Genomic DNA, 449,841 nt, shown 5'->3' with positions numbered 1-449,841 from the left:
CATTTCTTCCATGGCATTACACATGGCAGTACGGATTTCGTGGTCGTGGTCGCACGGCGGAACCGGGAAGTAACCACCTTTGACGGCCGGACGGTGGCCTTTGTTGCCGCCTTCCACGTCCTGATCGGTCATCCAGGAGCCTTGCTCGGAGTAGATCTTGAACATCGAGCCGGAGATGTCGGACTTGAACTTCACTTCGTCGAAGATGAAGAACTCGGGCTCCGGGCCGACGAATACGGTGTCACCGATGCCGGTGGTTTTCAGGAACTCTTCGGCACGCTTGGCGATGGAGCGCGGGTCACGATCGTAGCCCTGCATGGTGCTTGGCTCGATGATGTCGCAAACGATGATCAGGGTCGGCTCTTCGGTGAACGGGTCCAGTACCGAAGTTTCGTCGACCGGCATCAGGATCATGTCGGAGGCTTCGATGCCTTTCCAGCCGTGAATGGACGAACCATCGAACATCTTGCCGTGCTCGAAGAAGTCTTCGTCCAGGGCGTCACGGGCCGGCATGGTCACGTGGTGCTGCTTGCCTTTGGTATCGGTGAAGCGCAGGTCTACCCACTTCACGTCGTGTTCTTTGATCAGTTGAACAGCCTTAGACATGTTGTCCTCCAGATGGAAAAGGCTCGCTTCGTGGAGCCCCGATATGTGCGGTGAAGCCCGGCGGGATAGTCCTTCAGGGCGACCTGCCTCACAAGGGAGCAAATTGCATGCCAGTGCCCTTTATTGGGCAGAGGCCGCGAAACTCAGGCGCTACGCCGGCTGCGCGCCGATTTTGCGGAGATATTTGCACCATTTAAGGGCTGCTATTTCTAGAAAAGACCTATTTTGGTGCGTCAGCTTGGGGTTGCAGTATTTTTGGTCAAAGCTTGAACAATTTCCGCTATAATCCGCGCCCCTGTTTTTTCGTCCCCCAAGCGGGCGGCCTATTCATGAAGCTGATCGTCAAAGTTTTCCCGGAAATCACCATCAAGAGCCGCCCGGTGCGCAAGCAGTTCATTCGCCAGTTGGGGAAGAACATTCGCTCCGTGCTGCGTGATCTTGACCCTGCTCTGCGGGTCACGGGTGTCTGGGACAACCTTGAGGTCGAGACCGACCTGAACGATCCCAAGCTGCTGGCCGAGATGACTGAACGCCTGCGCAACACGCCGGGCATCGGCCTGTTCCTCGAGGTGAATGAGTACCCGCTGGGCGATCTGGACGAGATCACCGAACACTGCAAGCGCCACTACGCCGACCAGTTGCCGGGCAAGATCTTCGCCGTGCGTTGCAAGCGTGGCGGCAAGCACGCGTTCAGTTCCATCGATGTCGAACGCCATGTCGGTTCACGTCTGCGTCAGGAGTGCGGTGCAGCCGGTATCGACCTGAAGAAACCGGAAGTCGAAGTGCGCATGGAAATTCGCGACCAGCGCCTCTTCGTGGTGCACAACCGCCACGAAGGCCTGGGCGGTTATCCGCTGGGCTCCCTGGAGCAGACCCTGGTACTGATGAGCGGCGGCTTCGACTCCACCGTCGCGGCGTACCAGATGATGCGTCGCGGCCTGGTCAGCCACTTCTGTTTCTTCAATCTCGGTGGCCGTGCCCATGAGCTGGGTGTAATGGAAGTGGCGCATTACATCTGGCAGAAGTTCGGCCGTTCGCAGCGCGTGCTGTTCGTCAGCGTGCCGTTCGAGGAAGTGGTCGGCGAGATTCTCGGCAAGGTCGACAACAGCCAGATGGGCGTCATCCTCAAGCGCATGATGCTGCGCGCGGCTACTCGGGTCGCCGAGAAACTGCAGATCGAGGCGCTGGTCACCGGTGAGGCGATCAGCCAGGTGTCGAGCCAGACCCTGACCAACCTGGCGGTGATCGATTCGGCCACCGACATGCTGGTGATGCGCCCGCTGATCGCCAGCCACAAGCAGGACATCATCGACACCGCCACGCAGATCGGCACCGCCGAGTTCGCCAAGAACATGCCCGAATACTGCGGCGTGATCTCGGTCAACCCGACCACCAAGGCCCGCGGTTACCGCGTGGAGAAGGAGGAGGCGCAGTTCGACATGGCCATCCTCGATCGCGCCCTGGAACGCGCGACTCAATTGCCCATCGACCGCGTGATCGACGAACTGGGCAAGGACGTGCAGGTCGAGGAAGTGCGTGAAGCGCTGGCCGGGCAGATCGTCATCGACATCCGCCACCCCGACGCCGCTGAAGACGAGCCGCTCGACGTGCCGGGTGTCGAGGTGCAGGCGCTGCCGTTCTACGCGCTGAACAACAAATTCAAGGAACTGGATGAGAACCGCCAGTACCTGCTGTATTGCGACAAGGGCGTCATGAGCCGCCTGCATGCCCATCACCTGCTGAGCGAGGGGCATGCCAATGTGCGCGTTTATCGTCCGACATAAGACGCCGGGGTTGAATGGTGGGAGTATCCGCCATCGCCCTCCCGACCGTTCAGCTCGCTGATCCCCTTTTCTTCATATTCGTCGTCCAGGCTGGGCGACACACCGAATCCTCTGATCGAGATACACACAGTGATCGAAAATCTACGCAACATCGCCATCATCGCCCACGTCGACCATGGCAAAACCACCCTCGTCGACGCCCTGCTGCGTCAGTCCGGCACCCTGGAGCGTAACGAGCTCAACGACGAGCGCGTGATGGACAGCAACGACCAGGAAAAAGAGCGCGGCATCACCATTCTGGCGAAGAACACCGCCATCAAGTGGAACGACTACCGCATCAACATCGTCGACACCCCCGGCCACGCCGACTTCGGTGGCGAAGTTGAGCGCGTGATGTCGATGGTCGACTCCGTACTACTGGTCGTCGACGCCCAGGACGGCCCAATGCCGCAGACCCGCTTCGTGACCAAGAAGGCCTTCGAAGCCGGCCTGCGTCCAATCGTCGTGATCAACAAGATCGACCGTCCGGGCGCGCGTCCTGACTGGGTCATGGATCAGATCTTCGACCTGTTCGACAACCTCGGCGCCACCGACGAGCAGCTCGACTTCCAGGTCGTCTACGCCAGCGCCCTGAACGGCATCGCCGGTCTGGACCACACTGCCATGGCCGAAGACCTGACCCCGCTCTACCAAGCTATCGTCGACCACGTGCCGGCACCGAACGTCGACCTCGACGGCCCGTTCCAGATGCAGATCTCCGCGCTGGACTACAACAGCTTCCTCGGCATCATCGGCGTTGGCCGTATTGCCCGCGGCAAGGTCAAGCCGAACACCCCGGTCGTGGCGATCGACACCGAAGGCAAGAAGCGTAACGGCCGCATTCTCAAGCTGATGGGCCACCACGGTCTGCACCGCGTGGACGTCGAAGAGGCCACCGCCGGTGACATCGTCTGCGTCAGCGGTATGGATCAGCTGTTCATCTCCGACACCCTGTGCGACATCAACCACGTCGAAGCGATGAAGCCGCTGACCGTCGACGAGCCGACCGTTTCCATGACCTTCCAGGTCAACGACTCGCCGTTCTGCGGCAAGGAAGGCAAGTTCGTCACCAGCCGCAACATCAAGGAGCGTCTGGACAAGGAGCTGCTGTACAACGTGGCCCTGCGCGTTGAAGAAGGCGACAGCGCAGACAAGTTCAAGGTCTCCGGCCGTGGTGAGCTGCACCTCTCGGTACTGATCGAAACCATGCGTCGCGAAGGCTTCGAAATGGGCGTTGGCCGTCCGGAAGTGATCATCCGCGAAGTCGACGGCGTCAAGCAGGAGCCGTACGAGAACGTCACCATCGACATCCCTGAAGAATCCCAGGGCAAGGTCATGGAAGAAATGGGCCTGCGCAAGGGCGACCTGACCAACATGTCGCCGGACGGCAAAGGTCGTGTGCGCCTGGAATACAACATCCCGGCTCGCGGTCTGATCGGTTTCCGTAACCAATTCCTGACCCTGACCAACGGCGCGGGTATCCTGACCTCGATCTTCGACCGTTACGACACCGTCAAGCCGGGCAGCATGTCTGGCCGTCAGAACGGCGTACTGGTGTCGATCGATACCGGCAAGGCGCTGACCTACTCCCTGGAAACCCTGCAGGCGCGCGGCAAGCTGTTCGTCGAGCACGGCCAGGAAATCTACAACGGTCAGATCGTCGGCCTGAACAGCCGTGACAACGACCTGGGCGTCAACCCCACCAAAGGCAAGAAGCTCGACAACATGCGCGCTTCGGGCAAGGACGAAACCATCGCCCTGGTGCCGCCGGTTCGCTTCACTCTGGAGCAGGCGCTGGAATTCATCCAGGATGACGAGCTGTGCGAAGTGACGCCGAAGTCGATCCGTCTGCGCAAGAAGATCCTCGACGAAGGCGAGCGCACCCGCGCTGCCAAGAAAGCCAACAAGGCCTGACGCTTAGCGACGGTTCTTGAGCTGTAAATGAAAAGCCCCGCCAGAGCGATCTGGCGGGGCTTTTTGTTGGGTGTGTGAGGTGCCGCTCTGAGGGCTGAACAGACGCCGACAAGGACGCGACGAATGACTATAGGAACCGGGTCGTGCCTGCGAGCGATGAGCACCGAGCTGTTGGTAAAACATGGATCGCCAGTGCGTAGCCTGGATTAGCCGAAGGCGTAATCCGGGAAATATCTCAGCGCAAACACCACAGGCATTTGTACGAAAGACGAAGCCCTTACACGGGCTTGCCTTCGCGTTCTTCCTGCGCACGCTTCAGCTCGCGATATTCGCAGTAGTGCTCATAAGCGGCCTTGGCGACGACCGCCAGGCCAATGGTAGCGAGGATGTTTTTCAGCATGAAATGCTCCGTTTATCGTCAAGTCGATGGGCTTACTTCCAGCCCATGCTCTTTGCCATCGCTGCTTTCAGAATGCCCTCCTTGATTCCCGTATAGGAAATCTCAAAGTCGGCGTCCGGGTCTTCGATCGAATGCACGTCGTATTCGATGTCCTGCTTTTGCGTCGGCCCATTTGGGTTGCTGACCAAGTGAAACTCGAGGGTTGCCGAGCATTCATAGCTGTCGAGCTTGTCATCGTGCTGCTCGGTGCGAATGCCGCGAATCGAATACTCGACCATGGGGCGCAACTGGCGGCCGTAGGCGCTTTCGAGAAAATGCCCCTCGACGATCTCGCGCAGCAAGCTGGTTGAGTCGTCATCGGCGCATCCGGGGGTGCCGCTGGAGCAGGCACTCAGCAGCGTCAGCGCACTCAGGCCAAGCCCTTTTTGCAGTGTGTTCATTACGCACTCCTACCAGGCCGAACGGCAGCTGTTCTCTGCACTGTCGAGCGGTTTGAGGACGGTGGCGATATTGGTCGTAGGCAGATTGATCGTGTTTCCTCCGGCAACCAGTTGCAGGCGATTGGCCTGGCGCAGTGCTTGCCAGAAACCTGGGAAGTTGGCTCCACAGGCGCGGCAGTCGGTGAAGAACGGGTTGCTGTAATGCTCGCCATCGACGATCACGTCGAAGCTGCGCTCACCCGACATCGCACCTTCTTCCGAGCTGTACTGCTTGCCGGCGATAGTGGCGTAGGCGCGCACTGCGCCATCTTCTTCGTAGTCCGGGCAGGAAATGTTCAGCTCGTTGCCATTGCCGTCATCGACCATGTGCTCACTGACGCCCATACCCCAGCCGGATGTCCATTCGTACGTTCCTGCGTTGGCCTGCGGACCGAAAAGCAGGGTGCTCAATAATGCTGCAGTCAGTTTCTTCATGGTTATCTCCGATGGCTTATTGGTATAGAAAATCAACCAGTCGCGCCTTCATGATTTCCACACGACTAGCTGCTTGATGGGTGAGCTTTTCACTGCCGCACTTTGGGCATTGGCAGAACCAGTTGAGGCCAGGCTGCAGGCAATCACTGGATGGCAGTGTGGTTCGCTGCCATTCGCATACGCGACAGATAAAGGTTTTTGGATGAGGTGCGATTGGCATGACATGGCCCCAACGTTCTGTTTGAGCTGAGTCTGCATGGGGAGGGCGACAGACTATGTCGTCGATTAGTGAGCGAGTTCGAGAGTCTCGGAGAACCAGGGAGCCGACCGCGGCTCCTCTGGTTGCACAGTCAAAAAAGTTTGAACAGGCTCAGTGCGGTGAGGGATGTGAGCGCGAGGCAGGTGACCGACAGGCCTATGGTGAAGGCCTTCAGCTGTCTGGTGCGTTGTTCGAGTGTCTGCAGCTGTACCCGCATGTCTTGGATTACGAGCTCCCGCGCCATGTCCATCTGGTTGTTTTCCTGAAGCTCCTCAATCAGTGCATGGATGGCCTTTTCATGCTGTTCCAGTGTTTGCTTCTTCTCCTCCAGCGCCTCATCCAGATGACTCAGGCGTTCGGCTTTAACTTCCAGCAAGGACTGGATGCTGCTGATGTCCTGCTGGCTCTTCTGCATCTGCATGGCCTTGTTCGACAGTGTGCTCTTGATGCTGTCGATCTCGGCGGTGTGCTTGAGCACCATCTCTGCCTTGAGCTGCAGTTTGTCGCGTAGCTCGGCAATATTCTGTTGGTTCACCTCGATCTTGCTCTGGGTGGATTTGGAACCATCCAGAATCTTCACGAAGATATCGTTGGCGCGATCGGCGAACTGTCTCCCGGTATCCGACAGCTGCTGGAACTGCCCGTCGCTATCTTTCCAACCGTTGCGGCAGGATTGTTCGAGTTCGCCGATAACAGCCGCGAGGAACGAATAGCTCATCGCATTCAGAGTGATCACTTCCTGGATCAGGCCCAGCATCATTTCGTTGATCTTGTTCTGCGAACGGGAAATGTCCACCAGATCTTTGCGCGAGCTTGAGAACGCACTCTTGAACAGCCCTCGGTTTTCGATGGCTGAGGCCTGGCTGTTGCTGTTCTCGATACAGATCTCGATATCCTTGATGACGCTCAGGAAGTCGGAGGCAACGCTGGCCGGGGTCTTGTTGTTAGCCAATACGAGTGGTTGGGCGCTCATCAAAATTGCTCCAGTAGATCATCCAACGCCCTTACCGAACTCTGGTAAGAGGCAATGCTTCTTTGCGTTTCTTCTCGGCTTTCCTGCACTTCGACCCAGGTTTCCTGGAACTGGATACGCAGCGTATGAGCCGTTATCGTCATGTTCTCGTATGCGGACTCGAGGATCAGAAAGGTCTGTTTGAGCTTCAGGAAACCGATGGTCTGCCCGCGATGGACGTCAGCCAGTTGCTTGTTGCGAAAGGCGATCACGTCCTTGATCCGGTCGAATGCCAGGACGGTGAACAGGGTTAGTGCGCCGGTAATGATGCCGGCGATGACCGGGGCGAGTTCGCCAGCGAACGGAGTCAGCAGAGGAATGCTTTCCAGGGCTTTCTTGATGCTTTCCTCTAGCGCCAGGCCGGCGCAGGTGGCAACTGCTGCTGAAAGCAGGCGCAGTACTTCGAAGGCGATTTCGCCTTTGTTCATCTCTGCCGGAGGCTCCACGATCACTTTGATTGAGCGCACCAGTGCCAGAACCGCTTCGCGAATAAGGGTGACGATATTCTTGGCAGTGGTGATGAAGGAGTTGATCACCAGGGTGATTAGCGTCGAGAAGAAGCCACTGAGTCCTGCGCTGGCCCCTTCCTTGAGGTATTCGGCCCACTTTTCGCGCAGGGTATTGAAGGTCGCTTGAAGGCGTGCCTTGACTAGTTCAATCAGCGATTGGACGCCGGTGAAGCCCTCACGTACGAGGTATCGCACGTCATCGATCAGTCCCTGTACTACATCCTTGAGGATCATGCCCAGCATTTGGCGCATGGCAAGGTAACCGGCGGCTTTGCCGCCCTCGACCAAAAGCTCGCTGCCCTGTTTCATGAACACGGCTTTTTTCTGAGCTCCTTCGACAGCAGCCTTTGCTTCCTTGTACTTCTCCTTCAGTACCTTTTCGTCGAGGTCGTAGGCTTCGGCATTGGTCTTGCTCGGATCCTTGCTGTTGGGCTTCTGCGCCCAGACCAGCAGATCTTCATCGCTCTTGGATGAGTTCATGTTGAAGCCGGTCAGAACCACATTCTCGTCTTGCGTGGCGGTTTCTACCCGCTCCTCACGAGTCTGTGCCAAGTGCCCGCGGGAGGAACGCTCCACTTCGCTAGCCGGTACGACGTGGTCGCGCGCCGCAGTGCGTGGTCCTTCGGGCAGTTCGGTACCCGGCTTGCGGTAGCCATCGTGGTACTTGCCGTCTGGACTCTTCATGTCCGGGAAACGCTCATCGAGGCGGGCATCGTAATCGCTGCGCTCGAAGTTGTTTTCGTTGGCCTTGACCCATTCGGCATGACGTGCCCCGTCGGCATCATTGGCGACCACGCCTTTTTCGAAGTTATGCAGCGAGGTGATCGCACCTCCATCGCGATCATCGAATAGCGCCCTGCTCATGCCGAAAGGCCCCAGTACCTGATCGATCATCATGTTCTGGAAGCTTTCGACGAAATCTCTCTGCTGCCGATGGTTTGGCGTGCTGTTGATCTGCTTGAGGAGTACTTCCACCTGGTCATCGATGTCGATGATCAGGTCGTCCTTGTGCATTGCCATGTTGTGTCCTTGGCCTTTCGTTCGGGCATTCAGGTGGTCGGATGGACGGAGGTATTGCGATGCTTTTGGGCGTGGGGCGAGTGATCGTTGCTGGCTGCCACCAGGGTGTTTTCGTAGAAGCTGTTCATGCGGGCGATTCGCTGACGGATTTCCTGCACCCAGACGGTCGGCGCATGGACACGGATGTTCTCGTTCAGGCCAAAGATCCACCACAGTGTCTCTTGATCCAGTGGTACGTGGGCTTGCAGGTGCTGCCAGTCACTCCCGGCGATCGGCGTCAGCGTCTGTTGTGTGCTGAGCGGTGTTTCGCTCAGCAACCAGGCAATCTGGGGGTGAACATCGGCAACCAGCTCTACACTTTCCGGAGCTTGTCGCCAGGTAAAGGCGCCAGAGGCGATGTAGGAATCAATATCCGGGCGTGGGTGCAGCTGGCTTGCCGCATCCAGTGCCTCGGCGCGCAGAATGCGATGCAGGGCGAACTGGCGCAGGTCGTCGTAGCCGTCAACGCTGCCAATGAGATAACTGGTCGAGTGGCGGGAAACCAGACCGGCAGGATGAAGAATCAGCACCTTGGTTTCGGCCTTGCTGCGGCTCAGGTAGGTGACGCGAAGCTGTTTGCGTTCGAGCAGGGCTGTAGAGGCCTCCTGCCAGACCTCCGCATCCACTGCAGCCGGCAGCAGCGCCTTGCCATTGGGCAGTGCTCGCACACTACGTGCCCAATGGCCGAGGTGGTTCTGTTCCAGTTCGCCCAGGTAGTTGCGTGCCTTGTTGAACTGCGGGTCGAGTAGGTCGAGCACGCTCTGCGGCAGCAGGTTCTTCAGGTGGCCTTCGGCGAGGTAGAGCGCCAGGGCGGTGGCCGGCTCCATGTCGCGCAGATCCAGTGGAGCGTTCTTCGCGTGGCTCCACTGTTTGCGTCCGCCTTCTTCCTCGTCGATCAGCGAGAACGGCCCGGAGAGCCGTTGCAGGTCGCGTTGCACGGTGCGTAGATCAACGTAGAAGCCGCGATCACGGAGTTTTTCGTGAAGCGTCGGGGCAGTGCTGTAGCGCGGGTACTCAGGTATCAGGCGCAGCAGGCTAAAAAGCCTGAGCAGCGTGTCTTTTGCTTCGGGCATGACCAACGGCCTTGTCTTATTGATCCCTTCGCCGGTAATCCGGCGTCATGCTAGTGGCACTTTAATCGCAATTGATGGCGATGTGCTAGTTGCTTGTGCAGGGATCAGTCGTGTGTCCCGTGAGTCTGCAACTGCTGGGCGACAGTTTGTGTCGCATACCGGGAGCGCCCCTTTCTTGGCTCTTCGGACTGCAGGCGGGAGGGGCTGTGCAGATGATCATGATTGACTGCCGCCGCAATGAGTGCGGCTGGTGCTGTGGGAGCAGCCAGTGCGAAAAATCGCGGCTGAAGCCGCTCCCACAAGAGCAGGTCGTACGGCTTTACGGCGTCAGGTGCGGAAAACGCCCAGCCCACTCTTCAGGTCGCGCGCGGTGTTGCCGAGTTCGGCTGCGGAGTCGCTGATCGCGTCGACGTCCTGGCGGGTGTGTTCGAAGGCGCTGCGCATTTCACCGAGGCGGCCGGACATGTCGGCGACGGCATGTTGGATATGCGCGCTGCTGGACAGGGCCTGCTCGACGTTGAGGTTCACCTCGTCCATCTGTCGTACCAGGGTGTCGAGGGCATTCAGGGCTTCATCGGCGTTGTCGGCCAGCACGCGCGAACGCTCGGCGGTGCTGCCCATGCGCTGGGCGATCTGGCGGATGGCGCCAGTGACCTGATCGATCACCTTGTGCGCGTCCGCCAGTACGCTCTGGGTCTGGCTGGCCAGTTTGCGCACCTCGTCGGCGACCACGGCGAATCCTCTGCCGGCCTCGCCCGCGCGCGCGGCTTCGATGGCGGCGTTGAGGGCCAGCAAGTTGGTCTGCTCGGAGATGCCGGCAATCATCTGCAGGACATGGCCGATCTGCTCTGCCTCGCGGCTCAGGTGGTCGAGGTCGCCGGCCAGCTCGATATTGGAGCTGGTGCTGCTATGCACATCGCTAATCAGTTGTTGCAGTTCCTGATGCGTGCGGCTCAGTTCGGTGCTGGTGCGCTGCAGATTCTGCCGTACTGCCCCCGCGTGGTTCGAGGATTCACCGGCGGCCTGCTGGATGGAGTGTCCGTGCTGGTCGACGTCGGCCAGTTGCCGGGCCGCTTGCTGGATCTGCTGGGTTATGTCGTCTGCACGGTGCAGGAAGGTGTCGGCCAGTTGCTGATTGCTGTCAGCCATGCCGAGTGCGCCGGAAAGGGTCTGCCGCAGGTCCTGCAGCAGGCCGGATAGACGTGTGCCCATCTGGCCGAGTTCGTCGTTGCTGGTCACTGCCAGCGGGCGCGAGAGATCGCGGTTCTGCGCGATCTGGTTAAGCTGGCCGGTGAGCTGACGGATGGCCTGGACCAGCATGCGGGTGGCCAACCAGGACAGCAGCAGGCCGATGCTCAGCGTCACCGCGCCAATCAGCAGCAGGCTTTTCAGGCTGTCAGCGATGGCTTGATAGAGGCTGGTCAAGGGAATGTCCACGCCTACCACATAGGGCTGGCCGCTGGCCGTGCGCTGCGGCAGGAAGATCGAGCGGAAGGTGCCGTACTTGTCGGTGTACTCGTCGAACTGCGCTTGTCCGCTGCGTGCTGCCTTGGCTACGGCTGGGCTGGCATCGCTGTATTCTTCCAGGTGATTGCCGTAGATGCCGGCGGCGATCTCCTGTTCGCTGGCTGCGTCGGTCAGGTAGAACGCCCGGCCGGAGGCATCGACCTGCAGGATGTAGGCGAACTTCAGCTCCACTTCCTGCACGTATTGGCCCAGGTTGCGCATTTGCGCCATGTACTCGCCTTCATGCAGGCCGTCGGTGCTGCGCGAGCGCTCCAGGTAGTCAGTGCCGAGCAGCCGCGGCACGGCATGAGCGGCTGCACGCAGGCGGTTGTCCATTTGCTCGCGGATGTCCTGGGCTTTGACGTACTGGGCGTAGCTGATAAAGGCGGCGATGCTGATCAGATTGACCAGGGTGAAGGCCAGCAGAATCTTGGTCTGCAGACCGAAGGAACGTAGCGAGGGCATGAGGATGGCTTCCAGCCGTGGGGAGATCCGACTGCCTTTGCGGCGGCCTTGTTTTGTTATGCCCGGTTAATTTGCCACAAGTTTTGTGGCCAATGGCCATGTCGGTCTATTAATTTTTCGCAAGCGATCGACTCTCGGTCGCTATAAATGCAAACCCCGGCGCTACGGAGGCCGGGGTTCGCGGTGTTGCTCAGCGCGTGTCGGGTCTGCAGGCCAGCACTGCGTAGAGTGTTAGCCCGATCAGCACCAGCAGGCTGAGCGTCATCACTCGCCTGCTACCTGACGCAGGTTCTGCGCCGGGGTGTCGTCGAGGTTGTTGAGCATGCGCTCGCTGTACCAGTCGAGGAAGTTGATCACGCCGAACTCGTAGGTCTTGGAGTACGGGCCAGGCTGGTAGGCGGTGGAGTTGATGCCGCGCTGGTTCTCTTCGCCCAGACGGCGATCCTGGTCGTTGGTGGCGTCCCAGACTTCGCGCAGGCGTGCCACGTCGTAGTCGACGCCTTCGACCGCATCCTTGTGTACCAGCCACTTGGTGACGACGATTGTCTCTTGGGCGCTGATCGGCCACACGGTGAAGTTGATCAGGTGATCGCCCATGCAGTGGTTCCACGAGTGCGGCAGGTGCAGGATGCGCATGGAGCCCAGATCAGGGTCGGTGATGCGGCCCATGAGCTTCTTGCTGCCCTGCTTGCCGTCCATGGTCATGGATACGGTGCCCTTGAGCAGCGGCATGCGCACGATGCGGTTGCGCAGGCCGAAGCTGGCGTGGGCGTAGGGGATCTTGTCCCTGTCCCAGCGGGTGGTGCACTCGGCGACCTGATCCTTGAATGCCTGGCTGGCGCGCGGGTCGGTGACGTCGTCCCATTCCAGGAGGGTGTTGAGCAGCTCAGGGTGCGAGCCGTTGCAGTGGTAGCACTCGCGGTTGTTCTCGATCACCAGTTTCCAGTTCGCCTGCTCACGCATGGTGCTCTGCACTGCGACCTTGGTGTTCTCCATGTCGTACGGCTCCATGTAGTGAGCCAGGGTCGCGAGGAATTCGTCGATGGCCGGCGGGTTTTCCGCCAGGCTGATGAAGATGAAGCCGCCAGCGGTCTTGCACTGCACGGGCTTGAGGCTGTAGTCCTTGAGGTCGAAGTCGGCGCCCATTTCGGTGCCGGCGAACAGCAGGCGGCCGTCCAGCTCGTAGGTCCACTGATGGTAAGGGCACACCAGTTTGGCAACCTTGCCCTTGTCGCTGACGCACAGGCGCGAACCGCGGTGGCGGCAGACGTTGTGGAAAGCGTGGATCTGGCCTTCGGCGCCGCGGATCACCAGGATCGGGTTATCGCCGATCTGCACGGTGAGGAAGTTGCCCTTGGCCGGGATCTCGCAGGTCATGCCGGCGATCAGCCATTCCTTGTGGAAGATCTCCTGCATGTCGACCTGGAACAGGCGCTCGTCGTTATAGAACGGCTGCGGCAGCGAGAAGGTGTGGTCGCGCTCGTGCAGCATCTGGGCAGTGGCCTTGCGGACGGGCTCTAGCGGGTCGCCCAGGCTCAGGTTTTGGGTGCAGTCCATGTTGGCTCCTCAATGGCGGGCGCGGCGCGCCTGCCGGAAAAAGTGGCTGATACGGTATGTGCCGCAAGGTGTCGATCAATCGCTGCCGCCTGCATAAGGGCGTACATGCTTGGTGAGGCGGAGTGTGGATCCGGCGCACGGGTAAACCTTATCCATGGGCGACATGGCTGGATTCGTTTCCGACGCGCCAGGCCCCGTGCTATCAGGCAGGTCGCGATAAGCATGCGGATGTCGCTGGCAGATAAATGACGGCCGGCGGCCTTTCGCACAATCCGCGACATATAGGCCGATATCCGGCCGCGTGGAGAGCTGTTCATGACCACCAACGCCTTCCTCAACCCGGTTACCACTCAGACCTGGACCAACGGCCGCCATCTGGTGCGTTGCGTCAAGGTGATCCAGGAAACCTGGGATGTGCGCACGTTCTGCTTCATGGCCGATCAACCGGTGCTGTTCTTCTTCAAGCCGGGTCAGTTCGTCACCCTGGAGCTGGAGATCGACGGCCAGCCGATCATGCGTTCCTACACAATTTCCAGCTCGCCTTCGGTGCCCTACAGCTTCTCCATCACCATCAAGCGGGTGCCGGGTGGCAAGGTGTCGAACTGGCTGCACGACAACCTCAAGGAAGGCGACGAGGTACCGGTGCACGGCCCTGTCGGGCTGTTCAACGCCATCGATTTCCCTTCCGAAAAAGTGCTGTATCTGTCCGGTGGCGTCGGCATTACTCCGGTGATGTCGATGGCGCGCTGGTTCTACGACACCAACGCCAACGTCGACATGGTCTTCGTGCACAGCGCCCGTTCGCCGAAGGACATCATCTACCAGCGTGAGCTGGAGCACATGGCGGCGCGCATCAACAACTTCAGCCTGCACGTGATCTGCGAGAAGCACGGCCTGGGCGAAGCCTGGGCTGGCTACCGCGGTTACCTGAACAAGACGATGCTGGAGCTGATCGCGCCGGACTACCTCGAGCGTGAGATCTTCTGCTGCGGTCCGACGCCCTACATGAGTGCGGTCAAGCGTCTGCTCGAAGCGTCCGGCTACGACATGAGCCGTTATCACGAAGAAGCCTTCGGCCCGACGCCGCCGGAGATTCGCGCCGAGGTCAAGGAGCTGGCGGCCGAAGCCGCCGATGCCCCGGAGTTGCCGGTCGGCGAACTCAATCAGGTGGAGTTCACCAGCACCGGCAAGAGCATTCGCGTGGCGCCCGGCGAGACCGTGCATGCCGCTGCTGCCAAGCTCGGTCTGCATATTCCCAAGGCCTGCGGCATGGGTATCTGCGGTACCTGCAAGGTTATGAAGACGGCAGGCGAAGTGGACATGGAGCACAACGGCGGCATTACCGACGAGGACGTGGCCGAAGGCTACATCCTGTCTTGCTGCAGTGTGCCGAAAGGGGATGTCGCCATCGACTACTGATCGCGGATCAGCCTGTTGTCAGTGGAAGGAAAAGGCGGCGCTATGCCGCCTTTTCATCATTCGTCGCAATGCCAGGACTGTGTGCCGGTCTCGCGCCTTGCCTGTGTGACCATCCAGGCGCCAGCCTCGCCAGTCAGGCAGAAGCGTTTGTAGAACCAGGCGCGCCGATTTTTCTGGTCGCTTGCCTGTAAAAACACCTCATAGACGCCAGGGGCAAGAGGTCTGGGTGGGACCTGGGTTTCCAGGCCGGCGAGCGGCTGCCCGTACTCGATACAGCCTCCTGGTTCCAGTCGCACCGCCGAAGGCTTCTTGCCTTGCGCTGCGCTCAGTTCCCACGCCTGTGTCGAAGGCTGATTGACCTGCAGCGCATACAGGTCGACCCGATTCTGGTCGAGGCGAGCGCTGCTGGAGAGGAGGCCGGATACCTCGTAGGTCTCGGCTGCTCCCAGGCACAGCACGCCATCGTTCACCCAAACCCGCGCCTCGCCGTCATGATGACGCGACATGGCATGCCCTTGCCCCAGCACGGCAAGGGCCAATATTGGCAGGAGCGCTTTAAGTGCGTTGGGCATCTCGGGGCGCTCGGATGGTCAGGCCATCACCTCACGGATATCCGCAGCCAGCTGACGCACACGTGCTTCGTCGGTATCCCATGAGCACATGAAGCGCGCGCCACCGGCGCCAATGAAGGTGTAGAAACGCCAGCCGCGGGCGGTGAGGGCGGCGATGGCCGGCTCCGACAGTTGCAGGAACACGCCGTTGGCTTGAACCGGGAACATCAGGCTGACACCGGGCACGTCCTCGACCAGCGAGGCGAGCAACTGGGCGCAGTGGTTGGCGTGGTTGGCATAACGCAGCCAGGCGTCGTCCTGCAGGATGCCGACCCAGGGGGCCGACAGGTAGCGCATCTTCGAGGCCAACTGGCCGGCCTGCTTGCAGCGGTAGTCGAAGTCCTCGGCCAGTGCCTTGTTGAAGAAGATGATCGCCTCGCCCACTGCCATGCCGTTCTTGGTACCGCCGAAGCACAGCACGTCGACGCCTGCCTTCCAGGTCAGTTCGGCCGGGGTGCAGCCAAGGAAGGCGCAGGCATTGGAGAAGCGTGCGCCGTCCATGTGCAGGTTCAGGTTCAGTTCCTTGCATACCTGGCTGATGGCGCGGACTTCTTCCGGGCGGTACACGGTGCCGACTTCGGTAGCCTGGGTGAGGGTGACCACACGCGGTTTCGGGTAGTGGATGTCCTGGCGCTTGAGGGCGATTTCGCGGATCGCCTGTGGCGTCAGCTTGCCGTTTTCAGTCTTGGCCAGCAGCAGCTTGGAGCCGTTGGAGAAGAACTCCGGCGCGCCGCACTCGTCGGTCTCTACGTGGGCGGTTTCCGAGCAGATCACGCTATGGAAGCTCTGGCACAGCGAAGCCAGGGCCAGCGAGTTGGCGGCGGTGCCGTTGAAGGCGAAGAATACCTCGCAGTCGGTCTCGAACAGGCGGCGGAAGTGGTCGGCGGCACGGGCCGTCCATTCGTCATCGCCGTAGGCACGCTGGTGGCCCTGGTTGGCCTCGGCCATGGCGGCCCAGGCTTCGGGACAGATGCCGGAGTAGTTGTCACTGGCGAATTGCTGGGCATTGTCGGGCATGGATGCGTTCCTTCTGAAAAGCCTGCCGGCAGGTCCGCCGACAAAGCGTGCACTTTACTCCCTGAGCCGCTGTCCAGACGTCCGCTGCGGCGACGAGTTGTTGCGCTGATGCGTACTGCCTGGTCGGTTCGCGAACGGTCGTTCGGCTTGGAGATGGAACTTGAGGCTTGCTGCAGGGTTCACACCTACCAGAGGGCGGCACTCGATCCGCCCTTCGCAATCAAGAGAAGGAGTGTCATATGACTTATCGTCACCTGCTCGCCCTTGCCCTGCCGCTGGCTGTGGCGCTGCCCGTTTCCGCTGCCGAGTGGTCGGATAACGCCAAGACCGAGTTCGTTCAGCAGTGCATCGCTGGCGCGCCGGCGGGATATGAGGAGCCCCAATTGCGAGCGTATTGCGACTGTGCTGCAACCAAGGTCAGTGAGGAGTTCAGTGAAGCTGAACTGCAGGCCATGACCCGTCAATCGCCTCCCGATCCTGCCATGCAGCAACGCCTGGTGAATGCGTCCAGCAGCTGCAGCGGCAAGCTCAAGCCGTAATCGCCTATTGAGTGATTAGTGCGCATGCAGGCCAGAGCCCCATGGGCTCTGGCCTGGCGGCGTCTTTCCACAGCCAGTGCACAACCCCGCCCACAGCATTTGTGCACAAGCCAAAGCCAACTTATTGATCCTGTTCGATTTTTAGTCATCTCTCGGAAGGCCGCGGCAGCGCTGTCGTTGCGCCTGTGTCGAACAGGCTATGCACACGTTCATCCACATCTTCTGTGTATATCCCCAGCCGTTTCCCGTCTCCTCAGGTGTCGCGGGTGGATAAGCCGTGCGGCCTGCTCCAGTGTGCAGATACCGACCTCGTGCGCCAAGCATAGAGCGGGTGAGCGCTGCAGCCATCGGTCGACAGCTTTTCCACAGGCTCGTCCACTGCTTCTGTGCATGGCTTGCTTTGCTAACTATTTGATATCGATCAGGAAATGATCTTTCTTCTGGCGGCCTCGCCGGCTCTGCGGTGGCGCGCTGTATACACGGTTTATCCACAGCTTGATCCCCGTGATTTGTGCGCAAAACGACAGGCTCATATCGACGCGCCTGATTGCGACAGGGCCATGTCGCAAACAAATGCTCTCGCGGCGTTGGCAGGCATTTGGGCGGGCAGGGCCGGCCCTACCATCGCTGCACAGGGCCTTGCCGGCCCGTTAGTCCAAGACCGCCGCCTACAGGCGCTGCAGGAGAGTCGAGATGTTCAGCAAGCAAGATCAGATTCAGGGTTACGACGACGAGTTGCTCGCGGCGATCAATCAGGAAGAACGCCGTCAGGAAGAGCACATCGAGCTGATCGCCTCGGAAAACTACTGCAGCCAGCGCGTGATGGAAGCGCAAGGCAGCGGCCTGACCAACAAGTACGCCGAAGGCTACCCGGGCAAGCGCTACTACGGTGGCTGTGAGTACGTCGACAAGGTCGAGCAACTCGCCATCGACCGTGCCAAGCAACTGTTCGGCGCCGACTTCGCCAACGTCCAGCCGCACTCCGGTTCGTCCGCCAACGCCGCTGTCTACCTGGCGCTACTCAATGCCGGTGACACCATTCTCGGCATGAGCCTGGCCCACGGTGGCCACCTGACCCACGGTGCCAAGGTGTCGTCCTCGGGCAAGCTGTACAACGCCGTGCAGTATGGTCTGAACCCTGCCACCGGCCTGATCGACTACGACGAGGTCGAGCGTCTGGCCGTGGAGCACAAGCCGAAGATGATCGTTGCCGGCTTCTCCGCCTATTCCAAGACCCTGGATTTCCCGCGCTTCCGCGCCATCGCCGACAAGGTCGGCGCGCTGCTGTTCGTCGACATGGCGCACGTGGCGGGTCTGGTCGCCGCTGGCCTGTATCCGAACCCGATTCCCTTCGCCGATGTGGTCACCACCACTACCCACAAGACCCTGCGCGGCCCGCGTGGCGGTCTGATCCTGGCCAAGGCCAATGAAGAGATCGAGAAGAAGATCAACTCCGCCGTATTCCCGGGTGCCCAGGGCGGCCCGCTGATGCACGTGATCGCCGCCAAGGCGGTGTGCTTCAAGGAAGCCATGGAGCCTGAGTTCAAGGCCTATCAGCAGCAGGTTATCGACAACGCCCAGGCCATGGCCAAGGTCTTCGTCGAGCGCGGCTTCGAAGTGGTCTCCGGTGGCACCGACAATCACCTGTTCCTGCTCAGCCTGATCAAGCAGGGCCTGACCGGCAAGGAAGCCGATGCTGCCCTTGGCCGCGCCGGCATCACCGTGAACAAGAACGCCGTGCCGAACGACCCGCAATCGCCGTTCGTGACCTCGGGCATCCGCATCGGTACCCCGGCCGTGACCACCCGTGGTTTCAAGGTCGCCCAGTGCCAGGCACTGGCGGGCTGGATCTGCGACATCCTCGACCACCTCGGCGATGCCGATGTCGAGGCGCAGGTGGCCAAGCTGGTGGCCGGGCTGTGCGCGGATTACCCGGTCTATCGCTAAGCCAACCCTCTCTCTCGGTCCCTCTCGCGCAGTCGCGAGAGGGCAGTAGAACCCTGGAGCATGCCCATGCAACGTTATTCCGGCTTCGGCCTGTTCAAGCACTCGTTCAGCCATCATGAGAACTGGCAGCGCATGTGGCGTAATCCAACGCCCAAGCCGGTTTACGACGTGGTCATTGTCGGCGGTGGTGGCCACGGCCTGGCCACGGCCTATTACCTGGCCAAGGAATTCGGCGTGAAGAACGTCGCCGTGGTGGAGAAGGGCTGGCTGGGCGGCGGCAACACCGCGCGCAACACCACCATCGTGCGTTCCAACTACCTGTGGGACGAGTCCGCGCACCTCTACGAACATGCGATGAAACTGTGGGAAGGTCTGTCCCAGGACCTCAACTACAACGTCATGTTCTCCCAGCGTGGCGTGTTCAACCTCGGCCACACCCTGCAGGACATGCGTGACATCGAGCGCCGCGTCAGCGCCAACCGCCTCAACGGTATTGACGGCGAGGTGGTGGATGCCAAGCAGGTGGCGGAGATGATCCCCTACCTGGATTGCTCAAAGAACACCCGTTACCCGATTCTTGGCGCTTCGCTGCAGCGCCGTGGCGGCGTGGCCCGCCACGATGCCGTGGCCTGGGGCTTTGCCCGCGCCGCCGACGCCCTGGGCGTCGACCTGATCCAGCAGACCGAAGTGATCGGTTTCCGTAAGGAAAACGGCGCGGTGATCGGTGTGGAAACCAGCAAGGGCTTCATTGGTGCCAAGCGCGTCGGTGTGGTCGCTGCCGGTAACTCCGGGCACCTGGCCAAGCTCGCCGGCTTCCGCCTGCCGCTGGAATCGCACCCGCTGCAGGCACTGGTCTCCGAGCCGATCAAGCCGATCATCGACACCGTGATCATGTCCAACGCCGTGCACGGCTACATCAGCCAATCGGACAAGGGCGACCTGGTCATCGGCGCCGGCATCGACGGCTACAACGGCTACGGCCAGCGCGGTTCCTACCCGACCATCGAACACACCCTGCAGGCCATCGTCGAGATGTTCCCGGTGCTCTCGCGCGTACGCATGAACCGCCAGTGGGGCGGCATCGTCGACACCACGCCGGACGCCTGCCCGATCATCGCCAAGACGCCGGTGAAGAACCTGTACTTCAACTGCGGTTGGGGTACCGGCGGCTTCAAGGCCACGCCGGGCTCGGGCAACGTGTTCGCGGCCAGCCTGGCCAAGGGCGAGATGCATCCACTGGCCAAGGCCTTCTCCATCGAGCGCTTCCACAACGGTGCGCTGATCGACGAGCACGGCGCAGCCGGTGTAGCGCACTGATTATGGCGCCCTCTCTCGCTGAGAGAGGGACGATGGTTTTCTGGAGGTACCGAGCATGCTGCACATCTTCTGCCCTCACTGTGGCGAACTGCGTTCCGAAGAAGAATTCCACGCTGGTGGCCAGGCGCACATCGCCCGCCCGCTGGACCCGAACGCCTGCACCGATGCGGAGTGGGGCGAGTACCTGTTCTTCCGCGACAACCCGCGCGGCATCCACCACGAATTGTGGATTCACGCGGCGGGCTGCCGTCAGTACTTCAACGTCACCCGTCACACGGTGAGCTACGAAATCCTCGAAACCTACAAGATTGGCGAGCGTCCCAGCGTGACTGAGGCTTCGCTCGCCGAGAAAAAGGCCGTCGACCAAGGAGTAACGGCATGAGCCAGGTCAATCGTCTTTCCCAGGGTGGCCGCATCGACCGCAGCCAGCCCCTGACCTTCAGCTTCAATGGCCAGACCTACCAGGGTTATGCCGGCGATACCCTGGCCGCCGCATTGCTGGCCAACGGCGTCGACGTGATCGGCCGCAGTTTCAAGTATTCCCGTCCGCGCGGCATCGTCGCTGCCGGTGCCGAAGAGCCCAATGCCGTGCTGCAGATCGGCTCCAGCGAAGCGGCGCAAATCCCCAACGTGCGTGCCACCCAGCAAGCGCTGTACGCGAACCTGACCGCCACCAGCACCAACGGCTGGCCGAGCGTCAACACCGACCTGATGGGCATTCTCGGCAAGGTCGGCGGCGGCATGATGCCGCCCGGTTTCTACTACAAGACCTTCATGTACCCGCAGAACCTCTGGCTGACCTACGAGAAGTACATTCGTAAGGCTGCCGGCCTCGGTCGTTCGCCGAAGGAAAATGATCCGGACATCTACGACTACATGAACCAGCACTGCGACGTGCTGGTGGTCGGCGCGGGCCCTGCCGGTCTGGCCGCGGCCCTGGCCGCCGGTCGTAGCGGTGCGCGCGTGATCCTGGCCGACGAGCAGGAAGAGTTCGGTGGCAGCCTGCTCTCCACCCGCGAGATGCTCGACGGCAAGCCTGCCGCCGACTGGGCCGCCAAGGCCATCGCCGAGTTGCAAACGATGCCGGAAGTGACCCTGCTGCCGCGTGCCACGGTCAACGGTTACCACGACCACAACTTCCTCACCATCCACCAGCGTCTCACCGACCACCTGGGCGAAGTCGCGCCGATGGGCCAGCCGCGTCAGCGCATGCACCGTGTGCGTGCCGGTCGCGTGGTCCTGGCTACCGGCGCTCACGAGCGTCCGCTGGTGTACGCCAACAACGACGTGCCCGGCAACATGCTGGCCGATGCCGTGTCGACCTACGTACGCCGTTACGGTGTAGCGCCCGGCCAGAAGCTGGTGCTGTCGACCAACAACGATTACGCCTACCGCGTGGTGCTCGACTGGCTCGACGCCGGTCGCCAGGTGGTGGCCGTGGCCGACGCGCGCAGCAATCCGCGCGGCAGCTGGGTCGAAGAAGCGCGCCGGCGTGGCGTGCGCGTACTCACCGGCAGCGCCGTGGTCGAGGCGCGCGGCAGCAAGCGCGTCACTGGTGCGCGCATCTGCGCCATCGATCTGGCCAAGCACAAGGTCACCAGCCCGGGTGAAGTGGTCGACTGCGATCTGATCGTCAGCTCGGGCGGTTACAGCCCGGTGGTACACCTGGCTTCGCATCTTGGCGGCCGTCCGATCTGGCGTGAAGACATCCTCGCGTTCGTCCCGGGAGAAGGCTTCCAGAAGCGTCACTGCGCCGGTGCCGTGAACGGTGTGTTCGGTCTCGGCGACAGTCTCGCCGATGGTTTCGAAGCCGGCGCCAAGGCGGCTGCCGAAGTGGGCTTCAAGGCCGTGACCGGCAGCCTGCCGAAGGCCGAGAAGCGCATCGAGGAAGCCTCGGTCGCGCTGTTCCAGGTGCCGCACGACAAGGGCACCTCGCGTGCGCCGAAGCAGTTCGTCGACCAGCAGAACGACGTCACCGCCGCCGGTATCGAGCTGGCCACCCGTGAAGGCTTCGAGTCGGTCGAGCACGTCAAACGCTACACCGCACTGGGCTTCGGCACCGACCAGGGCAAGCTGGGCAACATCAACGGCCTGGCCATCGCCGCCAAGTCGATGGGCATCAGCATCGCCGAGATGGGCACCACCATGTTCCGCCCGAACTACACCCCGGTGACCTTCGGCGCCATCGCCGGCCGTCACTGCGGCGAGCTGTTCGAGCCCAAGCGCTACACCGCCATGCAGAAGTGGCACTTGGAGAACGGCGCCGAGTTCGAGGACGTCGGTCAGTGGAAGCGTCCCTGGTACTTCCCGAAAAACGGCGAAGACCTGCACGCCGCCGTCGCTCGTGAGTGCCTGGCCGTGCGTAACGCAGTGGGCATCCTCGACGCCTCGACTCTGGGCAAGATCGATATCCAGGGCCCGGATGCGCGCGAGTTCCTCAACCGCGTGTACACCAACGCCTGGACCAAGCTGGACGTGGGCAAGGCTCGCTACGGCCTGATGTGCAAGGAAGACGGCATGGTCTTCGACGACGGCGTCACCGCCTGTCTGGCCGACAACCATTTCGTCATGACCACCACCACCGGCGGCGCCGGGCGCGTGATGGAGTGGCTGGAGATTTACCACCAGACCGAATGGCCGGAGCTGAAGGTGTACTTCACCTCGGTCACCGACCACTGGGCGACCATGACCCTGTCCGGCCCCAACAGCCGCAAGCTGCTGGCCGAAGTCACCGACATCGATCTGGACAAGGACGCCTTCCCGTTCATGAGCTGGAAGGAAGGCAAGGTCGGCGGCGTGCCGGCCCGCGTGTTCCGCATCTCCTTTACCGGTGAGCTCTCCTACGAAGTCAACGTGCAGGCCGACTACGCCCTGGGCGTGTGGGAGAAGATCATCGAGGCTGGCAAGAAGCATGGCCTGACGCCTTATGGCACCGAGACCATGCACGTGTTGCGCGCCGAGAAGGGCTTCATCATCGTCGGCCAGGACACCGACGGTTCGGTCACCCCGGACGACCTGGGCATGGGCTGGTGCGTTGGCCGTACCAAGCCGTTCTCCTGGATCGGCTGGCGCGGCATGAACCGCGAGGACTGCCTGAAGGAAAACCGCAAGCAGCTGATCGGCCTCAAGCCGCTGGACCCGAACAAGGTCCTGCCGGAGGGCGCGCAGCTGGTGTTCGATCCCAAGCAGTCGATTCCAATGACCATGGTCGGTCACGTCACCTCGAGCTACATGAGCGCAGCCATGGGTTACAGCTTCGCCATGGCCCTGGTCAGAGGTGGCCTGTCGCGCATCGGCGAGCGTGTGTTCGCGCCGCTGGCCGATGGCAGCGTGATCGAAGCCGAAATCGTCAGCCCCGTGTTCTATGACCCGAAAGGGGATCGCCAGAATGTCTAACGTCAATGTCTACAAGCAACGCCCCGACGACATCGCCGGGCAATCGCCGCTGCACCACGCCGGCCTGCACGAGCTGGCCGGCAAGGGCCGCAAGGGCGCCGGAGTGACCCTGCGCGAGAAGAAGCTGCTGGGCCATCTGGTCCTGCGTGGCGACGCCGACGATGCCAACTTCGCCGGCGGTGTGCACAAGGCCCTGGGTCTCGAGCTGCCAGTGGCGCTCACCCTGGTCGCCAACGGCGATACCTCGCTGCAGTGGCTGGGCCCGGACGAGTGGCTGCTGATCGTGCCTGGCGGTACCGAGTTCGAGGTCGAGCGTAAGCTGCGCGAGGCCCTGGATGGTCAGCACATTTCGGTGGTCAACGTCAGCGGTGGGCAGACCCTGCTCGAACTGCGCGGCCCCAAGGTGCGCGAACTGCTGATGAAGTCCAGCAGCTACGACGTGCATCCGAGCAACTTCCCGGTGGGCAAGGCGGTCGGCACGGTGTTTGCCAAGTCGCAACTGGTGATTCGCCACACTGGCGAAGGCACCTGGGAGCTTCTGGTCCGCCGCAGTTTCTCCGACTACTTCTGGCTATGGCTGCAGGATGCCAGCGCCGAGTATGGGTTGGCGGTCGAGGCCTGACGCCAGCATAGATCTTGTGGGAAGGGCTGGGCGGCATCCGCTTTAGCCGCGACTTTACTCGTGGCCAACGCCTGTCGCGGCTAAAGCCCCTCCCACGAATGCCTCCGAGGGCCCGAGCATGAGCCGCACCCCCGACACCTGGATTCTTACCGCCCACTGTCCGAGCGTGCTCGGTACCGTGGATGCGGTGACGCGCTTTCTGTTCGAGCAGCGCTGCTACGTCACCGAGCACCATTCGTTCGATGACCGGCTGTCCTCGCGCTTCTTCATCCGCGTCGAGTTCCGCCAGCCGCAGGATTTCGACGAGGCAGCGTTCCGCGCCGGTGTGGCCGAGCGGCTGGCGCCATTCGGCATGCAGGTCGAGCTGACCCCGCCAGGCTATCGCGCCAAGGTGGTGCTGATGGTGTCCAAGGCCGACCACTGCCTGAACGACCTGCTCTATCGCCAGCGCATCGGCCAGTTGGCCATGGACGTGGTCGCGGTGGTGTCCAACCACCCGGACCTCAAACCACTCGCTGACTGGCACGGCATTCCGTATCACCACTTTCCCCTCGACCCCAACGACAAGCCCGCGCAGGAGCGCCGGGTGATGCAGGTGGTCGAGGAAACTGGCGCCGAGCTGGTGGTGCTCGCCCGCTACATGCAGGTGCTGTCCGCCGACCTGTGCCGCAAGCTGGACGGCCGGGCGATCAATATCCATCACTCGCTGCTGCCCGGTTTCAAGGGGGCCAAGCCGTACCACCAGGCGTACCAGAAGGGGGTCAAGCTGGTTGGCGCTACCGCGCATTACGTCAACGACCACCTCGACGAGGGGCCGATCATCGCCCAGGGCGTGGAGGCCGTAGACCACGCTCACTACCCCGAGGACCTGATCGCCAAGGGCCGCGACATCGAATGCCTGACCCTGGCGCGTGCAGTCGGTTATCACATCGACCGCCGCGTGTTTCTCAACGCTAACCGTACGGTGGTGCTCAACGCCTGAGGGTAATCGGTAGGGTGCGCTGCGCGCACCGGGAGGCAACGCAAAGACATTGGTGCGCATAGCGCACCCTACGGAACCCGCCCTGCCAGCTTTCAACGGCGGTTTCCGGCAACAGACGAAAAAAGCTCCAGTGCAAGGCCGCGCGGCGTCAGTCGCGTCTTGTGTCCACAAAAAGAAAGGAGAGTTACGTATGTCTGATAATCGTGGTGTGGTTTACCTCGGCGCGGGCAAGGTCGAAGTACAGAAGATCGACTACCCGAAAATGCAGGATCCGCGCGGCAAGAAGATCGAGCACGGGGTCATCCTGAAAGTCGTTTCCACCAACATCTGCGGCTCCGACCAGCACATGGTGCGCGGTCGTACCACCGCTCAGGTCGGCCTGGTTCTGGGTCACGAGATCACCGGTGAGGTGATCGAGAAGGGCCGCGACGTCGAGCGTCTGCAGATCGGTGACCTGGTTTCCGTTCCCTTCAACGTCGCCTGCGGTCGCTGCCGTTCCTGCAAGGAGCAGCACACCGGCGTGTGCCTGACCGTCAACCCGGCGCGTGCCGGCGGTGCCTACGGCTACGTCGACATGGGCGACTGGACCGGCGGTCAGGCCGAGTACGTGCTGGTGCCTTACGCCGACTTCAACCTGCTCAAGCTGCCGGATCGCGACAAAGCCATGGAGAAGATCCGTGACCTGACCTGCCTGTCCGACATTCTGCCCACCGGCTATCACGGCGCCGTTACCGCTGGCGTCGGCCCGGGCAGCACCGTCTACGTCGCCGGTGCCGGTCCGGTCGGTCTGGCCGCTGCTGCCTCGGCCCGTCTGCTCGGCGCTGCCGTGGTCATCGTCGGTGACCTTAACCCGGCCCGTCTGGCGCATGCCAAGGCCCAGGGCTTCGAGATCGCCGACCTGTCGCTGGACACGCCGCTGCACGAGCAGATCGCCGCGCTGCTGGGCGAGCCGGAAGTCGACTGCGCCATCGACTGCGTGGGCTTCGAGGCCCGTGGTCATGGCCACGAAGGCGCCAAGCACGAGGCTCCGGCTACCGTGCTCAACTCACTGATGCAGGTCACCCGCGTCGCCGGCAAGATCGGTATCCCCGGTCTGTACGTTACCGAAGACCCGGGCGCGGTGGACGCTGCGGCCAAGATCGGCAGCCTGAGCATCCGCTTTGGCCTCGGCTGGGCCAAGTCGCACAGCTTCCACACCGGCCAGACCCCGGTGATGAAGTACAACCGTGCGCTGATGCAGGCCATCATGTGGGACCGCCTCAACATCGCGGAAATCGTTGGCGTACAGGTCATCAGCCTGGACGACGCACCGCGTGGCTACGGCGAGTTCGACGCTGGCGTGCCGAAGAAATTCGTCATCGACCCGCACAAGATGTTCAGCGCGGCGTGATGCCGAGCAGCGTGGTCCGGTGCTGTTGCGGGCCACGCGTGTTTGCGTTGGCGGCGCGCTGCGTGCGCCGCAGATAGGTTTACGGCCAGGCGCATTGGTCCGCGCCTTCTTCTTTGGGAGCCTTCGGGCTCCCTTTTTTCGTTGCAAGAATCATGCGGCGCGCGATACAGGCGATTACTGCATTTCGCGGCTGAAGCGCAATGCCGCCCAGCCGCTCCTACAAGCCGTATTTCTTCACCTTGTCGAACAGCGTGGTCTTGGCCAGGCCCAGTGCCTGCGCTGCCTGGCTGAGATTGCCGTCGTGGCGCTCCAGCGCGGCGGCCAGCAGGTTGCGCTCGAAGGCTTCCACCGCTTCGTTGAAGCCGGGGCCGGTGCTGTCGGCCAGGCCACTTTTCTTGAATACCGGCAACCCCAGGGCGAAGCGCTCGGCGACGTTGCGCAGTTCGCGCACGTTGCCGGGCCAGTCGTGGGCCATCAGCGCGGCCAGGGTCTGCCTATCGAGCTCCGGTACGGAGCGGTCGAAGCGCAGTGCGGCCAGTTGCAGGAAGTGTTCGAACAGGAGGGCGATGTCCTCGCGACGCTCGCGCAGCGGTGGCAGTTCCAGGGTGACCACGTTGAGGCGGTAGTAGAGGTCGCTGCGAAATTCACCGCGCTTGCCCAGCTCACCGAGATCGGCCTTGGTGGCGGCGATCACCCGGCAGTCCACGGCAATCGGCTGGTTCGAACCCAGGCGTTCCAGGCTGTGTTCCTGCAGCACGCGCAGCAGCTTGATCTGCAGGTTGATCGGCATGCTTTCGATCTCGTCGAGGAACAGGCTACCGCCATCGGCGTGTTCGATCTTGCCGATGCGACGTTTGCCTGCGCCGGTGAAGGCGTGCGCTTCGTGGCCGAATATTTCGCTCTCGAACAGGCTTTCCGGCAGGCCACCGCAGTTCAGCGCGACGAACTGCTTGGGCTGGCGCCGGCTGAAGTCGTGCAGGCAGCGGGCGATCAGTTCCTTGCCGGTGCCGGTTTCACCCTCGATCAGCACGTTGGCGTTGGTATCGGCGACGTTACTGATCAGTTCGCGTAGTTGCTGCATGGCCGGCGAACGACCGATGATGCGTTGCTCCAGCGCCTGGCGCCCGGCCAGTTGGCGACGCAGGGCGTTGACCTCGCGGGCCAGGCTACGCTGCTCCAGGGCGCGGCGGGCGACATCCACCAGGCGCTCCGGTGAGAAGGGTTTTTCCATGAAGTCGTAGGCGCCATCGCGCATCGCGCCGACCGCCATGCCGATATCGCCGTGGCCGGTAATCAGTACCACCGGCAGGCTCGGGTCGCGCTGCTTGAGGCGCTTGAGCAGTTCCAGGCCATCGATGCCGGGCAGGCGAATATCGCTGACGACGATGCCGGCGAAGTCAGCGTCGATCTGGGCCAAGGCTTCCTCGGCGCTGCCGACGCCAATGCTGGTGATGTCTTCCAGCGCCAGGGCCTGCTGGCAACCGAGCAGCACATGGGGGTCGTCTTCGACGATCAGGACGGTGAGGCTGTCGCTCATGGTTGCGGCTCTCGCGGGTAGGGCAGGCTGAGGACGAAGGCGGTGCCGCCTTCCTCGGGATGGCGCACGGTGAGGCTGCCGCCTGCTGCTGCGGCCAGGCTGGCGGAGAGCGTCAGGCCGAGGCCCAGGCCCTGTTCGCCGGGTTTGGTGGTGAAGAATGGCTCGAACAGATGCGCGCGGGTTTCCGGGGCGATGCCAGGGCCATTGTCGCGCACCTCCAGTAGGTAGTGCTCGGCCTCGCGGCTGCCGCTCAGCCAGATTTGCCGATCGGTCTGCGCCTGCAGAGCATCCAGGGCGTTACTGAGCAGGTTGACCAGGATCTGCTCCAGGCGAATCTGCTCGATGGTCAGGCGCGTCTCGGCGAACGCCTGGTGGATCTGCACGCGGGTGCGCTGCAGGCGCGGGTGCAACAGCAGCAGCGCCGCGTCCACCGCCTGCTGTAGCGAAGCCTCGCCCTGATCACCGGTGCGGCGGGCGAAGGCGCGCAGGCTGGCGGTGATCTTGCCCATGCGATCGACCAGCTCGGCGATGTTCTGCAGGTTGCTGCTGGCGACATCCAGGGCACCACGCTGGAGAAAACGCACGGCATTGGCGGAGAGTGTGCGCAGTGCTGCCAACGGCTGGTTCAGTTCGTGGGCGATGCTGGTGGACATCTGGCCGATCACCGCCAGCTTGCCTGCCTGCACCAGCTCGTCCTGGGCTTGGCGCAGAGTGGTCTCGGCTTGCTGGCGCTCGCGCACTTCGGCCTGCAGGCGTTCATTGCTGGCTTGCAGGTCGGCGGTACGCTCGGTGATCTTGCGCTCCAGCTCGTCGTTGGCCGCCTGCAGCGCCTCGCGGGCGGCCAGGCGGGTGGCGATGACCTTGCGCCGCTCGTTCCAGGCGATCAGCAGAAAGGCCAGCAGGGCCGCTGCCACGGCTGCCAGCATGCCGTGGCTCATGGCCGCGCTGCGCTGTTCCTGCAACGGGCTGAGCAGGGTCAGGTGCCAGGGCGTGTCTTCCAGGCGACGGGTCTGTAGCAGGTAGTTGGCGGGTACGCCGGCGGTGGCGAAGCTGACCTGTTCGATGCCGTCGTCCACCGGCGAGCGGTTGAACAGCTGCAGTTCTTCCAGCGCTGCCCAGTGATACTGCAGGCTGCGCGCCAGGCGCTCCTTGGTGGCGTCGTCGAGCGGGCGCACGGATTTCAAGCGCACCATCGGATCGCTGGCGAGGATGATGATGCCGTTCTCGTCGCTGACGTAGGCTTCCAGCAGGGCACGCTGCCAACGCTCTTCGAGCGCGTCGAGACGTACCTTGACCACTGCCACGCCGATGATGCGCTTGCCGTCGCGCAGGCCATGGGCGAGGTAGTAACCGGGTTCGCCGGTGGTGCTGCCGATGCCGTAGAAACGGCCCGGGCGGCCCTTGATGGCGTCCTGGTAATAGGCGCGGAACGACAGGTCTTCGCCCAGGTAGCTGTCGGCCTCGTCCCAGTTGCTGGTGGCGATGACCCGGCCGTCCGGGTCGAGCACGTAGATGGCCAGGCTGCCGCTGCGTTCGTTGAGGCCCTGCAGGTACACGTTGACGTGATGACGACGGTAGGCCGTGGGCGCCAGCAGCAGGCGCGAGACGTTGCCTTCCAGCTCCAGCAGGCTGGGCAGGTAGGTGTATTTGGTGATTTCACTTTCGACGGCGCGAGCGTTGAGCTCCAGCTGGCGCTCACCGTTCTCGGCCAGCGCACGGATACCGGCGCGATCGCTGATGTGATAGCCGGCGTAACCGCAGCCAAGCACCAGCAGCAGGAACAGCAGAATCAGCGACAGGTGGCGGAGCAGGCGCGGTTTCACGGTCAGATCGGCGCGAGAAGGGGCGGGCAGGCATTGCATCATAGTCCTCCCCAGGCTGGCCAGATATGTGGATGTGTAGCCCGGATGCAATCCGGGAAGCCGTGAGCGGTCATCCCCGGATTGCATCCGGGCTACGTCAGGCGCGACAGGTCAGTGCTGGAGGATCTTCGCCAGGAACTGCTGGGCGCGCTCGGAGCGGGCGTTGATGTCGCCAAAGAACTCCTCCTTCGGGCAGTCCTCGACGATCTGCCCGGCGTCCATGAAGATCACCCGGTCGGCGACCTTGCGGGCGAAGCCCATCTCGTGGGTTACGCACATCATGGTCATGCCTTCGTGAGCCAGCTGCACCATGACGTCGAGCACTTCGTTGACCATCTCCGGGTCGAGCGCCGAGGTCGGTTCATCGAACAGCATCACCACCGGGTCCATGGCCAGGGCACGGGCAATGGCGACGCGCTGTTGCTGACCACCGGAGAGCTGACCCGGGTGCTTGTGCGCATGGGCGGCCAGGCCGACGCGGTCGAGCAGGGCCAGCCCCTTCTTGGTGGCTTCTTCCTTGCTGCGGCCGAGCACCTTGATCTGCGCGATGGTCAGGTTCTCGGTGATGGTCAGATGCGGGAACAGCTCGAAGTGCTGGAACACCATGCCGACGCGCGAGCGCAGCTTGGGCAGGTTGGTCTTCTTGTCGGCAATGGAAGTGCCGTCGACGTTGATGTCACCCTGCTGGAAGGGCTCGAGCGCGTTGACGCACTTGATCAGGGTCGACTTGCCCGAACCGGACGGCCCGCACACCACGACCACTTCGCCCTTCTTCACCTCGGTGCTGCAATTGGTCAGCACCTGGAAGTCCCCGTACCACTTGTTGACGTTCTGGATGGAAATCATACGGCTAACCTTTTTTGCAGGAGCTTGACCAGGCGCGAGGCGGCGAAGCTGACGGTGAAGTAGACCAGGCCGGCGAAAATCAGAAACTCATGGGGCTGGCCGATGATGTCGCCACGCGAGCGAGCGGCGTTGAGGAAGTCCATCAGGCCCACGGTGTACACCAGCGAGGTGTCCTGAAAGAGGATGATGCTCTGCTGCAGCAGCAACGGTGTCATCTTGCGGAACGCCTGCGGCAGGATGATCAGGCGCATGCTTTGCCCGTAGGTCATGCCCAGGGCCGAGGCGGCGCCCATCTGGCCCTTGGGGATGGCCTGGATGCCGGCGCGGACGATCTCGCAGAAGTACGCCGCCTCGAACATCACGAAGGCCACCAGGCACGAACTGAACGCACCCACCGGGGTGTCCTCGCCGGTGATCCAGCGCAGGATGAACGGCACCGCGAAGTAGAACCAGGTGATCACCAGCAGCAACGGGATCGAGCGGAAGTAGTTGACGTAGGTCGCGGCGATGTTCGACAGCAGCTTGCTGTGCGACAGGCGCATCAGCGCCAGCAGGGTGCCCAGCACCACGCCGCCGAGCACGCCCAGCACCATAAGCTGCAAGGTGACCAGCATGCCGTCCCACAGGCCCGGCAGTGCGGGGATGATCGATGAGAAGTCCATCATTTACCCCCTACCGAAATCAGGCCGGGTACGGCGACCTTCTTCTCGATCATGAGCATGATCATCATCAGGCTCATGTTCAGGGTGAAGTAGATCAGCGTGGCCAGGGTGAAGGCTTCGAACAGGTTGGCGCTGAACTCGGCGGTCTGCTTGGTCTGCGCCAGCAGTTCCATCAGGCCGATCAGCGACGCTACCGAGGAGTTCTTGAAGATGTTGAGGAACTCGCTGGTAAGCGGTGGGATGATGATGCGGTAGGCCTGTGGCAACAGCACGTTGGTGTAGATCTGCGGCAAGCGAAAACCCATGGCGTAGGCCGCGGCGGTCTGGCCCTTGGGCAGCGCCTCGATACCGGTGCGTACCTGTTCGCAGACTCGCGCTGCGGTGAACAGGCCAAGGCACACCACCACCGACAGGTAGGCCGAGGTGGCCGGGTTGAGATCCTGCTTGAACCACAGCTCCAGTGGTTCGGGCAGCAGGTCGGGCACCAGGAAGTACCAGAGGAACAGCTGCACCAGCAGCGGCACGTTGCGGAAGATTTCCACGTAGGCGGTGGCCAGGCCGGACAGCCAGCGGTTCGGCAGGGTCCGCATCACGCCGAGCAGCGAGCCCAGCGCCAGGGCGATGATCCAGCCAGCCAGGGCGATGGCGATGGTCCAGCCCAGGCCGGTGATAAACCAGTCCAGGTAGGTTTCGCTGCCGATGCCGGTGGACTTGAAGTAGATACCCCAGTCCCAGTTGTAATTCATTACGGTTTCCCCTCTTGTGAGGACAGGATCTGCTGCGCGTCGTCGCTGCGCGACCCGGGTACGGCTATGTTGGCGAAGCGTGAAACGCAGGCAGCACCTGCCCGTCTCCGTCCAGCGGAGGGCTCGGCTTCGTCAGGAATTAGGTTGGGGAAGCCGTTGGCTTCCCCGGAGTCCCCGCGCCGTCACGCCTCGTGAGCGTGGCGGCGCATCACCGTCAAATCTGTTCTGCGGATTTGTCGGTCGGGTTGGCGATCAGCTTCTTCAGCTCGTCGCTCATGGGGAAATTCAGGTTCAGGCCCTTCGGTGGGACGGGCTGCTGGAACCACTTGGTGTAGATGTCGTTGATCTCGCCGGAGGCGAAGGTGGCGCTGATGGCCTTGTCGACCACTTGCTTGAAGCCGGTGTCACCCTTGCGCACCATGCAGCCGTAGATCTCGAAGGATTGCGGGGTGCCGACCACAGCCCAGTCATCCGGCTTCTTGGCCTTGGCCATTTCGCCGGCGAGCAGGGCGTCGTCCATCATGAAGGCGACGGCGCGGTTGGATTCGAGCATCAGGAAGGACTCGCCGTGATCCTTGGCAGAGATCACGTTCATGCCCATTTTCTTCTCGGCGTTCATTGCCTTGATCAGGCGTTCGGAGGTGGTGCCGGCGGTGGTCACCACGTTCTTGCCCTTGAGGTCGTCGAAATCGTTGATGCCACTGCTCTTCTTGGCCAGCAGGCGGGTGCCCACTTCGAAGATGCCAACGGAGAAATCGACCTGCTGCTGACGCTCGATGTTGTTGGTGGTGGAGCCGCACTCCAGGTCCACGGTGCCGTTCTGCACCAGCGGAATGCGGGTCTGCGACGTGACCAGGTTGTAGCGTACCTTCAGATCCGGCATGCCCAGCTCCTGCTTGATCGCCTCGACCACTTTGAGTTGCAGGTCATGGGAGTAGCCGATCGGCTGGCGCGAGTTGTCGCCGAAGTAGGAGAAGGGGATGGACGAGTCACGGTGGCCCAGGGTGATGGTGCCGCTGTCCTTGATCTTCTTCAGGGTACCGGTCAGTTCCTCGGCGATCACCGGAGTGGAAAGGAAGGCGGCGGCAATGGCCACGCTCAGTACACGGTGGAAGGTACGCATGAATCGAGTCCTCGATGTTGTTGTTGTGATGGCACGCAATGTCACTTTGCTTAGGGAAGGTCTACTGCATTCCTGCAGTGACTTGAGCAGGTTGTGTGCCAGTACTTTCGAGGTGTTCGGGTTTTGTTTAAGTAATTGATTTTTATCGGGTTACTTTGATTTATCCAAAAGACTTTGATCATCGCCCGTTCGCTCTTCCGACTATCTCGCAGTGGCGCATTCGGAAAACCGAACGCGACCTGCACGCAGTCGCCAGTCAGCCGTGGTTTTCGCTGCGCAACTTTTCGATGCGTTTGTCCTTGGCCAGCCAGAGGTTCGAAACCCAATCCTGCACCTGCTGGCGGAAAGCCGGGTCGTTCTCGTAGTCGCCCTGATACAGCGCCGGGTCTAGTTCGAGCGTCTGGATATCCATGATCACCTTCGGCACCTGGCCGCTGAGCAGCGCCCAGAAGCCCGGCACCTGCTTGCCGGGATAGACCAGCGTGACGTCCAGCACGGCATCGATCTGCTCACCCAATGTAGCGAGTACGAATGCCACACCGCCGGCCTTGGGCTTGAGCAGGTGGCGGTAGGGCGATTGCTGCTGCGCCTGTTTGGCCGGAGTGAAGCGCGTGCCCTCCAGATAGTTGACCACCGTCACTGGCAGGCGCTTGAACTTCTCGCAGGCGGCCCTCGTGATCTCCAGATCCTTGCCCTTCATATGCGGGTTCTTCTGCAGGAATGCCTTGGAGTAGCGCTTCATGAAGGGATAGTCGAGCGCCCAGAAGGCCAAGCCGAGAAAAGGCACCCAGATCAGTTGCTGCTTGAGGAAGAACTTGAAATAGGGCGTCTTGCGGTTGAAGGCCTGTACCAGCGCCGGGATATCGACCCAGGACTGGTGATTGCTGATCACCAGATAGGAGCGGTCGTTGCGCAGCTCGGCATTGCCGCGGATATCCCATTGCGTCGGGGTGAGAAGGGCGAAAATGCGTTTGCAGTTCTCCGCCCAGAATTCGGCTACCCACATCACGCCCCGCGAGCAGGTATCGCGCGCCGCCTGGCCTGGCAACACGAACTTGGCCAGAGCAATCAGCAGCAGCGGGCCGATCAGCAGCAGGGTGTTGCTTAGCAGCAGGACTATATTGAGTAGGCCAGTCAGCAGGGGACGCATATCAACTCCTTGGCGGGCGCAGGTCAGCCATCATAAGCACCAGAAGAATCTGGCTCAAAATTACGCCTGGTGGCCTATAGCCATTTGGTGCGGAAACCTTGATGCTGATCAGTGTGGAACGTAAGGGGATTGTTCGACGATTCCGAGGTGTCGCGCTCGAGCTGTCCCGCCAACTTGCTCTGGATTATCTCGATGTTGAAACGCATTGCGGTAGCCGATCTGCGTATCGGTATGTATGTCCAGGAGTTTTGCGGATCATGGATGGACCATCCATTCTGGAAGTCAAAATTTCTTCTCAATTCACCACAGGATCTGCAGCGTATCCGCGCCAGCAGCATCGGAGAGTTGTGGATCGACGTCAGCAAGGGCCTGGATGTCGAGGCCGGTGCCGTTGTCAGCACCGAGGCAGAGGCGCAGAAGGAGGTCGAGGCCACGCTGATGGCAGCGGTGCAGCCTCGTAGCACCGCGCTGAGTGCATCGATGGATGCCGAATTGGAGCGCGCCGCCAAGCTCTGCGCCCGCTCCAAGCAGGCGGTGCTGAGCATGTTCGGCGATGCGCGCATGGGCAAGGCGCTGAATTTCGAGCAGGCCGAGTCGCTGGTGGAGGAAATCTCCGATTCGGTGATGCGCCACCCCAATGCCTTGATCAGCCTGGCGCGACTCAAGCATGCCGACGAATACACCTACATGCACTCGGTGGCGGTCTGCGCACTGATGATCGCCCTCGCACGGCAGCTTGGTCTGGGCGAGGGGGCAGTACGCGAGGCAGGCCTCGCCGGGCTGCTGCATGACGTAGGCAAGATGGCTATCGATCAGGACGTGCTGAACAAGCCCGGCAAACTCAGTGACGCAGAGTTTTCGGCGGTGCGCCGCCATCCCGAGGCCGGTGGCAAGATCCTCCTGGCCGGCAAGCAGGTCAGCGCCCTGGTGCTGGACGTCTGCCTGCATCACCACGAGAAGGTCGACGGTAGCGGCTACCCGCATGGCCTGCAGGGCGAGCAGATCAGCCTGTTCGCCAGAATGGGCGCGGTCTGCGACGTTTATGACGCCATCACCTCCAATCGTCCCTACAAGCAGGGCTGGGACCCGGCCGAGTCGATCCGCAAGATGGCCGAGTGGAAAGGGCATTTCGATGAGGAGGTGTTCCAGGCCTTCGTCAAGACCGTCGGTATCTACCCGGTTGGTGCGCTGGTGCGTCTGGAAAGCGGACGTCTGGCGGTCGTGCTGGAGCAGAATGCCAAGTCGCTGCTGGTGCCGAAGGTCAAGGCTTTCTTCCTCGCCAAATCCAAGGTGCAGATTCCACCGGTGCTCATCGACCTGAGCAAGGCGAACGCTCAGGACCGCATCGTCGGGCGCGAGTCGGCAGCTGCTTGGGGTTTCGAGCATCTGGACGAACTCTGGAGTGGCATGCCTCAGCCGCGAGCACGGCGGTAACGCTTTGTCATCCTTGTCGGGGAACACCGCGGGGCAGGGGTAGTCGGATAACGGGACTTCCATTGCACAGGAGTGCCGACCTTGAAATACGCCCTGTTTCTGCTGGCCGCTGCAATCAGCCTGCCGACCATGGCCAACCAGCAACCCGATCTCTACGGCCGCTACGAGCTGATCAAGCTCCCCGCCCTCGGCCAGACCCTCAAAGCCAAGATGGATACCGGTGCTATGACCGCCTCGCTATCGGCCAAGGACATTGAGCCGTTCAAGCGCGATGGCGAAGACTGGGTGCGTTTCCGCCTGGCTGTAGAGGGTGCCGAAGATACGGTTTACGAGCATCCGCTGGTGCGCATCGCCGAGATCAAGAAGCGCGCCGAAGAGAGCGATGCCGAGGCTCAGGAAGTCGCCTACTCGCAACGCCCGGTGATCGAGATGCCGATCTGCCTGGGTGAAGAGGAGCGCACCATCGAGGTCAACCTGACCGACCGCAGCACGTTCAGCTACCCGCTGCTGATCGGTGCCAGCGCCATGCGCGATCTTGGTGCGGCCGTGAACCCGGCGGAGCGTTACACCCGCGATCGTCCGCAATGCTGAGCAAATTGTCGCATTTCAGAAAAGGCTGATAGTCATTGGCCATTACACTCCTTAAGAGTGCCCCGTAACGACTAGCTGCCCAAAAGGGGCGGCGGGCCTGCTTTTTGCTAAGTGCAATTCCTTGCCAGGCCTGTAGGCCCTTTAGGTCGCTGAGGTGTCGCTATGACGGGAGTACTCAAGCCGGGTGTACGGCTGCTACAGCGTTTCAGTTTTGCCCACAAATTCCAGCTGGTGTTTCTGTTGTTCGCGCTTCCGCTCGGATACGCGTTGTGGATCATCGGCAGTGACTACCTGTCACGCCTGCAATCGATCGACTACGAAGTGGAAGGCGCACAAGCGCTGGAGCGCATGGCGCGCGTGCAACAGGAGCTGATCGCCCAACGCACCCTCCTGGCGCGCTGGAAGGGGACCGACAAGTCTGCCGAGGGCCTGCTGCAGCAGCGTGAGGCGCAGCTCGACGAAGCATTGCAGCAGGCCGCCGAACCGCTGCAGAGCAGCCTGGTCAGCGATCAGGCGCGACAACACTTCCAGGCCCTGCTGGGCGAGCGTGACGGCCTGCGTGCGGCCGGTCTGGCCAAGGTGGCGCTGCCCGATGCCTTGGAGCGGTACCAGAAGGCACTGCTTTACCTGATCGCCCTGCGCGAGCAGGTGGCCACCGACAGCACCCTGATTCTCGATCCGCGCCTCGACACCTACCTGATGATGGAGCAGATCACCTACATCATGCCGCGGCTGCTCGAGCAGCTCGGCACCTTTGCGGCGCAAGGCCATGGCGCCGTGGTCTCGCAGCATTTCACCCTGCAGAGCCGTGTGCTGATCCGCGACCTGCGCCGCAGCCTGGACGAGCAGCGTGCGCAGCTGGTCAAGGCGCAAATCACCCTGTCGCGCGAAGCACCGCAGGCCATGCGCCAGCTGAGTGCCCCGTTCGACGCGTCGCTCAAGGCGTTCGACGACTTCCTCGCGCAGATCGACCGCGACATGTTCGAGGCCAGCCCCATGGCGCTGACTCCCGAGCAGTTCGTGCAACGTGTCGAAGTACTTGAAGGCCAGTTGCAGGCTCTGCAGCAGGCGGTCTACCAGCAGTTCAGCGCCAGCCTCGGCGACTATCGGCAACAGGCACTGCAATCGATGATCGAGGTGATCGGTGCTTTCAGCATTCTGACCCTGCTGGCGATGTACGTGCTGATGTGCCTGAATGCCTCGATCCGCATCAGCACCAGCAACATCATCGATGCGGCGCGCGGTCTGCGTGACGGCGATCTGCGCGTGCGCATGGAGGTCAATGGCCGTGATGATCTCGCCGCCATCGCCCAGGCGCTGAATACTGCGGTCGAGCAGATGCGCGACTCGCTACAGGGGGTCAACCGCGAAAGCCAGCAGCTGGAAAGCACGGTGCAACTGCTGGGTGGCCAGGCGCGTGACACGCTGGACGCCGTCGAGCAGCAACAGGCGCAGATGAGCCAGATCGCCACCGCGGCCACGCAGATGGCGGCGACCGCGCAGAGCGTCGCGCAAAGTTGCGAACAGGCCGCCCTGGAAGCGCAGCAGACCCGCGAGGTGGCGCTCAGCAGCAACCAGCGCAGCGAGCGCACCAGCGCCAGCATGCGTCATCTCAGCAGCCGTCTCGGCGATAGTGCCGAGGCGTTGCAACAGCTGCGCGAACAGACCCAGCAGATCAACCGCGTGGTCGAGGTGATCAAGGGCATTGCCGAGCAGACCAACCTGCTGGCGCTCAATGCCGCCATCGAAGCTGCACGCGCAGGCGAGGCCGGGCGCGGCTTCGCCGTGGTCGCCGACGAAGTGCGCTCGCTGTCCAAGCGTACTCAGGACTCGACCCAGGAAATCGCCCAGACCGTGGAGAATCTGCAAAGGGTGGTTGGTCAGTCGGTCACCCTGATGGAAGACGCCTGCAGCCAGGCCGATGGCGATATCGGCAGCGTGCTGGCCATGGGCGACGAGCTGCAGAACATCGTCGACTCGGTACAGCGCGTCAGCGACCGATTGGCGCAGATCGCCACCGCTGCCGAGCAGCAGGCGGCCACGGCCGACGAGGTCAGCGGCAATATCCAGCAGGTCGATCAGGCCGCCGGGCAACTGCTTGATGGCGCCCAGGCGGTCAGCAGTGCCGCCGAGCAATTGCGCAGGGGCAGCGAAGGGCTGGCGCACAATACCGGACGATTCAGCCTCGACTGAGCTGACCGCGGCGGCCAACTCTGCTAAAAACGGATAACAACGAAAGGAGCCGCCCGCATGAAAACCGTCGCAGAAGTTATTCGCAGCAAAGCCCACACCTCCGTTTACAGCGTCGACAGTGAGGATTCGCTGCGCGACGGCTTGCGCATCCTCGCCGAGAAGGGGATCGGAGCGCTGGTGGTGCTCTCCGGCGGGCGCCTGGTCGGCATCGTCAGCGAGCGTGATTACGTGCGCAAGGTAGCGTTGGCTGACCCCTCCATGCTCGACGCCAAAATCAGTGAAATCATGACTCGCGAGGTAATCAGCGTCGGTCCGCGCGACAACCTTCAGTACTGCATGGAACTGATGACCGAGCGCCGCCTGCGCCACCTGCCGGTACTGGCCGAGGGCGAGCTGATCGGCCTGCTGTCCATTGGCGACCTGGTCAAGGAAACCATCGCCGAGCAGGCCGACCTGATCCGTCAGCTGGAGCAGTACATTCGCGGCGAGATTCCCTGAGCGAAAACCTCGTGGGAGGCGCTTTCGACTCTGGCATCCTGCTTCGTTCTACCTCCTGCATCCATGCAGTCGCAGCGGTACTTGTCGCGTAGGACAGGTGCAACCCGCCAGCCACCTTTGGCGGGCTGCACCCGCCCTACGCTATAGCCCGCTTGACGCATGATCCAACCCCCGGCAGTCTGCCGCCGTCGCCCCACAGGTGCAGGACGCCCGATGCCGCAGATACTCATAGTCGAAGACGAAGCCGCGATTGCCGATACGCTGGTCTATGCCCTGCAGGCCGAAGGCTTCGTCACGCATTGGTCGAGCCTCGGCAGCGAGGCGCTGACGCTGCTGGAAAGCGGCGCCTTCGACCTGGCCATTCTCGATGTCGGCCTGCCCGATATCAGCGGATTCGAAGTGTGCAAGCGCCTGCGCCGTTTCTCCGAGGTGCCGGTGATCTTCCTGACCGCGCGCAGCGAGGAAATCGACCGTGTGGTCGGGCTGGAAATCGGCGCCGATGACTATGTGGTCAAACCTTTCAGCCCGCGTGAAGTAGCCGCCAGGGTCAAGGCCATCCTCAAGCGCGTGGCGCCGCGCGAAGCGCAGGCAGTCAGCGCGCCGAGCATCTTTCAGATCGACGATGCCGCTTTTCGCATTCACTACCACGGCCAGGCCCTGAGCCTGACCCGCCACGAATTTCGCCTGCTGCGCACACTGCTCGGTCAGCCACGCCGAGTCTATTCGCGCGAGCAGTTGCTCGATGCCCTCGGTGTTGCCAGCGAAGCCGGCTACGAACGCAACATCGACAGCCATATCAAGAGCCTGCGGGCCAAATTGCGCGCCATCGCCCCGAGTGAAGAACCGATCCAGACCCATCGCGGGCTCGGCTATAGCTACGAGCCAGACATCTAGAGGCTCTTACCATGCCGTTGGGCGTACGCATCTTTCTTGTCTACTTCCTTTTCGTCGGTCTGGCCGGCTGGTTCGTGCTGAGCACGGTGATGGACGAGATCCGCCCCGGCGTGCGTCAGAGCACCGAGGAAACCCTGGTCGATACCGCCAACCTGCTGGCCGAGATCCTGCGCGACGACGTCAAGTCCGGCACCCTCGGCCAGGGTCGCCTGCACGAGGCGCTGGAGGCCTATGGCCGGCGTCAGCCGCAGGCGAGCATCTGGGGCGTGACCAAGGCCGAGGTCAACCACCGCATCTACGTCACCGATGCCCAGGGCATCGTTCTGCTCGACTCCACCGGCTTGGCAGTGGGCCAGGACTACTCGCGCTGGAACGACGTGCTGCTGACCTTGCGCGGCCAGTACGGCGCCCGCTCGACCCGCGAGGTTGCGGACGATCCGGATTCTTCGGTGATGTACGTGGCAGCGCCGATCAGAGACGGCGAGCGGATCATCGGTGTGGTTTCGGTGGCCAAACCCAACCGCACCCTGCTGCCCTATATCGAACGTTCGCAGAACCGTCTGAGCTGGCTCGGTGCCGGGCTGATCGGTCTTGGCCTGCTGATCGGCGCGGCGCTGTCCTGGTGGCTGAGCGCTGCCCTGGGCAAGCTCACCCGCTACGCCCAGGCGGTCAGCGAAGGCCGGCGCGCCGAGGCACCGAAGGTACGTGGCGGCGAACTCGCGCAACTGGCCCAGGCGGTCGAGCGCATGCGCACCGAGCTGGAGGGCAAGGCCTACGTCGAGCGCTACGTACACACCCTGACCCACGAACTGAAGAGCCCACTGGCCGCCATCCGTGGCGCTGCTGAGCTACTCGACGGCGACATGCCCACCGAACAGCGCCAGCGCTTCGTGGCCAATATCCAGCAGGAAAGCGCACGTCTGCAGAACCTCATCGAACGCTTGCTGCACCTGGCTCAGGTGGAGCAGCGCCAGGGCCTTGAGGAACGCGTGGCGGTGCCGCTGGTGCCACTGGTAGACGAACTGCTGCAGGCGCAGCAGGTACGCATTGCCGCTGCAGGTCTGCAGATTGAGCGGACGCTGCCAACTGGCCTCAGTCTGCGCGGCGAACGATTCCTGCTACGTCAGGCGCTGGCCAATCTGCTGGACAACGCCCTCGACTTCACCCCACCTGGCGGACGCATCTGCATTGTCGCCGAACGCCAGGGCGAGCGTATCGTGTTATGTCTGTTCAACCAGGGCGAAGCCATCCCCGACTACGCCCTGGCGCGCCTGACCGAACGCTTCTACTCGCTGCCGCGCCCCAATGGCGGCCGCAAAAGCACTGGCCTGGGCCTGAACTTCGTGCAGGAAGTCGCCGAGTTGCATGGCGGCGAGCTGCATATCGGCAATGTCGAAGATGGTGTGGAAGTACGTCTGACGTTACCTACGTAGCGGCCCTGTGGATGGGCACTACTGTGCGTTGGGCATGTTTTCCACAAAGGTCGCCTCTACTCTTTTCGAGACGAGCATGTAAGGCACCCACACCACCGCGCTGAACAAGGTTCGTGCGAATTCCTTGGTTGTATCCGGATCGAACACAGGCTGGTCGGTAAGGATAAGTGAACCTAACCAGGCATCAAAAGGAATGAAGATCAGGGAAATAGCGATTGTGGCGATGAATACCTTGGGGAAGAGATAGTGTTTTGTGAAGAACAGATAAAGCAGGAGCACGGAGGCTAGCAACATCAATGAGTTGAAGAGGGCTTCGAAAACCAGCAGCGGTCCCCAGAGCCAGTGGTAATGCTCGGTGCCGGGAGTCGTGAGTATTCCGAAGGTTCCATCAGTGAAAACCGAATAGAACATCGGTCCGTACGTGATGGAAATTCTGAGCGGGGTGATGATCAGACCAAGTCCTACCAAGATCAACCAGCCACCCAATCCCTTTAGTTTTGCATTGTCGCTCATGTCATATCCTTGTGATGTGTGCCTGATGGCCGAGTAATGCCGCGCCATGAAATGGCGGCGACTTTGAACGGCTTTTAGCGGTTACAGCTCCTGATCTGGATTGTAAACAATGAAGTGTGGCGAACTCTCGAAGCGCTTGTCTTGGTCGGATGGCTCTGGGCGCTGTATGAAAAGTGCCTGAACTCGACGACTTTCGTACAAAACCTAGGCCGGCAGATGGCAAACCGCTTCGATGTTGTGCCCGTCCGGACCAATGACGAACGCGCCGTAGTAGTTCGCGTGGTAGTGCGGACGCAGCCCGGGTGGACCGTTGTCCTTTCCGCCAGCGGCCAGCGCGGCTGCATAGAACTCATCCACTTCCGTGCGGCTCTGGGCCGTGATGGCGATGTGAAGATGAGCGGGCCTTTCGGGCGATTCGGAGAGCCAGAGCGACGGCTTGCCGTTGCGTCCGATTCCGATGCCTGAAGGTCCTTCCATGGCGATGGTCACGCCCAGCGGTTGCAATGCCTTCAGAAAAAAGGACTTGCTTTCGGCCAAGCTGGTGACGCCAATGCCCAAGTGATCAAACATATCTCTCTCCACGTGGATTAACACTGGACGCTGATTACACCTTAATCCCTGTAGGGTAGGCCTTAGCCCATCCCTGTAAGTGAAACGAACGATTCGAACCTGCCGTAACCCTTTATCACAGAAGCGCTTCCACCTCGTCATAGCGTTCAGCAACTTTCAAGAGCGCTTCGGCCCACCCGCGACTAAGACTAACTTCTTGCAGTGGTCCAGTAGGCGCGAATAGTGCCGTGAGCTTGGCTTTTCTAGAAAAGCTTCATGTTTGATTGGCGAGGCGAATGATGCGATCCATGGTCAACTGTCAGTCATAACCCCCTCGCGGTGCGGGTTTGGCTTCTCTTGACTTTCGTTTTTTTAAGCAGAAATCAATGGCAGCGTATATGGCGATGACCACGCAAAATAATATCAGTGCGTAGGCGAAGAAATTATCGGTCTCGAGGGATCTTGTGATTGTCTCGGCGATAAATGCAGAGATGACCAGGGTTATGATGAATCTGATTCCGGTGCCTATTGCTGATAGGTATTCATTTGCGATTTTTTGTGGGTCCATTGTTGTATCGCTTTAATGCTTGGTGGTGAGATCGCTAGTTCGTTCCAGCGAGCCGGGCGATTTGAGTCTTGGCTCAAGCTGGCGTGGTTATCACGGTGGCGAAAATAAGCCGTGCGGCGAATGCGTCGAACCCAGTAAGTATGTGTTCCGTGACAGGCTGGATTTCTCTAACGGGTGATATCGGCCCATCAGGGCATCGATCAACAGGCCGCAATTATCGCGGATAGTTCCATCCCCCAGGTCGATTTACGGTTCCAGTACGGGTGCTTGCATTGGCAAACGCAGCAGTTCGACCTGCCACCATGTTGGCAGCAGGCGGCGGACTTCCGGGCGGGCGAAGCGGTCGTCGATCAGGTAGAGCACGCCCTGGTCTTCGGGCGTGCGGATCACCCGGCCGGCGGCCTGCACGACCTTTTGCAGGCCGGGGTAGAGGTAGGTGTAGTCGTAGCCGTTGCCGAACAGGGTGTACATGCGCTGGCGGATTTCCTCGTTGATCGGGTTGAGCTGGGCCAGGCCGAGGGTGGCGACGAAAGCGCCGATCAGGCGTTCACCGGGCAGATCCACCCCTTCGCCAAACACGCCGCCAAGCACAGCGAAGCCGATGCCGCGCCCGCCGATCTGGAAGCGTTCGATAAAGCCCTGGCGCGCCGCTTCGTCCATCTGCCGGGATTGTGTCCATACCGGAATCTGCGGGTGATCGCGGCGTAGCTCTTGCAGCACCTGTTCCAGATATTGATAACTGCTGAAGAAGGCCAGGTAGTTGCCGGGGCGTTCGGCGTACTGGCGCGCCATCAATTGGCAGATCGGCGCCAGCGAGGCGTCGCGGTGCTGGTAGCGGGTCGACAGGTTGCGCACCACCTGTACGTGCAGTTGTTCGGCACTGAACGGCGAGGCCACGTCCAGGCACTGGGTCTCTTCCGGCAGGCCGAGCAGGTCGAGGTAGTAGTGGCTGGGGCTGAGGGTGGCGGAGAACAGTGTGGCGCTGTGGGCGTCCTCGAAGCGCGGGCCGAGGAAGGGCGCGGGGAGGATATTGCGGATGCACAGGGTAGAGTAGCTGCGCCCGTTGCCGGCCTCATCGCGGTTGATATCGAACAGCGAGTGCGGGCCGAAGCTTTCCGCCAGGCGGCAGAACAGCATGGCGTCCAGATAGAAACTGAGCAGCTCGCCGCCATTGCCTTCGGGCTGATCGGTGAGCAGGTCGGTGATGGCGCTGACCGCCTTGCCCAGCGCGGCGAGCAGCAAGTCCGGCGCCAGCGGGTAGACCTGATAGGGCACCTCTTGCTCGCGGTGCAGTTGATCCCAGTGGCGGTCGACCCGTTCCAGTACGCTCTTCAGGCGTTTTGGCGCGTCGCGGCACATGGCCTTGAAGCGCGCCTGATCCAGCTCGGCGCTGTACATGCCGCGCCCGCGCTCCACCAGGTTGTGCGCCTCGTCCACCAGCAGGCAGACGCGCCACTGGTTGATCAGGGTAAGGCTGTGCAGCAGGGCGCCGAGGTCGAAGTAGTAGTTGTAGTCGCACACCACCACGTCGCTCCAGCGGCACAGCTCCTGGCTCAGGTAGTATGGGCACACGCCATGGGCGATGGCGATATTGCGCACCGCTCGTTGATCCAGCCAGCGTTCTTTCAGTGCCGCGCTGCGTGCCGCAGGCAGGCGGTCGTAGAATCCCTTGGCCAGCGGGCAGGAGTCGCCGTGGCAGGCCTTGCTCGGGTGTTCGCAGGCCTTGTCGCGAGCGACGTGTTCCAGCACGCGCAACGGCGTCTCCGGTTCGCGCAGGCGTTGCAGGGCATCCAGTGCCAGGCGCCGGCCCGGCGTCTTGGCGCTGAGGAAGAACAGGCGGTCGAGCTGCTGGCCGGGCATGGCCTTGAGCTGCGGAAACAGGGTGCCGAGGGTCTTGCCGATGCCGGTGGTGGCCTGCGCGAGCAGGTAATGGCCGTCACGCGCGGCGCGGTACACGGCCTCGGCCAGTTGCCGTTGGCCATGGCGGAATTCGCCGTAGGGGAAGCTCAGTTTCTCCAGCGCCTGGTTGCGTGCGTGCTGATGTGCCTGCTCCTGGCGCGCCCAATGGATGTAGCGGCGGCAGTGCAGGGCGAAGAACTCACCCAGGGACGCCGCGCTGTGGCGCTCGCGGAATACCGTTTCCTGCTGGGTGATGACGTTGAAGTAGACCACCGCCAGATCCAGTTCCTCGAAGCCCAGTTCCTGACACAGCAGCCAGCCGTAGATCTTCACCTGCGCCCAGTGCAGCAGGCGGTGGTTGGCGGGGATGCGCGAGATGTCGCCACGGTGGGTCTTGATCTCTTCCAGCAGGCGAAACTCGGGGTCGAAACCATCGGCGCGGCCACTGACCGTCAGCCCTTCGAACTCGCCGATCAGGGGAAGCTCGGAGACGTAATCCGGGCCGCGCCGCGCCACCACGGTGGCGTGTCCGGCCATACCTTCGGCGGCGGTGGGCGAGGGGGTGAAGCGCAGGTCGAGGTCACCTTCCTTCGCGGTGAACTCGCATAGCTCGCGCACGGCGATGCGCAGGCTCAATCGTCCCACTCCACGTAGCAGACGCTGACCGGCATGCTGTGCTCGGCGCAGAACGCCAGCCAGCGTTTCTGGTTGTTCTGCAGGCGGTCGCCGGGGCCTTTCACCTCGATCATCCGGTAGCGCGCCTCACTGGGCCAGAACTGGATCAGGTCGGGCATGCCCGCGCGGTTCTCGCGGATATCGGCCAACAGGCGGCGGAACCAGGCGGCAAGGTGCGCGGGCGGCAGGCAGATCAGGGCCTGCTCCAGGCGTTCGGCGTCGAGCAGCCCCCAGAACACGAAGGGTGACTGGATGCCGAATTTCTCGGCGTGGGTACGGCGTATGGCCTCGATATAGCTGCCGTCGTCCAGGCGCGCCAGGCAGGCGGCGAACAGCTCGCTGCGACGGGCATGGAAGTCGGCGCGGTGCAGATCCACCGGGCCGGTGTGGAAGGGGTGGAAGAAGGCGCCAGGCAGCGGGGCGAAGATCGCTTCCCAGCAGAGCAGGCCGAACAGACCGCAGATCAGTGTGTTCTCCACGTAATGCACGGGCGCGTCCGGCTTGGCCAGGTGCATGGCCACGGCCAGCTCGACGCTGGCGGCGCGCGGCAGGCGCAGGTCGAGGCGATCCTCGATCAATTTCGCCGCCTTGGCCGCAGGTGGCAGGCCAAGGCGTTTGCGCAGGCGGGTGCGTGCCCGTTCGGCCAGTTGCGCCTCTTCGGCGTTGTGCGGCGCTGCGATCACCTGCTCGGCCAGGGTCAGCGCTTCGGTATCCCGATTCAGTCGCTCCAGCACGCGAATCTGCCGTTGCCGCGAGCCGACCGCGCGGGTGTCGCGGTATAGCGCCAGCGCCGAGTCCAGCTCGCCAGCGCGCTCCAGATGCTGCGCCAATTGCAGCAGCAGGCGCTGGTGGCGCTCGCCGATATGCGCGCTGTCGCTGGAAAAATCACCAAGCTGCTGCAGCACTTCGGTGACCGTCATGCCGGTCTCGAAAGCCTCGCGGCAGGCGCGCAGGTGCAGGTAGTCGCCCACATCCTGGCGGTGGCGAAAGCCGCGCGACCCCGGCGTGATTGGTACCTGCTCGTAGCGGAAGATGCCCAGGTCGGCCAGTACGAACTCCGACCAGTCCTGCGCCAGGTTGCCGAAGAACATCAGGCGCAGGCGGTCGCACAGCGGGCCGATGGTCAGGCTCAGCAGACGCTCCTCCAACTGCGGGCACCAGTCGGCCAGGCTGCGCGGTTCGGCATGCAGCTCGCGCAGGTAGTCGAGCAACTCGCTTTTCTTCAGGTTGCCGCCTGGTAGGTCGCTGGCGAAATGCGTGGCCAGTTCGTCCTTGAGCAGCAGGGCGCCCAACTCGTCGAAACTTACAGCCGCGCAGTCAATCAGCCAGCCCAGCAGCAGCAACGGTGCAGCCGCACTCTGGATTTCGCCGATCTCTGCATAGCGCAGTTTGCTGACGCGAAAGTGCACGCCCTTGCGCATCACCAGGCGCACCAATAGCGCCTGGGCGGGCAATGGCAGCTGGAGAAAATCCACGATGAAGGCGAGCTCGGCATCGTCCATCAAATCGCGGTGATGGACGCCGAGCCAATCGAGAGCCTTGCGGAAGTTGGCCAGGTAATAGAGTTCGGGGGCGTCGAGGGCGAGCATGCCGCGAAGTTTCACTGGTTTTTTATACAGATGCCAGTGCCGTTCGCCGATGAAGCTGCCGAGTGGACGGAAGGCGAGGGTGATGCCGCATGGTCATTTCTGCTGCCTATCTGGCTGATCGATAAGGGCTTTCCCAGGTATCGATGACGTCGATGGTCACTATCCCGAGATGTGCCTTTTGCCGTTCTGGGGCGTGCGTAACATGACAACCGTAGCCAGTTACTTACCCCCATCAGGAGAACGAACATGAAAAAGCAAATCCTCGCCAGCCTCGTTATTGCCGCTCTGTCCGCCAGTGCTTTCGCCCTGCCGCAGATCTCCGTGCAACAGTCCGCTGCTCCGGTCGTCGCCGAAGATGGTGCTGACCGCGTAGGCGTAAACCGTGTCGTCGAAGGCGGTGCCGAGCGTACTCTGGAGCGTTTCCGCGTAGCCGAAGATGGTGCTGATCGCGTTGGCCCGAACCGCGTAGCAGAAGATGGTGCTGATCGCGTTGGCCCGAACCGTGTTGCAGAAGGTGGCGCTGATCGCGTTGGTCTGAATCGTGTTGCAGAAGGTGGCGCAGATCGTGTTGGTCTGAACCGTGTTGTAGAAGGTGGCGCTGATCGCGTTGGTCTGAATCGTGTTGCAGAAGGTGGCGCAGATCGTGTTGGCCCGAACCGTGTTGCAGAAGGTGGTGCTGACCGTGTTGGTCTGAATCGTGTCGCCGAAGATGGCGCCGACCGCGTGGGTGCCAGCCGTATCAGCTGATCCGGTCATTCATCACGCGGGAGCATTCGTATGCCGCATTGCAGTTAGGAAGGGCGCCCCGAATCGGCGCCCTTTCTGTTTCACCCATTCTCCACACAATCTCCACGCTCGCCCCATACGCCTCCCTCCGCCCTTGCCCAGACTCTACCGTACCTTCACTCGCTACGGAGAGCCGTACCATGAGCCGTTCCCTGGGCTTCAAGCTGGGCGCCATCGCCCTGCTGATTTTGTTGCTGATGATTCCCCTGCTGATGATCGATGGCCTGGTCGACGAGCGACAGGGGCTGCGCTACGAGGTGCTGCAGGACATTGCCCGCAGCTCCAGCTACCGCCAGCAGATCACTGGGCCGATCCTGGTGCTGCCGTATATCAAGACCACCCATGAGTGGAAGACCAATGAGAAGACCGGTGAGCGCTATAGCGAAGAGCGTCAGCGTCGCGGCCGTCTGTACTTCCTGCCGGAGCGCTTCGTGCTCGAAGGGCAGGTCGGTACCGAGCTGCGAGCGCGCGGCATCTACGAAGCGCGCCTGTACCGCAGCGACAGCCAGGTCAGCGGTCAATTCCGCCTGCCGGCGCGCCTGGGACTGGGTGACGACCTGGGCTTCTACCGCTTCGAGAAACCCTTCCTCTCGGTCGGTATCAGCGATATCCGTGGTATCAGCAACGATCTACAACTGCGCCTCAATGGCCAGACCCTGAGTTTTGCACCAGGTACGGGGGACGATAACTTCGGTGCCGGCGTGCATGCGCCGCTCCCGGCTCTGGATGCGCAGGGTGGGCAGACGCTCGAGTTCGCTTTTGATCTGAAACTGCAGGGCACCGAGCAGCTTTCGGTGGTGCCGGTCGGGCGTGACAGCCGGGTCAAACTGAACTCCGACTGGCCGCATCCGAGCTTCGTCGGCGAATACCTGCCGAGCAGCCGTGAAATCAGTGCCGCAGGCTTCACTGCCGAGTGGCAGACCAGCTTCTTCGCCACCAATTTGGAGGAGGCGTTGCGTGACTGCGTGGGTAGCGAGCGTTGCCAGGGGCTGTTTGGCCGCAACTTTGGAGTGAGCTTCGTCGACCCGGTCGACCAGTACCTGAAGACCGATCGCGCGATCAAATATGCGCTGCTGTTCATCGCTCTGACCTTCGCCACCTTCTTCCTCTTCGAGGTGCTCAAGCGCCTAGCCGTGCACCCGGTGCAATACGCCCTGGTGGGCCTGTCGCTGGCGCTGTTCTACCTGCTGCTGCTGTCGCTCTCCGAGCATCTGGACTTCGCCCTGGCCTACGGCCTGTCTGCCAGCGCCTGCGTCGGCCTGATTGGGTTCTACGTCAGCTTCGTGCTGCACAGCTGGCGACGTGGCATGGGCTTTGGCGCGTTGCTGGCCGCTCTGTACGCCATGCTCTACGGCCTGCTCAACGCCGAGGACTACGCCCTGCTGATGGGCTCGCTGCTGGTGTTCGGCGTGCTCGGCAGTGTGATGGTGCTGACCCGCAAACTGGACTGGTACGGCGTCGGCCGTAGCGCTCCGCAGGCCTGAATCTGATCGGCGCGGTCAGTGCAGGCCGCGCCTCTTGTCGGAGGTAATACCCATGCGTCTTCTCGTGCAATTCTCCGCCTGCCTTGGCCTCGGTCTGGTGGTGGCAGTGATGATCCTCATCGGCCTGATGTTCTGCGGCTGGTTCAACCTGATCGACGGCCTGCTGCTGACCGGAAAGCCGCTCGCCAGCCTGAGCCTGATGGTGCTGCCGGACGGTTTCTGGAACGCCCTGACCGGTATTCAGGATGCGGCGAGTAACGGCACACTGCGCTCCTTCCTGTCGCTGTGCGCCGCGTTGGGCCAGGTCGGCCTGCTGCTGGCACTGGGCTTCATGCGCCTGTGGTACCGGGCATGAGTGGGCATATCGGTTTGCGCGAGGAGGCGCGTGCCGGGCATCTGCTGGCGCGGCGTATCGCCTGGCTGTTTCGCGATGCCCATCATGGGCAGTGGGCGGTTAGCGGCGTAGACTCGCGCCGGGATGACATGGAGGAACACAGGGATGAAAGGACTGTTCGCGACGGCGCTGGGTGCGCTGCTGTCGGTCAGCGTGGCGTTGGCCGATGATTGCACGGTGCAACTGCCAGCCTGGCTGGAGCTGGCGCATCCCGGCCAGGCCGACGGCGCATGGCTGCAGGATGAGCGCGGCGCCTATCGGGTAGATGCCGAACAGAGCATCTGCAAGACCTGGCCTGCGCGTTCTCAGATGACCCTGCTCGCCGTGCCGCTGGTACGCGAGGTGCAGTCTGATCAAGGCCGGAGCGACCTTGAAATACTGGTGCTGGATCATAAGAAGCAAGACGTCGTGGCGCGACTGATCCAGCCCAATCTGTTGGACTGGGATGCGATCTATGTGGACAGGTTGGTCTTGGATACCGCGCCTTATCGCCTGCGTGGAGATGACCTCGCCTTTGGTGTTCGCATCAGTCGCCGCAACGGGTCGCGGATGAATCCCTTCGCGGAAACCGAGCTCGCTCTCTACGAGTTGAAAGCGCAAGGGTTGCGCCCCCTGATGGGAGGGCTGGTGGTGGAGAGCTTCGGCGGTGAACGAGACGACGATTGTACGGCTTCGTTCGGCGAGGCGAGGGGCGTGCTCATCGTGACCGACAAGATCGGCCGCGATGGCTACCGCGACCTGCTCTTCAAGCGAACGCTTACTGGTCGGCGAATGGAGGCGGCAGATGGCGAATGCCAGACCATCGAAGCCGATGCACGCCGCGTTCAGTTCCGTATTGAGTACGCCGAAGAGCGCTATCTGCTGCCAATTGAGCTGGTCTCCGACCCGCTCTGAAGGCGCATGGTCCGGATGTAATCCGAGAACGGCGCGACAGGCCATTCCCGGATTGCATCCGGGCTACGATGAGGTGAGCCGGGTGAGCACGTTCACCCGGCGTTCACCCTTACAGGCTGACCGAAATCCCCGCCTGCAATGTGCGCGGCTCGCCCGGATAGCTCCAGACGTTCCAGGCGCGCTCCTCGTAGTGCTTGTCGAACAGGTTGTTCAGGTTGAGGTTCAGACGCACGTTCTCGGTCAGCGGGTAGTAGGCCAGCAGGTCGACCAGGCCGTAACCGTCCATATCGAAGGTGTCGTTGCTGGTCTGGCCCTGACGCTCGCTGACGTACTTCAGGCCAATGCCCACACCCAGGCCGGCCAGCGGGCCGCCGTCGAACTCGTAGGTGTCGAGCAGGTTGAAGCTGTGCCGCGGCACGTTGCCCAGGCGCGAGCCAACCGGCATGGTGGTGCTGGTGCTTTCGGTGACTTCGGCATCGACATAGGCGTAGCCGCCGATCACCCGCCATTGCGGAGTGATGTTGCCGGCCAGGTTGATATCGAAGCCGCGGCTGCGCACTTCGCCGGCGGCGATTTTGCGAGAGGTATCCACCGGATCGTCGGTCAGCACGTTTTCCTTGACGATATGGAATACCGCCGCGGTCAGGCTCAGGTCGCGGTCGGCCATGTCGTACTTGATGCCGACTTCGTGGGCGATGCCTTCTTCCGGGTCGAAGGCATTGCCCAGTCGGTCTGCGCCCCGATTGGGTTTGAACGAACGCGAGGTGTTGGCGAATACCGCCAGCTCGTCGGTGAGGTCGTAGATCAGGCCGAAGCGCGGCGAGACAGCGTTGTGCGCCTGATCCCAGTCGCCGTTGACATTGGGCCGCTTGTCCGCGTAGCTCTGCTCGAAGCGCTCGATACGCGCGCCTACCTGGGCTTTGAGGCGCTCGGTCAGGGCGATCTGGTCCTGCAGATAGAAGGCATAGGACTTCAGCGTCTCGGCGTCGTGGGTGGTCGGATCGGAAACTAACCCGGGTAGCGGCTGGCCGTGTACCGGGTTGTACAGGTCGATGGGGTAAGCGCCGCCGCCCGCCGAACGGATGATCAGCGAGTTGTAGTTGAACTTGTCGTACTCCACACCCACCAGCAGGGTATGGGCGAAGCCGCCAAGGTCGAAGTTGCCTTCGGCATTGGCCTGCGCGTTGACGTCGTTCCAGTTCAGCCAGCGCTCGTTGTAGTTGCGTCCGATGGTCGTGGAGCCTGCAGGCAAGCCGGTGTAGGCGTTGCTGTTGTTCTCCACGGCGCCGCCGTAGATCTCGCCATCGAGGTACTGCACGCCGCCGCGCAGGGTCCAGCTTTCGTTGAGCAGGTGCTCGATGCGCAACTGGGTGCTGGCGTTTTCGTTGGTCAGCTTGCCGGCGGATTCCTCGCCGAGGAAGCGGTCGCGCGGCAGCTTGCCGTTCTGGTTGGAGTAGCGGGTAACGCCACGGTCGAGCGGGTGGCGGTTGTGCAGATAGTCGCCTTCGAGGGTGACGGAGGTGTCCTCGTTGAGCTGCCAGCGCAGCACCGGGGCGACGTTGTAGCGCTCGCTCTCGACGTCATCGCGGAAGCTGTCGCCGCCCTCGGCCACCAGGTTCAGGCGGTAGGTGAAGGCGGCCTGTTCGTCCAGCGCACCAGTGGTGTCCAGAGTGCCGCGGCGCAGACCTTCGCTGTTGACCTGGCTGCCCAGCACGGTGCGGCGCTCGGCCTGCGGTTGCTTGGTGACGATGTTGAAGGTGCCGCCCGGGTCGCTGCGACCGTAGAGCATGGCCGCCGGGCCGCGCAGCACCTCAATGCGTTCGATGCTGCTGGCGTCGGGCATGTTCGGATAGCCGCGGTTGGCGGCGAAACCGTTGCGGTAGAACTCCTGGCTGCTGAAACCACGAATCAGAAATTCGGTCAGGCCCTGGGCGCCGAAATTGTTGCCGCGCTCGACGCCGCCGGCGTAGTCGAGCGCATCTTCCAGGCGCACCGCGCCGATGTCCTGCACCACCTGTGCCGGTACCACGCTGATCGACTGGGGGATCTCGTGAATCGGTGTGTCGGTGCGGGTCGCACTGGCCGAACGACTGGCCCGGTAGCCATCCACCGGGCCGTCGGCCCGCTCGCTGGGCGCGGTGATCTGCATTTCTTCCAGTGCCAGCGGGGTGTCGTTGTCCGTACTGGCGAAGGCGGTGTGACCGACGAGAGCAGGTAAGGCGAGAAGCGGTACGACCAGGCGTCGCATGGTGTGAATCCTTGGGGCGGAGGGTAGGTGAGGGCCCGGGATTCTAGTGTTTTAGAGAATCACTATCAAATGAGTTTTTGTCTTATTAATAAATTTTGGAAGGCGCCGCTCTTCTTCTCCCGTTTCGGCGTTTTCGCTCAGTGTCCGAGACGTCGCAAATGCGGCTAATACCAATGTCTATCTGTCGGTCGGTGCTGGCCTGCTGCTAGCTTGAAGCTGCATCAGAATAACAATAACCGGAGGCGTCTATGACTTCTGAACAAACAAATGCCGCGGCCTATTGGAAGGCCAATGTGCGGCTCATCACCTGGAGCCTGATTGTCTGGGCGCTGGTTTCCTACGGATTCGCCATGATTCTGCGCCCGATGGTCGCGGGAATCTCCGTTGGTGGTTCCGACCTCGGATTCTGGTTCGCGCAGCAGGGCTCCATCCTCGTGTTTATCGGACTCATTTTTCACTACGCGTGGAGACTGAACAAACTCGATAAAGAATTCGGCGTCGAGGAGTAAGTCATGAGCCAGTTCGTCATCAACATGTTGTTCGTAGGCGCGTCCTTCGCGCTCTACATCGGCATCGCCATCTGGGCGCGTGCCGGCTCCACCAAGGAGTTCTACGTCGCTGGCGGTGGTGTGCATCCGGTCACCAACGGCATGGCGACCGCCGCTGACTGGATGTCCGCTGCATCCTTCATTTCCATGGCAGGCCTGATTGCCGCCGGCGGCTATGCCAACTCCACCTTCCTCATGGGCTGGACCGGTGGCTACGTGCTGCTGGCGATGCTGCTGGCGCCCTACCTGCGCAAGTTCGGCAAGTTCACCGTGCCGGACTTCATCGGTGATCGCTTCTACAGTCGTGGCGCGCGCCTGACTGCAGTGATCTGCCTGGTGATCATCTCCGTGACCTACGTGATCGGTCAGATGGCTGGCGCTGGTGTTGCCTTCTCGCGCTTCCTCGAAGTGAGCAACTCCACCGGTATCTGGATCGCTGCGGCCGTGGTCTTCGCCTACGCCGTATTCGGTGGCATGAAGGGCATCACCTACACCCAGGTCGCTCAGTACGTGGTACTGATCGTGGCCTACACCATCCCGGCCATCTTCATCTCCCTGCAGCTGACCGGTAACCCGATTCCGCCGCTGGGCCTGTTCGGTGACCACGTCGAATCCGGCGTGCCGCTGCTGCAGAAACTCGATGAAGTGGTGCGTGACCTGGGCTTCGCCGCCTACACCGCGGATGTCGACAACAAGCTCAACATGGTGCTGTTCACCATGTCGCTGATGATCGGTACTGCCGGTCTGCCGCACGTGATCATTCGCTTCTTCACCGTGCCGAAGGTGGCTGATGCTCGTTGGTCCGCTGGCTGGACCCTGATCTTCATCGCCCTGCTGTACCTCACCGCCCCGGCCGTTGCCTCGATGGCGCGCCTGAACCTGGTGACCACCATCTATCCGGAAGGCGCTTCGGCCCCTGCCCTGTCCTACGAAGAGCGTCCTGAGTGGGTCAAGAACTGGGAACAGACCGGCCTGATCAAGTGGGAAGACAAGAACGGCGACGGCCGCATCCAGATGTACAACGATGCTGCACCGGCCTTCACCGCGACCGCTCAGGAGCGTGGCTGGAACGGTAACGAACTGACCGTGAACAACGACATCCTGGTACTGGCCAACCCGGAGATCGCCAATCTGCCTGCCTGGGTAGTCGGTCTGATCGCGGCGGGCGCCATTGCGGCGGCACTGTCGACGGCGGCTGGTTTGTTGCTGGCAATTTCTTCGGCGATCAGTCATGACCTGATCAAGACCTTGATCAATCCGAAGATCAGCGAGAAGAACGAGATGATCGCGGCGCGGCTATCGATGGCGGCTGCGATTCTGCTGGCAACCTATCTGGGCTTGAATCCACCAGGGTTCGCCGCGCAGGTGGTGGCGCTGGCCTTCGGTATTGCAGCTGCGACCCTGTTCCCGGTGCTGATGATGGGGATCTTCTCCAAGCGCATGAACGACAAGGGTGCGATCTGCGGTATGGTCGCCGGCTTGGTGATCACCCTGCTGTACATCTTCACCTACCTGGGCTGGTTCTTCATTCCGGAGACCAACATGCTGCCCAATACCCCGGACCAGTGGTTCATGGGTATCTCCCCGGCTTCCTTCGGTACCGTCGGCGCCCTGATCAACTTCGCCGTGGCCTACGGCGTATCGATGGTCACCGCTGAGCCGCCGCAGGAAATCCAGGACCTGGTGGAAAGCGTACGTACCCCCAAAGGTGCTGGTGCCGCTCTGAACCACTAAGCATAATCCTGGCCTGACGCCATCGTTCGATGGACCAGGGTCTGACAGACGGGCCTCCACTGGAGGCCCGTCTTTTTTCGGGAACACTCATATGTTGTGGACTTTGCTTGCCATCGTGGTGGCGGGGCTCGGCGCTGCCGGTATCGCTCTGCTGCTACGCAAACTGACGCGCAACAAGCTGCCGAAGTGGATCGTGCCACTGTTCGGTGGCCTGGGGATGCTGGGCTATCAGGTGTTCTACGAGTACTCCTGGTTCGAGCATCAGCAGGCGCGTCAGCCCAAGGAGTCGGTCGTGGTCGCGACCGAAGCGGGTCACGTGTTCTGGCGCCCGTGGAGCTACTTCGTGCCGATGGTTACCGCCTTCACCGTGCTCGACAGCAAGAGCGTCGTGCGCGATCAGGTGGAAGACGCGCAAGTGGCCGAGTTCATGCTCTATCGCTTCGAGAAGCAGCACATCGACCACGTTTCGCACCGCGCCCATCTGCTCAATTGCGCAACTGGCGAGTTGTTGCCGCTGGACGAGAAGAAGCAGCCTCAGCTTGCCCAGCTCAAGCGCATCGACAAGGACGACGCGCTGTATCGTCAAGTGTGTCGCTAGCCCGCCATTCTTGCGTCGCGGCAGTGGTGCGCGTGGCGCACCCTACGCGAAAGCGCAGCATCGGTGCGCATGAGCGGGGCGACCACTCCCTATTTGCTGATGCCTCTTACTGTAGGGGCGCCGCGCGCACCGCCGCTTCTGATGGTGCCTGACTCGGCCGCTTTTCTGCGCCCGATAGACCCAGATCAATATCCACGCCTGCCACCTGCATAGAATCGCCAGCCCCTGATTTTTCGAGCTTGCGGTCATGCCCCGTTTCCCCGAACTGTTATCGCCGGCCGGCACCCTGAAGAACATGCGTTACGCCTTCGCCTATGGCGCCGATGCGGTGTATGCCGGGCAGCCGCGTTACAGTTTGCGCGTGCGCAACAACGAGTTTGACCACGCCAACCTCGCGCTCGGCATCAAGGAGGCGCACGCGCAGGGCAAGCAGTTCTACGTGGTGGTCAACATCGCCCCGCACAACGCCAAGCTCAGGACCTTCCTCAAGGACCTGGCGCCGGTGATCGAGATGCAACCCGATGCGCTGATCATGTCCGACCCCGGCCTGATCATGCTGGTGCGTCAGCATTATCCGCAGATGCCGATTCACCTCTCGGTGCAGGCCAATGCGGTGAACTGGGCCAGCGTCGAGTTCTGGCGGCAGCAGGGGCTGAGCCGGGTGATCCTCTCACGCGAGTTGTCGCTGGAGGAAATCGAGGAGATCCGCAACCAGGTGCCGGGGATGGAGCTGGAGGTGTTCGTCCACGGTGCGCTGTGCATGGCCTATTCCGGACGCTGCCTGCTGTCGGGCTACATCAATCGTCGCGATCCCAACCAGGGCACCTGTACCAATGCCTGCCGCTGGCAGTACCGGGCCACGCCCGCGAGCGAGAACGAGCTGGGTGAAATCGTCCGCGTGGTCGAGCCGACTCTGGGCCAGGGCGCACCCACCACCCAGGCATTCGTGCTGCAGGAGGCGGGGCGGCCGGATGATGAAATGACCGCCTTCGAAGACGAGCATGGCACCTACATCATGAACTCCAAGGACCTGCGCGCGGTGCAGCACGTCGAGCGTCTGGTGCGCATGGGTGTGCATTCGCTGAAGATCGAGGGGCGCACCAAGAGCCATTTCTATGTGGCGCGCACCGCGCAGGTCTACCGCCGCGCCATCGATGATGCGCTGGCCGGCAAGCCGTTCGACCCGAGCCTGCTGGGCAGTCTGGAGTCACTGGCGCATCGGGGCTACACCGAAGGGTTTCTGCGTCGTCATGTGCATGACGAATACCAGAACTACGAGCGCGGCAGCTCGGTCGCGGAACGTCAGCAGTTCGTCGGCGAACTGACCGGTGAGCGCCGTGGCGAGCTGGTCGAGGTACGGGTGAAGAACCGCTTCACCGTGGGCGACGGGCTGGAGCTGATGACCCCGCAGGGCAATCTGCGCTTCACACTGGAACACCTGCAGAACGCGCAGGGCCAGGCGCAGCAGGTGGCGCCGGGCGATGGTCACATCCTGTACTTGCCGCTGCCGGCAGATGTGCAATTGGAATACGGACTGCTGATGCGCGATCTGTAGGTTTGCGTAGGGTGGTTGAGAAGCGCGAGGCGCAGCCGCCGCAACCACAAAACCGTAGGAGGGGCTTTAGCCGCGATTCCTGGTGGCTCCGATGCGCACGAGGTGTGCGCCAAGATGGAGGGCCCGCTGCCAGGCGATTGGCAGCGTGCGGCTACATGGCGTGCTGGCGCCTGCGACGGCTGGCCAGCTGGCGCTCCAGCTCGCAGAGGCTGTCGATGCCCTGCCGGCGCGCCTTGCTGAACAACATCAGCGCCAGTTCGGCGGTGACCAGTGCATCGGCACTGGCGTTGTGACGTTGGTGCACCTGCAGGCCGAATTCGGCGACCCAGTCGTCGAGCCCGCCTTGGCGAATGCGTGCCTGCGGGCACAGCAGCGGGGCAATCTCGGCAACGTCGAAGAAACTGTGTTGCAGGCGATAACCCAGGCTCTGCCGCAGTGCGCGGGCCAGCATGCGCTGATCGAAACCAGCGTGGAACGCCAGCAGCGGGCTGCTGCCGACGAACTCCATGAAGTCCAGCAGCCCTTCGGCGGGGTCGACGCCGCGAGCGACTTCGCTGGGGGCAATACCGTGGATCAGGGTGCTGGCGCTGGCCTGGTGATCGGGTTGGTGCAGGGTGCATTCGAACTGTTCGGCGAAGTCGATGGCACCGTGGTCGATCACCACCGCGCCGATGGCCAGCACCTGATCGCGGCGCATGTTCAAACCGCTGGTTTCCAGATCGAGCACGACCAAGCGCTGCTCATGCAGTGGGCGCTCGTCGAATGCTGCCGGTGCGCTCAAGGCCTGGCGGCGTTGCAACTGCTGCTGGGTCAGGGCCGGGCCGCGGCCGGTGAACCAGGTGAACCTGCTCATAGCTGATACCTCATGGCCAGGCTGCTCTGCAGGCGCTGCGCCTGGCGGAACGACTCGCGCAGAATACGCCGGTCCAGGTGGTTGAGGTGGTCGGGGTCGACCCGATTGGAATAGGGTAACTCGTCACGTGCCTGCAATTGGTGTTGCTGCATGCGCGTCTGCTGAATGAAATGGTAGGCCTCTTCGTAGGCTGCGCCATCCAGGGCGTCGATCACGCCCTTGGTGATCAACGCGCGCAGGCGCTCGAGAGTGCCTACTGCGCCGATGCCATTGGCCAGCGCCAGCAGGCGCGCGCCGTCGACGAACGGCGTGAGGCCCTGCACCTTGAGATCGAGGGTGTCCTTGTCGGCGCCGGAACGCGCCACCACGAAATCACGGAAGCGCCCGACCGGCGGGCGCTGGCGCAGGGCGTTCTCGGCCAGCATCTTCTGGAACAGGCTGTTGCTGGCGACGCGGCCGAGCAGCTCGCTGCGCAGTTGTTCGCAACCTTCGTCCGGGCCCCAGATGGTGCGCAGGTCGAAGTAGATCGACGAGCCCAGCAGATTCTCCGGCGTGGCTTCGAGGACGAAGCCGGCGAAACGGCGCGACCATTCCTGGCGCGACAGGCACAGCTCGGGATTGCCGGCCATGATGTTGCCCTTGCACAGGGTGAAACCGCACTGTGCCAGGCGTTGGTTGATCTCGCGGGCGATGGGTAGCAGGCGCTCGCGAATTGTCGCAGCCTCGCTGGCATTTTCCGCCTCGAAGAGGATGCCGTTGTCCTGGTCGGTGTGCAGGGTCTGTTCGCGGCGGCCTTCGCTGCCGAAGCATAGCCAGGTGAAGGGGATGCCCGGATCGCCCATGTCCTCGAGGGTCAGCTCGATCACCCGGCATACGGTGTGGTCGTTGAGCAGGGTGACGATATGGGTGATCTGCGTCGAGCTGGCGCCATGGGCGAGCATGCGGTCGACCAGCAGGCGGATGTCGCTGCGCAGCCCGGCCAGGGTTTCGACCTTGCCGGCATGGCGGATGGTGCGTGCCAGATGCACCAGGTCGACGCGCTGCAGGCTGAACAGATCGCGCTCGGAAATCACCCCGCAGAGTTTCTCGTGCTCCACCAGGCAGACGTGGGCGATGTGCCGCTCGGTCATGGCGATGGCGGCATCGAAGGCGCTGGCATCCGGCGCCAGATGAAACGGATTGGGTGTCATCAGATTGTCGATGGGCTGGGCCAGATCGACGCCATCGGCGACCACCCGGCGCAGGTCGCGCAAGGTGAAGATGCCCAGCGGTTTGTCGGCCGGGTCGAGCACCACGATGCTGCCCACGTGCTGCTCGTGCATCAGCCGAACGGCATCGCGCAGCGGCGTGTCGGGCGCGCAGCCGATGGGTTGGCGCATGGCCAATTCGCCCAGACGGGTATCCAGCGAATACTGCGCGCCGAGGGTTTCAACCGCACGCAACTGCACCTGCTGGTTGACCTGGTCGAGCAGGCTGCTGACTCCGCGCAGGGCGAAGTCGCGCAGCGGGTTGGAAACGGCGAACAGCTTGATGAAGGCGTGCTTGGCCAGTAGCAGGCAGAAGGTGTCTTCGGCGGCCAGGTGTTCGGTGCGCGTGGCGCGCTCGCCGATCAGCGCGGCCAGAGGGAAGCATTCGCCAGCGGTGATCTCGAAGGTGGTCTCGGTGCCGCGCCTTGCGCTGTGCGGGCGCTCGCCATGCACACGACCCTGCTTGACGATGTAGAAGTGCTCGACCGGACCATCGCTGGGCTTGATGATCGAGTCGCCCTCGGCATAGAAGCGCAGCTGGCAGTGCTCGACCAGAAACGCCAGGTGAGCGGTGTCCATCTGGTTGAAAGGCGGGAACTTGTGCAGGAACTCCATGGTGCCGTGGATGTTCTGAAGCACCGCAGTCTTGCCCGCATCGGCCATCGCGTCGGCCTTGCTCATGGGCTTGCGCCTCGCAGTTTCGGGATAGTGTCAGTGTGGCCCCGGCCCGCCGTGTTTCCCATTGCACCTAAGTAGGGTGCGGGCGCAGGTTCTTGACGAAATTTTGACTTGTGCTCAGGCAGACTGCGCCAGACCCCGTATTCCGTAAAGAGCAAGGCACATCCATGCAGTCATCCGTACCAGCTGCCCACAAGGCGGCGCAGGTCAGTGTTGGTAGTCACCTGGCTTTCATCCTCGGCAGCGCACTGTGCATGCTGCTGCTGTTCGCCATGGCCCGCCTGGGGCTGTTGGCCTACAACCAGGCGTTGATCGCCGATACACCGGCCAGCACCTTCGCCGAATCCTTCGTCAACGGTGCGCGTTTCGACCTGCGCCTAATCGTCTACCTGTGCATCCCGCTCAGCCTGTCGCTGCTCAGCGTCACGGCGATGCGCGCGCGACGTCTGCATGTCGCCTGGCTGACGTTCGCTACCAGCCTGTGCCTGTTCTTCGCCGTGGTCGAACTGAATTTCTATCGTGAATTCCACCAGCGCCTGAACAGCCTGGTGTTCCAGTACATGCAGGAAGACATCGGTACCGTGGCCAGCATGATCTGGAATGGCTTCCCGGTACTGCGCCTGCTGCTGGCCTGGGCCCTGGCTACGCTGTTGCTGGCCTGGCTGTTCCGCCGTATCGAGCGTGCCACCCGCGCGCGTGGCCACGCTGCTGCGCCGCGCTGGCCGGTGCGCACGGCCGTGTTCGTGCTATTGCTGCTGGTCTGCGTGGTCGCCGCTCGCGGCACCCTGCGTTCGGGACCGCCGCTGCGCTGGGGCGATGCCTACACCACCGATTCGATGTTCGCCAACCACCTGGGCCTCAACGGTACGCTGACTCTGGTCGACGCCGCCGAGAACTTCTTTTCCGATCACCGCGACAACAGCTGGAAAGCCACGCTGCCGGCTGACGAAGCGAGGCAGATCACCCGCGACCTGCTGCTGACTCCGCGCGATGAGCTGATCGATGCCGACTTGGCTGCGGTGCGCCGCGTCTATACGCCTCCAGTCGAAGGTCAGCTGCCGCAGGTGCGCAACGTGGTGGTGATCCTCATGGAGAGCATGGCCGGCCGCTACATCGGCGCCATGGGCAACCAGGACGGCATCACCCCCAACTTCGATGCGCTGGCCAAGGAGGGCCTGTTGTTCCAGCGCGTGTTCTCCAACGGCACCCATACCCACCAGGGCATGTTCGCCACCATGGCCTGCTTCCCCAACCTGCCGGCGTTCGAATACCTGATGCGCATGCCGGAAGGCAGCCACCAGTTCTCCGGCCTGCCGCAACTGCTCAGCGCTCGCGGCTACGACGACGTGTACGTGTACAACGGCAGTTTCGCCTGGGATAACCAGTCCGGCTTCTTTGCCAATCAGGGCATGCGCAACTTCGTCGGCCGAGATGACTTCGTCGACCCGGTGTTCATCGACCCGACCTGGGGTGTATCCGATCAGGACATGTTCAGCCGTGGCGCCGAGGAGCTGGCCAAGCTCGGCAGCCAGGGCAAACCCTTCTATGCGCTGCTGCAGACGTTGTCCAACCACACGCCCTACGCTTTGCCGGAAGACTTGCCGGTCGAACCCGTCACCGGCCATGGCTCGCTGGACCAGCACCTGACGGCCATGCGCTATGCCGACTGGGCGCTCGGCCAGTTCTTCGCCAAGGTGCGCCAGGAGCCCTATTTCAAGCACACCCTGTTCGTGGTGCTGGGCGACCATGGCTTTGGCAACGACGAGCAGATCACCGAGATGGACCTGTCGCGCTTCAGCGTTCCGCTGCTGCTGATCGGCCCTGGTGTGCAGGAAACCTTCGGAAAAAGCCGCGATACCGTTGGCAGCCAGATCGACGTTGTACCTACCATCATGGGCCGCCTCGGCCAGCCCGTGCAGCAGCAATGCTGGGGGCGCGACCTGCTGGCGCTGCCTGAGGGCGATGCCGGCGTGGCGGTGATCAAGCCCTCCGGCAGCGACCAGACCGTGGGCCTGGTGACCGGTGACAATATCCTGGTCAAACCGCGTGACCGTGATGCGCGCCTGTATCGCTACCAACTGGGCCATGATGCGCGCGGCGAAGTGATCGACGATGCGCAGCGGCGCAGCGATCTGGAGCGCAAACTGTCGGCCTTCGTGCAGACTGCCACCGCCAGCCTGCTGAGCAATACCACCGGCGTGACGGCGGACAAAACAGCGCAGACCAAGCCCTGACTGCCTGCCGTGGCTAAAGCCCCTCCCACAACATTAGCGCCCGTGGGAGGGCTTCAGTCGCGACTGCTCAATAAAAAACCGCCCCGGAGGGCGGTTTATTCATTCGCGCAATGAGCGAATCACAGACCGTTCTTGGCCTTGAACTCGCGGCGACGGCGATGCAGCACCGGCTCGGTGTAGCCGTTGGGCTGCTTGGTGCCTTCGACGACCAGCTCCAGCGCGGCCTGGAAGGCGACGTTGTTGTCGAAGTCCGGGGCCATGGGGCGATACAGCGGGTCATTGGCGTTCTGACGATCCACCACCGGCGCCATACGCTTGAGGCTTTCGACCACCTGCGCTTCGCTGACGATGCCGTGGCGCAGCCAGTTGGCCAGCAGTTGGCTGGAGATGCGCAGGGTGGCACGGTCTTCCATCAGGCCGACGTCGTTGATGTCCGGTACCTTGGAGCAGCCGACGCCCTGGTCGATCCAGCGCACCACGTAGCCGAGGATGCCTTGCGCGTTGTTGTCCAGCTCGTTGCGGATTTCTTCTGCAGACCAGTTGGTGTCCTTGGCCAGCGGGATGGTCAGGATGTCGTCCACCGACGCCGGGGTGCGCTTGGCCAGTTCGGCCTGACGGGCGAACACGTCGACCTTGTGGTAGTGCAGAGCGTGCAGGGTGGCGGCGGTCGGCGAAGGGACCCAGGCGGTATTGGCGCCGGACAGCGGGTGAGCGATCTTCTGCTCGAGCATGGCGGCCATCAGGTCCGGCATGGCCCACATGCCTTTGCCGATCTGCGCGCGGCCCTGCAGGCCGGTGGCCAGGCCGACGTCGACGTTGTTGTTCTCATAGGCGCCGATCCAGGTCTCGCTCTTCATGGCAGCCTTGCGCACCACAGCGCCGGCTTCCATGGAGGTGTGGATCTCGTCACCGGTACGGTCGAGGAAGCCGGTGTTGATGAACACCACGCGCTCGCTGGCCGCCTTGATGCACGCCTTGAGGTTGACGGTGGTGCGGCGCTCCTCGTCCATGATGCCGACTTTCAGGGTGTTGCGGGCCAGGCCCAGCACATCCTCGACACGGGCGAAGATTTCGCTGGTGAAGGCGACTTCTTCCGGGCCGTGCATCTTCGGTTTGACGATGTACACGCTGCCGGTGCGAGTGTTCTTGCGCGTGGTGTTGCCGATCAGGTTGTGCACCGCAATCAGGCTGGTGAATAGCGCGTCCTGGATGCCTTCCGGAATCTCGTTGCCTTCGGCGTCGAGGATGGCCGGGTTGGTCATCAGGTGGCCGACGTTGCGCACGAACAGCAGCGAGCGGCCATGCAGGGTCAGCTCGGAACCGTCCGGCTTGGTGTAGACGCGATCCGGGTTCATGGTGCGGGTGAAGGTGCTGCCGCCCTTGGACACCTGCTCGGCCAGGTCGCCCTTCATCAGGCCCAGCCAGTTCTTGTAGACCACCACCTTGTCGTCGGCATCGACGGCAGCGACGGAGTCTTCGCAGTCCATGATGGTGGTCAGCGCGGCTTCCATCAGCACGTCTTTGACGCCGGCGGCGTCGGTGCTGCCGATCGGGCTGGAGGCATCGATCTGGATTTCGAAGTGCAGGCCGTTGTGCTTGAGCAGCACGGCGATCGGTGCGCTGGCCTCGCCCTGGAAGCCAACCAGCTGCGCGTCGTCACGTAGGCCGCTGTTGCTGCCGCCCTTGAGGGCAACGACCAGCTTGCCGTCGACGATGGCATAACCGGTGGAGTCGACGTGAGAACCGCCAGCCAGCGGTGCAGCCTCGTCGAGGAAGGCGCGAGCGAAGGCGATGACCTTGTCGCCACGTACCTTGTTGTAGCCCTTGCCCTTCTCGGCGCCGCCTTCTTCGCTGATCACGTCGGTGCCGTACAGCGCATCGTACAGCGAGCCCCAGCGGGCGTTTGAGGCGTTCAGGGCGAAGCGCGCGTTCATCACCGGCACGACCAGCTGCGGGCCGGCCAGGCGGGCGATTTCTTCGTCGACGTTGGTGGTGGTGGCCTGGAAATCTTCCGGCTCCGGCAGCAGATAGCCGATTTCCTGGAGGAAGGCTTTGTAGGCGGCCGCGTCATGAGCCTGACCCTTGCGCGCCTGATGCCAGGCATCGATCTGCGCCTGCAGCTCGTCACGCTTGGCCAGCAGGGCACGGTTCTTCGGTGCCAGGTCCTTGATGACCGCAGCGGCACCGGCCCAGAACTTGTCGGCAGCGATGCCGGTACCGGGGATGGCTTCGTTGTTCACGAAGTCGTACAGGGCTTTGGCGACCTGCAGGCCACCGACTTGAACGCGTTCAGTCATCACTTGCCTCACTCTCTGAGCTTTACTCAATAGCCGCTTCGGGCTCCTCTGAAAACGACCTGCGTAATCAACGCCTGCGCTTTCAGAGAGGCTCGCCGGAGACGGTCTGGCCGTCTTGTAGTCCGTGGCGCGGCATACTACATCAAGATTTCGGGGAAATGCAGTGGGTGCGCGTCAGACTGCGACCAAAAGACTATTTTGAGTCACGTTGAGTGCGCTGTGTGTTCAAAAATCTGCGCTATTGTTCCATAAAATATGTAAAAACGTACACGATTAATTGGTCTGGCTACTGACAACGGCGCCAATATGGCCTACGCATCATGTCGCCTATACTGCCCGACACGCCTTTTGGAGCCTGCCATGACGGTTTCCGCTGCCACTATTGCCGATCTTGTCGATCTCACCCGTCTGTTCGCAGACTATCTGCGCTTTTATCAGGTGCCGCGGGCTGACGCGGATATCGCCACCTTCCTTCGTATGCGCCTCGAGCGCGGTGATTCGCAGTTGTTCATCGCCCGTGACGGGCAGGGCGCTGCGCAGGGCTTCGTGCAGCTTTATCCCTTTGTCTCCTCATTGGCGCTGGAACCGGCCTGGTTACTCAGCGATCTGTATGTCGACGAAAGCGCGCGCCGTTGCGGCGTTGGCGAGGCGTTGATGAATGCTGCGCGCGCCCATGCCGAGGCGACCGGTGCCTGCGGCCTGCAGTTGGAGACGGCGAAGACCAACCTGGCCGGCCAGGGCCTGTATGAGCGGCTCGGTTATGTGCGTGACGAACAGTTCTTCACCTACTGGCTGTCGCTGCGTGGCTGACTTTTCCCATCCTGTGAACGAGTGAGGTAGTACATGGATCATCTGGTACTGACGGTGATTGCCGAGGACCAACCGGGCCTGGTAGAGCGCCTCGCCGGCTGCGTGGCGAAACATGGCGGCAACTGGCTGGAGAGTCGCATGGCGCGCATGGCCGGGCAGTTTGCCGGGATCGTGCGGGTGGATGTACCGGCCGAGGCCCACGGCGGTTTGATCAAGGAGCTCGAAGCGCTCGGTACTCAGGGTATTCGCGTGCAGTTGGCGGCGAGTGGTAGCGAACCAGGCGGGCGTTTCGCCGCCATTCGCCTGGAGCTGGTCGGCAACGACCGGCCCGGTATCGTGCGTGACATCACCCGCGTGTTGGCCGAGCAGGGCGTCAACCTGGAGAGCCTGCTCACCGAGGTGGCACCAGCACCGATGAGCGGCGAGCTGTTGTTCACCGCCGAGGCGCTGCTGGCCGTGCCGGAGACCCTGCCCCTGGAGCAATTGCAGGCGCGCCTGGAGACCCTGGCCGACGACCTGATGGTGGAGCTGAATCTGCGCGCCGAGGATTGATATCCACGGCGAGCGTGGATCAGCCTGTGGATAAACTGGGGAGCCCCGGCGCACTGCCTAGTGTTCCGGGGCTTTTCATTGTCTGGCTAAAAATTCAACAGGATCAAAGGCTTGTGCACAAATGCCGGGGATGGATCTGTGGATAAGCCGGGGGCGAAAGCCTCCCCCCCAATGCTGACAAGACTTCGCCGTGTGTGAGCGTTTTTTGTTCAGCGGCGTAGTGAAGCCGGTGCATGTGCACCGGCCGTTCACTCGGTCGGGCGTTTGCGCAGGCTCAGCCAGATGTCCAGGCTGTAAACCGCCAGGCCTGCCCAGATGAAGGCGAAGGCCACGAGCTTGGCCGGATCGAAATGTTCGCCGAACAGGAAGATCGCCTGCAGCATCACCAGGGTGGGAGCGATGTACTGCAGGAAGCCCAGCGTGGTGTAGGGCAGATGGCGCGCCGCGGCGTTGAAGCACACCAGTGGTACCAGCGTGATGGGCCCGGCTGCGGCCAGCCAGAGCCACTGCGAGCTGCTCCAGAACTCGGGCTGGCTGCTCATCGCTGCGGGGTGCAGGGCCAGCCAGGCCAGTGCCACCGGCAACAGCAACCAGGTTTCCACCACCAGACCGGGCAGTGCAGCGACGGGCGCTTTCTTGCGGATCAGCCCATAGAAACCAAAGGTCAGTGCCAGCACCAGCGAGACCCAGGGCAGGCTGCCCACCTGCCAGACCTGCTGCGCCACGCCAATGGCGGCCAGTCCCACGGCGACCCACTGCAGGCGGCGCAGTCGCTCACCGAGGATCAACAGCCCGAGCAATACGTTGACCAGTGGGTTGATGTAGTAACCCAGGCTGGCTTCCAGCATGCGCTCGTTGTTCACCGCCCATACGTACACCAGCCAGTTGCTGGCGATCAGCAGGCCGCAGCCGGCCAGCACCGCCAGGCGCTTGGGGTGCTCGCGCAACTCGCGCCACCAGCCAGGATGCTTCCACAGCATCAGCAGGATCGCGCCGAACAGTGCCGACCAGACCGCGCGGTGGACAATGATCTCCAGCGACGGAATGTGCTGGACGGCTTTGAAGTAGATGGGGAACAGGCCCCAGATGATGTAGGCGGTAAGGCCCAGTATGTACCCGCGTTGCGGGTTGGCGGTGGCCATTGGAAATCCTTGTTTGGGCAGCAGGTTGGCTGTTTCAACAGCCTGCTAACGGTTTGCCGCGAAATTCTAGCTTTCGGGCACCTGGCTTGTCTGTCCGTCGAGCTTTTTCTGTATACCGAAGCGCTGGCAAAGTCGTAAGGCAAACTTTACGCGGCGTGCGCAACTGTATCGGTTGGCGGTTCGGCACGGTCTTTTGGGGAGCCCGGGTGTAATCCGGGACTCTGGGGGCGAATAGAAAGCATCGCGGCTGAAGCCGCTCCTACGGCGCAGGTGAACACCGCTAGGAGCGGCTTCAGCCGCGAAAACTTCAGGTTTCGGACATCCGCAATGATCGCGCACCATCACCTGGTCCGGATTCACTCCAGGATGGCCTCCGGGCCAGGTTTCAGAACAGCCGCAGTGGTTCTTCATTGAGTGCGGCGATCTGTTCGCGCAAGGCCAGAATCTGGTCGCCCCAATAGCGTTCGCCGGCGAACCAGGGGAAGGCCAGGGGGAAGGCCGGGTCGTCCCAGCGTTTGGCGATCCAGGCGCTGTGATGCATCAGGCGCAGGGCGCGCAGACCTTCTATCAGCGGCAGCTCACGGGCGGCGAAGTCATGGAACTCCTGATAACCATCGACCAGCTCGGCAAGCTGGCCTAGGCGCTCGTGGCGCTCGCCAGCCAGCATCATCCACAGATCCTGCATGGCCGGCCCCATACGGCAGTCGTCGAGGTCGACCATATGAAAGGCGTCGTCGCGGCACAGCAGGTTGCCGGGATGACAGTCGCCATGCAGGCGTATCGGCTGGTAGCGCACGCGAGAGAACAGTTCGTCGAGGCGGGCGAGCAGATCGCGCGCGACCGATTCGTAGGCCGGCAGCAGGCTGCGTGGCACGAAACCGCCATCGAGCAGTGAGGCCAGGGCAGCGTGGCCGAAGTTGTCCACACCCAGGGTCTCACGATGGACAAAGGGACGGCTTGCGCCAATCGCATGCATGCGCCCGAGCAACTGGCCGAGGCGATAGAGCTGATCGAGGTTGCCCGGCTCCGGCGCGCGCCCGCCACGACGCGGGAACAGGGCGAAACGGAAGCCACCGTGCTCGAACAGTGTCTCGCCATCGCGCGCCAGTGGCGCTACCACCGGCACTTCATGCTCGGCCAGTTCGAAGCTGAAGCCATGTTCCTCGCGGATCGCCGCATCGCTCCAGCGGTCCGGGCGATAGAACTTGGCGATCAGCGGCGTCTCGCCCTCGATACCCACCTGATAGACACGGTTCTCGTAGCTGTTGAGCGCCAATACGCGCGCGTCGCTGAGATAGCCAAGGCTCTCCACGGCGTCGAGCACCAGATCCGGCGTGAGGGTGGAAAAGGGATGGCTCATGAGCGGCTCCGCGAGAGTGGGCGCACAGTGTAACGGGTTGCGCCGTTACAGCTGGGTGCCGAGTAGCACCTGACTGGCGGCGAACTGCGCGCGCACCGGATCGCCGACGGCAACACCCAGCGTCGCCAGTTGCGCTGGCTCGACCGAGGCACACAGCGTCTGGCCGTTGGCCAGGCTTACACGCACTTCGCTCGGGCCGTCGTTGCCCGGCAGAATGCGCTCGATATGGCCTTCGAGCGCATTGCGGTCGGGATCGACCGGCTGGTTCAGCGTTTGTAGCTCCAGCCAGCCGGCCTTGATCAGTGCGACCACGTTGCTGCCTTCGTTCAGTTGCAGGTTTTCCGTGCTGTCATGGGTGATAAGCGCCTGCAGGTGGCTGCCGCCGGGCAGCTCGATATCGACCAGGTCGTTATGTCCGCGCGCATGAATCGCCTGTACACGGCCGGTCAGTTGATTGCGTGCGCTGGTGCGCAGCATCAGGCGGCCGAGCAGCTCCAGGTCGGCATCGTCACCGGCTGCCTGTAGCAATTGCATCTGCAGCGCCTGCAGACGTCGCTGCAGAGCCAGCAGGCGTTCACCCGCTGGCGTCAGGCACGCGCCGCCGCCGCCCTTGCCGCCAACGCTGCGGCTGACCAGGGGCTGTTCGGACAGGTTGTTCAGCTCGTCGATGGCATCCCAGGCGGCCTTGTAGCTCAGCCCGGCGGCCTTGGCGGCGCGGGTGATGGAGCCTTGTTCGGCGATCTGTTCGAGCAGCGCCAGGCGTTTCGGGCGGCGGCTGAGCAGTTGGGCGAGGGGATCGAGCTGCGACATGGTTCGGCGTGGTCAGGAAAGATGCTGGGCACGGTGCGCGACTGTGCCTGGCGCGTCAAGTCAGCCATCGCCCGGCCGCGGCGTGCGAGCCAGGCAATAGACATCGACGCGCAGGGCACCGGCGCGGCGCAGTAGCTGGGCGAGCATGTCAGCGGTGGCGCCGGTGGTGAGTACGTCGTCGATCAGCGCCAGGTGGGCACCGGCAATTGCGGCCTGCACTTGCAGGCTGAACGCCTGGCGCAGATTACGTTTGCGTGTGGCGGCATCCAGGCCTTGCTGGGCAGGTGTGTCGACGCGGCGCTGCAGCCAGTCACTTTGTACCGGCAGCTTCAGGCTGGCGCCAAGCCAGTCGGCCAGCATCTGCGCCTGGTTGAAGCCGCGCTGCCGTTGTCGTCTGCGTGCCAGAGGTACCGGCAGCAGCGCCTGTGGGCGAGGCAGGCCTTCGTCATAGGCGTGGACCAGGTGTTCGGCCAGCAGCTCAGCGAGCAGACGACCGTAGGGCCATTGCCCCTGGTGCTTGAAGCGGGTGATCAGGTTGTCGACCGGGAAGGCATAGCGCCAGGGCGCTTCCACGCGGCTGAAACTCGGTGGTTTCTTCTGGCATGCGCCGCAGATCATGCCCTGAGCCGACAGCGGCACCGCGCAGATCCGGCAGTGTGGCCCGAGCCACGGCAGCTCGGCTTCGCAGGCGGTGCAGATGTTGTGGGTGGGGTGGTCGGAGGTTTCATCGCAGAGCGGGCAATGGCGTCGTGGCCGGAGCCAGGGCAGGCGTCGCAGCGCGATGAGGTCGAACGGGGGCATGGCGGCTCTTCCGTGAGCGGTGATGCCACAAGCTTAGTCCGTGCTAGCGGATGAGCCAGCCCATCACCACCAGACCGAGAAACAGCCAGATCACACCACCGATGATCGAGCCGCGCAGTAACGAGCGAACACCGCTGAAGAGAAACAGCAGGCCGATGATCAGCAGGATGATGCTGAAGATCGATACGTCCATGCCGATGGCCCGGGCCAGACCCTGGAGAAAGTCGTCGATGGCGTCGGCCATGGCACCCAGCACGCCGGACAGCATGTCGACGATGAAACGGATGGCGCGACCCAGCGCTTCGCCGAGTCCTTCGAAAAAACCTTCAACCTGCATGCAGAACATCCTGTGGTAGGGGTAAGCATTTGGCCTTGTGCCATGACATAAGTTCTATTGGTTGTTAATTGATCAAATGTAAACCTTTGTCTTTGTGGTGGTTGACAGCATCCTATCGCCACTTATGATGGCCAAAGCCTGAATGCCCCCATGGGCCCGACAACAGATGCCGCCAAGCGTCGAAGGACTTCTCAGATGAGCGCAACCGCCCAAATCACCACCCGCCACGACTGGAGCCTCGCCGAGGTTCGCGCGCTGTTCGAGCAGCCATTCAACGACCTGTTGTTCCAGGCGCAGAGCGTCCATCGTCAGCACTTCGACCCCAACCGCGTGCAGGTCTCGACGCTGTTGTCGATCAAGACCGGCGCCTGCCCGGAAGACTGCAAGTACTGCCCGCAGTCCGGCCACTACAACACCGGCCTGGACAAGGAAAAGCTGATGGAGGTGCAGAAGGTGCTGGAGGCGGCCGCCGAGGCCAAGGCCATCGGCTCCACGCGCTTCTGCATGGGCGCGGCGTGGAAACACCCGTCGGCCAAGGACATGCCCTACGTGCTGGAGATGGTCAAAGGCGTGAAGAAGCTCGGCCTGGAAACCTGCATGACCCTCGGCCGTTTGGATCAGGAGCAGACCCAGGCGCTGGCCGATGCCGGCCTGGACTACTACAACCACAACCTCGATACCTCGCCGGAGTTCTACGGCAACATCATCACCACCCGTACCTACGGCGAGCGCCTGCAGACCCTGGCCTACGTGCGTGAAGCGGGGATGAAGATCTGCTCGGGCGGCATCCTCGGCATGGGCGAGTCGGTGGATGATCGCGCCGGGTTGCTGATCCAGTTGGCCAACCTGCCGGAGCATCCGGAGAGCGTGCCGATCAACATGCTGGTCAAGGTCAAGGGCACGCCATTGGCCGAGGAGAAGGATGTCGACCCGTTCGACTTCATCCGTACCCTGGCCGTAGCGCGGATCATGATGCCGAAATCCCACGTGCGCCTGTCCGCCGGCCGCGAGCAGATGAACGAGCAGATGCAGGCCCTGGCCTTCATGGCGGGCGCCAACTCGATCTTCTATGGCGAGAAGCTGCTGACCACCGCCAACCCGCAGGCGGACAAGGACATGGCCCTGTTCAAGCGCCTCGGCATCAAGCCGGAAGAGCGCGAAGAGCATGCCGACGAGGTGCATCAGGCGGCCATCGAGCAGGCGCTGGTCGAGCAGCGTGACTCCAAGCTGTTCTACAACGCCGCTTCGGCCTGATTCCTTTTATGTGGGAGCGAGCTCTGCTCGCGAATGACCTCCTGTCCTGGTTTTTCGCTCGCGACGCTCGCTCCTACGGAAAACATGCATGAGCTTTGATCTTGCTACGCGCCTGGCTGAGCGCCAGGCCGCCGATCTGTTCCGCCAGCGTCCGCTGCTGCAGACTCCGCAGGGCCCGCTGGTGGAGGCGGACGGTCGGCAGTTGCTAGCCTTCTGCTCCAATGACTATCTCGGCCTGGCCAATCATCCCGAGGTGATTCGCGCACTGCAGCAGGGTGCGGAAAAATGGGGTGTCGGTGGCGGCGCCTCGCACCTGGTGATCGGCCACAGCACACCGCACCATGAGCTTGAAGAGGCGCTGGCCGCGTTCACCGGAAGGCCGCGTGCGCTGCTGTTCTCCACCGGTTATATGGCCAATCTGGCCGTGGTCACTGCGCTGGTGGGGCAGGGCGATAGCGTGCTGGAGGATCGCCTCAATCATGCCTCGCTGCTCGATGCCGGCCTGCTCTCGGGGGCGCGATTCTCCCGCTACCTGCACAACGATGCGGCAAGCCTGGCCAGTCGTCTGCACAAGGCCGCCGGCAACTGCCTGGTGGTGACCGATGGCGTGTTCAGCATGGACGGCGATCTGGCCGACCTTCCTGCATTGTGCGCCGAGGCGCGTGCGGCCCAGGCCTGGGTGATGGTCGACGATGCCCATGGCTTCGGCCCGCTGGGGGCGACGGGGGGCGGTATCGTCGAGCACTTCGGTCTGGGCCTGGATGACGTGCAGGTGCTGGTCGGCACCCTGGGCAAGGCCTTCGGTACGGCAGGGGCTTTCGTTGCCGGCAGTGAGGCGTTGATCGAGACGCTGATCCAGTTCGCCCGCCCCTACATCTACACCACCAGCCAGCCGCCGGCGGTGGCCTGCGCGACGCTGAAAAGCCTGGAACTACTTCGCAGCGAACACTGGCGGCGCGAGCATCTGGCTCGCTTGATCGGGCGTTTTCGTCAGGGGGCCGCCGAGATCGGTTTGAGCCTGATGGACAGCCCGACGCCGATTCAACCGATTCTGGTCGGTGACAGTGCTCGCGCCCTCAAGCTGTCTGCCCTGCTCAAGGATCGCGGCCTGCTGGTCGGTGCCATCCGTCCGCCGACCGTACCGGCGGGCAGTGCCCGCTTGCGCGTAACCCTGTCCGCTGCGCACAGCGATGCACAGCTTGAACACTTGCTCGACGCGTTGGCCGAGTGCTGGCCGCAGGTACAGACCGATGCGTGAGACGCTGATTCTATTGCCGGGCTGGGGCCTTGATGGCGCCGTGCTGCAACCATTGGCGGACGCGCTGGGATACGAGCTGAGCGTGCAAGTGCCGGCCCTGCCGCGGTTAGGCAGCGCTGCCACCGCCGACTGGCTCGACGAACTGGACACACGCCTGCCGCATGATTGCTGGCTGGCCGGCTGGTCGCTCGGCGGCATGCTCGCCACTGCACTGGCGGCTCGCCGAGGCGAGCGCTGTCGCGGCCTGATCACCCTGGCCAGCAATGCCTGTTTCGTCGCCAGCGATAGCTGGCCGACGGCCATGCCGGCACAGACCTACGCAGCCTTCTATGAGAGCTGCCAGGAGAACCCCGGAGCTACGCTCAAACGTTTCGCCATGCTCTGTGCCCAGGGTGGCGCTGACGCGCGCGGCCTGTCGCGGCAGTTGCAACGCCATCTGTCGAGCAGCGACGAGTCCGCTCTGCTGGCCGGGCTACGCCTGCTGGCGAGCTTGGACAGTCGCGCTGCGCTGGCGGCATACAGCGGGCCGCAATTGCATCTACTGGCCGAGCAGGATGCGCTGGTGCCAGCGGCGGCAGGCGACGCACTGCTGGCACTGTTGCCTGCGGGTGAGGTGGACGTGCTGGAAGAATGCGGCCATGCCTTTGTGCGCGAGCAGGCAGATGCCCTGGCGACCTTGATGCTCGATTTCATCCGTGAGGCCAGTGATGTCTGAGCTGCGTGTGACGCCTCATGAGTTCCCTGATGCGCACGGCGCACCCCGCGGTCCGGATAAACGTCAGGTCGCCGCATCGTTCTCCCGCGCAGCAGGCAGCTACGACTCGGTGGCCGAATTGCAGCGCAATGTCGGTGCACAGTTGCTGGCGCGTTTGCCAACTTCGCTGCTGCCACGTCGCTGGCTCGATCTGGGCTGCGGCACGGGCCATTTCACCCGTGCCCTCGCCGAGCGTTATGCGCGGGGCGAAGGGCTGGCGTTGGATATCGCAGAGGGTATGTTGCGTCATGCCAGGCCGCAGGGCGGTGCTGCGCATTTCATCGCTGGCGACGCCGAGGCCCTGCCACTGCAGGACGCCAGTGTCGACTTGCTGTTCTCCAGCCTGGCGCTGCAATGGTGCGGCGATCTTCCGCAGGTGCTGAGCGAGGCGCAGCGGGTGTTGCGCCCTGGTGGTGTGCTGGCGTTTTCCAGCCTGTGTGTGGGTACCCTGCAGGAGCTGCGTGACAGCTGGCTGGCGGTCGACGGCTTCGTCCACGTCAATCGCTTTCGTCGTTTCGAGGATTATCAGCAGATCTGCGCGGCCAGCGCTTTGCAGCCGCTGACCTTGCTGCGTCAGGCCGAAGTGCTGCATTTCCCTGACCTGCGCAACCTGACTGCTTCGCTCAAGGACCTCGGTGCGCACAACCTGAATCCGGGGCGGCCGAGTGGCTTGACCGGGCGCTCGCGCATTCGCGCACTGATCCAGGCCTACGAGCGCTTTCGTCAGCCTCTGGGCCTGCCTGCGACCTATCAGGTCGTCTACGGCGTGCTGCAGAAACCGGTTTAACCCCAGGGACGTTGATTCGAGGAGCTGTAATGGCCCAGGCCTACTTCGTGACCGGCACCGATACCGAGGTCGGCAAGACCACCATCGCCGCTGGCCTGCTGCATGCCGCGCGCCTGCATGGGCTGAGTACTGCGGCGGCCAAGCCGGTGGCTTCCGGTTGCATGAGGACGGCACAGGGGCTGCGCAATGACGACGCGCTGGCGCTGCTGGCGCAGTGCTCGCTGCCGCTGCGCTACGAGGAGGTCAACCCGCTGGCCTTCGAACCAGCCATCGCCCCTCACCTGGCGGCCCGCGAAGTTGGCGTCGAGCTGGATGTCGCCAGCCTCTACCAACCTGTGCGGAGCGTTCTGGACAAGTGCGCCGGTTTCACTCTCGTCGAGGGGGCGGGTGGCTGGCGTGTGCCGCTGGCAGGCGAGCAGACGCTCTCGGATCTGGCCATCGCGCTGGGTTTGCCGGTGATTCTGGTAGTCGGTGTGCGCCTGGGTTGCATCAACCACGCCGTGCTGAGCGCCGAAGCCATCGTCCGCGATGGTCTGCAATTGGCGGGTTGGGTGGCCAATATCGTCGAGCCGCAAACATCGCGACTGGAAGACAACTTGGCGACCCTCGCCGAACGCTTGCCGGCCCCATGCCTGGGACATGTGCCGCGGCTGGTGGCTGCTAGGGCCGATGCCGTATCGGCTTACCTCGATCTGGAACGATTACCTGGCTGGTAATAAACAGCAACGCGATCATAGCCTTTTGTCTGTACGTTTTTTAGCCGATTTCTGCTTCAATACTGGCCATTAGGTTCTACATCCCCCAGGGGGCTGCCGATGGAAATCTCCGCCAACGCATTCAATTCGGGTTTGAACGGTATCCAGGCCGGACAACGCCGTGTCGATCAGGCTGCCAGTGATATCGCCAGCAACACGGTCAACCCGTCGCAGCAAGCCACCCAGACCCCGCCGCAGAATCAGGTCAACCCCAGTTCACAGACTTCCGAGCGCACCCGCCCCGACCTGACCGAGAGTCTCGTGGCGTTGCGTGTCGGTGAAAACGAAGTGCGTGCCAATGCGCGTGTCGTCGATACGGCTGACGAGGTGCTGGGGACCTTGATCGACACCCGTGCGTAGGTAGTTTTACCCCGGCCGCGGATGCGTCCGCTGGCGAGGCAGGAGGGCGCTCATGCAAATCGGCAACAGCCTTCCAGCTTTCACTCCAGCGCCCGCTGTCAGTCCGGCCAGGCCGCTGTCATCCGATGTGTCTGCCGATATCGCCCGTGCGGACCTGGCACCGGTCGCCGCGCCACAAGAGCAGCAGGCTGACTCGGCTGCCTCCGGACGAGAGGAGGCAGATCGCGACGCCAACTCACCGACTCGCCCGGGCGAACCAAAGCTCACGCCCCAGGAGCAACGCCAGCGACAGCTGGAAATCACCGATCTCGTACAGCGCGACCGCGAGGTCCGCACTCACGAGCAGGCACATGCGGCTGTAGGTGGGCAGCACGCCGGCTCGCCTACCTACAGCTTCAAGCGTGGTCCGGATGGTCAGCGTTACGCTGTGTCCGGTGAAGTAGGCATCGATACCTCCCCCGTCCCCAACGACCCCGAGGCGACGCTGCGCAAGATGGAGATCGTCTTGCGTGCGGCGCTCGCCCCCATCGAACCCTCTGCGCAGGATTTGCGCGTAGCCGCTCTGGCCCAGGCGCAAGCGGCGCAGGCGCGCGTCGAACTGGCCGAACTGCGACGGGAAGAGACCAGCAATGCCGTCGAAGAGCGCAAGGCCCGTGACGACGCTAGCTCTGCCGATGAACAGCCGGCCGAGCAATCGCGGCAGGCTTCGCCACCAGCGCCTAATCTTGATCTTTATCGGAGTCTGGGCGAATTGCCCGCCTCGGAGCCGCGCATCGATCTGGTCGCATAGCGGCCGATTGGCAGCGCTTGACAAGGGGATGGCGTAAACGTATGTTTCAAACGCCTGTTTGATTGCTTCGGCCGCAGCCTCAGTGGCCAGGCAGCCGGGAGTGATCCCGAGAGCGACCGCCAAGACGGTCACCCCAACTACTAGGAATCCACCGCAGAGGTTTACCGTTATGCCTGACTACAAGGCCCCCTTGCGTGACATTCGTTTCGTTCGTGACGAGCTGCTGGGCTATGAAGCTCACTACCAGAGCCTGCCAGGTTGTCAGGACGCCACTCCGGACATGGTCGACGCCATCCTCGAAGAAGGCGCCAAGTTCTGCGAGCAGGTTCTGGCACCGCTGAACCGTGTGGGTGACACCGAGGGCTGCACCTGGAGCGAATCCGGCGTGAAGACCCCGACCGGCTTCAAAGAGGCTTATCAGCAGTTCGTCGAAGGTGGCTGGCCGAGCCTGGCCCATGACGTCGAGCACGGCGGCCAGGGCCTGCCTGAGTCGCTCGGTCTGGCGGTCAGCGAAATGGTCGGTTCGGCCAACTGGTCCTGGGGCATGTACCCGGGCCTGAGCCATGGCGCGATGAACACCCTGAGTGCCCACGGTACCGACGAGCAGAAGCACACTTACCTGACCAAGCTGGTTTCCGGCGAGTGGACCGGCACCATGTGCCTGACCGAGCCGCATTGCGGCACCGACCTGGGCATGCTGCGCACCAAGGCCGAACCGCAGGCCGATGGCAGCTACAAGGTTTCCGGTACCAAGATCTTCATCTCCGCGGGTGAGCACGACATGGCCGATAACATCGTCCATATCGTTCTGGCCCGCCTGCCCGATGCGCCGGCCGGTACCAAGGGTATCTCGCTGTTCATCGTGCCGAAGTTCCTGCCCAACGCCGAAGGCGGCGTAGGCGAGCGTAACGCTGTGTCCTGTGGCTCCATCGAGCACAAGATGGGCATCCACGGTAACGCCACCTGCGTGATGAACTTCGACGGCGCCACCGGCTTCCTGATCGGTCCGGCCAACAAAGGCCTGAACTGCATGTTCACCTTCATGAACACCGCTCGTCTGGGCACCGCGCTGCAAGGCCTGGCCCATGCCGAAATCGGTTTCCAGGGCGGCATCAAGTACGCTCGCGAGCGTCTGCAGATGCGTTCGCTGACCGGCCCGAAAGCACCGGAAAAGGCCGCTGACCCGATCATCGTGCATCCGGATGTACGCCGCATGCTGTTGACCATGAAAGCGTTCGCCGAAGGCAACCGCGCCATGGTCTACTTCACCGCCAAGCAAGTGGACATCGTTCAGCACAGCCAGAACGAAGAAGAGAAGAAAGCGGCTGATGAGCTGCTGGCTTTCCTGACTCCGATCGCCAAGGCCTTCATGACCGAAGTGGGCTTCGAGTCCGCCTCCCACGGTATGCAGATCTACGGTGGCCATGGCTTCATCAGTGAGTGGGGCATGGAGCAGAATCTGCGCGACTGCCGCATCTCCATGATGTACGAAGGCACCACCGGCGTTCAGGCGTTGGACCTGCTGGGCCGCAAGGTGCTGATGACTCAGGGCGGTGCCCTGAAGAACTTCACCAAGATCGTCCACAAGTTCTGCCAGGCCAACGAAGGCAACGAGTCCGTCAAGGAGTTCGTCGAGCCGCTGGCCAAGCTGAACAAGGAGTGGGGCGACATCACCATGAAGATCGGCATGGCGGCGATGAAAGATCGCGAGGAAGTCGGTGCCGCTTCGGTGGATTACCTGATGTACTCCGGCTACGCCTGCCTGGCCTACTTCTGGGCCGACATGGCGCGCCTGGCTGCCGAGAAACTGGCTGCCGGTACCAACGACGAGGCTTTCTACAAGGCCAAGCTGCAGACCGCGCGCTTCTACTTCGCACGTATCCTGCCGCGTACCCGTACGCACGTCGAAGCCATGCTGTCCGGCGCCAGCAACCTGATGGACATGGACGAAGAGCACTTCGCTCTGGGCTTCTAAGATCGGCTCGATGCCCTATCCGTTAGGTTGAACGACAACGCCGCCCCTTCGGGCGGCGTTGTCGTTTTTGCGCCGTGCACTGAAGCGAATGTCGCATCCTGTCGCTGTTTTCATGAGTCGAAGCAGGCAAAATGCCTTCATCTCTCGCCAAGGATGTCAGCGTGATACGTCTGGCCAATCTGCGCCTCAGTCACTTCTTTTCATCGTTGCCGTTGCTGGTCGGTGCCTTGGTGGCTGCACGCTTGCCGGTACTGAGCGAGTTCTTCATCTCCCTTTTCAATGTGCTGCCGACTCTACTGCTGCTGCTTGGTGGCGCCTTCTGCCTGGTCTACGGCCGTCAGCGTGAAGTGTTCCTGTTGTTGGCGCTGTATGTCAGTTACTTCCTGCTGGATACCCAGGTCGATCACTTTCGTGACAATGGTCAGGTGCGCGGTGACGCTGCATTGGTCTTTCACCTGATCTGCCTGCTTTTGCCCCTGCTTTATGCCCTGTACGGCTGCTGGGAGGAGCGTTCGCATCTACTGCAGGACATGTTTGCCCGCAGCTTGGTGCTGCTGGCGGTCAGCGCCGTGACCGTCGGGCTCGCGCGGCGTTATCCGCAGGGCATCGCCGATTGGCTGGCGCAGATTCACTGGCCGTCGCTGCACGGCGCCTGGATGAATCTCGCGCAACTGTCCTACCTGGCCTTCCTGCTCGCGTTCATCGCATTGCTGATGCAGTACCTGCGCCGGCCGCGCCCGCTGCATGCTGCGCAACTGGTGGGGTTGTTCGGCCTGCTGTGGATGCTGCCGCAGGTATTCATCCTGGCCAACGCGCTGCAGGTGATGGTTAGCCTGGTAATGCTCATGCTGGTGGCCGCCGTGGCCCACGAGGCCTACCAGATGGCCTTCCGTGACGAACTGACCGGGCTGCCGGGGCGGCGTGCGCTCAACGAGCGTCTGCAGCGCCTGGGACGTGAGTACGTTATTGCCATGGTCGATGTCGACCACTTCAAGAAATTCAACGACACCCATGGCCATGACGTAGGGGATCAGGTGTTGCGCCTGGTCGCCAGCCAGCTGCGCAAGGTCGGTGGCAGCGGCAAGGCCTATCGCTACGGTGGTGAGGAATTCACCCTGCTATTCCCCGGCAAGAGCGTGGAGCAGTGCATGCCGTACATGGAGGCGGTGCGCCTGGCCATCGAGCAATACCGCATGCAGTTGCGCGATAAGCAAAGCCGGCCGAGCGATGATCGTGAGGGCAAGCAGCGCCGTGCTGGCAAGGCGGCCAGCGAAGTGTCGGTAACCGTGAGCATGGGCGTTGCCGAGCGTCAGAGCGAGCAGCGCAACCCGCAGGAAGTGATCAAGGAAGCGGACAAGGCCCTGTACAGCGCCAAGGCGGCCGGGCGCAACTGCATTCGCATTGCCGGGCAGCGGCGGGGCGCTGTCAGGCTGACGTCGGGCCGAGATTGAAGCGTTTGCAGACGAACGGTGCAAAACGCTTTGCGATGGATGAAGGGCGTGATTTTTACATCAGGTAGCTGCTGACCTTTTGTGGATTATTAGTCACAACACGACCCTATGTGTCTGTAAAGTTGTTCAAGTAAACTCGGTTCTCTCACGTAAGTCCGTTTCTGAGGATGTGTCATGGCCGATTACAAAGCCCCCCTGCGCGACATGCGCTTCGTGCTCAATGAAGTATTCGAAGTCTCCAAGCTGTGGGCCGAGCTGCCGGCCCTGGCCGAAGTGGTGGATGAAGACACCGCCAACGCCATTCTCGAAGAGGCCGGCAAGGTCACCGCGGGCAGCATCGCCCCGCTGAACCGTAGCGGCGACGAGGAAGGTTGCTCCTGGGACAACGGCAACGTGAAGACTCCGGCAGGCTTCCCCGAGGCCTACCGTACCTACGCCGAAGGCGGCTGGGTCGGTGTAGGTGGCGCGCCGGAGTTCGGCGGCATGGGCATGCCCAAGGTGATCGGCGCCCAGGTCGAGGAAATGGTCAACTCGGCCAGCCTGTCCTTCGGCCTGTACCCGATGCTCACCTCCGGCGCTTGCCTGTCGATCCTCAATCACGCCAGCGAAGAGCTGAAGCAGCAGTACCTGCCGAACATGTACGCCGGCGTCTGGGCCGGCTCCATGTGCCTGACCGAGCCGCATGCCGGTACCGACTTAGGGATAATCCGCACCAAGGCCGAACCTCAGGCCGACGGCAGTTACAAGATCAGTGGCACCAAGATCTTCATTACCGGCGGCGAGCACGACCTGACCGAGAACATCATCCATCTGGTGCTGGCCAAGCTGCCGGACGCACCGGCTGGCCCGAAAGGCATCTCGCTGTTCCTGGTGCCGAAGGTCATGGTCAATGCCGACGGCTCGCTGGGCGAGAGGAACGCACTGGGCTGTGGCTCCATCGAGCACAAGATGGGCATCAAGGCTTCGGCCACCTGCGTGATGAACTTCGACGGTGCCACCGGCTACCTGATCGGCGAAGTGAACAAGGGCCTGGCGGCGATGTTCACCATGATGAACTACGAGCGCCTGGGCGTTGGTATTCAGGGCCTGGCCCTGGGCGAGCGCAGCTATCAGAGCGCCGTCGAATACGCCCGCGAGCGTATCCAGAGCCGCGCGCCGACCGGCCCGGTGGCCAAGGACAAGGCGGCCGACCCGATCATCGTGCATCCGGACGTGCGCCGCATGCTGCTAACCATGAAAGCGCTGAACGAGGGTGGTCGCGCCTTCTCCAGCTACGTCGCCATGCAGCTCGACACCGCCAAGTACAGCGAGGACAAGGACACCGCCAAGCGTGCCGACGAACTGGTGGCGCTGCTGACGCCGGTGGCGAAAGCCTTCCTCACCGACATGGCGCTGGAAACCACCGTGCATGGCCAGCAGATTTTCGGCGGCCACGGCTTCATTCGCGAGTGGGGCCAGGAGCAACTGGTGCGCGACTGCCGCATCACCCAGATCTACGAAGGCACCAACGGTATCCAGTCGCTGGATCTGGTCGGGCGCAAGATCGTCGGTAGCGGTGGCAGCTACTACAAGCACTTCGCTGACGAGATCAAAGCCTTCGTCGCCTCGGCTGATGCCTCGCTGGCCGAATTTACTCAGCCGCTGGCGGCCGCCGTACAGAACCTGGATGAGCTGACCGCCTGGGTCGTGGATCGGGCGCAGAGCAACCCCAACGAAATCGGCGCCGCTTCGGTCGAGTACCTGCAGGCCTTCGGCTACACCGCCTACGCCTACATGTGGGCGCTGATGGCCCGCGCCGCGTTGGGCAAGGAAGGGCAGGACGAGTTCTACGCCAGCAAGCTGGGCACCGCACGCTTCTACTTCGCTCGCCTGCTGCCGCGTATCCACTCGCTGAGCGCATCGGTCAAAGCCGGCAGCGAGTCGCTGTATCTGCTGGATGCTACGCAGTTCTAATCACGCTGCATCTTGAGCCCCGGCCCGTGTGCCGGGGCTTTTCATTTCAGGGGGCGCACGGGTTCAGCCTGGCCACGTAGAGCAGGGCGGGGCGTTGTGCGCGCAGGTGCAACTGGCCGGGTTCGTTCTCGATCAGCAAGCCGTTTCCCGCCGCTAGCGGGTGCATCGCACCGCCAGCATTCACGTCGACTGCGCTCTCGGCTGCATTCCACAGCAGCAGTACCGCCGCATCGTTTTCCAGTTCCTGGGTTCCCTGCCATTTCAGCAACTGCACCTGATGCGTCCAGAGGCTTCGTCGGGTCATCAGATTGAGGTCGGTGATCGGGCCGTCCAGCAATTGCGCGTCGATTGCCTCTTCGCCTGGAAAAGCCGCTATGGCACCACCGCTGTGCAACGTTTCGATCCGGCCATCCTCGCGTTGCAAGCACAAGCCCTTGCCGGCGAGCACGGTCAGGCTGCGGTCGATGTCTGGGAAGCTGGAAAAGGCTCCGCCCACCGCTACCTGAGCACTGCTGATGCGCCAGGCGAAATCCTCCAGGCCCGCGCCCGCAGGCGAGATGGCCAGTTGCAGCGTCGTACCGCCGCCGTTCTTCCAGGGCATGGCGAGGGCCATTGTGGGATCGAGCAGAGTGAAAGGCATTAGCTCTCCAAATGTATATACATAACGAGTGATGCGACGAGTGGTTTCGATCACGGAGCGGGTATTCGTGTCTCTGAATAAATGCTTCTAGCTGGCTAATAGGCTATTTACGTAGACAGCTGGCGTCTCGCTAAGTGGCTTTATCATTGGATCGTACGGATGGTCATGGCTTGACGGCAATTGAATCAGTCCATATTGTATATACAAAATAAGCCGGGAGAATCCCATGCCGATGCATTCCACCTCGAAACAGCTCTGGCGCGATGTGCAGGTCTTCGATGGCCTGGCGCAGTTGGACGAGGCGATGAACCTGCTGGTCGAGGACGGTTGCATTGCCGGCCTATGGCCGTCGAGCACCTTCGACGAGGCGCTGGCTCAAGGTGCAGTCGAAGCTGGGCGTGGCGGCGTGATGACTCCGGGGCTGGTCGATTGCCACACCCATCTGGTGTACGCCGGTGACCGCGCTGGTGAGTTTGAGCAGCGCCTGGAAGGTGTCAGCTACGAAACCATCGCCCGTAACGGCGGTGGAATCATCAGCAGCGTGCGCGCCACCCGCGCCGCCGGCGAAGACGAGCTGATCGCCGCCAGCCTGCCGCGTCTCGATGCGCTGCTGGCCGATGGCGTGACCACAGTGGAGATAAAGTCCGGTTACGGCCTGACCCTTGCCGACGAACTGAAGATGCTGCGCGTGGCCCGCCGCCTCGGTGAACTGCGCCCGGTGCGGGTGCTCACTACCCTGCTCGGTGCCCATGCCCTGCCGCCGGAATACGGCGGCCGCGCCGACGACTACGTCAGCCTGGTCTGCGACGAGATGATCCCGGCCGCAGTCCATGAACGGCTGGCCGATGCAGTGGACGTGTTCTGCGAAGGCATCGGCTTTTCCCCGGCGCAGTGCGAACGCATCTATCAGGCAGCCCAGGCCCACGGCCTGGCGATCAAGGCCCATGCCGAGCAACTGTCCAACCTGGGCGGCAGTGCCCTGGCCGCACGCTACGGCGCGCTGTCCGCCGACCATATCGAATACCTGGATGAAGCCGGCGTGCGCGCCATGGCCGAGGCCGGCACCGTGGCCGTGTTACTGCCCGGTGCTTTCCACGTGCTGCGTGAAACCCAGCTGCCGCCCATCGAGCTGCTGCGCCAGTACGGTGTGCCGATGGCGGTGGCCAGCGACGCCAACCCCGGCACCTCGCCAATCTGCATGCCGACGCTGATGGCCAACTTGGCCTGCACCCTGTTTCGCCTCACCCCGCGCGAGGCCCTGGCCGGTATGACCGCCCACGGTGCTCGCGCTCTCGGCCTACCCGACCTCGGCCGCATCGCCGTCGGCGCGCCTGCTGATCTGTGCCTGTGGGATATCCAGCAACCGGCCGAACTGGCCTACGCGGTGCAGGCCGGGCGCCTGCGCCAGCGCGTTTTCAATGGAGAAGTGGTTTATGCACGCTGACCGTCATTGCATGAGCGCCTGGACCGGCCGCATCGATCCCGAAACCGACAGCGCGCGCTGGCACCAACGTATCCAGCCGCTGGCCGAAGACAGCCAGCCGGGCCTGGCCCTGCTCGGCTTCGCCTGCGACGAAGGCGTGCGCCGCAACCATGGCCGCGTCGGCGCCGCCGGCGCGCCGCAGAGCGTACGCAAGGCGCTGGCCAACCTCGCCTGGCACCGTCAGGCGCCGGCTTATGACGCCGGTGACGTCACCTGCGAAGACGGCGATCTGGAAGCCGCGCAGGCGCGTCTTGGTCAAAACGTCTGCGCGATGCTGGACGCCGGCCATCTGCCGCTGGTGATCGGCGGCGGGCATGAGGTGGCCTTCGGCAGCTGGTCGGGCCTGGCCGAGCACCTGTCCGGCAACCCTGCGCCGAAGATTGGCATCATCAATTTCGACGCCCATTTCGACCTGCGCGACCCGGCCCATGTGCATTCCTCCGGCACGCCCTTCGCGCAGATCGCCGAGCAGTGCGCCACCCGTGGCTGGCCGTTCCGCTACGCCTGCCTCGGCGTCAGCCGCGCCAGCAATACCCGCGCGCTGTTCGCCCGCGCCGCCGAGCTGAACGTGCTGGTGCGCGAGGATCACGAGATTCGCGAGTCCACCCTCGATGCCATCGGCGCCGAGCTGGACGCCTTCGCCGCCGACTGCGACGCGCTCTACCTGACCATCGACATCGACGTGCTGCCGGCCTGCGAAGCGCCGGGCGTCAGCGCCCCAGCGGCGCGTGGCGTGCGCCTGGAACTGCTGGAGCCGCTGCTCGAACGGCTCAAGGCCAGCGGCAAGCTGCGCCTGGCCGACCTGGCCGAGATCAACCCCGAGTACGACATCGACAACCGTACCGCCAAGGTGGCGGCGCGGCTGATTCATCTGCTCAGCCTCTGAGCCCGACGTTTTCCCGCACAAAAATAACTACGAGGAAACCCCGATGTTCATCACCGCCCGCCGCGGCCAGGAGCCGCGCCATGTCTGAGTCCCTGTCCTTGAGTGACGGCGTATCGCGCCCACGCGCGCTGGCGCGCCTGCTGGGTTACAGCCTGATCGGCCTGCTGCTGTTCTTCGTGCCGTTCGAGATCGCCGGGCGCTCGACCATCCTGCTCGACCACGCCGCCAGCGCCCTGCAACTGCACGCGCGGCCACTGGTGATCGGCGTGGCGCTGCTGTTCATGCTCTACGGCGCGCTGGCGCCCTGGCTCGACGGCAGTTGGCGGCGCAGCCTGACCCATACGGTATTCAGCGTGCTCAAGGTGTTCGGCCTGCAGATCGGCGCCGCCTACCTGCTGCAGCTTGGCCCGCAGGCGCTGTACCAGCCGGGCATGCTGCCGTTTCTGTTCGAGAAACTGGTGCTCAGCCTGGCGCTGATCGTGCCGCTGGGTTCGCTGGCCCTGGTGTTCCTGATAGGCTTCGGCCTGCTGGAGCTGATCGGCGTGCTGATGCAGCCGGTGATGCGGCCGATCTGGCGCACGCCGGGCAAGTCGGCCATCGACGCTGTGGCGTCCTTCGTCGGCAGCTACTCGGTGGGCCTGCTGATCACCGACCGCATGTACCAGCAGGGCCATTACAGCGTGCGCGAGGCGGCGATCATCGCCACCGGCTTCTCCACCGTGTCGGCGCCGTTCATGGTGATCATCGCCAAGACCCTGGGCCTGATGGGCCAGTGGAACCTGTATTTCTGGGGCGCGATGGTGGTGACCTTCGCCGTCACTGCGATCAGCGCACGCATCTACCCGCTGTCGCGCCTGCCGTCCGAATCCACGCCCGAGGCGCAGCTGCAACCCGGTGAAAGCCGCCTGGGCAGCGCCTGGCGCGCCGGCATGCAGCAGGCCAGCGTGGCGCCCTCGCTGGGCTCGGCGCTGCGTGAAACTTTCGTCGATGGCCTGCGCATGACCGCCGCCATCCTGCCGAGCATTCTCGCCGTCGGCCTGCTCGGCTTGCTCGCCGCCAAGTACACGCCGCTGTTCGACGCCCTCGGCGTGCTGCTCTACCCGCTGACCTGGCTATTCGGCCTGGAAGAGCCCATGCAGGTGGCCCGCGCCATGTCCGCCGGCCTGGCCGAGATGTTCCTGCCGGCGATGCTGCTAAAGGATGCCGACGTGCTGGTGAAGTTCGTCACCGCCATCGTTTCGGTCAGCAGCGTGCTGTTTCTCTCCGCCTCGATTCCCTGCGTGCTGGCCACGCGAATTCCGCTGAGCCTGGGCCACCTGCTGCTGATCTGGCTGCAGCGCACCCTGCTCAGCCTGCTGCTGGCCATCCCCCTGGCCTACCTCGCCCAATTTCTGGGTTGGCTCTGACCGCCCACCACTGACCCGTTCCCACAGGAGCCCGCAACATGACCAAGTTCCGCGACACCGAAATCCGCGCCCCGCGCGGCACCACGCTCACCGCCAAGAGCTGGCTGACCGAAGCGCCGCTGCGCATGCTGATGAACAACCTCGACCCGGACGTGGCCGAGAACCCCAAGGAGTTGGTGGTTTATGGCGGTATCGGCCGCGCCGCGCGTAACTGGGAGTGCTACGACAAGATCGTCGAGACCCTCAAGGAGCTGAATGACGACGAGACCCTGCTGGTGCAATCCGGCAAGCCGGTCGGCGTGTTCAAGACCCATAGCAATGCGCCGCGCGTACTGATCGCCAACTCCAACCTGGTGCCGCACTGGGCGAGCTGGGAGCACTTCAACGAGCTCGACGCCAAGGGGCTGGCCATGTACGGCCAGATGACCGCCGGTTCGTGGATCTACATCGGTAGCCAGGGCATCGTCCAGGGCACCTATGAAACCTTCGTCGAAGCCGGTCGCCAGCACTACGCCGGCAACCTCAAGGGCCGCTGGGTGCTGACCGCGGGTCTGGGTGGCATGGGCGGTGCCCAGCCGCTGGCCGCCACCCTGGCTGGCGCCTGCTCGCTGAACATCGAATGCCAGCAGACCAGCATCGATTTCCGCCTGCGCAGCCGTTACGTCGACGAGCAGGCCACCGATCTGGACGACGCCCTGGCGCGCATTGCCAAATACTGCGCAGAAGGCAAGGCCATCTCCGTCGCTCTGCTGGGCAACGCCGCCGAGATCCTGCCGGAACTGGTACGCCGTGGCGTGCGCCCGGATATGGTCACCGACCAGACCAGCGCCCACGATCCGCTCAACGGCTACCTGCCGATCGGCTGGACTTGGGCCGAATACAAGGGTCGCGCAGCCACCGACCCGGCTGGCGTGGTCAAGGCGGCCAAGCAGTCCATGGCTGTGCATGTGCAGGCCATGCTCGACTTCCAGAAGATGGGCGTGCCGACCTTCGACTACGGCAACAACATCCGCCAGATGGCCAAGGAAGAAGGCGTGAGCAATGCCTTCGATTTCCCCGGCTTCGTCCCGGCCTACATCCGCCCGCTGTTCTGCCGCGGCATCGGCCCGTTCCGTTGGGCGGCGCTGTCCGGCAATCCCGAGGACATCTACAAAACCGACGCCAAGGTCAAGGAACTGATCCCGGACGACGCCCATCTGCACCGCTGGCTGGACATGGCCCGCGAGCGCATCGCCTTCCAGGGTCTGCCGGCGCGTATCTGCTGGGTGGGCCTGGGTCTGCGCGCCAAGCTGGGCCTGGCGTTCAACGAGATGGTGCGTAGCGGTGAGCTGAGTGCGCCCATCGTCATCGGCCGCGACCACTTGGACAGCGGCTCGGTGTCCAGCCCCAACCGCGAGACCGAAGCGATGCAGGATGGCTCCGACGCCGTGTCCGACTGGCCGCTGCTCAACGCCCTGCTCAACACCGCCAGCGGAGCCACCTGGGTGTCGCTGCACCACGGCGGTGGCGTGGGCATGGGTTTCTCCCAGCATTCGGGTATGGTCATCGTCTGCGATGGCACCGATGAAGCCGCCGCGCGCATTGCCCGCGTGCTGACCAACGACCCGGGCACTGGCGTGATGCGTCATGCCGATGCCGGTTACCAGATCGCTATCGATTGTGCCAAGGAGCAGGGCCTGAATCTGCCGATGATCGGTTAAGGCAAGTTCGACGCCGGCCCGCTGGGCCGGCGCATCAATCACTGCAAGCATCGCGACTTCAGCCATTATTCGGCTCTGATTCGCCAGGCGCGAACTCACCCCGTGGAAGAACAGAACATGACCACCCTGAATCTGAAACCCGGCCACCTGACCCTGGCCAACCTGCGCGCCGCCTACCAGGCCCCCGTGCAACTGACCCTGGACGCCAGCGCCCATCAGGCCATCGACGCCAGCGTCGCCAGCGTCAACCAGATCATCGCCGAGGGCCGCACCGCCTACGGCATCAACACAGGTTTCGGCCTGCTGGCCTCGACCCGCATCGCCAACGACGATCTGGAAAAGCTGCAGCGCTCCTTGGTGCTGTCCCACGCCGCCGGTATCGGCGAGCCGCTGAGCGATGCCATGGTGCGGCTGATCATGCTGCTGAAGATCAACAGCCTGGCCCGCGGCTTTTCCGGCATCCGCCGCCAGGTGATCGAGGCGCTGATCGCCCTGGTCAATGCCGAGGTCTACCCGCATATCCCGCTGAAAGGCTCGGTCGGTGCCTCCGGTGACCTGGCGCCGCTGGCGCATATGTCGCTGGTATTGCTCGGCGAAAGCCAGGCGCGCCACAAGGGCCAATGGCTGCCGGCCACCGAGGCACTGGCCATCGCCGGCCTGGAGCCGATGACCCTGGCCGCCAAGGAGGGCCTGGCCCTGCTCAACGGCACTCAAGTGTCCACTGCCTACGCCCTGCGCGGCCTGTTCGAGGCTGAAGACCTGTACGCCGCCGCCAGCGTCTGCGGTGCGCTCAGCGTCGAGGCGCTGCTCGGTTCGCGCTCGCCCTTCGATGCGCGCATCCATTCAGCTCGCGGCCAGCGCGGGCAGATCGACGCAGCGGCCGCTTTCCGTCACCTGCTCGGCGACAGCAGCGAGATCGGCCGCTCCCACGCCGCCTGCGACAAGGTGCAGGACCCGTACTCGCTGCGTTGCCAGCCCCAGGTCATGGGCGCCTGCCTGACCCAGCTGCGCCAGGCTGCCGAGGTGCTCGGCGTCGAGGCCAACGCGGTCTCTGACAACCCGCTGGTGTTCGCTGCCGAAGGCGAGGTGATTTCCGGTGGCAACTTCCACGCAGAACCCGTGGCCATGGCTGCCGACAATATCGCCCTGGCCATCGCCGAGATCGGTTCGCTTTCCGAGCGCCGTATCTCGCTGATGATGGATAAGCACATGTCGCAACTGCCGCCGTTCCTGGTGGCCAATGGCGGGGTGAACTCCGGCTTCATGATCGCCCAGGTCACCGCCGCAGCCCTGGCCAGCGACAACAAGGCGCTGGCCCATCCGCACAGCGTCGACAGCCTGCCCACTTCGGCCAACCAGGAAGACCACGTTTCCATGGCGCCGAACGCCGGCAAGCGCCTTTGGGATATGGCCGCCAACACCCGTGGTGTGCTCGCCGTGGAATGGCTGGGCGCCTGCCAGGGCCTGGACTTCCGCGAAGGTCTGAAGAGCACGCCGGCGCTGGAACAGGCCCGCCAGACGCTGCGCGCCAAGGTGCCGTACTACGTCGAGGATCGCTTCTTCGCCCCGGACATCGCCGCCGCCGACGAGCTGCTGGCCGAGCGCGTGCTGACGCCGCTACTGCCGGCCGGCATGTTGCCGTCGATAGGCTGATGCGCCTGGCTTGCGCCCGCTCCCGCAAGTGGGAGCGCGGCGCAAGCTCCGCTATCATCCGCGCACCGGGCATACCCAAGGAGCAGCCGTGACCAGTCCCACCCCGCGCTACAAGGCCATCGAGGATTTCCTCCTCGAGCGCATTCACGGTGGTGCCTATCCGGTCAATCACCAGATCCCGCCCGAGGAGCAACTGGCGCGGGATTTCTCCGTCAGCCGGATGACGGCCAACAAGGCGATCCAGAACCTTGTGCAAAAGGGCTATCTGGTGCGTCAGGCCGGGCTCGGCACCTTCGTCACCGACCGCAAGGCCGAGTCGCCGCTGCACGAGGTGATGAACATCGCCAGCGAAGTGCGCGGGCGCGGCCATGCTTACAGTAACGAAGTGGTGCGCTGCGAAGCCATCGCCGCCGATGACGAAGTGGCTCTACGCCTGGGGCTGCGCCTGGGCGGCGAGGTGTTTCACAGCATCCTCGTGCATCTGCAGGACGGTCTGCCGATCCAGCTTGAGGATCGTTTCGTCAACCCGCGCTGGGTGCCGCATTACCTGCAAAGCGACTTTACCCAGGTCACACCCAACGAGGTGCTGGTCGCCAGTTGCCCGATCTCGGATGTCGAGCACGTGGTCGAAGCGGTGCTGGTGGATGCACGCACGGCCGAGCTGCTGCAGATCGACCCGGCCATGCCCTGTCTGAGCGTGATTCGCCGTACCTGGTCGGACGATCACCTGATCAGCTACGCGCGGCTGATCCATCCCGGTGACCGCTACAAGCTGCGCTCGCTGCACAAACGCAGAGCGTAGGTTGTCCACCAACCGTAGGAGCCGGCTTGCCGGCTATCCGCAGTGGTTTCGTCGCGGCTAAAGCCCTTCCCACAGATCGAAATCAGTCGCTGATCAGCTGATCCACCAGCGACGGATCGTCGATAAAGCGATTGCGCGTACCTTGCAGCGCTTCGATCTTGTCGTTGCGTGCCTTTTCCTCTGCGTCCGGCGGGTCCATGCGGTGCCAGGCCTTGTACATCGGCACCAGGCCAACGATGGGCAGGCCGTACTCGATATGCATGTAGAAGATCGCCCGGGCGATATTGCCCTTGGCTTCGTCACGCGGCTCCACCAACTGGTAGCTGGTCTTCATGTCGCAGCCGATATCGGCGAACTTGCTCGGTACATCGTCGGCCAGGTCGGCGAACTGGGCGTTGCGCCGGACCAGCTCCACGCGCGCCAGCGCCGGATAGTAGTTGTGCAGGTCGGCGACGATATAGGGGTAGCGCGGGTTCATGATGGTGCACTGGCGATCGGTGACGCAGCGCATCGCGCTCTTGAGCTGTTTGCTGCTGTAGATCGGGCTGGCCGTCAGCGTGCCACTTTCGCGGGCGAAGGTCTGGCCGCAATACAGCGTGGCGCCACCGTTGCCATAGAGGTTCTGCCAGAACGCCTGTTCGATGGCCTGTTTGGCGTCACTCAGTTGGGTCTGGCCGCTGGCCAGGGAAAAGGTGCTCATGCAGGAGGTTGCCAGGCAACCGAGAAGCACAGTGACTGCGCGCATACTCAAGCCCCAGTGACCGCCGTTGACGGCGTCTGTTGTTTTTGTAGGACAAACTGGAGTCTAGCAAGACGTGCGTCACAAAAAACATATGCAGACGTTTGCACCCAACTTGGGATGGCTCAGGGCAAACGCCAGCCAGCATTGGCCGGAGTGAATCGCAACGGGCTCTTGTAAGCCATGGCTTACAAGATGTCCCGATTATCGCCACTGTCGACCAATCAGGTACGGGCGTACTCTGCGTCACATGGATTCAGCGCAGGAAGCGCCTAGACAAACAGGGACACCCTGGACAGCCACCAGGACGGTGAGCAGATCAAGGATGTCAGGACAACAGTCTGCAAAGCCCCGCAATCGCGGGGTTTTTCTTTTTTCTGCCTGGTCGTTTGCCCTCACCCTCTGGCGTTCATGCTGCACGTTGTTCGAGGCGCAATCGCTCGAACCAGTCCAGCGTCTCGTCCCACAGCCGCTGCGCCGCAGGGCGGAAATAACCCATATGACCGATGGCGCCCAGGCCCTCGGCCTGCGAATCGACCGTGCGTGCCTGATAGGGCGCGTTGACGTAGGCGGCCATGAAGGCATCGCGTGAGGCGGGCGGTGCCCACAGATCGTCCAGCGTGTTGAGCGCCACGATGGGCGTGCTCACCTGCGCGAAACGCTCGGCCAGCCCCGGCATCTGCGGGTCATCGAAGAAGTAGCGCGGGAAGCGGCACCAGCGTTTCCACTGGCGATAGACGCCCAGTGGCAGATCCTCGCCCATGCCCAGCTTGCTCCACGCCAGATAGCCCTTGTAGCGCGTCATCAGCGGGCCGATCACCCGCCACATCGTCAGCACGCGAAGCTGCTCGGCCCTGGGCATCCAGCCATGCCAGCCAGCGCCCGTGCCGAAGGTGTAGAAGCCGGCGACCTGATCATGGTTGGGCAGCAGGCCGAAGGCGTGGCCGCCGAAGGAATGACCGATCATGAACAGCGGGCGCTCGGTATGCCGGTGCTGATCCACTGCCGCGGCGAGGTCAAGATTGGCCCAGTCCAGATACTCCATCTCGAAACCACGCAGGCTGTCCGGCCTGGATTGGCCGATGCCACGGTAGTCCAGGGTCAGGGTGTTGAAGCCGCGGCTGGCGGCATGTTCTGCGAAGCGCCGGTAGAAGCCTTGCGGCACACCGGTGGCGCCGGCGATCAGCAACTGCGCCTGGGGGCGCTCGGCGTGATAACGAGTGGCGGCCAACGGATAATCATCGAGGGCCAGCAGGGGCTGGGTTTCGCGGCGAATGGCTGTGGTCATGGCGACAGGGGCTCCGTGCGGTGCTGGCGGGTCAGGTCGAGCAGGGTGGTCACTGCCTGCTTCAGCGGTTCGCTGCTGCCGGCGACCCGCGCCTGCAGCAGGCCGCCTTCGTAGAGCGCGACGAACAGGGCAGCCAGGCCCTGTGGCTGTGGATAACCGTGGCGTTGCAACTGCTGCTGCAGTGCCTGGCGAATGACCATGAAGGCGTTGGCCAGGGCGGCTCGAATCTGGTGATCTTCTGGCCCGCTTTCCAGGGCGACTGCAGCCAACGGACAACCCCGTTCGAATGCGCTGTCCTGCAGTTGGCCAAGCGCGCTCTGCAGCCAGCTGCTCAGTGCATCGAGCGGGTCGGGCTGACGTTCGAAGAGCGCGGCGAACGCCTGCTCGGCGTGTTGGCCGACGCGTTCGATGGCCGCCACGGCGAGCTCGGTCTTGCCACCGGGGAAGTGGTGGTAAAGGCTGCCCTTGGGCGCCTCAGCGGCGGCCAGCAGTTCGTTCAGACCGACGCCATGCAGGCCTTTGCGCTGCAGGGCATCGATCATGGTGTCGATCAGGTTGTCGCGAGTGCTCTTGGTCATGGCCCGGATTATCTAGACCAGTCGGTCTAGTGGCCAGTGTCATTCAGGCCGCTGATCAGGCCATATCGGCAATTCGCGCGCGTTTCACGGGGTTTCCCAGGCGCCATCGAGCGCGCTGCGCAGCAGGTCGATCATCGCCTGCTGGCGCTGGGCATCGCGATAGACCAGGCCGACCTGTAGCGGGATGCGAGGCTCGCTCAGGGGCTTCCAGAGCAGGCCATGATGGGCATGCATCTGCCTGGCGCGCCCGGGCAGCACGCTGGCCAGAGTGGTGTGCGGCAGGCTGTCGAGGATGCCGTTCATGTGGTTCAGCTCTGCCTGCACCTGCGGCCTGCGGCCGAGCAAGGCGAGTTGCTCCTGCCAGATCTGGCGAATGCGAAACTCCTCGCCGAGCAGCAGCATCGGCAGCTCCGCGGCCTGGCTCAGCGATACCTTGCGAAACTCGCGCAGGGGATGGTTCTCCGGCACCACCAGTTGCAACTCGTCCTCGTACAGCGCCAGGCTATGCAAGCCCGGCTGACGTGGCGGCAGAAAACCGATGCCAATGTCCAGGCCGCCGCTGAGCAGGCGCCGCTCGATGTCCACACCCGACAGTTCATAGAGCTTGACCACCAGCTGTGGCTGCGCCTGCTGCAAGCGTTCCAGCAGCAGCGGCACCAGGCTGGCGTTGACCGTTTGCAGGACACCGATGGACAGGCTGCGTGGGCCCGGCCCGCGGAAGCTGCGCAATGCCTCGCGCGCGCGTTCCATGCCGTCGAGCAAGGGCACGGCGTGGTTGTACAGCGTGTGGGCGGCCAGTGTGGGCAGCAGGCGTCGACCGCTGCGCTGGAACAGGCCGACATCCAGATCGCCCTCCAGATGGCGGATCTGTTGCGACAGCGCCGGCTGGGAAATGCTCAGGCGCTCGGCGGCACGGCCGACATGGCCTTCCTCATAGAGCGCGACGAAATAGCGAAGCTGACGAAAATCCATAAGTTTCCGTTATGAATCAAGCAGGGAAATCGAAATGTCAAAATGGCCCGCGGCTACCTAGTCTAGCGACATGATCAACAGCCGATAAGGCCGGAGCGGTCGGTGAAGCAGGTCGAGATTCAAGGTGTATTCATAGGTAAAGCCGAAGAAATTGGCGGTGGGCTCAGTGTCGCGCAACGCAAGCAACGGGTCGATCACCGCCTGTGGCTGTGGCCGCAGGGCCTCGGCCAGGACGAGCAGGGCGATGTCCGCTTCCATGGTGGTCCCGAGCGTGCCCTGCACCACTACCCGGCGGAACACTATGAGCACTGGCAAGCGCTGTACCCGCAGCTGGACTGGTCACGGCCGAGCTTCGGCGAGAATCTCTCCAGCCACGGATTGACCGAGGCACAGGTGTGCATCGGTGATGTGTTTCGTTGGGGCGACGTACTGCTGCAGGTCAGCCAGCCGCGCTCGCCCTGCTATCGCCTCAACCGTCAGGGGCTGCATCCGGAGCTGGCGCAGGTGGTTCAGGACAGTGGTCGCTGTGGCTGGTTCTATCGTGTGCTCAAACCAGGTTTCGTCAGTGCCGAGCTGCCATTCGAGCTGGTGCAGCGCAGCTATCCCAGCCTGAGCGTGGCGCGGGCCCTACAGCATTTCTATCACTCGCCCATGGAGCGAGCGGGTCTGCAGCAGTTGCAGCTGTGCCCGGCGCTATCGGCTCGCTGGCGTGAAATCGCCGCGCAACGTCTGCGCAGCGGCCGCCTGGAGAACTGGTCGGCGCGTCTGCTCGGCCTGCCGCTGGAGGGCGCGGTCGCCGAGGTGGAGCGCCGTTATGCGTGATGGCATGGCAAGGCTGCAACTGATGGGCGAGCACGATGCACCGCTGTTCGTGCGCGGCCAGGGCTCCTGGCTGTGGGACGCCGACGGACGCGCCTATCTCGATTTCGACCAGGGCCAGGGAGGTAACAGCCTGGGTCACAGCCCGACCCTGCTGCTGGATGCCCTGCGCCGTCAGGCCGAGCAGTTGATAAGCCCTGGGCGCGAACAGTGCAGCCGGGGGCAGCTCAAGCTTGCCTCACGTCTATGCCAGGCCACCGGCAGCGAGCAGGCGGCGTTCTGCAGCGACGCCGCGCAGGCCAACGCCCTGGCCATACGCTTGGCTCTGCAGGGGGCGGCGCTGCAGAAGCCGGCTGCCGACACCCTGGTGTTGCTCGACGGCAGTCACCTCGCCTTGCCGCTGCATCTGGGGGCGACGCGAGTTGTAAGGGTGCCGTTCAACGATCTCGAGGCCCTGGCTGCCGTGGTCGATCTGCGTTGTGCCGCCGTATTGATCGAACCGGTGCAACAGGCTGCCGGTGTGGTACCCGCGACTCTGGAATACCTGCAAGGCGCGCAGCGGCTTTGCCGCGAGCAGGGCGCCGTACTGATCCTTGATGAGACTGGCAGCGGTATGGGACGTTGTGGCGCGCTGCTGGCCGAGGAGCTGTACGGCGTGCGCGCCGACCTATTGACCCTGGGCTGCGCGCTCGGCGGCGGTCTGCCCATCGCTGCCGTGCTGGCGCGTGGGCGGATCGCCGGGGCGTCCGCGGCCCTGCTGCCTGCCTGCTCGGCCGAGGCGTTGCTGACGGTTGCCGGTGTTGCGGTGCTTGGCGCTGTGCTCGAAGGCAGTTTCTTCAGCCAGGTGCGCGACGTCAGCGAGCATTTGCGCGAGGGCCTGGCGCGGTTGTCGCGGAGTCATGGCCATGGCTCGTTGCGCGGGCACGGCCTGTTGCTTGGCTTGCCGCTGATCGGGCTGTCGGCGCCGGTGGTGCAGCGTGCCGCGCGTGAGCAGGGGTTGTTGCTTGGCGTCGCACGTAGTGACTGCCTCTGCCTGTCGCCGGCGCTGACGGTGAGCCATGGCAACGTCGAGGAAATGCTGCGTCGCCTGGGCCGGGCATTGCAGCAGGTCGAGCAGCGCTGCGAGGAGGTGGCCTGATGCGTATTGCGGTGATTCAACACAGCGCGGGTGTAGGCCCAGCGGCAATGTTGCCATGGCTTGGCGAGCACCAGGTCAGTTGGCACCGGGTATACGCCGGGGAGCCCCTGCCGAGCCTGGAGGATTTCGAGCTGCTGATGCTGCTCGACGGTTCGTTGAGTGTGCACGACGAGCGCCAGCACGGCTGGATGGGCGCGGAGAAGTGCCTGATCCATCAATCGCTGATGGCGCGCAAGCGGGTGTTCGGCAGCGGACTGGGTGCCTTGTTCCTGGCCGAGGCCCTGGGGGCACGTATCACGGGTGGCTCGGAGGCTGCGCGAATCGGCTGGTGGCAACTGGAAAAGGACCCGCAATCGCGGCAGTCGCCGCTTGGCCGCATGCTGCCGCAGCGTCTGCTGGCGCTGCACTGGCAGCGTGAAAGCTGCAGCCTGCCGCACGGTGCGATCGCCTTGTACGGTTCTGCGGCTGCGACCTTGCAGGGGTTCGTCTGGCAGGAACGCGCCATCGGTTTGCTCTGCCAGCTGGAAAGCGATGCCGAGAGTCTCAATCAGCGCCTGCAGCAGGCCCCGGCCGATCTCGCTCTGCCGGGCGAGGTGCAGGATCGCGCCAGCATCCGTGACGGTGCGCCACATGTCGCATCGGCCAACGCCACCCTGTACCGCCTGCTCGATTACCTCTCGGGTGCTCACGCCCATATGACCTGAACACCCTTTTGCGAGCCTGTCGCGACGCCCCGTCTACCGCCGGGGCGTTTTTTCTTCCACTCAGCCCAGTTGTTTGGCCACCCACGCCGCATAGGCATCGATGAACTTCTGCAGGAAGGGCTTGATGCCGTCGCTGAGCACGCCGTTCTCGTCGAAGAAATTGCCGGCACCGCCGAGGTATGCCTCCGGCTGTTGCAGCACATGCACGTCGAGGAATACCAGGCACTGGCGCAGATGATGGTTGGCGCCGAAGCCACCGATGGCACCTGGCGAGGCGCTGAGTACGGCGCCCGGCTTGCCGCTGAAGCCGCTCTGGCCATAAGGGCGCGAGCCGACGTCGATGGCGTTCTTCATCGCGCCGGGGATCGAGCGGTTGTATTCCGGGGTGACGAACAGCACCGCGTCGGCCGCCTTGAGTTTGCTGCGAAACGGCGCGTAGGAGGCCGGAGCGGTGTCACCGTCGGCGTCTTCGTTGTACAGCGGCAGGTCGCCGATCTCGAGGATTTCCAGGTTCAGCGAGGCGGGGGCCAGGTCGGCCAACGCGAGCGCCAGCTTGCGGTTGATGGAGGCCTTGCGCAGGCTGCCGACCAGCACGGCGACGTTGTAGGTCTTGCTCATGGTGTTCCCTCTGGCGGATTGATGAAGAGGCAGCAACTATAGACCCGCCAGAGCAGCGGGGTTCCGCTTTATCTCATTGCAAGGCGCGAGTCGTGGCAATGAATGGCCGCAGCGTGACGGGGATCGACTTGGAGGCCGGCACCTTGGCCTTTTCCTCGTGGTGCCAGAGCGGTACCAGCGCATTGCACTCGGGGTAGTAGGCGGCGCAGCAGCCTTCCGGAATGTCGTGCGGGGTGACGCGCAGCGGCCCCACCGAGCGCTGCACGCCGTCGTCCACGGCGGTTCTCACCTGCACCTGATCGCTTTCGCTGAGACCCAGCCGGGCCATGTCGTTGCGGTGCATGAACAGCACCGAGCGAGTGCCGTAGACGCCGCGAAAGCGGTCGTCGTAGCCATACACCGTAGTGTTGAACTGATCGTTGCTGCGGATCGTCATCAGGTTCAGCACATCGCGGCGCTCAGGGCTTTGCTCGACGTCGTCATTGAGCGCCAGGCTGTCCGGCCGGGTGAAGTTGGCCTTGCCGCTGTCGGTACTCCATTCGCGCCAACTGGCCGGCAATGGCCGATGGAAGCCGCCCGGTTCGAGCATGCGCGTATTGAAGTCGTGGAAAATGTCGGGATAGGTGATGGCGATGGCATCGCGGATCAACCCGTAGTCGGCCACCCAGGCATCCCAGTCCATGCGCGGGTCTGGCGCCAGCGTGGCTTTGGCCAGGGCGGCGATGATCGCCGGCTCCGAACGCAGGTGCTCACCCGCCGGCTTGACCACGCCCTGCCAGGCACGAATGCAGGCGGTGCTGTCCTCGGTGGTGTGGTATTGCGGGCCTCTTGCCTGAACATCTATCTCGGTGCGCCCCAGGCAGGGCAGGATGTAGGCCTTCTCGCCGTGCACCAGGGCGCTGCGGTTGAGCTTGGTGACGATCTGCACGGTCAGGCGCAGTTTGCTCCAGGCTGGCTCCATTCGCTGGCTGTCCGGTGTGGCGCGGACGAAATTGCCGCCGAGGGAGAGGAATGCCTTGATCCTGCCGTTGAGCACGCCCTCGCAGGCGTCCACCGTGGTGGTGCCGTCGCGCTCCGGCACGTTGAAGCCGAACTGCTGGTAAATGCGCTCGACCGGCACCTGCGCGACCTTCTCGGTGATGCCGACGGTGCGCTGGCCCTGCACGTTGGAGTGACCACGCACCGGGCAGATGCCCGCGCCTTCCTTGCCCAGATTGCCGCGCATCAGCAGCAGGTTGACCAGCATCTGGATGCTGGTCACGCCATGGCGATGCTGGGTCAGGCCCATGCCGTAGATGGCAATGACCCGCTGGCAACCCGCGTAGATCCTGGCGGCACCCTCCATCGCGCCGCGGGTCAGGCCGCTGCGGCGCTCCAGCATCTCCCAGGTGTAGCCGCGGATGGTCCGCTCGAAGCTCTCGAAACCCTGGGTGTGCTGCTCGATGAAGGCGATGTCCAGAACACGATCCTGACCGCTTTCGCGCGCGGCATCGTCCATCGTCAGCAAGGCCTTGCAGATGCCGGCAATGGCCGCGGTGTCGCCGCCGATGGTGAGCTGGTGATAGTGGGTGCTGACCACTTCCGACTCTCCCGTGAGCATCTGCCGCGGCGACTGAGGATTGGTGAAACGCTCCAGGCCGCGTTCACGCAGCGGGTTGAAGGTGAGAATGGGCGCGCCGCGCTGCCGGGCCGCATCCAGATCATGCAGCATGCGCGGGCTGTTGCTGCTGGTGTTGTGACCGAAGATCAGCAGGCCGTCGGTCTTGGCGAAGTCCTCCAGAGTGACGGTGCCGACCGGCACGCCTATGCTTTCCGGCAAGGCCACCGAGGTGCTCTCGTGGCACATGTTGGAGCTGTCAGGCAGGTTGTTGGTGCCGTAGCGGCGGGCCAGCAATTGCCACATGTACGAGGCCTCCAGCGAGGCGCGGCCGGAGGCATAGAACACGGCCTGATCGGGATCGTCGAGAGCCTTGAGTTCGGCGCCGATCTCGGCGATGGCCTCATCCCAGCTCACGGGCAGGTAGCGATCAGTGGCTGCATCCCAGCGCATCGGTTCGGTGAGCCGGCCCTGCTGTTCCAACTGATAGTCGCTCCAGTTGCGCAGTTCGCTCAGGGTGTGGCCGGCGAAGAACTCCGGGGTGCAGCGCAGGCTGGTGGTTTCCCAGGCAGTGGCCTTGGCGCCGTTCTCGCAAAAGGCCAGGGGTTTGGACGGGTGCGGCTTGGCCCAGGCGCAACTGACGCAGGCGAAGCCATCGATCGGGCGGTTCTGCTTGAGCAGTGCCGTAGCGCCAGTCAGCGGCGCCCGCTCGCGCAGCAGGATGGTGCCCACGGCATTGGCCGAACCCCAGCCACCGGAAGGTCCACGATAGGGTTTGAATCGGGGTTTCATGCTCCGTCTCCCTGGCTCGTCGTCTTGCAGTTACGACGGAGGGGGCGTGGGATGGTTCAGGTTGTTTGCCGCAACGCCAGACGCCAGCCCCGGAGCGGGCCGAGGCTGGCGTTAGCGCGTTCAGCCTTTGAGCAGAACTGCAATCAGTGTCGCGACGACCACGGCTGCCAGCAGCACTGGGCCGTAACTGCCGGATTTGCGGGAAGCCATACGGCCGTTGTACGCGTTAGTCGCTGGCTGTTCGCTCTGCGCCGCGCTGGTTATGGGGGCTTGCTCCGGGTTGTTCTCGCGCTTGGCCTCCGGCAGGGCGGCTGGAGCCTTCTGCGCCACCTTGGGTTCGGCCGGCTGAGTGATGAAGTCGCTGTCGCGGTAGCTTTCCAGCACTTGCAGTTGCCCGTCCTCGCCTGGGGCGAGGACGTCCAGACGGCAGGCTACTTCCAGATTGAGCACCAGCGAGCGGTCTGTCTCATCCTTGCTCGCTTGTATCCGTTGCCATTCGCTATGGGCGTCCTGATGCGCCAGGGCGTCCCAGATCTGCTCCAGGGCCGCAAGGTCGAAATGGTCCGGCAGCAGGATACTCTGCGTGCCCGCCAGCTTCAGGCCGCGCATCGCGCTACCGAAGGCAGGTCGGTAGGTTTCGGGGTGGAGCATGAACTGCGCGCTGTAGTGCACGCCGCTGCCGATCACCAGGCGCACCCGCTCCCATTCCTGCTGGCGCGCGGACAGATCGGAGCGATCATTCTCCTGCGCGCGGTGGCGAAGCAGGTGCAGCATGCTCGAGAGAATTTCGTAGGCGATGCCATAGGCTGCCTGGCTTTCCTCCAGCGGCTGGTCACCGAGGATGATTTCGCAGCGTTGCTGCGGCAGGCCGGCCAGCTCTTCGAGCTTGAGTTCCTGCTGATAGGTCTCCAGGCGGCTCGGGTAAATCAGGGTCTGGCTATCGGCGAAGGGCGGGGTCAGGGTGATGGTCATAGCTGGCAGCAGGGCGCAGACATGCTTGGCCGGTTGTGACAGCTCGGATTGCTGGGCCTGCTTCAAGGCGTTGGCCAGCGCATCGACGGGTTTCAGGTGACGATGCAGCGCTTCGATTCCGGCACGGGCGGAGCCCTCTGCGAGCAGCAGCAGGTTGCCGATGGATAGCCCCGGGATCACCTGCACCTCTGGCGACGGCTGATCTTGCTCGGTGAGTGCCTCGGCGAAATTGAAGCAGCCGCCGGAATGCAATTGCACATGAGCGCGCAAACCGTAGAGCGCCGACTCGACATCACTGGCGCGCTTGATGCGTTCGGGCTGTTGATCAGCCAGGGCCTGGCGCACGAGAAAGCCTGCCAGGTTCAGCAGGTTCTCTTCGTATCTGGGCTGGTCATCGATTTCCAGGGACAGATCGGTCCAGGCCTTGAAAGGCAGCTCATCGTCGATGGGGTTGGAGCAGAAAACGAGCGGAGTGGGGGCGGGCATGCTCATTGGTAACGATCCTTGTTCATGAGAGAGGCGCACCATGCCAGCCCAGGGCCGAGCCCGCAACCGTCTAGCTCGGGCGGCGTGAGGCCGAGCAAAAAAACGGGCCGTTCCGGCCCGCAAGTTCACGCTCAAAGAGTGGCCTGGCGCTAGTCCAGGCATTGCTCCAGGCCGATGGGCTCTGGCCGGAACAGCCGCGCGTCCATCAGCTTCGGTTCGCGTACGATGGGGGCGAAGTCCATGCGCGCGAGGATGTCGCGCTCGATGTCCACGCCCGGTGCCACCTCGATCAGCTCCAGCCCTTCGCGGGTCAGACGCAGCACACAGCGCTCGGTGACGTAGAGCACCGGCTGGCCACGCTCGGCGGCGAGGCGCCCGGCGAAGGTGCGGTGTTCCACCTCGGCGACGAACTTGCGCAGCTCGCCGTCCTGAACGATGCGCAACTGGCCGCCTTCGATGCGAATATCCTGCGCGCCGGCGCTGAAAGTGCCGACGAACACCACCTGCTTGGCGTTCTGGCTGATGTTGATGAAACCGCCAGCGCCTGCCAGCCGACTGCCGAACTTGGACACGTTGAGGTTGCCCGCCGCATCGGCCTGGGCCAGGCCGAGAAAGGCGATATCCAGGCCGCCGCCATCGTAGAAATCGAACTGATAAGGCTGGTCGAGCAGGGCGCTGTGGTTGCTCGCCGCGCCGAAGTCCAGGCCCGAGGCCGGTACGCCGCCGATCACGCCGGGCTCGGCGGTCAGGGTCAGGCGCTCGATCACGCCCTCTTCGGCAGCCACCGCCGCGACGCCTTCGGGCATACCGATACCGAGGTTGACCACCGCGCCGCTCTTCAGCTCCAACGCCGCGCGGCGCGCGATCAGCTTGCGTACGTCCAGCGGCATGGGCGTCAGGCTGTCCACCGGCACGCGGGTCTCGGCGGCGAAGGCCGGGTTGTAGGCGGTGGCGAAGGTCTGCTGGTGGTTGGCCGGCTCAGCTTGCACCACGCAATCCACCAGAATGCCGGGAATCTTCACCTGCCGTGGGTTGAGCGAACCGCGCTCGACGATGCGCTCGACCTGGGCGATCACCAGCCCGCCTGAGTTACGCGCGGCCATGGCGATGGCCAGGCTCTCGATGGTCAGCGCCTCGCGCTCGAAGCTGAGGTTGCCGTCGGGATCACTGCTGGTGGCGCGGACGATGCCGACGTGGATCGGGAAGGTCGGGTAGAACAGATAGTCCTCGCCATCGATGGGCATCAACCGCACCAGATCGGCGGTGGTGCGCGCATTGAGCTTGCCACCGCCATGACGCGGGTCGACGTAGGTGCCGAGGCCGACGCGCGACAGCTGCCCTGGCTTGCCGGCGGCGATATCGCGAAACAGCTGCGAGATCACCCCCTGCGGCAGGTTGTAGGCCTCGATGCGGTTGTCCACCGCCAGCTTCTGCAGCCCCGGCACCAGGCCCCAGTGGCCGCCGATCACCCGGCGCACCAGGCCTTCATGGGCCAGGTGGTTGAGGCCACGCCCCTTGCCGTCGCCCTGGCCGGCGGCATACACCAGGGTCAGATCGCGCGGTGCCTGTTCTGCGACGAAGCGCTGTTCCAGGGCGATGGCGATCTGCTCGGCGAAGCCGATGCCGACGAAGCCGCCGGTGGCCAGGTTGGCGTTGTCCGGGATGCGCGCCACGGCTTCGGCGGCGGTCATGATCTTGCTCATTGCGGGTACTCGAAGCGATTGAACATTGAGTCCAGGCGCATGGCGCCCGAGGGCGCCATGTCAGGCCCGTCAGAAGCTGCCGAACAGCGTGCCCAGGGTGATGACGACAGCGAGCGCCACCATCGGGAAGGCCACGGTGTTGACGAAGATGAACTTGTACGACTCACGGTGGGTGAGCTTGCAGATCGCCAGCAGCGAGATCACTGCGCCGTTGTGCGGCAGGGTGTCCATGCAGCCCGAGGCCATGGCGGCGACGCGGTGCAGCAGCTCGGGGCTGATGCCGGCGGCGTTGGCCATTTCCAGGTACTGAGCGCCGAGGGTCTTCAGCGCGATGGACATGCCGCCGGAGGCGGAACCGGTGATGCCGGCGAGAATATTCACCGCCACCGCTTCGGAAATCAGCGGGTTGCTGGACACGCCCAGCACCAGGTCGCGGATGATGACGAAGCCGGCCAGGGAAGCGATCACCGTGCCGTAACCCACCTCGGCGGCGGTGTTGAGGATCGGCAGCATGGAGCCGAAGGCGCCGTCGTTGACGCTCTTCTTCAGATCCATCCAGCGCTTCCAGTGCATGGCGATCAGCAGCACGATGGCGGCGCCCAGGGCAACGATGATCGACCAGATACCGATCAGCGACTTGGCATCCTGCAGGCCGCCGAATTCCGGCTTGGCCAGGTAGCTGGTGTCCACCGCCGGCAGAATCTGCTTGGCCATCAGGAAGTTGAGCGCGATCACCACGAAAATCGGCAGCAGTGCCAGCCAGAAGCCGGGAATGTCGCGGCGCTCTTCGACGACCGGGTCATCGCGGTGCTCGCCGTAGCCTTCGCCTGCGGCCATCAGCTTGCGCGACTGCGCGGTGAGCCACCAGGTGCCGAGGCCGAACATGATCAGCCCGGCAATCACGCCCAGACCTGGCGCGGCAAAGGCGTCGGTGCCGAAGAAGGGGTTGGGGATGGCGTTCTGGATCGCCGGGGTGCCGGGCAGCGCGGTCATGGTGAAGGTGAAGGCGCCGAGGGCGATTGCGCCAGGCAGCAGGCGCTTGGGAATGCCCGCCTCGCGGAACAGCGCGGCGCCAATCGGGTACACGGCGAAGGCCACCACGAACAGTGACACACCGCCGTAGGTGAGGATGCCGCAGGCCAGCACGATGGCCAGGATGGCGCGCTGGCTGCCGACCTTGGCAACGATGCCGTGGGCGATGGCGCGCGCCGACCCGGAGTCATCCATTAACTTGCCGAACAGCGCGCCGAGCAGGAACAGCGGGAAGAACTGGATCACGTAGCCGCCCATGGCCTTCATGAACACCTGGGTGTAGGTGGGCAGCAGCAGGGCGATGTCGCCGGCGAACAGCAATGCCAGCAGGGCCAGCAGCGGGGCGAGGATCAGGACGTTGATGCCGCGATAGGCGAGGTACATCAACAATGCGAGGGAAATCAGAATACCGAGGGTACCCATGGGTGGTTCCTTTTGTTGTTGTTCTAGCGGCTCGAGGCCGTTTTATCTGGAAGGCGCAGATGCGGCAGCGCGCCTTTGCCGGATATAGAGCCAGAGTCGTGCCAGGGTGGGGTGAGACTTTGGTCGATAAGGCTGGAATGCAGATAGCCAGAGGGTCTCAGGCGTTCATGCCTGATGCGGTGCTGTCAGGATGGATATAGGTGGGCGTCCAGTTTTCTGGATTAAGTCCAGATTTGTAGATTCTATTTGTGGGGAATTCCAGAAATATGGACGCGTAGCCCGGATGCAATCCGGAGCTTTTGTGGGGAGCTGCTCCCCGAATTTCATCCGGGCTACGCGATTGCGGCCAGCGCCGTTATATCTGTAGGAGCGGCTTTAGCCGCGAAGCGATTTCCGGTTCGGTGACAATCGCGGCTGAAGCCGCTCCCACGACCAGCGACCAGCGACCAGCGACCAGAACCGTAGCCCGGATGCAATCCGGGACTTTTGTGGCGCCTGATCCCCGGATTTCATCCGGGCTACGCAACTGCGGCCTGCAACGGTAATTGTAGGAGCGGCTTCAGCCGCGAAGCGATTTCCGGCTTGCCACGCTTTTTGTGGGAGGGGCTTTAGCCGCGACTGTTGTGGGGAAGTGTTGCGCGTGGCGCATCGCCGGCAAGCCGGCTCCTGCAGAATGAGGCGCTCAGCCCTTTCGCCCCAGCCCATGCTGCGCCAGCTTGGCGTAGAACCCGGCGCGGGAAATACCCAGGCGCTCGGCGGCCAATTGCCGATTGCCGTCGCACGCCGCCAGTGCGGCTTGCAGCGCCTGACGCTCGGCCTGCGCCAGATGCTCGGCCAGCGTCTGCGCTGTGCTCGTCACCACTGGCAAAACGGGCACCGCCTCGCTCGGCGCCACCGGATCGACCAGCAAACCGCGCAAGGCCTCGCCATCCAGCCGCCCATCGACCGCCAACTGCGCCCGCTCCAGCAGGTTGCGCAGTTCGCGCACGTTGCCCTTCCACGGCTGCGCGCAGAGCAGGGCGAGGGCATCGTCCGTCAGCTCCATGGGCGCCAGACCGGAGCGGTTGGCCAGGTCATCGAGCAGGTGTTCGATCAGTGCGGGAATGTCGCTGGCACGTTCGCGCAGTGGCGGCACGCGGAGGGCCAGCACGTTGAGGCGGTAGTAGAGGTCGTCGCGGAACTGCCCGGCGGCCACCTTGGTTTCCAGATCGATATGGGTCGCCGCGATTACCCGCACGTTGAGCGGCTTGACCTGATTGGAGCCGAGCGGCTCCACCTCCTGCTCCTGCAACACGCGCAGCAACTTGGCCTGTAACGGCAGTGGCAGGTCGCCGATCTCGTCGAGAAACAATGTGCCGCCGTTGGCCACCTCGAATTTGCCGATGCGCCCCTTGCGTTCGGCGCCGGTAAAGGCGCCCGGCGCGGTGCCGAACAGCTCGGCCTCGACCAGGGTTTCCGGAATCGCCGCGACATTGACCGCGACGAACGGCCCGTTGGCGCGTGGCGACAGGTTGTGGATGCCCTGCGCCAGCAGCTCCTTGCCGGTGCCGGTTTCGCCACGGATCAGCACCGTGGCATCGAGTTGCGCGGCGCGACGGGCCTTGCGCTTTACCTCGCTGGCCGCCGCGCTGGCGCCGATGAACCCGGCGATGGTGTAGCGCGCACGGCGCGCCTTGGCCAGCTCGTGCTGAGTGGCGAGCAACTGCGTCTGCAGGTTGGCGTACTTGGCCATCAGCGGCTTGAGGTGACGGGCGCGGTCGAACAGCACGAAACCCAGCGCGCCGACCAGGGTGCCGTCCTCGTCGCGCAGCGGAATGCGAGTGACCACGAAGTGCTCGTTGCCGAAGGCCATCAGGTCGAGCATGCTCGGCTGGCCGCTTTCCACCACCTCGCGCAGGCGGCTGGCCGGCAGCACTTCCTCGATTTCCTTGCCGAGCGCCGTGCGTGCATCGGCGATGCCGACCTTCTGCGCATACTTGTCGTTGATCCAGACGATGCGCGCCTGGCGGTTGACCGCGATGGTGCCCTCGCACTGCGCGTCGAGGTGATCGAACAGCAGCGGCATGGCCACCGCGCGAAAGCGCTCGGGCGACACGCCGATGATCAGGCCGTGCTGGTCGAGGTCGTCGCGGGAGATGGCCATGGGCGAATGTCCGAAGTCAGAAGCTGCTGATTATGGTTGGCGCCGATCCGCGCGGGCAATGTCAACAGTCATCGGACAATGGCATTCGACGCGCGCTTCTGGAATAGTTGAGCGGCTGCGCGTAACCCGCCGGCACCTGCCGATCGCTCACAAGGCCTGCCCGGCAGCCCTGACACCTGCCGTGTCCCTTTCGCGTGCTGACCAGGCGCGCCAGGCGAGCCATCCGCTCGCCGCTGGATCCGCACCGCTTTGCCGGTGCCACAACGATAACGCCAAGATCCACACAAGGACGCCCCGATGAAACTCAAGCGACTCTTCTCCGCGCTCGCCGCCGGCGCTGCGCTGACCGCCCTGTGCGCCACCGCGCAGGCGCGTGAATACTCCGTCTCCACCGTACTGTCCGACGCCTTCCCCTGGGGCCAGGCCGCGCAGAAGTGGGCCGATCTGGTCAACGAACGCTCCGAAGGGCGCATCACCCTGCGCGTCTATCCCAACGCGCAGCTGGTCGCCGGCGACCAGACCAAGGAATTCTCCGCCATGCGCTCGGGCCTGATCGACATGGCCGTGGGCTCGACCATCAACTGGTCGCCGCAGGTGCCGGAACTCAACCTGTTCTCCCTGCCGTTTCTGATGAAGAACGACGCCGACCTTGACGCCATCACCCAGGGTGAAGCCGGCAAGCTGGCCTTCGCCGCCATCGAGCAGCGCGGCATCGTGCCGCTGGCCTGGGGCGAGAACGGCTTCCGGCAGATCTCCAACTCGGCCAAGCCGGTGCGCAGCCCTGCCGATCTGGCGGGCCTGAAGATCCGCGTGGTCGGTTCGCCGCTGTTCCAGGACACCTTCACCGCCCTCGGCGCCAACCCCACGCAAATGAGCTGGGCCGACGCCAAGCCGGCACTGACCACCGGCGCGGTGGACGGCCAGGAAAACCCGCTGTCGGTCTTCGACGTGGCGCGTGTCGACCAGGTCGGCCAGAAGTACCTGACCCTGTGGGACTACATGGCCGATCCGCTGGTGTTCGCCGTCAACCAGCGCGTATGGAAATCCCTGCCCGAGGAAGATCGCGAACTGCTCAGCCAGGCCGCCATCGACGCCGGCAAGTGGGAGATCGAGCTGTCGCGTGGTGCTCAGGCCCAACGCCTGGCCGACGTACGTGAGCGCGGCGTGGAAGTGATCGAACTGACCGACGCCGAGCGCGCCGCGTTCGTCGAGGCCACTGCCAGCGTGCAGGAGAAATGGGCACCGCGCATCGGCGACGCGCTGATGGAAGCCGCGCGCAAGGCCGTGGCCCAGCCCTGATTCGTTTTATCTGACCGGAAGCTCACTTAGCCCTCTCTCCCAGCCTCTCTCCCGCTTGCGGGGCGACAGCGGAAGCAGCGAAGCACTGCTTCGCCCGCTGTCGCGACCTGAGCTCTGCGAAGGGCTGGGGCACAGAGTGGGGGCCGGGGGAGAGGGCAGGGGGCGCCACAGCATGAGCGCATTACTCCGGTCATTCGAGGTTCTTATGAGCAAGCAAGTCGACGCGCCGCTGGAGCGCGTGCTCGCCACCCTGGCCCTGGTGATCATCAGCCTGATCAGCCTGGCCAACGTCGTGGTGCGTTATTTCACCGATGCATCCTTTGCCTTCACCGAGGAAATCTCGGTGTTCCTGCTGGTCATCCTCACCTTCGCCGGTGCTTCGGTGGCCATGCGCAGCAACCGACACATTCGTATCGGCCTGCTCGAGCGCCTGTTCCCGCGCCTGCGCACGCCACTGATCCTGTTGCAGTGGCTGGCCAGCGTGCTGGTACTGGGGCTGGTCTGCTGGTACGGCGGACAGTTCGCCTGGGAGGAATTCCAATGGGATTCCGAATCACCCGGCCTCGGTCTGCCCAACTGGTGGTACGTGATCTGGCTGCCGATCCTGGCGCTGCTGGTGTTCGTGCGGCTGACCCAGATGACCCTTGATCGCCTGCGCGGGAGAATCAGCGATGAGCCCTGATCTTTGGCTGATCCTCAGTTTCGCCGTACTGCTGGCGCTCGGCGTGCCGGTGGCCTTCGCCCTGGGCCTATCCGGGGCCATCGGCATCATCGCCGGCCTGTCGCCGGACATGCTCGCCACCCTCGGCACCAACACCTACAACGGCGTGGCCAAGTACCCGCTGATCGCCATCCCGCTGTTCATCCTCACTGGCCTGGTGTTCGAGAAAGCCGGCGTAGCACTCAGATTGGTGCGCTTCGCCCAGGCGCTGATCGGTCCGCGCCATGGCGGCCTGGCCCTGGTCGCGGTGCTGGTTTGCCTGATCATGGGCGGCATGAGTGGCTCAGGCCCGGCCGATGCCGCTGCCGTGGCCATGGTGATGCTGCCGAGCATGACCAAGGCCGGCTACCCCAAGCCCTTCTCGGCCACGCTGATTGCCGCCTCGGCCTCCACCGCCATCCTGATTCCGCCGTCCATCGCGCTGATTCTCTATTCCATCGTGGTGCCGGGCGTCGATCTGCGTGCATTGTTCGCCGCCGGCCTGTTCCCCGGCATTCTCGCCGGCCTGGTGCTGCTGCTGCCGGCCTGGTTGCTGTCGCGCCACTATGGTTGGGAATCCCCGGAGGAGGGCGAGCGTCCGCCGCTGGGCGAGAGCTTCAGGCAGGCGCTGCCGGCGTTGTTCGCACCGGTACTGATCCTCGGCGGCCTGCGCAGCGGCCTGTTCACGCCCACCGAAGCCGCCGTGGTCGGCGTGGCCTATGGCGTGCTGGTCGGCCTGTTCCTCACCCGTGAGCTGGACTGGCGCAACCTCTGGCGCCTGTGCGGCGAGGCGGGGGTGATCTCCGGCGTGGTCATGCTGATCATCGCCCTGGCCGGCATCTTCGCCTGGGCTGGCACCATGCTCGGCACCTTCCGCCATCTGGCCGAATGGCTGATCTCGCTGTCGGACAACGGCTGGGTGCTGCTGGCGCTGGTGATGCTCGCCGTGTTGCTGGCCGGCATGCTGCTCGATGCCATCTCGATCTACCTGATCCTGATGCCTATCCTGATTCCCGTCATGCAGCATTTCGGCTGGAACCCGGTGTGGTTCGGCATCCTGCTGGCGATGAACATCGCCATCGGCCAGTTCACCCCACCGGTGGCGATCAACCTGATGGTCACGGCGGAAGTCGCCAAGATACGTCTGGAACAGACCGTCGGCTGGGCCGCGCTGTTCGTAGTGGTGATGTCCAGCGCCCTGCTGCTGGTGGCGATCTTCCCCGAAATCGCCCTGTGGCTGCCGCGTGTAATGGGTTACGCGGTGTAAAACAGACAAGGCCGTCTATAGTTGCCTGAAGGTGCGCAGCGGGGGGCTGCGCACCGCCGCAGGCGGTGCTGGGCAATAACATGGGCGACGGCAACTATAACGATCACAAGGATGTAGGCGCAGGGCACTGCGAAGGGCTGCGCGAGTCTGGCAAGCGCACGCTGATGCGCACCATCCTGCTCGCCACCGGCCTGACCCTGGGCGGCTTTTCCATCCTGCAGGCGCTGGCCGGCAACTATCCCTTCGCCATCATTGAACTGCTATTTACGGCCCTGCTGCTGTTCGGTGCCTGGCGTATCGAGCGTGCCCGCCACCTGTACCTGTGGATCTACCTGTACCTGATCCCGACCTTCTGCTTCATCCTCTACATCATCGTCATGCCGGATGCGTCCTCGGCGGCGTTCGTCTGGCTGTACATGATTCCGCTGCTGGCCTACCTGCTGCTGGGCAAGCGCCGCGCCTTCCTGCTCACTGCGCCGTTCATGCTCGCCGGCCTGCTGCTGTACTTCGCCGATAACCACCTGAATCTGGACACTCATGGCCTGATCGACGTCGGCAACGCTGCCCTGTGTGGCGTATTGATCCTGGTCTTCGTGCATATCTACGACGGTTTGCGCATGCAGGCCTACGAGGAGCTGGAGCGCCTGGCGCAGACCGACTCGCTGACGGGCGTCGCCAGCCGCGGCAGCTTCCAGCATGCATTGCAGCGCAGCATCCAGGAGGCCGAGCGCAGCAGTGGGCATCTGGTGCTAGTGCTACTCGACGTCGATCACTTCAAGCAGGTCAACGATCAGTGGGGGCACGAGGCCGGCGACATGGCGCTGCAGCACATCTGCCAGATCCTGCAGCAGCGCCTGCGCGTGACCGATTTTCTCGGTCGTCTGGGCGGGGAGGAGTTCGGCCTGTTGCTACGCCACACCGACAGTGCTGGCGCTGACCCGCTGGTGGAAAAGCTGCGCAAGCAGATCGCCGATCAACCGCTGGAATACGACGGCGCCCAGATCGCATTGTCCGCCACCTTCGGCCTGGCCGCCTGGCCGAGAGATGGTCGTAGCGCCGCCGAGCTGTACCGCACAGCTGACCGCCGCCTGTACAGCGGCAAGCAGCGTGGGCGCAATCAACTGGTCAGCGCCGACCTGCCAGCCGAACTGCTGCTGGACAAGTTCGACGTACGCTTCTGAGGGGTTCTCAGCGCGATGCGCTGGCCGGCGCTGCGGCGGGTACGCAAGGTTGCTGGCCGGCACCGGCCAGGGCTTCGACGTTGCTCAGTACGTTGTGGCCCTGATTGACCTTCTGCGCGTTTTCCGCGACCTGCATGCGCTGTGCATAAGTGGCGGAGTTGCCGTTGAGGCTGTGCTGGGTCTCCAGCACGGTATTGGCCATATCCAGCAAACTGCGGCCGGTGGCGATCAGGTTGCTGGTCGCAGTCGGGGCACAGGGGTCGTTGGCCAGCTGGGTATTCTGCAGCCCCTGGGTTTGCGTGTTCTGCGGCAGGCATCCGCTCAGCGAGGTCAGTGCAACAGTGCTGAGGACGATTGCCAGGCTTCTTTCCTTGATGTTCATCAGACATTCCCTTCAGTGGCCGGGCCCCGACCCAGTGCCGAGGCGATGCCCGGATTCTAGAAACGAGGGCGCCTGGCCTGAAATAGTACGGGTGTACTGATGTCGAATCGCCTGCCAATCAGTTCCTTGCGCTGACTGTTACCTGGCCCTAAGGTGCTGGCAGGCAACATGAGCTGTCAGCAGGGAGTCGTCATGACCAGGAAGGTTTCCGCCGCCTACGATACCGAGCGCGCCCAGGCCGGCGTGCGCATGATCTTCGTGGCCGTCGCCGGCTGCTACACCGCAGCGCTCTACCATTTTTCCTTGATCGACCCCGCGCTGGTGTGGAAGGTCTTCCTGCTCAAAGGCCTGTTCTGCGTCGTGGCCACGCTGATCTGGACCGATATCCTGCGTCGTCCGGGGCACTATCGCGGGCGGCGCCTGTTCACCATGCTCACCGACTACACCGGTATCACCGTGGCGCTGGCGAATGGCGGCGCCGCCATGCTGCCGGTCTACGCGATCCTGATCTGGGTCACCATCGGCTACGGCCTGCGCTACGGTTCGGGGTATTTGCTGCTGGCCACGGTCATGGCGTTGCTGTCGCTGACGGTGACCGCCAGCACGTCGCCTTACTGGCAGTCGCAGCCCTACCTGATCCTCACGCTGCTGCTCACCACCATCATGGCGCCGGCCTACATGCATGCCCTGCTCAAACGCTCGCGGCAGGCGGCCGAGGCCGAGCAGGCGGCGATCCGCGCCAAGTCGCAGTTTCTCGCCCAGGCCAGCCATGACCTGCGCCAGCCCATTCATTCCATCAGCCTGTTCACCGCCTGCCTGCGCGACAGCAGCCTGGGCAGCGAGCAGCGGCGCCTGGTGGAGAACATCGACAAATCCCTGCACAGCGTCGCGCGCCTGTTCCGCAGCATTCTCGACATGTACTCGCTCGACAGCGGCAAGGTGGTGCCGCAACTGGAGCCGCTGGCGTTGCGTCCTCTGCTCGAGCAACTCATCCAGCAGAATGCCGAGGCCGCGCGCTGGGCCGGGGTCGAAGTACGCCTGCGTTGCCCGCCGGTTCATGTGCGGGCCGACGCGGTGCTGCTCACCACCATGCTGCAGAACCTGCTTTCCAATGCGCTGAAATATGCCCCCGGCAAACCGCTGCTGATCGCCTGTCGGCGCAGCGGCGCAGGCGTCACTATCGAGGTCTACGACAAGGGGCGTGGCATCGCCGCCGACCATCTCGACAGCGTCTTCGAAGAGTTCTACCGCGTGCGTCAGGAGCGAGACAGCGACGTCGAGGGAATGGGCCTGGGCCTGGCCATCGTCAGGCGCCTGGGCGCGCTGATGGACATGCGCGTCAGCATTCACTCGGTTGAGGCGCGCGGCACGCGGGCGGTGATCGACGGCCTGCAGCGGGTCGAGGCGCCGAGCGCGATGCCGACGGCCAGGCGCAGTGACCTTCAGGCGCCGCGCATGCTCGATGGCTTGCGCGTGTGCCTGATCGAGGATGACCACAACGTGCTGCTGGCCACCGCCACCTTGCTACAGAAGTGGGGCTGCGAGGTCGCCACCTTCGACACGCTGCCCGATGCGTCGACGCATTTCGATCTGGTGGTCACCGACTTCGACCTCGGCACCGAGGCTTCGGGCGCCAACTGCATCCGCCATCTGCGGCGCAGCAGCGGGCGCAAGGTGCCGGCGATCATCATGACCGGCCACGACGTGCGCCGCGTACAGGAGCAGGTGGGCGACAGCGATATCCCGATCCTGTCGAAACCGGTACAGCCTGCCGAGCTGCGCTCGCTGTTGGTGGCGCTGAAACTCAAGCTCAAGGCTGCGTGATGCTCACACCAGCCCGGCCTTGGCACCCTTGGCGGCAGCTGCGGCGCGGGTACTAACGTCCAGCGTGCGCAGCAGCGAGGAAACATGGATGCGCACGGTGAATGGGGAAATCGCCAGCTCGCGGGCAATTTCCTTGTTCGACAGGCCGCGCACCACCAGTCGCAGAACTTCCTGCTGCCGCGGCGTCAGTTGTTCCAGCAGGTGGCGGCTTTCGGCGAAGGCCGGCACACCGGCGGGGCCCAGGGTCAGCACGAACTCACCGTCGCGCACGGCCATTAGCGCAGCGGCGATTTCATCGGGTGGCGTCGCCTTGCCGATGAAGCCGTCGGCGCCTGCGGCCATCACTTCATCGATCAGCTCGCGGTTGTCGACCATCGACACGACCACGATCGAGCTGCGTGCAAACGCCTGACGCAGCGCGCTGATGGCTTGCGGTGATTGGCCGGGGAAGAGCAGGTCGAGCATGAACAGGCTCGGCGCCGTGCCGGCTTGCGCCAGGCGCAGCACGTCCTCCATATCTCCGGCTTCGAGGATGCACGCCTGGGGAAAGACGCGCTGGGCGATGCGGCACAGACCATCGCGGAAAACCGGATGATCGTCGGCCACTATGATGCGTTCTTGTTGTGATCGTTCAGGCATATGGGCGCTTCCATCTTGGCGCCAGACTAAAGTCATATCCCTGCCGGTGCCAGTGGCTGGTTCTCAGTATTGCCGCTGGCCACGTCACCCTGAATGAACTGCAAGGCGTTGCCAGGAGTCTGTTTCAGTACCCCTTATGGAACGTAAAGGAGTACCGCATGGACCTTATCCGCATCCTCGTCGCCATCTTGCTGCCGCCGCTGGGCGTCTTTCTCCAGGTGGGTTTCGGTGGCGCGTTCTGGCTGAACATCCTGCTCACCCTGCTCGGCTATATCCCCGGCATCGTCCACGCCGTGTACATCATCGCCAAGCGTTGAGGGCTAAGCCGAACGACTTGCTTCAGTTGATTCGCAGGAGTACATCCGTGATGCGAAATGCTGCGGACGTTAAGGCCTGGTGATCGGCTCCCCTCTCCCATTTATGGGAGAGGGGTTGGGGGAGAGGGAGAAGGTGGTACCACAATCTTGCCAATTCTTTCGCCGCCCCGAACCCCCTCACTCCCGCCGCAAAAAATGCACGCTGAACAGCTGCGCCGGGTCGCGCCACATGGCGACCGAGGCGAAGCCGCATTCGCCTGCCAACTCACCAAAGCCGCTTGGCGTGTACTTGTAGGAGTTCTCCGTGTGCAGGGTTTCGCCAGCGGCGAAGTCGAACACGCGATCCTCGATGCGCACCCGCTGCGCCTGCCGGCTGACCAGATGCATCTCGATGCGAGACTCGGCTTCGTTGTAGAAGGCCCGGTGCTGAAAACGGCGCGGGTCGATATCGCTGTGCAGCTCGTTGCGAATACGCTCGAGCAGGTTGAGGTTGAACAGTGCAGTGACCCCGGCCTGGTCGTTGTAGGCGCGCTCCAGCACCTGGCGGTCCTTGACCAGATCCACCCCGATCAGCAGGCCACTGCCTGCCGGCAGCGCCCGATGCAGGTTGCGCAAAAAGGCCCGCGCTTCATCCGGATCGAAGTTGCCAATGCTGGAGCCAGGGAAGAACGCCAGCGGCCGTTGCCCCAGAGCCTCGGCGGGCAGTTTCAGCGGCTGGCTGAAGTCGGCGCACAGGGCATGCACATCGAGCCAGCGATAGTCGGCGGCCAGACGGCGGGTGCAGATATCCAGAAACTCGCGGGAGATATCGATGCCCAGGTAGCGCGCCGGGCGTAGGGCTTCGAGCAACAGGCGAATCTTGCGGCTGGCGCCGCTGCCCAGCTCCACCAGGCTGGCGTTGCGCCCGGCCAGTTCGGCGATGTCGTTGGCCGCCAGGCGCAGGATGGTTTCCTCGGTGCGCGTCGGGTAGTACTCCGGTTGCTGACAGATCAGCTCGAACAGCTGCGAGCCGCGATGATCGTAAAAGAACTTCGGCGACATCGTCTTCGGGCTGGCCGCGAAGCCGCGCAGCGCTTCTTCGCGCAGGCCTTCCTGTTCCGGGCTCAGGGATTGTTCGTGGGTACGGATTGCCAATGCCATGCTCAGAGCTCCTTGGCCAGGCGCAGGCCGGAGAACTGCCAGCGCATGGTGGGGTAGAAGAAGTTGCGATAGGTGGGGCGCACGTGGTCTTCAGGCGTGGCGCAGCTGCCGCCACGCAACACCATCTGCCCGGACATGAACTTGCCGTTGTACTCACCCAGGCTGCCGCCCAGCGGCCGAAAGCCGGGGTAGGGCCGGTAGGCGCTGGCCGTCCATTCCCAGACATCGCCATATAGCTGCTGCAGGCCATCGCCGGCCCCTGCGGCCACCGGCTGCAGATGATCGTTCTCGACGAAGTTGCCCCACAGCGGTTCGTCCTGTGCGGCAACTTCCCACTCTTCTTCACGCGGCAGGCGCGCCTGCGCCCAGGTGGCAAAGGCCTCGGCCTCGAAGTAGCTCAGGTGGCAGACCGGCGCATCCAGATCCAGCTCGCACGGGCCGCCCAGGGTCAGCTCCAGCCAGTCGTCCCCCTCGCGTTGCCAGTACAGCGGCGCCTGCCAGCCAGCGCGCTGGATATGGTCCCAACCGTCCGCCAGCCACAGCGCCGTGCTGCGGTAACCACCATCGCGAATGAACTCAAGATACTCGCCATTGCTCACCGGTCGGCTGGCCAACTGAAAGGCCTCGACGAACACCCGATGGCGCGGCTGCTCGCAGTCGAAGGCAAATCCATCGCCGGTATGGCCGACATGGCGCAGCCCGGCGGGGAACTGAATCCAGCGCAGTTCGCTTGCGCTAGCTCCGCCTGGCTTGAGGTCATGCCGGTAAACCGGCCGCAACGGGTTCTGCGCCAGGATGTGCTTGATATCCATCAACAGCAGCTCCTGATGCTGCTGCTCGTGCTCCAGCCCCAGCTCGACCCGCTGCAGCACCTCGTCGGCAAGTTCACTGCCTGACTGGAGCAACTGCGCCATGGCCAGATCGACATGGCTGCGATAGGCGTACACCTCGCTTACCGTCGGCCGCGACAACAACCCGCGCCGCGCGCGCTCGAAGGGCGTGCCGTGGGTCTTGTAGTAGGAATTGAATAGATGGTCGTAGCGCTTATCCAGCGGGCGATAACCCGACAGAAAGGGCTGCAGCACGAAGGCCTCGAAGAACCAGGTGACATGCGCCAGATGCCACTTCGGCGGGCTGACGTCCGCCATGCTCTGGATCACATAGTCCTCGGCCTCCAGCGGCTCACAGAGCCGCTCACTGGCAGCGCGCACCCGCTGATAACGCTGCCATAGCTGTTCGAGGTGCGGCGGTGAAACGGCGATCCTGCTGGTGCGGTCTCGCATAACACGCATCCTTTGCTGGCGCCGCGGAGCGCGACGGTACTTAAATGTAAGCGCGCGCCGGATTTGGCATAGCGTTGCAGCCGCTTTGGCATAACCAACCTTTGCAGGCCGCCGGGGCATTTGCGGGCTATTTGGCATAGCCTCCTCACCCTTCAGATCGTCTCTTCGAATACCACCTTCCGATACCTGTAGCCGTCCTCAAACGGCACGCTTAGCCAGACGCCTTGGGCTTGGCGGTCAAGCCAGATTCCAGGGGTTGGGTATGTGTACAAATGGTCGGGAGGCGACGTTTCAACCACCGCGGTAAGCTGCTCGATCCAGAAGAGTTCGCCATCCCATCTGTATGAAATCCAGCTTCGGCCTGTCAGCTCATCTATGTAATGTGCCCCTATCGATGGGGGCGTCATTGTCGGATCGCCTTCGCCGGTTACAACGTGTTGGACTGTTGCCATTGTGTACCTCCTGGTTCATGCCCAATTGATGGGCGCGGTTGACGAGGGGGCTGTCACAGCCTCCCCGTTGCGTGAGTTGTAGGAGCCGCGCAGGCTGCTACCTGGGAAATCATTGATGGTTTGCTCGGTGCCGGGCTTGAACCCCACGGGGCTGACGGCGGCGCGCAGATTGGCCACGAACGGCACGCCATCGCCCCCCGTCCAGATCGCTGCGAGCTTGTTCGAATAGCGGTGAACACCGGCATAGAAGTAGGCCCCGCTGCCCCCTAATGCCAAATAACCAACAGGCGGAACCTGAATGTCGTTCAAGGAGCCGCTGAAGGTGGCTGGGTAGCCAAACCCGCTCAGCAGTGTGGAGTCGATCTGCTCAGGATTTGGTGCAGTGCTGCCGCTGCCAACGACGCCATCGAGTGAGGCGGATGCCACTTGCTCGTCGTCGATAAAGAGATGAGCGTTCATTTGCGCCCGATAGACGAGGCTCGACAGCTCACTCAGCGACGTATCACCCCGTAGCTCTAGCGGTTCGTCGGGGTTCGTGGACGTGAGCGGCTCAGAGGTGGTAGTCAGCTCCAGCACCCTGCGCAACTGGGCGCTGTCTACCTCGGCACCGTTGAGCCGGAGGGAGCACGTGACGGTCTCGCGGATCGTCCGGGTGTACCCAAACGACAGTTGGCCCACCAGGTATTCGGCATCCTCCCAGGCCTGGTTGGCTGGCGCGGGTAACGGGCGAACCTCGCCGTCAGCGTAATAGGGGGTTCCATTTGAAATGAGAATGTCCCCGGAGGCGGAAACGTCGAACACAGTCGAGGCAGTTAGTTCGTAGCGGATCGCCTGCTCCAGCAGCTGGACGTTGCCGTCGTCGTCAAACCAGGCCGTGACGATCTCGTTCCCCAGGTCCCAGCGCACTTCGCCATCCTGGGCGCTGACGTTGATAGGAAACAGGGCCACATCCGGGTGACTCTGCGGGGTAGCAACGGCGGCCTCGTAGGTGACACGCGGCGTCTTGAGAGGCACGCCTCGATACTCAGAGAAATATTCCGGCTCATCGTCGCCGGTCCAGAACCACGCGCCGTCTAGCACCTCGGTGTTACCTGCCTCCAGCGCTATAGCTGCCTGGAGCGTGTTCCACTGCGCGGAGTAGCCGGTACGCTCTGCAGTAGATGGGCCTCCTATGTATTCCAGTTCGGCCGTCCAGGTGTCATCTGCACGCGTCAACCGCAACACGAAAAGGTGCTGTCCGTACCCATTCGCACGGAATATCGCCGCGTCGCCACGGCGGGAGACGTCCGCCAGTTGCAGATGATCGGGCAGCATTTCGCCCGTAACACCATCTGGCATAGCTGGGTAGATGATGACCGGCGCAGAGTTGCCTGGCGCATGCGTCGAAATGATGGAAACTTCTAGACGCCTTCCAACCGGCCCGCCAGATACCCCACGCATACCTACGAACCAGCACCGGCCTGGCGCCTCGGCATAAACAAAACGAGCCGCCGCTTCTATTTGCTGGGCAGTTTTCGACACGTTCTGCCACGCAACGCCGTGCACGAAACCACCTGGCCAGCAGAGAATGTCCACGGGCCAGCTCCAGCCTCTCGCCTCGTCTTTCAGAGACTCGTCTGGGGTACGAACCGCACCAGGTGCTCCAGGTACGGCCAACAACCAGTTGTCTCCGTTCTGCGGTGAGTTGATTTCAATCGTGGAGCCGTTCGGCAGCTCCATCAGCGCCCCCTTGACCAACCCATGGCATGGGAAGCCAAAGGCCCTGTAGTTGGGCAGTGCGAGGTCTATGTCGATCACGGCTCGCCCTCCGCTACCGGGCGCTCTGCGAATCGAATTTCGCCAACCTCTCCGTTGGCGTCATGCATTGTGATGGCGGCGACCTGAGGTAGCTCCAGCGCTACGAGCCCATCAGTTGTAACCAGGACTGTTGAACTGCCGTGGAATGTCCGAGCGTACTCGGCCGTATCACCAGCACCGCCGCCCTCGACCAGGGGCCATGAGATACCGGCTCCGGTCGGCGGGGCGACATAGGGCACGCTGATGCGCTTGCCTGCCCGAACTCCGCGCCGTGCTACGACGGGCAGCCCCTGCTGTCGCTCAGGCTGCAACAGGCCTTGCAGGTCACTGATCAGACGCTGATAGCTCATGCCACCTCCAGTAGCAGCAGGTCACTCGGTAGGCCGACGGAATACGTCTGCTCGCGCGTTGCCTCGGCCGGGTCTCGATGCTCGGCCGCAATATCAGGCGTGGTGATCTGTAGGCGTCGCGGGTGGCCTTCCGCGCTGGGTGTTTCCCAGCCGTAGTTGCCTGCGAACCCGTCAAGGTCTTCGTCATAAGGGGGCGACGTGAACCGGCCGCCCAGCTGGGTCGCCAGGTGGGCGATGGCCTCGGGCGGGGCGCCAAAATCGAACTCCGGCCGATCCGGCAGGATGAAGCCGGCTCCGGCCTCGACCTGGCCGACCCTGGTCAGCGCCAGTTCTAGCTCGGCGACGGCTTCGCCGCTGTCGTGATCCCAGCGCGCGGCACCACGTACCACCTTGCCCTTGGCCCGCACGCCCAGCGCTTCGACCTGGATGGTATGCACCAGGTCGAACACGTCATCAGTGATCGGCGTCTGAAACGCGAGGCGGCTCAGGCGATGGCTGGCGTGCATGCGCACGTACTCGACTGCATAGGCCGTGCGCAGCAGATTGTTGCGCCGTTCAGGCTCGTCCTGGTCGATGATCCAGTCGCCCAGTTCATCGAGCACGGCGGTCTCTGGACGTGGGCCGTCTTCGCCTTCCCACTCGCCGCCGTCAAACTCGACATCGTCCGAATAACGCGCTGTCCCGCCGCGCACACCGTAGGCCGTCAGTGAGCCATCGACTTCCAGAGTCAGCTTGTAGGTCTCTGTCAGCGTCTGCGCTACGCGGGCGCCCACACGGGCATTGAACTCAAGCAAGTGCGGGTCGGCGGTGTAGCGGTTTATCCACGCACCACCGCTGCCGCAGGGGTTTGGCATCGACGGTGGCAGCGCTTCGTATGTGAGCCCCAGCGTCGACCAGTTCGCCTGATCGAGCGCACCGGTCAGCATGCTCAGGGTCGGCAGTTGGGTGTTGTCGGCCAGCCACACACAGAACGACCCGGCCGGATGCTCCCAAGCGAATGTGTATTCACGATGGCGCAGGCGCTGGTATCGGTATTCGACTGTCAGCTCAACTCGATTGAGCAGTTGATCAGCAGTCGCGAGAGTGAGCCGCAGCGTGTCGTCAATGATTTCGTCCGCTGTGAATGTATAGTGGGCAACCGGTGCCGCTTCCCACGCTGTCAGCCTGAACTGCCCATCAGCGCCACAGTCCAGCGCCAGCGCGCGAGTGCTCAGCAGGTCGGCCGCATAGCGCTCGCCATCCTCGATCTCGCCAAATACCCCCACGGCATAGTCACCTGGTATCAACGCCGCGATCTGCTCAGTGGTCATGTCGGCCAGGCGTCGCTGGCGCTGGCAGGTGGCCGTGATCGTGACCACCTTACTGCTCAGGTCAACGCTCGGCTGCATCGCCTCGCCGGTAAACCACAGCAACTGCGCGGCTACCACGTCGCCCTCCAGGCGCTGGTGGTAGAAGGTCACCGGCCGGCCGGTGAATGCGTCCGGCTCGAACACGCCCGCATCGGGCAATAGGCGCAGGGTGCAGAGTCGGCTGCCTGACTCTTCAAATTCGATGCTGGCCACACCCGTCAGCCGGTCGGACATGTCCTCGCCGCCGATCAGCACGCGCACGCGCCAGGCCTGGCTATCGGGCACGACCACAGCGGCACCCTGCATCACCGACAGGGTGTTCATCGGGAAGCTGTTGAGGGGGCCGAGGCCGAGCATTAGCCGGTCACCAACAGATTATTGGCATGATCGACCAGCGTGTTGCCGGCCCCATCCGTTAGCGCACCATTTGGCACAGGCTCGGGGTCAGTGTCGGCCGCGCCCATCACCAGCGTGTTGCCTTGCTGGTCGACCAGGACATTGCCGGCCCCATCTACTAGCGCACCGTCCGGCTCGGGCTCTGGATCGGGGCCGCCGCCCGCTTCCAGGGCGGCGACCCTGGCCTCCAGCGCGGCGAACCTGGACGCAATGTCGTGCAGGGCACCCGCCGTCAGCTCGATGAACGCCACGCTACCGGCCGGCCACTCGGCCGCGTTCGTCCCTTCCTGGGCGCGGGCGATGTTCAGCACGCCGCCCGCTCGTGCTGTCACCATGACGATTTCCCATGCGCTGCGCGCGGCATTCGTGATCGTGGCCTTGTACCAGGCTCCATCGGTGAGGGTCAGCAGCCCGGCCGCAGCAGCCGGCACGGTCATTTGCTCGGCGCCGACCGGGAGCGTTGCGCTCAGTGCGGTCTGCCAATGGTTGATATGTCGCTGCATCACGCCTCCCGCGCATCCATAGACCAATCGATCAGCTCGCGGCTGTCGTCTGTTTCAGTAACCGGCCCGTCAGTGAGCACCATCAGGCGCGGCAGCCAGCCCACCCGGTACGCCCTGGCACCGGGGATCGGCGCCACGGTCGCGACGTCGCCATCGAGCACCAGGCCGGTATCGACCCAGTTGCCGCCAACCATGGCGATTGCCCAGGGCTGCTGGTCGGGGCGGCGCTTCTGCGCGGCAGGCAGCTCGTACACCAGGGCAGTCCCGCCGACCCACTTCGGCGCAACACACAGCAGCTCCAGCGGGCGGCTGTAGTCGAGCGACTCAAGCGCCGGATCAAGGTGGCCCGTTGCACTGATCGACGTGGAGGTCTTACGCCAGTGGGTTTGCTTGACGCCTCGGCCGCTGGCCATGCGTAGCTCACGGCTGCCGCCAAAGTATTCGTAGCGCTGCCGGATCGGGCCGGAGTGCGGCAGTATCTCGATACCTCCGAGCACCAGCGGGACGATGTCCTCGATCACTTCCGCGGCCCTCCCACGCTGCCGAACATGAGCCGCGCGCGCTCCAGGTCATCCTGGAAGCGTTTCACTTCGTTCGGGGCGCCCTCCAGGGCGTAGCTGCCGCCCCAGGGCATGGCTAGGTTAAGAGGCTGGCGGTCGCCCATTCGGTCGAGCGACGGCGGGAAGTCCGGAAAGTCCGGAATCAGGTGCTCACGCGGGAGGTCGCCAGTGCTGTTCATGTAGGCCAGGTTCGCGGCGCCCAGGCGCGCGGCCGAGCTGGCCTTTACAACAAACTCACGGCGCGACGCGGCCAGCAGCACGCTGTCACTGGTTGGGCTCCCTGGACCCTCGACCCAGCCACCAGCGGCACGCTTGATCGGCTGGCCATTGATCAGGTTGCCCGCGTTATCGTTTGCGGTAGACGCAGCCGACGCCGCGTCTGCACCGGCTCCGATGTAGTTAACCGGGATCACCATGTATTTCTTCAGGCGCTCGGCCAGTTCCTTGGCTTGTTGCTCCAGGTACTCGGCCGACTGTTCAAAACCAGTGAACTCGATATCGATGCGCTTGAACGCCTCGGCCTGGGCCAACAAGTCATCCATGCCCGCTTTGATTTCGTCGAGGCGTGCCTGCGCGTCGATGCGCTCGACGTCGGCCTGTAGCTCGTCGAGGCGCGCTGCCTCGTCTGCCAGTTGTGCCAACTCCCCTGCAATACCGGCAAATCCATAGGTGTTTGCGCCGGCCTCTTTCAGCTCGCGGAGGATCTCGCCAGCCTCACGCGCCTGGCGGATTGCCTCGGCCGAGTCACCACGTTGGAGCGATGCTCTGGCACCAGCCTTGAGCGCGGTCACGTCACCGAACGTGGCCGGGCCTTCGCTCGTCGGCGCCCGCATGTCCTTGACGAGCTGGTCGAACTCTTTGGCGATATCGGCGCGGGCCTTCATCGCTGCCTGGGTTTTCTTGTTCGCCGCTTCCAGCGCCTTGGTGGCTTCGTCGTAGGCCTGGATTTCCTTGCCCAGCGCGTCCTGGATCGATTGCAGGTTGTCGGCCTTGATCTTGGCCAACTGATCGTTATGACGACGCTCTGCTGCCTCGCGCTCGGCGTGCTCGTTCTTGATCGCGGTCAGCGCCTTTCGGTACTCCGTCGCGCGGCGCTGGTTGGCCAGGGCGTCCTGGTTGATTTCGCTGCTGGTGTCCTGCCGGCTGAGCAGCTCGCCCTGGGCGCGGTAGTGTTCCTCGGCCAGGCGCAGGCGCTCGGCGTAGGCGCGCCGCTCTTCCTCGGTCATGCGGCGCAGGGTTTCAGCGGGCAGGATCACTGCGCCGGCATACTCGGCTGTTTTGGTAATGGTCGCTTGCAGGCTGCCCTGGTAGTCGGCCTGAGCCTTCTCCAGGTCACGAATCGCCTGAATCGAGTCATACAGTTCGACCAGGTTGCTGCCTGTCCAGCTCACCACACCTAGAGCCAGGCCAGCCTTGGCCAGCTTGGCGACGTCGGCCAGGGTACGCAGTTTGGGAATCAGCGAGGTGGCGGCGGTGCCTACGGTGCTCATGCCCGTCGCGGCAGCGCCTGCAGCGGCCGGGGTGGCGGACATATGGGCCAGGAAAAGGCCGAAGGGATTACGCACCGCCAACACGGCAGCTCTTACCGCCAGCGTTGCAGCAGCACCGGCCAGCAGAACGGCCACCAGATTACGCATCGGCGCGGGCAGTTCGTTGAACGTCGTAACCGCGTCACGGCCAAGCTCGATCAAAGGGAGAAATGCCGTAGCAGCCTCGCCAAGCTGTAGCTTGAGCTCGCCCCAGGCCGCATTGAACTTGTCCAGTTCGGCCTGGGGGGTAGCGGCCATCTTGGCATAGGCGGCATCGAGCGCGCCGCCAGCATTGCTCATGGCTTCCACCTCTGCTTTCAGGCCGGCCATGTTCTGCGTCAAGGCCAGCACGGCGGTACGCGCTTCGACGTCAGGCAGTATTTCTTTCATGGCGGCGATGCCCAGGCCACGGCTGGCGATTTCTTCAAGCGTCGCCGTGAGGCCATTCCACTCGATGCCCAGAGCAGCCATGGACTTGGCAGCCGCCTCGCCTGGGGCGGCTAGGGCGTTGATCGCACCCTTGATTGCGGTGGTCGCCTGGGGCGTACGGATACCGGCTTTGGTCATCAAAGCGATAGCCGCGGCAACCTCGGAGAACTCAACCCCTGCCGCCTTGGCAGTGGGGAGGGTGTCGCCGATGTAGTTGGCCAACTCGGGGAAGGTGGTGACGCCGTCGCGTACTGTCAGAAACAGTTGGTCATAGCGCAGGCCAAGGTTCTCGATATCTTCGCCATAGGCGTTCACAACCGACAGGCCGCCACGAACGGCGGTGGCCGTATCAGTCACACCGGCCACGGCCGCGCGGGTAGCCAGCTCCAGTGTCTTGATGCTGTTGTCCGGGCTGACGCCCGAGCTAAGAATGTCGTACAGCGCCGCCGCCGACTGCGCCGCGTCCTTGCCCATGGCCTGGCTGAGCTGGCGCACGTCGGTGCTCAGCGCCTGGAACTGCGCCTGGTTCAAATCGGTAATGCTGTTGACCTCGCCCATGCGCTGGGCGAACTGGGCATAGAACGAGAGCAGTGCGCCACCGGCATACACCATCGCGCCCATGCCCGCAGCAGCAGCACCTACCTGCAGGCGCACTTGGGTCAGGCTCTGCGCCCACCCGTTGGTGCCTTGCTCCAGCTCGCTCACACGCTCACGCAGGCGCACCTTGGCCTGTGCCAATTCGGAGCTGGTCAGTTGCCCGGTGCGGGCCAGCAACTGGTACTGGCGCTGCAGTTGGACGATCTCCCCGCGAATCTCTCGGTGCGGGCGAACGCCTAGGGCATCGCGGGCGCCCGCAATGCGCGCTTGCTGGTCGGCCGCGCGGGCGGCCTGTGCCATATCCGCCGCTAAACGCTTCTGTTCGTTGCTCAGTTGGTTGGTATCAACGCCCGCAGTCTTGAGCGCAGCAGACAGCTGTGCGAGCTGGCCCCGCTGGCTGGCAATTGCGCGCTCCAGGTTCGTCGCCTCGGTCGTGGCGGCGCGGTAGGCGTTCTGCTGGTCGCGGGTCGGCTTCTCGGTGCGTATCAGTTCGTCGCGCAGTTCACGCACCCGCTGGCGCGTTGCATTGAGCTGGGCCTCATTCTGAACTAGGCTTGCCTGCAGATCGCGAAAGGCGCCGATCTGCCCCAGCGGCTGGCGCAACTGATCGACCAACGCTTTATAGCCGGCCTGGAAGGCCTGCATAGTGCGCCGACCTGCATCGGCATCGACGGAAACTGAGAGACGGACATCAGTCATGAAACTTGCTCACTTTGTATTGCTTGCCCTGGTCGTCATTGCGCTGGTAATGCCCAAGCTGGCCTGGTGGCTTGTGGGCGCTGGCTTCTTGGCCGCGCTTTTAATGCTGTTGGTGTCTGGCCCCGCATATGTCGCCAGCCTGTTCCTGCCCGGCCCACCAAAGCGTTGAGCCTGTGAAAGCCTTCCCGCTGCTCGGCCTGCTGCTCTGCCTGGCCATGTTTCCGCGCTTCACTGCTTCGGCCCTGGCGCTCACCGTGCTGGCCGGCCTGGCCATCTGCCTCGGGGCGCTGTTCCTTAGCGCCCTGCTTGCGCCTTCTCGGCCGCGCTAGTCGCTTCCTCCAACGCCGCCAGGAACGTGCCCCAGGGGTACGTCCACACCTGGCTGTGCCCGTGCCGGGTCAGTGCGCTGGCGTTTCGCTCAAGTCGCTGGAGAGCCTTTCGAGGATCTGGCGCCCGGCGCTTTCGATCCGATCCCGCAGGCCGAAAAAATCAGGGTTCACCTCCCGGCAACCCTCGAACACCAGGCGCAACTGGCTGGGCGTCAGGCTCTCGGCCTGGCCGGCCTGCAGGTCGGTCATTGCGTACAGGTCGGCCAGGCTGACTTCCTGCAACAGGGTGTCGTCTACCGGGTCGTGTCCGCCCTCGGCGGTGCGCTTCATCCAGGCGCGAATCTCGCCCACGGTCAGCTCGCGAACGGTCACCACCAGGCCGGGCAGTTGAATGGTTTTGCTCAGGGTCATGCTCATGCGTGCAGGCTCCAAAGCCGGGCCGTTGCGGCCCGGCGTTATGGGTGGTTACAGCCAGGTGATGCTGTAGAACGGCGACTCGCCGGCCGGGGCGGACGGGTCAGCTAGCAGCTCGCCTTTGGAGAGCAACTTGCCGGGGTTCTCAGCGTCGATCAGCGCCAGTTCCTCGGCGGGCGGTGCTTTCCAACGGCGGAACACAATGATGCACGGGCGATTGCTCTCTGCCTCGTTGAGACCATCCATGACGACGCGGTACACCTCGCCGGCCTCAACCAAGGGTTCAATGCGCTTGGCCTTTGTACTGGTGTAGGCAATCGTCGCCGGGGTCGGCTCAGTGATCACAGTGCTGCTTGCCGGCACTGTCACTCCGGCCGCAGACACGGTGACGGCGGACAAGGGAATCTCGCTGCTGTCGCTGACTTTGGTTAGCGTTATGTTGGTCGGGCCGGGCTGCGCGGTCATACACAGCGAACCAGGTTGCAGCACAATTTCCTCGCCGCTTACGGTTTGGGACGGCAGCTCAACGACCTTGCCTTGTAGCGCCATGGCTTGGTTCTCTTCCGTCCATTCCTGCATTTGAATATCGAGGCTGAGTCCATCCGGCGTATCCATAGTGTGCAAGTTGCCGCCACCAGGCCGGCGATGCTGCTTCCATACCTGCTGGTTGTTGCGGTGTGAAATCTTGACTACCTCAACGTCGCCCAGATCGCGCAGCGGGGCGTTGGGAACACTAAGACGCTGGGCATGCACGATGCCGACGCCCTTGAATACCTTGGGTGCTGTCATGGGTTATTCCCCCTTTACACGTTCGCCGGCCTTGAGGCGCTCGACGATGATTACGGCGTCGCGCTCACTGACGCTGATAACGGCGTCGAGGGCGTGCAGCTCGCCGGCATGGCGGTGGCCTTCCTTGCGGGTGATCTTCACCTTCACGGTTTTGGCCGGTTCGGTGCCCGCAGAGGCGGGCGTGGCTTGCTTGCTCATGTGTCCTCCTAGCGGACGTGTGGGTGTTGAAACTTCACCGGCCAGGTGATGACCCAGCCGGCCGTGCCTGCCGTATCCAGCGCCGCGCTGTAGAGGTTGGCGCTTCGCACGTCCTTGGCATTGATGCTGTCTTGCAACTCCAGCCCGCAGCGGCTTGTGGGTAATGCGGCCTGCAGCGGACTGGCGACTTGCAGCACGTTTAGGGCGCGGGTGCCTTTCTTGCTGTTGTCGCCTGCAAGCACGACCACCACGACTTGGCCGCTGGCGATCAGTTGACCCCGGTTACCCGCTTCAAAACGCAATCCCTCCAGGGCAATTCGGCAGGCGCGGTCGGCGGTGGCGTAGCGCTTGAGGTCGGCCGGGGTGAAACGGCCGCCATGCAGCGCCACTTCCACTTTCTGGCCGGCCTGCTGGTAGCACTGTTCGGCCCATTCCTTGATGCCTTGCAGCACCTGGTCAGCGGTGTACTCAGTCACTTGCGATGTCCTCCAGGTAGTCCTCGACCAGGCCCACTACGTCGTCCAGGTCGTCACCCTCCAGGCCGAGCAGCTCGCGCTGCTCGATGCCACGTTCCAGGTCGCCGAACTGGTGAGTGGCGGCGTAGATCAGCGGGCTGCCGATCAGCGCGCTGTCGCCTTCAACCTGGTACGTGATGCTGTCCAGCAAGTGGCCATCGCCTTGCAGCAGGCTCTGGCCGCTGTGCCGCGTTTTGGCGTATTCGGTCGACCACTCCGGCCAGGGCAAGCCGGCCGGGCTGGTCTTATCGACGGCAATGCGGCGGCGCGTCTGGCTCTCGACCTCGGCGCCGATAGCCTCCAGCAGCGGCGTCGTGTCGAGCTGGGCCAAGCGCTCCAGGCGTCCAGCCAGGCGCGGATCAGCCAGCAAGTTGGTACGGATGCCCGCGCCGCTCACAGCAACTTCCCGAATCGCACGGGCTGGGCTTCGAACCAGGCCTCGCCGCTGGTTTCCTGCTCATCCGGCGTCGGCATGCCCAGGGACACGCTGCCGCCCGCAATGCGGATCAGCAGTGAAACGGCGTCCTCGTAGCGCTGGCGCTTTTCCTCTGTGAGGGAGCCGCCATCGGATGACATGCGGTAGAGGGCAACGTCGCAGCACAGCCGCTCCAGCACAGGCGGCACGGCTGGTAGCGGCAAGCGATGCTTGGCGCCTACATAGGTGTCGATCTCGGCCGTGGCATCGGCCAGAGCCTGCTCCACCACATCGGCGTCGATGTCGCCGTCTTGGTCGCGGTCAGCCACAAGCAGCACGGCGTCCAGGCCGTACTGCTTGATCAGCGCCTCAAGGGTCGCGTAGGCCATGGTTATGCCTCGCTGTCCTGCTGCGCGGCCGGTTGCTCGCCGGCTTGCTCTTCCTGAGCGGCAGACGTGTCAGCAGGCGCGGCCGGTGCGGACGGTTTCGCCGCAGGCTTGGCCGGCTTTTTCGCAGCGGGTTTGGCACCAGGCTTGTTCGCCTTCGGCTTGGCCGGAGCGGGCTTGGTTGGTTTGGCCGGGGCCGGTGTGGTGCCTACCTGGTTGGTATTACTGTCGGTGTCACCAGACTCCAAGCCGCCACCTTGGCCAGCACTCTGCTGCGCCGGGCCAGGCAGTTCGCCATCGATCAGCTCGACGGTAAGCACCGGGTCGGCCTGCAGCTTTGCCAGCATGCTTTCGGTAAAGCGCTCGGCCGGGTGGTCGGTGGCAAGCCGGGGGTGGCTGATGCCGCAGCGACGGTAGCCGTCCCGTTTTGACTTGATACGAACGATCATGGCGGCGCCCCCTTAGACCAGCTCGTCGCATACGAACAGCTCGGCCGTGCCGGCCCATTCGTTGCCACCGTTCTCGTCCTTGACCAAGAGCTTGCGTGCCTGCGCTTCCAGTTGCGGCGGCACGACCAGAGTGGTCGGGCGGATTTTCAGAGGACGCCCACCGTCAGCCTTGAACGACTGCATAGCAGCGCGGGCCTTGCCATAGAACTCGCCAGTGAGCGGTTGCTTGGATGCGTAGGCCATCTGCCAGAAGCCAAAGCCGGCCTCGCAGCGGTAACGCACGCCATGCAGGTACTCGTCATGCTCGAACACATGGTCGCTGTTGTTCGGGTTGGTTTTGCTGGTCAGCTCCGGCTTGGTGCGCTCCTGGAAGATGAACGGCAGCAGGGCGCGGGAGGTGTCGAGCAGGAACCAGGCCGGGCCAGCATCTGCGGCCGGAACGTCCATGTTGCTGACATTGGTCACAGCGCCGGTGCCATCGACGTTGGCGTACACCGGGTGCTCATCATCGAAAAAGTTCTGGCCGTCGAAGCACGCCTCGGTAAAGCCAGCCATCAGCAGCTCGAAAACCAGCGAGTCCGGGTGATAGCCCGCAGCGCGCCCCATCTCGTTGAACATGGGCAGGAACACGCCGGCCATGTCGTCTTCCACCATGACGCGCGGCACACCGACAGTGCTTTCAAAGAGGCGGTTGGTGATGGTGTAGCCCTTGGCTGCCATGTCACGGATAACGCGGGCGCCGATCCATTCAACCAGCTGCGGGAACTGCCCCAGCCAGGCGTAGAGGTTTGCAGCGCCGCTGCTGGGCACCAGCGTGGCGACCTTCTTCCATTGCGCATCGCCTTGGGCCTTGGCCAGTGCTTTCTGATATTCAGCGCTGTAGCCCTTGAACAGCGCATCCAGCAGGCCCGGTGTGATTTGAATTGCCATGTTTATTGCCCCTCGATGTGCTTGATGTACTGGTCATCGGTCATGCCGAACGACCGCGCGGCCTGCTGTTGCTCGGCGTTGAGCGCGGTTTTGTTCTGCTCGTCCACCCGGCCTTCGGGCACGACCGTAGCCGTCACCGAGGGCGCCGCTTTGACGAACTCGCGGAAGCGTTCCAGGCCGCCTTCCTCCTGACAGGCCGCCAGGTGGTAGCCCTTGGTGGCTGGCGTGATCTTCCCGGCCTTGAGGGCCGCGTCGATTTCGGTGTTGATGGCGGTTTTCAGCTCGTCTTCTTCACGCTGCTTGAGCTTCTGCTCGGCGTTGAGGGCGCGCTGCTCCAGGGCGTTGTAGTCGCCGCGCGGCACGTACAACTGCAGGGAGGGTGCTTTCTCGCTGTTGAGGGCCGTTTCCTTGGCCTCCTTCAGCGCCTTGATGGCGGCGACGGCCTCGTCTTCCGTCGCGGTTTCAGGCAAGCCGAGGGCTGCCCGGATGGCTGCTGCGAGCATCGGGATGTTCTCCGTGGTGGGTTGTTCAGCGTTGAGCGCCTTGGTCAGCAAGTTCGGCTTGTTGACCAGGCCGAAGCTGCTAAAGCGGTGAATGCGACCGTCGTCGTCGTAGGTGAATACCGGCGATATGTAGCGGTACTCGCGCTCAGCGATGGCGTTGCGGGCCTTGGCCGTCCACTCCACGCGGGCCTCGATGGCGCCGCGCTCGTTGATGCGGTATTCACGCGCCCAGCCGCTGGCCGGTGCGTCGTCGCCCTGGGGCGCTTTCAGCTCGGTGGCGTGTACGTAATCGAACGGCAGGTCAGCGCCTGCGGTGTGCGCCTTGGTGGCGGCCAGCACCTGGGCCGGGTCATACGACCAGGTGCGGCCATCGCGGCCGGTCACTGTCGGGCCGGGCGGCAGCACCTCGACCCACTCGGGCACGTCGGCGCTCAGCTCGAAACAGAGTGCTGTGGAGGTGGTGCGGTTGTGCGGGGCGTTTTGTGTGTTCATGCCGCCATGGTCGGCGGCATGAGGGGGGCGGGATTAGGGGACGGGTGTCAGTAGTTGCTGATTCTCAGACGGTTGCTTACGCTTTGATGCAGACAAACCAAGGAGAGTGGTCGAATGTTCCGATTCCATACAGACGAAGTCTTCATTGAGAGCGCAGAAACTGGGGAGCGACACGGCCCCTACAAGACCAAGTTCAGCGCTAATGGAATTACCATTTATGACAAGACCTTGGATGTTAGCGAGGGTGATAAGGTCTTGCATAAGCTGCCGAATGGTAGAGAGGAACGTTTCACCGTAGTTCAATCGAATTACAGCAGTGGCTTATCCAGCATTCCTGCGCACTTCACTCTTAAGCTCCATAAAGACACAGCTATTCAGGCAAACCCTCCAGTCAAAACTACAACCAACCACATTGCGATACATAACTCTCAAGGCATCCAGATCGGCGATCACAATGTTCAGAATCTCCAGCTGGTTCTGGGAGAAATTCTCCAGCGTATTGATGACTCTGGCGCCTCTCGTGAGGAAAGGGAGGAAGCAAAGAACCTGCTCAATGCGTTTCTTGCTCACCCCCTAGTTGCTGCGATTGTAGGTGCGGGAATACCAGCTGCTTTAGGCCTGCTTAGCTAGCGCTGACTTCAAGCGTCGACGATCTGGCAATACCTGCCCAGGCTTAGGAAACGGCAGCGGCGCCTTTTTGAACCTGGCCCGCCAGCTCGGCTTGATCAGGTAGATATAGCGGAACTGCAACAGGCTCCGTTTGATCGCCCGATGCTTGTTGGCCCGCAGGAACTCGCCGCGCTTACCGGCCTTCTTGTGGGCGGTCAGTAGCATTGGGTGGTACGCCTGCCCATCCAGCTCATAGAAGCTGGTGCGATGGTGGCCCAGGTAAAGGAAGTTCGCTGCCTGGTAGACCACGCCCCAGCCCCCGCAACGCTCGTCCGCAAAGCTCTGCACCCAGGCCACACGCGGGCAGGCCCGTTTGATGAACTTGAAGGCATACGACAGGGCGCGGCTCTCGCTATTGCGCGGCGCCACGTCGTCCAGCCACATGCGGTTTAGCTCCAGGTACTGATCAACCTGGGTGCCGGCTACGAACTTCTGCGCGCCTGCCACCGGGTTCAGGGCATAGCCGAATTGCAACGCGCCGCGCAGTACGCCGCCAATCCATACACCCAGGTGAATGTATGAGTTGTTCACGATGCGGCCGGAGTAGTGGTTGGCGATGATCATCTGGTTGGCCTCGGCGCGTGGGAGCTGCGCCACGTAGAAGCTACGGGAGCCGAAGCCGGCCAGGGCTTCGCTCCCGTTCAGGTATCCCACCTGGTCAGTGGTAGGTGGGGTGAATTGTCCCGGTGCTGCCGGGTGGTGGGCTTTCTTTGCCATGAGCTGCCTCAACGGATCGAGGCGCTCGGGGGCGCTCTGGATTCGGGCAGCTCGTGGCTATCTGATTCATTACCCGGCAACGCGGGCACTTGATCTGCAACAGGGTAAAACTGACGGCCTTGCCGAGTAGTCGGCCACAGCCGCCGCAACGTATGTCTATCAACTGCAATGCCCTTAATAAGCTGGTAGGCTTCCGCCCGCTCTCGCGAGAGTGGGAGGGTCTTGGCTGGCATGCAGGGTTGCTCTGCTGTCGGTGCCTGTTTGCGATGTTCGTGCATCGCCCTCGGGCACCCTCTCTTTGTTCCTTCCTCGCTATTTCATCGCTCGCCCTCCCTTCCGATAGTTCGCAGGCCGCGTTAGACCGGCGTTAGAAACTGTTTTCGAGCCTTCCCCCTAGCCGTGGTAGCCATCAACTGCCGTTCGTTGCGTGGCGGGCCGTTTTGGCGGGGTCAGCTTTCGGCCGGTATTGCGGCCTCTTTCTCGTCCAGGAGCTGCTGCGCCCTGGCCAGCCTGGACACCTGCCCGGCGTTATAGGCCCAGCCCGGCTCTATGCCTCGCGGCACGCTGACGACCTGCCCGGTGCGGCGGTTGACGTACTCCTGCGGGGCCAGGTCGGGCGCGGCCGTGATATAGCGCCCTGATGCCTGCAGGCGCTCGGCCTCTCGGCGGCTGACCTGGCGAACCCGGCATTTGCAGCCCCAGCCATTGGGCGGGAAGTGCGTCTGCCACCACGGGTCATCGGCGGGCAGCAGGATGCCGGCCCACGCCACGTGCTCTGGCCGATGCTCTCGGCTCGGCCCCAGCTCATAGAGCAGATACGGATGCGTCTTCGATGTGCGCTCGATGCGCTCCCACTGGCCGGCCGCATGGGCCTGGCGCAGGTTCACGTCATAGATTGTTCGCAGGCGGCGCGGGCTGCCCAGCTGCACCTCGCGCGTCTCTCCGGTCAGCGGGTCGAGCAGCTCGCCACGGCCCCACCAACCGAGCTTCTCCAGGAGCGGCTGCAGATCCCGCTTGAACTCTGCGAAGGCCTGGCCGCCCGTGATCGCCTCGTCGACCGCCGCGCGGATCGCCTCAAGGATGTCCAGGCGCATGGCCTTGGCCACCGTCCAGGCCGTAGCGTGCTCTTCCTGGAACACGTCGCGGTGATCGAAGCCCACCCGGTAGCCCTTGGCGCGCAGGTAGTCGAGCGCTTCCTTTGGCACAGGGACGGGCAGCGGCTCACGTGTCGGCCCGGTCATAGCTGGTCGCTCACGTCGCCAGTGGCGCGGGCCTTGAACGCGGCCAGGGCCAGGCGCTCGATCAGGGCGCTGTCGTCCATTTCCTCGAGCAGGCCGGCCAGGCCGGCGCGGAACTCGTCGAAGGTTCCAACCCGCTGCGCCAGCTGCTGCACCGGATCGAGCACGGGCTTCATCACCGGAACCCAGTCGCCCAGCTCGTCGGCCACCAGCTCGTCCAGCTCGTCGCGCTTCGGTTGCTCGGCGTTCAATGCCTTGCGCTCGCCGCATGCCGAGCAGGCGCACGATTGCTGCTGATGGTTCAGGGCCAGCGGCTGCATGGAATGCTGCGGGCGCAGCACCTGGGCGCCGGACTGGGGCGCGGACAGGCCGAACTTGTCCAGGATCGCCGAGGCTTCTACCGGCAGCCCTCGGTCAATGAACGGCCCGAGGGCATCGGCCAGCGCCTTCAAGTCCTCAGCTTCAGTCACCTGCAGGACGATGCGCGGGTAACGATCCTGCGGGCCATAGTTCAGGTCGATGAAGGTTTGCACCAGGTCGCGGTTGAGCGTCGCCGCGAGCTGTTTGGCATCGGCGCGCAGAATGTCCATACGCACTTCGTTGTGCACGTTGGCCTGGCTCTGGCTCGACCCGTCATCGGTGGTCATCGTCTGCCCCAGCACGCCCTTGCTGATCTGCTTGTCGAGCCACTCGGCCATGCGCTCGAACAGCTCGGCGCCGCCTGCAGCGTTGGCGATCTCTACAAACTCGATCTTCATGCCTTCCGGCATTACGGCTGCGGCATCTGCCGCGAGCTGGGCCACGGCACGGCGCAGGACGGCGATATCGTCCGACTTGGCACCCGGCCCATAGCGGCCAATGCGCAGCGGCATACCGTACAGCTCGGCATAGCGCATCCAGTCCTTGAGGCCGAACGCCTTGCACATGAACGACACGGCCACCAGGCGCGCGACACCGCCGCGGATCGGCAGGCCTGACTTCAAGCGCGGCTTGTGGACGATCAACTTGCCGGGCGGAATCTCCAGACCATCGCCGCCTTCGCTGCGCAACTGCAGGCGTTGGCCAGTGACCTTGTCGAACTGGAACCAGCGCGGGTCGCGGTGCTCATAGCGGGTTGGCCAGAACTGGTCGCCGATCAGTTGCCAGATAGGCTCGGCGACAGAGAAACCTTTGCCAATGGCATCGAGCAGGTCATCGAGCATGTCGCTGAACTCGGGCGCCTCGACCAGCTCGCGCACAGCTTCTGCCAGTTGCTCGTCGTGTTCGTCCTCGCTCGCGGCCTCGACAACGACTGGCAGCCCGGAGACGGCCCGCTTGCGCGTGCCCAGCACGGCGGCATAGTGCGGGTCTTTCTCCTCCATTTCCTCGGCCAGGGTGAGGTACGAGTAATGGTCACCCTGGGCGGCGGCATTGAGGATCGAGCGCAGGCGCGCCGGGTCGAGGGTGGCCGAGACAGACTCGACCGTCCACGCTTGATAGACGCCCGTGGTGCTGGCTTGAACCAGCTCCTGGAGCAGCTCGGTTTTATGGATCGGCCGGCCTTGGGCGTCAACGATCACGGATTCAGCCATTACCACACACCTCCCACGTTGCGGCCGCCGCTGAACGTGTCGTCGTCTTCAAATGAATTGCTGTTGCTGGAGCGCACGGCCTCATAGCCGTATTGCTCGATGTCCATCCGGCTGGCGAAGCGGGCAAGGGCAATGGCGATACCGGCGTCGCCGTGGCGCTGGGCCGCGCCTTTTTCGTTTGTCCTGGACTCAGGAATTCGGGCCACGCCCTTGACCATGCGGAATGCACGCAGATCGGCTATCACGTCACGGTCCGATGGCAGGTCGTACAGCGTCCCGTCATCGAGGTCGGCCTTGAGGCCGGGCATGTTGTCTCGATACCAGCCCTCGGTAAGCATCACCTGGCTGATGCGGTTGTGGCCGTACTGCACGGCTGCCGCCTCGGCCAGCGCCTGGCCATTGCCCCGTGCGTCGTTGGCACCGGCCATGAAGTTAGGCAGGCGGTCGACGATGAAGAACAGGATTTGCTCTTGCTGTTTGAAGGGGACGTTTCGCAGCTCGACCATGAAGGGCGGCCGCTTGCGGCTGTCCTGCTCCTGGAGCAATGGAACAATCACAGAAAGGTCGCCGCTACGGGCGAAGTCCATGCCGTAGAAACTCCAGGCACCGGCCGGCAGTTGTGCCAAAAGCGGCGCTAATTCGCGCTCGCACCAGGCCAAGCTATCGACCAGGCGTAGAGGCTCGGCGATTACTTCGTACCCAACGGGGTAAGACAGCCGCAATACCGGCACGCTGGAGCGGCTGCGGGCTTCAAGAATCGCAAGGCTAAGGAAAGTCCCGCCGCCCTGACTGGGCACGCAATCCAGCTCCTCTTCGGCCGCATCGCTGTAGTAGCTGTAAACGTCTTGTACCCACTCCAGCTCTTCGGCCTCAGCCCAAGGGATGCCCTTGCGCAGGCATACGCGCTTGTACAAGCCATCGGCCACGGCCTCCTTGAAGGTGCAGCGGAATAGCTCGCCCTTGCGCTTGCCTGCCCGTATCTCGTCGATCAGCTCGTTGAACGGGTTGTCGGTGCCGTTATGGGTACTGATCACATGCACCTCACCACCCCAGATGAGCAGCGCCAATGCCGCTTTGAGCAGCTCGGCCAGGTCAGAGTGGAACGCCGCCTCGTCGATCACTACCACGCCCTGGCGGCCCCGCAAGTTGCTGGGCCGGCTGGTCAGGGCAACGATGCGATAGCCCGAGGGGAACGTGATGATGTACGTCTTGATGTTCTTATCTGCGTCCTCGTCGTGCCATATAGCTTCCTCGATCTCGCCCGCCGCATAGTTGAATGCCCGCGCCCACATCGCACAGGACTGGATGTATTCGACGGTCATGTCCTGGTTGTAGCCCAGGTAGTAGACGTTCATCCCACCGGCCACCGTGGCGCTGGCCGCGACCAAGACGTTGTCGGCGGCCTCAGCCCAAGTAAGGCCGATACGCCGGCTCTTCTCACCGACCTTGAGTGGCGCACGCAAATTTACCCAGCGCTGTTGATACGGAAGCAGGACGACAGGCGTACCGGGCACCCGGCCGCCCGATACGGCCTCATGCAGGGGGGATAGCTTGTGCTCGCTGGTGGCGTTCACGCTGCCACCCCAAGAATCTCACGGCGGATCGCGTCCACAGTCTCGGCATTGAGGCCGCCCTTGCGGGCGATCTTCTCGACCTGGGCAGCGGCCGACTCGGCCTTGGCACGCACCTCGCTCTGCCACTTCTTCTGCACGACCGAGGCCCGGCCCAGCTCGGCCACAGCCTTGGCCACCTTGGGCAAGTCGATCTGTTTTCCATCCGTCAGCAGCAGCTTGAATAGGTGCTCTTGCACCAGGCGCATCAAGGCTTCGTTGACAGCGCCTTCTTCATCGGGGGCAGCGGCAACCACGGCGCGCGCCTGTTCGCTGGCCACTTTTAGCGCGGACAGCCGTTCTTCGAAGCCCTGGCCATAGGCGTGCAGCGCCGACTTGCCGATGCTGTAGCCGCGCTCGGCCAGCTCGGCCGAGAGCAATTCATAGCCCGAGAAGTTGCTCTCGATCAGCGCCTGGTCCAGCCAGGCCTTCACCTCGGCCGGTAGTTGGCCAACCTTGCTGCGCGGTGGCATAGGCTCAGCCTCGCACCGGCCGGGCAATGCCGGGGTTACAGGGAATGGTGTACTCGGCCACGTCGACGCCGTAGTGGGTCAGGCCGCACACCCATTGCCCGTCCGGGCGCTTGTCGAGCGTCACTAGGCTGCGGTCGGCCAGGTAATCCAGCTCGCGGCGCACCTCATGCTGGGTCGCATCGCTATGAATGCCCTGGATAGTGGAAAGCACCAGAGCTTCATGCGGGTCTACCGGCCGCGCGTTATTGAGGGTGAGCAGGATGTACCAGCGCATCGACTCACGGCGAACCTTGGCGGTATCGATGTTGATCATTGATTGGCTCCTTTCATCTGGACGACTTCAAGCTTGTCCCGTAGCCCGTCCAGCTTGGCTTCGATCACTGTTTGGTTTCGCACGTAGTCCTGGCGGTGGACGTACTGCATAGGCAGTTCTGCCTGGAAGCGCAGGAAGTCGCGCTCCAGCTCGGCCAGCTTCGCGATCTCCTTTTCCTGGGAGGCAAAGCGTTCGCCCAGGCGTTTCTCCATCTGGCTCAACAGCAGCTTGACCAGGCCGAAAACCAACGTGCTGAAGATGCCCAGCAGCGAAATGGCCCAGGTCACGGCCTGCGTAAAATCCATCACCATCATTTGCCCCCCAAGACCGCGTCGATCAGAGCGTCCAGCTGTGCCGCTGTGTTGCGGCACTGCTCGGCGTACTGGATGTGGTGTCCCAGGAGAGCGGCCTGGCTGAGGCCTGAATCGAGTTGCTCAGCGGCGACGGGGTCGGGGCCTTGCGCAGCAGCTCGGCCGGAATCTGCGGCGCCGGACATTGCGGCTCGGGCGCCGGTTGCTTCGTCATAAATCCGCACCCAGCCAGCAGTGAACACGCAAGCAGGTAGAGGCTTAGGCGGCGCGTCGAGCGCCTCCCGGTAAAGGTCGGCGACACGGGCAATCTCCCCTGAGAGGTAGTCGGTTGTTTTGCGGTGTTGGCGTTGCTGCTCGGCCAGGTCTGACGCGAGCTTGTCGTTACGGGCCTGCTCTTCCTGCAGGCGTTTTGCGGCGGCTTTGGCATCGGCCTCGGCGGCCAGGGAGCGGGCCAGCTCCTGGGCCTGGTGCTCGCCGCGCAGCGTTTCCAGGGCAAGGGCGCCTTCGGTTTGGGCCATGCCAAACCCACGGCGATATGCCGCTTGCTCAAGCTGATCGATCAGCAAGTAAACGCCTGCCAAAACACCCAGTGTCACGGCAAACGGCAGTAAGGGACGCAGGACGCTGAGCCACTTCATTGCAGACCCTCCAGGCACAGGCGGCGCTCATCCAGGCGGCGAAGGTGCAGCCCCCGCACGAACACCAGGCGTCCATTGGCATCGGTGACGTATGCCCACACCGGGCGGCCATCCGCCCCCCATGCAAGGGCATTGCAGCCCTCGGCCACGCGCCCCCGGTTGATCAGGACGACGGCCCGGCTTGCGCATGTAGACGGGTTGCCAAAGTTGTGGCCATGGCTGCTCAGCGCGTCGAAGGTTTTCTGGCTGATGTCCTGGTTGGTGATGCAGTCCGCCAGCTCCAGCTGGCCGTTGCTGACAACAAGGCGCTCTACCTCTTCGCAGCGCTCGTCCGACCAGTAGTCACCGACGATTACCGGGTAAGGGCTGGTGTGCTTGGTGATGCCCTTGCATACGGTGGGCAGGCCACGGGCCAGCTTGTCGCCGTAGACGGTGTTTTGCCCGTCACCTTCCCAGGTGCCCAGAAAGGCCATAAGGCCGGTGCTGGCCAGCAACAGAGTGCCGGCTGCGATACGTCCACGCAGGCTCATGCGGCACCCTTGCCGATGGCGTTACGTAGCTTGGCGATAGCCGCATTACCCACCTCGGGGGCCGAGCGTGATACGGGGCGGGGCTTTGGCGTGGCATCGCGGCGCTGTGCGGCCGGTGGCTTCTCGCGCGCCTGTTCTTCCCGGCCGGCACGGTGACGACGGTAGGCTGCGACTTTCGGAAATGCGCTCTTGACGTGCTCCTCGACCTGGGCGCGCCAATCGACCGGGCAGCGCTCCATCAGCCACTGGCGGCGGTCGAGCGCCGCCTCGGCCAATACGGCGGAAGCGTAGGCGCGGGGGCTGGTGAGAGTGCTGGGGTCTAGAGTGTTCATGCCGCCATGGTCGGCGGCATCGGTATGCAGGTATTAGCGGACGGGTGTCAGTAACTCAGTTGAACAGGTCGGGCGTAGACGGGGCGGCCAGTTCGGGCAGGCGCTTGAGAATGCGCCAGATATGGCGGTCGCTGAGCTGGTAGGTGCGGGCCAGCTCGTTAACGACGGTATTTGCACTGACACCCTCGCGCGTCGCTTGTTCAAACTGGCGATGAATCTCGGCATCGCGCAGCGCGATCAGTGCCGCGTCGCACTTGGGTATGTAGATCGTTTCGCGCTCGCTGGCATAGCGCCCGAGCTTCTCGGCCGCTTCCTCGCCAACGATCTCGGCCAGCGCAGCAACACGGGCTTGGCCATTGCGGCCGACACCCTGGGCAAAGAACCAGGACGTGCCGCCCAGCTCGGCCACTAGCTTCATCGTGGCGGGCAGGCCGACTACTTCGGCAATGCGTTGCACGGTCGGCGGCAGCAGGTCACGGGCCTGTTCCAGTTTCATAGCGGCCGCCCGTGGCGCTCGGCATCCTTGGCCAGCGCGGTAATGATGCCGCCCAGTTGCTTGCTGTCGCACCACTCCAGGCGCTCGACCTGGTACATGCGGGCGGCCAGGGCGTCGGCATAGTCCCAAGGGCGGCCAGCCTCAGCCAGTTGCGCCTCGATCTTGCCGACCAGCTTGGCGCGCTCGGCAGCCGGCTTCGGCTTGGCGCGACCGGTCGATGCCTTGGGCTTGAACCCCAAGCGCTCCAGCTCGACAAGGACGCGGCCGATCTGGCGCGGGGTCAGGTCTTTTGACGACTCAACCCCAACAGTGCGCTTGAGGATCGCGCGGTACGTTTCATCGTCCAGGCCGAGTTGGCGGCGGGCGATTTGAATTTTCGTCTTGCCTGTGCTCATACCGGGTTCCTCGGGTTCATGGCCGTTCGCACTGCTAGCGGATCGAGGCGAACGGATGCCGCGACGAATCGAGCCATCAGCGCAATCGTCTCCTCGATGTTCTGGCACCCACACTCGGCGCGGACGCGCTCCAGATCGGCCATGGTTCCCGCGCCAAAGACGCCCTTGAACTTGACGCCTTTAACCCGCGCCACCTGGTCGCGCTTGTTCTTGCGGTAACGGGCCGAGCGAGCGCGGCTCAATCGGCGTTTGCGGTCTTGTGTCGATTCATTCATTGCGGCTGCTCATCAGTACCGGGCCACCACGCCCGGCAGACCTTCGCCCCTGGTGGGGCGAGGTTTCGCTTAGTTGGGGTTGATGACCTTCTCGCGGAAGCGGCGCGGGAACCAGTCGCAGTAGGTGTCCGTTGGCGTGTGGCCAAAGATCAGGCAGCAGCGGTGCTCATGCACGCAGTCGCCACAGGCCTTTCCTGCTGGCAGTTCCATGCAGGTCGCGTCAGTACATGCCTCGTCGGCGCAGCAGCCGTGCTTGCTCCGCTTTATCGCAGGCGCATCTACAGGGGCGCTTGTCAGGGTCATCGTCATGTCCTCAGGTCAGGGCCAGCTGTTCGGCGCCACGCACACCGTGCTGCAGTTGCACACCATTGGCTGCTCGGATGCCCGCTGTAGCATCGCTAATCGCCCGCTGACTCATAGCCTTGGTGCTGCTGTTGCGGTCGATAGACTTGCCGGTGATCAACTTGGGGTAATGCTTGAGCATGTAAGCCTCAGTCGCATCTGATGGCGCGGCGCCTGCGAACTGCATCACCTCTTTGCGCACAGCCCACACCCAGCCGTCGCAGAACTGGTCGGCCCGCTTGGTCTTGTTGGCTGGTTTGCAGCGTTTCAGATCATTGCCGATGTACTCGCGGCGGGCCTGGCGCACTTTGCGCAGCAGCACGGTCATGGCGTAACCAGCCACCTCGGCCATCTCGCCAACGAATCGCCAGTCGCCCAGACCGGGCATGAAAATAAGGCGGCAGGCATAGGCCTCGGCGATGATCTGCGCCAGGTAGGCTTCCCATTGCGCGGGGTTCATCTTCGAACCGCTTCGGGCGCTGTGCTCCTCGATCTCGTACAGGTCCAGGTCGCTCTGCTCTAGCTGGTACTTCTCCATCATCGCGCGGGCCTGTCGCATCGCTGCGGCCGCTTCGTTGGGGTTGCTGCTATTGGCCAAGGCCAGGCACTTCTTGACCTTATCCAGGGCTTTCTTGCGATCCATGTTCTCTCCAGTGGCTGCTCGTCAGTACCCAGCCACCACGCTGGGCAGACCATCCCCGGCTAGGCCGGGGCGGTTTCGCTCAATGGAGGGTGTTGGATGGCGGGTGCCGGTAGCAGGCCGGAACGCGGGCCAGGTACATGCGCTGCATCGCATCCGCGTACAGCTCTCCGGCAAGGCGGCCAGCCGGCATGCGCTCGTCGCCCTGGCGCAAGTCCAGCGTCAGCCGCACATCGCCGTCCTGGTCTTCAAGAATGAAAGTGACCTTGCTCATTCAGACCCCCAACGCTCGAAAGCCCGGCACTTCAAGAGTGCCCAGCAGCTGGATGTATCGAGCGATGGCGCCCAGGTTTGCGCGGGTATCGCCATTAGGCTCCACGCCAGGAACCTGGTTGGCGGGGCACCCACCACTGGTCTTGGCAATGGTGTCGATCACCGCATCAAACTCCCCAACGGCAAGGGCGAATTGCCCCTCGCAGGGTTTCTCGTCGGTGATCCTGATTGCCCCGCTGATGTCGCAGACCGCATAGAACTTGGTCATTTCAAGCCCCCTCAGGAGTAATGAGCCATTTGCTGTGTATACGACCGTCTGCCTTGAACGGCACGCGCTCGACAACGCTAGGACGGTCTGGGAATAGCTTCTTGGCGAGCTGTTGAACTGCGTACTCGTCGCTGTGAGTGCAGGAAACTTTCTTGCCGCGAACTGAACTGGTCACGTACCCGGCAATGCCGTTGGCCCGCACCGCAACCTCCGTCGGTACGACTGGAACCACCGACCGCACCAGGTGGCTGATGCAACCGGCGCGGCCGTGGTGTCGGTACTCGACCACACCGCCCGCCTTGAGCTTTTCCAGGTTGGTCACTTTCAACCCTCGCCAGACGTCGCCCTGAAAAGGGCGCGAGTCGACCACCACGCCCTCGGCATCCAGCACCCAGTGCAGGAAGTCCTGACCGTTGTCTGCGAACTCGACAATGGAAGTGCTCATGTCACTGCACCGCCTGTTCAAAGGGCACGATTGCGAAGTCCTCGATATCGCGGTTGATGGTCACGCCCGGCAGCCCTTCGACGGCCTCCGGTTCGTTGAGGATGGCCTCTTTGTTCACCTCCTCCTTAGTGCGAATCAGGCGCTCAAGTCCCTTGACCTTGAGCAACTCCAGGACGGTATCGGCGCCACGCACGGTCACGCTCGGCGGGCGGCAGCGCCACTGCACTTCGCCGGTCACCAGGTTGGCAAACTTGACCTTGTTGTTATCGGTCAGCTCGGCGCGGTGGGCCTCGCACCAGCCCTGTACGCCGCCCTGCAGGGCAGCCAGGCGCTTTTTAAGATCATCGACGGGGCCGGCAAAGCGCTCGGTAACTTCACCGATTTCGTCATTCATTTGGGTTTCGAGTCGGGTGATTTCGCGCTGCACGTCGCCGATGGCTTTGATGTCGCTTACCACCTGGTCGCGGGTCTGCGGGATGTTCTGAGCAGCGGCGGCTTTCAGTCGTTTTTTCGGTGCCATGTTTGGGGTCCTCTCTCAGTGAATGATTTGAAAATCGCGGTAGCTGATAGGGCGGCGCCATTCGAGGGTTACGCCCTCAAACATCACCGTGATGCGGTCACTCCCTGCCGAGGCGTGGCGCTGGTAGCCCTCGGTCAGGCGCTTGCCTTGCAGGCGTTCGCCGTCTTCGGGGCTGATCTCCAGGCGGTTCTCAGTGGGTTTGATCTGCAGCAGTCGCACGCCCATGGCCTGGAGGTGGCGGGCGGCTGCGTTGAAGTCGCGCAGGCTGGTGGCCAGCGCTGGGGTCAGGACTTTCATCGGGCGTTGCTCAGTGGCTGCCATAACGTTGCTCCTGTGCGGCACAGCGGGGGTTTTGCGGGCAGTGATGGCAGGCGCGCCAGTGCTGCATCGCGTGTGGGTTGTGGGTAGGCGCGGGCTTTTCGCGGTAGCTTTGGCACTGCTCGGCCGTGATCACCTCACCCAGCGCGACGCACTCGATGCGGCCGAGGGTGTCCATCACACGGCGCTCAACGTGCTCAGTGCTTGGTGACGGGTAGCGGTTCTGCAACAGCAGGGTTACGGCTGTGCGGCTCATGCCGATGCGGCCGGCCGCCTTGGTGCGGTTGCTGTTCTCGACCTCACGTGCCAGCAGGCTGACGAACAGCGGCGGCTGTTCGCCCCATGCCGAAAGGTCTACGCGGGCGGCGCGATTCATTCGTCGCCCTCCGGCTCGGGCTGGCGGTAAACGACCTTGCCCAGGTTCGGGTCAAACACCTGACCAATCCGCTGAATCATCGGCGGGCGCGGGCCGCTGTAGCGCTGGGGAATTAGGCGGTAACGGGCAGGCTTGCCCGGCGCGCCCTTGCTCACGACCTGGACATAGCCGGCATGCACCAGCCACTGTAGGTAGCGCATGGCGGTGCTTCGGGTGGTCGGCGTCGCAATCGAGGCCTGATCCGCCAGCTCCTGGGCATCCAGCTCGCCCAGGATGCGCAGCGAGCGCCACATGGCTTCGGTTCCCGAACCTGCCGTGCTGGCTTTGCCGTCACGGGTAACAGCGGGCGCTTCCGCGCCGATGTCATTAGCCAGGGCGAAGGTCTGTTCCTCGAAACGGCCGCCACTGAGTACCTTCACATAGCCGCCCTTCATCAGCCCCTGGAGGTAGGTGCGGACAGTGGCGTGGTCGACGTTCGATTTGCGGGCCACGTTGTAGCTGGTGAAGCTGTCGGCCGCCGCTCGGATGGCCTCCCACACGCGCTGCCGGTTGTTCTTACCGCCGCGCATTTCCAAGTGAATCGCTTTGCGTCCGGCAGCCATCAAGCAACCCTCCGCGCAGGGGCTGCGCCAGTGAACCAGCCGCGCTTGCCCCAAGTGGCCAAGTCAACTTCTTCCAGACCGGACGCAGTGGCTTCGCTGTTCACACGGTGCAGGTTGACCGCGACCCGACGCAGGCAGCCTTTAACAGCGTTGTTCAGGTCTTGCAGCAGATCATCTGCCAGGCGCAGGTTCGGGTAACTGACGCTGGCCAGGCGCTTGACGTCCACCAGGTTGGCAGCCTGGGCGGGCACCCACTCCAGCACGCGGTTGTGCAGGCGCTCCAGCCTGGACAGGCTGCTGGCGACCTTCTCTTCACCGATCAGGATGATGGTGCCCTGGCTGGCGTTGTAGAGGTCGGTCAGGACGTTGGCCGCGCTCTTGTCCAGGAGGTACTGCACGTCATCGACGATCAGCGGCCGGTTGCTCAAGCTGAGCTGCTCGGCGATCTGGTCGACCATCTCGCTGATGTTGCGGGCCGGGGTGATCGCCATATCGCGCAGGATGGCGAGTAGGAACGCCTTCTTAGTCCAGCTATCACGGCACTCGACGTAATAGGCGCGGTGCTGGTTGGCGGCACAGGCTGCGGCAACGGACTTACCAAAGCCACTCGGCCCGAACATGACTACCAGGCCGGGCAGGCCGACCGGGCGTTGCAGGGCACGGTCAATGGCGCTGGCCAGGAGGCCGACGTTGGTTAAAGGTACGATCTTGGAAACGCTCATAGGTGTTACTCCCCAGGTCAAGCGCGGGCCGTTGCCGGCTCCGCGAATTGGTCATACATGCGTTGAATCGAGGCGAAGTCCGGGTGGGCCGGGTAGCGTTCATGCCAGCGGGCTTCGTCATCGGTGAGGGTTGCGCCAGCGAGGTGGCGTTCGTTGAGGCTCTGCCAGAGGTCGTAGCGGGCCATCGGGTCACCCGGCACGGTGAACGCGGCGGCCTGGGCGTCTAGAGTCAGGGCGGCGTATTGCTGGGCGCTGGCCAACTGAACCGGCTCCAGGTTGGCGCTTGGTGCCGTAGTCGGTGCAAGCAGCTCGACACGCTTGCCGGTCACGGTTTCCAGTTTGTCGATGGCGCGCTTCATCTGGCCGTGTTCGCGGCGCTCGTAGGCCTGCTCGATCATCGTTTTCGGCATGTAGTCGCTGGCGTTGCCATCGAGAAGCGCCTCGCCGAGCAGGTGGCCTTCCAGGGTGCGAACCCATACGCGGGAGGCGTCGCGCACGTCGTAGGCCACGCTCACGTCTTCGCCGTGCAGATCGCGCAGGCTGTCGAGGAAGTATCTGTGACCGGCCCAGGTGATTTCGCCACGGCGTACAGGGCGGACCACTTGCGGGCGCATCAGGTCCTCTACCAGCTCTGCAGGCGCCAGCATCGGCTCCCAGCCGCTGTCGATAGCTGCCTGCCAGGCTTCGTTAGGACTCATGTGGCGCATGCGACCGGTCTGCGGATCGCGGACTTTCGCCAGGCCACGGTGCGGCCTGTTGTTGTAAGCCTCCAGCTCAAACTCGACGCCCGCGATGAACTCGGCAAAGGTCGGGATTAGTGCGGTGGTGCCGGCCTCGCGCAACTGCTTGCGGCTGATCCTGTGCACCGCAGTGCCCGCGTGCTTGTCCATGGCGGCGCCGATGTAGCTCGGCAGCTTCTTCGCAGCCGTCACCCAAATGGACTGGTGAGCACGCTCGATCAAGCCACGCGCTTGGCTGTTGTAAGGCAGCGCATGGGTCATGGTGCCGCCGAGGCGGTCGACCACCTCACGCACGGTGTCGTTGGCAAAGCCCGAGCCGTTGTCGACGTAGAACACCGCGAACATGCCGCCACGCTTCACGGCATCGCGCAGTGCGTCGAGCACGCCCACTGTCGACTCGGCTTCGCCAATGGAATAGCCCAGGGCGCGGCGTGTGCCCACGTCGAGCACTGTGGTGGTTTCCGGGCGATACGGTTTGCCGGTGCGCGGGTTCAGTACCTCGGCGTCAAACTTGTGGCCGTCCGCCGTGTACACGTCGCCCGGCATGATGCTGCGGGTGTCGCGGCGCTTGAACGGCTGCAACGCTTTCAGCTCCTGCGGGCTACGGCGGCCACGCTCGCGGGCCTCCGCGCTGAGCTTGTTCAGGAAGCGCCGCACTTGGTGAATGCTCGGGCGGTCGCCTGTACATTTCGCGGCGTATTCGGCATAGGCCGTCTCGACGCTGGGCTTGGTCGGCCGCTGGTAGTGGCGCAGGAAGTCAGGCGCCCAAGCAGGCACGCTCATGTCCGCTTGGCGGCGTACTGGCGCCAGGCCGGCTTCGCCTTTGTTGCGGTAATCGGACAGCCAGCGCATGAGGGTGCGTTCGCTTAGCGAACGGTCGGCCGTCTTGCGGTCATTAGCACGGACAACGCGCTCAGCCAGATAAGGCGGAAGGTCGCCGTCACGGGCCAGCCCTACCAGCGTCATGATGGCGCGCTGTTGCGTGACGGCCTTACTCATGCGCTCGATTTCGCGTACGAACGACAGGCGGGCCTGCATGACCGAGCGTTGCGAATCGCTAAAGCGTGACGCCGAAAGCGCGTCACGCTCACACGGTTTTTGCTCCTGCATCGTTTCCGGTTGCGGTTCTTCCTGACCGACAAGGCGTGCCAACAAGGCGGCCTGGGTCTCGGGCGGAAGCCACCCGAACGGGTACTCGATGGCTTTGGAGCCGAGACGGCGTTGGCCTTCCCAGCCCTCGCGCTCAGCAAGCTTACGCACGCCGCGTTCGGTGCTTGGCATGCCGTCCAGGCCTGCCAGCTCGGCGGAGGTAAACCACTTACGCATTGGGCACCTCACCACGGACAAGGAACGCGCCCAGGTTCAGCGCAGCACTACGGAGCCAGTCCTCGGCATCGCGGAACGTGCCTGTCTCGGCGTCGTTGTGCCCGGCTGCGCTTTCAGCAACGCAGCAGTCATAGAACTCCGTGGCGTGGCGAAGATCGTCCAGGAGGCTTTGCGGGATGCTGGTCATTTCCGCACCCCCATGAGCTTCTCTAGGTCACGGGCGCGGCGGGTGATGGCTGCGGCCTGGCGCTTCAAGCGCCCCAGCTCAGCATCGAGCGCCTCTGTGCCATAAGCAGCGCGGCCGCCGCGCTGCTCGACCAGCCAGTCGGTCAGATCGTGGCTGTCGCAGCTCTGTTCCAGGAGCGGGACACGGTAGAAGGGAATGTTGTGATCCTGGCGTGCGGCGCTGGCCCAGGCGTCGAGCATGTGCTTGCTCACGTCATCACCAGACAGACGCGACATGTGTGCGGCCAGCTCGCGGCGATCCAGACCCTTGAGCAGCGAGCCGACCATCAGGCTGACTTCGGCGGCATAGTTGCCCTCGCCGGGCACAGCCAGCTTCGGCTGGGGAACATCGAAGATGTCTAGGGTGCGGTCATCTTTTCCGTGACGCATGTTCAAGCCTCCGTTCCGGTTTTACGGTGCCCAAGGTCATGAGCTGGGTTATGCTTTCGCAATTGCGGCCCCACAGATTCCGCGCGGTTGGGGCGCTGGCGGTGAGGCGATCCGTCCTCGTTCCAGCGCTCCGGCCAAAGCTGCATCGGTTGCAGCTTGAGAACCTTGGCGATGGCACGCTCGACGCTTGGGTACGGCTGGCGCTTGGCGTTCTTCACGGCCTGGGCACTAAGCCCAAGCGAGCGAGCAACGATGGCGAGGGAGGAACCCTTGGCGCGGAGCTGGAATTTGATCCACTCCCAGCGAAGGGTGGGGTCGTTTGGAATTTCGGTAGTGTTCATGCCCTTGTCCTAATTACGCCACTTGAAAGTGGCTTTTTTGGGACGTCTAACCTGTCCTAGGGCATAAACATAACGCAAATACGGGACTGGTCAAAGCCCGTTTTTGCGGTTCCGATTCTCTTTTATGCGACCTCATGGGCGATTTTTAGATAAATCTGAGATAAATCAATGAGTTACGAAGAATCGGAACAGACCAAAGAAGGCGCAAATTCGGTTCCTTTTCCCAGCAAAGGAATCGGAACACGCATTGAAGCGATAGCGGACCTGTTCGAATCCCGTAAACAGGCTGCCGCGATGGCTGGCGTAGCCGTATCGACCCTGCAGAGGTGGCTGGCAGAGGAAGGCATGCCGTCCTTCGACTCCCTGGCCCGCCTGGCTATGGCAAAGGGCGCCTCGCTGGACTGGGTGGCCACAGGTCATGGCAGCATGCTTGGTGAGACCCAGATAGCAGAACCTCAGAAGCAGGAAGATGATGAGGATATGTACGCGTACGTTCCGCTCTATGACGCCCGCTGCAGCGCAGGGAGCGGTGCATGGAACGAGCGATGCCGCGTGCTGGTAAACCTGTCGTTCACGCGCTACAGCCTGCGCAAAAAGGGTCTGCAGCCCGCGTTCCTGGCGTGCCTGCGTGTAGACGGCGATTCGATGGTGGGGCTGCTTGATGACGGCGATACGGTGATGATCGACCTGAGCCGCAATACTCTGGAGGGTGAGGGTGTCTATGTGGTGATGCTCGATGACCACCTATACGCCAAGCGCCTGCAGCGCCAGTTTGATGGCTCGGTGCGAATCATCAGCCACAACAAGGAATATGACCCGATGACCGTCCCCAAGGATCGGCTGGGCGAGCTGCAGATCATCGGTCGCGTTGTATGGGCTGGCGGCTGGATGATCTGAAAGGGTTATGCCAAATAGCTGCGAAATCAGGGCTACCAGGGGTAGGCCGGCCCGTTCCAGCCTTCGCAGCCTTTTGGCATAGACTGAACCTGCCGGGCCTGCGCCGTCCGGGGCTTTCCGGCTTTATCCGGCTTCTTCCGCCACCATTCGGCCCTATGCCAAACCTATAACCCCCTCACATTAAAGCCGACCGGGCAATAAGGGCAAAGGTTCAGGGGAAATCAGAGATTGCGATGCTCAGCTAACCGGACTGAGGAATACAAAAGCCGCGCAATGCGCGGCTTTGAAGGTGGTGGGCCCACACGGACTCGAACCGTGGACCAAAGGATTATGAGTCCTCTGCTCTAACCAACTGAGCTATAGGCCCCCAGAAGGCCGGCGGATTATACCGGTGCGCTCTCGCCAGCGCCAACCGCTTGACCTGGCGGGAGAAATTTCCGGGCGAAGGTGTCGGCCGAGAGTGGGCGGCTGAGCACGTAGCCCTGGATCTGCAGGCAGCCTTCGGCGGCCAGGCAGAGTTCCTGAGCCTTGGTTTCCACGCCTTCGGCGATCACCGTCAGTTGCATGCTGTTGCCCAGGGCGATGATGGCGCGGGTGATCGCCAGGTCGTGCGGGTCGTCCGGCAGGCCGCGGACGAAGGACTGGTCGATCTTCAGTACGTCCAGCGGTAGGCGTTTGAGGTAGCTGAGCGAGGAGTAGCCGGTGCCGAAGTCGTCGATCGCCAGTTGCACGCCGAGTTGCTTGAGACGGTGGAGGATGTCCAGCGCTTCCTCGGCCTGGTTCATGATGAAGTTCTCGGTGATCTCCAGCTGCAGCAGTTCCGGCGCCAGGTTGTAGCGTTGCAGCAGGGCGCTGATACGCGGTAGCAGGCTGGGCTGGTGCAGTTGCGCGCCGGCGAGGTTGACCGAAAGGGCGCCGAAGCCGCGGCCGCTTTCCTGCCATTCCTGCAACTGGCGGCAGGCCTGTTCCAGCACCCAGTCGCCCAGCGGCAGGATCAGCCCGCTTTCTTCGGCCACCGGGATGAAACGATCCGGCGGGATGTCGCCGAATACCGGGTGCGGCCAGCGCACTAGGGCTTCGGCGCCCACCAGGCTCTGGCTGCGCAGGCAGAACTTGGGCTGGTAGTAGAGGCACAGCTCGTTGCGTTCGAGGGCGCGGCGCAGTTCCTGTTCCATGGCCATGCGTTCGTTGACCTGGAAGGTCAGCGAGCGGGTATAGAACTCGCAGCGGTTTCGTCCCTTGGCCTTGGACTGGTACATGGCCGCGTCGGCGTTCTTTACCAGGGTGGCCACATCCTGGCCGTCCGTGGGGTAGAGGCTGATGCCGATGCTGGCACTGATGAAGAACTCGTGGTTGTCGAGCTGGAACGACGCGTCAAAGCATTCGAGCAGTTTCTGCGCGATCTGCTCGGCATCCTGCGGCTGGTGCAGGCCGGGCAGCAGGATGATGAATTCGTCGCCGCCGAGGCGGGCCACGGTGTCGATGTCGCGCAGTTGCAGGCGCAGACGCTCGGCGATGGCCTTGAGCAGTTGATCGCCGACCGGATGGCCAAGGCTGTCGTTGATCTGCTTGAAGCGGTCGAGGTCGAGAAACAGCACGGCGCCGAGCTGGTCATCGGCGCGCGTGCCGTCCAGAGCGCCGCGCAGGCGATTTTCGAACAGCAGGCGGTTGGGCAGGCCGGTCAGCGGGTCGTGGTGGGCCTGATGATCGAGACGCGCCTGGGCATGCTTGAGGCTGGAGATGTCAGCGAATACGCCAACGAAGTGGGTGATCTGGTTGTCGCGGTTGCGCACGGCGCTGATGGTCAGCCACTCCGGGTACAGCTCGCCGTTCTTGCGTCGGTTCCAGATCTCCCCCTGCCAGTGTCCGTTGGCCGCGAGGCTGTGCCACATGGCTGCGTAGAAGGCTTTGTCGTGCTGGCCGGAGGAGAGCAGGGTGGGGCGCTGGCCGAGGGCTTCGGCCTCGCTGTAGCCGGTGATCTGGGTGAAGGCGCGGTTGACCGCGGTGATGCGCTGTTCGAGGTCGGTGATCAGTACGCCTTCGGCGGTGCTTTCGAAGACGGTGGCGGCCTGCTGCAGCTCTTCCTGCATCTGCTGGCGTTCGGTGATGTCGCGGGCGATGGTCAGCAGGCATTCCTCGCCATTGATGGACAAGGGCTGCGCGGAGAGTTCGCAGAGGCGCAACTGGCCGCTCTTGGTGCGCACCGGGGCGATCATGTCGCGCACGCTGCCGTGCTCGCGGATGCACTGCACCATATTCTCGCGGTCCTTCGGGTCGGCCCAGATACCCAGGCTGAGCGTGCTCTGCTCGCCGTCTTGGTCGAAGCTGTGGCCGGTGATGTGGCTGAAGCCTTCGTTGGCTTCGATCAGCCGGCCGTCGCGCATGCGGGTGATCAGCAAGCCATCGGGCGAGGCATGGAAGGCCTTGGCGAACTTCTCCTCGGATATCTGCAGTTGCTGCTGGGTGCTCTTGAGCTGGCTGATGTCGCGCACCACCATGACCAGCGCCGGGGTGTTGTCGAGGATGTACGGGCTGGCGGAGATGAGGCCGATGAACAGGCTGCCGTCGGCGCGGCGAAAGGGCAGTTCCAGATTGCGTAGGCATTCGTCCTGCAGGCGCAGCAGCAGGCTCGGGCCAATGCCGGGCACGCCCCAGAGGTCGAGCTCGGTGGCGGTCTTGCCGACGGCCTGTTCGATGCTGATGCCGGTCTGCTCGGTGAAGGCGGTATTGACCTCCAGCAGCACGCCGTCGGCTCGCCGGGCAATGATCAGGATGTCCGGGCATTGCTGGAACACCGAGGCGAATTTCTGTTCCGACTGGCGCAGCGCCTGCTCGGTCTGCTTGGCTTCGCTGATGTCGATCATCAGGCCGCGAATCACCTGTTGGTCGCTGCGTTGTAGCAGGGTGACGATATCGCGGACCCATACGATGCGCCCGTCGGCGGCGAGCAGCCGGTATTCCAGCGCGTGGTCTTTGCCGGCAGAGGATTGCTCGAGGCAGTCGCGCAGGGTGCGCTGATGATCGTCGGGGTGCAGGTGGCGCTGCCAGAAGCCGGGCTCGAGCCATTCGTGCAGGGGGTAGCCCAGCAGTTTTTCCGCGTGCGGTGACACGTAGGTGTAGGTGAGCCCGCTCGATTCGGTTTCCCAGGTGATGGCACAGAGGCTCTCGACCATGTCGCGAAAGTGCTGCTCACGGCTGCGCAGCTCCTGCTCCAGTGCCACGCGGTTGCGCATTTCGCGTTTCAGTCGGCGGTTGATGCTGAGGATGGCGGCAATGATCGCCAACAGGCCGAACACGGCTGGCAGGCCATAGAGCAGGATTTCGTGCCAGGCGTCGCGCGTGTCCAGTACGTTGCCGACCCAGGGGGCTTGCAAGGCGGCGATTTCCTCGGTGCTGAGCTCGGCGAAAAGTTTGTCGAGAATGCCGACCAGCATGCTCTGCCCACGCGGTACGGCCATGGCCAGTTGATAGCGGTAGGGCGTCTCGCCGCTGATATAGATGCCGTCGAGCTTGAGCTGGCGCAGGCTCCAGACGCTGGATGCGAGGTCGCCGACCATGGCGTCGGCCTGGTTTGTGGCCAGTGCCTGCAACGCGGCGGCCACACTCGGCAGCGCCAGCAGGTTGAGGTCGGGGTGATGCTGGCGCAGCAATTCATGCGGTGCATAGTCGGTGACCACTGCGACCTTGAGGCCGTACAGGTCTGTTAGCCGCTTGGGCTGTGGGCCGCCGTTGCGCGCCAGGATGATGATGGGGAAGTCCAGGTAGGGACGGGTGAAGCTCAGGTATTCCTGGCGCTCGGCGGTCGCCATCACGCCGGGTAGCAGGTCGACCTGGCCCCTGCTTGCCTGTTCCAGTATCGCGCTCCAACTGCCTTGCTCGACGGGGCGAAAGGTCACGCCGAGACGCTCTTCGATCAGGCGCACGTAGTCGGCGGTCAGGCCGTGGTACTGACCCTGGTCGTCGCGAAACTCGAAAGGTGGCCAGGCAGCATCGACACCCAGGCTCAGTTCGGGATGAGCCGCCAGCCAGGTGCGCTCATTCTCGTTGAGTGTCAGGGCCAGGGCGGGGGTCACCCAGTACGCCAGGCACAACAGCAAAATGGCCGGCAGGCGGGGCATAACGGCCTCGTTTCAGGATCGATATGGTCGCAGTGTAGACCGGCCAATGCGGGGATGGCAGTTTGATTGCGACGCCTGCGCAGGCGCCATGCCGGAGGCGGAAAGCAGAACCCCCGGCCTGGGCCGGGGGTTCTGGTATCACTCGTCGAGGAAGGAGCGCAGATGCTCGCTTCGCGTCGGGTGACGCAGCTTGCGCAGCGCCTTGGCTTCGATCTGGCGGATACGCTCGCGGGTAACGTCGAACTGCTTGCCCACTTCCTCGAGGGTGTGGTCGGTGTTCATGTCGATACCGAAGCGCATGCGCAGGACCTTGGCTTCACGGGCAGTGAGGCCGGCGAGGACTTCGCGAGTGGCTTCCTTGAGGCTTTCGACCGTGGCTACGTCGATCGGGGACTGCATGGTGCTGTCCTCGATGAAGTCGCCCAGGTGCGAATCTTCGTCGTCGCCAATCGGGGTTTCCATGGAAATCGGCTCTTTGGCGATCTTCAATACCTTGCGGATCTTGTCCTCGGGCATTTCCATACGCTCGCCCAGCTCTTCCGGAGTGGGCTCGCGGCCCATCTCCTGCAGCATCTGACGGGAGATGCGGTTGAGCTTGTTGATCGTCTCGATCATGTGCACCGGAATACGGATGGTGCGCGCCTGGTCGGCAATCGAGCGGGTGATCGCCTGGCGAATCCACCAGGTGGCGTAGGTCGAGAACTTGTAGCCGCGGCGGTATTCGAACTTGTCCACCGCCTTCATCAGGCCGATGTTGCCTTCCTGGATCAGGTCGAGGAACTGCAGGCCACGGTTGGTGTACTTCTTGGCGATGGAGATCACCAGACGCAGGTTGGCCTCGACCATTTCCTTCTTGGCGCGGCGAGCTTTCGCCTCACCAATGGACATGCGACGGTTGATGTCCTTGATCTCGGCCAGGCTCAGGCTGCATTCGGCTTCCAGGTCGGCCAGCTTCTGCTGGCAGCGTTGGATGTCGCCCTGCAGGTTGCCTAGGGCTTCGGCGTACTTGGCCTTGCCCTTGGCCAGGTCGGCGGCCCAGTCCATGTCGATTTCGTTGCCCGGGAACAGGCGCAGGAAGTCGGCACGCGGCATGCGCGCATCACGTACGCACAGCTGCATGATGGCGCGCTCTTGCGCACGCAGGCGGTCGAGGGCATCGCGCACCTGGGTGACCAGGGCGTCGTACTGCTTGGGCACCAGCTTGATCGGCATGAACAGCTCGGCCAGGGTGGCCAGCTCTTCGATGGCCTGCTTGCTGCCGCGACCGTGCTTCTTCAGGGCCTTCTGGACTTTTTCCTGCTGCTCGGCCACGGCGGTGAAACGGCGAGCCGCTTCTTCCGGGTCCGGGCCGCCATCGCCTTCTTCTTCCTCGTCGTCGCCGCTCTCGTCTTCTTCTTCGTCGTCGCTTTCTTCAGCGGCGGCGCCTTCCTTGACGGGAACGGGGGCGGCGGCTTCGTCAGGCACGCTGCCGTCATCCGGGTCGATGTAGCCACTGAGGACTTCGGCCAGGCGGCCGCCTTCGGTGGTGACGCGGTTGTATTCGGCGAGGATGCCGTCGACAGTGCCGGGGAAGTGAGCGATGGCGCTCATGACTTCGCGGATGCCTTCCTCGATGCGCTTGGCGATTTCGATTTCGCCTTCGCGGGTCAGCAGTTCCACGGTACCCATTTCGCGCATGTACATGCGCACCGGGTCGGTGGTGCGGCCGATATCGGTCTCAACGGCGGCGAGGGCGGCAGCGGCTTCTTCGGCTGCAGCCTCGTCGGTGTCGGCTTCGGCCAACAGCAAGGCGTCCGCATCCGGAGCACTCTCGAATACGTTGATCCCCATGTCGTTGATCATGCGGATGATGTCTTCCACCTGTTCCGGATCGGAAATGTCTTCCGGCAGGTGGTCATTGACCTCCGCGTACGTCAGGTAACCCTGCTCGCGACCACGGCTGATCAATTCTTTCAAACGAGATTGCTGTTGCGCTTTTACGGACATAACACCCTATCCACTGAAGGTCTTGGCGGGCTGAAAACAAGCCGAGGATTATACCTCGGTTTTGGCTTTAGGCGCCAGTTGGGGACTTGCTGCTCGGTGAGGAAGTGAGGCTGTAGTGCTCTCTGAGCAATGTCTTTTCCTCGTCTGTGAGCTCGCTGGGGCTTTTATGAATGATGCTGCGGAGCGCCTTTTCACGCCGCCTCTGCGATTGACTGTTTGCAAGTGTAGTAATGGTGTCGAAAAACTGCTGTTCAAGGTTGTCGCCCTGAATCAGCCATTCCTTCTCCGCCAGTGCCCGCAGCAGACGGCCCTGTTCGGTGCCGTGCCAGCGAGCGATCAGTTGCAGCGAACGCAGGTTGGGCGTTTTCTGCAGGGCACCGACCAGTGCTACCAGAAGTTGCGCGTAGGTGTCCTCTTCGTCGGCGAAGTGGCTGACATCCTCGACCTTTTGCGCCAGCTGCGGATGGTGCAGCAAGGTGCGCAGAGCGATCAGATGTGGTGATTCGACGCTCACCGCGGTGCGCGGGGCACGTGGTGCGAAATCGCCCTTGCCCTTCTTGCTCCATTTGCCACCGTCTTTCTTCCAGCTGCCTTTGCCGCCTTCGTTTTGGCGCTCGTAGTGCTGTTGTTGAGGCGGGGCGGGCTGCTCGTAGCCGCCGACATCCGGCAGGCTGTCGTAGTAGGCGCTGTCGGGAATGTCGCCGTAATCCGGGTAATCGCTGCTGGGGGCGTGGCTGGGCGTGCTCGGCGCATGGCTGCGTGGGGCGCTGGCAACCTGGTTCATGGCTTCGCCGGAAAGGCCGGTGAGCTCGCTCAGGCGCTGGCGCATCAGCGCGCGCAGGTTGTTGCCGGGGATCTTGTCGATCAATGGCGCGGCCAACGTCACCAGGTGCGCCTTGCCTTCCAGTGAGCGCGGGTCGGCTTCTTCGCAGAGCTGTTGGAAGAAGTAGTCGGCCAGCGGCTGGGCGTGCTGGTTGATGCGTGCGCGGAAGGCGTCGGTGCCTTCGGCACGCACCAGGGTGTCCGGGTCCTCGCCTTCGGGCAGGAACAGGAAGCGCGCGCGGCGGCCGTCCTGCAGGCTCGGCAGGGTGGATTCTAGCGCGCGCCAGGCAGCGTTGCGTCCGGCGGCGTCGCCGTCGAAGCAGAACAGCACGCTGGGCACGATGCGGAACAGGCGCTTGAGGTGTTCTTCGCTGGTGGCCGTGCCGAGAGTCGCCACGGCATTGCGCAGGCCTTGCTGGGCGAGGGCGATGACGTCCATGTAGCCTTCGACCACCATGATCTCGTCAAGATCACGGTTGTGCTTGCGCGCCTCGTACAGGCCGTAAAGCTCCTGGCCCTTGTGGAATACCGGGGTCTCCGGCGAGTTCAGGTACTTGGGCTTGTCGTCGCCCAGTACGCGGCCGCCGAAGGCGATCACCCGGCCGCGGCTGTCGCGGATGGGGAACATGATGCGGTCGCGGAAGCGGTCGTAGCGCCTGCCGTTCTCGGCGTTCTCGATCAGCAGGCCGGCGTCGATCATGACTTTCTGTTGCAGGGCGTCGGCACCCAGCTGCTTGAGCAGGTTGTCCCAGCCGGGCGGGGCGAAACCGATGCCGAAGTCGCGGGCGATCTCACCGGTCAGGCCGCGGCCTTTTAGGTAGTCCACGGCGTACTTGCGCTGTGGATGGCTCTTCAGCGCCTGGCGATAGTGCTCGGCGGCGGCATTGAGCAGCGGGTAGAGCGGTGAGTCGACGGGCTGCCTGGGTTTGTGTCCGCGGCCGCTTTCCTCACGTGGTACATCCATGCCGGCGCGCTTGGCCAGCTCCTCGATCGCCTGGGGGAACTCCAGTTGATCGTGGTCCATGACGAAGCCAAGGGCATTGCCGCCGGCACCGCAGCCGAAGCAGTAGTAGAACTGCTTGTCCGGGCTGACCGTGAAGGAGGGGGTCTTTTCCTTGTGGAAAGGACAGCAGGCGCTGTAGTTCTTGCCGGTCTTCTTCAGCTGGATGCGCGAACTCACCACATCGACGATGTCGGTGCGGTTGAGCAGGTCATCGATGAAGGATTGCGGGATCAGGCCGGCCATAGACGCTCAGCATACTGCCCGGCGCAAGCGCTGGACAACGGATGGGTAGAAAAGCAAAAACTCCGCTTACTCGCTAAGGCGCGAGGCGGAGTCTTTAAAATGCAATGCCCGGCCTGAGCCGGGCATTCGAGCGTGGCGTGTACGGTATTAGTACAGGCGAACGCTGCGGCGCTGTTCGCGCTGCACTTTCTTGGCGTGACGCTTAACAGCGGCAGCGGCTTTGCGCTTACGCTCAGCGGTCGGCTTTTCGTAGAATTCGCGGCTGCGAACTTCAGCCAGTACACCGGCTTTTTCGCAGGAGCGCTTGAAACGACGCAGGGCTACGTCGAAGGGTTCGTTCTCTTTAACTTTGACGGCTGGCATCCAGGTCGTACCTATCTTTAATTACCGGTTTCAACGCGTGCCCGGCAGATGGCTCGGGATGCGTCGGTTTTCAAGGGTTGCGGATGTTACCGCCTCGCCGCGCGGAATGCAAAGCCCTTAGGTCGAAAAGCGCTGGTCGCTCCGCCGGGCGGCGCTTATCATGCGCGCCTTTGTTCTATGCGGCAAACCAAGGTTCAAGCTCTATGCTCGTACTGGGATTGGAAACTTCCTGCGATGAAACCGGCGTCGCGCTCTATGACAGCGAGCGTGGCCTGCTGGCTGATGCCCTGTTCAGCCAAATCGACTTGCACCGTGTGTATGGCGGTGTGGTGCCCGAGTTGGCCTCGCGTGATCACGTCAAACGCATGCTGCCGCTGATCCGCCAGGTGCTGGATGAAGCCGGCAAGCAGGCCAGCGATATCGATGCGCTGGCCTACACGGCGGGTCCCGGCCTGGTCGGGGCGCTGCTGGTGGGCGCTTCCTGCGCGCAGGCGCTGGCATTCGCCTGGGGCATTCCGGCTGTCGGTGTGCACCATATGGAAGGTCATCTGCTGGCGCCGATGCTGGAAGAGCAGCCGCCGGCCTTTCCGTTCGTCGCCCTGCTGGTGTCCGGTGGCCATACCCAGCTGGTGCGGGTCGATGGCATCGGCCAGTACCAACTGCTCGGCGAGTCGCTGGATGATGCAGCCGGCGAAGCCTTCGACAAGACCGCCAAGCTGATGGGCCTGAATTACCCCGGCGGCCCGGAGATCGCCAAGCTGGCCGAGCAGGGTACGCCGGGGCGTTTCGTCTTCCCGCGGCCGATGACCGATCGGCCGGGCCTGGATTTCAGTTTCAGCGGTCTGAAAACCTTCGCTCTGAATACCTGGCAGCAATGCCGCGACAATGGCGACGACCTCGACCAAGCCCGGCGCGACATCGCGCTGGCCTTCCAGAAGGCGGTGGTTGAGACTCTGACCATCAAGTGCAAACGTGCGCTCAAGCAGAGTGGGCTGAACAGCCTGGTCATCGCCGGCGGCGTGAGTGCCAACAAGGCGCTGCGCGAGCATCTGGAACGTATGCTGGGCGAGATGAAGGGCAAGGTGTTCTATGCGCGGCCGCGTTTCTGTACCGACAATGGCGCGATGATCGCATACGCCGGTTGCCAGCGTTTGCTGGCCGGGCAGCATGAAGATCTGGCGATCAAGGTGCAGGCGCGCTGGCCGATGGAGTCGCTGCCGGCGATTTAACCAGATGCTTGCTCTGTAGGAGCGGCTTCAGCCGCGATTTGCGTTCTGACAGGTTGCCTAAAAACGCCGCTCGCGCCCGGCGAACAAATCGCGCAGGTTGCTGCGGTGACGCCACACGATCAACCCGGTCAATACGCAGGCCGGCAGCAAGGCCGCCGGTTGTTGCCAGGCCAGCAGCGGTAGCGTCAGCGGTGTGGCGATCAGCGATGCCAGCGAACTGGTGCGGGTGAGCAGGAACACCAGTGCCCAGGCAGCCAGCGCGAGCAAGGCCGCCGGCGGATAGAGACCGAGCAACATGCCGGCGGCAGTGGCGACGCCCTTACCGCCGCGAAAACGGAAGTACAGCGGGTAAAGGTGGCCGACGACGGCCGCCAGGCCGATCCAGGCCTGCTGATGCAGGCTCAGGCCGAGCAGCTTGGCGATGAGGATCGGCAGCAGGCCCTTGAGCAGGTCGCCGATCAGCGTCATGACGGCGAGCTTCTTGCCGGCCACGCGCAGCATATTGGTGGCGCCGGGGTTGCCCGAGCCACTGGCACGCGGGTCCGGCCCGCCAGCGAGTCGGCTGAGCAGGATGGCGAAGGACAACGAACCGAGCAGGTAGGCAAGGATTGCCAGAAGCCAGAACATGGTGGCCATTCCAGGGCATGGGGTGGCCCGATTCTAACGAGGTGCAGCGCCCTTGTCGTGGCGCGGAGAGTGCGGGTGGACAGAGTATTTATCGAGGGGCTGGAAGTCGACACGGTGATCGGCGCTTACGATTGGGAGCGCGACATTCGCCAGTGCCTGCGTCTGGACCTGCAGATGGGCTGGGACAACCGCCCGGCCGCAGCCGGTGATGACCTCAACCTGGCGCTCGACTATGCCAGCGTGTCCACGCGTATCCAGGCCTTTGCGACCGAATCGCAGTTCATTCTGGTCGAGACCTTTGCCGAGCGTCTGGTGCAGCTTCTGATGGACGAGTTCAACATACCCTGGATACGCCTGAAGCTGACCAAGCCCGGTGCAGTGCCGGCCGCACGTGGCGGCGTAGGTGTGGAGATCGAGCGCGGATGCCTCTGACTCGGGTCTTTCTCGGCCTCGGCAGCAACGTGCAGCGCGAGGTTCATCTATGTGCCGGGCTCGATGCACTGGCTGGTGTGCTCAGCGATATGCGCTGCTCGCCGGTTTTCGAAAGCCATGCGGTGGGCATCAAGAGCGGAAATTTCTTCAATCTGGTGGTGGTTGGCGAAACCGAGCTGCCGCTGCTGGAACTGGACCGCCGGCTGAAGTTCATCGAGGCTGATAACGGCCGCTACGCACCGGACCGCAAGGGCCTGCCGCTGGATATCGATGTGCTGCTGTATGGTGAACAGGTCGGCAACTTCAACGGCCTGATCCTGCCGCGCGCGGAAATTCTCAAGAACGCCTTCGTGCTCTGGCCTCTGGCCTTGCTGGCACCGCAGGTGTGCCACCCGGTGGATGGGCGTTCGTTCGCCGAGCTCTGGGCGTCGGCGCAGATCGATCAGCAGTTATGGCCAGCGGCCTTCCAGTGGCGCGGTGTCGAGCTGACGCCGGCCGAGTTGCTGCAGGCGCGCTCTTCGTAGCCCGGATGCAATCCGGGCTACGGGTTGGCGTTGACCGGTAGGAGCGGATTTATCCGCGAAAAGGCGGCTGCGGAGTTTCGCGGCTGAAACGGAATGCCGCCCAGCCGCTCCTACGCGATGTGCTGTTCTTTGTAGGTCTTGAGCGCCTGCAGGCGTTCGCGGTTGAGCGCCTCGCCCAGCTCCGCGCCTTTGAATCCCTTCTCCAGTAGCGGTTTGACCGCCACCTGGCGCGCCACCTCCGCGGCGCCCAACAGGTAAGCAGCTTGTGGATAATCGCGCTGTTCCAGGCCCTGGCGGCCACGGGCATCCATCTCGCAAGCGGCGACGAACTCGGCGAAGCGTTGCGGGCGGCGGAACACGTCGAAGCGCTGTAGCAGCTCGAGCAATGTCGAGGGGCGCAGTTCCAGTGCGCGGTGGCCGTGGGTATGGAATTCACCCACCAGCATTGCCAGTTCGGCGCAGTCGCGCGGTGCCTTGCAGCGCTCATTGATCGTCTGGATCAGGCGCAGCCCCTTATGTTCATGAGCGATATGCCGCGGCCATTCGGCCTCTGGCGTCAGCCCCTTGCCGACATCGTGCAGCAGGCAGGCCCAGCGCACGTTGAGCGGCTGGTCGTGCTCCGCACACTGGCGAAGCACGCTCAGCACATGCACACCGGTGTCGACTTCGGGGTGATGCGTCTGTGGTTGCGGCACGCCGAACAGCTTATCCGCTTCCGGCAGCAGGGCGGCCAGCGCGCCGCAGTCGCGTAGCACCTGGATGAATACATCCGGGCGCGGCTCCATCAGCGCGCGAGAGATTTCCTTCCAGCTGCGTTCGGCGGTGAGATGACCCAGTTCGCCGGACTCTGCCAACTGACGCATCAGCGCCAGGGTTTCAGGCGCAACGCTGAAATCGAGCGGCGCATAGCGTGCGGCGAAGCGGGCAACACGCAGTACGCGTAGCGGATCTTCGGCGAAGGCCGGGGAAACGTGACGAAGCAGGCGGGCCTGAAGATCCTGCTGACCGCCATAAGGGTCGATCAGCCGGCCATGATCGTCCTCGGCCATGGCGTTGACGGTCAGGTCGCGGCGGATCAGGTCTTCTTCCAGCGTCACGTCCGGGCTGGCGTGAAAAGTGAAACCGCCATAGCCGCGGCCGCTCTTGCGCTCGGTGCGGGCCAGGGCATATTCCTCACCCGTCTGCGGGTGCAGGAACACCGGAAAATCGGCGCCCACCGGGCGATAACCGAGCTCTAGCATCTGTTCTGCGCTGGCGCCGACCACGACCCAGTCCACTTCACTGACGGGACGGCCGAGCAGGCGATCGCGTACTGCTCCGCCGACTTTGTAGATCTGCATGTGTGTTCCTCCACTGAGCGCAGAGGATAGCGGCTGGTCGGGACTGGGAGGTAGCCCGGATGCAATCCGGGACGTTCGCGCGGATATCCCCGGATTGCATCCGGGCTACGGTGTGGCTAGCGGAATCTGCTCGGTCAGCACTTGCACGGCGCGCTCCAGCAGCTCGGCGCTGTCACGTGCAGGGCTCAGGCCGGTACTGATCACGCCTTCCCAGAGTATGAGCTGGTCGAGATCGGTCAGGCGCAGGCGCAAGGTACCGGTTTCGTCACGCAGGTGATGGATGGCCTGATAAGAACCGAGCGGGTTCGGTGGCGGCGCGTCGACCTTGAACAATAGCGGACCATCCTGCACGGCCAGCCAGTAATAGACGCGTAGTTGTGGCTGTTGGCTTTCGTGGTAGCCACGGGCCGAAAGGCCGTGGCGCAAGAGTTGTGGCAACTGGCGATAGCGCTCGGGAAAGGGCGAGTCGCCCTCCAGGCTGGCCTGTGGGTCGATCAATTCGAAACCATAGCGTCCGGCAAGTGAGGCATCGGCAGGGCTTAGGATGCGTGCCTGGGGGATGTGGCTGGCACAAGTGGCCAGCCCCAGGCACAACAGAATGACGAGGAATAGGCGCATGCAGGGCATCTCGCGGAGTCTGCCTGCGATGCTGAGGGCTTGGGCCATGACCGGCAACCGATCAAATGGGTGGAATGATCAGGTCCAGCCGCGGGTATTCGTTGTCGTTCTCCGAGCTGCCGCGTGGTGGCACATGCTGAGTGGTGATCAACTGGTCGCCCTGGCATACCTCTAGGTGGATATCGAAACCCCATAAGCGATGCAGGTGCTTGAGCACCTCGCCGGTGGAGTCGCCCAGTGGCTTGCGGTCGTGCTGCTGATGGCGCAGGGTCAGCGAGCGGTCGCCGCGGCGGTCGATGTTCCAGATCTGCACGTTGGGCTCGCGGTTGCCCAGGTTGTACTGGGCGGCGAGCAGTTCACGGATGGTGCGGTAGCCGGGTTCGTCATGAATGGCAGGCACCACCAGTTCGTCCTTCTGGTCGTCATCGAGGATGCCGAACAGCTTGAAGTCGCGGATCACCTTGGGCGAGAGGAACTGCAGGATGAAGCTCTCATCCTTGAAGCTGGTCATGGCGAACTTGAGGGTGGTCAGCCAGTCGCTGCCGGCGATATCCGGGAACCAGCGTTTGTCCTCCTCGGTCGGGTTTTCGCAGATACGGCGAATGTCGCGGTACATGGCGAAGCCCAGGGCGTAGGGGTTGATGCCGCTGTAGTAGGGGCTGTCGAACGGTGGCTGGTAGACCACGCTGGTGTGTGATTGCAGGAACTCCATCATGAAGCCGTCGGTGACCAGGCCTTCGTCGTACAGGTCGTTCATCAGGGTGTAGTGCCAGAAGGTGGCCCAGCCTTCGTTCATCACCTGGGTCTGGCGCTGCGGGTAGAAGTACTGGGCGATCTTGCGCACGATGCGGATCACCTCACGCTGCCAGGGCTCCAGCAGCGGCGCGTGTTTTTCCAGGAAGTAGAGGATGTTTTCCTGCGGTTCGGCCGGGAAGCGCTTGCTGTCCTTCTCGCCGCCCTTGTCCGCACTTTTGGGAATGGTGCGCCAGAGGTCGTTGATCTGCTTCTGCAGGTGCTCTTCACGGTCTTTCTGCCGGCGCCGTTCTTCTTCGGCGGAGATGGGGTAGGGCCGTTTGTAGCGGTCGACGCCGTAGTTCATCAGGGCGTGGCAGGAGTCGAGCAACTCCTCCACGGCGTCGATGCCGTAACGTTCCTCGCACTGCATGATGTACTGCTTGGCGAACACCAGGTAATCGATGATCGAGCTGGCATCGGTCCAGGTGCGGAACAGGTAGTTGCCCTTGAAGAAGCTGTTGTGGCCATAGCAGGCATGGGCGATCACCAGGGCCTGCATGCAGATGGTGTTCTCCTCCATTAGGTAGGCGATGCACGGATCGGAGTTGATCACGATCTCGTAGGCCAGGCCCATCTGCCCGCGCTTGTAGCCCTTTTCGGTGGCGAGGAAGTGCTTGCCGTACGACCAGTGGTGGTAGCCCAGCGGCATGCCGACCGAGGCGTAGGCGTCCATCATCTGCTCGGCGGTGATCACTTCGATCTGGTTGGGGTAGGTGTCCAGCGCATAGCGTTCGGCGATGCGCGCGATTTCCTTGTCGTATTGGCGGATCAGGTCGAAGGTCCATTCCGAGCCGGTGGAGATCGGCTCGCGTTTTCTCGTGCTGGCATTCATGGCTTGGCCCTCAACTCACCAGGCGACGCTGGAACAGTTCGCGGAACACCGGGTAGATGTCCGCGGCGGACACCAGTTGCTGCTGGGCGAAGCTGTCGGCGAAGGCCGCGGCCACCTGTTCGTACTCGAACCACAGCGCCTGGTGCTCACGTGGGGTGATCTCGACGTAGGTGAAGTACTGCACGAACGGCATGATCTGGTTGATCAATATATCCCGGCATACCGGCGAGTCGTCGTTCCAGTTGTCGCCGTCCGACGCCTGGGCGGCGTAGATATTCCATTCGTTGATTGGATAGCGCTCGGCCATCACCTCCTGCATCAGCTTCAGGGCGCTGGAGACGATGGTGCCGCCGGTCTCGCGGGAGTAGAAGAACTCCTCCTCGTCCACTTCCTTGGCACTGGTGTGGTGGCGGATGAACACCACGTCGATCTTGTCGTAATTGCGCTTGAGGAACAGGTACAGCAGGATGAAGAAGCGCTTCGCGACATCCTTCGTGGCCTGGGTCATGGAGCCGGAGACGTCCATCAGGCAGAACATCACCGCCTTGGAGCTTGGGTTGGGCTGCTTGGTCAGCAGGTTGTACTTGAGGTCGAAAGTGTCGAGAAACGGCACGCGATGGATGCGCGCGCTGAGCCGCTCGATTTCCTCCTGAATGGCCTGAATATCGCCGAAGTTGTCCGGCTCTTCCCGTCGCAGTCGCTCCAGTTCTGCCTTGGCTTCGCGCAGCTTGGCGCGGCTGGAGCCGGACAGGGCGATGCGCCGTGCATGCGCCGAGCGCAGGGTGCGCACGATGTTGATGCGCGAAGGGTTTCCCTCGTTGCTGATGCCGGCGCGCACGGTCTTGAAGGTGTCGGCGCCGGTGAGGTGGCGCTTGACCAGGTTAGGCAGCTCCAGGTCCTCGAACATGAAGTCGAGGAATTCCTCCTGGGTGATCTGGAACACGAACTCGTCCATGCCTTCGCCGGAGTTGCTCGCCTTGCCACTGCCTCGTCCGCCGCCACCGCCTTGTGGGCGAGGAATACGTTCGCCGGTGGTGAATTCCTTGTTGCCGGGGTGGACGATGGTCTGCTTGCCGCCGCGACCATGATGCAGCACCGGTTCGTCGATATCTCGGCCGGGAATGCTGATTTGCTCGCCGTGCTCCATGTCGGTAATGGAGCGCCGGCTGACGGCTTCCTCTACCGCCTTCTTGATGTGCTCACGGTAGCGCCGCAGAAAACGCTGGCGGTTCACCGTGCTTTTGTTCTTGCCGTTGAGGCGTCGGTCGATTACGTAGCTCATACAAGCCCTCCGGGCGCTGCAGGCCTCAGGCCCCAGGCTGCAAGCGCTTTCGCCTGGAGCCTGCGGCCTGCCGCCTGAGGCCGCTTACTGCGATTTACGTACGCGCAGATACCACTCCGACAGCAGGCGTACCTGTTTCTCGGTGTAGCCGCGCTCGACCATGCGTTTGACGAAGTCGTTGTGTTTCTGCTGATCCTCCTTGCTGCCCTTGGCGTTGAAGCTGATGACCGGGAGCAGGTCCTCGGTGTTGGAGAACATCTTCTTCTCGATCACCACGCGCAGCTTCTCGTAGCTGAGCCAGGTGGGGTTCTTGCCGTTGTTGTTGGCGCGGGCACGCAGCACGAAGTTGACGATCTCGTTGCGGAAGTCCTTCGGGTTGCTGATGCCGGCTGGCTTCTCGATCTTCTCCAGTTCTTCGTTCAGCGCCACGCGGTTGAGGATTTCGCCCGTTTCCGGGTCGCGGTATTCCTGATCTTGGATCCAGAAGTCTGCGTACAGCACGTAACGGTCGAAGATGTTCTGCCCGTACTCGCTGTAGGACTCCAGGTAAGCGGTCTGGATTTCCTTGCCGATGAACTCGATGTAACGTGGCGCCAGGTATTCCTTGATGTAGCGCAGGTAGCGCTCGCGTACTTCGGCGGGGAACTGCTCCTGCTCGATCTGCTGCTCCAGCACGTAGAGCAGGTGTACCGGGTTGGCCGCCACCTCATGCGGGTCGAAGTTGAACACCTTGGACAGGATCTTGAAGGCGAAGCGGGTCGACAGGCCGTTCATGCCCTCGTCGACGCCAGCGCTGTCGCGGTACTCCTGGATCGACTTGGCTTTCGGGTCGGTATCCTTGAGGTTCTCGCCGTCGTAGACGCGCATCTTCGAGTAGATGTTGGAGTTCTCCGGCTCCTTGAGGCGTGACAGGGTGGAGAATTGGGCGAGCATCTTCAGCGTGTCCGGGGCGCAATGGGCCTTGGCCAGCGAGCTGTTGATCAACAGTTTGTCGTAGATCTTGATCTCGTCGGTCACCCGCAGGCAGTAGGGCACCTTGACGATGTAGATACGGTCGATGAAGGCTTCATTGTTCTTGTTGTTACGGAAGCTGTGCCACTCCGATTCGTTGGAGTGGGCCAGCAGGATGCCGCTGTAGGGGATCGCGCCGAGGCCTTCGGTGCTGTTGTAGTTGCCTTCCTGGGTGGCGGTCAGCAGCGGGTGCAGCACCTTGATCGGCGCCTTGAACATCTCGACGAATTCCATCAGGCCCTGGTTGGCCCGGCATAGAGCGCCCGAGTAGCTGTAGGCGTCGGCGTCGTTCTGCGGGTATTCCTCCAGCTTGCGGATGTCCACCTTGCCCACCAGGGCGGAGATGTCCTGGTTGTTCTCGTCGCCCGGCTCGGTCTTGGCCACGGCGATCTGGTTGAGGATCGAGGGGTACAGCTTGACCACGCGGAACTGGCTGATGTCGCCGCCGAACTCCTGCAGGCGCTTGGTGGCCCACGGCGACATGATCGAGCTGAGGTAACGGCGCGGGATGCCATAGTCCTCTTCGAGAATGGCGCCGTCTTCGGTGGCGTTGAACAGCCCCAGTGGCGATTCGAACACCGGCGAGCCCTTGATGGCGTAGAAGGGCACCTTCTCCATCAGTTGCTTGAGCTTCTCGGCCAGCGAGGATTTACCGCCACCCACCGGACCCAGCAGGTAGAGGATCTGCTTCTTCTCCTCCAGGCCCTGCGCGGCGTGGCGGAAGTAGGAGACGATCTGGTCGATGCATTCTTCCATGCCATGGAAGTCGGCGAAGGCCGGATAGCGGCGGATCACCTTGTTGGAGAAGATGCGCGACAGCCGTGGATCACTGGAGGTGTCCAGCAACTCCGGCTCGCCAATGGCCATCAGCAGGCGCTCGGCCGCAGTGGCGTAGGCACTGCGATCCTGCTTGCACAGTTCGAGGTACTCCTGCAGCGAGTACTCCTCCTGGCGGGTCGCCTCGAAACGTTGTTGGAAGTGACTGAAAATGCTCATGACTTCACCTCGCTCGATGCTGAAAGCTGGCTCGGGATCGGTCGTGCATGCAGGTGCTGGGTGGCGCCGGCTCCGAAGAAGTCGGGAACTATCCCCCAAAACCTAAAAGTCGTTACCGATGGCCCGATGCCGGTTGGCCGGCTCTACCTTCAGTGGGATGGCCTGAGTAACAGAATAGTTCGTTCTGCAGAGCGTCAAGGGCGGGACAACGATAACTGGATGTTACCGTGCATCGGGAAGTGGCGGCAGGCCAGAGCGGACGCGGCCTGCCGCATGAAGAAATTTATTCTTCGGAACTCTGGGCCGTCTCGCTTGGGTAGGTGGCGCGCCAAAGCTCGAAACCGCCATCGAGGCTGTACACTTCAGAGAAACCCTGGCCTGCAAGATAAGCCGCCGCGCCCTGGCTGGAGTTGCCGTGGTAGCACGAGACGATCAGCGGCGCATCGAGGTCGGCATGAGTGATGAAGTCATGCAGCGAGTGGTTGTCCAGATGACGCGAGCCGCAGATATGACCATTGGCAAAACTGTGCGGGTCGCGGATGTCGACCACCACGGCACCCTGGGCACGCAGTTCTTGCGCCTGTTGCGGGGAAATACGCTTGAATTCGCTCATGTTCGGGCCTTCGAGTGATTCTTGAGTGCGCCTCGGGCGCTTATTCCTTGGGACAGGTGCAGCGGCGAAGTTCTCCGCTGTCGACGTCGAGCAGGGTCATTGCGCCGCCCCAGACGCAGCCGGTGTCCAGCGCGTAGAGGCCTGGTTCGGTGCAATTGCCTTCCAGCGCCGCCCAGTGACCGAAGATGATCTTCTCGCCACGCATCTTGCGTTGCGGGTGGCTGAACCATGGGGCGAAGCCGGGAGGCGCGTTGTCGACGCCTTCCTTGGTTTTGAGGTCCAGTGTGCCGTCTGCCTTGCAGAAGCGCATGCGGGTGAAATAGTTGGTGATGACCCGCAGGCGGGTGACGCCATGCAGTTCCTTGTTCCACTTGGCTGGCTCGTTGCCGTACATGCCATCGAGAAACAGCGGGAGGCGAGCATCGTCGCGCAGTGCTTCTTCGACCTCGGCGGCGCGGCGCAGCGCTTTGCTCAGCGTCCACTGTGGCGGGATACCGGCATGTACCAGGGTCACCTTGCGTTCGGCATCGTGGTGTACCAGTTTCTGCATGCGCAGCCAGTCGAGCAGGTCGTTGCGGTCCGGGGCGTCGAGAATCTCGCGCAGGGTGTCGCCCTTCTTCAGGCGTTCGATGTTGTGCGCTACCGCTAGCAGGTGCAGGTCATGGTTGCCCAGCACACAGCTGACTGCCTGGCGGATGGAGTAGAGGAAGCGCAGGGTTTCCAGCGACTGTGGGCCGCGGTTGACCAGATCGCCCACCAGCCAGAGCTGGTCGTTCGCGGGATCGAACGCTACCTGCTCGAGCAGGCATTTGAGCGGTTTCAGGCAACCCTGCAGGTCGCCGACAGCATACACCGCCATCAGTGCAAGGCCCCGGGTACTGCCAGGCGGAACGGCGCGATGGTTGCGTCGAAGCGCTTGCCGTCTTCGGCGAGCATCTGGTAACTGCCCTGCATGGTGCCGACCTGGGTGGTCATGACCGTTCCGCTGCTGTAGGTGTGGCTGGCGCCCGGCTCGATATGCGGTTGCTGGCCGATCACACCGGCGCCGCGGACTTCCTGCACGCGGCCGTCGCCATCGGTGATGATCCAGTGGCGCGACAGCAGTTGCGCCGGCAGCTCGCCGTTATTGACGATGGTGACTGTGTAGGAGAACGCGTAGCGGTTCTGCTCCGGCTGCGATTGCGCAGCCAGATAGCGGGTGGTGACGCTGACGTCGATCTGATAGCGAGGGTCGTGCATGCGCGTGATCCGTTAAGCGTAAATGCAGTTTAGTCCTGCGCAGCGGAGGGCTGCAGAGCCAGTTGGTCGGCCAGGCGAACGAAGGCGGCCAGATCCAGCTGCTCGGGGCGCAGACTGCCGTCGACACCGGCAGCCTCGATGGCTTCGGCCGGTAGCAATTGCTTGAGCGTATTGCGCAGGGTCTTGCGGCGCTGGTTGAAGGCCTCACGTACGACGCGCTCGAGCAAGCGATAATCCTTCGCCGGGTGCGGCAGGGTTTCATGCGGGACCAGGCGCACGATGGCCGAGTCCACCTTGGGCGGCGGGTTGAAGGCTCCGGGGCCGACGTTGAACAGGTGTTCCACGCGGCAGTGGTACTGCACCATGATCGACAGGCGGCCCCAGTCGCCACCACCTGGGCCGGCGGCCATGCGCTCGACTACTTCCTTCTGCAGCATGAAGTGCATATCGCGAATCAGCGGCGCGTTGTCCAGCAGATGGAAAATCAGCGGCGTGGAGATGTTGTAGGGCAGGTTGCCGACTACGCGCAGGCTGCGGGGTGCCGCTTCGAGGCGGGCGAAGTCGAACTTCAGTGCGTCGCCCTGATTCAGGCGAAAACGCGGATTGGCGCCGAACTTGTTCTGCAGGATGGGAATCAGGTCGAGGTCGAGCTCGATCACGTCGAGTTGTGCGCCGCTGCCGAGCAAACCTTCGGTAATGGCGCCCTGGCCTGGGCCGATTTCCAGTAGGCGCTCATCTTCCTTGGCACGAATGGCGCGCAGGATGCGGTCGATCACTCCGGCATCATGCAGGAAGTTCTGGCCGAAGCGCTTGCGCGCGCGGTGTTGGTATTCGGACATGTGCGGCTCCGCGGAGCGCCTCGATACGCAGGTTTCGAGGCTGGATGCAAAAAAGAAAGTCGCACAGTCTACCAGCGAATGGTGCCGCGGGTGCGGACCATGGCCTCAGAGGTTCATTGCTTGCGGCTGGCGGCCATCTGGTAAGCGGTTTCCAGCGCTACCTGTAGGCTGCCGATGTCAATCTTGCCAGTGCCGGCCAGATCCAGCGCGGTGCCATGGTCTACCGAGGTACGGATGATCGGCAGGCCCAGAGTGACGTTCAGTGCTGCGCCGAAACCCTTGAATTTGAGCACTGGCAGGCCTTGGTCGTGGTACATGGCCAGCACGGCATCGGCATGTTCGAGATACTTCGGCGTGAACAGGGTGTCCGCTGGCAACGGGCCGATCAGGTTCATGCCTTCCGTCCGAAGGTGTTCCAGCGTCGGCTCGATGATCTCGATTTCTTCACGACCCAGGTGACCGCCTTCGCCCGCGTGTGGGTTGAGCCCGCAGACCAGGATGCGCGGCTCGGCGATGCCGAACTTGCTTTGCAGATCGCCGTGCAGAATACGCGTGACGCGCTCCAGACGCTCGGCGGTGATTGCGGCCGCAACATCCTTTAGCGGTAGATGGGTGGTAACCAGCGCCACACGCAAGCCGCGGGTCGCCAACATCATCACGACCTGCTCGGTGCGGGTCAGCTCGGCGAGGAACTCGGTGTGACCAGAGAAGGTGATGCCCGCCTCGTTGATCACGCCTTTGTGCACGGGGGCGGTGATCATTCCGGCAAAAGTACCATCCAGGCAGCCCTGACCCGCGCGGGTGAGGGTTTCGAGCACGTAGGCGGCGTTGGCAGGCATCAGTTTGCCTGGCGCAGCGGGCACTGCCAGTGGCGTATCCCAGACATACAGGGTGCCTGCGGGCGCCGGGCGGTCCGGCCAGTGCATCGGGCCTACCTCCATTAGCAGGATATCCAGCCCCAGTTGTCCTGCGCGCTCAGCTAACAATTGGCGGCTGGCGATGACGACCAGGGGCGCTGGCTGGGCCTGCTGAGCCAGCAGCAGGCAGAGATCGGGGCCGATGCCGGCGGGCTCGCCTGGAGTGAGGGCAAAGCATTGCTGCGCAGTCATGGTCGTTCTCTGTCTGTATGGATGGGCGCGGAGGGCCAGTTTACGCTGGCGGGCCAATAACGAAAAAGCCCGGCACTGGGGCCGGGCTTTGCTACGCGATAGAGCTGTTAAAGCTTGGTCTCGACGTAGGCTTCGTCGCGGATCTGGCGTAGCCAAGCCTGCAGCTCCTCGTCGTACTTACGGTTGCGTAACAGGTTGGCGGCCTGTTGTTCGCGGAACTGCGCGCTGCTGTCGGTGGCGCGGCGGCCCATGACCTGCAGTACGTGCCAGCCGTACGGGCTCTTGAACGGTTTGGACAGTTCGCCGCTGGCTGTGTTGTTCATCACCTCGCGGAACTCGGGTACCAGCGCATTGGGATCGATCCAGTTCAGATCGCCGCCATTGAGTGCCGAGCCCGGATCTTCGGAGAAGCTCTTCGCCAGTTCGGCGAAATCCTCGCCATCCACGATGCGCTGATACAGGCGCTCGACCAGGCGGCGGGTTTCTTCTTCGCTGCGGATTTCGCTGGGCTTGATCAGGATATGGCGAACATGCACTTCGTCACGCACCTGAGTGTCGCCACCGCGCTTCTCAATCAGTTTGAGGATGATGAAGCCGCCCGGTGTACGCACCGGCTCGGTGACCTCGCCCGGATTCAGCTGGCTGATCATGCTGTCGAAGGGCGGTGGCAACTGACCAGCCTTGCGCCAGCCCATTTCACCGCCTTCCAGGGCGTTCTCGCTGGCCGAACGAGACACTGCCAGTTGGCCGAAGTCCGCGCCTTGCTGCAGTTGCTGATACAGCTCCTGTGCCTGGCGGTCAGCGGCCTGGATTTCGCTGGAGGACGCACCTTCGGAAACCGGAATCAGGATGTTGGCCAGGCGGAATTCTTCCGACAGCTGCATCTTGCCCAGATCGGAGGCGAGGAAGTTCTGCACTTCCTGATCGGTGACCTGGATACGCTCGGCGACGCGACGCTGACGTACGCGGCTGATGATCATCTCGCGGCGCACCTGGTCACGGGCGTCGGCGTAGGACAGGCCATCACGTGCCAGGGCATCGCGGAACTGCTCCAGGCTCATGCCGTTGCGCTGGGCGATGGTGCCCATGGCCTGATTCAGTTCCTCATCGGTGATGCGGATACCGGAGCGATCGCCGATTTGCAGCTGGATGTTCTCGATGATCAGGCGCTCGAGTACCTGCTGGCTGAGCACATGCTCGGGCGGCAGTGCGCCGCCACGTTTGTCGATGGTCTGTTGCACCTCACGCAGGCGTGCGTCGAGCTGGCTCTGCATGACCACGTCGTTATCGACAATGGCCACGACGCGATCCAGTGGGCGAACCTGGGCCTGAGCCGTTGCCGCCAGCAGCGCTGCGCCCAACAGCAGGGGGCGCAGGCGATCAGAAAGCTTGGTCTTCACGTTCACGGTAACCTTGAATGCCTTGGTCGAGGAAAGTTTCCACCTTGTTGCCAACAACGCCGCCGAGGCCCTTGAGGACGATCTGCAGGAAGATGCCGCGGTCCGGCTCGTCGTTGCGCGATGGGTTGAGGCTGACTTCGTCGTAATCGATCCAGTAGCGGTTGATCAGGCGCAGTTTCCAGCAGCAGTTGTCGTATTCGAAACCACCGAAGGCTTCGAGGGTACGGTTGCGGCCGTAGTCGTACTGCCAGCGCGAGATCAGGCTCCACTGTGGAGCCAGCGGCCAGATGACGGAGAAGTCATGCTGGTCGATCTTGTAGTAGTTCTTGATGTAGTTGGGGTTCGGCAGCCCGTTGATAGTCGGGCTGCCGTAGTCCGGGTTGGTGGTCCAGGTGCCGCTGTCACGGTCATAACGCACGGTGTCGTTACGGTAGCGGTAGCCGAAGTTGACGATCTTGCCAGGAGTGGCTTCCGGCTGGTAATGGAACATCGCGCTGCCCGAGCGGGTAGCATGCTGGTCCGGGTCCCAGTTGAAAGTCGACGAGAAGCGCCAGTCGCGGTTGAAGCGATACAGGTACTCCAGGGCATAGGGCGATACGTCCGAGGTGGCGTCCTGGCGGGCGCGGTAATCGATACCTGGCAGTTGCACCTTGCGGTCTTCGAAGTAGAAGGCCTGGCCGATGCTGAAGCGCTGGCGCTCGAAGCCATTTGGCTCGATCCAGCGGCTGGTTACGCCCAGCGACAGCTTATTCTCGTCGCCGATACGGTCCTTGCCGCTAAAGCGATTTTCACGCCACAGTGAGGCGTAGCTGAAGGTCGGCTCGCCAGTGTCGAATACCGGGATATCGGTCTGGTCTTCTTCCGGCACGTAGAGATAGAACGCACGCGGCTCCAGAGTCTGACGGAAGTCTTTGCCAAACAGCTGGGTATTACGATCGAAGTACAGGCCGCTGTCGACGCTGAACAGGCCCACACCACGGTTGGGTGAGCGCTTGTAGTCCACTCCGAACCATTGATTGTCCGGGTCGTTGGTCGCGAGCTCGGACTTGCCTTTACCATCCAGATTAATCTGGTATTGCGTCTGCATGTACTTGATTTGGGGTTTGATGAAGCCCCAGGTCCAATCCAGCGGCAAGCTTACACCAGGCTCCAGGTGCAAGCGTTCGCCGTCGGCACGGTTCAGGCCGGTCAAGCGCTCGTCGTACCAGCGATCTTGTGGTCGACCTGTTGTGCCATCTTTTTCCGTGTAGAAACCCGAGCGCAGATTGCGATCGAAGCGCACGTACTCGGTGCCATAGGTGAAGTCGAGACCACCTGGATTGAAGGGCAGTTTACCGTCCAGAGTGATCTGCGGCAGGCGGTCGTATGGCGTCACGTCGGTGATATTGGCCAGCTCGTACGCATGCAGGTTCAGGCGGGCGCGATAGCTGTCGCCACGATAAGTCAGCGTGCCGCGCTGGTTTACGTAGGTCTGGGTTTCGATGCCCAGATCGGTATTCAGGTCCTGGAAGTAGTACGGGTCGCTGATATCGGTGTAATCGACTTCTGCGAGCAGGCGCGAGTTCAGGCCCTGCTTGTGCTGCCAGCTGTACATCCAGCGCTGGTCTTCGTACTCGGACTGCAGCTTGCGCTCGTCTTCGCTGTCGTTCAGCCATGCGCCACCGACTTGACCTTCACTGCTTTCGGTCAGGTAACGGAACTCACCTTCCATCAGCAGACCGCGTTTGGCCATGTAGGTCGGATAAAGCGTGGCGTCATAGTTCGGCGCCAGGTTGAAGTAGTAAGGCGTTTGCAGCGAGAAACCATTGCTGCTCGACGTGCCGAAGCTCGGCGGCAGGAAGCCGGACTGGCGGCGATCATCGATCGGGAAGTAGATGTACGGGGTGTAGAACACCGGAATGTCCTTGACCCGCAGCGTTACGTTGGTCGCGGTGCCGAAGCCGGTGGCCGGGTTCAACGTGACGTTGTTGCCCTTCAGGTGCCAGGCATTGTCGCCCGGCTCGCAGCGGGTGTAGGTACCATCCTTGAGGCGGATGATCGCGGTCTCTTCGCGCTTGGCGTAGAGCGCACTGCCACGCACGTGAGCCTGGTGCATCACGTATTCGGCATTGTCGATACGAGCCTCGCCGTTATCCAGCTGCAGCTCTGCGCGGTCGCCAACCACCAGGGTGCCCTTGTCGCGCAGGCGCACGTTGCCGACCAACTCACCACGGTTTTCCGTCTGGTGCAGACTGGCTTCGTCGGCCTCGACCTGCATGCCGGACTGACGCAGTACCACGTCACCAGCGAGGGTCGCGATCTGTTTTTCCTGCTCGAAGCGCGAGGCTTTGGCAGAAACGTACATCGGCGACTCGTCCAGTGGCGTGGTGTCATCCATGCCCGGACGCAGCGGCTCGACATAGGCGCCGGCGCAGTAAGGGCCAGCCTCGGCCAGTTGCGCGGCAGTCAACTTATCACGCGGGACCCAGTCCAAGTGACTGTAGTCGGGGCTGCGCGAGGCGAGGGCGCGGCCCTTGCTCTCAGTGACCAGCACCGGAGCGGCGTCCTTCTTGGCCACGGCCTCGCTGGTCGCGCCGCTGCTGCTGACAGCATCACGGCTGTGCACGGGGCGTGGCGGCAGGGCGCTGGCGGCTGATTTCGGCGCACATGCCCAGCCGCCCGTTGGCGACGCCTGGCAATCGTATTGCTCGGCGGCAAAGGACTGTAGGCTGAACACGGGCTGTAAGGCCAGAAAACTGCCGGTAACCAGCAGTGGGAATTTCTTGCGGAACGCGGGGTGTTTTACTGCCATCTTGTTAGTCCGGGCTTCCTGCGCGCTATCGGCCCAGGGGCCGCACGCCTCTCGATGGGCTGAAAAAGATGCTGGATAATAAAGCATGACCCGCGCAACGGCTAGCGCCGTCGGAGACCCCTTGATGTCTGAACAAGATGTACGTCTGCAACAGCTGCAAACCTGGCTCGCCGGGCAACTACCCCCTTTGTTCGCCGCTCGTGGCTGGGGAGCGGTGCCTGCCGCCGAGCTCATTCCTGCCAGCAGCGATGCCAGCTTTCGCCGTTATTTCCGCTGGCAGGCAGGTGAGCGCAGCCTGATCCTGATGGACGCACCGCCCCCGCAGGAGAACTGCGAGCCGTTCGTCCGGATTGCAGCGCTTTTGGCACGCGCGGGTATGCACGTGCCGCAGGTGCTGGCCGCCGATCTGCAGCAGGGCTTTCTGATCCTCGATGATCTGGGGCGCCAGACCTATCTGGACGTGATAAACGAACACAATGCCGACCAACTGTTCGACGATGCCATCGGGGCTTTGCTGCAGCAGCAGCGCTTGCCGCTCGATGGCGACCTGCCGCATTACGACGAAGCGCTGTTGCGCCGTGAGTTGCAACTGTTTCCCGAGTGGTACGTTCAGCGCCATCTGGGGTGCACCTTCACCGCCGAGCAGGAGGCAGCCTGGCAGCGAGTCAGCCAGCTTTTGATCGACAGCGCCCTGGCGCAGCCCAAGGTTGTGGTGCACCGCGACTTCATGCCGCGCAACCTGATGCAGAGCATGCCCAATCCCGGGGTGCTGGACTTCCAGGATGCCGTCAACGGGCCTGTCACCTACGACATTACCTGCCTGTTCAAGGACGCATTCCTCAGTTGGCCCGAGGCACGGGTGCAAGGCTGGCTGCACGGCTACTGGGAGCGAGCCAGGGCAGTGGGCATTCCAGTTCAGGCATCGTTCGAAGACTTTCAGCGGGCCAGTGACCTGATGGGGGTGCAGCGCCACCTCAAGGTCATCGGCATCTTTGCGCGCATCTGTCACCGTGATGGCAAGCCCAAGTATCTGGGCGACGTGCCGCGTTTCTTCTCCTATATCCAGGCGGTGTTGGCACGTCGGCCGGAGCTGGCCGAGTTGGGTGAGCTGTTCGCCAGCCTGGCGATAGAAGAAGGGGCTCGTGCATGAAGGCGATGATTCTCGCTGCGGGCAAGGGGGAGCGCCTGCGTCCGCTGACGCTGCATACGCCGAAGCCGTTGGTGAAGGCGGCTGGCGTGCCGTTGATCGAATATCACGTGCGCGCGCTTGCTGCTGCTGGTTTCACCGAGCTGGTGATCAATCACGCCTGGTTGGGCCAGCAGATCGAGGATTACCTCGGAGATGGCTCGAGCTTTGGCGTACGCATCGCCTATTCAGCTGAAGGTGAGCCGCTGGAAACCGGCGGCGGCATCTTCAAGGCACTGCCCTTGCTGGGTAATGAGCCTTTTCTGGTGGTCAATGGCGATATCTTCACCGACTACGCCTTTGCCACTTTGCGTCAGCCGCTTGTCGGTCTGGCGCATCTGGTATTGGTGGACAATCCGCCACATCACCCGCAGGGCGACTTCGTGCTGGCGGCAGGCCAGGTTCAGGAGGCAGCAGCGACAGGCGAGCGGCTGACCTACAGCGGTCTCGCCGTGCTGCATCCGCGCCTGTTCGCCGGCTCTGCGCCGGGTGCTTTCAAGTTGGCGCCGCTGCTGCGTGAGGCCATGGCGGTAGGCCAGGTCAGTGGCGAGCACTATGGCGGTTGCTGGGTCGATGTCGGCACGCACGAGCGCCTGGCCGAAGTCGAGCGGCTGCTGCAGGAGGCACGCTAGGTGCTCTGGCCAGCAACCCTGCTTGGCGCTGCAGCTGGTCTGGCGCTTGCCAGTATCCCGGGGGCGTTGCTGGGTGGTCTGCTCGGGCAGGTGCTGGATCGCCGCCTGCGCCTGCACGGCTGGGACAATCTGCGCGAACGGCTGGGCGGCCGTGCGGCACCGGCAGATGACGACCTGCTGTTTCTGATGTTGGGACGTCTGGCCAAGAGCGATGGCCGGGTGGTGCAGAGCCATATCCAGCAGGCACGCTCGGAAATGCAGCGACTTGGGCTGGACGCCGGAGCTCAGCGCCGCGCCATCGAGGCCTTCGCCCGAGGCAAGACCGGACGAGACAACCTGCGTGCGCCGCTGCAGCGCCAGCGTGAGCGCGCCGACGCGATATTACGGGCTTGCTGGCGCATGGCTTGGGTTGATGGGCGGGTATCGCCCAGCGAGCACGAACTGATCCTGCTATGGGGGAAATGGCTCGGTTGGGACAGTGCGCGACTCGATAGCCTGGGCGAGGAATATGCGCCGCGTCGTAACCAGCAGCCGGCTCCGGCAGGGGGCAGTTATCAGGAGGCGCTGCGCCTGTTGGGGGTCAACGAGGGCAGTGAGCCCGAGCAGGTCAAGCGCGCCTACCGGCGTCTGCTCAGTCGCCATCACCCGGACAAACTGGCCGGCTCCGGCGCTTCGCCTGAGCGCATTCGTGAAGCGACCGAGACCACTCGGCAGTTGCATCAGGCTTATGCACTGATCCGGCAACGCCGGGGAATTCGTTAGCCGCTGGAGGCGCGGATATGCAGCTTCAGCCAGCCGCGCAGGCGGCGGTAGAGCTGTTCCTGTTGCACGTCCAGATTACCTGGCAGGGCTTTCATCGATACCTGGATATAAGTGGGCAATTTGGCGCGTTTGCTCGCTTGCAGGCGCTTCAGGGCGGCTGTACGGTCTGTGGCCTGATCCTTGTAGTAAAAGTCGCCGGCAGCCACCGGTAGTTCAGCGACCAGCTCGTCCAGCGGCGGAGCGAAACCGGTAGGTAACTCGGCCGCCACCATCAGCAGGTTATGCACATTGGCCGGCTTGCGCTCGTTCAGATAACGCGCTGCCCAGTAGGCGCCGCTGCCATGGCCTAGCAGCACGATTTCCTTGGCCTGCTGTTGCGCCGCGAAGGCGATGGCGGCATCGATGCGCGCCATTACGCGTTCGGCGTGCGCCTGTCGCCGCTGCTCGGGACTGACTGTACTGCCCTCCGGTTGCGGAGTGCCTCCATCAGCGGGCGCTGCGACCGCTGGCTCGGAGGCGGGAGCGCTCTCGGTCGTGGATGTTTCGCCTTCTGCAGGCGCAACGGCTGCACTGCGCAGTGGCAATGGGTCGCCGTCCGGGTCCGGCAGCGTCAGGCTCAAGCTGTGCCAACCTGCATCGGGTAGCTTGCGCCTCAGCGGGCCGACCGCTGCAGCGCCATCGGCGTTCTCCACATCGCCGGGCACCAGGATCACCGCGCCACTGGGATCGCCGACGTTGGCTGGCAACCACAGGGCGAGGAAACTCTCGGCACCCGCTTGCAGCATCTGCTGTTCACGCTTGTCCAGGCGTTGCTCCAGCGTCTGTGCGTCGCTGACGCTGCGCTCAGGCAGCGCAGGGCGCTCGTCTGCTGCGGGTGCCTCAGCTTCGCCAGGTTCCGCGCTCTGGACTTCCTCGGTTGCCCAACTGGCAGCAGCGCAGAACAGGCAGAAACCGAGCAGTGCAAATGAGTAGGGGCGCATCGATAAGGCTCCATGATGTCTATGACAGAGCCTAATGCGGCGCTCCGCTTTTGTCAGGCGACTCGGGCAAGACTGGAGTAAGGTAGGGGATCGCGTCACCGGATTCGCCGTGCATGAAGTCCTTTCTCTCCCGCCTCTCTCTTTTGCTGCTGCTGGCGATAACTACCGCCTGGGCCGAGAACACGCGCATGCCGCTGCGTCCGGCCTTCGATGCCGAACAACGCGCCTGGCTCGAGGCGCATCCGGTCCTGCGTGTAGGCCTGATTCAGCAGGCGCCCTGGGTGCAGCGTAGCCAGAATCGACAGCTGACCGGCGCCAACGTCGAACTGATGCAGCGCCTGCTGGACGGCATGGGCGTCGCTCCTGACTGGCGCCTATACCCGAGCCTCGAGGCGCTGGAGCGGGCGGCCGGCGCGGGCGAAGTGGACCTGGCGCCGGGTCTGCAGCAGACGCCAGCCGGTCTGCGCATCTGGCACTACTCCATGCCCTACCTGCGTGTGCCGCATCTGGTGGTCGGCGAACGTAGTGGCAGTGGCGCGGTAGATCTGGATCAACTGCCACTGGAGCAGATAGTCGCCCTGCGCTCACCGAGTCAGGCTGCCGAATACCTGGAACGCACCCATACCAACCTGCGCCTGCGCGCGGCGCCTTCGGACCGTGCCGCGTTGCTGCTGGTGCTGAATCAGGAGGTCAGCTACGCGGTGCTGGACGAGGCGAGCCTCAGCCTGCTGCTGCGTGAATCACGTTTTTCCAACCTGAGCATCGTCGGTGACATCGGCCTGCCGCAGTTGCTGCGCCTGGCCACGCGCCGTGACCAGCCGTTGCTGTCCGGCATCGTTGACCGAGTCTTGCAGGCACTGCCTGCCCGTGAGCTGGAGGAGTTGCGTGAAACCTGGATGCCTTTGCGTTACCCGCAATCCAGCGACTTCGTCAGCTTCTGGAAAACACTCGCGCTGTTTCTGGCGCTGCTGCTGTTGATCGGTGCTACCGCCCTCTATCGCCAACGTCAGCAGGCGCGTCTGCTCGAGCGCGGGTTGTTGGGCGCACGCGGCGAACTGGATCGCCATCAGCAGGCGGCCGAAGCGCTTCGCCTGAGTCAGTTCTCCATCGATCACAGCACGGTGGGCATTCTCTGGGTCAATTGGGACAGCCACTTGCGCTATGCCAACCGCGCTGCCGAACGCATGCTCGGCTACGCCGCCGGTGAGCTGGTGGACAAACCGCTGAGTCAGCTGGAGCCGAGCCTCGATATGGATCGTTGGCTCAACCTGTGGAAACGGGTGCGTGAGCAGGGTGGCGGTTCGACGAGCTTCGAGATCGACTGCCTGCGCGCCGATGGCAGCCGCATGCCGGCCGATGTGTCCCTGAGCTTTCTGCGCTACCGCCAGGCCGAGTATCTGGTGGTGTTTCTCAGTGACGTGACCGAGCGCCGCCGTGCGCGTGCTGCGCTGGAAGAGAGCGAGGCGCGTTTCAAGGGCATCGCCGGCAACGTGCCTGGCCTGGTGTTTCGTCTGGAGCGCGCCGGACCGGGAGCGGTGGTCAACTTCGCCTACATCAGCGAGGCCAGTCAGGAAATGGTTGGCTGGCCGGCGCATGAGCTACAGCGTGAGGATCGCGGCATTCGCGGCTTGGTGCATCCGCAGGACTTACCCAGCTACCTCAACAGCAGACGCTGGCGCTGGAGAGCGAGAGCGACTGGTACTGGCAGGGGCGTATTCTCACGGCCGAGCAGGAGGTGCTGTGGGCCGATATTCGCACCACCGCGCGTTCGCTCGGCGGCGGTCGTGTGGTGTGGGACGGGATTCTCTGGGACATCACCGAGAACAAGCTGGCCGAGCTGGCCCTGGCTGACTCGCGGGCGCGTCTGCGCGAATTGTCCGCGCATCTGGAAAGCGTGCGTGAGGAAGAGAAGGCGCGCATCGCCCGCGAAGTACATGACGAACTCGGCCAGGTGCTGACCGTGCTCAAGCTGGAGACGGCCATGTGCGAGCTGGCCTGCGCCGGTCAGGTGCCGGAGCTGGATGAGCGCCTGGCCAGCATGAAACGTCTGATCGCCCAGCTGTTCCAGCTGGTGCGTGATGTGGCCACGGCGCTGCGCCCGCCGATTCTCGATGCCGGCATTGCCTCGGCCATCGAGTGGCAGGTGCGCCGCTTCGAGGAGCGCACGCAGATCCCCTGCCTGGTCGAGGTGCCTGAGCACCTGCCACACTTGCCCGATGCTCAGGCCATCGGCCTGTTCCGCATCCTCCAGGAGGCGCTGACCAACGTCATGCGCCATGCCGGTGCGCACAGTGTCGTGGTGCGTTTGTGGCAGGAGGCGGGCAGCCTGTGCCTGTCCGTGAGCGATGATGGCAAGGGCTTCGATCCGTCGTTGCGCAAGCCGGGGCAGTCCTTCGGGCTGGTCGGTATGCAGGAACGCATGCTGATGCTTGGCGGCCTGTTGCAGATTGACAGCCGGCCCGGTGAGGGCACTACGCTGTGCGCGCGCATAAACCTGGATGAGGAGGTCGTGGCGTGATTCGGGTACTGGTGGCCGAAGACCACACCATCGTGCGGGAAGGCATCAAGCAATTGATCGGCATGGCCCGTGATCTTGAGGTGGCAGGCGAGGCGAGCAATGGCGAGCAACTGCTCGAAGTGCTGCGCCGAACGCCCTGCGATGTGGTGCTGCTGGATATCTCCATGCCCGGTGTCAACGGCCTGGAGGCCATCCCGCGCATTCGCGCGCTGAACGAGGCACCGGCGATTCTGGTGCTGTCGATGCACGATGAGGCGCAGATGGCCGCGCGTGCGCTCAAGGCCGGCGCCGCCGGTTATGCCACCAAGGACAGCGACCCGGCGCTGTTGATCACCGCGATTCGCAAGGTGGCGGGTGGTGGTCGCTATATCGACCCGGCACTGGCCGACCGCATGGTCTTCGAGGTGGGGCTGACCGACTCGCGTCCGCCCCATGCGCAATTGTCCGAGCGTGAGTTTTCGGTATTCGAGCGTCTTGTGCGAGGAGAGGGGGTCAACGATATCGCCCTGCACCTGGCGGTGAGCAACAAGACCGTGAGCACGCACAAGGCGCGCCTGATGCAGAAGCTCGGTGCCCATTCGGTGGCCGATCTGGTGCGCTACGCCATGGAGCACCGTCTGGTCTGATCGGACGCTTTCGTTGGAGCGGCTGGGCGGCATTGCGCTTCAGCCGCGATGAATCGCCCACCGGAGCTTCGCGGCTGAAGCCGCTCTTACGGTTTTCATGCACTGTATAACCGATGCAATCACTCGGAATTTGTAGGGCGATCCCTACAAGAGATTCTCCTCACGCCTGATATCAGCTTGTCATCCCGCCCGATTTTTCACCCTTGCTCGCCCACCTACTCTTGATTCATCGGCCTGAGACAAGAACAAGGGTGTGGTGTGATGGCAAACGATGTACTGGTGAGCTTCCGTGGCGTGCAGAAGAGCTATGACGGCGAGACGCTGATCGTCAAAGACCTCAACCTGGATATCCGCAAGGGTGAGTTCCTGACCCTGCTCGGCCCGTCCGGCTCTGGCAAGACCACCAGCCTGATGATGCTGGCCGGTTTCGAAACCCCGACCGCTGGCGAGATCCTGCTCGACGGTCGCTCACTGAACAAACTGCCGCCGCACAAGCGCGACATCGGCATGGTGTTCCAGAATTACGCGCTGTTCCCGCACATGACGGTGTCAGAGAACCTGGCCTTCCCGCTGAGCGTGCGCGGCATGTCGCGCACCGACATCAGCGAGCGCGTCAAGCGCGCACTGTCCATGGTACAGCTCGACAGTTTCCGCAATCGTTATCCGGGCCAGCTCTCCGGTGGCCAGCAGCAGCGCGTGGCACTGGCCCGTGCGCTGGTGTTCGAGCCGCAGCTGGTGCTGATGGACGAACCCCTCGGCGCGCTGGACAAGCAGCTGCGTGAACACATGCAGATGGAGATCAAGCACCTGCACCAGCGCCTGGGCGTAACCGTGGTCTACGTAACTCATGACCAGGGCGAGGCGCTGACCATGTCTGACCGCGTAGCCGTGTTCCACCAGGGTGAGATTCAGCAGATCGCCCCGCCGCGCGATCTCTACGAGGCGCCGCACAACACCTTCGTCGCCCAGTTCATCGGCGAGAACAATCGCCTGGCCGGCGAGTTGGTCAGCCGTGATGGTGATGCGTGCGTGGTGCGCCTGGCGCGCGGTGAGGAAGTGCGTGCCACGGCGGTCAATGTCGGTGCTGTAGGCGAGGCGGTGAGCCTGTCGATCCGCCCCGAGCGCATCCGCCTCAACGGCCACAGCGAGGCTTGCCCGAACCGTTTCTCCGGGCGTATTGCCGAGTTCATCTATCTGGGCGACCACGTGCGAATCCGCATGGAGGTCTGCGGCAAGTCCGATTTCTACGTCAAGCAACCCGTAGCCGAGCTCGATCCGGCGCTGGCGGTTGGTGACTTGGTTCCGCTCGGCTGGTCTGTCGAGCATGTCCGCGCGCTCGACCCACTCCAAGCCGAGTGACCGCTTCGCGCAGTGCTTCACCTTTACCCCGTAACACAGAGGAGCTGATAAGAATGACGAAATCCCTGAAGCTGGCGGCATTGGCCCTGGGCGTTAGCTGCGCCATGCCGGCACTGGCGGTAGACCTGACGGCGGTATCCTTCGGCGGCGCGAACAAGGCGGCGCAGGTCAAGGCGTTCTACGAACCCTTCGAGAAGGAAACCGGCAACAAGGTGCTGGGCGGTGAATACAACGGTGAAATGGCCAAGGTCAAAGCCATGGTCGACACCCGCAGCGTGAGTTGGGATCTGGTGGAGGTGGAGTCGCCGGAACTGGCTCGCGGTTGCGACGAAGGCCTGTTCGAAGAGCTCGACCCGGCGCAGTTCGGCGATGAGGCCAACTTCATCGAAGGCGCCATCCAGCCCTGCGGTGTCGGCTTCTTCGTCTGGTCCACCGTCCTGGCCTATAACGCCGACAAACTCAGCGCGGCCCCGACCAGTTGGGCCGACTTCTGGGACGTAGCGAAATTCCCCGGCAAGCGTGGCCTGCGCAAGGGCGCCAAGTACACCCTGGAGTTCGCCCTGATGGCTGACGGCGTGCCGGTCAAGGATGTGTACAAGGTATTGGCCACCAAGGAAGGCCAGGACCGCGCGTTCAAGAAACTCGACGAGCTCAAACCCAACATCCAGTGGTGGGAAGCAGGCGCCCAGCCGCCGCAGTACCTGGCCTCCGGTGATGTGGTGATGAGCTCGGCCTACAACGGCCGCATCGCTGCCGTGCAGGGTGAGAGCAACCTGCAGGTGGTGTGGAACGGCGGCATCTACGACTTCGACTCCTGGGCCATCCCGCGTGGCGCCAAGAACGCCGAACTGGCCAAGGAGTTCATCGCCTATTCGGTCAAGCCCGAAGCGCAGAAGACCTACTCGGAAAATATCGCCTACGGTCCGGCCAACAAGCAGGCCATCGATCTGTTGGCGCCGGAGCGTCTCAACCTGATGCCGACCACGCCGGAAAACATCGCCAACCAGGTGGCCATCGACGTGACCTTCTGGGCTGACTACGGCGAGCAGCTGGAACAGCGCTTCAACGCCTGGGCCGCGCGCTAAGTCGCCTATCCGGCCCTGCCTGCTGGCAGGGCCGTCTGAATTTTCTTCTTGCTTGCGGAGTTGTCCATGGCCGCCGTACTGCCTGCCAGCGAATTGCCCGGGCCGAGCCTGAAACAGCGTCTGGCCCGTGCCGAGCGCTTCAATCGCCTGAAATCCAAGGCGCTGATCCTGCCGCTGTTGCTGTTCCTTCTGCTGACCTTCCTGCTGCCCATCGGCGCCCTGTTGCTGCGCAGCGTCGACAACCCGGAAGTGGTCGGTAGCCTGCCGCGCACCGTCGAGGCGATCAGTGCCTGGGATGGTCGCGGTTTGCCGGACGAGTCGGTGTACCAGGCCATTGCCAGCGATATCGTCGAGGCTCGGCGCAACCAGAACCTGGGCGATCTGTCCAAGCGTCTGAACATGGAGCTGGCGGGGTTCCGCAGCCTAGTCAGCAGCACCGCACGCAAGCTGCCGTTGCGCGAGGAGCCGGCGTCCTACCAGGAGGCCTTCCTCGACCTGGACGAGCGCTGGGGCGATCCCGCCTACTGGCAAGTAATCCGCCGCAACGCCTCGCCGGTTACTCCCTACTACCTGCTGGCCGCACTCGATCATCGCATCGACGACCTCGGCGAACTGGCTAAGGCCACGCCGGATCAGGCCATCTACCTGGACATCTTCGCCCGCACCTTCTGGATGAGCCTGGTGATCACCGCCATCTGCCTGGTGCTGGCCTATCCGCTGGCCTACCTATTGGCCAATCTGCCGACCCGCTCGGGCAATTTGCTGATGATTCTGGTGTTGCTGCCGTTCTGGACGTCGATCCTGGTGCGGGTCGCGGCCTGGATCGTGCTGTTGCAATCGGGAGGGTTGATCAACAGCGCGTTGATATCGCTGGGCATCATCGAGCAGCCGTTGCAACTGGTGTTCAACCGCAGCGGTGTTTATGTGGCCATGGTGCACATCATGCTGCCGTTCATGATCCTGCCGATCTACAGCGTGATGAAGGGTATTTCGCCCAGCTACATGCGTGCGGCGGTGTCGCTCGGCTGTCATCCGTTCGCCAGCTTCTGGCGGGTGTACTTCCCGCAGACCCTGGCCGGTGTCGGCGCTGGATGCCTGCTGGTGTTCATCCTGTCCATCGGCTACTACATCACCCCGGCGCTGCTGGGCAGCCCGAACGACCAGATGATCAGCTACTTCGTCGCCTTCTACACCAACACCACCATCAACTGGGGCATGGCTACTGCGCTAGGCGGCCTGCTGCTGGCCGCGACCCTGGTGCTCTACGTGGTGTACAGCTGGCTGGTCGGCGCGAGCAAGCTTAGGCTTGGTTAAAAAGCGGTCTGCGTGGCAGACCATCTGATGACCCTCTCCCATTTATGGGAGAGGGTGCCCGAAGGGCGGGAGAGGGTGCTTGTGTTGGCACCACTGCCTCTCGGTAACCGAACTCGGGAGGATGGCGCATGAAGAGCGCCCTCTCCCCCAGCCCCTCTCCCGCAAGCGGTAGAGGGGAGCTAAACGCTAAATGGAGTCACAGCCATGCTCAGCCCCTACATGTCACCCGTCGAGCGCCTCTGGTACTACGGCCTGCGCATTCTCTGCGGCCTGGTGCTGCTGTTTCTGATCCTGCCGGTGCTGGTGATCGTGCCGCTGTCGTTCAACTCCGGCACCTTCCTGGTCTACCCGCTGCAGGGCTTCTCGCTGCGCTGGTATGAAGATTTCTTCATGTCCGCGGACTGGATGCGCTCGCTGAAGAACAGCCTGATCATCGCCCCGGCCGCGACCATGCTGGCCATGGTCTTCGGTACCCTGGCGGCCATCGGCCTGACCCGTGGCGAGTTTCGCGGCAAGGCGCTGGTGATGAGCCTGCTGATCTCACCGATGATCGTTCCGGTGGTGATCATCGGTGTCGCCAGTTACCTGTTCTTCGCGCCGCTGGGCATGGGCAACAGCTACCTGTCGCTGATCCTGGTGCATGCCGTGCTCGGCGTGCCCTTCGTCATCATCACCGTGTCGGCCACGCTGCAGGGGTTCAACCATAACCTGGTGCGCGCGGCTGCCAGCCTTGGTGCATCACCGTTGACCACCTTCCGCCGGGTGACCCTGCCGCTGATCGCGCCTGGCGTCATCTCCGGTGCGCTGTTCGCCTTCGCCACTTCGTTCGACGAAGTGGTGGTGACGCTGTTCCTCGCCGGGCCCGAACAGGCCACCCTGCCGCGGCAGATGTTCAGCGGCATCCGCGAGAACCTGTCGCCGACCATCGCTGCTGCCGCCACACTGCTGATCGGCTTTTCCATCCTGCTGTTGCTGACTCTGGAATGGCTGCGCGGACGTAGCGAGAAGCTGCGCACCTCGACGCCGGAATAAGCTGCGTGGCTATGGACAGAAGGCTCCGCCGGGAAACCCGCGGAGCCTTTGTCGTTTCCGGGCGTAGAATGCGCGGTTTCTCCAGTTGTAACAGGGTGGCCAGATGGACTTCGATGATCCCGGATTTCGCGAGCTGATCGATGCGCTGCACGATGGCCTCTACATCACCGATGCCAACGGCTTCACCCTCAAGGTCAATAGCGCCTACGAACGCCTGACCGGGCTACGTAGCGAGGATGTCGTTGGCCAACACATGCAGGCACTGGTGGAACAGGGCGTCATCTCGCAGTCGGTGTCGCTGCGTGTGCTCAAGGAAGGCAAGGCGCTTTCACTGATGCAGAGCGTCAGCCAGGGCAAGCGCCTGCTGGTCAGCGGAACGCCGATTTTCTCCAGCGAGGGCAAGGTGCGTTATGTGGTCAGCACGGTGCGTGACATGACCGAGCTGCTGCGCATCAAGCACGAACGCGACGAGCTGCAGCAACTGAAACAGCTGCGCAACAGCACGGCGAAGTTGCACGCCGGCCAACGTGACGACCTGCTCCATGCCTCGCCCGTGGCCAATCTACCCGCGTCTGGCCGCGTTTTCGCCCAGGCGCGGCAGGTCGCCGGGAGTGACGTGAAGGTGCTCCTACAAGGGGAAACCGGTGTTGGCAAGACACTGATCGCCCAGTACATCCACAAGAGCAGCTCGCGTGCGGCGCAACCGTTCCTGGCGCTCAACTGCGGTGCGCTGCCGGAAAACCTGATCGAGGCCGAGTTGTTCGGCTACGTGGCAGGCGCCTTCACCGGCGCTGGCAGCAAGGGCAAGCGCGGCTTGCTCGAACTGGCCAATCAGGGCACGGTGTTTCTCGACGAGATCGGCGACTTGCCGCTGGCACTGCAGGTCAAGCTGCTCAAGGTGATCGAGGAGAGCCGCTTCATCCCGGTGGGTGGATTGGAGCTGAAAGAGGTGGACGTGCGCATCATCACCGCTACCCATCACGATCTGCGCCAGATGGTCGCCGATGGGCGTTTTCGCGCCGACCTTTACTACCGGCTGAACGTGGTGCCCATTCATATCCCCGCCTTGCGCGAGCGAGCCGATGAAGTCCAACCGCTGCTTCAGTTCTACCTTGCCGAATTCAACCTGCGCTATGGACGTTCGCTCACCTGGGGCCTGGAAGCCCTGGATACGCTCACCGACTATGCCTGGCCAGGCAACATCCGTGAACTGATCAATCTGGTCGAGCGCCTCGTGGTCACCAGCATCGGCGAGACCATCGAGTTGTTCGATCTGCCCGACGAGGTACGAACTGCCCGCAGCGACGGAGCTGGCGACCACCTGCTGCCGCTGCGCAAGCAGGTAGAGAATCTGGAGCGGCGTTTGATTGGCAAGGCGCTGCTGCAACACAAGACCACCCGCGAGGCCGCCAAGGCGCTTGGACTCAGCCAGGCGACGCTGGTGCAGAAGATGAAACGCTGGGAACAGGGTTGATTGAAAAATGGATCATAAGGTGGCCTTTTGATTGGTTTTCTGATCGTAATGACTCTGGCTTGAGCTGTGACAAAACGACGCAAGCCTTCTGCGACAAGGGTTTGCGCGAGCTGGCACAGGAATCGCTATAGGAGGGCCCGAACCCGTTCAGCGAAACACCGCATAAAAAAGGGCCTGCTGATGAGTATTGCTGCATTCAAGATCGCCAATAAGCTGCTGACCGGCCAGGGTGCCGTGGAGCAGCTGGCGCACGAACTGCCCCATCTGAAAGTCGACAATCCACTGATCGTCACCGACGCCATCCTGATCAAATCCGGCACCCTGGAACACGTGCTCAAACAGCTCGGTGGGCGTGCCTACGGCATCTTCGACGGCGTGGAGCCGGAGCCGGAAATCGCCATCGTCGAGGCCTGCGCAAAGGTTTATCGCGACGGAGGCCACGATGGCCTGATCGGCGTCGGTGGCGGTAGCGCCATCGATATCGCCAAGGCGGTGGCTGGCTACGTTGGCCACGACGGTGCGCTTGAGGAGCTGTTCGGCGTCGACCAGGTTACTCGCAAGGGCCCGCCACTGATCGCCATCCCGACCACTGCCGGCACCGGCTCGGAAGTGACCAACGTGTCGATCCTCTCGGACAAGAAGGCGCAGCTGAAAAAGGGCATCGTCAGCGATTACCTGCTGCCCGACGTCGCCCTGGTCAGCCCGGTGATGACCCTGACCTGCCCGCGCAGCGTGACGGCTGCCAGCGGCGTCGATGCACTGGTGCACGCGGTGGAGTCCTACCTGTCGGTGCATGCCTCGCCGATCACCGATGCCCTTGCCATCGGCGCCATCAAGCTGATCGCCAAGGCGCTGCCCAAGGCCTACGCCAACCCGGCGGACCTGAAAGCGCGCGAAGACATGGCCACCGCCAGCCTGATGGCCGGCATGGCCTTCGGCAACGCCGGGGTCGGCGCCGTACACGCCCTGGCCTATCCGCTGGGCGGGCGCTTCAACATCGCTCATGGCGTCAGCAACGCTTTGTTGCTGCCCTACGTGATGGCCTGGAACAAGCTGGCCTGCGTCGAGCGCATGGCCGAGATCGCAACTGCCCTGGGTGTGCAGACGCACGGCCTGAGCGACAAGGCCGCCGCCGACTTGGCCGTCGAGGCCATGGCCGAGCTGTGCGCCAGCGTTGATATCCCCAAGGGCATGCGCAGCTTCGGCGTGCCGGAAGAGGCCATACCGGCGATGGCCGAAGAGGCCAGCAAGATCGACCGCCTGATGCGTAACAACCCGCGGCGCCTGACTGCCGGCGATATCGAGCAGATCTACCGCGCCGCCTACTGATCCCGTTTCACAACCTATGACCAACAGCCCCGGCCACGCCGGGGCTTGCTGCTTACAACTCTAATAAAGCTGGGTGATTCATATGTCCGAACTGCATCAACAAGACCTGGGCGTCGAAGCCCCGTACTGGCCGGTGGGGCCGTTCAAGGTACGTCTGCCTTTCATTCATTACCGCTTCGAGCTCTCCGACTACATGCAGGGCCTGCTCATGTGTGCGGTGGATCTGGCGGCGATTCCGCTGATGACCGAGTTCCTCGGCATGCCGTTCGAGGTAGCACTGGCGGTGGTCATGCTCAACGGCCTGCTGTACCTGACTCACCATCTGCTGGGCGACCCGGTGGTGCCGGGCTGGATCACCCCGGCGATCCCCCTGCTGATGGCCTATTGCAGCCAGTTCCCGGAGGGCCCGGAGCGTGTGCATGCTCTGATCGCCTTCCAGTTGATGCTGGGGATATTTTCCATCGGCCTGGGCATGACGGGCATGGCGCGCAAGGTGGTGTCACTGGTGCCCTCGGCGCTCAAGGCCGGCATCATCATGGGCGCCGGCCTCAGTGCGGTGGTCACCGTGTTCAAGGAAGGCGGGCGCTTCGACGCCTTCCCCTGGACCATCTCCATCGCCGTCGGCATCGCCTTCTACCTGGTGTTCTCCCTGCACTTCCAACAACTGAAGAAGCGCAGCCGCTTCTGGTGGAACTTCGCCAAGCTGGGCATCTTCCCGATCATCCTGCTGGCGGTGTTCGTCGCGCCGATCTTCGGTGAGGCGCCCTGGCCGAACATCGAGTGGGGCATCAGCAAGCCGGACTTCGTCACCTTGTGGAACGAGTACACGGTGTTCGGCCTCGGCATGCCGCCTTTGATGATGTTCGTCACCGCCATTCCCACCGTGTTCGCCGCCTACCTGGTAGTGTTCGGCGACGTGCTGGGCGCCAGGGCGATCCTCTCCGAGGCCGACCATATCCGCAGTGACGAGAAGGTCGACTTCAACCCGAACCGTTCGCACATGATCTTCGGTGGGCGCAATGCCTTGATGAGTATCTTTGGTCCGGACGTGGCCATGTGCGGCCCACAGTGGTCGGCCATGCAGGTGGTCATTACCGAGCGCTTCAAGGGCGGCGCCCAGGCGATGAAGTCCATCTATGGCGGTGTCGGTTCGTTCCGCTGGGGTACCAACACCGGTCTGTTGCTGCTGCCAGTGGTCACCCTTCTGCAGCCGATTCTCGGCGTAGCGCTGGCGCTGACCTTGTTGATCCAGGGCTACGTCAGCGTGCGCCTGGGCATCATGGAAGCGCGCAGCCAGCGCGACCTGGGTATCGCCGGTGTGATCGGCGCGGTGCTGGCGATCAAGGGCGCCGGCTGGGCCTTCGCCATCGGCGTCGGCCTGTGTGCGCTGATCTACGGGGCGCAGATGTTCCGAGGCGAGAACGACCAGACCTTCACCAAGGATCTGCCGCCGGGCGAGTGATCCTGTCCCATCCATCAGTACCGCCAGGGCGCCAAGGCCCTGGCGGGAGGAGCGATCCATGCAACTCAACGACCCCGATCTGCTGCGCCACCAGGCCTATATCGACGGCCAGTGGTGTGACGCGCCCGACGGCGCCGTCACGGAGATCTTCAACCCGGCCAACGGTGAGTCCCTCGGCCATGTACCGAACCTGGGCGCAGCCGAAACCCGCCGCGCCATCGAAGCCGCCCAGGCCGCGCAACCAGCCTGGCGTGCGCTGACCGCCAAGGAGCGCGCCGCGCGCCTGCGCAAATGGTACGAGCTGATGCTCGCCAACCAGGAAGACCTGGCGCAGATCATGACCGCCGAACAGGGCAAGCCGCTGGCCGAAGCCCGTGGCGAAGTGCTGTACGCCGCCTCCTTCATCGAATGGTTCGCCGAGGAAGCCAAGCGCGTCTATGGCGACACCATTCCCGGCCATCAGGCCGACAAGCGCCTGATCGTGACCAAGGAGCCCGTTGGCGTGACGGCGGCGATCACCCCGTGGAACTTCCCCGCGGCGATGATCACCCGCAAGGCCGGTCCTGCCCTGGCCGCCGGCTGCGCTATGGTGCTCAAGCCTGCGCCACAGACGCCTTTCAGTGCCCTGGCGCTGGCTGTGCTGGCCGAACGCGCCGGCATCCCGGCTGGACTGTTCAGCGTGCTGCCGGCCGACGCCGAGCGGTCTCGCGAGGTGGGCAGTGAGTTGTGTGCCAACCCCATCGTGCGCAAGTTGTCGTTCACAGGCTCCACCGGTGTCGGCATCAAACTGATGGAGCAATGCGCTTCGACCCTCAAGAAACTGTCCCTGGAGTTGGGCGGCAATGCGCCGTTCATCGTCTTCGACGATGCCGACCTGGATGCCGCGGTCGAGGGCGCCATGGTCGCCAAATACCGCAACGCCGGACAGACCTGCGTATGCGCCAACCGTATCTATGTACAGGACGGCGTTTACGACGCCTTCGCCGAGAAGCTTGCGGCGGCGGTGGCAAAGCTCAAGGTCGGGGCGGGCACCGAGGCCGGCGTGACCACCGGCCCGTTGATCGACGCCAATGCCGTGGCCAAGGTGCAGAGCCATCTGGCCGATGCCCTGGAGAAAGGTGCCAAGGTGCTACAGGGCGGCAAGGCGCTGGGCGGCAACTTTTTCGCCCCCACCGTGCTGGTCGACGTGACGCCGGACATGCGCGTAGCCCGTGAGGAGACCTTCGGCCCGCTGGCGCCGCTGTTCCGCTTCAGCGACGAAACCGAAGTGATCCGCCAGGCCAACGACACCGAGTTCGGTTTGGCCGGTTACTTCTACACCCGCGACCTAGGCCGCGCCTTCCGCGTCGGCGAGGCGCTGGAGTATGGCATGGTCGGCATCAACACCGGGCTGATCTCCAACGAAGTGGCGCCGTTCGGCGGCATCAAGGCCTCCGGCCTGGGCCGCGAAGGCTCCAAGTACGGGTTGGACGAGTATCTGGAGATCAAGTACCTCTGCCTCGGCGGTATCTGAATCAGGTCGCTATTGTGGGAGGGGCTTTAGCCGCGACCGGCTTGGCACAAAAGCCAGAAGCTCGCCGCTAAAGCGCCTCCCACTGTCTCCTGCGCTTGTCGATCAAGGGCGCCACAGCCGCTACAATGCGCGCCACCGTGATCCAGCACTCAGAGGTGCGCCATGCAACCCTTCGCCATCGCCCCGTCGATCCTTTCCGCCGACTTCGCCCGCCTGGGTGAGGAAGTGGACAACGTACTCGCCGCCGGGGCAGACATCGTCCACTTCGATGTGATGGACAACCATTACGTGCCCAACCTGACCATCGGCCCGATGGTCTGCTCGGCGCTGCGCAAGTACGGTATCACCGCGCCCATAGACGCGCACCTGATGGTCAAGCCGGTGGATCGCATCATCGGCGACTTCATCGAAGCCGGCGCCAGCTACATCACCTTCCACCCGGAAGCGTCCGAGCACATCGACCGTTCCCTGCAACTGATCAAGGCCGGCGGCGCCAAGGCGGGCCTGGTGTTCAACCCGGCGACCCCGCTGGACGTGCTCAAGTACGTGATGGACAAGGTCGACATGATCCTGCTGATGAGCGTCAACCCCGGCTTCGGCGGGCAGAAGTTCATCCCCGGTACCCTCGACAAGCTGCGTGAAGCCCGCGCACTGATCGACGCCAGCGGCCGCGAGATTCGCCTGGAAATCGACGGCGGCGTGAACGTGCAGAACATCCGCGAGATCGCCGAGGCGGGCGCCGACACCTTCGTCGCCGGCTCGGCGATCTTCAACCAGCCGGACTACAAGGCGGTGATCGACGCCATGCGTGCCGAACTGGCCCAGGTGCGTGGATGAAACCGCTGCGCGAGCTGTGCGGCGGTGAGCTGCCGCGCCTGGTGATGTTCGACCTGGACGGCACGCTGATCGACTCGGTGCCTGACCTGGCCGCAGCGGTCGACCGCATGCTGGTCGAACTGGGTCGTGCGCCGGCGGGCGTAGATCAGGTTCGCGAATGGGTCGGCAATGGCGCCCGCGTGCTGGTGCGCCGTGCCCTGGCCGGTGGTCTGGATCACACGGCAGTGGGTGATGGTGAGACGGAGCAGGCGCTGGCGCGCTTTCTCGATATCTACGCCGACTGCCATGAGCTGACCGCGCTCTACCCAGGCGTACATGAGCTGCTCGAAGCGCTCAGCACCGCAGCCGTGGAGCTGGCAGTGGTGACCAACAAGCCGGAGCGCTTCGTCGCGCCGCTGCTGGAGCAGGTTGGCCTGGGCGGCTATTTCCGCTGGATCATCGGCGGCGATACCCTGCCGCAACAGAAGCCGGACCCGGCGGCGTTGTTGCAGGTGATGCGCTTGGCTGATGTCACAGCGGCGCAATCGCTGTTCATCGGCGACTCGCGCAACGATGTGCTGGCCGCTCACGCAGCTGGCGTACCTTGCGTCGCGGTGAGCTACGGCTATAACCATGGCCGCCCCATTGCCGAAGAAAAACCGAACCTGGTGGTCGATAGCCTCGCCGAGTTGCTCTGACGAGTCTTCAGCTGTTTTGTAGGAGCGGATTTATCCGCGCAACTGGCGATTGAGATCGCGGATAAATCCGCTCCTACCAAGCTATCGCTTTGCCCCGCTTGCAGCGCTTGGCGTGTAGCTGCTACCTTGGCCGCTCTCCTTATCCCCCGCCTGTCGAGATCGCACCGTGGTGGTTAGCTGCAAACTCTGGATGAAAGTGATCAAGGCTCTGGCCCGTTGGCGCTGGCGCGCCTGATTTCGTCCTGCCGCTGCGCGCGGCCCGTTTGCACCCGACCGTTTTCCCCGAGCCATGAGGCTGATCATGACCCATGAAGAATTTCTGCGTTTAGCCGCTGAAGGCTACAATCGCATTCCCCTGGCCTGCGAAACCCTGGTGGATTTCGACACGCCGCTGTCCATCTACCTGAAACTGGCCGACGTGCCCAACTCCTACCTGCTTGAATCCGTGCAGGGCGGCGAAAAGTGGGGCCGCTATTCGATCATCGGCTTGCCGGCGCGCACCGTACTGCGCGTGCATGGCCATGATGTGCTGGTCAGCACCGACGGCGTCGAGGTCGAGCGCCACCAATGCGCCGACCCGCTGGAGTTCGTCGAGCAGTTCAAGGCGCGCTACAAAGTGCCGACCATCGCCGGTCTGCCGCGCTTCAACGGCGGCCTGGTGGGCTACTTCGGCTACGACAGCGTGCGTTACGTCGAGCCCAAGCTGGCTGCTGGGGTGAACCCTGATGCGCTGGGTACGCCGGACATCCTGCTGATGGTTTCCGACGCCGTGGTGGTGTTCGACAACCTGGCCGGCAAGATGCACGGCATCGTCCTCGCCGATCCGGCTCAGCCGGACGCCTTCGAGCAAGGCCAGGCACGCCTGCGCGAAATCCTGCGCAAGCTGCGCCAGCCGATCACCCCGCGCCTGGGGGTGGATCTGTCCGCGCCGCTGGGCGAAGAGCCGGCGTTCCGCTCCAGCTACAGCCAGGGCGATTACGAGGCGGCGGTCAGTTCGATCAAGGAGTACATCCTGGCCGGTGACTGCATGCAGGTGGTGATTTCCCAGCGCATGTCGATTCCGTTCAAGGCCGCGCCCATCGATCTGTACCGTGCGCTGCGCTGCATCAACCCGACGCCGTACATGTACTTCTTCAACTTCGGCGACTTCCATGTGGTCGGCTCCTCGCCCGAGGTGCTGGTACGCGTCGAGGACGGCCTGGTCACCGTGCGCCCCATCGCCGGTACGCGCCCGCGTGGCGCCAGCGAGGAGGCGGACAAGGCGCTGGAAGAGGACCTGCTGTCCGACGCCAAGGAAATCGCCGAGCACCTGATGCTGATCGATCTGGGCCGCAACGACACCGGCCGCGTGTCGCAGATCGGCTCGGTCAAGCTCACCGAGAAGATGGTCATCGAGCGTTATTCCAACGTCATGCACATCGTCTCCAACGTCACCGGTCAGCTCAAACCCGAGCTGTCGGCGATGGACGCACTGCGCGCCATCCTGCCGGCCGGCACTCTGTCCGGCGCGCCGAAGATTCGCGCCATGGAAATCATCGACGAGCTGGAGCCGGTCAAGCGTGGCGTCTACGGCGGTGCGGTCGGTTACTACGCCTGGAACGGCAACATGGACACCGCCATCGCGATTCGTACAGCGGTGATCAAGGACGGCGAGCTGCACGTGCAGGCCGGTGCCGGCATCGTCGCCGACTCGGTGCCCGCGCTGGAGTGGGAAGAGACTCTGAACAAGCGCCGCGCCATGTTCCGCGCCGTTGCGCTCGCCGAACAGACTGCCGCACAGGCCCAGGAATAACAGGAGCCGTACCATGCTTTTGATGATCGATAACTACGACTCCTTCACCTACAACGTCGTGCAGTACCTGGGTGAACTGGGCGCCGACGTGCACGTGATTCGCAACGACGAGCTGAGCATCGCTGAGATCGAAGCGCTCAAGCCCGAGCGCATCGTCGTCTCGCCCGGCCCGTGCACGCCAACCGAAGCGGGCGTGTCCATCGAGGCCATCCTGCATTTCGCCGGCAAGCTGCCGATCCTCGGCGTCTGCCTCGGCCACCAGAGCATCGGCCAGGCGTACGGTGGCGATGTGGTGCGTGCGCGCCAGGTGATGCACGGCAAGACCAGCCCGGTGTTCCATGAGGACAAGGGCGTGTTCGCGGGTCTGAACAACCCGCTCACCGTGACCCGCTATCATTCCCTCGTGGTCAAGCGCGAAACCCTGCCGGATTGCCTGGAGATAACGGCCTGGACGCAGCATGAAGACGGCTCGGTCGACGAGATCATGGGCCTGCGCCACAAGACCCTGAACGTCGAGGGCGTGCAGTTCCACCCCGAGTCCATCCTCACCGAGCAGGGCCACGAACTGTTCGCCAACTTCCTCAAGCAGACCGGAGGCGTGCGCGCATGAATATCAAGGAAGCCCTCAACCGCATCGTCGCTCAGCTCGATCTGACCACCGAGGAAATGCAGGCGGTCATGCGCGAGATCATGACCGGCCAATGCACCGACGCGCAGATCGGTGCCTTCCTCATGGGCATGCGCATGAAGAGCGAGACCATCGACGAGATTGTCGGCGCCGCCAGCGTCATGCGTGAGCTGGCTGCACCGGTGGTGATCGACGCCGAGCGCCTGGTCGACACCTGCGGCACCGGCGGCGATGGCATGAACATCTTCAACGTCTCCACCGCGGCGGCCTTCGTCGTCGCGGCGGCTGGCGGCAAGGTGGCCAAGCACGGCAACCGCGCGGTCTCCGGTAAGAGCGGCAGCGCCGATCTTCTGGAAGCTGCAGGCGTCTACCTGGGGCTCAAGCCCGAGCAGGTGGCGCGCTGCGTCGAAAGCGTCGGGGTTGGCTTCATGTTCGCTCCGTCTCATCACGGTGCGATGAAGCATGCCATCGGCCCGCGCCGCGAGCTGGGTCTGCGCACCATCTTCAACATGCTCGGCCCGATGACCAATCCGGCTGGCGCCAAGCATCAGGTCATCGGCGTATTCAGCCAGGCACTGTGCCGGCCGATGGCCGAAGTGCTGCAGCGCCTGGGCAGCGAGCACGTGCTGGTGGTGCATGCGCAGGATGGTCTGGACGAGATCAGTCTGGCCGCGCCGACCTTCGTCGCCGAGCTCAAGGACGGCAAGGTCAGCGAGTACCGTATCCAGCCCGAGGATTTCGGTATCAAGAGCCAGAGCCTGATCGGTCTGACCGTCGACAACGCCGAGCAGTCGCTGGAGCTGATCCGCGATGCCCTGGGCCGACGCAAGACCGACAACGGCCAGAAGGCTGCCGACATGATCGTGCTCAATGCTGGCGCCGCACTCTATGCTGCCGACCATGCCAGCAGCCTGCGCGAAGGTATCCAGCTGGCGCATGACGCCCTGCACACCGGCCTGGCGCGTGAGAAGCTGGAAGAGCTGGTGTCCTTTACCGCGGTATTCAAACAGGAGAACGAAGGGTGAGCGTACCAACCGTACTGGAGAAGATCGTCGCCCGTAAGTTCGAGGAAGTGGCGGCGCGTCGCGCCCAGGTCAGTCTGGCCGAGGTCGAGGCTGCTGCGCGCAGTGCCGACGCACCGCGAGGCTTTGCCCGCGCGCTGCTGGAACAGGCTGCACGCAAGCAGCCGGCGGTGATTGCCGAGATCAAGAAGGCCTCGCCGAGCAAGGGCGTGCTGCGCGCCGACTTCGTCCCGGCCGATATTGCCCGCAGCTACGAGGCCGGTGGCGCCACCTGCCTGTCGGTACTGACCGATATCGACTTCTTCCAGGGCGCCGACCAGTACCTGCAGCAAGCCCGTGCGGCCTGCGCGCTGCCGGTGATCCGCAAGGACTTCATGGTCGATCCGTACCAGATCGTCGAGGCCCGCGCGCTGGGCGCCGACTGCGTGCTGCTGATCGTCTCCTGCCTGGATGATGTGCGCATGGCCGAATTGGCTTCGGTGGCCAAGGACGTCGGCCTCGACGTGCTGGTCGAGGTACATGACGGCGCCGAGCTGGAGCGGGCGCTGAAGACCCTCGATACACCGCTGGTGGGTATCAACAACCGCAACCTGCACACCTTCGATGTCAGTCTGGAGACCACCCTCGACCTGCTGCCGCGTATTCCCCGTGATCGCCTGGTGGTCACCGAGAGCGGCATTCTCAATCGCGCCGATGTCGAGCTGATGGAGATCAACGAGGTCTATGCCTTCCTAGTCGGCGAAGCCTTCATGCGTGCGGAAAGCCCCGGCAGCGAATTGCAGCGTCTGTTCTTTCCCGAGCGTGGTCGACCTGCCGTGATCGGTACCGACCCCGAATAACGTGCATAAAAAAGCCGGCGATCAAGCCGGCTTTTTATTGGGCGGGTTTCAGCGGGTGCCGAAGACCACCATGGTCTTGCCTTTGACGTGCACCAGGCCCTGTTCTTCCAGGGACTTGAGCACGCGGCCGACCATCTCGCGCGAGCAGCCGACGATGCGGCCGATTTCCTGGCGGGTGATCTTGATCTGCATGCCATCCGGATGGGTCATGGCATCCGGCTGCTTGCACAGGTCGAGCAGGGTGCGTGCGACGCGGCCAGTAACGTCGAGGAAGGCCAGGTCGCCGACCTTGCGCGTGGTATTGCGCAGGCGCTCGGCCATCTGGCTGCCCAGGGCGAAGAGGATGTCCGGATCCTGCTGGGTCAGCTCGCGGAATTTGGCGTAGCTGATTTCCGCGACCTCGCACTCGGTCTTGGCGCGAACCCAGGCGCTGCGCTCCTTCTCCGTGCCTTCCTTTTCGAACAGGCCCATCTCGCCGAAGAAATCGCCGGCATTGAGGTAGGCGATGATCATTTCACGGCCGTCGTCATCCTCGATAAGGATGGTGACCGAGCCTTTGACGATGAAGAAGAGTGTTTCGCAGCGATCACCTGCGTAGATGATCGTGCTCTTGGCGGTGTAGCGACGGCGGTGACAGTGCGCGAGAAGCTTGTCGAGATTCTTGATTTTAGGTGTAAGGGTAATAGCAACCATGCCCGAGTCCCGAATATGAAAAGATGAAGGCCTTTGTCCAACGGCAATTTCTTATTAGTTATCCGGCCAAGTGTGCCAGCAATCCGACGTCAGCTTAACAGACATGCTATGAGTGGGGTCTTTTTTGCGACCTGGGTAACATAACCCGGCGGAACTTTAGCGTAACTGACGCGCATCGGACTGCCACCCGGCTGTGCTAATCTGCCGGCCTTTTCCACTTTGGGAGCCAATATCGATGAAAGCGCGTGTGCAATGGGCCGGTGAAGCTCTGTTCCTCGGCGAGTCCGGTAGTGGCCATGCCGTGGTGATGGACGGTCCGCCCGATGCCGGTGGTCGTAACCTCGGTATTCGGCCGATGGAGATGTTGCTGATCGGCCTCGGTGGCTGCAGCAACTTCGATGTGGTCAGCATTCTGCGCAAGGGCCGCCAGCCGGTAGAAAGCTGCGAAGTGTTCCTTGATGCCGAGCGTGCAGACGAGGAGCCCAAGGTGTTTACCAAGATCCACCTGCACTTCGTGGTCAAGGGCCGAGGGCTGAAAGAGGCTCAGGTGAAGCGGGCGGTGGAGCTGTCGGCGGAGAAGTACTGTTCGGCCTCGATCATGCTGGGCCGTGCCGGTGTGGACATCAGCCACGACTACGAAATCGTCGAACTGGGCTGAATCCCGCTGGAAATGACAAGGGCGCCGATTGGCGCCCTCGTTCGTTTCAGATGCGGTAGGTGCTCTTGGTCATGACCTTCGACAGCAAGGTCATGCCGAACTTCACCGGTGCCGGGAAGCGTACGCCGCCAGCTGCCAGGGCGCTGTTGGCATGTTGCTGCTCGTCGACGCGCATCTGCTCGAGAATGGCGCGTGATTTGGCGTCATGCTCGGGCAGTTGCTCCAGGTGTTCATCCAGGTGCTTGCATACCTGATCTTCGGTGGCAGCGACGAATCCCAGACTGACGCGATCACTGACCAGTCCCGCTACCGCGCCCACGCCGAAGGACAGGCCATAGAACAGCGGGTTGAGCACGCTCGGGTGGCTACCCAGTTCGCGGATGCGCTGCTCGCACCAGGCCAGGTGGTCGATTTCCTCGTCGGCTGCATGCTCCATGGCACTGCGTACTTCCGGCAGTTTGGCGGTCAGCGCCTGACCCTGATAGAGCGCCTGGGCGCAGACCTCACCGGTGTGGTTGATGCGCATCAGACCGGCGACGTGGCGCGACTCCTCGCTGCTCAGCTCGCTGTCGCTCTGCACGATGGCGGGCGAGGGGCGGCCCGAGGCGCCGCTAAATGGCAGCAGCGTCCGCAGCGCGGCATCGGCTTGCAGCAGCAGGCGGTCGACGGGGGAATACTGGCGTTCGCTGGCCATGAGGCACCTCCAGGGGAAACAACCCGGCTAGTCTACTGCAAAGTCGCCAGATCGTCCGCGCTCAGGGTAGCTCGCGCAGCACGCGAAACCCCAGCGCATAGTCGCGATGATGCGGCTGCTTGAGGTCGCGCAGGCTGCTGCGCAGGTAGGTTGGGCCGCTGTTCCAGGCGCCACCGCGAACCACCCGCGGGCTGTTGTCGAGCAGCCCGGCGCTTTGCGTTTCACTACCGTCGAAGCGCTGCGTGTAGTTTGAAGCTGTCCATTCCCAGACATTGCCTGCGGTGTCATGCAGACCGAAGCCATTGGCCGGGAACTGGCCAACAGCGGCTGTCTTGTTGCGCAGCAGGCGCGAGCTGGCGCAACCGCGGCAATGAGCGCGCGGTGCCTGTTCGTCGCTGTCGAGCTCGTCACCCCACCAGTAGTAGCTCTGGCTGCCGCCGCGTGCGGCATACTCCCATTCGGCTTCGGTCGGCAGGCGGTAGCGCGAACCTGTCTCGCGTGACAACCATTGGACGTAGGCATGGGCATCGCGCCATGACACATGGATCACCGGGCGCTGCGCGGAAAGGCCCCAGCCTTCGTTATCGGGCATGGGCAGCTCGTTGGCGTCGGCGTATTTCTGCCAGTCGGCGAAGGTGACTTCGTAGCGGCCCATGGCGAAGGGGCGATCGAAGGCAATGGTCCGTTGCGGGCGCTCGTTGTCATTGCCTCGCCCGCTGGCATCACCCATACGCAAGGTGCCGGCCGGAATCACCACCATTTCCGGGCCCTGGCCGCCGTTAGGTAAGGGGTCGCTGATGATGGTTTCGATGGCGACGGCCGGTTGGTTCACCAGCAGTGCACAGGTTGCGATGGCAATGGACGCGGCGACTGTGACGCAACGCGCGTTCAGTGCTTGCACGGCGCGAGGCCTCCGGCGACGATCTGCGTGTTCAGATGGTCCATGCTGCGAGCTCCGATTCTGCGAAACCGCGGATGGTAACCCTGCTTGCCTGGCCGGCCAAACTTCACAAGGAGCGGGTGTTGAAGAACGATATTCATGATCTTGGGCTGGTGCTGGATTCCAAGGTCAAGCTGGTGGTGATCGAGTCCTGGGACGAACTGCGCGTACTGGAGACCCTGACCGGTCTGGCGGTCAAGCGTGGCCTGGGTCTGCACACCTGGTCGGTGACCGAGGGGCTGCAGCGCCTCGGCTTTGGCGGCGCGTCGGTCGACGAGTCGCCGACTCTGGAGCCGGAAGCCGCGCTGCGCATGATCAAGGCAGACCTGCAGCCGAACCTCTACGTGATGTGCGACCTGCATCCCTTTCTCGATGACAACCCTCGGTTGGTGCGCCTGCTCAAGGAAATCGCCATGAGCGAGGCCGCGCACAAGCCGACGCTGGTGCTGGTGTCGCATGCGATCAAGCTGCCGGCCGAAGTGCAGCGTCTCGCGGCACGCTTCAGCCTCGCGCTGCCGTCGGAGGACGAGTTGCTGAGCATCGTGCGCGACGAGGCGACGCGCTGGAGCGAAGGCAATCGCGGTGCACGCGTGCGCACCGACAACCGGACCCTGCAGCAGGTGGTGAAGAACCTGCGCGGCCTCAGCCATGCCGAAGCGCGGGCGCTGGCGCGCAATGTGATCTGCGACGACGGCGCGATCACTCAGGAAGACATCCCCGAGTTGAACAAGACCAAGTTCCAGTTGCTGGATCTGGAGGGTGTGCTCAGCTTCGAATACGACACTGCACGCTTCGCCGAAGTCGGCGGGTTGGTCAATCTCAAGCGCTGGCTGGCTGAACGCCAGGCCGGCTTCCTCGAGGGCAAGCAGATCGATGCGCCCAAGGGCGTGATGCTGGTCGGTGTGCAGGGCGGCGGCAAGAGCCTGGCCGCCAAGGCCGTTGCCGGACTCTGGGGCCTGCCGCTGCTGCGTCTGGATTTTGCCTGCCTGTACAACAAGTTCTTCGGTGAAACCGAGCGCAATCTGCGCGAGGCGCTGCGCCTGGCTGAACAGATGGCGCCCTGCGTGCTGTGGATGGACGAGGTGGAAAAGGGCCTGGCCAGTGGCGAGCATGACGGCGGCGTGAGCCAGCGGGTACTCGGTACCCTGCTGACCTGGATGGCCGAGCGCAAGGCGCCGGTGTTCGTCGTCGCCACGGCCAATGCCATCGACCGACTGCCGCCCGAGTTGGTGCGCAAGGGGCGTTTCGACGAGCTGTTCTTCGTCGACCTGCCCAGTGCCGAAGTGCGTGCAGATATTTTCCGTATCCACCTGCAGCGTCGCGAATTGGAGCCCGCCACTTTCGATCTGGCGCAACTGGCTGCAGCCAGCGAGGGCTATTCCGGCGCCGAGATCGAGCAGGCCGTGGTCAGCGCGTTGTACGCCGGGCAGGCGCAGCAACGGGCGGTCGATCAGGAGCTACTGCTGCGTGCGCTACAGAGTACCGCGCCGTTATCGGTGGTGATGGCCGAGCGTCTGGCTGCGTTGCGTGCCTGGGCCGATGGGCGGACGGTCAACGCGGGCTGAGGCCAGTGAACGGGCGTGTCAGGCGACCACTGAGCTTGCGTACCAGCCAGCGCGGCCCCAGGCGTGGGCTCAGCGCCAGCAAGCGGTTGCGCCAGCCGGGAATGATGATGGCGCGGTTCTTTTCCAGCGCACGTACCGTGAGCAGCGCCACTTCCTCGGCGCTCATCATCAGCTTGCTGCCAGCCAGGGGCGTAACGTCCATCTGCGCCGCGCGGAAGAAGGCGCTGTGCGTAGGGCCGGGGCAGAGTACTGACACGCGCACGCCGCGGCCTTTCAGTTCCTCGCGCAGGCCTTCGGAGAAGTGCAGTACATAGGCCTTGCTGGCGTAGTAGCTGCTCATCCAGGGCCCTGGCTGAAAGGCGGCCACCGAGGCGACGTTGAGTATCTGCCCGCCGCCATGCTCGGCCATGCGCTGGCCGAGTGCGTGGCACAGGCGTGTCAGTGCCAGGACATTGACCTCCAGCTGCTCCTGCTCGCGACTCCAGTCCTGTTCCAGGAATGGACCTGCGCAGCCAAGGCCGGCATTGTTCACCAGCAGATCGACTTGCCACTGGCCTTCGTCCAGCTCCAGCAGCAGGCCGGACAGTTGCAGTGGTTCACTCAGGTCACAGAGGCGAAACAGCACCTCGACGCCGAAGCGCTGAGCCAGCTCGTAGGCGATGCTTTCCAGTGCATCACGCCGGCGTGCCACCAGAATCAGATTGCGCCCCCGGCGCGCCAGGGCTTCGGCCAGGGCCAGGCCGATGCCGCTGGAAGCGCCGGTGATCAATGCATAGCTGCGCATGGTCGGGCTTTACTGCTCCTGATATTCGGCAGCACGCTCGACATAGCTCTGGTACTGGGGCAGGGCTATGGCGGCGACGATGCCGGTTACGGGTACGAGCAGGAACAGCCAGGCCAGGACCTTGACACCGGTACTGTTCGGCGGTGGCGGCGGGCCGTAGCGGTTGACGCCCTGAGTGCCGGGAATGATCAGCATCAGCAGTGCGAACACGCTACCGATGACGGGAACGAAATTGAGTAGCCACAGCCAGCCGGACCAGCCCATGTCGTGCAGGCGCTGGACGCCGATGAACACACCGATGACGATCATGCCAATCACACCGACGGCCATGATCAGGGTGCCGAGGACGCTGGACATCGCTGACGCACCTGCGAACAGCAAGAGCATCGGCAGCATGCACAGCAGCATGGCCATGGTCCAGCCGAGATAGCGCACTCGCCCGATCCGACCGCTGACGCTGAATACCTTGAGCTCCGAGTACTGCGGCAGCTGCTCGGCGACATTTGCCTGCGGCGGGGCGTACGGTGATGCGGCAGCCGCGACTGGCGCGACTGGCGCGGCTGCTGGCGCCGGTGCGGTCTCGGCCAATTGCGCCTGGCGGGCGAGGTACTTTTCGATGATGATTCCGCAGGCAGAGCACTCGGCGGCCTTGGTTTGTTCGTGGCCGCATTTTGGGCAGGTCATGTTCGGCGTGGCGGCCTGCGCAGTCTCGGCCTCGGTCGGCACCAGGCTGAGGCTGGCTGCCTGATCCAGCTCCTTGCGCACATTGGCGCCGGCCTTCTGCAGGGCGCTCAGGTACTGCTCTGCCTCGCTCTCGCCCAGATCACGTTTGAGCGCTACAGGCCCTCCGCTGAACAGGCTGTCGATGCGTGCAAGGTCGCTCTTGAACAAGCGGGCCAGGTTTGTCTTGACCGTTTCCAACGAGGCCTCGGGCATCAGTTGGCCATCGAACACTATCTTGTAGCGCGGTTGGTTCATGCGAGCTTCCTTGTCGGCGGGAAGTTGAGGTGAGCGAAGTGACCGTTCAGCATCGGGTGAAGCGTAAGCCTAGAGTGCCGTGACGCCACTATACAAGCGGCCTGAAGTGTCGCATTGGAGTATTTCAGGCGTTGCCTATTGTGCTCCAGCGGCCGACCAGCTGGCCGCGGCGTAGTAGACGTATTTCGCTGAAATCACCCTGTAAGCCTTCGCTGATCGCCGGGCGCAGAAATACCCAGTCCTGGTCCGTCAGCTGCGTGGCTGCGCTGCCGATCAGACGCTCCTGATTGGCGCTGCGGCCATACAGCTTGTCGTAGTCGAGCCCTGCTGGTGAAACCGGTTGGGCCGGCCAGCGACCGCCGTACAGGTAGTAGGCGTGCTGACGGTTGGGGTTCCAGGCTTCGATCAGCGCTTGCAGCGACTGCGCATAGGGCAGGGTACCGTCGAGAGCCTTGAGCACTGGGCTGGCGATCCACAGCGCTGGCTGATGATCTTCCAGCAGCGCTGTATCGAATTCTGCGGGCTTGAGCAGGGCAGAGCCAACGGCGATCTCGTTGAGCGAACTCTGCTGCTGGCTGTGCAGCAGGTAGGTCAGGCTGCCACCGCCATTGAGCCGCGGTTCGGTCGGCCACAGCTCGCTGAACGCCAGGGCGCTGGCGATAAACTGGCGATAGCGTGTATCGGCCTCGCTGAACGCGTTGATCTGGCCTTGCCAGAGCGGGTTGTGGGCGACATGAGCGTCATAACCCATCAGCCCCTGCAATTGCAGGCCCGGTAATTGCCCAAGCTGCTGCATTGCCTGAGCCAACGCCTGTGGCGTAGCGAAGCCGCCGCGCTCGAGGCCGATATCTATTTCCAATGCGATGCGTAGCGGCCGGCCTAGCGCCGTGGCCAGTTCAGCGTATTGCTGCAGGCGTTGCCGGCTGTCGATCAACCAGGTCAACTGGCGGTCGGGATCGAAGTTCAGGTGGTGCGGTAGCTGCCGATAGAAATTCAGCGCGGCAGCGACCGGCATGGGTTTGCCGAGCAGAAGGTCGGCCTGCGGGAAACTCCTGGCCAGGCGATTGAGCTGCGGCTGATGGAAGACCATGAACCGTTGGGTTTGCAGGCGCTTGGCCAGATACTCGAGCAGACCGGTGCTGGCCAGGGATTTGGCGACCAGGCGCAGCTGGAGGCGGCCGGCCAGGCGTGCCGCCAGCAGATCGGCGTTGGCGTCGAGCCGGTCGAGATCGAGCAGCAGGGTGGGCACGCCTTCGCCATCGCGCTGCAACTGCCGGTTGAGCTCAGCGAAGTAGGCGTCATGCGCGCGCCCCTGATCAGCCGGGCGCAGCGCCCAGCCGCCGAGTAGTCCAAGCGCGCCCAGCCCCAGCAGGTGGCGACGCTTCATCGCGGCCAGCGTTGCCCCAATTGCTGGCTGCGAGTCAGCGCGGCGCGGTATTCGTTATCGAGCCGCGCGACCAGTTCCTGCACCGAGGGCAGATCATCGATGCTGCCGACGCCCTGGCCGGCCGACCATACGGTTTTCCAGGCCTTGGCTTCTTCGTCCATTGGCTTGAGTTTCTCGCCGTAGTTGATATCGGCCTTGTTCTGCAGCTGTTTCAGGTCGTAGCCGGCCAGCTCCAGGCTCTGGCGCATGAAGCTGGCCGGTACGCCGGACACGGCGGGCGTGTGGATGATATCGGCGGCCCGTGCGTCGAGGATCATCCGCTTGTAGTCGGCCGAGGCATTGTTCTCGGTGGTGGCGATAAAACGGGTGCCCATATAGGCCAGATCGGCGCCGAGCAACTGGGCGGCGAGAATCTCGTGGCCGTGATTGAGGCAACCCGACAGCAGCACGGTCTTGTCGAAGAACTGGCGAATCTCGGCCAGCAGGGCGAAGGGGCTCCAGGTGCCGGCGTGGCCGCCAGCACCGGCGGCTACGGCGATCAGCCCGTCCACGCCCGCCTCGGCAGCTTTTTCCGCATGGCGCCGGGTGGTCACGTCATGGAATACCAGGCCACCGTAGCTGTGCACGGCATCGACCACCTCCTTCACTGCGCCCAGGCTGGTGATGACGATAGGCACGCGGCGTTCGACGCAGATGGCCAGGTCCGCCTGCAGCCGTGGGTTGCTGTTATGCACGATCAGGTTGACGGCGAAGGGCGCGGCGTCAGCCGAGAGGCTGGCTTCGATTTCGTCGAGCCAGGCAGCGAAACCGGCGCTCTCACGCTGGTTCAGTGCCGGAAAGCTGCCGACGATGCCGCTGTTGCAGCAGGCACTGACCAGTGCCGGGTTGGATACCAGGAACATCGGCGCAGCCACCAGTGGCAGGCGCAGGCGCTGTTCGAGCAGGGCGGGCAGAGACATGGCGAACTCCTCAGAAGGGGCGGACGACAACCAGGATGACGATCCCCAGCAGTGCCAGCACCGGCGCTTCATTGAACCAACGATAGAACACATGGCTGCGGCTGTTCTCGCCGCGGGCAAAGCGTTTGAGCTGTGCTCCGCAGAGGTGGTGATAGATCACCAGGGCCACCACCAGCGTGAGCTTGGCGTGCATCCAGCCTTGAGTGAAGTAGTACGCCGAGTTGAGGCTGAGCAGCCAGATGCCAAGACCGAGGGTGGCGATCATCGACGGCATCATGATGCCTCGATAGAGCTTGCGCTCCATGATGCAGAATCGCTCGTGACTGGCAGCGTCGCTGCTCATGGCGTGATAGACGAACAGACGCGGCAGATAGAACAGGCCGGCGAACCAGCAGACCATGGCGATGATGTGCAGAGCCTTGAGCCAGAGATAGAGCATTTTCGCCTCTCACGCTGAAAAATGGCCTCGATAGTAGAGGCAGGCGACGGCCTGCGTCACCTCCGCGGTTGGAGCTTGGCCGATGCGGCTTTATCATCGGCAGCTTTCCAATGGCTTTTGCAAAGGGGCATGTGATGATCAAGGTCGGTATCGTCGGCGGCACGGGCTACACCGGTGTCGAACTGCTGCGTCTGCTGGCGCAACACCCGCAGGCAGAGGTGACCGTGATCACTTCCCGTTCCGAGGCCAGCCTACGTGTCGACGAAATGTACCCTAACCTGCGCGGCCACTATCCGGATCTCGCCTTCAGCGTGCCGGACGTTGCCACGCTGGGCGCCTGTGACGTGGTGTTCTTCGCCACCCCGCACGGTGTGGCTCATGCGCTGGCGGGCGAACTGCTGGCCGCAGGCACGCGCGTGATCGATTTGTCCGCCGACTTCCGTCTGCAGGATGCCGAGGAGTGGGCCAAGTGGTACGGCCAGCCGCACGGCGCACCCGAGCTGCTGAGCGAGGCGGTGTACGGCCTGCCCGAGGTCAACCGCGAGGCCATCAAGGCTGCGCGCCTGATCGCCGTACCCGGCTGCTACCCGACCGCGACCCAGCTCGGCCTGATCCCATTGCTGGAAGCCGGCCTGGCCGATGCAAGTGGCCTGATCGCCGACTGCAAGAGTGGCGTCAGTGGCGCCGGCCGTGGTGCCAGCGTTGGCTCGCTGTTCTGCGAGGCAGGCGAGAGCATGAAGGCCTACTCGGTCAAGGGCCATCGTCACCTGCCGGAAATTCGCCAGGGCCTTCGCCAGGCTGCTGGCGGCGACGTCGGTCTGACCTTCGTGCCGCACCTGACGCCGATGATTCGCGGCATCCACGCGACCCTGTATGCACGTGTGGCCGACACCTCGGTCGATCTCCAGGCGCTGTTCGAGAAGCGCTACGCCGGCGAGCCATTCGTCGATGTGATGCCGGCCGGTAGCCACCCGGAAACCCGCAGTGTGCGCGGTGGCAACGTTTGCCGCATCGCCGTGCACCGCCCGCAGGGTGGTGATCTGGTAGTGGTGCTGTCGGTTATCGACAACCTGGTCAAGGGTGCTTCCGGTCAGGCGGTGCAGAACATGAATATCCTCTTTGGTCTCGACGAGCGTCTGGGGCTGTCGCACGCGGCCCTGTTGCCGTGACACCGGGCTGGGAGGTTCGTCTCAGCGATCCACGGCGGGAACGCAGGCGCCTCTGGTTGCTGCTCTTGCTGGCGCTTGCCATGCCGGCGTCCTTCGCCCTGGGGTGGTACTGGCCGCAGGCGCAGCCCCAGCAAGTACCCGAGGATACGCACGCATTGCTGACCCGAGTTGCCGAGCAGGAGCAGGAGCTGGAGCTGTTGCGCCAGCGCCTTGCCGTGGTTGGCAGTAGCGACAAGGTCACGCAGCAGGCCATGGAGCAGAATCGTCGGACCATCAAGCTGCTCGAAGAGCAGATCTTCAAGCAGCAACAGGACCTGGCTTTCTACAAGGGCGTACTGGCTCCGGCCAGTCGTCGCGAGGGCATGCGCATCCGTGCCTTCGAGCTGCAGGCGACGGAGCAACCGCAGCGATTTCGCTACAAGCTGCTGATGAGCCGAGTCGGGGCCAGTGATGAGGCATTGCAAGGGCGTCTGCGTATCACGGTCGAGGGGCAGCAGAACGGAAAAGCGGCTTCCTTGGAGCTTGCGACGCTGTCCGACGAAGTGAGTCAGAGCAGCATCCCGTTCTCCTTCAAGCACTTTCAGTCTTTTCCGGAGGCCGGGCGCTTCGGCGAGCTACAACTGCCTGACGGTTTCGAGCCGCGTCAGGTCAAGGTTCAGGCAGAGGTCGATGGCGACAAGCCGCTGAGCCGCACATTCGAATGGATCAAATCAGGAGCGACAACCCCCCATGTGGAGTAAAGACAAGACCAAGCCGGACCTGCAGCGTTTCAGTGGCAAGACCAGTCTGATTGCCGCTGGTGCCGAACTGGTAGGCGATATGCGCTTTCAGGGCGCAGTGCAGGTGGATGGTCGGGTCAACGGTAATCTGCTGGCCACCGAAGGGCTGGTGCGCGTCAGTGTTGGTGGCGTGGTTGAAGGCGAGATACGTGCACCCCATATCGTTATCGACGGAGAGGTGAACGGGGATGTTTTCGCCAGTGGTCATCTGGAGCTGGGCGCTCGTTCACGAGTGCGCGGCAACCTGCAGTATGGCCTGATGGAAATGGCCATGGGGGCGCAGATCGAGGGGCGCCTGTGTCATCTCAAGGACGGCGAACGTCCGCTGGAGCTTCCGGCCTCGCTGGAAGTCGAGCAATAGTTGACCAATTTTGTAGGGCAAGCGGATAATGCGTGCCCAGCAGGCTATCGTTGATGATGGCCAGGCAGCGCAGGTGGTTCTCAACAACCTGCTAACGCAGTGTGGCGCATGGCGCCGGGAGTTATAGCATGAGCGTCGAAACCTTCACCCCTGCCCCTTTGCACTTCACCCAGGGTGCGGCCAGCAAGGTGAAGAATCTGGTCGATGAAGAAGGCAATCCGCGTCTGAAGCTGCGCGTGTTCGTCACGGGCGGTGGTTGCTCGGGCTTTCAGTACGGCTTCACCTTCGATGAGGATGTGGCCGAAGACGACACCATCGTCGAGCGTGAGGGCGTGAGCCTGGTGGTCGATGCCATGAGCTTCCAGTATCTGGTGGGTTCCGAGGTCGACTATCAGGAAGGGCTGGAAGGTTCGCGTTTCGTGATCAAGAACCCCAATGCCACCACCACCTGTGGTTGCGGGTCGTCCTTCTCGATCTGAAGCCTTCGCTGGATGATGGACGCCGCGCTCGATGCGCGGCGTTTTCGTTTCAGGCCGGATAGATGGCGCCAAGTATGCGCAGGCCCTTCGCCCCGGTCACGCTCGGGCGATTGCCTGGAATGCCTTCCAAAGCGCAATGAGCCAGCCAGGCGAACGCCATGGCTTCAACCCAGTCCGGGTCTACGCCTTCGATTGCGGTGCTGCTTACCGCGGTTCCAGGCAACATTTCGCTCAGGCGCTGCATCAGGCAAGCATTGTGAGCACCGCCTCCGCATACCAGCAACGTGTCGGTGTGAGCCTGTGCGTTGCGCAAGGCGCTGACGATGCTGCACGCGGTGAGCTCCACCAGAGTCGCCTGAACGTCCTCACTGGCCAATGGCGGTAGGGCTTGCAGGTGACCGAGTAGCCAGTCGAGATTGAACAGCTCTCGACCCGTGCTCTTCGGGCCTTGGGTGGCGAAGAAGGGATCGCTCAGCAGGCGTGCCAGTAGCTCGCTGTATACACTGCCAGTGGCAGCCCAGGCGCCGCCACGGTCATAGGCAAGGCCCTGACAATGCTGAATCCAGGCATCGAGCAACACGTTGCCAGGGCCGCTGTCGAACCCTCGCACTTCCTGGCCGGGTGAGAGCAGGCTGAGGTTGCTGAAGCCGCCGACGTTGAGCACGGCAACGTGCCTCTGGTCATGGCCGAACAGGTCATGATGGAAGGCCGGTACCAAGGGGGCTCCTTGGCCGCCAGCAGCCACATCACGGCGACGAAAATCGCCCACCACGCAAATGCCGGTGAGTTCGGCCAGTAGCGCGGGGTTTCCGATCTGAATGGTGAAGCCTCGTGCGGGCTCATGGCGTACGGTCTGGCCATGGCTGCCGATGGCGCGAATCTGTCCTGCTGTCAGGCCCTGTTGCTGCAGAAGCTCGTTGACGGCTTCTGCAGCCAGCTCGACCCAGTGCTGTTCGGCAACAGCGGCGCGTGCCAATTCATCATGGCCGGAAGTGCACAGCGCCAAGAGGTCGCTGCGCAGTCCTTCCGGCATGGGGCGGTAGAGCGTGGCGAGGAGATGCGGGCGCTGATCCTGGTCGATCAGCGCAATGTCCAGTCCGTCCAGGCTGGTACCGGACATCACGCCTATATAGAGGGGCACGGCTTATTGCTGGTTGGCGGCCAGCATGGTGGCCTTTTCCTGGTCCATGCGCGCCATCAGCGGTTTGCTCAGCTGCATGAAGCGTTGCTTCTCGCTGGCTGCAATGGGGTCTGCCATTGGCAGCTTCTGGCTGAGCGGATCGACGTGTACGCCATTGACCTGGAACTCATAGTGCAGGTGAGGGCCGGTGGAAAGACCGGTGGTGCCGATATATCCGATGATCTGGCCTTGCTTGACGTTCGAACCGTTACGAATGCCCTTGGCGAAACCTTGCATGTGCGCATAAAGGGTGCGATAGCGTTGGCCGTGCTGAATGATCACGGTGTTGCCATAACCGCCGTTGCGGCCTGCCAGCATGACGCGACCGTCACCTGCAGCCTTGATCGGCGTGCCACGTGGTGCCGCATAATCGACGCCCTTGTGCGCGCGAATCTTGTTCAGGATCGGATGCTTGCGGCCAGTGGAGAAGCGCGAGCTGATACGAGCGAAGTCCACTGGCGTACGGATGAAGGCCTTGCGCATGCTTTCGCCGTTGGCGTTGTAGTAGCTGGTGGTGCCTTGCTTGCTGGTGTAACGCACGGCGGTGTAAGTCTTGCCGCGGTTGGTGAAGCGTGCCGAGAGAATGTTGCCTGTGCCGACGCGTTTGCCGTTGACCACCTTCTCTTCGTAAATCACTTCAAATTCGTCGCCCTCGCGAATATCCATGGCGAAGTCGATGTCATAGCCGAATACGTTGGCCAGATCCATGGTCAGGCTATGCGACAGGCCTGCACGTTTGGCAGAGAGGAACAGCGAGCTGTTGATCACGCCCCGACTGTAGGCGGTCACCACTTCCGGCTTGATCTGTTCGCTCTGGAAGTCGAACCCCTTGTCGGTACGGCTGAGGCGAATGGTTTCCAGGTCGCTTAGCTTGCTCTGCAGGTGCTTCAGCTTGCCTTCTTCGTTGAGTTCGAATTCCAGCACCTGGCCTACTTTGAGGCGGCTGAACTGCTTGGCGTCCTTACTGCTATTGAGGGCTTCGTGCAGATCGTTGGCATTGAGGCCGACCTTGGCGAACACGGTAGAAAGCGTATCGCCATTGCTGACAGTGACGTTGTGATGGTTGGGGTCGGAAGGAGGAGTGTTGTCGGCTGCTTCTAGGATATTTTCATCAGCGTCTTCTGCGCTGTTCTCGGCGGTTTCGGTGCTTTGCTCGATCTCGGCGAATGGCGAGGCGGCACCTGGCACTGGCAATCCCGCTCGGAGGTCATCCTTTTCCTGCAGCACCATCTCGGCGTCGTTGCCCAGATCCAGGTCAAGGAAGGTTTTCTGTGCTTCCACTTCACGCGAAGGAAATACCAGAAGGGCAAGGCTAAGCAGTGCGGCCACGCCGCTCGCCGCGAGAATATGGGTTTTTGGATAGAGTGGCGGCGCTTTAGATGTAGAGGTCATAGGGCTGCTTTTGGAAGTGAAAAGATGAAGATTAAAAGAAGAGCATGATGAATATGCACTAACTGTATAAAATATAACCAAAACCGTCAGGAGGCAACCCTGCAGATGATGATCGACGCAGGGTCTGCCTTACGCTGAGCAAAACTTGTGATTTGTCAGCGTTCTTGTATGGTTGGTTCCCTTTTGAACGCGGTCACTGTGAGTCATTTTATGAAGTCGGTTGAAGAGCAGCTGGCGCTGATCAAGCGCGGTGCGGAAGAGGTTCTGGTTGAGGCTGAGCTGGTCGAAAAGCTCAAGCGTGGTCAGCCGCTGCGGATCAAGGCGGGTTTCGACCCTACTGCGCCAGATCTGCATCTCGGCCATACCGTTCTTATTAATAAGCTGCGTCAGTTCCAGGAACTCGGCCATCAGGTGGTCTTCCTGATTGGGGATTTCACCGGGATGATCGGTGACCCCAGCGGCAAGAGCGCGACTCGTCCGCCGCTGACCCGTGAGCAGGTTCTGGATAATGCCGAGACCTATAAGCAGCAGGTGTTCAAGATTCTCGATCCGGCCAAGACCGAGGTCGCCTTCAACTCGACCTGGATGGACCAGCTCAAGCCTGCTGACTTCATTCGCCTGGCTTCGCAGTACACCGTGGCGCGGATGCTCGAGCGCGACGACTTCGACAAGCGCTATACCGGTAATCAGCCGATCGCGATTCATGAGTTCCTTTACCCGTTGGTGCAGGGCTATGACTCCGTGGCGCTCAAGGCTGATGTCGAGCTGGGGGGTACCGATCAGAAATTCAATCTGCTGATGGGGCGCGAGCTGCAGCGCGCTTATGGGCAGGAGTCGCAGTGCATCGTCACCATGCCGTTGTTGGAAGGTCTCGATGGCGTGAAGAAGATGTCCAAATCCTTGGGTAACTACGTCGGTATCCAGGAAGCGCCGGGTGTGATGTACAACAAACTGGTGTCCATGCCTGATGTGCTGATGTGGCGCTATTTCGAGCTGCTCAGCTTCCGGTCCATGGAGGAGATCGAGCAGTTCAAGCGTGATGTCGAGCAGGGGGCGAATCCGCGTGACATCAAGATCAAACTGGCCGAGGAGCTCGTTGCGCGTTTTCATGGCGAGGAGGCGGCTGCCAGTGCCCATCGTTCCGCAGGCAACCGTATGAAGGATGGCGAGTTGCCGGCAGATCTGCCAGAAGTCGAGCTGGTTTCGGTTGAAGATATGCCGATCTCGTCCGTCCTTAATAAAGCAGGCCTGGTTAAGAATGCTGCCGTGGCTCGTGACCTGCTGGGCTCTGGTGGTGTGCGCGTCGATGGTGAAGTGGTCGACCGTGCTTTCCTGTTCAAGCTGGGTTCTACCCATGTCTGCCAGGCTGGCAAGAAGGCCTTTGCGCGTATCACCCTCAAGGCCGAGTAATAAAACTGCAATTAAAGCTTGACGCGCATTCTGCTGGCGGTAGAATGCGCGCCACTTCAGCGATGAAGCGCTTCAAAAACTTCTTGTTAATCAATAAGTTAAGTTGAATGAAGGGCTTGCAAAGCTGGATCTGGCGTGTAGAATGCGCGCCGGTCGGCAGGGTGTTGGTTTGACTCTGTTGGTGGTTCGGTCAAGTGGATCGAAAGCGGTAGAAAAGAGGTGTTGACAGCGGTTTTGAACGCTGTAGAATGCGCCTCCCGCTGGAGAGAAGAAGCTCTGATCGAAAGCGCAAGTGGTTGAGTAGAAAGAAGTTTCTCCGGAAACAAAATCGAAAAACAGCTTGACAGATAGAAAGGCTGCTGTAGAATGCGCGGCCTCGGTTGAGACGAAAAGCTTAACCAACTGTTCTTTAACAACTGAATCAAGCAATTCGTGTGGGTGCTTGTGAGGTAAGACTGATAGTCGACTGATTATCAGCATCACAAGTAACACTCGTGAATTCGAGAGTTTATTTGCGATTGCTGAGCCAAGTTTAGGGTTTTCTCAAAACCCAAGCAGTATTGAACTGAAGAGTTTGATCATGGCTCAGATTGAACGCTGGCGGCAGGCCTAACACATGCAAGTCGAGCGGATGAGAGGAGCTTGCTCCTTGATTTAGCGGCGGACGGGTGAGTAATGCCTAGGAATCTGCCTGGTAGTGGGGGATAACGTTCCGAAAGGAACGCTAATACCGCGTACGTCCTACGGGAGAAAGCAGGGGACCTTCGGGCCTTGCGCTATCAGATGAGCCTAGGTCGGATTAGCTAGTTGGTGAGGTAATGGCTCACCAAGGCGACGATCCGTAACTGGTCTGAGAGGATGATCAGTCACACTGGAACTGAGACACGGTCCAGACTCCTACGGGAGGCAGCAGTGGGGAATATTGGACAATGGGCGAAAGCCTGATCCAGCCATGCCGCGTGTGTGAAGAAGGTCTTCGGATTGTAAAGCACTTTAAGTTGGGAGGAAGGGCATTAACCTAATACGTTAGTGTTTTGACGTTACCAACAGAATAAGCACCGGCTAACTTCGTGCCAGCAGCCGCGGTAATACGAAGGGTGCAAGCGTTAATCGGAATTACTGGGCGTAAAGCGCGCGTAGGTGGTTCGTTAAGTTGGATGTGAAAGCCCCGGGCTCAACCTGGGAACTGCATCCAAAACTGGCGAGCTAGAGTACGGTAGAGGGTGGTGGAATTTCCTGTGTAGCGGTGAAATGCGTAGATATAGGAAGGAACACCAGTGGCGAAGGCGACCACCTGGACTGATACTGACACTGAGGTGCGAAAGCGTGGGGAGCAAACAGGATTAGATACCCTGGTAGTCCACGCCGTAAACGATGTCAACTAGCCGTTGGAATCCTTGAGATTTTAGTGGCGCAGCTAACGCATTAAGTTGACCGCCTGGGGAGTACGGCCGCAAGGTTAAAACTCAAATGAATTGACGGGGGCCCGCACAAGCGGTGGAGCATGTGGTTTAATTCGAAGCAACGCGAAGAACCTTACCTGGCCTTGACATGCTGAGAACTTTCCAGAGATGGATTGGTGCCTTCGGGAACTCAGACACAGGTGCTGCATGGCTGTCGTCAGCTCGTGTCGTGAGATGTTGGGTTAAGTCCCGTAACGAGCGCAACCCTTGTCCTTAGTTACCAGCACCTCGGGTGGGCACTCTAAGGAGACTGCCGGTGACAAACCGGAGGAAGGTGGGGATGACGTCAAGTCATCATGGCCCTTACGGCCAGGGCTACACACGTGCTACAATGGTCGGTACAAAGGGTTGCCAAGCCGCGAGGTGGAGCTAATCCCATAAAACCGATCGTAGTCCGGATCGCAGTCTGCAACTCGACTGCGTGAAGTCGGAATCGCTAGTAATCGTGAATCAGAATGTCACGGTGAATACGTTCCCGGGCCTTGTACACACCGCCCGTCACACCATGGGAGTGGGTTGCTCCAGAAGTAGCTAGTCTAACCTTCGGGGGGACGGTTACCACGGAGTGATTCATGACTGGGGTGAAGTCGTAACAAGGTAGCCGTAGGGGAACCTGCGGCTGGATCACCTCCTTAATCGAAGACATCAGCTTCTTCATAAGTTCCCACACGAATTGCTTGATTCATAGTCGAAGACGATGCTGTAACGCGACCCTGTTATAGGTCTGTAGCTCAGTTGGTTAGAGCGCACCCCTGATAAGGGTGAGGTCGGCAGTTCAAATCTGCCCAGACCTACCAATTGCTTGGTGCAGAAGATTACGGGGCCATAGCTCAGCTGGGAGAGCGCCTGCTTTGCACGCAGGAGGTCAGCGGTTCGATCCCGCTTGGCTCCACCACTCTCTACGTGTTGCGGTGAGTTAAAGAGTTCAGAAATGAGCGCTTCAGGGTAAGCCTGGCGAGTGCTGATTTCTGGTCTTTTGACCGGTAGAAAATCGTTCTTTAAAAATTTGGATATGTGATAGAAGTGACTAACAATGTGTTTCACTGCACATTGTTAATCAAGGCAAAATTTGTAGTTCTCAAGACGCAAATTTTCGGCGAATGTCGTCTTCACGATTGAGACAGTAACCAGATTGCTTGGGGTTATATGGTCAAGTGAAGAAGCGCATACGGTGGATGCCTTGGCAGTCAGAGGCGATGAAAGACGTGGTAGCCTGCGAAAAGCTTTGGGGAGTCGGCAAACAGACTGTGATCCAGAGATCTCTGAATGGGGGAACCCAGCCAGCATAAGCTGGTTATCTTGTACTGAATCCATAGGTGCAAGAGGCGAACCAGGGGAACTGAAACATCTAAGTACCCTGAGGAAAAGAAATCAACCGAGATTCCCTAAGTAGTGGCGAGCGAACGGGGACTAGCCCTTAAGTTGATTTGAGTGTAGTGGAAGGCTCTGGAAAGTGCCGCCGTAGTGGGTGATAGCCCCGTACACGAAACGCTCTTATCAATGAAATCGAGTAGGACGGGGCACGAGAAACCTTGTCTGAACATGGGGGGACCATCCTCCAAGGCTAAATACTACTGACTGACCGATAGTGAACCAGTACCGTGAGGGAAAGGCGAAAAGAACCCCGGAGAGGGGAGTGAAATAGAACCTGAAACCGTATGCGTACAAGCAGTGGGAGCCTACTTTGTTGGGTGACTGCGTACCTTTTGTATAATGGGTCAGCGACTTATATTCAGTGGCGAGCTTAACCGAATAGGGGAGGCGTAGCGAAAGCGAGTCTTAATAGGGCGCTTTAGTCGCTGGGTATAGACCCGAAACCGGGCGATCTATCCATGGGCAGGTTGAAGGTTAGGTAACACTGACTGGAGGACCGAACCGACTACCGTTGAAAAGTTAGCGGATGACCTGTGGATCGGAGTGAAAGGCTAATCAAGCTCGGAGATAGCTGGTTCTCCTCGAAAGCTATTTAGGTAGCGCCTCGTGTATCACTGCTGGGGGTAGAGCACTGTTTCGGCTAGGGGGTCATCCCGACTTACCAAACCGATGCAAACTCCGAATACCAGCAAGTGTCAGCACGGGAGACACACGGCGGGTGCTAACGTCCGTCGTGAAAAGGGAAACAACCCAGACCGTCAGCTAAGGTCCCAAAGTTATGGTTAAGTGGGAAACGATGTGGGAAGGCTTAGACAGCTAGGAGGTTGGCTTAGAAGCAGCCATCCTTTAAAGAAAGCGTAATAGCTCACTAGTCGAGTCGGCCTGCGCGGAAGATGTAACGGGGCTCAAACCATACACCGAAGCTACGGGTTCATCCTTTGGATGAGCGGTAGAGGAGCGTTCTGTAAGCCTGTGAAGGTGAGTTGAGAAGCTTGCTGGAGGTATCAGAAGTGCGAATGCTGACATGAGTAACGACAATGCGAGTGAAAAACTCGCACGCCGAAAGACCAAGGTTTCCTGCGCAACGTTAATCGACGCAGGGTTAGTCGGCCCCTAAGGCGAGGCAGAAATGCGTAGTCGATGGGAAACGGGTTAATATTCCCGTACTTCTAGTTACTGCGATGGAGGGACGGAGAAGGCTAGGCCAGCACGGCGTTGGTTGTCCGTGTTTAAGGTGGTAGGCTGATTTCTTAGGTAAATCCGGGAGATCAAGGCCGAGAGCTGATGACGAGCGTTCTTTTAGAATGCGAAGTGGTTGATGCCATGCTTCCAGGAAAAGCTTCTAAGCTTCAGGTAACTAGGAACCGTACCCCAAACCGACACAGGTGGTTAGGTAGAGAATACCAAGGCGCTTGAGAGAACTCGGGTGAAGGAACTAGGCAAAATGGCACCGTAACTTCGGGAGAAGGTGCGCCGGTGAGGGTGAAGTATTTACTACGTAAGCCCATGCCGGTCGAAGATACCAGGCCGCTGCGACTGTTTATTAAAAACACAGCACTCTGCAAACACGAAAGTGGACGTATAGGGTGTGACGCCTGCCCGGTGCCGGAAGGTTAATTGATGGGGTTAGCGCAAGCGAAGCTCTTGATCGAAGCCCCGGTAAACGGCGGCCGTAACTATAACGGTCCTAAGGTAGCGAAATTCCTTGTCGGGTAAGTTCCGACCTGCACGAATGGCGTAACGATGGCGGCGCTGTCTCCACCCGAGACTCAGTGAAATTGAAATCGCTGTGAAGATGCAGTGTATCCGCGGCTAGACGGAAAGACCCCGTGAACCTTTACTATAGCTTTGCACTGGACTTTGAGCTTGCTTGTGTAGGATAGGTGGGAGGCTTTGAAGTGGGGACGCCAGTTCTCATGGAGCCATCCTTGAAATACCACCCTGGCAACCTTGAGGTTCTAACTCTGGTCCGTTATCCGGATCGAGGACAGTGTATGGTGGGTAGTTTGACTGGGGCGGTCTCCTCCCAAAGAGTAACGGAGGAGTACGAAGGTGCGCTCAGACCGGTCGGAAATCGGTCGTAGAGTATAAAGGCAAAAGCGCGCTTGACTGCGAGACAGACACGTCGAGCAGGTACGAAAGTAGGTCTTAGTGATCCGGTGGTTCTGTATGGAAGGGCCATCGCTCAACGGATAAAAGGTACTCCGGGGATAACAGGCTGATACCGCCCAAGAGTTCATATCGACGGCGGTGTTTGGCACCTCGATGTCGGCTCATCACATCCTGGGGCTGAAGCCGGTCCCAAGGGTATGGCTGTTCGCCATTTAAAGTGGTACGCGAGCTGGGTTTAGAACGTCGTGAGACAGTTCGGTCCCTATCTGCCGTGGACGTTTGAGATTTGAGAGGGGCTGACCTTAGTACGAGAGGACCGGGTTGGACGAACCTCTGGTGTTCCGGTTGTCACGCCAGTGGCATTGCCGGGTAGCTATGTTCGGAAAAGATAACCGCTGAAAGCATCTAAGCGGGAAACTTGCCTCAAGATGAGATCTCACTGGAGCCTTGAGCTCCCTAAAGGGCCGTCGAAGACTACGACGTTGATAGGTTGGGTGTGTAAGCGCTGTGAGGCGTTGAGCTAACCAATACTAATTGCCCGTGAGGCTTGACCATATAACACCCAAACAATCTGCCCTCAACGCAGAGGGTGTAGATGGTGAAGTCGACAGAAAGCCGAAAATTTGCGAGAGCTACAAGCCTCTATCACGTATCCAAGGGATAGCGCCTAACCGCGACATCCCAACCGAATTGCTTGACGACCATAGAGCGTTGGAACCACCTGATCCCATCCCGAACTCAGTAGTGAAACGACGCATCGCCGATGGTAGTGTGGTGCTTCACCATGTGAGAGTAGGTCATCGTCAAGCTCCTATACGAAACCCCAGATCGCTAACGCGGTCTGGGGTTTCTTCTTTGCGCAGCGGAAAATTAGCCAGAGGTCGTTCCTGCAAGCGCGTACGCACCGCTGATGAGCGGGCCTAAGCGGTGTGCAGGGCGCACCCTTCAGTAATTCGGTGCCGATAGCCGCACCTCCTTAAGCTGTGGGCACTACCCGCTTCTATTGCTTGGATTCCAGTGTCCTGTCTTCCTGCTGATTTGTCTTCCGCTTGCCGTTTTCTATGCAAGCTGAAGCCTCGTCGTTATCATGCCAGCCTTGTTCGTAGCGGGGCCTCGCATGCTGGAATTGTTGAAACTTCTACAGGATGGACGATTCCATTCCGGTGAAGCCCTTGGGGCTCAGCTTGGGATAAGTCGTAGTGCCATCTGGAAGCAGTTGCAGGGGTTGGAGGCTGAGCTCGGGGTCGAAGTATTCAAGGTCCCAGGGCGCGGCTATCGGCTGTCTTCGCCCATGATCCTGCTCAACGCTGAGCGGATATCGCAAGGTGCCTTGGGTTCGGGTTGGCCGGTCGCAGTCGAGCCGAGTGTGGATTCCACGAATGCAGAGATCTTCCGCCGTCTCGAAGCGGGAGAGCGAGCACCTTTTGTACTGCTAGCTGAGCGTCAGACTGCAGGGCGTGGTCGGCGCGGGCGTGTCTGGGCCAGCCCGTTTGCAGAGAATCTCTACTGCAGTGTCGTGTTGCGCGTCGATGGCGGCATGAGCCAGGTCGAGGCGTTGAGCCTGACGGTGGGACTCGCTGTCGCCAAGACCCTGCAGAGCCTGGGTCTGAACGGGGTGCAGTTGAAATGGCCGAATGACGTACTGGTCGATGGGCGAAAAATATCCGGGATTCTTCTGGAGTTGGCTGGTGACCCGGCCGATGTTTGCCATGTTGTGATAGGCATCGGTATCAACGTCAATATGGCGAACGACGCTTCTGGTGCTATCGACCAGCCATGGGCGTCCGTGCGGCAGTGCATGGGGCGTATGCTTGATCGAAATGATCTGGCCGCTGAGCTGCTCTTGCAGTTGCGTGACTGCCTCTCCATGCACTGGCAGCATGGATTTGCTGACTTGCGTGAGGAGTGGGAGGCACTGCATGCGTGGCGCGGCAGATCAGTGGTGCTGACTGCGGGCAATAATGCGACGCTGGGTGTCGTGCTTGGCGTCGATGAGCGAGGTGCTGTTCGATTGAGTGTGGATGGTGTCGATCGCGCATTCAGCGGCGGAGAGTTGAGCTTGAGGTTGCAGCATGATTCTTGAGCTCGATTGCGGTAACAGCTTTATCAAGTGGCGGGTGATTTCCAGAGATGGGAGTCAGCGTCTTTTTGCGGGTGTTGTGGATTCTGATTCAGCCCTCTTCGACTCCCTGGCTGCAGCTCCGGAGTTGCAGGTAAGTCACTGCCGTCTGGTCAGTGTGCGCAGTGATGCTGAGACCGAGCAGTTAGTGGCGCGCCTGTATGAGCTCCTTGGTGTTGAGGCTGTCTGTGCGCAGTCTGCCAGCCAGGTTGGGGCGGTGTGCAATGGGTACGAGGATTATCGGCGGCTGGGTCTGGATCGTTGGCTCGCTGTGCTGGGTGCTTATCATCTCGGGCAGCGCGCTTGCCTGGTGGTCGATCTCGGGACGGCGGTAACCGCAGACTTCATATCCGCGGATGGTCTGCATCAGGGCGGTTTCATTTGTCCTGGGCTTCCGTTGATGCGCGATCAGCTGAGTACGCACACCCGGCGCATTCGTTACGATCGCCAGGTGGCGTTGGCTGCCTTACAGGAGCTTGAGCCCGGGCGCTCCACGGCTGAGGCCGTAGAGCGCGGTTGTGTGTTGATGCTGCGCGGTTTCGTTGCGGAGCAGTTGCTGCAGGCGCAGGCCCGTTTCCCTGAGGGCTTCGAAGTCTTCCTGACCGGAGGTGATGCGGATCTGGTTCGGGATGTGGTGCCGGGCGCGCAGGTGGTTACGGATCTCGTATTTGTCGGGCTGGCGATCGCTTGTCCCTTGAGTTGAGGCGAAGCATGCGTTGGATTCTGCTATTGCTCCTGCTACTTAATGCCTTCTATTACGTCTGGCATCAGCAGCAAGCGCCGCTGCGCGCCAAGGAGATCGCTCCGGCGGATGCGTATCAGGCGGCTCGCAAGGATATTCGCCTGCTAAGTGAGGCGGGTGCGCCGAATTCGCGCGGAGAGCCTTCGCTGCCGGTCGAAGCATCTCCCGAAGCGGCTGTTTGTCTGTTCCTTGGCAGTTTCGAGGAGGAGGCAGGGGCTAAGGTGGTGGAGCAGCGGTTGCTCAGTCTGGACATACAGGCTGAAGTGCGCAGTGTCGATGCGGCTGCAGGTGTCGAGTATTGGGTGTATCTGCCGCCTCTGGCATCTCGTCAGGCCTCGCTGAGGCAGTTACGTGAGTTGCAGGCGCGGCGTATCGACAGCTACATCATTACCCAAGGCGAGCTGGCCAACGGCATATCGCTCGGCATATTTCCTCGCAATGATTCGGCCAGTAGTGTCATGCAGCGTTTGCGCGATGTGGGCTATGAGCCGCAGATTCGCGAGTTGTCGCGTGCGCACCGCAGCTTCTGGGTGCGTGTAGCGCCGAAAAGTCGGCGTCTGGCCGATGAATTTCTGCTTGGGCGACTTGCTGGAGACTTCGCCGGTTTGCAGCATCAATTAATGCCTTGTGAAGGCGTTGCATTGCTCCAGTAGTTTGCATAGAATGGCGCCCGCTTCGCAGGGTGGTCAAAGTTGGTTCCCGACGAAGATGTTGTCAGAGTAGCTAACCTCAAGATTTTAATGAGAAAAAGCTTGACAGCAGGGTGGCAGATCTAGAAAATGCCGCCTCACTTTGGAGGGGTTCCCGAGCGGCCAAAGGGATCAGACTGTAAATCTGACGTCATCGACTTCGAAGGTTCGAATCCTTCCCCCTCCACCAGATTCGGCGTGAGCTGCAGGCTCCGCGGGTATAGTTCAGTGGTAGAACCTCAGCCTTCCAAGCTGATGATGCGGGTTCGATTCCCGCTACCCGCTCCAGTTTGTGGTTGGCGCAATAGAGTTTGGCTCATGTAGCTCAGTTGGTAGAGCACACCCTTGGTAAGGGTGAGGTCAGCGGTTCAAATCCGCTCATGAGCTCCATCTAATAAAGGCAGATATGAAAGTATCTGCCTTTGTTTTAATGGCGGCATAGCTTGCTCAATTCTTCGCTAGGAGACGGTCAAGATGGCTAAAGAGAAATTCGAACGTAACAAACCGCACGTCAACGTCGGCACCATCGGTCACGTTGACCACGGTAAGACCACTCTGACCGCTGCTCTGACCCGCGTCTGCTCCGAAGTTTTCGGTTCGGCCAAGGTTGACTTCGACAAGATCGACAGCGCTCCGGAAGAGAAAGCTCGTGGTATCACCATCAACACTGCGCACGTAGAGTACGATTCCAATATTCGTCACTACGCGCACGTTGACTGCCCGGGCCACGCCGACTACGTGAAGAACATGATCACCGGTGCTGCCCAGATGGACGGCGCGATCCTGGTCTGCTCGGCTGCCGACGGCCCCATGCCGCAAACCCGTGAGCACATCCTGCTGTCCCGTCAGGTTGGCGTTCCGTACATCGTTGTCTTCCTGAACAAGGCTGATATGGTTGACGACGCCGAGCTGCTGGAGCTGGTCGAGATGGAAGTTCGCGACCTGCTGAGCACCTACGATTTCCCGGGTGACGACACTCCGATCATCATCGGCTCCGCGCTGATGGCGCTGAACGGCGAAGACACCAACGAGCTGGGCACTTCCGCTGTGAAGAAGCTGGTTGAGACTCTGGATAGCTACATTCCTGAGCCGGTTCGTGCCATCGATCGTCCGTTCCTGATGCCGATCGAAGACGTGTTCTCGATCTCCGGCCGCGGTACTGTTGTGACCGGTCGTGTAGAGCGCGGTATCGTCAAGATCCAGGAAGAAATCGAAATCGTTGGTCTGCGTCCGACCACCAAAACCACCTGCACCGGCGTTGAGATGTTCCGCAAGCTGCTGGACGAAGGTCGTGCTGGTGAGAACTGCGGCGTGCTGCTGCGCGGCACCAAGCGTGATGAAGTCGAGCGTGGTCAGGTTCTGGCCAAGCCGGGCACCATCAAGCCGCACACCAAGTTCGAAGCTGAAGTGTACGTTCTGTCCAAGGAAGAAGGTGGTCGTCACACCCCGTTCTTCAAGGGCTACCGTCCGCAGTTCTACTTCCGTACCACTGACGTGACCGGTTCGTGCGAACTGCCGGAAGGCGTTGAGATGGTAATGCCGGGCGACAACATCAAAATGGTTGTCACCCTGATCAAGCCGATCGCCATGGAAGACGGCCTGCGCTTCGCAATTCGCGAAGGTGGTCGTACCGTTGGTGCTGGTGTTGTAGCAAAGATCATCGAATAATCGATTGATCTGTCCCTCTCAGGCCGGCATAATGGTCGGCCTGATTTTGTTCTAGGTCAGTAGCTCAATTGGCAGAGCGGCGGTCTCCAAAACCGCAGGTTGGGGGTTCGATTCCCTCCTGACCTGCCATTTTCTAACGAATTTGGCGTGTCTTTCACAGGATCCTCTCGAATGAATGTTAAGGCTGAAGCCAAAGACTCTCGCTTTGATCTGGTCAAGTGGCTGGTTGTCGCTGCCCTGGTTGCTGTGGGTGTCGTAGGTAATCAGTACTTCTCTGCAGAGCCGGTTCTGTATCGCGTTCTGGGTCTGGTTGTGCTGGGTGCTGTTGCTGCTTTCGTGGCGTTTCAGACTTCCCGTGGTCAGGCTTTCGCGGTGCTGCTGAAAGAAGCGCGCGTCGAGATTCGTAAGGTTGTATGGCCGACCCGCCAGGAAACCACGCAGACCACCCTGATCGTGGTTGCCGTGGTTCTGGTGATGGCGCTGCTGTTGTGGGGTCTTGATTCCCTGCTCGGTTGGCTTATTTCCCTGATTGTTGGTTAAGGGTGTCTCGTGGCTAAGCGTTGGTACGTCGTGCATGCTTACTCGGGTTACGAGAAGCATGTCATGCGCTCGCTCATCGAGCGCGTGAAACTGGCTGGTATGGAAGATGACTTTGGCGAGATTCTCGTTCCCACTGAAGAAGTGGTCGAGATGCGCAATGGTCAGAAGCGCAAGAGTGAGCGCAAGTTCTTTCCTGGCTATGTTCTTGTGCAGATGGAGATGAACGAGGCGACTTGGCACTTGATCAAGGACACGCCGCGCGTCATGGGCTTCATTGGTGGTACTGCCGACAAGCCGGCACCGATCACCGAAAAAGAAGCTGAAGCCATTCTGCGTCGTGTTGCCGACAGTGGCGACAAGCCCAAGCCGAAGACGCTGTTCGAGCCGGGCGAGATGGTTCGTGTTGTCGATGGCCCGTTCGCCGATTTCGGTGGCGTGGTCGAAGAAGTGAATTACGAGAAAAGCCGCATCCAGGTTGCTGTGACCATCTTTGGTCGCTCCACCCCGGTCGAGCTGGAGTTCAGTCAGGTCGAAAAGGCATAACTGACATAAGCATCCCTCACCCCGCAGTCTTAGGCTGCGGGGTTTTGTCGTCATTGGGATAAATGCGTAAGTAACCTCGGGGAGCCGTCAGGCGTTCGAACCCGAATTTGGAGTAGCTAATGGCTAAGAAGATTCAAGCTTATATCAAGCTGCAGGTTAAAGCCGGTCAGGCAAACCCGTCGCCACCCGTCGGTCCCGCTCTGGGTCAGCACGGCGTGAACATCATGGAATTCTGCAAGGCGTTCAACGCCAAAACCCAGGGCATGGAGCCTGGTCTGCCGACTCCTGTGATCATCACCGTTTACAGCGACCGCAGCTTCACCTTTGAAACCAAGAGCACCCCGGCATCGGTCCTGCTGAAGAAGGCCGCCGGCCTGACCAGTGGTTCTGCTCGTCCGAACACCGTCAAAGTAGGCACCGTTACCCGTGCTCAGCTGGAAGAGATCGCCAAGACCAAACAGGCTGATCTGACTGCCGCTGACCTGGATGCGGCCGTGCGCACCATCGCCGGCTCCGCTCGTAGCATGGGCCTGAACGTGGAGGGTGTGTAATGGCTAAGTTGACCAAGCGCCAAAAGGCCATCGCCGAGAAAATCGAAGCAGGCAAGGCCTACAGCTTCGAAGAAGCGGCCACTCTGCTGGCTTCGCTGCCTGCTGCCAAATTCGTAGAGTCCTTCGACGTCGCGGTGAACCTGGGTGTGGACCCGCGTAAATCCGACCAGGTCGTACGTGGCGCCACCGTTCTGCCGAACGGCACTGGCAAAACCGTACGCGTTGCCGTGTTCACCCAAGGTCCGGGCGCTGAAGCTGCCCTGGCTGCCGGTGCCGACAAAGTCGGTATGGACGATCTGGCTGCCGAAATGAAGGCTGGTGATCTGAACTACGACGTGGTCATCGCTTCCCCGGACGCCATGCGTGTTGTTGGCCAGCTGGGCCAGGTACTGGGCCCGCGCGGTCTGATGCCGAACCCGAAAGTCGGCACCGTGACTCCGGACGTCGCTACCGCTGTCAAGAACGCCAAGGCCGGTCAGGTGCGTTTCCGTACCGACAAGAACGGCATCATCCACACCTCCGTTGGCAAGGTCGGCTTCGAAGCCGCTGCGCTGAAACAGAACGTGGAAGCCCTGCTGGCTGACCTGAAGCGTCTGAAGCCGTCGACCTCGAAAGGTATCTACGTCAAGCGTGTGACCCTGAGCACCACCATGGGTCCGGGTCTGATCATCGATCAGGCTTCGCTCGACGCGTAAGTGATTGGATCGGTGGCCGTGTGCCGCCGGCTTTGAAAGATTGGGGTCCCTGCCTGGCGGGGGCTATCCAAGACCGTAGGTGACGCACGTTTTAAATGTCAGGTTCGCCTGATGGCCTACGCAGATGGTGCTCCCGATTCGTTACCGAATCAGACACCAAAACGCCGCCGAGCTTCGGCCCGGCGAAACGGTAAAAACCAGGAGTAAACCCGTGGCAATTAAACTCGAAGACAAGAAGGCCATCGTCGCTGAAGTCAACGAGGCTGCCAAAGCCGGTCTGTCCGCTGTCGTGGCTGATGCCCGTGGCGTGACCGTCGGCGCAATGACCGGACTCCGTAAAGAGGCCCGCGAAGCTGGTGTGTACGTGAAAGTCGTGCGTAACACCCTGCTCAAGCGCGCCGTTGAAGGCACTCAGTTCGACGTGCTCAACGACGTGTTCAAAGGCCCGACCCTGATCGCTTTCTCCAACGAACACCCGGGCGCTGCTGCTCGTCTGTTCAAAGAGTTCGCCAAGGGTCAGGACAAGTTCGAGATCAAGGCAGCTGCGTTCGAGGGCAAGTACCTCGCAGCAAACCAGATCGACGTACTGGCAAGCCTGCCGACCCGCGATGAGGGCATCGCCCAGCTGATGAGCGTTATTCAAGGCGCCACCAGCAAACTCGCTCGCACCCTGGCAGCTATTCGCGACCAGAAAGAAGCTGCTGCTGCCTAAGGCGGCGTGAGCACTTTCGAAATCAAACGTTTAATTTGATGGTCGCGTAGGCCGTCACCCCAATACAGGAATTGATAGTCATGTCTCTGACTAACGAGCAAATCATCGAAGCTATCGGCCAGAAATCCGTTATGGAAATCGTTGAGCTGATCAAAGCGATGGAAGAAACCTTCGGCGTTACCGCTGCTGCTGCTGTTGCCGCTGGTCCGGCTGCTGCTGCCGCCGCTGTTGAAGAGCAAACCGAGTTCAACGTTGTCCTGGCTGAAGCTGGCGACAAGAAAGTGAACGTGATCAAGGCTGTTCGCGAGCTGACCGGTCTGGGCCTGAAAGAAGCCAAGGAGAAGGTCGACACCGCTCCTCAGGTCATCGCTGAAGGTCTGACCAAAGAAGCTGCTGAAGACGCCAAGAAGAAGCTGGAAGAAGCTGGCGCCAAGGTCGAACTCAAGTAAGTTCGCACCTTGCGTCTACAGCCCGAGCGACTCGCACAAGGCTGATGGCTGGTGGCTTTTGCCACCGGCCTTTTTCCGTTCTAGGTGGCTGTTCGACAGTCGGCCTGGAGCCGAAAAAGTCCCGCCCGAGAGGCGGTCGCAAACCGAGGGTTTGCACGATTTTCTGGTCATCGCCGCCGGCGCTGGCCAAACAAGCAGGTGACCAAGCTGGGGAACGCTGATGGCTTACTCATACACTGAGAAAAAACGTATCCGCAAGGACTTTAGCAAGTTGCCGGATGTCATGGATGTGCCTTACCTCCTGGCCATCCAGCTGGATTCGTACCGCGAATTCCTGCAGCAAGGGGTGAGCAAGGAACAGTTCCGTGACATCGGCCTGCATGCGGCCTTCAAATCCGTATTCCCGATCATCAGCTACTCCGGCAACGCCGCCCTGGAGTACGTCGGCTATCGCCTGGGCGAGCCGGCGTTCGACGTCAAGGAGTGCGTCCTGCGTGGCGTGACCTTCGCCGTGCCGCTGCGCGTGAAAGTCCGTCTGATCATTTTCGACAAAGAATCGTCGAACAAAGCGATCAAGGACATCAAAGAGCAGGAAGTGTACATGGGCGAAATTCCGCTCATGACCGAGAACGGTACCTTCGTCATCAACGGTACCGAGCGCGTGATCGTGTCCCAGCTGCACCGTTCGCCGGGTGTGTTCTTCGACCACGACCGTGGCAAGACCCACAGCTCGGGCAAGCTGCTGTACTCCGCGCGCATCATTCCTTACCGCGGTTCCTGGCTGGACTTCGAGTTCGACCCGAAGGACGCGGTCTTCGTGCGTATCGACCGTCGCCGCAAACTGCCGGCGTCCGTTCTGCTGCGCGCACTGGGCTACAGCACCGAAGAAGTGCTGGATGCCTTCTACGACACCAACGTCTATCACGTTAAGAACGAGAGCCTGAGCCTGGAGCTGGTGCCTCAGCGTCTGCGTGGTGAAGTCGCGGTCCTGGACATCAAGGACGCCAGCGGCAAGGTGATCGTCGAGCAGGGCCGTCGTATCACTGCCCGTCATATCAACCAGCTGGACAAGGCTGGTATCAAGGAGCTGGAAGTTCCGCTCGATTACGTGATTGGCCGTACCACTGCCAAGGCTATCGTGCACCCGGCTACCGGCGAGATCATCGCCGAATGCAACACCGAGCTGACCGCCGACCTGCTGGTCAAGATGGCCAAGGCGCAGGTTGTCCGCTTCGAGACCCTGTACACCAACGACATCGACTGCGGCCCGTTCATCTCCGATACCCTGAAGATCGACAGCACCACCAATCAGTTGGAAGCGCTGGTCGAGATCTATCGCATGATGCGTCCTGGCGAGCCGCCAACCAAGGATGCTGCCGAAACCCTGTTCAACAACCTGTTCTTCAGCGCCGAGCGTTACGACCTGTCCGCCGTGGGCCGCATGAAGTTCAACCGCCGTATCGGTCGTACCGAGATCGAAGGTTCGGGCGTGCTGAGCAAGGAAGACATCGTAGCCGTGCTGAAGACCCTGGTCGACATCCGTAACGGCAAAGGCATCGTCGACGACATCGACCACCTGGGTAACCGTCGCGTGCGTTGCGTCGGCGAGATGGCCGAGAACCAGTTCCGCGTTGGCCTGGTGCGTGTAGAACGCGCGGTCAAGGAACGCCTGTCGATGGCCGAAAGCGAAGGCCTGATGCCGCAGGACCTGATCAACGCCAAGCCGGTTGCGGCGGCGGTGAAGGAGTTCTTCGGTTCCAGCCAGCTCTCGCAGTTCATGGACCAGAACAACCCGCTCTCCGAGATCACCCACAAGCGCCGCGTCTCCGCACTCGGCCCGGGCGGTCTGACCCGTGAGCGCGCCGGCTTCGAAGTCCGCGACGTACACCCGACCCACTACGGCCGTGTGTGCCCGATCGAAACCCCGGAAGGTCCGAACATCGGTCTGATCAACTCGCTGGCTGCCTATGCCCGCACCAACCAGTATGGCTTCCTGGAAAGCCCGTACCGCGTGGTCAAGGAAGGTCAGGTCACCGACGAGATCGTGTTCCTGTCCGCCATCGAAGAAGCCGATCACGTGATCGCTCAGGCGTCCGCGACCCTGAACGACAAGGGTCAGCTGATCGACGAGCTGGTCGCCGTACGTCACCTGAACGAATTCACCGTCAAGGCGCCGGAAGACGTCACCCTGATGGACGTTTCGCCGAAGCAGGTAGTCTCGGTTGCCGCCTCGCTGATTCCGTTCCTCGAGCACGACGACGCCAACCGTGCACTCATGGGTTCGAACATGCAGCGTCAGGCTGTACCGACCCTGCGCGCTGACAAGCCGCTGGTAGGTACCGGCATGGAGCGCAACGTCGCCCGTGACTCTGGCGTCTGCGTCGTGGCTCGTCGTGGTGGTGTGATCGATTCCGTTGATGCCAGCCGCATCGTGGTTCGTGTCAATGATGACGAAGTCGAAACTGGCGAAGCCGGTGTCGACATCTACAACCTGACCAAGTACACCCGCTCCAACCAGAACACCTGCATCAACCAGCGCCCGCTGGTGAGCAAGGGTGATCAGGTATCGCGTGGCGACATCATGGCTGACGGCCCGTCCACTGACATGGGTGAACTGGCGCTGGGTCAGAACATGCGCGTGGCGTTCATGCCGTGGAACGGCTTCAACTTCGAAGACTCCATCTGCCTGTCCGAGCGCGTGGTTCAGGAAGACCGCTTCACCACCATCCACATCCAGGAGCTCACCTGTGTGGCGCGTGACACCAAGCTCGGCCCAGAGGAAATCTCCTCTGATATCCCGAACGTCGGTGAAGCTGCTCTGAACAAGCTGGACGAAGCCGGTATCGTCTACGTCGGTGCCGAAGTCGGCCCGGGCGACATTCTGGTCGGTAAGGTCACCCCGAAAGGCGAGACCCAGCTGACTCCGGAAGAGAAGCTGCTGCGCGCGATCTTCGGTGAGAAGGCGTCCGACGTGAAGGACACCTCCCTGCGCGTGCCGACCGGCACCAAGGGCACCGTCATCGACGTGCAGGTCTTCACCCGTGATGGTGTCGAGCGCGACAGCCGCGCCCTGGCCATCGAGAAGCAGCAACTGGACGAGATCCGCAAGGACCTGAACGAAGAGTTCCGCATCGTCGAAGGCGCGACCTTCGAGCGTCTGCGTTCGGCTTTGGTTGGCGCGATCGCCGAAGGTGGCGCTGGCCTGAAGAAAGGCACCGCGATCACCGACGAGTTCCTCGACGGTCTCGAGCGTGGCCAGTGGTTCAAACTGCGCATGGCCGACGACGCCCTGAACGAGCAGCTGGAGAAGGCCCAGGCCTATATCTCCGACCGCCGTCAGATGCTCGACGACAAGTTCGAAGACAAGAAGCGCAAGCTGCAGCAGGGCGATGACCTGGCTCCGGGCGTACTGAAGATCGTCAAGGTCTACCTGGCCATCCGCCGTCGCATCCAGCCGGGTGACAAGATGGCCGGTCGTCACGGTAACAAGGGTGTGGTCTCGGTGATTATGCCGGTCGAAGACATGCCGCACGACGCCAACGGTACGCCGGTGGACATCGTACTGAACCCGCTGGGCGTACCGTCGCGTATGAACGTCGGTCAGATCCTCGAAACCCACCTGGGCCTGGCGGCCAAGGGCCTGGGCGAGAAGATCAACCGCATGCTCGAAGAGCAGCGCAAGGTTGCCGAACTGCGCAAGTTCCTCGCCGAGATCTACAACGAAATCGGTGGCCGTCAGGAAAACCTCGACGAGTTCTCCGACAACGAGATCCTCGAGCTGGCGAAGAACCTCAAAGGTGGTGTACCGATGGCGACTGCCGTGTTCGACGGCGCCAAGGAAACCGAGATCAAGGCCATGCTGAAGCTGGCCGATCTGCCGGAAAGCGGCCAGATGCGTCTGTTCGACGGTCGTACCGGTAACCAGTTCGAGCGCCCGACCACCGTCGGCTACATGTACATGCTGAAACTGAACCACCTGGTGGACGACAAGATGCACGCCCGCTCCACTGGTTCCTACAGCCTGGTTACCCAGCAGCCGCTGGGTGGTAAGGCGCAGTTCGGTGGTCAGCGTTTCGGGGAGATGGAGGTCTGGGCGCTGGAAGCCTACGGCGCCGCCTACACCCTGCAGGAAATGCTGACCGTGAAGTCGGACGACGTGAACGGCCGTACCAAGATGTACAAGAACATCGTGGATGGCGATCACCGTATGGAGCCGGGCATGCCCGAGTCCTTCAACGTACTGATCAAAGAGATCCGTTCGCTCGGCATCGACATCGATCTGGAAACCGAATAACACGACGTGAATCGGCAGCGGGGCTAGTCCAGCTCGCTGCCCGCTCCGCCAGGAGGAAAGGCCTTGAAAGACCTACTGAATTTGCTGAAAAACCAGGGTCAGATCGAAGAGTTCGACGCCATCCGTATCGGGTTGGCCTCGCCTGAGATGATCCGTTCGTGGTCGTTCGGTGAAGTTAAAAAACCGGAAACCATCAACTACCGTACCTTCAAGCCTGAGCGCGACGGCCTGTTCTGCGCCAAGATCTTTGGCCCGGTCAAGGACTACGAGTGCCTGTGCGGCAAGTACAAGCGCCTCAAGCACCGCGGTGTGATCTGCGAGAAGTGCGGCGTTGAAGTGGCCCTGGCCAAGGTTCGTCGTGAGCGCATGGCGCACATCGAACTGGCCTCGCCGGTCGCCCACATCTGGTTCCTCAAGTCGCTGCCGTCCCGTATCGGCCTGCTGATGGACATGACCCTGCGTGACATCGAACGCGTGCTCTATTTCGAGAGCTACGTGGTGATCGATCCGGGCATGACCACCCTGGAGAAGGGCCAGCTGCTGAACGACGAGCAGTACTTCGAAGCCCTCGAAGAGTTCGGTGACGACTTTGACGCGCGCATGGGTGCCGAGGCCGTACGCGAGCTGCTGCACGCCATCGACCTGGATCACGAGATCGGCCGCCTGCGTGAAGAGATTCCGCAGACCAACTCCGAGACTAAGATCAAGAAGCTGTCCAAGCGCCTGAAGCTGATGGAAGCCTTCAAGGACTCCGGCAACCTGCCTGAGTGGATGGTGCTGACCGTTCTGCCGGTTCTGCCGCCGGACCTGCGTCCGCTGGTACCGCTGGATGGCGGCCGCTTCGCGACTTCGGATCTGAACGATCTGTATCGCCGCGTGATCAACCGTAACAACCGTCTGAAGCGCCTGCTCGATCTGTCGGCGCCAGACATCATCGTGCGCAACGAAAAGCGCATGCTGCAGGAAGCGGTCGACGCCCTGCTCGACAACGGCCGTCGCGGTCGCGCCATCACTGGCTCGAACAAGCGTCCGCTGAAGTCGCTGGCTGACATGATCAAAGGTAAGCAAGGTCGCTTCCGTCAGAACCTGCTCGGTAAGCGCGTGGACTACTCCGGTCGTTCCGTGATCACCGTGGGCCCGACCCTGCGCCTGCACCAGTGCGGTCTGCCGAAGAAGATGGCTCTGGAGCTGTTCAAACCGTTCATTTTCGGCAAGCTGGAAATGCGTGGTCTGGCGACCACCATCAAGGCCGCCAAGAAGATGGTCGAGCGCGAGCTGCCGGAGGTGTGGGACGTTCTCGCCGAAGTGATTCGCGAACACCCCGTCCTGCTCAACCGTGCACCGACCCTGCACCGTCTGGGTATCCAGGCGTTCGAGCCGGTGCTGATCGAAGGTAAAGCCATCCAGCTGCACCCGCTGGTCTGCGCCGCGTACAACGCCGACTTCGACGGTGACCAGATGGCCGTTCACGTGCCGCTGACGCTGGAAGCCCAGCTCGAAGCGCGCGCGCTGATGATGTCGACCAACAACATTCTTTCGCCCGCCAACGGCGAGCCGATCATCGTGCCGTCGCAGGACGTGGTACTGGGTCTGTACTACATGACCCGTGAAGCGGTGAACGCCAAGGGTGAAGGTCGCGTCTTCGCCGACCTGCAGGAAGTCGACCGCGTGTTCCGCGCCGGCGAAGCGTCCCTGCACGCCCGCGTGAAAGTGCGTATCAACGAAACCATCAAAGAGAAAGATGGTTCGATCACCAAGAACACCCGCATTGTCGACACCACCGTCGGCCGTGCGCTGCTGTTCCAGATCGTGCCGGCCGGCCTGTCCTACGACGTGGTCAACCAGCCGATGAAGAAGAAGGCGATCTCCAAGCTGATCAACCAGTGCTACCGCACCGTGGGTCTGAAGGACACCGTCATCTTCGCTGACCAGCTGATGTACACCGGTTTCGCCTACTCGACCATCTCCGGTGTGTCGATCGGTGTGAACGACTTCGTCATCCCGGATGAGAAGGCGCGCATCATTGACGCCGCCACCGAGGAAGTGAAGGAAATCGAATCGCAGTACGCCTCCGGCCTGGTTACTCAGGGCGAGAAGTACAACAAGGTGATCGACCTTTGGTCGAAGGCCAACGATGAAGTTTCCAAGGCAATGATGGCCAACCTCTCGAAAGAGCCGGTTGTCGATCGCGAAGGCAAGACCGTCGAGCAGGAGTCCTTCAACTCCATGTACATGATGGCGGACTCCGGTGCGCGTGGTAGCGCCGCCCAGATCCGTCAGCTGGCCGGTATGCGTGGTCTGATGGCCAAGCCGGACGGTTCCATCATCGAGACGCCGATCACCGCGAACTTCCGTGAAGGCCTGTCGGTTCTGCAGTACTTCATCTCCACCCACGGTGCTCGTAAAGGTCTGGCGGATACCGCACTGAAGACCGCGAACTCCGGTTACCTGACCCGTCGTCTGGTCGACGTGGCCCAGGACCTGGTAGTGACCGAGATCGACTGCGGCACCGAGCAGGGCCTGTTGATGACCCCGCACATCGAAGGCGGCGACGTGGTCGAGCCGCTGGGTGAGCGCGTACTCGGTCGTGTCATCGCCAAGGACGTGTTCAAGCCGGGCACCGAGGACGTCATCGTTCCGGCCGGTACCCTGATCGACGAGCAGTGGGTCGAGTTCATCGAGCTGAACAGCGTCGACGAAGTGGTCGTGCGTTCGCCGATCACCTGCGAAACCCGTTACGGCATCTGCGCCAAGTGCTACGGTCGCGACCTGGCTCGTGGTCACCGCGTCAACATCGGTGAGGCCGTCGGCGTTATCGCTGCCCAGTCCATCGGTGAGCCGGGTACCCAGCTGACCATGCGTACCTTCCACATCGGTGGTGCCGCAAGCCGGACTTCGGCTGCCGACAGCGTCCAGGTGAAGAACGGTGGTGCGATCCGTCTGCACAACCTGAAGTACGTCGAGCGTGTCGACGGCAACCTGGTAGCGGTTTCCCGTTCCGGTGAGCTGGCCGTTGCTGACGAGTTCGGTCGTGAGCGCGAGCGCTACAAGCTGCCGTACGGTGCCGTGATTTCCGTGAAGGAAGGTGACAAGGTCGACGCTGGCGCCATCGTCGCCAAGTGGGACCCGCACACCCACCCGATCGTGACCGAAATGAAGGGTATCGTGACCTTCGTCGGCATGGAGGAGGGCATCACCATCAAGCGCCAGACCGACGAACTGACCGGTCTGACCAACATCGAGGTTCTCGATCCGAAAGATCGTCCGGCTGCTGGCAAGGACATTCGTCCGGCCATCAAGATGGTCGACGCCAACGGCAAGGAACTGCTGCTGCCGGGTACCGACGTTCCCGCCCAGTACTTCCTGCCTGCCAACGCCCTGGTCGGCGTGGCGGACGGTGCGCAGATCGCGGTCGGTGACGTTATCGCCCGTATCCCGCAGGAAACCTCGAAGACCCGCGACATCACCGGTGGTCTGCCGCGCGTTGCCGACCTGTTCGAAGCCCGTCGTCCGAAGGAAGCTTCGATCCTGGCGGAGATCAGCGGCACCATCTCGTTCGGTAAAGAGACCAAGGGCAAGCGCCGTCTGGTCATCACCCCGACCGATGGCAGCGATCCGTACGAGGAGCTGATTCCGAAGTGGCGTCACCTGAACGTCTTCGAAGGCGAACAAGTGAACCGCGGCGAGGTCATCTCCGACGGTCCGAGCGATCCGCACGACATCCTGCGTCTGCTGGGCGTCAGCGCGCTGGCCAAGTACATCGTCAACGAGATCCAGGACGTTTACCGTCTGCAGGGCGTGAAGATCAACGACAAGCACATCGAGACCATCCTGCGTCAGATGCTGCGTAAGGTCGAAGTCACCGAGTCCGGCGACTCTTCCTTCATCAAGGGCGACCAGATGGAGCTCACCCAGGTTCTGGGCGAGAACGAGCGTCTGGCCGAAGAGGACAAGTTCGTCGCCAAGTACACCCGTGTACTGCTGGGTATCACCAAGGCGTCGCTGTCCACCGAGTCGTTCATCTCCGCAGCGTCCTTCCAGGAAACCACTCGCGTCCTCACCGAGGCAGCGGTTACTGGCAAGCGCGACTACCTGCGTGGTCTGAAAGAGAACGTGGTCGTGGGTCGCCTGATCCCGGCCGGTACCGGTCTGGCCTATCACAGCGAGCGCAAGCGCAAGCGTGATGCCGACAAGCCGGTACGCGTCAGCGCCAGTGAGGTGGAAGCCGCACTGACCGAAGCGCTGAACTCCAGCGGAAATTGAGTCGAAGCCTCGCTAGTTCGCTAGCGGGGCTTTGCCTTGACTGGGGGCTTGAGTCTCTTTAGACTCATGCACCCCTAAATTTGGCAGGGCGATTGGCTCTGCCATCTTTATTTGTGAGCGTCGAAAGACAACAGTGGAGCTAGTAGATGGCAACTATCAACCAGCTGGTACGTCAGCCGCGTAAGCGTATCGTCGAGAAATCCGACGTGCCTGCGCTGCAGAACTGCCCGCAGCGTCGTGGCGTGTGCACCCGCGTGTACACCACCACGCCGAAAAAACCTAACTCGGCACTGCGTAAAGTGTGCCGCGTGCGTCTGACCAACGGCTACGAAGTGTCTTCGTACATCGGTGGTGAAGGCCACAACCTGCAAGAGCACAGCGTCGTGCTGATCCGTGGCGGTCGTGTAAAAGACCTTCCGGGTGTGCGCTACCACACCGTGCGTGGTTCGCTGGATACCTCCGGCGTTAAAGACCGTAAGCAGGGTCGTTCCAAGTACGGTACCAAGCGTCCGAAATAAGGCCGCTTGATCCTTTTTATTTAGTTGAGTCGATAAGAGTAAGGTCGGGCGCGGCATTCGCCGTTGGTCCCGAGCTAACCTGAAGACCGTTTGAGGGCTTATCAATGCCAAGACGTCGTGTAGCAGCCAAGCGTGAGATCCTGGACGATCCGAAATACGGAAGCCAGATCCTCGCCAAATTCATGAACCACGTGATGGAAAGCGGCAAGAAGGCCGTGGCCGAGCGCATCGTTTACGGTGCTCTGGACACTGTCAAAGCACGCAAGAATAGCGATCCCCTGGAGATCTTCGAGAAAGCTCTCGACGCCATCGCTCCGCTGGTCGAAGTCAAGTCCCGCCGTGTCGGCGGTGCTACCTACCAGGTTCCGGTCGAAGTTCGTCCGTCCCGTCGTAACGCTCTGGCAATGCGCTGGCTCGTAGACTACGCCCGCAAGCGCGGCGAGAAGTCCATGGCTCTGCGTCTGGCTGGTGAGTTGCTGGATGCTGCTGAAGGCAAAGGCGCTGCTGTCAAGAAGCGTGAAGACGTGCACCGTATGGCTGAAGCCAACAAGGCTTTCTCGCACTACCGCTTCTAATTCCGGCTCCACTAACCTTGCGAGGGCTTTATGGCTCGTAATACAGCAATTAACCGCTACCGTAACATCGGTATCTGTGCCCACGTTGACGCGGGCAAGACTACCACTACCGAGCGGATCCTGTTCTACACAGGCCTGAGCCACAAGATGGGCGAGGTGCATGATGGCGCCGCGACCACCGACTGGATGGTTCAGGAGCAGGAGCGTGGTATTACCATTACTTCTGCTGCCATCACCACGTTTTGGAAGGGTTCGGTTGGTCAGTACGACAACTACCGCGTAAACGTCATCGATACCCCCGGTCACGTTGACTTCACCATCGAAGTAGAGCGCTCGCTGCGCGTACTCGACGGCGCTGTCGTTGTGTTCTGCGGTACCTCGGGCGTTGAGCCGCAGTCCGAAACCGTATGGCGTCAGGCCAACAAATACGGTGTTCCGCGTATCGTCTACGTGAACAAGATGGACCGCGCTGGTGCCAACTTCCTGCGCGTCGTCGGTCAGATCAAGAATCGTCTGGGTCACACCCCGGTTCCAATTCAGATCGCCATCGGTTCGGAAGAGAACTTCGCTGGTCAGGTCGACCTGATCAAGATGAAGGCCATCTACTGGAACGATGACGACAAGGGCACTACCTATCGTGAGGAAGAGATTCCTGCCGAGCTGGTGGACCTGGCCAACGAGTGGCGCTCGAACATGGTCGAAGCTGCTGCCGAAGCCAACGAAGAGCTGATGAACAAGTACCTTGAAGAAGGTGATCTGTCCGTCGAAGACATCAAGGCTGGTCTGCGTGCCCGTACTCTGGCAAGCGAGATCGTTCCTGCTGTCTGCGGCTCCTCGTTCAAGAACAAGGGTGTTCCCCTGGTTCTCGATGCCGTCATCGACTTCCTGCCTGCTCCGACCGAGATCCCTGCCATTCAGGGTATCCATCCGGATCACATTGAGCAGGGTGACGAAGCGCCGAAAGACGAGCGTCACGCTGACGACAGCGAGCCGTTCTCGGCTCTGGCGTTCAAGATCGCTACCGACCCGTTCGTCGGTACGCTGACTTTCGTTCGTGTCTATTCGGGCGTTCTGGAGTCTGGCCAATCGGTCATCAACTCCGTGAAGGGCAAGAAAGAGCGCGTTGGTCGTATGGTGCAGATGCACGCCAACCAGCGTGAAGAGATCAAAGAAGTACGCGCTGGCGACATCGCTGCTCTGATCGGCATGAAGGACGTCACCACTGGTGAAACCCTGTGCGATCCGGACAAGCCGATCATCCTCGAGCGTATGGACTTCCCGGAGCCGGTCATCTCGGTAGCTGTAGAGCCGAAGACCAAGGCTGACCAGGAGAAGATGGGTATCGCGCTGGGCAAGCTGGCTCAGGAAGACCCGTCGTTCCGCGTCAAGACCGACGAAGAGACTGGTCAGACCATCATCTCCGGTATGGGTGAGCTGCACCTGGACATTCTCGTTGACCGCATGAAGCGCGAGTTCAACGTTGAGGCCAACATCGGTAAGCCGCAGGTTTCCTACCGTGAAACCATCACCAAGGACAATGTCGAGATCGAAGGCAAGTTCGTTCGTCAGTCCGGTGGTCGCGGTCAGTTCGGTCACTGCTGGATTCGCTTCTCGACTCCGGACGTGGACGACAAGGGCAACATTACCGAAGGTCTGGTGTTCGCCAACGAAGTCGTGGGCGGTGTGGTTCCGAAGGAATACATCCCGGCGATCCAGAAGGGTATCGAAGAGCAGATGAAGAACGGCGTCGTTGCCGGCTATCCGCTGATCGGCCTGAAGGCGACCGTGTTCGATGGTTCCTACCACGACGTCGACTCCAACGAGATGGCGTTCAAGATCGCTGCCTCCATGGCGACCAAGCAGCTGGCCCAAAAGGGCGGCGGCAAGGTGCTCGAGCCGATCATGAAGGTGGAAGTGGTAACTCCTGAGGACTACATGGGTGACGTGATGGGTGACCTGAACCGTCGTCGTGGTCTGATCCAGGGTATGGAAGATTCGGTATCCGGTAAGGTAATCCGTGCCGAAGTTCCGCTGGGCGAGATGTTTGGTTACGCTACCGACGTTCGTTCCATGTCCCAGGGTCGCGCCAGCTACTCCATGGAATTCTCCAAGTACGCAGAAGCTCCGTCGAACATCGTCGAAGCTCTGGTTAAAAAACAAGGCTAATCCCGCCCTTTAAGTAAGAGGTTTACTGTCGTGGCTAAGGAAAAATTCGAACGTAACAAACCGCACGTCAACGTCGGCACCATCGGTCACGTTGACCACGGTAAGACCACTCTGACCGCTGCTCTGACCCGCGTCTGCTCCGAGGTTTTCGGTTCGGCCAAGGTTGACTTCGACAAGATCGACAGCGCTCCGGAAGAAAAAGCTCGTGGTATCACCATCAACACCGCGCACGTAGAGTACGACTCCAATATTCGTCACTACGCGCACGTTGACTGCCCGGGCCACGCTGACTACGTGAAGAACATGATCACCGGTGCTGCCCAGATGGACGGTGCGATCCTGGTCTGCTCGGCTGCCGACGGCCCCATGCCGCAAACCCGTGAGCACATCCTGCTGTCCCGTCAGGTTGGCGTTCCGTACATCGTTGTCTTCCTGAACAAGGCTGACATGGTTGACGACGCCGAGCTGCTGGAGCTGGTCGAGATGGAAGTTCGCGACCTGCTGAGCACCTACGATTTCCCGGGTGACGACACTCCGATCATCATCGGCTCCGCGCTGATGGCTCTGAACGGTGAAGATGCCAACGAGCTGGGCACTACTGCCGTTAAGAAGCTGGTTGAGACTCTGGATAGCTACATTCCTGAGCCGGTTCGTGCCATCGATCGTCCGTTCCTGATGCCGATCGAAGACGTGTTCTCGATCTCCGGCCGCGGTACTGTTGTGACCGGTCGTGTAGAGCGCGGTATCGTCAAGATCCAGGAAGAAATCGAAATCGTTGGTCTGCGTCCGACCACCAAAACCACCTGCACCGGCGTTGAGATGTTCCGCAAGCTGCTGGACGAAGGTCGTGCTGGTGAGAACTGCGGCGTGCTGCTGCGCGGCACCAAGCGTGATGAAGTCGAGCGTGGTCAGGTTCTGGCCAAGCCGGGCACCATCAAGCCGCACACCAAGTTCGAAGCTGAAGTGTACGTTCTGTCCAAAGAAGAAGGTGGTCGTCACACCCCGTTCTTCAAGGGCTACCGTCCGCAGTTCTACTTCCGTACCACTGACGTGACCGGTTCGTGCGAACTGCCGGAAGGCGTTGAGATGGTAATGCCGGGCGACAACATCAAAATGGTTGTCACCCTGATCAAGCCGATCGCCATGGAAGACGGCCTGCGCTTCGCAATTCGCGAAGGTGGTCGTACCGTTGGCGCCGGCGTGGTTGCCAAGATCATCGAGTAATCGACGATCCGCTTGAGAGAAAAGGGCCCTTCGGGGCCCTTTTCTTTTGAACTGGTTAAAAGTTGACACCCCCAGGGGGCATCCGTACAATTGCGCCTCCCTTGAGCGGGCGTAGTCCGTCTGTGGGGATTAGCAGCTTGGAATCTGAGGTCAAAATGCAAAACCAACAAATCCGTATTCGGTTGAAGGCTTTTGACCATCGCCTGATCGATCAATCTACCCAGGAAATCGTGGAAACCGCGAAACGTACTGGTGCTCAGGTGCGTGGTCCGATTCCTCTGCCTACTCGTAAGGAGCGGTACACCGTTCTGATTTCTCCGCACGTCAACAAAGACGCGCGCGATCAGTACGAAATCCGCACTCATAAGCGTGTTCTGGACATCGTCCAGCCGACGGATAAAACCGTTGATGCGCTGATGAAGCTCGACCTTGCGGCAGGCGTGGAAGTGCAGATCAGCCTCGGCTAAAACCTGGCGGTTTTAGTCGTGTAACGCTCTGAAATGGGCGGCCATAGCGGGTGAAAGCCCCGTACACTCATGAGGTTTACAACATGACTATTGGTGTAGTCGGTCGTAAGTGCGGCATGACCCGCATTTTCACCGAAGAAGGTGTCTCCATTCCGGTCACGGTCATTGAGATCGAGCCGAATCGCGTCACCCAGTTCAAAAACGAGGAGTCCGATGGCTACCGCGCAGTGCAGGTCACTGTCGGCGAGCGTCGCGCCTCGCGCGTCAGCAAGGCTCAGGCCGGTCACTTCGCCAAGGCGAACGTCGCGGCAGGTCGTACCGTTCTGGAATTCCGTCTTGAAGAGGGCGACTACCAGGCCGGCGATCTGATCAACGCTGAAATTTTCCAAGCTGGTCAGCTGGTGGATGTCACCGGTCAGTCCAAAGGTAAAGGCTTCGCCGGTACCATCAAGCGTTGGAACTTCCGCGGCCAGGACAACACTCACGGTAACTCCGTTTCTCACCGTGTACCGGGTTCCATCGGCCAGTGCCAGACCCCGGGTCGTGTATTCAAGGGCAAAAAGATGTCCGGTCATATGGGCGCTGAGCGCGTGACCGTACAGTCCCTGGAAGTCGTTCGCGTAGACGCCGAGCGTAACCTGCTGCTGGTCAAGGGTGCCGTTCCGGGCGCTACTGGCGGCGACGTTATCGTTCGTCCGGCTGTCAAGGCGTAAGGGGAGAATCTGAGATGCAATTGAATGTAAATGGCGCTCAGGCGATCGAAGTGTCCGATGCGACCTTCGGTGGCGAGTTCAACGAGACCCTGGTTCACCAAGCAGTCGTAGCCTACATGGCTGGCGGTCGTCAGGGCACCAAAGGCCAGAAGTCCCGTTCCGACGTTTCCGGTGGCGGCAAGCGCCCGTGGCGTCAGAAGGGCACCGGTCGTGCTCGTGCTGGTACCACTCGTGGTCCGATCTGGCGTGGCGGTGGTGTGACCTTCGCAGCGTCCACCCGTAACCACGACCAAAAGCTGAACAAGAAGATGTACCGCGCTGCTCTGCGCTCCATCCTTGCTGAGCTGGTTCGTACCGACCGTCTGGTCGTAGTCGAAGACTTCGCCGTTGATGCGCCGAAGACCAAGACCCTGCTGGCCAAACTCAATGGCCTGGGCCTGAACGACGTGCTGATCGTTTCCGACGCCGTTGATCAGAACCTGTACCTGGCTGCCCGCAACCTGCCGCACGTCGACGTACGTGACGTTCAGGGTTCCGATCCGGTCAGCCTGATCGCGTACGAAAAAGTGCTGGTCACTGTTTCGGCCGTGAAGAAATTCGAGGAGCTGCTGGGATGAACCAGGAACGCGTATTCAAAGTGCTGCTTGGCCCGCACATCTCCGAGAAGGCCACGGTTCTGGCTGACAAGCAAGGTCAGTTCGTTTTCAAAGTCGCTACCGATGCGACCAAGCTGGAAATCAAGAAGGCCGTCGAAAGCCTGTTCAACGTGAAGGTTGAGCGCGTGACTACCCAGAACGTTCTGGGCAAGAGCAAGCGCACCGCTCGCGGTCTGGGCAAGCGTAACGACTGGAAGAAGGCGGTTATCTCCCTTCAGCCGGGCCAAGATCTCGATTTCACCAGCAGTGCTGAGTAAGGAAGGGGTGCATCATGGCAATCGTTAAATGCAAACCGACTTCCGCTGGCCGCCGTTTTGTGGTCAAGGTGGTCAATCAGGAGCTGCACAAAGGCGCTCCGTACGCTCCGCTGCTCGAGAAGAAGTCGAAGTCCGGTGGTCGTAACAACAACGGCCGTATCACCACCCGTCATATCGGTGGTGGCCACAAGCAGCATTACCGTCTGGTCGACTTCCGTCGCAACGACAAGGATGGCATCCCTGCCACCGTCGAGCGCGTGGAATACGATCCGAACCGTACTGCTCACATCGCTCTGCTGAAGTATGCCGACGGTGAGCGTCGCTACATCATCGCCCCGAAAGGCGTTGTAGCTGGCGATCAGCTGGTAGCCGGCAACATGGCGCCGATCAAACCGGGCAACAGCCTGCAGCTGCGCAACATTCCGGTAGGTTCGACCGTTCACGGTATCGAGCTGAAGCCGGGCAAAGGTGCGCAGATCGCTCGTTCCGCTGGTGCTTCGGCTCAGCTGATCGCGCGTGAAGGTGCCTATGTGACTCTGCGTCTGCGCTCCGGCGAAATGCGCAAAGTCCTGGCTGAGTGCCGTGCGACCCTGGGCGAAGTCTCGAACTCCGAGCATAGCCTGCGTTCGCTGGGTAAGGCTGGTGCCAAGCGCTGGCGTGGCGTTCGTCCGACCGTTCGTGGTGTTGCCATGAACCCGGTTGATCACCCGCACGGTGGTGGTGAAGGTCGTACCTCCGGTGGTCGTCATCCGGTGTCGCCATGGGGCTTCCCGACCAAGGGCGCGAAGACCCGTGCTAACAAGCGCACCGACAACATGATCGTCCGTCGTCGCAAGTAAATAGAGGGATACGACAGTGCCACGTTCTCTGAAAAAAGGTCCTTTTATCGATCTTCACCTACTGAAGAAGGTCGAAGCGGCGGTGGAAAAGAATGATCGCAAGCCGGTTAAAACCTGGTCGCGTCGTTCCATGATCCTGCCGCAGATGGTCGGTCTGACCATCGCTGTGCATAACGGTCGTCAGCATGTCCCGGTCCTCGTGAACGAAGACATGGTCGGCCACAAACTGGGCGAATTTGCCGGTACTCGTACCTATCGTGGTCACGTTGCCGACAAGAAAGGCAAGCGTTAAGGGGTTTGGAAATGGAAGTAGCCGCTAAGTTGTCGGGCGCTCGCATCTCCGCCCAGAAAGCTCGCCTGGTCGCCGACCAGATCCGCGGGAAGAAGGTGGGCGAAGCGCTCAACCTGCTGGCTTTCAGCAGCAAGAAAGCCGCCGAGATCATGAAGAAAGTGCTGGAGTCGGCCGTTGCCAACGCCGAGCACAACGAAGGCGCAGACGTTGATGACCTGAAGGTCAGCACCGTTTTCGTCAACGAAGGGCGTTCGCTTAAGCGCATCATGCCGCGTGCCAAAGGCCGTGCTGATCGCATCGTCAAGCGGTCTTGCCATATCACTGTCAAGGTTGCGGACAAGTAACGGAGTCGATCAGATGGGTCAGAAAGTACATCCCGTTGGCATCCGCCTGGGAATCGTCAAGGATCACACTTCGGTCTGGTACGCAGATGGTCGCAATTACGCCGACTACCTGAACGCCGACCTGAAGGTTCGTGCATACCTGCAAGACAAACTAAAAAGCGCGTCCGTTAGCCGTATCGACATCGCTCGTCCGGCTCAAACCGCACGCATCACCATCCACACCGCTCGTCCCGGCATCGTGATCGGCAAGAAAGGTGAAGATGTTGAGAAGCTGCGTCAGGACCTGACCAAGCAAATGGGTGTGCCGGTGCACATCAACATCGAAGAGATCCGCAAGCCGGAGCTCGACGGTATGCTGGTTGCGCAGAGCGTAGCTCAGCAGCTGGAGCGTCGCGTTATGTTCCGTCGCGCCATGAAGCGCGCTGTACAGAACGCCATGCGCATTGGTGCCAAGGGCATCAAGATCCAGGTGAGCGGTCGTCTTGGCGGCGCTGAAATTGCCCGTACCGAATGGTATCGCGAAGGTCGTGTGCCCCTGCACACCCTGCGCGCCGATATCGATTACGCCACCTACGAAGCGCACACCACTTACGGTGTGATCGGCGTCAAGGTTTGGATCTTCAAGGGTGAGGTCATTGGTGGCCGCACTGAAGAGCTGAAGCCGCAAGCGCCCGCTCCTCGTAAAGCTGCTAAGAAATAAGGAGTACGCATCATGTTGCAACCAAAGCGTACGAAGTTCCGCAAGCAGATGACCGGCCACAACCGTGGTCTGGCTCAGCGCGGTAGCAAGGTCAGCTTCGGCGAATTCGCGCTGAAGTCTGTCGCCCGCGGTCGTCTCACCGCTCGTCAGATCGAGTCCGCTCGTCGTGCTCTGACCCGTCACGTTAAGCGTGGCGGCAAGATCTGGATCCGCGTCTTCCCGGACAAGCCGGTTACCAAGAAGCCTCTCGAAGTGCGTATGGGTAAAGGTAAGGGTGGCGTTGAATACTGGGTAGCCCAGATCCAGCCAGGCAAGGTCCTGTACGAGATCGAAGGCGTATCCGAAGAGCTGGCGCGCGAGGCATTCGCCCTGGCTGCTGCAAAGCTGCCGCTCGCCACCACCTTTGTTAAGCGGACGGTGATGTGATGAAAGCGACCGAACTTCGTGAAAAAAGCGCTCAACAGCTGAACGAGCAACTGCTCGAGCTGCTGCGCGACCAGTTCAATCTGCGTATGCAGAAGGCGACTGGCCAGCTGGGGCAGTCTCACCTGCTCTCGCAAGTGAAGCGCGACATCGCTCGCGTCAAGACTGTCCTCAGCCAGCAGGCAGGTAAGTGATCATGGCCGAAGTTGAAAAAACAGTCCGTACGCTGACCGGCCGTGTTGTCAGCGACAAGATGGACAAGACCATCACCGTTCTGATCGAGCGTCGCGTTAAGCACCCGATCTACGGTAAATACGTCAAGCGTTCGACCAAACTGCACGCTCACGACGAAAGCAACCAGTGCAAGATCGGCGACAAGGTTTCCATTCGCGAAACCCGTCCGCAGTCCAAGACCAAGTCCTGGGCTCTGGTTGAAGTCGTTGAACGCGCCGTTGACGTCTAAGGGCTAGGGGTCGGAGAAATTTTATGATTCAGACTCAATCCATGCTCGATGTGGCTGACAACAGTGGTGCACGTCGCGTTATGTGCATCAAGGTGCTGGGCGGCTCGCATCGTCGCTACGCCGGCATCGGCGACATCATCAAGGTCACCGTCAAGGAAGCAATTCCGCGCGGCAAAGTGAAGAAAGGTCAGGTCATGACCGCAGTGGTCGTTCGTACCCGTCACGGCGTTCGCCGTGCCGACGGTTCGATCATCCGCTTCGACGGCAACGCTGCTGTTCTGCTGAACAACAAGCAAGAGCCGATCGGTACCCGTATCTTCGGGCCAGTGACCCGTGAACTGCGTTCCGAGAAGTTCATGAAGATCGTCTCGCTCGCCCCTGAAGTGCTTTAAGGAGATCCGACATGCAAAAGATTCGTCGTGACGACGAGATCATCGTGATCGCCGGCAAAGACAAAGGTAAGCGCGGTAAGGTGCTCAAGGTTCTCGCTGACGACCGTCTGGTCGTCGGTGGCATCAACCTGGTGAAGCGTCATACCAAGCCGAACCCAATGTCGGGCGTTCAAGGCGGTATCGTCGAGAAAGAAGCGCCACTGCACGCTTCCAACGTTGCCATCTTCAACAGCGAAACCAACAAGGCTGACCGTGTTGGTTTCAAAGTCGAAGACGGCAAGAAAATTCGTGTCTTCAAGTCCACCCAGAAGCCGGTTGGCGCTTGAGAATCCGTAGGTAAATACCATGGCACGACTGAAAGAGATTTACCGGAAGGAAATCGCGCCCAAGCTGAAGGAAGAACTGAAGCTGGCGAACGTGATGGAAGTTCCGCGCATCACCAAGATCACCCTGAACATGGGCCTGGGCGAAGCGATCGGTGACAAGAAAGTCATCGAGAACGCCGTTGCCGACCTCGAGAAGATCACCGGTCAGAAAGTCGTTGTGACTCATGCCCGCAAGTCGATCGCAGGTTTCAAGGTTCGTGAAGGTTGGCCGATTGGCGTCAAGGTCACTCTGCGTCGCGAGCGTATGTACGAGTTCCTGGATCGTCTGCTGTCCATCTCCCTGCCGCGCGTGCGTGACTTCCGCGGCCTGAATGCCAAGTCCTTCGATGGCCGTGGCAACTACAGCATGGGCGTGAAAGAGCAGATCATCTTCCCGGAAATCGATTACGACAAAATCGATGCGCTGCGTGGTCTGGATATCACCCTGACTACCACTGCCCGTAACGATGATGAAGGCCGCGCTCTGCTGCGTGCTTTCAACTTCCCGTTCCGCAACTGATCGGAGTCCTGGACAATGGCCAAGACAAGCATGAAGAACCGCGAGCTGAAGCGTCAGCAAACGGTTGCCAAGTACGCCAAGAAGCGTGCCGAGCTGAAAGCCACCATCGCTAATCCGAACACCAGTCCGGAAGCCCGTTGGGAAGCCCAGGTCGCTCTGCAGAAGCAGCCGCGTGACGCCAGCGCCTCGCGCCTGCGTAACCGCTGCCGCATCACCGGCCGTCCGCACGGTGTTTACCGCAAGTTCGGTCTGTCGCGTAACAAGCTGCGCGAAGCCGCCATGCGCGGTGACGTACCGGGCCTGGTGAAAGCCAGCTGGTAAGCAGCAATAAAAGACAAAGCCGGCCTTGAGCCGGCTTTGTCTTTATGTGAACAAGCCCCTTTTGGGGCTTGCTTCATTTTTGATCGGTCTCTAGAATGTCCGGCTCTCCTGAGCCTGGTATTTCCATGCCGAGCTTTTGGATGATCCCACAGCCCTCGGGCTGTTCTTTTTGTATCAGGAGCGTCTAGCCCATGAGTATGCAGGACCCGTTAGCGGACATGCTAACTCGTATCCGTAATGCCCAGATGGCTGAAAAGTCCGTCGTAAGCATGCCTTCTTCCACTCTGAAGGTGGCTGTAGCCAAAGTTCTCAAAGACGAAGGTTACATTGCGGGTTATGAAGTCAATGGCGAAGCCAAGCCACAACTGTCCATCGAGCTGAAGTACTTCGAAGGCCGTCCGGTCATCGAGGAAGTCAAGCGCGTGAGCCGTCCTGGCCTTCGTCAATACAAATCCGTCGATGACCTGCCGAAGGTACGCGGCGGTCTCGGTGTTTCCATCGTCTCCACCAACAAAGGTGTGATGACGGATCGCGCTGCGCGCGCTGCCGGTGTCGGCGGCGAAGTGCTCTGCACCGTGTTCTAAGGGGGGATAAGCATGTCTCGCGTTGCTAAGAACCCCGTTGTGCTGCCTGCCGGTGTCGAGATCAAGCTCGCCGGTCAGCAGCTTTCGGTCAAGGGCGCCAAGGGCACCCTGGAACTGAACGTTCACTCGTCCGTAGAAGTTATCCAGGAAGGCAGCGAACTGCGTTTCGCCGCTCGTAATGGCGACCAGCAGAACCGCGCCATGGCCGGTACTACTCGCGCTCTGGTTAACAACATGGTTATCGGTGTCAGCCAAGGCTTCGAGCGTAAGCTGCAGCTGGTCGGCGTAGGCTACAAGGCCCAGGCCAAGGGCCAGGTGCTGAACCTTGCGCTGGGCTTCTCTCACCCGATCGACTACGAACTGCCAGCTGGCGTCGTGGCCGAAACCCCCAACCAGACCGAGATCCTGATCAAGGGTATCGACAAGCAACTGGTGGGTCAGGTGGCTGCGGAGATCCGTGACTTCCGTCGTCCTGAGCCTTACAAGGGCAAAGGCGTTCGTTACGCGGATGAAGTTGTCCGTCGTAAAGAAGCCAAGAAGAAGTAAGGGGCTGAGAAATGACCGACAAAAAACTTACTCGTCTGCGTCGCGCTCGCAAAGCACGCCTGAAAATGCACGAGCTCGAAGCCGTGCGTCTGTGCGTGTATCGCTCTTCGCAGCACATCTATGCCCAGGTCATCTCGGCCGACGGCAGCAAGGTTCTGGCCAGCGCCTCTACCTTGGACAAAGCACTGCGTGATGGCGCCACCGGCAACGTCGACGCGGCCAAGAAAGTTGGTGCGCTGGTTGCCGAGCGTGCGAAAGCCGCTGGTGTGACCCAGGTGGCATTCGACCGTTCTGGCTTCAAGTACCACGGCCGCGTCAAGGCGCTGGCTGATGCTGCTCGTGAAGGCGGGCTGGAGTTCTAAGTTATGGCAAATAACGACCAAAAGCGCGACGAAGGCTACATCGAGAAGCTGGTTCAGGTTAACCGCGTTGCCAAAACCGTAAAGGGTGGCCGTATCTTCACCTTCACCGCGCTGACCGTGGTAGGTGATGGCAAGGGTCGCGTCGGTTTCGGCCGTGGCAAGTCCCGCGAAGTACCGGCTGCCATCCAGAAAGCGATGGAAGCTGCTCGTCGCAACATGATCCAGGTGGATCTGAACGGCACCACTCTGCAGTACCCGATCAAGTCCGCTCATGGCGCCTCCAAGGTGTACATGCAGCCGGCTTCGGAAGGTACCGGTATCATCGCCGGCGGCGCCATGCGTGCCGTACTGGAAGTAGCTGGTGTACAGAACGTTCTGGCCAAGTGCTACGGCTCGACCAATCCGGTGAACGTGGTTCATGCCACTTTCAACGGTCTGAAGACCATGCAGTCTCCGGAATCCGTTGCGGCCAAGCGTGGCAAGAGCGTCGAGGAGATTCTCTAACCATGGCTAACACCGTCAAAGTGACTCTGATCAAGAGCACCAATGGCCGCCTGGCCAATCACAAAGCTTGCGTCAAGGGCCTGGGCCTGCGTCGCATCGGTCACACCGTAGAGGTTCTGGATACTCCGGAAAACCGCGGCATGATCAACAAGGCTTACTACCTGCTGAAGGTGGAGGGTTAATCATGCAACTGAACGATCTGCGTTCCGCGCCGGGTGCCCGTCGCGAAAAGCACCGTCCGGGCCGTGGTATCGGTAGCGGTCTGGGTAAGACTGGTGGCCGTGGTCACAAAGGTCAGACCTCCCGCTCCGGTGGTTCCATCGCTCCGGGCTTCGAGGGTGGTCAGCAGCCGCTGCACCGCCGTCTGCCGAAGTTCGGCTTCGTCTCCCTGAAGGCTATGGATCGCGCTGAAGTGCGTACCTCCGAGCTGAACAAGGTAGAGGGCGTTGTAACTCTGCAGGCTCTGAAGGATGCCAATCTGGTTGGCCAACACGTACAGCGCGTCAAAGTCATGCTGTCCGGTGAGGTTACCCGTGCGGTCACCCTGAAAGGTATCGCCGCCACCAAGGGTGCGCGTGCGGCTATCGAAGCAGCTGGCGGTAAGTTCGAGGACTAAATGGCTAAGCAAGGTGCTCTCTCAGCGCTGGCAGGTGGCGGGTTGTCCGAACTCTGGGCTCGTCTGCGTTTCCTGTTCCTGGCGATCATCGTCTACCGGATAGGTGCGCACATCCCGGTTCCTGGCATCAACCCAGACCGACTGGCGGATCTGTTCCGGCAGAATGAGGGGACCATTCTTAGCTTGTTCAACATGTTTTCCGGCGGCGCGCTGGAGCGGATGAGCATCTTTGCGCTGGGGATCATGCCGTACATCTCGGCATCGATCATCATGCAGCTGATGACCGCCGTCAGCCCGCAGCTGGAGCAGTTGAAGAAGGAAGGTGAAGCTGGCCGTCGCAAGATCAGCCAGTACACCCGCTACGGCACTCTCGTCCTGGCATTCGTTCAGGCCATCGGCATGTCCGTTGGTCTGGCGAGCCAGGGCGTTGCGTTTTCGGTTGATTTCGGCTTCCACTTCGTGGCGATCACCACTTTCGTGGCGGGCGCGATGTTCATGATGTGGTTGGGCGAGCAGATCACCGAGCGCGGTGTCGGCAACGGTATTTCGATGCTGATTTTTGCAGGCATCGTGGCCGGTTTGCCGTCGGCGATCGGGCAGTCTTTCGAGTCTGCTCGCCAGGGCGATATCAACATTTTCGCCCTGATCGCCATCGGCTTGCTGGCAGTAGCGATCATCGGTTTCGTGGTGTTCATCGAGCGTGGCCAGCGCCGTATTGCGGTGCACTACGCCAAGCGTCAGCAGGGCCGCAAGGTCTTCGCTGCGCAGACCAGCCACCTGCCGCTGAAGGTGAACATGGCGGGCGTGATCCCGGCCATTTTCGCCAGCAGTCTGCTGTTGTTCCCGGCTTCGCTGGGAACCTGGTTTGGTCAGTCCGAGGGTCTGGGCTGGCTGCAGGACATCTCGCAGGCTATCGCTCCTGGTCAGCCGTTGAACATTCTGCTGTTTAGTGCAGGGATTATCTTCTTCTGCTTCTTCTACACGGCGCTGATGTTCAACCCGAAAGACGTAGCGGAAAACCTGAAGAAGTCCGGTGCCTTTATTCCGGGTATCCGTCCCGGTGAGCAGTCCGCACGCTATATCGATGGCGTTCTGACCCGCTTGACCCTGTTCGGTGCTCTGTACATGACGGCCGTTTGCCTCCTCCCGCAGTTTCTGCAGGTGGCTGCCAACGTTCCGTTCTACCTTGGCGGGACCTCGTTGCTGATCGTGGTCGTGGTTGTGATGGACTTCATGTCCCAAGTGCAATCTCACCTCGTGTCTCACCAGTACGATTCCCTGATGAAGAAAGCCAACCTGAAGGGCTATGGCAGCGGCATGCTCCGCTGATCCACCCGTAAGGTTCGAGGAGTTGGTAATGAAAGTTCGTGCATCGGTGAAAAAGCTGTGCCGTAACTGCAAAATTATCCGTCGCGAAGGTGTCGTGCGGGTGATCTGCAGCGCAGAGCCGCGTCACAAGCAGCGCCAAGGCTGAGTGTGAACCACGCGTGATAAGCCCGGCAGCTAGTGCGCTGCCGGGTTGATTATTTGTTTTTACAGCGTTAATATCTCGCGCCCTATTTCTTGGCTTCCGGGGCGTAGGTAGCTGTCAATTGGAGTTCCACTGAATGGCCCGTATTGCAGGCGTTAACATTCCGGATAACAAGCACACTGTTATCTCGCTGACCTACATCTACGGTGTTGGTCGCACCACTGCACAGAAAATCTGTGCCGCTACCGGTGTAAACCCGGCTGCGAAAATCAAGGATCTGACTGACGAGCAGATCGAACAGCTGCGTGGCGAAGTAGCCAAGGTGAATACCGAAGGCGACCTGCGTCGTGAAGTGAATATGAAGATCAAGCGCTTGATGGATCTGGGTTGCTACCGCGGCCTGCGTCATCGTAAAGGTCTGCCGGTTCGCGGTCAGCGCACCAAGACCAACGCTCGCACCCGTAAGGGCCCGCGTAAGCCGATCCGCAAGTAATCGCATTCGCGAATCGACAGGAATTTAGTCATGGCAAAACCTGCTGCTCGTACTCGTAAAAAAGTCAAAAAGACGGTGGTTGATGGCATCGCCCACATCCACGCGTCTTTCAACAACACCATCGTGACCATTACCGACCGTCAGGGTAACGCCCTGTCCTGGGCTACCTCCGGTGGTTCGGGTTTCCGCGGCTCGCGTAAGTCCACTCCGTTCGCTGCCCAGATCGCCGCCGAGCGCGCTGGTCAGGCTGCTCTGGAATATGGCCTGAAGAACCTCGACGTCAACGTCAAGGGCCCGGGTCCAGGTCGCGAATCCGCTGTGCGTGCTCTGAACGCCTGCGGCTACAAAATCGCCAGCATCACCGACGTGACGCCTATCCCGCACAACGGGTGCCGTCCGCCGAAGAAGCGTCGCGTGTAAACAGGAGACAGTGAGAAATGGCTCGTTACATTGGTCCCAAGTGCAAACTGTCTCGCCGTGAAGGCACCGACCTCTTTCTGAAGAGCGGTGTTCGCGCGCTTGAATCTAAGTGCAACATTGAAGCAGCTCCCGGTATTCACGGTCAGCGTCGCGGTCGTCAATCCGACTACGGCACCCAGCTGCGTGAGAAGCAGAAAGTCCGTCGTATCTACGGCGTTCTGGAGCGTCAGTTCAGCGGTTACTACAAGCAAGCTGCCAGCCAGAAGGGCGCCACCGGCGAAAACCTGCTGCAACTGCTGGAGTGCCGTCTGGATAACGTGGTTTACCGTATGGGCTATGGTGCTACCCGCGCCGAATCCCGTCAGCTGGTTTCGCACAAAGCAATCAGCGTCAACGGTCAGACCGTAAACGTACCGTCCTACCAGGTTAAAGCTGGCGACGTCGTTGCTGTTCGCGAGAAATCGAAGAACCAGCTGCGCATCGCTCAGGCTCTCGAGCTCTGCGCCCAGCGCGGCCGTGTTGAGTGGGTAGAAGTAGACGCTGAGAAGAAGTCTGGTGTGTTCAAGAACGTACCGGCTCGTAGCGATCTGTCCGCTGACATCAACGAGAGCCTGATTGTCGAGCTCTACTCCAAGTAAGGGCTAGAAAATAGGTGCATCCATGCAGATTTCGGTAAATGAGTTCCTGACCCCCCGTCACATCGATGTGCAGGAGGTCAGTCCGACCCGCGCCAAGATCACCCTCGAGCCTCTCGAGCGTGGTTTCGGCCATACCCTGGGCAACGCGCTGCGTCGCATCCTGTTGTCCTCCATGCCTGGCTGTGCAGTAGTCGAGGCCGAGATCGACGGTGTACTCCACGAGTACTCCGCGATCGAAGGTGTGCAGGAAGATGTCATCGAGATCCTGCTCAACCTGAAAGGTCTGGCTATCAAGCTGCACGGCCGTGACGAAGTGACCCTGACTCTGGCTAAGAAGGGCCCGGGCGTCGTTACCGCTGCCGATATTCAGCTGGATCACGATGTCGAAATCGTCAATGGCGACCACGTCATCGCCAACCTGGCCGCCAATGGCTCGCTGAACATGAAGCTCACCGTAGCTCGTGGTCGCGGCTATGAGCCGGCCGACGCTCGTCAGAGCGACGAAGATGAAAGCCGCAGCATTGGTCGCTTGCAGCTGGATGCTTCGTTCAGCCCTGTGCGTCGGGTTGCTTACGTGGTGGAAAACGCCCGTGTCGAGCAGCGCACCAACCTGGACAAACTGGTTATCGACCTGGAAACCAACGGTACCCTGGACCCTGAAGAGGCCATCCGTCGTGCTGCGACCATCCTGCAACAGCAGTTGGCCGCGTTCGTCGATCTCAAAGGTGACAGCGAGCCGGTGGTGGTCGAGCAGGAAGACGAGATCGATCCGATCCTGCTGCGTCCTGTCGATGACCTGGAACTGACCGTACGTTCGGCCAACTGCCTCAAGGCAGAGAACATCTACTACATTGGTGACCTGATTCAGCGCACCGAAGTAGAGCTGCTCAAAACCCCGAACTTGGGCAAGAAATCCCTGACCGAAATCAAGGATGTTCTGGCTTCTCGCGGTCTGTCCCTCGGTATGCGCCTCGACAACTGGCCGCCGGCAAGTCTGAAGAAAGACGATAAGGCCACTGCCTGATCGTCATCATCACCGAACGAACAAGTTTGGTAAGGAATTGAACCATGCGTCATCGTAAAAGTGGCCGTCACCTCAGCCGCACCAGCGCTCACCGCAAGGCCATGTTCCAGAACATGGCGGTCTCGCTGTTCGAGCACGAGCTGATCAAAACTACCCTGCCGAAAGCCAAGGAACTGCGTCGCGTTGCCGAGCCGCTGATCACCCTGGCCAAGGAAGACAGCGTTGCTAACCGTCGTCTGGCCTTCGACCGTACCCGTTCGAAAGCCATCGTTGGCAAACTGTTCAACGATCTGGGCAAGCGCTACGCCACCCGTAACGGCGGCTACCTGCGCATCCTCAAGTGCGGCTTCCGCGCTGGCGACAACGCTCCGATGGCTTACGTTGAACTGGTCGACCGTCCGGTCGGCGGTTCGGTAGAAGCTGCCGAGTAAATTGCTGGTTGTACAAGAAACCGGGCCTAGTGCCCGGTTTTTTGTTGCCTGAAATTTACCGATTCGGGTGCCGGGGCCGGCGCGTATATCGGCAGAATCTGGCCTCGGCATGCGGTTTGGGCTCACGAAAGAAATTAACTATCGAGCCGTTACGCTCGATGAATTGGTTCGCCAAGCGAAGCGAGTCTAGGCTTGTTCCATCGTTGGTCGCACAGGCTGCGACTGACCCGATGAGGAGAAGGAGAGAAGCATGTCGAACCAAGGTAAATGTCCGTTCAACCACGTTGCGGGTGGCGGTACGACCAACAAGGATTGGTGGCCGAACCAGCTGCGTGTGGACCTGCTGAATCAGCATTCCGACCGATCCAACCCCCTGGGCGAGCAGTTCAACTACGCCGAAGCCTTCAAGAAACTCGATTACAAGGCCCTCAAGGCCGACCTGGTTCGGTTGATGACCGATAGTCAGGACTGGTGGCCCGCCGATTTCGGTCACTACGGCCCACAGTTCATCCGCATGGCCTGGCACTCAGCCGGCACCTACCGCACTACCGACGGTCGCGGCGGTGGTGGTCGTGGCCAGCAGCGTTTCGCTCCGCTGAACTCCTGGCCGGACAACGTCAACATCGACAAATCGCGCCGCCTGCTGTGGCCGATCAAGCAGAAGTATGGCCAGTCCATTTCCTGGGCGGACCTGTACATCCTCGCCGGCAACGTTGCGCTGGAGTCCATGGGCTTTCGCACCTTCGGCTTCGGAGCCGGTCGTGAGGACGTCTGGGAACCGGATCAGGACGTCAACTGGGGCGCCGAGGTTGCCTGGCTGGGCGTCGACCCCAAGCGCGTCAACAATGAGCGTGAGCTAACCGCTCCCTTCGGCGCTACCCACATGGGCCTGATCTACGTGAACCCGGAGGGCCCGAACGCCAGTGGCGATTACCTTGCCGCGGCCAAGGACATCCGCGCCACCTTCTACCGCATGGCGATGGATGACGAGGAGATCGTCGCGTTGATCGCTGGCGGCCATACCTTTGGCAAATGTCACGGTGCGGCGCCTGAGTCACACAAGGGGCCGGAACCGGAAGCTGCACCGATCGAAGCTCAGGGCCTGGGCTGGGCCAGCAACTTCGGCAGCGGTTTCGGCAAGGACACCGTTTCCAGCGGCCTGGAAGTCACCTGGACAAAGACGCCGGCGCTGTGGAGCAACAACTTCTTCGAGAACCTGTTCAAGTTCGAGTGGGAGCTGACCAAGTCGCCTGCCGGTGCCAAGCAGTGGGTGGCCAAGGACGCGCCGGAGATCATCCCGGACGCCCATGTGCCGGGCAAGTTCCATAAGCCGACCATGCTCACCACCGACCTGACTCTTCGCTTCGACCCCGAGTTCGGCAAGATCTCCAAGCGCTTCTACGAAGATCCGCAGGCCTTCGCCGATGCGTTCGCGCGTGCCTGGTACAAGCTGACTCACCGTGACATGGGGCCGAAAGCTCGCTACCTGGGCCCGGAAGTGCCGAAAGAGGACCTGATCTGGCAAGACCCGCTGCCGGCTGCCACCCACAACCCGACTGCTGCCGACATCGCTGACCTGAAGGCGAAGATTGCGGCGTCCGGTCTGTCGGTTGGTGATCTGGTGTCCGTGGCCTGGGCCTCGGCTTCGACCTTCCGCGGCGGCGACAAGCGCGGCGGCGCCAACGGTGCGCGTCTGGCATTGGCACCGCAGAAGGATTGGGCGGTCAACCGGCGTGCTATGACGGTGCTGCCGAAGCTGGTCGATATCCAGCAGGCTTCGGGCAAGGCGTCGCTGGCCGATGTGATCGTGCTGGCCGGCAATGTCGGCGTCGAGTTGGCGGCCAAGGCGGCTGGTGTGGCGGTGGATGTGCCGTTCGCTGCTGGCCGTGTCGATGCGCGTCAGGATCAGACCGATGTCGAGTCCTTCGATGTGCTGGAGCCGGCTGCCGATGGTTTCCGCAACTACAGCAAAGGCAACCTGGGTGTACCTACCGAAACGATGCTGGTGGACAAGGCGCAGATGCTCACCCTGACCGCGCCGGAGTTGACTGCGCTGGTCGGTGGTCTGCGTGTACTAGGCGCCAACCATGACGGTAGCCAGCATGGAGTGTTCACCGACAAGGTCGGCGTGCTGTCCAACGACTTCTTCGTTAATCTGCTGGACATGGGCACCGTGTGGAAGGCCACCGATGACAGTAATGAAGTCTTCGAGGGGCGTACGCGCAAGGATGGTCAGGTGAAGTACACCGCCACACGCAACGATCTGGTGTTCGGCTCGAACTCCATCCTGCGCGCTTACGCCGAGGTGTATGCCAGTGCCGACGGCAAGGAGAAGCTGGTCAAGGACTTCGTCGCCGCCTGGACCAAGGTGATGAACCTGGATCGTTTCGATCTGGCCTGAGGCTGACGGACGCATCGCTGGTGCGTCAGCAAACCGCAACGCCTCCCTCGCTGAGGCGTTGTGCTTTTGCTTGACCGAACCCTGCGGCAGGCGGAGCATTGCCACCTGTTCATGAATGCTACAAGGAATGCCCGGCATGAAAGGCCATACCGAAGTCGTCGACTATCTCAAGCATCTGCTCAAGGGCGAGCTGGCCGCGCGTGACCAGTATTTCATCCATTCGCGGCTGTATGAGGACTGGGGCTTCAGCAAGCTCTACGAGCGCATCAACCATGAGATGGAGGAGGAAACCCAGCACGCCGATGCGCTGCTCAAGCGCATCATCTTCCTCGAGGGTGTGCCGGACATGGTGCCCAACGCCTTCACCTTCGGCCAGACCGTGCCTGAGGCGCTGAAGCTCGACCTAGCCCTGGAATACGAGGTGCGCGCGGCCCTGAGCAAGGGTATTGAACTGTGCGAGAAGCATCAGGATTACCAGACTCGCGACATCCTCCTGGCACAGCTCAAGGATACCGAGGAAGACCACGCCTATTGGCTGGAGATTCAGCTGCAGCTAATCGACAAGCTGGGGCTGGAGAAGTACCTGCAAAGCCAGATGTAAGTTGACTTGTCCAAAAAAGAGCCCCGCATGTGCGGGGCTCTTTCGTTTCAGGCGCGGTCGCGTTCCAGCAGCGGCTTGAGGAAGTGCCCAGTGTGCGAAGCCGGGTTGGCGGCCACTTCTTCCGGGGTGCCGGTTGCGATGATCATGCCGCCCTTGGAACCGCCTTCCGGGCCGAGATCCACCAGCCAGTCGGCGGTCTTGATCACGTCCAGGTTGTGCTCGATCACCACCACGGTGTTGCCGTGGTCGCGCAGGCGGTGCAGCACGTCGAGCAGTTGCTGGATATCGGCGAAGTGCAGGCCGGTGGTCGGCTCGTCGAGGATGTACAGGGTCTTGCCGGTGTCGCGCTTGCTCAGCTCGCGGCTTAGCTTGACCCGCTGCGCCTCGCCGCCGGACAGGGTGGTCGCCGATTGGCCAAGCTTGATATAAGACAGGCCGACGTCCATCAGCGTCTGCAGCTTGCGGGCGATAGCCGGCACGGCGTCGAAGAAGGCGCGGGCATCCTCGATGGTCATGTCCAGCACTTCGGTGATGCTCTTGCCCTTGTACTTCACTTCCAGGGTTTCGCGGTTGTAGCGCTTGCCCTTGCACACGTCGCAGGGCACGTAGATGTCCGGCAGGAAGTGCATTTCCACCTTGATCACGCCGTCGCCCTGGCAGGCCTCGCAGCGCCCACCCTTGACGTTGAAGCTGAAGCGGCCCGGGCCGTAACCGCGCGAGCGCGACTCCGGCACGCCGGCGAACAGCTCGCGGATCGGCGTGAACAGACCGGTGTAGGTGGCCGGGTTGGAGCGCGGCGTGCGACCGATCGGGCTCTGGTCGATGTCCACGACCTTGTCAAGATGCTGCAGACCGTCGAACGAGTCGTAGGGCGCGGCCTCCAGGCTGGTGGCGCCGTTGAGCGCGGTGGCGGTGATGGGGAACAGGGTGTTGTTGATCAGCGTCGACTTGCCCGAGCCGGACACGCCGGTGACGCAGGTGAGCAGACCGACCGGAATCTCCAGGTCGACCTTGCGCAGGTTGTTGCCGCGTGCGCCCTTGAGCTTCAACGACTTCTTCTTGTCGCGCGGCGTGCGGTTGGCCGGGTACTGGATCTTCTTGCGCCCGGACAGGTAGCTGCCGGTCAGCGACTCGGGATCGGCCATCACTTGGTCGGGGGTGCCTTGCGAGACGATCCGTCCGCCGTGCACGCCTGCACCGGGGCCGATGTCCACCACGTAGTCGGCCAGGCGGATGGCGTCCTCGTCGTGCTCGACCACTATCACCGTATTGCCCAGATTGCGCAGGTGGGTGAGGGTGGCCAGCAGCCGCTCGTTGTCGCGCTGGTGCAGGCCGATGGACGGCTCGTCGAGGATGTACATGACGCCGACCAGGCCGGCGCCGATCTGGCTGGCCAGGCGTATGCGCTGCGCCTCTCCGCCGGACAGGGTGTCGGCACTGCGATCGAGGGTCAGGTAGTCGAGGCCGACGTTGACCAGGAACTGCAGGCGCTCGCGGATTTCCTTGAGGATCTTCTCGGCGATCTCGCCACGGCGGCCGGTCAGGTGCAGTTCGCCGAAGTAATCGCAGGCGTCGCCCACCGGCAGGCCGGTGACCGCCGGCAGGGTCTTCTCGCCAACCCAGACATGCCTCGCCTCGCGGCGCAGGCGCGTACCGCGGCAGTCGGGGCAGGGCTGGGTGCTGAGGAACTTGGCCAGTTCCTCGCGCACGCTGGCCGACTCGGTCTCGCGGTAGCGGCGCTCGAGGTTGGGGATGATGCCCTCGAAGGGATGCGAGCGCTTGACGATGTCGCCGCGGTCGTTGAGGTACTTGAAATCGACGCTCTGCGTGCCGCTACCGAACAGGATCACCTTCTGGTGCTCCGCAGCCAGCTCGTCGAACGGCTCTTCCAGGCTGAAGCCATAGTGGCTGGACAGTGACCCGAGCATCTGGAAGTAGTAGACGTTGCGTCGGTCCCAGCCGCGGATGGCGCCTTCGGCCAGGGTCAGCTCGCCGTTGACAAGGCGCTTGGCATCGAAGAACTGCTTCACGCCCAGACCGTCGCAGGTGGGGCAGGCGCCGGCCGGGTTGTTGAAGGAGAACAGCTTGGGCTCCAGTTCGCTGATCGAGTGGCCGCAATGCGGACAGGCGAAGCGCGCGGAGAAGATGATCTCTTCGCCTTCTTCATCATCCATGGGGGCGATCAGGGCGATGCCGTCGGCCAGGCCGAGCGCGGTCTCGAAGGATTCGGCCAGACGCTGCTGCAGGTCTTCGCGCACCTTGAAGCGATCCACCACTACATCGATGGAATGCTTCTTCTGTTTATCCAGCTTGGGCAGCTCGTCCAGCTCATGCAGCTTGCCGTTGACCCGGGCGCGGACGAAGCCCTGGGCGCGCAGCTCTTCAAACACCGACAGATGCTCGCCCTTGCGCTCGCGCACGACGGGCGCCAGCAACATCAGCTTGCGACCTTCAGGCAGGGCCAGCACCTGATCGACCATCTGGCTGACGGTCTGCGCCTCCAGCGGTACGTCGTGATCCGGGCAGCGCGGCGTGCCGACACGAGCATAGAGCAGGCGCAGGTAGTCGTAGATCTCGGTGATGGTGCCCACCGTCGAGCGTGGGTTGTGCGAGGTGGACTTCTGCTCGATGGAAATCGCCGGGGAGAGGCCTTCGATGGTGTCGACGTCGGGCTTTTCCATCATCGACAGGAACTGCCGGGCGTAGGCCGATAGCGATTCGACGTAACGGCGCTGGCCCTCGGCGTAGAGCGTGTCGAACGCCAGCGAGGACTTGCCGGAACCGGACAGGCCGGTGATCACGATCAGCTTGTCGCGCGGCAGGGTCAGGTCGATGTTCTTGAGGTTGTGGGTACGTGCCCCACGAATCAGGATTTTGTCCACTTAGGGAACCTCTGAAAGCTGTCTGCGTTGCCTCTGCCGCATCAAACGCTGGCGGCTTGCAACGGGCCTCGCTGGGCGGGCGGAAACGGTCGAGTATAGGGCTTGCCGCTACCCTGCGGCAAAGTGTGCGCCTGTGCCGAAACGACGCCGGCTGCTAGAATCGCCGGCTGATTTCCTCAGGGTTTATTCGATGCACGATCCGCACAGCGAGCGCATGAGTAGTAGCGAGACCCGCGCGGCCGGCGGCCTGGCCATGGTGTTCGCGTTTCGTATGCTGGGCATGTTCATGGTGCTGCCCGTGCTGGCCACCTACGGCATGGATCTGACCGGCAGTACGCCGGCGCTGATCGGCCTGGCCATCGGTGCCTATGGTTTGACCCAGGCCGTGCTGCAAATTCCCTTCGGCATCATCAGTGACCGCATCGGCCGACGTCCGGTTATCTACGTCGGCCTGTTGATCTTCGCCGCCGGCAGCGTGCTGGCAGCCAATGCCGACTCGATCTGGGGTGTGATCGCCGGGCGCGTGCTGCAGGGCGCCGGGGCGATTTCCGCGGCGGTGATGGCGTTGCTCTCGGACCTGACCCGTGAGCAGCATCGGACCAAGGCCATGGCCATGATCGGCATGAGTATCGGCCTGTCGTTCGCCGTGGCCATGGTGGTCGGCCCGCTGCTGACACGAGCCTTCGGCCTGTCCGGGCTGTTCTGGGCCACCGGGGCGATGGCGCTGCTCGGTATCCTGATCGTCGCCGGTATCGTGCCGAAGGATGCCGGGCCGCTGCAGCACCGCGAGTCCGGCGTGGCGGCGCAGGCCTTGTGGCCGACCCTCAAGCATGGCGACCTGCTGCGCCTGGACTTTGCCATCCTGGCCTTGCATGCGGTACTCATGGCTAGTTTCGTGGCCTTGCCGCTGGCGCTGGTGGAGCAGGGCGGGTTGGTCAAGGAAGAACACTGGTGGGTCTACCTCACCGCGCTGTTGATCGGTTTCTTCGGCATGGTGCCGTTCATCATCTACGGCGAGAAAAAGCGCCAGATGAAACGCGTACTGCTCGGGGCCGTGTCGGTGTTGCTGCTATGCGAGCTTTACTTCGCTCTTTTCGGCAGTGGTCTACGCGCGCTGGTGCTGGGTATCGTGGTGTTCTTCACTGCCTTCAACTTGCTCGAGGCCTCGCTGCCGTCGCTGGTCAGCAAGGTGGCGCCGGCCGGTGGCAAGGGCACCGCGATGGGGGTCTATTCCACCAGTCAGTTCCTTGGTGCTGCGCTGGGCGGCATTCTCGGTGGCTGGCTGTACCAGCATGTGGGGCTGAATGGTGTCTTCATCGGCTGCGCCGTGCTCTGTGCGATTTGGCTGGCCATTGCTGTTACTATGCGCGAACCGCCGTATGTGACCAGTTTGCGTCTGCCGCTCGATGCCGCGGCACTGGCTGATGTTGGACTGGTCGAACGCCTCAAGGCGACGCCTGGAGTGGCGGACGCCGTGGTGGTGGTCGACGAAGCGGCCATCTATATCAAAGTCGATACCCAACAAGTGGATCGCACGACGCTGGAAAGCCTGATCGTATCGGCGCCAGCGACGTGCCGAGTCTAGGAGAACGTTATGGCCCGTGGGGTTAACAAAGTCATTCTGGTCGGCACCTGCGGCCAGGACCCGGAAACACGCTACCTGCCCAGCGGCAACGCGGTAACCAACCTGAGCCTGGCCACCAGCGAGCAGTGGACCGACAAGCAGACCGGGCAGAAGGTCGAGAAGACCGAATGGCACCGCGTTGCCCTGTTCGGCAAGGTCGCCGAGATCGCCGGCGAATACCTGCGCAAGGGTTCGCAGGTGTACATCGAGGGCAAGCTGCAGACCCGCGAGTGGGAAAAGGACGGCATCAAGCGCTACACCACCGAGATCATCGTCGACATGCAGGGCACCATGCAGCTGCTGGGCGGTCGTCCTAGCGGTGATGAAGGCGGCGCGCCGCGCCAGTCGCGTCCGGCCCCGCAGCGTGAACCGCAACAGGCGCCGCGTCAGGAGCGTCCGGCTCCGCAGCAGGCCCAGCCAGCGCCTGACTACGACAGCTTCGACGACGATATTCCGTTCTAATCGCGTGATACCGAGCTGATCCGAAAACCCCGAGCTAGCCTCGGGGTTTTTCTTTGGACTTCAGATCAGGCCTTCGGCCTTGAGTGCTTCGATCACCTTCGGGCGCGCGCCGATTCGGGCGTGGTAGGCCTGCAGGCTCGGCCAGGGATCAAGAGAGAAACCGACCATGCCGGCCCAGCCCAGAACGGTGAACAGGTAGCCGTCGGCCACGGTGAAGCGGTCACCGAGCAGGAACTCGCGTTCGCCGAGTTCGGTGACGAGCCAGTCGAGGCGCTTGCTCAGCAGCGCCTGGGCGGCGGCTTTCCAGTCTGCGCTCTGCGCCGGGTTGAACATGCTGCCGAAGGGCTTGTGCAGTTCGCTGGAGATGAAGCTGAGCCAGCTCTGCAGTTCGTAGCGTGCTTCGCTGCCGTTGGCCGGGGCCAGGCCGCTTTCGGGCTTGAGGTCGGCGATGTACTGCACGATGGCCGCGCCTTCGGTTAGCACCTTGCCGTTGTCCAACTGCAGGGCGGGGATGTAGCCCTTGCCGTTGATCCGGATGAAGTCTTCGCCCGAGGCGGTGAGTTTGGTCTTCAGGTCGACCGCTTCCAGTTCGAACGGCAGGCCGGCTTCGCGTAGCGCGATGTGCGGCGAGAGCGAGCAGGCGCCAGCTTTGTAGTACAGCTTCATGCGAGATTCCTTATTCGTGGTGGAGGATGGACGCGAAAGAGCTTACTCTTCGCTTTCCTTTGAGCAAGTACCTACCTATTGGTAAGTTTTGGAGTCGCCTCGATGTCCGATGACGTTCGCCCAGGCAATGTCTTCAGTGGTGTCTGCCCGGCACGCCATGTACTGGCAGTGATCGCGGACAAGTGGTCGCTGCTGTTGATCCACGCGCTGGCGCATGGCGGCACCTTGCGCACCGCCGAGTTGCGTCGCCGTGTCGAGGGCATCTCGGAGAAGATGCTGATTCAGACGATTCGCCGCCTGGAGCGCTTCGGTCTGGTCGTACGTCAGGCCTACGCTGAGGTGCCACCGCGAGTGGAGTACTCGTTGACGCCGCTGGGGCATTCGCTCAGTGAGCCGATTCGTGCCATAGACCATTGGGTGGAACGCAATGTCGCCGAGATCGCCCGTGCGCAGCAGGCCTTCGATCAGGCAGGCGAACGTGTTGCCGATCCGCAGCCGCGCGTTATTGCAGGGTGACGACACCGGGTAAAACCAGCAGAATATCGGCCATCATCGCCGCCACACCGGTAGGCAGAACAATTCTGGAGTCACCCGAACCACCATGCGTATGCGCCTGATGCTGCTGGGCGGCGGTAGTGCCCTGGGGCAAGCGCTGATCCGTCTTGGCGCCGAGGAAGACATCGGCTTCCTTGCGCCACGCCCGCCGGAAGAGGGTTGGGATGCTGCCAGCCTGACTGAGTTGCTCGACGATACCCGCCCGGATGCGCTGATCAACCTGGCCTATTACTTCGACTGGTTTCAGGCCGAGTCGGTGGTCGAGTCGCGTCTGCAAACCCAGGAGCGCGCCGTGGAGCGCCTGGCCGAATTGTGCCAGCACCACTCCATCGTACTGTTGCAGCCTTCCAGCTATCGCGTGTTCGATGGTTCGCGGGTCACCGCCTACAGCGAAAAGGAAGAGCCGGTGCCTCTGGGGCTGCGGGGGCAGGCGTTGTGGCGACTGGAGCAGAGCGTGCGTGCGATCTGTCCGCGTCATGTGTTACTGCGCTTCGGCTGGTTGCTCGATGACAGTCGAGAAGGGTTGCTGGGGCGATTTCTACAGCGGGCCGAGCGCGATGATGCGCTGTATCTCGCCGATGATCGGCGCGGTAATCCCACGCTGGTGGACGATGCCGCGCGGGTGATTCTGGCGGTGCTCAAGCAGCTGGACTGCGAGTCGCCCTTGTGGGGGACCTACCATTACGGTGGCCACGAGGCCAGCACGTCGCTGAGCCTGGGGCAGGCGGTACTGAGCGAGGCGCGTCACTATCGCAGCAACCTGGTCGAGGATGTCGCCCCTCAGGCGCACGCCGCTCGCCCGGATACTGCCGACGAACCGCAGCACGCCGTACTGGCCTGCAAGAAGATTCTTCACACCTTCGGCATCAAACCACGCGCCTGGCGCTCCGGTCTGCCGAGCCTGCTGGACCGTTATTATCGTCATGGCTGAAATTCTCGTAACCGGCGGCGCCGGCTTCATTGGCTCGCATCTGGTCGATGCCTTGCTGGCTGCCGGCCACGGCGTGCGTGTGCTGGACAACCTGTCCATGGGCAAGCGCAGCAATCTGCCGCTGGATAATCCGCGTTTGTGCTTCATCGAGGGCGATGTCGCTGATGTCGAGGTGGTTGCCCGCGCGGTAGCGGGTTGTTCGGCTGTTGCGCATCTGGCTGCGGTGGCTTCGGTGCAGGCTTCGGTGGACGACCCCGTAGCGACGCATCAGAGCAACTTCATCGGCACTCTGAATGTCTGCGAAGCGATGCGCCGACATGGTGTGCGGCGTGTGGTCTATGCCTCCAGCGCAGCGATCTATGGCAACAACGGTGAAGGCGTGGCGATCGATGAGACCACTGCCAAGGCGCCGTTGACGCCCTATGCGGCGGACAAGCTCGCCAGTGAGCACTATCTGGATTTCTATCGCCGCCAGCATGCGCTGGAGCCGGCGGTGTTCCGTTTCTTCAATGTCTTCGGGCCGCGCCAGGATCCATCCTCGCCTTATTCTGGGGTGATCAGCATCTTCACCCAGCGGGCACAGCGGGGGCTACCGATCAGCGTCTTCGGCGATGGCGAGCAGACCCGGGATTTTTTCTATATTGGCGATTTGATCGAGCTGCTGCTGCAGGGGCTGCTGGGTGAGTTCGTCGAGCAGCCGGTCAATGTCGGCTGGAACCAGGCGGTAAGCCTCAATCAGCTGCTGGCGGAGATCGGTGCGCTTTGCACGGGCTTGCCGCAAGTCACCTACTCGCCTGCACGAGCTGGCGACATCCGTCACTCTCGTGCCGACAATACGCGTTTGCAGGCTCATTACCGTATGCCGCCGCAAACGCCTCTGCGTGAAGGGTTACGTCAGTTGCTCGAACAGTGAATCGGGCACATGAAAAAGCCGGCTTTCGCCGGCTTTTTCGTTTCTGCGAGGGCTGTCAGAACTTGTAGCCCAGGCCGACCATGTAGACGAAGGGGTCGACGTCCACATCGACCTTCGCGCGAACACCGAGGGCATTGTTGTCGACATAGGCAGTAGTGTCGATGTCGATGTAACGCACTTGGGCGTTGAGCATCAGGCTGTCGGTCAGCATGTAGTCGGCACCCACCTGCCAGGCCAGGCCCCAGGAGTTCTTGGCGCGGAAGTTGTCGAAGCCGTTGGCGCTGGCGGCGCTGCCGACGTGCTCGTCGAAAATCCAGGTGTAGTTGATGCCTGCTCCGACATAGGGCTGGAAGGCTGACTTGGCGTCTAGTGGGTAATACACAAGGCTCAGAGTCGGCGGCAGATGCTTGAGGGTACCCAGCTTGCCATTGGCTGCATCGAGGACGGTGCCCTTGATCTTCACATCATGCTCGAACGGCGTTGCCGCCAGCAACTCGATGCCCAGATTGTCGGTGAGCATATAGGCGAAGTTCAGGCCCAGCTGGGTGTCACTGCTCATGGTTGCCTTTCCGCCGAGGTTGGCACCGGCGAGGCCACCGCGATCGACCTTGACGCTGGAGGAGTCGGCCTCCGGGTTGACGGTGATGGCCCCGGCGCGGATGAGGATGTCGCCGGCCTGGTGGGCCTGAGCAATGGGGGCGGCGACGGCCAGGGCCAGCAGTGAGGCAGTGAACAGTGACTTGTACATAGCGAACTCCAGTTCGAGTCGGTTGTGTGTCTTGGCTGGAATCAATGCTAAGCCAAGCAACAATCCACTTTTTGACCTGGCTCAATAGATCGACGGGCTCTGCTGCGGTGTTTTGTCCATTGCTTCAAATGCATCTCTAGATGATAATGTTTCTCTTTTTGAAGCAAGCCTGTCTGTTGAGGACCCTCTGCGCATGAATCGCTTCCCCCTCCGTTCCCTGGCTGTGGCCCTGATGTTGGCCAGCGGCTCGCTGGCTGCTGCGCCGCTGGATGCCGCACTGGATGAAAGCCAGCGCCTGGCCGCCGAGGCTAAAGCCTCGCAGGACCGTGTCGAGCAACTGGATGACGCCAGTCGTGAGATGCTGACCGAGTACCGAAATGCCCTGCAGCAGGCTGAGGCTTTGAAAGGTTATAACAGTCAGCTTCGTGATCTGGTCGAAGCCCAGCGTCAGGAGCTGACCAGCTATCAGAAGCAGCTCGATGGCATCGAACGTACCCAGGAAGCGGTAAGTCCGCAGATGGTCAAGATGGTCGAAGTGCTGGGTGAGTTCATTGCCGCCGATCTACCCTTCCTGCCCGAGGAACGTGAAGACCGTCTGGCTCAGCTGCAAGACCTGCTGCCGCGCGCCGATGTCAGCCTGGCCGACAAATATCGCCGCATCCTCGAGGCCTATCAGATCGAGAGCGACTATGGCCGCACGCTCGAAGCCTGGCGTGGCGAACTGAACCAGGGCGACGGTGATTCGCGCAGCGTCGAGTTCCTGCGCCTTGGCCGCAGCATGCTCTATTACCAGACCCTCGATGCCCATGAGAGCGGCTGGTGGAACCCGCAAACCAAGGCCTGGGAAGTGCTCGACGGCAGCGCACGTCGTCCGCTGACCCAGGCTATCGCCATCGCCCGTCAGCAACAGGCGCCTGCCGTGCTGTCCCTGCCGATCAAGACCTTGGCCGAGGAGGCCGCACAATGAGTCGTCGTGTTGTAGCCGTATTGGCGCTCAGCCTGTTGCCGGCACTGGCCGCCGTGGCCGAAACCCTCAACCCCGATCAACTGCTGCAGCGCATCCGTAGCGAGCGCGCTGCCGAAGTCAGCGCCATGCAGGAGCGCGAACAGGCGTTTCTCGCCAAGCGTAGCGAGCAGGCGCAGTTGCTGGCTGCCGCGCGTTCCGCGCTGAATACCCAGAAAGCCGAGAGCGAGCGCCTCAAGGCCGAGTTCGACCGGCAGGAGGCCGAGCTGGCCGAGCAGGAAAAACTGCTGGCGCAGCGCGTTGGTCACCTCGGTGAACTGTTTGGCGTGGTGCGCCAGAGCGCGGGTGATGTCGCCGGTCAATGGCAGGACAGCCTGCTCAACGCCCAGTACCCGGAGCGTCTGAAGCGCCTCAAGGCGCTGGCCGAAAGCCGCTCGCTGCCGTCCGCCGACGATCTCGACGGCTACTGGATGCTGCTGTTCGAAGACCTGGCTGCCAGCGGCCGTATCGAACGCCTGCAGCTGCCGGTGGTGAATGCCGATGGTTCGCGTCAGGAGCAGCAGGTGCTGCGTGTCGGTGCCTTCGCCGTGTATGGCGAGGATGCCTTCCTGCGTTACGACGCCGATGCCGGGCAACTGGTGGCGCCGCCGCGTCAGCCGTCCGGCCTGGGTCAGGTCAAGGACTACCTGAGCAGCACCGATGCGCTCGCCACGCTGCCCATCGATCCGAGCCGTGGCAGCCTGCTGGCGCAGCTGCAGCAGCAGCCGACCCTGTGGGACCGTCTGCAGCAGGGTGGTCTGGTCGGTTGGGTAATCGTCGTGCTGGGTGCTTTCGGCCTGCTTCTCGCTGTGTGGCGCATGGTCTACCTGGCTCGCGTTGGTAGCGGCGTCAAGGCGCAGATGCATGACCTCAGTGCGCCGCGCGGCGACAACCCGCTGGGCCGTGTGATCGGTGTGCTGGGCGCCAAGCCGCAACTGGCTGACCTGGAAACTCTGGAGCTGAAGCTCGACGAAGCGATCCTGCAGGAAACACCGCCGCTGGAAAAAGGCCAGGGCCTGCTCAAGCTGCTGGCTGCCGTTGCACCGCTGCTCGGCCTGCTGGGGACCGTGACCGGCATGATCGTGACCTTCCAGGCCATCACTCAGAGCGGTGGCGGCGATTCGCGCCTGATGGCCGACGGTATCTCCCAGGCGCTGGTGACCACCGTGCTGGGCCTGGTGGTAGCCATTCCGCTGCTGTTCCTGCACAGCCTGCTGGCAAGCCGCAGCAAGGGCCTGATCCAGATTCTGGAGCAGCAGAGCGCTGGCCTGATCGCCCTGCACCTGTCGGGAGCGCCACGCCGTGACTGATCTGTTCGCCTTCTGGCTGCGTGCGGTCGACAGTGCCCATGCACTGCTCGACTTCATGAGCGCCGGCGGCGTGGTGATGTGGGCGCTGGCGGTGCTCTGCGTGGTGTTCTGGACCTTGGTGTTCGAGCGCTTCTGGTACATGCGCCGAATTTTTCCGCGCTGGGTGCAGGAACGTCGAGAGGCCTGGCAGCAGGTACTCGCCGATGACAACGGCAACTGGCAGCGCGCCGTTCGTCTGGCCTGGCTGGCGCAGGCGCGTCAGCAACTGGCGGCGCCGTTGCGCCTGGGCAAGACCCTGGTGGCGCTGTATCCGTTGCTGGGCCTGCTGGGTACCGTACTTGGCATGATCGCCGTGTTCGATGTGCTCGCCCTCAACGGTGCCGGTAACCCACGCGGCATGGCCGCAGGCGTGTGGCAGGCGACCCTGCCGACCATGGCCGGCATGGTTCTGGCCATTCCTGGATTGTTCAGCCTGGCGCGCCTCGAACGCGAAGCCAGCCAGGCCATCGAGCGGCTGGCCGACCAGCTGCGTCACGACTGAGATCGCCCAACATGAGAATGCGTCGTCACCACCAGCAGGACGAAGATACCGGCATCGACCTCACACCGATGCTCGACGTGGTCTTCATCATGCTGATCTTCTTCATCGTCACCAGCTCCTTCATTCGTGAGTCCGGCGTCGAGGTGCAGCGTCCGCAGGCGGAAACCGCCAGCCCGCAGGACAAGGGCAATATCCTCATCGCCGTCACCGCCGACGGGCAGATCTGGATGGACAAGCAGCCAGTGGATATCCGCAGCGTGCGTGCACATGTCGAGCGCATGCGGGTCGACCAGCCCGATGGCGCGGTGGTGGTGCAGGCCGACCAGGATGCGCGTACCGGCCTTGTCGTCCAGGTGATGGATCAGGCGCGCCTGGCTGGCGTGCAGGATGTCGCCCTGGCCGCCGGCAGCGGAGTCAATTGATGCGTCTGCCGCTGTCTTTTCTCGGTGCCTGCCTGATGGCCCTGGGGCTGTTCGCCCTGATGCTTTACATGGTCGCGCCACCGAGCGCCAAGGTAAGTCAGGACCCTGTCAGCGTGGCCAACTTCGTGCGCATGGACGGTAACTCCAGCGAAACCGCCAGCCGCACCCGTCAGCAGGCACCGCAGCCACCTCAGCCGCAAACGCCGCAGCCACCCACGCCGCCGACACCGCAAACGGCTACGCCAAATGCCAACCTGCCGGCGCTGGACATCCAACTGCCAAGCCTGGCCAGTGGTATCGCCGTCAACAGCGCGCCTGCGCCGAGCTTGTCCGGTCTTGCACCGGGGGCTCCAGCGCCGACACCGCCGAGCCAGGCCGCCGAGTCCGGTGGGCAGATGGGCGGGATGGAGAGCGAAGTCATGCCGCTCAACGACGTGCGCCCGGAATACCCGCGTTATGCGCTGCAGCGTGGCATCGAAGGTTTCGTCAAACTGGCTTTCACCATCAATCGCTCCGGCAATGTGGAGAACATCCGCGTGCTGGAAGCCAACCCGCGTAACGTCTTCGAGCGCGAAGCACGCCGCGCCGCGGCACGCTGGCGCTTCGCGCCACGTACCGAAGGTGGCCTGGCGGTGGACCGCGAAGCGGTGAAGACCCTCTACTTCCGTCTGGAAAGGAGCTGACCATGTACCGTTGGTTGTTGCTCGTGATGCTCAATGCCGCAGCCCTGCCCGGCATGGCACAGCAGACCATCGACCCGGCCGTGTTCAAGGCTTTGAATGCGGCGCAAGGCGCGCAGCAAAAGGGCGATTACAGCGCCGCGCGGCGCGCGCTGGATGAGGTCCAGGCCAAGAGCGGCAGTCTTGAGGAGGCTCTGGTCTGGCGCAGCAAGGCTTACGTGGCCTGGTCGGCCGGCAACAATGGTCAGGCCATCGAGTGGCTGGACAAGGCTGTGCGTAGCGGCAAGCTTGACGATGAAATGCTGGCTGGCGAGCGCCTCAATCTGGCCAAGCTCAACTTGGGTGAGCGCCGCTACGCCAAGGTCGTCGAGTTGCTGGCGCCGAATCAGGGCAGTGCCTCCGAGGAGGTACTGCAGATGCTGGTGCAGGCCTATCAGGGCATGAACCAGCCGGCCAAGGCGTTGCCGCTGGCCGAGCGATACGTGCAGGCCAATCCCAACGCCGCCGACATCTGGCTGCAGTTTCTTGTGGGTGCCAATGCCGATCTGAAACGTTATTCCCAGGCCGAGCGCTGGCAGCGCCAGTTGCTGGCGCGCCAGCCGAACGATGCCAAGGGCTGGCGTCAGCTGGCTGGCCTGCAGCAGATGGCCGGCAGCAATGACAAGGCGCTGGCGACCCTGCGTGCGGCGCATAGCAAGGGCCTGCGTTTCAGCGAGTCCGAGCTGGACAACCTGGTGCTGCTGGCTGGTGCTGCCGACCAGCCCTGGCAGGGCGCCAAGCTGCTTGCCGGCATGCTCGACAGCGGTCTGCTGGCCAATACCGCCGCGCGTCAGGAACGCTTGGGGCTGTTCTGGTGGCAGGCGCGTGATCGTTCTGCTGCGGTGCGCGTGCTGCGTCCTCTGGCTGAGCGCAGCGGCAATGGCAAGCATTGGCTGTATGTTGCACAGCTGGAGCTGGAACAGTCGCGTTGGCAGGCTGGTCTGGATGCGCTGGCGCGTGCCGAACGTGGCGGTGCCGAGCGAGCCAAGGTGCGCTCCTGGCGGCAGTGGGCGGAAAGTGAACTGCGCTTCGAGCGCGAGAATCGGGTCGCCAGTCGCGGCTGACGACAGTGCTGACCGATATAAAAAAGCCAGACGCGATGTCTGGCTTTTTCTTTGGGGTATTTTTAGCGGGTTATCCGCGAATCTTTTCGCGCTGAAACCGCTCCTACGAAGATCAGCTGTCGGGCAGTTCGTAGGCGTAGATCTTGTCTGCTTCCATCTGGTAACCGACCTCGGCCAGCTCGCTGCTGACGTGCTCGACCTTCAGGGGCCCCTCCACCCAGAACGGCTGGTACAGCGCATCGAGCAGCACGCCGAGTTCGCTGGTGACGTGGACGATCTGGTTCGAGGGTGGTGGCGGCACGTGAATGCAGGCGCCGAAGTAAGGCACCAGCAGGAACTCCACCACGCGGCCTTCGTCGGTCACGTCCAATGGCACGATATAACCGGGCAACTTCACCGCCTGGCCATTGAGCCCCTTGACCACCGGCGCCGCCGGCGATTGCTGCATGGCGGCCGGGCCGGATTCGGCCAGGGCGTCGGCCAGTTGCGAGAGATCGTGAATGGGCGCGGGCTCGACGACCTGCGGTGGGGCATCGGGCGGAATCAGATCGGACCAGGTGAGTTCGCGCACATCAGCAGCAGCCAGTGGCAGTGCCAGGGTCAGCAGCAGGGTGGCGAGAATGGGGCGAGACATGAGCTACCTCAGTGGATTGATTCGCCGGCACAGTGTACAGGCGAATCGCGGCTTAGAGCCTGTTCAAGGGCTAGCGAACTAGACCAATGCAAGGCAAAGAACAGGTGAGGGCGCGCAGTTTACGAGCTGTAAATGAGCCGCCCGAGCCTGTTTGCGAGGCAGCCGCGCCGACGCACAACAGGCTCGGGGCAGGTTCTTACAATCGAATCGACAGACCGTCGGCCAGTGACTGTCGATAGGCTCGCCAGGCTGGCACGCTGCCCATCGCCACCGCTGCGGCGAGGATGCTGCCCAGCAGTTTCCACTCGTAGCTCGACGGGGCACTGAGTGCCAGGTACAAGCCGTAATTGGCCTGGACGAAGCCCTGGCTGCCGGCGATGCCCAGATAGAGCAGCGCGACACCTAAAGCCACGCCGGCCAATGCCAGAGCGAAGGCCTCCAGCACCAGCAGGCTGGCGATATGCCAGGGGCGTGCGCCCACCGAGCGCAGGATCGCCATCTCCCGGCGGCGCTCGTTGAGGCTGGTGAGAATCGCCGTAAGCATACCGATCAGGCCGGTCAGCACGACGAACAGCGAGACCACGAACAGCGCCTGCTCGGCGGTGCCCATCAGGCTCCATAGCTCTTGCAGGGCGACGCCGGGCAGAATGGCCAGCAGCGGCTCACCGCGGAATTCATTGATCTCGCGCTGCAGGCTGAACGTGGCGATCTTGCTGTTGAGGCCCAACATGAAGGCGGTGATCTGCTTCGGTTGCAGATCCATGGCGCGTGCCTGATCCGCGCTGATCTGCGCCGCGCCGCGTGCCGGCATGCCGTTCTGCCAGTCGATATGCAGCGCCTCCATCCCGGCCAGAGAGATATGCAGCGTACGGTCCACCGGTGTGCCGGTGCGTTCGAGGATGCCCACCACGGTGAAGGGCTTGTCGTCGTGCTTGACCAGGCTGATGGTGGCGACGCCGTGTGCCAGGACGATTTTCTCGCCGAGGCCATAACCCAGCGCTTGGGCCACTTCCGCACCGAGCACTACCTCGAATGGATCGTCGGCGAAGGCACGCCCTTCGGCCAGTTGCAGCGCCTGGCTACGGGCGTAGCGGTAATGCTCGAAATAGGCCGTGCTGGTGCCCATCACTCGATAGCCGCGGTGCGAGTCACCAAGGGAAATGGGGATGGCCCACTTGACCTGGCGGTGATTGGCGAAGCGCTCGAAGCTGTCCCAGCGGATGTTGTTGGTGGCATTGCCGATGCGGAACACCGAGTAGAGCAGCAGGTTCACGCTGCCCGAACGTGCGCCGACGATCAGGTCGGTGCCGCTGATGGTGTTGGCGAAGCTGGCGCGCGCTTCGGTGCGTACACGCTCCACGGCCAGCAGCAGGCAGACCGACAGGGCGATGGCGAACACCGTGAGCAGGGCGGTAAAGCGGCGGTTGGCCAGGCTGGCCAGGGCGATGCGGATCAGATGCATCTCAGGCCTCCTGTGGGCGGGCGGCGCGGTTGAGTTCGGCCAGTGACAGGTTGCGGTCGAACAGCTGCGCCAGGCTCTGGTCGTGGCTGACGAACAGCAGGCTGGCGCCGGCAGCGCGGCATTCGGCGAAGAGCAACTGCAGGAAGGCCTCGCGGGCGTCGAAGTCCAGTGCCGAGGTCGGTTCGTCGGCAATCACCAGCTCCGGCTGGCCGATCAGTGCGCGCGCGGCGGCGACCCGCTGTTGCTGGCCGATGGACAGTTCATCGGCGCGACGGCCGAGCAGGTCGGCGCGCAGGCCGAGATGGTCGAGCAGCGCCGCTGCGGCGGCATCGATGCTGCCGTGGCGCTGGCGCGCGCGTTCGGCACGCAGGCGTGAGAAGCGGCAGGGCAGCTCGACGTTCTCGCGCACGGAAAGAAACGGCAGCAGGTTGAACTGCTGGAAAATGTAACCGGTGTGATCGACCCGGAAACGGTCGCGGGCGCCGGCGGAGAGTTGGCCCAGATCCTGGCCGAGCAGGCGGATATGGCCGCTTTGCGCACGTTGTACGCCGCCGAGCAGGCCGAGCAGGGTGGTCTTGCCGCTGCCGCTGGGGCCTTTGAGAAACAGGGTTTCACCGCGCGCCAGGGTGAAGGTGGGGATATCCAGCAACTGTGCCTGGCCGGGCCAGGCGAAGCCGAGATTGGCGAGTTCGATCAGAGGTTCGGTCATTGTCTGCTGCGTGTCGGGAGAAGGCGTTTATTGCCGGCGCGAGGGGCGCTCGCACCGGCAATGAGACGTGGCAGGTCAGAAGCTCAAGCGTGGCTGCGCCGGCGTCAGCTCCACGCCCTGCTGACCATTCGGGCCGATCAGTTGTACCTGAATCTTCTCGGTGGCGGGGAAGCGTTTGAACAATTCAGCGAGATCCAACTGTTTCAATTCGTTGGCCTTGGCGCATTCGAAGCGATAGTGCGCATGGATGTCGCTGTGCTCGCCTTCGTGAGCATGATGGTCGTGGTCGTGGTCGTGGTCGGCGTCGCCGAACAACGGGCTTTCCAGTTCCACTGCGGTGGCCTTGCAGTCACCGCTGTCGAGTGCGAACAACATGACGGGTTGCTCCAGCTCGCGCTTGGCTGCAGCGACCTTGGCCTTGTCGGCATCGCTCTTGGCGGCATGTTCGAAGCCGACCAGGTTCATCGCCGGGCTTTCGAGCTGCAGCTCCAGCAGGTTGCCATCCAGTGCTGCGTTGAGGCTTGCGACGCCGTGCTCATGGGCACCCAGGCTGTCATGGGAATGTTCGTGGTCGTGATCATGGCCGTGCTCATGGGCCTGGGCGGCGACCAGAGGCAGCAGGACGAAGGGCAGGGCGAGCAGCAGATGGCGCATGGTTGTCTCCAGCGAGGGTGCGGTTTTAATTGTTACGTTATAACAACTTTTGTAGTGGGCTGGCCAGCCTGCCGCTGTCGTGGGAGCATTCACCATCCTGACTGGAGGCTGAACATGGTGCGTATTCGAGGGCGAATCGGCGACTGGCCGGTGGACCTGACGCTGGAGCTGGATGCCGGAGACTGGGCACAACTGGCGCAGCATGTCGCCGTTACGCCTACTGCTGGTGCGGTGGCGCCGGCACCGGCACCCACGGCAGATGCGGGCGATGCCCTGTGGCAAACCGCGCTGCAACTGGTGCGCGATGCAGGGCAGGTAGAAGGACCGAAACTGATGATGCAGCTGGCCGCGCTGGCAGGTGGCGAGGCCGCAGGCAAGCGCTTGCTGGTACGTCTGCGCCATTGTGCACAGATCCGCATGGAGACCGGCGCGGATGCGCCGATCTATCACTGGCAGGAGTAGCCGTCCGGGCTAGTAGGGTGTCGCGTGCTGTCATGCTGCGTACAACGAGGCGCTAGCGCCGCCATCGCTGGCGCGCACCTCAAGGCGAGGGCCGTAGGGCGTACCGGGGCGCCGGCCGCTCGGAAGCAGTACGCCGTTGAGGGGGGGCGTGAGTTGCGGTGGAGAACTTGGCACGGTCCGGCGGACTGTTCGCTGGCGCTCCTGAGTCCGCCTTACGTCAGAGTTCTCCTTCTGTTCTTGCTCTTGCTTGTAGCCTACAGCCTGCAGCCGCTTTTAATAGATCGCCTGATACAACTTGCGGCGGTAGCTGGTGACCAGCGGATGATCGCCGCCAAGCAGGTCGAAGACCTGTAGCAACGTCTTATGCGGCAGGCCATCGGCGTAGCTGCGGTTGCGCACGAACAGCTTGAGCAGGCCATCCAGCGCTGCTTCGTACTGCTGGCGCGCCAGTTGTTGCACGGCCAACTGGTAGACCGCCTCGTCATCCTCGGCATTCTGCGCCAAGCGGCTTTTCAGCGTGGCCGCGTCAGGCAGGTCGGCGGCCTGGCGCAGGAAGGTCAGCTGTGCCTTGGCACCCGCCAGTGCCTGCTTGTGCTCGTCGCCCTTCACGGCGTCGAGTACCACTTCGGCTTCACCCAGCTCGCCGCGTTCGGCCAGACAGCGTGCGTAGAGAATCAGCGCGGCGGCATTCTCGTTGTCTTCGGTCAACACCTGCTTGAGTAGCGCTTCGGTTTCAGCAAAACGTCCTTCGGCGAACAGTGCCTGGGCGCTTTCCATCGGGTCGGCAGCAGCCGGAGCCGGCTCGGCAACGTGGGGCTTGAGCATCTCGCGGATCGCCGCTTCCGGCTGGGCGCCGGCGAAGCCGTCGACTGGCTGACCGTCCTTGAACAGCACCACGGTCGGCAGGCTGCGAATGCCGAAGCGCATGACGATGTCCTGCTCGATGTCGCAGTTGACCTTGGCCAGCAGCAGCTCACCGGCATATTCCTCGGTGATCTTCGCCAGCATCGGCATCAGCGCCTTGCACGGCGCGCACCATTCGGCCCAGAAGTCCACCAGCACCGGCTTGTGAAAGGAGTTCTCGATCACCAGTTGCTCGAAGTTGGCGGCGCCGGAGATGTCGAAGATGTAGGGAGAGTCGCTCATGGTCGGTCTCGAAAGGCAGGGCAATGGTCTATTAATGCGGGCAGCGGGGCGCGGTTACAAGGGGCGCGCCGCGTGATACAGGCTGACCTCGCGAAATTCCGCGGGCTCGGCCAGGTCCGGCCAGGTGCAGCCCTCCAGCAGGGCCAGGCGTTGGTAGAGCGGATGCTGGAAGTCTTTGACCCGGGAATCAGCCACCAGCGCCTGGCGCCCGCGGCTGAGGAAGTGGTCCAGCAACGGCAGATTGGCGCGATCATAGAGCACGTCGGCTACCAGGATCAGGTCGAAGCGATCAGCTTCGGCGAAGAAATCTTCCGAGTAATTCAGCGTCACGCCATTGAGCTCGGCATTGGCATGGCAGGCGGCCAGTGCCAGGCGGTCGAGGTCGCAGGCCACCACCTCGGCTGCCCCGGCCCTGGCGGCGGCAATCGCGGCGACGCCGGAGCCTGCGCCGAAATCCAGCACGCGTTTGCCGCGAACCCATTCGGGACGTTCCGCCAGCCAGCGCGCCAGCACCAGGCCGCTGGCCCAGCAGAAGCACCAGTAGGGCGGCTCTTCGAGAATGCGTCGGGTTTCCTCGGGGTTGAAGGCGCGGTCCATGTTGCTGGCGTCGATCAGCCACAGGGCGATATCGGTGCCCGGCAGGGTTTCGGCCACCAGGCGGGCATCGCCGAGCAGCTCGCTCAACGTCTGCTGCAACGCTTCGGGCGGAGTCATGGGGCCGGTACCAGATGCAGCGCGCCCAGGTCCTGGTCGCTGAGTTCGGCAATGCTGCGTGCCGGCAGGCGTTGTACCAGGCGCCCTGATTGACTGACCCGGCCGCGCAGTTCCAGGCGCAGGTCCTGCGGTACCTGCCGGTCGTTCAGTGGCAGATGAAATGGCAGCGTTTCGCCGTTGCCACGCAGATGGGCCTGGGCAAGCACGGCGCGCGGCCGGCCGCGCATGTCCACGCCCAGCAGCGCCAGATCGACATCGGCGCCCGCGGCCACGCCGATCAGCTCGCCGCGCAGACCAGGTCCCTGGACAATAGGCGAAATGGCTTCGGTCTTTGTCGGAGCAGGCGTGGCAGGCGGTGTGGTAGCCGTGGGTTCATTGGCGCAGGCGGCTAGCAGGCTGCTCAATGCCAGCGGCAGGAAGTTCAGGTATCGGTTCATGGCAGGTTGCTCTTGGAGTGCTTGGGCCTAGCTTAATTTGTCTTGCGCTGTCTAAGCAGGCCATCTCAACGCTCCTTACATTTTTCAATGGCGTGCTATGCGCTACCATGGCGACTTTGCCGCCAATCGGTCTGCGCCTGCCATGCATTGTCCCTTCTGCGCCGCCAACGACACCAAGGTCATCGATTCCCGCCTGGTCGCTGAGGGCGACCAGGTCCGCCGCCGCCGCGAATGCGTGGCCTGTGGCGAGCGTTTCACCACCTTCGAAACCGCCGAGCTGGTGATGCCGCGTCTGATCAAACAGGACGGCAGCCGCCAGCCTTTCGATGAAGAGAAATTGCGCGCCGGCATGCAGCGCGCGCTGGAAAAACGCCCGGTGAGCGTCGAGCGCCTGGAAGAGGCCATCGCCCGTATCAAGCAGCAACTTCGTGCCACCGGCGAGCGCGAGGTGAAGTCGCTGGTGCTGGGCGAGCTGGTGATGACCGAGCTGAGCAAGCTCGATGAGGTGGCCTACATTCGTTTTGCTTCGGTCTACCGCCGCTTCCAGGATCTGAACGAATTCCGCGAAGAAATCGAGCGTCTGGCCCGGGAGCCGTCGAAAAGCCGATGAGCGAGCACGATCAGTTGTTCATGGCGCGCGCCCTGTGGCTGGCGCGCAAAGGTCTTTATTCCACCCATCCGAACCCACGCGTTGGCTGCGTCATCGTGCGTGATGGCGAGATCGTCGGCGAGGGCTGGCATGCCCGTGCCGGTGAGCCGCATGCCGAGGTGCACGCGTTGCGCCAGGCCGGCGACAAGGCGCGCGGCGCCACTGCCTATGTCACCCTGGAACCTTGCAGCCACCATGGGCGTACACCGCCGTGCGCCGATGCGCTGGTCGCCGCTGGTGTCAGCCGGGTAGTTGCAGCGATGCAGGACCCCAACCCGCAAGTGGCCGGCAATGGTCTGTTGCGCCTGATGAACGCTGGTATTGAAGTGCGCAGCGGCGTGCTGGAAAGCGAGGCGCGTGCGCTCAATGCCGGTTTCATCAAACGCATGGAAACCGGCCTGCCGTTCGTGCGGGTCAAATCGGCGATGAGCCTGGATGGCCGCACGGCCATGGCCAGCGGCGAAAGCCAGTGGATCACCGGGCCGGCAGCGCGCGCCGAGGTGCAGCGTTTGCGCGCGCAGTCCAGTGTGGTGCTCAGTGGCGCCGACACCGTGCTGGCCGATGATGCCCGCCTGACCGTACGCCCTGATGAACTGGGCCTCGGCGCCGAGCTGACCGCCCTGGCGCAGCGCCGCCCGCCGCTGCGTGTGTTGGTCGACGGTCGGCTGCGAGTGCCGCTGAGCAAGGCGTTCTTCCAGGTCGGCCCGGCGTTGGTGGCGACCTGTGCTGCAGCCGCTGCGCGTGACCGCTATCTGGCCGATGGCCACGAGCTGCTCGCCGTGCCGGGTAGCAATGGTCATGTCGACTTGCGCAAGTTGTTGCAGGAGTTGGCGGGCCGTGGCGTCAACGAAGTGCTGGTAGAGGCCGGGCCGCGTCTGGCGGGTGCCTTTGCCCGCGCCGGGCTGGTCGACGAATACCGGATCTTCGTCGCGCCCAAGTTGCTGGGCTCCCATGCGCGGCCTCTGCTCGACCTGCCGCTCAACCGCATGGCCGAGGCGCCGGAATTGCAGATTCTCGATATCCGCGCCGTTGGCGACGACTGGCAGATCACCGCGCTACCGAAAGCCCGTTAATACAGGGCCATGCGTTGTTCCAACAAATGTGGTACAACGCCACGCGGTCATTTGCATGTGGCCGCAACGTTCTCAGGGCGGGGTGTGATTCCCCACCGGCGGTAATGGTTCGCAGAACCTAGCCCGCGAGCGCTCGTCATGGCATCTGCCGGGCGAGGTCCAGCAGACCCGGTGCGATTCCGGGGCCGACGGTATAGTCCGGATAAAGAGAGAGCGGGATTCCCTCCTCGGGCGCCTTTTGCGTGTCCGTGAAATCCCTATCGATCGGCATTGCCCTGTTTTTGACCAAAACAGGAGTTCGTCCATGCTGTTCAGCAATATCCTCAACATGAAACCGGAGGGCATATGTTCACCGGCATAATCGAAGCCATCGGCAGTATCCGCGCCATGACGCCCAAGGGCGGCGACGTGCGCGTCTATGTGGCCACCGGCAAACTCGACCTGGGCGACGTCAAACTCGGCGACAGTATTGCCGTCAACGGCATCTGCCTGACCGCCGTGGAATTGCCCGGCGACGGCTTCTGGGCCGACGTCAGCCGCGAGACGCTGGCGCGTACCGCCTTCGTCGATCTCAAGCCCGGCAGTGCCGTGAATCTGGAGAAGGCCCTGACGCCCACCAGTCGCCTCGGCGGGCACCTCGTCAGCGGCCATGTCGATGGCGTCGGCGAGATCGTCTCGCGCGCCGATAACGCCCGCGCCGTGCAGCTCAAGGTGCGCGCCCCGCGCGAATTGGCCAAGTACATCGCGCACAAGGGCTCGATCACCGTCGACGGCACCAGCCTGACCGTCAACGCCGTCGATGGCGCCGAATTCGAGCTGACCATCGTGCCGCACACCCTGGCCGAGACCATCATGGTCGACTATCAGGCCGGGCGTAAGGTCAACCTCGAAGTCGATCTGCTGGCACGTTATCTGGAGCGCCTGCTGCTCGGCGACAAGGCCGCCGAACCCAAGGCCTCGGGCCTGACCGAAAGCTTTCTCGCCGAACACGGCTACCTGAAGAATTGAGGAGACGCCCGATGGCGCTCAATACCGCTGAAGAACTGATCGAAGACATTCGCGCCGGCAAGATGGTCATCCTCATGGATGACGAGGACCGCGAGAACGAAGGCGACATCATCATCGCCTCCGAATGCGTCACCGCCGAGCACATCAATTTCATGGCCCGCTTCGCCCGTGGCCTTATCTGCATGCCCATGACTCGCGAGCGCTGCGAGCTGCTCAATCTGCCGCTGATGTCGCCGCGCAATGGCTCGGGTTTCGGCACCAAGTTCACCGTCTCCATCGAGGCCGCCGAGGGTGTGACCACCGGTATCTCGGCTGCCGATCGTGCGCGTACCGTGCAGGCTGCGGTCGCGCGCAACGCCGTGGCTGAGGATATCGTCAGCCCGGGGCACATCTTCCCGCTGATGGCCCAGCCCGGTGGTGTGCTGGCCCGTGCCGGCCATACCGAAGCGGCCTGCGATCTGGCGCGTATGGGCGGTTTCGAACCAAGCGGGGTGATCTGCGAGATCATGAACGACGACGGCACCATGGCGCGTCGCCCGGAGCTGGAAAAGTTCGCTGAAGAGCACGGTTTGAAGATTGGCACCATCGCTGACCTGATCCACTACCGCCTGATTCACGAGCGCACGGTCGAGCGCATCAGCGAGCAGCCGCTGGACACCGAGCTGGGCCAGTTCAATCTGGTGACCTACCGTGATGGCGTGGAGAATACCGCGCACATGGCGTTGACCCTGGGCACCGTCTGCGCGGAAGAGCCGACCCTGGTGCGCGTGCACAACATGGACCCGCTGCGCGACCTGTTCCTGGTCAACCAGCCCGGGCGCTGGAGCATGCGTGCGGCCATGGCCGAAGTGGCCAAGGCGGGTAGCGGCGTGGTGCTGCTGCTCGGCAACCCGCTGACCGGGCCCGAGCTGCTGGCGCTGATCGGTCGTCAGCAACCGGCCAATCCTGCGACCTACAGCACGGTGGGCGCCGGTTCGCAGATCCTGCGCGATCTTGGCGTACGCAAGATGCGCCTGATGAGCTCGCCGATGAAGTTCAACGCGATATCCGGCTTCGACCTCGAAGTTGTAGAATACCTGCCGGCTGATTAACAGGCGGCTCGAAGAGCCGCATCTGATGACCCTCTCCCGCTTGCGGGAGAGGGTGCCCGCAGGGCGGGAGAGGGTGTTGTGGTCAACGCCGACCCTCTCCCCCGGCCCCTCTCCCATAAATGGGAGAGGGGAGAAAGCGAGCCCTCTGTTTCTGGCAATGGGGCTACGCTGACAAACGAATTTTATTTTCAGAGCAACGATGCCCTGGCTCTTTAACCCATGTGAGACCCGTCATGACCCTGAAGACCATCGAAGGTACCTTCATCGCCCCGAAGGGCAAATACGCCCTGGTGGTAGGCCGTTTCAACAGCTTCGTCGTCGAGAGCCTGGTCAGCGGCGCCATCGACGCTCTGGTTCGCCACGGTGTTAGCGAGAGCGACATCACCATCATCCGTGCTCCGGGTGCCTTCGAGATTCCACTGGTCACCCAGAAGGTCGCCCAGCGTGGCGAATACGCGGCGATCATCGCCCTGGGTGCGGTCATTCGTGGCGGCACTCCGCACTTCGAATACGTCGCTGGCGAGTGCACCAAGGGCCTGGCCCAGGTCTCCATGGAATACGGCGTACCGGTCGCCTTCGGCGTCCTGACCGTCGACTCCATCGAACAAGCCATCGAACGTTCCGGCACCAAGGCGGGTAACAAGGGTGCCGAAGCTGCGCTGTCTGCCCTGGAAATGGTCAGTCTGCTGGCGCAGTTGGAGGCCAAGTGAGCAACTCCGGTAACGGCCAGCCGGCCAAGAAAGGCCCCAGCGGCAAGATTCTCGCTCGTCGCGAAGCCCGTACTCTGGCCATGCAGGCCCTGTACTCCTGGCATATCGCCGGGCAGCCGCTGAACGAGATCGAAGCGCAGTTCCGCGTCGACAATGACTTCAGCAAGGTCGACGGTGCCTACTTCCACGAGATCCTGCACGGCGTGCCGCGGCAGAAGACCGAGCTGGACGGCGCTTTCACGCCGCTGCTCGATCGTCCGCTGGAAGAGATCGATCCGGTCGAACTGGCCATCCTGCGCCTGTCCACCTACGAGTTGAAGAACCGCGTCGACGTCCCCTACAAGGTGGTGATCAACGAAGGTATCGAGTTGGCCAAGGTGTTCGGTGCCACCGACGGGCACAAGTTCGTCAACGGCATCCTCGACAAGCTAGCGCCCACGCTACGTGCCGCCGAAGTCAACGCCAACAAACGGTGAATGAGTTCGAACTGATCCGCCACTATTTCGCCGCCGCTCGTTGTGCTCAGGGCGGCGACGGAGTGGTTCTCGGTATTGGTGATGACTGCGCGCTGCTGGCGTTGCCCGCCGGTGAACAGCTGGCGGTTTCCACCGACACCTTGGTTGCCGGGGTGCACTTCCCCGAACCCTGCGATGCCTTTCTCCTCGGTCAGCGTGCGCTGGCTGTCTCGGCCAGCGATCTGGCTGCCATGGGTGCCACGCCGCAGGCCTTTACCCTCGCTCTGACCTTGCCGAACGCCGATGAAGTCTGGCTGGCCGAGTTCGCTCGCGGCTTGCAACTCATGGCGCAAAACTGCTCATTGGCACTGGTCGGTGGCGATACGACACGCGGTCCGTTGAGCCTGACGCTGACTGTGTTCGGCCGTGTTCCGGCCGGGGATGCCCTGCTGCGCAGTGGTGCTCAGGTGGGTGATCTGCTCTGTGTCGGTGGCGAACTGGGTGATGCGGCAGGGGCGTTGCCGCTGGTGCTGGGACAGCGTGATGCGCAAGATGGTATCCGCGAGGCACTGCTGGCGCGCTACTGGTCGCCACAACCACAGTTGGCCCTGGGCCAGGCGCTGCGCGGCCTTGCCACGTCTGCCCTGGATATTTCCGATGGTCTGCTCGCCGACTGCGGGCATATCGCCAAGGCTTCACAGGTCGCCCTGCAGATCGAATTGGAACAGGTTCCGCTGTCTGCGCCGCTGCTTGCGTTCGCTGGCGAAGAGCAGGCGCGGCTCTGCGCCCTGGGTGGTGGCGACGACTACCGTCTGGCCTTTACCCTGCCGCCAGCCCGGCTCGCGCAGCTGCAAGCCGATTGGCCCGAAGTGCGTGTTATCGGCCGCGTGCAGGCAGGCGCTGGGGTACAGTTGCTGGATGCCGCTGGCCAGCCTATCGATCCGCCAACCGGCGGCTACCAACATTTCTGACAGGACGGAGTGCGCGTGACCGATCACCCCAACCAGGTTCCCGCCGAATACGTACCGCCCTCGGTGTGGCGCAACCCCTGGCATTTCATCGCCTTCGGTTTCGGCTCTGGCACATTGCCCAAGGCACCCGGCACCTGGGGCTCGCTGGTGGCGCTGCCGTTCGTGCCGCTGTGGCAGATGCTGCCGGATTGGGGCTACTGGCTGATGCTCGGCGTGACCATGCTGTTCGGCTTCTGGCTGTGCGGCAAGGTCGCCGACGACCTGCGCGTGCACGACCATGAAGGCATCGTCTGGGACGAGATGGTCGGCATGTGGATCACCCTCTGGCTGGTCCCCGAGGGTTGGGTCTGGTTGCTGCTAGGCTTTCTCATGTTTCGTGTGTTCGACATCGTCAAGCCCTGGCCGATTCGCTGGATCGACCGCCATGTGCATGGCGGTGTCGGCATCATGCTCGATGACATCATCGCCGGGGTCTTCGCCTGGCTGGCCATGCAGGGGCTGGTCTGGGGCTGGAGCAACTATGGAGCCGGGCTCTGGCTCTGAGAGGCTGGCATGCGGATGAAACAGATCTGGCTGGGTGTACTGTTGATGCTCTGTGTGTTGCCGGGTGTTCAGGCGGACAGCGACCAGCCAGATGAGATTCGCCTGGCCAGCGAGGTGTGGGAAGCCTATACGGAGACCGACGGCACGGGGCTGGGTTGGGACATCATGCGCGAGGTCTTCGAGCCCGCAGGTGTCCGTCTGGACATTCACAGCGTGCCCTATACCCGCTCCGTAGGGCTGGTGCAGCGTGGCGAGGCCGATGCCTGGGTCGGTTCCTATCGCGACGAGGTCAAGGACGGGGTGTTCTATTCGAAGTATCACTATGATCGTGACCAGATCGTCGCTCTCGGCCTCAAGGACAAGCCGCTGCCTACCCTGGACAGTATCGGCAAATATCGACTGGTCTGGGTTCGAGGCTACAGCTACAAGGAATATCTGCCGAATGTGCACGACTACCGGGAAGTGCAGCGGCGGGCCGGTATTCTTGGCATGCTCGACCTGGGCCATGCCGACTTCTACATCGACGCCCGCCCCGAGGTCGATCACGTACTGAGCGAGGCGGCCAAGTCGCGGCGCTACCGCGTGACGGATCTGACGCAACTGCCGCTTTATCTCGGTTTTGCCGATACGCCGCGTGGTCATGTCCTGGCCGAGATTTATGACCGGCGGATGGCTGCCCTTATCGCCAATGGCGAGTTACGGCCGATCTTCGCGCGCTGGCATTGGCCTTATCCCTTCGACTGAGCCGGGAGACCCTCATTCATGCAGCTTCGTCACTGTCTCGCCGTGCTGGCGCTGTCGTGTGCGAGTTTTTCCTGGGCAGCTTCTCAGGTTCAGGTGGTTGGCCTGTTCCCTGGGGCGGCGGTGGTCAATGTAGACGGTCAGCGCAAGCTGGTCCGTGTCGGTGACACCGGGCCGGGTGGCGTGCAGGTAGTCAGCGTCGACAAGCAGGGTGCGGTGCTACGTGTCGATGGTGTCGAGCGCGTCTATCCCATGAGCCGCGAATACAGTGCCGGCTTCGCCGAGCCGGTGAAAAAGCGCCTGAGCATTGCCAAGGGTATCGGCGGCCATTATTGGGTGGCTGGCTCGGTCAATGGCCAGACCGTGCAGTTTCTGGTCGACACCGGGGCGACTTCGGTTGCGCTTAACGACGCCCACGCCAAACGTCTGGGCATCGATTATCGTGTCAGCGGCCGGCCCCTTCAGGTCAGTACCGCCAGCGGCGTGACCCGCGGTTGGCGCGTGATGCTAGATCGGGTCAAGATCGGCGACTTGGAAGTGTTGGGCGTCGAGGCGGTGGTACTGGAGGGCGGTGCGCCGCATGAGGCACTTCTGGGTATGAGCTTCCTCGGGCGGGTGGGCTGGCGCGAGGAGCAGGGCATGCTAGTGCTCGAGTCCAAGCTATGAGAATCAGCCCAAAGTCTGCTGCGCGTCGGCTGCCGCGTTAGAAGCAGGCTCGGAAAGCCGCTTGCGGCTAACGCACTTCAGTGCGACCCCGGAGGGGCGAACGAAGTGAGTACTGCTCATTTACAATCAGTAGACTCCGCTTCCTCGCCTACTTCTGCCTTGCATTGCTCTAGCTCGCGCGACTTTGAACAGATTCTGATCGTGCTCATTGACCGTTTCGATACTGATGATCGGCAATTCTGTCTGACCCGGCGGCTGGGCCTGCTGATACAATGCCGCCCCTGTTTCGTACTCATTGCTAGGAGTATCCGGTGTCCGTCGTGTTCGTCGCCGCCTCCCAACTGCCCACGCCCTTCGGTGTGTTTACCATGCACGGTTTCCTCGATGAGGCCACCGGCAAGGAGCACGTCGCTCTGACCTTCGGCAACGTCGCCGATGGTGCTCCGGTGCTTGGGCGTCTGCATTCCGAATGCCTGACCGGCGACGCCCTGTTCAGCCTGCGTTGTGACTGCGGTGCCCAGCTGCAGGCGGCGCTGCAGGCCATCGCCAATGAGGGGCGTGGTGTATTGCTGTATCTGCGTCAGGAAGGCCGTGGCATCGGCCTGCTGAACAAGATCCGCGCCTATGAGCTGCAGGACGGTGGTGCCGATACCGTAGAGGCCAACGAGCGCCTGGGCTTCGGCGCCGACCAGCGCGATTACGCCATCTGCTTGCCGATGCTCGAGCACTTGGGCATCAAGAGCCTCAAGCTGATGACCAACAATCCGCGCAAGGTCAAAGCGCTGGGTGAGATGGGTATTGCCGTGGACCACCGCGTGCCACTGCAGATCGCGCACAACCCCTATAACAAGCGTTACCTCGCCACCAAGGCCGGCAAGCTCGGTCATATGCTGGGCAACCAGCATCAGGGCGAGACCGAGGAACGCCTGTGACCCGAGGCCAGGTCAAGCGTCGCCTGGCGCTGGCCTGGTGGCGCCAGCTGGGCGTGGCACTGGCACCGCTGCTGGTGTTCAACCTGCTGTTCGGTGGCGGTAATACCACGGTGCTGACCATGCCGCTGTTCATCGCCGGTCTGGCATCGATGTTCGTCAGCCTGCCGCTGTTTTCTGCCTACAAGCGTGCGCTGATCGCGACTGAAAAGGCCCTCGACAGCGAGGCCGAGCCCGCGGCCTGGCTGGAGCTGGATCGAGTTCGCCTGCGCGCGCTGCTTGGCGCCGCTTTACCGGCCTGGATCGCTGCTCTAGCCGTCCTCGCTGGCCTCGAGGCGATTCCTCTGGTGCTGCTCGCGCTGTCGTCCATCGTACTGCACAGCCTCTACCGCATACCCCGTCAGTTGGGCTGACATGCGTGCTTTGCTGTTCGCCCTCTGCCTGCTGACGTTGCCGCTGTCGGCCGCCGAGCGGGTGATCAGCCTGGCACCCTCGCTCAGCGAAATCATGCTCGATCTGAATGCGGCCGACCTGCTGGTCGGTGTGCTCGACGGAGACGAGCGTCCCGCCGCTCTGGCGCATCTACCCACCGTTGGGCGTTATGGACAGCTGGAATTCGAACGTCTGCTGCAGCTGGCGCCAGATCTGATCCTGATCGCGCCGGGTAGCGTGCCGCCCGCGCAACAGGCGCAGTTGCGCGGGCTAGGCATCGATCTTTTGATCGTCGAGCCGCAACGCCTCGACCAACTTGGTGACGCGTTCGTAGGCATTGGCAAGCGAATTGGCCGGCCGGAACAGGGTGAGCAGCTGGCGTCCGAGTTTCAGGGCGCCCTGGATGCGTTGCGTCAGCGCTACCGGCGCAAACAGCCCCTGTCGGTGTTCTATCAGGTCTGGCACCAGCCGCTCTACACCATCGGTGGCCAGCAACTGATCGGTGATGCCCTGCAGGTGTGCGGTGCACGCAATCTGTTCGACGACCTGCCGCAGCCGGCGCCTCAGGTCAGCGTCGAGGCGGTGCTGGCGCGTGATCCGGATGTCATTCTCGGCGGTAGCAATGCCGAACTGACGACCTGGCAAGCCTGGCCGCAGTTGCATGCGGTGCGCCGGGGGCAGGTGTGGGCGGTGCCGGACAAGGGCCTGGAAAGGCCCAGCCGGCAGATGCTGGGCGCCATCGAGCAGTTGTGTGAGCGGATGGCTGGGGCGCGGTAGCGTTACGTGGGTTGCATATGGTTGCGTAGGGTGGGTTAGCCGCTTGTTGCGGTGGCTGCGTGTTCCACTGTGCTTGATGCGGCGGATGGCCGCCCCGCGATACCCACCATTGGTGCAAGGCGAACCATCGCCTGGTGGGTTACGCGGCGCACAGTTTTCATCTACACCAGCAAGATCGGCGTTCAGCGCCGCTAACCCACCCTACGTTGGCTGCACATCAATCTTAGAGTTGTGGTGTCCAAGTCACCGCCAGCAGTGCGGTGCGACCAGCCTCGCGATAGGGATGTGGTTCGCCTGTGAAATCCAGAGGATTGGTCGGACGAAGGTAGTTACCCTGCGTGTAACCACGATCGAGTGCGTTATCCAGCTTCAGATCCCAGCGCAGTTCAGGTGAACTCTGCCAACTGGTGCGCAAGTCGAGTACACCATAACCGGAGAGTTGGCGGGTATTGGCCGAGTCGTCGTAGCGTTGGCTAACCGCGCGCCATGAGCCGCCGACACCGAAGGCGCCAAACTGGCGGTCGATATCTACGCTGAGGGTGCGGCGCGCTCGGTAAGGAAGTGTGTGGCCGTTGTCGCGGTCGCGCGGATCGATCAGGCTCACCCCGAGCTGAACCTGCCAGTCCAGTACATTGCGGGCAACGCTGGCCTCGAAGCCATTGACGCGCGCCTTGGCAATATTCTCCGGTCGCTTGGCGCTGCTATCCCAGGCGATCATATCGTCGATGTCGGTACGGTACAGCGAGGCTGTCAGGTGCGTGCCGGAGAGGTCGGCGCGCCATTGCAACTCGTAGGTTTTCGACGTCTCGGCCTTCAGATTCGGGTTGCCGGAGCCGGGATAGTAGAGATCGCTGAAGGTGGGGGCGCGGAAACCCTCTCCGTAGCTGACGATCCAGCTCTGACTGTCGCCCATGGGCAGACTGAGGGCCGCGTTCCAGCTGTTCTGGTTTCCGTAGACCTGGTTGTCGTCGTGGCGAAGGCCCAGTTCGGTGCCAAAGTGTTCGCCCTTGAAGCTGTGTTGAGCGAAGACGGCACGGTTAGCACGCTCGCCCTCTGCAAACACGGTGCTGCCATCAACCCTGTCCTCGTACCAGTCGGCACCGAGGGTCAGTTGGTTGGCCGCGTTCAGTTGCAGGCGATTGATCCAGCTCGCAGAGTTGCGAGTGGTTTTCAGCGTGCCATTGTTCCAGTCGTCTGCGGCGCCCAGCGCCTTGTTGCGGTCGAAACTGCGGCCCAGTTCGATACGGCTGCTCCAGGTGTCGGTAAGCCTGCCATCCAGGTATCCGCTGTAGCTGCTCAGGCGGAACTCATCGTGAGGTTGTCCGGGGACGAAGTTGTAAGCGTCGTCGTACTCACTGTCGCCGCGTTGATCGTTCAGGTTTAGCCCGGCTTTCCAGTCATCGCTGAAACGATGATCCAGATTCAGGTGTACGGCCTTGTTGCGCAGCGCGTCGTGATCGCTGTCGGCACCGACGTTGTCGCTGGTGCGATCCCAGCCGCTGCTTTCGTCAAGGCTGCCACCGAGGGCAAAGGTAGTGCGGTCATTGCCTCCGGTCAGTGCCACGCTGCGCTGGAAGGTTTGGTGGCTGCCGATTGCCAGGCGCACTTGCGGATGCAGGCCCGCTTCGCCACGGCGGGTGAAAATCTGGATCACACCGCCAATGGTGTCGGCTCCATAGAGGGATGAGCGGGGGCCGCGCGTCACCTCCAGGCGTTCGACGTTGTCGATGTTCAGGTAATCGAGGCGAGCGATGCCGCTACTGGCGGATGCAACGCGCTGGCCATCGATAAGTACCAGGGTCTGCGCGGTGCTGGTACCGCGCACCGAGTAGGAAATCACCCCCCCGGAGCTGCCAATCTGCACGCCAGGCACTCGGCTGAGCAACTGGGGCACGCTGCGAACCTGCAGGCGCTCGATATCGCTCCGGTCGAACACTGTGGTTGCGGCAGTGGCCTGGGCTTGCGGCTCGGCCTGGCGCCCGGAAGTAACGACCAGCGGTTCGGTGACGTAGGGTTCGGTAGCCAGGGCGAGGCCTGGCATAAGGGTGACGGCCAGGGTGAGACGGGACAGTTTCATGTTCAAGATTCCTCAAAAGGTCAGCGCTTTCGAGGAGGGCAGGAGCAGGGCCGGCACGCTGACCGAACCTGGCGGTGGAGCCCTCCGCAACACCGATGGAACCTTCCTGGCCGGTATCCGGGCTCTCGACCCTGGCCCGCCTTCCCGGCTTGCACCAGTGGCTGTTTGGGCGAGGTGGCAGGCGCAGGCCTGCTGTCGATTACCGTTGCGGGGGCAGCGCCGGGATTGCTCGCGTGAGCGCACCGGCTTCCCGTTTAACGCCGTTACGACGAATTCGTCCGGCGCACCTGGATGGCTGGGCGCGACCATAAGCGCTCAGCCCGTGCAATTCAAGCGTGCCGGCGCTGCCCCGCAGGCTGTGTGGGGGGCACCTGGTGTATCAGCCGGGGAAAAGCAGCGGGTGTGGGCCGCTGCGGGCGAAACCTTCGCGCTCGAGTTCGGCGTCCAGGGCCAGCGAGGCCAGGTCGTCGGCGATGGCTTCCAATTCGTGATTACGGTCCAGGTAGAGCACCTTGAGGTAGCTGTAGCAGTCGCCACAGCTCTCTGCCTTGAGCGTGGTGTCCTTGGAGTCCAGCGACCAGTAGTCGAGCTTGTCGGTCTGCTCGCAGTTGCTGCACTTGAGCCGCACCATGTGCCAGCGGCTTTCGCATAGGCTGCAGTGCAGGTAGCGCAGGCCGGAGAGGATCACGCTGGCGCTGGGTGCCTGGGCGCATACCGGGCACAGCTGGCGGTTTTCGCCTGTGCTAGCGTGCAGCGGCAGGCGTGCGGCCAGTTGCGTCCAGTACAGCGCCAGGGCGCTCCAGAGGAACAGTGCACGGTCGCCGCCGACTGCCTCGTAACGGCCTGAGAGCAGGGCATCGGCCAACATTTCCAGGCGCTCCTGGCTGCTGTTCTGCAGGTCTTCGATCACGGCCTGGACTGGCGCTGGGGCGTCGCCGTGCAGTTGTTCCAGTAGTCCCTGCAACAGGCATCGCCAGTACGGATCACGCGGCAACTGGGCGGTGGCCAATGGTGCCTGGTCGTGCAGTTCCAGCTGTGGATTGACCTTGGCGGGCAGTGGCAGTTGTTCGAGCAGCCGCTGTTGGGCACGGGCGATAGCGGCAGTGAAACGCAGGTAATCGGCCATCGGGTGTTTAGCCGCCAGCGCCTCCAGGCGCGCCGCGCGCCCGGAGTAGAGGCCTTCGAGGCGTGGCCGAAGCAGCGGCTCGATGCGCTCGATGCCGCCGCTGCGTTGGTCGATCGGGGTCAGCCTGATGCTGTTCATGGCGCGTCCTTCTTGCCGGCAACCTGACGGAACCAGCGTGGGTGGTGGGTACGCGCCCATTTGCGGCTGACGTAGCCGCTGGACATGCTGTCCACCGAGCCCTTGACCCAGAACGCCAGGTAGATATGACCGATGATCAGCAGCATCAGCAGCACCCCGGCCAGGGCATGGATGAACAGGCCGACGCGGATGGTCGGAATCGAGAACAGTGGGGCGAAGTACGGCCGCCAGATCACCATCCCGCTGATCAGTAGCAGTGAGATCAGGCCCATGATTCCCCAGAACAGCAGCTTCTGTCCGGCGTTGTACTTGCCGGTATCCAGTTTGTCGCTGTGTTCGCCCCTTAGCACCAGGCCGAGGTTGGCGAACCACTTGCCATCGCCCGCTTCCGGCAGGTTGTAGCGCACCAGGCGGATGAACATGAAGGTGAGGAGCAGGAAGATCGCCACGCCCATGAACGGGTGCAGGATGCGCGCGAGTTGCGGGCCGCCGAGTAGGCTATTGAGCCCGTTCAGCGAGGGGAAGAACCATGAAAGGCCGGACATCGACACGAAGAAGAAGCAGATGACCATCAGCCAGTGGCTCATGCGTACCGCGTAAGGCGTGCGTAGCAGGGCGTCGTAACGTTTCATGCCTTGTCCTCCTCGGTTGCGTGCTCGTCTTCGGGCAGGCTGTTGGCGCCCACGCCGACGTAGTGGAACAGGGTGCCGGCCAGGGTGGCGAAGAACGCAGCGGCCGCCACCGGTTTGAGCCAGCCCTTCCAGCCGTGGATGGCGCTGCTGATACGCGGATCGGTGGGCAATTTGTGGTACAGCTGCGGCTTGTCGGCATGTTGCAGCACGTACATCACGTGGGTGCCGCCAACGCCTTGCGGGTCGTATACGCCGGCCCCGGCGAAGCCACGACCCTTGAGCTCCGTAACACGCTCCGCGCCGTAGTGCAGCATGTCTTCCTTGCTGCCGAAGCGGATCGCCCCGGTCGGGCAGGTCTTCACGCAGGCCGGCTCCTGGCCGACGGCGAGGCGGTCCGAGCACAGGGTGCATTTGTAGGCCTTGTTGTCCTTCTGGCTGATGCGCGGCACGTCGAAGGGGCAGCCGGCGATGCAGTAGCCGCAGCCGATGCAGTGCTCGGACTGGAAGTCGACGATGCCATTGGCGTACTGCACGATGGCCCCGGGTTGCGGGCAGGCCTTGAGGCAGCCAGGATCGGCGCAGTGCATGCAGCCGTCCTTGCGGATCAGCCATTCCAGGCGACCGCTTTCATCGTTCTGGTACTCGTCATAGCGCATCACCGTCCAGGAGTCTGCGCTCAGGTCGATCGGGTTGTCGTACATGCCGTGGTTGTGGCCGACCTGGTCGCGGATGTCGTTCCACTCCGAGCAGGCCACCTGGCAGGCCTTGCAGCCGATGCAGGTGGTCACGTCGATCAGCTTGGCCACTTCGGCCTTCTTGTCGCGCACATGAGGCGCGGGCGTCAGCACGTTGGTGGCCGAACGCTTGATGATGTCTTGGGATTGCATGGACATGGCAGCGCTCCTTTACACCTTTTCCACGTTGACGAGGAAGGCCTTGTATTCAGGCGTGTGGGTGTTGGCGTCACCGATACGCGGGCTCAGGGTGTTGGCCAGGAAACCCTTGCGCGTGGTGCCTTCGAAGCCCCAATGGCAAGGGATGCCGACCTGCTCGACTTCCTGCCCGGCAACCTGCAGGGTCATCACCCGCTTGGTGACCACCGCCTTGCCGCGGATGAAGCCGCGTTTGCTCGATACCTTGACCTCGTCGCCGGATACGATGCCCTTGGCGGCGGCGAGCTTTTCGCTGATCTCGACGAACTGTTCGGGCTGGGCGATGGCGTTCAGGCGCGCGTGCTTGGTCCAGTGACGGAACATTTCGGTGATGGAGTAGGTAGTGGCCACGAAGGGGAATTCATCGCGCGAGCCGAAGCTCGGCTTGTCGCCCTCGAAGATGCGTGCCACCGGGCTCTTGCCGCTACCGCTGTGCAGCGGATTGGCGTCGATCGGACTCTCCTGGGGTTCGTAATGTTCGGGGAAGGGGCCATCGTTCAGCGCGCCCAGAGCGAACAGGTGGCCGACGCCGTCCTGCAGCATGATGAACGGGCTGACGCCGCTGCCCGGCGCAGCAGTCGGCGGGTAGTCGGGCACGTCGGCGCCGCTCCATTTGGCGCCGTCCCAATGCAGAAACTGGCGCTTCGGGTCCCAGGGTTTGCCGGCCGGATCGGCCGAGGCGCGGTTGTACAGCAGGCGGCGGTTGGCCGGCCAGGCGAAGCCCCAGCCCGGCGTGTTGCCCAGGCCGGTGTCGGTGTTGTCGCGGCGAGCCATCATGTTGCCGGCCTGCGTCCACTGGCCGGTGTAGATCCAGCACAGGCTGCTGGTACTGCCATCGTCGCGCAGGTGGGCGAAGCTCGGCAGCAGCTCGCCCTTCCTGGCGATCAGGTTGCCCTGATCGTCGACCAGATCGGCCAGTGCATAGCCATTGAGCTGCTTGGCGACTTCTTCCGGGTGTGGATCGCGCGGGTCGTGATAGTGCCAGTCCAGGTTCATCAACGGCTCGGGGCATACCCCGCCTTCGCTGGCATACAGCTCGCGCAGCTTCATCAGCAGCGTACCGAGGATCTTGCCGTCGTGCCATGCTTCGTGGGGCGGCGTCTGACCTGCCGAGTGCCATTGCAGCCAGCGCGCGGAGTTGGCGATCGAGCCACTCTCTTCGGCGAAGCAGGATGAGGGCAGGCGGAACACCGTGGTCTGGATCGTGGCCGGATCGACGTCATTGAATTCGCCGTGGTTCTGCCAGAACGACGAGGTTTCGGTCTGCAGCGGATCGATTACCACCAGGTACTTGAGCTTGGCCAGGCCCTCGCGGACCTTGCCCGAGGACGCGGCTGCGGCGATCAGGTTGAAGCCCTGGACGAGGTAGCCGTTGGCCTTGCCCTGGGTCATCTGCTCGATGAACGCCATCACGTCATAGCTGACATCCCACTTGGGCAGCCAGTGGTAACCCCACTCGTTCTCCGCGGTGGCCTTGTCGCCCCACATGCCCTTGAGGAAGCTGACCATGAACTTGGGGGTGTTGCCCCAATAGTTCACCTGTTTGTCTACGAGGGGCTTGGGGGTGCGTTGCGCCAGGTAATCGCCCAGGCTTTGCTGGTTCTCGTGCGGGAGGGTCAGGTAGCCGGGGAGCATGGTAGTCAGTACGCCCAGGTCGGTGAAACCCTGGACGTTGGAGTGACCGCGCAGGGCGTTTATGCCGCCACCGGGCATGCCGATGTTGCCGAGCAGCAGCTGTACGATGGCCGAGGCACGGATCATCTGCGAGCCGCCGACATGCTGGGTCCAGCCCAGGGCGTAGAGGATGGTCGTGGTCTTGTCCGGCACGCAGGTCGCGGCCAGCGTTTCGCAGACGTGGAGGAAGTCCTTCTGCGGTGTGCCGCAGATGCTGCTGACCATCTCGGGGGTGTAGCGCTCGACGTGCTGCTTGAGCAGGTTGAAGACGCAACGCGGGTGCTGCAGGCTGTCGTCGCGCAGGGCGTAACCGTCGGCACCCAACTCATAGGCCCAGGAGCTGCGATCGTAGCTGCGCGTGTCGGCGTCGTAGCCGCTGAACAGGCCGTCCTCGAAGGAATAGTCCTCGCGCACGATCAGCGGCGCGTTGGTGTAGGCCTTGACGTATTCGTGCTGGATCTTGTCATGGCTCAGCAGATAACGGGCGACACCGAGCAGGAAGGCCGAGTCGGCGCCCGCGCGGATCGGCGAATAGAAATCGGCGACCGCGGCGGTGCGGTTGAAGCGTGGGTCCACCACCATCATGTAGGCGTTGTTGCGCGTCTTGGCTTCCACGGCCCACTTGAAACCCACCGGGTGCGCCTCGGCCGGGTTGCCGCCCATTACCAGGATGACGTTGGCGTTCTTGATATCGACCCAGTTGTTGGTCATCGCGCCGCGCCCGAACGAAGGCGCCAGGCCGGCCACCGACGGGCCGTGGCACAGGCGGGCCTGGTTCTCCAGATGCACCATGCCCAGGCTGCGGGCGAACTTGACGTCGAGAATGCCGGTCTCGTTGCTGGCTGCCGACGAGCCGAGAAAACCCGTGGTGGTCCAGCGGTTGACCAGTTGGCCCTTGGCGTTCCTTTCGATGAAGTTGGCGTCGCGGTCATCCTTCATCAGGCGGGCGATGCGTTCGATGGCCTCATCCCAGGAAACACGCTTCCATTCACGACTGCCGGCCTCGCGCACTTCGGGGTACTTGAGGCGCTGGTCGCTGTGGATATAGTCGATCAGGCCGGCGCCCTTGGGGCACAGCGAGCCGCGGCTGACCGGGTGATCGGGATCGCCTTCGATATGAAAGATGCGCTCGTGGGCGTTCTTCGCGCCATCACCGAGGCTGTACATCAGGATGCCGCAACCGACCGAGCAGTAGGTGCAGTTGTTGCGGGTTTCTTTGGCGCGAAGCAATTTGTATTGGCGCGGTTGCGTCGCCTGGGCGACGCCTGGGGCGAAACCGAGTGCGGTCGTGGTGGCCGCTCCAGCCCCGACAGTACAGAGCTTCAATAGCTGTCGTCTGCCGATTTTCATGCACTTCTCCTCATCGCACGCGAGGCAAGTGCTTGGTTGTAGGCTCCGACTTCTAGCTGAGCGGATGCACTTTTGATGTTCGCGTCACCTGCCATCGCCGCGGCCTCTTGGCGGGCCATCGCAGTGCGATGCAGATAGCGCTTTGCTGCATTACGCCGAGGCCGGACTAGGGACTCTCGGGCGCCGTCACGCGGTTGGGTGTCTTCCATATGTCGGCCCGATGGCTGGCCTTACGGGCAATGTCGGACATTTTTGCCGGGTGCTCTATGGCACTTTCGTCGTAATCGGACTTTCCGCCAATTTCCGGCGCGTGCGTCGCTACATTGCGACTTTCGGCAGGGGATGAACTTCTCCGCATGCCGAGGTTGCGAAAGAGGCCTGTGGCAGATTGTCTCAGCGTCCGTTAGGCCCGTGGATTGTATGCCCAAGCACGGGTATCGATGCTTTGATTGAGATCATTTATGAGCAACGTTGCTCGTCTGGTGAGGTGGGGCGGTCGCGGGGGGAGTGCGCCGTCCTGGATTGTTTCTTGGCTGGCCGCCTGCGTGGGAGCGGACTCGTCCGCGAAATGCTCGGCAACCCACCAGGCTGTAATCGGCAGCGAATAGTCGAGGCGCCTCGAACCACCCATGTCCATACGCTCGCGAACCGTCGGCATGGAGGTTCGCGAGCAGGTCCAGGGTTAGTCGCCGATCAGTGACAGGCGCATACGGACCGCCGCTTCGATACCGGCTTCGTCAAGGCCGCATTCGGCGAGCATCTGGCTCGGCTTGGCGTGTTCGACGTAATAGTCGGGCAGGCCCAGGTGCAGCATCGGCACCTGGCGGTTCTCGGCGGCGAAGAATTCGCTGACCGCGCTGCCGGCGCCGCCCATGATGCTGTTTTCCTCGAGGGTCACCAGCAGTTCGTGACTGCCAGCCAGCTCGCGCAGCAGTGCTTCGTCCAGGGGTTTGACGAAGCGCATGTCGACCACGGTGGCATCCAGGGTTTCACCGACGCGCAGGGCTTCGGCCAGTTGCACGCCGAAGGCCAGCAGGGCGACGCCCTTGCCCTGGCGACGCACGACCGCCTTGCCGATCTCCAGTGGCTCCAGGCCGGCATCGAGCGGCGCGTTGGGGCCGCTGCCACGTGGGTAGCGCACCGCCGCCGGGCCGTCGAACAGGTGGCCGGTGGTGAGCATGCGGCGCAACTCGTTCTCGTCGCTCGGGGTCATCACCAGCATGCCGGGGATGCAGCGCAGGTAGGACAGGTCGAAGCTGCCGGCGTGGGTCGGGCCGTCTTCGCCGACCAGGCCGGCACGGTCGATGGCGAACAGCACGTCGAGGTGCTGCACGGCCACGTCGTGGATCAGTTGGTCATAGGCGCGCTGGAGGAAGGTGGAGTAGATCGCCACCACCGGCTTGGCGCCTTCGCAGGCCATGCCGGCCGCGAGGGTCACGGCGTGCTGCTCGGCAATGGCGACGTCGAAGTAGCGCTCGGGGAAACGCTCGCTGAAGGCCACCAGATCCGAGCCTTCCTTCATCGCCGGCGTGATGCCGACCAGGCGGTTGTCGGCTGCGGCCATGTCACACAGCCACTGGCCGAACACGTTGGAGTATTTCGGGCCGCTGGGTTTCTTCGGCGCGGCGACCGGGGTGACCGGCTCCAGCTTGGTGATGGCGTGGTAGCCGATGGGGTCGGCCTCGGCCGGGGCGAAGCCCTTGCCCTTCTTGGTCACCACATGCAGGAACTGCGGGCCGTCCAGGTCGCGCATATTGCGCAGGGTGGCCAGCAGCGTGGGCAGGTCGTGGCCGTCGATGGGGCCGACGTAGTTCCAGCCCAGTTCCTCGAACAGGGTGCCGGGCACCAGCATGCCCTTGGCGTGCTCCTCGACCTTGCGCGCGATTTCCCAGGCGCCGGGCAGGCGCGAGAGGATCTTCTTGCTGCCCTCGCGCATGCTGGCGTAGGTGCGGCTGGAGATGATCTTGGCCAGGTAGTTGGACAGGCCGCCGACATTCTTGGAGATCGACATGTCGTTGTCGTTGAGGATCACCAGCATGTTGGCGCCGACGTCGGTGGCGTGGTTGAGGGCCTCGAAGGCCATGCCGGCGGTCAGCGCGCCGTCGCCGATCACCGCCACGCTCTTGCGCTTCTCGCCTTTCAGACGGGCGGCGATGGCCATGCCAAGGGCCGCGCTGATGCTGGTGCTGGAGTGGCCGACGCCGAAGGTGTCGTACTCGCTCTCGCTACGGCGCGGGAAGGCGGCTAGGCCGTCCTTCTGGCGCAGCGTGCCCATGCGCTCGCGACGGCCGGTGAGAATCTTGTGCGGGTAGGCCTGGTGGCCGACATCCCACACCAGGCGGTCATCGGGGGTGTCGAAGACGTAGTGCAGGGCGATGGTCAGCTCGATCACGCCGAGGCCGGCACCGAAGTGCCCGCCGCTCTGGCCAACGCTGTAGAGCAGGTATTGGCGCAGTTCGTCAGCGAGGGTTTCCAGGTCCGCTTCGGCCAGGCGGCGCAGTTCGTCCGGCGTGTTGGCGCTGTCGAGCAGCGGCGTCAACGGGCGCTCGCGGGGGATCTCGTGGAAAGTGGTCGGCATCAGGCGAATCGTTATAGGCGTAAAAGATGCGGCAGTTTACCTGATGCCAGGAAAACAGCCCAATCTGCTGACCACATCGGCGTTACCGGTAGTTGCGTGCGAGGAAATCCAGCAGCAGGGCGCTGACCCGCTCGCCGCATTCGGCCTGCAGCCAGTGGCCGGCGCCGGGCAGGTCGTGGCGTTCCAGGTGCGGCACCTTGTCGCCCATGCGTTTCAGCGTCGGTGCCTCGAAGCGGCCGACCGGGTCGTGCTCGCCGAGCAGGAACAGCGTTGGCTGCGTGATCTGCAGACCCGCCAGATGCTCGCTGCGTTGCCAGTTGCGCTCGAAGTTGCGGTACCAGTTCAGTGCGCCGCGAAAACCGTGGCGCTCGAAGGTGCGCAGGTAGTGGGCGAACATCGCCTCGCTGCACCAGGCCGGCAGTGGCAGGTCAGCCGGCATGCCATCGAACAGCCGCGCATCGGCCGGTTTGTCCGTTGCCAGCAGGGCAGCGCCGAGGCCGCCGAGCAGCAGACGCAGGCTGCGGCCGATGTCGTCGTCCAGTTCCGCCTCGGCCACGCCCGGCTGCTGGAAGTAGAGGATGTAGTGGAAGCGCCCGGCGTAGGCCTCACGCATCATCTCGATGGCCGGGCGTTTCGGCCGGCCGCCGAAGGGCACCGACAACGCGCCGAGCGCCTTGACCCGCTCGGGCTCCAGCAGCGCCAGGTGCCAGGCCACTGGCGCGCCCCAGTCATGGCCGACCACCGCCACCTCGCGCTGGCCGAGCATGTCCATGGCCGCCTGGATATCGCCGCACAGGGTAAGCAGCTCATAGGCCGCCGGGTCGGCCGGTGCGCTGCTGGCGCCATAGCCGCGCATTTCCGGGGCATACACGCGGTAGCCGGCGGCGGCCAGCGCCTCGATCTGCGGATTCCAGGCGTACCAGCACTCGGGAAAACCATGCAGCAGCCACACCGGCTTGCCGTGCTCGGGGCCGGCGCTGTACAGGCTCAGTTCGATGCCGTTGACGGCGAGCAGGCGGTGATCGATATGCATGGCGATGTCCTTACCAGGTGTCGATGAAGGGACGTTTCTTGCCGTCGCGCCGGGGCGGACGCGGCGCCGCATTGAGCCCGCGCAGCAGCCAGGCGCGGCTGTCGGCCGGGTCGATGACGGCGTCGATCTCAAGATAGCTGGCCATGTTCAGCGCCTTGCCGTTGTCGTAGGCCTTGGCCACCAGCTTGTCGAACAGCGCCTGGCGCGCGGCCTCGTCCGGTTGGGCCGCCAGTTCCTTGGCGAAACCCAGGCGTACCGCGCCTTCCAGGCCCATGGCGCCGAATTCGCCACTGGGCCAGGCGGCGGTGAACAGCGGCGAATGGAAGCTGCCGGCCGCCATGGCCTGGGCGCCGAGGCCGTAGCCCTTGCGCAGCACCAGGGTGAAGAAGGGCACCGTGAGGCTGGCGGCGCTGACGAACAGACGCGAGACGTGGCGCACCGTGGCCTGCTGCTCGGCTTGCGGGCCGACCATGAAGCCGGGGGTGTCGCACAGCGAGACGATGGGCAGGTCATGGGCTTCGCACAGTTGCAGGAAGCGTGCGGCCTTGTCGCCGGCCACGGCATCGATGGCGCCGCCCAGGTGCGCGGGGTTGTTGGCGATCAGACCGAAGGGTTTGCCCTCAATGCGGATCAGCGCGGTGACCAGGCCGGGGGCGAACTGGCGGCGCAGTTCCAGCACGCTGCCGTGATCGGCCAGCAGTTCGATCACCTGGCGGATGTCGTACACGCGCAGGCGATTTTCCGGGATCACATGGCGCAGCTCGCGGGGATCGCTGCATTGCCAGTCGCTTACCGCGCCCTGGAAATAGCCCATGTACTGCTTGGCCACAGCGACCGCTGCGGCTTCGTCTTCCACCAGTACGTCGATCACCCCGTTGGGGCTCTGCACACTGGTCGGGCCGACCTGCTCGGGGGTGAAACTGCCGAGACCGCCACCTTCGATCATTGCCGGGCCGGCCATGCCGATGCTCGCATTGCGGGTGGCGATGATCACGTCGCAGCAGCCGAGCAGCGCGGCGTTGCCGGCGAAGCAGCGGCCGGAAACCACGCCCACCGTCGGCACCAGGCCGGAGAGCCTGGCCATGGCGACGAAGGTGTGGCAGTCCAGCCCGGCCACGCCGACGAAATCGGTATCGCCCGGTCGGCCGCCGCCGCCTTCGGCGAACAGCACCACCGGCAGGCGCCATTGCTCGGCCAGGGCCAGCATGCGGTCGGTCTTCTTGTGGTTCATCACGCCCTGGGTGCCGGCGAATACCGTGTAGTCGTAGGCGATGGCCATGCAGCGCGCGGCCTCGCTGCCGAAACTCGCGGCGTTCACCGTGCCGATGCCGGCGACCAGGCCGTCGGCCGGGCTCAGCTCCAGCAACTCCTCGGGCGAGCGTCGCCGGCGCTGGGCGGCCAGGGCCATGGCGCCGTATTCGATAAAGCTGTCCTCATCGAGCAAGTCCGCGAGGTTTTCCCTTACCGTGCGCTGGCCGGTCTTGCGCCTTTTCGCCACGGCTTCGGGGCGGCGCGCGTCGGTCAGGCGCGCATGGCGCTCCAGCACTTCGGCCAGGTCGGCGCGGATATGCGCCAGGTCGACTGCCTGCTCGCCGTGGGCGTCGATGCCATCCACCTCGGCTGGCTCCAGGAACGCCAGTGCCTGGCCCTCGCCGATGGCGTCACCGGGGGCCACGGCCAGCGCACGGACGATACCGCTGTGCTCGGTCTTGACCTCGAATTCCATCTTCATCGCTTCCAGCACGGCGATGCGCTGGCCGGTGGCTACGGCATCGCCCTCGGCGACCTCCAGGCTGACCAGCGCGCCGGCACTGGGGGCGCTCAGTGCCAGGGTGCCGGGCGGTGCATCGACACTGGCCTTGGCGCTATGCAGCGAGGCGTCAGTGGCGAAGTAGTGATGTGGATGGGCCTGCTCGCGAGGGGCCAGCAACTCGCCCAAGTGGCGCTCGACATAGGTGGTGTCGACCTGATTGGCGATCACCTCGTCGCGTTGCAGCAGGTTTTGCAGCAGGTGCAGGTTGCTCGCCACGCCGTCGAGGCGAAACTCGCACAGCCCCCGGTAGGCACGGCGCAGGGCGCTGGGGTAGTCGTTGGCGCTGGCGATCAGCTTGGCGATCAGTGAATCGTAGGCCGGGCTGACGGCGTAACTAGCATAACCGCAGCCATCCACGCGCAGACCGGGACCGGAGGGCGGCTGGTAGGCCGTGAGCACGCCGGCGGCCGGGCGCGCGGTACCGTCGGCGAGCAGGCTTTCCAGATTCAGGCGTACCTGCACGGCATAACCCTTGGTCGCGGGCGGTGTGAGCAGGTTCAGCTCGGCCAGGCTTTTGCCGGCGGCCAGGTGTAGTTGCGTGTGCAGCAGGTCGACGCCGGTGACCTGCTCGGTGACGGTGTGCTCCACCTGCACGCGCGGGTTGGCTTCCATGAAGTAGAAGCGCCCCGGCTGGTCGAGGTCGAGGAGAAACTCGAAGGTGCCGATGCCGCGATACTGCACCTCGGCTGCCAGGCGCAGGGCGCTGGCGATGATCGCGTCACGGGTGGCCGCATCCAGATCGGGGCTGGGCGCGATCTCCACCAGCTTCTGATGACGGCGTTGCAGGCTGCAATCACGTTCCCAGAGGTGGCTGACTGTGCCGCTGCCGTCACCGAGTACCTGCACTTCGATATGCCGGGCGCGGCGCACACGCTTTTCCACGTACAGCGCGCCACTGCCGAAGGCGCCCTGGGCCTCGGAGGTGCAGCGGGCGAAAGCCTCGGCCAGTCGCGCCGGCTCGTCCACCGCGCGCATGCCGCGCCCGCCGCCACCAGCCAGGGCCTTGAGCATCACGCTGCCGTGTTCGGTGAGAAAGGCGCTTGCCTGCTCCAGCGTCACCGCCTGGTTGATGCCGGGCACCAGTGGTACGCCGCAGCGCTCGGCGAGATCTCGGGCGGCGGCCTTGTCGCCGAACAGCTGTAGCGTCTCGGGTGTCGGGCCGACGAAGGTCAGCCCTGCGTCCTGACAACGTCGGGCGAATTCGGCGTTCTCGGCGAGAAAACCGTAGCCGGGGTGGATGGCCGTGCAGCCCTGTTCACGGGCGATGCCAATGAGCTGATCCATGTCCAGATAGGCTGCGACACCGCGACCGACCAGCGCCACGGCCAGGTCGGCCTTGCGTGTGTGCAGGCAGGCGCTGTCGTCCTCGGCGAATACCGCGACACTGCGGATGCCGAGGTCGGCGCAGGCCTGGGCGATGCGAATGGCGATCTCGCCACGGTTGGCGATCAGCAGGGCGGGGAAGGGCATGGCGGCTCCGGACGTCTTGTCGTTATGGAGACCATCTTAGGTGGCTGGACGCGCGGGTAAAGCAAGCCTTATGCGGCGATCATGCGGTCATAGATGACAATGATGGAGCAGGCCGGCCATCGCGGCTGAAGCCGCTCCCACAAGAGCGGCCTAGCTGCATCGCCTAGGTTTTCAGGTGCGCCCGAGCCGATTCAGCGCAACGAGGCGATGGCCAGTGCGACCTGCATGTCGCTGCTATCTGCATCTGGATGGTCACGGCGGTACTGTCGCAGAGCGCTTTCCAACCGTGCGCCACGAATGTCGCCGGCCGAGGCGATGTAGGCCAGGGCATCGTCCCGGGCGCTCTGGTAGGGCTGCAGTGCATTGCTGGTGGAGGCGGTGATGCCGGCGGTACCGAGGCTGCTGCCCAGGGTGAAGTGGTCGCTGGAGTTGCCTTGCCCGTCCATGCCCCAGGCCTGGCTGGTGCTGAGCAGGACGAGCAGGGCAAACGCACGCGTCATGGACGTCAGCTGCGCCGCTCGACGATATAGCGCGCCAGTTCGCGCAGCGGTTCGGCGCTGTTGCCGAACGGGCGCAGCACGTGCAGGGCCTGGTCGCGTAATTCCAGCGCGTAGTCCTTGGCTGCGGCGAGGCCGAGCAGGGCGGGATAGGTGGGCTTGTCGTGGGCTTCGTCCTTGCCCTGGGTCTTGCCCAGAGTGGCGGTGTCGCTTTCCACGTCGAGTATGTCGTCCTGCACCTGGAAGGCCAGGCCGATGGCGCGGGCATACTGCAGCAGGGACTTGTGCGCGAGCTCGTCATGGTTGCCGCTGGCTAGGGCGCCGAGCGCCACGCTGGCTTCGATCAGTGCGCCAGTCTTGTGCCGGTGCATGATCTCGAGCGCTTGCTGATCGAGTTGCAGGCCAACCGAACCAAGATCGATGGCCTGGCCGCCGACCATACCGGCGGGGCCTGCGGCCTGGCTCAGCAATTCGACCATCTGCAGACGCGTTTCGGCATTCTGCGGGTTGCGTCTGCGGTCGGCGAGCACGCCGAAGGCCAGGCTTTGCAGGGCGTCACCGGCAAGGATTGCGCTCGCTTCGTCGAAGGCCTTGTGGGTGGTCGGCTGGCCGCGGCGCAGGTCGTCGTCGTCCATCGCCGGCAGGTCGTCATGCACCAGCGAATAGGCATGGATCAGTTCCACCGCGCAGGCGGCGCCGTCGGCTCGTTCGATATCGCCCTCAAGCGCTTCGCAGGCGGCATAGACCAGCAGCGGGCGCACGCGCTTGCCGCCATTCATGACGCTGTAGCGCATGGCCTGGTAGAGCCGCTCGAGTTCTGTGCGCGGTGCTTGGAACAGCTGTTCCAGAGCGGTATCGACGCGGGTCTGGCAGCGCTTCTGGTACGCCGCGATCATGCCGTTTCGTCCGTATCGAAGGGGGCGGGCTGCAACTCACCATCGCGCTCCAGCAGGATCTGCACCTTTTGCTCGGCCTGAGCCAGCGCGGCCTGGCATTCGCGGGTGAGGCCGATGCCCTGCTCGAAGGCGGTCAGTGAATCTTCCAGCGACAGCTCGCCGCTCTCCATGCGCTCGACCAGAGTCTGTAACTCGGCGAGGGAGTGTTCGAAGTCGGGGGCGGCTTTTTTGCGGGCCATGGCGGCGAATCTCGGGAAGCTTGGAAACCGCGCGACACTAGCAGAGCCGCGCCACTCGGGCAAATCAGCGGGCTGATCGATCGGTGCTCCAACAAAGAAGTCGCTTCATTGTGCGGAGAAGTAGGTGCTCCAGAAGTAGTACAGGGTCATGGTGCTGCCCACCAGGATCACGAAACTGCGCAGCAGTGCCGGCGGCAGTTTCTCGCCCAATGCACCGCCGGCATAGCCGCCGAGCGTGGCACCGGTCAGCAGGATGGCCAGTTCGTACCAACTGACCCGGCCGGCGATGACGAAGGTCAGCGTGGCGATGCTGTAGATCACCGCCGAAATCAGGTTCTTCAGGGCGTTGGCGCGGGCCAGCGGGTGGCCTTCGATGGAGAACGCGGCGAGTTGCAGAATACCCATGCCGGCGCCGAAGTAACCGCCGTAGATCGACACGCTGATATGCGCGCCCAGCGACAGCGGAGTATGCGGTGGATGTGCGGATGCCTTGTTCTTGCGCCGCTCGGCCAGCCAGCGCCCTAGCCAGGGGCTGGCAGCGAACAGTGCGGTGGCGGCCAGCAACAGCCAGGGGATCAGCACGCGGAACACGTCGTCGCCGCCTGCCAACAGCAACAGACCGCCGAGCAGGCCGCCGGCCAGACCGGCCAGCAACAGCGGAATCAGGTAGCGGCCCAGCGGCCGTAGCGACGCTCGCGCGGCCCAGGCACCGGCCAGGCTGGCCGGCCACAGCGCCACGGCGTTGGTGGCATTGGCCGTCACCGGTGGCAGGCCCGTAGCGAGCAGTGCGGGGAAGGAGAAGAAGGTGCCGCCGCCGGCCAGGGCATTCATGCCCCCAGCGGCGAAACCGGCGAGGGCCAACAGCAGCAGGTCGAACAGAGTCATCGGGCAGGCTCGCACAAAAAGAGTGCAGCATAAGAGCTGTCACCTCATGCAGCCAGCCCGACCATTGGCTCAGGGCGTGTCGTCGCCCATGCCGTCCATGATCGGAATGCCCAATGCGCGCATCTGCTCGATCAGGTGGGCGCGGGTGTCCGGCAGGTTGAGCATGCTGACCTTGCGCAGCCGGGCGACTTCATCGGCGCTGTATGGCTGGTAGTGCGCCGGCATGCTCTTGCCGGCCATGCCGTCCTCGCGCAGCAGCCAGTTGAGCAGGTCGGCCAGTTGCGCATCGCTGAGCGCCGACTGCGACATGCCCGGCACGCGCACCAGGAATTCGCGACCACCCTCGACCTTGAGGAAGTGGCCGACGAAGTCCTTCATCCGTGGCGTGTCGTTGGCCCTCGAGCCTTCGCCGTCGTCAAGGTGGCAACCGGCGCACTGCAACTGATAGTTGACCGGTGTGCTGTAGCGGGCTTGGGCGATAGGCGTCTGCTGCTGTTCGTTGCCGGGAGCAGGTCGCTGATCCGGATTGGGAATGGCGCGCGCCATGGCCAGGGGGGTGACCATGACGCAGGCCAGTCCGATGATGAGCGCACGCATGATCGTCCCCTTCGCTCACACTGCGACGCCGCGGATGACCGCGATGGTGCAGTTGTAGATGCTCGACTTGGCGGCCAGGCACCAGTTGATGTCGTTGTTGTTGAACGGCCGGTACAGCGGTTCCTCGCTGTCGTTGCGGGTACAGGCGCACTGCGCGCAGCTGTGCTTACCGCAGCAGTCGTTGTAGGCAATGATGTAGTCCTTGCCATCGCCCGGGTTGCGGCAGGTGCCGATCCAGGTGACCTGCGACACCTCGGTGCCCGGCGGGCAGGAGGTCACGGTGCCGCCGCAGCAGCTGCACAGGAAGCCGTCGATGGAGCAGTAGCGCCAGTAATCGCAGCTGCTGGGATCACCCGGATCACCGGCTTTCGGCGCTTCGGCGGCCAGCGCCTTGCTGGTGCGGTCGATCGGCAGCAGCACCGGCAGGGCGGCGCCGGCGACCATCAGCGAGCCGAGTCGACCGAGGAAGTTGCGTCGCGAGGTGGTGTCGGCCACATGGCGAGTGGAGCGTTCGAACAGGCGGTCTAGCAATTTCATGTCAGGGCTCCCTGGCTCAGTGGTTGTGCGCGCCGTGGGCGTGCTGGCTGTTGTGCAGGTATTGCTGCAGGGTGGCGCTACCCAGGTGCTCGGTCTCGAACAGGCTGTCGAGGTGCTCGCGGGAGTTCACCAGGCCCTTGGCGCGCAGCACGCCAGCGTTGTCGATCAGGGCGGCGTAGGGCAGCTTGCCGATCTGGTAGGTCATGCCCACTTCCGGGCCGACCACGTAGGTGGCGTCTTCCAGCTTGTGTTCGGCGATCAGCGCCTTCTGCGCATCCATGTCGCCGTCGCTGACGTAGATCACGTCGAGACGATGGGCCTGGGTCTTGGCGATGGACTTGATCGCCGGCAGCAGCGATTTGCAGATCGGGCAGGTCGGCGAGAGGAAGAACAGCAGCTGGGCCTTCTCGCCGGCATAGCCGAAGTTCACCGGGCGACCGCTACGGTCGGCGGCGGTCACTTGCGGTGCGGGTTCGTTGACGGCCACGCCCTTGTCGACCATCAGCGCGCCGGCTGGCGCCAGGCGGCCGTGAAGTACGCCGATCTGACGCACCAGGCCCATGACGGCAAAGGCCAGGGCGATCAGCAGGCACCACAACAGGATGTTAGAAACGATCAGAGCTTCCATGATTCACCTTCCGATGAGTTTGAGCAGACGGGGGCTGTTGGCCATCAGGCCATCAGCAGCGGCGTAGATCAGCAGGGCCACGGCACTGGCAGCGATGACGACGAAACCGTCGAACACGCCCAGGCCGCGGCTCAGTGGGGCGAGACTGGCGACCAGCCCCAATCCCACCAGAACGGCATTGCGTGCCAGCAGCACCGGGCGGATCGGCTGCGCCTGTTGTGGCCCGGCGCAACCGCAGTCGATGTCACGACGGCCACGCCACAGGTTGATGGCGATTGCCAGGGCGTAGCCGGTGAGCAACGCAGCAGCAGCGAAGGCCGCGACCTGGCGCGTTGCTGGAACTAGCAGGGCGAAGGCCAGGGCTACCTCGACCCAGGGCAGAACCCGGGCGACAGGGCGCACCAGAGCCTGCGGCAATAGCTGGTAGTCCTCCAGTTGGCTTGCGAAACGGGCCGGTGCACGCAGCTTGTGGGTCGCGGCGCTGGCGAGGATCACCGCTACCGCGAGTGCGGCGGCGATGACGAAGATCGGATCGGGTTGCATGGCTGCACCTCGTCAGTGACTGAGTACGTGAATCGCGGTCTTGGCGATGCCTTCCACGGTTCCGGTGTGCTTGCCGCTGCTCAGATCGAAGACTTCCAGGCCGCCGGTGACGTTGGCGCCGAGCAGGCGTGGTTGGTCATCGGTGGTGGCTTGCAGGCTCCAGATCGGCGCGGGGGCTTCCAGGGTGCCGATACGCTTGCGCGTTTTCAGGTCGTAGACCCAGATGATGGTGCTCGGGTCTTCCCACTTCAGCGGCTCGTGGGTGTCATGCATCAGGGCGTAGAGGCGGTTGAGCTTCGGCGCCACGGCGATCAGCTGCCAGCCACCTGGTGCCCAGCCGGCTTTCTTGTCGGCGGCCTCGGTGACCAGCTCCCAGGCCGGGATGATCTTCGGCTGTTCGCCGGAGAAGTCCACGGCGCGCACGGTGCCGGTGGTGGTGACGAAATAGTAGGTGTCGCCTACGGCATAGGCACGTTCCACCAGCTTCTCGGCGTTGGGATCGAAGAACGCGGTGTGGCTGCGAGCGGTTTCCTTGCCGGCGTCGTCCAGGGTGACCACCTGCAGCTTGCCGTCGCCGCACAGCGAGGCGAAGCGGCGTTTGCCGACCGGGTAGTTGAGCACGCAGCCGGGAATCGAGATCTCGCTGACCACTTTCTTGGCCTGGGTGTCGACCACCGTTACCGAGGTGGAGGGCGTGAAGTTGTAGATGTAGATGAAGCGGTCATCCGAACTGGCGCCGAGGGCGTGGCGCTCCGGCAGCATCACCGCACGCTTGTTGGGGATTTCCACTTCCCAGTCGGGCGACAGCGTGCTGGTGTTCCAGGCGGTGAGCACGTCGGTGCGGGTACCACGGGTGCCGCGCGAATAGAACAGGTCGGCGGTGTACAGGTACTTGCCGTCGTGGCTCAGGGTCGAGGGTGCGGCGAAGCCGGTGCTGACCATGCCGAGCATGCGCTTGCTGTCCGGGTCGACCACGGTGATACGGCCGGTCACCAGGTTCTCGAATTCGGCATCGACGATGTAGGCGCGGTGCGGCGACGGCGGGAAGGGTAGGGTTTCCTGGCCGATGGTGTCACGGGGAAGCTCGGCATGAGCGCCGAGCCCCACCAGGGACAGACCCAGCGCCAGGGCGGTCTGTCTGATGATCCGAGGTGTTCGCATGGAGTTCTCCTTGTTGTCGGGAGTACGGGGCATCGCCGACGGAGTCGAGAGCAGTCTGGCTGAATGGCGGGTGAGCATGCAGGCGTTCTCCGAGGGCAAATGATTCGGGATGGGCATCACCACGATCCTAAAAACGCAGCTCACTGGCTTGTAAGCGCCTGCAAGAAACTTGTATTTGCCTGCCAGCGTGCAGGCCTGGTGGCGGCGTGCGACGGGGGATCGAGCGATCTGGCAGGCGTAGGCAAGTGAATGGCAGGCAGATGAAAGAGTGTGAGGGGAGCTGGGCATAGCGTCGGGGTCTGTCAACGTCACTCACCACTCTGGGGAACCTCATGTCCAAGCTACCCACCTTTCGTCTCTCCACACTTGCGCTGCTGATCGGGGCCGCATTACCCGCTGGCGCGGTGGAGCTTTACGCCGATGCCGACACACGCGTGCAGGCCAATCTCGAAGCCGTGTTCGGCCTCTTTCACAGCCGTGAGAACTATGCCCCCAGTGGGCGACTGCAAGAGGGCAGTTCCTCCTGGCGCGAGGGCTACGTCAAGTATGGCCTGAGTTTCGAGCAGGGCCTGGCAGGCGTGGGCAATTCCTACGGTGCGTTCTCCCTGCTCAGTTCCGCCACCTGGGGCGATGGTGATGCCGCTGGTTTCTCCGACGGCTCCGAGCGCACCACCAAGATCGAGGATGCCTACCTCGGCTGGCGCTCGGGCAACCTCTTCGAGGCGCTGGGCGAGGATGGCGTGGATGTCTCCTTCGGCCGGCAGAACGTCATGGTCGGTGACGGCTTCCTGATCAATGGTGACGCCCTGAACATCGGCAAGGGCCTGGCCGATGGCGAATTCAATCGTGGGGGTGCCTACTACCTGGCAGCGCGCAAGGCCTTCGACCAGACCGCAGTGCTGCGCCTGGGCGGTCAGCAGGGCTGGCGTGGCGACCTGATGTGGCTGAAGTCCGACAACCGCGCGCAGGCCAAGACCGAACTCTACGTCGGTACCCTGGAGCACGTGGCCGATGCCGGCACGGTGGGGCTCACCTATATCCGTACGCTTGACGTCGACGAGCGCTACGCCTCGCCTTCGCAGCTCGAGCGCAAGGGCATGGATACCTACAGCCTGCGTGCGGCGGGCAATGCCGGCGTGGAGAACCTGTCGCTGTCCGGCGAATACGCCAGGCAGGATCGCGATCGGGGTCATGACGAGAACGCCTGGTACCTGGAAGCGGGCTGGACGTTCGCCGATGTTGCCTGGTCGCCGACGCTGAGCTATCGCTACAGCCGTTTCTCGGAAGGCTACGACACGCTGTTCTACGGTTTCAGCCGTGGCTACGGCACCTGGTTCCAGGGTGAGGTGGCGGGTAACTACGCCGGCCCGTTCAACACCAACAGCCGTGTGCATCACGTCGGCCTGCGTGCCACCCCGCTGGAAAACCTCAGCGTCGGCGCACTGTGGTTCGACTTCGATACGCTCGACCGCGAGCGCGGTGATTTCTCCGGTCGTGAGCTGAATCTCTACGCCGAGTTTGGACTGACCGAAAACCTGGTGGTGATGCCGGTGGTAGGCCTCTACCAGCCGAAGAAAAGTGCCGAAGAGGGCGGTGCCCAACTGGGTAACAACGACCGCAACCTGTACAGCCAACTGGTCTTCGCCTTCCAGTTCTGACGCCTGAGAACGTGCCTTGCCAGCGCTTGTTGGTGAGGCGCTGCGGCCCGTGAGACACGATGCCACGGTGCAACAAATACTAGAATTATCTATTATCTGCCCTTGTTCCCATCGAAGCGGTCTATCCATGAAGGTGCCGAAGAAACGTCGCAATCGTTACAACCCGATCAGCGAAGATTTTCACAAGGAAGAGTTTCCGTTCTATTGGCTGGTGCGTGTTCACGCCCGCTATTCGATGAGCATGGAAAAGCTGCTGAAGAAGGTCGATCTCGACATTCCTCGTTGGCGCGTTCTCAACATCCTGTATGAAACCCAGGACGCCAGCATCTCGGAGATTTCCGAGTTCGCCGTGGCCAAGCTCTCCACCATCACCAAGATCGTCTACCGGATGAAGGACGACGGTCTGGTCGATACCCGCCAGAGCGATCTCGACGGCCGTGTGACCCAGGTCTCCATCACGGAGAAGGGGCGTCAGGCCTACTTCGCCATGCACGAGGTCACGGCGGAGCTGTTCCATGCCGGCTTCAAGGGCATGACCGAGGCACAGATCCGCAAGCTCAACCAGACCCTGGCGACCATGTTCGACAACCTGTCCGAAATCTGAGCCGTCAAGTCAGCCATGCAGAGGCGCATGGCCTGCCATCTGGCGGTTCAGGGCGTTGGCCCGATAGGCGCGCGGCGACACGCCGTAGCAGTGCTTGAACACGCGCGAGAAATGCGCCGAATCGGTGAAGCCCCACTTGTAGGCGATGGTGGTGATCGGTAGCGCCTGGCTGCCGGTGTCGGCCAGTTCCCGCGCGCTGCGCTCCAGGCGCTGGCGCTGGATGTAGCGGCAGATGCTGTCACCGTCGATCTCGAACTGGCGGTACAGCTTGCGCACCGACACGTTCAGCTTCGCCGCCAGCTCGGTTGGTGTCGGCGCATTCGGCAGTGACTCACTGATGATCTTCTCCGCCAGGCGGCGCAACGGGCGGCCCGGTTCGAGCAGTTGCTCGTCGTGGAACGCCGGCGGTAGCAGGGCAATCAATGCGCTCTGCAGCGCGGAGCCGTAGTGGTTCTGGGTAGCCGAGCCGAGCTCGCCGTTGGCGATCTGCTGCAGGATGCCCTGCAGCAGGTGCCCGGTCGGGCTTTCTTTCTCCAGCTTGCCGAAACGTCGCGCCGCCACCGGCAGCAGCGGGTCGACCATGTCCCGGCACAGGTGCACCGAAAGCTGGCGGATCAGCCCCTGCGGTTTCATCTCGAAGGCCTGCGCCGAATCGAGCAGGGCCATGTCGCCGGGGTAGAGCACGAATTCGCGGTCGCCCTGATCGATGGCCATCACCCCTTCGCGCTGCATCACCAGAAAATAGTAGCGATCATCCGCGCGGGCACTGTTACCGCGCTGGCGGTTGATGGCCAGTGCATTGGTGCTGATATCGGCGATTTCCAGGCCGCCCAGGTCGATGCGCTCTATCTCGCCGACGAAGGCCACGTCATGCCAGGCCGGGCGGGTTTCGAAACGCCCGCAAACGTTGTGAACGCTGTGGTTCCAGCGTTCGAAATCACGGGATGTATGCACGCTCATGAGGCAACCTCACTTTATTTTTTATGTTTTGGTGCGCTGTTTGTGTCGTTTCTGCACACTTGGCAAATAACGTGAATATTCAAGCATTTTTTGAGCCAGAAACCGCTGGGTGATATCGCGCTGAGATCAATGGTCGGTTTTCTTCATGCGGCCGGATATTCGCCTGTTCGCTGGTTCGGGGGAAGGGCTGGGGATGTGGCGAGGGGGAGCGGAGGTCGGTGAGGGAGCGGGCCGCCGAGAGTGGCTGGCGGCCCGTTTGCAGCCTGTCAGTAGCGGATCATCACCGATTTCAGTTCGGTGTAATCGTCGATGAAGGCGCTGCCGAATTCACGACCGGTGCCGGAGGCCTTGATGCCGCCGAAGGGCACCGAGGGGTCGAGGAAGGTATGCATGTTGACGTACACCGTACCGGCTTCGATCTGCGGGATCAGACGCAGCGCACGCGACAGGTCGTTGGTCCACACGCTGGCGGTGAGGCCGAACGGCGAATCGTTGATCAGTGCCGGCAGCTCCTCGACCTCGTCGTAGGGCAGCACGCAGAGAATCGGGCCGAAGGTTTCCTCGTGCAGCAGGCGATCCTGCGGCCCGTTGGCCAGCACCACGGTCGGCTCGACGAAGTAGCCGGCGCGGGCCAGCGGCTTGCCGCCGCAGACTACCTGGCTTTGCTCGCGCGCCAGTTGCAGGAACTGCGAAACCTTGTCGAACTGCGGCTTGTTGGCCAGTGGGCCGAAGTTGACACTCTCATCCAGCGGCGAGCCGATGTTCATGCCTTGCAGGGCCGCAGTGAACTTGGCCAGGGTCTCATCGAGTTGCGAGCGGTGCACGTAGATGCGCTCCGGTGCGGCGCAGACCTGGCCCTGATGGACGTAGCCGGTCTGGATCAGGCCAGCCACCGCGCCGTCGATATTGGCGTCGGGCAGCAGCGCGGCAGCGTTTTTGCCACCCAGCTCCAGGGTCACGCGGGTGAGGTTGGCGGCCATGGCGCTCTGACCGACCTTGAGTCCGGTGGGTACCGAGCCGGTGAACGACACCTTGGCCACCTGCGGGTGTTCGATCAGGCTGGCGCCCACCTCGCCGGTGCCATTGATCACGTTGAACACACCGGCCGGCACACCGGCCTCGATCGCCAGTTCGGCCAGGCGCAGCAGGGTCAGCGGGGTGAACTCGCTGGGTTTGAGCACCAGGGTGCAGCCGGTGGCCAGGGCGGCGGCGATTTTCCACACGCCGATCATCACCGAGAAATTCCACGGCACGATGCCTGCCACCACGCCCACTGGCTCGCGGCGGGTGAAGGCGGTGTACTGCTCGCCCGCCATGGACGGGAACGACGGGCTCATGGTCTCACCGTTGATCTTGGTCGTCCAGCCGGCGTAGTAGCGCAGGAAGATGGCACTCTGGCCGACTTCGAACATCCGTGAAAGGTGGATGGACTTGCCCGAGCAGAGGGTTTCCAGTTGCGCCAGTTCCTCGCCGTTGGCCTCCATCAGATCGGCCAGGCGGTTTAGGATCACGCCGCGCTGGTAGGGCGAGGTTTGCGCCCACTCGCCCTTGAAGGTGCGGCGGGCGGCGGCGACGGCCGACTCGACCTCGTCGGCGGTGGCGCAGGTGATCTGCGCGATCACTTCACCATTGGCCGGGTTGACGATGGGCACGCGCTTGCCCGATGTGCCGGCGCGGTACTGGCCGTCGATGAAATGGGCATGATTGCGCTGAAGGAACTCGCGTACCTGGGGCAGTAGGGAAATGTCGCTCATGGGATCATCCTAAGTAGAGATTAAGGGTCAGAGAGGGATGGCTATGTTCAGCCAGAACTTGTCGCCTTCCGGGCGATTCTGTACGTCGAATTCGTGCTGGTAGCGGCCCTGGATGTTCAGGCCGCCAGTCATTGAGTAGGTGAATTGCGGGCCGAGGGCCATTGCACGACCCTTGAAGTCCCCCAGTACGGCGCCCTCGCCACTGTCGCCACTTACCTGTCTGTAGGCGTAGCCGCCGATACCTACGCCCCAGTTGCCGAAGTGCTTGGCGGCGACGAAATCTGCATGCACCTCGTTGCCGGAACGGTAATTGGTGTCGCGGTTCTCGTAGTTGTGATCGAACATGGTCTTCATCGAAAACTCGTAACCGGCCTCGTTGCGGTAGGTGAAGGCGAACAGCGGTTCGAGGGTGACGTAGTTACGGCCGATGTTGGCCAGCTCGTTCTTGTCGTAACGACCGGTAGGCAGGTAGATGTCCATGCCGACGATCCAGTGCCAGTTGCCGCTGTGCCAGCCGATGGCAAGCGGATCGAAGATGAAGTCGCCCATGCCAGCGTGGTTCTGACGTCCGCCTGCACCCAGGTCTACGTCCACATCTGCTGCGACCAGAAACGCATGCATTGCCCAGTTGCCGCCGAGGATCTTCTTGTCGGTGACGTGAATCGCACGAAGGATGGTAGCGGCGGTGTTGACCTCGAAATCGTCGAAGGCCGGGTTGTCGTTGGCGAATTTGTTGGCGGTGTAATAGGTGTTGTAGCTGACTAGATACGTGCCTGGCGGTGGCAGGGCGCCGGTCATGAAACCCTCGCTGCCGTTGGCGTAAGCGCCGCCGCCGCCCTCGGTGGCCAATGCGTTCTGGGTGAGGGCGAGCAGGCAAAGAAGGCCCGGAGCAATCAGGTGGTGCTGGGAGGGAATGCGCATGGATAGTGGTTCCTCGATCTGATGTTCTGGCGAGCGCCAGCCTTGGCGCACGGCGGGCACCAAGGGTGGCGAAGGGCAGTCAGGAGCGGCTGGCTTCGGCGAGTGAGGCGCCGTTGGCGCCGAGCAGCTGAGTGAGGTCGAGCGTCTGCTCGGCTGGCGCATCCAGTGCCAGAGGCGCCTTGCCGAGAATGAAGTCGGCGCCACGCTCGCCGAGCATGATGGCCGGCGCATTGGTGTTGCCGCTGGCGATCTGTGGACACACCGAGAGGTCGATCACCCGCAGGTTGGGCACGCCGTGTACGCGCATCTGCAAGTCGACCACCGAGTCACTTGGCTCGACGCCCAGGCGGCAGGTGCCACCGGGGTGGTAGACGGTCTTGATGGCCTTGCGCACGAAGGCTTCGATCCCGGCAGTGTCGCGCCAGTCGATGTTTTCAGGCGCGGTAATCTTCTTGATCAGGCTGCGCAGCGCCGGCTGCTGCATGAGCCGCAGGCCCGCCTGCACGGCGCGAATCTGGCCTTGCAGATCCTCCGGATCGCCCAGGTAATTGGGGTCGATAAATGGCAGGTCGGCGGGATTACTGCTGCGCAAACGCACCTCGCCCCGTGCCTTCGGGCGCAGGTGGCCAACCTTGACGGTCAGGCCATGCTCGGCCGCTGGAGCGACCTCGCCTGGGGTGTTATCGAAGTTGTCCATCACCGGCAGGAACATGAACTGGATGTCCGGCCGGCCAGTGCCCTGGGTATCGATGAAGCCGCCGCCTTCAAGAATGTTGCTGGTCAGCAGGCCGCTGCGAAACGCCAGCCACTGCGCCATGTGCTTGAGGCCGCGCAAACCCTTGTCTTCGCCGAGGATGCTGTTGGGCTCATGGGTAGTCGCGTTGAGCGACAGGTGCAGGTGATCGTGGAAGTTCTTGCCGACCGGCAGGTCAACCAGCGTCTCGATACCGTGTTCGGCCAGATGCTCCTTGGGGCCGATGCCGGAGAGCATGAGAATCTTCGGGCTGCCGAAGGCGCCGGCGCTGAGGATCACTTCCTCGCGCGCGTTGACGGTGGTGGGTGCGCTGCCTTTCTCGCTGAAGATCACCCCGGTGGCGCGGCCGTGTTCGATCACCACCTTGTGCACCAGGGCGTCGGTCACCACGCGCAGCCTGCTGCTGTCGCGCACTGATTTCAGGTAGGTGCGCGCGGTGCTGGCGCGGGCGCCGTTGCGGGTGGTGGTCTGGTAGAAACCGACGCCTTCCTGGGATGCACCGTTGAAGTCGTTGACGTAAGGCAGGCCCATTTCCTGACCGGCACGCACGAAGGCCATGGTCATCGGGTGGCGATAACGGTTTTCGCTGACCGGCAGCGGGCCGTCCTGGCCGTGGTATTCGCTGCCCAGGCTCTCGTTTGCTTCGGCGCGCTTGAAGTAGGGCAGCACGTCGCGGTAGCACCAGCCCGGGCAATTCCAGTCGCTCACCCAGTCGTCGTAATCCTGCTGCTGGCCGCGGATGTAGATCATCCCGTTCACCGAGCTGCCGCCGCCGAGCACCTTGCCCTGGGCGATGATCATCTCGCGGTTGTTGCAGTGCTTTTGCGGCACGGTCATGTACGGCCAGGACTTTTGCTGGAACACCTGAACCACGGTGGCCGGCATGGTGTGGAAGGGGCTGCTGTCCTTGCCGCCGGCTTCGAGCAGTAGCACGCTGCCGGCGCTTTGCTGGATCAGCCGGGCGGCGACCACACAACCTGCCGAGCCGGCGCCGATCACAATGTAGTCATATTCCTGGTGTGGCATGTGTTGGCCTCTCGCGAAGGGATCGAGATAAATCGTCGAAGCACCATTCAAGCCTTTGCCGGCCAGAAGAAATTGATCGTGCTGGACAGACTTTTGTACGTCGCTGCCAAATTTTCGCTGCGCCTTGAACCTGTCTACGACGGGCTATGTACGAGTCTGGCGTGGTCAAAAACTCCAGCGCCGTACTCAGTAGGCTGTTCTGGGCGGATTGGAGAATTGCTGGGAGTTATTCATAGCACCCAGCCAGAATGGAAAATTGAACATGGCGGACAGCTTGTTGTAGATGCCTGCCACTCTGGCACCGTCAGTGCCGGGCGGCCCTGACTCGCGCCCAGGCGTCGTCGAGAATCTGCTTCTGGCGGGGCGGCAGGCTTTCCAGCAGGTAGCTGCGGCGTCGCTGCTCGGCCGTCAGCACTTGCGCCGGATGCTCGGCGGCGAAGCTCTGCATGGCGGGCGCAGTGCTGGGCAGCGGCGGATAGAAACGCGTGGCGCGGGCGTTACGAATGGCCACGGGTGGGTCGATGAGAAAGTCGATCAGGCGGTAGGCCAACTGCGGATTGGCGGCGTGGGTAGGGATCGCCAGGGTGTCGATATAGATCGCCGCGCCTTCGTCTGGAATCTGGTAACGCAACTGTGCATTGCCTTCCATCGCCCGTACTGCATGGCCGCTCCAGGCCATGGCCAGACACAGCCGGCCAGCGATCAGCTCGTCGACGAATGTCCAGTTATCCAGGGTACGCAGCAGCGGTGCGACCGGCTCGAGGCTGCGCAACTGACGGACGATCTGCCGGTCGCTGCTGGCGGACAGGCGCCTGCCACGGTAGTTGAGCAGCAGCGAGCTGGTTTCTTCGGCGGCGTCCAGCAGGCCCAGGCCACAGTTGCTCAGTTGCGCAGCCTGCTCGGGGTCGAACAGCAGGCGCCAACTGTTGGGCAGTGCGTCGCTGTAATGCGCCTGGGCCTGCTGCGGGTCGACCACCAGGCCGATGGAGCCCCACAGGTAAGGCACCGCATGCCGGTTGGCAGCTGGGATGCCGGCCAGGGTCGACAGCAGCCAGGGATCGAGGCTGGCGTGATGGCGCAAACGGCCTGTATCCAGTGGCGCCAGGCGGCCCTCGGCGATCAGTTGTTCGAGCATGAAATGGCTGGGCATCACCAGGTCGTGATCGGTGCCGGCGGCCAGCGCCGCGAGCAGTTCATCTGAGGTGGTGAACGCCTGGTAATCGACGGTGATGCCGGTCTGCGCGCGGAAGTCCTCGAGCACCCGCGGGTCGATGTAGTCCTTCCAGCCATAGACGCGCAGTACCTCCTCTGCATGGGTGGTGCTGGCAAGCAGGAGCAGCAAGGCGAACAGCCGCTTCATCGGAAGGCCTCCAGGCAGGACGAATGGCGAAGGGCATCGGGTTGGCCGATGAGCTCGTGTGCGCCATTCAATCGCCCTGCGCCGGGCGTCGCTTGATCCTGGCGGCCAAGTTCTTGTACCTGGCTGCCAGGTTCTCAGCCTTTGAGGAAGCGTTGTGCCAACCCCAACTGCGACTCGGCCAACTGGTGCAGTGCCTGGCTGATCTCGCTGGTGCGTCCGGCCTGTTGGCTGGTGCGTTCGGTAAAGCCGGCGATCTCGGAGATCTGCTGGTTGATCTGCTCGGCGACCTGGCCCTGCTGTTCGATGGCGGCTGCCATCTGCAGGCTCATGCCGCTGATCTGCGCGACCTCTGCGCAGATGCGCGTTAGCGCCTGGCGCGCCTGCTCGACGTCGGTGCTGGCGCGCAGGGCCGCCTGTTCGCCGCGCTGGGCAGTGGCCAGCGCCGTACCGCTGTCCTGGCGTAAGGTTTCCAGCGAGCGCTGGATCTCGTGGGTCGATTCGCGGGTGCGCGAGGCCAGGCTGCGCACCTCGTCTGCGACCACCGCGAAGCCGCGCCCGGACTCGCCGGCGCGGGCGGCCTCGATGGCGGCGTTGAGGGCCAGCAGGTTGGTCTGCTCGGCGATGCTCTGGATCACCGTGGCCACGCCGCCGATGGATTCGATGGCCGCAGCCAGGCTGCCGACTGCCTTGCCAATTTCGCTTACCGAGTGGCGCATGGTCTGGGCCGAGCGCTGGCTGTCGTCGGACAGGCGCTCGCCATCACGGGCCAACTGGTCGGCGTTCTGTGCGGCTTGCGCGGTGTTTTGCAGGTTGCGCGACAACTCCTGAATGGTGGCGCTCATCTGGTTGATCGCGGCGGCGGTCTGCTCGGTTTCGCGTACTTGGCGATCCAGTTGCTCGACCGAGTGTTCCACCACGTCGGCCGAGGTCTGCGCCTGCTGACGCAGTACCACGCTGTTGATGCAGATGCGCGACATCACCGTGCTCATGCGCGCGCGCTGACTTTCCAGGGCCATGGCCAGCAGGCTGCTCGGGCCGGGATGTTGGGCGTGTAGCGGCGTCAGCAGCGGGTCGCTGTAGGCCTGGGCGTGCTGGGCAAGCAGGATGCGGCTCAGCTGGCGCTGGCGCAGTGCCGGTTGCAGCCCGGCGATGCCCAGTGCCAGAAGTAGCGGCACACCCAGTGCCGTGGGCAGGTAGGTCAGCAGTGTGGCCAGCGCCAGGCCCAGGCCGAGCGCCAGTTGCAGGCCGTGGCCCAGCAACAGCTCGCTGAGTCGCTGGAGGGGCGTCCAGGGGGCCTGGCCCTGTGCCAGGCGCGCATAGAGGCGTTCGGCCTGGCGCGCCTGCGCCGGCTCGATAGGTTGATAGACGGTACCCAGCGCCGCCAGCTTGCCATCGTCGAACAGAGGTACGACGTAGAGGTTGTGCCAGTCCGCGTCACCTTGCCTGTGGCGGATCATCACCGGCGCCGTCCACGGCACGCCGGCGCGCAGTGATCGCCACATACTGGCGATCACCGATGTCGGCATGTGCGGGTGGTTGATCAGTTCGTGAGGTTTGCCGACCAGGTCGTGTTCGGCGTAACCGCACATGTTCAGGTAGGCGGCGTTGCAGGTGAGCAGGACACCCTGCGGATCGAGCCGGGAAATCGGTGGCTCCTGGAAATCTGTTGGGATGCTGGCGGCAGCTTGCATGACACGACTCCTCGGCTGTGGCCTGCGGCGGCAGGCCGTGCGCTTACCAGTGCATGGCCCGTTCGGTGCGCATCTTGCGCACCATGGCGTCATAGAACTTGGTGGCGAAACCACTCTCGCGGATCAGCATCGCGGTGAGGTCAGAGCACTTGGCGGCGATGCCGTCCTCCAGTGGGTTGTCCTCGCCGCCCAGGGCGCCGGCGGCGCACTGGTTCTCGGCGGCGCGCTGCACCGTCCAGAGCAGGAAGAAGGTCTTCTCGATGCTGCTCTCGCCTACCGCGATGCCGTGGTTGCGCAGCACCAGCACGTGCTTGTCGCCGAGGCTCTCGATCATCCGCGTCTTCTCGTCATCGAACAGGGTGATGCCCTCGAAGGTGTGGTAGCCGATGCGGCCATGCAGCTGGGCGCCGTAGAAGTCGTCATGGGTGAAGCCGCGCTTCTTCTGCACCACGGCGGAGATCGGTGTGGTGTGGGTGTGGATCACGCACTGGATGTCGTCGCGCGCGCCATGCACGGCGCTGTGCAGGGCGAAGCCGGCGGGGTTGCCGTCGTAGGGAGAGGGCTCGAGTTTCTTGCCGTGCAGGTCGACCTTGAGCAGGTTGCCCGGCGTGACTTCGCTGTAGTTCAGGCCGAAGGGGTTGACCAGGTAGTGATGCGCCGGGCCAGGCAGGCGTGCGGAGATGTGGTTGAAGATGGTCTCGGTCCAGCCGAACCAGTCCACCAGGTGGTAGCAGTAGGCGAGCTTGACGCGCAGCGCCCATTCTTCGTCGCTGCAGTGGGCGGGCTTGCTGAAATCGGTCATGGCGTTCATGGCGAAGTCTCGTATCAATGTGCGGGGGAATGGACGTGGCCGGGTGCGCTGCGAAAGCGCGCCAGGGCGAGGATGTCCTGGGTGGTGGGCATGGCCAGGCCCTGGTAACCGGCCAACTCGACGACAGCGTCGCCGATGGCGGCCAGCTCCAGTGGGCGGCCCTGTTCGTAGTCCTGCAGCATCGAGGTGCGTACCGCGCCCATGCCGGCGCCCAGCTCCATGAAGGTTTGCGGGTCGAAGGCGATGCGTGCGCCATAGGCCGCTGCGGTGAGCAGGGTTTCCTGGAGGATCTTGGCCACCACCGCCTTCAGCTCGGCCTGGCCGTACAACTGCTCCAGGGTAGCGCCGGTCACTACCGACAGTGGGTTGGAGGTCAGGTTGGCGATGATCTTGGTCCACAGCTGGTCGCGGATGCGCTCGGTGGTGCGTGCCTCGATGCCGCTGGAGGCGATCAGCGCACGCACCCGTTCCAGGCGTTCGCTCATCTGCCCGTTCGGCTCGCCGACGATCATCAGGTGCGGGTTGTTCGAGCGCACCACGCCCGGTGCGCTGCTTTCGGCAGTGATGAACACCACGCAGCCGAGTACGTGACGCAGATCCAGGCTGGCGCTGAGCGTGCCGCCGGGATCGACGGCCTCGACGCGATGCCGAGCGAAGCGGCCTTCGATGCCGTGGAAGTACCACCAGGGCACGCCGTTGACCACTGGCACCACCACGGTGTCGGGGCCGATCAGCGGCGCCAATTCGGGCAGCAGGCCAGCCAGGGCCGGTGCCTTGGTGCAGATGAACAGCAGATCCTGTTCGCCGAGTTCACGGCAGTCATCGCTGGCGCTGACCTGCACGCGGTGTTCGCCGTCCAGGTCGGTCAACTGGATGCCGTTGTCGCGCAGCGCGGTGAGCGTCTTGCCGCGCGCCAGCAGGCTGACCGGCTGGCCGCTTTCGACCAGACGCGCGGCAAGGGTGCAGCCGATCGCGCCGGCACCGGCGATGCACACGCGCAGTGGCGTTGGATTGAGCATGAGCATGCTTCCTTACAGAGCAGACGACGGCGCCCGCCAGGCGGGCGCCGTGGGTTCAGGTGGCGAGCATTTCCTGATGCTTGCTGGCCAGGCCCAGGTAGGCCTCGATCACCCGTGGGTCATCGGCCAGTTGTGCAGCCGGGCCCTGCATGGCGATCTGTCCGGTTTCCAGCACGTAGGCGTAGTCCGCCACGCGCAGGGCGGCGCGGGCGTTCTGTTCCACCAGCAGGATCGACACGCCCTGCTGGCGCAGGGTGGTGATGATGCGGAAGATCTCGCGGGTGATCAGTGGCGCCAGACCGAGGCTCGGTTCATCGAGCATCAGCAGCTTGGGCTTGGCCATCAACGCGCGGCCGACGGCGAGCATCTGCCGTTCGCCACCGGAGAGGGTGGCGGCCAGTTGCTCGCGGCGTTCCCACAGGCGCGGGAACAGTTCGTAGACCTCCTTGAGCGTCTGACCGTGGTCGCGCTGGCCGCTGCGGTGGCGCTGGAAGGCGCCGAGCAGCAGGTTGTCGGCGACCGACATGCTGCTGAACAGCTCGCGCTTCTCCGGAACCAGGCCGAGGCCACGGCCGACCATCACCTCGACTTCCGGCACGGCTTCCAGGCTGCCATCGAAGGCGACCCGGCCACGCGAGCCGAGCACGCCCATGATGGCCGAGAGCAGGGTGGTCTTACCGGCGCCGTTGGGGCCGATCACGGTGACGATCTGGCCCTGGCCGACGCGCAGGCTGGCGTTGGACAGCGCCTCCACCTTGCCGTAGGCGACGCACAGGTCGCTGACGTCCAGCACCGGGTTGGCTACCTGATTCTGCGTGTGCTGCAGGTTGTGCATGGGCATGTTCATCACTCCGCTCCTCCGAGATAGGCTTCCAGCACCGCCGGATCCTTCTGCACATCGGCCGGCAGGCCGAAGGCGATGCGCTGGCCGAACTCCATCACCACCACGCGATCGACCAGGCCCATGACGAAGTCCATGTCGTGCTCCACCAGCAGGATCGCCATGCCTTCGCTGCGCAGGCGGCTGAGCAACTGGCCGAGGGCTTCCTTCTCCTTGTGGCGCAGGCCTGCGGCAGGCTCGTCGAGTAGCAGCAGACAGGGGTTGGCGCACAGCGCGCGGGCGATTTCGAGGATGCGCTGCTGGCCCAGCGCCAGGCTGCCGGCTTCCACGTACAGGTAGTCACCCAGGCCGACCCGTTCCAGCTGACGGCGCGCTTCGGCGAGCAGGCGTGCTTCCTCGGCGCGATCCAGACGCAGGGCGGCGGCGAGTACGCCCTTGCTGCCGCGCAGGTGGGCGCCGAGGGCGACGTTCTCCAGCACGCTCATCTCCGGCAGCAGTTTGACGTGCTGGAAGGTGCGGCTCATGCCCATGCGCGCGATGCGCCGCGAGGGGATGCCGTTGATGCGCTGGCCACGGAACAGCACTTCACCGGAGGTGGGTGTATCGACGCCGGAGAGCTGGTTGAACAGGGTGCTCTTGCCGGCGCCGTTGGGGCCGATCAGGGCGAGAATTTCCCCGGCGTGCACCTCCAGGTTCATCGCGTTGTTGGCTACCAGGCCGCCGAAGCAACGGGTCACGTCGCGCGCTTCCAGCAGCACCTCGCCGACGACCGGCGCTTCGCGCTGCGGCAGCTCGCTGGCGTCGTCGATTGGGCGGGCGGTGCGGCGCGGCTTCCAGGCATCAGGCAGCAGACGCGTCAGCAGTGGCCACAGGCCGCCCGGTGCGCGTTGCATCAGCAGCACGATGGCGATGCCGAAGACGATCACCTCGTAGTTGCCGGTATTGCCCAGCAGTTGCGGCAGCAGATCTTGCAGCCACTGCTTGAGCATGGTCAGCACGCCGGCGCCGAGCAGGGCGCCCCAGACGCTGGCCACGCCGCCGATCAGTGCCATGAACAGATACTCGATGCCCATGTGCAGGCCGAACGGCGTGGGGTTCACGAAGCGCTGGGTGTGCGCATAGAGCCAGCCGGAGAGGGCGGCGAACAGCGCCGAGATGAGGAAGATCACCATCTTCGTGCGGAAGGTGTTGACGCCCATCGACTCGGCCATCAGTTGACCGCCCTTGAGCGCGCGGATGGCACGGCCTTCACGCGAGTCGAGGAGGTTCTGGGTGACGAGCATGGCGCCCAGCAGGATCGCCCAGATCAGGTAATAGATCTTCTCGCCCTTGTCCAACGCCCAGCCGAACAGGGAAATGCTCGGCAGGCCGCTGACGCCGGTGTGTCCGCCGAGCGACTCCAGGGTGCCGAACAGGTAATACAGCGACAGGCCCCAGGCGATGGTACCCAGCGGCAGGTAGTGGCCGGACAGTTTCAGCGTCAGTGCGCCGAGCACCAGAGCCACGATGGCGGTCAGGGTCAGCCCGACCAGCAGGGTCAGCCAGGGCGAGACGCTGGCCCAGGCCAGCCAGCTTGGCAGATCCTGCACGGTGGTCAGGTAGGCGCTGGTGTAGGCACCAAGGCCGACGAAAGCGGCCTGGCCGAAGCTGGTCATGCCGCCGACCCCGGTGAGCAGTACCAGGCCGAGCACCACCAGGGTGTACAGGCCGATGTAGTTGAGCAGGGTGACGTAGTAGGGCGGCAGCACCGCCGGCGCCACGGCCAGTACGGCGACCAGGGCGAGGATCAGGTAGCGCGGTTTCATTCATCGTCCTCCACATGACGGCTGGTGAGGGAACGCCAGAGCAGGAAGGGGATGATCAGGGTGAAGACGATGATCTCCTTGTAGGTGCTGGCCCAGAACATCGAGAACGCCTCGATCAGGCCCACGGCGAGCGCGCCCAGAGCGGCTGCCGGGTAACTCACCAGACCACCGATGATGGCGCCGACGAAACCCTTGAGGCTGATGACGAAGCCAGAGTCGAAATACAGGGTGGTGATGGGCGCGATGAGGATGCCCGACAGCGCACCGATGAACGTGGCCAGGGCGAAGGTGGCCTTGCCCGCCAGGTTCGGCGAGATGCCCATCAAGCGTGCGCCCATGCGATTCACTGCAGTGGCACGCAGGGCCTTGCCATACAGGCTGCGTTCGAAGAACAGGAACAGGCTGATGATCAGCGCCAGGGACACGGCGATGACCCACAGGGTCTGGCTGTTGAAAGTCACCGGGCCGAGCGTCAGGCCGGCTTCGGAGAAGGGCTGGGTGCGTGCGCCTTCCGGGCCGAACAGCAGCAGGGCGACACCGACCATGGCCACGTGCACGGCGATGGAGACGATCAGCAGCACCAGGGCACTGGCCGAAGCCAGCGGCTGGAACACCAGGCGATAGAGCTGCGGGCCGAGCGGTACCACCAGCGCCAGGGTGAGCAGGGCCTGTAATGCCATGGGTAGCTCCGCCAGCGGCAGGCTGCGAATCAGGCCGACCATGGCCAGGGCATAGGCGAGCTTGAGCACGATGCGCTTCGGGAAGCGGAAACTGCGGCTGGCGCGAGTGGCGTCGTACAGATCCATGGCGCAGTCGGCCAGGGTCAGCGCCAGTAGTAGCCAGACCAGCGCGGTAGGCTGGCCGGCCTGCAGGGCGGCCATGGTCAGCGCACCGTAGGTGACGAACTCACCCAGCGGGATCAGCAGGATGCGCGTCACGGTGAAGACCAGCAGGATCGACAACGCCAGCAGCGCGTAGATGGCGCCGTTGGTGATGCCGTCCTGGCCGAGCAGCAGGGCAATCTGGAAATTCATATCGGAAACTCGTTTGCGGTATGGAGCGAGTCCGTAGGGTGGGCTTCAGCCCACCATCCAGCGGTTGGCTTTGTTTACCAGCCAGCGGTGGGCTAAAGCGGATTGCCGCCCGGCCCACCCTACGGAGTGTCGCGTGGAGCGATCAGTTGCCTTTGAGCAGCGTCCAGGTGCCGTTCTTCACCTGGATCAGCTCGCGACCACGCTCGTCGAAGCCGCTGTGATCCTCGGGGCTCATGGTGTAGACGCCCTGGGTGGCGGCGAACTCGTGGGTCGCCTCCAGCGCATCGCGCAGGGCAGCGCGGAACTCGGGCGTGCCGGGTTGCGCCTTGGCGGCGGCAGCCGGAATCGCCTGTTGCAGCAGCAGCCCGGCGTCATAGGTGTTGGCGCCGAAGGTGGCCGGCTTGCTGCCGTTGAGCTTCTCGTAGGCCTCCACGTAATCACCGGCGATGGCCTTGGACGGATGGCTGTCGGGCATCTGGTCGAGCACCAGCATCAGGCTGGCAGCGAGGATGGTGCCTTCGACCTTCTTGCCGCCGAGCCTGAGGAAGTCCGGCAGCGCGGCGCCGTGGGTCTGGTACATCTGGCCACGGTAGCCCTGGTCGAACAGGGTGGTTTGCGGCAGAACCGCCGAGCTGCCTGGCGCGGCCACCAGTACGGCGTCGGGACGCGAGGCGAGAATCTTCAGGCTCTGCCCGGTCACCGAGGTGTCCTGGCGCTGGAAGCGTTCGCTGGCCAGCATCTTGATGCCGTGTTCGGCGGCCAGCGTGCCCATCACCTTCGACCAGTTCTCGCCGTAGGGATCGGCTGTACCGATGAAGCCGAGCGTCTTCACCCCGCGCGCCTGCATGTCCTCGACCAGCGCCTTGGCGATCAGGTCGTCGTTCTGCGTGGTCTTGAACACCCACTTCTTCTGCTCGGTCATTGGCAGCACCACGGCGGCGGTGCCGACCGGTGCCAGCAATGGCACGCCGGCCTCGGCGACGAACTGAATCACGCCCATGGCGTTGGGCGAGCCGCTTGGGCCGATGATGGCGTCGACGTTTTCCTCGCTGATCAGCTTCTTCAGCGCCTTCACGGTGGCGGTGGGGTCGCTGCCGTCATCCAGGGCGATGTACTTCACCTGCTGGTCGCCGGCCTGAGTGGGCAGCAGCGGGACGGAGTTCTTCTGCGGTAGCCCGACCAGTGCGATGGGGCCGGTAGAGGAGGTGATGACACCCACCTTTACCTCGGCTTGTGCGAAGGAAGCGCAGACGGCGCTGAGGAGGAGGGTGGACACAGCTCGTTTGAAGTGCATGACGTACTCCGAGGGGTTGCAAGGCTATTTGGAGAGACAGAGCCCGCCGGTTGGGAGGGTTTGTCGTCTTCTTGTTGTTCTGGCGCCTTTGGGCGCTGTCGGCGATTGACCCGTCCGACACAGGCTGTTTTGCACCTCCCGTGCCAGAACGACGTGCACCGACCTGTCGCATGGCCCTGTTCGGCCGCGAACCGAGCGCTTGGCTTGCCCTCCTGCGGCAGTGCCGAAGTGCTCCCGCCGAGAGGGTGATGCAGATCACCTCATGGCTGATTTCATCGGGCCTGGACGTGCTTTTTCGTGAGCGGAAAATCACGTTTTTTTAGTGTTTTTTGTTGGTTAAAAAGCGCGGTTTTTGCCTTTAAAAATGCCGTTTAAATCGTGCAATTTCTGTGCGGTTATCGGCCGCTTTTACTGTGCTAACGAGATGATTAAAAATCCTTGTGTGCGTTGAGAGTTAATCTCATATTTGTTCTAAATATTTGTTTTTAAAGGTTTTATATGTGATTTATGCGTGAATGTTACAGGTTTTTAGTGTTACCAAACTGCACGGGAATGGTGCTTGCGATGCCGAAAATGCACCGAATCTACACACTCTTTTTTAAGCGATAATTCAATTGACAATTCACGTAATTCTTCCGATTCTGGATTTACGCGAATCGCAGCTCATGTGGCGGTTCGGTTTTTCAACAAGAACGGCAGTGGGTGACGCAGATGGCGATAGTGGTCGAGAAGCTGAAGCTCGGTGGGCAAGGCCCCCGTGTGATGGTGAAAGACACCATCGATGTGGCTGGCCATCCCACCCGTGCTTCCAGTCGTGCTCTTGAGCATGCGCCGGATGCCGAGCGCCACGCCGACGTGGTTCAGGCGATGCTCGATGCCGGTTGCCAACTGCTTGGTAAGACCAGCCTGCATGAGCTGGCCTTCGGTACTACCGGACTCAATGCCTGGATCGGTACAGCGGAGAATCCGCGTTATCCCGGACGCATTCCCGGCGGCTCCTCCAGCGGTTCGGCGGCTGCCGTCGCTGCTGGTCTGTGCGATTTCTCCCTGGGTACCGACACCGGTGGCTCGGTGCGTATTCCTGCTGCCTGCTGTGGCGTGTTCGGTCTCAAGCCCAGCTTTGGCCGGGTCAGCCGCGCCGGGGTGATGCCAACGCAGACCTCGCTGGACTGCGTCGGCCCGTTTGCCGCCGATATCGACACGCTGATCACGGCGATGCAGGTCATCGATCCTTCCTTCAAGGTACTGCCGGGCGTGAATGGCATTCGCATCGGCGTGGTGCCGGTGCAGGCTCACCCGGAGGTGCAGGCCGTTGTGGATGCGGTGCTCGAAGCTTCGGCTTTCGAACTGTACGAGGCACCCTTGCCCGGCATGCCGGCGGCCTACGACGCCGGCCTGGCGGTGATCAACCGGGAAACCTGGAATGCCTGCGGGCACCTGGTGGACAGCGGCCTGGTCGGCGCCGACGTCGCTGGCCGGTTGCTGGCCGCGCGCGACACCCGCGACGCGGTTCTGGCCGACGCCGAACGCTGCCGCGCTGCCTTCACCGCCGAGGTGGACGCCGCCCTGGCGCAGTACCCGATTCTCGCTCTGCCGACCATGCCGGATTACCCGGCACTCGTTGCAGACGCTGCCGATACCCGCGCGGCCATCGGCATAACCGCTTTCGTACGCCCCTTCAACCTGACTGGCCACCCGGCATTGAGCATCCCTTTCGAAGGGGCTTCGAAGTTGCCGGTGGGACTACAACTGGTCGCCGCCAAAGGCGCGGACGAACTGCTTCTGGCAGTCGCCCGCGAATTGCTGCAGCGCCTCGAACAATAACCATGCCCATCCTGGAGAAGCCCATGTCTTCCCTAAGCGAGCTGGATTGCCAGCGCCTTGCCCCGATTACCGCAAATGAAGCCTTTCAGGCGCTGCTGGTCGATATCCGTGAGCGCGCCCAGCGTGAGGAATTCGATCAGCAGCGATACATCTCCGATGACGTGATCGAGCGTTTCAAGGAGCTGGGCGTCTACCGCGCCCTGGTGCCTACCCGCTTTGGCGGTGAGCAGCGCAGTCCCATGGAGTTCTGCGAGATGGTGGAGGAAATCTCCGCCGCCGACGGTTCCGCCGGTTGGGTCGCCAGCTTCGGTATGAACCCGGTCTACCTGGCAGCACTGCCCCGGGCAACACTGGAGAAGCTCTATGCCAATGGCCCGGACGTCGTATTTGCCGGCGGTATTTTCCCTCCGCAGCCGGCTGATCTGCATGACGGAGGCTTCAAGGTCAGTGGCCGCTGGCGCTTCTCCAGTGGCTGCAAGGGCGCGAGCCTGATCGGTGTCGGCATCAGCCCGAAGAACGGCGAGACGCTGGGCCTGCCGCGCCTGGCAGTGATGCCGAGGGAGAAGGTGACGATCGAGGAAACCTGGAACGTGGTTGGCCTGATCGGTACCGGCAGCCATGACGTGGTGATCGATGGCGTGGTGGTGCCCGAGGAGTGGACGTTCGTCCGCGGCGGCGCTTCCAACCTCGATGAGCCGATGTTCCGCTACCCCTCGCTGTCTTTCGCCACGCAGGTGCTGTCCGTGGTTGGCCTGGGCGTGGCTCGTGCTGCCCTGGACTACCTCTGCGGCATGGCCAGTGGGCGTTTCTCCGTCACCGGGGCGCCGGCCCTGGCCGACCGCCCGCTGGCGCAGATGCAGATGGCCAAGGCCGAAGCGGAACTGCGCGCCGCTCGTGCCTGGTTCTACGAAGCCATGGAAAGCGCCTGGAACAGCGTGGTTGCCGGCAACCCGGTGAGCATCGAGCAGACCAACCTGCTGCGCCTGTCCTCGACCCACGCCACCCGTGTCTCGGCCGAAGTGGCGCGCACCGCACAGATGCTCTCGGGGATGACCGGTGTCTATCGCGACAACCCCCTGTCGCGCTTCGTCAACGACACCCTGGTGATCACCCAGCACGCCTTCATGGGCGACATGACCTACCAGAACGCCGGCGCAATCTTCTTCGGCAACAAGCCGCTGCCTGGCTACCTGTGATTTTCAACTGACAGATCGGTGATTGTGATGACTGAGAAAAAAGCCCTGCGCGTCCTGTTCTGCATGGGCATCAACCAGAACTTCTTCGACGCCCCGCGTGAAGAGCAACTGGAAGTCTGGGCGGCGTTCAGCACCATGTGGAACGGTATCCACGACCTGCCCGGGGTGAAGGTATTCGGCAACATGGACGACGACCAGAGCATGGTCGGCCCATCCACCGGCTACCCCTGGACCACCTACCTGCTGGCCGACGTGCCGGACATCGAAACCGTCCACGCCGCCTGCAACCTGTTCCGCACCACCGCCGTGGGCAGCGGCCCGTACAAGCTGTGGCGCTACTGCAAGGTGGAAGCGCGTACTGGCCGCGAACTGATCATCCAGCGGGCCTGAGACATGAGCCGATCCCTCGAAGCCCGCCTGCGCCAGCTGGAAAGCGAGAATGCCGTGCGTGCCTGCATGAACCGCTACATGGTGCTGTGCGACGCGCTCGATGCGCGCACCCCGCTGGACGAGCTGGCCGAGCTGTTCAGCGCCGACGCCATCTGGGAAGGCAAGGGCGCCAAGTACGCCCAGAGCTTCGGCGGCTACCGGGGGCGTGAGGCGATCCGCGCGATGTTCGCCGGCTACATGACCGAGCCTGCCCACTTCGCTCTCAACGTGCATTTTCTCTGTTCGGAGCTGATCCACGTGGAGGGCGACGAGGCCAGCGGCAGTTGGGTGATGTTGCAGACCTCCACCTTCGCCAGCGGTGCCTCGCACCTCAACGCCGCGCGGCTGACGGTGAAGTTCCGCGAGGAGGAGGGCACCTGGCGCATGGCGCACTTCCAGACCGAGAACCTGTTCAGCCGCCCCGTGGATACCTGGAACAGCAGCGCGCACCTACCGGTGCCGGGCAATACGTAGGGTGGGCTTCAGCCCACCACAGAAAGGCCAGGCGTGGGCGCAAGCCCACCCTACGAAGATGACGCTAGCCGGAGCTCCGACTTTCGGGCAAGGCGAGCAAAAGAAATTGTGAGTCGGCACCTGATGCCGACGAGGAGTGACCGTGACCAACCTGATCGAAACCGTGAACCTGGCCAGCTCGCCGGCCGACCTGGTGCTGCACGACCGCGTGCACACCTCCCTGTACACCGATGCGCGCATCTTCGACGAAGAGCTGGAGAAGGTCTTCTACAGCACCTGGGTGTGGGTGGCGCACGCCAGCGAGATTCCCGACAACGGCAGCTACAAGAGCACCTACATCGGCAAGCAGCCGGTGATCGTCGTGCGCGACCGCAAGAAGGACGTGCACGTGCTGCTCAACCGCTGCCGCCACCGTGGCGCCACCGTCTGCGAGCACAAGAAGGGCAAGACCAACAGCTTCGTCTGCCCCTACCACGGTTGGAGCTACGCCCTCGACGGCAGCCTGCGCGGCGTGCCGCACCCGGAGAGCTACGCCGACTGCCTGGACAAGGGCGAGCTGCCACTGGTCAGCCTGCGCGTCGAGCAATACAACGGCATGATCTTCGCCACCTTCAAGGACGACATCGAGCCGCTGGCAGACTTCCTCGGCGCGGCGAAGAAATGGATCGACCTGTTCATGAAGCAGGGCGCGGGCTACGGCGTGAAGGTCTCCGGCGAGCATCGTTTCCGTTTCCCCGGCAACTGGAAGATCCAGCTGGAGAACACCACCGACGCCTACCACTTCCCGTTGGTGCACAAGTCGTTCCTGTCCTCGGTGGACGAGCAGACCCTGGAGCTGTTCGATTTCGTCGAAGGCCCCGGCTACGTCGAGGATCTCGGCAACGGCCACAGCGTGATGGTGATGATCCCGGACTTGGTGGATCTGGAAGCCGACCTCGACAAGCCGATCCCCGAGCGCTTCGAGGCGCTGGCCCAGGAGTTGCGCGACGAAGGCATCGAGGAACAGCAGGTACGGCGCATCGTCCGCGCCGTCGGCGGTTCGGGTTTCAACCTCAACCTGTTCCCCAACGTCGCCTGCTCCATGGCCTTCTTCCGCGTGCTGCAGCCGGTTTCGGTGAACGAGACCGAGATCCACCACGCGGTGATCACCATGGACGGCGGTCCGGCCGTGGCCAATCGCTACCGCCTGCGCCTGCACGAGCACTTCCAGGGCCCGATGGGCTTCGGCACCCCTGACGATTCCGAGGCCTGGGAGCGTGTGCAGAAGGGCGCCCAGGCCGGCAGCGACCTGTGGATCATGCTCAACCGCGGCCTGCCCGGCGAGAAGCCGAGCGAGGACGGCTTGGTCAGCGACGTGAGCGCCGAGACCGGCATGCGCGCGGCCTACCAGCAGTGGAAAAAGATGATGTCGGCCTGAGCTGTCTCGCCCCTCTCATCGGCGCGATGAGAGGGGCCTGCCGCTCAGCTCCGTAACGCACTTATTTGAAGAGAACGACCATGAATCTTGAACTGCTCAACCACGTCAGCGCCTTCATCTGGCAGGAAGCGGACATGCTCGACCACGGCGACTTCGACGCCTGGCTGAACCTGTGGGCCGACAAGGGCACCTACATCATCCCGATCGACCCCAACGAGACCGATTTCGAGAACACCCTCAACTACGCCTACGACGACCACCACATGCGCCAGTTGCGTGTGCAGCGCCTGATCGGCGGCGAGTCCATCTCCACCAGCCCGCGTGCCCGCACCGTGCGCAGCCTGTCGCGCTTTCGCGTACTCGGCGAGGAAGACGGCGTGGTTACCGTGCGCTGCGCGCAGAACCTGCGCGAGTTCCGCAAGGACGTGCTCAAGCACTACACCGCGGATGTCACCTTCCAGCTCAAGCGCGACGGCGACAGCTTCAAGATCCAGCGCAAGCTGATCCAGTTGATCAACTCCACCGATACTCTCGCCGGTATCGGCTACATCCTGTGAGGGCCCGTCCATGAGCGGCTGCGCGTCGGCGATACAGCGTCATCAACGGCTTCGGAATGCTCATCTACGGCTCGTAGACTCCGCTTCCTCAGCCCTTTCTTCCTTGTCTCGCGCTAGCTCGCGCGCCCATGAACGGGCCCTCGGGGGTGAGGCATGACTCAGGTAGCCCTCGTCACCGGCGCCGCCCAGGGCCTCGGTCTGTCCATCGCCAACCGTCTGTTCGCAGCCGGTTACGCGGTGGTGATCACCGATCTGTCGCTGGAAAGTGCCCAGGCCGCCGCCGACCGTCTCGACCCGAGCGGTCAGCGCAGCCTGGCGCTGCAACTCGACGTTGCCAGCAAGGCCGACTTCAAGGACGCGCTGGCCGCCGTTCTGGCCCGTTGGGACGCGCTGCACGTGGTGGTCAACAGTGCCGCGATGACGCGCACCACGCCAGTCATGCAGATCAGTCCGGAAGAGTTCGATCAGGTCATGAGCCTCAACACCCGCAGCATCTTCCTCGGTTGCCAGGTGTTCGGCGGGCACATGGCCGGCGCCGGCTACGGGCGCATCATCAACATGGCTTCGCTGGCCGGGCAGAACGGCGGCACCGCCACGGGGGCGCACTACGCCGCCTCCAAGGGCGCCATCGTCACCCTGACCAAGATCTTCGCCAAGGAGCTGGCGGCCGCCGGCGTGACGGTCAACGCCATCGCCCCCGGTCCCATCGAGTCGCCTGCCGTGCATGCGGCAGTGCCGCCGGAGCGCATGGCCGGGCTGCTGGCCAATATCCCGGTGAAGCGCCTCGGCGATGCCGATTTCCTCGGTGACCTGGTGGTGCAGCTGGTGCGCCCGGAAGCCTACTTCACCACCGGGGCGACCTGGGATGTGAACGGCGGCCTGTTCATGCGCTGAACCCCGTCCGCAGCGGCCCAATGGCCGCAGCGGACAAAAGAAAGAATGCCGCGCGTGCGAGCTGCGGACTGTAACGAACGAGAACAATCAGCACCCCGAAGGGTGCGGGAAGGTCGGTATGACTGAGCAAGTGTTGAACCTGGTGGTACGCAAGCGGCAGGAGCAAGGCGAGGGCGTAGTGATCCTCGACCTCGCCGATCCGACGGGCAGCAATCTGCCGACCTTCGAGGCCGGTGCCCATGTCGATATCCACCTCAAGCCCGGCCTTGTACGCCAGTATTCGCTCTGCGGTGACCCGGCCAACGCCAGCGTCTACCGCCTGGGTGTGCTGCGTGACCCGGCTTCGCGCGGTGGCTCGCTGGCGGTTCACGAGCTGCTCACCGAGGGCGCCAGCGTCAGCGTCGGCACGCCGCGCAACCTGTTTCCCCTGGCCGCTGGCGCCAGCCATTCGATCCTTATCGGCGGTGGCATCGGCATCACCCCGATGATCGCCATGGCGCACCAGTTGACGGCTCAGGACAGCCCGTTCGAGCTGCACTACTGCGGGCGTTCGCGCCAGCGTACGGCCTTCCTCGACGAACTGGCGGGCGCCGATTTCGCTGCCTGCGTACGCACCCACTTCGATGATGAAGGCGATGCGCAGAAGCTCGACCTGCCGGCCGTGCTCGGCCAGCCAGGCGCCGGTGTGCACGTCTACGTGTGCGGCCCGTCCGGCTTCATGGACTGGGTCATCGACGGTGCACGCAAAGCTGGTTACGCCGAGGAACACATCCACCGCGAGTACTTCCAGGTGGAAGTCGATGCCAGCGGCGACAGCTTCGAGGTGGTGGCGCAGCGCAGCGGCAAGACCGTTCAGGTTGCCGAAGGCCAGACCATCATCGATGCCCTCGCCACCGTCGGCATCAAGGTGGAAATCTCCTGCGAGCAGGGCGTCTGTGGCACCTGTCTGTGCGACGTGCTGGAAGGCGAACCGGATCACCGCGACGTCTACCTCACCGATGACGAGAAGGCCGCCAACGACCAGATCCTGGTCTGCTGTTCGCGCGCCAAGTCGAAAAAACTGGTGCTGGACATCTAGCGCAGGCCAGCAGGCCGTTAACAGACGAGGGCAAGATCATGGTCGACACCACAGGTTTCCGTAATGCCATGGCGCTGCTGGGCGGCGCCGTTTCAGTGATCACCACCGACGGTGCAGCCGGGCGCTGGGGCTTTACCGCCTCGGCCGTATGCAGCGTCACCGACCAGCCGCCGACACTGCTGGTATGCATGAATCGTTCATCTTTCTCCAATGGCCACTTCAAGCAGAACGGCGTGCTCAGCGTGAACGTGCTGAGCGCCGAGCTGAAGGACATTTCCGGCGTGTTCGCCAACCGCGAGCTGGACTCCGACCAGCGTTTTGCCCAGGCCAGCTGGAGCACCCTGGAAAGCGGCGCGCCGCTGCTGGACGACGCCCTGGTCAATTTCGATTGCCGCATCGCCCAGGCCCATGAGGTGGGTTCGCACACCATCTTCTATTGCGAGGTGCTGGGTATTCGTAACGGTAAGAACCAGGACGGCCTGGTGTATTTCAACCGTGCCTATCACCGCTTGGGCGAGCAGTCGCGTTCGGCCTGCTGAGACGCCGTGGGTGGGCATTGGCCCACCCGCCGTTTTGCCAGTGCCACAGGATTTTCCGAAGTCACTTCGGAAATGCCGGATGAAGTGCCATTTCATCCTGAAACATGCAGTACCCGTTAATAAGAAATAACTGCCCGAGATTTATGGGTAGAGCCTTGCTACGACCTTTTTTGCAGTAAGTGGTTATAAAAACAACACTGCGGATTAACTGCCTTGTTTGAGTTGCCTGCTAATTAATCTGCTTCCACTCATTGTGCCTTGCACAAGTAACAAAGGATCAAAACAATGTTCCAGAACAACTGGCTGGCCGGCAGCATGGGCGCTGTTGGCCTGATGGGCATGTTCGCGTCGATTTCCGCCCAAGCGGACTTTATCGATGATCGACAAGTCAGTCTTGGCTTGCGCAACTTCTATATCGACCGTGACTTCAAACAGCACGACGCGCCCAAATCGCGTGTTGGCAGTTGGACTCAGGGTTTCGACTTTCGCGCTATTTCCGGATATACCGAAGGCACTGTGCAATTCGGTCTCGATGTATCTGCGCAATATGCCTATCGCCTCGATGGCGGTGGTGGCCGCGGCCCGGACACCATCATTCCCTACGATGACAGCAAGGGCGAACAGGTTCGCGATTACGGCCGCGCCGCGCTGACCGCCAAGGTGCGCTACTCCAAGACCGAGTTGAAGATCGGCGAACATCGTCCGACGCTGCCGGTGGCTTTCTACGACGACTCGCGGCAACTGATCACCACCTACCACGGCTTCATGCTGGAGTCGCGCGAGGTGGACAAGCTGACCCTCACCGCCGGCCGCTTCACCGAGATCAGCAGCCGTGAATCGTCCAACCGCGAGAAGATGTACCTGTTCAACGGGCCGGACATCCAACGCCGCAGCGATGGTCTGAATTTCGCCGGTGCCACCTATGCCTTCACCCCGTCGCTGTCGGCGACCTACTTCTACGGCCAGCTGGAAGACATCTATCAGCAGCAGTACCTCGGTGCCACGCACAATGCCGACCTGGGCAACGGCTTCGGGCTGAAGACCGACCTGCGCTACTTCGACAACCGTGAAGACGGCAAGGCGCTCTACGGCGACATCGACAACCGCTCCTACGGCGCCATGACCACTCTACGCAAGGGCGCCCACGCCATCGGTGTCGGCTACCAGCGCATGCTCGGCGACAGTACCTTCCCCACCCTCAACGGCTATGCGCCGCAGCCGTATCTGGTGAACTGGTCCACCGTGGCCTTCGTCAAGCCCAACGAGAGTTCCTGGCAACTGCGCTATGACCTGGACTTCGCCAGCTATGGCGTGCCCGGCTTGAAGCTGATGACCCGCTACATGCGCGGCACTGGTATAGACCGTGGCAACAACGATCTGGATCAGAACGTCGAGAGCGAACGCAACATCTTCCTCAGCTACGTGGTGCAGAGCGGCCCGCTCAAGGGCGTGGGCTTCGAGTGGCGCAACATCGACGTGAAGACCCGCTACGGCAACGGCGCGGCTTCGGGGGCTGACTACAAGGAGAACCGCCTGATCACCTCCTACACCTTCAAGTTCTGACCGGCGGCGGGGCCGGGGCAGATCCGGCTCCGCCTGCATTCACAGGCTGCGAGAAGACGATGCGATTCTACGAACTGATCACCTTCACCCTGCGCGTGCGCACTCCGGCCGAAGCGCTGAAGCACCTGCGTGAGACGCTCGCCGAGGCGCGTGATGGCTGCACACTGATGGGCTGCTGGTCGTCCGAAATCGGCCCGCTGAACCAGATCGCCGTGCTGCGCGGTTTCCGGGACGAGACGGCGCGGCAGGCTGAGCGCGAGCGCTTCCTCCAGGCACCCGATGCCTTCGGTATCGAAGCCTTCATGCTCGACATGAAGGTGGAAAACTACACGCTGTTTCCTTTCCTCGAGCCTCTGGCGCCCGGCCACTACGGGCCGTTCTACGAGCTGCGCGAATACAACCTGATTCCCTCCGGCCTGGCACCGACCATGGCCGGCTGGGAAAAGGCCGTCGGCCCACGCACCGGCGCCGGTTATTCGGCGGTCTACGCGGCATTCTTCGCTACCGACGGACGCACCCCGCGCTACCTGCACATCTGGCCCTACGCCAGCCAGGAGCAGCGCCTGGACGTACGCACCCGTGCCGTAGCAGACGGCGTCTGGCCACCAGAGAACTCCGGGCCGCAACTGCGCGAGATGCATTCCACCCTCTACCTGCCGGCGGCGTTCTCGCCGTTGCAGTAGGGCAGGATTATTTTTCATGTGTACCTTCAGCCCGTCTCCCTCCTTACGGGCTTTTTTTCTTCCAGCAGCGTCAGTCTTGGCGCGCGCGCGACAGCTCGTCGACCAGCGCCAGGCAGTGCTGCAGCGCGGGCGAGGCGTCACCGGCGCGGCGGCTGATAATGATCGGCGAAGTGGCTTGTGCTTCCTGCAGAGGCGCATAGTCGATATCGACGCGGTGCAGCACCTGCACCGAGGCCGGTACCAGGGTGATGCCGATACCGGCGGCGACCAGACCGATGGCGGTCTGCAGCTCGTTCGTCCACTGCGCCACACGGATCTGCAGGCCATGTGTGGCGAACAGCGTCAGCACATGGTCGGCGTAGCTCGGTCGCGGGTTGCCCGGATACAGCACGAACGGCTCGCGGGCCAGCTCGGCCAGGCTCACCGGGCCTGGCAACAACGGATGCCCAGCGGGCAGGGCCGCCACCAGCGGGTCGAGGGTCAGTACCTGCTGCGAGATGGCCGCATCGTCGATATGGATACGGCCGAAGCCGACATCGATGCGTCCGGCCTTGAGCGCCTCCACCTGCTGCAGGGTGGTCATTTCCGACAGACCCAGCTCCAGGCCGGCGTCACTGCGCAAGCGACGGATCAGCTCCGGCAGCACGCCGTAGAGGGTGGACGGGGCAAAGCCGATACCGAGCCAGGCCTTCTCGCCCGAACCGATGCGCCGGGTGCTGTCGCAGACCTTGCCCAGTTGCTCGAGCAGGGCGTTGGAGTGCTCGTGGAAGAAGCGCCCGGCTTCGGTCAGGCGCAATGGCCGGCCACGCTCGAGCAGGGCTACGCCAAGTTCCTCCTCGAGCTGCTGGATCTGCCGGCTCAGCGGCGGCTGGGCGATGTGCAGGCGTTCGGCGGCACGGGTGAAGTTGAGGGTTTCGGCGAGCGCTTGGAAATAACGCAGGTGGCGAAGCTCCATGAGCGGCTGTCCTTCGAGATTGACGATACCTGTGGGGTATTGTTGCAGACAAAATCAATATTGGAACCTGCCAAAATGCAGGATCAATATCCGATCACATACATGAACAACCTGATGGGTATTGAAATGAGCCACGCCGCGATCGAGTCGCTCGAAGCGATCATCGTCGACCTGCCGACCATCCGCCCGCACAAGCTGGCGATGCACACCATGCAGAACCAGACCCTGGTGATCCTGCGCCTGCGCTGCGCCGACGGCATCGAGGGCATCGGTGAAGCGACCACCATCGGTGGCCTGTCCTATGGCAACGAGAGCCCGGACAGCATCAAGGTCAACCTGGATCGTCATTTCGCGCCGCTGCTGATCGGCCAGGACGCCAGCAACATCAACGCCTGCATGCAGCGCATCGACCGCGTGGTGAAGGGCAACACCTTCGCCCGTTCGGCCGTGGAAACCGCGCTGCTCGACGCCCAGGGCAAGCGCCTCGGCCTGCCGGTCAGCGAGATTCTCGGCGGCCGCGTGCGCGACAGCCTGGAAGTGGCCTGGACCCTGGCCAGCGGCGATACCCGCAAGGACATCGCCGAAGGTGAGCAGATGCTCGAAGCCCGTCGCCACCGCATCTTTAAACTGAAGATCGGCGCCGGCGAGGTGAACAAGGATCTGGCCCACGTCATCGCCATCAAGCAGGCCCTGGGTGAGCGCGCCAGTGTCCGTGTCGACGTCAACCAGGCCTGGGACGAAGCGGTGGCCCTGCGCGCCTGCCGCATCCTTGGCGACAACGGCATCGACCTGATCGAGCAGCCGATCTCGCGTCACAACCGGGGTGGCCAGGTGCGCCTGAACCAGTCCAGTCCGGCACCGATCATGGCCGACGAGTCCATCGAGTGCGTGGAAGACGCTTTCAACCTGGCGCGTGACGGCGCTGCCCCGGTGTTCGCCCTGAAGATCGCCAAGAACGGCGGCCCGCGTGCCGTGCTGCGCACCGCCAGCATTGCCGAGGCGGCCGGTATCGGCCTGTACGGCGGCACCATGCTCGAAGGCAGTGTCGGCACCCTGGCTTCGGCCCATGCCTTCATCACCCTGAACAAGCTGGCCTGGGACACCGAACTGTTCGGCCCGCTGCTGCTGACCGAGGAGATCGTCACCGAGCCGCCGCTGTACTGCGACTTCCAGCTGCACGTGCCGCGCCTGCCTGGCATCGGCCTGACCCTCGACGAAGAGCGCCTGGCGCGCTTCCGCCGTTCCTGACCCTGCCCCAAGGAGGAAAGCCAACATGCTGTTCCACGTGAAGATGACCGTGAAGTTGCCGGTCGACATGGATCCCGCCCAGGCGGCCAAACTCAAGGCTGACGAGAAAGAACTGGCGCAGCGCCTGCAGCGTGAAGGCAAGTGGCGCCACCTGTGGCGCATCGCCGGACACTACGCCAACTACAGCGTCTTCGACCTGGGCAGCGTCGAGGAACTGCATGACACCCTCATGCAGCTGCCGCTGTTCCCCTACATGGACATCGAGGTGAACGGCCTGTGCCGTCATCCATCTTCGATCCACCAGGACGATCGCTGATCAATCTTCCAATCGATAAAAACAAGATGAGGAAATAATCATGAGCATCAAACTGTCGCATACCGAAAGCGTCCAGAACTTCTTCAAGGAAGTCAGCGGTCTCACCAACGACCAGGGCAGCCCGCGCATGAAGGCGCTGGTCAACCGCATCCTGATGGACAGCATTCGCATCATCGAGGACATGGAAGTCACCACCGAGGAGTTCTGGAAGGCCGTCGACTACCTCAACCGCATGGGCGCGCGTAGCGAAGCCGGCCTGCTGGTGGCCGGCCTGGGGCTGGAGCACTATCTGGATCTGCTGCTCGATGCCAAGGACGAGGCGGCCGGCCTGCTCGGCGGCACCCCGCGCACCATCGAAGGCCCGCTGTACGTGGCCGGGGCGCCGATGAGCGAAGGCGAGGCGCGTATGGATGACGGTACCGACCCGGGCACGCCGATGTACCTGCATGGCCGCGTGGTCGATGTCTACGGCAAGCCGGTCGCCGGTGCCGTGGTCGATCTGTGGCACGCCAACACCAAGGGCACATACTCCTACTTCGATTCGAGCCAGAGCGAGTTCAACCTGCGCCGCCGTATCGTCACTGATGCCGATGGCCGCTACCGCGCGCGCAGTATCGTGCCGTCCGGCTATGGCTGCCCACCCGATGGCACCACCCAGGAAGTGCTCAACCTGCTCGGTCGCCATGGCAACCGTCCGGCGCACATCCACTTCTTCATCTCCGCGCCGGGCTATCGTCACCTGACCACGCAGATCAACCTGGCCGGCGATGAGTACCTGTGGGACGACTTCGCCTACGCCACCCGCGAGGGCCTGATCGGCGACGTGACCTTCATCGAGAGCGAAGCTGCCGCTCGTGACCATGGTTTCCAGGGCCAGCGCTTCGCCGAAGTGAACTTCGACTTCCAGCTGCAGAGCGCTACCGCGCCTGGCGCTGAACAGCGCAACGCGCGCCCGCGTGCGCTGCAGTAATCAGCTCACCAAGCTCCCCGCTCTTGACCGGCCCTCTGGGCCGGTTTTTTGTTTCTGATAGCAAAGGCGGCCGATGTGCTCAAAGCTGGCGAATGGATCTGCACAGCGTCACGATCAGTATCTGCAGCACTGCCAGTGCGACGAGGAAGACGATCACATAAGCCCAGCGGCCAAGTGAGGAGTGAATCAGTACCACCAGGCCCATTCCACTACCGGCTCCAATATTGCCCGCCAGCGTGATCAGCGAATTGGCCTGTGCGGCCTGTGCCTTGCCGGCGATCTGTTCGGACATGGCGATCAGTAGAGCGTAGCCGGGCAGTTGGCAGGCGCCCAGCATGGCGGCGTAGAGCAGGATGGAAGTTGGCGCAGTGGCGTAATAGAGCAGGCACAACATTGGGATAACGCAGACGCCGCAGCCGGCGAGCACGATGAATTTGCCGCCGACGCGCTGCGCCAACGAGTCGATGAACAGCGAGCCGATCACGCCCGCAAGGATCATCAGCGCACCTGCTGCCGAGAGCGTCTCGGCACCCAGCCCGTGCTCCGTCAGCATGGGTTCCAGGCTCAGCGCCAGTGCGTTGAACAGTCCGCAGCCGATGAGCGTGGAGCCCAGCACAGGGCGCATGCCTTGGGTGCCAAGCAACTGCGCCAGGCTCGCGCTAGCCGCCGGCCCCTGGCGTGGCGCTGATGCTCTGGTACTACACAGCCAGAGCAGGCTGGCAGGAATGAGACCGACCAGGCCAGTGATGAGCAGACCCTGAGTGATCCCGGTCTTCGCCACAAGCATGGGCGGCAGGGCCAGCCCCATTGCCAGCCCGAGAAACAGGCCGGCAGTGGCGATGCCTATGGCCGTGCCGCGCTCGTGTTCGTCGAACCACTCGATCGCCAGGCGCGAGACGCCGTTCAGCAGCAGCGGCTGGGAAATGCCGATGAGCAGTTGCCCGGCCATCAGGCTTAGAAAGCTGTCATCGAAGCGCAGCGGTAACGACAGCGCCAGCGCACTGCTGCCCAGCGCCACGCCCCGTCTGAAACCCATGCGGTCGATCAGGCGCCCCGAGGGAACGGACAACAGGATGCACAGAATCGGGATGATCAGGATGCTCAGGCTGCTGGTGAGTTCGCCCAGGCCGTATTGCAGCTGAATCTGCGCCTGTTGCGGGATGAGAAAACACACCTGTGTCTGGTTGGCGCACAGTACTAGCGCGAAGAGCAGGGCGATGCCCCAGCGCCGTTTGCCAGGTGCGAGGGTCGTCGTGGCCGCCAGATGGCGGGCCAGGTATTGACTGGAGTCGTTCATGATCGAAGGCGCGCCTCGGCGTCGTTCAGGCAGATCCGGGGCGTTGCGCCCCGGTCAGTAGGCGGGGCAACGGAGCCCTGCCAGCGTGATACTCACTGCGTGCCGGTGCGGCGCAGGGTGGCCGGGGTCCAGTAGCCTGTTGGCGGTGGTGTGAGGTGGAACTGGCGAGGTGTTTTTTCGCCGTTACGCAGGCCGATCACGGTGTAGGTTCTGGCGTTGAGGTCGTGGTACGCGACGTTCACCGGGGTGATGGTCGGCACATCGTAAGCGTTCTTGCTGAACGCCAGATTGACGTGCCAGAGCGCGCCGCGCGAGTCGTAGTTCTCCACTATCAGCGCATACCAGCTGTCCTCGTCGAGGTAGAAGCGGCGCTTGGCATGCACATGGCGTTGGCCCGGACGTAGTGTCGCCTCGACGATCCACACGCGGTGCATTTCCCAGCGCGTGTAGTCCGGGTTCAGATGACCCGGCATGATCAGCTGTTTCGCTGCGACACCGGGCTGTTCCATGGCGTAGTTGTGATAGGGCACCAGCAAGGCCTGCTTGCCGACCAGCTTCCAGTCGTAACGGTCGGTGGCACCGTTGAACATGTCGGTATCGTCGGCGTAGATGCCGTCGTTGGGGGTGTCGTAGGCCAGAGTAGGCGCGCGGCGCACGCGACGTTGTCCCGGGGTGTAGACCCAGGCTGCCCGAGGCTCTTCTACCTGGTTGATGAAGTCGCGCACCAGCAACTTGCGGCCGGCTTCGCGGGACGGTGGCAACAGTTCGCTCATGAAGTTCTGCAGCACGTTTTCCAGCGTGTCGACACTCTTGCTGGGGTCGTAGTAGTTGGAGGACATCTGCATCCGTTCGCGGATGACCGAATAACTGCCGCTAGTGGTCACTTGTGCTGTGTTCGCGACCTCATCGATATAGCGGCCCTGCCAGCGGGTGATGTGGTTCCAGATTGCTTCATGACCGTCGTTGGGGATCGGGAAGGGGATGCCGGCATAGGCGCCGCTAAGGCCGTTGCCGCCTTCTACCAGGGTGGCGTTGAGGGCGTTGCGCTTGGTGTTCTGATAGATGTCTTCGGGGGCCGCCGCGCTGCGATGGCTGGGGTAGACCGGAATCTTGAAAGTAGTCGGGAAGGATTTGAGCAGGGCCTTCACGCCGGGGCTGAGGTTGTCCTCGTCACCCGCCATGTTCTGCGCATCGATCACGCGCAGAGGTTTTTCATCGGCGAAGGGATCGACATGGAAGCTGCCAGGGCCCTTGTACCCGGTGGGCAGCGTCTTCAGGCCACCTGTCCACTCGGGGATACCCTTTGTAGGGTCGCCCTGGCGCTCGGCGCCGAACGGCGTGCGCGAGGCGCCGAGCTCGGCGACACGTTCATCGCTGACCTTGGCATGAGCGAGCAGCGGTACCTGCAGGCCAATGGCGAACACCAGAGAACTCAGGCACAGAATTTTCCTGTTCATTGTCATTTCTGCTCTCAGAAGGAGTAAGAGACATTGAGCGCGAGGTGGTCGCGATCGATGAGCGAGTTGTCTTTGCGTGCACCCCAGAACGAGGTGTAGGCCAATTTGCCGCCGAACTTCTGGCCATACTTGAGGCCGATTTCGAGCGTGGCCGATTTGCGTCCCTGCACGAAGTTCTCGTTGAGTGTCGGTGAGGTGCCCGAGACGTCCTGGCGGAAGGTGATGGCTGGCATCAGGTCGAGGTTCGGTTGCACGTCCTGGATCAGGCCGGTGAGGTTTACCGTGTAACCCCAGGCGAACGAGTCCAGATAGGCGTAGTTGACCGAGTCCAGCAGGCCGCCGGGGATGTGGTTGAAGGCCGCTTCGGCCAGCACCATCAGGTCGTCCAGGCCAGCGGTCGGGCCGAAGGTATGGATGGCCGATACCGAGCCTGTGTAGAGCTCGTGGCGCTTGTACAGATCGATGCTGCGGCGTGGGTCGTTGTTGGAGCCGTCACCGAACTCGCCGAGATCGATGCCAGAGCCGCTGGCCCCTCCCGCGCCCAGGGCGCCCTCGGCCATCTGCTGCAGCTCGTAGGTCATGGAGGGCTCCAGCGGAGCATTGGGCCGATAGGTCAGCTCACCGGCCAGGCTGGTATCGCCGACTGTGCCGGAGACGCTGAAGCCGAACAGACGGATGTCTTCGGGGTAGATGAAGTCGTAGCGGGTGCTGTCGAGAAAGGCAAGGCCATCGACCAGTGGCACCGATGCGGGATCGAACAGCTGGGCGAGGCCGCACAGGTTGGCGAAGCGTCCGCCGTTGCCAGCGCTGCAGGCGTTGGACAGGCCCTTCTGCACACGTAGGAAAGGCACCTTGCTGTGGTAATTGAGGTAGTAGAGGCTGAACTCGGTGTTGCTCCAGTCTTCGACCAGGTAGCGCAGCGCGAAGCCGTACTGGCCGCTGTCGCGCGCGTCATGCTCGCGCCCATAGCGAGCTCCGGCGACGATGCCGTTCTCTCCGTTCAGCCCTGGCACCAGGTCGGTCAGCGGTCCCAGCTGGTTGCGCAGGTCGATTAGCACGCCATTGCTGCCCTTGCCGAAATAATCCTGGTTGTTGAAGAAGGCGCCGGTCGGCATCAGTTCGTGACCCTTCCACTCGAGTCCGTAGAAGGTTTCGAAATTGAGGGCATCGGTCAGGCCGAACTGCGCCGAGATCATGTTGGTCGGCAGCAGGGCATCCTTGAAACTGGCATTGGGTAGCACCACGCGGCCGATATCCACCGGGTTGATCACGTTGAGCCCGTCGGCGTAGAAGATGCCTTCGCCCCAGTTCAGCACCTGGCGACCGAGCCGCACGCTCACCGGCATCTCGCCCAGGTAGCGGTTGGTGTAGAGGTAGGCGTCGAGCAGACGGGTGCGATGCCCGGAGCGGTTCTTCAGGTCGGAGGGGTAGCGCTTGTCGCTGTCGGTGTTGTGTGTCGCGAAACCATCGCCGGTGGGGGCGTTGTCCATGATCTGGGTGTCGTACCAGGCGGTGCCCCGGACGAACAAGCCGTCCTGCTGGGTACGCACGTGCAGCTCCGAGGTCAGCTTGAACTCGTTGGAGACGAAACCCTTGTCGTAGTACTCGCTGCCGTCATTGTTGTTGATGAAGATGTTCTCTCCACCACGCTCGATATGCTCGGGCGAGCCCGTACGGTAGATCGAGGTGAATTCGGCGACGCTTTCCAGGGACGTGGTGAAGTTCGGCCCGGTGTCGATCTGGAAGGCTGATGCCTTTGCCCCACAAAGACTAAGCCCCACAACCAATGCCATTTTCTTCTTGTTATGCAACATGGTGACCTCTGCTTGCGCTCGGAATGACCGCTGACACCTGAGGTTGGGGCGGGCTCAGCCGCCCGAACGCCAGGCGCTAGCCGGCCGGTTGGGTGAGTGAACCAACGGTGCTGCTGTGAATGAGTCGAAGGCTGTTCTTGAGCTGCCTGATGCGTGCCGGGCGTTGCTCTTCAGGCAGCGTCAGGATCAGCTTGGTGACCGCTGTGGCGCCCTCGGTGAGCACCAGCGCTAGGCCTTCTGCCTGCTCCTCGTCGAGCGACGGATTGCTTACGCGGAACGTGGTGGCCAGCACCTGTGCGGCGCGGAAGGTGTCCTCGCGGTTGAGTTCGCGCAGTTCCGCCGACGCGGCGACGCAGCCCCATATCTCGACGAAGCCAGGCTGGCTGCTCTGGATGCCCACCATCAGGTCGATCAGGTGCTCGATCAGCGCGCCCGAGTCGGCGGGCGTGGTCGGGTCGCTGACGGTCTTGAGCACCTCTTCCAGGGACGCGTTGATGGCGGTGGTGTAACGCAGCCAGACCTCCTTGGCGATCGACAGCTTGGTCGGGAAATACATGTACAGCGAGGCGATGGGCAGGCCGGATTCGCGGGCGATCTCGCGCATCGAGACGGCCTCGTAGCCATTGGCGGCGATCAGTTGCAGTGAGGTATCGAGAATCGCCTCGAGCCTCGCCTGGCTGCGCTCTTGCTTCGGCACCCGTGGTTTGCGGGTCTTTTTCGGATCGCTTGACAAAGTTTCGGTCACCCCTACATCCTCTTAAAACATGAGCAATGCTTATGTTTTAGCCCGAGCGACAAAAAATGGGAAGAGCAAAGAAAAAAAATATGAGGTGGCTGCCTTGAGCTCTGATGATCCTTTGGTGCTTGCCGTTGACCTCGGTAGCTCCGGTTGCAAAACGGCGCTGGTCAGCCTGGATGGGCGCGTCACCCGCTTCGCCTTCCGCCCCGTGCGCACCCATGTTTTGCCGGGCGCTGGTGTCGAGCAGTGCCCGGAAGACTGGTGGCAGGCGCTGCTGGAGAGTGCCGAAGAGGTGCTGGATGGGGATGCCGCCGTGCGCCGGGCGGTGGTGGCGATGGCTTGCTCCTGTCAGGGCGAGGGCACCTTGCCGGTGGATCGCGAGGGCAATCCGCTGGCGCGCGCCCTGCTGTACATGGACATGCGCGGGCAGCAGGCGGTACGGCGCCGGGTTGGCGGCGCGCTGCCGCGAGTCGCCGGCTACGATCCGCTCAAGCTGTGGCGCTGGCTGCGCCTGACCGGCGGCGCGCCGGCGCTGTCAGGCAAGGACAGCTTTGGTCATATCGCCTTCATTCGTGATGAGCTGCCGGAGCTGTACGAGCGCACCGACAAGTTTCTCAACGTGCTCGATTTCATCAACCTGCGCCTGACCGGCCGCCTCGCTGCCACCGTCGATTCGGCGCTGTGCAACTGGGTCACCGACAATCGCGACCCGAGCCGCATCCGCTATGACGAGCGCTTGCTTGGCATGGCTGGGCTGCAGCGCGATCAGTTGCCCGAACTGGTGCGCTGCCAGGAGGTCATCGGCACCTTGCTGCCGGCGGTGGCCGAGCGCCTCGGCCTGTCGTCGAGCCTGCCGGTGGTGGCTGGCGCCGTCGATAACACGGCCGCTGCACTGGGCTCTGGCGCGGTCGCCGATAACGCGCTGCACCTGTACGTCGGCACTTCATCGTGGATTGGCGCGCATGTGGCGAAGAAGAAAACCGACGTGTTCCGGCAGATCGCCGCCGTGCCCTGCGCGCTGCCGGATCGCTACCTGATGATGGCCATGCAGTCGGCCGCTGGCGCCAACCTGAGTTTTCTGCGGGATCGCATCCTCTACGCCAAGGACGCCCTGTTGCAGAACGAGGCGGCGCCTGACGTCTATCGCATCCTCGATGAAGTCGCCGCCGGTGTGCCTGCCGGCTCGCGCGGGCTGCTGTACCTGCCCTGGCTGATGGGCGAGCGCAGCCCGGTGGATGACGCGAACCTGCGCGCGGGCTTGGTGAACATGACCCTCGAACATGCCCGCGAGCACATGGTGCGCGCCTTCCTCGAGGGCGTTGCCCTGAATACGCGCTGGATGATGCAGGCCGTCGAAGCCTTCATCGGCCATCCGACCGAGGCGATCACCCTGGTCGGCGGTGGCGGGCAGTCGGAGGTCTGGTGCCGCATCTTCTCCGACGTACTCGGCGTCACCGTGCGCCTGCCCGAACAGCCGATCCAGGCCAATGCCCGGGGCGCGGCCTTCCTGGCCGGGGTCGGCATCGGCGCGATGAGCTTTGCCGACATTCCCGAGCGGGTGGCGATCCGCCGTTCGTTCGAGCCGGACAGCGCACGGCATGCGCTCTACGACTGTAGCTACGAGAACTTCCGCGCCGCGCACAAAGCGCTGGCGCCTTTCTATGCACAACTGAATCGAGGTGCTCAATGAGTCTTGAACAGCGGGCCAGGGAAACCGTGGTGCGTACCGCCGTGGCGATGGCCGACAAGGGCTTTCTCGCTGGTATCGGCGGCAACCTGGCGCTGCGCATCGACGCCGAGCGCTTCGCCGTCACGCCCTCGGCCAGTGATTACTACGCCATGTCGCCGGCGGACATCTGCATTCTGCGCCTGGATACGCTGGAGCAGCTTGCTGGTGACGGCAAGCCCTCGGTGGAGAGCGGCTTGCACGCCCGGATGTTCAAGGCGCGCCCCGATTGCCATGCCAGCCTGCATACCCATCAACCGATTGCCAGTGCCTTCACCTTGCTCGGTCGCGCCTTGCCGATCAGCGGTGCCGAAGCGCGCCAGGTGATTGGCCGTCAGGTGCCGATGTGTGCCTACGGCCCTTCCGGTAGCGGGCTGCTGAGCTGGTTGGTCAGCCGCCGTGTGCGCCGCGATGTGAATGCCTACCTGATGCGTAACCACGGCGCGATCGGCATTGCCAGCACCTTCGAGCAGGCCGGACGGGTCATGGAGTTGCTGGAGCAGGAGGCGCGCGACTGGTTCCGCCGCGCGCTGGATGCCCAGCCCGACCAGATGCTTTGCCGCCATGCCCTCGCCAGCCTCAACGACCACTAAAAGGACAATCACCATGAACGCTCCTACTGCCCCGATTCCTGCTACCTCCGGCATCTCGCGCTGGCCCGACACCACTGCGGTCGATGCCCGCCTCAAGGCGCTGATCACGCAACCGATCCGGCCGATCCGGCGCGAGCACATGCAGAAGGTGCACGATTACTTCGAGCACAACTGTCGTGCCTCCAAGCAGCTTGCCGGCCGCGCTGCCGAGGTCATTCCTGGCGGTATCCAGCACAACCTGGCCTTCAACTATCCCTTCCCGCTGGCGATGAAAAATGCCCTGGGCGCTCACCTGGAAGATATCGACGGCAACCGCTATATCGATTTCCTCCAGGCCGGCGGCCCCACATTGCTCGGCAGCAATGACCCGGTGGTGCAGGAAAAGGTGATCGAGACCCTGCGCGAGTGCGGGCCGGTCACGGGGCTGCTGCACGAGTACGAGGTCAAGCTGGCGGAACTGGTCTGCAAGCACGTGCCCTCGGTGGAGATGTTCCGCATGCTGGCCTCCGGTACCGAGTCGGTGATGGGCGCCATCCGCCTGGCCCGCGCCTATACCAACAAGAAATGGATCATCAAGATCGGCGGCGCCTATCACGGCTGGAGCGATCAGGTGGTCTACGGCATGCGCATTCCCGGCACCGGGCGGCGCGAGGCGCTGGGCATCCCCAGTGGCTCCACGAGTTACACCCAGGAAAGCTTCCCCAATGACCTGGCGGCCATCCGTCGTCGCCTCTGGCTCAACCGCCTGCGCGGCGGCACGGCGGCGATCATCGTCGAACCGCTGGGGCCGGAAAGTGGAACGCGGCCGGCGCACAAGGACTTCAATGCCAACCTGCGCAAGCTCTGTGACGAGTTCGGCGCACTGCTGATCTTCGATGAAGTGGTCAGCGGCTTCCGCGTCGGCATGGGCGGCGCCCAGGGCTATTTCGGGGTGATGCCGGATCTGACCATCTTCGGCAAGTGCCTGACCGGCGGCTACCCAATGGCCGGCGGCATCGGCGGGCGCCGCGACATCATGATGATGCTCGCCGGTGGCATCGGCGGCAAACAGGGCAAGCGCGCCTTCGTCGGCGGCACCCTGACGGCCAACCCGCTGTCCTGCGTGGCCGGTTACCACACCTTGCAGGAAATGGAAAAACGCAACGCCTGCGCCATCGCCGGTCGAGCGGGTGATCGCATGGCCACCGGGCTTGCGCAGATCATCGAGCGCCTGGGCCTGCCCTACGTCGTCTACAACCAGGGCTCGGTGGTACACCTGCAGACTTCCGGTGTGCTGCTGCTCAACGTGCGTAACCCGATCCAGCTGATGCGCGAGGTGAATCCGCGCAAGCACATGATGGAAGAAATGGGCGCCGCCTACATGGCGCATGGTCTGGTGACGCTGGCCGGCAGCCGCCTCTATACCAGCGCTGCCGATACCGACGAGATCGTCGATGAAGCTCTGAACCGCTTCGAAGACGTGTTCAAGATGGTGATGTGAGCATGCACGACGAACTGGTCAAAGCCGCCTCGCGGCTCAGTGGCAAGGGCTTGCTCAACCGGCAGGGCGATGCGCTGTCGATGCGCCTGGTCGGTGAGGGCAAGATGCTGTTTCTGGAGCCCGGTGGCGTGGCGCGCAGCCTCGACCTGGATGACCCAGGCCTGGGCATCGCCGCCACCCATGCCCGGGTCTACCAGACGCGGGCGGATGCTGGCGCCGTGGCCACGCTTAGCCCGCGCTGGAGCCTGCAACTGGCCTGCCTGGGCGAGGCAATGCCGGGCATCTTCGATGAACAGGCCCGGCACCTGGGGCACAACTGGGCGCCGATCATGGCCGGGCAACTGGGTGAAGCGCTGGCGTCTGGCGGCAATGCCGGCCTGGTCGACGGGCGCTTGCTGGTGCTCGGCATCACCCGCAATCGCCTGCTGTTCAACGCCGAGCTGTTCGAGAAGTGCGCGATGGCCTTCGTGCTCGCCCGCCTCGGCGGTGGCCGGGTCAGCAAGCTGCCGTGGATCGTGCGCAAGGTCGCCGGCGGACGCCTGCTCAAGGACGAAGCCATGGCCAGCGCCTGCCATGCCCGTGGGCAGCGCAGCCCTGAGCCAAGTGGCTACTGAGCACGGCATCACTGGGAGGCGCTGACGCTTTGCGGCATCATCGCAGGCGTCCGCCTATTGGTGCCTGTGATGAACATCGACACCCGAATCAAATTCCGCCACCTGCTGTGCTTCCTTGAAATCGCTCGCCAGCGCAGTTTCGCCAAGGCGGCTGATGCGCTTGCCGTGAGCCAGCCGGCTATCTCCAAGACGCTCAAGGAACTGGAGGAAATCCTCGACGCCAGTCTGTTCGAGCGGGGCAAGCAGGGCGTCAGCCTGACCGCCGCCGGGGTGGCCTTCATGCGTTACGCCGGGCCGTGCGTGCAGGCCCTGCGTGATGGCGTGAACAGCCTGCGCGAGGGCGAGCACGAGGCCGGGCAGGTGCGTGTCGGCGTGCTGTCCACCGTCGAGAGTCTGCTGATTCCCGAGGTGGTGCGGCGTCTGCATGAGCGCCATTCGGCGCTGGTGGTCAGCGTGGCGACCGGGCCGGGAGCCTATCTGCTCAGCCAGTTGCGCGTTGGCGAGCTGGATCTGGTGATCGGGCGCATGACCGACAGCCCCGATATCCAGGGCCTGACCTTCGAGCACCTGTACAGCGAGTCGATGACCCTGGTGGTGCGCCCCGATCATCCGTTGCTGGCTGTCGGTGACGAGGCGCTCGGGCAACTGGGTGATTACCCCCTGGTGTTGCCGACGCAGGGCACCACCATTCGCAAGCATGCCGACAGCCTGTTCGTGCAATGCGGCGTGACGCCCTCACGCCAGCGCCTGGAAACCCTGTCCCCGGCGTTGAGCCGGCGTTATGTGCTGTGCAGCGATGCGCTATGGGTGGCGCCGCAGGACGCGGTGTGTCTGGACGTGCAGCGTGGCGAATTGGCCGAGTTGCAACTGCACCTGCGTGAGCCGGGCGGCTCGGTGGGCATCTGCCGCAATGGCGCTCTCGGCCTGCCGCTGGCTGCCGAGCGCTTCTGCGATGTGCTGCGCGAGGTGGCGCAGGCCTATCGGGATGGCCTATTTCCATAACCTATTGGTTATGTGTTGGCGGCATCTTTTCAATGTTCAGCCGGGCTGCCTTGGCCGAGACTGCGCCAACTTGCCGGGGGAACATGCCCCCGCGTGACTCCACAATACCCACAACAGGAGTGCGCCATGCCTGCCGAGGACAATTGCCGTTTCGTCATTCGTGACCGTAATTGGCACCCGAAAGCCTTCACCCCCGACTACAAGACCTCCATCACCCGCTCACCGCGTCAGGCGCTGGTGAGCATCCCGCAATCGATTTCCGAAACCACCGGTCCGGACTTCTCGCACCTGAAGTTCGCCGAGCACGACAACGACCTGCTGCTCAACTTCAATAACGGTGGGCTGCCCATCGGTGAGCGCATCATCGTCTCCGGCCGGGTGATGGATCAGTACGGCAAGCCGATCCCGCATACCCTGGTGGAAATGTGGCAGGCCAACGCAGGCGGCCGCTATCGTCACAAGAACGACCGCTATCTGGCGCCGCTCGATCCCAACTTCGGCGGTGTCGGCCGCGCGCTGACCGACAGCGAAGGCCGCTACATCTTCCGCACCATCAAGCCAGGCCCCTATCCGTGGCGTAACAATCCCAACGACTGGCGCCCGGCGCATATCCACTTTTCGCTCAACGGCCCGTCGATCTCCACGCGCCTGATTACCCAGCTGTATTTCGAGGGCGATCCGCTGATCCCGCTGTGCCCGATCGTCAAATCCATCGCCAACCCGGACGCGGTACAGACGCTGATCGCCAAGCTGGACATGGGCACGGCCAATCCGATGGACTGCCTGGCCTACCGCTTCGACATCGTGCTGCGTGGCCAGCGTAAAACCCATTTCGAGAATAAGTAAGGAGGGATGACCATGCCTGTTGAATTGCTGCCGGAAACCCCTTCGCAAACCGCCGGCCCCTACGTCCATATCGGCCTGGCCCTGGCTGCCGCGGGTAACCCGACCCGCGAGCAGGAAATCTGGAACCAGATGGCGCGCCCTGAAGCCCCGGGCGAGCACATCGTGCTGGTCGGCCACGTCTACGACGGCAATGGCCACCTGGTGCGCGATGCCTTCCTCGAACTGTGGCAGGCCGATCATCAAGGCCACTACGACGAGGATTACGACCAATCCAAGCCGTTCAACGGCTTCGGCCGTACCGCCACCACCTTCGATGCCGACAGCGAGTGGTTCGCCTACACGGTCAAGCCGGGTGTGGTGAAAAGGCCCGCTGGGGTGCCGATGGCGCCGCATATCAACGTCGCGCTGTTCGCTCGGGGCATCAACATCCACCTCAATACTCGCCTGTATTTCGAGGATGAGGCCGAAGCCAACGCCAAGGACCCGGTGCTCAACCTGATCGAGCAGCCGCAGCGCCGTGAGACGCTGATCGCCAAACGTTGCGAAGTGGAGGGCAAGACCGCCTACCGTTTCGATATCCGTATCCAGGGGGACGGCGAGACAGTGTTCTTTGACTTCTGACCCGGTGGCGCCCGCCGAGGCGGTGCGCCGTCACTTCGACCGCGAGCTGGCGGCCCGGGGCTTTCGCGCTGACCCCGCCCAGCAGCGGGCCATCGCCCAACTCGCCGACTGGCTGGGCGCGCAGCTGGCGCCCAAGCGGCGCTGGCGGCGTCCGGCTGCGGGTTTTTACCTGTGGGGCGGTGTCGGGCGCGGCAAGAGCTTCGTCATGGATTGCCTGTTCGCCGCCGCGCCCGTGGTGAACAAGCGCCGGGTGCACGTGCACGGTTTTCTCCAGGAGCTGCAACAGCACCTGAACGCCTACAGCGGCCAGCCCGAGCCGCTGGCCCGGGTCGCCGCCGACCTGGCCGGGGAGGCGCGTCTGCTGTGCTTCGATGAATTCCATGTGCACGACATCGGCGACGCCATTCTCCTCGGGCGCCTGCTCGAATGCCTGCTGCGTGAAGGCGTGGCGTTGGTGTTCACGTCCAATTTCGCGCCGGCCGGGCTGTGCCCGAACCCGCTCTATCATGTACGCTTCAGGCCGTTCATCACGTTGCTGCAGCGCCATTGTCAGGTGCTCGAACTGGACGCCGGCGAAGACTATCGCCAACGCACCCGGCACGATTGGGGACGCTTCATCCAGGCGCCTGCCGAGCGGGCCGACAGGCTGTTGTGTAGCGCCTTGCAGATCGTCGCGGGCGAGGGCAGCGAGCTGGAACTGAACCGCCGCTCGTTCGCCCTGCGGGGGCGAAGCGGGCAGGGGATCTGGCTGGATTTTTCGGCGCTGTTCGAGGTGCCGTCTTCGACCGCGGATTACCTGTGGTTGTGCGAACATCTCGCTTGCGTCGCCGTCAGTAACGTTCCGCCGCTGCATCGGCTGTCACTGGATGTGCAGCAGCGGGTGATCAATTTCATCGATGTTGCCTACGACAGTGGGGTGGTCCTGCTGCTCGCCAGCGAGTCGAGCCTGGAGCAGGTGTGCGCCGATATCGGCACCAGCGATTTCAGCCGCACCCGCAGCCGTTTGCAGCAACTGTCCAGCTCTGTGGAGAACTGCGTCGCGTGTTAGCCGTACTCAGCATTACCGCACCGATTTTCATCCTGATCGGTCTGGGTTTCGTGTCGGTACGGGGTGGTCTGGTCAACCGCGAACAACTGCGCGGCATGGGCACCTTCGTCATCACCTTCGCCCTGCCCGCCCTGGTATTCAACGCCCTGGCCAAGCGGCCGCTGAGTGAGGTGCTCAACGTGCCGTACATGGGCGCCTATGCCCTGGGCTCGCTGGCGATCTTCGCCATCGGTTTTACCGTGACCTTCGGGTTGCGCCGGCAGGGCGTGTCGCGCAGCGCGATCATGGCCCTGGGCGTGTCGGTGTCCAACAGCGGTTTCATCGGTTATCCGATCGCGCTCACGGTGCTGGGCGAGCAAGCTGCCGTGGCGCTGGCCCTGGGCATGCTGGTGGAAAACCTGCTGATGATCCCCCTGGCCCTGATGCTTGCCGAAAGCGGGCAGCAGCAGGCGCAGTCGAAGTGGGCGGTGCTGGGTGAAACCCTCAAGCGCCTGCTGAAGCATCCGATCATCATCGGTATCAGTCTGGGCGTGGTTGTCTCGTTGCTGGGAATCGACCTGCCGACCCTGCTGAGCCGGCCCATCGACATGTTGGCCAGTGCCTCGGCGCCGGTGGCGCTGTTCGTGATCGGCGGTACCCTGTACGGCATGAAGGCCAACGGCGTTTGGCGCGAAGTGGCGCAAATCAGCCTGGCCAAGCTGCTGCTGCATCCGCTGGCGGTGTTCACCGCACTGATGCTGATGCCGGGTATCGAGCCGCACATGCTGGTGGCCGGAGTGCTGTTCGCCAGTGCGCCGATGCTGAGCATCTACCCGATAATGGGCCAGCGCTTCGGCCTCGAGGAACGTTGCGCGGCGGCGCTGGTCGGGGCGACCGTGTTGGCGTTCTTCACTATCAGTGCGCTGATCGGCTTCATCGAATTCCGCGGGCTGCTCGCCTAAGCAGTGGCGAACCCCGCCCGCGCCCCGAGGGAGGCCTGACTCTAACGGCCCGGGGCTGGGCGGCGAAGGTATTTAGCCGCGTAGCCCGGATGAAGACCGGGAATGACTGACACGATGCCCCCCGATTGCATGCGGGCTGCAGGAGCGTTATCTGCTGTTTTGCTTACCTATTTGCGATTACCGCACGATGGTTCGATAATCGCCAGAAGCTGTTCACCGCCGTTTCGGAGGCATCATGAGTGAATCCCGTCCGCCGCTTACCAGTCTTGCGCCGCCACCCTACGTGTCGCCGGCCAAACGCATCGAGGAGTTCGCCGGCGACCCCAACTTCATGACCTCCCTGGCGCGAGGCCTGGCGGTGATCAATGCCTTCCAGGAGCGCAAGCGCCACCTGACCATCGCGCAGATCAGCCACCGCACCGAGATTCCCCGCGCTGCCGTACGCCGCTGCCTCTACAGCCTGATGAAACTGGGTTACGTCACCACCGACGGGCGCACCTATTCGCTGCTGCCCAAGGTGCTGACGCTGGGGCATGCCTACCTGTCCTCGACGCCACTCGCTGTGTCTGCGCAGCCCTTCCTCGACCGCCTCAGCGAGCAGCTGCACGAAGCCTGCAACCTGGCGACACTGGAGGGCGAACAGGTGCTCTACATCGCCCGCTCGGCCATTCCGCAACGGCTGATCTCGGTGGACCTGAGCGTCGGCAGCCGCCTGCCGGCGTACTGCACGTCGATGGGCCGCATCCTCCTCGCCGCGCTGGACGATGACCAGTTGCAGGACTATCTGGCTCACGCCGAACTGCAACCCAAGACCAGCCGCACCCTGCACACCCCCGAAGCGCTGTGGGAATGTCTGCAGCGCGTGCGCCACCAGGGTTGGTGCGTGGTCGATCAGGAGCTGGAGCAGGGCCTGCGTTCGCTGGCCGTGCCGGTCTACGATTCCGCTGGCCATGTGCTGGCGGCCATGAACATCAGCACCCATGCCAGTCGTGTACCCACTGCCGAGCTGGAGAAGCGCTTCCTGCCGCTGATGTTGTCGGCCAGTCGTGAATTGAGCAGCCAGCTATTTCGTCCAGCTTGATCAGGCGAAACCGGGCGATTATCGACCGCTTCGATGTTCGCCGAAGGTGCGATTGCCTAAGCTCGGCCAGTGAATAAGCTGGATGAATGAGGCGACCGCTGATCGCTTCTTCTACACAGCGGGCGATTTGCCTGTATTCATGGTTCGAGCGAGGAGGGCAGCCTTGGCCCGTTAGCACTCGCCACCTACATAACAATGATAAGAGTGCCGTGATGCTCAACGAGAAGAGTCGGCTGTTCGCCAATGCCGATCCCTATGCGGTGTCCGATTACGTCAACCAGCATGTGGGGTCGCATTGCATTCGTCTGCCCAATAGCGGCCGCCCGGCGGCCAGCCTCAGCCATCGCAGCTTTGGCAGTGTCGATCTGTGCCGCATCAGCTATGGCGGTAGCGTGCGGGTCACCTCGCCAGCGCTGGAAACCATCTATCACCTGCAGGTGCTGCTGCAGGGCCATTGCCTGTGGCGCGGCCATGGTGAGGAGCACTACTTCACCCCTGGCGAACTGCTGCTGATCAACCCGGACGACCAGGTCGACCTGACCTACTCCGACGACTGCGAGAAGTTCATCGTCAAGCTGCCGGCTCACCTGATCGAGCGCGCCTGCGTCGACAACCACTGGCAGCGGCCGGGTGATGGCGTGCGTTTCGCCTCGCGTCATCAGTTGCAGCAACTGGAGGGTTTCACCAACCTGCTCGGCCTGATCTGCGTCGAAGCCGAGAGCGAGCAGTCGCTGCCGCTGGTGCAGGAACACTACACGCGCATCATCGCCAGCAAGCTGCTGGGGTTGTTGAGCAACAACGTACAGCGTCAGGAACTGTCGGAAAGCAGCCCGTCGTTCGAACGTCTGGTGCAGTTCATCGAGGACAACCTCAAGCAGGACATCAGCGTCGAACAACTGGCCCAGCTCGCGCACATGAGCCCTCGCTCGCTCTATGCGCTGTTCGAGAAACACCTGCGCACCACGCCCAAGCACTACATCCGCCAGCGCAAGCTGGAGCAGGTGCACGCCTGCCTGAAGGATCCGACGTCCAGGGTGCGCAACGTCACCGAGGTGGCGCTGGACTACGGCTTCCTGCACCTGGGACGCTTCTCCGAGAGTTACAAGAGCGCCTTTGGCGAACTGCCGTCGGACACCCTGCGGCGTCGCGAGGGGTAGACGCCATTCCCGGATTGCATCCGGGCTACGGGGGGCGGATGGTCCCTCTCCCGCCCTTCGGGCACCCTCTCCCAGGAGAGGGTCATCAGAAGGCCGCATAGCGGCCGTTTATTGGTGCTGCAGAAAACGGATAGGGTTCTGCACGAACTGGATATTGGTCGTGGGAATCAGTCCCTAGCCTTGGAACCGTTGAAACAATAACAACGGAGCCATGGCCATGACCCTGGGACTCGACTACCTCAACAGCCTGCTTGAAGAAGACAAGGACAAGGGCATCTTCCGCTGCAAGCGCGAGATGTTCACCGACCCGCGCCTGTTCGACCTGGAGATGCAGCACATCTTCGAGGGCAACTGGCTGTATCTGGCCCACGAGAGCCAGATCCCCAACGTCAACGACTACTACACCACCTACATGGGGCGTCAGCCGATCTTCATCGCGCGCAACAAGGACGGTGAACTCAACGCCTTCATCAACGCCTGCAGCCACCGTGGCGCCATGCTCTGCCGCTTCAAGAGCGGCAACAAGGCCAGCTACACCTGTCCGTTCCACGGCTGGACATTCAACAACAGCGGCAAGCTGCTCAAGGTCAAGGACCCCAAGGACGCCGGCTACCCGGACAGCTTCAACTGCGACGGTTCCCACGACCTGAAGAAGGTCGCCCGCTTCGAGTCCTACCGGGGCTTCCTGTTTGGCAGCCTGCGTGAGGACGTGGCGCCGCTGGAGGAGTTCCTCGGCGAGTCGAAGAAGATCATCGACATGGTCTGCGACCAGTCCACCGAGGGCCTGGAAGTGCTGCGCGGCTCCAGCACCTACGTCTACGAGGGCAACTGGAAACTGCAGGCGGAGAACGGTGCCGACGGCTACCACGTCTCCGCCGTGCACTGGAACTACGCCGCCACCCAGCAGCAGCGTAAGCTCAAGGAAGCCGGTGACGACATCCGCGCCATGAGCGCCGGCGGCTGGGGCAAGAAGGGCGGTGGTTTCTATTCTTTCGAGAACGGTCACCTGCTGCTCTGGACGCGCTGGGACAACCCCGAGGATCGCCCGCTGTTCGCCGACCGCGAGCGCCTCGCCGCCGAGTTCGGCGAGGCGCGCGCCGACTGGATGATCGGCCATTCGCGCAACCTCTGCCTGTACCCCAACCTGTACCTGATGGATCAGTTCGGCTCGCAACTGCGCGTCGCCCGGCCGCTGTCGGTGGACAAGACCGAAGTGACCATCTACTGCATCGCGCCCAAGGGCGAGAGTGCCGAAGCGCGCGCCCGACGCATCCGCCAGTACGAAGACTTCTTCAACGTTTCCGGCATGGCCACGCCGGACGACCTGGAAGAATTCCGCGCCTGCCAGCAGGGTTTCGCCGGCCGCGCGATGGAGTGGAACGACATGTCGCGCGGGGCCAAGCACTGGATCGACGGCGCCGACGACTCGGCCAGGGAGATCGACCTGCAGCCGCTGCTGTCCGGTGCGCGCACCGAGGACGAGGGGCTGTTCGTACTGCAGCACCATTACTGGCAACAGCAGATGATCGAGGCAGTGAAGAAAGAACAGGAACACCTGATCCACGTGGAGGGTGCGTGAATGAGCCTTTCCTATGATGTCGTGCGCGATTTCCTCTACCGCGAGGCGCGCTACCTGGACGACAAGCAGTGGGACGAGTGGCTGGAGCTGTACGCCCCGGACGCCGAGTTCTGGATGCCGGCCTGGGATGACCGCGATCAGTTGGTGGAGAACCCGCAGACCGAGATCTCGTTGATCTGGTACGGCAACCGCAGCGGCCTGGAGGATCGGGTGTTCCGCATCCGCACCGAGCGCTCCAGCGCCACCATTCCGGACACCCGGACTTCGCACAACATCAACAACATCGAGATCGTCGAGCAGGGCGAGGGCCTGACCAAGGTGCGCTTCAACTGGCACACCCTGAGCTTTCGCTACAAGACCGTCGACCACTTCTACGGCACCAGCTTCTACAGCCTCGACACGCGCGGGCCGAACCCGCTGATCAAGGCCAAGAAGGTGGTGCTGAAGAACGACTACGTCAGGCAGATCATCGACGTCTACCACATCTGAATCCGCTGCAGCCTTGCCGGTGGGGCCATTGGCTCCCGCCTCGGGGCGCTGCACGCCAAAAACTGCATAACGAGGTGCGCCATGAGCCACAAGATCGCACTGAATTTCGAGGACGGGGTCACCCGCTTCATCGACGCCAACCTGGGTGAGACGGTGGCCGACGCCGCCTATCGCCAGGGCATCAATATTCCGCTGGACTGCCGCGACGGCGCCTGCGGTGCCTGCAAGTGCTTCGCCGAAGCGGGGCAGTACGACCTCGGCGAGGAATACATCGAGGACGCCCTGAGCGAGGCCGAGGCCGAGCAGGGCTACGTGCTGACCTGCCAGATGCGCGCCGAGAGCGACTGCGTGATCCGCGTGCCGGCGTCGTCGCAGGTGTGCAAGACCCAGCAGGCCAGTTTCGAGGCCGCCATCAGCGCCGTGCGCAAGCTCTCCGACAGCACCATCGCGTTGTCGATCAAGGGCGAGGCGCTCAGCCAACTGGCGTTCCTGCCGGGGCAGTACGTCAATCTCAAGGTGCCGGGCAGTGAGCAGACGCGCGCTTACTCCTTCAGCAGTCTGCCGAAGGACGGCGAAGTCAGCTTCCTGATCCGCAACGTGCCGGGCGGGCTGATGAGCAGCTTCCTGAGTAACCTGGCCAAGGCCGGCGACAGCATCAGCCTGGCCGGCCCGCTGGGCAGCTTCTACCTGCGCGAGATCAAGCGCCCGCTGCTGCTGCTGGCTGGCGGTACCGGCCTGGCGCCGTTCACCGCGATGCTGGAGAAGATCGCCGCCGAAGGCTGCGCGCACCCGCTGCACCTGATCTACGGGGTGACCCACGACCAGGATCTGGTCGAGCTGGACAAGCTGGAAGCCTTCGCCGCGCGTATCCCCGGTTTCACCTTCAGCGCCTGTGTGGCCAACGAAGGCAGCAGCTACCCGAAAAAGGGCTACGTGACCCAGCACATCGAACCCAGGCACCTCAACGACGGCGAGGTGGACATCTACCTGTGCGGCCCGCCGCCGATGGTCGAGGCGGTCAGCGCCTACATCCGCGAGCAGGGCATCGCCCCGGCCAACTTCTACTACGAGAAATTCGCCGCCAGCGCCTAGGTGCGAGCGGGCTACAGGCTGCATCGGCGTGATGGGCTGAGTCACCCCTCTCCCATTTATGGGAGAGGGGAGAGGGGACGGGGGAGAGGGCAGGGCAGACGCCACCCTCTCTACAGAGTTGTAGCCCGGATGAAATCCGGGGGAAGTCCACGCAGCAGCCCCGGATAGCACCCGGGCTACAGGCTGTAGGAGCGGCTGGGCGGCGTACCGCTTTAGCCGCGATGCGCTTGGCGGGTCGATTCGCGGCTGAAGCCGCTTCCACGAGTGATGATCGAGGTACAACAGATGAACAAGCGTTTCCAAGACAAGGTCGCCGTGGTCACCGGCGCCGCCCAGGGCATCGGCCGTCGTGTGGCCGAGCGGCTGCTGGAGGAGGGCGCGCAGGTGCTGGCGGTGGATCGCTCCGAGCTGGTGTTCGAGCTGGCCGAGCGCGAGGCGGTGCTGTGCCTGACCGCCGACCTGGAGCAGGCAGGCGACTGCCAGCGCGTGATGCAGGCGGCGGTCGAGCGCTTCGGCCGGCTCGACATCCTCATCAACAACGTCGGCGGCACCATCTGGGCCAAGCCGTTCGAGCACTACGAAACGGCGCAGATCGAGGCCGAAGTGCGTCGCTCGCTGTTCCCCACCCTGTGGTGCTGCCATGCGGCGCTGCCGCAGATGCTGGCGCAGGGCAGTGGCGCCATCGTCAACGTTTCGTCCATCGCCACCCGTAGCGTCAACCGCGTGCCCTACGGCGCGGCCAAGGGCGGTGTCAACGCGCTGACCGCCTGCCTGGCCTTCGAGACCGCCGAGCGCGGCATTCGCGTCAACGCCACCGCCCCCGGCGGTACCGAGGCGCCGCCGCGGCGTATCCCGCGTAACAGTGCCGAGCAGAGCGAGCAGGAGAAGGTCTGGTACCAGCAGATCGTCGACCAGACCGTACACAGCAGCCTGATGAAACGCTACGGCACGCTCGACGAGCAGGTCGGCGCGATCCTCTTCCTCGCCTCGGACGAGGCCTCCTACATCACCGGTGTGACCTTGCCGGTAGGCGGTGGCGACCTGGGCTGAATCACCCTCCCGGCCGCTGCCACGGCCGTGGAACACAACGCAGTTTCGACAACAAAAACAAGAGTATCGATGCCATGCGACAGATCGACGTTCACACCGTCATAGACGGTGCCCGTTTCACCCGTTTCCACTGGATGGTCATGGCGCTGTGCGCGCTGTTGTTGATCTTCGATGGTTACGACCTGTTCATCTACGGTGTGGTGCTGCCCTCGATCATGCAGCAGTGGAACCTGACGCCACTGCAAGCCGGTGCACTGGGTAGCTACGCGCTGTTCGGCATGATGTTCGGTGCCCTGGCGTTCGGCACCCTGGCCGACCGGATCGGGCGCAAGAAGGGTATCGCCATCTGCTTCATGCTGTTTTCCTCGGCGACCATCCTCAACGGCTTCGCCAGTAGCCCTACCGAGTTCGGTATCTTCCGCTTCCTCGCCGGCCTCGGTTGCGGCGGCCTGATGCCCAATGCCGTGGCGCTGATGAACGAGTACGCGCCCAAGCGCCTGCGCAGCACGCTGGTGGCGGTGATGTTCAGCGGCTACTCGCTGGGTGGCATGCTCGCTGCCGGGGTGGGCATTTACATGCTGCCGCGCTTCGGTTGGGAATCGATGTTCTTCGCCGCCGCCATTCCCCTGCTGTTGCTGCCGCTGATCCTCTGGAAACTGCCGGAATCGGTGGGCTTTCTGGTACGCCAGGGCCGGCATGAGCAGGCTCGCGCGATATTGGCCAAGGTCGATCCGGAGCTGCGCATCGACGCAGCCGATCAATTGCAGATGAACGATGCCAAGGGCCAGGGCGTGGCGGTGCTGGAGCTGTTCCGCGAAGGCCGCGCACTGCGCACCCTGTGCCTGTGGCTGGCGTTCTTCTGCTGCCTGCTGATGGTCTACGCGCTCAGTTCCTGGCTGCCCAAGCTGATGGCCGGCGCCGGCTACAGTCTGGGTTCGAGCCTGTCGTTCCTGCTGGCGCTGAACTTCGGCGGCATGGCCGGGGCCATCCTTGGCGGTTGGTTGGGCGACCGCTTCAACCTGGGCAAGGTGATGGTGGCGTTCTTCGTCGCCGCCGCCGTGTCGATCAGCCTGCTCGGCTTCAAGAGCCCGACGCCGCTGCTCTACGGCCTGATCTTCATCGCCGGGGCCACCACCATCGGCACGCAGATCCTGCTGTATGCCGGTGCCGCGCAGTTCTACGGCCTGTCGATCCGCTCCACCGGCCTGGGCTGGGCCTCCGGCATCGGCCGCAATGGCGCCATCGTCGGGCCGCTGCTCGGCGGCGCGCTGATGGCCATCAACCTGCCGCTGCAACTGAACTTCATCGCCTTCGCCGTACCGGGTGCCATTGCCGCCCTGGCCATGGCGGTGTTCACCCTCAGTGGCCAGCGGCGCCAGGCTGCCGACGCCGCGTTGCTCGCCGCCAAGGCCTGATCCGCACGCCGTGCTCCTGCCCGCAAATGGGCAGGAGACGGCCGTTCCGACACCGAGCGCCTTCCGCTGGCGGAAGGCCACACTGACTTGCGAGGCTGACATGCACGCTCTGCTGCGCGACTGTTCGCTGCCTGCCCTGGTGGCCGGTCTGCTCGCCACCACCATCTCCTACGCCGGGCCGCTGGTGCTGATCTTCCATGCGGCAGAAAGCGCCGGCCTGTCACAGGCGTTGCTGTCGTCCTGGGTCTGGGCCATTTCCATCGGCAGCGGCGTGCTGGGCATCGTGCTCAGCCTGCGCTATCGCACGCCGGTGGTGATCGCCTGGTCGATCCCCGGCAGCGCGCTGCTGGTGGGGGCGCTGCCCACGCTGGGGCTGAACCAGGCCATCGGCGCCTATCTGGTGGCCAACCTGATCCTGCTGCTGATCGCCCTCAGTGGTAGCTTCGACCGCCTGCTGGCGCGCCTGCCGGGCTCCATCGCGGCGGGGTTGCAGGCCGGCATCCTGTTCGCCTTCGGCATCGAGGTATTCAAGGCGCTGCCCGAGCAGCCGCTGCTGATCGCCAGCATGTTCGTCACCTACCTGCTGCTGCGCCGGACGGCGCCGCGTTATGCGGTGGCCGGGGTGCTGCTGGTGGGTGCGGCGCTGACCCTGTTCGGCGGGCAACTGCGCAGCGAGGCACTGGTGCTGGAGCTGGCCACGCCACAGTGGATCGCCCCCGAGTTCAGCCTGGCCGCCACCCTCAACCTGGCGCTGCCGCTGGTGCTGGTGGCGCTGACCGGGCAGTTCATGCCGGGCATGGCGGTGCTGCGCAACGCCGGCTACGACACCCCGGCCAGCCCGATCATCGGCGCCAGCGCCATCGGCGGGGCGCTGCTGGCGCCCTTCGGCTGCCATGGCCTGAACCTGGCTGCGGTCACCGCCAGCCTGTGCACCGGCCGCGAGGCCCATGAAGACCCACGGCGGCGCTATATCGCCGCGTTGTCCGGCAGCCTCGCCTACCTGCTGTTCGGCATCGCCGGTGCCACCCTGGTGTCGCTGTTCGCCGCCTTTCCCGCCGCGCTGATCGCCGCCCTGGCCGGGCTGGCGCTGTACGGCGCGTTCAGCGAGGCCCTGGCGCGCAGCCTGAGCGAGCCGCAGGAGCGTGATGCCGGGCTGTTCACCTTTCTGGTGACGGCTTCCGGGGTGACCTTCCTCGGCCTGTCGGCAGCCTTCTGGGGGTTGCTGTTCGGCCTGGCCGCGCACCTGCTGCTGCGGGCAAGGCGGCAATCGCCAAGTGCCACGAATAACCCGCGGGCCGCGCCGATGCGCGAGTGATATGGCCGTAGGGTGTCGCGGGGCCGCGTAGACGTGCGTGCCAAGTATCGGCGTCGGTATCGGTGCGCATGGCGCACCCTACGGTTTCCCGCGCTACCCAAATGACCTGATCCAACCTCCCAACCGGCCGCTCCCAGGCTGCCGGGCGGGTTTCTGCAACCTCGATAACAACAATCCGAACAACAAAGAGTACGAGAGCCATGACGCACACCCCACGCCTTTGCCTGCTGTCCTCCGCCATCGCCGCCTGCCTGCCGAGCCTGAGCCTGGCCGGCGAGGGCGGTTTCATCGAAGACACCACTGCCACCCTCACGGCGCGCAACTATTACTTCAGCCGCGACTTCTCCGACATCGTCGGGCCGAACCGGCAGTCCAAGGCCGAGGAGTGGGCGCAGGGCTTCATCCTCAACGTCAAATCTGGCTATACGCCAGGCACGGTGGGCTTCGGTGTCGATGCCATCGGCCTGCTCGGTATCAAGCTCGACAGCAGCCCGGATCGGGTCAACACCGGGCTGTTGCCCACCCGCGAGAGCGGCAAGGCGGCGGACGACTACAGCCGCCTGGGCGTGGCGGCCAAGGTGCGGGTGTCCAAGACCGAGCTGAAGGTGGGCGAACTGCAGCCCAACCTGCCGGTGCTGACCTTCTCCGATATCCGCTTGCTGCCGCCCAGCTACCAGGGCGTGAGCCTGGTCTCCAACGAGTTCGCCGGCCTGACCCTGCAGGCGGGCCATCTCAATTCCACCAGCCTGCGCAACGAGGCCGGCGACGACAAGATGCTCGCCATGCTCGGGCACTTGCCGCAGCGCGGCGCGACCAGCGATGCCTTCAACTATGCCGGCGGCGACTATGCCTTCAATACCGCGCGCAGCTCGCTGAGTGCCTGGTACGGCCAGCTCGAGGACATCTACCAGCAGCGTTTCCTCGGTTTCAAGCACAGCGAGCCGCTCGGTGCCTGGACGCTGGGCGCCAACCTCGGCTTCTTTGACTCCAGCGAAGACGGCAAGGGCCTGCTCGGCGACATCGACAACCAGGCGCTGTTCGCCCTGCTCTCGGCCAGACACGGCGGGCATACCCTCTATGTCGGTTACCAGGCGATGTTCGGTGACACGGCTTTTCCCCGCGTGTTCGCCAACGTCACGCCGCTGGGCAACGAGGTGCCCACCTTCGAGTTCGCCTCCGCCGACGAGCGCTCCTGGCAACTGCGCTACGACTACGACTTCGCCGCCATGGGCGTACCGGGCCTGGTGGCCGGGGCGCGCTACATCCGTGGTGACAACGTCGATGTGCAGGCCACCAATCGCGGCGGCCCGCGCTACGAGGGCAAGGACTGGGAACGTGACCTAGACATCGGCTACGTGGTGCAGAGCGGTTCGCTCAAGGGCCTCGGTGTGCGTGTGCGCAACGTCGTCGCGCGCTCCAACTACCGCAGCGACATCGACGAGAACCGGCTGATCCTCAGCTACACCTGGAACCTGCTGTAACGGCAGGCGGAGCCGGCTGTGCGGCCGGCTCCGCAACCTGTGGAGAGCCACCATGATCGCAATTTCATGCGCGGTGCTCGCCGCCCTCTGCTCGCTCGTGTTGCTGACCCAGGTCAGCGAGTCGCTGACGCAGGGCGCCGCCGCGCTGGCTATGCTCGCCAGCCTGGGTGCCTGCTGGCGACGACCGGCCACGCCCACACCGCCGACCCTGAGCGTCTTGCCGCCATTGCCCGAACCGATGCTGCTGGTGTCGGCCGAACCGCTCATCGAGCCCGCACCGCCCGCGCCGGTCTTGGGTCTTGCCCCGGTGCTGGCGCGGTTGGACGAGCTGGAACAGGCCATTGCCGCCAGCCGTGACGACATGCAGTACGCCGACCAGTTAGCGCGTGGGGCGGGTGAGAAGGTGCAGACCAGCGCCGAGAGCATTCGCGCCGCCACGGCCACCATCGAGCGCCTGGCCGGACACATGGAGCCGGTGACGCGGGTGTTCGACGACCTCGGTGCACAGACCGAGCGCATCGGCAGCATCGTCGGCAGCATTCAGGACATCGCCAAGCAGACCAACCTGCTGGCCCTCAACGCAGCCATCGAGGCGGCGCGGGCGGGTGAGCAGGGCAGGGGCTTCGCCGTGGTCGCCGACGAGGTGCGCCACCTGGCGCAGCGGGCCAACGCCGCCAGCGAGCAGATCCGCCAGATCGTCGCCAGCCTGCAACTGGCCGCAGCCGATGCGCGGGGTGGCCTGGGCCAGTTGGAGGCTGACAGCCGCACCGGACTCGGGCAGTCGGCCGATGCCCTGCAGGCCATGGCCGAGATGCGCGAAGGGGCCAGTGCGCGGCTGGTGATCGTGCAGCGCATCGTCGAGCGCCTGGCCACCCAGCAGGCGCTGGCCCTGGGCATGCGCGCCGCGCTGGAAGACGATGCTGTCATCAGGAATGGTTCGATAATCGCACGATAAGGCGATTATCGGATTGTTTGGCCGAGCGCCCCATCCTAACCTGATCCCCATGGCCACCCCATCGCGGTGGCGTCTGCAACCTGAAGAGAACCCCACGATGGCCGACATCATCACCCTGCGCGAGGCCATTTCGCGCCATGTCCAAGACGGCGATTGCGTCGCCCTCGAAGGCTTCACCCACCTGATTCCCACTGCCGCTGCCCACGAGATCATCCGTCAGGGCAAGAAAGACCTGCATCTGGTGCGCATGACCCCGGACCTGGTCTACGACCTGCTGATCGGTGCCGGCTGCGCGCGCAAGCTGACCTTCTCCTGGGGCGGCAACCCTGGCGTTGGTTCGCTGCACCGCCTGCGCGACGCGGTCGAGAAGCACTGGCCACACAAGCTGGAAATTAGCGAGCACAGCCACGCGGCCATGGCCAACGCCTACGTCTCCGGTGCCTCCAACCTGCCGTTCGCCGTGCTGCGTGGCTACCAGGGCTCCGACCTGGTCAAGGTCAACCCGGACATCAAGTTCATCGAGTGCCCGTTCACTGGCGAGAAGCTGGCCGCGATCCCCAGCGTGCGTCCGGACGTTACCGTGATCCACGCGCAGAAGGCCGACCGCAAGGGCAACGTGCTGATCCAGGGCATCCTCGGCGTGCAGAAGGAGGCCGCCCTGGCCGCCAAGCGCTGCATCGTCACGGTCGAGGAAATCGTCGACGACCTGCAGGCGCCGATGAACGCCTGCGTGCTGCCCACCTGGGCCGTCAGTGCGGTCTGCGTGGTGCCCGGTGGTGCCCATCCGTCCTACGCCCATGGCTACTACGAGCGTGACAACCGCTTCTATCAGGACTGGGATCCGATCGCCCGCAACCGCGACACCTTCACCGCCTGGATCGATGAATACATCCGCGACACCGAGGATTTTGCGCACTACCAGGCAAAAGTGAATGGGGAGGCCAAGTGATGAGCGACTTCAACACCAATGAAATGATGACCGTGGCCGCCGCTCGCCGCCTCGGCAACGGCACCGTCTGCTTCGTCGGCATCGGCCTGCCGTCCAAGGCCGCCAACCTGGCTCGCCTGACCCACGCCCCGGAAGTGGTACTGATCTACGAATCCGGCCCCATCGGCGCCAAGCCGAGCGTGCTGCCGCTGTCCATCGGTGACGGCGAGCTGGCGGAAACCGCCGACACCGTGGTGCCCACCGGCGAAATCTTCCGCTACTGGCTGCAGGGCGGGCGTATCGACGTCGGCTTCCTCGGCGCCGCCCAGGTCGACAAGTACGGCAACATCAACACCACCGTGATCGGCGATTACCACGCACCGAAAGTGCGCCTGCCGGGCGCCGGTGGCGCGCCGGAAATCGCCGGTTCTGCCAAGAAGGTGCTGATCATCCTCAAGCAGGGCCATCGTACCTTCGTCGACAAGCTGGCCTTCATCACCTCGGTCGGCCACGGCGAGGGTGGCGATCATCGCAAGCGCCTGGGCCTGCCGGGCGACGGTCCGGTGGCGATCATCACCGACCTGTGCATCATGGAGCCGGAAGCCGGCACCAATGAGTTCATCGTCACCTCGCTGCACCCGGGCGTGACCCGCGAGCAGGTGATCGAGAACACCGGCTGGCAGATCCGCTTCGCCGACAGCGTGGGCACCACCGAGGCTCCGACCGCCGCGGAACTGGCTGCCCTGCGTGACCTGGAAGCGCGTACCGCTGCCGCTCACGGCCAGGCCGGAGGTGAGGAATGAGCCGCGACGTATTCATCTGCGACGCCATCCGCACGCCCATTGGCCGCTTCGGCGGCGCGCTGGCGCCGGTGCGTGCCGACGACCTGGCGGCCATCCCGTTCAAGGCGCTGATCGAGCGCAACCCGCAGCTCGACCTGGCGGCCATCGACGAAGTGTTTATGGGCTGCGCCAACCAGGCCGGCGAGGACAACCGCAACGTGGCACGCATGGCGCTGCTGCTGGCCGGCATCCCCGACAGCGTGCCGGGCGTCACCCTCAACCGCCTCTGCGCCTCTGGCCTGGATGCGGTGGGCACGGCCTTCCGCGCCATCGCAGCCGGTGAAATGGAACTGGCCATAGCCGGCGGCGTGGAATCCATGTCCCGTGCGCCCTATGTGATGGGCAAGGCCGCCACGGCATTTGGCCGTGAGCAGAAAATTGAAGATACGACCATTGGCTGGCGTTTCATCAACCCGCTGATGAAGGCGCAGTATGGCGTCGACGCCATGCCGCAGACCGCCGACAACGTCGCCGACGAGTATCAGGTATCGCGCGCCGACCAGGACCTGTTCGCCCTGCGCAGTCAGCAGCGTGCCGCGCGTGCCCAGGCCGAAGGCTTCTTCGCCGAGGAAATCGTGCCGGTGGTGATCAAGGGCAAGAAGGCCGACACCGTGGTCGATACCGACGAGCACCCGCGCGCCGATACCACCCTCGAAGCATTGGCCAAGCTCAAGCCGGTCAACGGCGAGGGCAAGACCGTCACCGCCGGCAATGCCTCGGGCGTCAACGACGGCGCCGTGGCGCTGATCCTGGCCAGTGCCGAAGCCGTGAAGAAACATGGCCTGACCCCGCGTGCCAAGGTGCTCGGCATGGCCAGCGCCGGCGTGGCGCCACGGGTCATGGGTATCGGCCCGGTGCCGGCGGTGCGCAAACTGCTGGAGCGGCTGAACCTGGGCATCGACCAGTTCGATGTGGTCGAGCTCAACGAAGCCTTCGCCGCCCAGGGCCTGGCGGTGATGCGCGAGCTGGGTTTGCCGGACGACAGCGCCAAGGTCAACCCCAACGGCGGCGCCATCGCCCTCGGCCACCCGCTGGGTGCCAGCGGCGCTCGCCTGGTGCAGACCGCGCTGCATCAGTTGGAGAAATCCGGCGGCAAGCTGGGTCTGGCGACCATGTGCGTGGGCGTGGGGCAGGGGCTGGCGCTGGCCATCGAGCGGGTGTGACGGCCTGCCGAACGCTGTAGGGTGGGCTTTAGCCCACCATGACTATCGCGCGAGAGGATCGTAGGGTGGCCGGGCGGTGATCCGTTTTAGCCCGCCATTTTCACAGTGGTGGGCTGAAGCCCACCCTACGCACTGGATTCGCCCACGTCGCCCTGCCAACCTAGGCCTACCCTCAAACTGCTGGAACGAGACCGCCTTGAGCAACCAACTCTTCGATGCCTACTTCACCGCGCCGGCCATGCGCGCGATCTTCTGCGATGCCGGGCGGGTGCAGGGCATGCTCGACTTCGAGGCCGCCCTGGCGCGGGCCGAGGCGCGCGTCGGGGTGATCCCCGCCGAGGCCGTGGCGCCCATCGAGGCCGCCTGCAAGGCCGAACTCTACGATTATCCGGCGCTGGCCCTGGCCATCGCCACGGCGGGTAATTCCGCCATCCCGCTGGTCAAGGCCCTCGGCAAGCGCATCGCCGCCGAAAGCCCCGAGGCCGAGCGCTACGTACACCTCGGTGCCACCAGCCAGGACGCCATGGACAGTGGCCTGGTGCTGCAACTGCGCGCCGCCATTGGCTTGCTGGAAAGCGATCTGGCTAAGCTGGCCGATGCCCTGGCGGCGCAGGCCGAACGCCATATCGACACGCCCCTGGCTGGCCGTACCTGGCTGCAACAGGCCACGCCGGTCACCCTCGGCATGAAGCTGGCCGGCGTGCTCGGTGCGGTCACCCGTCATCGCCAGCGCCTGGCCGAGCTCAAGCCGCGCCTGCTGTGCCTGCAGTTCGGCGGCGCCTCCGGCAGCCTGGCGGCGCTGGGCGAGGCGGGCTGGGCGGTCAGCGGTGCGCTGGCGCAGGAATTGCAACTGAACCTGCCCGAGCAGCCCTGGCATACCCAGCGTGATCGTCTGGTGGAGTTCGCCAGCCTGCTGGGGATGATCTCCGGCAGCCTGGGCAAGCTGGGCCGCGACCTCAGCCTGCTGATGCAGACCGAGGCCGGCGAAGTCTTCGAGCCGGCCGCGCCGGGCAAGGGCGGTTCGTCCACCATGCCGCACAAGCGCAACCCGGTCAGCGCCGCCGTGCTGATTGGCGCCGCCACCCGCGCACCGGGCCTGGTGGCGACGATGCTGGCGGCCATGCCGCAGGAGCACGAGCGCAGTCTCGGCCTCTGGCATGCCGAATGGGAAACCCTGCCGGAGCTGTGCTGCCTGGTCTCCGGCGCGTTGCAGCAGGCGCTGCTGGTGGTGCCGGGGCTGGAGGTGGACGCCGCACGCATGCGCACCAATCTTGAGCTGACCCAGGGCCTGGTGCTGGCCGAGGCGGTGAGCATCGCCCTGGCGCAGAAGATCGGCCGCGACGCCGCCCATCACCTGATCGAACAGTGCTGCAAACAGGCCGTGCGCGAGGGCGTTCATCTGCGCGCGGTGCTCGGTGCCAACGCCGAGGTCAGCGCACAACTGTCTGCTGACGAGCTGGATCGCCTGCTCGATGCGGCGCATTACCTGGGCCAGGCCCGCCGTTGGGTCGAGCGGGCCGTTGCCGAACACAACCAATTGTCGCGTTAGGAACTCTCCATGCCTGCCGTACGTCTCGCCGATGGCGATCTGAACTATTTATTGGAAGGGCCGCTGCTCCAAGGCCCGGCCGGTGCACCGGTGCTGGTACTGTCCAACTCGCTGGGCACCGACCTGCACATGTGGGATGCACAGATCCCGGCCTTCACCCAGCACTTCCAGGTGCTGCGCTACGACACCCGTGGCCACGGCGCCTCGCTGGTCAGCGCAGGCCCCTACAGCATCGAACAGAACGGCCGCGACGTGCTGGCCCTGCTCGATGCCCTGGGCATCGCCAAGGCGCATTTCTGCGGCCTGTCCATGGGCGGGCTGATCGGCCAGTGGCTGGGTATCAACGCGCCCGAGCGCATCGAGCGCCTGGTGCTGTGCAACACCGCCGCCAAGATCGGCACGCCCGAGGTGTGGAACCCGCGCATCGAGATGGTGCTGGCCGAGGGCGAGCAGGCCATGCGTGGTCTGCGTGATGCGTCGATCTCGCGCTGGTTCACCGCCGACTTCGCCGAGGCCAATCCGGGCAAGGTCGAACCTATCGTCGGCATGCTGGCGCAGACTTCGCCCGAAGGCTACGCGGCCAACTGTGCGGCGGTGCGCGATGCCGATTACCGCGAGCAGCTTGGCAGCATTGTCGCACCGACGCTGATCGTCTGTGGCAGTGGCGACCCGGTTACCACCACCGAGCATGGTCGCTTCATGCAGGAGCACATCGCGGGCGCCGAACTGGTGGAGTTCCATGCCGCGCACCTGTCCAACGTGCAGGCAGGCGATGAATTCAGCCAGCGCGTGCTGACTTTCCTGACGGCCTGAGCACACGCCTTCTTCGAGGATTGACCGATGGATGAGAAACAACGCTACGAAGCCGGCATGCAGGTGCGCCGCGCAGTATTGGGCGACGCCCACGTCGACCGCAGCCTGCAGAACCTGACGCCGTTCAACGAAGAGTTCCAGGAGATGATCACCCGTCATGCCTGGGGTGATATCTGGACGCGCCCCGGCCTGCCGCGCCACACCCGCAGCCTGATCACCATCGCCATGCTGATCGGCATGAACCGCGAGGGTGAGCTGAAGCTGCACCTGCGTGCGGCGAAGAACAACGGGGTGAGCCGCGAAGAGATCAAGGAAGTGATCATGCAGAGCGCCATCTACTGCGGCATCCCGGCGGCCAACGCCACCTTCCATCTGGCCGAAGCGGTGTGGGACGAGCTGGGTGTGGAATCGCTGAAGGACTGAGCCCGCGAGCAATGGAGCGCTGCCCGGACCACGCATCCGGGCGGCGCTTTTTTATGCCTGTCCGTCCTGCGCGCCGGATGTCAGAGCGTAGCGGCGTGGCGTCCGGCGATATAGCCGAAGGTCATGGCCGGGCCCAGATTGATCCCGCCCGACGGATAATGCCCGCCCAGCGGGCTGGCCATATCGGTGCCCGCCGCATACAGCCCAGGTATCGGCTGAGCATTGGCATCCAGCACCCGCGCCTGGCCATCGGTGCGCAAGCCGGCGAAGGTGCCGAAGCAGCCCGGCTGTACCTTCACCGCATAGAACGGGCCGTGCTCGATAGGCGCCACGCACGGGTTGGGGCCGGTGTGCTGGGCGTCGCCGCTGCGGCGGTTGAAGGGTGTGCTGCCACGGCCGAATTGCGGGTCTTCGCCCAGGCGCGCATGACGATTGAATTCGCTGACGGTGGTGGTCAGACCAAGTGGGTCGATGCCACAGGCAGCGGCCAGTTCTTCGAGGGTCGCGCCACGTTTGAGATAGCCGTTGCGGATATGCGGCGCCACTGGCAGCGGCGCTGGGCGGGCGAAGCCCAGGCCATAACGGCGCTGGAAGCGGTGGTCGCAGATCAGCCAGGAGCAGGCTTCCTGATCCTCGGGGATGGCCTTGAGCATGGCGTCGACGTAGTCGTAGTAACCGCCAGCCTCGTTGACGAAGCGCTGGCCGTTTTGCAGCACGCCGATGATGCCGGGCTTGCCGCGGTCGATGATGTGCGGGAAGTGGCCGACGCTGCCGTCGGGGTAGGGCACCTTGGATACCGGCGCCCAGGCCACTGGCGAGCGCAGGTCGTCGGCTACACGCCCTCCGGCGGATTCACCCAGGCGCAAACCATCGCCGGAGCAACTGAGCGGCGGCAATGCGAGGTTGTCATGGCCGCTGGCATCGCGCGGGAACATCGCCTGGCGCCGTCGTGCATCGTTGGGAAAACCTCCGGCCGCCAGCACCACCGCTTTGGCGCGGATAGGCATTTCCTCGCCGGCATGCAGCACCACGGCGCCGCATACGCTGCCGTTTTCGACGATCAGGCGCTGCGCGGGCGTGGACTCCAGCATCTGCACGCCGAGATCCTGCGCCGAGCGTGCTAGGCGGGCGATCAGCGCCACACCATTGACCAGGTGCATGGCGCGGCCATGACGGGCCAGGTGATAGAGGTGCGCGGTGAAGCGCCGGATGACATGCAGCAGTGCTTTGGGCGAACGGGTCATGTTGAGGAAGGCGGCCAGATCGGCACCGGCCATGATCGGCATGCCCATGAAGGAGGTCTCGCGCATGGTCTTGCGCAGGCGTGGCAGCAGGTCGAGCACCTCGCGGCCATCATAGGGCGCGGCGATCACCTGATGACCGCCGGTGGCGGCACCCGGCGTGTCGCCATGCATGTCGGGGATGCCGTTGCCATCGACGAACTGCAACGCGGTGTGCTGCTCGAAGAAGGCGACCATGTCCGGGCAGTTCTGCAGAAAGGCGTCCACCAGCTCGGGGCGATAATGCTCGCCCAGCTCGTTGCGCAGGTAGGTGCGCGGCTGCTCGATGTCTTCGACGATGCCGGCGCGCTGGGCCAGCGGGTTACGCGGCGCCCACAGCCAGCCGCCGGACCAGGCGGTCGCGCCGCCCAGCACCGCGTCCTTCTCCACCAGGATCACCCGTTTGCCCAGGTGCGCGGCGCTGACGGCAGCGGCCAATCCAGCCGCGCCGGAGCCGACCACCAGCAGGTCGCAGTCGAGTGGGGTATGAGGCATGGCTGGTCTCCGGATTTTTATTTATTGGAACTATGTTCCGGATTTTACGTTGAGCGCACGGAGGCGCCAAGGGTGGCGGGAGAGAAGGGCTTGGGATGTCGTGCGGTTAGCGGCCATTTGTCGTGTGTTTTGCCGCGCTGGACTGCAGCTTTCACCTGTGGACAGGTTCAAGAACAGTCGCCGCTGAAGCGCCTCCCACGGTGTTGGCCTGAAAGCGTGGGCGCCGATTCGAGTGCTTATCTGTGGGAGGGGCTTTAGCCGCGACTGCTAGTGGCTGCGGCTAGAGCACCCCCTACGGAAATGCAGCGTTCTGCCTCAACTGCGGAAACGGCCGATGCGTTCCTGCAGTTCACCGCCGAGCCTGGCCAATTCAGCGCTGGACAGGGCGGTCTGCTCGGTGGCGCTCGCACTTTGTTCGCCGATGCTACGTACGTTGTCCAAGCTGCGGTTGATCTCCATGGCCACCGCACTTTGCTGCTCGGCGGCGCTGGCGATTTGCTGGTTCATTTGTTCGATCAAAGCAACCGCCCGATTGATATGGGCGAGGCTCTGGCCGGTGCGCTCCACGCTGCTCACTGCATCCTGGCTCAAGCTCTGGCTGGTCTGCGTTTGAGCAACGGCCTTGTGTACCCGGCTCTGCAGGCTGGTGATCAGTGCCTCGATCTCACTGGTGGAGTCCTGAGTACGGCGTGCCAGTGCGCGAACCTCATCGGCGACCACGGCGAAACCGCGGCCTTGCTCTCCGGCGCGGGCCGCCTCGATGGCTGCGTTGAGTGCCAGCAGGTTGGTCTGTTCGGCGACTGCCTTGATCACGTCCAGCACGCTGCCGATGCGCTGGCTCTCGCCCTGCACCTGATCGACGGTCTGGCCGCTCTGTACGACTTCACTGGCCAGGCGCTCGATCTGTTCGATGACCTGGCGTACCTGTCGGTCGCCATCGCGAGCTTGCCGTTCTGCCTGCTGCGCCGCCTGTGAGGCCTGCCCGGCATCGCCGGCTACCTGCTGCACGCTGGCAACCATCTGTTGCATGGCACAGGCGGTCTGGTTGGATTCCTCGCTCTGCTCGCGCACACCGGCGCGGGTCTGCTCGCTGACCGCCGAGAGTTGCTCGGCCGCGGCAGCGATCTGTGTCGCGCTGCCGCCGATCTGCCCGATCAGATCGCGCAGGTGGTCACGCATGCTTTGCAGTGCCCCCAGCAGTTGACCGACCTCGTCGCGGCCTATGGCTGTGCGAGTGCCGCTGAGGTCGCCAGCGGCGACTTGCTGGGCCAGTAACAGACAGTTCTGTAGCGGGCCGACGATCAGGCGGCGGATCAGCCAACTGGCGAGCAGCGCCAGCAGCAATGCAGCAGTGGTCAGCAGTGCAAGGGTTTGCAGGGATTGGCGGTTGCCCTCCTGCATGTTGTGCTGCTGATGCTGTTGCAGGGCGCTGCCATGCTGCAGCATGCCTTGTGCCAGGTCGGTCAGTTGCTGGCGACTCCGCTGTTCGGCCTCGCGGCTCTGGCGATAGTGTTCGAAGGATTCTCGATAGCTGTCGAGCGCTCGCAGGGCTTCGTCCAGCGATGCCTGCTGCAGCGCTGCGAGTTGTACGCGCAGTTGCTGGGCCGCGTCGGTCATATGGGTAAAACGTGTCTGCCAGAGTTCGACGTCGGCATCGTCTGCACGAAGGATGAACTGGCTTTCCGCCAGGCGCAGCTGCAACAGATTCTGGCTCAGGCGCGCCGCCGCCTCGGCCTGATCGACGCCGCTCTGGGTGCCTGCCTGGCCTTCGAACAGTTGGTCGCGAAGCAGGTTGAACTGGTCCTGAGCGACCATCTCGAACTGGATCAGCGCTTCGTCGGCGCGTATCGCCATGCCGGTCTGCGCAGTACCGGCCTGTGACTGTGTCGAGCGCAGCTGGGCGAATTGCTGCTGATAAGCGTCGTTGCCCAGCAACAGTTGTAGCTGTTCGGCCCCGGTCGGAAGGGCCGCCAATTGTTCGGCAATAGCCGTGTGCTGATCGGTAATGGCCGCTTCGTGGCCTGCCAGCGGTGCCAGCAGGTAATCCTTTTCCAGCAGGCGTAGCTGCAGGATCTGTTGTTTCAGGTCTGCTACCCGAATCGATTGGCCGGCATGCCCGAGGATATCGCTGGCGGTGCGCCAGCCACCCAGGGCCACAGCCAGGGTCAGCAGCATGACCAGTGAAAAGCCCAGCAGAAGCTTGTGCCCGACCTTGAGGTCGGCGCAGCGTTCGATAATCCAGCGCATGGTGGTACTTCCTCGAACAGGTGCACATCAAAAAAAAGCCCGTCACGAGGACGGGCTGAACGTGCCGTAACACTAGGAGTCACTTGTGCAGCGATGTCGCGTGATGCTTACAGGAGCGAAAGCGGGTAGTTGATGATCAGACGGTTCTCGTGCAGATCGGCACCCACGTCGCGACGCACGTCCGAGTTACGCCAGCGCACGCTGAGGTTCTTCAGAGTGCCTTCCTGGAAGGTGTAGGCCAGTTCGGATTCGCGGCCCCATTCTTCGGCATCGGTACGGCCGCCGGTGTGGATGTTGAAGCCGCTGACGTAGCGGTTCATCAGGGTCAGGCCCGGAATGCCGAGGCCGGCGAAGTTGTAGTCGTGGCGAACCTGCCAGGAACGTTCTTCCGGGTTGTCATAGCTGTTGGTGAAGCCATCGTTGACCAGAGTGCCGCCGCTAGCGCCGTCGATACGCATGAACTTGGTATCGCCGCTCAGACGCTGGTAGGCCACCATGAAGCTGTTGTTACCAGTCTTGGCGGTCAGCGCGCCTTGGTAAACCTTATTGTCCAGCTTGCCGGCCTTGGCCGCGCCTTCTTCCTTGCCGTTGACGTAGCCCAGGTTCGCGCCTAGCACCCAGTCACCGACCGGTTGGCTGTGGGTCAGTTGCACATAACTCTGCTTGTAGACGTCTTCGAGGCGCGCATGCCAGACGCCGACCATGGTGTTGTTGCCGTTGAAACGGTATTCGCCGCCAGCGAAGTTGAAATCATCACCTTCGTATTTGACGTTATTGAGGGTGAAGGACATTTCTTCGCGGCTGGCATCGTTACGCTGGCTGTTCTTCCAGAACTGGCCACCGTACAGGGTCAGGCCGTCGATCTCGTTGGAGGTCAACTGGGCACCCTGGAAGGTTTGCGGCAGCGAGCGGCCGTCGTCAGCACGCAGGATTGGCAGCACGGCGAACCACTCACCGACCTTCAGTTCGGTCTTGGAAATCTTGGCTTTCGCCGCCACGGCGGTACGGCCGAAGTCGTCAGCCTGGCGTCCGTCGTCGTGCACGGGAGTCAACTGGCTACCGGTGGTGCCGCGGCCACCGTCGAGCTTCACCGAGTACAGGCCGAGCACGTCGAGGCCGAAACCGACGGTGCCTTCGGTGTAGCCGGAGCGGGCGTCGAGAATGAAGCTCTGGGTCCAGCCTTCGGCATGACCCTGACCGTTCTGGGTCTGGTTGAGGAAGTTACGGTTGAAGTAGTAGTTGCGCAGGCCGAGGGTGACCTTGGCGTCTTCGACGAAGCCGGCGGCGTGAACGCTACCGACAGGCAGAGCGGCGATGACGGCCAGAGCCAGAGCGCTAGGCAGCAGATGGTTAAGAGTGGATTTCATTGTTGTTGTACCTCTTTGTTGACAGATTCTTCGGAGCGCACGAACCCCTCCGCGTGCGCAGATACAGCAGAAATAAGGGAGGGCCGCCGGTTCAAACTGGCCGGCGGCGGTTCAAGAAATCAGGGCTTGGCGATGCCGACCGAGTCCGGGGAAATCTCGATGGCCTTGGCCTTATACATCGACCAGGTGGTAACCGACTGCCAGCGCTTGAGGAATTCCTCGGCCTCGGCACCGTTGAGGTTCAGGCTCTGCGCACCGAAGTTCTTCAGGAAGCCCTGGAACTCGGGGTTGGCCACGGCCTTGGCATAGGCTTCGACCAGCTTCTGCTTGACGTCATCCGGGGTGTCCTTGCGCACGAAGGCGCCCCAGAACGGACCCCACGGCAGGTACTCGGCGATGGCCGGCAGCGACTTGGTGATCGGCTCTACGCCCGGCAGCTCCGGGGTTTCCTCGGTGGCGAACACAGCCAGGGCCTTGAGCTTGCCGCTGCGTACCAGCTCGCGCGCGGCGGCCAGGCTCAGCGGCATGAAGTCGATATGGTTGCCCATCAGCGCGGTGATGCCGGGGCCGTCGCCGCCGAAGGTCACTTCACGCACTTTCAATTCGTCGACTGCGTTGATCATCGCGCTGACAGTGCTCGGCAGGCCACCGGCGCCGGTGGAGCCCATACGCAGGGTGTCCGGATTGGCCTTGGCGGCGGCCAGCAGCTCGGCCATGTTGTTGAACGGCGCGTCGGCGTTGGCAGCGATCACCACCACGTTCTGGCCGATGATGCTCACCGGGTAGAAGTCGGCGTAGTCGAAGTCAGCCAGTTTCAGCACCTTGTACAGCTGCGGGTTCTCGGCGCCGAGCAGAACGGTGTAGCCGTCGGGACGCTGGGTCTTGACGAAGGTGCTGCCGATCACGGCAGTGCCGCCCGGACGGTTGTTGAGGATGAACTTGCCGCCCAGCTCTTTCTCCACGTACGGAGTCAGGCTGCGCATGACGTTGTCGGTGGCGCCACCTGCACCCCAGGGAATGACCGCCTGGATGCTGCGCTCGGGGTATTCGGCGTGGGCTGGCAGAGCCATGGTGAGGGCGCTGAGTCCGAGAGCGGCGCCAGTCAGTAACGATTTGAACATGTGGAGACTCTCCATCGGTTGTTGTTGTGAGCCCCTGTAGGCCGGGGCACGCCTGGTGAAACCGGGTATCAGCCGCGCGTCGAAGCCGGGCTGAACTTGCTCTTGAGTTTCTTCAGTAGCGGGGTATTGCCCAGCAGGATCAGCACTACCGCGCTGGTCAGGATCAGCGACAGCGGGCTGGTGACCAGACCCTGCAGCAGTTCCCCGGGGTGATCGCCGGCTGAGGACATGGCCTGACGGTACGAGGTATCCATCAGCGGGCCGAGGATGGCGCCGAGGATGATCGGGCCCATCTGGAAGCCGAAGATCTTCAGCAGGTAGCCGAGCACACCGAAGCCGAGCATCCAGTACACCTCGGTCATGCTGCTGTTGATCGAGTAGGTGCCGACCACGCAGAGCACCAGGATCAGCGGAATCAGCACGGCCTTGGGCATCTCGACGAACTTGGCGAACAGCTTGATGCCCATCAGGCCGAAGATCAGCAGGAAGATGTTGGCCAGCAGCAGGTTGCCGACGGTGAAGTAGAAGATGTGTGGGTTTTCCACCATCAGCATCGGGCCGGGGTTGAGGCCGTGGATCACCAGTGCGCCGATGATCACCGCCGTGACCGCGTCGCCCGGCATGCCCAGGGTCAGCATGGGCACATAAGCGCCACCGACGGCCGCGCTGTTGGCGGTTTCCGGTGCGACCAGGCCTTCGTAGGCGCCCTTGCCGAAGGGTTTGGTCGGGTTCTTCACGGTGCGCTTGGCGTGGTCGTAGGCCATCAGCGCGGCGATGTCGCCACCCACGCCCGGCAGTACACCCACTACCACGCCGATGATCGAAGTACGGATCGACAGTGGCAGGAACTTCAGCACCATGGCGAAGGACGGAATGATCTTGTCCACCACCTGGCGTGTTACCGGCGCATCCAGGTTATGCAGTTGATAGAAGACTTCGGCGACGCCGAACAGGCCGATCATCAGAACCACGTAGTGGATGCCGCCCATCAGTTCGACCTGACCGAGAGTGAAGCGCCCTTCGGCGGTGACCGGGTCCATGCCCACCAGACCGATGATCGCACCCAGTGCTGCGGCGAAGATGCCTTTGGCCAGCGAGCCTTCGGCCAGGCTACCGACCAGCAGCAGGCCAATGGCGGCGACCAGGAAGTAGTCACGCGGGGCGAACTTCAAGGCCAGATCACCGATCACCGGCGCGGCGCTGGCCAGGACGATGGTACCCACCAGGCCGCCCACTACCGACATCACGGTGCTCAGGCCGATGGCGCGACCGGCTTCGCCCTGCTGGGCCAGCGGGTAACCATCGAACGAGGTGGCGACCGACGATGGACCGCCGGGAATATTCAGCAGAATGGCGCTGCGTGAGCCGCCATACACACCACCGATGAAAATGCCGACGATCAGCGCCAGGGCGTCGTTGACGTCCCAGGAGAAGGTGAAGGACACCAGGATGGACACTGCCATGGTCACCGACAGGCCCGGGATAGCGCCGATATAAATGCCGGCAAAGGTGCCCAGTGCCGTCAGCATCAGCAACTGCGGATCGCTCCAGGCCATCAGCAAGTAGGAAAAGGTATCGCTCATCTCGGGAGCCTCGTTATGGCAGGTAAACGCTGAAAGCCAGGCTGAACAGCAGGTAGATCACGATCAGAAGGGCCACGGCCACGCAAACCGCGTTCAGCACGCGGCCGCCGCGCAGGTAGACGATTGCCAGTACCAGGAATAGGAAGGTGCTGACATAGAAGCTGGCCCACTGGATGGCGGCCAGATAGATCACGGCCAGCAGGCCGAAGATCAACGTGCGCTTGGGAAAGTGCTGAAGGCGAAACTGCTGGGCTGCATCGAGCCAGCCACTGCAGTCGGGCCGCGCCTTGCCGAGCAGTTCGAAGGCAATCTTCACCGCCGACAGGATCATCACCAGCGCCACACCGATGGGAAAGGCGCCTGGAGAGTTGGCCGAGGAGAAGCCGGAAATCTGGTAGGCCAGGTAGAAGATCACCAGGCTGAATACCAGTAGCAGGGCGCAGAACGTGCGCTCGCCGACCAGCATCTTGTCTGTCTTGTTCATGCTATCGCTCCGACAGAATGGGGGAGGGTAAGGGGCTGAGTCAGGCTTTGCGCGCAGGCAGCAGTCTGGCAAGCAGCGAGCTGATCAGGCGCGGCCGAAAGCTCCTGTGCATGTCATGACAGGCAGGGGCGAGGACGGGCATGGCTAGCGTCGATAGGGATGACCAGTCGTCGAGCAACGAGCTGGTAGCTGGGCGAGACGTAGCCCGGGCGGTGGCATGGGAGGCCGGGGCACGCAAGTGCATAGGCTGTGACATGACAATTGACCTTCTTATATTTATTGGCTGCTGAAACATTCGAAGCATGATGCACCAGGCAGAAGATCACTTCGTTTTCAGGTGTGGTCGGAATAGTGGGCCGACCACACTGGCCATTTCAATTCGCTAAATGGGGTTTTGTTCGATAACCGAACGAGAACGAACTGGTTAGTACATTACGACTTGCCCCGGCAGTATCGCGCGTCCGTGGCTCAGCATCCAGAGGCAGACACCCGTCTGGCTCGCATCGGCGGGCGCTTGTCTCTTAGAATCGGCGCAAATTTCCCAGGACTCTCTCATGGCCGGCAGTCAGATCGAACGTGCGTTCAGCCTTCTCGAAAGCCTCACTCGGGACGCCCGTGGCGTGCAGATGCAGGCATTGGCCGATGAGCTGGATATCCCCAAAAGCGCCACGCATCGCATGCTCGCCGAGCTGATTCGCCTGGGTTACGTACGCCAGGATGCACTTACCAGCCGTTATCGGCTTTCCACCAAGCTGGTGGCACTGGGTTTTCGCTACCTGGCCAACAGCGGTGCCGACGTGGTGCAGCCGATCCTCGATAGCCTGGCCGAGAGCAGCGGCGAGCTGGTGCGCCTGGGCGTGATCGAAGGTGAGCGCCAGACCTGGATCGCCAAGAGCCAGGGCGCTCGTTCCGGCCTGCGCTACGATCCCGACATGGGGCGTGACGCACCGCTGTTTTACACCGCCTCCGGGCATGCCTGGCTGGCCAGCATGAGCGATGCCGAGGCCTTGGCGCTGGTGGCGCGACAAGGTGTGGCCGACCCCACAGAGTTCGGTCCCAATGCGCCGCGCAGCGAGCAGGAGCTGCTGCAGCGCCTGGCCCTGGCGCGCCAGCAGGGCTATGCCTGGGTCATGGAAAGTTCATCGCTTGGCACTGCGGCATTGGCCGCCGTGGTGCGCCACCCTGTCGAAGAGCGGGTGATCGGTGTGCTGAGCATTGCCGGCCCCAGCGCACGTCTGCCTCTGACGCGTATCGAGCAACTGGCGCCTGAGTTGCTGGCCGCCGTCGCCGAACTGTCCGCCGCCAGCCCTGCCTCCGAGTTGTTCGCCTGATCGGCTGACCACTGCACCGCCCCCCTGTCGTAGGAGCGGCTTCAGCCGCGATTCGGCCGAGCCGGGTAGCAATCAGCACAAAAACGTGGGAGGGGCTTTAGCCGCGAGCCTTTGTCGCGGCTAAAGCCCCTCCCACGCATTATTAATCACGTTTTGACGTTGCGGAGGGGGCTTCGCTCAATGAGCCTGCCACGCTAGTTCCTAGGCTGTCGCACGCCTCGAATTTTCGTCTTGCAGATTTTTTGGAACTAAGTTCTAAATATTAAAAAGGCGCCCGCTGCATCCGGCGCACCCACGCGAGCACGACAACAAGAGGATCAACGCGTGACTTCCCCCTTGCGTATTGCCTTGATCGGCGCCGGTGTCATGGGCCGTCAGCATCACCAGCACCTGCAGACACTCGCCGAAGCGCAGCTGTGCGCCATCGCCGACCCCGGCCCGCAGGCCGAGGCGTTCGCCGCTGAGTGCGGCGTGGCGTATTTCGCCGACTACCGGCAGATGCTGGACGAGGCTCGTCCCGAAGCGGTGATCGTCGCCAACCCCAACGCCCTGCACGTCAGCACCGCGCTCGACTGCATCGCCGCCGGCGTGCCGGTGCTGCTGGAAAAACCGGTAGGCGTGTACCTGGATGAAGTGCGCGAGCTGGTATTGGCCAGCGAGCGCACTGGCGTGCCGGTGCTGGTCGGTCATCATCGCCGGCACAACCCGCTGATCGCCCGAGCACGTGAGCTGATCGAGCAAGGCACGCTGGGACGGCTGACTACGGTGACTGCGCTATGGCAGGTGCAAAAGCCCGACAGTTACTACGACATTCCATGGCGCCGCGAGGCCGGTGCCGGGATGTTGCTGACCAATCTGATTCATGACCTCGATCTACTGCGCCACCTGTGCGGCGAGGTGCGCCAGGTGCAGGCCATCACCAGCAACGGCGTGCGTGGCTTCGCCAATGAGGACAGCGCTGCGGTGCTACTGCAGTTCGAAGGCGGTGCGCTGGGCAGCCTTACCGGCTCTGACGCCGCCGCGGCGCCCTGGAGCTGGGAGCTGACATCGGGCGAGAACCCGGTCTACCCGCGCCAGGCCGACCAACCCTGCTACCTGCTCGCTGGCACGCATGGTGCCCTGAGCATTCCGCAGCTCAAATGCTGGCACTACTCCGAGGCCGGCGCCGGTTGGCATCAGCCGCTGCAGCAGGTGCATGAGCGCTTCGACGCCGACGAAGCCTTGCGCCGTCAGCTCCTGCATTTCATCGAGGTCGCCCGTGGCCAGGCGCAGCCGCTGGTCAGCGCCGCCGATGCCGGTCGTACCCTGGCGCTGGTCGAGGCCATTCGCCAGGCGGCGGAGAGCGGACAGGCCAGCACCCCCGAAACCATCTGATCAGAGAGTCATCATGAGCGAACGCATTCTTTCACTGGCAGCCCTGACCGTACTCGAGCTGTCACCACCGGAGATGGTCGAAGTCGCCGCGCGCGCCGGTTACAGCCATGTTGGCTTGCGCCTGGTGCCGGCCACGCCGGAGGAGCACCACTTCCCGTTGGTAGCCGATGCCGCTCTGCGCGCGCAGACGTTGCAACGCCTGCGCGACACCGGCGTTCGGGTGCTCGACGTAGAAATTCTGCGTCTGAAACCGGATACCCGTGTCGCCGATTTCGAAGCGATCCTCGCCGTGGGAGCCGAATGCGGCGCCAGCGAACTGCTGGTGGCCGGCAACGATCCAGACGAGGCACGCCTGACCGACAACTTCGCTGCGCTCTGTGATCTGTCCGCGCCGTACGGCCTGCATCCGCACCTGGAGTTCATGCCCTGGACCGACGCTCGCGACCTGCCCCAGGCGGCGCGTATCGTCAACGCGGCGGGGCGCAGCAATGGTTGCGTACTGATCGATGCCTTTCACTTCGACCGCTCGGCCTCACGTCTGCAGGACCTGGCAGCCATACCCGCCGAACGTTTGCGCTACGCTCAGTTGTGCGATGTAGCCGGGCCGCGCCCGGATGACATGGCGGAAATCCTGCGCCAGGCGCGCAACGAGCGGCGTTTCCCTGGCGAGGGCGATTGCGATCTGCCGAGCTTGCTGCGAACCCTGCCGGCGAACATTCCGCTGAGCCTGGAAATTCCCACTCGGCAATTGCTGGAGCAGGGCGTCAGCGCGTTGCAGCGGGCCAGCATGGCGCTGGAGAAGACACGGCAGGTGCTTGACCGTCAGTCGTAATCCCGCCAGCTGTTGCCGCAGCCGATATAGGCGCTGCTCGGTTGCGGCCTGTATAGTTAGTTGTCTTGCTATCTTTTTGCGGTACGTCCGCTTCCCGGGTATTTCATGAGCATCACTCCATTGTCCGGCGCCAATCATCCGCTCAAGGGGATCGGCCTGATGGTGCTGGCGACCTTCCTGTTCGCCAGTCACGATGCCATGTCCAAATACCTGTCGGGTTTCTACCCGATCATCCTCATCGTCTGGGCGCGCTACATGGTGCACACCCTATTGATGGCCGGCATCTTCCTGCCGCAATCCGGCCTGCGTGTGTTGCGTACCAAACGTCCTGGTCTGCAGGTGTTGCGGGCACTGTGCCTGCTGGGCGTCAGCCTGCTGTTCACCACCGGCCTGATGTTCATTCCGCTGGCCGAGGCGACCTCGGTGATCTTTCTCGCGCCTTTGCTGGTGACCGCGCTGTCGGTGCCGCTACTTGGCGAGCGCGTCAGCGCAGGGCAGTGGGCGGCGGTGATCATCGGCTTCATCGGCGTGCTGATCATCGTGCATCCCGGCGGCAGCCTGTTCACGCCGGCAGTGCTGCTACCGCTGAGCGCCGCGCTGTGTTTCAGCTTCTATCAGATCCTTACCCGACGTCTGAGCGAAGTGGACAGTGCTACCACCAGCAACTTCTTCGCGGGCCTGGTCAACACCCTGGTGATGAGCCTGCTGGTGCCGTTCTTCTGGCATGTCCCCAGCATCACCCATGGCCTGATGATGCTGGCGCTGGGCGGTTGTGGCATGGCGGCGCATCTGTTGCTGACCCATGCCTTTCGTCACGCGGCCCCGGCGTTGCTGGCCCCATTCGGTTATGTGCAGATCGTCTTCGCCGGCCTGCTGGGTTTGCTGGTGTTCAAGCACACACCCGATACCACGGCGCTGATTGGCATCCTCATCATCTGCCTCAGTGGCCTCGCGGCAGCCTGGCAGAGCCGGCGACAGCCGCGCAAGTAACCATTGTTCGATTATCGAACGGAAAACTAACCAGTTCGTTCATTTTGAATTGCTGATCTGCATTGCCCTGCCAATAATCCAGGCTACGAACAATCCATGAGCGCCGACCAACCGGCCGAGTGAGGGCTCATGAGCGCGTCTCGCCTCCCTCACTTTGCCCGCCACGGCGCCGCCTCAGCCCGGAGCCGTCTATGCAGCGTTCAATTGCCACCGTTTCCCTTAGCGGTACCCTGCCCGAGAAGCTCGAAGCCATTGCTGCTGCCGGCTTCGACGGTGTGGAAATCTTCGAGAACGACCTGCTCTACTACGACGGCAGCCCCACTGAGATCCGCAAGCGCTGTGCCGACCTCGGCTTGGCCATCACCCTGTTCCAACCCTTTCGCGACTTCGAGGGCTGCCGCCGCGATCGCCTGCAGCGCAATATCGACCGTGCCGAGCGCAAGTTCGACCTGATGCAGGAGCTGGGCACCGACCTGGTGCTGGTATGCAGCAACGTCGCCGCCGACTCGCTGGGCGATGATGAAATCCTCATCGATGACTTGCGCCTGCTCGGCGAGCGTGCCGGCGCACGTGGCCTGCGCATCGGTTATGAAGCGCTGGCCTGGGGGCGTCACGTCAACACCTACCAGCAGGTATGGAACCTGGTGCGCCAGGCCGACCATCCGGCTGTCGGGGTGATCCTCGACAGTTTCCACACCCTGTCGCTCAAGGGCGATCCGGCGGCCATCGCCGATATTCCCGGCGACAAGATCTTCTTCGTGCAGATGGCCGATGCGCCGATTCTGGCAATGGACGTGCTGGAGTGGAGTCGACATTTCCGCTGTTTCCCTGGGCAGGGCGAATTCGATCTGGCGGGCTTCCTCGCTCCCATCCTGCGTAGCGGTTATCGCGGCCCATTGTCGCTGGAGATCTTCAACGATGGATTCCGCGCCGCGCCACCCCGGCAGAACGCCGCCGACGGCCTGCGCTCGCTGCTCTACCTCGAGGAAAAGACCCACAAGCGACTGGAGAAAGAGGGTCATCAGATCGAGCCGGGCGTGCTCTTCACCCCACCTGCTGCCCACCGCTACGACGGCGTCGAGTTTCTCGAGTTCGCTGTCGACGAGGCCGTCGGCGCGCGTCTGTCCGGCTGGTTGGAGCGCCTGGGCTTTGCCCGTGCCGGGCAGCATCGTTCCAAGGACGTCAGCCTGCTGCGTCAGGGTGATATCAATATCGTGCTCAATGCCGAGCCTTACTCCTTTGCCCACAACTTCTTCGAGTCGCACGGCCCTTCGCTCTGCGCCACTGCACTGCGCGTCAGGAACGGCGCGCAGGCACTGCAGCGTGCCTGCGACTACCGCGGCCAGCCCTATCGCGGCCTGGTCGGGCCCAACGAGCGGGAAATTCCAGCCGTGCGCGCACCGGACGGTAGCCTGATCTATCTGGTAGAGCAGGGCGGAGAAGGGCAGACCATCTACGACACCGATTTCAGCCTCGATGCCAGTGCCCAGGTCTGCGGCGGGCTGCAACGGATCGATCACATGGCGTTGGCGCTGCCGGCCGATTCGCTCGACAGCTGGGTGCTGTTCTACAAGAGCCTGCTGGATTTCGAGGCCGACGACGAGGTGGTGCTGCCCGATCCCTACGGTCTGGTGAAAAGCCGGGCGATTCGCAGTCGTTGCAGCTCGATCCGCCTGCCGCTGAACATCTCGGAGAACCGCAACACCGCCATCGCCCATGCGCTTTCCAGTTATCAGGGCTCCGGTGTGCATCACATCGCTTTCTCTTGCGACGACATCTTCGCCGAGGTGGCGCGGGCCAAGGAAGCCGGCGTGCCGCTGCTGGAGATTCCGCTGAACTACTATGACGACCTGGCCGCACGCTTCGACTTCGACGACGAGTTCCTCAGCGAGCTGGCCTACTACAACGTGCTCTACGACCGTGATGCCCAGGGTGGCGAGCTGTTCCACGTCTACACCGAGCCGTTCGAGGAGCGCTTCTTCTTCGAAATCATCCAGCGCAAGGGTGGCTACGTGGGCTACGGTGCGGCCAACGTCGCGGTACGCCTGGCGGCCATGGCCAAGGCGCGCAGCGGCGGTTTGAAGCGGCCGCGGCTGTAAGGTGGGCGATGCGGCAACCCTTCGGTTGCCGCTGCACGACGTCTGTGCGGCCTGCCATAATCCGCACTACCAATACCTATAAAAAAGACCATTGCCGTATGACCGAAGCCGTTGCCAACCTGGCCACCCAACCTACCGAGGTGGTGCGCAAGGTACGTAAGAACAATCCGGAGAAGACCCGCGAGAGCATTCTCCAGGCCGCCATCACGGAGTTCGTCCAGCAGGGCCTGTCCGGGGCTCGCGTGGATGCCATCGCCGAGCGTACCGCGACCTCGAAGCGGATGATCTACTACTACTTCGGCAGCAAGGAGCAGCTCTACCTCGAGGTACTGGTCAAACTCTACGGTGACATTCGCGGTACCGAGAGCCGCCTCGACCTGGCGTCCCTGCCGCCGGTGCTGGCGATCCGCAGGCTGGTGGAGTTCACCTTCGATCACCACGACCGCAACGTCGACTTCGTGCGAATCGTCAGTATCGAGAACATCCACTACGGTGAGTACGTCAAGCAGTCACCGGCCATCCGCCAGATGAGCAACGTGGTGCTCGATACCCTCGGCAAGACCCTGCGGCGAGGTGCGGAAGAGGGTGTGTTCCGCCCGGGTATCGATGTGCTCGACGTGCACCTGCTGATCAGCTCGTTCTGCTTCTATCGGGTGTCCAACCGCCACACCTTCGGTGAAATCTTCCAGATCGACCTGCCTGACGAACAGGTCAAGCAACGCCACAAGACGATGATCTGCGACGCTGTGCTGCGTTATATCCAGGGCTGAGCAGATATGAAAAGGCCCCTGGCAGCGTTGTCGCTGCCAGGGGTCTTTTGCATGCGTGGGCTCAGAAGCTGGCGAAGTGCGCCTGCATGCGTTCGGCATCGGCCGGGCGGCCGCTGAACAGCTCGAACGCCTTGACCGCCTGGAACACCGCCATGGTCCCGCCATCCAGCGTGCGGCAGCCTAGCGCGCGAGCGTGACGCAACAGCTCGGTCTCCAGCGGGAAGTAGATGATCTCCGCGACCCACAACCCAGTGTGCAGCAGCTCCACCGGAAGTGGCGTGCCTGGCAGCTTGGCCATGCCCACCGGAGTGGTGTTGACCAGACCGTCGGCTGCGGCGACTTCGCTGGCCAGGTCGTCACCTGCGACGGCGCGTTCGCTACCAAAGTGAGCATTGAGGCTGTCCGCCAGAGCCTGGGCGCGGCCTGGCTCTACTTCGAAAATGCACAGGCGCTCCACGCCTTCGGCGAGCAGGGCATGCGCCACGGCGGCGCCGGCACCACCCGCGCCCATCTGCACCACGCGACGGCGGTCCACGTTGGGCAGGCCACGCCTAAAGCCCTCGGCGAAGCCCAGGCAGTCGGTGTTGTGGCCGACGCGCTTGCCGTCCTTGAGCACCACGGTGTTCACCGCGCCAATGCCACGCGCCTCGCTCGACAGCTCGTCGAGCAGCGGGATGATCGCCTGCTTGGCCGGGAAGGTGATGTTGAGGCCGGTAAAGCCCATATGCTGCGCCGCATCGAGCAGACTCGGCAGCGCATCGAGGTCGAGGCCCAACTGGTCGAGGTCGATCAGGCGGTAGAGGTAGCGCAGCCCCTGCGCATCGCCTTCGCGCTCGTGCATGGCTGGCGTGCGGGAGGCCTGGATACCCTTGCCGATAAGGCCGGCGAGGATGCCACTGGTAACGGAGGACATGGTTCTTAACCCTTGAGCGATTGAGCGAAGTACTGCAGACCCAGTCGGTAGCCCTGACTGCCGAGCCCGCAGATGACCCCTACGGCGATCTGCGAGACGAACGAGTGATGACGGAACGGCTCGCGTTTGTGCACGTTGGACAGGTGCACTTCGATCACCGGCAATTCACTGGCCACCAGTGCATCGCGAATGGCCACCGAGGTGTGAGTCCAGGCCGCCGGGTTGATCAGGATGCCGGCGCAGCGTCCGCGTGCGGCGTGAATCCAGTCAAGCAGTTCACCTTCGTGGTTGGTCTGGCGAAATTCGATTTTCAGGCCATGTTCGGCGGCGGTATCGGCGCAGAGTTTGGAAATATCGGCGAGGGTCTCGTGCCCGTAGGTGGCGGGTTCGCGCGTTCCGAGCAGGTTCAGGTTGGGGCCGTTGAGTACCAGAATGCAGGGCGTCATGGGCTGTCTCTTGTTGTTGTAACGTAACTGCGAGGAAAAATGTACTAACTGGTTAATTCAGTCAATCGAGGGGCGGTTGTTTGAACGCGCACAGCGATGCCCGACGCCACCTTTCGGGGCGTCAACGTCAGTAGATATGCGGGCTGCGGAGGGGGTGGTAAAGCGCGGAAAAGTGGGCGGTTATCGGCCGGCTGAGTCGGTTATCTCCGGCTCAGCTGCGTTCACCGCCCTGAACCACCTGGTTGCGCCCACTGTGCTTGGCCAGGTACAGGCCTTCGTCAGCCTTGATCACCAGGCTCAGCGGATCATGCTCCACCGAGGGGCGAATGGTGGCGATGCCGATGCTCACGCTGATTGGCGAGCCTGGCTTGGGCAGGTCATGGGGGATGCCCATGGCTTCTACCGCACGGCGAATCTTTTCCGCCTGCAGGCGTGCGCCGCCCGCGGCGGTGCCGGGCATGATCACGGCGAACTCTTCACCGCCGTAGCGTGCGGCCAGGTCGGTGGCGCGCGTGCAGCTGCTGCGCAGCGATTCACCGACGCGGCGCAGCACCTCGTCGCCGGCAACATGGCCGTGCTGGTCGTTGTAGGCCTTGAAGTAGTCGACGTCGATCATCAGCAGCGACAGCTCGCTCTGATCGCGCAGGGCGCGGCTCCACTCGATTTCCAGGTATTCGTCGAAGTAGCGGCGGTTGGCCAGGCCGGTGAGGCTGTCGGACTTGATCAGGCGCTGCAGCACCAGGTTGGTGTCGAGCAACTGTTGCTGGCTCTCGCGCAGGGCGCGATAGGCCTCGTCGCGCTGCAGCATGGTCAGGTAGGAGCGCGAGTGGTAGCGGATGCGGGCGAGCAGTTCGATCACATCCGGCAGCTTGACCAGGTAGTCGTTGGCTCCAGCGGCGAAGGCGGCGCTCTTGACCTTGGGTTCTTCCTTGGTCGACAGCACGATGATCGGCACGTCACGCAGGCCAGGAGCGGTACGGTACTGGGCGAGCAGTTCGAGGCCGTCGACGCCGGGCATGATCAGGTCCTGCAGGATCACCGTCGGCTTGATCTGCTGGGCCACGCTCAGCGCCTGATGCGGGTCGGCGCAGAAGTGGAAGTCGATATCGCTTTCTTCGCTCAGCGCCCGTCGCACGGCTTCGCCGATCATGGCCTGGTCATCGACCAGCAGCACCATCATCGAATAGTCGGGCAGACCGTAATGATGGTTAGGGTTAGCTTGGGGCCGTTGCATAAGTGCGTCTCCGCCTTTGTTTTCCTAAATTACGCGGCTACTTGGGCCGCGGGTTGGCGTTTTCAGCCGAGGCGCTCGATCAGGCGCGTCGGAATTCTGTCCAGGGGCAGCACCTCCGTCGCGGCGTCCAATGCCACTGCGGCCTTGGGCATGCCGTAGACGGCGCTACTGGCCTGGTCCTGGGCGATGGTGTGAAAGCCGCGCTCGCGCATCAGCTTCAGGCCTCTGGCGCCGTCGCGGCCCATGCCGGTCAGCAGCACACCGATCGCTTCCCCTCGCCAGTGGGTGGCCACGCTCTCGAAGAATACATCGATGGACGGCCGGTAGACCTGGTCGACCGGCTCGCGCCGGTACACCAGGCGTCCTTCCGGCGCGAGATACAGATGGTTGTTGGTACCGGCCAGCAGCACGCTGGCCGGTTGCAGCACTTCGCCTTCGCGCGCCAGGCGTACGGGAATGTTTGATTCGCTGCCGAGCCACTGCGCCATGCCGGCGGCAAATACTTCATCGACATGCTGGACCAGCACGATGCTGGCGGGAAAGTCGGCCGGTATTTGCCGGAGCAGCTCCACCAGTGAAGCCGGGCCGCCGGCCGAGGCACCGATGGCCACCAGACGTTTGCCGCGATTGTCGGCGCTGCGCACCGGCGTCGGTTTGACGGAGCGTGAGGTCTTGTGGCCGATCATCCAGGCGATGTTGTGAATCTTGCGCCTCACTGCGGCGGCATCCAGCACCTGCTGCGGGCCGAGCGACGGTGCGGCAACCACATCCAGCGCGCCGGCACCCATGGCGTCGAACACTCGCGACATGTTGCGCTCGACATCCGAGGTGACGATGAGAATGGCGCAGGGCGTGTCATTCATGATCTGCCGCGTCGCTTCGACGCCATCCATGCCGGGCATGAGCATGTCCATCAACAGCAGTTCGGGCCTGTCCTCGCGGCAGCGACTGACCGCTTCCTCTCCATTGCTGGCGACCCAGATCAACTGATATTCGGGTTCGGCCGCCAGCGCGCGGCGCAGGGCTTCGACCGCCAGGGGCATGTCGTTGGCAATGGCGATCCTCATTCGCGGGCCTCACCGATCAGGGTTTGTACGGCATCGAGCAGCGCTTCGTCATGGAAGCTGGCCTTGGCCAGGTAATAGTCGGCACCGGCCTCGAGGCCGCGGCGGCGATCCTCTTCGCGGTCCTTGTAGGACACCACCATCACCGGCAACGAGCGCAGGCGTGGGTCCTGGCGCACCTGGGTGACCAGTTCGATACCGTCCATTCGCGGCATGTCGATGTCGGTGATCAGCAGGTCGAAGGGCTCTGCACGCAGGGCATTCCAGCCGTCCATGCCGTCGACGGCCACCGCCACCTGGTAGCCACGACTGAGCAGCAGCTTGCGCTCCAGTTCGCGCACGGTCAGCGAGTCGTCCACCACCAGAACGCGCTTGCTGATGGCCTGGCGTGCATGGCTGGCGTGGTCGACACGCTCCAGGTGGCCGGCACCGAGCAGTTTGCCCACGGAGTTGAGCAGATCGTCGACATCGAGGATCAGCACCGGCGTGCCGTCGTGCAGCAGCGCGCCAGCGGCGACATCGCGTACCTTGCCCAGGCGCGCATCGAGCGGCATCAGCACCAGGGTGAATTCGCCAAGGAAGGCCTCGACCGCCAGGCCGTGATATTGCTCGCGGTCGCGGATTAGCACGATGGGAATGCTGTCATCGTCGCCCTGTTTCTCGCTGCATTGCAGCAATTGGGCTGCGGAGATCAGGCCGACGTGTTCGTTTTCCAGCCAGAAGTGCTGACGCCCCTCGAGCTGGACGATGGCGCTGCGTGGCAGGCGCAGCATGCGCTCGATCTGCGCCAGCGGGAAGGCGTAGGCCTCGCCGCCGATGGTCACCACCAGGGCACGTACCACCGAAAGGGTCAGCGGCAGTTCGAGGTGGAACAGGCTGCCCTGGTCGGGGCTTTGCAACAGCCGTACGTTGCCGCGCATGCGACGAATCTCGTGTTGCACCACGTCCAGGCCGACGCCACGGCCGGAGACTTCGGTGACCTGCTGGCTCATGCTGAAACCGGGCAGGAAGAGGAAGGCCAGTAGCTCTTCCTCGGTCATCTGCTGCACCTGTTCGGCGGTGGCGAAGCGGCGCTTGATCACCGCCTGGCCGACGCGTTCGAGGTCGACACCGGCACCGTCGTCACCGACCTCCAGCACCAGCATGCCGGCGTGATGACGCGCGCGTAGCTGTACCACGCCTTCTTCCGGCTTGCCCTTGCGTGCTCGTAGCGCCGGTGGCTCGATACCGTGGTCGACGGCGTTGCGCAAAAGGTGCGTCAGTGGCGCTTCCAGGCGCTCCAGCACGTCGCGGTCGACCTGGGTGTTCTCGCCGTCGATTTCCAGGCGCACCTGCTTGCCGAGCGAACGGCCAAGATCGCGCAACATGCGCGCCTGACCGGCCAGCACGTCGGCGAAAGGGCGCATGCGCGAGGCCAGAGCCAGGTCGTATAGCTGCTGCGTGCGCTGCCCGCCATACCAGACGAAATCGTCGAACAACTCCTGGTGCGCCTGCAGCTGTTGCTGGCATTCGATCAGCAGGTTGCGGCTCTCGTTAAACAGTGCCTGCGCGGTGGCATCCAGGTCGGTGCCGAGCAGGTGCTCACGCAATGTCTCCAGGGTACGCCGCGCTGACTCCTGCTGGCGTTTGAGGCGATGCAGGGATTCGTTCAACGGCTTGGTGCGCTGGAACTCCACCAGCGACTTGCCAGACAGGTCGATCAGGTGGTCGAAGCGTTCAGCCGATACCCGCAGGACGCGGCTGGTGCGTTCGTCGCCGGTGCTCTCGGCAAGTGGAGCGCCGGGCGTCTCGGGCTGCCTGGGCTCAGCGCTCGCTTGCGGCAGGAGGGGGCTGTTTTCGGGCTGAGCGCGCAGTGCCGGCACGGCATTGCCGAGCAGCATCTGCAGGCGTGCGGTGACGGTCTCCACCCGTGCTTGCAGTTCTTCATCCTGCTGCGCCTGGCCGATGCGCAGGAGCAGGTCGGAGCCCTGCAGCAAGGCATCGATATGATCGGGCAGCAGGCGCAGCAGGCCTTCCTGGGCGGCGACCAGCAGGTCCTCCATGGCGTGGGCGACCTGCACGCCGTTGTCCAGGCCGACGATACGCGCCGCGCCCTTGAGCGAATGCGCGGCGCGCATGCAGGCTTCCAGCTGAGCGGCATTGGTAGGGTCGCGTTCGAGCACCAGCAGGCCGGTGTCGAGCACCTGCTTCTGTGCCTCGGCCTCCAGCCGGAACAGGTCGAGCAGCGATGCATCCCTCATCTGGTCCGGTGTCACGTGAGGCTCCCGATCATGTTCTGCCGCACCTGTTCGTCATCCAGCAGGGTGATGCTCTGCTCCCGCCATTGCAGGACGCCCGCGGTGAAGCGGCTGATGGTGCGCTTGTCATCATGCTTGGCGCTGCTGATGCGCGCCAGGGGAATGCGCTGGATACCGCTGACCTCGTCCACCGGTGTTACCAGGGGGCCGCTGTCTGTCTCGAGAATCAGCATCCGCGGGATTACCCGGCGCTCGCTGCGATGGGCGTCCTGCTGGGTTTCGAGGTCGAGCAGTTCAGCCAGCGACAGGCAGGCGACCAGCGTGCCACGTACATTGGTGACGCCGAGCAGGCCGCGACTCTTGCGGTGCGGAAGGACATGGATCGGTGACACCGGCATCACTTCGGCCAGGCAGCGCGTGGCAATGGCCAGCCATTGTTCGCCGAGGCGGAAGATCAGCAGCGAGCGCTGCTCGCCCTGCATCTCCTCGGTTTCGCCCTGGCCATAATCGTCATCGCCGCGCTCCAGGGCGCTGCCGTAACGGTCGAGCAGGGCGATGGCCGCTGCACCGTAGACCTCGCAGTTGCGACAGTGGATGTGTCGCTCCAGGCGCGGGCAACTCTTGTCGCCGAATACGCCGATGCGATTCCAGCAATCGTCCACCGTCGGCTGGTGGTGCAGCAGGTCCTGATCAGTCACGTTCGCCTACCTCGGGGTTCTGGGCTCGCCGATACAGGCGCTGGGCACCGGCTTCATCACCCTGTGCCTGCAGGTGCGCGGCCAGGTGCGTGAGCGCCTCGCGATGCTGCGGTTCGAGATAGATCGCCTTGCGGTAGTAGGCGCAGGCCTGGTCGCCCTGGCCTGCCGAATCACAGATCAGGCCCAGCCAGTAGTAGGCCGCGGCGCTGGGGCCGTTCTGCTGCAGATGTTGCTCGCTGCGCTGGCGTGCCTCGGCGGTACGCCCGGCATTGGCCAGGTTGGCAACCTCCGTCCAGATATCCACCGCGACCACAGCGGGTGCCGCTGCATTGAGTGTCCGCGCCGCAGGGCGTGACCGGCTCGGCGGGGCGGGGCGCGGCGCAACCACGGTGGCTGGTCGCATACGGCTGCTGGTCGGGCGGGGCGGCTGGCTGACGACCGGTTTGGCCTCGGCCATGCGAAAGGCAAAGGTCTGTTGCCGGCCCAGCGCCTGCAGGCCGTTCTGGCTGGCCAGGCTGGCTTCGGCCGGGCCGATGAACAGCGTGCCGCCTTCCTGCAACTGGCGCTTGAGCAGTTCCAGCACGCGCACCTGAGTCTGCCGGTCGAAATAGATCAGCAGGTTGCGACAGAAGACGAAGTCGTAGCCCGGCTCGCCGGCGAACAGGCCGGGGTCGAGCAGGTTGCCGGTACGCAGCCGGACGCAGCTGCGTACCCGCGCGTCGAGAAGAAAACCACCCGTGGCCTGCTCCTGAAAGAAGCGCTCACGAAAGGCCAGGGCATCGCCACGGAACGAGTTGCGCCCATACAGGCCCTGGCGCGCCTGATCCAGCACCTTGTCGCTGACGTCCAGCGCATCGATCTGGAACTGCTTGGCGGTGAAACCGGCGTCGAGCAGGGTCATGGCGATGGAGTAGGGTTCTTCGCCGCTGGAGCAGGGCAGGCTGATCAGGCGCAGCGGCCGGGCGCCGTGCAGGTGGGCATGACGCTCCTGGGCCAGGCTGGCCAGCGCATTGAACGACTCCGGGTAGCGGAAGAACCAGGTTTCCGGTACCACCACGGCTTCCACCAGCGCCTGCTGCTCGCGTGGCGAACCGCCGAGGGTGGTCCAGTAACCTTCCAGGTTCTGTTGCCCGAGTGCGCTCATGCGCTGGCGCACGGCGCGCTCGATCACACTGCGGCCGACCGATTCGGCGTCCAGGCCGATACGACTCTTCAGCAGGCGTTCGATATGTTCGATCATGCCGTCAGCCCTGATCCGTCGGCTGGAACAGCAGGGCACGCACCTCGTCGTCGAGCAGGCCGGCGACCTCGATACGCTGGATCATGCCCTGGTCGTCGTGTTGCAGCGGGCCAAGGTAATCCGCCTGGCCAGCCTCCAGGCCGCTGGCCTTGAAGGCTTCGCTGTGCAGACGCAGGGTGTCGGTGGCCTGCTCCAGAATCAGCCCGAGCACCGGTGATTGCTCGCCCAGTTGCCTGTCGAAGCGCACCAGCACCATCCGGGTACTGCTGCGTGGCCTGGCCGGGCGGTCCAGCACGCGGCGGCTGAGGTCGATCACCGGCGTCATCTTGCCGCGATGCTCGAACAGCCCGGCCACCCAGGGCGGCGCTTCGGGAATCTGTTTCAGGCGGCGCAGCGGCAGCACCTCGACCACCTCGCTGGCGGGAAGGGCGTAGCGATCCTCGCCGAGCTGGAACTGCAGATGCAGTTCGCCCTTCGCTGCTTTGCTGGAGGCCGGCATGCTCAGACCTTGAAGCGGCTGACGCCAACGCGCAGGTTGTTGGCCACCTGGTTGAGCTCGTCGATGGCCGCACCGGCCTGGCGCAGCGAGTCGACGGTCTGGCTGCTGGCTTCGCCGAGCTGCACCAGCGCCTGGTTGATCTGTTCGGCACCGGTGGATTGCGCCTGCATGCCTTCGTTGACCATCTGGATGCGCGGTGCCAGAGCCTGCACTTGCTGGATGATCTGGCTGAGCTGGTCGCCCATCTGCGCCATTTCGCCGATACCGCGGCGCACTTCCTCGGAGAACTTGTCCATGCCCATCACGCCGGCCGATACGGCGGACTGGATCTCGCGGACCATCTGTTCGATGTCGTAGGTGGCCACGGCAGTCTGGTCGGCCAGTCGGCGCACTTCCACCGCGACCACGGCGAAGCCCTTGCCGTACTCACCGGCTTTCTCCGCTTCGATGGCGGCGTTGAGCGACAACAGGTTGGTCTGGTCGGCGACCTTAACGATGGTGGTGACCACCTGGGTGATGTTGCCGGCCTTTTCGTTGAGGATCGACAGCTTGCCGTTGACCACGTCGGCGGCGCCCATGACCTGATGCATGATCTCTTCCATGCGGGCCAGGCCCAACTGGCCGGTGCCGGCGAGAATCGAGGTCTGCTCGGCGTTGTCGGAAACTTCACCCATGGTGCGCACCAGGTCGCGCGAGGTGGCGGCGATCTCCCGCGAGGTAGCGCCGATCTCTGTGGTGGTGGCGGCGGTCTCGGTGGCCGTGGCCTGCTGTTGGCGCGAGGTCGCAGCGATCTCGGTGACCGAGGTGGTCATCTGCACGGCCGAGCGCTGGGCGTTGCCGACCAGATTCTTGAGTTCGCCCACCATGCTGTTGAAGCCCAGCTCGATAGCGTTGAATTCGTCGCGACGATGCAGGTCGAGCTTTGCCGACAGGTCGCCACTTTCAAGGGACTTGAGGCTTGTGACGATGCGATCGACCGGCGTGGTGATGGCGCGCATCAGCAGCCAGCCGCATACGGCCGAAACCAGAATGGCCAGCAGAAGGGCGATCAGCAGGCCCACCTCCATGATGCGTACGGCGCTGCGAATTTCCAGCGCGGCGGCGTCGGCCTGGCTGCGATTTATCTCGATCAGTTCGCCGAGCAGGCTCTGGCCCTTCTCCCATTCTGGGAACACGCGCTCGGCGCTGAACTGGCGAGCCTGCTTCAAATCCACTTCGAGCAGGCTGTCGAGCAACTGCTCGTGGCGGTTCAGGTACTGGCGCTGGACCTGGCGAAATTGCTCGGCGAGCGCAAGCTCCTGCTCGTCTGCCGTGGCGCTCTGGTAGCGGCCGAATTCCTCATCGAGCGCCTGCTCCATGGTTGCGAACTGGTCGCGGTAGCTGTCCAGCAGGCTGGATTCGCCGTCGTCGGCGAAACGCAACAGCAGGCGCCGGGTATCGAGCATATGGCGCGCCCATAGCTCCTGCGCCTTGCTCGGGTAGTACAGGCCTAGAATCGACTCGTTGCGGATGCCATTGGCTTCGGCTTCGATCTTCACCAGGCGAACGTAGGAGGCGCCTGCCAGCAGGACCAGAATGGTGATGATCAGCAGGAAGCTGACAATGATTCGATTGCGTACGGTCAGGTTCATCATATCCATTGGGCCTGGCTGATCAGTTTTGCTCATCGATTACAGCATAACGGCGTGCGGCCGTTTTTGCCTGGGTGTCACGAATGTGTACCGGTTGCCTGGCGAAAGGCAATAAAAAAGCCGGCTTGTGGCCGGCTTTTAGGAGGTGTCAGGGCTTACTTCTGGTATGCCGCGACTGCCTTGTTGATCAGGCCGCGGGCTTCTTCAGCGCCGCCCCAGCCTTCTACCTTGACCCACTTGCCCTTCTCGAGATCCTTGTAGTTCTCGAAGAAATGCTTGATCTGCTCGATCAGCAGCGCGGGCAGGTCGGTGTATTCCTGAACGTCCTTGTACAGAACGGTCAGCTTGTCGTGCGGAACCGCAACCAGCTTGGCGTCGCCGCCGGCTTCGTCGCTCATGTGCAGTACGCCGACCGGACGGGCGCGGATCACCGAACCCGGCGCGACCGGATAAGGAGTCACGACCAGTACGTCGAGGGGGTCGCCGTCGTCAGCCAGGGTGTGCGGGATGAAACCGTAGTTGGCCGGGTAGAACATTGGGGTGGCCATGAAGCGGTCGACCATCAGGCAGTCGGTGTCGTGGTCGATCTCGTATTTGATCGGCGCATGGTTGGCCGGGATTTCGATGGCGACGTAGATGTCGTTCGGCAGGTCTTTGCCAGCCGGGATCTTGCTGTAGCTCATGGGTGAACTCCCAGGGAGGGCCAAAAAAGTGGGGCGCATTATAGGCGTATTCGCATGGCGTTACTACGCCGTGTGAATCAGCCATTGGTCGCGGTTTCGACCGTCCGGTAGTCGGGGTGTTCCGCCTGCAGCCGTTGCAATCGGGCGAGGGTGTCCTGGCGATAGAACAGCGCCAATTGCCGGTAGACCTCGGGAAAGGCAGCGGCCAGTAGATCCGGGGCGCTGAAGAAGTATTCGCTGGTCACGGCAAAGAATTCCGCCGGATCTTCGGCCGCGTACGGGTCGATGGCGGTTTCCGCTTCGGGGTTGGCATCCAGCTCTGCATTCAGGGCGTCATAAGCGCTCTGCATGGCGTGGGCCCAGTCCTGCACACGCATGTCGCGGTGCAGCGGCGGCAGGCCGTTGGCACTGCCTTCGAGCATGTCCAGCTTGTGCGCCAGCTCGTGGATCACCAGGTTGTAGCCTTCCCAGCCGCCACTCGTCTCGACACCGGGCCAGGCAAGGATCACCGGCCCCTGCTGCCAGGCCTCGCCGCTACGGGCGTCGTCCCATTCGTGTTCGACGCCACTGGCGTCGCGGTGGCGCTGAGGGCTGAGGAAGTCGTCCGGGTAGAGCACGATCTCGTGAAAGCCCTGGTACCAGTCCAGATCGCCCAGATGCAGCAGCGGCAGTTGCGCCTGGGCGGCCAGCAGCAGGTGTTCGACCGGGCCGAGCTCCAGGCCAGGCAGGGCCGTCAGGTGCTTGTCATGCAGGAACAGCACGGCACGCTCGCGCAGTTGCTGCTCTTCGTGCCGGTCGAGGCCATCGAGGATGGGCAGACGCCTGCGTACTTCGGCCCAGTGGTTGGGGTCGACAGGGTTGCGTTCGAGGGTGCGACGGCGGCGCCAGGCCTTGAAGGACCACATGCATGCAGGCTCGTTGGAAATATCCGGCCACCATAAGGGCGCCTGGCCCTGGCGACAAGTCGGCACAAAGGCTGCAGCGCCACACTCAGCTTCGCTGCAGCAGGAGGGCTGAGCATGGCGCTGCAATTGCTGGAACATCCCGGAATCACCCTGGCATCCGGCGCCGGGATTGACTTGCCGCACCAGGCCGCGCGGGCTCGGGCAATGTGGCTGGCCGGACGTCAGCAGCGCCCGCCGCTATTGCTGGTCATGCTCCTTTGGGCGCGCCACTGCCCCGAGGTGGTGCAAAGCCTGGAGCGTCAACTCGATGCGCTGTTCGCCGATTTTCGTTGCACACCGCAAAGCTGGAGTGAAACCCAGGCGGCACGGCAAGTGTTGGCGGCGCTGAATCTACAACTGTTTCGCCGCCGGCAGGCCGGGCGCGGTATCGCCGAACTGCATGCCGGTATGCTGCTGGTTCAGGGCGACGAGTTACAGTTCCTGCAGGCCGGCAGCGTCGGCCTGGCGCGGGCGCAGGCAAATGGTCTGCAGATACTGCCCGGGCGCGAAGGCCAGGCCCTGGGCACGCAAGCCGAGCTGGCGCTGGTCCAGCACAGTCTTTTGCCGAGGCGAGGTGAGCATCTGCTCCTGGCACCGCAGCCGTTGCTCGACGTCAGCGATCTGCAACCACTGCACGCTCAAGTGGAAACCACGTTGAATGGGCTGCTACAGCCCATGCTGCAGGCCCCAGGTGCTGCGGTATTGCTGCGTGTCGGTGAAAACCAGTGCCTACCTGTCCCGCCTCCCATGGCGGTGCAACCGGCGCTTGGGCAGGTCGCCTGTGGCCAGCAGCTCGATGGCTGGACGCTTTTGCGCCAATGCCCTTATGGCCCGCCGGGGCGCATGTTCGTCGGTCGTGAGGCCAGCGGGCGTGAGGCCGTGCTGTGGTTCGCCGATGAAGAGGTCGACGAAGTCTTCTGGCAGCGTGAGTGGGCCTTGCGCCGCAGCCCGCAACAGGCCCTGCCGCAGATACTGTCGACGCATGAGGCACGCAGCCATGCTTACCTGTTGCTGGCCAAGCCGCCACGCGGCATGCGTAACCTGTACGACTGGGTGGCGGCGCGGGGTGCGCCGGATACGCAGACGTTACTACGGACGGTGACGCAATTGATCGCCGCTGTGCGTTCACTGCAACGCCGCGGCATGCAGGGACTGTGGCTCAACCCCAGGCAGATTCTGCTCGGTGATGACGGACAGGTGATGTTGTTGCCCGGTGCAGCGGCGATTCTACCGGGCGTTGCGCGTCAGCCTTTACCTGCGCAGGCGGTGCCGCTGGCACCCGAACTGCGGGGCGGTCGTGCGCTGGACGGCCGTGCGGATCAGTTCGCCCTGGCGGCTCTGGTCTATTGGCTGATGTGCGGGCAATGGCCCGAAGCGGCGCGCGAGGATGTCGGCCCCGGTCACTGCTACGTGCCCCTGGCCAGCTTCGCCGTTCTGGTGCCGCAGGGCTGGGATGGGGTATTGGCTCGAGCGCTGGCGCCGCAGCCACAGGCGCGGTTCGAGGCTCTTTCGGAGTTTCAGCTGGCGCTGCAGCAGCCATTGCAGGGCCGTCGCAGTCAGGCGCTGCGACGTGCGCCCCTGCAGCCCGCACGCCTGGCGGCACTGGGGCTGGTGGTGTTACCGCTGCTGTTGGGGTTGCTGGTCAGCATCGGTGGCTGATGGCTAGCCGCCGTAGCGATGACGCGATCAGTCGGAATTGATCGGCAGCACGTAGTTCTTGAACTGCTCGTCCTCGACGAAACCGATGGACTCATAGACCTTCTGCGCCACCTCGTTGTCGCGGCTGGTGGCCACCCTCATGCGTACGGCATTGGTGTCCTTGGCCATCTGCTTGGCGGTGTGCAGCAGACGGTCAGCGACCAGTTGGCGACGCGCATCCTCGGCCACGTAGATGTCGTTGAGAATCCACACGCGCTTGAGCGACAGCGAGGAATAGCTGGGGTAGAGCTGGCAGAAGCCGAGCAGCTTGTCTTCGTCATCGGCCAGGGCCAGGTAGATTACCGACTCCTTGCGCCGCAAGCGCTTCTCGAGAAACTTGCGCGACGACTCGGGGTAGGGCAGCTCGTTGTAGAACTCGCGGTATTTTACGAACAGCGGGGTCAACAGGTCCAGGTGCTCCAGGGTGGCTTGGACGATGCGCATGGTGGGCCTCGGCTTCTCTCTGTAATGGGGCAGGAGTGGCGATGCAGCTGTTGTGCCAGCGGTTCAGCCGATGCTGCCTGAAAGCCAGTTGAAAGCGCAATCCAAGCAAGCGTTTGATTTTCGCTTGTCCGGCAACTTGGTTTTCGCGTCCTTGTCTGAACAGGGCGCAGCAGCCGCCCGATGGGGGCTGTGCTAACCTGCGGCCATCGCTTCACCGCCCCTGCGTCGGGCTTCATAGAGGTCATTCATGCATATCCATATTCTCGGCATCTGCGGCACCTTCATGGGTTCGCTCGCGGTGCTGGCCAAGGAGCTCGGCCACCGCGTCACCGGTTCCGACGCCAATGTCTATCCGCCCATGAGCACCCAGCTCGAAGCCCAGGGCATCGAGTTGATGCAGGGCTTTGACCCGGCGCACCTGCAGCCGGCGCCCGATCTGGTGGTGGTCGGCAACGCCATGAGCCGCGGAAATCCGGCGGTGGAGTACGTACTCAACAAGGGGCTGCCCTATGTGTCCGGCCCGCAGTGGCTGGCCGACCACGTGCTGCAGGGACGCTGGGTGATGGCGGTGGCCGGTACCCACGGCAAGACCAGCAGCTCGAGCATGCTGGCCTGGGTGTTGGAGCACGCCGGCATGGCGCCGGGCTTCCTGATTGGCGGTGTGCCGCAGAACTTCGGGATTTCCGCGCGGCTGGGCGATACGCCGTTCTTCGTGGTCGAGGCCGACGAGTACGACAGCGCCTTCTTCGACAAGCGCAGCAAGTTCGTTCACTACCGCCCACGCACGGCGATCCTCAACAACCTCGAATTCGATCATGCGGATATCTTTCCTGACCTGGCCGCTATCGAACGGCAATTCCACCACCTGGTGCGGATCATTCCGAGCGAAGGCCTGGTTATCCACCCAGCTAACGAAACCGCGCTGGCGCGGGTGATCCAGATGGGCTGCTGGACGCCGGTGCAGACCACCGGTGAAGGCGGGCAATGGCAGGCGCGCCTGCTCAGCGCTGACGGCTCGCGCTTCGAAGTGAGCTTCGAGGGCAAGGTCGAGGGCACGGTTGAGTGGAACCTGACCGGCCAACACAACGTTGCCAACGCCATGGCCGTACTCGCGGCGGCGCGTCATGTCGGTGTGGTGCCGGCGCTGGGTATCGAGGCGCTGGGCCAGTTCATCAACGCCAAGCGGCGTATGGAAAAGGTCGCCGAGGTGAACGGTGTGACCATTTTCGATGACTTCGCCCACCACCCCACGGCCATCGCCACCACGCTCGATGGCCTGCGCAAGCGTGTCGGCGACGATACCCAAGTGATCGCCGTGATCGAACCGCGCTCCAATTCCATGAAGCTCGGCGCCCATCGTGACGGCCTGGCCGAATCCGCCGAGCACGCCGATGTGGTGTTCTGGTATGCGCCGCCGAATCTTGGCTGGGACCTGGCCGCCACCGTGGCGCAGGCGCGTAATCCGACGCGGGTATGCGACTCGCTGGAGTCGATCATCGACGGCGTGAAGGCCCTGGCGCGCCCCGGCACCCAGGTGGTAATCATGAGCAACGGCGGCTTCGGCGGCCTGCATGGCAAGCTGGCAGCAGCGCTGGAGGGATAAATGTCTGGTCCGGAACGCATCACCCTGGCCATGACCGGCGCCTCGGGCGCGCAATATGGCCTGCGCCTGCTCGACTGTCTGGTGCAGGAGGAGCGTGAAGTGCACTTCCTGATTTCCAAGGCCGCGCAACTGGTGATGGCCACCGAGACCGACGTGGCGTTGCCGGCCAAGCCGCAGTCCATGGCGCAGTTCCTCACCGAATACACCGGCGCGGCGCCAGGGCAGATCCGCGTCTATGGCAAGGAAGACTGGATGGCCCCGGCCGCCTCCGGCTCCGGCGCGCCAACGGCCATGGTGATAGTGCCGTGCAGCACCGGCACCTTGTCGGCGATCGCTGCGGGGGCCTGTAACAATCTGATCGAGCGCGCCGCCGACGTGGCGCTCAAGGAGCGTCGCCAGCTGATTCTGGTGCCGCGTGAGGCGCCGTATTCGAGCATCCATCTGGAGAACATGCTCAAGCTGTCGAATCTGGGTGTGACCATTCTGCCGGCTTCACCCGGCTTCTATCATCAGCCGCAGACGCTGGATGATCTGGTGGATTTCGTGGTTGCGCGTATCCTCAACTGCCTGGGCGTACCCCAGGACATGCTCCCCCGCTGGGGCGAGCATCATATGGTGTCGGACGAATAGGGAGATCAATGTCCATGGCCAATCGTTACCTGTTGGGCTGCCTGTTGGCCCTTTCCATGATGCCTGCTGCGCAGGCTTCGATGCGCTGCGGCACTACCCTGATAAACGAGGGCGATCTGACGGTGGATGTCCGACGCAAATGCGGCGAGCCTGACCACCGCGAGGTGATCCCACCCAGCAGTCCGCAAGGTGGCGGGGTAACCGTGGAGCAGTGGGTCTACGGGCCAAGCAACGGCATGTATCGTTACCTGCGCTTTCTCGACGGCAAGTTGGTCGAAATCCGGGTCACGCGCGGATGAGGCGAGGGCTGGTCGCCGGCCTGGCGCTGCTGAGCCTGAGCGGCTGTGCCACCGTGCGCACCCTGGATGCAGCCAAGCTTGGTGCGCCGGTGGTCTACGCCGGCACACGGCTGGATTGGTACGCGATCAATGGTGGTTGCTGCCCGCTGGACCGTTTCGGCGCCGAAGCACCGAGCTATCCCGGGCTGGATCTGCCGGGCAGTGCGCTGCTCGATACCCTGCTGCTGCCGTTTTCGCTGGCTACTGCGCTTGGTGTCAATCTTGGGGTTAGCGGCGGGCTGTAGGCCAACGCGATATGCCCCTCTCTGATAGCCCAGCCCCGGATGCAATCCGGGAAATGCCTCGGTGCGCGTGCTGCTCAGCAGGTCTCGGTCTCCACTTCCTGGCAGACGTCGATCCACTCGGCGTCCACCAGTTCGGCCATGCGCTGCGGGGCGATGCGCACGGCGCTGTGAGTAGCGCCAGCGGCCGGCAGCACTTCGTCGAAAGCCAGTAGCGAACGGTCGCAGTAGACGCTGAGCGGCGTGGCCAGGCCGAACGGGCAAACACCGCCGACTGGGTGGCTGGTCAGTTCCACTACCGTCTGCGCATCGAGCATGCGCGCCTTGGCGCCGAAGCATTCCTTCATCTTGCGGTTGTCGATGCGTGCGTCACCGCGCGCAACTATCAGCACGTCGCGTTCGGCGATACGAAAGGCCAGGGTCTTGGCGATCTGTCCCGGTGCCACACCATGCGCCTCAGCCGCCAGCGCCACGGTAGCGGTGCTGGTTTGCAGTTCGATGATCGTGATGTCGGGCGCCTTGGCGGCGAAGAAGGCGCGTACAGAGGCCAGGCTCATGAAGCGGTTCCCCAGTGCTGTCGAGGTGGGCACGACACGGTGGCCAGCCTGATGCTGGCCAGGCGCAGCCCCTTCATGGGGCGCTGGTGTGGTCGTGACCACGGCGAAAAAACAAGCGGCCATGCTCGCGCTGCATGGCCGGCACGTCAAGGCCTGATGGCGTCAGTTTGCCAGCAGATGCGCTGCTTTTACTGCCTCATCGAGCCCGTAGCGGCCTTTTTCGTCTCGTGTTAACCGGCCCATGGCCACGTCCGGGTCGTGGGTGAATACCAGCCGGCCGCCGCGCGAGAACAGGTCGCTGAGCAGCGCTTCCTTTTCCTCGATCAAGCCTTCGGGGAAGCGGTCGTAACCCATGGTGATCGGCAGATGCACCCAGGGCGCACCGGGGATCAGGTCTCCGGGAAACACCACCGGCCCGCCCGGCATGACTACTTCCGGTAGCAACTGGCCCGGGGTGTGGCCATCGCTCCAGTGCAGGCGCCAGTCGGTGCCTAGCAATTCGCAGTGCTCGGTTTCTTCGATCAAATGCAGGCGACCGCTGTTCTCCAGCAGATACAGCAGTTCCGGGATATAGGAGGCTTTATCGCGGGCGTGTGGCTTGCAAGCGCGCTGCCATTGGCGCCGGCCGGTGATGAGGCGCGCGTTGGGAAACAGCAGGCGCGCCGGCTGACCGTCCTGCCAGGCGGCGAGCAGGCCGCCGGCATGGTCGAAGTGCAGGTGGGTCAGCACCACGATATCGATGTCGGCATCGCTCAGGCCCACGGCTGCCAAGCTGTCGAGCAGCACGTGACGATCCTCCTGCACGCCGAAGCGCTGTTTCAGCTCGGGGCTGAAGAAGGCGCCGATGCCGGTCTCGACAAGGATGTTGCGCTCGTCTTCCTGCACCAGCAGGGCGCGGCAGCCGAGGTCGATGCGGTTCAGTTCGTCGGCCGGCATCCAGCGCTGCCAGAGGGCCTTGGGCGCGTTGCCGAACATGGCGCCGCCATCAAGTTTCTGGCTGTTGCCGGTCAGAGTGGTCAGGGTTCGCATGGGGTTTCTCTTGTTCTTGTCCGTTCGCGGCGATTGTTTCAGCGTTCGATGGCCAGGGCCACACCCTGGCCGCCACCGATGCACAGGGTGGCCAGGCCACGGCGGGCGTCGCGGCGCTGCATCTCGTGGATCAGGCTGACCAGGATGCGGCAGCCGGAAGCGCCGATGGGATGGCCGAGGGCGATGGCACCACCGTTGACATTGACCTTGGCGCTGTCCCAATGCAGTTCGCGGCCGACGGCGATGGCCTGGGCGGCGAAGGCTTCGTTGGCCTCGATCAGGTCGAGCTGTTCCAGGCTCCAGCCAGCACGCTCCAGCGCCTTGCAGCTGGCGAACACCGGTCCGATGCCCATTACCGCGGGATCGACCCCGGCGCTGGCGTGTGCGGCGATGCGCGCAAGGATCGGCAGTTGCAGTTCATTTGCCTTCTCGGCGCTCATCAGCAGTACGGCAGCGGCGCCGTCGTTGAGTGTCGAGGCATTGCCGGCGGTCACCGTACCGTCATTCTTGAACGCCGGACGCAGTTTGCCGAGGCTGTCCAGGCTGGTGCCGGCGCGCGGTTGCTCATCCTGGTCAAAACGCAGTGGTTCGGCGCCGCGCTGGGGGACTTCCACCGGGACGATCTCGCCGGCGAAGCGTCCGGCGTCGATGGCGGCCTGGGCACGCTGCTGCGAACGCAGGGCGAAGGCGTCCTGCTCGGCGCGGGTGACGCCGTACTGCTCGGCCAGATTCTCTGCAGTGATGCCCATGTGGTAGTTGTTGAAGGCGTCCCACAGGCCGTCCTGGATCATCGTGTCGACCAGTTGTGCATGGCCCATGCGCAGACCGCTGCGGGCGCCGGGCATGACATAGGGCGCCAGGCTCATGTTTTCCTGGCCGCCGGCGATGATGATCTCGGCATCGCCGCCATGAATGGCCTGAGCGCCGAGGATCACCGCCTTGAGGCCGGAGCCGCAGACCTTGTTCAGGGTCATGGCTGGCACCGTATGTGGCAGACCGGCGAGCAGCACGCTCTGCCGGGCCGGGTTCTGCCCGCTGCCTGCGGTGAGCACCTGACCGAGAATCACCTCGTCGATCTGTTCGCCTGCAATGCCGGTGCGAGCGAGCAGTTCACGGATCACCGCGGCGCCCAGTTGCGGTGCGGGCGTGCGGCTCAACGCACCCTGGAAGCTGCCGATGGCGGTACGGCAGGCAGCGACTATCACGACTTCACGCATAAGAACTCCTGGTCGGCTGGGCAGGGCCAGCCGAGGCTCGAATAAAAAAGCGCGGCGCCGAAGCGCCGCGCAACACGCTCAACCTTGTAGGGCCACCGGCTCAGAGGTAGCGGGTTGCACCCGCCCTACGTTTAAAACTGTTCGGCAGCCAGGCCATACAGCGATTGGCTGCCTGCACGAATGCTCGCCTCCAAGCTTAGGGTGCGCGGCAGCAGGCGGTCGAAGAAGAACTCGGCGGTCGCGAGCTTGCTGCCGTAGAAGGCTTCGTCTTCACCCAGCTTGCTTTGTGCCACGGCGGCCATGCGTGCCCACATGTAGGCGTAGGCGACGTAGCCGAACAGATGCAGGTACTCCACCGAGGCGGCGCCGACGGCGTTAGGCTCGTTCTTGGCCTGCTCCAGCAGCCAGCCACTGACTGCTTCCAGGCGTTCCAGCGCTTCCACCAGGCGATCACCGAAGGGCGATTCATGGGCGTGGGCGAAGTCGCGCACTTCGCTGGCGAACAGGCGCAGCGCGGCGCCGCCATTGGCCACCACCTTGCGCCCGAGCAGGTCGAGTGCCTGGATGCCGTTGGTGCCTTCGTAGATCTGCGCGATGCGCACGTCGCGCACCAGCTGCTCCTGGCCCCATTCGCGGATATAGCCATGGCCGCCGAATACCTGCTGGCCGTGTACGCAGCTTTCCAGCCCGGTGTCGGTGAAGAAGGCCTTGGCCACTGGGGTGAGCAGGGCCACCAGGGCTTCGGCATTCTGCCGCTCGCTGGCGTCCTCGGCGTACTTGGCCAGGTCGAGCTGCTGACCGACGTAGCAGGCAAAGGCCCGGCCGCCCTCGTTCAGCGCTTTCATGGTCAGCAGCATGCGACGCACGTCAGCGTGGACGATGATCGGGTCGGCGACCTTGTCGTGGTTGACCGGGCCAGTGGCGGCACGGCTCTGGATGCGTTCGCGGGCGTAGCTGACGGCCGACTGGTAGGACGCCTCGGCACAGCCGATGCCCTGGATGCCGATGGACAGACGCTCGTAGTTCATCATGGTGAACATCGCCGCCAGTCCCTTGTTGACCTCGCCGATCAGGTAGCCGGTGGCGCCGTCGAAGTTCATCACGCAGGTGGCCGAGGCCTTGATGCCCATCTTGTGTTCGATGGAGCCGCAGCTTACGGCGTTGCGCGCGCCGAGGCTGCCATCGGCGTTGACCATCACCTTGGGCACCAGAAACAGCGAGATGCCCTTGGGCCCGGCTGGCGCGTCCGGCAACTTGGCCAGCACCAGATGGATGATGTTCTCGGTCAGGTCCTGCTCACCGCCGGTGATAAAGATCTTGCTGCCGGTGACCTTGTAGCTGCCATCGGCCTGCGGCTCGGCGCGGGTGCGGATGATGCCCAGATCGGTGCCGGCATGGGCCTCGGTCAGGCACATGGAGCCGGCCCAGCGACCCTCGTACATCGGCGGCAGGTAGGTGGTTTTAAGGTCTTCGCTGGCATGGGCGTCGATGGCCAGGCAGGCGCCGGAGCTCAGCGCCGAGTACAGCGCGAAGCTGGAGCCGGCGGCGTAGAGCATCTCCTCGAAGGCCACGGCGAGCATCTTGGGCATGCCCATGCCGCCGTAATTCGGGTTGCCGGACAGGCCCACCCAGCCGCCTTCGGTGTAGGTGGCATAGGCCTCGCGAAAACCGGTCGGGGTGCGCACGTCGCCATCGACCCACTGTGCGCCTTCTTCGTCGCCGCTGCGGTTGAGCGGGGCGATCAGGCTGCCGGTGACCTTGGCCGCTTCTTCGAGGATGGCGTCGGCGGTGTCGGTATCGACGGTTTCGGCCAGGGCCGGCAGACGTGCCCACAGGCTCGGCGCCTGGAAGACTTCATGGAGGACGAAGCGCATATCGCGCAGCGGGGCGTTGAATTCGGGCATGGTGCAACCTCGACAGCGGAGGCGCCGCGACAGGCGCGGCGCGTGGAACGAAATGCGTCAGTCGGCTTCCGCCGGACTACGCGACTTATCCTTGATGCTGGTGAATTTAAGCAGATGGGTGCGTTCGACCAGGATGTACAGCGCAGCGCCCGCGGCCAGGCCCCAGCCCGCGCCGTAGACGGCGAGCACCACACCCATGGTGCCGGCGATGCCGCGCTCGGTGTTGTTGTTCAGTTGCTCGAAGCCAACCATCAGGCAGATGTAGCCGGTGAGGATCAGCGTCAGCGACAGGGCGATCGGCAGTACTGGCTGGAAGAAACTGACCAGCGGCAGCATGAACAGCGCGGCGAAACCGGTGAGCCAGAAGGTACCGGCGCCGCTGTAGATCGAGTCCATCGCCTTGCGCCCGTACTTGTAGCGCTCGGCCATGGTCGCCGCCACCGCCGTCCACAGCGGGCCGGCCAGGCCCGGGTAGGGCGCGAAGAAGGCGTGCAGGGCGTTGCGGATGGCGGTCACCAGGTGGATGCGGTCAACGTTGTTTTCGATCACCTCGTCGGTGCGCAGTTCATCGGCGCGCTGCATCAGCGACTGGCCGACGATGATGTCGCCGAAGGCGATCACGTAGGCGATCACCGCCGTGGGCACGGCCAGCATGAACACGTCCAGGCCGGGGAAGCCGACGTTGAACGGCAGGTAGTTCCACATCTCGCCGAAGGCCGGCGCGGTGATGCCCCACTTCACGTCCGGCATCTTGTACTCGCCCACGGCGATGCCGATGAAGATGGCGATCAGCATGCCTGGCACCATGCCGTAGTTGACGATCTTGCGGGCGAAGGGCACGCGCTCGGTCAGGCCCTTGAACGACACCGAGAACATCAGGTACAGGCAGATCAGGCTGCCGAGAACCAGAGAGATCGGCGTGTTGGCCAGGCGGCCGCCGGCGCTGATCTCGCCCATCAGTGCGGCGATACCGGCGCCGATGATGATGCCGCCCTTCATCGAGTTGGGGATCAGTCGTACCAGTGCACTGCCCAGGCGGGTGACGCCGAGGAAGAGGAAGATCGCGAACACCAGGAACTGCAGGGCGAACAGTGCCTGAATGGCCGCAGGGCCGGGCTCGTAGTTGCCGAGAAACAGCAACACCACAGGGATGCCGGGGGTGATCCAGCCCGGCACCAGCGGCACGCCGAGCAGCGCCGGCAGCATGAAGCCGATGCCGCATACCACCACATAGGCCAGGGCCACGTCGTAGGGCAGGCCGAGGTATTTCTCCAGCAGCGGGATCATCGCCAGGCTGACCACGAACATGATCAGTGCCTGCAGCATCTCGGCGGTTTCCCAACGGTAATGCACGAAGGGCAGGCGCACCTTGAACGGGCCGAGGGGCCAGTGCGGTTGCTCGTCGCCGTCACGGCGCTTGAAAATTTGCATGAGGGTTCTCCGTCGGCCGCCTGGGCCGGTTCTTGTTGTTGTGAAAACGGGGGATTTGTGGGAGGCGCTTTAGCGGCGACGCTCGCGGCTGAAGCCCCTCCCACAAGGGATCAGAGCGCCCTGGCCATATCGCGCAGGACGAACTTCTGGATCTTGCCGGTGCTGGTCTTGGGCAACTGGGTGAAGACCACGGTCTTGGGCACCTTGAAGCCGGCCAGGTGCTCGCGGCAGAAGGTCATGATCTCGGTTTCACTGGCCTGCTGGCCGGTCTTCAGGGTGATGAAGGCGCAGGGCGTCTCGCCCCATTTCTCGTCCGGGCGGGCGACCACGGCCGCCTCCAGCACCGCCGGGTGGCGATAGAGCACGCCCTCGACCTCGATGGTGGAGATGTTCTCGCCGCCGGAGATGATGATGTCCTTGAGCCGGTCGCGGATTTCCACGTAGCCGTCGGCGTGGCACACGCCCAGGTCGCCGGTGTGGAACCAGCCGCCCTCGAAGGCTTCGGCGGTGGCGCTGGGGTTCTTCAGGTAGCCCTTCATCACAGTGTTGCCGCGCATGAAGATCTCGCCGATGGTCTGGCCGTCGCGCGGCACCGGCTCCAGGGTTTTCGGGTCGGCCACCATCACCCCTTCCAGAGTGGGGTAGCGCACGCCCTGGCGCGCCTTGATGGTGGCGCGTTCTTCCAGCGGCAGTTCGTCCCATTCGGCGTGCCACGCGCACAGGGTCACCGGGCCGTAGACCTCGGTCAGGCCGTATACATGGGTGACATGGATGCCCATCTCCTCCACCGCGCCGATCACCTTCGCGGGCGGCGCAGCGCCGGCGACCATGGCCTTGACCGGATGGTCGATGGCGGCCTTGGCTTCTGGCGGCATGTTGACCAGGGCGTTGAGCACGATGGGCGCGCCGCACAGGTGGGTGACCTGCTCGTCGCGGATCAGGGTGAGGATCTTCGCCGGGTCGACGCGGCGCAGGAACACATGCACGCCAGCCAGGGCGGTGATCGTCCAGGGGTAGCACCAGCCATTGCAGTGAAACATCGGCAGGGTCCACAGGTAGACCGGGTGGTTGCCCATGGCCCAGGTCATCTGGTTGCCCATGGCATTAAGGAAGGCACCGCGGTGGTGATAGACCACGCCCTTGGGATTGCCGGTGGTGCCCGAGGTGTAGTTGAGGCTGATCGCCTGCCACTCGTCGGTGGGCCACTGCCAGGCGAATTCGGGGTCGCCCTCGGCGAGGAAGGCCTCGTAGTCCAGCTCGCTGACCGCCTGGCCCTCGCCGTACTCGGGGTCGTCGACGTCGATCACCAGCGGCGGGTGGTCGAGCATGCCGATGGCGGCGTGGATCACATCGAAGAACTCGCGGTCGGCGATCACCACCTTGGCTTCGCCATGCTGCAGCATGAAGGCGATCGCCTCGGCATCCAGGCGCACGTTGAGGGTGTTGAGCACCGCGCCGATCATCGGCACGCCGAAATGCGCTTCGAGCATGGCCGGGATGTTCGGCAGCATCACCGCTACCGTGTCGCCCTTGCCGATGCCACGGCCTGCCAGCGCCGAGGCCAGGCGTCGGCAACGCGCGTAGGTTTCGGCCCAGTTGCGACGAATCGAGCCATGCACCACCGCCGGGTAGTGCGGGTATACCGCCGCTGTACGTTCGATGAAGCTCAGTGGGCTGAGGGCAACATGGTTGACGGCGGCGCGGCCGAGGCCCTGCTCGTAGATCGACATGGCGGATACACCTTTGGCTGATTGTTAGCTCTGGTTATTCCGGTAATGATGCAGGCATTACCGAAGCTTGCTGGTGTCGATTTATAGGTCATTTCTATTATGTATGGAAATTGTACCAAGGTTTTATAGAATAATTACTATATGAAGAATGACGCTCATCTCTCAGCCGTTCCCCTGCAGTCCTGGCTGCGCATCCAGCGCGAGGCGCCACCGCTGGGCGCTCGAGCCGAGGCCTTGCGCCAGGCCTTGCTGGGGTGCCCGCAGGTGCGCCAGGCCTGGTACCTGGCCTGGCAGCCGGCCAGCCGCACCTACGCTCAGGAGGATGATGGGCCACGCTTGCCGCCCGGCATGGGTGATCCGCTGGAGGCCAGCGACGAAGCGCTATTTGCGGCGTTCGGTGAGCAGGCGAGTCTGAACTTCGACGCTCTGCGCCGGCTGCCGTGCTGGCTAGCCGGGCGTCTGCGCCGCGCCGCGCTGCATCATGGTCAGGCGCTGGCTCTGCAGCTGCAGCCCGGCCAGCCCGGCGTGCTGCTGTTGCAGGTCGACGAGTCGGCCGGGCTGGAATGGCTGCCCTGGCTTCGTGAACTGCTGGTGCAGATGGTCGAACTGGCCTCGGGGCTGGCGCGCAGTGCGCCGCTGCTGTCATCCGACCCGCAGCCGGCGCTGCTGCTCGACGCCGAGGCGCGTCTGCTGGAGAGCAACGCGGCGTTGCAGGGGCTACTTGGTGAGCGCTCGCTGGCTCAGGTCGGCGAGCTGCTGCCGGTGAACCATTTGCCGCTGGTGCGCGCCTGCCTGGAGCAGTCGCGGGCTGTGGAAGCGGTGGAGGCGCAGGATGGCGAGCGCATCCTGATATGGAGTTTCATTCCCGATGTCGCCGAGCGCCGCGTGCTGGCGCGCTGCCGCGAGGCCACCCGCGAGGTTCGTGAGCAGCGTGAGGCCGCGCGGGCACGGCGCCTGTACCGGCTGATCACCGAGAACACCACGGACCTGATTTCCCGGCACACCCCGGACGGCGTGTTCCTCGACGCCACGCCTGCCAGTTGGACGTTGCTCGGCTACTGGCCGGAAGAGCTGCGCGGCATGGCGGTCGACAGCCTGCTGCATCCGCAGGATCAGGCTCAGCAAGCCAAGCAGGCGCGCGAGGCTCTGGAGCAGGATGGCTACCACACCATGAGCTATCGCATTCGTCATCGCGACGGCCATTACCTGTGGTTCGAGACCGCCAGCCGCGCGATTCGCGAGACCTACACCGGCGCGGTGGTGGAGGTGGTCAGCGTGTCGCGTGACATTACCGCGCGCATCCAGGCCGAGGAGAACAAGCGCCGCCTGGAGGACGAGCTGGCGCACACAACGCGGCTGATCACCCTGGGCGAACTGGCCTCGGGTATCGCCCACGAGATCAACCAGCCGCTGGCTGCGGTGGTCAACTACGCCAGCGCCAGCCAGCGCTATTTGCAGGGGGTGGGCGGCGATCCGGTCGGGGTGGACAAGGTGGGCCAGGGCCTGGCGCGTATCACCGAGCACGCCAACCACGCCTCGGCCGTGATCAAGCGCCTGCGCGCCTTTCTGCGCAAGGGCCAGCGGCGCATGCAAGAGCTGGATCTGGCCGAGGTGGCGCGCGAAGCGGTGCGCCTGTGCAACTGGGAGGCCGGCACAGCGCAGGTGGCAGTCAGCGACCTGTTGCCGGACAATCTGCCGCTGGTATTCGCCGACCGCGTCCTGCTCGAGCAGGTGCTGCTCAACCTGCTGCGCAATTCCATCGATGCCAACCGCGAACGCCACCCCGGAGCCCCTTCGCAGGTGCGTCTGGAGGCAAGCGAAGCGGACGGCAGCCTGGCGATCCGGGTGATCGACCAGGGGCCGGGCGTCAGCGACGAGCAGATGGCCAAGCTGTTCACGCCCTTCTACACCAGCAAGGCCGATGGTCTGGGGCTTGGCCTGTCCATGAGCCGCAGCATCATCGAAGGCTTCGGCGGTTCGCTGGAGGCCTTTTCGGCCGAGGCGGGCGGGTTGTGCCTGGAGTGTCGCTTGCCGTTGGGCAGGGACGATGAATCGTTGTCGAACAGTCGCGGCTAAAGCCCCTCCCACGGAGCGTGCGAACTTTGGGAGGGGCTTCAGCCGCGACGATGAAACGCATAACAACAAGAGGAGCAGTACAGGGATGCAACAACGGGTTTATGTGGTCGATGACGACCAGGGCATGCTCGACTCGACGCTCTGGCTGCTGGAGTCGGTGGGGCTGACTGGCGTGCCATTCACCAGCGGTCGGGCCTTTCTTGAGGCTTGCGACCCGACCGCCAATGCCTGCGTGCTGCTTGATGTGCGCATGCCCGGCATGGGTGGGCTGAATGTGCAGGAGGAGATGCGCGCGCGTGGTATCGACCTGCCGGTGATCTTCGTCAGCGGGCATGCTGACGTGCCCATCGTCGTGCGCGCGTTCAAGGCCGGCGCGGTGGATTTCATCGAGAAGCCCTACAACGAGCAATTGCTGCTCGACAGCGTGCAGCAGGCGCTGGATCGTCGTCCGGCCCGCCCGCGGCGCGATGCGCGTCTGGCCGAGGTGCAGGCACGGCTCGATCAGCTCACCCCGCGTGAGCGGGACGTGCTGCTGCCGTTGGTGCGCGGTTACACCAACCGCGAAGTGGCCGAGCAGCTCGAAATCAGCGTGAAGACAGTCGACCTGTATCGCTCGCGGGTGATGAAGCGTATGCAGGCCGAGACGCTGCCGGAACTGGTAGGCATGACCATCGCCGCCGGGCTGGTCGATCCGCTGGCGCTGCGTTCCGGCGCGGTAAGCAGCTAAGTCAGTCGGCCCAGCCGCGATAGACGTGGGTCATCGGCCTTGGCCCCTTGAGATAGCCGGTGCTCAGTTCGCGGATATGAAAGCCGCCGGCTCCTATCAGCGCGGGTATGTCGCGATCCAGATGGCAGCCGCCGGCCAGCGGTTTCCACAGCGGCGTCAGGCGCTTTTGCCAGCGCACCACCGGCAGATCCGGCGCCAGACCGTGTTCGCAGAACAGCAGGCGCCCGCCAGGCTTGAGTACGCGGCGCATTTCGCGCAGGGCGGCGATGGCATCGGGGATAGTGCACAGGGTGAAAGTGCAGACGATGTCATCGAAGCTGGCATTCGCTGCCTGAATCTGCCCCAGTTCCAGGGCGATCATTTCCACCGGCACCTGGCAGCGCGCGACGCGTTCACGGGCCAGGCGCTGCATGGCGGCGGATGGGTCGACGCCAACCACCACTTCGACCCGCTGCGGATCGTAGAAACTCAGGTTGAGTCCGCTGCCGATGCCGATTTCCAGCACGCGACCGCGCGCCTGTGGCACGAGTTGCGAGCGCGCCTTCATCACCGCGCCCATGCCGCAGGCGAAATCGATCAGGTGCGGCAGGATATGGCGGTCATAAAGGCCCATGGTTCAGGCTTCGTCCTGCCCCTCATCGTCCTCATCATTGTCGCCGCGATAGGCGGCAAAGCATTTGAGGGTATGGCTGACCTCGCTGCCTTCGATCAGCCAGCTGTCGTCCGCTTCGCTGTAGCGCGCGGCCTGTACCGAAGCCAGGGAGAACTTCCATAGGCGGCGTTCGCGACCATCGATGCAGTGCACCTGCAACAGCGGTTTGGCGGCGCTGTCGCTGCCCGCCGTGCCGGCGCTGATCTGCGCCAGCAGTTCGGTGTCGAGGTCGAACTGCCAGGCATACAGACTGTCGATCTCGAGCATGTCGGCGTCTTGCAGGGCCTCGATCAAGCTTGTCGGTTTCATCGCTTCATCCACGGCATCAGCGCCCCAGGCGGCGCAGGTCGGAAGACTCTATCACGCGCACACCGTCTTCCTCTTCCAGGGCCAGACGCCACAGGGCGCGAGCCAGGGCACAGGCGTCGATGCCGCGGTACTTGCCCGGCAGCCAGCGTAGCAGTGGCGCCGCGAGGCGCTCGCCGAGACGAAACTCATGGCGTGCTCCGAGCAGGAGCGATGGGCGGGCGATGGTAAGTTGCGGCCAGTCCATGGCTTTCAGCGCTTCCTCGGTCTCGCCCTTGACTCGGTTGTAGAATACCGAGGAGTTGGGATTGGCGCCCAGCGCGCTGATCACCACCAGATGCCGTGCGCCCAGCTCGCGAGCGCAGCGGGCGAAAGCCAGCACGAGATCGTGGTCGACAGCACGAAAGGCCTCCTGCGAGCCGGCCTGCTTGATGGTACTGCCCAGGCAGCAGAAGGCGGTATCGACCTGGCCAGACAGTTGCGGCAGTAGCGCCTGTAGGTCACCCACCGGGTTTTCCAGATGCGGATGGGCGGCCAATGGTCTACGTGTCGGCGCCAGCACGCGGGCGACCGTCGGCTCGCTGAGCAGACGATCGAGCAGGTGCTCACCGGTGAGTCCGGTGGCACCGGCGATAAGAATGTGCTGTGGGGTCAGGTACATGCGGTTGTCTCTTGTCCGTTACAGTTCAGCTTAGTCTTTTGCCGGACCGCTGGCCACGGTACCGAGCGCACGCTCGGCCTGGCTTTGGCGTAGTTCGCGCCAGTGCTGCAGTACGCCGCGGGGCGCCCAGATCTGCGGTTCGGAAGGCTCGAATCCGTCGCTTTGCTCACGCTCGGCGACGCGTTCCTTGGCCAGTTCGAAGGCCCTTTCCAGATTGTCGGTTTCGCCCAGCGCCTCGGCGAACAGGGCGCGGCCGAAATAGGTGAAGTCGTTATCCTCGCTGCAGCCGAAGGACACCCGGTCTGCGCGTGCAGCAGTCATCACCAGGGTCTTTTCGTCTTTCAATGGCGGGATGAAACCACCGGAATAACAGGCCGAAACCACAATCACCTTGTTGCGTTGCTTGAGTGGTGAGAGCAGTGCCGCCAGCTCGCTGGCCGGCAGGTCGGCCAACTGCAGGCGCGGCTGGTCGAGGTTGAGTTCATGGCGGCGCGAGCCGTGGCTGGTCAGGTAGATGAAGATCAGGTCTTCCTCGCCACTGCGTTCGGCAAGAGCCTGAACCACGCGGGTGAGGTTCTCGCGCGTGGCCAATGGGCGGTCGGCAAGATGGTCGCGGTGATTGATCAGGCTGACGCTGCCGTAAGCACCAAAGCGATCGCGCATCAACCTGCTGACGTAATCGGCTTCGCGCATGAACACGCTCTGCTTGCCGTCGCCCGCCAGGGTCAGCGCGTAGAGTTCGCGCGACGGTGTCGAGGCGGGAATCGCGGCGATGACCTGGTCGAGCAGCTGCCCCTGTTGCAACAGGCCCAGCTCCAGGCTGTCGGGCAGTGGCTGACCCTGTTCGTCACGTACCAGGCGCCCGCTTTGCCAGGTGCCGGACTGACGACTGCCATCGGCCAGGGTCAGGGTGCCTTCGCCACTGTATTCTCCGCCGGAGAAATGGCCTCGATAGGCGCTGCCGTCTGGCAAGGTGAGCAGGCCTTCGCCCTCGTACTGCCAGTCGGCGAATTCGCCGAGGTAGCGGGTGCCTTCGCCATCGGTGTATTCGCCGGGGCCCTGCATCACGCCTTCTACGAATTCGCCGGCCCAGGTCTCGCCGCCAGCGCTCTGGTAGCGACCTTTGCCATGAAACTCGTCGTTCTTGAAACCGCCGCTGTAGTTATCGCCATCGGCGTTGTGGTAGCTGCCCTGGCCGCTGAGCAGACCCTGGGCGAACACGCCGCTGAACTGGTTGCCGTAGGCGTCGATGCGCACGCCCTGGCCCTCTGGCTGCCCCTTGACGAACTGGCCCTGGAAGCTGCTGCCGTCGGCCATTTCCAGTTTGCCCAGACCGTGGAAGCGGTCGTTGAGAAATTCGCCCTGGTAACGCTGGCCGCCCTGTTCGAGCAGGCCGACGCCGCTGAACCGGTTGCGTTCGAACCCCCCTTCGTAGCGGCTGCCGTCGCTGTAGGTCAGGGTGCCCTGGCCGTGGAACATGCCTTCATGAAATTCGCCCAGATAGTGCTCTCCACCGGGGCCTTGCCACTCGCCGCTGCCCTCGAGCATGCCGTCCTTGAACTGGCCGACGAACCAGCTGCCATTGCGGTAGTCCAGACGCCCGGGGCCTTGCAGTAGGCCATCAACGATCTCGCCGCGATACTGGCCGCCGTCGGGCAGGGTGGCATTGGCCGGCAGTAGCGGACGCGCTTCGTCGCAACCGGCGATCAGCAGGGACAGGCAAACAGGCAGCAGGCGCAGGGCAAGGGAATTCATGGCGGACGTCCAGGTCGGTGCTTTGCTCGGCAGTATGCCGCAAGCCCGCAGGCTTGCGCTGTCGCATCGCACGCTTTGCTGACGCGAGAAGATTCCCGTTCCGGCTGCGAGGGCCGGAACGGGAGCAGGCGGGGATCAAACGAAGCAGAGGGTCAGCGGCTCGGCGATGTAGGCCGGTTTTTCCTGGCCTTCGATTTCCAGCACGGCGCGCGCCTTGAGCAGCCACTGGCCGGGGTTCTTCTCGGTGGCATCGGTCAGGGTGACCACCAGGCGCACCTTGGAGTTGACCTTGACCGGCTGGATGAAGCGCACACTGTCGAGACCGTAGTTCACCGCCATCTTCAGTCCCTGCGGCATGATCATGATCTTTTCCATCAACATCGGCACCAGCGACAGGGAGAGGAAACCGTGGGCGATGGTGGTGCCGAAGGGCGTCAGCTTGGCCTTTTCTGGGTCGACATGGATGAACTGATGGTCGCCGGTACACTCGGCGAACTGATTGATGCGCTCCTGATCGATGGTCAGCCACTCGGATTTGCCGAGTTCCTTGCCAACATGGTCCTTGAGCTCTGCTACGGGTACGAACGGCATAGTTCCTCCTTGAGGACACGGGTGTTTTTCTTGTGTGCGTGAAACCGTTGCGGCCTAGATCAGCACGAGGGGGGCAGCGGGTCAAGCCTGCCTCGGCGTACTGAATGACGCGGCATAGGTCAGCCTGACGAAGCAATACAGAGGCTAGCGAAGGCGCATCGCGCCTATAATGGCCGACATGCCCCAATAGATGCCCAGAATCCCCTCTAGTAGGCTGCTGAAAAACTACCTGCGTGGTTATTGCTGCGTTAAAAACAGGCTCAAAATGCTCATTTACAGCTCGTAAACTCCGCTTTTTCGCCTGTTTTTGCCTGGCACTGACTGCCTCGCCTACGTTTTTCAATGGCCTACTCGCGAGCGGAAGCGCGGCCATCGCTCGTCTTGTGGAGAACTCAAACATGCTGCTTCGCGGCCTTTCCTGGCTGGTGCTATGCCAGTTGCTGGGTACCGCTCTCAACGTTCTGCTGCTGCCGATGCTGCCTGGGCCGATCATCGGCATGCTGCTGTTGTTCGTCTTTCTTATGCTGCGCGGTGAGGTCGGCGAGCCGCTCAGCGTGGCGTCCAGCAGCCTGCTCAAGTACCTGCCGCTGATTCTGGTGCCGCCTGCTGTAGGCGTGATGGCCTATGCCAGTGATATCGCCGCCGATTTTTGGGCGGTGGTCGGCGCGCTGGTGCTGTCTTTGCTGGTGTCGCTGGCCTTCGCTGGCTGGCTGATGCAGAAGCTGATCGAGCGCCAGCAGCGCAGGGAGGACGCATGAGTCCGGATTGGCAGGGCGCCTGGCAGGCGCTGACCCATCACCCGCTGTTCGGGATAGGCATAACCCTGGGCGCCTATCAGTTGGCCATGGCTGCCTACGAACGCACTCGCTGGGTGTTCCTGCAGCCAGTGCTGGTGTCGATGCTTACGGTGATCGGCATCCTGCTGCTGTGTGGCCTGAGTTTCGCCGAGTATCGCAACAGCGTCGCGGCACTGACCCTGCTGCTCGGCCCGGCCACCGTGGCCCTGGCCGTGCCGCTGTATCTCAACCTGCGGCGGATTCGCCAGCTGTTCTGGCCGATCATTCTGACCCTGCTGGTCGCCGGCACCTTCGCCACCGTGCTCGGGGCAGGGCTGGCCTGGTTGTTCGGCGCCGAGCGGCTGATGCTGATGAGCATGGCGCCCAAGTCGGTGACCTCGCCGATTGCCATGCTGGTGGCCGATCAGATTGGCGGCATCGCGGCACTGGCAGCGGTGTTCGTGATGATCACCGGGGTCATCGGTGCCATCGTCGGGCCGTCCATTTTGCGTCTGTGCCGGGTTCATCACCCAGCGGCGCAGGGCATGGCGCTGGGTATCACTGCACATGCTGTGGGCACCGCGCGCGCACTGCAGGAGAGCGATGAGTGCGGCGCCTTCGCCGCGTTGGCGATGAGTCTGATGGGGGTGATTACCGCCGTGCTGTTGCCTCTGGCGATTGTCATGCTCCTGTGAGAGCCTGCCTGGCCATCCCTGATGTTCCGGCAGTCTTGCGTAGATAACAGGCCGTAAACCATGAAGCTCCCGCTGTTTCCGCTCAACACCGTACTGTTTCCCGGTTGCGTGCTCGACCTGCAGATATTCGAGGCGCGCTACCTGGACATGATCAGCCGCTGCATGAAGCAAGGCACGGGGTTCGGCGTGGTGTGCATCGTCGAGGGCGAAGAAGTGGGCGAGGCCGCCAGCCGTTTCTCTGCGATTGGATGTGAGGCGCTGGTGCGTGATTTTCAACAGCGTACCAATGGACTGCTGGGTATCCGTGTCGAGGGCGGGCGGCGCTTTCGCGTCGAGCGTGCCCAGGTTTTGCCTGACCAGCTGACCGTCGCCGATGTGCAGTGGCTGGAGGCGCCGCCAGACAGCCCACTGCAGGCCGAGCACGCCGACCTTGCTGCCCTGCACGCCGCATTGGCCGAACATCCGTTGGTGGCAGGGTTGGCCATGGCGGGTGTGGTCACCAGCCAGCAGCAACTGGCCAATCAGCTGGCCTATCTGTTGCCGCTGGAGCCCGCGCAGAAGTTGCAGCTGCTTCAGCTCGACGATCCAGCCCTGTGTCTGGAACAGTTGCACGCCATGCTGGAAATACTCCAGGGCGATGCCTGAGGCGACGCGTCAGTACGCGTAGCGCAGCAGCGCATTGGACAGTTGCCAGGTCGCCATTCCTCCCAGTACCGCGAGGCAGGCCGGCAGGATGATCCACCACAGGCGCGCCGGCAGTGCCGGCAGCACCTCCTGGCGCTGGCACAGGGTCAGGCTCAGGCCGCACACGGCTGACGCCAGCAGGGCCCCGGCGATGATGTCGCTGGGCCAGTGTACGCCCAGGTAGATTCGCGACAGTGCGATGGCGGCCGCCGGCAGGCAAGCCACCACCAGCCAGGCCAGGCGCAGGCGCCCCGATTGCCCGCGACCGGCGAGTACCCCCAGCACCAGGAAGAAGGCAAAGGCTGCCGAGCTGTGGCCGCTGGGAAAGCTGTAGGTCGTCAGCGGTTCGCTCAGCACATCAGGGCGTGCCCGGGCAAAGCCATGCTTGAGGGTGGTATTGCCGATGGCCGTGACCAGCAGGGTCGAACCGGCGAACAGCAGGTGGCGCCATTGACGCGCCAGGAACAGCAGGGCGCACAGCATTGCCGCCGCTGCAAACTGGATATGGAAGTCGCCCAGTCGGGTCAGGGTGCCAATCCATTGGTCCAGGTGGGCCTGACGCTGCTCCTGGATCAGAGTCATCAGGCCCTGATCCAGCGCATCGAGATGCGGCCAGCCGATGACGATGGCTATCAGCAGTGCCAGGCTGAGACCGCCGCCCAGCAGGCTGGCCCGCGGTTTTTCCGCCAGGCTGGCTTGAATGGTCAGCAACAGGATCACACCGATACCGGCCAGCAGCACTGCGGCTTCGGTCCAGAATCCTTCCGCCATTGGCAGGCGCAGCGCCGCTCCGGTGGCCCAGCCCGGTAACAGGTAGGCCACGGCCCAGCCGGCTGCCGCCACCAGGCTGACCAGGATGAAGCGCAGCAGCGGCATGTTCAGCATGCCGGCTACCAGTGGCAGCATCGGCCGTAGCGGGCCGATGAAGCGCCCGACCAACAGGCTGGCCACCCCGTAGTGACGGAAATAGAGCTCGGCACGCAAAATCCACTGCGGATGATGGCGCAGCACCGGCAGGCGCCCGATGTTGTGCTTGAAGCGCCTGCCCAGCGCGTAGGAAATCATGTCGCCACACAGCGCGCCGGTGTAGGCCAGCAGTAGCGTCTGCCACAGCGTCAGTATCCCGCTGCCGGCGAGCAGCGCGACGCTGAATAGCAGCACCACGCCGGGCAGCACGATGCCCACCAGGGCCAGGCATTCGAGCAGAGCGATGACAAAGATCGCTACCCCCAGCCATTGCGGGTTGCCACTCAGCCAGGTGGTCAGGTTATCCAGCCAGACGCTCATCGTTCTGCTCCTGAAACGCTCAACAATCGATAGTCACGGCCTTCGACCTGTCCACGACGCAAAGGGTTGCGCGTGCAATGGCGAGCGTACAGCGCGTCGACGAAACGATATGGCAGGTGTTCGTCGCGCCCCTGGGGAATGCCAAGGCGCGCGCACTGGATGATCGAGTGAGGCTGCTCGCCGACATCCTCGACGAACAATCGTTGCAGATCGAAGCGGCGCGCATCCCAGTCCTTTACCTTCAAACCGAGTGCCTTGCACAGCAGGGTTTGCCCTGCGCACAAACGCTCAGGCGCACGTGGTCGGCCGAGATTGTCGGGATTGTTGCGCTGCATGGCGGCGAGCGAGTCGGCGCCGCTGATGGCGTCGATCCAGGGATGTCCGGACTTGATCAAATCAGGGGCTCGCCCGCTATTTACCATCATCAAGTGAATTTACATAGGCGGCTATTACGTCACCGTGACAAGCTGCTGGCTTGCAGTGACAAGCAATCACCTTACCTTTGATTTTGCTCAGGTGCTTTTCAAAATCTTGATGCACCTTTAAAAAACCTCGGTCAAAATCATACGCAAATTTGCGTATTACTTCGTCCCTGTCACCATCCTGACCGATCTGGTAAGGGTTACCCCATACAGTCCCTCGGCCAATGTAGACATCGTATGTGTCGACTCGATCTTTATTAACGACTAGGGTTAATTCAAGAGGCACAACCTTAAAGCGAATATTCTTCTCTTTAAGACTTTCACGCAGCTTAGCGAAGCACTCCCGATCTTCAAAGATGATTGCGTGAGTAGAGTTTTCTACAGCCTCAGCGGGATCTGAAAAAAAGGTCATCCCGCAATCTTTTTCTTTAGCACACCTTTTTACATACTCATTGGCATCATTAAAGCACACCAATTCAATTTCACCCGATTGACTGGTGTACGTGTCGATTTTTCGCTTCAATTTCTCATAGCAAAGAAATTCAGGCGGGTAGGCAATGAGGATGTTTTTTCTATCTGTCATATCAAATGCTTTGTCTCAATATTTTCATTTGACCAATGAGATTTTAGGTATTCAATAACCAATCGCCTATGGCATTGGTGCGGCTGGTGCTCACTGCAAAGCAAGCAACCTTGATCGATGATTTCTGGCTTCAAATGCTTTTCAATATTTCGCTTGGCCATCAAGTTTAAAAATTTATCTTCGTATTGCTGCCAAGTGATTTCCTTTTTTTGATATGGCGACAAAATTTCTTTTGTGGGAGCCAGATCAGGAATATGGACATAATCAACGTCGCACAACTCTTTTAGAAAATACTTCAGGTCATCTTTCTTTGCGAACCCTGAAAGCTGCGAAATGTTATTTAAACGCACATCAACGATGCGTTTTGTCCCTGATAGTTTAATCAGGGAGAAAAAGCGTTCTGCTTTTTTCTCTGTAAAACCGATTGTGAAAATTTTCATTTTTGCCCCTTAAAATACTGCAGCGACCAATTTGTAAGCGTCACCGTTGTAAGGCTCGCCTAGACTTATGGTGAAATAATTTACCTCAGCCCTGTACTCACCATCCCGCATAGCTTTGTATTGCTGCTCCGTTTCTGGATCAGTCACCCTTAAAGCATAGTTTTCACGGTTATACGTAAAATGTGCCCGTACAACACGCTTAGGATTGCCAAACGCGGCACCTTCGGCCTCCACGCTGAACCGCACGTTTTCCGGTCGGATTAGGTAGAGCGTTTGGCGTGGATCAGCGAGCAAGGCCACAGCAACGCGGTCATTAACGCCAGAGTAGCTGTGATTCCCGTTCTCCCACAGAGAGGGTGGACTATCCACAAGGGGGGCCAGTTCATTGACCGTGTAGCGTCCCAACCTCTCCCAATAGATATTGTCATCAATGACGTGATTCTCTCTCTGGAAGGAGGGCGGAGCGGTGTTAGTGAACGTGATTTCGATTACATCCAGCTTCTGGGCTGTCGTGCCATCGTCGTACTCACGATCTCGTTCGGTGATTTCGTGTGACGGAGAGGTTCCGATTGGGCGTAACCAAGCCCCCGCATACTGGCCCTCTGTCACTTTGCCAGCAACACAGCGACCGCTAGATTTCCGAGAGTTAGCTAAGCATACAATCCGGTATTCATATGTCATCTTGTTATCCCTTTCGTGATGGCGATGTGCCTAGCTGAATCCTCCCGTTTGCTGATCCAGCAATCAACCCTTCTTTCGTCACACCTACGGCGGTCGTCCGCACCGATGCAAAGCCTCGGCACGATCAACCACCTCTACGAAAAAGACGCTCTAACACGCTCGTTTGCCGGGCGGAAACAACCGGGCAAACACCCAGCCCGCAGGGCATAAAAAAACCGGGCCTGCCCCGGTATGATGCCCCCTTATGACCTATCTAAAAAATTACAGGTTAAATGTGTACAACTTGATCAGCACGGCGTTGCCAGGCCCTTGAGCGCTGAAGTTCAACGAGTCGCCGCCGCGTGCGTAGTACATATAGATGTGCACGCCATCGGCAAACAGCGCCTTGCGCTTCTCGGTGTAGCCGAGCGAGGCATGGCTGCCCTTGTCCACCAGGTAGTAGGCTTCGGTCTCGATGATCCTTGCGCTCAGCCACAGCGTGCCGACGCGATGGCGGATGACCTTGCCGAGCAACTCGCGTGCGAGCAACTGAGCGTCGCGGTCGAAGAAGGTGTCAGGCAATGGCCTGGCGCCGGGCCAGGGCAAACTAAGGGTGGGTTCGGCGGGCATGATCTGTCGAAGGGGCTCGCAGCGTTCTAATCTGGGGCCGCGAGCATAACAACAAGAGCCTTAAAAATGCCTGAATGCGCCCGCGTCAGCAGTGCCCATATCAGCCCCTCGGCGCATTACACCGGCTACGTCTGGTATCGCCACCGCCTGGCCGACCCCGCGTTCGTCACGACCTTTGGCCGCTTCGTGCACAAGCTGCTGTGGCCGGTTACCTGGGGCGCCAGGGCCGGCTTCGGGCTGGATATCGAGGCTTTTCTGTTGCAGCGTCATCTGCAGATCGATGCGCAGCTGACTGAGGCCATCGAGCAGCAGGACGTGCTCCAGGTGGTGGAGATCGCCTGTGGTCTGTCGCCGCGCGGTCGGCGTTTCTGCTCGCGCTATCCACAGTTGCAGTACCTGGAGGCGGATCTGCCGGCGATGGCGGCGCGCAAGCGTCTGCTGTTGCACGGCGAGGGCTGGCTGGATGGTCGGCACCAGGTACGTGCCGTGGACATCCTCGCTGAGCGAGGCAACCAGCGCCTGAGTGCGCTGTTCAAGGATCTGGACCGCACGCAGCCCGTGGTGGTGATCACCGAAGGGTTGGTCAACTACTTTCCACTGGCGCTGATCGAAGGGTTCTGGAGCCGGCTCGCCCACGAGCTGGGCGAATTTTCCGCTGCTACCTACCTGACCGAGCTCTATCCGGATCTACGGGAACATCCACGCTATCGCCAGCTGCGCTGGGGCGTCGACCTGATCGGCCGATTGACCCGCGGCAGCTACCCGCTGCATTACCGCAATCATGAGGAGATCGTCGCGGGCTTCCGGCGTTGCGGCTTCGCTCAGGTGCAGGTGCTCGACCCCAGTGCCGATGCAGTGAGCCTTGGCCTGCCACCGGCCCGCTTACCGGGGCTGGTGCGAGTGATTCAGGCGCGGACTTAGGATGCGCCGCAGCTCCTAGGCACAGGCTACCGCTGGTAGTGGCGCCGGATGGATACGATCGGCCAGCGCCAGGCTGGCGTTGGCATCGGTATGCGGGAAGACGAAGGCCAATCCTTTTTCATCGCGTCGCAGTGGCAGCAGAGATTGACTCGGTAGGTCCGCCAGGCCCAGTTGCCAGCCGCGTGTCGGCAGATCCCGGGGCAGATCGCCTTGCAGCAAGCCACCGAAGAAGCCCAGCTCGCTCAGCTCCACCGTCCATTGCTGGCCGTCGACATGGTGCAGCAGCGCCTGGCGCTGGCGTGGAGCAAGGCGCGGCTCGCAGCGTTTCTCCAGCTGCAATAGCTGCTCGCTGTGCAGGCGTGTGCTGCCATGGCTGCGCAGAGGCAGTGGGCGCCCTTCGAGGAAGGGGCGATAGAGTGTGGCGCAGGCTTCGCGTTGTTCGAACTGGGCGAGATGGTCGGCGCGGTGGACCAGCACGCAATCGGCGCTGGCACAGGCTGCGGCGAATTGGGCGTGTTCCCAGGGTTGGGTGAAGTGGTCGTGTTCGCCGGCCAGTACCAGGGTCGGGCATTGGGGATGTTGGCTGAAGCCGCCGAAGGCCAGGAGGCGTTGGCTGTTTTGCCGATAACGCTCGACCTCGTTCGGGGACAGGCGCTGGATTTGCCGCAGCAGTGCCTTGCGGAATACCGGTGATATGCCGGTCGCCTGCAGTTGCAGCGGATTGAGCAGGCCGCTCAGGGCACCTTGGGCAAACTCGCCATTACGACCTTCGGCCAGCAGGGCCAGGCCTTCCTCCAGCATCCTCCGTGCGCCAGGGCGACCGAAGGCGGTGATGCCGGCCAGCAGCAGGCGCGCGCAGCGCTGCGGATGGCGGGCGGCGAACAGGGCGGCCAGGGCAGAACCATAGGACAGGCCGATCGGCATCAACGGCGGCAATTGCAGTTGTTCGGCGAAGGCGGCGATCAGGTCGGCCAACTGCTCCAGGCCGAGTTCGGGGGCCAGCTGCAGATTACCGCCCTGGCTGGGCAGGTCGAGCAGGATCACCGGATGTTCGCGCAGCAACTCGTCCACTTCGGCAGCGAACGAACGGAAACTCTGGAAGGCGCCGCCGAGCATAAGTACCGGCGCGCGCGCATCGCGTTGGCGGCTGGAATAGGCCTGGTAATGCAGGCGCCAACCGCCGATCTCGATTACCTCGGGCGGGCTGGCGAGCAAGGCGGCGCTGTAGTCGGTGCGGTAACGCATGGGGGCACTCCAGTCTGTTGTTGTTCTTCTGGGTGGGGCGGCACGCAGCGCCGTCTCGCAGTTCGGCAAGACCTCGATTGCAAGGTAAACATCAGAGGGCGATTTGTTTACCCAACCTTCGGGCGGCCCCGGCTTGCGGGTGTAACCGTTGCGGCTCGGGCGCCTCTGTGGTGCGGCTGCGAGCGTTACCGCGAGGCATTGTCGGACGCGCCGTCTACCGCTTGCCAGACGCCGCTGGGCGCAGCCTTGTGAGCCGGCTATAATCAGCCCCTTTTTCCAACTGCCAGACCTCCGCCGCCATGACCGAGTCCGTGCACGACTACATGACCCGCCTGGGCCAGGCCGCCCGCCAGGCTTCGCGGGTGCTCGCCCGCGCCAGCACCGCGCAGAAGAATCGCGCGCTGCACGCTGCCGCCGATGCCCTCGACGCCGCTCGCGCCGAGCTGACTGCCGCCAACGAACTGGACCTGGCCGCCGCCCGTGCCAGCGGTCTGGAACCGGCCATGGTCGACCGCCTGGCGCTGACGCCGAAGGTGATCGACAGCATGATCGAAGGGCTGCGCCAGGTGGCGACCCTGCCCGATCCGATCGGCGAGATTCAGGGCATGCGCTACCTGCCGTCCGGCATCCAGGTCGGCAAGATGCGTGTGCCGCTGGGGGTGATCGGCATCATCTACGAGTCGCGGCCGAACGTGACCATCGATGCCGCCAGCCTGTGCCTGAAGTCCGGCAACGCCACCATCCTGCGTGGCGGCTCCGAGGCCATTCACTCCAACCAGGCGATTGCCCGCTGCATCCAGCAGGGCCTGGCGAAGGCCGACCTGCCGGCAGCTGCCGTGCAGGTGGTGGAAACCACCGACCGCGCTGCCGTCGGTGAGCTGATCACCATGCCGGAGTACGTCGACGTGATCGTCCCGCGCGGCGGCAAGGGCCTGATCGAACGCATCAGTCGCGATGCCAAGGTGCCTGTGATCAAGCATCTGGACGGCGTCTGCCACGTCTATGTCGACGTCGCCGCCGACCTCGACAAGGCCATCCGCGTCTGTGACAACGCCAAGACCCAGCGCTACTCGCCGTGCAATGCAATGGAAACCCTGCTGGTGCATCAGGCTGTCGCTGCACGCGTGCTGCCGCCGCTGGCCGCCATCTACCGTGACAAGGGCGTTGAACTGCGTGGCGATGCCGCCACCTGCGAGCTGCTCGGCGGCGATGTGCTGGAAGCGAGCGAGGACGACTGGTTCGCCGAGTACAACGCGCCGATCCTGGCGATTCGCATCGTCGACTCGCTGGATGCGGCCATCGAGCACATCAATCATTACGGCTCGCAGCACACCGACTCGATCATCACCGAGAACTTCAGCGATGCGCGGCGTTTCCTCACCGAGGTGGATTCTTCCTCGGTGATGGTCAACGCCTCGACCCGCTTCGCCGATGGTTTCGAGTACGGCCTGGGGGCGGAGATCGGCATTTCCACCGACAAGCTGCACGCACGTGGCCCGGTCGGCCTGGAAGGCCTGACCAGCGAGAAATACGTGGTCTTCGGCGACGGACACATTCGTACATAAATGAAACGGATCGGCGCCCGACGCATCGGCCTGCTCGGCGGTACCTTCAACCCGGTACACATCGGGCATCTGCGTGCCGCGCTGGAGGTGGCCGAATTCATGGCGCTGGACGAGCTGCGGCTGATCCCCAGCGCCAGACCGCCGCATCGCGACACGCCGCAGGCGACGGCGGAACAGCGTCTGGCCATGGTCGAACTGGCGGTGTCAGGCGAGACGCGGCTGACGGTCGATGACCGCGAGCTGCGCCGCGACAAACCGTCGTACACCCTGGACACGCTGGAGTCGGTGCGTGCCGAGCTGGCAGCGGACGATCAGCTGTTCCTGCTGCTGGGCTGGGATGCCTTCTGCGGTTTGCCGAGCTGGCATCGTTGGCAGGAGCTGCTCGAGCACTGTCACCTGCTGGTGTTGCAACGGCCGGATGCCGACAGTGAAGCGCCGGAGGCGCTGCGCGATCTGCTGGCCGCGCGCAGTGTCAGCGACCCGTTGAGCCTGGTGGGTGCAGGCGGGCAAATCAGTTTCATCTGGCAGACTCCGTTGGCGATTTCCGCCACGCAGATTCGCCACTTGTTGGCAACTGGCCGCTCGGCGCGTTATCTGCTGCCGGATGCGGTACTGGCCTATATCCAGGCGCACGATCTGTACCGTGCGCCCAATGCTTGAAACGCCATGCATGTGCGCTGGCGTCCATTACACGAGGCAAATGAGTTTTTATGAGTAAGCAGAACATGCCCAGCGACGAGCTGGTCAAGATCGCCGTGGCGGCGCTGGAAGAGATCAAGGCGACCGACATCACCGTGATCGACGTCAAGGACAAGACCAGCATCACCGATTTCATGGTGATCGCCAGCGGTAGCTCCAGCCGTCAGGTCAAGTCACTGGTGGAAAACGTACTGGAAAAGGTCAAGGAACAGGGTGTACGCCCGATCGGTAGCGAAGGTCTGGACAGCGGCGAATGGGCGCTGCTCGACCTCGGGGACATCGTCGTGCACGTGATGCTGCCGACCGCGCGCCAGTTCTACGACCTCGAGCGCCTGTGGCAGGGCGCCGAGCAGAGCCGCGCCCAGCACAGCGCAGAGTAAGCGCAAGCCGTGCGGATCAAACTGATCGCCGTCGGTTCGCGCATGCCGCGTTGGGTCGAGGAGGGCTGGCAGGAGTACGTCAAGCGCCTGCCGGCCGAGTTGCCGCTGGAACTGGTGGAAATTCCCCTCAACACCCGTGGCAAGAACGCCGATGTCGCCCGCCTGATCCGTCAGGAGGGCGAGGCCATGCTGAGCAAGGTGCAACCCGGCGAACGTATCGTCACGCTGGAGGTCCATGGCAAGCCATGGAGCACCGAGCAACTGGCGGCGGAGCTGGACCGCTGGCGTCTCGATGCACGCAACGTCAACCTCATGGTCGGCGGCCCGGAAGGGCTGGCGCCGGAGGTTTGCGCGCGCAGCGAGCAGCGCTGGTCGCTGTCGCCGATGACCCTGCCGCATCCGCTGGTGCGCATCCTGCTTGGCGAGCAGATCTACCGAGCCTGGACCGTATTGTCCGGTCACCCGTACCACAAGTGATCAAGTAGTCATGCCGCAGCCGATTCGCCTCAAGGATCACGAAAAGGACGCTCGCCTGGTCAAGCGCCGGGTGCTCGTCGGCGGCGTGGTGATCATCCTGCTGACCTGCGTGCTGATCATGCGCATGTACTACCTGCAGGTGATCCAGTACGAGCATCACAGCACGCTGGCAGAAAACAACCGCATCCACGTGCAGCCTCTGCCGCCAACCCGTGGGCTGATCTACGATCGCAACGGCGTGATCATCGCCGACAACCGTCCCAGCTTCAGCCTGACCGTGACCCGTGAGCGTGCCGGTGACTGGCTCAGCGTGCTCGACACCGTGGTCGAGGTGCTGGAGCTTAGCGAGGATGAGCGTGCGCTGTTCGAACGCCGCGTGCGCCAGGGGCGGCGCCCGTTCGAGCCGGTACCGATCCTGTTCGAGCTGAGCGAGGAGCAGATCGCCCGCATCGCGGTCAACCAGTTCCGTCTGCCGGGCGTCGAGGTGGCTGCGCAGCTGGTGCGGCATTACCCGCAGCAGGAGCATTTCGCTCATTCGGTCGGCTATGTTGGGCGTATCAACGAGCAGGAGCTCAAGCGCCTCGACCCGACCGACTATGCCGGTACGCACCATATCGGCAAGACCGGTATCGAGCGCTTCTACGAGGACGAACTGCACGGCGAGGTCGGCTATGAAGAGGTCGAGACCAACGCCCGTGGCCGCGTATTGCGCGTACTCAACCGCGTCGATCCGAAACCGGGCAAGGACATCGTCCTCAGCCTCGACGTGAACCTGCAGGAAGCCGCGGAAAAAGCCCTGGGTGGTCGTCGTGGCGCGGTGGTGGCTATCGACCCGAACAATGGCGAAGTGCTGGCGATGGTCAGCCAGCCCAGCTTCGATCCCAACCCCTTCGTCACCGGCATCAGCTTCAAGGCCTATGGCGAGTTGCGCGACTCCATCGATCAGCCGCTGTACAACCGGGTACTGCGCGGCCTTTACCCGCCTGGCTCGACCATCAAGCCGATGGTGGCCGTGGCTGGCCTCGATGCCGGGGTGGTCACGCCCACCTCGCGGGTGTTCGACCCTGGCTTCTATCAGTTGCCCAACCACAGCCACAAATACCGCAACTGGAACCGTAGCGGTGACGGCTGGGTCGACCTCAACCTGGCCATCGCCCGTTCCAACGACACCTATTTCTACGATCTGGCGCACAAGATGGGCGTCGATCGCATGCACGACTACATGAGCCGCTTCGGCCTCGGCCAGCGCGTGGCGCTGGACATGTTCGAGGAAACCGCCGGCCTGATGCCGTCGCGCGACTGGAAACGGGCACGCTATCGCCAGCCCTGGTATCCCGGCGAGACGCTGATTCTCGGTATCGGCCAGGGCTACATGCAGACCACGCCGCTGCAACTGGCGCAGGCCACCGCATTGATGGCCACGCGTGGCAAGTGGATTCGCCCGCACCTGGCCAAGAGCGTCGATGGTCGTCTGCCCGTGGACCCCAATCCGATGCCCGACATCGTCCTGCGTGACCCGAAGTTCTGGGATTACGGCATCCATGGCATGGAAGAGGTGTTGCATGGCCCACGCGGAACCGCGCGCAAGGTCGGCGACAGTTCGGTCTATCGCATCGCCGGCAAGAGCGGCACGGCGCAGGTGGTGGCGATCAAGCAGGGTGAGAAGTACGACCGCAACAAGGTGCAGGAGCGCCACCGCGACCACGCGCTGTTCATCGGTTTTGCGCCTGCGAACAACCCGCAGATCGCCGTCGCGGTGATGGTGGAGAACGGGGAATCCGGCTCTGGCGTCGCCGCGCCAGTGGTCAAGCAGGTCATGGACGCCTGGCTGCTGGACAAGGAAACCGGTCAGCTCAAGGCCGAGTTCGCGATGCCCAAGCCTGCCGAGGTCAGCCAACGATGATGAGCAATTTCGACCGTACCCTGTCCGACGAGGACGTACTGCGTCGTCGCGCCAGCCTGTTGCAGCGCATGCATATCGATGGCTGGCTGCTGTTACTGCTGCTGATTCTCGGCACTGGCAGCCTGTTCATCCTTTATTCGGCCAGTGGCAAGAACATCGACCTGTTGCTCAAGCAGGCGTCCTCGTTCGGCATCGGCATGCTCGCGGTGGTGGTGATCGCCCAGTTCGACCCGCGCTTCATGGCGCGCTGGGTACCTCTTGCCTACGTGATAGGCGTCGCGCTGCTGATGGTGGTGGAGGTCATGGGCCATACCGCGATGGGCGCCACACGCTGGATCAATATCCCCGGGGTGATCCGCTTCCAGCCGTCGGAGCTGATGAAAATCATCATGCCGATGACCATCGCCTGGTACCTGTCGCGGCACAACCTGCCGCCGCGCTTCAAGCACATCGTCATCAGCCTGGCGATGATCGGTGTGCCTTTCGTACTGATCGTCAAGCAGCCGGACCTGGGCACCTCGTTGCTGATCCTCGCCTCGGGCGCATTCGTGGTGTTCATGGCCGGCCTGCAATGGCGCTGGATCATCGGCGCCGCCGCTGCCGTGGTGCCGGTCGCGGTGGGCATGTGGTACTTCGTCATGCATGACTACCAGAAACGCCGCGTGCTGACCTTCCTCAATCCCGAGAGCGATCCGCTGGGGTCGGGCTGGAACATCATCCAGTCCAAGGCAGCGATCGGTTCCGGCGGCGTGCTGGGCAAGGGCTGGCTACTGGGTACTCAGTCGCACCTGGATTTTTTGCCGGAAAGCCATACGGACTTTATTATTGCCGTGCTCGCGGAGGAGTTCGGCCTGGTTGGCGTCTGTCTGTTGTTGCTGCTCTATCTGCTGCTGCTGGCGCGCGGCCTGGTGATCACCGCCCAGGCGCAGACGCTGTTCGGCAAGCTGCTGGCCGGGGCGCTGACCATGACCTTCTTCGTCTACGTATTCGTCAACATCGGCATGGTCAGCGGGCTGCTGCCGGTGGTTGGGGTGCCGCTGCCCTTCATTAGTTATGGCGGAACCCATCTGGTCACGCTGTTGTCAGGCTTCGGGATATTGATGGCGATCCACACCCACAGAAAGTGGATCGCCCAGGTTTGATTTGGGGGTTTTGAGTTAATGCATTCTCTGCGCAGTTGGGCTGCTCGTACGTTCATCGGAGTCGGCATCGCCGGCATGCTCGGCACCGGCGCCCAGGCGTTGGCGGCGGATTACCAGGACTCGCCGCAGGTGACCGAGTTCGTCGAGGAAATGACCCGTGACTACGGTTTCGCCAGCGAGCAACTGTATGCCCTGTTCGCCGATGTCGAGCGCAAGCAGGCGATTCTCGACGCTATCTCGCGTCCGGCTGAGAAGGTCAAACCCTGGAAGGAATACCGGCCTATCTTCATCACCGACAAGCGTATCGCCCAGGGTGTTGAGTTCTGGAGCAAGAACCAGGCTGCTCTAGAGAAAGCCGAGGCCGAGTACGGCGTACCACCGCAATTCATCGTCGCCATTATTGGCGTGGAAACCTTCTACGGTGGCAACACCGGCAGCTGGCGGGTCATGGACGCATTGTCGACCCTGGCCTTCGATTATCCGCCGCGCGCGCCGTTCTTCCGCAAGGAGCTGCGCGAGTTCCTCATGCTGACTCGTGAGGAACAGGTCGATCCGCTTTCGCTCAAGGGCTCCTATGCCGGTGCCATGGGGTTGCCGCAGTTCATGCCGAGCAGCTTCCGCGCCTACGCCGTGGACTTCGACGGCGACGGCCACATCAACATCTGGAGCAATCCGACCGATGCCATCGGTAGTGTTGCCAGCTATTTCAAACGTCACGGCTGGCAGGCCGGTGGCCAGGTGGCCAGCCGCGTCGAGGTCAGCGGAGCTCGTGTCGACGAAGGCCTGACCCAGGGCCTGGACCCGGTGAAGAACGTCGCCGAGCTGCGCGAGCTGGGCTGGAAAAGCCAGGACGAGCTGGCCGAAGACGTTCCGGTGACGGCGTTTCGTCTGGAAGGTGCCGAAGGCGACGAATACTGGTTCGGTTTGCCCAACTTCTACACCATCACCCGCTACAATCGCAGCGTGATGTATGCCATGGCGGTCAATCAACTGGCCGAGCTACTGGTCGAAGCACGGGGTAATCGATGAGTGCGTCCAAACTGCTGCCGCTGGCAGCCTGCGTAACGGCAGCGCTGTTGCTGGCGAGCTGCTCCTCCAATCGGGCACCGCAGTCTGCGGTAACGCCTGGTCAGTCGGCCGGTATCTCCGGCCCGGATGATTTCAACCGTCCGCATCGCGATGGCGCGCCATGGTGGGACGTTGACGTCTCGAAGATTCAGGACGCCATTCCCATGCCGCATTACGGGCCGGTCAAGGCCAGCCCCTATGTGGTGTTTGGCAAGCAGTACTACCCGATTCAGGATGCCCGTCGCTATCAGGCGGTCGGTCCGGCTTCCTGGTATGGCACCAAGTTCCACGGCCAGGCCACGGCCAACGGCGAGACCTACGACCTTTACGGCATGACCGCGGCACACAAGACTCTGCCGCTGCCCAGCTACGTGCGCGTCACCAACCTGGAGAACGGCAAGGTCGTGATCCTGCGGGTCAACGACCGAGGTCCGTTCTACTCCGACCGCATCATCGACCTGTCCTTCGCTGCGGCGAAGAAACTCGGCTATGCCGAGAAGGGCACTGCACGGGTCAAGGTCGAAGGCATCGACCCTCACGAGTGGTGGGCGCAGCAGGGCCGCCCGGTGCCGCTGGTGCTGGCCAACAACCAGCCGGCCAAGGCCGCCGTTGCCCAGCCAGTCGCGCAGCCTGCACCGCAGGTTGTCGAGCACTATGCGCCGCCACCTGCCCAGCACGCCGCTGCGGTGGTGCCGGTACAGATCGACGCAAAAAAAAACGATTCACTCGGAGCCTCTGGCCTGTATCTCCAGGTGGGAGCCTTCGCCAATCCGGACGCTGCGGAGCTGCTCAAGTCCAAGCTGACCCAGACCAGCAGTGTGCCGGTGTTCATCAGCTCAGTGGTACGCGACCAGCAGATTCTGCATCGGGTCCGAATGGGGCCGATCAGCAATCAGGGCGAGGCTGAGCAGCTACAGAGCAGCGTGCGCCTGGCCAACCTTGGCCAGCCCACGCTGGTCCGCGCCGACTGATGGCAACTTAACCGGCTTTTGCCGGACTAATCCGAGGCTTGCCTGCTGGCGAGTCGAAAGATGGCCCCTTGGGGCCGTACAACCCATGCAACGATTTTCGAGAGACGGATGAACATCACCAGCTTCGTGCAACGTGCTTCACTGGTTCTTACCCTTCTGGCCGCGCCACTCGCCATGGCCAACCAGCAGGTGGTGCCTGCGGCGCCGCAACTGGCCGCCAAATCCTACGTTCTGATGGACGCCGCCAGCGGTAATGTCCTGGTCGAGAACAATGCTGACCAGCGTCTGCCGCCAGCCAGCCTGACCAAGCTGATGACCGCCTATATCGCCACCCTGGAAATCCGCAACGGCAAGATCGGCGAGCAGGATCTGGTGACCATCAGCGAGCACGCGTGGCGCACCGGCGGTGCGGCTTCCGGTGGCTCGACCATGTTCCTGCCGCTGAACAGCCAGGCCACGGTCGACGACCTGCTGCACGGCATTATCATCCAGTCCGGCAACGACGCCAGCATCGCCATCGCCGAATACATCGCCGGCAGCGAAGATGCCTTCGCCGACATGATGAATGCCACTGCCGAGCGCCTGGGCATGAAGAACAGCCACTTCATGAACGCCACCGGCTTGCCGCATCCTGAGCACTACTCCAGCGCCCATGACATGGCAATTCTGGCCCGCGCGATCATCAACGAGGACGCCGAGCACTATGCGATCTACTCGCAGAAGGAGTTCCTCTGGAACAACATCAAGCAGCCCAACCGCAACCTGCTGCTGTGGCGTGACCGTACCGTCGACGGCCTGAAGACCGGCCACACCTCCGAGGCCGGCTACTGCCTGGTGGCGTCGGCCGTGCGCGATGGTGCGCGCATGATCACCTCGGTATTCGGTACCGACAGCGAGCAGGCCCGTGCAGCGGAAACCCAGAAGCTGCTGACCTACGGTTTCCGCTTCTTCGAAAGCCGCACCTTCTATCAGAAAGGTACCGAGCTGGCCCAGGCCACCGTGTGGAAAGGCGCCACGAATCAGGTCAAGGCCGGCCTGGCCGAAGACCTGACCATGACCATGCCCAAGGGCCAACTGGAAAAATTGCAGGCGAGCATGACGCTCAATCCGCAACTGATAGCACCGATCCAGCAGGGTGACGTGATCGGCAAGGTCGAAGTCAAACTGGGTGACGAAGTGGTGCGCAGCACTGATCTGGTGGCGCTGCAGTCGGTAGAAGAGGGCGGCCTGCTGCGTCGTCTGTGGGACAGCATCCGCCTGTTCTTCTTCGGTCTGTTCAACTGACCGGAGACGCCAGCAGCGACCGACATTGTCGCTGAGCATTGAAAACGGCGGAGCAGGGCCCATTTACGTACTGTAAAGGGTGCTGCTCCGCCGTTTCATTTAGCCACCTTGTATTGACCGCCTCGTCGAGGCGCCTGACTTATCCAGTCCGCTCCAATTCGTGGCGGACCTTTCTGGACGGGCCATGAGCCCGGTGATGACATGACCGATACCGACGTTCAACCACCCAAAATCGAGTTCCCCTGCGAGCGTTACCCGATCAAGGTAATAGGCACTGCCGGCGATGGTTTCTCTGACCTGGTGATCGAAGTGATCCAGCGTCACGCCCCGGACCTGGACGCCTCGACCCTGGTGATGCGGGATAGCCGCAATGGCAACTTCCTCTCCGTTCAGGTGCTAATCACCGCGACCAGCGTCGAGCAACTGCAGGCGATTCACGTCGACCTTCGGGCGACCGGTCGCGTGCACATGGTGCTGTGATCCTCATGCCCGAGCTAGTCGTTCGTCACCTCGGGTTGGTCGACTACCAGCCCACGCTGGAGGCCATGCGCCGTCTTACCACCGAACGCGACGCGCAGACCCCGGATGAAATCTGGTTACTGCAGCATCCCAAGGTGTTCACCCAGGGCCAGGCTGGGAAGGCGGAGCACCTGCTGGCGCCCGGTGATATCCCGGTGATTCAGGTCGAGCGTGGCGGCCAGGTGACCTATCACGGCCCTGGCCAACTGGTGGCCTATCTGATGCTCGATCTGCGTCGCCTCGATCTTGGCGTGCGTGAGCTGGTCACGGCCATGGAGCAAAGCCTGGTCGATCTGCTGGCTGGCTATGGCATCGAGGCTGCGCCCAAGGCGGATGCGCCAGGTGTATATGTGGCAGGTGACAAGATCGCGTCCCTGGGCCTGCGAGTCAGTCGTGGCTGCTCGTTCCACGGCCTGGCGCTGAATGTCGATATGGACATGACGCCCTTCCAGCGCATCAACCCCTGTGGCTATGCCGGGCTGAAGATGGTGCAGATGCGTGATTTGTTGCAAGCGCCGCCTGCGCTCGACGAGGTGGCACAACGGCTGGAGAAGACGCTGCGCGACAGGTTGGGATTTCGCTAAACAGTAGAAAAACAAAGGGGCGCCATGGGTGCCCCTTGCGTTTATCCTGCGAGAACTGTCATCTCGTAGGGCGTACTCAGGAGCGAAGCGAACAGTCCGCCAGGGTCTGGCAGCACGACGATCACCTGAAGCTCCAATGGCGTACTGCTTCCGAGCGGCCAGCGTCCCGGTACGCCCTACGGCCCTGTCAGCAACGAAAAGGGACGCCGAGGCGTCCCTTTCGTCTGTCGTGAAGAGGTCAGTTCAGATTCAGCGCCGGAATGAGGCTGGCGTTGACTTCCTGGCCCGGCACTGGAACCGGTGCAGCGAGGCCCAGGTTGTTCTTCTCGAACACGCGGTCAGCGCGGTAGCTGGAGCGCACCAGCGGGCCGGCGGCGACTTCCATGAAGCCTTTCTCCAGGCCGATGTCACGGAAGCGATTGAACTCTTCAGGGCTGACCCAGCGCTGCACCTTGAGGTGGTTGCGCGTCGGCTGCAGGTACTGGCCGAGGGTGAGGATGTCCACGCCGATGGCGCGCAGGTCATCCATGGTCTCGATGATCTCTTCGTCGGTTTCGCCCAGGCCCAGCATCAGGCTGGTCTTGGTCAGCACGTCGGGGCGGTGCTTCTTGGCGTGCTCGAGCACCTTGAGGGTTTTCTCGTAGCCGGCACGAGGGTCGCGGACCACGTGAGTGAGGCGTTTGACCGTCTCGACGTTCTGTGCGAAGACTTCCAGGCCGGAGTCGACCACGCGTTCGATGGCCTGGTGATCGCCATCGAAATCCGGGGTCAGGGCCTCGACCACCACCTGCGGGGTGTTTTCCTTGATCGCTCGCACGCAGGCTGCATAGTGGCCGGCGCCGCCGTCTTCGAGGTCGTCACGGTCCACCGAGGTCAGCACGATATAACGCAGGGCCATCAGCTCCACCGACTTGGCGGTGTTCTGCGGCTCTTCCAGATCCAGCCAGCCATTGGGGTTGCCGGTGTCCACGGCGCAGAAGCGGCAGGCGCGGGTGCACACCGAGCCCATGAGCATGATGGTAGCGGTGCCGTTGGACCAGCACTCACCCATGTTCGGGCAGTGCGACTCCTGGCAAACGGTGCTCAGGCGATGTTCGCCGACGTTGCGCTTGACCGCCTCGAAACGGCTACCGCCAGGAGCCTTGACCCGCAGCCACTTGGGCTTGGGTTCAAAAACCTGGGGTTCTGCCGCAGCACGGCGCTTCTGACCATCCTTGATCGCGGTGATGCCTTGGGCGGTGCGGAATTTTTCGCCACTGGCGACGGATTTGGGCGAGGAGGTGTCGGACATCGGAAATCTGGGCTCCGGTAGAGGCTCCGTGGGCAGGTGGCTTTTGGCCGCCCACCAGTCTACCACAGAAGGTGTATGCAGACGCTGAGGCCGTCTGTCGACAAACGCGGCGGGTGTCAGCTCCGCATGGCCTCAGCGAGCGCGCAGCTGTTGCAGGAGTTCGCCGTTCGGATAACCGTCGGCCGGCCAGTTCAATTGCAGCTGCAGGGCGCGGATGGCCTTGCGCGTATTGGCGCCGATGATTCCGTCCGCCGGGCCGGGATCGAATCCTGCCTTGGTCAGCAGTTCCTGCAATTCGACGCGTTCGCTACGACCCAGCTGGCGTTCGCCGCGCGGCCACTGCCCTTTGACTTCGCTTGGACGCAGCAGGTTGTCGGCAAGCAGGCCGATGGCCAGCGCGTAGGACGTGGAGTTGTTGTACTTGAGGATGCTGCGGAAGTTATCCAGCAAGAGGAAGGCCGGGCCTTTGTGGCCGGCAGGCAGCTGCAGGCTGGCGCGGGCACTGGCGGCTGCGCCGGTCGGCGCCAGCGGGCGTACGCCGAGCTCCGCCCATTCTGCCAGCGTGCGGCGCTGATCGGGGTCGGCCAGGGCGTAGTCGAAGCCATTGGGCAGATTCACCTCGAAGCCCCAAGGCTGGCCGCGCTGCCAGCCGGAGGCCTGCAGGTAGTGCGCGGCCGAGGCCAGTGCGTCGGTCGAGGAGCCCCACAGGTCACGTTTGCCGTCACCGTCGAAGTCCACTGCATGCTGGTTGTAGGTGGTTGGCATGAACTGAGTCTGGCCCATGGCGCCGGCCCAGGAGCCGATCATGCGTTCGCTGGACACGTCGCCGTTCTGCAGTATCTGCAGCGCGGCCAGCAACTGCACGCGCCAGAAGCCCTGGCGGCGACCGTCGTACGCCAGGGTGGCGAGAGAGCGAATCACGCTGTGGCTGCCGATGTTGTTGCCGAAATTGCTTTCCAGGCCCCAGATGGCCACCAGGATCGGGGCTTCGACACCGTATTGCTGCTCGATGCGTTCCAGCACCAGGCTGTGCTGGGCCAACAGTACACGGCCGCGACCAATACGGCTGGAGGATACGGCGCCGTCGAGATATTCCCAGACCGGGCGGGTGAATTCGGGCTGGCTGCTGTCGGCCTTGAGCACGGCCGGGTCAGGCGTGACGCCGGCGAATACGCGATCGAACAGCGCCGCGTCGATGCCTGCGGCAATCGCTTCGCTGCGCAGTGCCTGACGCCAGTCGGCGAAACTGGTCAGCGGTTCTTCGGTTGATGTCTGGGCCGCAGCCGGGGACGTTGCTGCGGGCAGGTTCTCCGCCGGGGCCTGGGCGCAGGCCGCCAGCAGCAGGAGAGGAAGCAGGGCCAGGGCGCGACGCGGAAACTGGTGTGGCATGTCTATCTCAAGGCGTTTAAGCAGGCTGCTACCTTAGCATGCTCGCACTGAATTCTGGGCTACCAGCGTAGCGAAGAAACCCATAAAGCAAGAAGCCTCCCAATTGTGGGAGGCTTCACGGCGGTAGCTGCCTTTGCCTTTCTGTGGTCGTTCCTGGCGGGAACGAAACAGGGGCTGGGCGACGATGGATTTGGCCTTGTTCGGCCGTTTACCGGCTTTCTTGCTCATGGCGTTTCCTCATGCGAGCTGTCTGCGCCACTGCAGACGGCGCGGACTATGCGCCGCTGTACGGAAAATGTCCAGATTGCGGTCTGAATGGGGCTATATGGAGGCAGATAGCAACAATTACAGGCGCATCCGCTGCCCGGACAACTGCAGGGTCAGCATGGCCAGATCGCTCCATGGATCACCAGGCGCCTGCCCCTTGATCTGCGCGTCGATCAGCTGCGCCTGCTGCAACAACTGGCCCCAGCGTTTGCTGCTATGGCGCTGCAATGCCTTGGAAACCAGCGGCCGTCGTTTGTCCCAGACCGGCGGGCGGGCACTGGAGAAGGCCTTATCCAAAGGGATTCCCTGGCTCTGCTGATGGGCGATGCCGGCCAGCAGGCGAATCTCGCGGGCCAGGGCCCAGAGAATTACCGGGGTTTCCACGCCTTCGCCACGTAGGCCTTCGAGCATGCGCAGGGCATGAGCAGCGTCGCCACCGAGGGCGCAGTCGATCAGGCCGAACACGTCGAACCGGGCGCTGTCGGCCACGGCGGCCTGAACGGTTTCGGCGTCGACCTGGTTGCCATCGGCAAGCAACTTGAGCTTTTCCACTTCCTGAGCAGCGGCCAGCAGGTTGCCTTCGACTCGGGCGGCGATCATTTCCACTGCGTCCGCGCTAGCATTCAGACCGGCTTGTGCCAGGCGCTGACGAATCCACTGCGGCAGTTGGTTGGCGTCCACGGGCCAGATCTGGATGAACTGGCTCGCCTGGCCGTCGATCAGCGCCTTGGCCCATTTGGATTTTTGCGTGCTGCCGTCTAGCTTGGGCAGGCTCAGCAGCAGGACCGTGTCTTCCGGCGGGCGGGCGAGATATTCCAGCAGGGCAGCGGCACCTTTGTCGCCCGGCTTGCCGGACGGCAGGCGCAGCTCCAGCAGACGCTTTTCAGCGAATAGTGACAGGCTGGCGCCTGCCTGCAGCAGGTTGCCCCAGTCGAAGTTGGCTTCGGCATTGAACACCTGACGCTCGCCGAACCCCTGCTGACGGCAGGCATTGCGGATGGCATCGGCGGTTTCCTGGCAAAGCAGCGGCTCGTCACCGCTGATCGCGTAGACAGGCACAAGCGAGCCTTGCAGGTGTTTGCCGAGCTGGGCGGGGGCGAGCTTCATCGAGGTGATGTCATGAGGCGAGTGGGCGAGGGGCCGCAAACGCAGCCCCGTTGCCTTACTGGATCGGCAGTTCGATCGGCGATTGCTGCGGTGCAACCTGGCTCTCGCGAGTGCGGCGAGCCGCTTCCAGCGCTTCGGCTTCCGCCTTGGCACGGGCTTCGGCAGTTTGCTGCAGCTGGTCGAGCTGGGCCGGGGTGATCTGCTGCAGGTTCTGCGTGAGCTGCTGGATCATCTCGCGGCGCAGCTCACTGCGCAGTTGCGCAGCTTCCTGGTCGGAGCCGGCCAGGTTGTTGTCGTCCTGCTGGTAGTAATTCTGTACCTCGACCTTGTTGCCGGTCAGCAACAGGTCCTGCGCGCCGCGGATCTCGTAGTCCAGCGCCATGGTCAGCTCATACTCTGCAGTACGAGCGCCGCTGTTGTAGCTGGCGCTACGGCGGTTCTCGGTTTCGCGGGCGATCACCAGCTTGTAGGGCGCGCCTGCGTATACACGGACACCATTGTCCTCCAGCACGTCACGCACCTGCTGCACCGTCTCGCCGTAGGCGTCGCGTGCGCTGACGTCGAGTTCCTTGAGGGCGAACTGCACATCGCCGGTGCCGCGCAGCTGGAAGCCACAGGCGCTGAGCAGGCCGGCCAGGCCGATGACCAGCAGATTCCGTTTCATCATTCTCATATCCCCTTGGCGGATCACGGCGCCACTCTCTGTGGCGCCGAGCTTAATCAGTTGGCGACTATGTTGACCAGCTTGCCCGGTACCACGATGACCTTGCGGATGCTCAGGCCTTCGGTGAAGCGCAGGACGTTCTCGTTGGCACGGGCGGCGGCCTCGACTTCCTCGCGGGATGCGCTGGCCGGAACTTCGATCTGCCCGCGCAGCTTGCCGTTGACCTGCACCACCAGGGTCAGACTGTCCTGTACCAGGGCGGATTCGTCGACCTGCGGCCACTGTGCATCGATCACCGCATCGGCGTGACCCAGGCGTTGCCACAGTTCGTGACTGATGTGCGGGGTGATCGGTGCCAGCAGCAGGGTGACGATCTCAAGGCCCTCTTGCACCAGCGCGCGATCCTGTTCGGTCGCGGTGGCGGCCTTTTCCAGCACGTTCATCAAGGTCATCACCTGGGCGACGGCGGTGTTGAACTTGTGATGCTGGCCAATATCGTTGCTGGCCTGCTTGATCGCCAGGTGAATGGCGCGGCGCACGGCCTTCTGCTCGTCGTTGAGGCTGGCGATATCCAGCTTGCCCGGCAGGCCATCAGCGACATGGCCGTGAGCCAGACGCCAGACGCGGCGCAGGAAGCGGTTGGCACCCTCGACGCCGGCATCCGACCATTCGCAGCTCTGGTCGGGCGGCGAGGCGAACATCATGAACAGGCGGCAGGTATCGGCGCCGTATGCATCGATCATGTCCTGCGGGTCGACACCGTTGTTTTTCGACTTGGACATCTTCTCGGTGCCGCCGATTTCCACCGGCAGGCCGTCGCTCTTGAGCTTGGCGCCGATGACCTTTGCCTTGGCGTCACGCTCGACTTCCACATCGGCCGGGTTGAACCAGTCCTTGCCGCCGTTTTCCAGGGGGCGGTAGTAGGTCTCGGCGACCACCATGCCCTGGGTCAGCAGGTTCTTGAAGGGCTCGCTGGACGACACCAGGCCTTCGTCGCGCATCAGCTTGTGGAAGAAGCGCGCATACAGCAGGTGCAGGATGGCGTGCTCGATGCCACCGATGTACTGATCCACCGGCAGCCAGTGGTTGGCTGCAGCCGGGTCGACCATACCGCCGGTGTATTGCGGCGAGGCGTAGCGGGCGAAGTACCAGGAGCTTTCCACGAAGGTGTCCATGGTGTCGGTTTCACGCTTGGCCGGTGCGCCGCATTTCGGGCAGTTGCACTCGTAGAACTCGGGCATTTTCGCCAGCGGGCTGCCGGCGCCGTCCGGCACCACGTCTTCGGGCAGCACCACCGGCAGTTGGTCTTCCGGCACCGGCACGTCGCCGCAGCTTTCGCAGTGGATGATCGGGATCGGGCAGCCCCAGTAGCGCTGGCGGCTGATGCCCCAGTCGCGCAGGCGGAACTGGGTCTTGCGCGCGCCGTGCTCGCTGGCTTCCAGGTCGCCGACGATGGCGTCGAAGGCGGCGCTGAAGTCCAGGCCATCGTACTTGCCGGAGTTGATGGTGGTCAGGCCGGCCTTGTCGCCGTACCAGTCCTGCCAGGTGCTGGCGTCGTATTCCTTGCCGTCGCCGGTGTAGACCTGCTTGATCGGCAGGTCGTACTTGTTGGCGAATTCGAAATCACGTTCATCATGTGCCGGCACGGCCATCACCGCGCCTTCGCCGTAACCCCACAGCACGTAGTTGGCGACGAATACCGGCAGCTTGTCGCCGGTCAGCGGATGAATGACGAACTGGCTGGTGGCCAGGCCCTTCTTCTCCATGGTGGCCATGTCGGCCTCGGCCACGGAACCGGCCTTGCACTCGGCGATGAAGGCGGCAATCGCTGGGTTGGATTCGGCGGCGCGCTGGGCCAGCGGGTGCTCGGCGGCCACGGCCACGTAAGTGGCGCCCATCAGGGTATCGGGACGGGTGGAGTAGACCTTGAGCTGGCCGTCGATGCCGATGCTGGCGACGTCGTAGTCGAACACGATGTCGGCACCGAAGCTCTTGCCGATCCAGTTGCGCTGCATGGTCTTGACCTGTTCCGGCCAGCCATCCAGCTCATCCAGGCTGCTCAGCAGTTCCTCGGCATACGCGGTGATCTTGAAGTAGTACATCGGGATTTCGCGCTTCTCGATCAGCGCGCCCGAACGCCAGCCACGGCCGTCGATGACCTGCTCGTTGGCCAGTACGGTCTGGTCGACCGGATCCCAGTTGACGGTACCGTTCTTGCGGTAGATCACGCCCTTCTCGAACAGACGGGTGAACAGCCACTGTTCCCAGCGGTAGTAATCCGGCTTGCAGGTGGTGACTTCGCGCGTCCAGTCGATGGCCAGGCCCAGCGATTTGAGCTGGGACTTCATGTAGGCGATGTTCTCGTAGGTCCACTTGGCCGGCGCCACCTGGTTCTTCATCGCCGCGTTCTCCGCCGGCATGCCGAAGGCGTCCCAGCCCATCGGCTGCAGCACGTTCTTGCCCTGCATGCGCTGGTAGCGGGCGATCACGTCACCGATGGTGTAGTTGCGCACGTGCCCCATGTGTAGCTTGCCGCTGGGGTAGGGGAACATCGACAGGCAGTAGAAGGTGTCCTTGCCGGGCTGTTCGCTGACGACGAAGGATTTCTGCGCGTCCCAGTGGGACTGCGCGGCGGCTTCTATTTCACGGGGCGAGTACTGTTCGTGCATGGCTCTGGCGCTGAAGGAATGGGGCTTTTCGGAAAACGTCGTAGCATACATGAGCGCCGTCTATCGAGGGAAACCCAGTTTGCGCTGCGCCCGCCGTTTGTCGCGGCGCCGGGCTGCACGCACGGCCTTCGCTAAGCTTGATTCAAGGCCCGCAGTTTTCAGGGCTTGCGAGGTGTCTGATGGTCGATGCACGGCAGGCGGAACGGAGTGGTGGCCTTTACGAGCGGCTACTGCACAGGCTTGCCCTGGCGCTGGAGGAAGCCGACACCGCCAGTCGCCTGCACGCAGAGCCGTTACGCGAACTTGAGCTCGATGGGTTGAGCCCGGCGGAGCTGGAGCTGATTCGCGCCTATCTCAACCGCGACCTGCACTGGCTGCGTGGTTGGCACGCGGCTGCCGAGGAGCTGGCGCTGATCCAGCGCCAGCCGTTGCGTAGCGCCAAGTCCGCGGGCGGCAAACCATTGGGTAAGCTCAAACCCCTGATGAAGCGTAGGCAGGCGCTATGTTGCGCACTCTGTGGTGCGCCAGTCAGCTGGCATCGCGGGCAAGATGCGCGAGCCTGCCAGGCTTGTGGTTCGAAGCTGTTTCGCAGCGGCAGTTCCCGTTAGCAGGCCGTTGAAAAACGTAGGCGAGGCAGCTAGTGCAATACCGATGGCGGCCCCACAAAAACAGGCGAAAAACGGTCGGAGTCGCGCTCGACTTTACGAGCTGTAAATGAGCATTTTGATCGGACTCGCGCACGAGCCTGTTTTAAACGCAGTAATGGCAACGCAGGTAGTTTTTCAACAGCCTGCTAGAGCGCATTGACCGCAACTGCGGCTGGGCTTGGTGTCTCGCCTGATTTTCTGATCAGCTGTTAGGCTTGGGCGCCCGGGAGGTGCCTGATGCCGATTCGCTACATCCTCAAACAACTGCTGATGCCACCAGGCATTCTGCTTCTGCTGATGCTGCTGGGTTGGTGGTTGCGCCGCCGCTTTCCGCGGTTGGCAGGCGTCTGTTTCGTCACGGGTTTTGGAGGGCTCTGGCTGATGAGCCTACCGGCGGTGATGCAGTGGAGCGCGGGTTTGCTTGAACGTGAGCCGGCGCTGGAAGAAGCGCGATGGGCGACCCTGGCGCAGCGCGCCGACGCCATCGTGATTCTCGGCGCCGGGCGTGAGCAGAACGACCCGGGCTGGGGTGGAGCCGATCAGCCTGGGCTGATGGCTTTGGAGCGCCTGCGCTATGCCGCTCGCCTGGCGCGCGCATCCGGCCTGCCAATGGCCGCCACCGGTGGCCTGCATTATGGCCAGCCGCCTAGTGAGGCGGCACTGATGGCCGATGCGATGAAGCGCGATTACGGCCTGGAGATTCGTTGGCTGGAGGAGCAGAGCCGCACGACCTGGGAGAACGCGGTGTTGAGCGCCGATTTGCTGCAGCCGCAGGGCGTGCGTCGTGTGGTGCTGGTTACGCAGGCCTGGCACATGCCGCGTTCCCGTTGGAGTTTCGAGCAGGCCGGCTTCGAGGTGATCAGTGCGCCGATGGGCTATCTCAGCGCCGGCTATGCACGCCCACTGGGCGGCTGGCTGCCGGAATCGCGGGTGATCTGGCAGAGCAGTCAACTGCTCAACGAGGCCATCGGGCTGTTGGCGTATCCCATTGTCTACGGTAAGCAGTAGGGTGTACTCGCCGCAGGCAGTCCGCCTGCGGATTCTGCGTTCCGAGGGGTGGCGGGCTGCTCGCTTCGCTCGCGAGACCGCCCTACACCGTCTTGGCCATGCGGCTGGCCAGCAAGGCCCAGCCCAACAGCATTGCGCAGAGGATCGCCAGTGGCCAGGTGCGCCATTGCAGGTAGGGCGTGAGCCCCTGCATCGGCTCCACCTCGCCATACAATACGCCGCGTTCGAACTGCGGCAAGGCGGACTGGATGCGCCCTTGTGGATCGATGATCACCGTCATACCGTTGTTGGTGGCGCGGATCATCCAGCGCCCGGCTTCCAGTGCGCGCATCTGCGCCATCTGCAGGTGCTGCAGCGGGCCGATGGAGGTGCCGAACCAGGCATCGTTGCTCACCGTCAGCAGGATGTCGCTGTCCGCCGCCAGTGCCGCCGCGAACTCCGGGTAGACCACTTCGTAGCAGATGAACGGCGCGATACGATGCCCCTTGGCCAGCAGCGGTGATTGGTCACTCGGGCCGCGGGCGAAGTCGGACATGGGCAGGTCGAAGAAAGCGATCAAGCCGCGCAGCAGGTCTTGCAGCGGCACGTATTCACCGAACGGCACCAGCTTCTGCTTGAGGTAGGTACCCTGGCCTTCGCCAAAACTGGTGATCGCATTGTAATAGCGAATCTCCCCGCGTTCGTTGGACTGACGCACCGGTACGCCGGTGATCAGCGCGCTATTGCGGTCACGGGCGAAGCGATCCATCACGCCGATATAACCCTGGGCCATGTCCTTGAGCACCGGGATCGCCGTTTCCGGCCAGACCAGTATGTCGACCTGCTTGGCGCTGAAACTGAGGTCGCGGTATAGCGCGAGCTGCGCGTCGAGCTGGGCCGGGTCCCATTTCATGTTCTGTTCGACATTGCCCTGCACCAGGGCGACGGTCAGGCTGTCGCCTGCTGCGCGGGTCCACTCGTGCCCCTTCAGGGCCAGGCCGGTGAGCCAAGGGGTCAGCAGCAGAAGCAGGGCGCAGACGTAGCGTGGCTTGTGCGCACGCAGGCGCTCCAGGTTGATGATCAGCGCCGCTGACAGGGCGATGAGGAAGGATGCCAGCCAGACGCCACCGACCGGTACCAGACCACTCAACGGCCCCTCGAGCTGGCTGTAGCCGGCGTAGAGCCAAGGGAAGCCGGTGAGGAACCAGCCGCGAAACACCTCCTGAGCGACCCACAGCGCGGCGAACGCCAGGGCGTCGGCCAGCGGCGCTTCGCTGCGGCGTATCCAGCGTGCCCAGAGTGCGGCAGTCAGGGCGAAGAACAAGCCCAGCCCGGCGACGAAGCCCAGGGTGAGAATGCCGGCCAGCGCTGGCGAGGCGGCGCCGTAGTCATGGATGCTGACATACACCCAGCTGGTGCCAGCGGCGAACAGGCCGAAACCGTAGCTCCAGCCGCGCAGCGCTGCCTGGCTGGGGCGTAGATGGCGCAGGCCGAGATAGAACAGGGCAATGGACAACACGGCCAGTGGCCAGAGATCGAAAGGGGCGAGCGCCAGGGTGGTCAAGGCGCCTGCGCCGCAGGCGAGCAGGTGGCCGGGCCAGCCCGGACGAGTGATCCATTGCAGCATGGGGTGATCCTTGGAGTCGGGGTGGCGCAAGGGTAGAGCGGAAATGGCGCGGGGGGAAGCGGCCGCCCTCGCTGGGCAAGGGCGGCTGAGACTCAGCGGCTGACCGGCGTCAGGCGCAGCAGATGGATACGGCGGCTGTCGGCATTGAGTACGCGGAAACGGAATTCGCCGATCTCGGTGACTTCGTTGCGCTTGGGCAGGTGGCCGAAAGCGTTCATCACCAGGCCGCCGACGGTGTCGTACTCGTCGTCGGAGAACTGGCTGTCGAAGGTCTCGTTGAAGCTGTCGATGGGGGTCAGCGCCTTGATCAGGTAGTCGCCGGAGGGCAGCGGCTTGATGTAGCCGTCTTCCTCGACGTCGTGCTCGTCCTCGATGTCGCCAACGATCTGCTCCAGCACGTCTTCGATGGTCACCAGGCCGGCGACGCCGCCGTATTCGTCGATGACCACGGCCATGTGGTTGTGGTTGGCGCGGAACTCGCGCAGCAGCACATTCAGGCGCTTGGACTCGGGCACGAAAGTGGCCGGTCGCAGCATGTCCTTGATATTGAAGTTGGGCTGCTCGCCCTGCAGGATCAGCGGCAGCAGATCCTTGGCCAGGAGGATGCCAATGACGTCGTCGAGGCTTTCGCCGATCACCGGGTAGCGCGAGTGCGCGGCGTCGATGATGGCGGGAAGGAATTCACGCGGGGTCTGGCTGGCCTTGATGCTGATCATTTGCGAACGCGGCACCATGATGTCGCGTACCTGCAGGTCGGCGACCTGGATGGCGCCCTCGACGATGGCCAGTGCTTCGCTGTCGAGCAGCTTGTTCTGGTGGGCTTCACGCAGGACTTCCAGCAGTTCCTGGCGGTTTCTCGGCTCATGAGCAAAAGCCTGGGTCAGCTTGTTGAACCAGGACTTCTGCTCGTTGCTCGATCGGTCTTCGCTCATGGCGTTTTACTCGGGGTCCTTATCAGGAGGGGGGGCGTCGTCGGCATACGGGTCGGGATGACCCAGCTCGGCGAGCAATTGTCGTTCCAGTTCTTCCATCTCGAGGGCTTCGTCTTCCTCGATGTGGTCATAGCCCAGCAGGTGCAGGCAGCCGTGGATCACCAGGTGCGCCCAGTGCGCCTCCAGCGCCTTGCCTTGCTCGGCCGCTTCGCGCTCGACCACTGGCACGCAGATCACCAGGTCGCCCAGCAGAGGGATGTCGAGAATCCCATCGGGAATCTCGGCGGGGAAGGACAGCACGTTGGTGGCGTAGTCCTTGTGTCGCCAGGTGTGGTTCAGTTCGCGGCCTTCGGCTTCGTCGACCAGGCGAATGGTCAGCTCGGAATCGGCCGTGCGCTGGCGCAGCGCCAGCTCGCACCAGCGGCGCAGTTGCGCTTCATCCGGGGGCTGGCCGTCAGTGGCCAGTTGCAGGTCGAGCTCAAGCATCGTGGCTGTCGCCCTTGCCATTCAGGCGCGCGTCGTGGCGCTCGTAGGCTTCGACGATGCGCTGCACCAGAGGGTGGCGCACCACGTCCTTGGGCTTGAAGTGGGTGAAACTGATGCCGGGCACGTCACGCAGTACCTCGATGACGTGGGCCAGGCCGCTCTTGGTGCCGCGCGGCAGGTCGACCTGGGTGATGTCGCCGGTGATCACGGCGGTGGAGCCGAAACCGATACGGGTGAGGAACATCTTCATCTGCTCGACGGTGGTGTTCTGACTCTCGTCGAGAATGATGAAGCTGTTGTTAAGCGTGCGGCCGCGCATATAGGCCAGCGGCGCAATCTCGATCACCTGCTTCTCGATCAGCTTGGCCACGTGGTCGAAGCCAAGCATTTCATAGAGCGCGTCGTACAGTGGGCGCAGGTAAGGGTCGA

429 protein-coding genes, 7 tRNA genes, 3 rRNA genes, 2 other RNA genes, 6 pseudogenes and 2 riboswitches (2 of these 449 running past the window's edge) are annotated in these 449,841 nt (G+C 63.0%); of the genes and pseudogenes, 236 read left to right on the top strand and 211 right to left on the bottom strand.

Annotation, left to right across the window (positions count from 1 at the left end):
* Positions 1-606, bottom strand: the 5' end (the start) of a protein-coding gene (gene glnA, locus EL191_RS21830; RefSeq protein WP_013717510.1) for a glutamate--ammonia ligase. Its footprint begins 801 nt before the window's first position; only the first 606 of its 1,407 coding nucleotides appear in the window; its start codon is at positions 604-606; the stop codon falls past the left edge of the window.
* Positions 607-935: 329 nt separating this feature from the next.
* On the opposite strand from glnA, the gene thiI reads away from it, so the two are divergent.
* Together thiI and typA are read left to right on the top strand one after the other, a co-directional pair.
* Positions 936-2,390, top strand: coding sequence for a tRNA uracil 4-sulfurtransferase ThiI (thiI, locus tag EL191_RS21825; RefSeq protein WP_041980224.1), 1,455 nt, complete (start codon positions 936-938; stop codon positions 2,388-2,390).
* Positions 2,391-2,519: 129 nt separating this feature from the next.
* Complete coding sequence (gene typA / locus EL191_RS21820; RefSeq protein WP_013717508.1) at positions 2,520-4,343, top strand: translational GTPase TypA; 1,824 nt, start codon at positions 2,520-2,522, stop codon at positions 4,341-4,343.
* 277 nt (positions 4,344-4,620) lie between these two features.
* Here the strand turns inward: typA and EL191_RS24685 are convergent, their stop codons facing one another.
* The 8 genes from EL191_RS24685 to gbcA all read right to left on the bottom strand — a co-directional run bounded on the left by EL191_RS24685 (position 4,621) and on the right by gbcA (position 13,097).
* Positions 4,621-4,743 (bottom strand): hypothetical protein, encoded by a 123-nt coding sequence (locus EL191_RS24685; RefSeq protein WP_255212342.1) that lies wholly within the window; start codon positions 4,741-4,743, stop codon positions 4,621-4,623.
* 32 nt (positions 4,744-4,775) lie between these two features.
* Positions 4,776-5,183: a hypothetical protein gene (locus EL191_RS21815; protein WP_041980222.1), complete on the bottom strand. Its 408-nt coding sequence runs from the start codon at positions 5,181-5,183 to the stop codon at positions 4,776-4,778.
* 9 nt (positions 5,184-5,192) lie between these two features.
* Complete coding sequence (locus EL191_RS21810; protein ID WP_041980221.1) at positions 5,193-5,657, bottom strand: hypothetical protein; 465 nt, start codon at positions 5,655-5,657, stop codon at positions 5,193-5,195.
* A gap of 350 nt (positions 5,658-6,007) precedes the next feature.
* Complete coding sequence (locus EL191_RS21800) at positions 6,008-6,892, bottom strand: hypothetical protein (RefSeq protein ID WP_126403525.1); 885 nt, start codon at positions 6,890-6,892, stop codon at positions 6,008-6,010.
* A complete protein-coding gene (locus EL191_RS21795) occupies positions 6,889-8,457 on the bottom strand; it encodes a hypothetical protein (RefSeq protein WP_080764299.1) in 1,569 nt (522 codons plus the stop codon). Before EL191_RS21795 ends, EL191_RS21800 begins: the two co-directional genes overlap by 4 nt.
* Positions 8,458-8,486: 29 nt before the next feature.
* Complete coding sequence (locus EL191_RS21790; RefSeq protein WP_041980220.1) at positions 8,487-9,569, bottom strand: helix-turn-helix transcriptional regulator; 1,083 nt, start codon at positions 9,567-9,569, stop codon at positions 8,487-8,489.
* Positions 9,570-9,896: 327 nt separating this feature from the next.
* Complete coding sequence (locus tag EL191_RS21785; RefSeq protein WP_041980219.1) at positions 9,897-11,540, bottom strand: methyl-accepting chemotaxis protein; 1,644 nt, start codon at positions 11,538-11,540, stop codon at positions 9,897-9,899.
* 264 nt (positions 11,541-11,804) lie between these two features.
* A complete protein-coding gene (gbcA, locus tag EL191_RS21780; protein WP_013717501.1) occupies positions 11,805-13,097 on the bottom strand; it encodes a glycine-betaine demethylase subunit GbcA in 1,293 nt (430 codons plus the stop codon).
* Between the two features lie 315 nt (positions 13,098-13,412).
* Here gbcA and gbcB point away from each other — a divergent pair, with 315 nt between their 5' ends.
* A complete protein-coding gene (gene gbcB, locus EL191_RS21770; protein WP_013717500.1) occupies positions 13,413-14,516 on the top strand; it encodes a glycine-betaine demethylase subunit GbcB in 1,104 nt (367 codons plus the stop codon).
* A 56-nt stretch (positions 14,517-14,572) separates the two neighbouring features.
* Here the strand turns inward: gbcB and EL191_RS21765 are convergent, their stop codons facing one another.
* Positions 14,573-15,088 (bottom strand): hypothetical protein, encoded by a 516-nt coding sequence (locus EL191_RS21765; protein WP_232005495.1) that lies wholly within the window; start codon positions 15,086-15,088, stop codon positions 14,573-14,575.
* Between the two features lie 18 nt (positions 15,089-15,106).
* Complete coding sequence (locus tag EL191_RS21760) at positions 15,107-16,144, bottom strand: threonine aldolase family protein (protein ID WP_013717498.1); 1,038 nt, start codon at positions 16,142-16,144, stop codon at positions 15,107-15,109.
* A 239-nt stretch (positions 16,145-16,383) separates the two neighbouring features.
* On the opposite strand from EL191_RS21760, the gene EL191_RS21755 reads away from it, so the two are divergent.
* The 8 genes from EL191_RS21755 to fdhA all read left to right on the top strand — a co-directional run bounded on the left by EL191_RS21755 (position 16,384) and on the right by fdhA (position 26,337).
* A complete protein-coding gene (locus EL191_RS21755; protein WP_013717497.1) occupies positions 16,384-16,683 on the top strand; it encodes a hypothetical protein in 300 nt (99 codons plus the stop codon).
* A gap of 693 nt (positions 16,684-17,376) precedes the next feature.
* Positions 17,377-18,630 carry a serine hydroxymethyltransferase gene (gene glyA, locus EL191_RS21750; protein WP_013717496.1) on the top strand — a complete coding sequence of 418 codons (1,254 nt, stop codon included), beginning with the start codon at positions 17,377-17,379 and terminating at the stop codon, positions 18,628-18,630.
* A gap of 66 nt (positions 18,631-18,696) precedes the next feature.
* Positions 18,697-19,947, top strand: coding sequence for a sarcosine oxidase subunit beta family protein (locus EL191_RS21745; protein WP_013717495.1), 1,251 nt, complete (start codon positions 18,697-18,699; stop codon positions 19,945-19,947).
* 55 nt (positions 19,948-20,002) lie between these two features.
* Positions 20,003-20,329, top strand: coding sequence for a sarcosine oxidase subunit delta (locus tag EL191_RS21740; RefSeq protein ID WP_013717494.1), 327 nt, complete (start codon positions 20,003-20,005; stop codon positions 20,327-20,329).
* Positions 20,326-23,343 (top strand): sarcosine oxidase subunit alpha, encoded by a 3,018-nt coding sequence (locus EL191_RS21735; RefSeq protein ID WP_041980217.1) that lies wholly within the window; start codon positions 20,326-20,328, stop codon positions 23,341-23,343. The genes EL191_RS21740 and EL191_RS21735 overlap by 4 nt, the downstream gene beginning before the upstream one ends.
* A complete protein-coding gene (locus tag EL191_RS21730; protein ID WP_041980216.1) occupies positions 23,336-23,965 on the top strand; it encodes a sarcosine oxidase subunit gamma in 630 nt (209 codons plus the stop codon). The genes EL191_RS21735 and EL191_RS21730 overlap by 8 nt, the downstream gene beginning before the upstream one ends.
* A gap of 118 nt (positions 23,966-24,083) precedes the next feature.
* The gene (gene purU / locus EL191_RS21725; protein ID WP_041980215.1) at positions 24,084-24,947 is read left to right on the top strand and encodes a formyltetrahydrofolate deformylase; all 864 of its coding nucleotides are present in this window, start codon (positions 24,084-24,086) and stop codon (positions 24,945-24,947) included.
* Positions 24,948-25,137: 190 nt separating this feature from the next.
* Positions 25,138-26,337 (top strand): formaldehyde dehydrogenase, glutathione-independent, encoded by a 1,200-nt coding sequence (fdhA, locus tag EL191_RS21720; protein ID WP_012019956.1) that lies wholly within the window; start codon positions 25,138-25,140, stop codon positions 26,335-26,337.
* 217 nt (positions 26,338-26,554) lie between these two features.
* Here fdhA and aauR read toward each other — a convergent pair whose 3' ends face one another.
* The 7 genes from aauR to EL191_RS21685 form a co-directional block, all read right to left on the bottom strand.
* Entirely contained in the window at positions 26,555-27,874 is a 1,320-nt protein-coding gene (aauR, locus tag EL191_RS21715; RefSeq protein ID WP_041980214.1) for a two-component response regulator AauR, read from the bottom strand.
* Positions 27,871-29,739: a sensor histidine kinase gene (locus EL191_RS21710; protein ID WP_041980213.1), complete on the bottom strand. Its 1,869-nt coding sequence runs from the start codon at positions 29,737-29,739 to the stop codon at positions 27,871-27,873. The genes aauR and EL191_RS21710 overlap by 4 nt, the downstream gene beginning before the upstream one ends.
* Before the next feature lie 108 nt (positions 29,740-29,847).
* Complete coding sequence (locus EL191_RS21705; RefSeq protein WP_013717488.1) at positions 29,848-30,582, bottom strand: amino acid ABC transporter ATP-binding protein; 735 nt, start codon at positions 30,580-30,582, stop codon at positions 29,848-29,850.
* Positions 30,579-31,247 (bottom strand): amino acid ABC transporter permease, encoded by a 669-nt coding sequence (locus EL191_RS21700; RefSeq protein ID WP_026042149.1) that lies wholly within the window; start codon positions 31,245-31,247, stop codon positions 30,579-30,581. Before EL191_RS21700 ends, EL191_RS21705 begins: the two co-directional genes overlap by 4 nt.
* Positions 31,244-31,990, bottom strand: a complete 747-nt coding sequence (locus EL191_RS21695) for an amino acid ABC transporter permease (RefSeq protein ID WP_041980212.1) — start codon at positions 31,988-31,990, stop codon at positions 31,244-31,246. Before EL191_RS21695 ends, EL191_RS21700 begins: the two co-directional genes overlap by 4 nt.
* Before the next feature lie 214 nt (positions 31,991-32,204).
* Positions 32,205-33,113, bottom strand: coding sequence for a glutamate/aspartate ABC transporter substrate-binding protein (locus tag EL191_RS21690; protein WP_041980211.1), 909 nt, complete (start codon positions 33,111-33,113; stop codon positions 32,205-32,207).
* Between the two features lie 256 nt (positions 33,114-33,369).
* Positions 33,370-34,263, bottom strand: a complete 894-nt coding sequence (locus tag EL191_RS21685) for an acyltransferase (RefSeq protein WP_041980210.1) — start codon at positions 34,261-34,263, stop codon at positions 33,370-33,372.
* A 192-nt stretch (positions 34,264-34,455) separates the two neighbouring features.
* On the opposite strand from EL191_RS21685, the gene EL191_RS21680 reads away from it, so the two are divergent.
* The 6 genes from EL191_RS21680 (at position 34,456) to creC (ending at position 41,306) form a co-directional block, all read left to right on the top strand.
* On the top strand, positions 34,456-35,697 hold the full coding sequence (locus EL191_RS21680; protein WP_026042148.1) for an HD-GYP domain-containing protein: 1,242 nt from the start codon (positions 34,456-34,458) through the stop codon (positions 35,695-35,697).
* A gap of 81 nt (positions 35,698-35,778) precedes the next feature.
* Entirely contained in the window at positions 35,779-36,288 is a 510-nt protein-coding gene (rloA2, locus tag EL191_RS21675) for a retropepsin-like aspartic peptidase RloA2 (protein ID WP_017363082.1), read from the top strand.
* Between the two features lie 162 nt (positions 36,289-36,450).
* The gene (locus EL191_RS21670; RefSeq protein ID WP_041980209.1) at positions 36,451-38,481 is read left to right on the top strand and encodes a methyl-accepting chemotaxis protein; all 2,031 of its coding nucleotides are present in this window, start codon (positions 36,451-36,453) and stop codon (positions 38,479-38,481) included.
* Positions 38,482-38,538: 57 nt separating this feature from the next.
* A complete protein-coding gene (locus EL191_RS21665) occupies positions 38,539-38,979 on the top strand; it encodes a CBS domain-containing protein (RefSeq protein ID WP_017363080.1) in 441 nt (146 codons plus the stop codon).
* 213 nt (positions 38,980-39,192) lie between these two features.
* Positions 39,193-39,873: a two-component system response regulator CreB gene (gene creB / locus EL191_RS21660; protein ID WP_041980207.1), complete on the top strand. Its 681-nt coding sequence runs from the start codon at positions 39,193-39,195 to the stop codon at positions 39,871-39,873.
* Between the two features lie 11 nt (positions 39,874-39,884).
* Positions 39,885-41,306, top strand: a complete 1,422-nt coding sequence (creC, locus tag EL191_RS21655; RefSeq protein WP_013717478.1) for a two-component system sensor histidine kinase CreC — start codon at positions 39,885-39,887, stop codon at positions 41,304-41,306.
* An 18-nt stretch (positions 41,307-41,324) separates the two neighbouring features.
* On the opposite strand, the gene EL191_RS21650 is transcribed toward creC, so the two are convergent.
* From EL191_RS21650 to EL191_RS24710, 5 genes are all read right to left on the bottom strand, one after another.
* Positions 41,325-41,819, bottom strand: a complete 495-nt coding sequence (locus EL191_RS21650; protein WP_041769588.1) for a DUF2569 domain-containing protein — start codon at positions 41,817-41,819, stop codon at positions 41,325-41,327.
* A gap of 204 nt (positions 41,820-42,023) precedes the next feature.
* Positions 42,024-42,389, bottom strand: coding sequence for a VOC family protein (locus EL191_RS21645; RefSeq protein ID WP_013717476.1), 366 nt, complete (start codon positions 42,387-42,389; stop codon positions 42,024-42,026).
* 793 nt (positions 42,390-43,182) lie between these two features.
* A complete protein-coding gene (locus EL191_RS21640) occupies positions 43,183-45,471 on the bottom strand; it encodes an ATP-dependent DNA helicase (protein WP_041980206.1) in 2,289 nt (762 codons plus the stop codon).
* Entirely contained in the window at positions 45,468-47,099 is a 1,632-nt protein-coding gene (locus tag EL191_RS21635) for a VRR-NUC domain-containing protein (RefSeq protein ID WP_041980205.1), read from the bottom strand. Before EL191_RS21635 ends, EL191_RS21640 begins: the two co-directional genes overlap by 4 nt.
* Before the next feature lie 219 nt (positions 47,100-47,318).
* The gene (locus EL191_RS24710) at positions 47,319-47,855 is read right to left on the bottom strand and encodes a hypothetical protein (RefSeq protein ID WP_041980204.1); all 537 of its coding nucleotides are present in this window, start codon (positions 47,853-47,855) and stop codon (positions 47,319-47,321) included.
* A 170-nt stretch (positions 47,856-48,025) separates the two neighbouring features.
* Between EL191_RS24710 and creD the strand changes: the two genes are divergently transcribed.
* From creD to EL191_RS21615, 3 genes are all read left to right on the top strand, one after another.
* Positions 48,026-49,369, top strand: coding sequence for a cell envelope integrity protein CreD (gene creD / locus EL191_RS21625; protein WP_017363071.1), 1,344 nt, complete (start codon positions 48,026-48,028; stop codon positions 49,367-49,369).
* A gap of 52 nt (positions 49,370-49,421) precedes the next feature.
* On the top strand, positions 49,422-49,724 hold the full coding sequence (locus EL191_RS21620; RefSeq protein WP_017363070.1) for a hypothetical protein: 303 nt from the start codon (positions 49,422-49,424) through the stop codon (positions 49,722-49,724).
* Positions 49,725-49,868: 144 nt separating this feature from the next.
* Positions 49,869-50,657, top strand: coding sequence for a PA3715 family protein (locus tag EL191_RS21615; protein WP_041980203.1), 789 nt, complete (start codon positions 49,869-49,871; stop codon positions 50,655-50,657).
* Between the two features lie 109 nt (positions 50,658-50,766).
* Here EL191_RS21615 and EL191_RS21610 read toward each other — a convergent pair whose 3' ends face one another.
* Positions 50,767-52,905 carry a TonB-dependent siderophore receptor gene (locus tag EL191_RS21610; protein ID WP_041980202.1) on the bottom strand — a complete coding sequence of 713 codons (2,139 nt, stop codon included), beginning with the start codon at positions 52,903-52,905 and terminating at the stop codon, positions 50,767-50,769.
* A gap of 248 nt (positions 52,906-53,153) precedes the next feature.
* Here EL191_RS21610 and EL191_RS21605 point away from each other — a divergent pair, with 248 nt between their 5' ends.
* The 4 genes from EL191_RS21605 to trhP all read left to right on the top strand — a co-directional run bounded on the left by EL191_RS21605 (position 53,154) and on the right by trhP (position 57,340).
* The gene (locus EL191_RS21605; RefSeq protein ID WP_013717468.1) at positions 53,154-53,414 is read left to right on the top strand and encodes a DUF4212 domain-containing protein; all 261 of its coding nucleotides are present in this window, start codon (positions 53,154-53,156) and stop codon (positions 53,412-53,414) included.
* 3 nt (positions 53,415-53,417) lie between these two features.
* Positions 53,418-55,187, top strand: a complete 1,770-nt coding sequence (locus tag EL191_RS21600) for a sodium:solute symporter family protein (RefSeq protein ID WP_013717467.1) — start codon at positions 53,418-53,420, stop codon at positions 55,185-55,187.
* A 91-nt stretch (positions 55,188-55,278) separates the two neighbouring features.
* Positions 55,279-55,785, top strand: a complete 507-nt coding sequence (locus tag EL191_RS21595; RefSeq protein WP_013717466.1) for a hypothetical protein — start codon at positions 55,279-55,281, stop codon at positions 55,783-55,785.
* A gap of 247 nt (positions 55,786-56,032) precedes the next feature.
* A complete protein-coding gene (gene trhP / locus EL191_RS21590) occupies positions 56,033-57,340 on the top strand; it encodes a prephenate-dependent tRNA uridine(34) hydroxylase TrhP (protein ID WP_041980201.1) in 1,308 nt (435 codons plus the stop codon).
* Positions 57,341-57,491: 151 nt separating this feature from the next.
* On the opposite strand, the gene EL191_RS21585 is transcribed toward trhP, so the two are convergent.
* A complete protein-coding gene (locus EL191_RS21585; protein WP_041980200.1) occupies positions 57,492-58,193 on the bottom strand; it encodes a 3'-5' exonuclease in 702 nt (233 codons plus the stop codon).
* Entirely contained in the window at positions 58,190-60,121 is a 1,932-nt protein-coding gene (locus tag EL191_RS21580; RefSeq protein WP_041980199.1) for a putative nucleotidyltransferase substrate binding domain-containing protein, read from the bottom strand. Before EL191_RS21580 ends, EL191_RS21585 begins: the two co-directional genes overlap by 4 nt.
* Before the next feature lie 164 nt (positions 60,122-60,285).
* Here EL191_RS21580 and EL191_RS21575 point away from each other — a divergent pair, with 164 nt between their 5' ends.
* Positions 60,286-62,352 carry an LTA synthase family protein gene (locus EL191_RS21575; protein ID WP_041980198.1) on the top strand — a complete coding sequence of 689 codons (2,067 nt, stop codon included), beginning with the start codon at positions 60,286-60,288 and terminating at the stop codon, positions 62,350-62,352.
* Positions 62,353-62,471: 119 nt separating this feature from the next.
* Here the strand turns inward: EL191_RS21575 and EL191_RS21570 are convergent, their stop codons facing one another.
* Positions 62,472-64,649, bottom strand: a complete 2,178-nt coding sequence (locus tag EL191_RS21570; protein WP_041980197.1) for a malate synthase G — start codon at positions 64,647-64,649, stop codon at positions 62,472-62,474.
* A gap of 360 nt (positions 64,650-65,009) precedes the next feature.
* Here EL191_RS21570 and EL191_RS21565 point away from each other — a divergent pair, with 360 nt between their 5' ends.
* Complete coding sequence (locus EL191_RS21565) at positions 65,010-65,459, top strand: GNAT family N-acetyltransferase (protein WP_041980196.1); 450 nt, start codon at positions 65,010-65,012, stop codon at positions 65,457-65,459.
* 33 nt (positions 65,460-65,492) lie between these two features.
* On the top strand, positions 65,493-66,011 hold the full coding sequence (locus tag EL191_RS21560; RefSeq protein WP_041980195.1) for a glycine cleavage system protein R: 519 nt from the start codon (positions 65,493-65,495) through the stop codon (positions 66,009-66,011).
* A gap of 248 nt (positions 66,012-66,259) precedes the next feature.
* Here the strand turns inward: EL191_RS21560 and rarD are convergent, their stop codons facing one another.
* The 5 genes from rarD to EL191_RS21535 form a co-directional block, all read right to left on the bottom strand.
* Positions 66,260-67,153 (bottom strand): EamA family transporter RarD, encoded by an 894-nt coding sequence (gene rarD / locus EL191_RS21555; RefSeq protein ID WP_041980194.1) that lies wholly within the window; start codon positions 67,151-67,153, stop codon positions 66,260-66,262.
* 385 nt (positions 67,154-67,538) lie between these two features.
* Positions 67,539-68,513 (bottom strand): serine/threonine protein kinase, encoded by a 975-nt coding sequence (locus EL191_RS21550; RefSeq protein ID WP_041980193.1) that lies wholly within the window; start codon positions 68,511-68,513, stop codon positions 67,539-67,541.
* Between the two features lie 45 nt (positions 68,514-68,558).
* The gene (locus tag EL191_RS21545) at positions 68,559-69,323 is read right to left on the bottom strand and encodes a TOBE domain-containing protein (RefSeq protein WP_041980192.1); all 765 of its coding nucleotides are present in this window, start codon (positions 69,321-69,323) and stop codon (positions 68,559-68,561) included.
* A gap of 60 nt (positions 69,324-69,383) precedes the next feature.
* Positions 69,384-70,124 (bottom strand): ComF family protein, encoded by a 741-nt coding sequence (locus EL191_RS21540; RefSeq protein ID WP_041769583.1) that lies wholly within the window; start codon positions 70,122-70,124, stop codon positions 69,384-69,386.
* A 43-nt stretch (positions 70,125-70,167) separates the two neighbouring features.
* Positions 70,168-70,461: a hypothetical protein gene (locus EL191_RS21535; RefSeq protein WP_013717454.1), complete on the bottom strand. Its 294-nt coding sequence runs from the start codon at positions 70,459-70,461 to the stop codon at positions 70,168-70,170.
* Between the two features lie 195 nt (positions 70,462-70,656).
* On the opposite strand from EL191_RS21535, the gene bioB reads away from it, so the two are divergent.
* From bioB to EL191_RS21485, 10 genes are all read left to right on the top strand, one after another.
* Complete coding sequence (gene bioB / locus EL191_RS21530; RefSeq protein ID WP_041980191.1) at positions 70,657-71,715, top strand: biotin synthase BioB; 1,059 nt, start codon at positions 70,657-70,659, stop codon at positions 71,713-71,715.
* A gap of 88 nt (positions 71,716-71,803) precedes the next feature.
* The gene (bioF, locus tag EL191_RS21525) at positions 71,804-72,973 is read left to right on the top strand and encodes an 8-amino-7-oxononanoate synthase (protein ID WP_041980190.1); all 1,170 of its coding nucleotides are present in this window, start codon (positions 71,804-71,806) and stop codon (positions 72,971-72,973) included.
* Positions 72,966-73,688 (top strand): alpha/beta fold hydrolase, encoded by a 723-nt coding sequence (locus tag EL191_RS21520; protein ID WP_041980188.1) that lies wholly within the window; start codon positions 72,966-72,968, stop codon positions 73,686-73,688. The genes bioF and EL191_RS21520 overlap by 8 nt, the downstream gene beginning before the upstream one ends.
* Positions 73,681-74,514 carry a malonyl-ACP O-methyltransferase BioC gene (bioC, locus tag EL191_RS21515; protein WP_041980187.1) on the top strand — a complete coding sequence of 278 codons (834 nt, stop codon included), beginning with the start codon at positions 73,681-73,683 and terminating at the stop codon, positions 74,512-74,514. Before EL191_RS21520 ends, bioC begins: the two co-directional genes overlap by 8 nt.
* 29 nt (positions 74,515-74,543) lie before the next feature.
* Positions 74,544-75,230 (top strand): dethiobiotin synthase, encoded by a 687-nt coding sequence (bioD, locus tag EL191_RS21510; RefSeq protein ID WP_013717449.1) that lies wholly within the window; start codon positions 74,544-74,546, stop codon positions 75,228-75,230.
* Positions 75,231-75,329: 99 nt separating this feature from the next.
* Entirely contained in the window at positions 75,330-75,629 is a 300-nt protein-coding gene (locus EL191_RS21505) for a hypothetical protein (RefSeq protein WP_013717448.1), read from the top strand.
* A gap of 52 nt (positions 75,630-75,681) precedes the next feature.
* Entirely contained in the window at positions 75,682-76,419 is a 738-nt protein-coding gene (locus EL191_RS21500) for a putative metalloprotease CJM1_0395 family protein (protein ID WP_017363052.1), read from the top strand.
* A 169-nt stretch (positions 76,420-76,588) separates the two neighbouring features.
* Entirely contained in the window at positions 76,589-78,394 is a 1,806-nt protein-coding gene (locus tag EL191_RS21495) for a phenylacyl-CoA dehydrogenase (RefSeq protein WP_041980186.1), read from the top strand.
* 131 nt (positions 78,395-78,525) lie between these two features.
* Positions 78,526-79,845: a GGDEF domain-containing protein gene (locus EL191_RS21490; protein WP_374189632.1), complete on the top strand. Its 1,320-nt coding sequence runs from the start codon at positions 78,526-78,528 to the stop codon at positions 79,843-79,845.
* 174 nt (positions 79,846-80,019) lie between these two features.
* Complete coding sequence (locus EL191_RS21485) at positions 80,020-81,798, top strand: acyl-CoA dehydrogenase C-terminal domain-containing protein (protein ID WP_041980185.1); 1,779 nt, start codon at positions 80,020-80,022, stop codon at positions 81,796-81,798.
* Between the two features lie 46 nt (positions 81,799-81,844).
* Here the strand turns inward: EL191_RS21485 and EL191_RS21480 are convergent, their stop codons facing one another.
* Positions 81,845-82,438: a HutD/Ves family protein gene (locus EL191_RS21480; protein WP_041980184.1), complete on the bottom strand. Its 594-nt coding sequence runs from the start codon at positions 82,436-82,438 to the stop codon at positions 81,845-81,847.
* Between the two features lie 226 nt (positions 82,439-82,664).
* Between EL191_RS21480 and hutI the strand changes: the two genes are divergently transcribed.
* The 6 genes from hutI to hutC all read left to right on the top strand — a co-directional run bounded on the left by hutI (position 82,665) and on the right by hutC (position 90,368).
* Positions 82,665-83,882: an imidazolonepropionase gene (hutI, locus tag EL191_RS21475; RefSeq protein ID WP_041980183.1), complete on the top strand. Its 1,218-nt coding sequence runs from the start codon at positions 82,665-82,667 to the stop codon at positions 83,880-83,882.
* Positions 83,872-84,807 (top strand): formimidoylglutamase, encoded by a 936-nt coding sequence (gene hutG / locus EL191_RS21470; protein ID WP_041980182.1) that lies wholly within the window; start codon positions 83,872-83,874, stop codon positions 84,805-84,807. The genes hutI and hutG overlap by 11 nt, the downstream gene beginning before the upstream one ends.
* Before the next feature lie 80 nt (positions 84,808-84,887).
* Positions 84,888-86,213 carry a YjiH family protein gene (locus tag EL191_RS21465; RefSeq protein ID WP_041980181.1) on the top strand — a complete coding sequence of 442 codons (1,326 nt, stop codon included), beginning with the start codon at positions 84,888-84,890 and terminating at the stop codon, positions 86,211-86,213.
* Between the two features lie 38 nt (positions 86,214-86,251).
* Positions 86,252-87,913, top strand: a complete 1,662-nt coding sequence (gene hutU / locus EL191_RS21460) for a urocanate hydratase (protein ID WP_041980180.1) — start codon at positions 86,252-86,254, stop codon at positions 87,911-87,913.
* Positions 87,914-88,030: 117 nt separating this feature from the next.
* Entirely contained in the window at positions 88,031-89,566 is a 1,536-nt protein-coding gene (gene hutH / locus EL191_RS21455; protein ID WP_041980179.1) for a histidine ammonia-lyase, read from the top strand.
* An 88-nt stretch (positions 89,567-89,654) separates the two neighbouring features.
* The gene (gene hutC, locus EL191_RS21450; protein ID WP_021490347.1) at positions 89,655-90,368 is read left to right on the top strand and encodes a histidine utilization repressor; all 714 of its coding nucleotides are present in this window, start codon (positions 89,655-89,657) and stop codon (positions 90,366-90,368) included.
* An 82-nt stretch (positions 90,369-90,450) separates the two neighbouring features.
* Here hutC and EL191_RS21445 read toward each other — a convergent pair whose 3' ends face one another.
* From EL191_RS21445 to EL191_RS21430, 4 genes are all read right to left on the bottom strand, one after another.
* Entirely contained in the window at positions 90,451-91,113 is a 663-nt protein-coding gene (locus EL191_RS21445) for an endonuclease (protein ID WP_041980178.1), read from the bottom strand.
* Between the two features lie 403 nt (positions 91,114-91,516).
* Positions 91,517-92,395 (bottom strand): alpha/beta hydrolase family protein, encoded by an 879-nt coding sequence (locus tag EL191_RS21440; protein ID WP_041980177.1) that lies wholly within the window; start codon positions 92,393-92,395, stop codon positions 91,517-91,519.
* Positions 92,392-92,973, bottom strand: coding sequence for a TetR/AcrR family transcriptional regulator (locus EL191_RS21435; protein WP_041980176.1), 582 nt, complete (start codon positions 92,971-92,973; stop codon positions 92,392-92,394). The genes EL191_RS21440 and EL191_RS21435 overlap by 4 nt, the downstream gene beginning before the upstream one ends.
* Before the next feature lie 84 nt (positions 92,974-93,057).
* On the bottom strand, positions 93,058-93,945 hold the full coding sequence (locus tag EL191_RS21430) for a LysR family transcriptional regulator (protein WP_013717433.1): 888 nt from the start codon (positions 93,943-93,945) through the stop codon (positions 93,058-93,060).
* A gap of 102 nt (positions 93,946-94,047) precedes the next feature.
* Here EL191_RS21430 and EL191_RS21425 point away from each other — a divergent pair, with 102 nt between their 5' ends.
* Genes EL191_RS21425 through EL191_RS21415 form a run of 3 tightly spaced genes read left to right on the top strand, consistent with a single transcriptional unit; the run spans position 94,048 to position 96,606 of the window.
* Positions 94,048-94,767, top strand: coding sequence for an MOSC domain-containing protein (locus tag EL191_RS21425; RefSeq protein WP_041980175.1), 720 nt, complete (start codon positions 94,048-94,050; stop codon positions 94,765-94,767).
* A complete protein-coding gene (locus EL191_RS21420) occupies positions 94,760-95,902 on the top strand; it encodes an aspartate aminotransferase family protein (RefSeq protein WP_041980174.1) in 1,143 nt (380 codons plus the stop codon). Before EL191_RS21425 ends, EL191_RS21420 begins: the two co-directional genes overlap by 8 nt.
* On the top strand, positions 95,902-96,606 hold the full coding sequence (locus tag EL191_RS21415; protein ID WP_041980173.1) for a type 1 glutamine amidotransferase: 705 nt from the start codon (positions 95,902-95,904) through the stop codon (positions 96,604-96,606). Before EL191_RS21420 ends, EL191_RS21415 begins: the two co-directional genes overlap by 1 nt.
* A 60-nt stretch (positions 96,607-96,666) precedes the next feature.
* On the opposite strand, the gene EL191_RS21410 is transcribed toward EL191_RS21415, so the two are convergent.
* The 6 genes from EL191_RS21410 to EL191_RS21385 all read right to left on the bottom strand — a co-directional run bounded on the left by EL191_RS21410 (position 96,667) and on the right by EL191_RS21385 (position 106,372).
* Positions 96,667-97,224, bottom strand: coding sequence for an NADPH-dependent FMN reductase (locus tag EL191_RS21410; protein ID WP_013717429.1), 558 nt, complete (start codon positions 97,222-97,224; stop codon positions 96,667-96,669).
* 73 nt (positions 97,225-97,297) lie between these two features.
* Positions 97,298-99,613 carry an FdhF/YdeP family oxidoreductase gene (locus tag EL191_RS21405; RefSeq protein ID WP_041980172.1) on the bottom strand — a complete coding sequence of 772 codons (2,316 nt, stop codon included), beginning with the start codon at positions 99,611-99,613 and terminating at the stop codon, positions 97,298-97,300.
* A 120-nt stretch (positions 99,614-99,733) separates the two neighbouring features.
* Entirely contained in the window at positions 99,734-101,077 is a 1,344-nt protein-coding gene (locus EL191_RS21400) for a hypothetical protein (RefSeq protein WP_041980171.1), read from the bottom strand.
* Between the two features lie 143 nt (positions 101,078-101,220).
* The gene (locus tag EL191_RS21395; RefSeq protein WP_041980170.1) at positions 101,221-102,774 is read right to left on the bottom strand and encodes an acyl CoA:acetate/3-ketoacid CoA transferase; all 1,554 of its coding nucleotides are present in this window, start codon (positions 102,772-102,774) and stop codon (positions 101,221-101,223) included.
* Positions 102,775-102,843: 69 nt separating this feature from the next.
* Positions 102,844-104,229, bottom strand: a complete 1,386-nt coding sequence (locus tag EL191_RS21390) for a GntP family permease (RefSeq protein WP_017363034.1) — start codon at positions 104,227-104,229, stop codon at positions 102,844-102,846.
* 682 nt (positions 104,230-104,911) lie between these two features.
* On the bottom strand, positions 104,912-106,372 hold the full coding sequence (locus EL191_RS21385; RefSeq protein ID WP_041980169.1) for a sigma-54 interaction domain-containing protein: 1,461 nt from the start codon (positions 106,370-106,372) through the stop codon (positions 104,912-104,914).
* Between the two features lie 297 nt (positions 106,373-106,669).
* Between EL191_RS21385 and EL191_RS21380 the strand changes: the two genes are divergently transcribed.
* The 4 genes from EL191_RS21380 to EL191_RS21365 all read left to right on the top strand — a co-directional run bounded on the left by EL191_RS21380 (position 106,670) and on the right by EL191_RS21365 (position 110,819).
* Positions 106,670-107,671 carry a DctP family TRAP transporter solute-binding subunit gene (locus tag EL191_RS21380; RefSeq protein WP_013717423.1) on the top strand — a complete coding sequence of 334 codons (1,002 nt, stop codon included), beginning with the start codon at positions 106,670-106,672 and terminating at the stop codon, positions 107,669-107,671.
* A gap of 205 nt (positions 107,672-107,876) precedes the next feature.
* On the top strand, positions 107,877-108,353 hold the full coding sequence (locus EL191_RS21375; RefSeq protein ID WP_013717422.1) for a TRAP transporter small permease: 477 nt from the start codon (positions 107,877-107,879) through the stop codon (positions 108,351-108,353).
* Positions 108,343-109,638 (top strand): TRAP transporter large permease, encoded by a 1,296-nt coding sequence (locus tag EL191_RS21370; protein WP_041980168.1) that lies wholly within the window; start codon positions 108,343-108,345, stop codon positions 109,636-109,638. The genes EL191_RS21375 and EL191_RS21370 overlap by 11 nt, the downstream gene beginning before the upstream one ends.
* A gap of 80 nt (positions 109,639-109,718) precedes the next feature.
* On the top strand, positions 109,719-110,819 hold the full coding sequence (locus EL191_RS21365) for a GGDEF domain-containing protein (RefSeq protein WP_041980167.1): 1,101 nt from the start codon (positions 109,719-109,721) through the stop codon (positions 110,817-110,819).
* Positions 110,820-110,826: 7 nt separating this feature from the next.
* Here the strand turns inward: EL191_RS21365 and EL191_RS21360 are convergent, their stop codons facing one another.
* Positions 110,827-111,201, bottom strand: coding sequence for a hypothetical protein (locus EL191_RS21360; RefSeq protein ID WP_041980166.1), 375 nt, complete (start codon positions 111,199-111,201; stop codon positions 110,827-110,829).
* 192 nt (positions 111,202-111,393) lie between these two features.
* Here EL191_RS21360 and EL191_RS21355 point away from each other — a divergent pair, with 192 nt between their 5' ends.
* Complete coding sequence (locus tag EL191_RS21355) at positions 111,394-113,025, top strand: hybrid sensor histidine kinase/response regulator (RefSeq protein ID WP_041980165.1); 1,632 nt, start codon at positions 111,394-111,396, stop codon at positions 113,023-113,025.
* Between the two features lie 3 nt (positions 113,026-113,028).
* Here EL191_RS21355 and EL191_RS21350 read toward each other — a convergent pair whose 3' ends face one another.
* Positions 113,029-113,664 (bottom strand): LuxR C-terminal-related transcriptional regulator, encoded by a 636-nt coding sequence (locus tag EL191_RS21350; RefSeq protein WP_013717417.1) that lies wholly within the window; start codon positions 113,662-113,664, stop codon positions 113,029-113,031.
* A 158-nt stretch (positions 113,665-113,822) separates the two neighbouring features.
* Between EL191_RS21350 and EL191_RS21345 the strand changes: the two genes are divergently transcribed.
* Positions 113,823-113,981: a YqaE/Pmp3 family membrane protein gene (locus EL191_RS21345; RefSeq protein WP_013717416.1), complete on the top strand. Its 159-nt coding sequence runs from the start codon at positions 113,823-113,825 to the stop codon at positions 113,979-113,981.
* Positions 113,982-114,158: 177 nt separating this feature from the next.
* On the opposite strand, the gene egtD is transcribed toward EL191_RS21345, so the two are convergent.
* The 8 genes from egtD to EL191_RS21305 all read right to left on the bottom strand — a co-directional run bounded on the left by egtD (position 114,159) and on the right by EL191_RS21305 (position 125,065).
* Positions 114,159-115,121: an L-histidine N(alpha)-methyltransferase gene (gene egtD / locus EL191_RS21340; protein WP_041980164.1), complete on the bottom strand. Its 963-nt coding sequence runs from the start codon at positions 115,119-115,121 to the stop codon at positions 114,159-114,161.
* A 2-nt stretch (positions 115,122-115,123) separates the two neighbouring features.
* On the bottom strand, positions 115,124-116,404 hold the full coding sequence (egtB, locus tag EL191_RS21335; RefSeq protein WP_041980163.1) for an ergothioneine biosynthesis protein EgtB: 1,281 nt from the start codon (positions 116,402-116,404) through the stop codon (positions 115,124-115,126).
* 467 nt (positions 116,405-116,871) lie between these two features.
* Complete coding sequence (locus tag EL191_RS21330) at positions 116,872-118,653, bottom strand: hypothetical protein (protein WP_041980161.1); 1,782 nt, start codon at positions 118,651-118,653, stop codon at positions 116,872-116,874.
* Positions 118,650-119,003, bottom strand: a complete 354-nt coding sequence (locus EL191_RS21325) for a hypothetical protein (protein ID WP_041980160.1) — start codon at positions 119,001-119,003, stop codon at positions 118,650-118,652. Before EL191_RS21325 ends, EL191_RS21330 begins: the two co-directional genes overlap by 4 nt.
* On the bottom strand, positions 119,000-120,709 hold the full coding sequence (locus EL191_RS21320; RefSeq protein WP_041980158.1) for a hypothetical protein: 1,710 nt from the start codon (positions 120,707-120,709) through the stop codon (positions 119,000-119,002). The genes EL191_RS21325 and EL191_RS21320 overlap by 4 nt, the downstream gene beginning before the upstream one ends.
* Positions 120,709-121,251 (bottom strand): hypothetical protein, encoded by a 543-nt coding sequence (locus tag EL191_RS21315; protein WP_052435045.1) that lies wholly within the window; start codon positions 121,249-121,251, stop codon positions 120,709-120,711. The genes EL191_RS21320 and EL191_RS21315 overlap by 1 nt, the downstream gene beginning before the upstream one ends.
* Positions 121,251-121,772 (bottom strand): hypothetical protein, encoded by a 522-nt coding sequence (locus tag EL191_RS21310; RefSeq protein ID WP_052435044.1) that lies wholly within the window; start codon positions 121,770-121,772, stop codon positions 121,251-121,253. Before EL191_RS21310 ends, EL191_RS21315 begins: the two co-directional genes overlap by 1 nt.
* Entirely contained in the window at positions 121,769-125,065 is a 3,297-nt protein-coding gene (locus tag EL191_RS21305; protein ID WP_080764297.1) for a phage tail tape measure protein, read from the bottom strand. Before EL191_RS21305 ends, EL191_RS21310 begins: the two co-directional genes overlap by 4 nt.
* Between EL191_RS21305 and EL191_RS24445 the strand changes: the two genes are divergently transcribed.
* Positions 125,064-125,234, top strand: coding sequence for a hypothetical protein (locus EL191_RS24445; RefSeq protein ID WP_155294772.1), 171 nt, complete (start codon positions 125,064-125,066; stop codon positions 125,232-125,234). The two genes, EL191_RS21305 and EL191_RS24445, sit on opposite strands and share 2 nt — an antisense overlap.
* Positions 125,235-125,238: 4 nt before the next feature.
* Positions 125,239-125,394: a hypothetical protein gene (locus EL191_RS24440; protein WP_155294771.1), complete on the top strand. Its 156-nt coding sequence runs from the start codon at positions 125,239-125,241 to the stop codon at positions 125,392-125,394.
* Between the two features lie 69 nt (positions 125,395-125,463).
* On the opposite strand, the gene EL191_RS21300 is transcribed toward EL191_RS24440, so the two are convergent.
* The 9 genes from EL191_RS21300 to EL191_RS21260 are packed head-to-tail and all read right to left on the bottom strand — an operon-like array spanning position 125,464 to position 130,485.
* On the bottom strand, positions 125,464-125,811 hold the full coding sequence (locus EL191_RS21300) for a hypothetical protein (RefSeq protein ID WP_041980155.1): 348 nt from the start codon (positions 125,809-125,811) through the stop codon (positions 125,464-125,466).
* Positions 125,812-125,859: 48 nt separating this feature from the next.
* Complete coding sequence (locus tag EL191_RS21295; RefSeq protein WP_126403524.1) at positions 125,860-126,597, bottom strand: phage tail tube protein; 738 nt, start codon at positions 126,595-126,597, stop codon at positions 125,860-125,862.
* Positions 126,598-126,600: 3 nt separating this feature from the next.
* Complete coding sequence (locus tag EL191_RS21290; protein WP_126403523.1) at positions 126,601-126,795, bottom strand: hypothetical protein; 195 nt, start codon at positions 126,793-126,795, stop codon at positions 126,601-126,603.
* Positions 126,796-126,803: 8 nt separating this feature from the next.
* The gene (locus EL191_RS21285; RefSeq protein ID WP_126403522.1) at positions 126,804-127,271 is read right to left on the bottom strand and encodes a hypothetical protein; all 468 of its coding nucleotides are present in this window, start codon (positions 127,269-127,271) and stop codon (positions 126,804-126,806) included.
* Complete coding sequence (locus EL191_RS21280; protein ID WP_052435042.1) at positions 127,264-127,707, bottom strand: phage virion morphogenesis protein; 444 nt, start codon at positions 127,705-127,707, stop codon at positions 127,264-127,266. Before EL191_RS21280 ends, EL191_RS21285 begins: the two co-directional genes overlap by 8 nt.
* A complete protein-coding gene (locus EL191_RS21275) occupies positions 127,704-128,114 on the bottom strand; it encodes a gp436 family protein (protein ID WP_041980133.1) in 411 nt (136 codons plus the stop codon). Before EL191_RS21275 ends, EL191_RS21280 begins: the two co-directional genes overlap by 4 nt.
* A 2-nt stretch (positions 128,115-128,116) precedes the next feature.
* The gene (locus tag EL191_RS21270) at positions 128,117-128,560 is read right to left on the bottom strand and encodes an HI1506-related protein (RefSeq protein ID WP_041980131.1); all 444 of its coding nucleotides are present in this window, start codon (positions 128,558-128,560) and stop codon (positions 128,117-128,119) included.
* A gap of 12 nt (positions 128,561-128,572) precedes the next feature.
* Complete coding sequence (locus EL191_RS21265; protein WP_041980129.1) at positions 128,573-129,490, bottom strand: Mu-like prophage major head subunit gpT family protein; 918 nt, start codon at positions 129,488-129,490, stop codon at positions 128,573-128,575.
* Positions 129,491-129,492: 2 nt separating this feature from the next.
* Positions 129,493-130,485: a phage protease gene (locus EL191_RS21260; protein WP_080764294.1), complete on the bottom strand. Its 993-nt coding sequence runs from the start codon at positions 130,483-130,485 to the stop codon at positions 129,493-129,495.
* A gap of 114 nt (positions 130,486-130,599) precedes the next feature.
* Between EL191_RS21260 and EL191_RS21255 the strand changes: the two genes are divergently transcribed.
* Positions 130,600-131,115, top strand: coding sequence for an RIP homotypic interaction motif-containing protein (locus EL191_RS21255; RefSeq protein ID WP_041980127.1), 516 nt, complete (start codon positions 130,600-130,602; stop codon positions 131,113-131,115).
* Here EL191_RS21255 and EL191_RS21250 read toward each other — a convergent pair.
* The 30 genes from EL191_RS21250 to EL191_RS21110 all read right to left on the bottom strand — a co-directional run bounded on the left by EL191_RS21250 (position 131,098) and on the right by EL191_RS21110 (position 147,581).
* A complete protein-coding gene (locus tag EL191_RS21250) occupies positions 131,098-131,871 on the bottom strand; it encodes a Mom family adenine methylcarbamoylation protein (protein WP_052435041.1) in 774 nt (257 codons plus the stop codon). The two genes, EL191_RS21255 and EL191_RS21250, sit on opposite strands and share 18 nt — an antisense overlap.
* Positions 131,813-131,971: a hypothetical protein gene (locus EL191_RS21245; RefSeq protein WP_232005540.1), complete on the bottom strand. Its 159-nt coding sequence runs from the start codon at positions 131,969-131,971 to the stop codon at positions 131,813-131,815. The genes EL191_RS21250 and EL191_RS21245 overlap by 59 nt, the downstream gene beginning before the upstream one ends.
* Before the next feature lie 349 nt (positions 131,972-132,320).
* The gene (locus EL191_RS21240; protein WP_041980125.1) at positions 132,321-133,112 is read right to left on the bottom strand and encodes a phage head morphogenesis protein; all 792 of its coding nucleotides are present in this window, start codon (positions 133,110-133,112) and stop codon (positions 132,321-132,323) included.
* The gene (locus tag EL191_RS21235; protein WP_041980123.1) at positions 133,109-134,680 is read right to left on the bottom strand and encodes a DUF935 domain-containing protein; all 1,572 of its coding nucleotides are present in this window, start codon (positions 134,678-134,680) and stop codon (positions 133,109-133,111) included. Before EL191_RS21235 ends, EL191_RS21240 begins: the two co-directional genes overlap by 4 nt.
* Positions 134,680-136,254 carry a hypothetical protein gene (locus tag EL191_RS21230; RefSeq protein WP_232005494.1) on the bottom strand — a complete coding sequence of 525 codons (1,575 nt, stop codon included), beginning with the start codon at positions 136,252-136,254 and terminating at the stop codon, positions 134,680-134,682. The genes EL191_RS21235 and EL191_RS21230 overlap by 1 nt, the downstream gene beginning before the upstream one ends.
* Positions 136,251-136,763, bottom strand: a complete 513-nt coding sequence (locus EL191_RS21225) for a DUF3486 family protein (protein ID WP_041980121.1) — start codon at positions 136,761-136,763, stop codon at positions 136,251-136,253. Before EL191_RS21225 ends, EL191_RS21230 begins: the two co-directional genes overlap by 4 nt.
* A gap of 4 nt (positions 136,764-136,767) precedes the next feature.
* Entirely contained in the window at positions 136,768-137,076 is a 309-nt protein-coding gene (locus EL191_RS21220; protein WP_197721701.1) for a hypothetical protein, read from the bottom strand.
* Positions 137,073-137,390 carry a hypothetical protein gene (locus EL191_RS21215; protein WP_041980119.1) on the bottom strand — a complete coding sequence of 106 codons (318 nt, stop codon included), beginning with the start codon at positions 137,388-137,390 and terminating at the stop codon, positions 137,073-137,075. Before EL191_RS21215 ends, EL191_RS21220 begins: the two co-directional genes overlap by 4 nt.
* Positions 137,387-138,025, bottom strand: coding sequence for a hypothetical protein (locus EL191_RS21210; protein WP_052435040.1), 639 nt, complete (start codon positions 138,023-138,025; stop codon positions 137,387-137,389). Before EL191_RS21210 ends, EL191_RS21215 begins: the two co-directional genes overlap by 4 nt.
* Positions 138,022-138,555 (bottom strand): lysozyme, encoded by a 534-nt coding sequence (locus EL191_RS21205; RefSeq protein WP_041980118.1) that lies wholly within the window; start codon positions 138,553-138,555, stop codon positions 138,022-138,024. Before EL191_RS21205 ends, EL191_RS21210 begins: the two co-directional genes overlap by 4 nt.
* The gene (locus EL191_RS21200; protein WP_041980116.1) at positions 138,552-138,887 is read right to left on the bottom strand and encodes a hypothetical protein; all 336 of its coding nucleotides are present in this window, start codon (positions 138,885-138,887) and stop codon (positions 138,552-138,554) included. Before EL191_RS21200 ends, EL191_RS21205 begins: the two co-directional genes overlap by 4 nt.
* A gap of 55 nt (positions 138,888-138,942) precedes the next feature.
* On the bottom strand, positions 138,943-139,383 hold the full coding sequence (locus tag EL191_RS21195) for a Mor transcription activator family protein (protein WP_041980114.1): 441 nt from the start codon (positions 139,381-139,383) through the stop codon (positions 138,943-138,945).
* Positions 139,380-139,778, bottom strand: a complete 399-nt coding sequence (locus EL191_RS21190; protein WP_041980113.1) for a gp16 family protein — start codon at positions 139,776-139,778, stop codon at positions 139,380-139,382. Before EL191_RS21190 ends, EL191_RS21195 begins: the two co-directional genes overlap by 4 nt.
* A complete protein-coding gene (locus EL191_RS21185) occupies positions 139,775-140,053 on the bottom strand; it encodes a hypothetical protein (RefSeq protein WP_041980112.1) in 279 nt (92 codons plus the stop codon). The genes EL191_RS21190 and EL191_RS21185 overlap by 4 nt, the downstream gene beginning before the upstream one ends.
* Positions 140,053-140,124: hammerhead ribozyme type II (locus EL191_RS21180), an RNA gene on the bottom strand. Before EL191_RS21180 ends, EL191_RS21185 begins: the two co-directional genes overlap by 1 nt.
* Positions 140,123-140,263, bottom strand: a complete 141-nt coding sequence (locus EL191_RS24435) for a hypothetical protein (RefSeq protein WP_164722337.1) — start codon at positions 140,261-140,263, stop codon at positions 140,123-140,125. Before EL191_RS24435 ends, EL191_RS21180 begins: the two co-directional genes overlap by 2 nt.
* A gap of 103 nt (positions 140,264-140,366) precedes the next feature.
* A complete protein-coding gene (locus EL191_RS21175; RefSeq protein ID WP_041980111.1) occupies positions 140,367-141,038 on the bottom strand; it encodes a DUF7168 domain-containing protein in 672 nt (223 codons plus the stop codon).
* An 8-nt stretch (positions 141,039-141,046) separates the two neighbouring features.
* Positions 141,047-141,119: hammerhead ribozyme type II (locus EL191_RS21170), an RNA gene on the bottom strand.
* On the bottom strand, positions 141,118-141,309 hold the full coding sequence (locus EL191_RS21165) for a hypothetical protein (RefSeq protein ID WP_041980110.1): 192 nt from the start codon (positions 141,307-141,309) through the stop codon (positions 141,118-141,120). The genes EL191_RS21170 and EL191_RS21165 overlap by 2 nt, the downstream gene beginning before the upstream one ends.
* The gene (locus tag EL191_RS21160; RefSeq protein ID WP_052435039.1) at positions 141,310-141,576 is read right to left on the bottom strand and encodes a hypothetical protein; all 267 of its coding nucleotides are present in this window, start codon (positions 141,574-141,576) and stop codon (positions 141,310-141,312) included.
* A 1-nt stretch (position 141,577) separates the two neighbouring features.
* Entirely contained in the window at positions 141,578-142,021 is a 444-nt protein-coding gene (locus EL191_RS21155) for a hypothetical protein (protein ID WP_041980109.1), read from the bottom strand.
* A 1-nt stretch (position 142,022) separates the two neighbouring features.
* Entirely contained in the window at positions 142,023-142,541 is a 519-nt protein-coding gene (locus tag EL191_RS21150; RefSeq protein ID WP_041980108.1) for a host-nuclease inhibitor Gam family protein, read from the bottom strand.
* Positions 142,542-142,556: 15 nt separating this feature from the next.
* Positions 142,557-142,862: a hypothetical protein gene (locus tag EL191_RS21145; protein ID WP_197721700.1), complete on the bottom strand. Its 306-nt coding sequence runs from the start codon at positions 142,860-142,862 to the stop codon at positions 142,557-142,559.
* Positions 142,849-143,235: a hypothetical protein gene (locus EL191_RS21140; protein ID WP_041980106.1), complete on the bottom strand. Its 387-nt coding sequence runs from the start codon at positions 143,233-143,235 to the stop codon at positions 142,849-142,851. The genes EL191_RS21145 and EL191_RS21140 overlap by 14 nt, the downstream gene beginning before the upstream one ends.
* Positions 143,232-143,837, bottom strand: a complete 606-nt coding sequence (locus tag EL191_RS21135) for a response regulator (RefSeq protein ID WP_041980104.1) — start codon at positions 143,835-143,837, stop codon at positions 143,232-143,234. Before EL191_RS21135 ends, EL191_RS21140 begins: the two co-directional genes overlap by 4 nt.
* A complete protein-coding gene (locus EL191_RS21130; RefSeq protein ID WP_041980103.1) occupies positions 143,837-144,559 on the bottom strand; it encodes an AAA family ATPase in 723 nt (240 codons plus the stop codon). Before EL191_RS21130 ends, EL191_RS21135 begins: the two co-directional genes overlap by 1 nt.
* 17 nt (positions 144,560-144,576) lie before the next feature.
* Complete coding sequence (locus tag EL191_RS21125) at positions 144,577-146,625, bottom strand: DNA-binding protein (RefSeq protein WP_041980102.1); 2,049 nt, start codon at positions 146,623-146,625, stop codon at positions 144,577-144,579.
* Positions 146,618-146,812, bottom strand: coding sequence for a hypothetical protein (locus EL191_RS21120; RefSeq protein WP_041980101.1), 195 nt, complete (start codon positions 146,810-146,812; stop codon positions 146,618-146,620). Before EL191_RS21120 ends, EL191_RS21125 begins: the two co-directional genes overlap by 8 nt.
* A complete protein-coding gene (locus EL191_RS21115) occupies positions 146,809-147,240 on the bottom strand; it encodes a hypothetical protein (protein WP_041980100.1) in 432 nt (143 codons plus the stop codon). Before EL191_RS21115 ends, EL191_RS21120 begins: the two co-directional genes overlap by 4 nt.
* A gap of 2 nt (positions 147,241-147,242) precedes the next feature.
* Positions 147,243-147,581, bottom strand: coding sequence for a helix-turn-helix domain-containing protein (locus EL191_RS21110; protein ID WP_041980099.1), 339 nt, complete (start codon positions 147,579-147,581; stop codon positions 147,243-147,245).
* Between the two features lie 168 nt (positions 147,582-147,749).
* On the opposite strand from EL191_RS21110, the gene EL191_RS21105 reads away from it, so the two are divergent.
* Positions 147,750-148,478, top strand: coding sequence for a LexA family transcriptional regulator (locus EL191_RS21105; protein WP_041980098.1), 729 nt, complete (start codon positions 147,750-147,752; stop codon positions 148,476-148,478).
* A 290-nt stretch (positions 148,479-148,768) separates the two neighbouring features.
* Here the strand turns inward: EL191_RS21105 and EL191_RS21100 are convergent.
* From EL191_RS21100 to rpsU, 5 genes are all read right to left on the bottom strand, one after another.
* Positions 148,769-148,845: transfer RNA gene (locus tag EL191_RS21100), tRNA-Ile, on the bottom strand.
* A gap of 16 nt (positions 148,846-148,861) precedes the next feature.
* Positions 148,862-152,596: an EAL domain-containing protein gene (locus EL191_RS21095; protein WP_041980097.1), complete on the bottom strand. Its 3,735-nt coding sequence runs from the start codon at positions 152,594-152,596 to the stop codon at positions 148,862-148,864.
* Positions 152,597-152,734: 138 nt separating this feature from the next.
* A complete protein-coding gene (gene rpoD, locus EL191_RS21090) occupies positions 152,735-154,582 on the bottom strand; it encodes an RNA polymerase sigma factor RpoD (protein WP_013717412.1) in 1,848 nt (615 codons plus the stop codon).
* Positions 154,583-154,649: 67 nt separating this feature from the next.
* Entirely contained in the window at positions 154,650-156,650 is a 2,001-nt protein-coding gene (gene dnaG, locus EL191_RS21085; RefSeq protein ID WP_017363013.1) for a DNA primase, read from the bottom strand.
* 147 nt (positions 156,651-156,797) lie between these two features.
* Entirely contained in the window at positions 156,798-157,013 is a 216-nt protein-coding gene (rpsU, locus tag EL191_RS21080; protein ID WP_003290642.1) for a 30S ribosomal protein S21, read from the bottom strand.
* A 203-nt stretch (positions 157,014-157,216) separates the two neighbouring features.
* Between rpsU and tsaD the strand changes: the two genes are divergently transcribed.
* A complete protein-coding gene (gene tsaD / locus EL191_RS21075; RefSeq protein WP_041980094.1) occupies positions 157,217-158,242 on the top strand; it encodes a tRNA (adenosine(37)-N6)-threonylcarbamoyltransferase complex transferase subunit TsaD in 1,026 nt (341 codons plus the stop codon).
* Between the two features lie 57 nt (positions 158,243-158,299).
* Here the strand turns inward: tsaD and plsY are convergent, their stop codons facing one another.
* Positions 158,300-158,869, bottom strand: a complete 570-nt coding sequence (gene plsY, locus EL191_RS21070) for a glycerol-3-phosphate 1-O-acyltransferase PlsY (protein WP_041980093.1) — start codon at positions 158,867-158,869, stop codon at positions 158,300-158,302.
* A gap of 75 nt (positions 158,870-158,944) precedes the next feature.
* Between plsY and folB the strand changes: the two genes are divergently transcribed.
* Both folB and folK read left to right on the top strand, forming a co-directional pair.
* Positions 158,945-159,301, top strand: coding sequence for a dihydroneopterin aldolase (folB, locus tag EL191_RS21065; RefSeq protein ID WP_041980091.1), 357 nt, complete (start codon positions 158,945-158,947; stop codon positions 159,299-159,301).
* Entirely contained in the window at positions 159,292-159,825 is a 534-nt protein-coding gene (folK, locus tag EL191_RS21060) for a 2-amino-4-hydroxy-6-hydroxymethyldihydropteridine diphosphokinase (RefSeq protein ID WP_041980090.1), read from the top strand. The genes folB and folK overlap by 10 nt, the downstream gene beginning before the upstream one ends.
* 110 nt (positions 159,826-159,935) lie before the next feature.
* Here the strand turns inward: folK and EL191_RS21055 are convergent, their stop codons facing one another.
* The 12 genes from EL191_RS21055 to EL191_RS21000 form a co-directional block, all read right to left on the bottom strand.
* The gene (locus EL191_RS21055) at positions 159,936-161,165 is read right to left on the bottom strand and encodes a multifunctional CCA addition/repair protein (protein WP_041980089.1); all 1,230 of its coding nucleotides are present in this window, start codon (positions 161,163-161,165) and stop codon (positions 159,936-159,938) included.
* A gap of 105 nt (positions 161,166-161,270) precedes the next feature.
* On the bottom strand, positions 161,271-161,783 hold the full coding sequence (locus EL191_RS21050) for a DUF4136 domain-containing protein (RefSeq protein ID WP_041980137.1): 513 nt from the start codon (positions 161,781-161,783) through the stop codon (positions 161,271-161,273).
* 61 nt (positions 161,784-161,844) lie between these two features.
* On the bottom strand, positions 161,845-163,410 hold the full coding sequence (locus EL191_RS21045; RefSeq protein WP_041980088.1) for a SpoVR family protein: 1,566 nt from the start codon (positions 163,408-163,410) through the stop codon (positions 161,845-161,847).
* A 10-nt stretch (positions 163,411-163,420) separates the two neighbouring features.
* Positions 163,421-164,692 (bottom strand): YeaH/YhbH family protein, encoded by a 1,272-nt coding sequence (locus EL191_RS21040; RefSeq protein WP_017363006.1) that lies wholly within the window; start codon positions 164,690-164,692, stop codon positions 163,421-163,423.
* 84 nt (positions 164,693-164,776) lie between these two features.
* Positions 164,777-166,699: a PrkA family serine protein kinase gene (locus EL191_RS21035; protein WP_013717402.1), complete on the bottom strand. Its 1,923-nt coding sequence runs from the start codon at positions 166,697-166,699 to the stop codon at positions 164,777-164,779.
* Positions 166,700-166,982: 283 nt separating this feature from the next.
* Positions 166,983-167,312, bottom strand: a complete 330-nt coding sequence (glpE, locus tag EL191_RS21030) for a thiosulfate sulfurtransferase GlpE (protein ID WP_041980087.1) — start codon at positions 167,310-167,312, stop codon at positions 166,983-166,985.
* A 40-nt stretch (positions 167,313-167,352) separates the two neighbouring features.
* Positions 167,353-168,171, bottom strand: a complete 819-nt coding sequence (locus EL191_RS21025) for a symmetrical bis(5'-nucleosyl)-tetraphosphatase (protein ID WP_041980086.1) — start codon at positions 168,169-168,171, stop codon at positions 167,353-167,355.
* Positions 168,171-168,551, bottom strand: coding sequence for a Co2+/Mg2+ efflux protein ApaG (gene apaG, locus EL191_RS21020; protein ID WP_041980085.1), 381 nt, complete (start codon positions 168,549-168,551; stop codon positions 168,171-168,173). Before apaG ends, EL191_RS21025 begins: the two co-directional genes overlap by 1 nt.
* 29 nt (positions 168,552-168,580) lie before the next feature.
* The gene (rsmA, locus tag EL191_RS21015; protein WP_041980084.1) at positions 168,581-169,390 is read right to left on the bottom strand and encodes a 16S rRNA (adenine(1518)-N(6)/adenine(1519)-N(6))-dimethyltransferase RsmA; all 810 of its coding nucleotides are present in this window, start codon (positions 169,388-169,390) and stop codon (positions 168,581-168,583) included.
* 113 nt (positions 169,391-169,503) lie between these two features.
* Positions 169,504-170,499, bottom strand: coding sequence for a 4-hydroxythreonine-4-phosphate dehydrogenase PdxA (gene pdxA / locus EL191_RS21010; protein ID WP_041980083.1), 996 nt, complete (start codon positions 170,497-170,499; stop codon positions 169,504-169,506).
* Positions 170,500-170,606: 107 nt separating this feature from the next.
* Positions 170,607-171,899, bottom strand: coding sequence for a peptidylprolyl isomerase (locus tag EL191_RS21005; protein WP_026042138.1), 1,293 nt, complete (start codon positions 171,897-171,899; stop codon positions 170,607-170,609).
* Complete coding sequence (locus EL191_RS21000) at positions 171,880-174,690, bottom strand: LPS-assembly protein LptD (RefSeq protein ID WP_041980082.1); 2,811 nt, start codon at positions 174,688-174,690, stop codon at positions 171,880-171,882. The genes EL191_RS21005 and EL191_RS21000 overlap by 20 nt, the downstream gene beginning before the upstream one ends.
* Before the next feature lie 124 nt (positions 174,691-174,814).
* On the opposite strand from EL191_RS21000, the gene EL191_RS20995 reads away from it, so the two are divergent.
* Genes EL191_RS20995 through EL191_RS20985 form a run of 3 tightly spaced genes read left to right on the top strand, consistent with a single transcriptional unit; the run spans position 174,815 to position 177,270 of the window.
* Positions 174,815-175,840, top strand: coding sequence for an aminoglycoside phosphotransferase family protein (locus EL191_RS20995; RefSeq protein WP_041980081.1), 1,026 nt, complete (start codon positions 174,815-174,817; stop codon positions 175,838-175,840).
* Positions 175,837-176,508 (top strand): N-acetylmuramate alpha-1-phosphate uridylyltransferase MurU, encoded by a 672-nt coding sequence (gene murU / locus EL191_RS20990; protein ID WP_041980079.1) that lies wholly within the window; start codon positions 175,837-175,839, stop codon positions 176,506-176,508. The genes EL191_RS20995 and murU overlap by 4 nt, the downstream gene beginning before the upstream one ends.
* Complete coding sequence (locus tag EL191_RS20985; protein ID WP_041980078.1) at positions 176,509-177,270, top strand: TerB family tellurite resistance protein; 762 nt, start codon at positions 176,509-176,511, stop codon at positions 177,268-177,270.
* Here EL191_RS20985 and EL191_RS20980 read toward each other — a convergent pair.
* On the bottom strand, positions 177,267-178,250 hold the full coding sequence (locus EL191_RS20980) for an alpha/beta hydrolase family protein (protein ID WP_041980077.1): 984 nt from the start codon (positions 178,248-178,250) through the stop codon (positions 177,267-177,269). The genes EL191_RS20985 and EL191_RS20980 overlap by 4 nt on opposite strands.
* A gap of 113 nt (positions 178,251-178,363) precedes the next feature.
* On the opposite strand from EL191_RS20980, the pseudogene EL191_RS20975 reads away from it, so the two are divergent.
* The 16 genes and pseudogenes from EL191_RS20975 (at position 178,364) to trpC (ending at position 197,757) form a co-directional block, all read left to right on the top strand.
* A pseudogene (locus tag EL191_RS20975) lies at positions 178,364-180,768 on the top strand (PAS domain-containing sensor histidine kinase).
* On the top strand, positions 180,765-181,394 hold the full coding sequence (locus EL191_RS20970) for a response regulator (RefSeq protein ID WP_041980076.1): 630 nt from the start codon (positions 180,765-180,767) through the stop codon (positions 181,392-181,394). The pseudogene EL191_RS20975 and the gene EL191_RS20970 overlap by 4 nt, the downstream one beginning before the upstream one ends.
* 261 nt (positions 181,395-181,655) lie before the next feature.
* A complete protein-coding gene (locus EL191_RS20965) occupies positions 181,656-182,753 on the top strand; it encodes an ABC transporter ATP-binding protein (protein WP_013717388.1) in 1,098 nt (365 codons plus the stop codon).
* 53 nt (positions 182,754-182,806) lie between these two features.
* Positions 182,807-183,838 (top strand): ABC transporter substrate-binding protein, encoded by a 1,032-nt coding sequence (locus EL191_RS20960; RefSeq protein ID WP_013717387.1) that lies wholly within the window; start codon positions 182,807-182,809, stop codon positions 183,836-183,838.
* Positions 183,839-183,904: 66 nt separating this feature from the next.
* Positions 183,905-185,152: an ABC transporter permease gene (locus EL191_RS20955; protein WP_013717386.1), complete on the top strand. Its 1,248-nt coding sequence runs from the start codon at positions 183,905-183,907 to the stop codon at positions 185,150-185,152.
* A gap of 204 nt (positions 185,153-185,356) precedes the next feature.
* Positions 185,357-186,184 carry an ABC transporter permease gene (locus EL191_RS20950; protein WP_013717385.1) on the top strand — a complete coding sequence of 276 codons (828 nt, stop codon included), beginning with the start codon at positions 185,357-185,359 and terminating at the stop codon, positions 186,182-186,184.
* 103 nt (positions 186,185-186,287) lie between these two features.
* Complete coding sequence (locus EL191_RS20945; RefSeq protein ID WP_013717384.1) at positions 186,288-187,658, top strand: sigma-54 interaction domain-containing protein; 1,371 nt, start codon at positions 186,288-186,290, stop codon at positions 187,656-187,658.
* Positions 187,659-187,838: 180 nt separating this feature from the next.
* Positions 187,839-188,987: an iron-containing alcohol dehydrogenase gene (locus EL191_RS20940; protein WP_041980075.1), complete on the top strand. Its 1,149-nt coding sequence runs from the start codon at positions 187,839-187,841 to the stop codon at positions 188,985-188,987.
* Between the two features lie 82 nt (positions 188,988-189,069).
* Positions 189,070-190,449: a membrane protein gene (locus EL191_RS20935; RefSeq protein WP_013717382.1), complete on the top strand. Its 1,380-nt coding sequence runs from the start codon at positions 189,070-189,072 to the stop codon at positions 190,447-190,449.
* A gap of 58 nt (positions 190,450-190,507) precedes the next feature.
* Positions 190,508-191,962, top strand: coding sequence for an NADP-dependent succinate-semialdehyde dehydrogenase (gene gabD / locus EL191_RS20930; RefSeq protein ID WP_013717381.1), 1,455 nt, complete (start codon positions 190,508-190,510; stop codon positions 191,960-191,962).
* A gap of 162 nt (positions 191,963-192,124) precedes the next feature.
* A complete protein-coding gene (gene rpe / locus EL191_RS20925; RefSeq protein WP_013717380.1) occupies positions 192,125-192,799 on the top strand; it encodes a ribulose-phosphate 3-epimerase in 675 nt (224 codons plus the stop codon).
* Positions 192,796-193,711: pseudogene (locus tag EL191_RS20920) on the top strand (phosphoglycolate phosphatase). The gene rpe and the pseudogene EL191_RS20920 overlap by 4 nt, the downstream one beginning before the upstream one ends.
* Positions 193,712-193,777: 66 nt before the next feature.
* Positions 193,778-195,268 (top strand): anthranilate synthase component I, encoded by a 1,491-nt coding sequence (gene trpE / locus EL191_RS20910; RefSeq protein WP_041980074.1) that lies wholly within the window; start codon positions 193,778-193,780, stop codon positions 195,266-195,268.
* A 13-nt stretch (positions 195,269-195,281) separates the two neighbouring features.
* Entirely contained in the window at positions 195,282-195,878 is a 597-nt protein-coding gene (locus tag EL191_RS20905; RefSeq protein ID WP_041980073.1) for an aminodeoxychorismate/anthranilate synthase component II, read from the top strand.
* Positions 195,875-196,921, top strand: a complete 1,047-nt coding sequence (gene trpD / locus EL191_RS20900; protein ID WP_013717376.1) for an anthranilate phosphoribosyltransferase — start codon at positions 195,875-195,877, stop codon at positions 196,919-196,921. Before EL191_RS20905 ends, trpD begins: the two co-directional genes overlap by 4 nt.
* Positions 196,918-197,757 (top strand): indole-3-glycerol phosphate synthase TrpC, encoded by an 840-nt coding sequence (gene trpC, locus EL191_RS20895; RefSeq protein WP_041980072.1) that lies wholly within the window; start codon positions 196,918-196,920, stop codon positions 197,755-197,757. Before trpD ends, trpC begins: the two co-directional genes overlap by 4 nt.
* Positions 197,758-197,805: 48 nt before the next feature.
* On the opposite strand, the gene crp is transcribed toward trpC, so the two are convergent.
* The gene (crp, locus tag EL191_RS20890) at positions 197,806-198,450 is read right to left on the bottom strand and encodes a cAMP-activated global transcriptional regulator CRP (RefSeq protein WP_013717374.1); all 645 of its coding nucleotides are present in this window, start codon (positions 198,448-198,450) and stop codon (positions 197,806-197,808) included.
* A gap of 235 nt (positions 198,451-198,685) precedes the next feature.
* Between crp and EL191_RS20885 the strand changes: the two genes are divergently transcribed.
* Entirely contained in the window at positions 198,686-199,108 is a 423-nt protein-coding gene (locus EL191_RS20885) for an OsmC family protein (RefSeq protein ID WP_003463479.1), read from the top strand.
* Between the two features lie 46 nt (positions 199,109-199,154).
* Here EL191_RS20885 and coq7 read toward each other — a convergent pair whose 3' ends face one another.
* On the bottom strand, positions 199,155-199,802 hold the full coding sequence (coq7, locus tag EL191_RS20880; protein ID WP_013717373.1) for a 2-polyprenyl-3-methyl-6-methoxy-1,4-benzoquinone monooxygenase: 648 nt from the start codon (positions 199,800-199,802) through the stop codon (positions 199,155-199,157).
* Between the two features lie 61 nt (positions 199,803-199,863).
* Entirely contained in the window at positions 199,864-200,703 is an 840-nt protein-coding gene (locus EL191_RS20875) for a formylglycine-generating enzyme family protein (protein WP_041980071.1), read from the bottom strand.
* A gap of 122 nt (positions 200,704-200,825) precedes the next feature.
* Here EL191_RS20875 and EL191_RS20870 point away from each other — a divergent pair, with 122 nt between their 5' ends.
* Entirely contained in the window at positions 200,826-202,307 is a 1,482-nt protein-coding gene (locus EL191_RS20870; RefSeq protein ID WP_126403549.1) for an AAA family ATPase, read from the top strand.
* Here EL191_RS20870 and EL191_RS20865 read toward each other — a convergent pair.
* The 5 genes from EL191_RS20865 to hemJ all read right to left on the bottom strand — a co-directional run bounded on the left by EL191_RS20865 (position 202,294) and on the right by hemJ (position 206,854).
* Complete coding sequence (locus EL191_RS20865) at positions 202,294-203,091, bottom strand: SDR family NAD(P)-dependent oxidoreductase (protein ID WP_041980069.1); 798 nt, start codon at positions 203,089-203,091, stop codon at positions 202,294-202,296. The two genes, EL191_RS20870 and EL191_RS20865, sit on opposite strands and share 14 nt — an antisense overlap.
* Before the next feature lie 9 nt (positions 203,092-203,100).
* Entirely contained in the window at positions 203,101-204,069 is a 969-nt protein-coding gene (locus EL191_RS20860; RefSeq protein ID WP_041980068.1) for a DUF805 domain-containing protein, read from the bottom strand.
* Positions 204,070-204,193: 124 nt separating this feature from the next.
* A complete protein-coding gene (locus EL191_RS20855) occupies positions 204,194-205,456 on the bottom strand; it encodes an alanine racemase (RefSeq protein ID WP_041980066.1) in 1,263 nt (420 codons plus the stop codon).
* Positions 205,453-206,415 carry an NAD(P)H-dependent flavin oxidoreductase gene (locus EL191_RS20850; protein ID WP_013717367.1) on the bottom strand — a complete coding sequence of 321 codons (963 nt, stop codon included), beginning with the start codon at positions 206,413-206,415 and terminating at the stop codon, positions 205,453-205,455. Before EL191_RS20850 ends, EL191_RS20855 begins: the two co-directional genes overlap by 4 nt.
* A gap of 10 nt (positions 206,416-206,425) precedes the next feature.
* A complete protein-coding gene (gene hemJ / locus EL191_RS20845; protein ID WP_017362984.1) occupies positions 206,426-206,854 on the bottom strand; it encodes a protoporphyrinogen oxidase HemJ in 429 nt (142 codons plus the stop codon).
* 134 nt (positions 206,855-206,988) lie between these two features.
* On the opposite strand from hemJ, the gene argC reads away from it, so the two are divergent.
* The 4 genes from argC (at position 206,989) to erpA (ending at position 209,642) form a co-directional block, all read left to right on the top strand.
* Complete coding sequence (argC, locus tag EL191_RS20840) at positions 206,989-208,023, top strand: N-acetyl-gamma-glutamyl-phosphate reductase (protein WP_041980064.1); 1,035 nt, start codon at positions 206,989-206,991, stop codon at positions 208,021-208,023.
* Between the two features lie 80 nt (positions 208,024-208,103).
* Positions 208,104-208,763 carry a DUF6776 family protein gene (locus EL191_RS20835; protein WP_232005493.1) on the top strand — a complete coding sequence of 220 codons (660 nt, stop codon included), beginning with the start codon at positions 208,104-208,106 and terminating at the stop codon, positions 208,761-208,763.
* The gene (locus EL191_RS20830; RefSeq protein ID WP_013717363.1) at positions 208,753-209,163 is read left to right on the top strand and encodes a bactofilin family protein; all 411 of its coding nucleotides are present in this window, start codon (positions 208,753-208,755) and stop codon (positions 209,161-209,163) included. The genes EL191_RS20835 and EL191_RS20830 overlap by 11 nt, the downstream gene beginning before the upstream one ends.
* 128 nt (positions 209,164-209,291) lie before the next feature.
* Positions 209,292-209,642, top strand: coding sequence for an iron-sulfur cluster insertion protein ErpA (gene erpA, locus EL191_RS20825; protein ID WP_013717362.1), 351 nt, complete (start codon positions 209,292-209,294; stop codon positions 209,640-209,642).
* Between the two features lie 49 nt (positions 209,643-209,691).
* Here the strand turns inward: erpA and EL191_RS20820 are convergent, their stop codons facing one another.
* Together EL191_RS20820 and EL191_RS20815 are read right to left on the bottom strand one after the other, a co-directional pair.
* On the bottom strand, positions 209,692-210,783 hold the full coding sequence (locus EL191_RS20820) for an anhydro-N-acetylmuramic acid kinase (protein ID WP_041769580.1): 1,092 nt from the start codon (positions 210,781-210,783) through the stop codon (positions 209,692-209,694).
* A 3-nt stretch (positions 210,784-210,786) separates the two neighbouring features.
* Complete coding sequence (locus EL191_RS20815) at positions 210,787-212,214, bottom strand: peptidoglycan DD-metalloendopeptidase family protein (protein WP_041980061.1); 1,428 nt, start codon at positions 212,212-212,214, stop codon at positions 210,787-210,789.
* 210 nt (positions 212,215-212,424) lie between these two features.
* On the opposite strand from EL191_RS20815, the gene tyrS reads away from it, so the two are divergent.
* The 56 genes from tyrS (at position 212,425) to bfr (ending at position 257,164) form a co-directional block, all read left to right on the top strand.
* Positions 212,425-213,624, top strand: a complete 1,200-nt coding sequence (gene tyrS / locus EL191_RS20810) for a tyrosine--tRNA ligase (RefSeq protein WP_013717359.1) — start codon at positions 212,425-212,427, stop codon at positions 213,622-213,624.
* 562 nt (positions 213,625-214,186) lie between these two features.
* Positions 214,187-215,722 (top strand): 16S ribosomal RNA (locus EL191_RS20800).
* Between the two features lie 85 nt (positions 215,723-215,807).
* A tRNA-Ile gene (locus EL191_RS20795) sits at positions 215,808-215,884 on the top strand.
* 22 nt (positions 215,885-215,906) lie between these two features.
* Positions 215,907-215,982: transfer RNA gene (locus EL191_RS20790), tRNA-Ala, on the top strand.
* A 253-nt stretch (positions 215,983-216,235) separates the two neighbouring features.
* Positions 216,236-219,128: ribosomal RNA gene (locus EL191_RS20785) — 23S ribosomal RNA — on the top strand.
* A 138-nt stretch (positions 219,129-219,266) separates the two neighbouring features.
* Positions 219,267-219,382: ribosomal RNA gene (rrf, locus tag EL191_RS20780) — 5S ribosomal RNA — on the top strand.
* Together the 16S, 23S and 5S rRNA genes with 2 tRNA genes alongside form the textbook arrangement of a ribosomal RNA operon.
* 308 nt (positions 219,383-219,690) lie before the next feature.
* On the top strand, positions 219,691-220,656 hold the full coding sequence (birA, locus tag EL191_RS20775) for a bifunctional biotin--[acetyl-CoA-carboxylase] ligase/biotin operon repressor BirA (protein WP_041981075.1): 966 nt from the start codon (positions 219,691-219,693) through the stop codon (positions 220,654-220,656).
* Positions 220,646-221,395 carry a pantothenate kinase gene (locus EL191_RS20770; protein WP_041981072.1) on the top strand — a complete coding sequence of 250 codons (750 nt, stop codon included), beginning with the start codon at positions 220,646-220,648 and terminating at the stop codon, positions 221,393-221,395. The genes birA and EL191_RS20770 overlap by 11 nt, the downstream gene beginning before the upstream one ends.
* Positions 221,396-221,403: 8 nt before the next feature.
* Positions 221,404-222,087 carry an SPOR domain-containing protein gene (locus EL191_RS20765; protein WP_041981073.1) on the top strand — a complete coding sequence of 228 codons (684 nt, stop codon included), beginning with the start codon at positions 221,404-221,406 and terminating at the stop codon, positions 222,085-222,087.
* A 141-nt stretch (positions 222,088-222,228) separates the two neighbouring features.
* Positions 222,229-222,313, top strand: a tRNA-Tyr gene (locus tag EL191_RS20760).
* Positions 222,314-222,337: 24 nt separating this feature from the next.
* A tRNA-Gly gene (locus EL191_RS20755) sits at positions 222,338-222,411 on the top strand.
* Between the two features lie 26 nt (positions 222,412-222,437).
* Positions 222,438-222,513, top strand: a tRNA-Thr gene (locus EL191_RS20750).
* 84 nt (positions 222,514-222,597) lie between these two features.
* Positions 222,598-223,791, top strand: a complete 1,194-nt coding sequence (gene tuf, locus EL191_RS20745) for an elongation factor Tu (RefSeq protein WP_036994748.1) — start codon at positions 222,598-222,600, stop codon at positions 223,789-223,791.
* Positions 223,792-223,844: 53 nt separating this feature from the next.
* Positions 223,845-223,920 (top strand) — tRNA-Trp (locus tag EL191_RS20740).
* 42 nt (positions 223,921-223,962) lie between these two features.
* A complete protein-coding gene (gene secE / locus EL191_RS20735; RefSeq protein ID WP_041981069.1) occupies positions 223,963-224,331 on the top strand; it encodes a preprotein translocase subunit SecE in 369 nt (122 codons plus the stop codon).
* Positions 224,332-224,340: 9 nt separating this feature from the next.
* Entirely contained in the window at positions 224,341-224,874 is a 534-nt protein-coding gene (gene nusG, locus EL191_RS20730; protein WP_004373446.1) for a transcription termination/antitermination protein NusG, read from the top strand.
* 119 nt (positions 224,875-224,993) lie between these two features.
* Complete coding sequence (gene rplK / locus EL191_RS20725; RefSeq protein ID WP_004373444.1) at positions 224,994-225,425, top strand: 50S ribosomal protein L11; 432 nt, start codon at positions 224,994-224,996, stop codon at positions 225,423-225,425.
* Complete coding sequence (rplA, locus tag EL191_RS20720) at positions 225,425-226,120, top strand: 50S ribosomal protein L1 (protein WP_013717353.1); 696 nt, start codon at positions 225,425-225,427, stop codon at positions 226,118-226,120. The genes rplK and rplA overlap by 1 nt, the downstream gene beginning before the upstream one ends.
* A 211-nt stretch (positions 226,121-226,331) precedes the next feature.
* Positions 226,332-226,832 carry a 50S ribosomal protein L10 gene (gene rplJ / locus EL191_RS20715; RefSeq protein WP_003463333.1) on the top strand — a complete coding sequence of 167 codons (501 nt, stop codon included), beginning with the start codon at positions 226,332-226,334 and terminating at the stop codon, positions 226,830-226,832.
* An 80-nt stretch (positions 226,833-226,912) separates the two neighbouring features.
* Complete coding sequence (gene rplL / locus EL191_RS20710; RefSeq protein ID WP_013717352.1) at positions 226,913-227,281, top strand: 50S ribosomal protein L7/L12; 369 nt, start codon at positions 226,913-226,915, stop codon at positions 227,279-227,281.
* Positions 227,282-227,501: 220 nt separating this feature from the next.
* Positions 227,502-231,575, top strand: a complete 4,074-nt coding sequence (gene rpoB / locus EL191_RS20705) for a DNA-directed RNA polymerase subunit beta (RefSeq protein ID WP_013717351.1) — start codon at positions 227,502-227,504, stop codon at positions 231,573-231,575.
* Positions 231,576-231,638: 63 nt separating this feature from the next.
* A complete protein-coding gene (rpoC, locus tag EL191_RS20700; protein WP_013717350.1) occupies positions 231,639-235,838 on the top strand; it encodes a DNA-directed RNA polymerase subunit beta' in 4,200 nt (1,399 codons plus the stop codon).
* 146 nt (positions 235,839-235,984) lie between these two features.
* Entirely contained in the window at positions 235,985-236,356 is a 372-nt protein-coding gene (rpsL, locus tag EL191_RS20695; protein ID WP_004373429.1) for a 30S ribosomal protein S12, read from the top strand.
* Between the two features lie 104 nt (positions 236,357-236,460).
* The gene (rpsG, locus tag EL191_RS20690; RefSeq protein WP_003246741.1) at positions 236,461-236,931 is read left to right on the top strand and encodes a 30S ribosomal protein S7; all 471 of its coding nucleotides are present in this window, start codon (positions 236,461-236,463) and stop codon (positions 236,929-236,931) included.
* Between the two features lie 30 nt (positions 236,932-236,961).
* Entirely contained in the window at positions 236,962-239,097 is a 2,136-nt protein-coding gene (gene fusA, locus EL191_RS20685; protein WP_041981070.1) for an elongation factor G, read from the top strand.
* 30 nt (positions 239,098-239,127) lie between these two features.
* On the top strand, positions 239,128-240,321 hold the full coding sequence (gene tuf / locus EL191_RS20680) for an elongation factor Tu (RefSeq protein WP_013717348.1): 1,194 nt from the start codon (positions 239,128-239,130) through the stop codon (positions 240,319-240,321).
* A gap of 155 nt (positions 240,322-240,476) precedes the next feature.
* The gene (gene rpsJ / locus EL191_RS20675; RefSeq protein WP_003243886.1) at positions 240,477-240,788 is read left to right on the top strand and encodes a 30S ribosomal protein S10; all 312 of its coding nucleotides are present in this window, start codon (positions 240,477-240,479) and stop codon (positions 240,786-240,788) included.
* An 83-nt stretch (positions 240,789-240,871) separates the two neighbouring features.
* Complete coding sequence (gene rplC / locus EL191_RS20670; protein WP_013717347.1) at positions 240,872-241,501, top strand: 50S ribosomal protein L3; 630 nt, start codon at positions 240,872-240,874, stop codon at positions 241,499-241,501.
* Positions 241,502-241,515: 14 nt separating this feature from the next.
* Positions 241,516-242,118 carry a 50S ribosomal protein L4 gene (gene rplD / locus EL191_RS20665; RefSeq protein ID WP_013717346.1) on the top strand — a complete coding sequence of 201 codons (603 nt, stop codon included), beginning with the start codon at positions 241,516-241,518 and terminating at the stop codon, positions 242,116-242,118.
* Positions 242,115-242,414 (top strand): 50S ribosomal protein L23, encoded by a 300-nt coding sequence (gene rplW, locus EL191_RS20660; RefSeq protein ID WP_003243891.1) that lies wholly within the window; start codon positions 242,115-242,117, stop codon positions 242,412-242,414. Before rplD ends, rplW begins: the two co-directional genes overlap by 4 nt.
* Positions 242,415-242,428: 14 nt before the next feature.
* Positions 242,429-243,253: a 50S ribosomal protein L2 gene (gene rplB / locus EL191_RS20655; protein WP_003243893.1), complete on the top strand. Its 825-nt coding sequence runs from the start codon at positions 242,429-242,431 to the stop codon at positions 243,251-243,253.
* 16 nt (positions 243,254-243,269) lie between these two features.
* Positions 243,270-243,545, top strand: a complete 276-nt coding sequence (rpsS, locus tag EL191_RS20650; RefSeq protein WP_003243896.1) for a 30S ribosomal protein S19 — start codon at positions 243,270-243,272, stop codon at positions 243,543-243,545.
* Positions 243,546-243,556: 11 nt separating this feature from the next.
* On the top strand, positions 243,557-243,889 hold the full coding sequence (rplV, locus tag EL191_RS20645; protein WP_003103908.1) for a 50S ribosomal protein L22: 333 nt from the start codon (positions 243,557-243,559) through the stop codon (positions 243,887-243,889).
* A gap of 13 nt (positions 243,890-243,902) precedes the next feature.
* Positions 243,903-244,589 carry a 30S ribosomal protein S3 gene (gene rpsC / locus EL191_RS20640; protein ID WP_003243898.1) on the top strand — a complete coding sequence of 229 codons (687 nt, stop codon included), beginning with the start codon at positions 243,903-243,905 and terminating at the stop codon, positions 244,587-244,589.
* Between the two features lie 12 nt (positions 244,590-244,601).
* Positions 244,602-245,015 (top strand): 50S ribosomal protein L16, encoded by a 414-nt coding sequence (gene rplP, locus EL191_RS20635; RefSeq protein ID WP_003243901.1) that lies wholly within the window; start codon positions 244,602-244,604, stop codon positions 245,013-245,015.
* Positions 245,015-245,206, top strand: a complete 192-nt coding sequence (gene rpmC, locus EL191_RS20630) for a 50S ribosomal protein L29 (RefSeq protein ID WP_003243902.1) — start codon at positions 245,015-245,017, stop codon at positions 245,204-245,206. The genes rplP and rpmC overlap by 1 nt, the downstream gene beginning before the upstream one ends.
* Positions 245,207-245,208: 2 nt before the next feature.
* The gene (gene rpsQ / locus EL191_RS20625; RefSeq protein WP_013717345.1) at positions 245,209-245,475 is read left to right on the top strand and encodes a 30S ribosomal protein S17; all 267 of its coding nucleotides are present in this window, start codon (positions 245,209-245,211) and stop codon (positions 245,473-245,475) included.
* Positions 245,476-245,498: 23 nt separating this feature from the next.
* The gene (gene rplN, locus EL191_RS20620) at positions 245,499-245,867 is read left to right on the top strand and encodes a 50S ribosomal protein L14 (protein WP_003243907.1); all 369 of its coding nucleotides are present in this window, start codon (positions 245,499-245,501) and stop codon (positions 245,865-245,867) included.
* An 11-nt stretch (positions 245,868-245,878) separates the two neighbouring features.
* Positions 245,879-246,193 carry a 50S ribosomal protein L24 gene (gene rplX, locus EL191_RS20615; protein ID WP_003463290.1) on the top strand — a complete coding sequence of 105 codons (315 nt, stop codon included), beginning with the start codon at positions 245,879-245,881 and terminating at the stop codon, positions 246,191-246,193.
* Between the two features lie 19 nt (positions 246,194-246,212).
* Positions 246,213-246,752: a 50S ribosomal protein L5 gene (rplE, locus tag EL191_RS20610; RefSeq protein ID WP_003243911.1), complete on the top strand. Its 540-nt coding sequence runs from the start codon at positions 246,213-246,215 to the stop codon at positions 246,750-246,752.
* 15 nt (positions 246,753-246,767) lie between these two features.
* Entirely contained in the window at positions 246,768-247,073 is a 306-nt protein-coding gene (gene rpsN / locus EL191_RS20605; RefSeq protein WP_003463288.1) for a 30S ribosomal protein S14, read from the top strand.
* Between the two features lie 191 nt (positions 247,074-247,264).
* Entirely contained in the window at positions 247,265-247,657 is a 393-nt protein-coding gene (gene rpsH / locus EL191_RS20600; protein WP_003243915.1) for a 30S ribosomal protein S8, read from the top strand.
* A gap of 12 nt (positions 247,658-247,669) precedes the next feature.
* Positions 247,670-248,203, top strand: a complete 534-nt coding sequence (gene rplF, locus EL191_RS20595; protein ID WP_003463285.1) for a 50S ribosomal protein L6 — start codon at positions 247,670-247,672, stop codon at positions 248,201-248,203.
* Between the two features lie 11 nt (positions 248,204-248,214).
* Complete coding sequence (rplR, locus tag EL191_RS20590) at positions 248,215-248,565, top strand: 50S ribosomal protein L18 (RefSeq protein ID WP_013717343.1); 351 nt, start codon at positions 248,215-248,217, stop codon at positions 248,563-248,565.
* 3 nt (positions 248,566-248,568) lie between these two features.
* Positions 248,569-249,069: a 30S ribosomal protein S5 gene (gene rpsE / locus EL191_RS20585; protein ID WP_013717342.1), complete on the top strand. Its 501-nt coding sequence runs from the start codon at positions 248,569-248,571 to the stop codon at positions 249,067-249,069.
* A gap of 2 nt (positions 249,070-249,071) precedes the next feature.
* On the top strand, positions 249,072-249,251 hold the full coding sequence (gene rpmD / locus EL191_RS20580) for a 50S ribosomal protein L30 (protein ID WP_003243922.1): 180 nt from the start codon (positions 249,072-249,074) through the stop codon (positions 249,249-249,251).
* Positions 249,252-249,253: 2 nt separating this feature from the next.
* Positions 249,254-249,685: a 50S ribosomal protein L15 gene (rplO, locus tag EL191_RS20575; RefSeq protein WP_013717341.1), complete on the top strand. Its 432-nt coding sequence runs from the start codon at positions 249,254-249,256 to the stop codon at positions 249,683-249,685.
* Positions 249,686-251,014, top strand: coding sequence for a preprotein translocase subunit SecY (gene secY / locus EL191_RS20570; RefSeq protein ID WP_013717340.1), 1,329 nt, complete (start codon positions 249,686-249,688; stop codon positions 251,012-251,014).
* A 28-nt stretch (positions 251,015-251,042) separates the two neighbouring features.
* Positions 251,043-251,159 carry a 50S ribosomal protein L36 gene (rpmJ, locus tag EL191_RS20565; protein WP_002555468.1) on the top strand — a complete coding sequence of 39 codons (117 nt, stop codon included), beginning with the start codon at positions 251,043-251,045 and terminating at the stop codon, positions 251,157-251,159.
* A 133-nt stretch (positions 251,160-251,292) separates the two neighbouring features.
* Positions 251,293-251,649 carry a 30S ribosomal protein S13 gene (gene rpsM / locus EL191_RS20560; RefSeq protein ID WP_012019780.1) on the top strand — a complete coding sequence of 119 codons (357 nt, stop codon included), beginning with the start codon at positions 251,293-251,295 and terminating at the stop codon, positions 251,647-251,649.
* Between the two features lie 30 nt (positions 251,650-251,679).
* Positions 251,680-252,069, top strand: coding sequence for a 30S ribosomal protein S11 (gene rpsK, locus EL191_RS20555; protein WP_003243933.1), 390 nt, complete (start codon positions 251,680-251,682; stop codon positions 252,067-252,069).
* 17 nt (positions 252,070-252,086) lie between these two features.
* The gene (gene rpsD, locus EL191_RS20550) at positions 252,087-252,707 is read left to right on the top strand and encodes a 30S ribosomal protein S4 (protein ID WP_013717339.1); all 621 of its coding nucleotides are present in this window, start codon (positions 252,087-252,089) and stop codon (positions 252,705-252,707) included.
* 22 nt (positions 252,708-252,729) lie between these two features.
* Entirely contained in the window at positions 252,730-253,731 is a 1,002-nt protein-coding gene (locus tag EL191_RS20545; RefSeq protein ID WP_003243938.1) for a DNA-directed RNA polymerase subunit alpha, read from the top strand.
* 44 nt (positions 253,732-253,775) lie between these two features.
* Entirely contained in the window at positions 253,776-254,162 is a 387-nt protein-coding gene (gene rplQ, locus EL191_RS20540) for a 50S ribosomal protein L17 (protein WP_003243945.1), read from the top strand.
* 250 nt (positions 254,163-254,412) lie between these two features.
* On the top strand, positions 254,413-256,563 hold the full coding sequence (katG, locus tag EL191_RS20535) for a catalase/peroxidase HPI (protein ID WP_041980437.1): 2,151 nt from the start codon (positions 254,413-254,415) through the stop codon (positions 256,561-256,563).
* Positions 256,564-256,699: 136 nt separating this feature from the next.
* Complete coding sequence (gene bfr, locus EL191_RS20530; RefSeq protein ID WP_024309652.1) at positions 256,700-257,164, top strand: bacterioferritin; 465 nt, start codon at positions 256,700-256,702, stop codon at positions 257,162-257,164.
* A gap of 47 nt (positions 257,165-257,211) precedes the next feature.
* Here the strand turns inward: bfr and uvrA are convergent, their stop codons facing one another.
* Positions 257,212-260,046 carry an excinuclease ABC subunit UvrA gene (uvrA, locus tag EL191_RS20525; RefSeq protein ID WP_041980438.1) on the bottom strand — a complete coding sequence of 945 codons (2,835 nt, stop codon included), beginning with the start codon at positions 260,044-260,046 and terminating at the stop codon, positions 257,212-257,214.
* Positions 260,047-260,236: 190 nt separating this feature from the next.
* Here uvrA and EL191_RS20520 point away from each other — a divergent pair, with 190 nt between their 5' ends.
* Positions 260,237-261,631 carry an MFS transporter gene (locus tag EL191_RS20520; RefSeq protein ID WP_041980439.1) on the top strand — a complete coding sequence of 465 codons (1,395 nt, stop codon included), beginning with the start codon at positions 260,237-260,239 and terminating at the stop codon, positions 261,629-261,631.
* 9 nt (positions 261,632-261,640) lie between these two features.
* Positions 261,641-262,132 (top strand): single-stranded DNA-binding protein, encoded by a 492-nt coding sequence (locus EL191_RS20515; RefSeq protein WP_003463262.1) that lies wholly within the window; start codon positions 261,641-261,643, stop codon positions 262,130-262,132.
* 60 nt (positions 262,133-262,192) lie between these two features.
* On the opposite strand, the gene gstA is transcribed toward EL191_RS20515, so the two are convergent.
* On the bottom strand, positions 262,193-262,798 hold the full coding sequence (gene gstA, locus EL191_RS20510; protein WP_017362103.1) for a glutathione transferase GstA: 606 nt from the start codon (positions 262,796-262,798) through the stop codon (positions 262,193-262,195).
* A 102-nt stretch (positions 262,799-262,900) separates the two neighbouring features.
* Here gstA and EL191_RS20505 point away from each other — a divergent pair, with 102 nt between their 5' ends.
* From EL191_RS20505 to EL191_RS20495, 3 genes are all read left to right on the top strand, one after another.
* On the top strand, positions 262,901-263,314 hold the full coding sequence (locus tag EL191_RS20505) for a winged helix-turn-helix transcriptional regulator (RefSeq protein WP_041980440.1): 414 nt from the start codon (positions 262,901-262,903) through the stop codon (positions 263,312-263,314).
* An 85-nt stretch (positions 263,315-263,399) separates the two neighbouring features.
* Positions 263,400-264,284, top strand: a complete 885-nt coding sequence (locus tag EL191_RS20500; RefSeq protein WP_041980441.1) for a sugar nucleotide-binding protein — start codon at positions 263,400-263,402, stop codon at positions 264,282-264,284.
* Positions 264,277-265,197 (top strand): NAD-dependent epimerase/dehydratase family protein, encoded by a 921-nt coding sequence (locus EL191_RS20495; protein WP_041980442.1) that lies wholly within the window; start codon positions 264,277-264,279, stop codon positions 265,195-265,197. Before EL191_RS20500 ends, EL191_RS20495 begins: the two co-directional genes overlap by 8 nt.
* Before the next feature lie 55 nt (positions 265,198-265,252).
* On the opposite strand, the gene EL191_RS20490 is transcribed toward EL191_RS20495, so the two are convergent.
* The gene (locus tag EL191_RS20490) at positions 265,253-265,945 is read right to left on the bottom strand and encodes an OmpW/AlkL family protein (protein WP_013717329.1); all 693 of its coding nucleotides are present in this window, start codon (positions 265,943-265,945) and stop codon (positions 265,253-265,255) included.
* A gap of 193 nt (positions 265,946-266,138) precedes the next feature.
* On the opposite strand from EL191_RS20490, the gene EL191_RS20485 reads away from it, so the two are divergent.
* Genes EL191_RS20485 through EL191_RS20460 form a run of 6 tightly spaced genes read left to right on the top strand, consistent with a single transcriptional unit; the run spans position 266,139 to position 271,004 of the window.
* Entirely contained in the window at positions 266,139-266,912 is a 774-nt protein-coding gene (locus EL191_RS20485; RefSeq protein ID WP_041980443.1) for a DUF3450 domain-containing protein, read from the top strand.
* Positions 266,909-268,258 carry a MotA/TolQ/ExbB proton channel family protein gene (locus EL191_RS20480; protein WP_041980444.1) on the top strand — a complete coding sequence of 450 codons (1,350 nt, stop codon included), beginning with the start codon at positions 266,909-266,911 and terminating at the stop codon, positions 268,256-268,258. Before EL191_RS20485 ends, EL191_RS20480 begins: the two co-directional genes overlap by 4 nt.
* A complete protein-coding gene (locus EL191_RS20475) occupies positions 268,251-268,799 on the top strand; it encodes a MotA/TolQ/ExbB proton channel family protein (RefSeq protein WP_013717326.1) in 549 nt (182 codons plus the stop codon). Before EL191_RS20480 ends, EL191_RS20475 begins: the two co-directional genes overlap by 8 nt.
* An 11-nt stretch (positions 268,800-268,810) precedes the next feature.
* Positions 268,811-269,221 (top strand): ExbD/TolR family protein, encoded by a 411-nt coding sequence (locus EL191_RS20470; protein ID WP_003463247.1) that lies wholly within the window; start codon positions 268,811-268,813, stop codon positions 269,219-269,221.
* Positions 269,221-269,904 (top strand): TonB family protein, encoded by a 684-nt coding sequence (locus tag EL191_RS20465; RefSeq protein ID WP_017362099.1) that lies wholly within the window; start codon positions 269,221-269,223, stop codon positions 269,902-269,904. The genes EL191_RS20470 and EL191_RS20465 overlap by 1 nt, the downstream gene beginning before the upstream one ends.
* 2 nt (positions 269,905-269,906) lie before the next feature.
* Positions 269,907-271,004 carry a tetratricopeptide repeat protein gene (locus tag EL191_RS20460; protein WP_041980445.1) on the top strand — a complete coding sequence of 366 codons (1,098 nt, stop codon included), beginning with the start codon at positions 269,907-269,909 and terminating at the stop codon, positions 271,002-271,004.
* Between the two features lie 112 nt (positions 271,005-271,116).
* Here EL191_RS20460 and EL191_RS20455 read toward each other — a convergent pair whose 3' ends face one another.
* The 4 genes from EL191_RS20455 to EL191_RS20440 all read right to left on the bottom strand — a co-directional run bounded on the left by EL191_RS20455 (position 271,117) and on the right by EL191_RS20440 (position 274,463).
* Positions 271,117-271,638, bottom strand: coding sequence for a DUF3299 domain-containing protein (locus tag EL191_RS20455; protein ID WP_013717323.1), 522 nt, complete (start codon positions 271,636-271,638; stop codon positions 271,117-271,119).
* 196 nt (positions 271,639-271,834) lie between these two features.
* Positions 271,835-273,100 carry an ABC transporter permease gene (locus tag EL191_RS20450; RefSeq protein WP_013717322.1) on the bottom strand — a complete coding sequence of 422 codons (1,266 nt, stop codon included), beginning with the start codon at positions 273,098-273,100 and terminating at the stop codon, positions 271,835-271,837.
* 1 nt (position 273,101) lies between these two features.
* Complete coding sequence (locus tag EL191_RS20445; protein WP_041980446.1) at positions 273,102-273,809, bottom strand: ABC transporter ATP-binding protein; 708 nt, start codon at positions 273,807-273,809, stop codon at positions 273,102-273,104.
* A gap of 75 nt (positions 273,810-273,884) precedes the next feature.
* Positions 273,885-274,463 carry a DUF2796 domain-containing protein gene (locus tag EL191_RS20440; protein WP_041980449.1) on the bottom strand — a complete coding sequence of 193 codons (579 nt, stop codon included), beginning with the start codon at positions 274,461-274,463 and terminating at the stop codon, positions 273,885-273,887.
* Positions 274,464-274,577: 114 nt separating this feature from the next.
* On the opposite strand from EL191_RS20440, the gene EL191_RS20435 reads away from it, so the two are divergent.
* Positions 274,578-274,925, top strand: coding sequence for a hypothetical protein (locus EL191_RS20435; RefSeq protein WP_017362094.1), 348 nt, complete (start codon positions 274,578-274,580; stop codon positions 274,923-274,925).
* 273 nt (positions 274,926-275,198) lie between these two features.
* Here the strand turns inward: EL191_RS20435 and trxA are convergent, their stop codons facing one another.
* From trxA to EL191_RS20420, 3 genes are read right to left on the bottom strand one after another with little or no spacing between them, the layout of a single operon-like run.
* A complete protein-coding gene (trxA, locus tag EL191_RS20430; protein ID WP_017362093.1) occupies positions 275,199-276,071 on the bottom strand; it encodes a thioredoxin in 873 nt (290 codons plus the stop codon).
* Positions 276,072-276,125: 54 nt separating this feature from the next.
* Entirely contained in the window at positions 276,126-276,785 is a 660-nt protein-coding gene (locus tag EL191_RS20425) for a class I SAM-dependent methyltransferase (RefSeq protein ID WP_041980451.1), read from the bottom strand.
* Complete coding sequence (locus EL191_RS20420) at positions 276,782-277,222, bottom strand: YbaY family lipoprotein (protein WP_041980452.1); 441 nt, start codon at positions 277,220-277,222, stop codon at positions 276,782-276,784. The genes EL191_RS20425 and EL191_RS20420 overlap by 4 nt, the downstream gene beginning before the upstream one ends.
* A 142-nt stretch (positions 277,223-277,364) precedes the next feature.
* Here EL191_RS20420 and nrdR point away from each other — a divergent pair, with 142 nt between their 5' ends.
* The 13 genes from nrdR to EL191_RS20355 all read left to right on the top strand — a co-directional run bounded on the left by nrdR (position 277,365) and on the right by EL191_RS20355 (position 287,267).
* Positions 277,365-277,832, top strand: a complete 468-nt coding sequence (gene nrdR, locus EL191_RS20415) for a transcriptional regulator NrdR (RefSeq protein ID WP_003243991.1) — start codon at positions 277,365-277,367, stop codon at positions 277,830-277,832.
* Positions 277,829-278,944, top strand: coding sequence for a bifunctional diaminohydroxyphosphoribosylaminopyrimidine deaminase/5-amino-6-(5-phosphoribosylamino)uracil reductase RibD (gene ribD / locus EL191_RS20410; RefSeq protein WP_041980453.1), 1,116 nt, complete (start codon positions 277,829-277,831; stop codon positions 278,942-278,944). The genes nrdR and ribD overlap by 4 nt, the downstream gene beginning before the upstream one ends.
* 64 nt (positions 278,945-279,008) lie before the next feature.
* A riboswitch (FMN riboswitch) is annotated at positions 279,009-279,163 on the top strand.
* Positions 279,164-279,289: 126 nt separating this feature from the next.
* Entirely contained in the window at positions 279,290-279,952 is a 663-nt protein-coding gene (locus EL191_RS20405; protein WP_041980454.1) for a riboflavin synthase, read from the top strand.
* An 11-nt stretch (positions 279,953-279,963) separates the two neighbouring features.
* Positions 279,964-281,043, top strand: coding sequence for a bifunctional 3,4-dihydroxy-2-butanone-4-phosphate synthase/GTP cyclohydrolase II (gene ribBA / locus EL191_RS20400; RefSeq protein WP_013717313.1), 1,080 nt, complete (start codon positions 279,964-279,966; stop codon positions 281,041-281,043).
* A 233-nt stretch (positions 281,044-281,276) separates the two neighbouring features.
* Positions 281,277-281,753, top strand: a complete 477-nt coding sequence (gene ribH / locus EL191_RS20395) for a 6,7-dimethyl-8-ribityllumazine synthase (protein ID WP_012019761.1) — start codon at positions 281,277-281,279, stop codon at positions 281,751-281,753.
* Positions 281,750-282,229: a transcription antitermination factor NusB gene (gene nusB / locus EL191_RS20390; RefSeq protein WP_013717311.1), complete on the top strand. Its 480-nt coding sequence runs from the start codon at positions 281,750-281,752 to the stop codon at positions 282,227-282,229. Before ribH ends, nusB begins: the two co-directional genes overlap by 4 nt.
* Positions 282,226-283,179, top strand: a complete 954-nt coding sequence (gene thiL / locus EL191_RS20385) for a thiamine-phosphate kinase (protein ID WP_013717310.1) — start codon at positions 282,226-282,228, stop codon at positions 283,177-283,179. Before nusB ends, thiL begins: the two co-directional genes overlap by 4 nt.
* A gap of 15 nt (positions 283,180-283,194) precedes the next feature.
* Positions 283,195-283,722: a phosphatidylglycerophosphatase A family protein gene (locus EL191_RS20380; RefSeq protein WP_013717309.1), complete on the top strand. Its 528-nt coding sequence runs from the start codon at positions 283,195-283,197 to the stop codon at positions 283,720-283,722.
* A 9-nt stretch (positions 283,723-283,731) separates the two neighbouring features.
* The gene (locus tag EL191_RS20375; RefSeq protein ID WP_041980455.1) at positions 283,732-284,466 is read left to right on the top strand and encodes a substrate-binding periplasmic protein; all 735 of its coding nucleotides are present in this window, start codon (positions 283,732-283,734) and stop codon (positions 284,464-284,466) included.
* A gap of 18 nt (positions 284,467-284,484) precedes the next feature.
* A complete protein-coding gene (locus tag EL191_RS20370) occupies positions 284,485-285,129 on the top strand; it encodes a retropepsin-like aspartic protease family protein (RefSeq protein ID WP_013717307.1) in 645 nt (214 codons plus the stop codon).
* A gap of 311 nt (positions 285,130-285,440) precedes the next feature.
* Positions 285,441-286,061 carry a GTP cyclohydrolase II gene (gene ribA / locus EL191_RS20365; protein ID WP_013717306.1) on the top strand — a complete coding sequence of 207 codons (621 nt, stop codon included), beginning with the start codon at positions 285,441-285,443 and terminating at the stop codon, positions 286,059-286,061.
* Positions 286,058-286,471 (top strand): hypothetical protein, encoded by a 414-nt coding sequence (locus EL191_RS20360; protein ID WP_041980456.1) that lies wholly within the window; start codon positions 286,058-286,060, stop codon positions 286,469-286,471. Before ribA ends, EL191_RS20360 begins: the two co-directional genes overlap by 4 nt.
* A gap of 1 nt (position 286,472) precedes the next feature.
* Entirely contained in the window at positions 286,473-287,267 is a 795-nt protein-coding gene (locus tag EL191_RS20355; protein ID WP_041980457.1) for a cobalamin-binding protein, read from the top strand.
* A gap of 223 nt (positions 287,268-287,490) precedes the next feature.
* Here EL191_RS20355 and EL191_RS20350 read toward each other — a convergent pair whose 3' ends face one another.
* The 17 genes from EL191_RS20350 to EL191_RS20270 form a co-directional block, all read right to left on the bottom strand.
* Positions 287,491-289,344: a TonB-dependent receptor domain-containing protein gene (locus EL191_RS20350; RefSeq protein WP_041980458.1), complete on the bottom strand. Its 1,854-nt coding sequence runs from the start codon at positions 289,342-289,344 to the stop codon at positions 287,491-287,493.
* Positions 289,345-289,435: 91 nt separating this feature from the next.
* Positions 289,436-289,650: riboswitch (cobalamin riboswitch) on the bottom strand.
* A 73-nt stretch (positions 289,651-289,723) separates the two neighbouring features.
* The gene (fdhE, locus tag EL191_RS20345) at positions 289,724-290,608 is read right to left on the bottom strand and encodes a formate dehydrogenase accessory protein FdhE (protein ID WP_041980459.1); all 885 of its coding nucleotides are present in this window, start codon (positions 290,606-290,608) and stop codon (positions 289,724-289,726) included.
* The gene (locus tag EL191_RS20340; RefSeq protein ID WP_041980460.1) at positions 290,605-291,240 is read right to left on the bottom strand and encodes a formate dehydrogenase subunit gamma; all 636 of its coding nucleotides are present in this window, start codon (positions 291,238-291,240) and stop codon (positions 290,605-290,607) included. Before EL191_RS20340 ends, fdhE begins: the two co-directional genes overlap by 4 nt.
* Entirely contained in the window at positions 291,237-292,127 is an 891-nt protein-coding gene (gene fdxH, locus EL191_RS20335; RefSeq protein ID WP_269471915.1) for a formate dehydrogenase subunit beta, read from the bottom strand. The genes EL191_RS20340 and fdxH overlap by 4 nt, the downstream gene beginning before the upstream one ends.
* A gap of 18 nt (positions 292,128-292,145) precedes the next feature.
* A complete protein-coding gene (gene fdnG / locus EL191_RS20330; RefSeq protein WP_080764302.1) occupies positions 292,146-295,196 on the bottom strand; it encodes a formate dehydrogenase-N subunit alpha in 3,051 nt (1,016 codons plus the stop codon).
* 682 nt (positions 295,197-295,878) lie between these two features.
* Positions 295,879-297,774, bottom strand: coding sequence for a 1-deoxy-D-xylulose-5-phosphate synthase (gene dxs / locus EL191_RS20325; protein WP_013717298.1), 1,896 nt, complete (start codon positions 297,772-297,774; stop codon positions 295,879-295,881).
* Between the two features lie 82 nt (positions 297,775-297,856).
* A complete protein-coding gene (locus tag EL191_RS20320) occupies positions 297,857-298,807 on the bottom strand; it encodes an alpha/beta fold hydrolase (RefSeq protein ID WP_041980462.1) in 951 nt (316 codons plus the stop codon).
* A 10-nt stretch (positions 298,808-298,817) separates the two neighbouring features.
* Positions 298,818-302,090 carry a carboxyl transferase domain-containing protein gene (locus EL191_RS20315; protein ID WP_041980463.1) on the bottom strand — a complete coding sequence of 1,091 codons (3,273 nt, stop codon included), beginning with the start codon at positions 302,088-302,090 and terminating at the stop codon, positions 298,818-298,820.
* Positions 302,091-302,281: 191 nt separating this feature from the next.
* Positions 302,282-302,590 (bottom strand): DUF2388 domain-containing protein, encoded by a 309-nt coding sequence (locus EL191_RS20310; RefSeq protein ID WP_041980465.1) that lies wholly within the window; start codon positions 302,588-302,590, stop codon positions 302,282-302,284.
* A 5-nt stretch (positions 302,591-302,595) separates the two neighbouring features.
* Positions 302,596-303,483 (bottom strand): polyprenyl synthetase family protein, encoded by an 888-nt coding sequence (locus EL191_RS20305; protein WP_017362074.1) that lies wholly within the window; start codon positions 303,481-303,483, stop codon positions 302,596-302,598.
* Entirely contained in the window at positions 303,480-303,722 is a 243-nt protein-coding gene (locus EL191_RS20300; protein ID WP_013717293.1) for an exodeoxyribonuclease VII small subunit, read from the bottom strand. Before EL191_RS20300 ends, EL191_RS20305 begins: the two co-directional genes overlap by 4 nt.
* Positions 303,723-303,827: 105 nt before the next feature.
* The gene (locus tag EL191_RS20295) at positions 303,828-304,607 is read right to left on the bottom strand and encodes a sulfite exporter TauE/SafE family protein (protein ID WP_017362072.1); all 780 of its coding nucleotides are present in this window, start codon (positions 304,605-304,607) and stop codon (positions 303,828-303,830) included.
* 69 nt (positions 304,608-304,676) lie between these two features.
* Complete coding sequence (locus EL191_RS20290) at positions 304,677-305,204, bottom strand: c-type cytochrome (RefSeq protein ID WP_013717291.1); 528 nt, start codon at positions 305,202-305,204, stop codon at positions 304,677-304,679.
* A gap of 15 nt (positions 305,205-305,219) precedes the next feature.
* Positions 305,220-305,741 carry a methylamine dehydrogenase light chain gene (locus EL191_RS20285; protein WP_013717290.1) on the bottom strand — a complete coding sequence of 174 codons (522 nt, stop codon included), beginning with the start codon at positions 305,739-305,741 and terminating at the stop codon, positions 305,220-305,222.
* A gap of 16 nt (positions 305,742-305,757) precedes the next feature.
* Positions 305,758-306,369 carry a methylamine dehydrogenase accessory protein MauD gene (gene mauD, locus EL191_RS20280; RefSeq protein WP_013717289.1) on the bottom strand — a complete coding sequence of 204 codons (612 nt, stop codon included), beginning with the start codon at positions 306,367-306,369 and terminating at the stop codon, positions 305,758-305,760.
* 3 nt (positions 306,370-306,372) lie between these two features.
* Positions 306,373-306,912, bottom strand: coding sequence for a MauE/DoxX family redox-associated membrane protein (locus EL191_RS20275; RefSeq protein ID WP_017362070.1), 540 nt, complete (start codon positions 306,910-306,912; stop codon positions 306,373-306,375).
* 12 nt (positions 306,913-306,924) lie between these two features.
* A complete protein-coding gene (locus tag EL191_RS20270) occupies positions 306,925-308,073 on the bottom strand; it encodes an amine dehydrogenase large subunit (RefSeq protein ID WP_013717287.1) in 1,149 nt (382 codons plus the stop codon).
* Positions 308,074-308,405: 332 nt separating this feature from the next.
* On the opposite strand from EL191_RS20270, the gene EL191_RS20265 reads away from it, so the two are divergent.
* Both EL191_RS20265 and EL191_RS20260 read left to right on the top strand, forming a co-directional pair.
* Positions 308,406-309,731 carry an alginate export family protein gene (locus EL191_RS20265; RefSeq protein ID WP_013717286.1) on the top strand — a complete coding sequence of 442 codons (1,326 nt, stop codon included), beginning with the start codon at positions 308,406-308,408 and terminating at the stop codon, positions 309,729-309,731.
* 127 nt (positions 309,732-309,858) lie between these two features.
* Positions 309,859-310,335 carry a MarR family winged helix-turn-helix transcriptional regulator gene (locus EL191_RS20260; protein ID WP_013717285.1) on the top strand — a complete coding sequence of 159 codons (477 nt, stop codon included), beginning with the start codon at positions 309,859-309,861 and terminating at the stop codon, positions 310,333-310,335.
* 9 nt (positions 310,336-310,344) lie between these two features.
* On the opposite strand, the gene feaR is transcribed toward EL191_RS20260, so the two are convergent.
* The 12 genes from feaR to EL191_RS20200 all read right to left on the bottom strand — a co-directional run bounded on the left by feaR (position 310,345) and on the right by EL191_RS20200 (position 325,605).
* On the bottom strand, positions 310,345-311,295 hold the full coding sequence (gene feaR / locus EL191_RS20255; protein WP_013717284.1) for a transcriptional regulator FeaR: 951 nt from the start codon (positions 311,293-311,295) through the stop codon (positions 310,345-310,347).
* Between the two features lie 266 nt (positions 311,296-311,561).
* A complete protein-coding gene (locus EL191_RS20250; RefSeq protein WP_041980466.1) occupies positions 311,562-313,049 on the bottom strand; it encodes an aldehyde dehydrogenase family protein in 1,488 nt (495 codons plus the stop codon).
* 27 nt (positions 313,050-313,076) lie between these two features.
* On the bottom strand, positions 313,077-313,970 hold the full coding sequence (locus tag EL191_RS20245) for a SphA family protein (protein WP_041980467.1): 894 nt from the start codon (positions 313,968-313,970) through the stop codon (positions 313,077-313,079).
* 79 nt (positions 313,971-314,049) lie between these two features.
* On the bottom strand, positions 314,050-315,750 hold the full coding sequence (locus EL191_RS20240; protein ID WP_041980468.1) for a GMC family oxidoreductase: 1,701 nt from the start codon (positions 315,748-315,750) through the stop codon (positions 314,050-314,052).
* A gap of 304 nt (positions 315,751-316,054) precedes the next feature.
* Complete coding sequence (locus EL191_RS20235) at positions 316,055-317,110, bottom strand: extracellular solute-binding protein (protein WP_041980469.1); 1,056 nt, start codon at positions 317,108-317,110, stop codon at positions 316,055-316,057.
* 134 nt (positions 317,111-317,244) lie between these two features.
* The gene (locus EL191_RS20230) at positions 317,245-318,801 is read right to left on the bottom strand and encodes a methyl-accepting chemotaxis protein (RefSeq protein ID WP_041980470.1); all 1,557 of its coding nucleotides are present in this window, start codon (positions 318,799-318,801) and stop codon (positions 317,245-317,247) included.
* 43 nt (positions 318,802-318,844) lie between these two features.
* Positions 318,845-319,612: a class II aldolase/adducin family protein gene (locus EL191_RS20225; protein WP_112211007.1), complete on the bottom strand. Its 768-nt coding sequence runs from the start codon at positions 319,610-319,612 to the stop codon at positions 318,845-318,847.
* Positions 319,613-319,626: 14 nt separating this feature from the next.
* Positions 319,627-320,631: a ketopantoate reductase family protein gene (locus EL191_RS20220; protein ID WP_041980471.1), complete on the bottom strand. Its 1,005-nt coding sequence runs from the start codon at positions 320,629-320,631 to the stop codon at positions 319,627-319,629.
* A gap of 55 nt (positions 320,632-320,686) precedes the next feature.
* Complete coding sequence (locus tag EL191_RS20215; RefSeq protein ID WP_013717278.1) at positions 320,687-321,478, bottom strand: ABC transporter ATP-binding protein; 792 nt, start codon at positions 321,476-321,478, stop codon at positions 320,687-320,689.
* Entirely contained in the window at positions 321,478-323,277 is a 1,800-nt protein-coding gene (locus tag EL191_RS20210; protein ID WP_041980472.1) for a branched-chain amino acid ABC transporter ATP-binding protein/permease, read from the bottom strand. The genes EL191_RS20215 and EL191_RS20210 overlap by 1 nt, the downstream gene beginning before the upstream one ends.
* Positions 323,274-324,311: a branched-chain amino acid ABC transporter permease gene (locus tag EL191_RS20205; protein WP_013717276.1), complete on the bottom strand. Its 1,038-nt coding sequence runs from the start codon at positions 324,309-324,311 to the stop codon at positions 323,274-323,276. Before EL191_RS20205 ends, EL191_RS20210 begins: the two co-directional genes overlap by 4 nt.
* Positions 324,312-324,453: 142 nt before the next feature.
* Positions 324,454-325,605 (bottom strand): ABC transporter substrate-binding protein, encoded by a 1,152-nt coding sequence (locus tag EL191_RS20200; protein WP_041980473.1) that lies wholly within the window; start codon positions 325,603-325,605, stop codon positions 324,454-324,456.
* Between the two features lie 711 nt (positions 325,606-326,316).
* Between EL191_RS20200 and EL191_RS20195 the strand changes: the two genes are divergently transcribed.
* The 11 genes from EL191_RS20195 to EL191_RS20145 all read left to right on the top strand — a co-directional run bounded on the left by EL191_RS20195 (position 326,317) and on the right by EL191_RS20145 (position 336,259).
* Positions 326,317-327,429 (top strand): amidase, encoded by a 1,113-nt coding sequence (locus tag EL191_RS20195; RefSeq protein WP_041980474.1) that lies wholly within the window; start codon positions 326,317-326,319, stop codon positions 327,427-327,429.
* Positions 327,430-327,452: 23 nt separating this feature from the next.
* Positions 327,453-328,625, top strand: a complete 1,173-nt coding sequence (locus EL191_RS20190; RefSeq protein WP_041980740.1) for an acyl-CoA dehydrogenase family protein — start codon at positions 327,453-327,455, stop codon at positions 328,623-328,625.
* 27 nt (positions 328,626-328,652) lie between these two features.
* The gene (locus EL191_RS20185; RefSeq protein WP_041980476.1) at positions 328,653-329,015 is read left to right on the top strand and encodes a hypothetical protein; all 363 of its coding nucleotides are present in this window, start codon (positions 328,653-328,655) and stop codon (positions 329,013-329,015) included.
* A gap of 3 nt (positions 329,016-329,018) precedes the next feature.
* Positions 329,019-329,528, top strand: a complete 510-nt coding sequence (locus EL191_RS20180; protein ID WP_041980477.1) for a nuclear transport factor 2 family protein — start codon at positions 329,019-329,021, stop codon at positions 329,526-329,528.
* Between the two features lie 142 nt (positions 329,529-329,670).
* On the top strand, positions 329,671-330,945 hold the full coding sequence (locus tag EL191_RS20175) for an aromatic ring-hydroxylating oxygenase subunit alpha (RefSeq protein ID WP_041980478.1): 1,275 nt from the start codon (positions 329,671-329,673) through the stop codon (positions 330,943-330,945).
* 80 nt (positions 330,946-331,025) lie between these two features.
* Positions 331,026-331,502 (top strand): aromatic-ring-hydroxylating dioxygenase subunit beta, encoded by a 477-nt coding sequence (locus EL191_RS20170; RefSeq protein ID WP_013717269.1) that lies wholly within the window; start codon positions 331,026-331,028, stop codon positions 331,500-331,502.
* 153 nt (positions 331,503-331,655) lie between these two features.
* Positions 331,656-332,396 (top strand): SDR family NAD(P)-dependent oxidoreductase, encoded by a 741-nt coding sequence (locus EL191_RS20165; protein WP_041980479.1) that lies wholly within the window; start codon positions 331,656-331,658, stop codon positions 332,394-332,396.
* 118 nt (positions 332,397-332,514) lie between these two features.
* On the top strand, positions 332,515-333,474 hold the full coding sequence (locus EL191_RS20160) for a PDR/VanB family oxidoreductase (protein ID WP_041980481.1): 960 nt from the start codon (positions 332,515-332,517) through the stop codon (positions 333,472-333,474).
* A gap of 38 nt (positions 333,475-333,512) precedes the next feature.
* Positions 333,513-334,013 carry a flavin reductase gene (locus EL191_RS20155; protein WP_041980482.1) on the top strand — a complete coding sequence of 167 codons (501 nt, stop codon included), beginning with the start codon at positions 333,513-333,515 and terminating at the stop codon, positions 334,011-334,013.
* Positions 334,014-334,298: 285 nt separating this feature from the next.
* Positions 334,299-335,576 (top strand): OprD family porin, encoded by a 1,278-nt coding sequence (locus EL191_RS20150; RefSeq protein ID WP_041980483.1) that lies wholly within the window; start codon positions 334,299-334,301, stop codon positions 335,574-335,576.
* A gap of 59 nt (positions 335,577-335,635) precedes the next feature.
* Complete coding sequence (locus EL191_RS20145; RefSeq protein WP_041980484.1) at positions 335,636-336,259, top strand: NIPSNAP family protein; 624 nt, start codon at positions 335,636-335,638, stop codon at positions 336,257-336,259.
* Positions 336,260-336,329: 70 nt separating this feature from the next.
* Here EL191_RS20145 and EL191_RS20140 read toward each other — a convergent pair whose 3' ends face one another.
* Entirely contained in the window at positions 336,330-337,214 is an 885-nt protein-coding gene (locus tag EL191_RS20140) for a LysR family transcriptional regulator (RefSeq protein WP_041980485.1), read from the bottom strand.
* Between the two features lie 126 nt (positions 337,215-337,340).
* Between EL191_RS20140 and EL191_RS20135 the strand changes: the two genes are divergently transcribed.
* From EL191_RS20135 to catA, 3 genes are read left to right on the top strand one after another with little or no spacing between them, the layout of a single operon-like run.
* On the top strand, positions 337,341-338,462 hold the full coding sequence (locus tag EL191_RS20135; RefSeq protein WP_162184358.1) for a muconate cycloisomerase family protein: 1,122 nt from the start codon (positions 337,341-337,343) through the stop codon (positions 338,460-338,462).
* Between the two features lie 25 nt (positions 338,463-338,487).
* Positions 338,488-338,778 (top strand): muconolactone Delta-isomerase, encoded by a 291-nt coding sequence (gene catC / locus EL191_RS20130; protein ID WP_013717261.1) that lies wholly within the window; start codon positions 338,488-338,490, stop codon positions 338,776-338,778.
* 40 nt (positions 338,779-338,818) lie between these two features.
* On the top strand, positions 338,819-339,748 hold the full coding sequence (catA, locus tag EL191_RS20125; RefSeq protein ID WP_013717260.1) for a catechol 1,2-dioxygenase: 930 nt from the start codon (positions 338,819-338,821) through the stop codon (positions 339,746-339,748).
* A 79-nt stretch (positions 339,749-339,827) separates the two neighbouring features.
* On the opposite strand, the gene EL191_RS20120 is transcribed toward catA, so the two are convergent.
* The 4 genes from EL191_RS20120 to EL191_RS20105 all read right to left on the bottom strand — a co-directional run bounded on the left by EL191_RS20120 (position 339,828) and on the right by EL191_RS20105 (position 345,061).
* Positions 339,828-341,045 (bottom strand): MFS transporter, encoded by a 1,218-nt coding sequence (locus tag EL191_RS20120; RefSeq protein ID WP_041980487.1) that lies wholly within the window; start codon positions 341,043-341,045, stop codon positions 339,828-339,830.
* A 92-nt stretch (positions 341,046-341,137) separates the two neighbouring features.
* The gene (locus EL191_RS20115) at positions 341,138-342,502 is read right to left on the bottom strand and encodes a DUF1329 domain-containing protein (RefSeq protein ID WP_041980488.1); all 1,365 of its coding nucleotides are present in this window, start codon (positions 342,500-342,502) and stop codon (positions 341,138-341,140) included.
* 14 nt (positions 342,503-342,516) lie between these two features.
* Positions 342,517-344,316, bottom strand: a complete 1,800-nt coding sequence (locus EL191_RS20110) for a DUF1302 domain-containing protein (protein WP_017362051.1) — start codon at positions 344,314-344,316, stop codon at positions 342,517-342,519.
* A 76-nt stretch (positions 344,317-344,392) separates the two neighbouring features.
* Positions 344,393-345,061, bottom strand: a complete 669-nt coding sequence (locus tag EL191_RS20105; RefSeq protein WP_017362050.1) for a TetR/AcrR family transcriptional regulator — start codon at positions 345,059-345,061, stop codon at positions 344,393-344,395.
* Between the two features lie 85 nt (positions 345,062-345,146).
* Here EL191_RS20105 and EL191_RS20100 point away from each other — a divergent pair, with 85 nt between their 5' ends.
* The 25 genes and pseudogenes from EL191_RS20100 to pcaC all read left to right on the top strand — a co-directional run bounded on the left by EL191_RS20100 (position 345,147) and on the right by pcaC (position 371,258).
* Positions 345,147-346,745, top strand: a complete 1,599-nt coding sequence (locus EL191_RS20100) for a xylulokinase (RefSeq protein WP_017362049.1) — start codon at positions 345,147-345,149, stop codon at positions 346,743-346,745.
* Positions 346,742-347,374: a class II aldolase/adducin family protein gene (locus tag EL191_RS20095; protein ID WP_013717254.1), complete on the top strand. Its 633-nt coding sequence runs from the start codon at positions 346,742-346,744 to the stop codon at positions 347,372-347,374. Before EL191_RS20100 ends, EL191_RS20095 begins: the two co-directional genes overlap by 4 nt.
* 13 nt (positions 347,375-347,387) lie before the next feature.
* Positions 347,388-348,854 (top strand): aspartate aminotransferase family protein, encoded by a 1,467-nt coding sequence (locus EL191_RS20090; protein ID WP_013717253.1) that lies wholly within the window; start codon positions 347,388-347,390, stop codon positions 348,852-348,854.
* 2 nt (positions 348,855-348,856) lie between these two features.
* Positions 348,857-349,468, top strand: coding sequence for a hypothetical protein (locus tag EL191_RS20085; RefSeq protein ID WP_041980490.1), 612 nt, complete (start codon positions 348,857-348,859; stop codon positions 349,466-349,468).
* A 69-nt stretch (positions 349,469-349,537) separates the two neighbouring features.
* Positions 349,538-350,470, top strand: a complete 933-nt coding sequence (pcaQ, locus tag EL191_RS20080; protein ID WP_041980491.1) for a pca operon transcription factor PcaQ — start codon at positions 349,538-349,540, stop codon at positions 350,468-350,470.
* A gap of 126 nt (positions 350,471-350,596) precedes the next feature.
* Positions 350,597-351,316, top strand: a complete 720-nt coding sequence (pcaH, locus tag EL191_RS20075) for a protocatechuate 3,4-dioxygenase subunit beta (RefSeq protein ID WP_017362045.1) — start codon at positions 350,597-350,599, stop codon at positions 351,314-351,316.
* Between the two features lie 12 nt (positions 351,317-351,328).
* Positions 351,329-351,937, top strand: a complete 609-nt coding sequence (pcaG, locus tag EL191_RS20070) for a protocatechuate 3,4-dioxygenase subunit alpha (RefSeq protein WP_017362044.1) — start codon at positions 351,329-351,331, stop codon at positions 351,935-351,937.
* A 4-nt stretch (positions 351,938-351,941) separates the two neighbouring features.
* A complete protein-coding gene (zapE, locus tag EL191_RS20065; RefSeq protein ID WP_080764303.1) occupies positions 351,942-352,985 on the top strand; it encodes a cell division protein ZapE in 1,044 nt (347 codons plus the stop codon).
* Positions 352,979-353,926, top strand: coding sequence for an AEC family transporter (locus EL191_RS20060; protein ID WP_017362042.1), 948 nt, complete (start codon positions 352,979-352,981; stop codon positions 353,924-353,926). Before zapE ends, EL191_RS20060 begins: the two co-directional genes overlap by 7 nt.
* Positions 353,927-354,161: 235 nt before the next feature.
* Positions 354,162-355,007: an IclR family transcriptional regulator gene (locus EL191_RS20055; RefSeq protein ID WP_041980495.1), complete on the top strand. Its 846-nt coding sequence runs from the start codon at positions 354,162-354,164 to the stop codon at positions 355,005-355,007.
* Positions 355,008-355,219: 212 nt separating this feature from the next.
* The gene (locus EL191_RS20050; RefSeq protein ID WP_036994742.1) at positions 355,220-356,164 is read left to right on the top strand and encodes an AraC family transcriptional regulator; all 945 of its coding nucleotides are present in this window, start codon (positions 355,220-355,222) and stop codon (positions 356,162-356,164) included.
* A 217-nt stretch (positions 356,165-356,381) separates the two neighbouring features.
* Positions 356,382-357,743 (top strand): benzoate 1,2-dioxygenase large subunit, encoded by a 1,362-nt coding sequence (gene benA, locus EL191_RS20045; protein ID WP_041980497.1) that lies wholly within the window; start codon positions 356,382-356,384, stop codon positions 357,741-357,743.
* The gene (benB, locus tag EL191_RS20040; RefSeq protein WP_041980499.1) at positions 357,744-358,232 is read left to right on the top strand and encodes a benzoate 1,2-dioxygenase small subunit; all 489 of its coding nucleotides are present in this window, start codon (positions 357,744-357,746) and stop codon (positions 358,230-358,232) included.
* Between the two features lie 81 nt (positions 358,233-358,313).
* Positions 358,314-359,324, top strand: a complete 1,011-nt coding sequence (gene benC / locus EL191_RS20035; RefSeq protein WP_041980501.1) for a benzoate 1,2-dioxygenase electron transfer component BenC — start codon at positions 358,314-358,316, stop codon at positions 359,322-359,324.
* 285 nt (positions 359,325-359,609) lie between these two features.
* A complete protein-coding gene (locus EL191_RS20030; protein ID WP_041980742.1) occupies positions 359,610-360,374 on the top strand; it encodes a 1,6-dihydroxycyclohexa-2,4-diene-1-carboxylate dehydrogenase in 765 nt (254 codons plus the stop codon).
* A 74-nt stretch (positions 360,375-360,448) separates the two neighbouring features.
* Positions 360,449-361,789, top strand: a complete 1,341-nt coding sequence (locus EL191_RS20025; RefSeq protein ID WP_017362035.1) for an MFS transporter — start codon at positions 360,449-360,451, stop codon at positions 361,787-361,789.
* 100 nt (positions 361,790-361,889) lie between these two features.
* On the top strand, positions 361,890-363,104 hold the full coding sequence (locus EL191_RS20020; RefSeq protein WP_013717239.1) for a benzoate/H(+) symporter BenE family transporter: 1,215 nt from the start codon (positions 361,890-361,892) through the stop codon (positions 363,102-363,104).
* A gap of 200 nt (positions 363,105-363,304) precedes the next feature.
* Positions 363,305-364,585, top strand: coding sequence for an OprD family porin (locus EL191_RS20015; RefSeq protein WP_017362034.1), 1,281 nt, complete (start codon positions 363,305-363,307; stop codon positions 364,583-364,585).
* Positions 364,586-365,120: 535 nt separating this feature from the next.
* Positions 365,121-365,540: pseudogene (locus EL191_RS24750) on the top strand (methyl-accepting chemotaxis protein); the annotation flags it as partial.
* A gap of 97 nt (positions 365,541-365,637) precedes the next feature.
* Positions 365,638-366,489, top strand: coding sequence for a CoA transferase subunit A (locus tag EL191_RS20005; protein WP_041980505.1), 852 nt, complete (start codon positions 365,638-365,640; stop codon positions 366,487-366,489).
* Complete coding sequence (locus EL191_RS20000) at positions 366,489-367,271, top strand: CoA-transferase subunit beta (protein WP_013717235.1); 783 nt, start codon at positions 366,489-366,491, stop codon at positions 367,269-367,271. Before EL191_RS20005 ends, EL191_RS20000 begins: the two co-directional genes overlap by 1 nt.
* Complete coding sequence (gene pcaF, locus EL191_RS19995) at positions 367,268-368,473, top strand: 3-oxoadipyl-CoA thiolase (RefSeq protein WP_041980507.1); 1,206 nt, start codon at positions 367,268-367,270, stop codon at positions 368,471-368,473. Before EL191_RS20000 ends, pcaF begins: the two co-directional genes overlap by 4 nt.
* A 196-nt stretch (positions 368,474-368,669) precedes the next feature.
* Positions 368,670-370,022: a 3-carboxy-cis,cis-muconate cycloisomerase gene (locus tag EL191_RS19990; RefSeq protein WP_041980509.1), complete on the top strand. Its 1,353-nt coding sequence runs from the start codon at positions 368,670-368,672 to the stop codon at positions 370,020-370,022.
* A 9-nt stretch (positions 370,023-370,031) separates the two neighbouring features.
* Positions 370,032-370,835 carry a 3-oxoadipate enol-lactonase gene (gene pcaD, locus EL191_RS19985; RefSeq protein WP_041980511.1) on the top strand — a complete coding sequence of 268 codons (804 nt, stop codon included), beginning with the start codon at positions 370,032-370,034 and terminating at the stop codon, positions 370,833-370,835.
* A 27-nt stretch (positions 370,836-370,862) separates the two neighbouring features.
* A complete protein-coding gene (gene pcaC, locus EL191_RS19980; protein ID WP_041980513.1) occupies positions 370,863-371,258 on the top strand; it encodes a 4-carboxymuconolactone decarboxylase in 396 nt (131 codons plus the stop codon).
* An 80-nt stretch (positions 371,259-371,338) separates the two neighbouring features.
* Here the strand turns inward: pcaC and EL191_RS19975 are convergent, their stop codons facing one another.
* From EL191_RS19975 to EL191_RS19950, 6 genes are all read right to left on the bottom strand, one after another.
* The gene (locus EL191_RS19975; RefSeq protein WP_041980515.1) at positions 371,339-373,033 is read right to left on the bottom strand and encodes an FAD-dependent oxidoreductase; all 1,695 of its coding nucleotides are present in this window, start codon (positions 373,031-373,033) and stop codon (positions 371,339-371,341) included.
* A gap of 315 nt (positions 373,034-373,348) precedes the next feature.
* Positions 373,349-375,280: a methyl-accepting chemotaxis protein gene (locus tag EL191_RS19970; RefSeq protein ID WP_041980517.1), complete on the bottom strand. Its 1,932-nt coding sequence runs from the start codon at positions 375,278-375,280 to the stop codon at positions 373,349-373,351.
* Positions 375,281-375,387: 107 nt separating this feature from the next.
* Positions 375,388-376,647 (bottom strand): OprD family porin, encoded by a 1,260-nt coding sequence (locus EL191_RS19965; RefSeq protein WP_041980519.1) that lies wholly within the window; start codon positions 376,645-376,647, stop codon positions 375,388-375,390.
* A gap of 119 nt (positions 376,648-376,766) precedes the next feature.
* Positions 376,767-377,768 (bottom strand): tripartite tricarboxylate transporter substrate binding protein, encoded by a 1,002-nt coding sequence (locus EL191_RS19960; protein WP_041980522.1) that lies wholly within the window; start codon positions 377,766-377,768, stop codon positions 376,767-376,769.
* Positions 377,769-377,836: 68 nt separating this feature from the next.
* Positions 377,837-379,351 carry a tripartite tricarboxylate transporter permease gene (locus tag EL191_RS19955; RefSeq protein ID WP_013717225.1) on the bottom strand — a complete coding sequence of 505 codons (1,515 nt, stop codon included), beginning with the start codon at positions 379,349-379,351 and terminating at the stop codon, positions 377,837-377,839.
* 13 nt (positions 379,352-379,364) lie between these two features.
* Positions 379,365-379,835, bottom strand: coding sequence for a tripartite tricarboxylate transporter TctB family protein (locus EL191_RS19950; RefSeq protein WP_041980524.1), 471 nt, complete (start codon positions 379,833-379,835; stop codon positions 379,365-379,367).
* A gap of 554 nt (positions 379,836-380,389) precedes the next feature.
* On the opposite strand from EL191_RS19950, the gene EL191_RS19945 reads away from it, so the two are divergent.
* The 6 genes from EL191_RS19945 (at position 380,390) to EL191_RS19920 (ending at position 387,231) form a co-directional block, all read left to right on the top strand.
* On the top strand, positions 380,390-381,166 hold the full coding sequence (locus EL191_RS19945) for an IclR family transcriptional regulator (protein WP_041980526.1): 777 nt from the start codon (positions 380,390-380,392) through the stop codon (positions 381,164-381,166).
* A 324-nt stretch (positions 381,167-381,490) separates the two neighbouring features.
* The gene (locus EL191_RS19940) at positions 381,491-382,540 is read left to right on the top strand and encodes a Gfo/Idh/MocA family protein (RefSeq protein ID WP_041980529.1); all 1,050 of its coding nucleotides are present in this window, start codon (positions 381,491-381,493) and stop codon (positions 382,538-382,540) included.
* A 13-nt stretch (positions 382,541-382,553) separates the two neighbouring features.
* Positions 382,554-383,372 carry a sugar phosphate isomerase/epimerase family protein gene (locus tag EL191_RS19935; protein WP_041980532.1) on the top strand — a complete coding sequence of 273 codons (819 nt, stop codon included), beginning with the start codon at positions 382,554-382,556 and terminating at the stop codon, positions 383,370-383,372.
* A gap of 105 nt (positions 383,373-383,477) precedes the next feature.
* On the top strand, positions 383,478-384,362 hold the full coding sequence (locus EL191_RS19930; protein WP_041980535.1) for a DMT family transporter: 885 nt from the start codon (positions 383,478-383,480) through the stop codon (positions 384,360-384,362).
* 191 nt (positions 384,363-384,553) lie between these two features.
* Positions 384,554-386,461 carry a 3-dehydroshikimate dehydratase QuiC gene (gene quiC / locus EL191_RS19925; protein ID WP_041980536.1) on the top strand — a complete coding sequence of 636 codons (1,908 nt, stop codon included), beginning with the start codon at positions 384,554-384,556 and terminating at the stop codon, positions 386,459-386,461.
* Between the two features lie 98 nt (positions 386,462-386,559).
* Complete coding sequence (locus EL191_RS19920; RefSeq protein WP_041980538.1) at positions 386,560-387,231, top strand: TetR/AcrR family transcriptional regulator; 672 nt, start codon at positions 386,560-386,562, stop codon at positions 387,229-387,231.
* 61 nt (positions 387,232-387,292) lie between these two features.
* Here EL191_RS19920 and EL191_RS19915 read toward each other — a convergent pair whose 3' ends face one another.
* The 11 genes from EL191_RS19915 to EL191_RS19865 all read right to left on the bottom strand — a co-directional run bounded on the left by EL191_RS19915 (position 387,293) and on the right by EL191_RS19865 (position 398,781).
* On the bottom strand, positions 387,293-388,144 hold the full coding sequence (locus EL191_RS19915) for a shikimate dehydrogenase (protein ID WP_013717217.1): 852 nt from the start codon (positions 388,142-388,144) through the stop codon (positions 387,293-387,295).
* 5 nt (positions 388,145-388,149) lie between these two features.
* Positions 388,150-388,590 carry a type II 3-dehydroquinate dehydratase gene (aroQ, locus tag EL191_RS19910; protein WP_013717216.1) on the bottom strand — a complete coding sequence of 147 codons (441 nt, stop codon included), beginning with the start codon at positions 388,588-388,590 and terminating at the stop codon, positions 388,150-388,152.
* A 211-nt stretch (positions 388,591-388,801) separates the two neighbouring features.
* The gene (locus tag EL191_RS19905) at positions 388,802-389,824 is read right to left on the bottom strand and encodes a response regulator (protein WP_017362014.1); all 1,023 of its coding nucleotides are present in this window, start codon (positions 389,822-389,824) and stop codon (positions 388,802-388,804) included.
* A 62-nt stretch (positions 389,825-389,886) separates the two neighbouring features.
* The gene (gene cheB / locus EL191_RS19900; protein ID WP_013717214.1) at positions 389,887-390,891 is read right to left on the bottom strand and encodes a chemotaxis response regulator protein-glutamate methylesterase; all 1,005 of its coding nucleotides are present in this window, start codon (positions 390,889-390,891) and stop codon (positions 389,887-389,889) included.
* A complete protein-coding gene (locus tag EL191_RS19895; RefSeq protein WP_041980541.1) occupies positions 390,888-393,143 on the bottom strand; it encodes a hybrid sensor histidine kinase/response regulator in 2,256 nt (751 codons plus the stop codon). Before EL191_RS19895 ends, cheB begins: the two co-directional genes overlap by 4 nt.
* Positions 393,140-393,823: a chemotaxis protein CheW gene (locus tag EL191_RS19890; protein WP_041980543.1), complete on the bottom strand. Its 684-nt coding sequence runs from the start codon at positions 393,821-393,823 to the stop codon at positions 393,140-393,142. Before EL191_RS19890 ends, EL191_RS19895 begins: the two co-directional genes overlap by 4 nt.
* Positions 393,816-395,063, bottom strand: a complete 1,248-nt coding sequence (locus EL191_RS19885; protein ID WP_041980544.1) for a CheR family methyltransferase — start codon at positions 395,061-395,063, stop codon at positions 393,816-393,818. Before EL191_RS19885 ends, EL191_RS19890 begins: the two co-directional genes overlap by 8 nt.
* Before the next feature lie 4 nt (positions 395,064-395,067).
* Positions 395,068-395,562, bottom strand: coding sequence for a chemotaxis protein CheW (locus tag EL191_RS19880; RefSeq protein WP_041980545.1), 495 nt, complete (start codon positions 395,560-395,562; stop codon positions 395,068-395,070).
* A gap of 2 nt (positions 395,563-395,564) precedes the next feature.
* A complete protein-coding gene (locus EL191_RS19875) occupies positions 395,565-397,202 on the bottom strand; it encodes a methyl-accepting chemotaxis protein (protein ID WP_126403521.1) in 1,638 nt (545 codons plus the stop codon).
* A 146-nt stretch (positions 397,203-397,348) separates the two neighbouring features.
* On the bottom strand, positions 397,349-397,876 hold the full coding sequence (gene ppa / locus EL191_RS19870) for an inorganic diphosphatase (RefSeq protein WP_013717208.1): 528 nt from the start codon (positions 397,874-397,876) through the stop codon (positions 397,349-397,351).
* 77 nt (positions 397,877-397,953) lie between these two features.
* Positions 397,954-398,781, bottom strand: a complete 828-nt coding sequence (locus tag EL191_RS19865) for a M90 family metallopeptidase (protein WP_041980546.1) — start codon at positions 398,779-398,781, stop codon at positions 397,954-397,956.
* Between the two features lie 114 nt (positions 398,782-398,895).
* On the opposite strand from EL191_RS19865, the gene EL191_RS19860 reads away from it, so the two are divergent.
* Positions 398,896-400,479 carry a serine/threonine-protein kinase gene (locus tag EL191_RS19860; protein ID WP_041980548.1) on the top strand — a complete coding sequence of 528 codons (1,584 nt, stop codon included), beginning with the start codon at positions 398,896-398,898 and terminating at the stop codon, positions 400,477-400,479.
* A gap of 27 nt (positions 400,480-400,506) precedes the next feature.
* On the opposite strand, the gene EL191_RS19855 is transcribed toward EL191_RS19860, so the two are convergent.
* Complete coding sequence (locus tag EL191_RS19855; protein ID WP_013717205.1) at positions 400,507-400,962, bottom strand: GNAT family N-acetyltransferase; 456 nt, start codon at positions 400,960-400,962, stop codon at positions 400,507-400,509.
* Positions 400,963-401,209: 247 nt separating this feature from the next.
* On the opposite strand from EL191_RS19855, the gene mpl reads away from it, so the two are divergent.
* Genes mpl through EL191_RS19835 form a run of 4 tightly spaced genes read left to right on the top strand, consistent with a single transcriptional unit; the run spans position 401,210 to position 403,778 of the window.
* Complete coding sequence (mpl, locus tag EL191_RS19850) at positions 401,210-402,565, top strand: UDP-N-acetylmuramate:L-alanyl-gamma-D-glutamyl-meso-diaminopimelate ligase (protein WP_041980550.1); 1,356 nt, start codon at positions 401,210-401,212, stop codon at positions 402,563-402,565.
* Positions 402,566-403,195: a flavin prenyltransferase UbiX gene (gene ubiX / locus EL191_RS19845; RefSeq protein WP_041980553.1), complete on the top strand. Its 630-nt coding sequence runs from the start codon at positions 402,566-402,568 to the stop codon at positions 403,193-403,195. It begins immediately after the preceding gene.
* Positions 403,196-403,209: 14 nt separating this feature from the next.
* The gene (locus EL191_RS19840) at positions 403,210-403,494 is read left to right on the top strand and encodes a DUF2845 domain-containing protein (protein ID WP_232005492.1); all 285 of its coding nucleotides are present in this window, start codon (positions 403,210-403,212) and stop codon (positions 403,492-403,494) included.
* On the top strand, positions 403,491-403,778 hold the full coding sequence (locus EL191_RS19835; RefSeq protein WP_041980557.1) for a YceK/YidQ family lipoprotein: 288 nt from the start codon (positions 403,491-403,493) through the stop codon (positions 403,776-403,778). Before EL191_RS19840 ends, EL191_RS19835 begins: the two co-directional genes overlap by 4 nt.
* 74 nt (positions 403,779-403,852) lie before the next feature.
* Here EL191_RS19835 and EL191_RS19830 read toward each other — a convergent pair whose 3' ends face one another.
* The 6 genes from EL191_RS19830 to EL191_RS19805 all read right to left on the bottom strand — a co-directional run bounded on the left by EL191_RS19830 (position 403,853) and on the right by EL191_RS19805 (position 411,643).
* The gene (locus EL191_RS19830; protein ID WP_026042036.1) at positions 403,853-404,332 is read right to left on the bottom strand and encodes a YbaK/EbsC family protein; all 480 of its coding nucleotides are present in this window, start codon (positions 404,330-404,332) and stop codon (positions 403,853-403,855) included.
* A gap of 162 nt (positions 404,333-404,494) precedes the next feature.
* On the bottom strand, positions 404,495-405,361 hold the full coding sequence (locus EL191_RS19825; protein WP_041980559.1) for an MBL fold metallo-hydrolase: 867 nt from the start codon (positions 405,359-405,361) through the stop codon (positions 404,495-404,497).
* Between the two features lie 38 nt (positions 405,362-405,399).
* Positions 405,400-406,578 (bottom strand): acetyl-CoA C-acetyltransferase, encoded by a 1,179-nt coding sequence (locus EL191_RS19820; protein WP_041980561.1) that lies wholly within the window; start codon positions 406,576-406,578, stop codon positions 405,400-405,402.
* Positions 406,579-406,709: 131 nt separating this feature from the next.
* Positions 406,710-408,482: an acyl-CoA dehydrogenase C-terminal domain-containing protein gene (locus tag EL191_RS19815; RefSeq protein WP_041980563.1), complete on the bottom strand. Its 1,773-nt coding sequence runs from the start codon at positions 408,480-408,482 to the stop codon at positions 406,710-406,712.
* Positions 408,483-408,539: 57 nt separating this feature from the next.
* Positions 408,540-409,913, bottom strand: a complete 1,374-nt coding sequence (locus tag EL191_RS19810) for a solute carrier family 23 protein (protein ID WP_041980564.1) — start codon at positions 409,911-409,913, stop codon at positions 408,540-408,542.
* A 110-nt stretch (positions 409,914-410,023) separates the two neighbouring features.
* Complete coding sequence (locus EL191_RS19805; RefSeq protein ID WP_041980566.1) at positions 410,024-411,643, bottom strand: acyl-CoA synthetase; 1,620 nt, start codon at positions 411,641-411,643, stop codon at positions 410,024-410,026.
* Positions 411,644-411,784: 141 nt separating this feature from the next.
* Between EL191_RS19805 and EL191_RS19800 the strand changes: the two genes are divergently transcribed.
* Positions 411,785-413,719 (top strand): sensor histidine kinase, encoded by a 1,935-nt coding sequence (locus EL191_RS19800; RefSeq protein ID WP_080764304.1) that lies wholly within the window; start codon positions 411,785-411,787, stop codon positions 413,717-413,719.
* An 85-nt stretch (positions 413,720-413,804) separates the two neighbouring features.
* The gene (locus EL191_RS19795; protein WP_041980568.1) at positions 413,805-414,446 is read left to right on the top strand and encodes a response regulator transcription factor; all 642 of its coding nucleotides are present in this window, start codon (positions 413,805-413,807) and stop codon (positions 414,444-414,446) included.
* Position 414,447: 1 nt separating this feature from the next.
* Here EL191_RS19795 and EL191_RS19790 read toward each other — a convergent pair whose 3' ends face one another.
* The 5 genes from EL191_RS19790 to EL191_RS19770 all read right to left on the bottom strand — a co-directional run bounded on the left by EL191_RS19790 (position 414,448) and on the right by EL191_RS19770 (position 418,411).
* On the bottom strand, positions 414,448-415,059 hold the full coding sequence (locus tag EL191_RS19790) for a class I SAM-dependent methyltransferase (RefSeq protein WP_041980570.1): 612 nt from the start codon (positions 415,057-415,059) through the stop codon (positions 414,448-414,450).
* A 3-nt stretch (positions 415,060-415,062) separates the two neighbouring features.
* Positions 415,063-415,407 carry a DUF5629 family protein gene (locus EL191_RS19785; protein ID WP_013717192.1) on the bottom strand — a complete coding sequence of 115 codons (345 nt, stop codon included), beginning with the start codon at positions 415,405-415,407 and terminating at the stop codon, positions 415,063-415,065.
* Between the two features lie 16 nt (positions 415,408-415,423).
* Positions 415,424-416,065: an oxidoreductase gene (locus EL191_RS19780; protein WP_041980572.1), complete on the bottom strand. Its 642-nt coding sequence runs from the start codon at positions 416,063-416,065 to the stop codon at positions 415,424-415,426.
* A gap of 30 nt (positions 416,066-416,095) precedes the next feature.
* Positions 416,096-417,820, bottom strand: coding sequence for a C13 family peptidase (locus tag EL191_RS19775; RefSeq protein WP_041980574.1), 1,725 nt, complete (start codon positions 417,818-417,820; stop codon positions 416,096-416,098).
* A 135-nt stretch (positions 417,821-417,955) separates the two neighbouring features.
* The gene (locus EL191_RS19770) at positions 417,956-418,411 is read right to left on the bottom strand and encodes a MaoC family dehydratase (RefSeq protein ID WP_013717189.1); all 456 of its coding nucleotides are present in this window, start codon (positions 418,409-418,411) and stop codon (positions 417,956-417,958) included.
* Positions 418,412-418,809: 398 nt separating this feature from the next.
* Here EL191_RS19770 and EL191_RS19765 point away from each other — a divergent pair, with 398 nt between their 5' ends.
* The 3 genes from EL191_RS19765 to EL191_RS19755 are packed head-to-tail and all read left to right on the top strand — an operon-like array spanning position 418,810 to position 420,527.
* Positions 418,810-419,169, top strand: a complete 360-nt coding sequence (locus EL191_RS19765) for a CidA/LrgA family protein (RefSeq protein ID WP_017361997.1) — start codon at positions 418,810-418,812, stop codon at positions 419,167-419,169.
* Positions 419,166-419,882, top strand: a complete 717-nt coding sequence (locus EL191_RS19760) for an LrgB family protein (protein ID WP_017361996.1) — start codon at positions 419,166-419,168, stop codon at positions 419,880-419,882. Before EL191_RS19765 ends, EL191_RS19760 begins: the two co-directional genes overlap by 4 nt.
* Positions 419,883-419,942: 60 nt before the next feature.
* Entirely contained in the window at positions 419,943-420,527 is a 585-nt protein-coding gene (locus EL191_RS19755; RefSeq protein ID WP_041980577.1) for an LON peptidase substrate-binding domain-containing protein, read from the top strand.
* Between the two features lie 9 nt (positions 420,528-420,536).
* Here EL191_RS19755 and EL191_RS19750 read toward each other — a convergent pair whose 3' ends face one another.
* From EL191_RS19750 to EL191_RS19725, 6 genes and pseudogenes are all read right to left on the bottom strand, one after another.
* Positions 420,537-421,853 (bottom strand): bifunctional DedA family/phosphatase PAP2 family protein, encoded by a 1,317-nt coding sequence (locus EL191_RS19750; RefSeq protein ID WP_041980579.1) that lies wholly within the window; start codon positions 421,851-421,853, stop codon positions 420,537-420,539.
* Positions 421,850-422,248, bottom strand: a pseudogene (locus EL191_RS19745) (DNA-3-methyladenine glycosylase); the annotation flags it as partial. The pseudogene EL191_RS19745 and the gene EL191_RS19750, both read right to left, overlap by 4 nt.
* Positions 422,249-422,264: 16 nt before the next feature.
* Positions 422,265-422,858 carry a DUF4326 domain-containing protein gene (locus EL191_RS19740; protein ID WP_080764305.1) on the bottom strand — a complete coding sequence of 198 codons (594 nt, stop codon included), beginning with the start codon at positions 422,856-422,858 and terminating at the stop codon, positions 422,265-422,267.
* Positions 422,855-423,298, bottom strand: coding sequence for a DUF488 domain-containing protein (locus tag EL191_RS19735; protein ID WP_080764306.1), 444 nt, complete (start codon positions 423,296-423,298; stop codon positions 422,855-422,857). The genes EL191_RS19740 and EL191_RS19735 overlap by 4 nt, the downstream gene beginning before the upstream one ends.
* 9 nt (positions 423,299-423,307) lie before the next feature.
* A complete protein-coding gene (locus tag EL191_RS19730; protein ID WP_126403520.1) occupies positions 423,308-423,979 on the bottom strand; it encodes a dual OB domain-containing protein in 672 nt (223 codons plus the stop codon).
* 282 nt (positions 423,980-424,261) lie between these two features.
* Positions 424,262-424,588 (bottom strand): annotated as a pseudogene (locus EL191_RS19725) (DNA-3-methyladenine glycosylase); the annotation flags it as partial.
* A gap of 66 nt (positions 424,589-424,654) precedes the next feature.
* Here EL191_RS19725 and EL191_RS19720 point away from each other — a divergent pair.
* Positions 424,655-425,509 carry a class I SAM-dependent methyltransferase gene (locus EL191_RS19720; RefSeq protein ID WP_041980581.1) on the top strand — a complete coding sequence of 285 codons (855 nt, stop codon included), beginning with the start codon at positions 424,655-424,657 and terminating at the stop codon, positions 425,507-425,509.
* A gap of 15 nt (positions 425,510-425,524) precedes the next feature.
* Here the strand turns inward: EL191_RS19720 and EL191_RS19715 are convergent, their stop codons facing one another.
* Complete coding sequence (locus EL191_RS19715; protein ID WP_041980583.1) at positions 425,525-426,754, bottom strand: alpha/beta fold hydrolase; 1,230 nt, start codon at positions 426,752-426,754, stop codon at positions 425,525-425,527.
* A 299-nt stretch (positions 426,755-427,053) separates the two neighbouring features.
* On the opposite strand from EL191_RS19715, the gene EL191_RS19710 reads away from it, so the two are divergent.
* From EL191_RS19710 to lipB, 11 genes are all read left to right on the top strand, one after another.
* Positions 427,054-428,319 carry a glutamate-5-semialdehyde dehydrogenase gene (locus EL191_RS19710; RefSeq protein ID WP_041980585.1) on the top strand — a complete coding sequence of 422 codons (1,266 nt, stop codon included), beginning with the start codon at positions 427,054-427,056 and terminating at the stop codon, positions 428,317-428,319.
* Positions 428,320-428,979 (top strand): nicotinate-nucleotide adenylyltransferase, encoded by a 660-nt coding sequence (gene nadD / locus EL191_RS19705; protein WP_013717180.1) that lies wholly within the window; start codon positions 428,320-428,322, stop codon positions 428,977-428,979.
* A gap of 65 nt (positions 428,980-429,044) precedes the next feature.
* Positions 429,045-429,398, top strand: a complete 354-nt coding sequence (gene rsfS / locus EL191_RS19700; RefSeq protein WP_026042034.1) for a ribosome silencing factor — start codon at positions 429,045-429,047, stop codon at positions 429,396-429,398.
* Positions 429,399-429,407: 9 nt separating this feature from the next.
* Positions 429,408-429,875 carry a 23S rRNA (pseudouridine(1915)-N(3))-methyltransferase RlmH gene (gene rlmH / locus EL191_RS19695; protein ID WP_041980586.1) on the top strand — a complete coding sequence of 156 codons (468 nt, stop codon included), beginning with the start codon at positions 429,408-429,410 and terminating at the stop codon, positions 429,873-429,875.
* 10 nt (positions 429,876-429,885) lie between these two features.
* On the top strand, positions 429,886-431,778 hold the full coding sequence (mrdA, locus tag EL191_RS19690; protein WP_013717178.1) for a penicillin-binding protein 2: 1,893 nt from the start codon (positions 429,886-429,888) through the stop codon (positions 431,776-431,778).
* A complete protein-coding gene (rodA, locus tag EL191_RS19685; RefSeq protein WP_013717177.1) occupies positions 431,775-432,920 on the top strand; it encodes a rod shape-determining protein RodA in 1,146 nt (381 codons plus the stop codon). Before mrdA ends, rodA begins: the two co-directional genes overlap by 4 nt.
* An 18-nt stretch (positions 432,921-432,938) precedes the next feature.
* The gene (gene mltB, locus EL191_RS19680; protein WP_041980589.1) at positions 432,939-433,949 is read left to right on the top strand and encodes a lytic murein transglycosylase B; all 1,011 of its coding nucleotides are present in this window, start codon (positions 432,939-432,941) and stop codon (positions 433,947-433,949) included.
* Positions 433,946-434,959, top strand: coding sequence for a septal ring lytic transglycosylase RlpA family protein (locus EL191_RS19675; RefSeq protein WP_017361987.1), 1,014 nt, complete (start codon positions 433,946-433,948; stop codon positions 434,957-434,959). The genes mltB and EL191_RS19675 overlap by 4 nt, the downstream gene beginning before the upstream one ends.
* Before the next feature lie 108 nt (positions 434,960-435,067).
* Entirely contained in the window at positions 435,068-436,243 is a 1,176-nt protein-coding gene (locus EL191_RS19670) for a D-alanyl-D-alanine carboxypeptidase family protein (protein ID WP_013717174.1), read from the top strand.
* A 201-nt stretch (positions 436,244-436,444) separates the two neighbouring features.
* The gene (locus tag EL191_RS19665) at positions 436,445-436,723 is read left to right on the top strand and encodes a DUF493 domain-containing protein (protein ID WP_013717173.1); all 279 of its coding nucleotides are present in this window, start codon (positions 436,445-436,447) and stop codon (positions 436,721-436,723) included.
* A 5-nt stretch (positions 436,724-436,728) separates the two neighbouring features.
* Positions 436,729-437,346: a lipoyl(octanoyl) transferase LipB gene (gene lipB, locus EL191_RS19660; RefSeq protein ID WP_041980590.1), complete on the top strand. Its 618-nt coding sequence runs from the start codon at positions 436,729-436,731 to the stop codon at positions 437,344-437,346.
* Between the two features lie 238 nt (positions 437,347-437,584).
* Here the strand turns inward: lipB and lipA are convergent, their stop codons facing one another.
* The 6 genes and pseudogenes from lipA to leuS all read right to left on the bottom strand — a co-directional run bounded on the left by lipA (position 437,585) and on the right by leuS (position 444,733).
* Entirely contained in the window at positions 437,585-438,637 is a 1,053-nt protein-coding gene (gene lipA, locus EL191_RS19655) for a lipoyl synthase (protein ID WP_017361986.1), read from the bottom strand.
* A 132-nt stretch (positions 438,638-438,769) separates the two neighbouring features.
* Entirely contained in the window at positions 438,770-440,026 is a 1,257-nt protein-coding gene (locus tag EL191_RS19650; RefSeq protein ID WP_041980591.1) for a lytic murein transglycosylase, read from the bottom strand.
* 81 nt (positions 440,027-440,107) lie between these two features.
* A pseudogene (arfA, locus tag EL191_RS19645) lies at positions 440,108-440,254 on the bottom strand (alternative ribosome rescue factor ArfA); the annotation flags it as partial.
* 117 nt (positions 440,255-440,371) lie between these two features.
* A complete protein-coding gene (holA, locus tag EL191_RS19640; protein WP_041980592.1) occupies positions 440,372-441,400 on the bottom strand; it encodes a DNA polymerase III subunit delta in 1,029 nt (342 codons plus the stop codon).
* A 55-nt stretch (positions 441,401-441,455) separates the two neighbouring features.
* Positions 441,456-442,067, bottom strand: a complete 612-nt coding sequence (locus EL191_RS19635) for an LPS-assembly lipoprotein LptE (protein WP_026042032.1) — start codon at positions 442,065-442,067, stop codon at positions 441,456-441,458.
* Positions 442,068-442,120: 53 nt separating this feature from the next.
* Positions 442,121-444,733 (bottom strand): leucine--tRNA ligase, encoded by a 2,613-nt coding sequence (leuS, locus tag EL191_RS19630; RefSeq protein ID WP_041980593.1) that lies wholly within the window; start codon positions 444,731-444,733, stop codon positions 442,121-442,123.
* A 179-nt stretch (positions 444,734-444,912) separates the two neighbouring features.
* Here leuS and EL191_RS19625 point away from each other — a divergent pair, with 179 nt between their 5' ends.
* Both EL191_RS19625 and EL191_RS19620 read left to right on the top strand, forming a co-directional pair.
* Complete coding sequence (locus tag EL191_RS19625) at positions 444,913-445,341, top strand: hypothetical protein (RefSeq protein WP_013717165.1); 429 nt, start codon at positions 444,913-444,915, stop codon at positions 445,339-445,341.
* 276 nt (positions 445,342-445,617) lie between these two features.
* Entirely contained in the window at positions 445,618-446,388 is a 771-nt protein-coding gene (locus tag EL191_RS19620) for a YdcF family protein (protein ID WP_041980595.1), read from the top strand.
* An 82-nt stretch (positions 446,389-446,470) separates the two neighbouring features.
* Here the strand turns inward: EL191_RS19620 and lnt are convergent, their stop codons facing one another.
* The 4 genes from lnt to EL191_RS19600 form a co-directional block, all read right to left on the bottom strand.
* Positions 446,471-447,994 carry an apolipoprotein N-acyltransferase gene (gene lnt / locus EL191_RS19615; protein WP_041980597.1) on the bottom strand — a complete coding sequence of 508 codons (1,524 nt, stop codon included), beginning with the start codon at positions 447,992-447,994 and terminating at the stop codon, positions 446,471-446,473.
* A gap of 92 nt (positions 447,995-448,086) precedes the next feature.
* A complete protein-coding gene (locus EL191_RS19610) occupies positions 448,087-448,926 on the bottom strand; it encodes an HlyC/CorC family transporter (RefSeq protein WP_041980598.1) in 840 nt (279 codons plus the stop codon).
* A gap of 6 nt (positions 448,927-448,932) precedes the next feature.
* Entirely contained in the window at positions 448,933-449,412 is a 480-nt protein-coding gene (ybeY, locus tag EL191_RS19605) for an rRNA maturation RNase YbeY (RefSeq protein ID WP_041980599.1), read from the bottom strand.
* On the bottom strand, positions 449,405-449,841 hold the end of the coding sequence (locus tag EL191_RS19600; RefSeq protein ID WP_013717160.1) for a PhoH family protein. The gene runs 556 nt beyond the window's last position; the window shows 437 of its 993 coding nt (coding positions 557-993); its start codon lies beyond the right edge, outside the window; its stop codon occupies positions 449,405-449,407. Before EL191_RS19600 ends, ybeY begins: the two co-directional genes overlap by 8 nt.

Source organism: Pseudomonas mendocina (genome assembly GCF_900636545.1).
Lineage (GTDB): Bacteria > Pseudomonadota > Gammaproteobacteria > Pseudomonadales > Pseudomonadaceae > Aquipseudomonas > Aquipseudomonas mendocina.
This window is presented reverse-complemented; position numbering and strand designations above follow the sequence as displayed.

Bases quoted from the DNA above. Each gene is read 5' to 3' on its own strand.
- EL191_RS20270 (WP_013717287.1), bottom strand. From the start codon at position 308,073: ATGCGAACACCTCGGATCATCAGACAGACCGCCCTGGCGCTGGGTCTG.
- EL191_RS21175 (WP_041980111.1), bottom strand. From the start codon at position 141,038: ATGGATCGCAAGAAAGCCCTGGATAAGGTCAAGAAGTGCCTGGCCTTG.
- EL191_RS21040 (WP_017363006.1), bottom strand. From the start codon at position 164,692: ATGAGCTACGTAATCGACCGACGCCTCAACGGCAAGAACAAAAGCACG.
- rpsE (WP_013717342.1), top strand. From the start codon at position 248,569: ATGGCAAATAACGACCAAAAGCGCGACGAAGGCTACATCGAGAAGCTG.
- cheB (WP_013717214.1), bottom strand. From the start codon at position 390,891: ATGAGGATCGCCATTGCCAACGACATGCCCCTGGCGGTCGAAGCCCTG.
- EL191_RS20405 (WP_041980454.1), top strand. From the start codon at position 279,290: ATGTTCACCGGCATAATCGAAGCCATCGGCAGTATCCGCGCCATGACG.
- ribBA (WP_013717313.1), top strand. From the start codon at position 279,964: ATGGCGCTCAATACCGCTGAAGAACTGATCGAAGACATTCGCGCCGGC.
- pcaQ (WP_041980491.1), top strand. From the start codon at position 349,538: ATGAACATCGACACCCGAATCAAATTCCGCCACCTGCTGTGCTTCCTT.
- EL191_RS24435 (WP_164722337.1), bottom strand. From the start codon at position 140,263: ATGGAACTGCCAGCAGGAAAGGCCTGTGGCGACTGCGTGCATGAGCAC.
- EL191_RS20340 (WP_041980460.1), bottom strand. From the start codon at position 291,240: ATGAAACGTTACGACGCCCTGCTACGCACGCCTTACGCGGTACGCATG.
- EL191_RS21620 (WP_017363070.1), top strand. From the start codon at position 49,422: ATGCGTCTTCTCGTGCAATTCTCCGCCTGCCTTGGCCTCGGTCTGGTG.
- gstA (WP_017362103.1), bottom strand. From the start codon at position 262,798: ATGAAGCTGTACTACAAAGCTGGCGCCTGCTCGCTCTCGCCGCACATC.
- folK (WP_041980090.1), top strand. From the start codon at position 159,292: ATGCCTCTGACTCGGGTCTTTCTCGGCCTCGGCAGCAACGTGCAGCGC.
- leuS (WP_041980593.1), bottom strand. From the start codon at position 444,733: ATGCACGAACAGTACTCGCCCCGTGAAATAGAAGCCGCCGCGCAGTCC.
- catA (WP_013717260.1), top strand. From the start codon at position 338,819: ATGAGCATCAAACTGTCGCATACCGAAAGCGTCCAGAACTTCTTCAAG.
- secE (WP_041981069.1), top strand. From the start codon at position 223,963: ATGAATGTTAAGGCTGAAGCCAAAGACTCTCGCTTTGATCTGGTCAAG.
- EL191_RS21705 (WP_013717488.1), bottom strand. From the start codon at position 30,582: ATGATTTCCATCCAGAACGTCAACAAGTGGTACGGGGACTTCCAGGTG.
- rpmJ (WP_002555468.1), top strand. From the start codon at position 251,043: ATGAAAGTTCGTGCATCGGTGAAAAAGCTGTGCCGTAACTGCAAAATT.
- EL191_RS21185 (WP_041980112.1), bottom strand. From the start codon at position 140,053: ATGAATGAATCGACACAAGACCGCAAACGCCGATTGAGCCGCGCTCGC.
- EL191_RS20185 (WP_041980476.1), top strand. From the start codon at position 328,653: ATGACTGAGAAAAAAGCCCTGCGCGTCCTGTTCTGCATGGGCATCAAC.
- EL191_RS20015 (WP_017362034.1), top strand. From the start codon at position 363,305: ATGACGCACACCCCACGCCTTTGCCTGCTGTCCTCCGCCATCGCCGCC.
- argC (WP_041980064.1), top strand. From the start codon at position 206,989: ATGATCAAGGTCGGTATCGTCGGCGGCACGGGCTACACCGGTGTCGAA.
- EL191_RS20140 (WP_041980485.1), bottom strand. From the start codon at position 337,214: ATGGAGCTTCGCCACCTGCGTTATTTCCAAGCGCTCGCCGAAACCCTC.
- EL191_RS19715 (WP_041980583.1), bottom strand. From the start codon at position 426,754: ATGCGTTACCGCACCGACTACAGCGCCGCCTTGCTCGCCAGCCCGCCC.
- EL191_RS19915 (WP_013717217.1), bottom strand. From the start codon at position 388,144: ATGTCCTCCGTTACCAGTGGCATCCTCGCCGGCCTTATCGGCAAGGGT.
- EL191_RS21215 (WP_041980119.1), bottom strand. From the start codon at position 137,390: ATGATGGTGATGGATTTTACGCAGGCCGTGACCTGGGCCATTTCGCTG.
- EL191_RS19835 (WP_041980557.1), top strand. From the start codon at position 403,491: ATGAGGCGAGGGCTGGTCGCCGGCCTGGCGCTGCTGAGCCTGAGCGGC.
- rpsG (WP_003246741.1), top strand. From the start codon at position 236,461: ATGCCAAGACGTCGTGTAGCAGCCAAGCGTGAGATCCTGGACGATCCG.
- EL191_RS21155 (WP_041980109.1), bottom strand. From the start codon at position 142,021: ATGAGCACTTCCATTGTCGAGTTCGCAGACAACGGTCAGGACTTCCTG.
- EL191_RS21485 (WP_041980185.1), top strand. From the start codon at position 80,020: ATGGCCGATTACAAAGCCCCCCTGCGCGACATGCGCTTCGTGCTCAAT.
- catC (WP_013717261.1), top strand. From the start codon at position 338,488: ATGCTGTTCCACGTGAAGATGACCGTGAAGTTGCCGGTCGACATGGAT.
- bioC (WP_041980187.1), top strand. From the start codon at position 73,681: ATGTCTGAGCTGCGTGTGACGCCTCATGAGTTCCCTGATGCGCACGGC.
- EL191_RS20310 (WP_041980465.1), bottom strand. From the start codon at position 302,590: ATGACGCGTGCGTTTGCCCTGCTCGTCCTGCTCAGCACCAGCCAGGCC.
- EL191_RS20145 (WP_041980484.1), top strand. From the start codon at position 335,636: ATGCGATTCTACGAACTGATCACCTTCACCCTGCGCGTGCGCACTCCG.
- trpD (WP_013717376.1), top strand. From the start codon at position 195,875: ATGAATATCAAGGAAGCCCTCAACCGCATCGTCGCTCAGCTCGATCTG.
- EL191_RS19855 (WP_013717205.1), bottom strand. From the start codon at position 400,962: ATGCGCATCGTCCAAGCCACCCTGGAGCACCTGGACCTGTTGACCCCG.
- dnaG (WP_017363013.1), bottom strand. From the start codon at position 156,650: ATGGCCGGCCTGATCCCGCAATCCTTCATCGATGACCTGCTCAACCGC.
- ubiX (WP_041980553.1), top strand. From the start codon at position 402,566: ATGTCTGGTCCGGAACGCATCACCCTGGCCATGACCGGCGCCTCGGGC.
- EL191_RS20305 (WP_017362074.1), bottom strand. From the start codon at position 303,483: ATGATCGCGGCGTACCAGAAGCGCTGCCAGACCCGCGTCGATACCGCT.
- EL191_RS21740 (WP_013717494.1), top strand. From the start codon at position 20,003: ATGCTGCACATCTTCTGCCCTCACTGTGGCGAACTGCGTTCCGAAGAA.
- EL191_RS21345 (WP_013717416.1), top strand. From the start codon at position 113,823: ATGGACCTTATCCGCATCCTCGTCGCCATCTTGCTGCCGCCGCTGGGC.
- EL191_RS21595 (WP_013717466.1), top strand. From the start codon at position 55,279: ATGTTGTGGACTTTGCTTGCCATCGTGGTGGCGGGGCTCGGCGCTGCC.
- EL191_RS21815 (WP_041980222.1), bottom strand. From the start codon at position 5,183: ATGAACACACTGCAAAAAGGGCTTGGCCTGAGTGCGCTGACGCTGCTG.
- rplK (WP_004373444.1), top strand. From the start codon at position 224,994: ATGGCTAAGAAGATTCAAGCTTATATCAAGCTGCAGGTTAAAGCCGGT.
- EL191_RS19735 (WP_080764306.1), bottom strand. From the start codon at position 423,298: ATGAAAATTTTCACAATCGGTTTTACAGAGAAAAAAGCAGAACGCTTT.
- EL191_RS19825 (WP_041980559.1), bottom strand. From the start codon at position 405,361: ATGCGAACCCTGACCACTCTGACCGGCAACAGCCAGAAACTTGATGGC.
- mpl (WP_041980550.1), top strand. From the start codon at position 401,210: ATGCATATCCATATTCTCGGCATCTGCGGCACCTTCATGGGTTCGCTC.
- nadD (WP_013717180.1), top strand. From the start codon at position 428,320: ATGAAACGGATCGGCGCCCGACGCATCGGCCTGCTCGGCGGTACCTTC.
- EL191_RS21295 (WP_126403524.1), bottom strand. From the start codon at position 126,597: ATGACAGCACCCAAGGTATTCAAGGGCGTCGGCATCGTGCATGCCCAG.
- rpmC (WP_003243902.1), top strand. From the start codon at position 245,015: ATGAAAGCGACCGAACTTCGTGAAAAAAGCGCTCAACAGCTGAACGAG.
- hutG (WP_041980182.1), top strand. From the start codon at position 83,872: ATGCACGCTGACCGTCATTGCATGAGCGCCTGGACCGGCCGCATCGAT.
- EL191_RS21600 (WP_013717467.1), top strand. From the start codon at position 53,418: ATGAGCCAGTTCGTCATCAACATGTTGTTCGTAGGCGCGTCCTTCGCG.
- rplW (WP_003243891.1), top strand. From the start codon at position 242,115: ATGAACCAGGAACGCGTATTCAAAGTGCTGCTTGGCCCGCACATCTCC.
- EL191_RS20945 (WP_013717384.1), top strand. From the start codon at position 186,288: ATGGACTTCGATGATCCCGGATTTCGCGAGCTGATCGATGCGCTGCAC.
- EL191_RS21795 (WP_080764299.1), bottom strand. From the start codon at position 8,457: ATGGCAATGCACAAGGACGACCTGATCATCGACATCGATGACCAGGTG.
- EL191_RS19785 (WP_013717192.1), bottom strand. From the start codon at position 415,407: ATGAAACCGACAAGCTTGATCGAGGCCCTGCAAGACGCCGACATGCTC.
- EL191_RS21670 (WP_041980209.1), top strand. From the start codon at position 36,451: ATGACGGGAGTACTCAAGCCGGGTGTACGGCTGCTACAGCGTTTCAGT.
- EL191_RS21325 (WP_041980160.1), bottom strand. From the start codon at position 119,003: ATGAGCTATCAGCGTCTGATCAGTGACCTGCAAGGCCTGTTGCAGCCT.
- EL191_RS20025 (WP_017362035.1), top strand. From the start codon at position 360,449: ATGCGACAGATCGACGTTCACACCGTCATAGACGGTGCCCGTTTCACC.
- lnt (WP_041980597.1), bottom strand. From the start codon at position 447,994: ATGCTGCAATGGATCACTCGTCCGGGCTGGCCCGGCCACCTGCTCGCC.
- EL191_RS20030 (WP_041980742.1), top strand. From the start codon at position 359,610: ATGAACAAGCGTTTCCAAGACAAGGTCGCCGTGGTCACCGGCGCCGCC.
- EL191_RS24685 (WP_255212342.1), bottom strand. From the start codon at position 4,743: ATGCTGAAAAACATCCTCGCTACCATTGGCCTGGCGGTCGTCGCCAAG.
- EL191_RS20275 (WP_017362070.1), bottom strand. From the start codon at position 306,912: ATGCAACCCGATCCGATCTTCGTCATCGCCGCCGCACTCGCGGTAGCG.
- apaG (WP_041980085.1), bottom strand. From the start codon at position 168,551: ATGCACGACCCTCGCTATCAGATCGACGTCAGCGTCACCACCCGCTAT.
- EL191_RS19800 (WP_080764304.1), top strand. From the start codon at position 411,785: ATGAAGAATGACGCTCATCTCTCAGCCGTTCCCCTGCAGTCCTGGCTG.
- EL191_RS21395 (WP_041980170.1), bottom strand. From the start codon at position 102,774: ATGAGCAAGATCATGACCGCCGCCGAAGCCGTGGCGCGCATCCCGGAC.
- EL191_RS21270 (WP_041980131.1), bottom strand. From the start codon at position 128,560: ATGATCGTTCGTATCAAGTCAAAACGGGACGGCTACCGTCGCTGCGGC.
- EL191_RS19930 (WP_041980535.1), top strand. From the start codon at position 383,478: ATGAGCATCACTCCATTGTCCGGCGCCAATCATCCGCTCAAGGGGATC.
- tuf (WP_036994748.1), top strand. From the start codon at position 222,598: ATGGCTAAAGAGAAATTCGAACGTAACAAACCGCACGTCAACGTCGGC.
- EL191_RS21290 (WP_126403523.1), bottom strand. From the start codon at position 126,795: ATGAGCAAGCAAGCCACGCCCGCCTCTGCGGGCACCGAACCGGCCAAA.
- EL191_RS19765 (WP_017361997.1), top strand. From the start codon at position 418,810: ATGCTGCTTCGCGGCCTTTCCTGGCTGGTGCTATGCCAGTTGCTGGGT.
- EL191_RS21035 (WP_013717402.1), bottom strand. From the start codon at position 166,699: ATGAGCATTTTCAGTCACTTCCAACAACGTTTCGAGGCGACCCGCCAG.
- EL191_RS21130 (WP_041980103.1), bottom strand. From the start codon at position 144,559: ATGAGCGTTTCCAAGATCGTACCTTTAACCAACGTCGGCCTCCTGGCC.
- EL191_RS19795 (WP_041980568.1), top strand. From the start codon at position 413,805: ATGCAACAACGGGTTTATGTGGTCGATGACGACCAGGGCATGCTCGAC.
- EL191_RS20455 (WP_013717323.1), bottom strand. From the start codon at position 271,638: ATGTCTCGCCCCATTCTCGCCACCCTGCTGCTGACCCTGGCACTGCCA.
- EL191_RS20445 (WP_041980446.1), bottom strand. From the start codon at position 273,809: ATGACCGAACCTCTGATCGAACTCGCCAATCTCGGCTTCGCCTGGCCC.
- EL191_RS21505 (WP_013717448.1), top strand. From the start codon at position 75,330: ATGGAAATCTCCGCCAACGCATTCAATTCGGGTTTGAACGGTATCCAG.
- EL191_RS21435 (WP_041980176.1), bottom strand. From the start codon at position 92,973: ATGACCAAGAGCACTCGCGACAACCTGATCGACACCATGATCGATGCC.
- EL191_RS20515 (WP_003463262.1), top strand. From the start codon at position 261,641: ATGGCCCGTGGGGTTAACAAAGTCATTCTGGTCGGCACCTGCGGCCAG.
- bioD (WP_013717449.1), top strand. From the start codon at position 74,544: ATGGCCCAGGCCTACTTCGTGACCGGCACCGATACCGAGGTCGGCAAG.
- EL191_RS21635 (WP_041980205.1), bottom strand. From the start codon at position 47,099: ATGCTCGCCCTCGACGCCCCCGAACTCTATTACCTGGCCAACTTCCGC.
- EL191_RS21350 (WP_013717417.1), bottom strand. From the start codon at position 113,664: ATGCCTGAACGATCACAACAAGAACGCATCATAGTGGCCGACGATCAT.
- aauR (WP_041980214.1), bottom strand. From the start codon at position 27,874: ATGAGCGACAGCCTCACCGTCCTGATCGTCGAAGACGACCCCCATGTG.
- EL191_RS21790 (WP_041980220.1), bottom strand. From the start codon at position 9,569: ATGCCCGAAGCAAAAGACACGCTGCTCAGGCTTTTTAGCCTGCTGCGC.
- EL191_RS21540 (WP_041769583.1), bottom strand. From the start codon at position 70,124: ATGCCCCCGTTCGACCTCATCGCGCTGCGACGCCTGCCCTGGCTCCGG.
- EL191_RS20150 (WP_041980483.1), top strand. From the start codon at position 334,299: ATGTTCCAGAACAACTGGCTGGCCGGCAGCATGGGCGCTGTTGGCCTG.
- EL191_RS19860 (WP_041980548.1), top strand. From the start codon at position 398,896: ATGGCGCTGCAATTGCTGGAACATCCCGGAATCACCCTGGCATCCGGC.
- EL191_RS21200 (WP_041980116.1), bottom strand. From the start codon at position 138,887: ATGAACACTCTAGACCCCAGCACTCTCACCAGCCCCCGCGCCTACGCT.
- rplP (WP_003243901.1), top strand. From the start codon at position 244,602: ATGTTGCAACCAAAGCGTACGAAGTTCCGCAAGCAGATGACCGGCCAC.
- crp (WP_013717374.1), bottom strand. From the start codon at position 198,450: ATGGTTGCTATTACCCTTACACCTAAAATCAAGAATCTCGACAAGCTT.
- rpoD (WP_013717412.1), bottom strand. From the start codon at position 154,582: ATGTCCGTAAAAGCGCAACAGCAATCTCGTTTGAAAGAATTGATCAGC.
- ybeY (WP_041980599.1), bottom strand. From the start codon at position 449,412: ATGCTTGAGCTCGACCTGCAACTGGCCACTGACGGCCAGCCCCCGGAT.
- EL191_RS20095 (WP_013717254.1), top strand. From the start codon at position 346,742: ATGAGTCTTGAACAGCGGGCCAGGGAAACCGTGGTGCGTACCGCCGTG.
- EL191_RS20980 (WP_041980077.1), bottom strand. From the start codon at position 178,250: ATGCGCCCCTACTCATTTGCACTGCTCGGTTTCTGCCTGTTCTGCGCT.
- rpe (WP_013717380.1), top strand. From the start codon at position 192,125: ATGCAACCCTTCGCCATCGCCCCGTCGATCCTTTCCGCCGACTTCGCC.
- ribH (WP_012019761.1), top strand. From the start codon at position 281,277: ATGACCCTGAAGACCATCGAAGGTACCTTCATCGCCCCGAAGGGCAAA.
- hemJ (WP_017362984.1), bottom strand. From the start codon at position 206,854: ATGCTCTATCTCTGGCTCAAGGCTCTGCACATCATCGCCATGGTCTGC.
- EL191_RS19840 (WP_232005492.1), top strand. From the start codon at position 403,210: ATGGCCAATCGTTACCTGTTGGGCTGCCTGTTGGCCCTTTCCATGATG.
- EL191_RS20495 (WP_041980442.1), top strand. From the start codon at position 264,277: ATGGCTGAAATTCTCGTAACCGGCGGCGCCGGCTTCATTGGCTCGCAT.
- rplL (WP_013717352.1), top strand. From the start codon at position 226,913: ATGTCTCTGACTAACGAGCAAATCATCGAAGCTATCGGCCAGAAATCC.
- murU (WP_041980079.1), top strand. From the start codon at position 175,837: ATGAAGGCGATGATTCTCGCTGCGGGCAAGGGGGAGCGCCTGCGTCCG.
- EL191_RS21265 (WP_041980129.1), bottom strand. From the start codon at position 129,490: ATGGCAATTCAAATCACACCGGGCCTGCTGGATGCGCTGTTCAAGGGC.
- benA (WP_041980497.1), top strand. From the start codon at position 356,382: ATGACCCTGGGACTCGACTACCTCAACAGCCTGCTTGAAGAAGACAAG.
- tyrS (WP_013717359.1), top strand. From the start codon at position 212,425: ATGAAGTCGGTTGAAGAGCAGCTGGCGCTGATCAAGCGCGGTGCGGAA.
- EL191_RS20850 (WP_013717367.1), bottom strand. From the start codon at position 206,415: ATGTCTCTGCCCGCCCTGCTCGAACAGCGCCTGCGCCTGCCACTGGTG.
- EL191_RS21165 (WP_041980110.1), bottom strand. From the start codon at position 141,309: ATGAGCAAGGTCACTTTCATTCTTGAAGACCAGGACGGCGATGTGCGG.
- creD (WP_017363071.1), top strand. From the start codon at position 48,026: ATGAGCCGTTCCCTGGGCTTCAAGCTGGGCGCCATCGCCCTGCTGATT.
- EL191_RS20290 (WP_013717291.1), bottom strand. From the start codon at position 305,204: ATGCGTGCGCTCATCATCGGACTGGCCTGCGTCATGGTCACCCCCCTG.
- EL191_RS19610 (WP_041980598.1), bottom strand. From the start codon at position 448,926: ATGAGCGAAGACCGATCGAGCAACGAGCAGAAGTCCTGGTTCAACAAG.
- EL191_RS24445 (WP_155294772.1), top strand. From the start codon at position 125,064: ATGAAACTTGCTCACTTTGTATTGCTTGCCCTGGTCGTCATTGCGCTG.
- EL191_RS21000 (WP_041980082.1), bottom strand. From the start codon at position 174,690: ATGGCAGTAAAACACCCCGCGTTCCGCAAGAAATTCCCACTGCTGGTT.
- EL191_RS21390 (WP_017363034.1), bottom strand. From the start codon at position 104,229: ATGGGTACCCTCGGTATTCTGATTTCCCTCGCATTGTTGATGTACCTC.
- EL191_RS21480 (WP_041980184.1), bottom strand. From the start codon at position 82,438: ATGCCTTTCACTCTGCTCGATCCCACAATGGCCCTCGCCATGCCCTGG.
- EL191_RS20860 (WP_041980068.1), bottom strand. From the start codon at position 204,069: ATGAACCAACCGCGCTACAAGATAGTGTTCGATGGCCAACTGATGCCC.
- EL191_RS19790 (WP_041980570.1), bottom strand. From the start codon at position 415,059: ATGGGCCTTTATGACCGCCATATCCTGCCGCACCTGATCGATTTCGCC.
- EL191_RS19775 (WP_041980574.1), bottom strand. From the start codon at position 417,820: ATGAATTCCCTTGCCCTGCGCCTGCTGCCTGTTTGCCTGTCCCTGCTG.
- EL191_RS19665 (WP_013717173.1), top strand. From the start codon at position 436,445: ATGACCGATACCGACGTTCAACCACCCAAAATCGAGTTCCCCTGCGAG.
- EL191_RS21415 (WP_041980173.1), top strand. From the start codon at position 95,902: ATGCGTATTGCGGTGATTCAACACAGCGCGGGTGTAGGCCCAGCGGCA.
- mauD (WP_013717289.1), bottom strand. From the start codon at position 306,369: ATGGAAGCTCTGATCGTTTCTAACATCCTGTTGTGGTGCCTGCTGATC.
- EL191_RS19635 (WP_026042032.1), bottom strand. From the start codon at position 442,067: ATGATGAAACGGAATCTGCTGGTCATCGGCCTGGCCGGCCTGCTCAGC.
- EL191_RS19740 (WP_080764305.1), bottom strand. From the start codon at position 422,858: ATGACAGATAGAAAAAACATCCTCATTGCCTACCCGCCTGAATTTCTT.
- EL191_RS20770 (WP_041981072.1), top strand. From the start codon at position 220,646: ATGATTCTTGAGCTCGATTGCGGTAACAGCTTTATCAAGTGGCGGGTG.
- EL191_RS21045 (WP_041980088.1), bottom strand. From the start codon at position 163,410: ATGAATGCCAGCACGAGAAAACGCGAGCCGATCTCCACCGGCTCGGAA.
- tsaD (WP_041980094.1), top strand. From the start codon at position 157,217: ATGCTCGTACTGGGATTGGAAACTTCCTGCGATGAAACCGGCGTCGCG.
- EL191_RS21545 (WP_041980192.1), bottom strand. From the start codon at position 69,323: ATGTCGCAGCTCGATCCCCTCGCCCAACTGCTCAGCCGCCGCCCGAAA.
- EL191_RS20180 (WP_041980477.1), top strand. From the start codon at position 329,019: ATGAGCCGATCCCTCGAAGCCCGCCTGCGCCAGCTGGAAAGCGAGAAT.
- EL191_RS20190 (WP_041980740.1), top strand. From the start codon at position 327,453: ATGTCTTCCCTAAGCGAGCTGGATTGCCAGCGCCTTGCCCCGATTACC.
- rpsN (WP_003463288.1), top strand. From the start codon at position 246,768: ATGGCCAAGACAAGCATGAAGAACCGCGAGCTGAAGCGTCAGCAAACG.
- EL191_RS21410 (WP_013717429.1), bottom strand. From the start codon at position 97,224: ATGAGCAAGACCTACAACGTCGCCGTGCTGGTCGGCAGCCTGCGCAAG.
- gbcB (WP_013717500.1), top strand. From the start codon at position 13,413: ATGACCACCAACGCCTTCCTCAACCCGGTTACCACTCAGACCTGGACC.
- EL191_RS20055 (WP_041980495.1), top strand. From the start codon at position 354,162: ATGAGTGAATCCCGTCCGCCGCTTACCAGTCTTGCGCCGCCACCCTAC.
- EL191_RS19865 (WP_041980546.1), bottom strand. From the start codon at position 398,781: ATGTGGTCCTTCAAGGCCTGGCGCCGCCGTCGCACCCTCGAACGCAAC.
- EL191_RS20165 (WP_041980479.1), top strand. From the start codon at position 331,656: ATGACTCAGGTAGCCCTCGTCACCGGCGCCGCCCAGGGCCTCGGTCTG.
- EL191_RS19970 (WP_041980517.1), bottom strand. From the start codon at position 375,280: ATGCGCTGGATTATCGAACGCTGCGCCGACCTCAAGGTCGGGCACAAG.
- EL191_RS21680 (WP_026042148.1), top strand. From the start codon at position 34,456: ATGTTGAAACGCATTGCGGTAGCCGATCTGCGTATCGGTATGTATGTC.
- EL191_RS20905 (WP_041980073.1), top strand. From the start codon at position 195,282: ATGCTTTTGATGATCGATAACTACGACTCCTTCACCTACAACGTCGTG.
- EL191_RS21235 (WP_041980123.1), bottom strand. From the start codon at position 134,680: ATGGCTGAATCCGTGATCGTTGACGCCCAAGGCCGGCCGATCCATAAA.
- EL191_RS19880 (WP_041980545.1), bottom strand. From the start codon at position 395,562: ATGCCGGCCTCCAGCAAAGCAGCGAAGGGCGAACTGCATCTGCAGTTC.
- fdxH (WP_269471915.1), bottom strand. From the start codon at position 292,127: ATGCAATCCCAAGACATCATCAAGCGTTCGGCCACCAACGTGCTGACG.
- rplE (WP_003243911.1), top strand. From the start codon at position 246,213: ATGGCACGACTGAAAGAGATTTACCGGAAGGAAATCGCGCCCAAGCTG.
- EL191_RS20285 (WP_013717290.1), bottom strand. From the start codon at position 305,741: ATGAAATTGCTAGACCGCCTGTTCGAACGCTCCACTCGCCATGTGGCC.
- EL191_RS20960 (WP_013717387.1), top strand. From the start codon at position 182,807: ATGACGAAATCCCTGAAGCTGGCGGCATTGGCCCTGGGCGTTAGCTGC.
- EL191_RS20450 (WP_013717322.1), bottom strand. From the start codon at position 273,100: ATGCATCTGATCCGCATCGCCCTGGCCAGCCTGGCCAACCGCCGCTTT.
- lipA (WP_017361986.1), bottom strand. From the start codon at position 438,637: ATGTCCGACACCTCCTCGCCCAAATCCGTCGCCAGTGGCGAAAAATTC.
- EL191_RS20965 (WP_013717388.1), top strand. From the start codon at position 181,656: ATGGCAAACGATGTACTGGTGAGCTTCCGTGGCGTGCAGAAGAGCTAT.
- EL191_RS20050 (WP_036994742.1), top strand. From the start codon at position 355,220: ATGCTCAACGAGAAGAGTCGGCTGTTCGCCAATGCCGATCCCTATGCG.
- EL191_RS21375 (WP_013717422.1), top strand. From the start codon at position 107,877: ATGAGCAAGCAAGTCGACGCGCCGCTGGAGCGCGTGCTCGCCACCCTG.
- EL191_RS21665 (WP_017363080.1), top strand. From the start codon at position 38,539: ATGAAAACCGTCGCAGAAGTTATTCGCAGCAAAGCCCACACCTCCGTT.
- EL191_RS21055 (WP_041980089.1), bottom strand. From the start codon at position 161,165: ATGCAGATCTACAAAGTCGGCGGAGCAGTACGCGATCGCCTGCTCGGC.
- rplN (WP_003243907.1), top strand. From the start codon at position 245,499: ATGATTCAGACTCAATCCATGCTCGATGTGGCTGACAACAGTGGTGCA.
- EL191_RS21320 (WP_041980158.1), bottom strand. From the start codon at position 120,709: ATGCTCGGCCTCGGCCCCCTCAACAGCTTCCCGATGAACACCCTGTCG.
- EL191_RS21785 (WP_041980219.1), bottom strand. From the start codon at position 11,540: ATGCCCTCGCTACGTTCCTTCGGTCTGCAGACCAAGATTCTGCTGGCC.
- EL191_RS19755 (WP_041980577.1), top strand. From the start codon at position 419,943: ATGAAGCTCCCGCTGTTTCCGCTCAACACCGTACTGTTTCCCGGTTGC.
- EL191_RS21430 (WP_013717433.1), bottom strand. From the start codon at position 93,945: ATGGATTTTCGTCAGCTTCGCTATTTCGTCGCGCTCTATGAGGAAGGC.
- EL191_RS21495 (WP_041980186.1), top strand. From the start codon at position 76,589: ATGCCTGACTACAAGGCCCCCTTGCGTGACATTCGTTTCGTTCGTGAC.
- EL191_RS21110 (WP_041980099.1), bottom strand. From the start codon at position 147,581: ATGAACACTACCGAAATTCCAAACGACCCCACCCTTCGCTGGGAGTGG.
- EL191_RS21445 (WP_041980178.1), bottom strand. From the start codon at position 91,113: ATGCGCGCAGTCACTGTGCTTCTCGGTTGCCTGGCAACCTCCTGCATG.
- EL191_RS21440 (WP_041980177.1), bottom strand. From the start codon at position 92,395: ATGACCACAGCCATTCGCCGCGAAACCCAGCCCCTGCTGGCCCTCGAT.
- fusA (WP_041981070.1), top strand. From the start codon at position 236,962: ATGGCTCGTAATACAGCAATTAACCGCTACCGTAACATCGGTATCTGT.
- gbcA (WP_013717501.1), bottom strand. From the start codon at position 13,097: ATGGACTGCACCCAAAACCTGAGCCTGGGCGACCCGCTAGAGCCCGTC.
- EL191_RS19820 (WP_041980561.1), bottom strand. From the start codon at position 406,578: ATGCGTGAAGTCGTGATAGTCGCTGCCTGCCGTACCGCCATCGGCAGC.
- mltB (WP_041980589.1), top strand. From the start codon at position 432,939: ATGCATTCTCTGCGCAGTTGGGCTGCTCGTACGTTCATCGGAGTCGGC.
- rsmA (WP_041980084.1), bottom strand. From the start codon at position 169,390: ATGTCCGAATACCAACACCGCGCGCGCAAGCGCTTCGGCCAGAACTTC.
- EL191_RS20935 (WP_013717382.1), top strand. From the start codon at position 189,070: ATGTCCGAACTGCATCAACAAGACCTGGGCGTCGAAGCCCCGTACTGG.
- quiC (WP_041980536.1), top strand. From the start codon at position 384,554: ATGCAGCGTTCAATTGCCACCGTTTCCCTTAGCGGTACCCTGCCCGAG.
- EL191_RS21585 (WP_041980200.1), bottom strand. From the start codon at position 58,193: ATGAGCAGGTTCACCTGGTTCACCGGCCGCGGCCCGGCCCTGACCCAG.
- EL191_RS20315 (WP_041980463.1), bottom strand. From the start codon at position 302,090: ATGCCCTTCCCCGCCCTGCTGATCGCCAACCGTGGCGAGATCGCCATT.
- EL191_RS20225 (WP_112211007.1), bottom strand. From the start codon at position 319,612: ATGAACGCCATGACCGATTTCAGCAAGCCCGCCCACTGCAGCGACGAA.
- EL191_RS20265 (WP_013717286.1), top strand. From the start codon at position 308,406: ATGTCCAAGCTACCCACCTTTCGTCTCTCCACACTTGCGCTGCTGATC.
- EL191_RS21605 (WP_013717468.1), top strand. From the start codon at position 53,154: ATGACTTCTGAACAAACAAATGCCGCGGCCTATTGGAAGGCCAATGTG.
- EL191_RS19770 (WP_013717189.1), bottom strand. From the start codon at position 418,411: ATGCCGTTCGTACCCGTAGCAGAGCTCAAGGACCATGTTGGCAAGGAA.
- EL191_RS20765 (WP_041981073.1), top strand. From the start codon at position 221,404: ATGCGTTGGATTCTGCTATTGCTCCTGCTACTTAATGCCTTCTATTAC.
- EL191_RS21700 (WP_026042149.1), bottom strand. From the start codon at position 31,247: ATGATGGACTTCTCATCGATCATCCCCGCACTGCCGGGCCTGTGGGAC.
- fdnG (WP_080764302.1), bottom strand. From the start codon at position 295,196: ATGAAAATCGGCAGACGACAGCTATTGAAGCTCTGTACTGTCGGGGCT.
- EL191_RS20500 (WP_041980441.1), top strand. From the start codon at position 263,400: ATGCGTATGCGCCTGATGCTGCTGGGCGGCGGTAGTGCCCTGGGGCAA.
- EL191_RS20950 (WP_013717385.1), top strand. From the start codon at position 185,357: ATGCTCAGCCCCTACATGTCACCCGTCGAGCGCCTCTGGTACTACGGC.
- EL191_RS19620 (WP_041980595.1), top strand. From the start codon at position 445,618: ATGCCGATTCGCTACATCCTCAAACAACTGCTGATGCCACCAGGCATT.
- EL191_RS21755 (WP_013717497.1), top strand. From the start codon at position 16,384: ATGACTTATCGTCACCTGCTCGCCCTTGCCCTGCCGCTGGCTGTGGCG.
- pcaC (WP_041980513.1), top strand. From the start codon at position 370,863: ATGGATGAGAAACAACGCTACGAAGCCGGCATGCAGGTGCGCCGCGCA.
- EL191_RS21145 (WP_197721700.1), bottom strand. From the start codon at position 142,862: ATGGCAGCCACTGAGCAACGCCCGATGAAAGTCCTGACCCCAGCGCTG.
- rsfS (WP_026042034.1), top strand. From the start codon at position 429,045: ATGCCCAGCGACGAGCTGGTCAAGATCGCCGTGGCGGCGCTGGAAGAG.
- EL191_RS21765 (WP_232005495.1), bottom strand. From the start codon at position 15,088: ATGCCCAACGCACTTAAAGCGCTCCTGCCAATATTGGCCCTTGCCGTG.
- EL191_RS21140 (WP_041980106.1), bottom strand. From the start codon at position 143,235: ATGAATCGCGCCGCCCGCGTAGACCTTTCGGCATGGGGCGAACAGCCG.
- holA (WP_041980592.1), bottom strand. From the start codon at position 441,400: ATGAAGCTCGCCCCCGCCCAGCTCGGCAAACACCTGCAAGGCTCGCTT.
- EL191_RS20210 (WP_041980472.1), bottom strand. From the start codon at position 323,277: ATGAAACCGCGCTACCTGATCCTCGCCCTGGTCGCCGTACTGGCCGTG.
- EL191_RS19950 (WP_041980524.1), bottom strand. From the start codon at position 379,835: ATGAACAAGACAGACAAGATGCTGGTCGGCGAGCGCACGTTCTGCGCC.
- EL191_RS20940 (WP_041980075.1), top strand. From the start codon at position 187,839: ATGAGTATTGCTGCATTCAAGATCGCCAATAAGCTGCTGACCGGCCAG.
- rplR (WP_013717343.1), top strand. From the start codon at position 248,215: ATGACCGACAAAAAACTTACTCGTCTGCGTCGCGCTCGCAAAGCACGC.
- EL191_RS21710 (WP_041980213.1), bottom strand. From the start codon at position 29,739: ATGATGCAATGCCTGCCCGCCCCTTCTCGCGCCGATCTGACCGTGAAA.
- EL191_RS20835 (WP_232005493.1), top strand. From the start codon at position 208,104: ATGCCGGCGTCCTTCGCCCTGGGGTGGTACTGGCCGCAGGCGCAGCCC.
- hutI (WP_041980183.1), top strand. From the start codon at position 82,665: ATGCCGATGCATTCCACCTCGAAACAGCTCTGGCGCGATGTGCAGGTC.
- EL191_RS21810 (WP_041980221.1), bottom strand. From the start codon at position 5,657: ATGAAGAAACTGACTGCAGCATTATTGAGCACCCTGCTTTTCGGTCCG.
- EL191_RS21220 (WP_197721701.1), bottom strand. From the start codon at position 137,076: ATGATCAACATCGATACCGCCAAGGTTCGCCGTGAGTCGATGCGCTGG.
- EL191_RS20235 (WP_041980469.1), bottom strand. From the start codon at position 317,110: ATGAAGCGGCTGTTCGCCTTGCTGCTCCTGCTTGCCAGCACCACCCAT.
- EL191_RS21305 (WP_080764297.1), bottom strand. From the start codon at position 125,065: ATGACTGATGTCCGTCTCTCAGTTTCCGTCGATGCCGATGCAGGTCGG.
- thiI (WP_041980224.1), top strand. From the start codon at position 936: ATGAAGCTGATCGTCAAAGTTTTCCCGGAAATCACCATCAAGAGCCGC.
- EL191_RS20425 (WP_041980451.1), bottom strand. From the start codon at position 276,785: ATGACTCCGCCCGAAGCGTTGCAGCAGACGTTGAGCGAGCTGCTCGGC.
- EL191_RS21420 (WP_041980174.1), top strand. From the start codon at position 94,760: ATGCGTGATGGCATGGCAAGGCTGCAACTGATGGGCGAGCACGATGCA.
- feaR (WP_013717284.1), bottom strand. From the start codon at position 311,295: ATGAGCGTGCATACATCCCGTGATTTCGAACGCTGGAACCACAGCGTT.
- lipB (WP_041980590.1), top strand. From the start codon at position 436,729: ATGCCCGAGCTAGTCGTTCGTCACCTCGGGTTGGTCGACTACCAGCCC.
- rplF (WP_003463285.1), top strand. From the start codon at position 247,670: ATGTCTCGCGTTGCTAAGAACCCCGTTGTGCTGCCTGCCGGTGTCGAG.
- EL191_RS21520 (WP_041980188.1), top strand. From the start codon at position 72,966: ATGCGTGAGACGCTGATTCTATTGCCGGGCTGGGGCCTTGATGGCGCC.
- EL191_RS21490 (WP_374189632.1), top strand. From the start codon at position 78,526: ATGCCTTCATCTCTCGCCAAGGATGTCAGCGTGATACGTCTGGCCAAT.
- EL191_RS19750 (WP_041980579.1), bottom strand. From the start codon at position 421,853: ATGAGCGTCTGGCTGGATAACCTGACCACCTGGCTGAGTGGCAACCCG.
- EL191_RS20220 (WP_041980471.1), bottom strand. From the start codon at position 320,631: ATGCTCAATCCAACGCCACTGCGCGTGTGCATCGCCGGTGCCGGCGCG.
- EL191_RS19625 (WP_013717165.1), top strand. From the start codon at position 444,913: ATGGTCGATGCACGGCAGGCGGAACGGAGTGGTGGCCTTTACGAGCGG.
- EL191_RS19935 (WP_041980532.1), top strand. From the start codon at position 382,554: ATGAGCGAACGCATTCTTTCACTGGCAGCCCTGACCGTACTCGAGCTG.
- EL191_RS20170 (WP_013717269.1), top strand. From the start codon at position 331,026: ATGAATCTTGAACTGCTCAACCACGTCAGCGCCTTCATCTGGCAGGAA.
- EL191_RS19675 (WP_017361987.1), top strand. From the start codon at position 433,946: ATGAGTGCGTCCAAACTGCTGCCGCTGGCAGCCTGCGTAACGGCAGCG.
- purU (WP_041980215.1), top strand. From the start codon at position 24,084: ATGAGCCGCACCCCCGACACCTGGATTCTTACCGCCCACTGTCCGAGC.
- EL191_RS21735 (WP_041980217.1), top strand. From the start codon at position 20,326: ATGAGCCAGGTCAATCGTCTTTCCCAGGGTGGCCGCATCGACCGCAGC.
- EL191_RS21560 (WP_041980195.1), top strand. From the start codon at position 65,493: ATGGATCATCTGGTACTGACGGTGATTGCCGAGGACCAACCGGGCCTG.
- EL191_RS20520 (WP_041980439.1), top strand. From the start codon at position 260,237: ATGCACGATCCGCACAGCGAGCGCATGAGTAGTAGCGAGACCCGCGCG.
- EL191_RS19815 (WP_041980563.1), bottom strand. From the start codon at position 408,482: ATGCCCGAATTCAACGCCCCGCTGCGCGATATGCGCTTCGTCCTCCAT.
- EL191_RS20245 (WP_041980467.1), bottom strand. From the start codon at position 313,970: ATGCGCATTCCCTCCCAGCACCACCTGATTGCTCCGGGCCTTCTTTGC.
- rplV (WP_003103908.1), top strand. From the start codon at position 243,557: ATGGAAGTAGCCGCTAAGTTGTCGGGCGCTCGCATCTCCGCCCAGAAA.
- EL191_RS21190 (WP_041980113.1), bottom strand. From the start codon at position 139,778: ATGAGCACAGGCAAGACGAAAATTCAAATCGCCCGCCGCCAACTCGGC.
- mrdA (WP_013717178.1), top strand. From the start codon at position 429,886: ATGCCGCAGCCGATTCGCCTCAAGGATCACGAAAAGGACGCTCGCCTG.
- EL191_RS20260 (WP_013717285.1), top strand. From the start codon at position 309,859: ATGAAGGTGCCGAAGAAACGTCGCAATCGTTACAACCCGATCAGCGAA.
- EL191_RS20110 (WP_017362051.1), bottom strand. From the start codon at position 344,316: ATGTTGCATAACAAGAAGAAAATGGCATTGGTTGTGGGGCTTAGTCTT.
- EL191_RS19710 (WP_041980585.1), top strand. From the start codon at position 427,054: ATGACCGAGTCCGTGCACGACTACATGACCCGCCTGGGCCAGGCCGCC.
- EL191_RS20000 (WP_013717235.1), top strand. From the start codon at position 366,489: ATGAGCGACTTCAACACCAATGAAATGATGACCGTGGCCGCCGCTCGC.
- EL191_RS19920 (WP_041980538.1), top strand. From the start codon at position 386,560: ATGACCGAAGCCGTTGCCAACCTGGCCACCCAACCTACCGAGGTGGTG.
- EL191_RS21255 (WP_041980127.1), top strand. From the start codon at position 130,600: ATGTTCCGATTCCATACAGACGAAGTCTTCATTGAGAGCGCAGAAACT.
- EL191_RS21095 (WP_041980097.1), bottom strand. From the start codon at position 152,596: ATGCCCCGCCTGCCGGCCATTTTGCTGTTGTGCCTGGCGTACTGGGTG.
- gabD (WP_013717381.1), top strand. From the start codon at position 190,508: ATGCAACTCAACGACCCCGATCTGCTGCGCCACCAGGCCTATATCGAC.
- EL191_RS20885 (WP_003463479.1), top strand. From the start codon at position 198,686: ATGAAAGCGCGTGTGCAATGGGCCGGTGAAGCTCTGTTCCTCGGCGAG.
- EL191_RS21650 (WP_041769588.1), bottom strand. From the start codon at position 41,819: ATGAGCGACAATGCAAAACTAAAGGGATTGGGTGGCTGGTTGATCTTG.
- nrdR (WP_003243991.1), top strand. From the start codon at position 277,365: ATGCATTGTCCCTTCTGCGCCGCCAACGACACCAAGGTCATCGATTCC.
- EL191_RS20090 (WP_013717253.1), top strand. From the start codon at position 347,388: ATGAACGCTCCTACTGCCCCGATTCCTGCTACCTCCGGCATCTCGCGC.
- EL191_RS21380 (WP_013717423.1), top strand. From the start codon at position 106,670: ATGAAACTCAAGCGACTCTTCTCCGCGCTCGCCGCCGGCGCTGCGCTG.
- EL191_RS21210 (WP_052435040.1), bottom strand. From the start codon at position 138,025: ATGAAGTGGCTCAGCGTCCTGCGTCCCTTACTGCCGTTTGCCGTGACA.
- EL191_RS21500 (WP_017363052.1), top strand. From the start codon at position 75,682: ATGCAAATCGGCAACAGCCTTCCAGCTTTCACTCCAGCGCCCGCTGTC.
- rarD (WP_041980194.1), bottom strand. From the start codon at position 67,153: ATGGCCACCGCCAACCCGCAACGCGGGTACATACTGGGCCTTACCGCC.
- EL191_RS24710 (WP_041980204.1), bottom strand. From the start codon at position 47,855: ATGACCGGATCAGCTGATACGGCTGGCACCCACGCGGTCGGCGCCATC.
- EL191_RS21105 (WP_041980098.1), top strand. From the start codon at position 147,750: ATGAGTTACGAAGAATCGGAACAGACCAAAGAAGGCGCAAATTCGGTT.
- rplA (WP_013717353.1), top strand. From the start codon at position 225,425: ATGGCTAAGTTGACCAAGCGCCAAAAGGCCATCGCCGAGAAAATCGAA.
- EL191_RS21550 (WP_041980193.1), bottom strand. From the start codon at position 68,513: ATGAGCCATCCCTTTTCCACCCTCACGCCGGATCTGGTGCTCGACGCC.
- EL191_RS21575 (WP_041980198.1), top strand. From the start codon at position 60,286: ATGCAGTCATCCGTACCAGCTGCCCACAAGGCGGCGCAGGTCAGTGTT.
- erpA (WP_013717362.1), top strand. From the start codon at position 209,292: ATGAGCGTCGAAACCTTCACCCCTGCCCCTTTGCACTTCACCCAGGGT.
- dxs (WP_013717298.1), bottom strand. From the start codon at position 297,774: ATGCCGACCACTTTCCACGAGATCCCCCGCGAGCGCCCGTTGACGCCG.
- pcaD (WP_041980511.1), top strand. From the start codon at position 370,032: ATGCCTGCCGTACGTCTCGCCGATGGCGATCTGAACTATTTATTGGAA.
- EL191_RS21645 (WP_013717476.1), bottom strand. From the start codon at position 42,389: ATGTTTGATCACTTGGGCATTGGCGTCACCAGCTTGGCCGAAAGCAAG.
- EL191_RS20490 (WP_013717329.1), bottom strand. From the start codon at position 265,945: ATGTACAAGTCACTGTTCACTGCCTCACTGCTGGCCCTGGCCGTCGCC.
- EL191_RS20155 (WP_041980482.1), top strand. From the start codon at position 333,513: ATGGTCGACACCACAGGTTTCCGTAATGCCATGGCGCTGCTGGGCGGC.
- EL191_RS21195 (WP_041980114.1), bottom strand. From the start codon at position 139,383: ATGAAACTGGAACAGGCCCGTGACCTGCTGCCGCCGACCGTGCAACGC.
- EL191_RS21400 (WP_041980171.1), bottom strand. From the start codon at position 101,077: ATGAGCATGCCCGCCCCCACTCCGCTCGTTTTCTGCTCCAACCCCATC.
- EL191_RS19885 (WP_041980544.1), bottom strand. From the start codon at position 395,063: ATGATCGAACATATCGAACGCCTGCTGAAGAGTCGTATCGGCCTGGAC.
- aroQ (WP_013717216.1), bottom strand. From the start codon at position 388,590: ATGACGCCCTGCATTCTGGTACTCAACGGCCCCAACCTGAACCTGCTC.
- benC (WP_041980501.1), top strand. From the start codon at position 358,314: ATGAGCCACAAGATCGCACTGAATTTCGAGGACGGGGTCACCCGCTTC.
- fdhA (WP_012019956.1), top strand. From the start codon at position 25,138: ATGTCTGATAATCGTGGTGTGGTTTACCTCGGCGCGGGCAAGGTCGAA.
- EL191_RS20350 (WP_041980458.1), bottom strand. From the start codon at position 289,344: ATGAAACTGTCCCGTCTCACCCTGGCCGTCACCCTTATGCCAGGCCTC.
- EL191_RS21225 (WP_041980121.1), bottom strand. From the start codon at position 136,763: ATGCCACCGCGCAGCAAGGTTGGCCAACTACCGGCCGAGGTGAAGGCC.
- bioB (WP_041980191.1), top strand. From the start codon at position 70,657: ATGAGCGCAACCGCCCAAATCACCACCCGCCACGACTGGAGCCTCGCC.
- EL191_RS20240 (WP_041980468.1), bottom strand. From the start codon at position 315,750: ATGCCACACCAGGAATATGACTACATTGTGATCGGCGCCGGCTCGGCA.
- rpsH (WP_003243915.1), top strand. From the start codon at position 247,265: ATGAGTATGCAGGACCCGTTAGCGGACATGCTAACTCGTATCCGTAAT.
- trpE (WP_041980074.1), top strand. From the start codon at position 193,778: ATGACCCATGAAGAATTTCTGCGTTTAGCCGCTGAAGGCTACAATCGC.
- rplO (WP_013717341.1), top strand. From the start codon at position 249,254: ATGCAACTGAACGATCTGCGTTCCGCGCCGGGTGCCCGTCGCGAAAAG.
- EL191_RS20300 (WP_013717293.1), bottom strand. From the start codon at position 303,722: ATGGCCCGCAAAAAAGCCGCCCCCGACTTCGAACACTCCCTCGCCGAG.
- EL191_RS21465 (WP_041980181.1), top strand. From the start codon at position 84,888: ATGTCTGAGTCCCTGTCCTTGAGTGACGGCGTATCGCGCCCACGCGCG.
- EL191_RS20470 (WP_003463247.1), top strand. From the start codon at position 268,811: ATGAGAATGCGTCGTCACCACCAGCAGGACGAAGATACCGGCATCGAC.
- EL191_RS20230 (WP_041980470.1), bottom strand. From the start codon at position 318,801: ATGCAAGCTGCCGCCAGCATCCCAACAGATTTCCAGGAGCCACCGATT.
- EL191_RS20815 (WP_041980061.1), bottom strand. From the start codon at position 212,214: ATGACCTCTACATCTAAAGCGCCGCCACTCTATCCAAAAACCCATATT.
- EL191_RS21275 (WP_041980133.1), bottom strand. From the start codon at position 128,114: ATGGCCTACGCGACCCTTGAGGCGCTGATCAAGCAGTACGGCCTGGAC.
- trxA (WP_017362093.1), bottom strand. From the start codon at position 276,071: ATGAGCGACTCTCCCTACATCTTCGACATCTCCGGCGCCGCCAACTTC.
- glyA (WP_013717496.1), top strand. From the start codon at position 17,377: ATGTTCAGCAAGCAAGATCAGATTCAGGGTTACGACGACGAGTTGCTC.
- EL191_RS19905 (WP_017362014.1), bottom strand. From the start codon at position 389,824: ATGCAACGGCCCCAAGCTAACCCTAACCATCATTACGGTCTGCCCGAC.
- EL191_RS20375 (WP_041980455.1), top strand. From the start codon at position 283,732: ATGCGGATGAAACAGATCTGGCTGGGTGTACTGTTGATGCTCTGTGTG.
- EL191_RS21745 (WP_013717495.1), top strand. From the start codon at position 18,697: ATGCAACGTTATTCCGGCTTCGGCCTGTTCAAGCACTCGTTCAGCCAT.
- EL191_RS19830 (WP_026042036.1), bottom strand. From the start codon at position 404,332: ATGAGCCTGGCCTCTGTACGCGCCTTCTTCGCCGCCAAGGCGCCCGAC.
- rplC (WP_013717347.1), top strand. From the start codon at position 240,872: ATGACTATTGGTGTAGTCGGTCGTAAGTGCGGCATGACCCGCATTTTC.
- pcaH (WP_017362045.1), top strand. From the start codon at position 350,597: ATGCCTGCCGAGGACAATTGCCGTTTCGTCATTCGTGACCGTAATTGG.
- EL191_RS20545 (WP_003243938.1), top strand. From the start codon at position 252,730: ATGCAGATTTCGGTAAATGAGTTCCTGACCCCCCGTCACATCGATGTG.
- rodA (WP_013717177.1), top strand. From the start codon at position 431,775: ATGATGAGCAATTTCGACCGTACCCTGTCCGACGAGGACGTACTGCGT.
- EL191_RS20440 (WP_041980449.1), bottom strand. From the start codon at position 274,463: ATGCGCCATCTGCTGCTCGCCCTGCCCTTCGTCCTGCTGCCTCTGGTC.
- rpsD (WP_013717339.1), top strand. From the start codon at position 252,087: ATGGCTCGTTACATTGGTCCCAAGTGCAAACTGTCTCGCCGTGAAGGC.
- rpoB (WP_013717351.1), top strand. From the start codon at position 227,502: ATGGCTTACTCATACACTGAGAAAAAACGTATCCGCAAGGACTTTAGC.
- hutH (WP_041980179.1), top strand. From the start codon at position 88,031: ATGACCACCCTGAATCTGAAACCCGGCCACCTGACCCTGGCCAACCTG.
- EL191_RS20465 (WP_017362099.1), top strand. From the start codon at position 269,221: ATGCGTCTGCCGCTGTCTTTTCTCGGTGCCTGCCTGATGGCCCTGGGG.
- EL191_RS20355 (WP_041980457.1), top strand. From the start codon at position 286,473: ATGCGTGCTTTGCTGTTCGCCCTCTGCCTGCTGACGTTGCCGCTGTCG.
- EL191_RS20485 (WP_041980443.1), top strand. From the start codon at position 266,139: ATGAATCGCTTCCCCCTCCGTTCCCTGGCTGTGGCCCTGATGTTGGCC.
- fdhE (WP_041980459.1), bottom strand. From the start codon at position 290,608: ATGAACAGCATCAGGCTGACCCCGATCGACCAACGCAGCGGCGGCATC.
- EL191_RS20320 (WP_041980462.1), bottom strand. From the start codon at position 298,807: ATGCATATCGATCACCGCCTGCTCGCCGTCAACGGCATCGAACTGAGC.
- EL191_RS20215 (WP_013717278.1), bottom strand. From the start codon at position 321,478: ATGAACATGCCCATGCACAACCTGCAGCACACGCAGAATCAGGTAGCC.
- EL191_RS21115 (WP_041980100.1), bottom strand. From the start codon at position 147,240: ATGCGTCACGGAAAAGATGACCGCACCCTAGACATCTTCGATGTTCCC.
- EL191_RS21205 (WP_041980118.1), bottom strand. From the start codon at position 138,555: ATGAGCCTGCGTGGACGTATCGCAGCCGGCACTCTGTTGCTGGCCAGC.
- EL191_RS20120 (WP_041980487.1), bottom strand. From the start codon at position 341,045: ATGAACGACTCCAGTCAATACCTGGCCCGCCATCTGGCGGCCACGACG.
- EL191_RS20200 (WP_041980473.1), bottom strand. From the start codon at position 325,605: ATGCACTTCAAACGAGCTGTGTCCACCCTCCTCCTCAGCGCCGTCTGC.
- EL191_RS21615 (WP_041980203.1), top strand. From the start codon at position 49,869: ATGAAAGGACTGTTCGCGACGGCGCTGGGTGCGCTGCTGTCGGTCAGC.
- rpsJ (WP_003243886.1), top strand. From the start codon at position 240,477: ATGCAAAACCAACAAATCCGTATTCGGTTGAAGGCTTTTGACCATCGC.
- glpE (WP_041980087.1), bottom strand. From the start codon at position 167,312: ATGAGCGAATTCAAGCGTATTTCCCCGCAACAGGCGCAAGAACTGCGT.
- rplD (WP_013717346.1), top strand. From the start codon at position 241,516: ATGCAATTGAATGTAAATGGCGCTCAGGCGATCGAAGTGTCCGATGCG.
- egtD (WP_041980164.1), bottom strand. From the start codon at position 115,121: ATGGCATTGGCAATCCGTACCCACGAACAATCCCTGAGCCCGGAACAG.
- EL191_RS21160 (WP_052435039.1), bottom strand. From the start codon at position 141,576: ATGACCAAGTTCTATGCGGTCTGCGACATCAGCGGGGCAATCAGGATC.
- EL191_RS20855 (WP_041980066.1), bottom strand. From the start codon at position 205,456: ATGAAGCGTCGCCACCTGCTGGGGCTGGGCGCGCTTGGACTACTCGGC.
- EL191_RS21685 (WP_041980210.1), bottom strand. From the start codon at position 34,263: ATGCGTCCCCTGCTGACTGGCCTACTCAATATAGTCCTGCTGCTAAGC.
- rpsM (WP_012019780.1), top strand. From the start codon at position 251,293: ATGGCCCGTATTGCAGGCGTTAACATTCCGGATAACAAGCACACTGTT.
- EL191_RS21260 (WP_080764294.1), bottom strand. From the start codon at position 130,485: ATGAACACACAAAACGCCCCGCACAACCGCACCACCTCCACAGCACTC.
- EL191_RS21580 (WP_041980199.1), bottom strand. From the start codon at position 60,121: ATGAGCAAGGCCGACGCGATGGCCGATGCGGGCAAGACTGCGGTGCTT.
- EL191_RS19960 (WP_041980522.1), bottom strand. From the start codon at position 377,768: ATGTTCAAATCGTTACTGACTGGCGCCGCTCTCGGACTCAGCGCCCTC.
- EL191_RS20250 (WP_041980466.1), bottom strand. From the start codon at position 313,049: ATGAGCGACATTTCCCTACTGCCCCAGGTACGCGAGTTCCTTCAGCGC.
- ppa (WP_013717208.1), bottom strand. From the start codon at position 397,876: ATGAGCTACAGCAAGATCCCGGCTGGCAAAGACCTGCCGAACGACATC.
- trhP (WP_041980201.1), top strand. From the start codon at position 56,033: ATGCCCCGTTTCCCCGAACTGTTATCGCCGGCCGGCACCCTGAAGAAC.
- EL191_RS21370 (WP_041980168.1), top strand. From the start codon at position 108,343: ATGAGCCCTGATCTTTGGCTGATCCTCAGTTTCGCCGTACTGCTGGCG.
- rplB (WP_003243893.1), top strand. From the start codon at position 242,429: ATGGCAATCGTTAAATGCAAACCGACTTCCGCTGGCCGCCGTTTTGTG.
- creB (WP_041980207.1), top strand. From the start codon at position 39,193: ATGCCGCAGATACTCATAGTCGAAGACGAAGCCGCGATTGCCGATACG.
- ribD (WP_041980453.1), top strand. From the start codon at position 277,829: ATGAGCGAGCACGATCAGTTGTTCATGGCGCGCGCCCTGTGGCTGGCG.
- EL191_RS21315 (WP_052435045.1), bottom strand. From the start codon at position 121,251: ATGCAGCGACATATCAACCATTGGCAGACCGCACTGAGCGCAACGCTC.
- EL191_RS21135 (WP_041980104.1), bottom strand. From the start codon at position 143,837: ATGGCTGCCGGACGCAAAGCGATTCACTTGGAAATGCGCGGCGGTAAG.
- EL191_RS21760 (WP_013717498.1), bottom strand. From the start codon at position 16,144: ATGCCCGACAATGCCCAGCAATTCGCCAGTGACAACTACTCCGGCATC.
- EL191_RS20020 (WP_013717239.1), top strand. From the start codon at position 361,890: ATGCACGCTCTGCTGCGCGACTGTTCGCTGCCTGCCCTGGTGGCCGGT.
- EL191_RS20830 (WP_013717363.1), top strand. From the start codon at position 208,753: ATGTGGAGTAAAGACAAGACCAAGCCGGACCTGCAGCGTTTCAGTGGC.
- EL191_RS19955 (WP_013717225.1), bottom strand. From the start codon at position 379,351: ATGAGCGATACCTTTTCCTACTTGCTGATGGCCTGGAGCGATCCGCAG.
- EL191_RS21565 (WP_041980196.1), top strand. From the start codon at position 65,010: ATGACGGTTTCCGCTGCCACTATTGCCGATCTTGTCGATCTCACCCGT.
- EL191_RS20955 (WP_013717386.1), top strand. From the start codon at position 183,905: ATGGCCGCCGTACTGCCTGCCAGCGAATTGCCCGGGCCGAGCCTGAAA.
- pdxA (WP_041980083.1), bottom strand. From the start codon at position 170,499: ATGACTGCGCAGCAATGCTTTGCCCTCACTCCAGGCGAGCCCGCCGGC.
- EL191_RS21050 (WP_041980137.1), bottom strand. From the start codon at position 161,783: ATGCGCCTATTCCTCGTCATTCTGTTGTGCCTGGGGCTGGCCACTTGT.
- EL191_RS21385 (WP_041980169.1), bottom strand. From the start codon at position 106,372: ATGGCCATCTCCCGCGACGACCTCGACCAGCACGGCCTGATCATCGGC.
- EL191_RS21360 (WP_041980166.1), bottom strand. From the start codon at position 111,201: ATGAACATCAAGGAAAGAAGCCTGGCAATCGTCCTCAGCACTGTTGCA.
- EL191_RS21695 (WP_041980212.1), bottom strand. From the start codon at position 31,990: ATGAATTACAACTGGGACTGGGGTATCTACTTCAAGTCCACCGGCATC.
- rpsL (WP_004373429.1), top strand. From the start codon at position 235,985: ATGGCAACTATCAACCAGCTGGTACGTCAGCCGCGTAAGCGTATCGTC.
- bioF (WP_041980190.1), top strand. From the start codon at position 71,804: ATGAGCTTTGATCTTGCTACGCGCCTGGCTGAGCGCCAGGCCGCCGAT.
- plsY (WP_041980093.1), bottom strand. From the start codon at position 158,869: ATGTTCTGGCTTCTGGCAATCCTTGCCTACCTGCTCGGTTCGTTGTCC.
- EL191_RS21250 (WP_052435041.1), bottom strand. From the start codon at position 131,871: ATGGCAAAGAAAGCCCACCACCCGGCAGCACCGGGACAATTCACCCCA.
- EL191_RS19975 (WP_041980515.1), bottom strand. From the start codon at position 373,033: ATGCCTCATACCCCACTCGACTGCGACCTGCTGGTGGTCGGCTCCGGC.
- creC (WP_013717478.1), top strand. From the start codon at position 39,885: ATGCCGTTGGGCGTACGCATCTTTCTTGTCTACTTCCTTTTCGTCGGT.
- EL191_RS20480 (WP_041980444.1), top strand. From the start codon at position 266,909: ATGAGTCGTCGTGTTGTAGCCGTATTGGCGCTCAGCCTGTTGCCGGCA.
- pcaG (WP_017362044.1), top strand. From the start codon at position 351,329: ATGCCTGTTGAATTGCTGCCGGAAACCCCTTCGCAAACCGCCGGCCCC.
- rplX (WP_003463290.1), top strand. From the start codon at position 245,879: ATGCAAAAGATTCGTCGTGACGACGAGATCATCGTGATCGCCGGCAAA.
- EL191_RS19780 (WP_041980572.1), bottom strand. From the start codon at position 416,065: ATGTACCTGACCCCACAGCACATTCTTATCGCCGGTGCCACCGGACTC.
- egtB (WP_041980163.1), bottom strand. From the start codon at position 116,404: ATGCGAGACCGCACCAGCAGGATCGCCGTTTCACCGCCGCACCTCGAA.
- EL191_RS21125 (WP_041980102.1), bottom strand. From the start codon at position 146,625: ATGCGTAAGTGGTTTACCTCCGCCGAGCTGGCAGGCCTGGACGGCATG.
- EL191_RS19720 (WP_041980581.1), top strand. From the start codon at position 424,655: ATGCCTGAATGCGCCCGCGTCAGCAGTGCCCATATCAGCCCCTCGGCG.
- EL191_RS21365 (WP_041980167.1), top strand. From the start codon at position 109,719: ATGGGCGACGGCAACTATAACGATCACAAGGATGTAGGCGCAGGGCAC.
- EL191_RS21355 (WP_041980165.1), top strand. From the start codon at position 111,394: ATGACCAGGAAGGTTTCCGCCGCCTACGATACCGAGCGCGCCCAGGCC.
- EL191_RS21690 (WP_041980211.1), bottom strand. From the start codon at position 33,113: ATGCGTACCTTCCACCGTGTACTGAGCGTGGCCATTGCCGCCGCCTTC.
- birA (WP_041981075.1), top strand. From the start codon at position 219,691: ATGCTGGAATTGTTGAAACTTCTACAGGATGGACGATTCCATTCCGGT.
- EL191_RS21150 (WP_041980108.1), bottom strand. From the start codon at position 142,541: ATGGCACCGAAAAAACGACTGAAAGCCGCCGCTGCTCAGAACATCCCG.
- EL191_RS21730 (WP_041980216.1), top strand. From the start codon at position 23,336: ATGTCTAACGTCAATGTCTACAAGCAACGCCCCGACGACATCGCCGGG.
- EL191_RS19875 (WP_126403521.1), bottom strand. From the start codon at position 397,202: ATGGATATGATGAACCTGACCGTACGCAATCGAATCATTGTCAGCTTC.
- EL191_RS20865 (WP_041980069.1), bottom strand. From the start codon at position 203,091: ATGCGCAGCTATGCATTGATCACCGGCGCTTCCAGCGGCATCGGCCTG.
- EL191_RS20295 (WP_017362072.1), bottom strand. From the start codon at position 304,607: ATGACTCTGTTCGACCTGCTGCTGTTGGCCCTCGCCGGTTTCGCCGCT.
- rpsC (WP_003243898.1), top strand. From the start codon at position 243,903: ATGGGTCAGAAAGTACATCCCGTTGGCATCCGCCTGGGAATCGTCAAG.
- EL191_RS19650 (WP_041980591.1), bottom strand. From the start codon at position 440,026: ATGCCACACCAGTTTCCGCGTCGCGCCCTGGCCCTGCTTCCTCTCCTG.
- rpsQ (WP_013717345.1), top strand. From the start codon at position 245,209: ATGGCCGAAGTTGAAAAAACAGTCCGTACGCTGACCGGCCGTGTTGTC.
- EL191_RS21610 (WP_041980202.1), bottom strand. From the start codon at position 52,905: ATGCGACGCCTGGTCGTACCGCTTCTCGCCTTACCTGCTCTCGTCGGT.
- EL191_RS20370 (WP_013717307.1), top strand. From the start codon at position 284,485: ATGCAGCTTCGTCACTGTCTCGCCGTGCTGGCGCTGTCGTGTGCGAGT.
- EL191_RS21535 (WP_013717454.1), bottom strand. From the start codon at position 70,461: ATGCAGGTTGAAGGTTTTTTCGAAGGACTCGGCGAAGCGCTGGGTCGC.
- EL191_RS21570 (WP_041980197.1), bottom strand. From the start codon at position 64,649: ATGACTGAACGCGTTCAAGTCGGTGGCCTGCAGGTCGCCAAAGCCCTG.
- EL191_RS20460 (WP_041980445.1), top strand. From the start codon at position 269,907: ATGTACCGTTGGTTGTTGCTCGTGATGCTCAATGCCGCAGCCCTGCCC.
- rplQ (WP_003243945.1), top strand. From the start codon at position 253,776: ATGCGTCATCGTAAAAGTGGCCGTCACCTCAGCCGCACCAGCGCTCAC.
- EL191_RS20005 (WP_041980505.1), top strand. From the start codon at position 365,638: ATGGCCGACATCATCACCCTGCGCGAGGCCATTTCGCGCCATGTCCAA.
- coq7 (WP_013717373.1), bottom strand. From the start codon at position 199,802: ATGGCCAGCGAACGCCAGTATTCCCCCGTCGACCGCCTGCTGCTGCAA.
- EL191_RS19730 (WP_126403520.1), bottom strand. From the start codon at position 423,979: ATGACATATGAATACCGGATTGTATGCTTAGCTAACTCTCGGAAATCT.
- EL191_RS21240 (WP_041980125.1), bottom strand. From the start codon at position 133,112: ATGACCGGGCCGACACGTGAGCCGCTGCCCGTCCCTGTGCCAAAGGAA.
- EL191_RS20115 (WP_041980488.1), bottom strand. From the start codon at position 342,502: ATGAACAGGAAAATTCTGTGCCTGAGTTCTCTGGTGTTCGCCATTGGC.
- pcaF (WP_041980507.1), top strand. From the start codon at position 367,268: ATGAGCCGCGACGTATTCATCTGCGACGCCATCCGCACGCCCATTGGC.
- benB (WP_041980499.1), top strand. From the start codon at position 357,744: ATGAGCCTTTCCTATGATGTCGTGCGCGATTTCCTCTACCGCGAGGCG.
- EL191_RS20505 (WP_041980440.1), top strand. From the start codon at position 262,901: ATGTCCGATGACGTTCGCCCAGGCAATGTCTTCAGTGGTGTCTGCCCG.
- EL191_RS19945 (WP_041980526.1), top strand. From the start codon at position 380,390: ATGGCCGGCAGTCAGATCGAACGTGCGTTCAGCCTTCTCGAAAGCCTC.
- rpmD (WP_003243922.1), top strand. From the start codon at position 249,072: ATGGCTAACACCGTCAAAGTGACTCTGATCAAGAGCACCAATGGCCGC.
- rpsK (WP_003243933.1), top strand. From the start codon at position 251,680: ATGGCAAAACCTGCTGCTCGTACTCGTAAAAAAGTCAAAAAGACGGTG.
- EL191_RS20135 (WP_162184358.1), top strand. From the start codon at position 337,341: ATGAGCCACGCCGCGATCGAGTCGCTCGAAGCGATCATCGTCGACCTG.
- EL191_RS19670 (WP_013717174.1), top strand. From the start codon at position 435,068: ATGAACATCACCAGCTTCGTGCAACGTGCTTCACTGGTTCTTACCCTT.
- EL191_RS20160 (WP_041980481.1), top strand. From the start codon at position 332,515: ATGACTGAGCAAGTGTTGAACCTGGTGGTACGCAAGCGGCAGGAGCAA.
- EL191_RS20195 (WP_041980474.1), top strand. From the start codon at position 326,317: ATGGCGATAGTGGTCGAGAAGCTGAAGCTCGGTGGGCAAGGCCCCCGT.
- EL191_RS19805 (WP_041980566.1), bottom strand. From the start codon at position 411,643: ATGTCGATCTACGAGCAGGGCCTCGGCCGCGCCGCCGTCAACCATGTT.
- EL191_RS19810 (WP_041980564.1), bottom strand. From the start codon at position 409,913: ATGCAAATTTTCAAGCGCCGTGACGGCGACGAGCAACCGCACTGGCCC.
- EL191_RS19965 (WP_041980519.1), bottom strand. From the start codon at position 376,647: ATGAAATCCACTCTTAACCATCTGCTGCCTAGCGCTCTGGCTCTGGCC.
- EL191_RS21120 (WP_041980101.1), bottom strand. From the start codon at position 146,812: ATGACCAGCATCCCGCAAAGCCTCCTGGACGATCTTCGCCACGCCACG.
- EL191_RS20420 (WP_041980452.1), bottom strand. From the start codon at position 277,222: ATGAACCGATACCTGAACTTCCTGCCGCTGGCATTGAGCAGCCTGCTA.
- EL191_RS21300 (WP_041980155.1), bottom strand. From the start codon at position 125,811: ATGAGCATGACCCTGAGCAAAACCATTCAACTGCCCGGCCTGGTGGTG.
- bfr (WP_024309652.1), top strand. From the start codon at position 256,700: ATGAAAGGCCATACCGAAGTCGTCGACTATCTCAAGCATCTGCTCAAG.
- katG (WP_041980437.1), top strand. From the start codon at position 254,413: ATGTCGAACCAAGGTAAATGTCCGTTCAACCACGTTGCGGGTGGCGGT.
- EL191_RS21405 (WP_041980172.1), bottom strand. From the start codon at position 99,613: ATGAAACCCCGATTCAAACCCTATCGTGGACCTTCCGGTGGCTGGGGT.
- rpsU (WP_003290642.1), bottom strand. From the start codon at position 157,013: ATGCCAGCCGTCAAAGTTAAAGAGAACGAACCCTTCGACGTAGCCCTG.
- EL191_RS21025 (WP_041980086.1), bottom strand. From the start codon at position 168,171: ATGGCGGTGTATGCTGTCGGCGACCTGCAGGGTTGCCTGAAACCGCTC.
- EL191_RS20205 (WP_013717276.1), bottom strand. From the start codon at position 324,311: ATGAATTTCCAGATTGCCCTGCTGCTCGGCCAGGACGGCATCACCAAC.
- EL191_RS20085 (WP_041980490.1), top strand. From the start codon at position 348,857: ATGCACGACGAACTGGTCAAAGCCGCCTCGCGGCTCAGTGGCAAGGGC.
- EL191_RS19760 (WP_017361996.1), top strand. From the start codon at position 419,166: ATGAGTCCGGATTGGCAGGGCGCCTGGCAGGCGCTGACCCATCACCCG.
- hutU (WP_041980180.1), top strand. From the start codon at position 86,252: ATGACCAAGTTCCGCGACACCGAAATCCGCGCCCCGCGCGGCACCACG.
- secY (WP_013717340.1), top strand. From the start codon at position 249,686: ATGGCTAAGCAAGGTGCTCTCTCAGCGCTGGCAGGTGGCGGGTTGTCC.
- EL191_RS20995 (WP_041980081.1), top strand. From the start codon at position 174,815: ATGTCTGAACAAGATGTACGTCTGCAACAGCTGCAAACCTGGCTCGCC.
- EL191_RS20435 (WP_017362094.1), top strand. From the start codon at position 274,578: ATGGTGCGTATTCGAGGGCGAATCGGCGACTGGCCGGTGGACCTGACG.